Genomic DNA, 461,373 nt, shown 5'->3' with positions numbered 1-461,373 from the left:
GGTGGAGTATGTGCTGAATAACCCCAACGAAAATGCATTTTTAGAACTCATCGACCGAGATGCAAGTGAAACTTATGTAAAAAATGAACTGGGAATAGACGATCCCAAGTTTGCGTTGAAAAGTGCGTTCGTCTCAGCCGGGGCGATGATGGGCTTGTCTTCATTTGACCACATTTTCTATACCCACAGTCGTGAGCAAGGTGACTACTGGCTTAGCCAGTATATCTTCTCGCATGACAACGGTACCTTTGCGCTGGTGGATATTACCCTCACAAAACAAGGCTATAAATTGGTTGATGTGAACAACCGAAGCTATCGCTCCAGCGTAGTGCGCTTTTTCGCGCAATATGATCAGCAGATTGAAGCGGCCGGACACGAAGAAGTGGTAACAGCGATCACGGATCTTATGGAGAAAAAAGAATCGCAGTTGGCGCTGGAAAAGTACCAACAATTGCCCTCAGAGCTAAAATCATTGCCCATTGTCCATGAAACCTTATTTCGCTCTATAGAAACCTGTGATGGTAAGCAGCATCAGGAATTATGCAAAACCTTGCTTCAGGAGGGGGAACAGGCCTATCAGGGCTTATTTGAAGCAAATCTGTATCGCACTATGGGGCAATATGAGCAGGCACTAACTAAATTTGAACAGCTGCCTGAGGATATTCGTTTTAGCCCGCCAATTTTGATGGAAAAAGCTATGGTGCTGGCTCACCTTGGACAGAAACGCGAAGCGTTTGGTATCGCTTTAGATGCCTTGTATCGTAATGCTTCAGGCGCATATGGTTATCTGATCATGTTACAGGTTGCGTTCATCACTGGTGAACACGATGCTGCAGTTGAGCTACTGACTTTTATGAAAGACATCTTTGAGATTCAGTTTTCTGAACAAGAGCTGGCAGATATCAGTAACAGTGAGAGTTTCCTGAATTCAACGCAGTATGCGCAGTTTAAACACTCTTATCTATAACACCAGGATGTAATCTATGTGGATAAAAAATACCGTGCTGGAAGGGCAGTATATTCGATTAGAGCCGCTGTCAATTGAGCATGTTGAAGAGTTGCAGGAAGCTGTGCAGGATGGTGAAAGCTGGAAACTCTGGTATGCCAGTGTGCCTGCTCCGGAGCAAATGCAAGGGTATGTCGAAAAGGCACTGAGTAAGGTGGGTGAAGATCAGATAACTTTTGTTGTCAGGTCTATTGCCAGCGGTCATATTGTAGGAACCACACGCTACTACGATATTAAACCTGAGCACAAACGCGCTTCGATTGGGTATACCTGGTATAGCGCTGCAGTGCGTCGTACGCCGGTTAATACCGAGGCAAAATTACTGTTAATGGAAAATTTGTTTGAGCAGTGTGGGGCACTCTCTTTGGAGTTCAAAACGCACTTTTTCAATCATGCTTCAAGGCAGGCCATTGAGCGTCTTGGCGCTAAACTGGATGGGGTGCTCAGAAGCCATCAGATTCTGTCTGATGGCTCTATCCGTGACACGGCAGTGTATTCCATTTTGGCCAGCGAATGGCCTGCAGTGCGCAATCACCTTAAAGCAAAACTCACAGCCCGTTAAAACGGGCTGTGCAGCTCTAACCTGTGTTCACCAATCTTAATGTCTTTGAACCTGGGTTCAACAATCTCAAAGTTGTCAGTTTTAAGCGCTTCCAGCAGGTCTTTTGATTGTGCTCCATAAACTTTTTGGTCCATGTAGCCAGATTGCCAGCCCTGCACGCCATCAATAACACCCAGATAAAACACCCTTAATTCCACCCGGTGCTGAGTATTAGCAATAAACAGATATTCTGCCTCAGGTGTATTGTCCAGCTGAATGGGTCGTAACATAAGTTCAGTCGCGTCATTGAACAAATGCGTGTTGTGTCTTGCGAATACTTCCAGTGCAGTCACTAGCTTCTGGGGCAATGCCTGTTTCTGTGCATCTGGCATGTCAATCAGGTCTAATAAGGTTTGTGTCGTCAGGGGCTTAGTTTCCAGGGTCAACGCGGTGTGGATCCGACGCTTTAGTTGCTCGTCATCGATGTTATTTTGCAGTGATTCGAGTGCCGTCAGTCCTTTTCGGCCCAGCTCGTTTACCAGATAACGAGGGTCAAAATCAGCTGGCTGAGTGATCCCTGCGCTGAGGCGGTCTATCTGAGAATTGACACTCATGCCACGAAAGTCAAGCAAGGGCGTTTGGGTGGTAATCAGCAGTCCAAGCAAACTTAAAGTTACCGGTCGGTTTACTGTGCTCAATCTGGTATACCAGGTGGCTTTGTGCGTGATCAACTGCCACACATAGCCCACGCAAACTGTCATGCTGACTGAGGCAATGAGTACTGCCCACAAGCGGGCCAGGCTGAGGCCGTATTGCTCTATTCTGAGGTATAGTCCCCAGCCGCTGAGTGCAAGATAGCAGGGGAGCAGGAGCAGCCCGAGTGCAATGAAATGGCGATACCAGGGACGCTGAGTCAATGCCTCACCCGACAGGTTAAGGCACAAGACGATGGCACCAACTAACACAAAGATAAGGCTGCTGCCGCCATTTTGCCAAAGTGTATCCAGCTCGCTGAACAAAACCGCCACGAAAAACAGCATGGCCACAGCGATCAGTACAGGTAACAACAGGGTGGCAAAGTTACGGCATATGGCAAACAACTGATTCGCCAGATTACTTCGGCTGCGTGCCTGGATAACGCCAATAGCCTGGCTTAATGTGATGGCCGGGTAATAAAACCAGGGCTCAGAAAACAGCTCGGTGAAAAAACTGATTTCGATGACTTCGAACAAACTGGCCCATAGCATCAACAGCATAAGCACAGATAAAGTAAATAGCTGTGCTGCTGCAAACACCAACAGAAAACGCCCCATGGCCTGGCTCAGCAGATCATAGCTGGGCAACCAGCGCTTCCGGCTGTTCTGGGTAAGCCATGGAATAAGCAATACTGAAGCCAGGAAGATTATCAGCGGATACGGCCACGCTTGTGATGGTATGGGTGCGCGCCCGGGAAGTAACTGGTTGCCCACATAAAAGCCACACAGCGTGAATAGCAGCGCATATATTCCCAGTTGAATATAAAAAGGTCTGTTGAGCTGGGTGAAGCTCGAAAAAATGAGTGTAGAAGGCAGAAAGATCACCAACGAATAGGCGGCAAACAGCCAGTGTGGTGATTGGCCCGGCCAAAATGCGAAGTCAACAGATTGATGCAGGATGATCAGGAAAAAGCTCTGCAGCAGAGCGACCAGCAGCAGTTTACGGCTTGTCAGTAATGGCTCCATATATGTCTCACTATATCAATTCCTTGTTCCTGTCATTTAAACTTAACAGTGCTGAAAAGCAAGTAAATAATGATGAGAGTGGTGCTAAAATCTAGTAAAGTGCAACAAAGAATTTGACATAATATGTCGTAATGTGGCAGATTGATTGTGTGGTAAAGAGAGCTTCAGAGCTTTTTTATAGCGTGGTTTATCACCGCGTCATGTTAACTTAAAGGGGGTGAAGAAATCTTCCCATCGCACATTATACCCAACTCGTAATAACTCGGGCTGGGGTAAATCCAATCACACTTGTCAGGTTTGCTGTGGGTTGTATTTACGTTTATTTACCATGCAGGCGCTCAACTTGGTGTTTTGTTCATGAATACCACGCTATGCTTCTTTTGTTATTAAAAATGCAATAATCAACCGTGTAAGGAGGAAATATGGACTTTTTAAACACGGCTTTCACTTTTCCTACGGTGATCTACTCTACATTATTACTGATTGTATTGCTGTTCTGGCTGATCTCATTGGCTGGATTTGCTGACCCCGATATGCTTGATGGTGATGCCGATATCGAAGCTGAAGGAGGCGCGGAAGGTGGTTCCTTATGGCAAATGGGCTTTGGCGGCGTGCCTTTGACTGTTTCCATCAGCTTAATCGTTGCACTGAGCTGGGTAGTCAGTTACTACGCACAGAAATTATTTGCCTACTTGCTCGGCGATGGTGTCATGTATTACCTGATTGGCAGCGCATTTATGCTGGGTAGTCTGGTTGTGGCATTGCCTCTGGCTGCAGCGTTAGTCAGGCCGTTACGTGGGGTATTCGACAGCCAGCAGACCAGCAGTAAAGATGCACTGGTCGGACTGGAATGTGTGATTGCCACCGGAAAAGTCACCACTACATTTGGCCAGGCACGCGTTTCCCATGAGGGCACCGAGCAATTGATCGAAGTCAGATGTGATGAAGAAAATACGTTTACTCAGGGTGATAAAGCACTGCTGATTGAACACAACGCAACAACTCATAGTTACACAATCGTCACCAATCCCTGGTGATGGCTCAACTTTAAAAACGGCGCCGGATAAGCGCCCGGGAATAACTCATAAAACTTATCAGGAAGAGATATGGAATTTTTAAATAACCTTGGACCTGTTTTGACTATCGTCAGCACAGCGGTTGTCGTCATTTTTGCCGTCATTTTATTGATTGGCAAATTCTATCGAAAAGTGGAGCAAGGCCACGCGCTGATCATCAATAAAATGAAAAATGAACCCGATGTTACCACCACAGGCGGCATTGTTTACCCGGTGATCCATAAGATGGAAGTCATGGACATTTCTACCAAGCGCATGGTGCTAGAACGCCGCGACAGCAGTGGCTTGATCTGTAAAGATAACATCCGTGCCGACATTGCCATTACCTTTTATATTCGCGTTAATGAAAATAAAGAAGACATACTGCGGGTAGCGAAGCAAGTCGGGTGTGCGCGTGCGTCTGAGCCAGAAACGCTGCAAGAGCTGTTTGAAGCCAAGTTCTCTGAAGCACTGAAAACCGTGGGTAAACAAATGCACTTCGAGGAGTTGTTCACGCACCGCAATGAGTTCCGCGACAAGATCAAAGAAGTGATTGGTCAGGACCTGTCGGGCTACACCTTAGAAGATGTCGCCATCGACTATCTGGAACAAACATCAATCCATAAGCTGGATGCGAGCAATATTCTCGATGCGGAAGGTATTCGCCGTATCACTGAAAAAACCGCAGCACAAAACGTTGAAACCAACCAATTAAAGTGTGACGAACAGGCTCAAATCGAGATCCAGAATCAGGCGGCGCTGGAAAAAACGCTGGAAATTGAGCGTCAGAAAGAAGACGCCATGGCGAAGCAAAAGCGTGAGATTGAAACCGTTCAGGCACGCGAAGAAGCCGAAGCTGAGCGCGTTAAGCAAGAAGAGCGTCTGAAGTCTGAAGAAGCGCGCCTCAAAGCCGATGAAGCAATTCAGATTGCTGAACAAAACAGACAGCGTGAAGTGGATATCGCTGAGCAAAACCGTCTGCGCGTGCTGGCTATTGAAGAAGAAAAAGTGGCTCGTTCACGTGAAATCGAAGTGATTGAGCGTGAAAAAGAAACCGAAATCCTGCGTATTAATAAAGAAAAAGCGCTGGAAGTAGAACGTAAAGAGATAGCCGATGTGCAACGCGACCGTGTGGCTGTTGAGAAAACCGTAGCGGAAGAGCAGGAGCGCATCAAAGATGTGCAAACGCTGGCTGCTGCTGAACGTGACAAACAGGCCATAGTGATCCGCGCTCAGGCTGAAGCTGAAGAAGCCTTAGTCAAAGACATTGAAGCGGCTAAAGCACAAGAGCAGGCCGCTGACTTTAAAGCCCGTGAAATGGAAAAAATGGCTGAAGCTGAGCTGCGCATTGCCAATCAACAGGCTGAATCGAAGAAGATCCTGGCAGAAGCAACGCAGGTTGAGGCAGCTGCATCAGGTTTGGCAGAAGCTGACGTGATTAAGGCCAAAGCACAAGCTAATGCATTGCAGGGTGAAACAGACGCTAAAGTACTACAGCAGAAGATGGAGGCAGAAGCGCATGGTAAACGCGATATTGGCCTGGCAGATGCCGAAGTACAGACTGCCATGGCAGATGCCATGGAGAAACAGGGTGAAGCAGAAGCGATTAACCTTGAGCGCAGAATGTCAGCCGAAGCCAAAGGTCTGGAAGAGAAACTGCAGGCGCTTAACGCCATGGATAAAGACGCCCGCGACTATGAAGGCTTCACACTGCAACTGAACCAGCAAAAAGAACTGACACTGGCACAGCTGGAAGCAAACAAAGACATTGCTGCTCATCAGGCACAAGTGCTGGCTAAAGCACTGAGCGATGCAGACATCAACTTCATGGGTGGTGACGGTCAGTTCTTTAACCAGTTTATGAACGCCATCACACTGGGCAAATCCATCGATGGCCTGGTCAACGAAAGTCAGACTATGCAGACTGTGTTTAAAGATCACCTCAACGGTGAGCGTAACCTGATGGACGACCTGAAGGGCGTACTGGCGGGTGCAAATGCTTCATCAGAGACACTTAAGAACATCAATATGAGCAAGTTTTTCCAGCAGCTGAGCAACACGTCGGATGCTGAAAAACAACAATTGCTTAGCCTGTTGGGCAATTCACTGAACGGTAATTCAGCTAAAAACACAACAGAGGAATAAATCCCTGAAAAGGGGCATAGCCCCAATGTTTTTTGAGGTGCGTGGCGGCAATTCGGTTTAACGCACCCGATATGATTACAGGAAAGTGATATGACTGAACCAACAAGTCAGGATACTGAGTCACACAGTGCACTGGAGCAGGGCTCCTATCAGCTAATAAAGCGCCGCTTGAGTAATTTCGGCAGCGAGCTGCGCACTCAGGTTGATGTACTCAATGATCAACGCGTTGACGCCTTTGGCAGCACTGAGCTGAAGGTACAGGGTCGAGCCCGGGTTCGAACTGAGCACAATTGCATTCCCAGAGACATAGTGCTGATTGGTGATAAGCTGATCTTTGCGTACAACGTCTTTATGGGTCTGAAGCAAAGTACGCATGTCAGTGATGTATTCAGCGTACAAAAGCTGGTGTTGCAGGACGACCACTATGAAGTGGAGCCGTATCCGTCAGAGACCAAGTTTCTGACCGATGCCCGCTTTTTAAGGGACTTTGACGAGCTTTATACTTATTACAAAGAAACCCGCTTGCAGCATCTGTTTGTGCAAGGCGGCAAGCTGTTTGCGCTCTTTCAGATTGGCGACAGACTGAGTGATGTCAGGGTATTTCGCTGGCAAATTGCCGCGGATAATACGCTGGACTACATAGATAACCGCGGTGAACGAGATATTCAGGAGCACAGCGGCTTTGATTTTGAATGGACCAGGACAGATCGTGCCCAGCATGAGGAAGGCCGGCACCCGCACATTAATGTGCTCGACAAAGTGTTTGTCGAAACTGTCGGTGGTGACCTGACCATTAAGATTGAAAACAACACTGAAACTGGCGAAGGCATTTATAGCGAGCCGGTAGAAGACAGCAATCAGTCATTGGCAGACTGTGAGTTGTATTACGCACAGGTCGGTGAGCTGATCCTGCTGAAGGTCCAGCCTTATCGCGAAAAGCAGTGGCGTTACTTTGTTTATAATTGTCGTACTCAGCAGGTGCTCAGACAGGATGCCATCGGTCAGGCTTGTGTGCAGTTGCCTGAAGACCACGGCATTATTTTCCCGGGCGGCTATTATCTGCAATCCGGTCAGACGCGTTATTTTGAAGAAAAAATAGATGATTTGGAATTTCATCGTCAGCTAAAATCGCCAAACGGTGAAGACGTGCTGTATGTGTTTTACGAGCCTGCCGAAGGCCGTTATGCGCTGTTTGCTTACAATATCATCGAAAAGAATCTGCAAAACCCCATTTATTGTCATGGTTATGGCATTTATGAAGATGGCTTAACGCTGACCTTTAAAGCTGAGCAGGAAGAAGCCGAGCGGGTTCATCCTATTCAGATATGGCAAAGCCCCTTTTGTTCGGCACAGTTTGCCGCTAATGCACCTACACCGACCAGTGTATTCGGTCGCATAGGCAATCCGGACCTGGTCAGAGCCATCTCTGATCTATACAGCGTCTGTAAGGCTATTAGCGAGCAAAATCCCAGTGTTTTTCATTACGAAGATCTGATCTCTCATACCCGCGGGATACTGGATCGCTATCACTGGCTCGCGGAAGCTGATTTCAGCACCATTAATACGCAACTGCACGATATCTTTGAAACCTCCGAGCAGGTGCTGGATGAGTTTGAAAAGGTCAGCCAAATTCAGCAAAGTGCCCGACAGGCGGAAGCTGATATTGAGCAGGAAAGCCATCAGGTATTGCGTGAAGTGCGCCCCGACAGTTTTAAACAGGCCAGTGAGTTTGTCGCCAGCCTGGATGCGCTGAAACTGCTCAAAGGGAAAGTGATCAGCCTGGAGGAAGTGAAATACATCAACCTTGATGTACTCAGCGCTATCCAAAGCAACATTGATGAACAGACCCAAGTACTCAGTCATGCAACGGCGGCTTTTCTGCAACAGGATAAAGCGCTTGCTCCCTATCATGAGCAGTTGCGGGATATTAATGAGAAAAGTGAGCAAAGCGACAGTGTCACGGAACTTAAAGGCTACCTCGGTTCACTTGAAACACTGGGCGATGAGCTGGACCTGCTAAACCACACTATGCTGGACCTGGAAATTGAAGATAGCCGCGTCAGGACGCAGATCCTAGAAGATGTGAGCGCCGTCTATGCGCTGGTTAATCGGGCTAAGGCAGCCGTTGAGATACGTCGCAAAAGTCTCGGTAGTGTTGAGGCCAAGGCGGAGTTTGCCGCGCGCTTTAAACTGTTCAGTCAGAGTATCACCAGTGCGCTGAGCGCTGCTAAAACCCCTGAGCAATGTGATGAGCAGTTATCGCGATTGCTGATCCAGCTTGAGGAGCTGGAGTCTCAGTTCAGTGAATACGATGAGTTTTTGGCTGAGATTCTGGCCAAACGAGATGACGTTTACGAAAGTTTTGAAGCGCATAAACAGCAGCTGATTGACGAGCGTCAGCGCCGGGCACTGAATCTGGCCACCGCTGCAGAGCGGATTTTACAGGGCGTGAGCCGACGCACTCAGAATTTTACTGAGCTGGATCAGATCAACGGTTATTTTGCTTCTGACCCTATGATCAGCAAGCTACGTAGCCTGACCCAGGAGCTGAAGGAACTTGGCGATGAAGTCAAAGCCGATGACATTGCAGCGAAACTCAAGGCCAGCAAAGATCAGGGGATCCGCTCACTCAGAGACAAGCAAGATATCTATAGCGACGGCGGTAAAACGGTCAAAATTGGTAAACATGGCTTTAGCGTGAACAAGCAGGTACTGGATCTGACGCTCTTGCCTCGCGATGATGAGCTAATGCTGCACCTGACCGGGACAGAGTACTTTGATGTGATCCCTGACCCGCAAGCCCGCTCACAGTTAGCTGAGGCGGCTGACTACTGGACACAAACTTTACCCTCCGAACGACCAGAGATTTATCGCGGCGAGTTTTTAGCCGCCCAGATCCTGCGTGCGGCGCAACGGGGTGAGTCTGACTTGTCGACGGAGCAGCTACTGTGTGCTCTGCAGGAGGAGTCATTGCTGAGTGTAGTCCAGACGTTTGCTGAACCCAGATATCAGGAAGGCTATGAAAAAGGGATCCATGACTTTGACGCGGCTCAGATCCTGACCTTGCTACTGAAACAAAAAAGCGCGCTTGGGTTACTGATTTATCCGGCCAGTTGTCGGGTCATGGCCCAGTTGTTTGTCTCGACACTGGATGTGGCGCAGTTACAGCCGTTGCAACAACAAGCAACGCAGGCGCAATTGATGGCCACTACGCTCAATGATCCGCGCTTTAACCAGCTGTTAATTGGTGAGCTGAGCGAGCTGATAAGCAGTTTTGGGGTGCAACTGGGCGATTATACAGCGAGTCTGGCGCAGTATTCTGCCCCGCTGAGCGCTGAATACCTCATTCAGGTGCTGGCCTGCAGCAAAGGTCTGCCACAGTTTGAACTGCAATCAGGAGCACGTAAGCTGGCAGAGCAGTTTCAGAGCATGGCCAAGGCCAAAGGTTTCTGGCAGACGCTGCAAGCCACCTTTGCTGAACTAAGTACTTTGTCTGATAAGTGCCGCCTGGCATCGGGCTGGCTGAGCGCGTATGGCGAACAACATGGCGCTAGTCGTGAAGATCAGATTGAAGCGGCGAATTACTTGTTGCTTGCGGATCACAAAGGGCTCAGCTATCAGGTGAAGGATGTCCAGGCGCAGACACAAGTATCCGGTCTGATGGGACAGCATTCGCGTATTGAAGAGCAGACTTTGGCATTAGATTATGCTGAGTTTTTGGCCCGCACCAGTGCGTATATTGAGCAGGCTTTGCCCGCTTATCAGGGTTATCAGCAGTTAAAGGCCGATGTTTTGCAAGCGCAAAAAGCACGCCTGCAACTGGAGGAGTTTAAACCCAGACCGCTGAGTTCATTTGTGCGCAACCAGCTCATTGATAAAGTGTATTTTCCGATCATCGGGGATAACCTGGCCAAGCAAATCGGTGCTTCAGGTAGTGCCAGACGCACTGATTTAATGGGCATGTTATTACTGATCTCGCCGCCGGGATACGGTAAAACTACTTTGATTGAGTACGTGGCAAACCGCCTTGGACTGACTTTTGTTAAGGTCAACTGCCCGTCTATTGGTCACGATCAGGTTTCTTTGGATCCGTCTCAGGCGATTAATGCGACGGCCGCCAAAGAGATAGATAAGATCAACCAGAGCTTTGAAATGGGCAACAACGTAATGCTCTATCTGGATGACATTCAGCATACCAATCCGGAGTTTTTGCAGAAGTTTATTTCGCTGTGTGACGGCTCACGACGGATTGACGGTGTCTGGAATGGTAAGAGTAAAACCTATGACCTGCGCGGTAAAAAGTTTGCGGTGGTCATGGCCGGTAACCCGTATACCGAATCGGGTGAAAGTTTTAAAATCCCGGACATGCTGGCGAACCGGGCAGACATTTACAACCTGGGGGATACACTGGCTGGGTGTGAGCAAGAGTTTGCCATGAGTTTTGTTGAAAATGCGCTGACATCGAATGCGGTGCTTGCACCACTGGCAAATCGTAATATGGCCGACTTGTACAAGCTGGTGCGTATTGCTCAGGGAGAAGACATTTCGCTTAACGAGCTGGAATATGGCTATTCTCAGGCGCAGGCCAATGAGATCAGTGCAGTACTTCAGAAGCTGTTGGTTATTCGTGAAACCGTACTCAAAGTGAATGCTCAGTATATTGCCTCGGCTGCGCAGGATGATAACTATCGCACCGAGCCGCCATTTAAGTTGCAGGGCAGTTACCGCAACATGAACAAGATGGCGGAAAAGGTCGTTGCCGCTATGAATCAGGAAGAGCTCGAAAACCTGATCCAGGATCACTACAGGGGTGAAGCGCAAACACTGAGTAAAGGCAGTGAAGAAAACCTGCTTAAACTGGGTGAGTTGCGAGACACGCTCACTGCTGAGGAAAGTGAACGTTGGGCTCAGATTAAGGCGGACTATGCACGACTTAATCGGGCCAACGATGCGGGAAGTCCGGCTTTGCTGGCGGTTGAGCAATTGGCTGAGGTGAGCGGTGCGTTATCACAGATAGCCTCGCGTCTGGACAAACAGCAACTGAGTCACAACTACAGTGAGCAGTTTGAAGGGTTGCGTGCTGTACTTGGGGAGCAGGGCGTGACAGCGCAACTGCAACAATTGACTCGACAAGCCGAGCAGCCTGCCATCCTCAAAGTGCTAGAGCAACTTGCTGAACAAAACCTGGCGCATAACCAGCAATTCCCGCACTGGCTGGACACCATAACGACGGCAATAAACTCGGCTGCGCAGAGTAGTGACACGGCGACACGTGAGGGTCAGGCAGAACTCAAAGAGGTACTTGAAGTGCTGGTGGCTTATCAGCAGTCAGGGCAAAGTGAGTTGGTGCAGGCACTGAGCGAGGCAGTCAGTCGGGCGATGGCCTGCAGTGATCAGCTTGCTGCCAATAATCTGGCAACGCTTAAGTCAGCATTGGACTCTGTGCTCAGACAGCAGCAAACCAATCAGACAGCTCAGTCTCAGGCAGTATCCAAAGCACTGGCGCAGTCTGTTGCAGGGTTAGAGCATCATCAGAGCTCGCTGGATAAGGTGCTGGCGTCACTGAACAGCCTGCAGGAATCTCAACAGACAAAGCAAAGTGATGCTCAGCAAGCTTTGATTAGCGAATTGACGACACAACTGGCACGTATTCAGTCGGCCAATGTGCAGGTAGATAACTACAGTGATGATGCCAGTGCCCAGGCATTAGCTGCAATAACTGAGTTACTTGGCCAAATGCATCAGGCCTCACAACAGGGAAGTGACACCCAGTTGCGTGAGCAACTTACTACGATTATCGACAAGCTTGAAAATTTGCAGCTGGCACCGTCGGAAGGTAATGAACCGAGAGGAGAGAATCCTTATATGTTATAAGGCCGCGTTGTGCGGCCTCTTAACTTCAGATCACTCCTCGCCTTCATGCACTTGTGTATTGGGTGAGGAGACCGTTTCAGTCACGCTCTGGCTATCGCGGACGTTCTTTTGAACGGCAATTGCAGCATATAGACTCATCAAAAACGCGATACCATAAAACCCTTTTTCACTGAGCAGCAACTCGGCGCGCCACAAAGCAAATACCAGCAGTACTACGGCCAATAAAGTGGAAGCTAAACTTAATAAATAGTAAATGTTTGAAGTCGGGATTTGTTCCTGACGGTCCCGGATGCACTTTTGCAAAGAGACCGCAGAAAACAGGCCATAGAGCAGGGCTATCAGATAATATCCTTTTTCATTCAGGGCCATTTGCGCATTGAACAGGCCAATCAGGTAGCAGGCGATACCAATCAGCAGAGCGGCAACAGATGCCAGTCTGAATGCTTTACTCGGTGCATAAGGGGCTGTTGTAGTCATACTGTGTTCTCCTAAAGTGGATATTTCAAATCAACCGGGCCATCTGGCGTCAGTACAGTGTTGTGCGCCAGCAACTGGTTGTTATTAAGGTATCGGACGATAGAGGTAAAGGTGGTGGTTTTGACCTTACCTTGATGGTCACTGTTGTCGACACCATCATTAAAGAGTGAGCCAAGCGCGAGTTTAAAGCGGCTCACATTGAGTGTTTGCGGCTTAAAATAGGCCCGCGTATTCACTTTGAGCTGTGCCATGTCCGTGGTGTTATATAGCGCAGCATTGATCACATTCAGCGTATGCTCGGTGCAATTTTGCTTCTGGTTATTAAATGGGTTGGCTACCACCGAGTAGCGCGGATTATGGACCTTGGCAGGTACTCCCTGCGCAAACGCATCCAGCAACTTTTGCTGCAATGCCCGCGTGGGTATTGCAATGGCTGCTTTGAGGTCATGCACTGACCAGAAAAAGTCCGTAGGATAATCGATTATCAGCTGGCTGGTGCCGGGGTCGTCGTTCAACTGATATAAATTGTGAATGGCATAACCCTGCTTTTTCTCACCATCTGTGGTCGTGAGTTCGGAGTAGACCGCCAGTGCAACATGGGTAAATTCGATGCCCTTGGGGAGGTCATCCAGCGGGCGACCAACCCGGCCGATAACAAATACGTGTGCGCCCTGATTTGCAGCATAACGCTCAACTTGTTTGGCAAATTGCGCAATCTGATTTGCTTCAAAGCGGGCCTCGCCACTATTTTGGCTGCCTGCAAAAGTGTGTGTGCTGGCACTTAGTGCAGCGGCCATGCACAGTCCTTGTATCCACTTCATAATTATAGTTCCTCGCTAAGGGCTTGTGCTGGTGCAGGTCCTGCAATCAATACATCGTCACAAATAGGCAAAGGTTTTGGGCTGGCGGCGTCAGATAGGTCTGCTGCGGCCTTGGCACTGGCCATACCTACTGAAATTGCACTGAACCCGATTACTGCAACGGGGATAGCAACGGCAATCATAGACACTTTTGCGCCTTCAACGGCGCTTTCACCAACGCTAAGTGCACTGTACTTACTGGCCTGACTGCCATGATGGCTGGCCTGTGATGCGTGGCTGTCATTTGCCATAACCTGTGTACAAAATAATCCTAGTACCGCAGAACATAAAACTGAACGAAGTAAATGAGTCATATCTTTCCCTCTTGGTAAGCAAGCCATGTGGCTCGCGTTGACTTGCTTTCCAATTTACCGAAGGGATTATATTTGTATACTCAAATTTAATATGTATAGTAATTAGAGACTGTGAGTATAGGAATGTAATACCTTGAGCCAAATCCCAATGATAACCTCAACGCTCAAACAGCTGTTGAAACAACATAAACTGACCTATAAGGAGGTTGCCAACGCACTGGATATGAGCGAAGCCAATGTTAAACGGGTCTTTGCCAGTGAGCAGTTCAGCTTACAGCGGCTAGAGCAGATCTGTGACCTGATGCAGTTGTCTTTGGTTGACCTTTTTGCGTTGGGAGAACAAAAGCAGTCTCTGATCAGTCAGCTTACCCAGGCTCAGGAGCAGGAGTTGATGGAGAATCCTAAACTGTTTTTAGTGGCTGTGTGCGTACGTGATGGCTGGCAATTTGAAGACATTATCTCTCATTATCAAGTTGATGAACTGGAGTGCATCCGTTTACTGGCACGATTAGATAGCCTGAACATGATCCAGTTGCTTCCCAATAATCGCTATAAATCTCTGGTAGCACAAGACTTTCGTTGGATCCCCGGAGGTCCGCTAGAGCGCTTTATCGAACAGCAGGTACTGACCAAGTTTTTACAGGGTAATTTCAACCGGCAAGACAGCTTTCGGTTTTATTTACGTGGTAGCTACAGTGATGCGACTATTAGTCTGGTGCGGCGTAGACTGGAGCAGTTGACTAAAGAGGTTGCTCAGCTGAATCAGCAAGATGCTCGTCTGCCTTTGGATAAGAGACAGAGTGTGGGGCTGTTTTTAGCAATGCGTCCATGGCAGTTGGGTTTGTTTAATGACCTCAGGCGCGAAGACGCGCAATAGTGTCGTAGCGTAATGCTCAAAAAACTTCCAACTGTGATTTATTTTACGTCTCTAAATGGGTACAATGAGGCGATGATTTGTGCGATGAAGTGACGTTAGTCGGAAGCTCTGATGATCGATATTACTCTGCTACCTCTGTTTTTTACTACTATTTTCTTTTTGGTTATCAGCCCCGGTCCGGACCTGTTACTGTTATCCAGCTATTCAGCTACAAAGGGGTTCCGTGCCGGAGCTTATATCGCACTGGGCATTTTATTGGCGGGTCTGGTGCAGACGGCGTTAGTGGCCTTTGGACTTGGTCAGGTGATGCAGACCATGCCATTGGTTGCACTGATTGTAAAACTCATTGGTGCGGCCTATCTGGCCTACCTGGGCGTCAAGATGCTCTTACACTGGTACAAACACCGCCGCATTACCCCTTCTGGTACTAAAACTGCGCCTGCAGATAGTGGCTTAAACGGTGTCGAATTGATCAAGCGAGGATGTTTAAACAACTTGCTCAACCCCAAAGCGCTGTTGTTTTTTAGCTTGTTCTTACCTCAATTCACAACAGCCGAGCATGGTTTGACCACGCAGTTAATTGTACTTGGACTGATGCTGAGTCTGTTTGCGTTTGTCATTAATCTCATGTTCGCTGCTGCCTTCAGTAATCTGGCGAAAACTATCGCAACAAGAGCCAAAGGGATAAAGCGCTGGGCCGTGCATCTCGATGGCGTACTGGGTACCCTGTTTATTGCGTTATCAGCGCGTCTTGCTCTGAGCAAGTGAAGTTTCATTATATGGTAATAAGCAATAATTAACATTGCGTTGAGCACTGATGGTTTTAACTTTTTTATTTATTTCAATGGTTTGAATAATTTATTTTTGAATTTAGAAAGCGAGAACATTTTATGTTTTGGTCTTGGCCAAGTGAATTTAATTGTAAATGATACGATATGATTGATTAATTTTTTCTAATTATTTAGTATTGCACGCGTTTGGCTCCAAAGGTAGAACAATAAATAAACAATAAAGCATTGCCACTGAACAATGCGACTTGATGGACCTGTATGGAATTTGATACAACACTGACACGCTCCGCGCACTATTTGAAGCAGGCGCTTCCTATTATGATCCGCTATCGGATCCCGCTGACACCACTGAATTATTCAATTTGCTACTGCTATGTTGTGGGTTCACAACCAGAGCTTAATGTGGAGTTGGATCAGATTATTGCCCGTTATCAGGGTTGTCCGCCTCACTTGGCCAGAGAGTTATTTGATAAGTATCTGTCTCAGCATGATTTGGCCTTGTTCCATGAAATTTCTCATTCATTTCAGGGCGCGATAGATCAGGTTCAGAGTGGTATCTGTGAGACTCTGGAATCTTCCCAGGACTTCTCTGCGTTTCTGTCTGAGTGTCATTATGGCCTACACAATCTTAAAAAACGCGGTGCAGAACAAGATCCGAGTGCCTATGATGAAGTGCTGGAATATGTCTCCAGGTTGACCCGTGAAGCAGTTGCAATGCAACAGAATGCATTGGGGTTTCAGAATAAACTGGAAGTGGCTTATGATGAAATTAAGCTACTCAAAGAGGCGCTGTTTGCTTCTCAGCGAGAAGCCAACACAGATAAGCTGACAGGGTTGCTGAACCGTGGCAAATTCGATGAAGATATTGTTAGTTTCTGCACGCACTCTATGAGTAAGCAAAAAGTGTTGATATTCGTTGATATTGACCACTTCAAACGTTTTAACGACGATTTTGGTCACCAAAAAGGCGATGATATTCTCCGTAAGGTGGCAGAAAAGTTGTCTCACCATGCACAAGGTCGCGGCGACGCATACCGCTACGGTGGTGAAGAGTTTTGCCTGACTTTGTCAATCAGTAGTGTCAGCGAAGCGGTTAGTTTTGCCAACATGGTTCGTCATGACATTCGAAAGCTTTCTGTGAAAGATAAAAAAACAGGTGAACCTATTCGACAGATCACGGCGAGTTTTGGTATTGCACTTCACAAAGAAGGTGCGCCTTGGCAGAGCCTGATTGAACTGGCAGACAGGGCGCTCTATCTGGCCAAATCACACGGGCGAGATCGGGTTGAAGTCGCCGGCTAATAGTCGGCGATCGCTTAATTTGTCACTCTTTTCGTTACACACCACGTCTTGAAATTTCTTCCAATACATTATTCTCCAAATTACATACGTTAATAAAAGTTTAATTTATATTCGTTTTGTGGTTGATTTTTGATCATATACTCATTAGCTTATTATTCGCTTTAACTAAAAGGTCAGACGTCAGATGAGTGATGCTTGTATGCAGTTGCGCTCAATGTAATTTCCGCGGTATGGCGTAATACCGGATAACCGAAATCTGAAGACTGGTCACTGAGCACAATGATTTTAATAGGATTTAAGAGGAAATTATGCAGCACAAAATCAAATACTTTCTGCGTTTGTCTTGGCTTTTCTTGCTAGGTTCAGTCGCTTTTAATTCATTTGCAAATGGTTATAAAGTCGTACTTATTCACGGTCTTCAGACTAGCCAGATCACTTCAGGTTATCCAATCGATGTTACCGGTGACGGGGAATCTTACTGGTCAGAGTTTTGGGGCCAACATGCAGATGTGCGTATTGACTGGCCAGCACTGGAGCGTATCGAAGGCAAGATAGCCAGCGATTATGTTTGGCCAAAGCTGAAGCAAATGTCGCAACAGGGAACTTGCCAGCCCGGTTGTATTCTAGTAACTCACTCTACGGGCGATCTGGTTGCGCGCTACCTGTTGGATAATCAGGCAAACTGGCTTGAGAACGCAGGCTTAGCACCGCTTAATATTGTTGCGACTTTTGATATCGCAGGTGCTGGTGGTGGCAGCGAATTGGCCGATTTGGCGGTGAGTGTTGCTCAAGGCACATCAGGTTTGAACCCACTCCTTGAAGCCGCTATCAGAGCCTGGCTGGGAGGATCCGTTGAAGGTCGTCTGGGTGTACTGAATGACCTGAAGGTCAATAATGCCAGACAAATCGCTGCTTTGCCTGAAGCCAGGACGCCAAGGCTGCGTTTTGTCGCTGATGGAACCTTGTTCCTGGGAGTGACTAAACTCTTCCTGAAAGGGACTGATGACAGTGTCGTCGCGACCCACTCTGCATGTGGTGCCAGTCGTGCGGATAACTTTGGCAGTTGTAGTGCAAGCGTTGCAACTAGCGGAAAGCTGGCGTCGCAAAGTGATGCTGTTAGTGGGTTTATGCCATATCATTACCCTATGCTAATGAGTGATAACTATGACCACTTCTCAGTGATTAATGACCGGGCTGAAGGCAAAGTGACTGCTGCACAAGCGAGCCGTCAGTTGGCTGATGGTCGCACCATCAACTTCAATACCTACGAAGAAGAGACGGGTGCCTGGTTCTGGAAAAGTACTTATCGCTATGTCGAAAACTCAGGAAATAACAGCCTGTCTCGTCTAATGCTTAATGCTATGCAATAAGAGAGGTCAGGATGAAGCCCCGAATGTTCATTATTCTGACGTTTGTGGCAATCGGGCTTGGTTATTGGTGGCTCAGCGGTGACGCTGAGCCCATTCACCATGGCGCAGTTGCTCAAACAATAGACGCTGAGGTGCCTAACCATCAGCCAGAACAAGCCACAAAAAGTGCACTTAAAGCAAAGTCAGTGCAACAGTCAGAGCGTCATATTCCGATAGAAATGACTGATGCCGCAAGCAAAGTTGCTCAGCTCTATGAGCAGCAATTACGCCATGCCCCATATTCTCAGCCATTAACGCTAGCAGACAGTGACAGGCTGACACCCAATCATTTTTACCCGGTGACCATTCCGACCCAGGATATTGAAGAGGTACTAACACTCAAAGTCAGTCAATATCGTTTTGTATATCCAGAGCCCATAGAGTTAATGCTGACTGGCAGTGATATATATGGCGCCACAGTGATGGTGAGCGAGGTGGACAGCAATAAAGTGCTGCTAACCCAAAGTCTGCTTGAACAAGAAGGCAGCTATATTGCCAGTATAGCGGGTAAAAAGGACTTTCCCAGAGCATTGCAACTGACTGTGCGGGCACATGTCAGAGGTGATGAGATCCCCGTAGTTGCACAGGTGCAATACATGAAACCCAGTGCTGAGCTACTCAATCTTGAACAGGCTCGGGTGCATGGAAGTGATCTGCTGATCGATGCCAGACTGAATGTGCAGGAAGCCGGGATTTATCGAGTCAGAGCAAATCTGTTTTTAGGGGAGCAACCTTTGTCTCATGTGGTTGCCAGAAAGCGCCTGAGTGAAGGTGTGCAGACACTGCCCATGAAGATCCATCAAAGTGTGTTGCCGAACCATGCATCAGGTCTGAAGCTCAAGACTTTTGTGGTAGAGCGGATGTCTGGCTCGCCGCAAGAAAAAGCACGTTTTGGCCGAAGTAAAGTCAGTGAGTTTGCACTGGATGAGGTCGATCTCTCGGATCTTCAAAGACAAGCTTACACGCCTAGTGCACAAGAGCAGCAGAAACTGGCTTTTTTAAAGCAGCTGGGCAAGCAATAGCCATTATACCAATTTCACTTAATACCTGTTCTATTTGAAGGAGCAAATATGACGCTAACAGCGTTAAAAATTTCTCATTTAGAATAACTAAATAGCAAAATTTTTGCCTTGTTATCGACCCTATTTTCTCGCCTCAAAATAGAACACTTAATTAACCAAATTGGTATTACACTCAATTTAATTAGGGCAAGCGGGGAGACCTACACACCATCTTGAACTTTGCTTGAATTGGCTCCCCGGTATCTAACCAGACATGCGCTTTGGGTAAAGGCGCGTGTTATTTTGCTCAACAGACGACGTTTGTTCGTTTAACACTGTGCTGACCAGAACACCTCACCTCGCTTTTCTTGATTCTCGCGTTGTTGTTCGTTACGTTGTTTGTTCCTATTAGAGATCAAAACACTCATTTGGGTTCTCTCAAACACACATAGTGAGCAGTTTTGGTTATGTTATAACAAATTAAGGGCGGATATGATCACAATTAAAAAGCTGAGACCTGCTGACATTGAAGCGGTTAAATCCATTGAGCTGGCCTCCGAGCAGGTTTGTTTTGCTGGCACGGCGCAAGAATTTCTCGAAGAGATCTGTGAGACCACGCATCTCCATGTTATTTATCATCAGGACACTTTGGTTGGCTACTTTAAGCTGGATCTGGCGTATGCAGAAAAGTTTGCTTATTGCCCGACCGGCGCGCTTGGTATACGTGCGTTTGTGATTGGTCAGCAGTATCAGGGGAAAGGGTTGGGCAGTGCGGCAATGGTGGCCGTGTTAGGTTACCTGGCGGAACATTATGCACAATTCCGTTGGCTATATCTGGGTGTTAATTGTCAAAATCCGGGTGCATATGCCTGTTATAAGAAAGCCGGGCTAACTGAATGTGAAGACAAATATTTGGGTGGTCCTGCTGGCCCTCAATACATAATGTACAGTGAAATTAAGCAAAACTAACCGATCATGAGAAAGTCGGAGGCGGGAAAGTGCTAATTCAAATCTTTGCTTTTTAATCACAGTGTCAGTGTTAATGGCTCATGATCAACGAGCTAATCCGACTGAGAATATTCAAGACAGTGACCAGGCAAGTGGCACCGGTTGCATTCGTCTTATCCTGGTAGTCATGGGGGTTTTTGATTTAAGTGTCTATACTTACCCTCATAAATGAGAGCGAATAAGCTCACCAGGGATATTATTTGTATGGGTATCAAGTATGTGGTGGCTGTATTTAGCGCGCTGGCAATGGTATTTTTAACGCTTGCGTTGCAATTTTATTTTTTCAAAGACACTCGCCGTCACCAGCCAGTTATTAATAACAGCGCAGAGTTAGTCACTTATTCCAGCCAATGGGTAGATGCCGCCATTCAACCCTTGCCACGCCTGGAATACTATGATGTTGGCTGGGTTCAGCTTGGCAAAGCCTTGTTTAAAAGCCCATTGCTTTCGGCGGACAACACAACATCCTGTGCTTCTTGTCATGACCTCTATAATGGCGGCGATGACGGTTTTCCCGTCTCTGTTGGTATAAATCAGCAGCTGGGGAGTCGCAATGCCCCGAGTGTAATTAATGCGGTCTTTAACTTCAGGCAATTCTGGGATGGGCGCAGTCCCGACCTGACCAGTCAGTTGCCGTTACCCATCCATAACCCGTTAGAGATGGCCAGCAATTGGTCACAAGTGATAGGCAAACTCAATCAACAGCCGCACTTTGTTAACAGCTTCGAAGCTCTGTCCGAAGACGGGATCACCCCTGAGAATATCACCAAGGCCATAGTCGCCTTCCAGAAGTCACTGGTATCCGAAAATACGCCCATTGACGCTTACCTGTTAGGTAATGAAAAGGCGTTAACGGTGCAACAGCAGCGCGGATATCGAAAGTTTGTTGAACTAGGCTGTGTGACCTGCCATCAGGGGCGTAATATCGGAGGCAATATTTATCAGAAAATGGGTCGCCTGGATCGTATGCCCAAAGCATTACTCAATGACGCCGGGCGGTATCAGTTAACCCGTAACGAGCAAGATAAGTTTGTCTTTAAAGTGCCCAGTTTACGGAACGTTGCACATACAGGACCGTATTTTCACAATGGTTCTGTGGTGCAATTGTCGGATGCGATCCGGATAATGGCGAGCGGACAGCTAGGGTTAGAACTCAGTGATGAGGATGTCTCTGATCTGGAAGCGCTGCTACATGCCTTTTCAGGTGAACTGCCGAGGTCATTAAAAGAATGAAATACCTTTTTGAAGGAGCAATACTTGGATTGATTTGGTGGATTGGCGCGCAAGCCATCACGCAATATCATCAATTACAAGATACTCAGGTTGCTATGGCGCTGAAAGCGCGACTTAACAGGGCGACAACAGAATTGTCGCTCGAAACCTTGTCTGCAATGGATAGTAATATTTATCACTTTGACAGGCATGCACAAAAGCAGCTGGAATTCGAAAGTGCATACAATGAACTGCTCGCCAGAGACTTGTTGAGCGACGAAATGAGCCTCGCTGTCACGCGCTTTAAAGACGCCGTTGACACATATATGCAGCTGGCCTCTATGCTCAAAACGTCCTACCGATATATTGCAAAACAGGAGCTGGAAAAAGAGGCTTACTCAGCGCAAGCCCAGTTAGCCGTCAGTAAAAGCGCTGCATTGGTGTCTAATTTGCAGGTAACCAATTCACATACTGTTGTTGAAGTGGTGCGTGAGCAGCTAATGCGCTCCATGACATCCCTCGAACAGTTTGAACAGGAAAGCCGTAGTTTCAGGGTAATGCGTTTACACATAGATTTTATACTCGAGAATGCATTGCCCGCTTCAAATCTGCTGGTACCGATACAAAACAGTACGCTATCAACGGCCATTTTGGAAAAAACGCAGCACCTTAGCGAACAGGTCGACACTGTTTACTGGCAGATGACAAGGTCGATCCTCTTCCTGCTTGCGCTGGTATCTCTTCTTATTATTGTCGTGTTGCTGCGGTTGATGAGCGATCTGAAGCGAGCCAATGCGCAGGCAAATCAGGCTGCCGAAACCAAGTCTTTGTTTTTATCCAATATGTCACATGAGATAAGAACGCCAATGAATGGGATCATGGGTCTGACTGATATCTTGCTGGCTACAGAGCTCACCTCAGTACAAAGAAATTACCTTGAGAAAGTGCGCTTTTCGGCAAATGCATTGACTACCATCATTAACGATATTCTCGACTTTTCAAAAATTGAATCTAAGAAGCTTAATATCGAGCAAACACCTTTTCAGTTTGAGGAATTGCTCGATAACTTGAGATCTTTGATCACGCCCATTGCCAACACCAAAGGGGTCAAGCTGATTTTCGATATTGACCCTTTGCTCAGTGACTGGTACATCGGCGATCCCGTCCGGATAAATCAGATTATGCTTAACTTCACGTCGAATGCAGCGAAGTTCACGGAAACAGGTTCGATTACGCTCGCTGTGCACCGGGAGGCTAAAACCGAGTCGAGTGACTGGGTGGAGATTTCAGTGACAGATACCGGAATAGGGATAGAGCAGGATAAAGTTGAACAGCTGTTCGAGCGTTTCACACAGGCTGAAGCTTCCACAACGCGTCGCTACGGTGGCACCGGGCTGGGACTGACAATTTGTAAATTACTGACAGAGCTAATGGAGGGTAATATCGCGGTGGTCAGTGAAGTCGGGCTGGGTTCTACGTTTAGCGTTCGTTTACCTCTGAACACGGTTAGTAAGGCATCATTAACCGAGCAGGAAGTCTCGACTGCCAGTATTGCAGGCAAAATATTAATCGTAGAAGATGACCCAATTTACATGGAGGTCAGTGATAACATTGCCTCGTCAGTGGGGCTGACCGTGTCGCGTGCGCAAAACGGACGACAAGCCGAGGCAATGTTATCCGCGAATACTTTTGAAATGCTACTGCTTGATTGGGTATTGCCAGACTGTGAGGCCAATGGGTTGTTAGAGAGACTAGAAACCTTAGCGGTGTTACCTGCAAAAGTTGTCATTTACACGGCGCATACAGAGCAAAGTATTGCGCCAAAAGTGAACTACCCGATACTTTATAAGCCATTACTAAAAAAAGACCTGATCAGTCTTTTTGTTAAAGATACGCCTAGTCAAATTGCTGCAAAGCACAACCCTGAGCAATCAGACCAGATAGAAGAACCTGTCAGCGCAGCTGGCGCGTTTCGGGTACTGCTCGTTGAAGACAATGAGATTAATCGCATAGTGGCGACCAAGCTATTAGATCGTTTTGAACTAGATATTGTGATTGCAGAAAACGGTCAACAGGCGGTTGATGTAATCAAGTCGTGTGATGGTGCATTTGACCTTGTCTTAATGGATATTCAGATGCCAGTGATGGATGGTATGGAAGCCACCCGTATCCTCCGTGAAACTTATGATAAAGAGCGACTGACGATCATCGCGTTAACTGCCAACGTTATGCAAAGCGAGGTAGATAAATACCTGAGCATAGGCATGAATGCGCACCTCGGAAAGCCATTTAAAACCGATGAGCTGGATAAGGTTCTGGAGAAGTATCTTTTTAAGCGAGAGTGTTTAGCAAGTAAAGCTGAGTAGTAAAGGTAAGTAGTCTGAAAGGCTGCTTACCTTGAAGTGCACTTTATTTGTAATCCATCGCGATCAATCTTCTTGCCTTGTGTGGGTATTGAAGATTATCAATTGTGTCTGAACCACTCACCCAAACAGTACCCTGTGTCGCTTTTGCGGCGAGGAATAATGAGAGAGATACACGGTTGATGTCTGAGTCTGGCGTAAACCAGAACTTGTCGATGGCACCATTGACGTTCTTAACGGTGACTATAATCTTACCCGAAGTGGTCATGATATTTGTTACTTGACCCTGAGACTGGTAGTTCGCGTAAGACCCCACACTAAATATCAAGATAAATAAAGCGATCAGATATTTCATTGATTTTCCCTATTTTGAAAACAGAATTCTATCTTAGTTTCTTTTTATAAGACAACTCTGATTGACTAAGCATTCATCTCATTTAGTTTCAACAGTTGTGGCAAAGTAGTGTCGGGAATGACTGGCGGCTTTTCAAAGTGCCGGCTTTCAGTGAAGACTGAAGCTAGCTTTGCGTTTAACATAAAGCCGCTTAAGTGGTTTGTGGGCATGCTCACAAAACTGGATGGCTACTTTTCTATTTATAACCTACAACAATGAGGCATTCTGAACTGTTAAAAAAATTCTTATGACCGGGTCTTCGTTGCATCGCGTGTAAGTGTTTTTTCGCTATAAAATCGTAAGGTGGCTATGGCGTTGGTTGAAAAGTCGCAGCTCTCTAGCACAGAGCGCTGTTTTTACACATGCTCCGGCTAGAAAGTGTTTTTTAACCAGTTGTTTTATTGTTGATGTGCTTTGAGAACCTCTAAAGAGATGAGTTCCAACGCATTTTCGTGCGTTGCTTCGAGGTTGACAGGTGGTGCCACCCCGGCTTCATAGGCTTCTTTCCATCTCAGCGCGCATAAACACCAACCATCTCCGGGTTTTAAGCCTGGAAAATAATATTCCGGATGTGGCGTGGTTAAATCGTTGCCTCTGGATTGGGTAAAAGCCAAAAAAGCCTCTGTGACTGTTGCGCAAATTACGTGAGTACCAATATCCATATGATTGGTATTGCAAAATCCATCCCTTAAAAAACCGGTCAATGGGTCTGTGCAGCAAGACTGCAACTCTCCACCCAATACATTTTTAGCCATGTGTAACTTCCATTCTTTATACAGTTAGGGCTTTGTACGTATGTGCTCGATGCGGGGTTTACTGTGTTCCCGTAATTTAGACAAAGCTCAGAAAGCGTCAGAGAATCGCCCGGCGATAAACTTGTCCGGGCTTTGTATAATCAAAATATTCAGTCATAGATAGGGATGTTCAGGTCATATTATTCAGCGGTCGTGGGCGAGTCAGGCCCCCTGTAATAACAAAAATACGCCAAACAGTGCGATGACACCGCCGCATAACATCGCTCTGGTGATGGTTTCTTTTCGGATCAAGCCCAGAGTCATCACCATGAGTGGCGCTGTGGCAAAAATGGTTTGTGCAATTGCCGGGTCTGTGTGGTTAACAGATAGGAGTTGTAACCACAAACCAATGAAAGTGCCAAAAAAGACAGCAACAAATAACCAGCGTTTACCCGACAATTGCCTCAATGTCAGTGCCTGATTTAGGCTTTGTGACTTTAAACAGGCGACCAGACAAGCAACAAACAAGGTGCCAGATGAAAGACGGATTAATGCAGCCCATAAGCTACTGATGGTTTCACTATTTAACGCGCCTTTAGAGAGCACCATGCCGGCGGCCTGGCACGTTGCGGCAGTGAGCGCAAACGCGATGCCAAGCAGATAGTGTTTTTTATCTGAGATAGGTTGAGCTTTGGTAGGTCTAATCGCAACAATGACACCACAGGTTGTTATCAGAATACCAAGCCAGGCAAGCGGACTAAGATAGACACCCAGGATCAGGATATTTAGGATGCCAGCAATAGCTGGTGCCAGGCTTTCTACGACCAAAGTGCGTGCAGGGCCAATATTTCTGAGCGCAGCGAAATAGGCGCTGTCTCCAATGGCAATACCTAAAACGCCACTGGCAATCAGCCAGGCCCAGCTGGATGGTAATACAGGATATGCAGTATCTTGCACAATAAGCATGCATAATACCATTAGGGCAGCAGCGATCACGCCTTTGCTGACATTGAGTTCAAATGGACTAAGATGGTGACTAAAGCGCTTATATATCAGTGTTGAAAACGCCCAAACAAATGCGGCGCTGATGGCAGCTATTTCACCTATTCCAATCATCTTCTTGTTCTTCTTGTGAGTTTTTGGCGGCCAGTATACCGAAACCGTGTGAAAGGGGAATCATGGTGTGTGAACTCGGTTTGAACTTATTGCTCTGAGCAATGGCAAAGACCATTCTGAAATACAGAGGGTTATTGTGAGTGAACACTTCACCAAAAGAGCTTGAGATGTGAGGGCTCAAGCGTACATCGAAAGAAAATGAGCCCTGGTTTCATTACCGAACTTTAAGCCGGTCTGACTTTCGCAAATGGGGCTGTGATCCCTGAGTACTCCCCACCACCCAGACGTGCCAGTGGAGCGGCTTTATCGGCCAATACTTTAATGCGTTGTTTGTGGTCCAGCTCAGTCACTTTGTCGCTCAGGTACAAACTGATGATTTTCACAAATACCAGATTTTGCGGAGTATCACCGATTTCCTGAATTTCATACAACTCACAGCCATAGGCGATATCACAATGCGCGATACGTGGCATCTCAAAGCCTGTGAATTCAGCTAGCTTTATATCGTTGGCTGTCACCTCTGATTCGCCATGCGGCAGCGTTGCTGCCGTTTGAGTTACCAGCTCAGCGTCATGCTCTGAGGCAATGTGTATCACACATCTACGTGTTGATTTGACGTTTTTTACTGTGTCTTTAATTTCCCCTGTCGGTTTTTTACCAGCTGAGAACATCAGTAAAGGGGGCGCACTGGATACCGCTGTAAAGTAAGAGAAAGGGGCCAGATTGTAGTTTTGGTCGTCGGATTCTGTTAGAACCCAGGCGATGGGCCTTGGGATCACGGTTTGAGTCATAAGGTGATATATCTGGGTTGGTGAAAAATCGGCAAAGTTCAGTTCCATAAGGCAAAATACGCAAAGTTTAGGTGATGATATGTTGCCATACTAACCACAAGGTGGAAAGATGCGCTACACTCTCGCCATCCTCGTTATATGTTGTTTTGGATATGTATATAAACCGTCAATCACTCAATACCAGCCTGCCGCTGGTGTATCACCCCAACTATTCATTCAGTTTCGATCCTAATCACCGCTTTGTGATGAGTAAGTTCGCTAATCTCTATCAGCAGGTGAGGGCAATGGGGTTGATTGGCGACAATGTATATCAGCCTGAGCTGGGGTCACCGGAGCCACTGGAAGCGGTGCACTGTGATACTTACTTATGGGATCTGTGGCGTAATCAACTTGATGCTAAATCGATGCGTCGTATCGGCCTGCCTTGGTCAGAGCAGCTCATGGCACGGACCTTTACCGCTCCGCTTGGCACACTCAAAACTGCAGAGCTGGCGCTGCAAAACGGTGTAGCCTGTCACCTGGCTGGTGGCACACACCATGCTCACTACGATTTTGGCTCAGGTTATTGTATGGTCAATGATTTAGTCTTTACTTCTACAACCCTGATAGAGCAAGGTAAAGTAAACAATGTGCTGATCTTTGATCTGGATGTCCATCAGGGCGATGGCACCGCAGCCATGCTTAAACATAACCCTTATGTGTTTACCTGCTCTATTCACTGCGAAAAAAACTTTCCGTTTCGAAAACACAACAGTGATCTGGATATTGGTCTGGCGAACAATTTGAAAGACGCGGACTACTTGCATATCGTAGAAGACACCCTGACAGGCTTGCTCGAAGACGTTAATCCAGATTTGGTATTGTATGACGCTGGGGTGGATATCTGGGAGCACGACGGTCTGGGTAAGCTGGATATCAGTTGGCGGGGTTTGGAGCAGCGCGATGCTCTGGTGCTCAAGACCTGCCAGCAAGCTGGTATTCCGGTGGCCACGGTGATTGGTGGCGGCTACGACAAAGATCACCTACGCCTGGCCCAGCGTCACGCTATTGTGGTGGAGCAAGCGGCGTTGTTATAGGCAATAACAAGTTTCCCATGTATTAAATGAGCTTACTGCTGACTCTTGAGCCTTGAATGAATTCACGAATATGGTGAGTTTTGTTGCCATTTTGGCGGGCAGACATATCAGATAGCTATAGCGTTATATAGTGCACTTCGGGGAGCTGAGTGTCAGATATAAAGATGACTAAAACCAATGTGTTACAGGCACGATAATTCTTTACTCAATTTTTGTATTACTTTTGGGCCGTTCGACAGTTTTATTTTGCTCACTTCGTGCCTGAGTGGCGGTTTGGACGGGAAGGTGAGCGTCAAAAGTTGCTCATAGCTTCCCTGTAAAATCTAACTCAAATAAAGGAGTTAGCTATGATAATGAGGTTTCGTTAGAACGGACTTTGTTGGTTAATTAATATCGATCTTTGTCCAATACTTGTGGCATCGCAGTGGAAGTTAGCTACCAAAGCGTCATTTTGGTTGTGTTCGTTGCTCCAGCGGATATAACCATATCCTACATAGCCTGACCCCATTTTATTCATTGAGATGGCGCCTGTTTTATTGGCAGGCAATGCAACAGTGCCAGTAACTGGGTTAGAACCTGAAAAAGCGTACCAGGAGGTAATGTTTGATGAATATGTATTACCATTTTGGTCGAATAGATCTATCTTAACCTGGACATCATTATCAGAAATATTGGTAATATGCAGGTGGCATGAAGAGTTGGTTCCAACATAATAGTGTGGAATTAATGCCTGCCCTGTACCTGAAAGTGCTGCGGATGAATAAATCAGAGAAGCTAAGATTAATGATTTCTTCATAGAGAAATTTCCTTTTTAAGTAGAGTTTATAATTTGAGTTTCTGGTTTTTTTAATACAAAAGTGTAGTTATTTCTACCAATTACTGTGGCAATTAAAACAACAGTACTGAAGTCATCAGTCTGGCCACAGTGTCGAAATTCACCTTCTGCCAGTACAGTATTTCACTATGATGATGCTGTATCAAGTTGTTTTTATTGTTTAATTATGGGATTGTACTATCATGATTACTGATGTGATGGGGGCCTATGCTGACACCTGTACTATCACTTGTGTTAATAAATATATTGAAGGTGTCGTTTTACTTTGGCCTGGCGTTTGGTAAATGATTTTTAATTATAAGGTTTTTCAGTATTTTATTTACGTTTGGTTTATTTTGCATTGAATTTTATGAGAGTTAAAGGTTTTTCAGACTCTCGGTATAATGGGGAGTTATATTTACCTGAGTATGAGTAAGTGAGACCTGTTGTTGAGTGAGCTCAATATTTCAGTGGTGCAAGTAAAGAGTAGTGCATTGGGAAAACATTAAGCTGTTAGTCGTAATTAAAAGCCTGTTGCTAAGTCCCAGTCATCACTGGATTTCAAAAGCCACATACGTCAATACTATTAAACCTATCTCTGGCTATCAACCAGTTGGGCAAGCTCACTGCGGCTGTTGATGCCAATCTTGTCGTAAATACGGTACAGATGATTAGACACGGTTGACGGGGCTACATCCAGTTGTCGGGCTACCTCTTTGAAAGTCAGGCCTTTGCACACCCATTCTACAATCTGTGTCTCGCGCTGACTCAACAAGTCTAAGGGGCCAGGTAGACGCAGTGTCACTATCATCAGCTCCCCCTGTGCTTTAAAAGAGACCGTCAGGTTATTAATATGCGTTGTAGAATTATCTTTACCTATGGCAAAGGGCAGGGTGACACCAGTACGATTAGGAAAATACTCGTTGAGCAGAGTAACAAAACGGGGCTGAACCTCGTGAAAACACCCATTGATGTCGCATATTGCGGAGGCTGCATGCGCTTTGTGATGGAGTATATTGCCCGCGTGCAAGTGTAGGAAAAAGGCGTGAGAGACGGCGTTGACCAGATGAAACACAAGTCGTTCCTGTAATTGGCGTTCGTGCTCGGTGAATATCTGCGCTCTGTCAAAACGGTATAAACTGAGCAGCGAGTACAGACCATTGTTCTGATCAAAATGTCCAGCAGCCAGGATACGTTCAATACCATATGGTTGAAATAATTGCTGGTATAACTGAGACTGATAAAAGTCATTGTCAGCAATCACATCCTGCATATTAACCGGTTTGCCAAGGTTATTAATTACGGCGTCTTTGATAGGGTTGATGGGCAGGGTTTGTTGCAGCTGACAGGCATAATCTTCATCCAGGCCAACATGGCAAACGTAATGAAAGTGAATATCGGCGCTGTTGCCGCTGCCCCAAAACGCGGCGTCAAAGTCGATGACCCGGGATAGTTGCTCTAAAGCCCATACGCGGTATTCATTGGGTGGTATGCGTGCGGCTTCACGGTAAAGTGTGCTGATGAAAGCTTCTGTGCTTTTTTCTGTGTTGGTTTTTTGTGTTGTCATAGTGGTTTTTAGTCATTTGGATTAAGCACTGAGGTGTGATTGTTTTGCGTCAGGTTTTTCCAAATAGAGTAAATATTTAAGTTTTTTAATTGATGATAGGGTGAATAAGATATTTTGTATATCCGATGTTGTCATGAATTAACGATGTAAAACTGGGTGAGTTCAGGTTGGGTATACTGGCGTATGGAGCGAGGGTGCTAGGAAAGTCAGATCAGGCGGGTGTTTTGATGAAGGTTATTGAATTTGACAAAAGCGCCGGTTTACAAAGGGCCATGTAAAACATGGCCGGGCAATAAACAAAATTAGTTCACTGTAAATGAGCGGCTCTGGCCTGAGTAACTGCGTATCTTGCCGCCCCAACCACTTTTCCAGTGACCTGTGTGCTTGATACGGTAGGTACCTCTGGGCATATCCGGATTGATAGTCCATTCCAGCTGAGCAAATGAGCAGGCCATACAGTCAGCGGCGGTATCGCGGATCCAGGTGAACTTAGTACTCAGGTCATTATCAGTTAAGACAGTTGACCAGCCACCGTTTTCATATCGCTGCACCTCCATAAAACTCGACATCGTTTTAAAGTTATTCTGAGGATGGCCAGAGCGAAACTTCACCTTAACTGTATTACCACGCACGTAACTGCTGTTGGCATCGCTCCAGGTTTGCCCAAAGGACTCCCACAACCGCTTATCATCATAAACTACACCAATGGCATAAACTTTTTGTTTGTTTGACCAGTCCAGCGGGCTTGGGCCGGTGTTGAGGTTATCGTCTTGTACCAGAGCCTTGGCAAGGCCGCTAAAGATTTGCCGATAGGCCGCCAGGCTATACTGACCAAACAGGGTATGTGCACCTTCGTAATACTGGATCTGATATTCCTCTTTGGTTGTGATATACCCGCCATAAGCATTCGCCAGCCCGGCAAAAACTACAGTGGTGATGCCACGAGGGGCAAGCGCTGCCTGTAAATCACTGCGCAGGCGGCGTGCTGCCATGGTGGTCATCTCGCCCGGAATCCCCACGAGTGCCATATTACCAATCTGAAAGAGCTGGAAGGGTAGGGTGTCTGTATACAGGTGTGCGCCGGAGCCCAGTTGTGTGGGTAAAAAGGTGGGTTTAGGATACTGACATGCCTCATGGGTTTTGCTGCCCAGCACGTTTTTATCAAATCCGAGCAGGCCAGCAAAATCATTAATGAACTTAAACGCACCGCCCACAGCACCTATTACTGTACTACGATCCCAGCTCGCTCCTTCATTGTCTTGTGTCATGCCTTCAAATACACCCGACTGGCCAGACGGGCCGTCATAGGTTGCTCCGGCTGTCATTGAAAATCCAATGGCACCCTCACATAGTCGTTGATTGCCATTTCCAGTGTACTGACCCAAAACGTTTAACCCAGGCAGTTTTACGTACTGAAAACGTACATCCAATGCGCCACTGAGTGCGTCTGTTGCATTGTTATAAAGGCTCAGCGCTTTGTTGTATTGCTTGTTTGCTGATAGCGCGACGTTTGCCTCATTGTTACCTTTGCCTGCACAGCCATCTTCCGGTCCACATACATTGGGCGAAACATCCCCTTCTTCGCTGTTTGCGAAGGCAGCGACAAACTGACCCGACAGAGGCCAGTTCGCCCCTTTGTGCTTTTCAAACAGCTGGGCAGCAACCCCTTTGTTGTCTCCGGTAATAAGTCGCTGATTCTGATTGCTCGATACATTATGTACACCAAACCAGTTGATCATACCAATTTCCTGGTCATTGCTTTTCACCAGTTTTAGCAAGGTCATGGTTTGATTGATCTGAGTGTCATAGTCATCGGCATCCGGGTTTTGGTTATATGCAGTCAGATTGCGGTTAACGGCCGCGCCAGATAATTCTCCCTGATTAATGTGAATACTGCCCACGCCTCTGTTCAGGTAGGCGTTACGGATGGACAGATATATGCCGTTGACTATGGTGTTATAATTATCTTCGTCATAACCTAGCGCACTCATATTAAGCATGATGTTGTGATCATAACCACCCGGGCCAACATGAACATGAGTTGCGCTAAGCATCACATTGTTTTGGTTAAAAAAAGGTGCAATTAGCGGGTCACTGGCAATTTTTTTGAGTACGCCCTGATGGACTCCTTGCGTAATGCTTTGCAGATCTGCACTGACGAAGGTGACAAGTTGGTTTGAGTTTGGTTTACCAATCACAAATGCACGGGACCAAAGGCGTGTGTGTATCCCTTTGGTGGTCTGCCCAACATCGCCATATCCTACCATGCCCCGATCGGCGGCCGGTCCGGTAATATCATAGATCCCCGAGCCAATGATCCAGTCACTATTTGCTTTTATGCCCAGGCTAACAAGTAGTAGCGCTAAGCCACTGAATTTGATCAGCCAGGCTTTATATCTTGCGTGTAAAGTAGTCATTCTAATCCCCCAGCCATACCAGGCAGCATGGCTGTTTTCGTTCATTGTTTAGGATAAGTACCCATATAAAATGGGTGCATTTGATACTCGCGAGATCGAGGGACTATTAAATCTTGGTTAGCAATGTAACGAAATAGTAATATTAGCCTAACAAGTTGATTTACTGCCTGAACGCGCAGCGACAAGTTCTCGCAGGACGGCGCACGATTTGGTTGGGTACAAGGTTTTATCTGTTAGCGATGGAAAACCAGCAGGTTTGAATGCTGTTCAGTGGAGATATGCGTGCCGGTTTTGCTTTGCTTCACATGTAGAAATTGGACACCAGAGTACAGTTAGTACATATAGTTACAAAACACCCTTTGCCATCTTTGCTGCTGCATTGTAAAACGACATTGATACTGCTGACGCTTGCTCCTGACTTTCATAAGTAAGGGCGTTTTTCAAACATAAATGAACCGCACTATTCCCAAAAAAGGAAATGAAAAGATGAATAAACTCGCCTTTATATTGGTACTTTTGATGGCGCTGTTACAGTGTTTTTATGCATTGTTTGCTTATGTCGATCCATTCGCATTTTCTGCAGTTCGAGGCACAGTGTTGGCGTCTCCGGAAGATCTGGACTGGGTACAGATCTATGCTTCTCGAACTCTGTTTGTGTCTCTCATCATTGGTATTTTATTGTATCTGAAAAATTACCAAGTACTGTTCTGGGCTGCATTGCTGGGAGTTGTTATGCCTATGACCGATGGGTGGCTTGCCTATCAAGCCGGTTCACCTTTCAGCGTGACTTTAAAGCACTTGATTACCGTGGCATATTTACTTGCTACAGCTGTTGTCTTGAGAGCTGTGGTAAAAAAGGCCAATGCTTAGAAACCACTGCTACCAAAGTTTTAGGGGAGACGATTGTGACGGCCAGTCCTGAAAACCTCAAGGTCAATATGAACAGCAATAACTTTCCCATGGGTGAGTAACTTCTGACAAAGCTTCGGGGTGCTCTCATTGGTCTACAAGCTTACTACTTTCCCTATGGGAACAATGATTAATTTTGGTAGTCTTGCAATTAGTGGGCATTACTAATTTTGTAAGCAGGCCTGTACACGTCCTATTTATATACAAAATTTCATATACTTTTTACATTGTCTGGTCTCGCGAAATTTGATTGTTGCATTGCTAGGTGATACTGCGTGTCTTATGTTTCAGGTAACGCCATGGTCGCCGTTGTTGTGATGTTTTTACTTGTGAAAAGGGTACTAAAACTCCTCACTTTTAATGCGTTGACTTTCAATAGAGACGTAGAATAAAAAACAGCAGTGCCGCAAATAGTGGCCTGCTGATTTTATTTACTGATCCGGTTTTATCTTTGTACCAAACTAAACCAGTTTCCGGAGTTGTCCAGACCCATGGCTTCTACGCCATATAATTGTTCTGTTGGTGGCTGAATGAATTCGACGCCTTTGGCGACAAGCTCTTCGTATGTTTGCTGACAATTTTCCGTTTCGAAAACGCCCGCGCCGAATGCACCTTCGGCAATTAAACTACGTATTTTTTCGGCAGCCTCTTTGTTAAACATGGGTCCTTCTTTTGGCTCTGCTAATACCAGCTGGAGCTGTGAATTCGATTTCGGATAGACAGTTAACCACCGAAAACCGCCTTCTACTTTCATATCATCACCGATTTCGAAACCAAGCTTATTTTTATAAAAATCAAGCGCCTCGTCCTGATTTAGTACATATATTGTGGCATGCGCTATGGATGTGATCATCTTCATATTCCTTGTTGTGAGTTCACCTTTATTGTATAGATAAAATCCAGCAAAGGTTTCTCCAATATTGCGCTATTTGCCTAAAAAGTGACGAGCATAACAGGCCGGTATGGCCTGAGCGGGAAAGCAAAATGGCTCAGCCGACAAGGCCCAAAGTTTGCGACGATATAAAGTCGGTGCCATGCCTGTTTGCTTTAAAAATAAAGAGGAAAAGCTGCCAAGACTTGAATAACCCACATGCTCACAAATCTCTGAGACACTGTGGTTTTCGGTAATCAGCAGTTTCTTTGCGTGTGCTACTCTGAGCCGGATCAAAAATTCATTGGGCGTTTCGCCATAAGTGTCCTTGAAAACCCGTAAAAAATGGTAGGGAGAGATATGCGCGTGCTGTGCCATATCAGAAAGGCTCAGTGCATTGTGGAAGTTGTCGGCAATGTGATCCCTGCCTGCTTTCACTTTTTTAAATTTGTAATTTGTGGCCATAACATTTAACGCTTATTCCCTGTAAAAATGACTGGCGTACTGACATTCTGTCAGGCCTGTTAATAGCCCTGTATACGCATCATTCATTACGATAAGCAAACAAATTACCACTGCTATACCCCTTACTCAAGCACAACCAGATTAGAAAGGCGACCTATAGAATAAACGAAAATTATGTCACTCATTCTGAAGAAAAGCCGACTTATATAGCTTAACAAATTTCAACGCTCCTTAGTTGCAGGCTAATTCATTACTCAATGGCGACTACCAACTTTCACTCAAAGCATTGAGGTTGGTAGCCGACGCGGATTAAAGCGTTAGTTACTTACAACGTTAGATGCAGGTGATGCGTTGTAGCAAATGCCACTTTGCGTACACGCTTTGACGCGATATTGCCTGTTGCCTGACCCTAAGTTTGACCAAGAGATACTGGACGTGTTTGGTGCGCTGTAGAACCGGTAGTCTGTCCAGTTATTGTTGTTGTACTTGATTGAAAGTACATACTGATAGGCACCAGGCACATCGTTCCAATCCACAATGATGGTATTGCCACTTAATCTGGCGTAAGGCGCGTTGGGTGTACCCAAGCCTGAGCGCACTGTAACTGTGTTTGAGATCGGCGAAGGTTGAGAGCAACCATAGCTATTACAAGCGACGACACGATAACGACGATTACCATCATTTAAGTTGTGCCAACTCATATAGGACGCTGAAGCCGGACTCGGAATATATTGATAGTCGGTCCAGCTATTGTTGTTATATTGAATGGCAACTTTATAGGTTGCACCGCTGACAGGTTCCCAGTTCACATTCACGCTGTTACCTGAAGCTGAGGCATTGATCCAGCCTGGTGCATCAGGCACACCAGGCACTTCATATTCATAATCAACGCCGATGGTGTATTCGAAATACATATAGTCTTCGCATTCAGCGGGGTTTCTATTGGCACACCGCAAACTCACGCTGTTGCTCAGCTGTGCTTTCAGGGTGAATGACAGATTATCTAAGCGAGTACCATTAAAAGGCAGGTTAACTGTTGAAGACCCTAATGAGTTTGCACCGTATGCCGACATAATGGCTTTTACCTGACCGGTTAGCGGATTAGGTAAATAGGGAGAAGATGCGCTAACTGTGAGAATATAATCGCCCAGCAGCAGGCCCCGGGTCAGTACTTGTCTATCCGCATAGGCAGTAAAACTCGCGCGAATATTGGTGATAGTCGCATTGTTTGGGACTTCACAGCTCTCGGCGCCAAAGACGGAGTACTTGGCGGTTGTCACGTAGTCATTGTTGTCCCAGCTCATAGGCGGCGCGCCCGGTTGGGTTCTGGATATTTCACAATATCCACTTTGTGTCGCTGCGGTGGCAGAGAAAGTGGGCAGGAGTCCGAGTGCCAGAGTGGCGCTCATGCACAGCGCTGAAGCACAGCTTGGTAATAACTTAGAGATCATACTTACTTTCCTTTTATAGTCTGTCCTAAAAAATGTGAGGCTGGCACATCTTGCCAACCATGAGAAAAGTGCACTTTTAATTACAAAGGCCATTTGATGTTATATTAAAATATTCATCAGGTAATTGATTTAATCGGCATTCCAGATGCGAATTTTCGAAGTTGAAAAGCCTTGAATGTTTAGTACAAGCAGGCAAAAGGCACGGAGTTATTACTTTCTTGCAAGTCTGTATCAATATTGAGACAGTTGACCTATTCAACAAACAGACAAGGAATGATGACATTGGAATTTTGTTTTCTCGCAGAACGACCGGAGTTTAAGGCGCTGGTTGCTCACTGGTATTTCAGTGAGTGGGGGGCGCTGGCACCTGGCGCCACAGTAAACTCGTTTGAAGATAAGCTCGCAGGGTATCTGCAAAAAGATGCTATCCCACTGGCGTTGCTGGCAATGCAGGCAAACAAACCTGTTGGCGTTGCTCATCTGCGCTTTCACGAAATGACCATTTACCCGGATAAAACGCACTGGCTGGGAGGTGTGTATGTCGCACCTCACGCAAGAGGGGAGCAGGTCGCCTCTGCGTTGGTACAAAGAATCGAGCAGTTGGCTCAGTCTTTTGGTGTCCGGGAACTACACTTACAAACCGAACAACAAGACGGCGGGCTTTACCAGCGTTTAGGCTGGCTGGCACAGGAACGAGTTAATTATCGCGGCGTGGATGTGGTTGTAATGAGCAAGTTGCTTTCCTGATTTGAGCCCCCGGTGTATGCGGTTTCTTTGCTTAGCATGGCACTCGCTTTCGATGTAAAAACACCCAGTGCCATGATGCATTTAATCCAGATATTACCCCCAGCGTTAATCGATGAGCTTATCCAGCTTGATAAAAAAGTCATTAAAGGTTGTCGACATGTCTTCTGAATGTGCTTGTATCTGTTGCAAATCGTCCTTTGCTCCGTCGAGGGTCTCGCGAATTGTCCGCTCTTGCGCATCGCTGAACCCAAAGGTTAGCATTGACTCCTCGATATCAAAGATAAGTCGTTCAATCAGCTCCTGACACGATTCATTATAATGCTTAAAAATGTGTTCGATACTTTCTAAATCTTTGCTGGCAATCTGACTTAGCTCCTTAAGGCCCTGGTTTTTTGCCTGAATAGCCTGAACATTGCTCTCCAGGCTTTTTAGTCTGGCATTCGCCCCTCTGACGACCAGAGCCAGGATGTCATTGAAGCGCCCATATTTCTCTTCGTCGTCTATGGGCATATTTTTAACCAGCAAGGAGCAATAGGCGCTGTTAAAGAAGCTCCGCTTTTCAATATTGATAACGGTTTTGCTCTCGCGGCCTTTTTTTAATAACTCGCGCTCAAGTGGGTTAATTACGCCAAAGTTGCTAAAATCCCGAAACTCTCCCAGTAACCCGAGCTGTACGGACGCTTTCAGGTTAAGGTTTTGACACAGCGCCAGGATGGCTGTGGAGAGCTCTGATAGTGTATTACACCGATATGTGTTTTCAATAAACTCAAGGCACAGTCCCAGCTCGCTGCAACTGGTAATGGCGGTCATTGTGACTTCTTCAGCGGCTTCGCAGTTTACTTTTAAAGTATCTATTTCATTGCTGTACTTCACCAGGCGTTCGATTCTGAAAGCCAGCTCGTCTGCATCAAATGGCTTGGTGATGTAATCATCACCACCCGCCTTAAAGCCTTCCAGTTTGTCGTCAATACAGTCTTTGGATGACACAAATAAAACCGGGGTATCGTTATGACTTGAAGCCTTGCGAATTGCCTGACAAACCTCGTAGCCGTTCATTCCCGGCATGACGACATCCAGTAAAACAGCATCGTACTTTCGTTCACTGAACAGTGCCAGTGCGTCTTCCCCATTAAATGCCGAAACGTAGCTATGTGTTTCGCCCAGCATGGTCATTGCGATGTCATGGTTTATCTCATCATCGTCCACCAATAAAATTGAGTAAGGCATAAGTCCCCCGTTCGATCTTAGTCCCGGTATTGTTGAGAAATCTTAAAAAATGCGCTTTCTTGTGCCAGAAATTCATCTAATAGTTCGGGGTCAAAATGACTGCCACGGCCTTCTTTCATAATCGCAATTGCGTCGCTGTGTTCCATGGCATCTTTATAAACTCGTCGACTGATGAGCGCATCGTAAACATCGGCAATGGCCATCAGCCTGGCACTGAGTGGGATATCTTCTCCTTTGAGGCCTTCGGGGTAACCTGAGCCATCCCACTTTTCATGGTGATAATGAGAAATCTCTTTTGCTGTTTGTAAAAAGCTGTCGGTCTGGCCTAATGCTGATTCGGCCGTTTCGATAGCATTGCGGCCAAACACGGTATGGCTTTTCATAATCTCAAACTCTTCAGCTGTAAGCCGGGCTGGTTTGAGTAGTACATTGTCCGGTATGCCAACTTTGCCAATATCATGCAGAGGTGCGGATTTGTAGTAAATATTGATGACTTCGGGGGTCAGTATCTGCTTATACTTTTCTTTGCCACTGAGTATGGTGGCGAGCAACTTGACATAAAGCTGTGTACGGCGAATATGATTACCGGTTTCCTGATCCCGGGTTTCTGCAAGGCTTGCCATTGCCTGAATAGTAACGTCCTGCAGCTGCGACATTTGTTCGGTCCGTTTCTGTACTTCTTCTTCTAAGTAATTGTTTTTGTTTTTAAGAATATCTTTAGATTCTTTGTTTAGCAGATGCGTATTTAGGCGAGCCAACAGGATGGGGGGGCTAATTGGTTTGTTGATATAATCACATGCGCCCAGCATAAAGCCCTTTTCTTCATCCGAGACGCTGGTTTTTGCGGTCAGGAAGATGACCGGAATTTCACAGTGAGACTCATGTGACTTCAGATATTTGATGACATCGTAGCCATTCATTTGTGGCATCACAACATCCAGCAAAATGATATCTATCTGATTGTTCTCAACAAGGTTAATCGCGGCTTCGCCACTTTTTACTGCCAACACACGATATTTGTCTTTGATAATTTCCGCCATGAAAGCCAGGTTCTCTTTCACATCATCTACTACCAGCACGGTCTTTAATTCTTCCATAGCCTCTGTTACCACTATGTTGCACGATTGCACGACGTACTCAGAAATATAGGTCTATTATTAGTGAAACGCCAAATAGGGATTGAGTAAAATGAAAAGCTTGAGAGCTAGCTTCTTTATCACTTTTTTAATGATGCTGGTTGTGAGTTGTGGGATCGGCTTGATGTCGCATTTTGTCAGGATAGAGGTCAATGCCTTATCACAGAAGCAAGCACAGTTATTTCAGCTTACGGAACTTGCCCATGAATTGAAACTCAGCTCGGATAACTTAACGAATTTTGCCCGGGCCTATGCAGTAACCGGCGATGAAAAATGGCAGCAGTTGTTTCAGTTTGTTTTGCTTGTACGGGATGGCAAAGTGCAAGCGCAAAGCGCCAATACTTTTGATTATTGGGATAATCTCGCGTCACCGCATGCCAGCTTGCCAGAGTTAGAGCGGATAGAAGACGGGCATAATATTATCGAGCGCTTCCAACAACTTGGGGCACAAGATTTTGAACTGTTGCAAATGCAAAATGCCCTGTCCACATCGAATGGATTAGTGGGGTTAGAAAGGCAGGCTTTTAATGCCATTCAGGGGATCTATCGGGATGAGTATGGGAATTGGGTGGAAGGAGGGGAGCCCGATTTAACAAGCGCGCAGAAGATTTTATTCAGCGATACGTTTTTAGCCGAAAAATCAAAAATTATGACCGCAATTGGCGAGGCGCACAGAGCCATTGCAACACGCCTTAATAATGAATTGCAAAGCCATCAAGACAGCCTCAGCGCTGCTTATATGTTCAGAAACATATTTAACCTGATTTTACTCATCAATATCGCATTGTCATTCTATCTGCTGTGGAAATTGTATATTAACCCCGTTGCCTCTATCCAAAAGCAGGTGGTCAGCAATGTGGAGCAAGGTAATTATAATTTTACGCTCGATGAATCCGTAAAAGGGGAGCTGTCGGAACTCTCTATGTCTATGAACAAGCTGCTTAATGACTTATCTGAGCAACTTGAGTTTAACACCATTATGAAGGATTTTGGTCTTGCATTGCGAGGCAAGAAAAGTCCGCATGATCTTGGTGAAGAGCTGTTACAGTTTCTGGAGCAGCGGTTATCTGTGCCATTACTTGGCTTATATGTGTTTGAAGATCAGAAAGCACTCAACCGAGTTGCCGGAACAGGCTATAGCAGCAGCTGCGCCACAACATACAGCAATTATGACTCCATTCACTTTCATGTTCTGAGCACTCAAAAGCCCTACTCTATGAAGTTTGAAAAAGAGCAATATGCCATCGAGTTGAACGGACAAAAGCTCTCGATTAGTGAGCTATATTACTTTCCGCTGGTGGTGAGTAACGACAGTATCGGGTTATTGGAATTGGGTAGCCTGGTTGAGTTGACAGAGCAGGACTACAAGTGGGTTAAATCGGTTATTAATGATCTGGCGGTGAGTTTGCAATTGACCCAGAATATTGACCTGCAGTCTAAAGCAGAAAAGCGTATTGTCGAGCAGCTTGAGTTGAATAAGAAAATTCTCGACGCCATCCCAAGCCCAATGTACTACAAAAATAGCGAAGGCCAATATTTAGGCGTAAATAGCGTTTTTAATCAATACTTTGGGACATTCGATGCCGATGTGCTGGACGCCACGGCTGAGGATATTTTCGATTATGAAATTGCTCAGGTTTTTGAGCAATCCCACCAGGATTTAATCGACAGAGAGTCAAACCACCATTATGAAATAACAATCGAGAATGCAGAAGGCGACCCCAGAAATTTCATTGTGTATGAGGCGTTATTTACCAATGCTGAAAATCGGCTGGCAGGCGTAGTAGGTTTGCTGCTTGACGTGACAGAACGCAAACAAATGGAGCAAGAGTTAAGGCTGGCTAAAGATAAAGCCGATGAAATGAGTACCGCAAAAGGGGAGTTTTTGGCAAATATGAGCCACGAGATCCGAACCCCGATGAACGCCATTATTGGTATGAGCCATTTGGCGCTCAGAACCGATCTTACCCCACAACAGATGGGTTATATCAATAAAATAGATCAAGCTGCGAAAAGTTTGCTGGGGATCATTAACGATATATTAGATTTTTCCAAAATTGAGTCAGGTAAACTTGAAATTGAACACATCGACTTTTCTTTGCAAGAGGTTCTGGACAATGTGGTCAACATCAATGTGATTCGGGTGCAAGAGAAAGGCCTGGAGATGTTGCTAGATATCGCCCCTGATGTGCCAATTAGCCTGGTTGGCGACCCCCTGCGCCTCGGGCAGATCCTGATTAATTTGTGTGGTAACGCCATCAAATTCACCGAGCAGGGTGAAATTACTATTTCGGTGACCACCGCCGAGCAAATTGAAGACCAGGTAACCTTAAAGTTCTCGGTGAAAGATACGGGTATTGGCATGTCTCGCGAGCAGCAAAATAAGTTGTTTCAGGCTTTTTCGCAGGCAGATGGTTCAATCACACGTAAGTATGGTGGTACCGGACTTGGTCTGAGTATCTGCAAGAAGCTTGTGGAGCTCATGGGGGGCTCTGTTGGTGTTCATAGTGAGCAAGGGAAAGGCTCGGAGTTCTTTTTCACTATAAAGAGTGGCTTACAGTCGGCTAAGCTCACCAATGTAATCTGCCCTGACAGTCAGCTCGCGGGTAAGCAAGCGCTGGTTGTTGATGACAATGAAAGTGCACGGGCTATTTTAACTAATTTGCTTAAAGCAATGAAGTTTCAGGTGACGTGCTCTGCCAGTGGTTCCGGTGCCGTTGAACTGGCGCAAGCCGGGGGCTATGACATTATTTTCATGGACTGGAAAATGCCGCATATGAGCGGTATTGATGCGATTAAACATATTCGGGCATTAGAGCTGGAAACAGAACCTAAGTATGTGCTTGTCACGGCATATGGAACGGATATTGGCATGAATTCAGAGGTGCATGAGCTTATTGATTCGGTCATTTTGAAGCCTGTGAATGCATCTGTACTGCTCAATTCGATCATGGAGTCTTTTCAGTTGTCGGAGCCGCAAGGGGGGAGTGAGTCATATAGAAAGGTCGACAACACCGCGCTTTTATTTGAGCAGCAGCATGTACTTTTGGTTGAAGATAACAGCACAAATCAGGAAATTGCCACAGAAATGCTGTCCTCGTTAAACCTCCAGGTAAGTATTGCTGAGAATGGTCAGGTTGCGGTCGAAATGATTAAGGAACAAGCGTTTGACATTGTACTGATGGATATACAAATGCCTGTTATGGACGGGTATTCTGCAACAAAGTACATCAGAAAGCTCGGTCAGTTTAATGCATTACCAATTGTCGCAATGACAGCAAACGTTATGAAGGAAGACCTTCAAAAGTGTCAATCTGCCGGAATGAATGGCCATATCGGCAAACCAATCAACTTCAATCAAATGGCAGAAACAATACGCAGCCACTTATATAAGCAATCTGAGCCTACTGATCCTGTTGCTTTGCAAACTGAAGCCCAGCTGGATAAGGGTAAGGAAGTGAAAAACGATGAGCAAATCGAAATAGCAGGTGTGGACGTTGAACGCGCTATTAAGAGGCTGGGCGGCAATGACAAGGCGTTTTGGAGCATTATTAAGAAATTTGCCAGAAACCAAATTGAGGAAACCATTAATTTGAATCAGGCGCTGGTCATAGGTGATCTGGAACATGCTGAGCGAATTGCTCACTCTTTGAAAGGCGCAAGTGCCAATTTATGCATGGATGACTTATCAAAACGCGCCGCAGAGATTGAAAAAGCGATTGGCAGCGGTGAGCAAGTCGAGTTGGAGCAGGTAGAGCATCTGACTGAATTCCTGAGGGGGCTACACAAGCAGCTGAGTGAACTAAATCAGGAAGATACGCCTTTAATTAAGCGAACAAATGTGGTTAGTTTAAAGGTAACGAAAGAAGATTTTACTCAGCTTGAAGCACTGCTGCTCAGTTGTGATATGCAATCAGTTGAACAGGTGCGTGAGCTTGCCGCCAGCCATAAGTTGGACGAGGCGACCAGCAAGCGGCTTATTGATTTGATTGAAGACTTTGAATTTGAAGAGGCTGCCAAGGTGGTTGCCCATTTGTTAGAAAAATCAGCGTAGTGAACCTATAGTGCCCATCAAGGGATACAAACAAAAGCGTATCAAGCTCAACCGATTAACAGCCAGACATAGGTTTGGCTGACTTAAGCGACATTCAATATCTTTGTGACTTTATAACACATCGGGTTTTTATTCCGTTTTATCGCGTATTGGATGACATCTGTATTCAGCTGAATAACTATGTGGCCTTTATTAAAATGATAACAATAGGAGGCTGCCCATGCCTTTTGGACTGAAACGTACTTTGCAATGTTCCTTACTGGCGTTTGCAACACTACCCGTATTGGCGCAGGCTAATGCCGGGCTACAGGCAGAAGATATTTTTGAGCTTGAATATGCAAGCGATCCGCAAATATCGCCTAATGGTGAGCAAGTGGTGTACGTACGTAACAGCAACGACGTGATGAAGGATGCCAAAAGACAAAACTTGTGGTTGGTCGATGCAAAAACGGGCGTACAGTCTCCGTTGTTTTCTGACGAAAACCGTTATCATCAGCCGCGCTGGTCGCCCGATGGCAGCAAGATAGCCTTTTTGAGTGATGTGTCTGGCAGCACTCAGGTGCACGTGCATTACATTGCGCAAAATCGCACAGCATTGTTGACTCAGTTACAGGCTGGGATCAGTGACTTGACCTGGTCGCCTGATGGTAAATGGCTGGCATTTAGCCAAAAAGTTGAGGAAAAGCCAGCGGTGATTGCCAAGATGCCGGCAAAACCAAAAGGCGCAAAATGGTCCGAGTCGGCCATTGTGATTGATAAGGCCTATTATCAGGCGGATGGACGCGGTCTGGTTAAGCCAGGATATCGGCAGATATTTGTGTTGCCAAGTGAGGGCGGTACGCCTCGTCAGCTAACATCAGGTAACTATCACCACAGTGGTAAGCTGGCCTGGCGCAGCGATTCAAAGGGCATCGTGTTCTCGGCAAACCGCATTGCAGACTGGGAATATAAGCGCTTGGAGGGTGACCTGTTTGAAGTTGACTTCGCGGGTAAGATCACGCAATTGACCAATGCACCGGGTCGCGAGCACTCTCCGAGCTTTTCAGAAAATGGCAAGCAGCTGGCGTTCTTAAGCTCATCGGGTGAGCTGAACCCGTATCGCAATCACAAACTGAACATTATGAACTGGCAAAGCAAAGAATCTCGCATGATTGCGAAAGACTTTGACCGTTCAATCCAAAGCCCAAGCTGGATAGGCAGCACTAAGCTGGCAATAGCCTATGACGACCACGGTATGCGCAAGCTGGCGACAATCACGACTAAAGGCAAAATTAAAGATCTGACCAATACGCTGTCAGGCACCACGCTGGGCCGTCCTTACCTGAGCGGTCAGTTCAGCGCCAACTTTGATGGTGAGATTGCCTTTACCAAAGGCTCAAGCTCGCGTCCGGCTGATGTCGCTGTCACAACCAGTAAAGGCAAAGTGAAATCGCTGACTGCGCTGAACGAGGACTTACTGGCACACAAAACACTGGGTAAAGTGCACGAAATCACATACAAATCATCGTTTGATGGTGAGCAGATCCAGGGCTGGTACATCACGCCACCAAATTTTGATCCGAATAAGAAGTATCCATTGTTGATGGAGATCCACGGTGGTCCACACCTGGCTTATGGCCCACATTTCTCGGCTGAGTTACAACGCTACGCAGCACAGGGCTATGTGGTGTTTTACGACAACCATCGTGGTAGTAGCTCATATGGTGAGCGTTTTGCCATGCTGCTGAAATACAAGTACAGCTCAAAAGAAGACTTTGCCGATCACAACTCTGGTGTTGACGCCATGATTACCAAGGGCTTTATTGATCAGGATAACCTGTTTATCGCGGGTGGCTCTGCAGGCGGTATCGCCACTGCCTATGCCATTGGCCTGACAGATCGCTTTAATGCTGCTGTGGTTGTTAAGCCAGTGATCAACTGGTTGAGCAAAGTACTGACGGCCGACAGTGGTCTGGTGCAGATCCCCACTCAGTTCCCAGGGATGCCGTGGGAGCATGTTGATCATTACTGGGAGCGCTCGCCGCTGTCTTTGGTAGGCAATGTTACCACGCCAACCATGTTAATGACTGGAGAGGAAGACCTGCGTACGCCAATGGCTGAAACAGAGCAGTTCTATCAGGCACTAAAACATCGTAAAATAGACTCCGTGCTGGTGAAAATTCCGGGTGCACCCCATGGTATCGCCGGGCGTCCCTCGCGGATGATCAGTAAAATAGAACACACGCTCGCGTGGTTCGAAAAGTACACAAAATAATGGAAAAGCCGCGCAATGCGGCTTTTTTTAACGAGATAGTTCAGGAGTTTTATGAAGTTTCTAAAAGGATTTGGTGTGGCAGCTGCCTGCTGGTTGAGTACAGCTGCGGCCGACGTTCAACCTGCCAGTGTTTACGATAAAGCCCGTGATAGGGCCATTCCGGTGGAGATCACTTATCCCGAATCTCAGGCACAATGCAGTGGACAAGCCCTTTGCCCGGTGGCGTTCCTCGGAGCAGGCTACGGTATGTCGCATACTGATTACACCTTTTTATCCAAAGTGCTGAATAAACACGGGTATCTGGTGGTCGCAATCGGACACGAATTACCGGGCGATCCGCCGCTTTCTGTCTCTGGTAATTTGTTTGAAACGCGCAGTGAAAACTGGCAGCGTGGTGCAAAAACACTGGCGTTTTTACACGAAGAATTGCAACACAGCATAACCGGATACGATTTTAATAATTTAACTTTGGTTGGCCACTCAAATGGGGGTGATATTTCTGCCTGGCTGGGAAATGAAGGCAAGCCCTATGTTAAACAGATCATTACCTTAGACCATCGCCGTGTGCCATTACCAAAAACTAAGGATATCAAGGTGCTGTCTATACGTGCCAGCGACTTTCCGGCAGACTCGGGCGTGCTGCCCAGCGAAGCGGAGCAAGTCGAGTTTGGCAGCTGCGTGGTGACCATTCCCAAAGCGCGCCATGATGATATCGCTGACTTTGGTCCAGGCTGGTTGAAGGATAAGATCACGCAGCTGGTGCAGTTACATCTGGATGGGAAGCCGTGTTCACAGTTGCAACAAGCATAGGGGCTGATAGAAAGACAATGACGGTGTGCGAGCCACACTGTCATATTCACAAACTAATCATAATAATAAGAGCACCCTCATATGAAATACTTACTGACCGCGCTGTTTACCCTGGTTTTTATCGGTGGTTGCACGTCAACTCAGCAGGCAGATCCTCAGATTAAAAACGGCTATGTTCAGATGCAATTCGATATTAACGAGCAAGGCAGGCCCGAGAATATTCGCATCATTGAATCGAGCCATAATGGCTTATTTGATCAAGAAGCCATACGCTCACTAAAAAAATGGAAATATAACCCTAAGACAAAGAATGGCACACCCGTCAGGCAGACCAACCAAAAGGTACGGCTGGAATTTGATATTAAAAATTAAGCAGGTAGTTCGTGAACGAATTTATTTCGTTTTGTTCTGCTTATAGGCAATTTGACGCGGGGTTCTTCGTTTAGTGCCTATTCTAGATTTGACTTTCAGCGGGCACAACAAAGCAGCAACTGCGGCCAACAGTGGAATTATCACAAGGCCCAACAAAATCACGTCGACAGACCGTTTAGTAAAAGCGAAGACTGACATGAGTATTATACTCAGGCTCATAGCGCCTGTTATCGTCCATAAAGCGCCTTGGTGAAGATAAAGTAGCAAACCACATAGTTTACAACGGACTTTTGTATCAAAGATAAGAAGCGATTTCTGCAGTGGAGAAATCCCATTTTGGGCACAATCAGGGCACTTCATTCACAAATTCCATTGAGCAAGATGAGTATCATACTACTTTGATTTATCAACAATGGGTATGGGCGCTGGCTTACCCTTGCTCAATTTCCTCCAAAAACCGACTGAGTATCGCTTTACTCTCAGCCAGTCGCGCGGCTTTTTCATCAACGGCTTTGATTTCGCTATGTAACAGGTTTCTGAGCTCGTCACAGGGTTCAAAAATGGGCCTGTCGCCGCGAATACAGGGCAGGAACTGCAAAATGGTATTGAGTGTCATGCCTGCCGCGCTCAGTAACTGAATACGGGTCAGAGTCTGGATATCGTTCGATGTGTAGTGGCGATAGCCTGAAGGGGAGCGGCTGGGGTGAAGCAAGCCTTGCTCTTCGTAATACCGCAGCATGCGAATGCTGATCCCTGTTTGTTTCGATAATTCGCCGATTTTCATGATGTGCTCTTGACTCTCACAGTGCTGTCAGAGTTTATAGTACTGGCTTCCAAAAAAGGTTTCAAACCGGGAGTTAATTGTATGAAAGAACACACCTTTACGCCGCAAACTGTGGTTAACGGTACGCTACTTCAGGATCCTCAAATGAGCCAGCTGGCCTTCTCTGGTTTTGCACATTTTACCGCTATGCAGGTGCGTGATGGCATGGTAAAGGGCATGGATCTGCATCTGAACAGGTTACGTCATGCGTCAGTCGAATTGTTTGGTCAGGCATTGTCTGATGAAGAAATTCTGACGTCTGTTCGCACGGCGATCGCTGCGGCGGGCAAAGACTTGTCTTTGACGGTGACTCTGTATTCTGCCCATGGCGAGTTCACCCTGGATAGTATGGACACCCACCCGAATATTATGGTTCGTACTGGTGCTCCTGCGAATGGACCGAGCGGGCCGCTGAAACTGCTGGCTACCGAATATTGCCGACCTTTGCCTGAAATTAAACATGTCGGGGAGATAAGCAAAACTTACTACCTCCACAAAGCTGCACAGCAGGGCTATGATGATGCTGTATTCATAGATGATACAGGTTGTCTGAGTGAAGGGACCATCTGGAATCTTGCCTTTTGGGATGGTGAAACGGTGATTTGGCCACAGGCGCCAAAACTACAAGGCACTATGATGAGCATGGTTCAGCGGAAACTATGCTTACTTAATATCGAGCAGCGCACTGAACCTGTGACATTGGCGAGTTTGCCATCGCTTCGCGGGGCTGTGGTGATGAACTCTTGGACACCAGGTGTAGAAGTGGCGGAAATTTCAGGGCACCGCCTGAAAGAGTCTGAATCCTTATCTGTGCTTCTTCATCAGGCTTATGCGGTGGAGCCTATGCAGGCAATCTAGCGCGCTGAGCCCCGTTGCGTCAGCAGTTCGGGGCTCGATGATGCATGGTCGTAATGTGCCTATTCGTCGCTCAGTTCATTAAGCTGTTGTTCGACGCGCTCCAGCAAAGGTCCAAACCTCTTCTCGGCGGCGCGTTTATTCCAAAAGTAGATCCCCACCATACCAAGCAGTACGACCAGGTAATACAATTGCATGTGGGTATCGAGTTGAATCACCCCATTGTCATCCATGTTGGCGCCCAGCGTGATCAACATGACACTGACAAAAATGGGCGCTATGTACCACCATACTATACTCTCTAAAAGTTGCTTTTGCTGAGTAAGCCTTTGCTGCTCCTGACGTAAATATGCCCGGATGCTGTCATCTTTGCTGGGGGAAAGGCGGCGAGCTCTAAGCAATTTATAGGGGATGTACAGGCTCGTCAGGGTGGCCAGAATACAGCCTAAAGACTGGACCCAGTTAAAGCTAATTGTGAGGCCATACAGCCAGACAGGAATAAGCAACAATGAAATGGAGATTTCCATAAAATCGCGCATTTTAATATCACGCTGATATTTTTTAGTTTTGACTTTAAGCTCATCGATTTGCAACGCCAGTTTTTTTTCTGAGCTGTTCGTTTCGATTTGCTGTGCAAAGTTGTGTTTTAGATCATCCAGCTTCATGACTCGTCTCCTACAAAGTTCTGTTCAAACTCACGCTTAATGCGCTTTATCCGTGAGCGGACTGCGTTGTCGCTTATCCCTGTTACCTGTGCAATGTCTTCCGATTTCAGGCCATCCAGATACATCATCAGGACACCAGCATCGATATCACTGAGCTTGTCCATAAACTGATTCAGAATGTCGGCCTGACAGCCTGTTTGTTCAGCGTGAGGTTGCTGTTTGCTATGCCTGGAAACGGATTGTTTAATGTCATTGTGTTTAATTCGGGTTTTGGCAAAGGTGTTGGCCGTATTCAGCGCGACTTTATACACCCAGGTGCCGATTGAGGACTGCCCCGAAAAGCTTTCATAGCTGCGCCACAATTGCAGCAGGATCTCCTGGTACATGTCATCGCGGTCACTCGGCCCGCCGTAGCGGTCAGCGATATATCGGATCCGCCCGTCGTTGTCAGCGAGCATCTGTTTGAATGCGTGTTGTGTGTTCACTATGTCCCTGCTTGTTGTTATTGGTGATACTTAGTTAGTCGGCCACAGAAGTGGAATGTGTCACAGCTTGGCAAAAAAGATAAGTGTATTGGGGTAAAAGCAGGAAATACGCAAGATTGCGGCGGGAGCCTGATGATATGCCAAAGCCCTGTGGGAGGGCTTTGGCTACAACGGAGTACGTAGTTACAGTTTGCCCTCAGCCAGGCCAATGATAAAGCCATAGCTCAGCGCGGTATCATGAATGCGCTTAAAGCGACCCGATGCGCCACCGTGACCGGCAGACATATCGGTTTTTAACAACAGCGTGTTATCGTCGGTTTTATATTCACGCAGTTTTGCAACCCATTTGGCAGGTTCAAAGTACTGTACCTGAGAGTCATGCAAGCCAGTGGTGACCAGCATGTTCGGGTAATTCTGTGCGCTCACCTGATCATAAGGTGAATAAGAGCGCATATAGTCAAAATAGACTTTGTCATTCGGGTTACCCCACTCATCGTACTCATTGGTTGTCAGCGGTAATGACTCATCCAGCATGGTATTGATCACATCGACAAAGGGTACCGCAGAGTGCACGCCGTGATACAGTTCTGGTTCCTGGTTGATCACTGCGCCCATCAACAGGCCGCCAGCACTGCCACCGCGGGCGTAAAGGCGTTTTGGATCGCCATACCCTGACTTAGTCAGTGCCTTGGTGACGTCGATGAAGTCATTAAAGGTATTCTTTTTATTGAGCTTTTTACCATCTTCATACCAAGGTCTCCCGAGCGCCTGAGAGCCACGAATATGGGCAATGGCATAAACAAAGCCACGATCCAGTAAGCTCAAAGTGCTGACTCTGAAGTAAGGGTCACGGGTTGAGCCGTAAGATCCATAACCATACTGTAAGAGTGGGTTAGTGCCATCTTTTTTGAATGTTGCCTTTTTATAGACCAGGGTTACCGGCACTTTGGTGCCATCTCTGGCTTCGATAAACAGACGTTCAGAGGCATAATCATTGGCATTGAAGTTGCCCAGTACTTTAGTTTGCTTGCGCTGGGTTTTTTTCAGAGTAGTCAGGTCAATATCATAAATGGTTTTCGGCGTGGTCAGGCTCTGATAGTTGACCCGGACAAACTGACTATCCAGGGTTCGGTTGCCTGTCATTGACACCATGTAGGCGGGATCTTTAAACGTGAGCGCTTTGTGTTGTTTGGTTTTAAGATCTAACACATTCAGGGTACCTATCCCTTCAACGCGAGACTGATAAACCAGATGCTGATTAAACAGTTCTACTTCTTCCAGCTTAGCATCGGGGTTGTGCGCAATGATGGTTTTCCATTTACGCTTGTCAGCCACATCATTTTTGTGGGCTTTCATTAGCTTGAAGTTAACGGCATTGTCATTGGTATAAATAAAGTAGAAGTCGCCCTGTTTGATCAAGCTATATTCATGGCCCTTGGTACGTGGTAAAAGACGTTGTGGCTGAGCGTTAGGGTTGTTGGCATCAATGACAGACACCCCTTTGGCTTCTGTACTGTCGTGGACAATGTAAATCTCACTGCCTTCTTTGCTTTTTTCCAGGTAGGTATAGTAGGTGTTGTCTTTTTCTTCGTAGACCAGTTTATCTTGTGATTGTTCTTGGCCCAGCACGTGACGATAGACCTGATATCCCAGCAAAGTGACGGGGTCTTTTTTAATGTAGTAAAGGCTACGGTTGTCGCTTCCCCACTCAATGCTATCCGCAGCACCCTCGAGTTTGTCGGTATAAATTTCACCAGTTTCAAGGTTTTTAATACTGATGGTATAAATGCGACGGCTGAGGGTATCTTCCGCAAATGCCATGAGCTTGCCATCCGGGCTGATGCTAATCGCACCCAGCGCATAATAAGACTGGCCTTCGGCTTGCTTGTTGGCGTTAAAAATCTCAGTGGCATTGCTGCCGTCTGCGCTTTTACTGCGATAGAAGTTGCGGTATTCCTGATCGCCTTTCACTTCACTGAAATAATAGTAGTCGCCACGTTTATAAGGGACGCTGCGATCGTCTTTGGCGATTTTATTTTTAATTTCTTCAAACAGGGTCTCACGCAATGTCTCAATAGGCGCCAGCTTCACGTCTGCGTAGCGGTTTTCCTGCTCAAGGTGAGTAAGCACTTTTTCCGAACTTCTTGAATCATCGCGTAGCCAGTGATAGTTGTCGACCAGTTCATAACCATGGATTTGGGTAACATGGGGCACTTTTTGCGCCACAGGGGGCTGAATTTGCTGCTGTGTTGTTTGGGTGTCTGTGTTGTTATTTGATGTGATCTGGCTGCAGGCGCTCGCCAGTAAAACGGCACCAGCAATGGCGCTGAATTTAATCGTTGTCATGTTTGTCCTTGTTGATTGCAGAGGGAGTGACTTTGCATGGCTCTGAATGAAATTGGGATTCATTGCCTGAATCAATTGTTGTCGAATTGTAGTCTGAATTTTAATAAATGGTCAAAGTGGCTGAGATAAACCGAATAGTTTTGCGATTAGCGGCATAAAATAATGGAAAACTAGTTGAACTTATTACCGAGGCGACTGATGTTCAACTGCTGGGGTGAGCTTGGTTTAAGCTCCTTGGGTGCGCAAAGCGTAGGCGCGCATCACATATCACCCGTGGCAGGACTGTAGGGTTAATAAGCAAAATGCTCCGCGAGGAAGTCTATTAGGGCTCTAAACCTTACTGGCGTAAACTCGGTATTTTTATATAGAGCGTACATAGGTAGGGTATGGCCTTGCCAGTTATCAAATAAAGTGACGAGCGTTTTGTCTCTTAGTTGTTGGGCGATCATCCAGTCTGGCATTGCCGCGATACCGAGCCCGGACAAAGCCAACCTGACAATCATCTCGGGACTATCTGAGCGAATATACTCGTTGAGTTTGTAGTGTGTTTTATCAAATAACCAGACATTTGATGGTTTGTTCAGCGAATAGGTGAGGCATTGATGCGCTTTTAATTCGTCAGGAGAGTGTGGCATACCTTGACGTTTCAGATAGTCAGGTGATGCAAAATAGCAAACTGAGTGATCCAACAACTTCTTTGCTTTTAATCCGGAGTCCTTCAGGACTGACGCTCTGATGGCGATGTCTACGTCTTCGTTGATCAAATCTACCTGTTGATCGCTGACACTGATGTCTAACGTAATTTTTGGGTAACGACGCATAAATTCAGCAAGTGGCTCAGCCAGACGCTGTGTTGCGAAGGCACTGGGCGCGGAGAGTTTTATATGGCCATTTACCTGTGCCTGTTCATCACGGATCTGGTGTTCTACTTCGGCCATAGTATCTAGTAGTGACTGGCTGTAGGTGAGGTAAGCCTTGCCTGCTGAGGTTAGGGCTATGGCGCGGGATGTCCTGTGAAATAAGGTGAAACCAAGATGTTGTTCAAGCCAGGCCACTTTCTTGCTTACAGAACTTTGCGTCATATTGAGAGCGTTTGCGGCATGCGTAAAGCTGCCCTTATGTGCGACTTCGGTAAATAGTCTGATGCAAACGAGTTTGTCCATATTGATTCCAATTTGGAATAGTAACTAGCTTAATAATACGGTTCTTAATGCTGTTTTGGAATGCTTTAATACATTCACTTTAACTTGTCAGGAACATTTTTATGTTAATACTCGCGGGCTTGCTGGCCACTTTTTTCACTCTTGCCGGTTCTCAAAAGATATTTTCCTGGAGCACACGGGTGTTCACTATACAAAGTGCGTTTTTCAGGCGATATGGGCTTGGCAGAAAGCATATGTATGCGATTGGACTCATTGAGTCGCTTGCTGCTGGGTTGATGGTGTTTGCTATTTTGACTGAGCACGCAGAAAGTATGCTGCTTGGTGCAGTATTAATACTAATAACCTCAGTAGGGGCGTGCTACTTCCACTTTAGGTATGACACCTTTAAGGATGCCATTCCCGCAATATTAACGGGAACGGGCTCAGGAGTTTTGCTGGCTTTAGGGTTGCTGTGATGTGAGAAAGGGCTTGTTGTAAAGCCCACTGGCAGAGTGCGCTCAGGCCCTGGCTAACTTTTTCAAAGCGGAGCGGGCTTTTTTCTTTAGCTTGTCACTCAGCGTTTCAGTTATGACTTCGTTTAATAGTCGCTGCGCGAGTGTGGTTTTCTTTTGTGCCATGGCTATCGAAGCCAACCTGAATTTGACCAGGTTTTTGTCGGGCAGGTCGTAGTGATGGGCTGCCTCATTCAGATACTGCTGTAGTGCGTTCTGCCCCTCGTCATAATTGCGCTTCAGTTGCTGACTTAAAGTACCAATTAACACCAGAGACTGATATCGGGCTTTTTCTTGTTTCAGGTTTTTTGCCTGCTTGTTAGCTGCACTTCTGAACTGATTTAGGGCCATTTCAGACTCTTCCTGATCAAGATAGATTTGGCCTAAAGTATAAAAATAGCGGGGGTCGGCGGCAAAGTTTTGCTGCCCAATCTTTATCAGACGAGCGAACTCTTCTTGTTCATCTGACTTAGCGGCCAGGTATAAGCGAGTCAGAAAAGCATCAAAGGGCGAGACTTTTTCCAGTGCCTGAATGTGCGTTAAAGCGGCCTGTTTGTCACCACCAAACATGCTGGGCGCATTGATGTAAAACTTGATCAGCGTACTGCGGTATTCACGATTGTCTGGTGCCAGTTCGACTGCTTTGATGAATGAGGCTTTGAGTTTTTTGATATACCCAGACACGCTAAAAATACTGGCTTGTTCGGCAATTTTAGCGACGACTTCGGCATGTGCAAAATAGAGCTCCGGATTGTTTGGGTGCTGCTCTATGGCTGCTTCTAAGTGTTGCAGTGCCGTTTCGTCCTGATCGCTTCTAAGTGCTATGCGTGCCAGAAGCAGTGGTTTTTGATAATCAGAGGTTTGCTGTTGCGACAAAATGGATTGCGCAAGGCGCAGATTACCTTTGTCGAATTCTGCCTGGCCCAGTTCAACACTGGCTGTGGTTATGTTGCAATAAACAAGCAGAGTAAGGGGAATAAGCAGTTTGCTTTTCATGAGTCTGTTTCCTTCTTAAATGTTCTAAATACAAATGTAATCTGCTGAATCCTTGGGTGTTTATGGTTCAGAGTCCTGTCATCTATCGATTCAACTTTGAGCTGTGCTTAACACTGCCGCTTCAGGTGCTCGCCACCGTATGACCATCCAGGCTATGCTTAAAAGCAGGGCGAGCTGTATGCATGCCAGAAACAGGTAGAAAGGATCCGTTTCAATACCACCCAGTACAAACAGGAAAGTTAACGGGACAGCCACCAGATTACAGAGGCGGTTTAATCGATAGCTGAGATATTGGGACAGGAAAATCATCACGATGGGAATCTCGATGAGTATGGCTGAGACCAAAAGTAACTCTTGGGTGAGTTTAACTGAGCCTGAGTAGCCGCTCATTAAAGTGTCTATTACACCCGGAGTGATAAAGGCTGAAACAAAGGCCAAAATATCGGCATAAATCATATTCAGCATAACTAACAGCCATAGTGTCGCGATTTTGATGCGAGTGCGGCTATCCTGTGATGCACAGGTGGTTAAAATTGCGTTTGTCATAAGCGATTCCTTAAGTCATATTGAATGTCCCTGCAAGGTGTGCCAAAAGGCATGTGCCCTGTTTTATCCAGGTTAGTATCAGGCTAATCACTTTGCAGGGATACGTCGTCCTGGCGTAAAGGCACGGACAGTCTTTGTGGAAAGGAAAATTTAAAAGCAGATAAAACAAAATATTATGGATAAATTTATTTTGGTGTCAGGGGAGTTACGTGACTGAATCTATCGTGATGGTGCTGATTGCTATGCTCATTGGGCAAATCGTGTTGAGTGTACCTGTGCTGCTACTGCCGCGAGCGACACGTGTTTATCGTCTGCCTCTGGTGCTTTTTCTTTGTGCCAGTGGGGTGCTTGCGCTCAATGCAATCGTGCCGGTTCTATTACCCAGCTGGTATCAGGTATATACCGTTTTGGGTTTTCCCATGCTCTTCGTGTTGTGTCCGGCGCTGCGCTTGTATATTGAAGGGATTACCACACAGAAAAGATGGATACTTAACAGAGCTAAGTTAAGCAAATTTGTCTTGTTATGGCCTGCCGTGCTGATTTCCGGCGCGGTTGCGTTATTGCCTGCACAGCATCACAGGGCAATGTTCGTGACAGATGATATGCCTGCGGGTCCTTACGTTGTGGTGTTGGCCTGTGCGATGCTGGTTTTGATGTGTTTTTGGTTGATTGAGTGCGGGTTTACGCTACTGGTGGTCATCAGGCGTCTGGCCAGATTTAATGCGCAGCTAAAAGAAAGTTACTCTAATCTGGACAGCCCCAAGCTCACTGTTATCAGAAAGCTCATTTTTATCGCCGTTTGTATTTGGATTTTTGTGCTAGTGTCAGTCTTCTTATCTAGTCTGCTAGAACACGCATTACTGTCGCGCAGCGCCGAAGTGTTTGTTGCATTGGTGCTTATCTGGAGCGTAACCTTTTTTGCAATGCAGCAAACAACGCCGTTGCTTCAACCACAGCCCGCTAGCAAGGTTGAACGCACTGATGCTCCGACTCTGTCGCCCAGTGAAGATACAGGGAGCAAGTATCATAAATCAGCACTGGATGAGTGTCAGTCAGCCCGGATAGTTGAAAAAATTACGCAGGCTATGCAAAACAGTAAACTCTATCTGGATGCCGATCTGACTCTGCAAAAGCTATCACAGGCAAGTGGGATATCACCTAATTACCTGTCACAGGCTTTAAATGAAACCCTGAAGATGAACTTCTTTGATTTTGTCAATCACTGGCGTATCAAGGCTTCGAAATCCCGCCTGTTGAGCAGCGATGAATCGGTGTTGAATATTGCGCTTGAGGTGGGGTTTAATGCGCGTTCTTCTTTTTATAAGGCATTTAAGAAAGAAACAGGTATGACACCGGGTCAGTTCAGGCGTGAACATGCAAATCCACCAACATGCGATTAGTGAAGCGATGCAGGCACCCGTGATAGTCAACAGCTAGTAAAACTTACACATCCCCAACCCCAGTTTTTCGCCGTCTCGCAGTGAATAACCGTAGCGCTGATAGAAGGTTTCTTTGCCAGCCGCAGCCAGCAAAGCGGCGGTCGCGCCGCTTTGGCAATGTGTCGCCAGATATTGCTCTATATTATCCACAATGAGGTGACCAAGGCCCTGGCCCTGGTGGCTCGGGTGCACAATGACATCCTGAATGTAAAAGTACATGTGCCCGTCGCCCACAATCCGGCCACAGGCAATCAATTTACCTGCCTTGCGACACTGAACCCAGTAAAGTGACGCAGTAATGCTGGCCGCAACGATATCGGGTGCAGGGTTTTGCCAGCCTACACTTTCGCGCAGCGCGCTAAATTCCCAGGAAGCAGGAGGGATATGCAGGATCTTTAGTTCAGTCATCGACATCAAACCTGTCAACCAATTGATCCAGGTTGTTGGCCAGTTCAACCAATTGTGTTGCACCTGTATGCAGCGCATCGGCAGAGTCACCCACTTGTTGTACTGACTGACTTACGCCGTGAATACGAGATTGGGTGTCCTCAGCAGCTTGCCCTTGCGCATTGGCCTGCTGAGAAATGTCAGCAATGATCCCCTTAACGCGGGAAACTGAGCTGGCAATATCATCGAATGCCTGATGGGCTAGCTCCGACTGGTCGATGGCATGTTTTGATTCCCCCACACTGGCAGTCATGCGTTCAGACACACTGCGAGTTTGCTCAATCAGCTTAGTTAAAACCTGTTCAATATCCTGAGTGGCATCGTGAGAGCGCTGTGCCAGCGTCCGTACTTCATCGGCCACAACTGCAAATCCCCGGCCTTGCTCACCGGCACGGGCCGCTTCAATAGCGGCATTAAGGGCCAGCAAGTTAGTTTGTTCGGCAATGGTGCGGATCACCTCCAGAATATTGGTGATGTTGTTACTTTCATTTTCAAGCTTGCTCATGGCCGTCGCAGAGTCGCCCAGAGAGTCGTTAAGCTTAGCGACCTGAGCCACAGTGCTTTGGATCATCTGGTTGCCAGTCTGGGTGTGTTGCTCCGTCGTCGAGATTTCGTTGAGTGCATCACCACAGTTGTCGCTGACTGTCATGGCCATGCTTGCCATGGATTGCGTGGTATCTGTAGCGGTTTGCGATGTTTTTTCCTGATGACGGCACTGGTTACGAATATCATTGATCCGCGACTGAGAGCTCTGGGCTTCACTATTCAGGGTTCGTGCATTGCCCTGAATGTCTTTCACCAAGGCATTAATAGAGTTGAGGAATTGGTTAAACCAGGTTGCCAGCTCGCTTATTTCATCATTGCCAATGACCTGGAGTCGTTTTGATAAATTACCCTCACCCTGAGCGATTTCTTTTAGCCCGTCCGATACCATTTCAATGGGGTAAACGATTTTGTTAGCCAGCACAATGGCAATGACCACAAACAGCGCCAGCATGATGACCGCAATGATACTGATGCTGTAGGTCATATTATAAGACGAGGTGAGGATCTCATCTTCTTCAATGATGGCGATGAAGGTCCAGCCAAGTTCTTCAGAGCGATAAAACTTGGCATAGAAGGCTTTGTCCTGATACTCCAGCGTAATGAAAGGCGCATTTCCCGCGTTCTGTATTGCCTTATAACGGGCATCATTCAAATCACGAATGTTCTTAAAGTTACTGTTGGCATTTTTCGGATCTGCCAGCACCGTCCCCTGATTGTCGAGCAGCAATAAGTAGCCGGTTTGGCCGAGTTTAATGTTGCTCACAATGTCGGTGAGTGTCGATAAGGTTACATCCAGTGATTGTACGCCTAACATCTCGTTGTTTTTCATGATCCCGGTGGCGACGGAAACCATCGCCTGTCCGGTAACGCCTTGATAGGGTTCTGTGATAATGACCTGAGATGGGTTTGAGCTAACTTGCTGATACCAAGGGCGCTTGCGCGGGTCGTAGTTACCAAGTGGCTCCGCTGGATACTGAATAAAGCCGCCCTCACGGGTGCCGAGATAGACAAACAATAGCTCGGGGTGAGTTTTACCAAAGGTGGTGTACAAATCGAAGATGGCCGCCTCGGCCTCCCCGGACGCGTCGGGCATCATCATCTTTTCGGCGCCCAGGTAGGTTGTGGTGTCTTTGCTCACCGACTGTACCGTTTTGCTCTGCGCTAAGAATCGGGCATTACTTTTCATCTGATCAAAAAAGATGATAAATGCATTCTCAATTTGTCTGATCTCGTTAACCGATGTCTCTAAGAATCGGTCCAGTGACTCCTGTTTGGTGCGCGAGATACTCATGATGGATATTGCAAGAATAGGAATGATAACGGTCATAACAAAGCTTAAGATCAGCTTTTTACGCATTCTCATGGGCAACCACCTCGTTTTTTATTCTAATAATAGTGTAGTTGTGAACGGAGCATGTTGCTCTGATGTGATGTCAATTTATGACATTAATTCGAAGATACTATTGCAAACTTTGCACGGGAGGACAAGGGGCGAGGCTGAAGGATGTACGGCTTTCTTATCGATGCAGAGTTCTGAACTCAGAACTCTGTTTTGGCTTAACGGCAATAGTGGTACAAGGAAAACATATCACAAATTTTGCCTGATAATGAGGCGGCCACATCACCACCCGCGATTTGCGGCGTCGCCTGTTGAGGAAGTGAATGAGACTCCGAAAGGCGTTTTAAATTGGTTTTCTTTACCTTTATTTTCATGTTGTTATCCAGTTTTTGTTGTATTAGAGATCATAGCTTTTCAATCCCTGTATGATAGTGATAAATAACCAGGCTCACTCAAACGTACTAAAAGTACAAAAGTAACCTTGTGACTGAAGGGCTAAGCACTCCTTGCCTGCCTTCATATTTATTTAAGCGCATGTATAATAATTGGTCAAATGTTTTTACTAATTTATTTTATATCGTGTTTTTTCATCAGTTTATAGAAGTCTGAGCGATTTCTTTGAGCCAGTTTGGCGGCCTGAGGGACATTGTTCTCACATAGGGCGAGCACTTTTATCAGGTAATCACGCTCAAACTGACGTTTAGCTTCATTTAGTCCGACAAAGGCTTGCTTGTCGTCTTGTTTTGGCAGTGCGCTGATAATACTGTCTGCAGTGATTAATTTGCCGGGTGTCATCGCTACACAGTATTCAACTACGTTATGTAGCTGACGAATATTGCCTGGCCAGGCATAACTTAACAGCGCCGTTATGGTATCTAAAGAGAAGCGTTTTTGCCCAGTGGAGAGTTGCTTGAGAAATAAATTTGCCAGTAGTGGAATGTCTTCAACGCGCTCACGTAGCGCTGGCAATTGAATGGCGACGACGTTGAGCCGATAGTACAGATCTTCTCTGAATTTACCTTCGCTGACAGCCTGCACCAGGTTTTTATGGCTGGCGGAGAGAATACGGACATCAACCGTTTGTTCGTGCTGCCCGCCGATCGGCCGGACCGTTTTTTCCTGTAATACCCGTAATAGCTTTACCTGTAAATCGAGTGGCATATCTCCTATTTCGTCCAATAATAAAGTGCCTTTATCGGCACTTTGGATCAGCCCCTGTTTATCCGAAATTGCGCCGGTAAATGCCCCCTTTTTATGGCCAAACAGCTCTGATTCAAGCAAGTGCGCGGGCAGGGCACCACAGTTGATGGCGATAAAGGGACCCTGGGCATGACTGCTCGCCCGGTGAATGGCGCGTGCGGTGACTTCCTTACCCGTGCCACTTTCACCCTGGAGCAAAATATTAGCCTGACTGGGCGCGATGGCTTTAATCTGCTGTACCAGTTGGCGCATGCTCGCGCTCTGGTGATACAAGCCGTGAAAGTTATCCGGATCAGTGAGTTGTATCGCCCTGTTTTTAGGTAATGCTTTGTCGATCGCTGCCAGTAGTTCTTCGCTGTTTATCGGTTTGGTAATAAAAGCGGTGATCCCTTGCTCAATGGCATCCACAGCATCGGGGATCGAGCCATGCGCAGTCATCATGATCACAGGCAGGCCTGGGTATTGGGCTTGTAATTTCTGGTTCAGTGCCAGACCGTCCATGTGCTCCATTCGTAAGTCGGTGATCACTACATCAACAGGTATACTGGCCAGTTGTCGCAAGGCCGCATGGCCACTACTGGCCAGGGTTACGTCAAAGCCATGACTTTCCAGGCGTATTGCCAGCAGCTCGCTTAATGCCGGATCATCATCGACCAGCAAAACAGAGGGGGTGTGGGTGTCTGAGGTAGGCGGTGTTGTATAAGACATTATTGCTGCTCCGGCGTTTGAATGGGCGCATTCAGGGGCATGTCCTGAAGCCTTTGTTGTTCGATCTCGGCCAGCGCCTGTTTGAGCGTGAGCAGTGCCTGATTGGTTTGGGTCAACTGCGTTTGGATCTGGCTCAATTTGGCGTTGCTTCGATGCAAACGGATCTTTTGTCCCCGCAGCACCTGCGTCTGTTGTTTCAGGGTATCGAACCACAGATGGTAGTGTTGGGGCCAGGGCTGACTTTGTTTGATCTTTGCAATTGCTTGCAACTGTCTGGTTGTTGACACGGTATTGCAGTAGCTGTGTATGAAGGTCTCAATAGCGGCCTGACCGATATAAGGTTCAGGCTTTTGTTGCTCAACAGCTTGATTGTTTTGACACAGTGTCAGGTAGCGCTGCAATAGTAGAGCCAAAGAGGCGTATTCCGGCTCAAGCGTTTTACGTGGCCCGACAAATTGTGTGTTTTGCTGTGTCGGGCTCAGTTGGCAACCGTTCAGGCTGATAACGAGCGTGGTGATTAAAAGGAAGAGTTTCATCTGCTTTCTCCGTGTTTTGGCAGTGTCAGAGTAAATTCGCAGCCTGGCCGGGTATTTTGCCACTGTAACTGGCCACCGCACTGGCTCATACATTCATGCGCAATGGCCAGGCCCAGTCCACTGCCTGCTATTTTTTGGCTGCGCTGGCCTCTGACAAAGGGTTTGAATAAGTGACTGGCCTCTTGGGGATCGAGCCCGGGCCCATCGTCCCGGATACTGATCTGCCAGTGGTTTGAGGTAGCCAAAAAGTCGATGCGGACCTGGCTGTGTGTATATTGAATTGCATTACTGAGCAGGTGTGTCAGAGCCAGTTTGACTGGTAGCTCAGGTAAGTCTGCTAGTTGCTGCTCAAAGTGCCAGTGAATACGGATATCTCGCCTCTGCAGCCGTTGTGCAAAGTGGTCCTCCAGTTGTGCTTTGATTGCCCTGGCACTGCAGCGTGCCTGTTGGCTGTGTGGGTGACTGGCAGCGCTAAACGTAAGCAGGTCGTCAATGAGCTGAGTGAGTTTGTCGACAGAGACGTGGAGAATATCGGTTACGCGTCGTTGCTTGTCATTGAGCTGCCCAAGGTGATCGCTATTCAGCAACTCTGTGCCCTCTTTAATCGAGGCGAGTGGGGTTTTCAGTTCGTGCGATACGTGGCGTAAAAAGGTTTCCTTTTGATGTTTGCTGGCAGCCAGCTCCTGGCGCAATTGCTCAAGACGCTCACCCAGCTGGCTGAACTCGCGGCTGCCTGCTAGCTGGATTGGCGTAGTAAAGCGCTCTTCACCAATGACTTCTATGGCTCGCTCCAGCTGAAATAGCTGACCGGAGATCCGCTTGATAAGCCAGATACTCATGCCGACTAGGATAGGTAACAGAATGCTCAGTCCAATTAAAAAGCGCTGCCGGATGAGACTTTGCTGCAAGAGCGCATCAGTCAGCTGTTTGTCCAGAGTCTGTTGCAGCGGTTGTGACTGGCGAGTTAGTGCATCGGCCAGTGCCGACATGGTGTTACTGTCTGGCGTCTGGGTGTGTTGGAGCAGGTGTTGCCAATTAGCAACTGTTGCATCTTTCTCAAGTCGTGTAAGTAGTGATATAAGTCTATTTTTTTGCACCTGCCAGCTTTTGTTAATGCTTATTTTTAATTGTTCGCTTTGTAGTAACTGATTGTTTTGTTGTGCTTTCTGAAGTGCCTGAAAGGCGTTTTTTAACTCACTGAATTCTGATTTAACTTTCTGATTATCAATATAAATATCCTGAACTCTATGCTGCTGATAGGCAACAGACTGAATAAACCACAAGGTCAACAGCAACAGAGGAACCAGGGCCAGCATTAATGCCATAAGTGCTTGTTTCCACAATGCCTGAGAAAAAAAGGGGTTGAGTGGTGTGTGTGAGCGTAATTTTGAGCTGGCATGGAGCATAAAGAGCCTGATAGTTTACGCGCTTTTAATTGTCTGTTGCCAATTAGCGACAGATATAAGTAACTGATTTTAAATAGTAAGCTAAAAACGCGAGTTGAATTTTGTCGCCATTTAGCAACAAATCGCCTTAATGCCCCCTGAACTTTTTTACCCAATAAAAACTAACTTATTGAAAATTAATATCTAATTAAACCTGGCATCAAAGTTGGAATAGTCTTGTCAAACGCAGCCGGCAAGCTCAGAACAGTTTCGCGGCGGCACACATTCAAAAACAGAAGGAAAATATGATGAAAACAGCGATGACAATGATGACAGCTATGGCTCTGACGGTGTTGGCGACACAGGCAATTGCAGGCGAGGATTTTGAAAAGTATGACACGGATGGTGATGGCACCATTAGTTTGAATGAGGCGACGGCAAACTCCGCGCTAATGGGCCAGTTCGAAGATCTGGATAGCAATGGTGATGGCTTGCTGAGCAGAAAAGAATTTTCTGAGTTTAACGGCTAAATCGCGTTTTAGCCGGAGGATCAGATATGCAAATTACATACGTTTTTGCGTTGACCCTGGGAATGTTCACCTGTGCGTTAGCGTTTGCAACTGAAGTCGATTTTGCACTTTTGGATGACAACAGCGATGGCCTGATCAGTCGCTCAGAAGCAGCTAAGGTCTCTCTGGTCGCTGACGCATTTAAACGCCTGGATACAAACCGGGATGGCGCGCTGAGTGCCAAAGAATTTAAACACTTTAACAAGCATTTATGAGGAACTTGATATGTACAAGCTTATGTTAAGCACCATTTTGATGGCAGCCAGTATTGGTGCGCATGCTGCGGACAGTTCATTTTCAACTTTTGATACCAATGGCGATGGGTATATCTCTAAGTCGGAAGCCGCGGGCTCGGATACATTGACGGTCATTTTCGAAAAACTGGACACCAATGGCGACGGTAAACTATCGGAACAGGAGTTTAGTCAGTAGGACATTATTCTGACACAGTTTTCTTCTCCCAATTTTGTATTTTTACGCAACGATCTTCATGGATCCTTCCATGAGTCAAGGCACCTGATAAGGGTGCCTTTTTCGTTTATCAGGCTGTTGCTGCCATGATATGTTCACTACGCAGCAGGCCGTACATATAGCCATCATAGTAACCATGGCTAAATTTAAAGTGCTGACGTAAATGGGCCTCACGTTGCATGCCGAGCTTTTCCATTAAGCGCCAGGAAGCCTGGTTTTCGACAGCACAAAATGCACAGACTTTATTGAGTCCAAATTGCCCAAAGGCAGCTTCAATCAGCCCATTTGCAGCTTCAAACGCATAACCCTGGCCAATATATTTTTCACTCAGACGATAACCGATTTCGGCAGTTTTGGCGTTATGGCACAAAAACTTATACATGAGTTCACCGACCAGTACATTGTCTTCACGTCTGATGATGGCCAAAAGCAGTCTTTCATGCTCATTTGCCTGCCAGGGGGCTGTTGCCTGATCAATTCGGTCCTGAGCATCTTTTAGTGTCGCTGGTTCACCAATATACCTGGAGGTATCCGGATTACGCCGGCTCTCGTAAATGGCATGAAGGTCACTTTGCTGAAGCGGCCGGATAGTAAATCGGGCAGTGTTAAAGTGGAGTTTTTCGAACATGATTGATCCCAATATTATACTTATGTGTGTTCAAAATGAGGTCGCTGAATACGGATAGTACGCCAGCAAAGTAGTAACAATGCAGCACAGACAGCGATCAGTAGCGCGATGGCTTGCGTGTTATCTGGCAGCCATTGATTCACCAGCCAGGCAATGACAGAAAATATCAGTAACTCAATTGCCCCAACCAAAGCGTTTGCGGTGCCCGCGTGAGTAGGGTGTAGTAAGCCAATCAGGTGCATATAGCTTGGAAAATATCCGCCAAATACCAACATAATGGCGGCATAGGCCAGTAATATCGCTATGGCGTTGTCGCTGGCTAATACGAAGGTCAGTGCACTGAGTAATAGTGCAGGCCACAGCCACAAAACAATTTTCATATAGCTAACGTGGCGCTGTAAGACTTTAGCAAACACAGCGCCCAACAACAGACCAACCATAGGCAGCATCATGGCTTGTCCGGTCTGGCTAGTGGTGAAGCCAAAGCGGTCCTGAAGTAAAAACGGCAAATGTAGCTGGAGCGTCAAATACAAAAAGGTTGGCACCCATTTGAGACTGGCCAGCGATAAAAAGACCTGACAGCGCACCATATTTTGATAGTGCCGAACCAGGCTCATTGGGTTAATCACAAAAGGTTGAGGTTCGCTGGCTTTGAGCAGACTCAGCCCGAATATGGTGATGAACAGATAGTATGTAATGAGCACCAGTGACAAACCCTGCCAGCCAAACCAACTGCTCAGCATACCGCCGAGCAGGGGGGCAATAATTGCGGTGACACTTGCCGAGATGGCCACGGTTGCCATGGCACTTTTTAATCTGGCCCCCGACAGTCGTTGAGCCAGTAATGTGCGGCTGATTAACACCGGTGAAGCGGAGCCCGCACCTTGCAAAATTCGTCCGAGTAAAAAGGTGGTGCTGTCTGGTGCAACGGCACATAACAGTGTACCTGCCAGTAAGATGGCTTGCCCGGCGATAAACAGTGGTCGATCACCGTACTTGTCGCGCAGCGGTCCAACAATCAGTTGAGAGGCGCCAAGCGTAATGAAATAGCTGATGATCATTGCCTGACTCATGCCATTGGTTAGCACCAGGCTGTCTGCAATATCTGGTAAAACAGGCATATACACCTGGCTGACCAGCTGAGAGCAGGACATGAGTAAAACAGCAAGCATAGTAAATAGGTGCACGGGCACTCCAGGGCGAAGTAAATTTGACCCGGGCACTATACGCCGCTTTCATTGTCCTAAAAATAAGGTAATAATTAAAATACTATTTCCTGATAGGAATTAATTTAATGGATTGGTTAACGGCAACACGCAGTTTTTGCGTTCTGGCAGAGCTGGGCAGCTTTACCAAAGCGGCTGAGCATCAAGGGGTTTCGGCATCTGCTATGAGTAAACGTATTGACTGGCTGGAAAGGCATCTGGGGCAAAGTTTGTTCATTCGCACGACCCGGCAGGTTAATCTCACGGAGCAAGGGCAGCATTTTTTTCCTCGTGCCAGAGACTGGCTTGCCCAGTTTGAGGCACTGGTAGAAACCGCGCAATCTGAGCAATGCGAATTGCAGGGCAGTTTGAAAATAGCGGCCACACAGGCGGTGGGCAGCAGTGTATTAATGCCCAAAATTGAGCAGTTTTTGTCGCAATATCCGCAGATCACCATTCACCTGAATGTACTGGCGCCGGGAGAGCCACCGGATTTACAGCACGATGTGGTGATCACCCGGTATAACGAGTCGTTTGATTCAGTCTCGCACAAAGGCACGCGGTTGTTTGACTATCAAATGCAGCTGTTTGGGGCCCCTGAATATCTGGCACGTTGCGATGAAATAACCTGTGTTGAGGACCTGGCACAACATAAGATGTTGCTGAGTAGTTATTATCATAAAATTGGGGGCGTTGTACTTGAAGATGGCAGATTGTTTGAGTTTACCAACTATAATTTTGTGACCGATCATCTCGATGCCATTTTAAAAGCGGCAGTGCAGGGAATTGGTTTGCTGTTTATCGCACCAAGCTATATTGAGCGGGAGTTAAGATCTGGCGCTTTGGTGCCCATTTTGCCGGATATTCGCTCTGAGATAAAACAACTCTGGGCCTATTACCCCAAGGCCAGCTATACACCCCGTAAAACCAGGTTGTTTATTGAACACCTTAAAAATAACGTTATAACTCTGTAAGAGTGGGCACTCGTTTGGTGTGACCGTGGCTAATTACAGCGTTACCCCGGCCAACGAGCCGGGGCTGATAGCGATGCTGGCGATTTTTTTAAAAGCGGTAAGTCAGGCCCAGACTCAGCTGGAATTGGTTAAGTACATCGCCATCAAAGTGCCATGCACAGACGTCCTCATCGCTGCCATCACAGCGTACTTTAGACGAGTTTTTGATAGAAGACGCTAGCCAGCGCAGCTCTGTTTGCGCGCTGAACCCGGCTCCTAAATGATATTTCAGGCCACCATAAAAGCCCGCAGCAAAAAAGTGATCAGCTTCTTCAAAATTGGGAGTTACTCTATTTACACCGATCTGAGCACCGATATAGCTGTCCAGATTATCTGTGATATCTACATCTATGGCGCTTTGAAACATCAGATATTCCATATCCACTTTCTGGATTGGTGCATCTTCAAATTCAGTTTCTAGCATGCTGTAAAACAGGCCATAGCGTTTTTTATTTAGATAGCGATCAAAGCTGATGCCAAAGTGGTTTTCATCGGCCAGGTTAACCACTGCTTTTTGACTGGTATGCAATTCCTGATTGCTACTTTTGCCACCATACAGGGTGACACCAAAGCCGTTATTGGCCAGAGCAGAGCCGGAAAACAGGTCTAAACCAAGTGCTAACCACACATAGCTGCGCATAATAAATCCTTGTTATCTCGTGTGTTGTCTGATGAGTTTATTTGCCAAGAAAGTAACATGCCTTTACGACCAATAATAGGTATTTAGTAACTTAATTTGTGTTGGCAGGGTTATTTGTGTCATCAGCATTGGCGCCGTCTTGCAACCTCAAGTACAATAGGGATTTTCGATCGCAATACACCGGACTCTTTCCTATGGAAATCAAAGTAAATTATCTCGATAATCTTCGAATTGACGCCAAATTTGATGATTTTTCTGTCATTGCCGACCAACCTATTCGTTATAAAGGCGATGGTTCGGCACCCAGCCCGTTTGACTATTTTCTGGCGTCGTCTGCGCTGTGTGCTGCTTACTTTGTGAAAGTGTATTGTAATGCGCGTGATATTCCGACCGATGGAATTCGTGTGGCGCAAAACAACATTGTTGACCCGGAAAACCGTTACAACCAGATCTTTAAAATTCAGGTTGAGCTGCCAGAGAGTATCTCTGAGAAAGACCGTCAGGGCATCTTGCGTTCAATTGACCGTTGTACTGTGAAAAAAGTGATCCAGACCGGACCTGAGTTCCAGGTTGAAGCGGTAGAGAGCCTGGATGACGATGCGCAAGCCATGCTGATGGTAAACACTGACTCAGACGCCAGCACCTTCATTCTGGGTAAAGATCTGCCCTTGGAGCAGACCATCGCCAATATGACGGGTATTCTGTCAGATCTGGGCATGAAAATCGAAGTAGCCTCATGGCGTAACATTGTGCCTAACGTTTGGTCTTTGCATATTCGTGATGCTGCATCGCCGATGTGTTTCACCAATGGCAAAGGTGCGACTAAAGAAAGCGCGCTGTGCTCGGCGCTGGGCGAGTTTATTGAGCGACTGAACTGTAACTTTTTCTATAACGACCAGTTCTTTGGTGAAGAAATTGCCAATGCTGAATTTGTTCATTACCCCAATGAGCAGTGGTTTAAGCCGGGCGACAACGATGAACTGCCTAGTGAGATCCTTGATGGCTACACGCGTGAAATCTACGACCCGGAAGGGGAGCTGCGTGGCTCTAACCTGATTGACACCAACTCAGGCAATATCGAGCGTGGTATTTGTTCTATTCCTTACACGCGTCACAGCGACGGTGAAACGGTTTATTTTCCATCTAACCTGATTGAAAACCTGTTTCTGAGTAACGGTATGAGCGCCGGTAATAACCTGTTTGAAGCCAAAGTTCAGTGTTTGTCTGAGATCTTTGAGCGCGCGGTGAAAAAGCAGATCATTGAACAGGAAATTGTGTTACCAGACGTGCCTGAAGACGTACTGGCTAAGTTCCCGGGCATTGTTGCTGGCATTAAAGGCCTTGAAGAGCAGGGCTTCCCGGTTGTGGTGAAAGATGCCTCTCTGGGCGGTCAGTTCCCGGTGATGTGTGTGACCCTTATGAACCCGAAAACGGGCGGTGTGTTTGCCTCTTTTGGTGCGCACCCAAGCCTGGAAGTCGCGCTGGAGCGCAGCTTAACCGAGCTGTTGCAGGGTCGTAGCTTCGAGGGTCTGAATGATGTGCCAAAGCCCACGTTCAATAGCATGGCTGTGTCTGAACCGGAGAACTTTGTTGAGCACTTCATTGATTCTACCGGTGTGATCTCGTGGCGTTTCTTCAGTGCCAAACATGATTATGAGTTTGTGGAGTGGGACTTCACGGGCACCAACGAAGAAGAGTGTGACAAACTGTTCGCCATTCTTAAAGATTTGGGCAAAGAGGCGTATATTGCAGAATTTACTGATATGGGTACCGCCTGCCGTATTCTGGTGCCTGGCTACTCTGAGGTTTACCCGGCCGAAGACTTAATCTGGGATAACACCAACAAAGCGCTGCAATACCGCGAAGACATTCTGAACATTCACTCGCTGGAAGACGAAGCGCTGGCTGATTTGGTTAATCGCCTTGAAGAAAGCCAGCTTGATAATTACATCGACATCATCACCCTGATCGGCGTAGAGTTCGATGAAAACACGGTTTGGGGCCAGCTGACCATTTTAGAGCTGAAAATCCTTATCTATCTGGCGCTGGGCGATATCGAAGCGGCCATTGAGCTGGTTGAAACCTTCCTGCAATACAACGACAACACGGTTGAACGCGGTTTATTCTACCAGGCTATGCACGCCACGCTGGAAGTGGCGCTGGACGAAGAGCTGGAAATTGAGGACTACATCCACAGCTTTACCCGTATGTTCGGTAAAGAAGTGATGGATGCGGTGATTGGCTCAATCAACGGTGATGTGAAGTTTTATGGCCTGACACCAACCAACATGCAACTGGAAGGCCTGGACAAGCACCTGCGCCTGATCGACAGCTATAAAAAGCTACATGCCGCACGCGCTAAGTTTGCCAAAGGGTAGTTTGTACAGTGTCACTCAAGCTTGCTGGGTTAATTGCCAGCCAGCTTGAGTTACTTAGGGTTAGGTGACAGGGAGTCTCTACCAACAATATTCTCTCTCGCTACAAAGTGAGCTCGTATTCTGCTATACCGGCCTTGAGCTGGTATTTTGTCACAAGTATTTTAGGTTATTCACAGCCACCAAGGAGCGTAGTTAAATATACAACCCTTGCTGATTAATCGTTTTCTCCGTCAATGCTTTATCCAGCCAACCGAGTTTGACAGGTGTCTCATAAAGCCGTGGATTACCTAGTTGTGGCCAGATGTGGCACAGCCCGGGTACAAAGACTTTAGCAGTGCTCAGTGGAATAGGCGAGCGGGAATAGTCCAGTGCCAGTGTTTCCATATCCAGGTTTTTTAACTGTTCAACAATGGCCAGAATATCATCCTTCAGATCACCGCTTTGTGTTAGCTGATAGCTTGCACGAGGTGCATTGGCCTCAGGCTGAAGGAAACTAGCATCGGTAATGGCATCAAAATCAAAGGGGGCACCATTTTGGTCCCGGATAGGAATAAGCTGACATAACTCAGTGAGCGCGCGTTGTGCGGCCATTTCGGGTTTTAAGTGGCAGCCGAAGCCAAATACATACCCCTGAGTTGCTTTGTTACGGCCAATCGCTGCCATTACGGGCACGCCGGTATCCACGGTGAGGTCCAGCACCCAATAGTCGTGTTCAGCGGTGATTGTTTGGTGCAGCGGTGCCAGATAATCCGGGTCCAGACCGTTTAACTCAAATTGCGGGCGTGGCAGGCGGTTGTACCACCAGATAGCAGTCGCATCACGCTCAAGCAACTCAAATAAAGCCTGTAAAATTGCCTCTTCGAGATTATTACCGGCGGCACAGCCATTAGAATGCCATTTGCCAAAGCGGTCTTCTTCAAACGGTGTATTGGCAAAGCAGCAAACGGTGGGCACAAAGACTTTTTCATCGCATGTAAGCGACCACAGAGCAGTCCAATTGACAGCCTCTCCAGTATAGGAAAGTGCGGCTTGCTTACGCTGAGATTCAGAATCAGCGGGGTCCGAGAAACGTGCATACTGCTGCTGGCTGTAGGGTAACAACTGAGAAAAGCGATAACTGCGGGCGTCCAGCTGTTTGGCCTGTGCGACTTGAGTTAGCTCATCGCCCACATACTGTGCATTCTTACGTTCGACTGCTTCGCATAATGCACTGGCCTTAGATTGTTGGTGCGTGACGCCTTTGCCGAGCGTTTGTTGGGCAAAATCGGCACCACTAATTAGCTTTGGAGCTTTCATAGGACATTTGTAAAATCCTGAAGTAAATAACTTAATTGAGTCCAAAGGAGAGGACAGTTTATTTTCAGGAAAAATATAACCCAGTTGGCGGCCAATAAATGGTGCAAGTTTTTTGAGTGTGTCTTCTGCTTTATAAGCCCTTGAACCACCATCTGCGTCATAGGTTATTGGAGTGCTTTTAAGAGATAATTCAGACGTGCTATTAGAGTGCGGTATACGCTCCAAATTATCAAAATTATACCTGGCAGATGAGCCATGCTGAATATCAAAAACCAACGCTTCAACGCAGTCGAGGGTATTAACTAGCGAGCATAGCTGTTTTGGTATTTTCGGGAAAGACAGCAAGCGACCTTTGCCTTTACCAAACTTATCCATAAAGAGGTCGAGTGGCCGGCTGGCAAAAATCCATGCCAAGTAACTCTCTAATTTGTCAGTACATGTTATAACCGGTGAAATATAAATGCTATTTTTATATACTTCGCAAAACCTTAGGGGGAAATGTTCCTGCAGACTTGTTACTTTCCTAATATCTTCGATTAGTATGCAAGAGTTCTGCAAGTGTGACGATATACGCTGCCAGTTTTCTGCGAAGCTTTGTATGAAACAACTTGATCCATATATCCCTTCGATAAGTTCTGTTTTCGTATCTTGTAGATCAACCGCTTCAACTAGCCAGCCTCTTTTAGTCGCGTTTTCTACTTGATAATAAAAGTGGGCTAAAAGCTCGGCAGGAACACTTTTCGCCAGCTCATCAACATTTGTCAGGCTTTTGAAGCGTGAGAACAAGGGGAAATTTTTAGCATCCAAAACAAATTCATTAGTTTGGCTGTTGAGCAGGACGTTATCATGCGCATCCATAAAGATGCTGAATTTGCTATTAAACTTGAGTTTCATAATATAGTTACGCTTCTAAATTAAAGTGTTTTTGCAAAAACAGAATACTTAGGAAGTGGCAAACAACAATGTCTTCTGAAAAGTCTAACTGAGTCCGACTTTTTACAACAGACTCAAAAAAGGTGATGACTTTATCTATATCGTAAATACCCAATTGTGATTCTCTGTTAGACAATTCATATAATTCATCTAGCAGATAAAGTGTAATGTTTTTGGTTAAGTTAGTCGGGGCTAAAAAAGGTTTTTTGATTTGCTCTACATGCAAATGAGGGAAATTTACAGTAAATGCATCTCTTAAAATTCTCTTATTTTTACCGTTGCAATACTTGAAGGCAGTTGGGAGTGAGTGAATGAAAGCGACTAATGAGTTATCCAGGAAAGGCTGGCGGCCTTCTATTGAGTTTGCCAGTTCAGTTTTATCTCCCAGAGCAAGCAAGTTATAGTCCTGATATACAGTGTTATAGTGAAGCCATTGGCTGTATCCAATGGAGGAGGTAATTATGTCACTGTGCGGTGCGGTTAAGTGCGTTGTGTAACAAGTATCAGAGAAGTCAGCAGAGCGCAAAGCTTTGAATAACTGAAAGTTTGACGTAGCACTTAAAATTGCGCTGGGTGTAAAATTCAATGCAGACTCAAGTATGCTTTGACCTTCAAAAAGCGGAGTGTGTTCGCCCTGTCGTGTTAGAGGAGAATTCAAATCATATTGGAAAAACTGATAGCCAAGCAATGATTCATCAGCCCCTTCTCCTGTTAGTGCAATTCTAATCCCGCATTCTTGTACTTTACGGCTCAACAGGTATTTGGCGGCAACATTTAAATTTGGCACTATCGATTCTGCATGATAGATAGATTTTTCAAATGATCCAATGAGATCGCTGTGATCTAGTTGAAGTGTATGGTGTTTTATTCCAAGCTGCTTAGCCAATCTTTCAGCTGCCAGGCTTTCATCTAGTGGACTATTAGAGAACCCAATACTGAATGATTCAGCTTTATCACTCAGTCGAGCTGATAAAGCGCTGATGTATGATGAGTCTATGCCAGAGCTTAAGTAACAAGCAAAACGTTCTTGAGGTATTCTTTTGTTCACGGCTTGCTCAAACTGCTGGCTAAACTCCAGTGTAGCCTGTTCGTAAGAAATATCACACTGTTTAAATAAATCGGCGTAAAAAGGAGACTTCTTGCAAAATGGATAGCTTTTTAGCTCACTATCTGTGTACTCAACTATATGACCAGGGGGGACAGAAAAGACTCCTTTTACAAATGTTTCTTTGGCACCTACTAAAAACCGTTCTTTTGCAACTAAATAGTGCTTATTCCATACCGCAGGTACACCCGCAGATAGCAAAGCTTTAATTTCTGACGCGGCTATAAAACAATCGCCATTATGATAGTAGTAGAGTGGCTTGCTGCCATTTCTGTCTCGGGCAAGGTAGAGCTTTTCAGTTTTTCGGTTATATAAACATAGTGCAAACTCACCCTCTAGTTCATCAAGATAATTAACACCAAATAGCTCAACGCCTCTTAATGCTATTTCACTATCCGACCTTGATGTAAAAGGTGCTCCTGACTTTTCGAGATGCGCAGCATCATTATATATTTCTCCATTTACAGCGCAAACCCATGCGCTGTACTCAGAAAGTATAGGCTGATGAGCACTTGAACCTCCGTTTATTGATAGTCGTTTATGACCTATAAAAACTCCTGCAATTTCATCATAATAAAAATTCTGTTGATCTGGACCTCGGTGATTCAATAGCTCTAAAGACGTAATGAGGTCATTTGTGTTATTTCGATTGCTAATGGAGGCTAATATTCCACACATGAGTTATTACATACCACTTTATATTAGAAGCTCTAATTTATTTAGTTCACTTTCATTTCTTGCCTTTTCTATAAACCCCATTTTCACTGGTACAGTATAGAGCCTTTCTGAACCTAAGTAAGGAAAAAAGTGGCATAAGTTGGGGGCGATAACTTTCACAGCGTAAAGTGGTAGATTGTCTTTGGATTGGTCTACATAGTATAAATTTACACCGACACGCCTAAGCTTATTTACTATAAAATTCAATGAATCTGAAATACTTTTGAAGTTGTATCGAAGAGATATTTCGGTGTTCTTTTTCTCTGGGCTGCCGATGATATAACTTTCCAATTTAATATCAGAAAAACTGAAAGGGGATGTATTTATATCTTTAATTTCGTGAACTTGAAAAAGCTCCGTTATGGCTCTCTGTTTTGCTATTATTAGGTCTAAATGGCACCCGAATGAGAGTGTTACTTCACTGTTTTCAGTATTTAATGAAATAGCAGCTACAACAGGAATACCGATATCAGATGTTAGATCAAGCAACCAGAGGTTGTATTTTTGACCGAAAAATAGCTCAATCTGGCTTATTAATTCTTCACCAAGGTCGTCTAAGCTTAGTCTAGGTACTATTGATTTGTTGTACCACCATATAGCAACGGCATCTCTTTCTATTAGTTCCAATGTACCCTGCAGTAAAGCCTCTTCCACACTATTTCCCGCGGCGCCTCCATTATGATAGAACTTCACAAAGCGAGACGGATATGGCGTATTCTTGTAGACAAAGTTTATAGGAACCCAGTACTCTTGGTCGAATAGATCTTTGCACTTTGTCCAATGAATTGGCTGATCTAAGTACTCCTCCACCTCATATATTGACTGAGTGCCTTGAGCTATTCGTTGTGCAAATTTTTTGTATTGAGCTTGGCTGAATGGTGTTAACTCAGCAAGCTTTAGGCAGTTTTCTAATTCACTTTGCTTTGCTTCGATAGCATTGATAGAGTCGTCAAAATTTGATGACATGCGTTCAATTGCTTCGCAAAGTGAGCTTACTTTTGATTGCTTGTCATCTATACCTTTCCCCATTGCTGTGTAGTATAAAGATTCATTGCTGATGCTGTCTGAGTCTACAGGGTGCTCGCAAAAAGTAGAAAAGTAGGTTTTACTCCCATCTTTGTCCGTATTGTTGTTTATTTTTCCATGGAAACAAAGGCATCCGAATATTGGGTCTACTATTACTTCAATATTCTTTAATGTCTCTTCTTTATTGACTACTCTAAAGCCGGAGTGCTTGTTAACCACTTTATCCTGATCTGGTATGAACTTTTTTACTGGACTCCATGTTTTTAATGCATCACTCTCGGAAACATATGACCAACCATAGCTAGATATACAAATGAGTTTATTTAATGACTCATGGGAAACCTTTAGGTCTCTTGTAAAATCAACCCCTTTTTTAAATAGCCTTCTTCTTAAAGGTCTAGTATTAAGGTAAATTTCTCGAGATGTATTTATCAGGCGAAGCATTTCTGCCTTATTTCTTCCTATAATTACCTGTGGCAATTGAGTGGTTGGAATTATGACGCGAGTTATCTCATGGTTCATAACTAACTCATCAATTCTGGGATCTGTTATTTCGTTAGCTATGATGTCAAATGTATTTATGCATATTTGACTTGTGAGTGCGCTTGTCGACAAAGATGTGAGATTTATCCCTGTAAGGAAGGTTTCAGGCTTGTATGATCTTGTATCTTGCTCTGAAATTAGGTCGCTGCCAAGTAGCATTTTCTCAACATCACTGCATTCAACCCGGATCCCATTTTCAGTTATTTGTAAATCTGAGAGCGCTTTTAATGGAATCAAGTATTCTCTATCATTATGTATTATGTATAGATTTTTGTCTTCTTTGAAAAGAAAAGCTTCAGGTTTTATAGAGTAATGCTTCATAAAATAGGGGAAATCGAAAAGTTTGTTATTCTATTTGTTAGGCCATAGCTATTTTTTTGCATCAAAACTTCACTGTCTATACCTCGGACATAGAAGTTAAGTAAAACCTGATGCTGGTTAGTCGTATTTTTACCAAAGCCTTTAAATACTTCTCTGTTCACTATAAGAGATTGACCTTGCTTGATTTCAATCCTCTTGGTTTGCTCGAGGGTCACAGAGTCTGGGCAAATATTGTCAAATGCATTAAATCTACTCATCAGGTTATCTGAGAGATATGCTTCTACGGGGGACAGTGCTAGAGAAAACGAAAAATGTTCCCCTGTTATGAAATCAACAATATCATTATCGCGGTGAAAGTTCACAGAGCAAGTGTTTTGTCCATTATCTGGTGGAATAAAAATAACTGAACTAGCCCATAGCTGCATCACCTTACTGCTAAAATATTCAGGGAAGTAATTTTTATTTAGTTTAGTTATGAGTTTTTGTGTTTCAGGGCATATCTGATGAACTTGGTCTACCTTCGCTACCTTTGTATCCATTTCATCTAGCCACCATTTTCTCAGTGGTTCACCGTGGTTCAGGAACTGTTTTGTAATATAATATTCATACAGTGCGTTTAATTCTACAGAATTAAGGTCGAACAAGTTGGGTAATAATGCAAATTTCATTAAAAAGTTGGGAGCTTTCGCTCCCTCCTAAATCAAGTAGTGAAAGGGTAGATTTTACCAAGCGCATCGTAGTCCATTAAAGACATTGCCACGTCTTGTTGTTCTTCTGGTTTAGGTGGCAACTTCATAATTACTGTTGAGCCTAAATTCAAGAATGAAGGGTTGCTGCTTACAAAATCATCTAGCATTTGACTGGTTCTAGTATTGCTCCATTCTGCGCTATCTTCTGCAATTTCTTCAGTCGTAACAAACCATAATCGGCCTGATGGGTGTTTTACAATTACACCTGAACCGGGTATTTCAACCCATCCATTGACAGGGACATCAGTCCACTTTTTAGTGGTGCTGAAGTAGCTTGAGTTATCGGCTGAGACCAGCTTAAAGTCAACAAAGCCGTGCTCAGGGCTAGGTACTATGGTTTCTGGGTCAACCAAGTATGCTTTAAAATAGCCCGGTTTTAGGTTTTGCCTTTGATACTGTAGCTCCGTTTCGGTTGCCGCAATGGTGATTGACTGTTCTTCGCTCCTGTTTGCATCAACAACTTGAAGCTCAACACCAGCAGGGAGTGTAAAGTTGAACATTGCCAAAACTGCTACAGGATTTGAAAGTAGCATTTCTTTATTTTGTTCACTTTCCCATGCATAAGCAACGGCACGGCCCCATGCATGGCTCCAGCTTTCATGGACGGATGCACCGTCTAGCACTGATTCATCAAATAGTACTTGAAGTGACCCTGAAAAAGAGCCAAATGCAGTATCTCCAAGTCCAGCAGGTTTATTAGCAGACATTATTTTCGTCCTTCATTTTTTGGATTGTATGATTTAATTGTATCTCATTGAAACACAGCTTTTTATACTTTTCGCTCAGAACTCCCAAGTCTACTTTATGTATTTTCGCAAGTTCGATAAGTAGGAGAAGAGGGCCCTGAACATTATTTTCTAGACAGATTTTAATTGTGTTGACTAATGTATTTTGAGCCTCACCTGTTTTTAATGCATTTTCTAAATACATTGGAAACCAGTAGAAAAAAGGCCCACCTCTACCTTGTTCAAGGATTGAGTTACAAAATTGCGAAGAAATATCAGTTTCATTATTTAACCAATCCTTTCCAAGCTGGACAAAAAGCCTAAACCAATTGTCATTTTGCCAATTCCTATCGTTACTAAGTCTGGATGTAGCTATTTCCATCAGTTCTCTATCTCTAGAGAAATAATGAACTAATATTTCAAATGCCCAAGCAATATCCTGGTCAATTTCACTCTCAATTAGAACTGCATGTTCATATGCTTTTCCAATGTAATATCTGGCTTTTTCATAATCACCCATAGCTGCGTATATGAGCGATAATTGACATGATGCAACACACTTAGGATCCCAACCAAAAAGCCTATATAAATTGGAGTCTTCTTCTAAGCGATAATTCTCTAATACTTCTAAACCTGACGCGATCCCGTCAGTCGCTTTTCCTATACATGCCTCAGTTTGAATGAATTGAGCTAAAGTTATAATGTATAGCTGTCTTTCACCGACTTTATTTAGTGAGCTAAGAAGTTTCTTTCCTTTCTCATATGCGCCAGACGTTTTTGAACGGAAATGTAAATCTTGGTACTCGCTCCAATCTATAATAAAGTTAGAGTATTTACTTAATTCTACACTGGGGTTATTATTTTTAATAATTGAAAGGCGCTCACCTAATTCTGTTACGGAAGCCGAACCTGAGCCTTCATGAGATAAAATACACGGGTATATTGCCTCAATAATCTTCACCTCCTCCTTGATCACATCGACATCATGAGCGTTACTTTTTAATGTTTCTGTGCAGCTACGATAGATATCATTCGCTGATGTGAAGCTGTTTAGTTTGGAGTAATGTACAATTGCTTTTCGCGAGTACGTCAAAAACCGCATGGTTTTATTGGCAAGATAATAGTGCTTTGAAATGACTGCATAAAGTTCATCTTTGTTCCATTTTGCATTGGCGTGCATCGTATCTGCGATTGCACTGTGGAATGTCGGAGCAATGGATGAACTCATACTCCCATAAGCCGCATCTCTCACCAGCGCGTGTTTAAAGATATAGCTATCATTTTCAACCCGGCGCTGCTGGATGATGAGGTCTTTCTCGATCAGTTCATTCAGGTCGTTTTGGATCTGATCTTCGCTGAGTGATGACGCGGCGACGAGCAGGTCGTATTCGAATTCTCGGCCAATGGTAGCGGCGAGTTGTGCCGTTTCTTTGGCGTGCACTAAGCTATCAAGCTTTTGCTGGAGTGATTCACGCAGGCTGCTGGGGACCTGATCGAGTTTATCCGGGCTGACGAAATTGACTTCGCCGCTTTGCTCGCTGACGAGTGCTTTTTGTTTCAGCATATCAACCAGTTCTTCGATAAACAGTGGAATACCATCGGTGCGGCTAACCAGGATGTCGCGCACGTTTCGTGACACGGCTTTGCCCTCGAACAATTGTTCGATGAAATCTTCGGTAGCTTTGGCGGTGAGCTTGTGGAGCTCCAGCTCAAGCAATGTGAGGTCGTGCAGGCTATCCGGCTTAGGTTGACGCGAGGTGCTGATCAGCACGCTACCATCACTGAGGCTCTCGGCAAAGTGATGAATAAATTCTAAGGTGGTGGAGTCCGCCCAGTGAATATCTTCAATGATGTACAGCTTGTGGTTACTGAGGCTGAATTTGTGCGATAGCAACAGGGCACTCAGGCCTTTGAACAGTAACTCTTTTTGTGCGTCCGGTGCCAGTGACGACGGCTGCATGTCTTCTGGTAATTCGATGTTCAGCCAGACCATCAGAATTGGTAAAATGGCATCTGTGTTGAGTGTGCTGTCTTGTTCATTAAGAAGCGATACAAACAGGTCTATTACCTCGGTATTGCTGAGGTTGCTGGTGTTAAACAGGTAACGCACCAGCGTCAGAATAGGGTAGAGCGCGTTGTTCTGGTGCTCGGGCAAACACTGGGCAACTAGGTGCTGATATTTACCGGCGTTGGCGCGAATTTCCTGTAGTAAACGTGACTTGCCGATCCCTGCTTCACCATAGATATGGGCAACCCGGGTGGTCTGTTGTTCGTTGTTGATGATCGACAGGGTTTTATCGAGCTCGCTCTGACGGCCAATCAACTTGTGATGGTGACGTGTGCCGCGCATAAAGCCAAAGGCTTCGACCCGCTTTTCACCCTTCAGGTTATAAATGGCTTGTTGCTCAAACGCCATGCCAAGCGGCATATTGTCGAAATAGTCAAACTCACTGTAAGGCTCAAGAATGGCGCGTGACTCTGCGGTACACAAAATTTGTCGTTCACCGGCAAGACGCGCGAGCTGCATTGCTGTATTGGCGATATGGCCTTCCGGTACGGCATTGGCGTAAGTGACAAAAATACCTGAATGTAAGCCAATATGAGCATTCAGCTGCACGCCGTGGGCTTCCTGCATCAGCGCATTACGTTTGCCTAGCTCACTCACAACATCCAGCGCGGTACGTGCACTCAGGCGGGTGTCGTTATCACTGGCAACGGGGTAGCCAAAATAGAATAACGCGGTATCAGCCAGGTTGCCGACATGGTAGGCACCAAAACGGGTTGCAATATCGATACAGGTGTTACGCTGCGACTTAAACAGGGTGTCTATGACATCCAGATCTTTGGCGTTTTCATCCAATATTTTAGCGCTCAGTCTCAGCGCCATGACGGTGATTTGTTTACGCTCTGTCAGCGTTGTGTAATCTTGCTGACCTGGGTGAGCCGGATCATCAGTACGCAGCACCACTGTGGCATCGTCGTAACCATGTTGCGCTTGCACATCTGCCAGCACGCCAACAAGATTTGAGACGTTCATGGAGTTGAGCTCAGCAAATGCTTCCTCACCGGAGATGACTCGCTCAGTTGCATTTTTTTGTAATACGCGGCGTAGTAATCCGGATAATGGGTGGCCTAGCAGGGCGCTTGGTAGCGGAATATGAACATCGCTCAATTGCTTGTGATAAATCGAGGCAATACTAGAGCCGGTTACAGCAGGTAATCCTGTCAGACATTCTAAAAATACCAGACCCCAGACGTAGATATCAGTTTTGGCAGACGCAGGCTCACCGCGTAATTGCTCGGGGGCGCTGTAAGAAGGCGTACCCAGGGTTTCTTGCGTGAGTGTTAGTGTCGCAAAGTCCTGATGGCGGTTTTCCTGGCTAAGCGTACCAATACCAAAGTCGAGAATCTTTGCATAGGTTTTGGCACCAGCCTGAGTCAGCATGATATTCGCAGGTTTGATGTCCCTATGAATGATGCCTTGTTTGTGTGCATGGATCAGTGCGTCGAGCACCTGCAACATAATGTCGGTTGCGTCTACTGCGTCCAACGCGCCTTCCTGGATCAGGTGCTCGCGCAGGGATTGACCCTCCACATACTCAAACACACCGTATAGCAGGTTTTCATCAACCTGGCCTTTGTCTAGCAGCCTCACAATATGCGGGTGCTGCAACTGGCTGCTCAGAGTGGTTTCGCGTTTAAATCGCTCCACATAACGGTGCTTCTTGGCTTCGTCCAGATGTGGTTCAAGTGCCAAGAACTTGATTGCCACGATCTGATCGGTGTTTTTATTCTTCGCTTTATAAACCTTACCAAAACCACCTTCACCGATCTTGTGGATGAGCTCATACTGCGTCGACTGAAAGCGATCCTGGATATAAGGATCAGAAAATTGAGTTAGTGGCATAGTCTTATTTTTATCTAATTTGTTAACAGGGCTCGAACTTAAGCTCTAAATTATTGTTAAGAATTACGATTATTACAATGTTTTTTCAACATCCTTGCCCATAGTATCGTTTATTTGACATCAGACAGGTTTCACTAAGATGAAGATCGTAAGGATTACTGAAAACTCACCTCATAGCATGAGTAAATTTCAATAATTTCAATAGTTACTGACTAGTCTGAAGCATGCTAAACCTGTTGGCTTTTAATCTTTACCGATTATCAATAGAGGGTCAAATGCTTCTGGCTTAGTATTGGGATAAACTACGGTTAAAAAGTGCTAAATTACTACATTTTTGGGATAAAGTCGTACTTAATTGGTATAGGTTGTTTGTGGTGTAATATAGTGTAATATCTAATTATTCAGTAGTTTGTAATAATAAATCAGCTTTTCGGTCGCTAATGGTGTATAAAGATGGAACGTCGTACTTTTCTAAAAACAAGCTCATACTTATGTGCGAGTGGCGTTTTGCCAGTCACAGCACTTGCTGCTAATAGCACTTCATTTACATTTTCAGAGCAGGATACACAACGTTTAAGTAGTGAACAGCTCGACACGCTGGCGATTGAAGCGCCGAAAGTCGCTATAGAATCTCCAAACGGTGATGCCGTGCAAATCACCTTAAAACCCGCTGTGGCGAGACGCTACAACGCAAACATCTTCGTATATTTTGAAACGAGCAGTGAGATAAACGTATTCGATTTGTCCGGGAACTCCAGCGGAACAATTAAGTTACCGCAAGGATTTAGCAGTCTTAACGATTTTGCCATTGAGCCAAATCAGCAGTTGCTGTATCTCATAGAAAGAGGGCAACACTCTGTCACTGTGGCAAACTTCTATGGTGATAAACTCACAGAGATCAGTGAGTTTGGTACAGAACTGGACGCCCAGTTAAACGGGCCTAAAAAAATTACACTGGATACCCATGGCCACGTTCATATTCTTGAAATGGGTACGGCCAGCATCAAAGTATTCAGCAATAATGGCGCATTTTTGTACTCATACGGCCGTTCTCGGTTGGGTAAAAAGCCGCTTTACAGATCACTGGATGGTACCCAGCATATCCTCGTGTCAGGGGGCAAACTGAACGACAGAAAGTGGGTTTTTAATATTGATACTCGCAAATTGTCAGCACTCAACTAGACTGAACAGTGAACGCTGACAGGCGTTACGTATGGCATCAAAATATGACAGGTAACGCCTTGTAATCACGGAAATATCATACTTAGGTAGCGCCCGATGGAAAAACATCAGATGCGTAATGTGTCAGTGACAGATTATGCCGATCCAAAAATAGACCAACTCTTAAAACATACCGTCCGAAATCAACTTGAATCCCTGCTTAAGGCCAAGCTCACCACCGCACAAAGACAACAGGCGCTTACTCAGAGCTTTGTAGATGCGATGGCGCTAATATTCAGCACCACGCAAACGACTCACGCGCAACTTACAGCAGCTTTTGAGGCGATGTACGAGCACGCTTTGCAGTCAATGTCCATGGCAGAGCTCAGTGAAGAATTATTGACTCGTCAGTATATTGCACCGACGGGACTGATCATGTCCCCTTACAATAGCCGCCACACAATTAAAGACATTTACCGCATTCAGGGTTATGCAAAAGGCATTGATAAGGCAATTCGGGGCATGCTGTCTCATAAAGATTCTGTAACTATTTTGTATCCTGCCTGCGGCCCATTTGCGCCTTTGATACTGCCTTTACTCAGCTACTACAAAAACCAGAACGAGTTTAACCACGAGCAAATTAAGGTGCTATTCGTAGATACTCATCCAGGTGCCATCGTCACGCTAAAACAGCTGATTGATGACTTACAACTAGGTGAGTTTGTCGCAGATATTATCGAAGAAGACGCCACGGTATATGAGCCAGAGCAGGCCGTTGACCTGCTGGTGCTGGAGGCCATGCAACATGGTTTTACCCGAGAAGGGCAGCTGGCCATTGCAAGGCACTTAGTTAAATTTCTGACGCTTGATGGCTGGATGATCCCGCGCTCTGTATCGATTAAAGGCATGATGATCCATGGCGAAACAGAATACAATCAGCAATGGAAAGACGCCGAATACTGCCACTCCGATCACTTGCGTGACAGCGCGTTAAACGAACGCGTTGAACTGGGCGAGCTGATGCGTATTGATAAGTCTGCGCTATTAGAGATGACAGAGATAGAGCTTGATGATGACATTCGGGTTGTTGCAGCGAATACAATCACAATACCAACTGGCGTTGAGGATATGTCGACCCGTATTTTGGCGGTTTATGCCCAAATCAACACGTTTGGTGAAGAAGGGCTGGATCAATACGACTCAGGTATTACGCACCCTAAACCCGACATGAACTTCTATATTGATGCCCGGCCCAGAGAGCTTGAACACACGCATTTTGTCGCTAATAGCGGTGATACAGTGCAATTTTACTATCAGCTTAGTGGCATGCCCGGGTTTGTCCCGGTAAAAGCATAGGGAGATGACCATGGAAGTGAAATATGCTTTGTTCAGCAGCAGTTGCTTATGCCTGACCGCCGTGCAGTATCTATTGCAAAGAGGCCAACTGAGTTGTGTGGTGTTGATTGAAGCTGAACCCAATCCGGACCTCGTTCAGTTACAGCGCTTTTTGCACCATCATCAAATTCCCATGCTGCAATACAAAACAGAGTCGGACGACGCCTTGATTGCCGATCTCGATAGACTGGGTGCAAACAGTGGCATAGCCTATTTGTTTAAACATAAGCTTCGTGCCAAGCTGATAGACTTTTTTGCCGGTGATGTCCTGAATATTCACCCTAGTGCATTGCCTGATTATCGTGGCCCAATGCCCGTGTTCTGGCAGCTTAAAACAGGTGCAGATACTGTCAGGTTAACGCTACATAAAGTAGCCGAGCAGCTCGATACTGGCGACATTGCTACGCACATTGATTTACCGGTGCACCCTTTTGATACTTCACAGTGCTTTCACCAGAAAATAGCCCAGGCAGTTCCTGCTTTGCTCGAGCAATTTGCTCAGCAGCAGGCCGCTGGTACTTTGAACTGGCAAGCGCAAAGTGAATACATTGAAATGGATGGCGAGCAGTTTGAGCCTCGCTATGCAGCGCATGTTCAGGTGGAAGATTTATTGATTGACTGGCGACATCATACGAGCACTGAGATTGTCAATCTGGCGCGTGCAGCCAATGCTGAACTGGGTGGCGCCCGTTTCAAATTTCGTGAAGGTATGTTGCAGCTTATGCAGGCCAGCACTATGGAATGTAAGCTGGCAGGCATTAAGCCGGGTACGATTCTGGAGCTCGACAGAATCAAAGGGTTATTAGTTAAAACGGTTGATGGTGCTATTCGCCTGGATACGATTTTAACCGAGCAAGGTATTTTTGATGGCTACCGGTTTGCGGTGCTGTTTGGACTGGAACCTGGTTTAGAAGTGGCTGCCTCATCTGAGGGCAGAATGTAGCGTTCAAAATTAAGTGTTTTGATTGAGGTATATCAATTGCAAACCGATACCTTTGTACTAAATTTTACAATGGTAGCTTAGTTGAGAAGGACTTGTGAGTGGCCCAGCCGATGTACTTATTATCCTGCATTTCTAACTATGCTCTGAACTTTAACTCAGAAGCGAGATAGATATGAATATAAAGATCAATCTGACCAACCGATATGGTTATGATCTTACGCTGTTTCCATATAACGGAGGTGCTTTACCTAGCGGTGAAGGGCAGCGTATTGCGAAAGCCGAAGGCACTGGCGAGATGGTTGTCGCACAGGGCGAGAGCAGTATTTTGGAAGTGCCGGGTATGGGCAGCTTATTAGTCCAGTTTTTGGGAAACCAGAAGCTTGAAGACTGTCACGAACGGTTTTGCGACAGTCCCAGCGAATTTGATGAGTATCCATTAATGGCACTCTTACGTTATAAAACTACGGAATTATACTGGCGTTTCTCAAACAGTGATGATCCGGCTGAACTAAACGTGAGCATTAACGATATCGGTACAGTCTGCCTAGACAAAGTCTTGAGCGGTGAGGCGCGCAGGGTGCAATTGCCTGAATTTTTTATCCCACCTGTTTTTACACCACACTTACCGGAAGGAAACCCTGATTGATCCTGAGCAGTGATAGCTTTTTGTTACATTTTTGCCTCCTAGGCAAAGCAATAATAGAAGTAGTTGATGCGAACTTGTCGCAACAAGTCGATAAATCACTGAGTGTATTTTAGTGGTACTGAGCGTTTATCGTTAAAGGGTATGTTTACGAATTAGAGAGGAATTCATATGTCTACTGACCCGTATATTGGCTCAATGGGTACCTTCGGCGGTGCTTTTACAATCAGAAACTGGGCAATGTGTTTAGGCCAGACCATGGCAATTTCACAAAATCAGGCGTTGTTTGCCTTACTCGGGACTATTTATGGTGGGGACGCGCGTACGACATTTGCGTTACCAGATCTGCGCGGTCGCAGCCCGGTCGGTCAAGGTGTGCGACCCGGCGGTATGGATTATCGTCAGGGTGAAAGGCTAGGTACTGAGTTGGTAGGTATTCAAATTGCACATATGCCTGCGCACTCGCACACGGCAGTTTTCACGCCGCTTGGTGGCTCAGATCCGGTAAGTGGCACGCTACAGGTCGCTACTAATTCGGCAAATACTAAGACGCCGGATAGCAGCTCTTACATAGCAGCAAATAATAGCGAGGGCTTTTTCAAAGCGGGTTTTGAGTCAGCGAACCTTACGACTATTGAAGGGTTAACCGTATCTGGTGGTGGCTCAGCAGGCGGTACAGTCACTGTTACTAACACGGGCGGCTCTGCACCTTTAAATATATTGAACCCGGTATTACCGGTTAACTGGCTGATTGCAACAGATGGGGTATTCCCTCCTCGTAACTAATCAGTGTTGGATGTGGGCTGAGCATATGTAGTGCCGGCCCGCTTTTGCGTTTGATAGTCATCAAATTGCGTTGAAACTAAAGTAAATTTTAAAACAATAAATTGTCACTGGACCAGGTAAATTAACGGAGTAGTAAGATGAGATTAAGTAAAGTTGCCACCGCCGTCACATCGGCTGGGATATCAGCAGCATTGTTTTCCGGCAATATCTGGGCAGGCCAAAAGACACTGGATTATTCCTCCGGTTCGGGTACGCCTGTTGACGTGAGAGATGGCTCAAATGGTGTTCCGGATATTTCTCTGGATACAGCTGGCTCGGTTACTTTTATTTTGGATGGCGGTGAGAGTGGAGATAGCTATACAGCTGAGAGCTTTGCAGTGGCTTTTAGCTCGTTTTATGCGACTGGTTTTATCAGTAATTCAGGGGCCTCCGCGACAAACAAGGGCTATAAACTCCTGGAAAGTTCAGGCACACATTTTAGTTTTGATGGCATTACCTTTGTACGAGCCACCGCCACTGATTCCGATCATCGGGTTCGACTTACCGGCTTTAAAGACAGTTCTCAGACGGTAACGATTGACTTAACCCCGCCAGCAGGACCAGGGGTGGGGACTAGTTTTAGCTTTACGCGCAGTAGTGATTTTAATAATGCGCTCTGGCAAGACATTGACACCTTGATCATTACATTCCCGGATGAAGACCCGGCCAGTGCTTACGATACGCGCTTCGCAATACAAAATATCACGGTGGATGATGCAACAGCGTCAGACTCTTCGCCACCTATTTTTCTAAGTGCAAGTTCAACGCCCACTGACAACGCGACGAATGTTTCAGTCAGCAATGATATTGTCATTGCTTTTGATGAAAGCATTGCACTGAGCAGCGGAAATATTACCATTCGCAATGTCACCGACAGTAGCGATTTTGAGGTGTTTAATGTAGCCACTGAAAGCGATGGCACCACCACCACGCCGGGAGCTGGCCGGGTGAGTATTTCCAGCGATAAGGTCTACCTGAATCCAGCCAGTAATTTAACCGGCAACCGGACATACGCTATCCGTATTGACTCAGGCGCTGTAACAGATACCTCCAGCAACGCCTATACCGGGATAAGTGACGATACCACCTTTAATTTTAGTACAGCCAATACAACGCCTGTTGTTGATCTGGACACGGGCAGTGGCAGTAGCGATAGCAGCGCTAGCTTTTCTGAGGGCAGTGGCGCGGTTAACATTGCCAGCAGCGCCTCGGCAACGGATGCAGACAGTGACACCATAACAACCATAACAGTGACACTGACCAATGATCAGGATGGGGCATCTGAAGGTCTGAATGTAACAGCGGCAGCGCAAAATGCTCTGACAGGTGTGTCGGGTGCATCCGATATTACCTTGCAGGACACTATTTCTATTACGGGCGCAACGGCGACACCAGCCGAAGTCACAACTTTCCTGCAGGCCATCACCTATAACAATACCTCGAGTACGCCAAACGAGACTGCACGTACAGTGACTGTGGTGATCAACGATGGATCTGCGAGTAGTACATCGCGTACAGCTACCGTTAGTGTCACGGATGTCACGGCAGCAAGCTCGACAGCGACAGGCTTTAATACCAGTAATGGCACAAATCTGAGCCCGGCTATTACGTTTGCCGGTGGTGACGAAACCCTGACTATTGCGGATGCCAGCCATGTATCAGGTTCAACGGCCAGTGGTGGTACGGGAACAGATATCCTTTCTGTGCCAACCAGCACAAACCTCGCAAACCTAACATCCCTGAGTGGCTTTGAGACGCTGACACCGGATAGCGGTGCATCCATCACGCTGACTGAATCTCAGCATGAGTCATTCACCACCATAAATGGAGCCGGGACTAACCAGTTTACCTTGAGCAGTGCCGATGGTAATGCCGTTATTACCGGTGATGCTGATATCGAAACGTATGTATTGGGTGCCGGGTTTACCTTTACCCTGGGCGGCGCAGCGCAAAATGTGACGGGCAGCAGCTCAGCTGATACGGTGGCAACCGGGTCGTTGACTGCAACGGGGACGCTGACCGGGAGTGGCGGTACCGATGTATTACAGCTGGGCAATGGTGCCAGTATTTCTGGTGCGACAGTAAGTGGTTTTGAAACACTGACCGTGGATGCCAATGCATCCGTAACTATGACTGAGGCGCAGCATGATGCCTTTAGCACAGTTACTGGTACTGCAACGGAAAGTATTACTATCTCCGCAGCAACCGACGGTTTGACGGCTGCGAGCGCAATTGAAACCTACGTGTTGGGCGCTGCGAACAGTATCACGCTGAGCTCCGCCGGGCAAAACGTCACAGGTAGCAGTGGCAACGATACCATCGACATAGCGGCATTGACTGCAACGGGTACTTTGAATGCGGCCGGTGGCACAGATACCTTATCAATGAGTTCTGGTGCCAGTATTGCTGGTGCGACGGTATCTAACTTTGAAAACCTGACATTAGCCAGTGGGGCCAGCGTCTCTATGACTGCTTCTCAGGCTGCACTCTTTGGTGGCACAATCACCGCGGCTGGCACTGAAACAATTAATATTTCAGGGGATGGCGACTTTACCACACTTGCTAATGTAGAGAATTTCTCGGTCGGTGACTCTTCGACTAATAGCCGTACAGTGACCGTTGCGGCCGCAGGCACTTCTGTTACCGCATCGTCTTCTACTGATGCCGTGACATTTAATGTGGGGACGCTCAGTTATACTGGCACACTGACCGGTGATGGTACAACGGCAGATACTGTGTCGCTGTCTTCTGGCGCTAATATTTCGGGTGGTACGCTTGCAAACATAGTTAACCTGACTTTAGCCAGTGGTGCATCAGTGACCATGACGCCTGCGCAAAATGCGTCTTTTAGCGGTACTATCACGGCGGCAGGTTCTGAGACCATCACAATTTCCGGAGACGGTAACTTTACAACGTTAACAGGTATAGAGACATACTCGGTTAACGATGACAGTACTAACAGCCGTACTATCACAGTGACCAATGCGTCTGCAACGATTGATGCGACAGCGTCCAATGACGCTATTACATTTGATATTGCTGGAAGTGCCTTTAATGGTTCTCTTACGGGTGACGCAACGACTGGTGATACAGTCAGCGCTTCAGATGGCGCTGATCTGAGTAGTGGTGGCTTTACCAATATTGGCACCTTGTCACTGGCCAGTGGGGCAACGATTTCCATTGATGCGGCAAATGTAGCAAATAATTTTACTACGGCAATCACAGGTGCTGCGGGATCCGAAACCCTAAAACTGATGGATGGGGGCACGTTTAACTTTGCTAATACCAGCGTCTCAGAAATCGAAAACCTGGCGATTGGCACCAATAATATTTTCAATATTACGCTGACAGATAACTTTGACTCCAATGGCAACTCGGTCACTATCTCCAATACCGTTGGCTTTGCGCTCAGCAATGCTATCACACTAAACGCCAGTGCGTTGAGTGGCGACACCATAAATATGACCGCGACTGACTTTGACGGTAACGATACGATCACCGGTGGTAGTGGTACCGATACCATCCGCCCTGGTGGTGGTACCGACTCGATGACAGGTAATGCGGGCAATGATAACTTTGTCGGCGACGCGTCTGATCTTAATGGTGATACCATCACAGACTTAAGTGTGGGTGATATTATTACCATCAATAGTGTGACGGGCCTGACAACCAGCAATGTTCGCTTTAACGGCACGAGCACACTGCAGGTGGATACTGATGCAACTGACTTCAGCGCTGTTGAAGTAGCAATAACGCTTTCAAATGCGCCAGCCAGTTCGCTTGATTTTACTGTGGCGGATAATGGTGCAAATACTGATATCACCTTTATCTCACCAAACAACGTACCGACCTTCAGTAATCTGAATGGCGGCCAGACGTTCACTGAAAACGGTTCAGCCGTTATTATTGATTCGGACGTTGTTGTTGCAGATACCGAACTGGACGCACTAGACAGTGGTGCGGGTAATTACAATAACGCCACTTTGACGATTGCCCGAAATGGCGGAGCTAGCTCACAGGATGTCTTTGCTAATAATGGCCTGTTGGGCACGCTTACCGAGAGCAGTACCTTCACCTATAACTCAACGACAGTTGGTACGGTAACAACAAATTCGTCGGGCACTTTAGTGTTAACGTTCAACACCAGTGCGACTTCAGCGATCGTTGATTCGGTGTTGCAAAACATCACTTACCAGAATAATTCAGAAGCACCGCCGTCATCTGTGACGCTCGATTATACTTTTAATGATGGTACAGCAAACAGTACAGGCACTAACCAGGCAACAGTGACCATTACTGCACAAAATGATGATCCAACAGATATTAGCCTGGATACGACGTCAATTAATCAGTCTGCAACTGGCGCAGGTGCCAACATAGGCACATTAAGCACGACAGATCCTGACACCAGCGACAGCCATACGTATACGATTGTCAGTAGCGGAGCTAGCGCGAATGGTACTTGTAGCGCAGATACCAATAACGGTAGTTTCCAGATCAATGGTTCAAACCTTGAAACGCAAGCCGCGTTATCGGCGGGAAGCTATGTGGTTTGTTTGCAAACCAGTGATTCAACAACGACATTCCAAAAGGCGTTTACTATCACAGTGAATGATGACGTAGCACCTAATGCGCCATCAACGCCAGATCTTGATGCTGGATCAGATACGGGTAGTTCTGATAGTGACAATAACACCAATGACACGACACCAACATTCAGTGGTACAGCAGAAAGCGGTTCAACGGTTAGATTGTATAGTGATCAGGAAGGCGGAGGTACAACCGTAATTGGAACTGGAACGGCAACAGGCGGTAACTGGCAAATTACTACCAGTGCACTGACTGCCGGTGTAACGCACGCCATTACTGCAAAAGCAACCGATGCAAGCAGTAACGAAAGTTCAGCATCGAGTAGTCTGAGTGTGACGATAGACACAACCGCCCCTTCGGCGCCGGGCACCCCCGATCTGGATGCAAGCAGTGATACAGGTACATCCAATACGGATAACGTGACCAATGATACAACTGCGACGTTTACTGGTTCAGGTCCCAATGGTGGCGCGATCACTCTGATTTCAAGCATTGATGGTACTGTGGGCACCGGCACTGCCACTTTAGGTACCTGGACTATCACAACGTCTGCTTTGTCAGCAGGTACGCATACGATGACAGCACGTTCAACAGACACAGCAGGTAATACTGCTGATGGCTCTGGTTTGTCTGTTACTGTTGATACCAGTGTAAGCGCAGTTAGCATCACCACGCCGATTGAAGTAGATGGTATCGTTAATGCAGCAGAAGATAATGATGTGCTGATTGCCGGTACCGGGGCGGAGTCTGGCAACAGTGTGACCGTGAGTATCACGGATAACAACAGCACTGTGAGCCGCACAGTGACCGCAGATGGGTCTGGCAACTGGACACTGAGCGGCAGTGAGTTGGATGTCAGTAGCCTGAACAATGGCACGTTGACGGTGTCAGCGACCCAAACTGATACAGCTGGTAATACCTCTACTGCTGCGACTCAGACGATTACATTGGATAACGCGGCGCCTTCGGCGCTGACCATTACCACGCCGATTGAGACTGATGGGGTAGTCAATGCCGCAGAAGACAATGACGTCTTAATTGCCGGTTCCGGCGCTGAGTCGGGTAACAGTGTGACCGTGACTATCACGGACAATAACAGTTCGGTAAGTCGCACTGTGACCGCAGACAGCTCTGGCAACTGGACGCTGAGCGGCAGTGAGTTGGATGTGAGTGGTCTGAATAATGGCACGCTGACGGTGTCGGCCACCCAGGCGGATACGGCAGGCAATACTTCCACTGCTGCAACTCAGACAATTACACTGGATAACGCGGCGCCTTCGGCACTGACCATTACCACACCGATAGAAACCGATGGCGTCGTCAATGCCGCAGAAGACAATGACGTGCTGATCGCCGGTTCTGGTGCTGAGTCGGGCAACAGCGTGACGGTGACCATTACAGATAACAATTCAACTGTCAGTCGTACCGTGACCGCAGACAGTTCGGGGAACTGGACGCTGAGCGGCAGTGAGCTGGACGTCAGTGGCCTGAACAATGGCACGTTAACGGTGTCGGCCACCCAGGCGGATACGGCAGGTAACACCTCCACCGCTGCGACTCAGACGATTACACTGGATAACGCGGCACCTTCGGCACTGACCATCACCACACCGATAGAAACGGATGGTCTTGTTAACGCGGCAGAAGATAACGATGTGCTGATCGCTGGTTCTGGTGCTGAGTCGGGCAACAGCGTGACGGTAACCATCACGGATAACAATTCATCAGTCAGTCGTACTGTGACCGCAGACAGCTCTGGCAACTGGACGCTGAGCGGCAGTGAACTGGATGTCAGTGGCCTGAATAATGGCACGTTGACGGTGTCGGCCACTCAGGCGGATACGGCAGGTAACACTTCGACTGCTGCGACTCAGACGATTACACTGGATAACGCGGCGCCTTCGGCGCTGACCATCACCACGCCGATTGAGACTGATGGGGTAGTCAATGCCGCAGAAGACAATGACGTCTTAATTGCTGGTTCCGGCGCTGAGTCAGACAACAGCGTGACGGTGACCATCACGGACAACAATTCATCAGTCAGTCGTACCGTGACAGCAGACAGTTCAGGAAACTGGACGCTGAGCGGCAGTGAGCTGGATGTCAGCGGCCTGAACAATGGCACGCTAACCGTGTCGGCCACCCAGGCGGATACGGCAGGTAATACTTCGACTGCTGCGACTCAGACGATTACATTAGATAACGCGGCGCCTTCGGCACTGACTATTACCACCCCGATTGAAACGGATGGGATCGTCAATGCCGCAGAAGACAACGATGTGCTGATCGCCGGTTCAGGCGCTGAGTCAGGTAACAGCGTGACGGTGACTATCACAGATAGTAATTCAACAGTCAGTCGTACCGTGACTGCAGACAGTTCAGGTAACTGGACGCTGAGCGGCAGTGAACTGGACGTCAGTGGCCTGAACAATGGCACGCTGACTGTGTCTGCCACCCAGGCGGATACGGCGGGTAACACTTCGACTGCTGCGACTCAGACGATTACACTGGATAACGCGGCACCTTCGGCACTGACCATCACCACACCGATAGAAACGGATGGTATTGTTAACGCAGCGGAAGACAATGACGTCTTAATCGCCGGTTCTGGTGCTGAGTCGGGCAACAGTGTGACGGTAAGCATCACGGATAACAATTCGACAGTCAGTCGTACCGTGACCGCAGACAGCTCTGGCAACTGGACGCTGAGCGGCAGTGAACTGGATGTCAGTGGCCTGAACAATGGCACGTTGACGGTGTCGGCCAGTCAGGCGGATACGGCAGGTAACACTTCGACTGCTGCGACTCAGACGATTACGTTGGATAACGCGGCGCCTTCGGCGCTGACCATCACCACGCCGATTGAGACTGATGGGATAGTCAACGCAGCAGAAGACAATGATGTGCTGATCGCCGGCTCTGGTGCTGAGTCAGGCAACAGCGTAACGGTGACCATCACAGATAACAATTCATCAGTCAGCCGTACCGTGACCGCAGACAGCTCAGGAAACTGGACGCTGAGCGGCAGTGAGCTGGATGTAAGTGGCCTGAACAATGGCACGCTGACAGTGTCGGCCACCCAGGCGGATACGGCAGGTAATACTTCGACTGCTGCGACTCAGACTATTACGCTAGACAATGCAGCACCTTCGGCCTTGACCATCACCACACCGATAGAAACCGATGGCCTTGTTAACGCAGCAGAAGACAATGACGTCTTAATCGCCGGTTCTGGCGCTGAGTCGGGCAACAGCGTGACGGTGACCATCACGGACAACAATTCGACAGTCAGTCGTACCGTGACCGCAGACAGTTCAGGTAACTGGACGCTGAGCGGCAGTGAACTGGACGTCAGTGGCCTGAACAATGGCACGCTGACGGTGTCTGCCACTCAGTCGGATACGGCGGGTAACACTTCGACTGCTGCGACTCAGACGATTACGCTGGATAACGCGGCACCTTCGGCACTGACTATCACCACACCGATAGAAACGGATGGTATTGTTAACGCAGCGGAAGACAATGACGTCTTAATCGCCGGTTCTGGTGCTGAGTCGGGCAACAGTGTGACGGTAACCATCACGGATAACAATTCGACAGTCAGTCGTACCGTGACCGCAGACAGCTCTGGTAACTGGACGCTGAGCGGCAGTGAGCTGGATGTCAGTGGTCTGAATAATGGCACGCTGACGGTGTCGGCGACACAGTCGGATACGGCGGGTAACACTTCCACTGCAGCCACGCAAAGCATCACACTGGACAATGCAGCGCCTTCGGCAGTGACCATCACCACGCCGATAGAAACCGATGGTATCGTCAATGCGGCTGAAGACAATGATGTGCTGATCGCCGGATCCGGCGCAGAGTCAGGCAACAGCGTCACCGTGACCATCACAGACAACAACAGCTCGGTAAGTCGTACCGTGACCGCAGACAGCTCAGGAAACTGGACGCTGAGCGGCAGTGAGCTGGACGTCAGTGGCCTGAATAATGGCACGTTGACGGTGTCGGCGACACAGACGGATACAGCGGGTAACACCTCCACTGCAGCCACGCAGAGTATTACACTGGATAATGCAGCACCGTCAGCAGTAACCATCACCACGCCGATTGAGACCGATGGTCTTGTTAACGTAGCAGAAGACAATGACGTCTTAATCGCCGGTTCTGGCGCTGAGTCTGGTAACAGTGTGACGGTAACCATCACTGATAACAATTCAACAGTCAGTCGTACCGTGACCGCAGACAGTTCAGGTAACTGGACGCTGAGCGGCAGTGAGCTGGACGTCAGTGGCCTGAACAATGGCACGCTGACGGTGTCAGCCACACAGACGGATACGGCAGGCAATACTTCGACTGCTGCCACGCAAAGCATTACGCTGGATAACGCGGCACCGTCAGCAGTAACCATCACCACGCCGATTGAGACCGATGGCATAGTCAATGCCGCGGAGGACAATGATGTATTGATCGCTGGCTCCGGCGCAGAGTCGGGCAACAGCGTGACGGTAACCATTACGGATAACAATTCAACAGTCAGTCGTACCGTGACCGCAGACAGCTCTGGTAACTGGACGCTGAGCGGCAGTGAGCTGGATGTCAGTGGCCTGAATAATGGCACGCTGACGGTGTCAGCCACACAGACGGATACGGCAGGCAACAGTTCTACCGCAGCCACGCAAAGCATCATACTGGACAATGCAGCGCCTTCGGCAGTGACCATCACCACACCGATTGAGACCGATGGTATCGTTAATGCGGCTGAAGACAATGATGTGCTGATCGCCGGCTCCGGCGCAGAGTCAGGCAACAGCGTCACCGTGACCATCACAGACAACAACAGCTCGGTAAGTCGTACGGTCACCGCGGACAACTCTGGCAACTGGACGCTGAGCGGCAGTGAGCTGGACGTCAGTGGCCTGAATAATGGCACGTTGACGGTGTCGGCGACACAGACGGATACAGCGGGTAACACCTCCACTGCAGCCACGCAGAGTATTACACTGGATAATGCAGCACCGTCAGCAGTAACCATCACCACGCCGATTGAGACCGATGGTCTTGTTAACGTAGCAGAAGACAATGACGTCTTAATCGCCGGTTCTGGCGCTGAGTCTGGTAACAGTGTGACGGTAACCATCACTGATAACAATTCAACAGTCAGTCGTACCGTGACCGCAGACAGCTCAGGTAACTGGACGCTGAGTGGTAGTGAATTGGATGTCAGTGGTTTGAATAATGGCACACTGACGGTGTCAGCAACACAGACGGATACGGCGGGTAATACCTCGACTGCTGCAACTCAGATGATTACGTTGGATAACGCGGCACCTTCGGCAGTGACCATCACCACACCGATAGAAACCGATGGCATCGTCAATGCCGCAGAAGATAACGATGTGCTGATCGCCGGCTCTGGCGCTGAGTCGGGCAACAACGTGACGGTGACTATCACAGATAATAATTCAACAGTCAGTCGTACCGTGACCGCAGACAGCTCAGGTAACTGGACGCTGAGTGGCAGTGAGCTGGATGTCAGTGGTTTGAACAATGGCACGCTAACGGTGTCGGCGACACAGACGGATACAGCGGGTAACACTTCCACTGCTGCGACTCAGACGATTACGCTAGATAACGCGGCGCCTTCGGCCTTGACCATCACCACACCGATAGAAACCGATGGCCTTGTTAACGCAGCAGAAGACAATGACGTCTTAATTGCCGGTTCGGGGGCAGAGTCGGGCAACAGCATCACCGTGACCATCACGGATAACAATTCAACAGTCAGTCGTACCGTGACCGCAGACAGCTCAGGTAACTGGACGCTGAGCGGCAGTGAGCTGGACGTCAGTGGCCTGAACAATGGCACGCTGACGGTGTCGGCGACACAGACTGATACGGCAGGCAACACCTCCACTGCAGCCACGCAAAGCATTACTCTTGATAATGGAACACCATCTGGCCAGTCTGTGGCGATAGATCAATCATTAATTAATCGGGATAATGAATCGGCGCTCAGCTTCACCTTATCAGGTCTGGAAGGGAGTGGTACATTCACCTATCAAGTCAGTGATGGCACCAATACAGTCTCAAGCGACAGCGCTACAACAATCACAGCAAGTAGCCAGCAAGTAACTGGCGTCAATGTAAGTACCCTTAATGAGGGAACCTTGACACTCACTGTGATTGTGTCCGATGAAGCAGGCAACGCGGCAGAAGGTGTCATGGCCAGTGTGACGAAAAAATATAATGTTGCACCTGTACTGTCGGGTACACCAGCTTCCACGATAAACGAAGATGCAGCCTATAGCTTTACTCCGACACTGACCGACTCAGATGACGGTGATACACATACCTTCAGCATTGTGAATAAACCAGGTTGGGCCGAGTTTGATACGGCGACGGGCGCCCTTACCGGGACGCCTACGGATAGTGATGTTGGCACGCATTCTAATATCCAGATTTCAGTATCGGATGGCACTGAACAAGCCACGCTCACTGCATTCAGCATTGAAGTGAACAATACCAACGATGCGCCGGTTGGACAGGACTTTACCTTCACACTAGATGAAGAGGCTACGCTGACAGTCGCTGCGGCCAATGGTTTATTAAGTACTGCTACAGACGATGATACGGATAGTGGTGATACGTTAACGGTAAGCGCAGTAAGTCAGCCACAGCATGGCCAATTGTCTTTGAATGCAGATGGTAGCTTTAGTTATCAACATAATGGCAGTGAAAATCACAGCGATAGCTTTACCTTCCAGGTCGCTGACAGTAGTAATGCAACATCGGCGACTCAGACGGTTACGCTGACTATTAATGCGGTCGCAGATGCGCCAACAACGGTCAATGATACTGCGACAACAAATGAAGACGAAGCTGTCACCTTCAATCTCTTAAGCAATGACAGTGACCCTGAGGGTGATATGGTCGCTTCTTCGGCGGCTATAGTGACTCAGCCAACGAAGGGGTCTGTGTCTATTGAAAATGGGGTTGTTACTTATACACCAAATGCGAACGCAAATGGTCAGGACACCTTCACCTATACTGTAAAAGATGCCGCGCTCAATACATCGAGTGAAGCGACCGCGACAGTGACGATTACTGCGGTTAACGATAGACCGACTGTGCAGAACTTTGCGGTTAATATTGACGAAGACAATGCCAGTGATGCATTGGCTGTGCGAGCGGGAGCAAGCGATGTCGAAGATGGCAACCCGTCTGGCGACATCGCTGTTGCAACGCAACCGACCAAAGGTAGTGTTGCGATAGACCAAAATGCTGGCACATTAGTTTATACCCCAAGTGCCAACGAAACTGGTACGGATAGCTTTACTTACACCATTACCGACAGTGAAGGCAGCACTTCTGAACCCGCAACTGTGTCTGTAACGATTGGTGCTGTGAATGATAAGCCAATTGTTGCAGGTGACAGTGTTACTACCAATGAAGACGTGGGTGTGACCCTGGCAATATTGAACAATGACTCTGATGTAGAAGATCAGGGCTTTAACGGTGCCAATGTTACGCTTGAAGATCAGGGGAACGGTGCTGGAAGTTATGCGAAGGCTGACGTGAGCATTTTGGCTGACGGTAGCTTGCAAATTTCACCTAAACAGGATGAAAACGGCACCTTTAGCTTCACCTACACTTTAACTGATAGTGAAGGGTTAATCTCAGACGCAGCAACCGTTACAGTTACTTTGACGCCAGTTAATGATGCGCCTGTCGCAGTGGGCAACACCGCTGAAGTAGCGGAAGAGGGATCGTTTGAAGTCAACGTGCTGGGTAATGATACTGATGTAGATGAGAATGACAGTTTCAATTTGGCAAGTGTAACGGTGGTGCAAGCACCTGCAAGTGGTCAGACGCAGGTCAACGCTGCCGGTGCGATTGTTTACACACCAAATGCAAACTTCTCTGGCGAGGATACATTTACCTATACTGTGGCAGATGCAGCCGGAGCTGTTTCTAATGAAGCGACTGTCACGATGACTGTGACACCGGTGAATGATGCGCCGGTGATTTCTGGTGTACCTGCTACTGAGGTAAATGAAGATACCAGTTACAGCTTTACGCCGACGTCTAGTGACGTTGATGGTGATACTCTGACGTTTAGCATTCAAAATGCACCTCAATGGGCAACTTTTGATACCAGCACAGGCACCTTGTCTGGTACACCGTCAAATGATGATGTGGGTAGTTACCAGGGTATTGTGATCAGTGTGACAGATGGCACTGAAACGGTCAGCCTGACATCCTTTGATATTACGGTATCTAATACCAATGATGCGCCAACCATTTCAGGTACGCCAGCTACCAGTGTGAATGAAGACACCGCATATAGCTTTACGCCGAATGCAAGCGATGTAGATTCGGGCGATACGTTGACATTCAGCATTGCGAATCAACCTGATTGGGCAAGCTTCGATACACAAACAGGCACACTGTCTGGTACACCTGCTAATGAGCATGTTGGTACTACGTCCGACATTGTGATCAGTGTGAGTGATGGTTCAGAAACGGTCGCACTAACTGGATTCTCAGTTACGGTTGTCAATACCAATGATGCGCCAGTCATATCGGGCACTCCGGCAACCAGTGTTAATGAAGACAGTGGATACAGTTTTGTGCCCAGTGCATCGGACGTGGATGCGGGTGATACGCTAACGTTCAGTGTGGCTAATTTACCTTCGTGGGCGAGTTTCTCCACATCGACTGGCGCGATTAGTGGTACACCTGGTAATGCCAATGTTGGTGTCTATCAGGGTATTGTGGTTAGCGTGAGTGATGGCACTGAGACAGTGAGCCTTGATGCCTTTGCCATTACTGTTGTTAATGTTAACGACGCGCCGGTTATTACAGGTACCCCGGGCACCTCTGTGAATGAAGACAGTGCATACAGTTTCACACCTGTGGCATCTGACATGGATGGCGACAGCCTCACCTTTAGCATTGCTAATAAACCAGACTGGGCCAGTTTTGATACTCAAACAGGCACATTGTCGGGTACTCCGGAAAATGGTGATGTTGGCACCAGCAGTGATATCGTTATATCGGTCTCTGATGGTTCTGTCTCTGTGTCGCTTTCAGCTTTCTCACTCACGGTTGTGAATACGAATGATGCACCTGAAATTAGCGGGACACCTGCGACCAGCGTGAATGAAGATTCAGTATACAGCTTCACGCCATCCGCATCGGATGTGGATGCTGGTGACGTGCTGACTTTCTCTGTCAGCAATAAACCAAACTGGGCGAGTTTCAACACTGCAACAGGTACTCTATCTGGTACGCCGACAGATAGCGATGTTGGTACCGATACCCAGATCGTGATTACAGTTTCAGACGGTACAACGCATCAGTCACTTAGCGCCTTTGACATTGAGGTTGTTAATACGAATGATGCACCGACGGCTCAAGACTATAGCTTTGGTCTTGATGAAGGGCAGCTGCTGACTGTAACTACGATGCTTGGCTTACTCAGCAACGCGAGTGACGACGACTTAGATAGCGGTGACAGTCTGTCTGTTAGTGCACTGTCGCAGCCTCAGCATGGTGTGCTGACGTTAAATGCTGATGGTAGCTTTAACTATCAACATGACGGTTCGGAGAGCACCAGCGATAGCTTTACCTTCCAGGTAACAGATGCGCAAAATGCAGCCTCTGCAACGCATACTGTGTCGTTAACTATCAACCCGGTAGAGGATGCACCGACAGCAGTCGATGACAGCGCAACAACGAACGAAGACACAGCGGTACAAATTGCTCTATTGGATAATGACAGTGATCCTGAGGGTAATATGAACGCGGCGTCTGCAGTTGTTGTAACTGCACCGAGTAAAGGGGCGGTGTCCATCGTAAATGGTATTGCGACTTATACGCCTGCGGACAATGAAAACGGTCAGGATAGCTTTACTTACACGGTTGCAGATACTGCACTCAATACATCGGAGCAGGCCACGGTTGTGGTGACAATTACGCCAGTAAATGACGCGCCTGTTGCTGCTAATTTAACGATCAGTACAGATGAAGACACGCCATCAGCAGCACTAGCTGTACGTGCAGCAGCGACGGACGTTGAAGATGGTATCCCTACAGGGACTGTGACGCTGACCAGTACCCCGAGCCTGGGTGTGGTGTCACTTGACCAAGATGCCGGTACTTTGGTGTATACACCAAACAACAACGAGGTGGGTGAAGAGACCTTTACTTATACCATTACAGATAGCGATGGGCTGGTCTCTGCATCGGCTAACATTACCGTCAATATCGGTGCTATCAATGACCGTCCAGTGGTCGGTGACGATACAGTAACGACAGACGAAGATGTAACGGTTGTTCTGGACATTCTTGCCAACGATTCAGATGTTGAAGATCAGGGCTTCAATGGTGCCAATGTCACTCTGGAAGATCAGGGTAATGGTGCTGGCAGCTACGCCAAAGCTGATGTAACCATTTTGGCTGATGGCACTTTGGAAATTGCACCTAAGCAAGACGAGACGGGCTCCTTTAGTTTCACTTATACACTCACTGACAGTGAAGGGCTTGCCTCACTGCCTGCGACCGTAACCGTTACTTTAACACCGGTTAACGATGCACCAGTAGCCGTCGACAACAGTGTTGAGCTCCAGGAAGAAGGCGCTTTCGAAGTTAACGTGCTGGGTAATGACTTTGATGTGGATGAGGGTGATAGCTTCGATTTAAGCAGTGTTACTGTGGTAAGTGTGCCTCAAAATGGCCAGACAACGGTCACAGCGCAAGGCACCATTATTTATACTGCGAATACCAACTTCTTTGGGAACGATAGCTTTACCTACACGGTAAGAGACCAGGCTGGCGCTGTATCAAATGAGGCAACTGTTTCGTTGAGTGTCACGCCAATAAATGATGCACCAGTTGTTGAAGGGCAGGCACTATCACTCAATGAGGATGATACGTTGCTCGTTACGCTCAGCGGCACGGATCCGGATGCGGATACGCTGACATACAGTATTGTGTCGGGTGTGTCGTCGGGCGCATTGCAACAGCAGTCAGAGACAACCTGGCTATATACACCGAATGCAGATTTTAACGGCTCTGATAGCTTTAGCTTCATGGCAAATGACGGGGCGCTAGATTCGAATACGGCGACGGTGACGCTTACCGTTAGCTCAGTAAACGATGCTCCGGTTATCTCTGGTACACCTGATACGTCGGTTGTACATAACACGCTATACAGCTTCACACCGCAGGCATCAGATGCCGATGGTGATGCACTCACATTTGCGATAACCAATCAGCCAGTATGGGCGCAATTTGATACTGCAACGGGGACTCTGTCGGGTACGCCGAGCAGGGATAACGAAGGTGTCTACAGTAATATTGTGATCAGTGTGACCGATGGTACAGCGCAGACTGCTTTGAGTGCATTTGAGATTGATGTTCAATTTGTCAATAATCAGCCGATTGCCAACAACATGGATATTGTGGTGAATGAGGATGGCACGACCAGCTTTGTGGCCGACACATCTGATGAAGATGGCGATACCGTTACAGTATCCATTGAGCGTCAGCCAGTGAGTGGTCAGCTGGTATTGCAGGGCAATACCTTCACTTACACACCGTTTGGGAACTTTAACGGGCTGGACAGCTTCAGTTATATTGCTAACGACGGTAGCCTGAACTCAGCCGCTGGCGAAGTAAAAATCACCATTAACTCGGTGAATGATTTGCCGTTGGCGGTTAACGACAGCTTTGTTTTTGAGCCGCAGGCTAACAATACTTATATTCTCGATGTGCTGGCTAATGATACGGATGTTGATGCAGGTGATGTACTGAGTATTGTTGGTGCCAAAGCTTCTGTAGGGAGTGTATCCATTGCTGATGGTGCATTGTCTTATCAGGCACAGGCGGACACTCAGGGATTAATTGTCATTGATTATCTGATAGAAGATAGCCAAAAAGCGCGTAGCAAAGCGACCGCTCAGCTGCAAATTAACTCAGCGCCGGCGAATACGCTACCTGTCATCACGGTACCGACAGACATAACTACCAATGCAACGGGATTATTTACTAAAGTGTCACTGGGCACGGCTACCGCTGTTGATGGTAACGGTAACACCATTGCGGTATCTTTGGTTGACGGTACAACCCTGTTCGCGCCAGGTACGCACTTTGTGTATTGGCAGGCCACAGACAGCCAGGGACTGCAATCCATCGCGACGCAAAATGTGTTTGTTAATCCTCTTATTTCTCTAGAGAAAGACACTACAGTGGCCGAGGAGCAAAGCCATACAGTAAATGTGTTCCTGAATGGACCTGCACCGAGTTATCCCGTGACCATTCCTTATACCGTTTCGGGCAGTGCAAATGCTGCAGATCACGATTTAGTCGATGGGCAGGTGGTAATTGAGTCCGGCACTTCGGCGCAAATCAGCTTTAATGTGTTTGGCGATGGCGTCATCGAGGGTAATGAAAATATCGTCATCACGCTGGCTGATTCATTAAACCGAGGAGCGAAATCATCCTCAACAGTGACCATCGTTGAAGAGAATGTTGCGCCAACTGTGTCAACCAGTGTAACTCAGGCGGGCGAAACACGCTCTCTGCTGACAATTAACGATGAATTAGTCACAGTGACTGCAACTGCCAGAGATGCGAATCCACAAGACAATGTTACGCTAGACTGGAATGCCGTTGATAGCGCACTGACAGACCTGAGTGCAGAAGAAAATACATTCGTATTTAGTACCTCGGGGCTAACAGAAGGTATTTACCGACTGACCGTAACTGCAACGGACGATGCACAGCCTAGCCTTTCTTCGGTAAGTGACATTTATCTCGAAGTTGTTGCTGAGCTTCAAGCATTGACTCAAGTTGATACCGATGGTGACCTTATTCCTGACGATGAGGAAGGTTATGCGGATTCGGATGGTGATGGTATCCCTGACTTCCAGGATGCCATTACTGACTGTAACGTGATGCAAGAGCAAGCTGCTGAGTCGGCTCAGTACCTGGTTGAAGGTGAGCCAGGTGTCTGTCTGCGTAAAGGTGCGACCGTTGCGCAAAACTCCACAGGTGGTGTGCAGCTGCTCGAAAGTGAGCTACCGGGAGATGGAGATGCGATTAACATTGGTGGGTTGTTTGATTTTATCGCAACCGGATTGCCTCAGGCAGGTGACACTTACACTATTGTTATACCTCAACGCCGGCCTATTCCGGCGAATGCAGTCTATCGTAAACTCAAAAATGATGAGTGGGTGGACTTTGTGGTTTCCGGTGGTAACGCAATTCTGTCCGCGACAGGCGAACCAGGATACTGTCCGCCTCCAGGCAGCAATGAATGGACCGATGGACTGACTGAAGGCGACTGGTGTGTGCAGCTACAAATTGTCGACGGTGGTCCGAATGATGATGATGGCATGGCCAACCGCAGCGTAGTTGACCCAGGCGGTATTGCCGTGCCCAGAACTAACAATACTTTACCAGTCGCTGTTGCAGATGAAGTCACCATTGCATCGGGTCAACAAATTACGATTGATGTTTTGGAGAATGATACTGATGCAGATGGCAACGCGTTAACCATAACGGGTGCAACCGTTGACTTTGGTACTGTAAGTATTGTGGACAACAAACTGGTCTATACACCACCTGCGACGTTTGTTGGCGTTGCAACCATTGAATACAGTATTTCTGATGGTCAGGGCGGTACATCTAACAGTCAGGCCATTGTCAATCTGACCGTTAACAGTGCGCCAACAGCAGTGTTGGATGTGGCGTCAACCGATGATCGAACCACTTTGGTTATTGATGTACTTGCCAATGATACTGATGCCGATGGCGATGAACTATTCCTTATAAGTGCGGTTGCAACGCATGGTAAGGCAACGATTAATATTGACGGTACACTGACCTATGAGCCTAAAGTAGGTTACTCAGGGGAAGATGTCATTGTGTATCAGGTGAGAGACAGCAAAGGCGCAGTGAGCAAAGGGATCGTCAAAGTGACAATCTCTGGTTATCAAACTGTGAGTGTGGAAAATAAATCTTCAGGTGGTCTGGGAGGACTATTAGTGATAATGATGTCGGCATTAATTTTACGTCGTCGCAGAAACAGCAAGTTGCCAGCCTACACCTTGCTTACAACGAGCTGCTTACTGGCAGATCCTGTGTTGGCAGAGCAGTGGCGTGTTGAGGCTATGGTTGGTAAAGCTGAAGCGGACTATCAGGCCCCAACCTCTGTTGGTGGGCTAACTGTCGGGACGGTTGATGATAGCAGTGAGTCCTGGTCAGCAGGGGCCTATTATGAGCTAATGCCAAAATGGGAAGTTGGGATCCGTTATATAGATCTGGGTCAGGGGCGCCTTGCCTTGACAGGTCAGTCTTTGACGCCGGATACAGCCCATGAACTGGTTGCCCGGGCGACGCCGGTATTGCCAGAAGGTTTTGCTTTACAAACCGGGTTTGAATTGCTTCGTCATGAGCGTTTTAGTGCAGCATTGTTCTTGGGCGCTTTTGACTGGGAATATCAGGTTGATAGTACACGAAATAGTAAACACTTGCTGCAATATGAAAAAGAAGGGACCAGTGCCTATGGTGGGATCACTCTGGGCTATGATGTTCTGGAAAACACGGCAATTAATGTGAGTTATAGTTACTACAATATCAGTGAAAATGCCGTTAATGAGATATCAGCGGGCGTAAGTATGAAATTCTGATAGCTTTACATCTAACCGGGGTTGTTTATAACAACCCCGGTTGCTTTATCTACATAGAAAAACGACAGCGAGTTATCTTTGCTGTGACAGCTACTAAAATACCCACCTAACATCATCTATAAATTTTGATACCAGAGTACTTATAAATACATTTCAATCATCGAGTGTGTTAGAGTCCGCATGGTAAGTACCGGTATGACCTACGAGTAAAGTAAACAATTCGAGTTTTCAGAGTGTAGTCGATTGTAAAAATGGAGAGTAATTTTGCGTAGTAATGGAATGAGTGAAGGCCTGCCCTGGATCGGTGTTTTAATTATTCTTGTTTCGGTGTTGATATCTTCAGTTTCTTCGAATGCGTTTTTTTATAAGTTTGACGTGCCCAAGTGGATTGTATTTGACCTTTTCATTTGTGCTTCCTTAGTTTACGCGTATATTAAAAAGGTTGATATTGAAGTAGGCGGCTTTGGTTGGCTGTGTATTGCTTTATTGCTCCCGATGTTCGTGTCATTGTTAAATGCCGTAAATTACTATGAAGGGGTGATGTTTATCCTCAGGTATGTGGGGAGCCTACTGATTGCTTGTTTTATGCTCAAGAGAGTGTGGCAAAGATATGGCATAAAGCTACTCTTCGATAGTATCATTTTTTCTTCTGTAATTTTTTCACTGATCTATGTTGAATCCCGTATAAACGATTACGAACTGATTCATATAACGGCATTTTCTTCGTTTGGTTTCATTAATAACCTGGGTCAGGTTCTAAACATCTGGTTACCGGTTCTTGTTGCTGCGATATTGTATCAGGGCAAAGTAAATGCTCGTTCTGTTTTTGGCTTATTGTCATTTATTGTCTGTATTTTTGCGTTACTTGAGTCAGGTACTCGCGGCACAATCTTAGGTTTACTTTTAGGTGAGTTGATTCTATTCCTGCTGATGTTTAATAAGCTAAAGCGCCAGGCGTTCACCTATCTTGTTATTACAGCGAGTTTAATTGTTGGAGGGGTTGCATACAGTCAGCTAGACAGTTATTTAGATGGCAGGCTGAGTAAAAAAATCCAAAGCATCAAAAACCTTGATACGGGAAGAGCAGAGTTATTTGCCAATACGTTTGATATGGTCCTTGAAAAACCACTTGGAGTTGGTGTAAATAATTTTGAGTATCATCACCCGAAATACGCAAGGCTTGGTACCGAAGGTGCATCACCTAAGGTTGGACAAAATAGCATTCTAAAAACGCCTCATAATATACTATTGAAATTTTACAGCGAAACAGGCTGGCTCGGCGGTTTAGTATTTTCTGTGATGTTCGCTCTGTTGTTTTTTAAATCAATGGTGAATGCATATTATGGGAGTCAGAGTGACAGATGGCTACTGGTTGCTGTGGTGTCTACTTTGTTTCATTCATTGTTTACGGCTCTTTTCTTGACCCCGGGAAGCCTGTTTTTTGCAATACTGCTATTTTCATTTGTGCTTTATAGAAACGAGCAGTTGACTGATAAAAAAACTACTAAAAAGCAGTTTGTCAGATTTAGTTGTTTACCTGTGTTACTTGTTATATATGTGGGGTTTTTCTCATCTAATCATTTAGCGAGTTACTACTCCCACACTGGGTATGTGTCGGGCAATGAGTTATACATGCAACGTAGCTTTGAATTAAACCCTTACGATAGTAAAGCGTTATTTGATTATTATATCCTTCAGAGACATTTGTACAAAGATAATGATAAGGCGCTAAGCGCACTGGAGAATTTTCTGTCTCTATACCCTTATCATACAAGTGGTCTCCTTGCGACTGCTGAACTAATGATACAACAGCATGACTATGCTGGTGCAATGACCAAACTAGATTTTCTTTTGACATTTTACCCTAGCCTGGCGCGTGCCCACGAAATGAAAGCCATTGCACAAAAACAATTGGAACCTTCCCCATCACTTTGAAAAATTCAGTGTGCTGGGGAGTTTTATTCCCATTAAGGTTTTGTAAAAAAAGAAAAAAATGTTGTCCGTAAAGAAATGAGTTGATAGACTCTGCATGCTCTATGGACCGACAATAGTTCCAAATTTAAAAAATAATACCAATTCAGGAAGAAGAAAATGACTAAGGATTTACCTTCATTGTTGTTGGCGGTTGTTATGGCTGCATCGCTTTCAGCTTGTGGGTCAGGGGACAGTGAGGACACAACACTGCTAGATGGCAAAGATCGTAATGTCGATCAGCCAATCACACCTGAGCCCAAACCAAGTCCCACCCCAGGAAAGGCGATACATACAGTATCTCAAACGGCACAAGCTCAGCCGGTAATTCAAAGCGCTTCATCAGGACGTCATGATTTAAAAGCCTCTACGGTTATCGTGACTCAGAAAGCGAGTTCCAACAATTTCCAATTAGACAATGCTCAAACTGCTCTAGACTAACTTTTTAAGGGATATTATGTTTAAAGTTAACGCGTTAGCGGCAATGATTGCCGCTGCCAGTGCTATTTCTATGCCTGCTATTTCAGCTCAATTAAACCACCAAGGTACGTTGACCAATTCCAATACTCAAGAAGTAGTTAACGATACTCTGACTATCACATTTACGCTTTATGCAAATGATCAAAATCTCTGGCAGGAAGTCAGAGAAGTTCAGGTTGTTGATGGCCAATACAGTGTCCGTCTCGGTGAGAATAACGATATTGATGCCGCAATTTTTCAAAATACAGAATTAGAACTGGGCATTAAAGTTGGAGATGATATTGAAATGTCTCCTCGTTTGCGAGTTGACGCAGTGCCCAGCGCATACTATGCCGACGTATCTGGATCAGTAAAGGGTTCGGTTGACGCAACTCAAGTCTCTGTAGCAGGGATCCCTGTGATTAATGAAAACGGCGAGTGGGTTGGTTCAACCGTTGGTTTAAAAGGTGAACCAGGTGCTGATGGTCGTGACGGTATTGATGGTGCAGATGGCGCAGACGGTAAAGATGGCGCTGACGGCCAGGATGGCGCACCGGGTGCCAATGGTCTTGATGGTGCCAAAGGTGAAAAGGGTGATCAGGGTGAAAAAGGCGATCAAGGTGCCCAGGGTGAGAAAGGCGAACAAGGTGAACAAGGCGAGCAAGGTGAAAAGGGAGATAAAGGTCTTGAGGTTAAAGGTGCCTGGACTGAACTTGCTGCCTATGTTGTTGATGATTTAGTTAGTTTCAATGGCAGTGCTTATATTGCCATTGCCGATGTTGCTGCTGTAGAAGAAGGCGGTGAAGCAAACCCGTCACCTGATGTTGCTGCTCAATGGCTACAGTTAGTGGCAAAAGGCGAGCAAGGCGAAGCTGGTGCTGATGGTAAAGATGGTGTTGATGGAGCCCAGGGCGAGAAAGGCGACCAGGGTGAGAAAGGCGACCAGGGTGAGAAAGGTGACCAGGGTGAACCTGGTCAGAAAGGAGAACAGGGCGAGAAAGGTGATCAGGGTGAGCCGGGTCAAAAGGGTGACCAAGGTGCTCAGGGTGAACCTGGTGAAAAAGGTGAACAGGGTGAAAAAGGCGCTAAGGGACTTCAGATCCGCGGTGTCTGGTCGCAGCAAGATGCCTATGTTATTGACGATGTTGCCATCCACAATGGCAGTGCATATGTCGCGGTAGCAAATATCCCTTCTGTAGAAGAGGCGGGAAGTATTAACCTGTCTCCTGAAATCGCAACGGATAGCTGGTTGTTATTAGTCGCGAAAGGTGAACAGGGCGCTGCAGGTGAACAGGGCGAGAAAGGTGACCCAGGCGAGAAAGGCCAGAAAGGAGAACAGGGTGAGAAAGGCGACCCTGGTGCGAAAGGAGAGCAAGGCGAACGCGGTGAAAAAGGTGACGCGGGCGAAAAAGGTGAGCCTGGAGCAAAAGGTGACCAGGGTGAACAAGGTGAGCGCGGTGAGAAAGGTGACCAGGGCGAAAAAGGTGACCAGGGTGCCAAAGGTGAGCAAGGTGAAAAAGGCGATCGCGGTGAGAAAGGTGACCCCGGCGCGAAAGGCGACCAGGGCGCAAAAGGTGATCAAGGTGAAAAAGGCGACCGCGGTGAGAAAGGCGATCAGGGTGAAAAAGGCGACCGAGGAGAGAAGGGAGACCGAGGTGAACAAGGCGAGAAAGGTGACAAAGGTGATCGTGGCCTGACCATTAAAGGCAACTGGTCTTCAGAGTCTGCGTATAGCGCAGATGACGTTGTTGTTCATGAAGGACAAGCCTATATCGCTCGGGTAGACATTATCGCTACGCAGGAATCGGGCTCAATTAATGAGGCGCCCGTGACTTCTAATAACTGGCTATCTCTATTCGCTGGCGTGGGATCTGGCATGCCAGGTAAAGACGGCCTGGACGGTAAAGATGGTAAAGATGGCTTGCCAGGTCAGGATGGTGTGAATGGTCAGGATGGTGAGCGCGGCGAAAAAGGGGATCAAGGCGACAAAGGGGACAAGGGCGACAAAGGCGACCAGGGCGAGCAAGGTGAACGCGGCGAGAAAGGTGACCAGGGCGACAAGGGGGAGCAGGGTGACAAAGGTGACCGTGGTGAGCAAGGTGAGCGTGGTGAGAAAGGCGACCAGGGTGAAAAAGGAGACAAGGGTGACAAAGGTGACCGTGGTGAGCAGGGTGAGCGTGGCGAGAAAGGCGACCAGGGTGAAAAGGGAGATAAGGGCGACAAAGGTGATCGTGGCCTGACAATCCAAGGTGATTGGTCTGCAGAATCAGCCTACAGCACGGATGACGTGGTTGTACATGAAGGGCAGGCCTATATTGCGCGTGTCGATATACTGGCTACTGAAGAGTCAGGAACGGTTAACCCTGCACCAGCAATTTCTAATGATTGGTTATCTTTGTTTGCTGGAGTTGGTTCAGGCATGCCGGGTAAAGATGGCTTAGATGGTAAAGACGGTGCACCTGGCAAAGATGGCGTTGACGGTGCTCCGGGCGCAGATGGCGCGCCAGGTAAAGATGGTATTGATGGCGCACCAGGTAAAGACGGCGCACCAGGTAAAGACGGCGCACCAGGTAAAGACGGCGCACCAGGTAAAGATGGTGCACCAGGTAAAGATGGCGTTGACGGTGCTCCGGGCAATGATGGTGCAGATGGTGCACCGGGTAAAGATGGCGCACCTGGCGAGAAAGGGTTGCAAGTCAAAGGCATTTGGAGTGCTCAGTCTGGCTATGACATTGATGACGTTGTCACGTTCGAGGGCAGTGCGTATATTGCTTCCGTCGCTGTAGCTGCGACAGATGGTAACAATATGTCTCCTGTTCAGGATACACAAAGCTGGCACCTGTTAGTTGCTAAAGGCTCAACGGGCATTAATTTCATTGCGTCTGGTTACCTGCTGACCACAGAATATGTGGTAGGCGATGTGATCAGTTACATGGGCAGTGCATTTATAGCGACTCAGGAAGTCATTGGTGTTCCGCCTATGGATTCTCAAGGCAATATTCAGCAGCCGTGGTCTATTTTAGCGAAAGGCGTAGATTACGATGAAGAACAACTGGTTAAACGTGCAGAACTTCCGAATTTTGATACGTTTGCGTTGAGTGCTGATGTAACGGGAATGCTGGCCAGCTATGTGACCGCAACGCAACTGACCCAGGCATTGGGCACCAAGGCAAATCAAAGTGATGTTGACACAGCGCTAGCGAACAAGGCTAACCAAAGTGATATGGCTACAGCGCTGGCAGCTAAGGCGAACCAAAGTGAAGTAGACACGGCATTGGCGAGCAAGGCGACTAAGGCCGAACTGACTACTGGATTGGCAGCTAAGGCGAATCAAAGTGATGTAGATACGGCACTGGCAGGCAAGGCTAATCAGAGCGATGTAGATACAGCACTGGCTGGGAAAGCGTCTACGGCCGAGTTGACAACTGGACTGGCCGCCAAGGCGAACCAAACAGATGTCGATACAGCGTTGTCGAGCAAGGCAACCAAGACCGAGTTGACAACTGGACTGGCCGCCAAGGCGAACCAAACAGATGTCGATACAGCACTCGCGGGCATGGCGACTAAGACCGAGTTGACAACTGGATTGGCCGCCAAGGCGAACCAAACAGATGTCGATACAGCGTTGTCGAGCAAGGCAACCAAGACCGAGTTGACAACTGGACTGGCCGCCAAGGCGAACCAGAGTGACGTGAATACGGCACTGGCGAGCAAAGCAACTAAATCTGAGTTGACAACTGGATTGGCCGTCAAGGCGAATCAAACAGATGTCGATACAGCGCTGGCAAGCAAAGCGACCAAGGCTGAGTTGACATCTGGATTGGCAACTAAGGCGAATCAAACTGATGTTGATACAGCACTGGCGAGCAAAGCGAATCAAGCTGAGATGCTGACGGCCTTAGCATCCACTCTTAAGTTTACGCCAACTAAGCTGTCCTGGGCTTCTGAGCATGCTTACCAAACTGGAGAAGTGGCGCGTGTTGAACTTAGCAACAGCCTTTATGTCGCAACGCAAGACATTGCCGCAAACTCTAATAAATCGCCACTTTTGGATACTGAGCGCTGGTCCTTGTTACTCAAAGGGTCTACATCTACGGTTAAAAACGTGATGTTTGTAACAAGTACTGAGCACAACGGCAATCTGGGAGGCGTTTCTGGGGCAAACAGTATCTGTAACACACTGGCCAATAGCGCCGATTCTAAAGTTCCTGCTGGAACTTACAGAGCGTTACTGGACTATACACATAACAGGGTCGATAACTCTGCCAGTGTATACAGTATTAACGGAGAGTTAGTTGCAAATACAGGTGCAGATTTATGGAAAACCAATGTCACACCATTACAAGCCGGCATAGTGTTTGATGAAAAGGGCAATGATGTTTCCGGATCACGCGTATGGACGAATCTGACATCTGGAGGAAGTTCAGTGCATTGGAGTGCATGTAGCAACTGGAATAGCAGTATGGCTTTTGATAACTATTCGTATGAGGGCGCTATGACAGGTATTGCTGGTTCACTCAATTCTAGCTGGGTAGCAGACAGGACCTTGACTTGTGATTCTAAAGCTCGTTTATACTGTGTTAAACAGTAAAATCTGAACAAGCTCAATAGCACATAAGCCCGGCCGATTTAAGCCGGGCTTTTTTGTCATTTGCATCAGACAAAGAAACCCAAGTAAAATAGGGATCAATATTGAAAAATACTCAAAGTAAATGACAGCCACACCACTTTCCACTTTATTACAGCATCTTTCTCTACAAACATTACCCAATGAAGTGTGTCGCCTTTTCCATGGCCGGGGCCGCTGTTATCCGGGGCTGGAACAAATCACGGTTGATTGGCTTCAGGGGCAACTCCTGATCTCTTTATTTAAAGAACATGAGCAGCAATGGCTTGACGCGTTAAAGTCTGAGTTACTGAAGCTGGTTGAGTCTCAACCATGGGCCGAGCGTGTTTCAGCTGTGATACTGCAACATCGCTATGCCAATGGTGCGCCGGTTGATCTTGTATATGGTGAGCTATCAGCTATGCCGGTTGTAAACGAACAAGGGCTAAAATTCGGATTATCACTGGGCGCTAAGCAAAACATGGGGTTGTTTTTAGATATGCGATTGGGACGTCAGTGGGTGAGAAGCCAGTCTGACGGCAAGCGCGTGCTCAACCTGTTTTCTTATACCTGCGGCTTCTCAGTCGCTGCGCTGGAAGGAGGCGCTGAACATGTCGTGAATCTCGATATGTCGAAAGCTGCGCTGAAGCAGGGCAAAGTAAACCACCAGTTGAATGGCCATGATTTGGGGAAGGTGTCTTTTCTTGGTCATGAGTTGTTTAAATCCTGGGGCAAAGTAAAAAAGCTGGGCCCCTATGACCTGATAGTCATTGACCCACCTAGCTTCCAGAAGGGCAGCTTTGCGTTGACAAAAGATTATCAAAGGATCTTAAGGCGTCTGAGTGATTTACTGACTGAACAAGGGTGTGTGCTGGCATGCGTTAATTCTCCCGACGTGAGTGCCCAGTTTTTGATAGACGAAATGGCCAGAGAAGCACCGCAGATGCAATTTGAATCAAGGTTATCAAATCCACCAGAGTTTCCAGATATCGATGAGGAAAGTAGTCTAAAGTGCCTGGTCTTTAATACCAAAAGCGTTTAATTGAGCTGCCATCTGGAAAGTATCTGCTGATATTTTCCAGAGTCTTTCAGACTTGCTAGTGCGCTCATTAGCTGGTCGGCGTGTTGCTGGTTAAAGTCTAAACTGGTTGCCAGATGCAGCTCTGAAGGAAAGGCTGGCACAGCCATCTTCCGTTCAACTAGCTCAGCAGGTAACCCCAGTGCATTGAGTTCCTTGTTGATGGTTTGTGCATTGGTCAGTACCAAATCAGTGCGGCCTTTGAACAGCATATGCCACAAGGTTTGATAGTGCGACACCAAGACTAATTCGTGGTCTTCTGAGTAACCCGCAGCGCGTAAAAATCGTTCACTGTAATATCCGCGAATGGTACTGACGCGGTGCTGCCTGGCACTATTTAAATCTCTGAGAGAAAAAGTACGATCTTTAAGGCCAATTAAGTAGGCCTGAGCGTGGCACATGACACCCAGAAACCGGTAGTGTTGAGCGCGCTCCGGGGTCTTTAACCAGGACAATAGCAGGGTATTGTCTTTCGCCCGCATTTCATGCAGTGCACGCGCCATTGGCATAATCTCTATGTTACCCTTTAACCCGGTTTGTGTGAGCAATTGTCGGGCAACCTCAACTAACGCGCCTGTGGGTTTACCTGTTGGGTCCAGATAATGATATGGGGGGAGATCCTCTGCGACAAAACGTATGGTTGCGGTATGGCCGGATAAGGGTATCAGAGCAACAATAAAAACGAAAAAAAACGCAAAACGCATAGACACACTACATACAGCCTAAAACCAGCAGTTTGCCGTGTTTCTGAGCAAAAATCTAGCTCAGCACCTCAGACCACCTGATACGGGTACGCTTGAATAGAGCTGAGGAGGGCGCGCGAGAATCCAGAGTGGCACGCCCTGCGGGGTTTAGTTTCTAAGGCGAATTTCAAACTTATCAGAGTAGCGTTCCTGCACAGCTTTTGCAGAACTACCACTGGCATAGCTTGGGTCAACTGTACCTGCCCGAGTACGGGCGAGGTAAAATTCTGCACTACATTCCTGACGGGTATTGATAGCTGAATCCTTTAATTCCTCAATGCCATTCAGGTCAATCACCTGGGTGCCGTCATCAGTAAGCTGTTCATTATTAACATTAATGAAAATACTGTCGCCATCGTTTTTCTTACATTCAATTGTGAGCTTACTTTCAAATTTTGTGTCGTCTTCTGTACCCGGTGTCCAGGTGAGTGTGAGTTCATCATTCACCGAAAAAGACTGGTTTTTTTGCGGGGTAATAATATTAAATGGACGAGGTAAGTTCATGGTTGTGGTCAGCGTTTTATTCTCTGACCCTCTGGTAAAGTCTACCGTAAACTGGGTGCCACCTGATGCCACATCAAAAATTGCGCGATAGTCCACGTCAAAGAGCTCGTCTTCTTCGCTCATAACCTGACTGATATTGGCCGCTCTGGCTACCAGCTTATCATTTGCCGTCAGCCTGATATTGTTACCATTTGGACCATCTATATTGAGCTCTGCGATAACCCGTGACGTTTCACCTGTTGTTGTAACATAAATTTTAGACCAGATGGCCTCTGTTTTAACGTGCTCAGAGTTTGTTGTTTCTGTTGAGCATGCCAGTAGTGTCGAGCACGCTAACGCCAGTATAGAAAATTTAAAAGAATTCATGTTGTCCCTTACAGGTTTGAGTCATTGCAGGCCTCATTCTAATCACGAACTACTCAAGAAAACATGGTGTTTTACATTTTTAAACAAACAACGTGAATTTTTGAACAAATTGCAGAGTATGGGTTAGCCTGCTTAATTGGTATTTCATTGTTGAGTATATTGTCTGTGGCTAAAGGGGAAATGAGCTTACTCTCAATCACATACAACGTATAACGGCACGTTGAACCAGTTGTTGCGAGCAACTTTGATCAGACTCGAACGCCGGTGATGTATGATGAACACACATTTGGTGCTGATAAACCCAGTCGGGTTCTTTTTCGCAGAAATCGTGGGCAGCATGTGAGGTGTTGCTCTGGGTTTTCCTGCTATGCTTTGAAGAGTTGGGGCAGTTGCGGGAGCGGATGTTTGATGCTGATACGGTGTGTGATTTGGGTAGGGTTATTGGTTAGCAATGCGGTATTGGCCGCGTCATTTACGGAAGCAGAGTTCGAACAGATAAGAGCTGAGATCCGCTCCACATCAGCGCAGTCACCGCTGGTTGCGATCAAAGTTACAGACGAAATGCTTGCCAGACACGATAAGAAACTTTCAACCAGACAAAAAATTAGGCTTCTTTATGGCAAAGCCTGGTTTCAGATCCAGACTGACAATATAGAAGAAGCTATTGTGACGCTGTCTCAGTGCAAAAAAATGAGTGCAGATGTGTCAGATCCCACCATTTTGTTTAGTTATTACAGCCTCACAGCTGGTGCCCTTACCCGCATGAGTATGTATGAACGGGCTTTGGAAAACTATCTAGAAAGCTACCGGCTTGCCGGTCTGATGGATACCGAGCTTTACCTGAGACAAACCGAAAACAACATTGGTAATGTGTATCTGAAATTGGGTCGTTATACGGATGCCAGGGTCTACTTCGAACGCTTTTATGAGGATGCCAGAGATAGAGAGTTACCGCAACAAATGGGTGTTGGACTAAATAACCTCGGAGAGGCTTATTTTGGTCTGGGAGAGTTTGATAAAGCACTTAAATTTCATACTAATAGCCTTGCTCTCAGGGAAGAACACAACCTGACTTATCACAGCTCCTGGTCTCATTATAATTTAGGCAAAACGTATTTAGCGTTGGACAAGCCAGAACTGGCAGAGCAGCATTTAATTGCTGCGGTTGAACTGCGCAAACAGAGCAACGCTGAGGCAGACAGCATTGGTCCTCAGATTGAACTTGTCAGACTGAAAATTGCTCAAGGTGCAAAAGAAGATCTGGTTCCCTTGCTCAATGACGTCATCGCATTGAGTGATAAGTATGAGCGATTTCAGGAAAAAGTCGACGCATACCAGCTGCTGGTTGATTACTATCAGCAGATCCAGGATTGGAAAAGCGCATTGCATGCAGCTGATTTGTACATGCAGAGCAAATTTGATTTTCTGCAAAGGCAAGCTGAAACCGGTGTGGCATTTTATGCAGCTCAAATGAACCTGGCGATGAAAGAGCGAGATATTGCAAAGCTGACGCAAGAAAATGCGGTGTATCAGCTTCATACCCAGGCGGCGAAAGACCAGCTGGTTTTAGTGCTGGTAGCCGCGATAATCATTGTTGTGTTGATCTTGTACTTTATGCGCAGAATAAAGGCTAAAAACCAGGCATTAACAGAAACACTGCAAAACCTGAAAGCAACGCAAAAGCAGTTACTTGAATCAGAAAAAATGTCAGCGATGACAACACTGGTGTCCGGGATGGCGCATCAGTTGAATACGCCACTGGGGCTGGTGGTGACTTCTGCATCTTGCCTTGAAGATAAGCTAAAAGAAATCAGTTCCTTACTGAGTGATCAAAAACTCAGTGCCGGGCAGTTGAAAGCATTTCTGGACGAAGCCTCTGAGATGCTCACTTTGACGGCAAACAACTCCAGTCGGGCAGCGGAACTGATAGCGCGTTTTAAAATGGTCGCTGCAACGCTCGATGCGAGTGAAGCGGTACACTTCGACGTGCTGGAATACCTTAAGCAGCGCGCTGAGCTGATAGTTCAGAGCCTTGACAAGCCAACAGAGCTGGACGTATTTGGCCAGTCTGTTCAGTTGTATTCTCATCCTGAAACTCTGCTCAAAGTAGTGTCTCAGCTCGTAAATAATTCGTGTTCACATGGGTTTATCAATCAGGCCAGCGGTAAAATCTCGATAGAAATCATAGACGATGACGAAGTCATTAAACTGGTTTATCAGGATAACGGCGTGGGGATCAGTGAAACCGATCAGCAGCAAATGTTCGACCCATTTTATACCAGCCAGCTTGGGCAGGGTAAGTTGGGCCTGGGGTTGAATATTGTCTATAACTCTGTGGTACAGGTGCTAAAAGGCGAAATTAGTTATGTGCACCAAAGTGGTGGTGCCAAATTTGTCATTTTGATCCCAAAAACGAAGACTTAAATTTGCCTTACAGTGGCATTTCGTTGCATACGCTGCCAAAAATGTACCTATGAGCCTTCTCGTCTGTTAGTTATTCTCTGTCTGGCCATTCGTAAGGTCCCGCAAATTCATCAGTATAAAGCTGTCGAAGTCTATTAGTGGCTCAATTCAATGCCTGTCAATTTTTAGTGTTTATGTAAAGGCATCGGGGTTATCAGCTTAAACTGCTAAGTACAATTAATGAGCATTTTTATATTTCAGTATGTTTACACTTGGGGAGTTGCCTCAAATTTTTTAACAAGGAATATATGTTTGAGCGAAACTTTAAACACTCATAAACAACTGAAGGAAACACTATGAAAAAGAACTTATTGAGTATGCTCCTCCTGAGCACGATAAGCTTAACAGTTACGGCACATAGCGACCCACGCGTAGTAAATACCCAAGCATTTCCTGTTGAAAGTCACACTTTATCAACTTATCAGCTAGCCTTTTCCAGCGAAATTCAAAAAGCGGAATATCTGTCCCGGTTTCATACTGCCATTCTGGAAGTAGCAGATAACTACCTGGTTCTTTCACTCACTCAGGATGAGTTTGTTGAGTTGCATGGTGCGGGTGCACTCATCTTTTTAAAACCAGGTGATCATAACCAGCCAGAAGTCAAAGCGCAGGGTAATAGGTCAGTGACAAGTCGTATTCAAAGTGCTGAACAGGAGTCTGGTATCCCGAACTTCTCGTGCTACCCCACTTTGGCTGAAACACAGCAATTGGCTAAGACCTTAGCGCAAACTTATCCCGATTTTGTTGAGTTAAAGCATATCGGACCATCCTGGGAGAAAAGTCAGGGGCTTGGAGGTCATGATTTGACCGTCCTGGTATTGAAAAACAAAAAGAGAAACAAGTGGCGTAAGCGTCCGGCATTGTATATGCAGGGTGCTTTGCATGCTCGTGAGTATACACCCGGGGCAACCACATTGAAGTTTGCACAGTACTTACTTGAAAACCGTGAGACGGATGCAGACGTTAACTGGATCCTGAACCAGCGCGAAATCCACATTTTGCTGATTGCAAATCCAGATGGCCGGGTGTTGGCGGAGCAAGGGCAGTTATGGCGTAAGAACACCAATACAGCATATTGCGCGCTTGATGATACATTACGCGGTGTTGACCTTAATCGTAACTTCGACTTTGCCTGGGCTTCTCCCATTGGCGGTTCAACAGATGACCAATGCGCAGCCACTTTTCACGGGCCCAGCGCCGCATCAGAGCCTGAAACACAGGCGATCCAGGCCTATCTTCACGATCTGTTTAAAGATCGTCGCGGTGATTTGCTGACAGATCCAGCGCCACTCAATACTCAGGGCGTATTTTTGGATCTGCATAGCTTCAGCCGTTTTGTGATGTGGCCATGGTCTAGTGAGCTAACGCCGAGTCCTAACGCGGATCAATTGTCTATGATGGGCCACAGAATGGCAGCGTATAACGGGTACTGGGCGTTTCAGACTCAGGAGATATTTAAAGCCGGAGGCAGCGCTGATGGATATGCTTATGGGCAGCTTGGTGTTGCGTCCTTTACTTTCGAGTTAGGCAATAAGTTCTTTGAAAGCTGCGCCAACTTTGAAGGAGAGATCTTTCCAAACAACCTGAACGCACTGATCTACGCGGCCAAAGTAGCAAAACGGCCTTATAAACTGCCTGCCGGTCCGCAATTTTTTGATCTGCGTTTAAAGGGGGCTGGAAAAGAAGCGGTGCCTGCTGGAACGCCTGTGGAGATAATTGCTACTGTTGCTGATGATCTTTTTGGTCCTTCACTGACAGGTCAGATACCACCCAGTCAGGCGATTAGCAAAGTCGAATTAACCATCAAGAAAAAGGGTAAGCGTGCCAGGAAGCGCATTTTACTACCTGCGGCAGATGGCGCATATGACACGGTAAGTGAATCAATCAGTTATGCATTGGACACACATCGTTGGCGCCAAGGTCGCTACACATTGACACTTCGTGCTCAGGACGCGTCTGGTCAGTGGGGTCCTAAGTATGCGAAATTCCTGACAATCGATAATGACGCTATACCCGGCGCTCAGTCACCTGTCGCTGATTTTATTGCCGACTGTCGAAAAGGCATTTGTGGTTTTGATGGTTCAGCAACTCAGGACGACCGCGATTCACTAACATACACCTGGGTGTTACAAGGTGGTCAGTTCTTTAGGGTATTCCATGGTGAGCAGGTTGAGATTGAGTACACTTTGGCTGGCGATTACCAACTGACGCTACAGGTTGATGATAGCCATGGTAATCGTGATGTGAAAGTCGTTCAGCTTGAACTGGATGGCGTAACGCCACCTGTTGTGCAATTTAGCTATCAGTGCACGGGGTTGACCTGTGAGTTTAATTCTTCCGCTTCATACGACCCTGATGGTGAAATTGTAGAGCGCTTGTGGCGAATGGGTAACGAGCCCTACATTTCAGGCACAGAGACGGTTATGCATACTTTCCCTGCACCAGGTGAATACATAGTGGTGTTTGTCGCGATAGATAATGATGGTCAATTCAGTCAGGTAGCGCAAACCATTCAAGTAACCAGCAACGAATAACGGGAGCGTAAAATGAGCGCGCAAGCGCTCTTAAATATACCGAGTTAGTACCAAAGTGCTTATTGCGCTGAGGGGATCACGTGGTTCATGAAGTTACTTCCAGCAAGGTTTAGTTTGAGGATATTGGTGATGGTGTTGCTGAACAAGCTGAATATTACCATTGAACTGTCTCGTCTATTTTACTTACGCAGAGGCACTCCATTGGCGAGTGCCTGCCTATTTCGGTTTCGAAAGGGGCTGATCATTTAATTACCCATTATGAAGTTATAGTTTCAATTTAAACATAAACTTAACAAAAGTGTCGTTAGATTGTTGTTTTCATATACTACTTTAGCCTGCGCTAATAACCAAAAAACAAGGAAAAAGTATATGAAACATAACTATAAATTAGCACTCTGCGTGGCCTTTGGTCTGGCTGCTCAATCGGCCAATGCGGGCGAAACGACGCTCAAGCTGACTAAACCTTCAGGTAATCCTAATTCGCCTCAAAAAGTGCGTACTGTGAATCTGGGCTCCCTGGCAGATAGCTTGTTCTCAGACATGAGACAGCTTGAGTTAGAAACTGAAGCGGATATTCGTCGCGATCTGAATAACATGAGCGCTGTAAAATACATTTATAGTGTCGATCTTGATGCAAAAAATATCTCAGCAACCTTCACGGGCACAGATAACTATAAGATCCGTCTGACAGTAGGTAACCTGGGCTTTTATACAAAAGTGAAGTTTGATGGTGTTGACGTATTTTGCCCAAGTGTCAAAGTCGCCGTTCGTCTTGAAAATCTGAGACCTACAGTGACTTACAACTACTATACCGGCGCGTTGGAAAACATTGATGTTAGCTATGGCCGCGATGTCGATGTAAGCTGTTCTGGTGGCATATTGTCTTTACCTGGTGTCAGCCAGTTTGTTAATTACTTTGCTTCTAATTACGCAACCGCCAAGGCGGATGATTTGATCAAGGCAAATCTAAGACAGTTCGCTTCACTGGAAAGACCTGGTGCGCTATTTGGTATGCAGCAAATTCTAGCGGATAGTCGGGTGCGCGGTAACGTTGACGCAGCAGAGCGTTACCTGGATATTGATATCAACAATATCATTGGCAACCTTGTAACTGGCATGAACCTGAATGTTAGCCTAAACAGAGACGCTAACGGTTATAATAAGCACCAAGCACACATTGGCGTGTACCAGAGTGCACCGACGATTACATCCAGCTGGGGTGGTCGATTTAATGCCAGTGCACCTGGCGCGAACCGTATCAGCAAATATGCACTTAGCGGAACGTGGCGCAGCAGCAGCTGGACACCTGGTGTGTTATATAACAATCAGTTTATCGGTGCTATTGCTTACAACCGAGTCTATGGTGTTCCAAGTTATCTGGCCCAGAAACAGGTGACAATTGGCAACTGTGGTAAAGCATGCGAGTAAGTTAGTATATGAGTAACAGGCGTGTGCCTGTTACTCTTCCACTAAGTTAGCGCTATCACTTGCGGCGTAGATCCAACAGGTTTTTCCTGATTTCAGCTTGGCTTCCTGCCTGGCATAATCCGCTACCTCGTAACTGTCTGCACACATTAGTTCTTGCTGGGTAATTAGAAAAACGGTGCCTGCTACCTGGTCATTCTGGTTTGCAGTGTAAATAAGAATAGGGTGGTAGGTTTTACCGCTACTTTTCAGCACCTCAGGATCGGTAATCCTGACTTGCCCTAGCCGGTAACCAACCAGATAGTCTGCCTCTCCCTCAAGTAGCCGACCAAAATTATCCAACTGAACCTGAGACTGTTGTAATGTACCGTATGAGAAAAGTGCTTCCATGGGCGCCCTTGTGTTTTTGTTTGTATCTTATACCAATTTCAATTAATACCTGTTCAATTTGAAAGAGCAAATATGACGCTAACAGCGTTAAAAATTTCTAATTTAGAACGACTAAACAGCAAAATTTCGCCTCGCCTACATGGATGTAGATGCCTCAGCAGTAGCAGGGCGCGAGAGCGGTGTTATCGACCCTATTTTCTCGCCTCAAATTAGCACACTTAATTAAGCAAATTGGTATTAATCAAATCCATTGATGCTGTTAAGTACCTGAGCAACCTTGCATGGCAGATAGGCCCAAATGAGGGCCCATATCTGGTAGCACAAGTACTGTGGTGATGAACAGAACTCTTTAATGATTACAGGTCGCTGGGTCTGCCGAGATCACGGCCGCTATGGTCACACACCCCGTCAGGAAAGGTTGCCTTAAGTGTATCCATGTGTGCATGCGCGTTAAAAGGCAAATACCAGCCTTTCTCAATGGCTGTGTCAACGCTCACCAGAGTGCACTTAAACAGATCACCACCCCAGCCTCCGCCCGCCTGAATACGACTTGTGCTAAACATAGGAAAGCGGCTCTGGCACTGGCCCTGAGGTTTATCATTCCATTGTCCGTCAAACACGCGTGAGCCTGTGGCATAAATACTGCCGTCTTCGTTGAAGCAGGTATCCTGTATAGAGACAGGTTTGGCGGCAGCGGCACTAAGTTGCGGGTTTTGTCTCATTGCGAGCAACCAGTCATCCATGGCAGCAAAGGCCTTTGTTGTTGGGTTGTGATCTTTATGTGCAACCCAGATAACATGGTTGTCGCTGTGCCCCTTGTGCTGAGCGATTCGAACGCGGCTGTAAAATGAGGCCGACATGTGATGCATGTCCAGCTCGTTTTCAAGATAGTGGCGGGCATCAATAATCGGCAAGTCGACTTTGCCAATGAAGACTTGCCCGGAGCGATAGGCTTGTTCCATGGCTGGTATTGAGCCGCTGTGTCTTGATGCCGGGCCATCTGAAGCCTTGGTGATATTATGGTTGCCCCATAAAGTGAGCCATATTGGTATACGTGTGCCCAACGGCAGGGCAATTTCTTCCTGGCGCATTTCTGATTGAGGTTTCCAGCCACCAATGTGATGGTTGATATGTATAAATTCCTCAAAGCTAATATGGCCCTCGCGCAGCGCATTTAGCCCATACTGTACGCCAACATTGTCCCAGGTGCTTTGACCAAAGCCTTGTTCGTCTGTACCAAAAATGTGTTTAAGATCTTGCCAGTAACTCCAATGGGTTTGTGCAATGACTTCATCAGAGAAAAAAGGGCGTAAAAAGCCTTGTCTGGGGTTATTGATAAAAGCAGACAAGCCAAAGTAGCCGTTGATGCATTCACTATTACCATCCGGGAATGAGGGGGCAAAGCCCGCCATGAGCTGATTGAGGGGTTGTAAAAACCCAGCCTTTTGTGGGAACTCATTTATCGCATTAAGACCTTCTATCAGTCTTCTTCGCTCCCAGTCTCGCCAGGCTTTTGGGTTGTCTGCGCGAAAGGTAAAATAGTTGTTGAGCAGATCACAATCTAACGCATAAGTAGTCTGTGTGATCATGTCAGGGTAGCTGTATAGAGGGATTAGGCCATCTAAAATGCCCTGGCTATTTTGACCAATCAGGTATTGTGCTAATCCCCCCCCGGAGCCTCCAATGCCCACGGTATAAAGCGGCTCGCCGTAGAGGCTGACAAACTGCCGTTTAACGCGTCTGGCCGTGTCTTCTGCCAGCAACATGTTGTAGGTGTAGCTGGTTTTATTGCCGCTGGAGCTGATCACAGCATAGCCGTCTAGCAGTTGTTGCGCCTGGCGGGTCATCACCCGAGTGGCCTTTTGCCGGCCTTGTCGATAACCAATGCCTGAGCCGCCATTAAATTGATAAATTAGTTTTTTGTTCCACTGAGACTGACCTTGCCTGTTGCCTACTTCCTGGCGGGAGATAGGCATGACCAGCGTGTAAATAAAACGATTGATGGTGCCTTGTTCTACTCTGAACAGAGGCGACGAGTGGTGAGAGCGGGCCGCCTCTTCATCAAGCCTGACGGCAGAGAAGTTACCATCTTGTTCAATGAGGGTAAAATAAAGCAATTGCGACGGCAGGGAACAGTCTTTGCTGTATCCTATAACCTGCTCGCCATTATAGATTGGGATCCCCAGGCCCTGCTGATTGTCTACCAGTGGTTGCCCAAGTTCTGACTCTTGTGTCATACAAAAAAAGGGGTATTGATTAGGTCCAGAATAGAGGTTGGTCACGGGGCCCGTTTCGCCCAGTGCTATAGGGAACTCAAATGACTCTGCTGGCCTGGGCACATTAGATACATGGGGAGTAAAGTTGAGCAGCGTATTTGCGTTCGGCTGCGCAATAGCGTTAATTTGTCGGGTGCTTGCTTCATCATGGTGTGGATAATATCGAAAGACTGCAACAAGGATTGCGCCTAGGATCAAGGTGATCAGAAAAATGAAGCCCGTTTTTTTGCCCATAACTACCTCTGCTGTGATCATTGCTGCTCATAGTATAAAGTGTAGGGCGAAAGCACCAGAGGCATTGTTGTTTATTTGTTATTTCAGTGGACAGGGTTGTTACTGTTCTGAACTTTATCGATGGCCTTAAGAATAGCCAGTTTGGTTGAGGGCTTAGTGATATATCCTGTTAAGCCCAGACTTGCCCATTTGCGGATGAGCTCTTTATTGCGGTTAGTAGACAAGGCTATAATAGGGAGCTTTTTGCAATGCTTAAAGGTACGTATGTTTCTGGTGGTGTTGTAGCCATCTAGTTCGGGCATGAACAGGTCCATAAACACCATATCAAATTTCTTTTTCCTCAGCAGTTTAATGGCTTCAAGGCCGGTTGTTGCGTATTCGGTAACGTGGTCTTCCTCGCGAAGTATTTTTAGCAGCATTTCTCGGTAGATTTCATTGTCTTCGACCACCAGAATACGCATTTTCCTGGTTACTTCAGGCTCTGGAGGCTGCGATTGGGTTGGCGTGGGCTCATGAACGTCCAACGAAGGAGTGCCTGATTGTGTCTGAGCCGCTACCACACTGCGAGGGACTCGCTTTTCAGTCAACAAAGCCGATAATTCAGCAAGCGAAACTTGCTTGTCTTTTAGTTGAGATTTAAGTAGTTCGACACTGGCTGTAAGCTGATGCTCCAGCTGTTCCATTAGCGGGTTAATATGCTGCTCTTTGAGCTGATCAAACATTTGTCTTTGCACGTCATTATGGCCCTGTTGTTGGGCAATTTGATCGCGGGTTTGGGCGAAATTTTCTGCGGATTTAGCCCGATGTTGAGCAACCTCATCAATAAGTCCCCGCAGTTTGTCATCTATTTTGCCAAAATGCGCTTCCTGCAATTGCGCGCTTTTATTACTGCCTGAAACTTCACTCAATGCGTTATGCAAAATCATTCTGAAGCGATAATTCTCATACATAGGTTTATGCACAAAGTAGTCGCTAAAGATGTCCTTCATACAACATTTAAAGGCTATGCCTGATTCTTTATTTTCGCACAATAGTATATTTTTATGAGGATAATTGAGTAACCCTTGTTTTGATAACTCTGTGTAGGTTTCTATACTACTGGCAACATCATTTTTTGCCATGATGATGATGGCGGGGTTGGCTTCCACTATGAGTTCTGCTGTTTCTTCCCAATGAAATACGGTACGGTAGGCCTCAGTATGTGCCTCAACAATGTCAATCACACCTGTCAGCTCATCTGTCTTGTCACAAATAACAATGACCTGAGGTCGACGTTGTGCGTGGTTGGGGCTACTTACTGTCATTGTGTTCGGCATCCTGGGAACATTCGGGTTACTCTGTTGTTGGGCTGACAAGTGTTCTGAGCTGAGCCAGGGTGATAGGCTTAACAAAATGTCTGCTGATGCCAGCATTGGCGTAACGACTGGCACAGATTTCGTCACCCGACATGCCGACTAAAGTACATGGCCGCTCATGTTGCACTTGCTGCTCGATTAATACATTGGCCAGTTGTAGCCCACATTCACCGTCTTCCAGGTGTGCATCGATAAACGCCCAGTCGTACCAGTTTGTTTCAAGGTGTTCCAGTAGCTCCTTTTTATCTCGTGCCTGAGTGACTTCAACCCCCAACGAGGCTAACTGGCTGCTCAGTAATTTAAGAAACAAAGCATTGTCGTCTATCAGAATTGCGCTTTTACTCATGTCCCCCACTCCGCAAGAGGCTTGTCGAGGTTTTGCGTTAGCCAGCTTAGTAAGGCGTCGGCTGCCAGAGGGCGGGCGAACAAAAAGCCCTGTGCAACATCAATTCCACATTTACGTAAATAGTTTAGTTCACCCGCGTGTTCTATGCCTTCAGCAACGGTTTTTAACGACAGTTTTTTCGCTAAATCAGAGGTGGCAGAAACAATTGCCTGTTTTTTGCTGTCGGTATCGCAATTGCTAACAAAACTGCGATCGATTTTAAGCTCACTAAAGGGCACCTGATTTAACTGAGTAAAGCTCGAAAACCCGGTACCGAAATCGTCTATCGACAGCGGAAACCCTTTTAATCTGAAGCGCAATAACACTTCCAAAGTGCGAGGTAAATTATCGAGTAGCTGACTCTCGGTGATCTCCAGAATGATTTGCTTGCGAGGCACTGAGTACTCGTCACACAGGGTCGCAAGCTTGTTTGGCAACTCAATGTCATATAAGGCTCCGGCGCTGAGGTTGAGGCTAAAACTCAGCGATTTAATCTGCTCATAGTTGTTATCGTAGAGCGCCAGAGTCTGTGTTAGAAGCTGCAATGAGAGCTCGGCTGAATACCCGGCGCGTTCCAGTTGAGGAATGAACTCGCCCGGCGACACTAAGCCATCAAAAGGGTGGTACCATCGCGCCAGGATTTCCATGCCGATAACATTGAGGGTTTCCAGTGAAACTTTGGGCTGATAGTGGGCTTTAAATTGTTGCCGGTCCAGTCCAGTTCTAATATCACTGGCGTTGTAGGTTTTTTCTGGTTGAGCTGGAGAAGTTCTATGGTGTTGATCCAGGCACTCAAGCAGCGCTTTTAGGCGCTGCAAAGACACGGGTTTGTCGATGTTAGAGATAATGTTCAGGTTGTGCATTGTGCCCAAATTACTGGCTGTTTCGAGAACATCTTTATCTTCACCGCTGAGCAATACGATAGGTGTTGTCAGTTTGGCATCTGCAAAAATGCGCAGTAATTCTATGCCATCAATCTCAGGCATGTTTAGATCTAAAAAAATTAACGACGCAGAGTCACACATCCCTGAGTCCAATGCATGGCGACCTGCGGTAAAGCCATGATAGTCGACGTCCTGGGCGACTTGTTTTAGTAACAGTTCCAGCTGAGTAATAATTAACTGGTTGTCATCAATTGCGATTACTTTGATAAGATTATTCATCTTGCCTATTGTGATCCTGCGTTATAAGCATGTGTAGTCCTGATTACGACCTGGTAGAGCCTACTTTTCACCCAAGTATAGTTTCTATTTCAACACATGCGGCATAAAACTTATCGTCACAGGCCTTTTGTAATGCCCGGACCTTTGTCACATCTTCCGCTTTGGCGGCTTGCTCCAGTGCAAAAAACTCGTCTGCAAGTGTTTGAGCACCTATTGCTTTTGCAGAAGACTTTAGCTGATGTGCGGTATTTTTTATGGTCAGGAGCGACACTTCCCCAACATTCATGCTTTCAACTAAGGGACGAGAGTCAGCCAAAAAGCCCTGTAAAAACTGCTTTTGGATGGCCTTATCATTACCAACATAATTTTCCAGCACACTCAAATCGACGATACGTGTTGCAGGCTGAATGGGTTCATCATCTGATGCTGGAAGGTGCGTTGAAGCCACCTTGGGTCTGTCGCTCACGTTGTCAGGTTGAATACTGCTGTGGCCATTCAGATTGGCCGATCTTGCTGGTTGTGACTGATTCAGCCACTGTTCTATGGTGGCGCGCAGAGCATGCAATACAATGGGTTTACAGATATAGTCGTCCATCCCGGCATCAAGGCACTTCTCACGTTCGCCGCTGAGTGCATTTGCCGTTGCCGCGATGATGGGCAGCCTGGGTAGTTTGCCCTGTGATTCAAGCTCGCGATAGGTTTTAGCAAAGGTGTAGCCGTCCATAACGGGCATGTGGCAGTCACTGATGATTAAAGAGAATTGATATTTCTGCATCAGCTCCAATGCAATGGCCCCATGCTCGGCGATAATGCATTGCAATCCAAGCAAAGCCAGTTGGCGTTTAAATAAGTCCTGGTTATACACATTGTCTTCAATCACCAGAATGAGCGCATTTTTATTCTGCGCTTGCTCAATCGTTGGTAACTGTTCGTCACTTGAGAGCAGATTCATGTCTGGCTCCGGACTGATTTGCCCTTCCAGTGTGGCGATTTTTTCAATCACTCTGACTGCATAATAGGGGTTATTGTCGAGTGCATAAATGTTCCGTTCGTCAATGATGGGCATCTGGATATTGGCATGTTCGAGCACCAGGCACTTAAGCTCACTGTTGGTTGAAATAATATCCTGGCCATTGGTCACCAGTTGTTGATACTTTTCATTGGTAATGATGAGATAGTCAACATCCAGGCGGGCAAGCAAATAGGCATTCAGGTCGTCATCGTTAATTAACTGGCAGCGCATACCATGGGCGCTGAGGTTGCGTGCCAGATCTTGTTCAAATTTATCACCGTCAGAAACAATATATGCTGTTAGCTCTTGAAAATTAATTGTGATCTCTTCATCACCTGTTGCACTGGGCGCAAAGGGCAGGGTGACGATAAAGTTACTCCCCACATCTTCAAGGCTATGGCAAACGATAGTGCCGTGCATCAGCTTACACAGTCGCATCGTAATGGAGAGTCCAAGTCCGGTACCTCCATACTTTCTCTGAATACTATCATCTGCCTGCACAAAGGGCTTGAATAAGCCCTGGGTTTGTTCTTCACTCATGCCTTTACCATTGTCTTTGACGCTGATCTCCAGGTATCCGGTCTCAGCGGCAGGCGACACAAAGACCTCCACATTGCCAATCTTACTGGCTGATGTTTTGGTAAATTTAACGGCATTGCCAACCAAGTTTAGCAAAATTTGCCGGATCCTAATCGGGTCACTTTGATGCCAATAGCCAAGAGAAGGGTCAAAGTAAAAGTTCAGGTTTATACGTTTTTCATGGCACTGATGGCTCATCAGTTCGCACAGTTCTTTGGTCAGGTTTTGCCAGCTAAAAGAGGTATGCTCAATGATCATTTTACCCGCTTCTATTTTCGAGAAGTCGAGTATGTCGTTGATTATTCTCAATAGCATCATAGCTGAGTTTTTCGCGACTGAGGTCAGGTGGCGCTGTTCGTCATTCAATCGAGACTGAGATAAAATATCCAGCATCCCGACAACGCCGTTCATGGGAGTTCTGATCTCATGGCTCATTGTGGCCAGAAAGCGGGACTTAGCTTTATTAGCCGATTCGGCGGTTTCTTTGGCATTGGCCAGGATGGTGGCGTCGTTTTTACGCTGAGTAATATCATGTTGGTATAGCAACATGTACTTTTTATCGTTGCAGATTAGGTTCGTTAAAATCACTTCAAACCATATCTTAGTGCCATCGAGCTCATAGCAGATTTCCATATCTTTGTAATATAAATCCCGTGTTTTTGCGGCAGACAGTGCACCTAGTAATGGTTTTTTATTAATTAGTGGCAACAAGGAGATCACGTCAATCAGGTTGTCATTTATCCGCATCAGGGTATTAATAAACAAGCCGCTTTCTTCAAGATTAAGGCGTTTGCTCTTATACCAAAACCGGTTGATCAGGCGAATGTTAGCCTCACCATCCAATAACAAAATAAACGCCGGGATACTGTCCAGCGTGGCTTCCAGCAAGCTTTCTGTCTCGTGATTACGGTGCAGTAGCTGCTGGACTTCGTGACGCTGGGTCTCTGCTTCTTTCATTCGATCAAGCGCTTCCTGACGGGCGGCTTGCAGAGATGCCTGATATTTGCTTTGTCTTTTCTGCTGCGCAATCTGCTCAGAGATATCGCGCACGACACCGACAACACAGGTTGGCTGAGTAATGTCACTTTGGTGTGATGTCATGATCACTTCAAGTTGTTTCTCAGACGCCTGTTCGTCGCAGAAATTCAGCGTGAGTCGAACTTGTGAATCCAGCCCCTGCGTACGCAGATGTTTGAACAAAGTGCGTCTGCTGGGGCGCGTTAATTTATTCAGCACCTGTGTGTACGGCACATATTTTCCGCTGCTGGTCACTTGTAGTAGTGTTTTCAGAGTTTTGGATAGTAATACATGACGGCTACCATGTTGCCATTCCCAGCTTCCCATGCCAATTATCTGCTCAGAGTTAGAGAGTAAAAGACGCTCTTTATCAAGTTGAGTTTCGGAATGCTGGAGCTGTTCAATAATGCGATTTTGAGCCCGGTGGGCGAGTATCAAGGCTGTCAGACTCAGTGTTAGCAGCAGAACCAGTTGCACAGAAAATTCTTGCTGTAGGGTATTGATATAGCCCTCGATTTGTTTCGGATCCTGAGTTGCCCTGACGGTAAATCCGAGCGCAAAGTTTTGATGCACAAGCTCAAGTCCGTTTCTGCGCAATGAGGGACCTTGTATGTTGGTGTGGTCATTACGGCCAATCACAATGTCATTAAACAGCAGGTGTGTCGTGATGCCCTGATAGGCCACCGGCATTTTTAGGATTTTAGTAAGTGTCTCGTCTACAGGCTGAATGAGCACCAGGAGGATATCTGATAAGCCGGTTGCACTTGCCTGTGGTGCGGTAGAAACACTATATAACTTATTGTTACTGTCCGACATTAACGCCAGTGAGATTGATTTTGCCCCTTGCCTGGTTATGCTGTCTGTAATGATTTTTTGTAGTTTCTGGACAGGCAGAGTGGCTGGGAACAGCCCAACCAGATCATTATTTGATAGGGTAAATTTACCTATGTACTCAGTGCCTGTTGCATTCGAAAAAACGGGTTGTTTCGTAATGCTGAGTGAGTGCAGGCGCTCAGACAGTGGGGCCAGCCATAGATTATCAATGGCGATAACAGAATAGGCCAGATTATTACTGAGTTCGTTTGCTGAGCGCGTGTAGAGGCTGTTGCTCAGCTCACCCTGGCTTATATCGTGCTCCGAAGTAATAAAAGATACGATAAGCCCTAATAAAAGCAGTAGCTGAGAGAGTTTGACGGGGGTCTGGTGTCGTTTCGGCGTGGTGCTGTGGCTCAGGGCGCGCCACAGCAGAATACTGGAAACGGCCACACAGACAAATGCAATTATGGCAAACAGGGCAAATTGTGACTGGATGGCGTCTTGTTCTTTAAACTCGGCGTTAAGTCGTTGTTGATGCGTGACTAGTTGTGCCTGGACAATAGCGATCAGCTGTTCAAGATAGTGTGTTTTTTGCTGCCACCAGCGTTGTGCATTGAACGTACTTTGCCCGGTGCGTTCGAATGATAATAGAACGCCATTGAGCGCCTGATTTTCAGCTTGTGAAAGTAGGGACGTTATCTGCTGCGCGATGTCATCGTCGTAGGGGGGGTTGGTGAGTAATGCAAGGTGTGTGTTGTGTAAAGTCGCAAGCTCAAAGATAGCACTGGCACGATTGTCCACAGGGGTATTGAGCATGGCATAAGTATGCGCTCTGAGTTTGCCTGCCTCCTCAATCGCTTTGGTCAGGCTATATAGGTGTATGTTGACGGCGTCCGCGGTAATTTTTAATTCGATCGCTAAAAACAAATCCAACAAGGCATTAATTTTGGCGGTATACAGGGTCATAGCCTGCTCCCGGTTGAGCAGGCGTTGGTCAAACAGGGCTCTGAGGTTCAGTAGCTCAGCGGTGCTGGGCAGTGATGATAATAAATTGGGGTTTTGCGTACTCTGGGTTGCTATTTTTGATAACGCGGTATTACTGGCACTGCGATATTGATTGAGCTGGTTAAGCGTCTGTCCTGATGCTCGCTCAGACAAACCGAATGTATAGCCACGTTCTTTTTGTAATGCGAAGATGGCATTGCTGATCTGTTGCATATACACGACATTTTGCAAGCTGTCCCGGGTGACTACGATAGTGTGATGAGAAACAAAATATGAGCGCGCAAATCTGTCAAGTGACAGTAAACTGGCCAGGACGACTGTTAACCAGATCACAATTTTGAGTTGCACTTGCACGTGTGCTTTCCTTAAATTAGACGTTCAGGCATTTTTAACTATAGTTTAGAAACCACATGTAAATTGGTTAATTGGATGAAAAGTCCACCACTTCCGGAAAACGAAACACTGCGACTGCAAACCCTACATGACTTAAAGGCGCTTGATACCCTCCCAGATTCAGAGCTGGACAGATTCACCGAATTTGTTGCCCACGTATTTAATGTACCAATTGCTTTGATTAGTCTGGTTGATAGCGACAGGCAGTGGTTCAAATCCAAAGTTGGGCTGGACGCTGAGCAAACACACCGGGATATCTCATTTTGTGGCCACGCAATCTGTCAGGAAGGTGTATTTGTGGTCGATAATGCACTACAGGACGAGCGATTTTTTGATAACCCTTTGGTAACAGGGGAATTGAGTATCCGCTTTTATGCGGGTTGTCCGCTCAAACATCCCAATGGCGCTCAGACCGGGACTTTGTGTCTGATTGATTTTGAGCCCAGGGAGTTTAATGAGCATGATGCCTCAATTTTGGAGCAGATTGCTGCTGATGTGGTTGAGCGACTGATCAAATTAAGCCGCGAATAGAGTATACAAGGATTCGTTTTTGTTAATATTGATATTGCCCCTTAATAGACTGGATAAGGGTATCGGGCAACGCTGCTATGGCTGCTTCAAGCTGGCTGGCAAGACGAGCATTACTATGCCGGTATCCAATGTACTGGGGCTCTGAATGAAAGTCCTGCACCAGTATCAATACTGGTAAGTTAAACTTTTTAATCATATGCAGCGCCCATTGCTTGTCGACCAATATGGCGTCGACGCGTGCTGTTGCCAGTATGCTAAAAAAGGTTTTTGCATGTTCGTCGTTTTCTTCATAATAAGAGCGTCTGACTAACCGGGCATTTAACGCTTCTAATTTTCGATACACAGCTTTGGGATAAGGGTATTCGGTTGCCAGCATGATCCTGGGCGTATCAATGCGATTGAAATCATCTGAACTTTTTAATCTGTCAGCAGAGACAGCCAGGCTCAGTTGCCATGATGTTGCGGAGTCCGAAAAAGTTTCCAGCCCGTCAGTCTTGTCGACATGCAGCGAAAAGTCTGTACTGCCATATTTTACATTGGCAATACAGCGTTTGAAGGGAAGCTCAGTGAACTCGACACGACGATTTATGGACTTAGCCGCAGCTTTGATCAGATCAACTTCCATACCACGGGCAACCCCACTTTGATCGATAAAGCTAAAGGGACGCCAGCGTTCAAAGCAGACTCTAATTGGTATTGGGTGGGTATCACGCTCAGGTTGCAATGTCCTGGCGGTGTTACTCATTGATGCCCCAAATAGCGTAAAGATAATTGATGTAATCAGTATTGATTTAAAGCGTGTCATTGGCTCCTCTGAAAAGCGCTAATAGGATTGTGGCAAAAACAGTGAAGGTGCATCTCGACGTAAGCGTCGCAGTGCCTGATTCATACTGTGAACCCACTGAGCATTTACTTGCTTGTTGCAGGCAAACCCCAGGTAGGAGCGAGCTAATGGGAGGACGACCCTGTAGTGTGACGGATCAATACCTGCCCGTTTAAACTGAAAACGGGCGATAATATCGCCATAGGCAATTAAGTCAATACGTTTCAGTTTGAGCATTTGAACCAGCTCAAATCCAGAGGCCAGAAAAACAAGATTGTCGTTATTGACACCAGACTGGCGTAGTAGCTGGTGGCCAATATCGTTTTTTACGACACCAATTTTATAGTTTTTTAGATCTGAGAGATTTGACACCTCGTAGTTGTTTTCTTTGTGCCCGATCATGGCCACCTGATTGTCGATCGATGGGCCGATAAACTGGAATAGTTTGGCCCGTTCCTGAGTGTAAGTAATAGAAAAAATACAGGTTTTAGGGGAGGTCATGGTCATTCGGTAGGCTCTGGGCCAGGGCACCAACATGATGTCTCTTTTGTCCAGAGTCCAACCAAGCTCCCGGTATATGCCATCCAGAATGCGGATTGATAAGCCTTCTATTTCACCGTTGATATGATAATTAAAAGGCGGGTAATCTTCAGTTACCCAGTCCAGATCGGGCGTATTATAGGTCGCACCGAAGCTTAACAGTGGAAATAGAGCCAGTAAACGTACTAACTGATGCATTGCAACTCACCTCATAGTCAGGCTGGTGCTGAATTTCAGCAGAGATCTGCAAATTCACATGATTTCAGTATAGTACGTTGAGCGTAATTGCACGGCTTGTTGGCCTCGTGTTGTACCAATTGACTGCAATATCACGCTTGATTTAAGTTGGTTGATATAACGAAAATACATCATCGGCCGTGCGGTTTGAGTTTGTTTCTAATGGTGCATCCTCGCTGTCGCCCAGCAGGGTGTCGATAGCCTCTTTCAGCCTGGCTTTGAGTTCATCCACTTTGTCTTTTAACTTGTCTTTTTCATAGTCAGGAAGTGCTTTGTCGTTATGTATTTCTTGCTCTGTGAGGTCAAGCATCTCCACTCTAATTTTTAACGCTTTATAGGCGAGAAAATCTATCCCCAGGTTGTTGAACAGTAAGGCTTCATTAACCTCGTGAGGTTCAACGTTCACCTCGATTGGCATTGCCATGATTTCACTCATGGTTTCCTGATAAAGCTGGATTTGCTGGTCTTTCTCTGGCAGGCCTAAATCGACGCGTTTGTAAGCGTTGTCTCTGGCGACCTGGTAATAATTCCTGGCCTGATCAGAAATACCTTGATAATCAACCCCAATGGACGCCGCAATATCCTTGTCCGGTTGTGTTCGCTCGGTTGCATCCAGGGCACTGTTTAGTTGCTGTGTGAAGTGCATCTGTTTATCCAGCTGTGCTTTATTGTGCGCAGTATACTGATTAGAAGAAAAAGTGGTTTGAGGGGGAATCGTGTTGATTTTCATTCGGTAATTCCTTTGCAGAGTCGGGAATAACTAAGCAAAGATTGTACCTAAACTTATTCTTAGGCGGGGTTATCAAAATAGTAATAAAAAAGCGAAATAGGCAGGCCCACTTCGCTTTTGTGTTTTGCTAATGCGTTGGCAATCGGTAACCAGATACCGGAACCTTTGCTTTAGAACTGATAGTTTACAGACAATTTAACGTTACGCTCGTTACCCGGTAAGCCACCCAGGAACAGGGCTTTGCTGTAGTAGTGCTCGTCCGTCAGGTTCTCAATATTCAGCTGGATCTGATACTTGTCACCCTGATAGCGCGCCGCAGCATCCCAGCGTGTATAGCTGTCAATGATAGCGGTTGGCAGACCAAATGATGCTGAGTTTACAGTGCGCTCACCCATATAGCTGACACCCAGGCTGACAGTCAGGTTGTCTATCACTGTTGCAGGCAGCTGATAGTTTACCCACGCACTGGCCATTTTCTCAGGTACGCCTTTTTTCTGCTCAGAGCGTTCCTGTGCACGGATCTCGATAGCATCCTGCCAGGTGGCATTTAGGTTTAAGTCAACTGATTCTGCCAGTGCCAGATTCAAGTCGACTTCTACGCCTTTTGATTCATCTTCATCATCGTAGAAGTATTGCGTGACACTGACATTATACTCAGGATCTTTCGGATCATCGTTATACAACGGGTTGGTGTAACGCAGGTTAGTACGACTGGTTTCAAACCACACAATTGAACCCAGCAGGTCTTCGTCCAGCGCGGTGAAACGGATACCTAAATCCAGCGATTCTGACTCAGAATCCGGGCGATTTGGTGAGGTCGTGTCATCAGACAAAGAGCCCAGAATGCTGTAGGCTGTGCGGCCTTTAGCAATATTTACAAATGCTGATAGTTGAGGGTGAACCTGATAGTTCACGCCAAAGTTATAGGTCATGCCTGAGTCATCTGAGTCCAGCTCTTTGCTGGCCTCTGGTGCACGATCGCTGCCCTTGTGCTGATACGCCTGTTCAATTGCTGAATAGGCAAGACCCGCACGTACGGTTAGTTGCTCGTTAAGATAAAGCACTTCCTGGAAGCTTATCCCGTAAGCATCCAAGGACTTGTCATAGTTGCTGCGTAGTGATGGGTCGTAGTCCATGATATCGCCGGTCGCCCAGTTTGGATTACGAATATCCAAAATATACGGGATAGCATTATCGCCTTTGGCGCTGTCGGCATCATAAATCGACCAGCTCTTCAGGGCCATTTCACGGTTTTCATAGTTTACGCTGAACAGGTGTTCACCCATAATGCCACCCAGGCTCCAGCCCAGTTGTAAATCGGCAAAGTATTGCCAGGTTTTTTCCTCAGCAACCTGGCGGCGATATTCTTGTCGACGCGCGGCAAAAGGGTGCAGTTCGTCATCAATGACTAAAGGTGCACGAGGGTCGGCGTTAATGACACCACGGCGGTCCCAGTAAACATAGTTATATGCGCCTGTCTGACGGGCAAATTCAGAATCATAGCTGCGCCACAAGACTTGTTGCGTCAGGGTTGAGTCGTTATTGATATGCCAGTCGTGACGAAGCTTGATTCTCAGCTCTTCACCTTCATTAGGTTTAGAAAGCGGAGAGATCAAGTTACCATCGCCCAGGTTGTAAGGCTTAAGGCCGTCTGTGGCAAGAATTGAAGTTGCAAGCTGCTCGCGTTGCTGTGCAGTCAGCTGAACGCCCAGGTAGTTTTTGCCTTCTTCATCCATTTGGGGATCGTTTGGCAAGTTTGCTGCGCTGAGCATATCCGGTGTGCCAGAGGTGCTGTCCCAGTTCATGATGCGAACAGGGTCACCAATTGAGTCAATTTGTAATGCGTCATCAATATAAGCGGTTGAAAGTAGAAGCTTGTGACTGGCGTTTACGTCAAAGCTCAGGCTGGCATAAATTTCGTCTCTGTCTGATTGCAGGTCACGATAGCCATCACTGCGTTCATGGTTAGTGACAAGACGATATGCCCATTGATCATTCAGGCCTCCAGTGGCGTCAAATCCAATACCATAGCTATTCCAGCTGCCTGCTTTGGCACTGACCTCGAAAGCATCCTGTTGTTGCGGCTTTTTCTCAACCAGATTGATTACACCACCTGCTGCGCCGATGCCGTATAAGCCAGTTGCCGGGCCCTTTAATACTTCAATACTTTCAACATTAGTCATTGAACGCGTAGGGTTAAAGCTGTTACCCAAATCAGCACCACCGTACATGCCATCATAAGTGTAATTCACACCCAGGCCACGTATGGTCAGGTTGTCGCCGATCCCATAGTTATTACCTGCCTGCCCCAGACCACTGACGTTACGTAAAGCTTCCTGTAAGGTGGTCGCATTTTGCGCTTTGAGCAACTCTTTATCAACAACCACAATGGCTGCCGGCGTTTGCATTAAGGCCATGTTGGACTTAGTGGCTGTGCCTGATTCTAGAATTAGTTTGTTGTGTTTACCGTACACACTAATTTTTTCGATATTCTCGTCAGCGCTTTGAGCGACAACGATTGTGCTGTTAACAGCGGCACCTAACAGGGCGACTTTAACGGCATTGGCCAATAGGTTTGGTGAATTCTTTGAGCGAGAGAATTGCATTTTACACTCCATACAACTAAGGAACCCGGCTTCGGGACTGCAGAGGGAGCGCATACTAACAGTGATTTTAAATGATAACAACTCTCATTTGCGTTTAATAAATGTTGCTTGTGTGGCGAATTATTTGATCTGGTTGATTGGCTGAGAATGAATTATTGATAATTTATTAAATAAAAACAATCGTATAAAAAAAGTACACAGATCAGATGAGTATTTACACTCAGTCGATAATTAGCAGTAACTGGGAGCACATCTGCAGTTAAGGGTTCATCTGAGTGGTGTCTTCGGCGTATTTTGCTTTGACCAGGGCGATATAGTGCTGCAGGTTCTTTTCTTTAGTGAGTTCAAAAGGGTGCGTCAGCAAGGAGATGTCACAGACCCGGTCGAGTCGAAATTCGCGGTAATCATTGCGCAGAAGGCAATGGCCGATAATGGTCCATTTACCACCCCAGTAGACAAGTCCGAGCGGCTCTATATCTCGCTCGCTATAAGCCTCTTTGGCATCTTTATAGTGTAATCTGACCTGGCGTTTCTGAACCACAGCTTCGCGCAATGTACTACTAAACCTTTGATGATCTTCGGTATGGCCAAAGCTGGCGGCAACATAAGGAAAGTCATCAAGCTGTTGTTTAAGATGCTCAGGAAGCGCTGCCTCAATTTTAGCCATCGCGCTGCTGGCATGTTCTGATAAGACTGGATCAGTCCAGGCGCTGGCCATGCGGGTGCCCAACAATAAAGACTGTAACTCCGCAACGGTAAACATCATGGGAGGTAAGTCACACTGGGCTATCAGGTAACCAATGCCAGCTTCGCCCTCGATAGGCACGCCAGAACTTTGAAGATGTTGGATGTCGCGGTATATAGTGCGCTCAGACACGTTCAGCCGTTCCGCAAGTTGCTTGGCCGTAATGGCCAGGCGTCGCCCTTTGAGCAGGTTAACCAGCTGAAATAAACGCTCAGATTTGTGCACTACATTACTCCGGGGAAAAGCCGGGGAATTATCCCGGCATTGATATGCTGAGTCAGGTTACTCACTGCAAGGGGTTTGCGCAACTACCTCAGTTAAGGTGAGTGACAGGCTCTCTTTGTCAATCACCGCCGCAAACTGCTGACATACTTGCTCATGCTCAAATGCCTGTTGAACGCGTTGGGCATCTTCCAACGTATTCCAGTATACAATGTCAGTGTAGACACCGGTTTCAGCATGCTTTGATACGGAGCGGTATAGCAGGCCCGGTTGTGTTTTAACGTAAGCCATAAAGTGTTCATTTTGAATCAGAAAGTCTGCTTCAGTGACACCGTTAGCCAGTTTGAAGGTGGCGATTTCTACGATATTTGTGCTCATGTTTTTATCTCCTTGTTTAAGTTGGTGACAGTAAAACACGCAGCTTTGTCAGGGAGTGTCAGTAGGTTTTTTTAGATTAACTACTTTGCTATCAACCTGCTGATTTTTGTATTTAGCAGGGGTAGTCAGTTCTGTAAATGGCTGGAAAATGCAAAACTACATTAGTAAAATTTTATATAAATCTGAAGGCTAAAAAGTAACTCATGAAAAATAGTACTGTATAGTGTGGCGGATTTTTTGGATTGTTCTTATGGTTATGAACAGGTGATTGCACTCAATGTGTAGTAGCCCATATCTGCTAGCTGGAAAGGTTTAGACTTGACTGGCCGTGATGAGCGAGCAACAGACGAGCAAATCTGGGAAGTACTTTTCTGATTCTCGCGAAAATATTGCTCTGCCCAATGCGCTCTTTCCAGAGTTTGCCATCGACAAAAATTTTGTAGCAATCAAAGCGATCAGTTTTATACAGTTCAAGCTTATGAGATGTAACATTATTTTTTATTAGTGTATGATTTACGATAATTTTTGGAGTTTTATTGGTTTGTCTATACAGAGGTCACTTCCCTCCTTACGAGGTAGCGTATCAGCACCTTACAAGGTAGCGGACCTTGCTATGTCTTACCAATGATCTGTTAGCTATTGAGGGAGTCAAATGAAATATAAAATAGTACCTGTGAGATCGGATTTCTTAGATAAAGTTAGAAATGTAGGTATAGACGATCAAAACCAACCTGTAGAAGTATTGCTAGCTAAAGGTGGTGAACCATGTCGAGATGTGCTTCGTGGCGCAAAGGCCGGTGAAGAACTAATATTGGCCAGCTATTGTCCTTTCACTAAAACAGGCCCGTATAAAGAGTATGGTCCCATTTTTGTATTGGCTAACTCGAAGAGTCAGGAATTTGATGTTAACAAGCTGCCACTGCCAAATGGATCAGCAACTGATTATTTGGGTCACACATTTGTATTAAGAGCATACTGTGAAAACGAGCATATATTAGACGCGAAATTGACATCACCAGCACAAGCAGAGTCAGACCTTGAAGCGTTTTTAACCAATGAAAAGGTAAGCTTTGTAATTGCAAGGTATGCTGCTTATGGTTGTTACAGTTTCAGAGTTGAACGTGCGGCATAGCCAACAATCTGATTAATCTAGCGTTACAAGGACATATATGGAGTGTCCATATATGTCACTTAAAAAGCTCAGCTTTCTACGCAGTTTAAGAAGGTCTTTAATGGTGCGGTCGGGCGAAAGCACGCGATGACAGATTACAGTGAGCACCTTCATAAAGGGCGACGAGCCAACCTGATTCAGTGCGAGCGATTACAGGGTTAACACTTTTTCTTTTACATAATTTCGACTTATCCTAACTCAGGATTGGGTACGTTCTCGTAATATCTGAGCTTGTCTATCTTCCAGCATTTCGATTTTGAAACTGCCGCGAGCCCCAACTCTATTAATATATAAAAAAGGCGAAATAACGCCCTTTTTAAAATACTATTCTGCATATGTTATTTCTGGTCAAAGACTCCTGTGCCTGTTATTACTGTCACAGGATCAATGCGGCCACTATGCGTCATAGGGCTTACTCCAAATGTTTTGGGCTCTGTACCTCCGCCACTTCCAGCACCCTTGATAAGCTTTAATTGTTGCTTCGTAATGTTCTTGAACATGTATAACTCCTTTAAATATTGACTTACTTTCAGAAAGACAATCCAATTCGCCTAGTAAATCCAACTGCAAGCTGGATATAGGGAAAAGAATCAAAAAATAAAGCTACCCTTAAAATTCAGTATGGTTATCAGTATTTTCTAGCAAGCTTTATGAGCTCAGGATTCAACTTCTCTGTGTTTTTAGTTACTAGTGCCATGTTTACAATAAGAATGGCCTGAGATTCAAATTCAATACTGTCTATTACAACTTCTTTTGCTGTCAATTTCATCTGGTGAATTGCATCCGTTAAAACTCTGATATTCAACACGCTTTACAAGCTCCGTCCTTTGTGTTCGTAATTGGCAACATAAGGTCAGGAGCAGACACGCCAAGCGCATCAGCAATAGCTTCCAGCTTGTCTATAGAACAGCCGCTGGGGGATCCAATTAAGGGATTACCATCTTATGTCGAAGACTTCAAGCCAAGTTGGCAGACACTCAAAACTGGTACATGCGCGTGCAAGGCGTTAACCAAGGTGTTGGTAAGTGCGAAAATGCCTCTTAACAAGCTAATTATAAGGGAGTCACGCTATCAAGTACTGGCCATAGTATGTGGTTCACTTTTCTTTACCAATTTCAATTTGGCATGAATAAACAGGTAAATTTAGACCACTGGTTCGTGGCAGGCAGTCATGGTTTTCATGGGCATTTATTTCTCTGCATAAAATGATTGGTATGAACTCTCGGTCACATTTTTGGGGTGGATTTAGGGAATGTGATGTCGCTAAAGTACTGAAATATATTCAGTCAGGGAGAGAGGACATGAAAACTGAAAAGAACAATAACCTCATAGATGTGCTGGTAAAGTGGATCGCTATTGCAGTTGCTACACTATTTGCCTTCAGTGGCATCATTTGGCTGGTCTATATTCTGGTTGCAGGCCGTGATGACTGACCCTGGACGGGATATACGCGCTGCACAAAAAATGGGCAAGTTTAGATTCTCGGTATTTAGGCGCATTAAAATATTGGCCCGCAGTTTTAGCTCGGTTAGAATGAGCGCTTTTTGTAATGTGGGATAATGTGATGGAATTAACGGCTTGGTTAAGTCTGGCGTTTATATGTTGTGTGGGAGCTATGTCTCCGGGGCCAAGTTTGGCGGTTGTGTTGCGTTACAGCCTGTATCATAGTGCTCAACATGGTATCGTCGCGAGTTTGTCTCACGGTTTGGGGGTGGGGATCTACGCGAGCTTATCTTTACTGGGTTTAGCGAGTTTGATTGAGCAATTCCCGTTGGTTTATCAGGGCCTGGTATATGCCGGCGCCGCCTATCTTGCCTATATGGGTTACAAGATCCTTACCAGCAAAAGTAGGGGTATTGAGGTCGCCACTGAGCATGATGCTAAGAGCTATGTTGCAGCGGCAAAAGATGGTTTTGCTATTGCCTTTTTGAACCCAAAACTGGCTATTTTTTTCCTCGCATTATTCTCTCAGTTTATCGACCCTGAAGCGTTAACACTTCAAACGGCGGTGATTATGTGCGTGACGGTGCTGGTGATTGACGCGCTGTGGTATTTCTTTGTATCCGTCGTGACAGCATCAGCCCGAGACCGATTTGACCTGACAGCAAAGCAGGCTGTTATCGATAAGATACTTGGCTGTACATTTTTGCTGCTGGCTGCCCGGGTTGTTTATCAAACCATCTAGCGCTTAGTGCCAGCCATGCAGCCGGACATAATTGCTGACCACAAAGACTTTTAGTGTTGGGCTTGCCACGGTGTAATGATCGAATTTCAACGCCAGTCGATGTGAGCCCCGGCTGGCCACTGATGCGATATCTACATGAATACATTGTCCGTTTGGGAGCATCAGGTTGGCACCGCGCACAGTAAACATGTCTTCATACTGCGCAGCGTTGAGCGGGAAAGTACAGATGCGGGCACCAGTGAGTGACAAAGAATCGACATGAAAGGATGCCCGGGGGAAGTTCAGCAATAATCGGACAGACGGGTAAGGGGTGAATCGCCAGCTACGTGGCATGCCATGACCTTCGACGATATGCGGTAGGTCATCAATAATGGATAGCAGCGTCTGGTGATCCGGATGCCACTGACTGTTATTTTGGCTAAACGCAGGGCTCATTGGCTGAGCTGGAAAGTCAACGATGTTGGCAGTACGCAGATGTGAATCGAGCAGACGCTCAGTTTGGGCGTAACTGGCCTCGTGCTGGGCCAGCTCTTCAAGCAGATCACTGGTAAACGCCTTTAGCTCACTACACAAATTGGCGTGTGCCTGAAATAAATCGAGCTGAGAGGTTTCCACCACCAGGTGAATATAGTCCAGCTCATCCTGTGTCAGATCCATGATAGTCATTACCGCATAATTCGTAGTTTAAAAATTAAGCAGGTTTTGTACCAGTTTTAGTTTCATCTCTGACTGATTTTTGACACCGATTCTGGTCGACGAGTTGAGTAAAACGAACAAGCTGTGATTCAATTTCTGAGCTCAGGCATTGACCAAAGTTCAGCCGAACATAGTTATGATAGAGTTCAGTCGTCGAAAACGCATCGCCACAGAGTATATGAACCTGCTCATCACGCAGTTGTGCCTGAAGTTGCTGAGTATCGACCTGTGGTAACTCAAACCACAATACCAGCCCACCCTGGGGGCGGCTGAGGTTGATGTTAGCTGGCAGCAATTGTGTCAAAATCTGGATGTATCGGTTGCATTGTAAGGCAAGCGTCTGGTTGAGTTTTTTCAGATAACGGGCGTAATGTCCCCGGCTGATATAATCTGCCAGTGCCAACTGGAGCGGTCGGTTACAGCCTAAAGAACGAACCCGGATCAGGTCGCTATAGGTTTGGTGAAAACGTCCAGGTGCACACCAGCCAAGCCGGAACCCCGGCGCCAGTGTCTTGGAAATACTGCTGCACCATATTACCCAGCCGTCTTCATCAAAATGCTTTACAGGCAAAGGCGTCGTGCCTGTGTGGCTGAGTTCTCGATATACATCGTCTTCAATCACTGGAATTTGATACTGCTTTGCCATGCGGGCGAGAATCTGTTTTTGCTGCGTGCTAAGGCTATGTCCCGTTGGGTTCTGAAAGTTAGCGCTGATCAGACAGGCCGCAATTTCTTGCCTGGCCATGGCACTTTCTAACTGGGCCAGATCTATACCATCCTGATTACTTGGGATTTCCAGCACTTGTCTGCCCATTACGCTCAGTGCATCCAGTAAGCCGGTATAGCATGGCGAAGGGATTGCTATCACATCTTGTTCTTTGGTTGTGATCTCCAGCGCTGTTTTGACCGCATCCAGGCAGCCCTGTGTGATGATCAACGTCTGTTCCTGCAACATAAAGCCTTGCACTTGGAGGTGCTCTGACAGGGCTCGTCTCAGTGTTGGCTCACCGAGTGGATCGCCATAATTAAACATGCTGAGGTCGCCTCGCATCGTCCGGTTCAGTGAGGCACGTAGTTGTTGCGTATCTATCAGGTTGGCGTCGAGTTGTGCGGTGGCAAACCCCGACCTGAGTCGCCGTGGTGGGCTTTTTGGTAACGTACTGATCTGGGCATTAAATTGTGCGTGTTCAGTGAGTGGGACTGGATTATGTTCTGAGCAGGGAAAAAAGCCGCGTTTGGGATCTGCGCGAATGTAGCCGAGAGACTCAAGATATCTATAACAGGCCAGTGCCGTGGTCATACTGACCTGATGCAGGGCGCTGAGTTGACGTAATGATGGTAAAGGCTGATCTTGTGGATATTCCCCGCCGTCCATGGCACAGATAAACTGTTCTGCTAATACTTTATACTTTGCCTGTTTGCCCATCTGTTATCTAAAAAATTATATTTTTTGTATCTGTTACCTTTTTTCTATCACGTTACAGTGAGAGCGTAAAGTCAAAAGGAGCCATCATGCATTCATTATTATCTCAGTCGTTACCAACCTACGCTCAGCTACTGGCTGCACTGGAGCTAGCCTGCAATGAGTTTCGGGACTCGCTCGATACCCGCAGGGTCAGCAATTCGAACGTTAGTCTGGAAGCAAGAACGCTCGGCGACCAGCCTGCGGGATTTGAGGCATTCAGCCAGATCTTTAACGATGAAATTGCACCACAACTTTCAGCCAGTAACGGCGGGCGTTACTGGGGCTTTGTCACTGGTGGTGCCAATCCCGTGGCTACTTATGCCGACTGGCTGGTGACCTTGTACAACCAAAATGTATCGAAAGGCGGAGATTCGGTTGCCAGTCAGGTAGAACGTCAGGCTATCAAATGGTTAACTGAGCTATTTGAGCTTCCCGCGGTGTTTGAGGGGGTGATGACTACAGGTGCCACAGCCGCCAATGTGTTGGGCGCAATGACCGCCAGGCAGAACGCCGGACTGAGTCAGGGGATAGACGTTGCAAAAGTCGGGAGCAAAGGTTTGGACTGCACTGTGTTTGCTGCGACGCCTCATGCCAGTATGGTAAAAGCACTCGGATTGGCCGGCTTAGGTCAGGAAACCTGGATCCAGATTGCCCGAGAGCCGGGCACCGAAGCCATGGATATTCACGATCTGGCCCACAAGCTAAGTGAGTGTGATAGCCGTGGAAAAATCGTGATTGCCAGTGCAGCAACGGTGACCGGAACAGATTATGACGACCTTATTCGGATAGCGCAGTTATGTCGCCGACATAAGGCCTGGTTACATGTGGATGGCGCATTTGGTATTTTCGAGCGATTGCTGAATGGTCCAAATGGCAAAACCCAGGGGATTGAACTGGCAGACAGTATCACCCTGGATTGTCACAAGTGGCTCAATGTACCCTATGACTGTGGCGTATTTCTGACTCGTCATCCGCATACTTTGTTTGCAACCTGCAATGTGGATGCACCTTATTTGGCAAATAGTGAAGAGGCGTTTCCTTTTATGTCTTTAGGGATTGAAAACTCGCGACGTTTCAGAGCGCTGCCTGTCTGGGCAACCTTGCTCGCTTATGGTAAACAAGGTATTAAAGTGGAGATCCAGCGTAATGTGGCGCAGGCGGCAACTTTGGCTAACTGGATCAACGCCTCACCAGCGTATGAATTGGTGAAAGCCTGTGAGCTGAATGTGGTTGTGTTCTCGGCCAGCGCTGCCAATACGTATGATACGGAGGTGCTGTTAGCCCAGTTAAATGAAGCTGGTCAGGTGTTTATGACGCCGGGTAGGTGGCAAGGGAGCCCTGTAATAAGGTGCGCTTTTAGCAACTGGCGTACTGAACAACGGGATGTCGAACTGGCCATTGCGGAACTATCCAGGCTAGCAAATTAAGGGGAAATGGCGATCCCTTCAGGGAAGAAGGGATCGCGCATGATTACTACTTATCGGCGCATATCTGCATCAAATCGCATATATGAGCTGGTTGGGTCGTTTTCAGTGGCTGGATCTGGCTCCATCATTTTCAGCACAGACACTTTCCAGCCATCATCGAGCATAGAGCTTGGTGAAATGACATAACCTTCAGCACCAAGTCCGGAAGCTGGGGTGTTTGCCATCAGCATCAATTGTCCCTGATTAACTGACCAGGTAAAGGCGCGTGTTTTACCCTCTGTGACCATCTCCGCTAAGTTCCCGCTGTGGAACTCCACATACATAGTCTGATCGCCATTGATAAGTGCATAGCGTTCATACATCAGAGTGTGGCTATCAAACAGGGGCTGACCAGACATAGGTTTAACACGCTGTACTATGCCCAGGTCATTGCCGTCTTTCCACTGGATCACATCACCGTTCAGGAACATGGCGAATCGTGTGTCGCTGTCTGCGAGCTGGTTCAGTTCAAACGTTAACTCAGTTTGGCCTGTGCTGGCATCATAGCTAAAACTACCGTAGTTGATACCGGCCATGGCAGAGTCGGCGCTTTCATAGTCTGCTTCAAAAAACTTATTACCGGGCATAAATGCTGTTACCCAGATCCGGCCGCTATCCAGTGGATACTCCACATAAGCACCCACCAAGGGGTTATTTGCGTCTACCAGTCGAGTGAAGGTGAACGAGGGCTCACCCTCAACATCAACGGTCAGGGTATTACCATCGATCATCATGGTGTGTTTGAGCGCAGAATCAAAGCCATACGAGCCATTGGCGTCAAAAACCTTATCGACCATAAATTCCCCAGTGCTGTCATTCCAGCTGGCATAACCGACCTCCAGTCCTGCCATCGCATCAGGTGTATCATCCGATTTAAGTTCCATATGCACCCATTTACCGTCGCGGATCACCACCACAAAGTCGGGCTCGTTGGGGTCATACCAGGCGCCGTTAAGTGGGTCGGTTGAGTAAACTGGCACAGGAGGTTGTATCATATTTGCTTTGTCTGCTGCGCCAGTATTGAGGTAGTAGGTCATTTCCTCACCCTGATCGCAGTTGGTATCCAATGGATAATTACAGACCTTAATGTAGTCCCGGTCAAAGCCCTTCAGGTCACTCACCGTGACTGAGCCCGACTCATCCGAATGCAGCTTGCCTGACTTAACAGAGTAAGTACCAATTTCGCTAAAGTTACTGTCACGAATTACCCGGGTAAAGGTGTCATCGTCGCTGTAATTCAGGAAGTAGTATTTTAACTCGGCCTGAAAACCGCCGTTTAGGATGAAGAAAATACGATTATCCATCCACATATAGTCAAATTGAGTTAAGGCCGTTTCAGTTTTCACGTATTTGAGCAAATAAGTAGAGAATGTGCCTGGGTCGAGTATATTGGTAAAGCTAACGCGTACATACCAATTGTTACCATCCATTGAGAGGACATCATAGCTGTTACTGGAGTTAATGACACAACTGTCAGGTGTCGCGCCTTCAGGACATTGGTATACATTACGCCGATTTACATTGTCGTAGTATAAATTGGTGGATAGGGTATTATTATTTACTGCCCAGGACTCAGTGTACTTATTCAGCTGTGAATAGGTAACACCATTTATAAAGTTGTCGAAGAAATAATTTTGCGGCAGGTTTGCCCCCTGGTAAGGAACAAAGCGCCCAAGTGCCATCGCATTATTCAGGGTGACATTTTGTTCAGGCATCATGATACCGGTGCGATGGCGGTGCGTCATTGACCACATTTTGTCTGGTTCAGTGGCCACAGCATCATTGGTGATTGCCCAGAACTGAAAACCACTTTGCAGTGATTTTAATAACCAGTAGGTGAGCGTTTGTGCTTCCATAGTGTCAGTTTTGGCAAGCATAACAACCAGATTATTCGCACTAACTTCCCAGCTGAAATCACGCTCGGTGCCATCTGGTAAGGTCGATTTACCGGTGCCATCCTGGTTGAACATCATTTTACCGGTTTGCGGAAGGTAATACTCGTTGCCGGTTTCACCCGCCATCAGGTAGTACATTTGGTCAAAGTGCCACACTCCCTGCATTTGCGCCGCAGTGGGAGTAATGGTGTTGCCACGCACAACCATAGTAAAGTCTTCCGTGTTAGATACATCCGCATTTAAAACAGTATCATCATCGGCTTTGATCTCATCACGCACGCCAGTCAGGCTGATTGCTTTGGCAAAGTCATTGTCATCGTAAATGCTAAAAGTGGCGGTTTTGTACCGTGAGTAGCAGGTATAGCTCATGCCTTCGGCATTTTTACAACTGTGTCTGGGTGAGAAAATACCGTCACCAAAAACGATACTCACTGCTCCGTCAGTCGCCTGTGTCCAGGTGATGGCACCGCTGGTGTGGTCGGTGAAGGTACCAGTTCCGTCTTCATTTAATGTCATTTCCGTAAAGTGACTACGGAAGTATCGTGTGGAGCCAATCAGATATGAACCAACAATGGAACCTTCACCATTATCAACGAGTTTGTCGTCGTTTTTGATGGATTCTTTGGTGGTATCAATCAAAGTCGGATCCGTGTCGTTGATTGTATTCGTGAGTTCATCAATGGCGCTTTGGTTTGAAACCAGTTCAAAGGTGTTGTTTACACCCGCAGGTAAAGAGAATTTGGTATCGCCGCTGCCATCGACAACCAGTTTTATTAGTGCCGATAAAGTCAGTTTCTCATTGGCATCAACACCGACCAACGCGTTGTTCAGCTCATCCGTTGTTTGCGGCACACCACCCACAGAGCGTGTGACTAGCGCATACTCCGCAGTGGTGACATTGGTGATGTTTACCCCAAAGTTCTCGCTGCTATTGACTATGCCGTCATCACCAGCCTGAGTGGCGACCGTTTCAAAGCTTTCTAGCTGCGAATAGAACTCGACATTCTCCTGGTTAGTTCCACCATTAGCCTGGATACGAATGAGCCGGTTTACGGCTGAATCATCTACATCAAGATGAATCGTGTAAATACCATCGTTATCGGCGGTCGCCGGGAAGGACTCATCGCCTACATATGCCATTAAAGAGGCATTTGCGACTGGCGCATCGGTCACTATACCGTTAAGTGTAACTGACCTTACCAAACGTTTAACTGTGAAGTTTTTCGTGGCTGTGCTGGTTGCGCCGTCGTCATCGGTCACGGTTACTGCGATGGTCATAACAGTGTCCGTGGTTACCTCGGGCGTTGTGAAGCTGACATCACTGGTTGTACTGTTGTTTAATGTGGTAGCAGGGCCTGATGTCACACTCCAGCTATAGCTGGCGATTTCGCCATCGCTGTCTGTCGCATTGGCTTTAAGCGACACAGCGGTTTTCTCCTGCGCTTCGTTATCACCAGTAATACTGACTGAGGGCGCTTGGTTTTCTACGCCAGGGTCAGGATTTGGGTTGGGTGACGGTCCACTATCGGATGACCCGCCGCATCCAGCCAGTATGGCTGTCAGGCCAGAGGCTGCCAATAATAATTTGAGACTTTTCATAAACACACCTGTTCTATTTAGCGAAATAAAATCGCCCTTCCTTTGGTTATTTAGTGAGCAGGGTAAGCATAGTTTATAAGTCGAAAAAGTGAATTTTAAATAGCCGGAAATCTCAGCAGTACTAGGGATACAGACTATTGTATGCAATTCCTTTCGGTAGGATTGAGTTTTGACTGTATTTTGTTCGGGTATGGTGGGTTTTTGCAATGATTCTTCACTGGCGGGTTGCAAAGCAATGAGATGATCATAGACTAAACCCTAACGTGTTTCGTCACGGTTTCCCTCGCTGCCTGCGAGCACAAAGACGTAATAGCAAAAGAATAATAATGAGCCTAAATTTGCCAGCTTTAAGCTACTTGTCGGGTAGTAATAACATGGCTGAGGGTTGACGAGAAATCCATGGATTTTATACAAATTGGCGAGTTTCGCCTCTATCAACAAACCAATGAGCTGATTAACGGTGAGCACAGCATCACACTGGATCCACGGCAGCTCTCATTACTGACATTTTTTATCAACAACCCCAACCGTATTATCGGGCGGGATGAATTGCAAAGCGCAATCTGGCAAGGCGCTATCGTGACGGATAATGCCATAAACAAGCTGGTGGCCAATCTGAGAAAGGTGTTTTGTGATGACCCTAAGGCACCTCAATATATCCAAACCGTGCCTAAACAAGGTTATCGCTTTATTGCGCCGATCAACTCAGGAGTGGAAGAAATCTCAGCTTCGTCAGTTCAATCGGCAAAACAAAAGCCTGCCTTATCGCGCTATCTGTTGTTGGGCGTGCTGATACTGGCCGGCTTGCTGAGCAGTCTCGTATGGCACTATAGTCGCGCACCTTCATTACAATATGGGGAGAGTCAGGCGCTGAGTCGGGTGAGTGGCGGCAAGATGTTTCCTATTGTGCTGGCATCCCAGTCTCATGTTGCTTTTTTAAATGTGACCGCGGACCAAGGGCGTAGTTTGTGGGTGGCTGACTATGATAGTGATAATCGTGCTTTACCACGGTCCGTTGACGCACCTGGTTATCATTTACAACAATTGCTCGGTAGTCAGGGCGAGTATTTGGTTTTTAAAGGCTACTATCAGCAGCGATGTGGCTGGTTTAAAGCCAGGCTGGACCTGGCAGCGCAGCAACTCGCACCGCCCTCAGAAGCATTGTATAACTGTGATCTGATTTATCATGACAGCATTTACGTTGCAGGCGAAGACCGCATATATTCATTGGCACATGAACGCCGTTTCGAACATAAAAACGACTTATATACTTTTGATTTTTCTGGCGATATCAGGAAATTACCAACCGAGCTTGAATCCTCATGGCGGTTGGCTTATTTGGATGCACATCCAGGTACTCGCGAGCTGCTGCTGACGGCACACACAATTGACGGAAACAGCAGTGTGATCACCTATGAGCCTGAGTCTGCACAGCAAGCATTACAGATTTCCCGAACCGGCCTGATGCACGGCGCGATTTGGGACCACGACCATAAGGGCATTGTATTTTCCTCTTCCAGCCCGCGAACTCAGATGTATCATCAGTCTTTTGCCGATAGCCAGCCGATTTTGCTCAGTAGCCTGAGTGATAAAATTTGCTGCAATATTGCTCGCCATAGCAATGGTAAGGACTACATCTTCACAACTTATGACAAAGACATTGAGCTGCAGTGGCTGGAAACGGGCTTTGTGCTGGATAACAGCAATGGACTGGACCGTTCCCCTCGATTAGCGCATACCGACACCGGGGTATATTTTATTTCTGATCGCTCCGGTAGCTCACAGGTGTATTATCAGCAGCCAGAAGAGCAGGCCAGGCCGCTTCCCAGATTGCCGGATCATGCACGTCTGAGGGATATGGCTTTGTCACCTGATGATGAGTTTTTGCTGATCAATCACGATAATCATGCCATGTGGCTGATCCCCACCAATGAGGCACAGCAAGGTAATACCTTATTTTTTGATGGCTATATTTATCAGCAAAGCTGGCTGAGTAATAGCTTGTTTGCGTTGTCTGTGAAGCAAAATGAGCTAAAACGAGTGCAAATTTACAATCGTCAGATGCAGCAGGTTGCGCAGCTGCCTGAAGGCTGGATAACCGCATTATCGGATCCTGCAACGCCCGAGTATGTGTATCTGACAGACATGGAACATGTGCTTTATCGCTTTCCTTTTGCCAGTATTTTGAATGGCATAGATCGGGCGCAGGGAGAAAAAATAGGGGCGCTGGAGCCATTCTCCAATCTGGAGATAGAGAATGGCATAGTGTATCTGATGACCAAAGAGTGGCACGAACTGGCCCGCTATAAACTGAGCGATGAAGGGTTACACCCTTTGTCTCGCCAGGACATAGGTTCCTATATGGGGTTTGATGTTCGTGATGGGCAAGTGATCTATGGTCGTAAAGCGGCTTTTAGAAGCGATGTATACAAGACGATAGCACGTTAACAAGAAAGCGCGTTGCCAGAAGTTGTGCAACGCGCTTTGCGACCAAAGTTTACCATCTATAGGTGTAGTTAAGTTTCACGGCGGTTTCAGAAAATACGGCCTTTTTATCGTGCCAGCCATCCTCTAAGTCATAGCCTTTGTTAATACTCAACTGATACAATTCATCTGGCGCTGGTTCATAGCGTAGTCGGCTAAAGAGTGAGAAACTGTCTGACTGGGTATTATGCTGTAATAGTGAATTCCAGGACCACTCGCTGTTAAAGGCTATATTCACTTTTAGCCGAGTATTGTACATGTTGCTCTTCTCGCCAGCCCGTTCGTAGTAGTACATATGACGGCCAAGTTGCACATATAAGTGTTTATTGGGGCGCGCGTTCAGTGTCATGCTATAGCGTGTCAGATCCGCATCAAAAAAGTCGCCTTTGACAATTCGGCCACTGGCAAAGATAGGCCGATCGCTGGCTGTTTCATAAAACACCGTCCATTGATTGTAATCATACTCACCCTCTGCAAACTGAATGTTGTCACGAAACTTGAACGGGTCTTTGAGCACTTTATTGTACATATCGTAGCTGATGTGAAAATAGTCATGAGATTTGGTTTGTATTATCAAAGGCTGTAAGAACAACTGCTGACCTTTCTTTTCACCATCAGTGTTTTCCCAGCGCTTATAATAGGTTCTGAACTGATAAAGGTTGAGGTTGTCACCCAGCCAGCCTGTTTGTGGGCGTACCCGGTAGTGACTGGTAAGGTGATAGTATTTCAGGTCTGTGCGATTCACAAACCCCATTGCCGGGTTAAAGTCCTTGCCGATATAGCGATACTTGGTGTCCAGATAAAATCGATCATTCGGCATTTTGAACGCCAAGCCATACGCTTTACTGTCACTGTCAGACAGGTCACCTGGCAGGTCGATAGACTGGTAAAAGGCGTTGGCAATCAATTGCTCTTCACCAAATACAATATCGTCAAAGCGGTAATCTATCCCACTGAGTGTTTGACTGGCACTGTCATCGGCAGTGCCATGGGTGAAGATTGCACCCAATTGATGGCGCTCGCCAATGTGTTGTTTGGCTCTGGCGACACTGAGTTGAGTGGTTTCAGCTATGTTTCCGTCGCGTTCCTGGTTGACGCTCAATACACCCAGATCGGTATTGCCAATTCGGCCTGTGAGTTTCGTGCCCCAGTTAACATCCAGCACGCCCGACTGTGGGCCCTGACCAATACGGCGCGAATAAAATGGCATGCCGTTAAAATCATTATCGTCCATTCCACCAAAACGAAATATCTGACTGTCCTGTAAAAAGAAGTCGCGCTTTTCACTGTAGTACTGACCAAAGCGGGTCATGTTCATTTCTATTTCGTCGACATCTGTGCCGGAAAAGTCGGTATTGAGCGTCAACTGACCGGTCAGGCTGGGGGTAAACCGGTAAGTGGCATCCAGCGAAGGCTCAAAGCTGCTCTCTTCCAGAGAGTCTTTGTATGCCAGACCGGGTTTCACTTCAATGCCTTTGCCCTGATTTAACTCGCGTAGTCCGGAAATTGGCGCGGTTTGTGATGCATGCCAGCCTGATGAGTTGGGGTTATTAAGGTTCCAGTATGATTGCACATAGGGACTGGAGAGTTTATGGCGCAATTGTAAACCCCAGTTTGCGGCGTCCGGGTCGAAGGACAATGACTGCATGGGAATGGCAATTTCTACCGTCCAGCCATCGTCCTGTTGTTGGGTTTTGGCGTACCACAGTGTTTTCCATTCTGCGATATATTCAGTGCCATTTACCAGGCCATCTTCTCTTACGCCCGAAGGGGTAACGTGAAACAAGTAGCCATCGGATTTATCATGGTTAGTATCAAGGATCAGGCCAAAATAGTCTTCGTTCCAGACTCGTTCCCCCTGGGTGAGAACTCTGTCCGTGATCGTGTCGAAGGGCTGCGTAATTTTAGCGGCAACATAAAAGAAGTGTTCATCATAAGCAACATACGCCGTGATCGGGTATCTTGGGGTGCCACCCACTGTGGGTCGGAATTCAACAAAATCTGTGATCACTCGTGCATTTTGCCATTCTGTGGGAGTCAGTTCACCGTCTATATCAGGTGCCACACTGAGACGTGGGATTGTGGTGTCGTTTTGCGTAAATTGCTGCCAGGGACGAATGGTCTCCGGTGATTGTTGTGCGTTACCGCAAGCTGCGTATAGAGAGCAAAGGGCTAAGCTTAGTGCGTTCAACTTGTTCATTGTTTTATCCGTTTCGTAAAAAGCTGGCTCTATTGTTGTTGAGGCGAAAACAAAAAGCGTGAGAAAGGCGCGAAATAAGGTGACAAAGTGAGGAAATTGTGTGACAAATACCTGCCTAACGTTATGAATTAAATGGTTTTAAATTTTCAGTATGTAAAAAGGACAGCTTATGCACTATCCAGCCCCTCTTATCTCAGGAAGTACCATTGCGGTTACCGCATTTTCCAGCGGCGTTGCGGCACCTTTGCATCCCCGACTTGACCTTGTCTTGGGTGATCTGGCGCTGCGTGGCTTCAAGGTACTCGAAGGGCGCTGCTTACGTGAGGATAAGTTACATGTGAGCGCATCGGTGGACAGGCGCGTGGATGAGCTGATGCAGTTTTTACTGGACGACCAGGTGGATGCAGTTATGGCGCCCTGGGGTGGAGAGATTGCGATGGATCTCTTGCCCTTGCTGGACTGGCAGGCTCTGAAGCAGGCACGACCAAAGTGGTTGATGGGGTTTTCAGATATCAGCACCGTACTCAGCGCGTTTTCCAGCAAACTGGGCTGGGCAACCTGTCATTGTACTAACCTGATGCAGTTGTCTTTGGCACAAACCGATGCACTGACGGCCGATACTTTCACCCATTTAAAAACGCCAACGGGTAAGGCGTTCACGCAGTACAGCGCGCCTTTGTATGAACAAGGTTATAGCAATTATGCGCAAGACAGTCAGGCTGTTTTTAATCTGACCGAGCCAAGTCGCTGGGAAGTATTGAATGGCGATGTACAGCATACTAAGCCGGTATCGTTTCAGGGACGCTTGATAGGAGGCTGTCTGGACACACATATGCTGATGTTTGGCTCAGAGTACTTTGATCCTCAGGCGCTGCTTGACAGACATCCGCAAGATAAACTGATCTTTTATTTTGAAAATGCGGAACAGTCTCCGACTGCTTACTATCGCGCTTTGCAGAGTCTGAGGTTACGTGGGGCGTTCGAGAATGCAGCCGGTATTCTCATTGGTCGTAACGCGGTATCTGGCAATGCCGGTAAGGCATTTGATGGGGATACTGCGGTGAAAATGGCGCTAGGTGATCTGGCGGTACCTGTTATTACAGGTGTTGATGTCTCTCATATTGCGCCTAACATGGTGCTGATCAATGGGGCACTGGCAGAGGTACGCCAGGGTGATGAACACTGGACTCTGATGCAGCATCTGCGTTAAGTATTGAGTATTAGTTTGGGACGAGTGTGGCTCGTCCCGAAAATCTGTTGCTGGTCGAAAATACTGCGGTTTTCGGTAAAAGGTCCTTCATTTCATTCATATTTTAGTTTTATGGTGCCCACGCTGATTTATTGTTTCAGGAACAAAAGGGCATTATGATAAAACATGCGTTACCGGTATTACTCATCTTTATTACGCTGATTTCTACACAGGCCTCGGCAAAAGAGCAGAGCTCTGAACAAAGTGTGGTGATGATTTCACTGGATGGGTTCCGCTGGGATTACATTGAAAAACACAAAGCAAAGAACCTGGCGGCGATTGCTGCACAAGGTGTCAGAGCCGAGTATCTTGAGCCTGTTTATCCAACCAAGACCTTCCCCAATCACCTTTCTATTATTACTGGCTTGCTGCCATCTAACCATGGCATTGTCGGCAATCATTTTTGCGATAAAAATCGTAACCAGTGCTATAAAATGGGCTATGGTCAGGATGACAGTTCCTGGCTAAAAGGGATCCCGCTTTGGAACCTGGCTGAAATGCAAGGGCTAAAAGCTGCTACCTATTTCTGGCCTGAATCAGATGCCCGCATCAATGGTATGACGCCCAGTTACTTTTACCATTACTCACAGCACAGTGATTACCAGCAGCGTATTGATCAGATAGTGCAATGGCTTAAGTTGCCAGCGCAGAAACGCCCACGCTTTGTTGCAGGTTATTTCTCGCTGGTGGATACCATGGGACATGATTTTGGCCCGGATGCGCAACAAACTTATCAGGCTGTCCAGAAGGTTGATAAGCTGGTTGGCCAGCTTGCAAGGCGCATTCAGCGCGAGGTTGAACAAGATGTAAACCTGATCATTGTATCGGATCATGGTATGGCACAGCTGGATCCGGACATGAGTTTGCAACTGTCGGATTTAGGTGTAGAACTGAGTGACTTTATCGTTAAAAACAGTGGCACTCAGGTGTGGTTATATAAAAAGCCCGAAGTCAGTGTAAACCTGGATGAGGTACGCGCTCAGCTGATGCGCAATGCTCGCGGTCGTTATGACATTATCACTGAAGAGACACTCACGAGCCGTGGTGTTACAATCAATGCAACGACTGCCGATATTGTGGTTGAAACTCAGGCACCGCGCTATTTTGCCTATGACGAAAAAGATAAACACTATGGTACTCATGGTTTTGCCATCACCGAGGATATGCACGCAACCTTTGTTGCTGTGGGCCCCGCGTTCAAGCAGGGTACAAAGGTAGGCCCGGTGAAAAACCTTGATATCTATCCTGTCGTGGCGCAGATCCTGGGTCTTGAATTATTGTCTGATATTGACGGCACGGGCGCATCTCTATTACCTGCTCTACGTCATTAATAAATAACAATAGAGGTGTCTCAGGTGGCGTATTTTTTGCCCTGATGTCACCTCTATAGTGAATTTGAACCTAGTTGGCCTTGCCTGGCTATCTTTATTCCTGAGTTACTAACAAGATAACCACAAAATCTGTGGGTAAGTTAGTCAATGTTAGCTAAATCAAAAGGATAGTAGCCTTCAGTTGGTGTGTTCAGGTCGCTTCTTGGCGCCAGTCTTATCTCGCCTGAAGGAGATACGGAGATCACTTGCTGTTCAGTCATCAGGTCTATTACGGCTTGAAGGGTCACATTGTCTGTTTTGATCCCCTGGAGTCTGAGCGCCGATACGGGCAAAGGAGCTGGATGGCAGCTTAACAGGTCTGCGAGGATTAAGCGGTACAAAAGCTTTTCTGCGCGAGTCATAGCGAATAGCCCATCAATATCATAACACAGCTATGTTAGTTCATACTGTCAGGTTCTACCATCTGGATTGTATGAAAAAGAGCCAGAACCTGGCTCATGGTCTGATAATACATGACATAATTGGATAATGTCGTTGTACATATTGCTTGTGCGATGTGGCAGTAAGATGCGTAAACCGTGACAGTTAAAAGTCGTTATAAGGCAAGCTCTACGCAGAGTGTAGATTGAAATGCATGTACTGTGCTTGGTTAAGTGCAGCGGATACGAAAATGGCCACCCTAGGGCAGCCATTTTTTCTTGCTGATTGTCAGCGTTTAAAGCGACAGATTATTTAAAATTTCATCGTCTACGCCATTTGGCAGTGTCACTTTAAGCTTAGGCGTGCGCGCCATTTCGCGTTTAATGGCAAAATTGGCTTCTTCGTTACGAGCCCAGCTACGACGTGCAATACCATTGTTCACATCGAACAGTAGCATAGACTTAAGGCGACGCTCAGCATCGCTGCTGCCGTCCAGCACCATGCCAAACCCACCGTTGATCACTTCACCCCAGCCTACGCCACCGCCGTTGTGGATAGAGACCCAGGTTGCACCACGGAAACTGTCACCAATGACATTGTGAATGGCCATGTCTGCTGTGAAGCGACTTCCGTCATAAATGTTTGAGGTTTCGCGGAACGGTGAATCAGTACCACTCACATCGTGGTGGTCACGACCCAATACAACCGGACCAATTTCGCCGCGCTCGATGGCATCGTTAAAGGCTTTGGCAATTTCCATACGACCTTGTGCGTCAGCGTACAGAATACGCGCTTGAGAGCCAACAACCAGTTTGTTTTGCTTAGCATCTTGGATCCAGGTGATGTTGTCCTGCATCTGCTGTTGGATCTCTTCAGGCGATTCCGCCATGATCTTGTTCAGCACTTCAGCTGCGATGGCATCGGTTTTGTCCAGATCGGCCGGATTGCCAGAGGCACAAACCCAACGGAATGGGCCAAAGCCGTAGTCAAAGCACATCGGGCCCAGAATATCCTGCACGTATGATGGATATTTGAAGTCGATGCCGTTTTCGGCCATCACATCGCCACCGGCACGAGATGATTCGAGTAAGAAGGCATTGCCGTAGTCAAAGAAATAAGTACCACGGGCAGTGTGCTTGTTTACCGCATCAGCATGACGCTTAAGCGTTGCCTGTACTTTTTCCTTAAAGACTTCAGGCTCTTCACGGATCAGTCTGTTTGACTCTTCAAAGCTGATGTCTGCCGGGTAGTAGCCGCCTGACCAGGGGTTATGCAGCGACGTCTGATCTGAACCCAGGTGAATGAAAATATCCTGCTCATAGAAGGTTTCCCAGACATCGACAATGTTGCCGATGTAGGCAATTGACACCACTTCTTCGTTTGCCTGTGCTGTTTTAACACGGGCAACCAGCTCATCCATGTTGTCGATGAGTTCATCTACCCAGCCTTGCTGGTGACGTTTAGTCGCAGCAGCCGGGTTCACTTCGGCACATACTGTAATACAGTTTGCAATGTTACCCGCTTTTGGCTGTGCGCCACTCATGCCGCCAAGACCGGCTGTCAGGAAGATCTTACCTTTCGGGCTGTCGCCTTTTTCAAGGACTTTACGGAACGCGTTCATCACCGTGATGGTGGTGCCATGAACAATACCCTGTGGGCCAATGTACATGAATGAACCTGCCGTCATCTGGCCATACTGAGTGACACCCAGTGCATTGAACTTTTCCCAGTCATCAGGCTTTGAATAGTTCGGGATCATCATACCATTGGTAACGACCACGCGTGGTGCGTCTTCGCTTGACGGGAACAAGCCCATAGGGTGACCAGAGTATATGTGCAGTGTCTGGTCGCTTTCCATCTCGCTCAGGTATTTCATGGCTAGCAGGTATTGAGCCCAGTTTTGGAATACCGCGCCGTTACCACCGTATGTGATCAGCTCTTCCGGGTGCTGAGCAACTGCCGGATCTAGGTTATTGTCGATCATCAGCATGATGGCAGCGGCTTGCTGACACTTGGCCGGGTAATCGCTTACCGAGCGCGCTTTAAGATCATAGTTAGGCTTAAAGCGGTACATGTAGATACGGCCAAAGCTTTTCAGTTCTTCGGCAAACTCAGCCGCCAGTTCCTGATGCCACTCTTTCGGGAAGTAGCGTAGCGCATTGCGCAGCGCCAGTTGCTTTTCGTCGGCTGATAAAATGTCTTTACGCTTCGGGGCGCGGTTGGCGTCAGCCGGGTAAGGCTTAGGCGCAGGTAACTCGCTGGGGATCCCTTGCTTAATTTGGTCCTGAAAACTCAGTGTGGTGGTCATTGTTATTTTCCCCTTAGTTAACCGTAAATGCTTGTGACTTAACCAATGTTACCATGTGATCAATGTCTGGCTTAAGCAGTCTGTCTTCTTCAAGTTTGGCGACTTTGCTGCGGATCAACGCAAAGTTTTCTTCGATCAGGTCTGAGCAGGTGTTAGGGCGTCTGAACTCAATGGCCTGGGCTGCATACATTAGCTCAATGGCAAAGATTTTATCCAGGTTACCCAGGATCTGGTTCAGTTTACGACCTGAAATACTACCCATAGATACGTGGTCTTCCTGGCCCATAGAGGTCGGTACACTGTCTGCCGATGGTGGGAAGCACAGTGATTTGTTCTCGGTAACCAGGGCTGCGGTGGTGTACTGCGGGATCATCATGCCCGAGTTGAGGCCGCCAGAGGTTGTTAATAAGCGCGGCAGACCGTGCAAGCCTTCAAGTAGCAAATAACAACGACGATCTGAAATGTTGCCCAGTTCCGCAGCGGCGATTGACGCGTAATCCAGTACCATGGCCAGAGGCTGACCGTGGAAGCTACCACCTGAGATAGCTTCTTCGCTGCTGATCACAATGGGGTTGTCCGTGACTGAGTTCATTTCAATTTCAGCCAGCTCTTTTAGATGGTTGTAGGCGTTACGAGACGCACCATGCACCTGTGGAATACAGCGCAGTGAGTACGGGTCTTGTACGCGGTCACATTCTTCGTGGTCAGCCATATTTTGAGAATCTTTAAAGAAACGGCGCATGCGCTTGGCCACTTCCAGGTTACCGGCGAAAGCACGGATCTGGTGCAGCTCTTCACGAAATGGTGACTGGCTGCCCTGCATGCCTTCAATACTCATGGCTCCGGCCAGATCCGCCAGGTCCAGCAGGTAGCGCATTTTCGTAAGCGCGGTAATGGCGTGAGACAGGATAAACTGAGTACCATTGATCAGGGCCAGACCTTCTTTCGCGTGCAGCTCCATTGGTTCAAGGCCGTGTTCTTTCAGCGCTTCGGCAGCCGGTACGATTTTGTCTCCCTGCCAGAATTCACCTTCGCCCAGTAAAGGCAGGAATAAGTGAGACAGAGGCGCGAGGTCGCCTGATGCGCCTACGGAGCCTTGCTCTGGTACGACTGGGATCAGATCCAGCTCAATGAACTTTAGCATCCGCTCAACGGTTTCCAGGCGGATACCTGAGAATCCCTGGCTCAGCGCATGGACCTTGGTGATCAACATGAGTTTAGAGATCGGTTTAGCAATTGGTTCGCCAACCCCAACGGCATGGGTGATAAGCAGGTTTTTTTGCAGCAGATTGGTTTCTTCTGGTGAGATTTGCGTGTCGCACAGCGGGCCAAAGCCTGTGTTAATACCGTACACAGCCTCGTCGGATGCGGCCATCACGTCAACATTGCTACGGCTGGTGTTGATTTTATCCAGCGCTTCCTGACACAGCTCGGCTTTAATGCTGCCATCGGCAATGCCGTTGACTGTGTCCAGGTCCAGACGATCGATACCATATCTAAACGTCATTTTATTCTCCTAAATATCATCTTGTTACATGCAGATGTTGTTTTTATCCCGCAATCCTAACTTGCTGTGGTAGTTTTATAAATGCATAATTATCGTAATTCATTCCTATATTATCGAACTAAAAAGTATCGAACTCAATGAGGTGGGTATTTAATGCAGGTACAAGACGTTGATTTAAGGTTGCTGCGGATCTTTGTCGCCATTGTGGAATGCGGTGGCTTGTCGGCTGCGGAGTCGCGTCTGAACATCGGCCGTTCAACCATTAGTTCGCACCTGTCGGACCTGGAAGTTCGTTTGGGTCTGAAACTATGCAAACGCGGGCGCAGCGGTTTTGAGCTGACCGAGCCGGGCAGGGTGACCTATCAGGCATCTTTAGAGCTATTGCAGCAATGCGAAGCGTTTGCCAGCACAGTGGCCAGCTCTAAAAACGAACTTTCAGGGCGGGTTACCATTGCCACCATAGATACTATGGTCAGCGATCCCCGTTGCGGCGTGGCACGGGCCATTTCTGCACTCAAGGCGCGCGGGGGCAATATTCAGTTTGATATCCATGTCTGTGAAGCTCGCGAAGTCGAAACCTCTGTGGTCAACGGGCGCTCTCTGGTGGGACTGGGCGTAAGTCGCCATCAGCTGCGTGGCTTGGATTATTACCCGCTGCACAATGAGTACAACTATTTATATTGTGCGCAGGGGCATCCCTTGTTTCGTTTGGTGGAAAGTGATTTGGTGGAAAATGACCAGAGTAAATCCGGGAGGAATAACGCCGAGTTGGAAGCATTACTTGCCGAGGCTGAGGTGATCACCAGTAACTACCTACGCGATAAAGAGGTGCGTAATGATGGCCTCAACTATCAAAACAGCGCCATTGCCTATCATGACGAAGGCATTGCTCACCTAATTCTCTCCGGCGAGTTTATCGGTTACCTGCCCGAGCACTACGCCAGCTACTGGGTTGATAAAGGCATGTTCAGAGCCATACAACCAGAAAAATACGCCTATCAGATCCCTGTGATGCTGATCACCTCAAAAAGCAATACAGCTTCGCCCTTAGCTGAGGCGTTAATCGAAGAAATAAAGCGGGTGCATGCAAATTAGCATGGTGTACAAAAAACAATGCCAGTCAGTTTTGTTGACTGGCATTAGTCTAATAGTCGGTTTAAGAGGTTTTAGGTTTTTGCGTATGGTTTTGTCTTGTTGATAAAATCATCATAGTAAGTAAAGTTCCGCTGCATAGCGCATATGCAATATAAACCAATCCTTCGAAATTATCGTAAATGATTGTCCAAGACTTCATTTCAAAGTAGGACCAAGCGATGTTTTCCAACAATGCTAGCAGGTTAACGAGCACCAGGTAGAGATAAATCCAATGGAACACTCCGTCAAAGTGAGTCAATTCAATTTGTTTGGACTTTGAAATCATTCGAGAAACTTGAACTCGAAATATCAGCAGTAGTGCAATTGACAAACTAACAATTAATTGGACCCCATAAATAATAGTTCCTTGCAATAACTTATTTTCACTGGGTGTGATGTAGTTAATAAAGCCCTCAGAGAAGGCAATATAACTTGAGCCCGTGAGCACCAGTATAAAACTAGATATGTGGGTCATATTGATGTCTCGAGTGAAAACCCCGAAAACTAGAGATAAGCCTAACAGAGCTACATACATGGGTGTAACCAAAAGCGGATCCCACAGTTGTATGTAAAAAAAAGCTACCGAAATAATACTGAGCAAAATCAAATTAGAGAGTTTCATAACCTACCCTTGTGAGCTTTCTTCTGTATATTTTGGAGGAATATCAAGGCGCGCAACTCTAGGTGGTTTGAATGGCGTACCGCCACCCGATATTGTACTGCAGATATTATTGTCTATCGTGTTAAGGAACACGCATTTCATAGCTGGCTTTTTTGATCCGGTGCCGCCTGTAACTAATGAGCTAGTACCATTGTTTAGTTCTGTGACAGTTTGAGTTCCGAGTCCATCGGGTCGGTAGAGTCCGCAACCCACCACAAACTTTTTTTGCCCACACGTTAAGCTTTTACCAATACTCAGTTCTTGGCTCATACCCTGGCCAGTTAGTTTTACCAGAGAAGCCAATTTAGTTAGAAGTGTGAGTGGGCGTATCTTTTTCATTTTTCGTCATCCTGTAACTTTGACGCATCGTGACGGTTTAAACTGTCACTAATTTGCCTGATTTCATTGAGTAAAGAGCGTGTATCTATTTTGCACAGCATCAGCCAGCGAAACAGCTGCTTGGATTTGATGTCACTGACACCCTGCTCATAGTTACTGATTGTCTTACGGTCGCACTCTAACTTTTTGGCCATCAGCTCCTGGGATATGCCGGCGTTTTTCCTCATTGCCTTTAAATCATCGCCATCAATCACGTCCTTTTTTCCTTTTTTATTGTAATGCGGAGACTTTTCCACATTCGAACGAACATAATCTTAACAAGAAGGTCGCAATGTTAATACAAAAAGGGAACATGTCAAACTGACGCAAGTTAGAGATATCAAGTTATCTCGTTGCAATAGCAACACTAACAGCCGTGCGGGACTGTGAGTTACACGATATTTCTTAACGTTAAAAAGGTCAACAGGGTGTTTACATTAGTTGCGATTTTTCTGACAGTTGAAACCAAGGATACACCTGAAACGGTATTTTTCAGGTGTACTCTTTTAATAAATCAGGTCAGCACTTGGGCAAGCTGACCCTCAAGCGTATAAAAGGATTCGGCGATGAAAAATGATGCGTTTGCCAGAAAACAGCGGATTGATAAATTGATGGGACGATTGCAATGTAACCTGCGACAATTAAGGTATAAAAATAAGCTCTCACAGGCACAGCTGGCAGCCAAACTGAATGTTGACCAATCCACCATCAGCAATTTTGAATCGGGCCGCTCTGTCATGACTATAGAGCAGGTATACGAGCTATATCTGATGTTTGGAGAAGATTTTTCCTGTCCGGATATGCTGTTCGCACAAGCCAAACCGGCAGAAAAAAATGAGGCGGAGTGGCTTCAGGATTAGAGGTGATACCAGAGCACCTCTTTAAGCGAGTCATCTCAGCCTTGCTTTTATATGCCTTATATTGGGTGCGTTAAGTATTGGACTATGTAAACGTCAACTATGTGCGCGATATTACCCGGTTTTCACACTTCGCCTTGCTTCTGGCCTGGTATTCTTACTGCGCGCTCGCCAAAGCTGATCAAGTTTAGCCGGAAGTGCGAGCAAGGCTACAAAGCTGGCGCATACCAACAGATCCCAGTACCAATGTGCAGTGGTGTATTCATGGCTCCATGGCAACAGGAAGTAAATGACTACGCAGTGAAAGGCGAATACGGGCAGGGCGTGCTGCCCGATAAATACCGGGTATCTTAGTGTAAAGAGCCAGGAAAAACGACGGATTAAGTGCATTATCAGATAGACGCTCAACAGTAGATTAAACTGATAGAGTAAGGAGGCGCTGCCGTGGCCACCATAATAGGGCCGCATTAATTGTGGATAGCCATGCTTCAGCAGTAAAAAAAAGCCTATACCGCTCAACAGCAACACCCGTACCGCAGGTGTAAACGTAAAGGTGTGGCCTTTATCAAACTTCAGATAGCTCAGCACAACCCCCATAAAAAAGTAAATCTGCCAGGCGAAAGGATCAAAGTGACTGACGTTTAGCTTGATATCGCTAAACACCAGGCTAAATGGTGTCGTTAAAAATTCTGCCGTGACGAACTGGGCCAGCAACCAGACCAACAAGGAAGCCGTCACGACATACATCAGTTTACCTCGCTTTAGGGCCTCAATTGTAAAAGGCAGAAATATCATGGGCACCAGATAGAGGATCAGGATATCGTGAAAGCCCGGGTGTTCGAGCAGCAACATGGCCGATAAGGCGCTGTGTACTGGATTACTAAACCAGTTAGCTGCATTAAAAAAACCCGACCAGTGCGTGACATACAAAGGAAATAAGAGGACCAGTGAAAAGCAAATCAGGATGGCACTCAAATGAAATCCATAAATCACCAGACAACGCCGCCACACTTTACGTCGCAACTCGGTGCGATTTTTTGCCAGCCGACCATACACCAGATAAGCAACAAACCCGGATAAAAACACAAACCCCTCAGCCGCCGAGACAAACCCCAGCGGAGTGCGGGTAAATTGCGTGACAAAACTGCCAAACAAGTGGTTGCAGGCAATAATGATAAGCAGCCAGCCTCTCAGGCCATCATAGCTTAAATCTCGGCTCATGTTCTCTCCTTAAACCTCAATGACACCATAGGTAAATGGGGAGATTAATTTGCCGATTTACAGGTTGGATATCATTGGCTAGCGATATATTTATTTTTAGGTACAAAACTTATCGTATGGGCCAGCAAAGCACAATTGAGATTCTTTAATATGCCTGCCAGTATTGGGTGAAAATGCGTTGCTAGGCTGCAAACATAATCTCAATACACAATTTGAGAACCTATGTTTTACATTGCAGTGATTTGCCTGGGTAGGCATGATCTCCAATTCAAAGAATAGCTATTTGAGGTGTCCTCAATGGCCTATACCAATTTCACTTAATACCTGTTTAATTTGAAGGAGCAAATATGACGCTAACGGTGTTAAAAATTTCTCATTTAGAACCTAATACCTTAGCCATAGGCTCTCAAATTTTCGCCGCGCCTACATATATGTAGGTGCCTCAGCGATATCGGGACGTGAGAGCGGTGTTATCGACGATATTTTCTCGCCTTAAAATAGAACGCTTAATTAAGCAATTTGGTATTAGGTTTACTGCATTGAGCCGAAAATGGAAAGTATGTATGCAATATAGTGTTGCTCGTCACTGAGTGGCTATTTATTGGATTGGTGGATGGTAATTAGCCTGTTTTTCCAACAGCCAGGGCAACAGTCGTAAGCCAGTCTTGGTTATCAATAAATGATTTAGTGGATTACAGGCGTGGAAGCACTTCAAAGCAGGGAAGCCACAAAGTGTAGCTCCCGATGTTGTTGATTAGTTTTTACATGGCTTTGTTGTTAGTTCGTAGTTTTCATTTTCTGTTTTTACGTACTCGCCATTTTCCTGCTTGATATCGTAAAGTGTGATTGTACATTGTTTTTTGCCATCTATTTTGTCCACATAATATTGTGCTTCATAGTTATGGCCAGCAAGTGGCGTAAAGCTGACTTCTTTCACACAGTATCTGTAGCCATCGATAGGTGTATTCGCACCAGTAACCCAGACGCCCGCAAAATAAAATGAAATAGGTACATTTGCTTCAACTTTTAACTCGGTTTGTTGCTTTTCGTGAACCTCTGAGCGGTACATTGGCATGCCAATCACACGGCCAGCCTGGCGGTCTGCTAGTAAGTTGGCCTTTACTCCCGGAATGGCTATCTCCCCACCATAGATAAAGTTGTGATTAATACACCCCTCCGTTTCATCAATCCATACCGACATGTTGCCGCTATCAAGAGAAACTACGCGAAGTGATGCGGTTTCTTTGTCTGGGGCAACCGTATATCCGACTGTTGTGCAGCCTGATAATGCTGCAGCAATTAGCATACTGGCGGCTATTTTTCTTTTCATTTGTTTATTCCTGTAGCTTTAAAGGGACGTTCATCGAGTGAATAATTTTTGTTAACGGAGCCTGCGAAGTATATATTTAATTATTGCAATTAAGCATAGTTATCCAGTACTGAGTTCTATCAGTGTGCTGCTACCCTTTTTGGCTAGTATCTTTGCTATCCTCAACGTTTTTTCTGCAGGCAGTGGGTGAGTTGAGGAGGCTGATAGTTGTTGGTTGTAAGTCTGTAATGCCTTCCAGATCATCTATAGAGCCAATATCATAAGTCGCGCAGCTGAGATTTTTGATGCGATTAATATCGCAGACCGTACCGCCGGGTGAATAGAGGTAAGTCAGTGAGATCCAAGTGTGTAAATTAGAATCGCTCTAGCTCGAGGCGTGTACATCTGGTGTAGCGTGAGCCGTGAAGTTAGCGCGAAAACCACTAATAGATCTGGTCGCATTTCTTAGCTGAGCCGTTTTCACCGCAGCCAACATCGACTATATCCAGGTCTGAAAACATAGCAACAGAGAGTGTTTCGTCGCGTCGACTCCAGTATCGCAAGTAGCTCCTTACCAAAATGGTACCGAATTCAACACTATCGAATACTTGGTCTTTTTCTGAGTCACCGACGGACGTCAGGGAGATTATCTCAATAAGTACTTACGGAGCACTTTTAACACCCAGTCCCGATGCTTGAGTACAAAGCGGTTTTTAGGTAACCAGCTGCTAGAATACAGAACCGTTTTGGCTTTTGAAAAGGTTAAAAAGCCTTCGTAACCATGGTAATGGCCCATACCCGAGTGGCCTATGCCACCAAAGGGGGCATCGTCGGCAACTACATGCATTGTGGTATCATTAATACTCACTCCGCCACTGTGGGTGTGGGTGATCAGGCGCTCAATCAGTGCTGAATTATTTGACATAATGTACAGTGCCAGCGGACGATGCCTTGCCGTGATGTAGGATATTACCTCATCCAATGTGTCGTAGGTCATAACAGGTAACAAGGAGCCGAAAATCTCTTCTTTTAAAACTGCCATGTCGTCAGAAAGGTTGGTCAGCAGATGAGGGTGAACGCGTTTGCCATCCCCCGGCTCGGGCTGTTTAACGGCGTGCACTAAGGCCCCTTTGGCTTTAGCGTCATCCAGCAGTTGTAATAAGCGAGTATGTTGGCGCTGTGAAATGATATGACTTTGCTGATTCTTGTTAGCGCTTTGCAGGTGGTACTCGGTATAGCGGGCGATAAAAGTATCAATGAATGAATCGAGGCGTGAGGTGGGTACAAAAACGTAATCTGGGGCCACGCAGATCTGTCCGGAGTTTATTGACTTGCCCATAATCACCGCATCTACGGCGACTTTCATATCTATGTCCTGATCGATAATGGTTGGCGACTTTCCGCCAAGCTCGAGCGTGATCGGGGTCAGGTTGTCTGCGGCAGCTTTCGCGACCAACTTGCCCACCGAGGTTGAACCGGTAAAGATCAGGTGATCGAATGGCAGGGCGGTGAAAGCAGCGCCAATGTCTGCGTCGCCTTCCACCAGGTGAACGTGATCGCTAATGTCGTCCAGTACAGTGCGAAGCACCTGATTTGCAGCGGGCGTAAACTCACTCATTTTGATCATTACACGGTTCCCTGCGGCCAGAGCTTGAACTGTGGGGCCCAGCGCAAGGTAAAATGGGAAGTTCCAGGGGGTGACAACACCCACCACGCCCAAAGGCTGATAATGCACTTTCACTTTGGAAGGAGCAAGCATGAGCCCGGCATGACGCTTTGCTGGTTGCATCCATTTTTTCAGATGTTTAATGGCATAATTAATGGTTGCTATGGTTGGCATTATGTCAGCAAAAAACGTATCGAACTCACTGCGATAGCCATAATCTTCGGATAAAGCCTGGTAAATCTGTTGTTCATGATTGACGAGTGCTCGTTTGAGCTTTTTGAGCACAGCAACGCGCTGCGCATAGTCGGGTGCCGGATCACGGCTGTAAGCCGACCGCATTGCCTGAAAATTCATCTCCAGTAATGTGTGCTCAGATACTGTGCTCATGTTCGTCATGGTTGTAGGCCTTGTTTTGGCGATTTTTGCAAAGTGATTTACATGATAATAACGCTGATACAAAGATGTGGGAATAAAAGTGCTAAAATGGGCCAAAATAAATCATTCCGGTTTTTAGGGTAACTGTATTCCTAAAGAGACAAGTCAGCTCGCGCCTTGGTGGGTTTAATATACCGCTCACGAATTGGTGCTAGTTTATATGTGACAGGCACGTCTGCAAACCATGCACTGAGGGAGGGAAAATGATTATAAATCGACTATTTACCAACGTTTGTACAACCAACCTGACTGAATCCCGTGATTTTTACACGTCGTTGTTCGCGTTTGATATCAGGTATGATAGTGATTGGTTTATTCATCTGGTATCACAGGAATCGGGCCTTGAACTCGGGATCATTTTAAAGTCTCACCCCATCGTGCCGGAGCAAGCACAACAAAGCTCGTCTGGCATGTACCTGACTTTTGTCGTGGACAAGGTTAACTCTATCTATGATAGAGCAAAGGTGCTTGGTTATGAGGTAGTTCAGACTCCTGAGGCAACAGAGTATGGGCAAATGCGATTGTTACTTTTAGCTCCTGAAGGAACGCTCTGTGATATCTCATCGCCAATTGAAGCGTACTAGGTATGTCAACAAATAGGCCGATTTTGCCTGCTACCCTGAACGAAATGGTTAAACAGTGCGTATTGTAGGGGTGAATACAAATACAGGAGTAGAGTGTTGAACAACAAATCGCGACGAGTTCCATCCAGTCGCCTGAGCAGGCTGGCACACTTTGGCGGGCTGGCAGGAAAGGTGGCATCCAATGTCATGATTGCCGGTGCCAAACAAGCCTTGAGTGGGCAAAAAACAAGCCGTTCGGAATTATTACTCCAGCCAGGCAACATACAGGCCGTTGCTGACAAATTGTCCCACTTGCGCGGTGCGGCAATGAAGCTGGGTCAACTGCTATCTATGGACGCTGGTGAATTGTTACCTGCCGAGTTATCTGCGTTACTTGAGCGACTGAGAGCGGATGCCGCGCCTATGCCCCATAAACAATTGGTTACGACGTTTGAAAAAGAACTCGGCCCTGATTGGTTGGATAAATTCAGCCATGTTGACTTGAACAGTTTTGCCCGTGCGTCAATAGGGCAGGTACACAAGGCGACCTCTGAGCAGGGTCAGGCACTGGCCATCAAAGTGCAGTATCCAGGTGTTGCTGACAGCATTCACAGTGATGTAGATAATGTTGTGAGCCTGATTAAACTGTCTGGTTTGTTGCCAAAAACCCTAAACATAGCGCCTCTCGTTGAAGAAGCTAAAGTACAACTACTGGCTGAGACTGACTATCTGCAAGAAGCCAAGTCACTCGCAGCGTTTGCAAAGGCGCTGGCACATAATCCACACTTTAAAGTACCAAACAACTATCCCGCCCTGAGTACTCAGCATTTACTGACCATGGAGTTTGTTGAGGGGCAACCCCTGGAAGACATGGCATCTTTGCCGCAGAAAAGCCGGGATGAACTGGCTTTTCGCTTAATTGAGTTGTTTTTCACTGAGATGTTTGAGCTGGGTATGATCCAGACTGATCCGAATCTGGCAAATTATCAATACAATCCAGGCACAGGGCAGATTATTCTGCTCGATTTCGGTGCAACCAGAGCTATTTCGCCGGCACTGAGTCAGGGTTATAAAGCATTGCTTTTGGCTGGTGCTGAAGGCGACTTCCAGGCCTTAAAAGAGGCGGCCTGTGATATCGGATATTTTTCTCAGGATATAGACCCGAATTATCAACAAGCGGTGTTGTCATTGTTTGAGCTGGCAATTTCGCCGTTGCGCGCCGAAGCGCCGTTTGATTTTGTCGCCAGTGGGCTCGCAAAGCAGATCAGTGAACAGGGCAGACAATTGAGCATGCAGTCAAGACAGTGGCACACGCCACCGGTGGATGCTCTGTTTATCCATCGGAAATTGGCAGGATTGTATCTGATTGCTGCCAGGCTGAAGGCTCGGGTTGATCTTCGACCTTTGCTGAGCGAGTTGAACCGCTAACTCAGTTAGGCTTATTGTTTGCAGGTTGTTTTTAATAAAGAAACAATTGAGTCTGCTGTATGGATATTTTATAGTGCGCACTTTTACAATAAAGAGAACTATTATGATCAAACGGATATTGGGAGCGACCCTGTTGGCGGCCTCTTTTGCTTCTTCGGCAGTAACAGATATCGGGCTTGGCACGCTGACAGGCGTTAAAGTATACGACTTTACCAGTAATAAAGAGATTCGATTGTATTTTGGCAATGATGTACAGTATGAGATGACGGGTTGTAACAAAACGGCAACCATAACGTATAGCAAACACAGCGCTGACAAAATAAACCACTTTTTGAGTATGGCATTAGCTGCGTATATGTCTGGTAAAAAAGTACGTCTGACATCTGCTTCAGATAACTGCGAAGTGAGCCTGATGTCACTTCAGGAAACGCGTTTCTAGTGTACTTCCACTAAGCCATGCACTTAACAGAGTGTGTGGCTGTTTTTAATAATGCCTTAAAAAGTCAAACCTGGCGCGGTGTCTTCCACTCTTTCACACTCCCTTCACAGCCAATAGCACATGCTGAACTCTCGATAATTAACGGAGGGACTCAGATATGGCTCTGTCACTCGAGGTTAGTGACCTTAATCACACTATAAATCTTCACAATGGCACATCGTTGGCATTATTAGATGATCTGTCGTTGCGCATTGAAGCCGGTGAACACATTGCAATTGTGGGGGCTTCAGGGTGTGGCAAGTCAACCTTGCTATCCTTATTAGCTGGCCTGACACCCGTTCAGTCCGGACAAGTATCTTACCACGCTAAAAATCAGGCGCTGAATACCACCGAAATACTCGCGCACAGCGGTTTTGTATTTCAACAGTTTCATCTGTTACCAGAGCTCAATGCCCTTGAGAATGTTGCACTGCCTTTGCAGCTCAGAGGTCATCGTGATGCTGCTCAGCAAGCAACACACTGGCTGACGCAAATGGGGCTGGAGCAGCGGCTTACGCATAACGTGACTCAGTTAAGTGGCGGTGAGCAACAAAGAGTGGCCATTGCCCGTGCCTTGTGTGTCAGACCACAGGTGCTGTTTGCGGATGAACCCACCGGCAATCTGGATGAAACCACCGCAGAGCAAGTGATTGATTTGATGCTGAGCGGCGCCAGGCAAAGCGGCACCTCTTTGCTGCTGGTAACGCACGATATGGCTCTAGCAAAGCGGGTAGATAAGGCATTTCGCCTCAGTCACGGGAGGCTGGTGTTATGTCATTAGAGCGAGCAGCAGCAAGTTACTCAGCAGGTCAGCAAAAAGTCGCGCCCGGATATGCTGTGTTTACATTTGCCCTGGTGCTTTGGCGGCAGGTTATGCAAGGCAAATACTGGCTCACGTTAGGGGCCCTGAGTATTTTGTTTTTCTATTTGTTGCTCAGCAGTTTATTGGGTCAAGGGGTAGAGCGGTTTTTGGCTCACAATCTTCAGGCTACCTTAGGTGCTGATACACAAGTGACGGTACGACGAGCCTGGCAGGAGTCAGAGTTGGCCTGGGTGCGGGCTCATAGTGAAGCTTACAGTTTACAGTCTCAATACCGCGTTACTCTGAGTCATCAGTCGCATCATCAGCCTGTGCTCCTTAAAGCCGTTGATAGCCATTATCCGCTTCAGGGCGACATTCATATTAGTCTGAGCAAAGGGCTCAATGCTCAGCGTGTTCAGCAGGGGCCATCACATGGAGAAATCTGGCTGGAACCCAGGCTGGCAGTGGCACTGGCGGTTGAATTGGGTGATACCATCATGCTGGGTGGCAGGCAATTACGTGTCTCTGCACTGTTGCAGCTTGAGCCAGACCGAATATTGGAAGGTTTTGGTAGCGATATGCGCGCCATGGTATCTGACGCCAGTTTACAGATTGAACAACTCACTCCATATTTAAGCAGAGCATTGATGTTGCACTCTCGCTTGCCTGAAGCGGAAATTGTCCGATTTCAATCAGGCTCTCCTACCGCGCAGATAATTAGCAAGTCTCTCAATAACTACCCACTCGCAAAGGTCTGGGAGCGGGTGCAGAATTTTCTCGGGCTACTGAGTTTGATCATCGTATTATTGAGTGTATTGATCCTGTGGTTGTGTAGCCAGGTACAAATTCAGCCACTTAAGAGAAGCGTATCTGTTTTACTGGCCTGCGGCATGTCACGACGCATGTTACCAGTGCTGGCAGTTATGGCGGGCGCGATGATCTTAATGCTGAGTTTGTTACCAGCGCTCATCTTGTCGTTACTGGCAAGCTATGGGGTTAGCCATATCGCGCAGGCATATATTGACGGGTTTAGCCTGCAATGGCAGTGGCAAGATTTACTGGCTGCCTGCGCCTTGGCCACGGTTGTGTATGTTTTTATCGCGTTACCTGTGTGGCTGTCTTTGCTGCAGGGGGACATTCGTTTGCTTCTGGAGCAACGTACCGAGCCTAAGCGCTGGCGTTGGCTGGCCATGCTAAGTCCTGTGGGTCTGCTGGTGGCCCTGGTGGTTAATTATACCGACAACTGGTTGCTTAGTGGCATGTTGCTAAGTGGACTAGGAGTGTGTGTTTTGCTGGTGCTTTTCGTCACCTGGCTGGTGCTCAGGTTTGGTGGTTATTTGTTGCCAAATTCCTGGGTGTTGTCCAGGTTTAGTCTGTTGCTGTTACGCAAGCGCATGTCGGTTAAGCTGGTACAGATCACTGCACTGGGTCTGAGCGTCACCTTATTGCTGCTGTGCATCAACATGGGGAGAGATGTGACCAACATGCTGTCACAGTATCTCTATCAGAATCAGGGTAATGTGTTTGTCAGCCGCGCAAATGATGAGCAAAAAGCGGCGCTAGAATCTTTTGTAGGTCGTTATCAGGGCCACATTAAAGAGATGAAGCCCTTTCAGTTGGCGCAAGTAACGCATATCAACGGTATAGCAATATTAAATCGGGATGTTCAGCCCAGTGACACGCTGCGTCGTCTGGAGCAGCCTGTAAACCTACACTGGCAAGCACAAACGCCCGACAATGTTCGGATCACACAGGGAGGATGGCCCGCTGTATTTGCCCAGACTGGCGTATCAGTCGACCAGGAGGTATTTGAAGATTTAGCGCTCTCAATGGGTGATACGGTTCAGCTCGTCGTTGGTAGCGAACCTGTTGAAGTCACTGTCGCTGCCGTTCATCGGCATAAACCAGGTAGCAGCTCAGTGACATTCTGGTTTGTGTTACAGCAAAGCAGCCCCCCCAGTTCCGCAGAGCCCGTTTATCATATGGGCAGTATTGAGCTGAATGCGCAAGGCGTAGCGGCAATCGGCGAGTTGTGGCGTGCACACCCTCAATTGCGCCTCGTCACTGTGGATGCGTTGTTAGAGAAAATCCGTGCACAGGTACAGGCATTAATCACACTGGTGATGAGTTACGCTGCTTTTATTGTGTTGCTCAGCAATTTGCTGATGGTAGCAGCTATCCAGACCCATATGAAAAAAGACCAGATCCGCAATGGACTGCTGCTGAGCTTTGGGTTGTCACCAATACAAGGTCTGAAGATCCTCTTGTTTGAGTGGCTAACGGTGACCTTGATCCCCGCTTTATGCGCCGTTGGTGCAATCTACAGCTTTATAGATGCATTTTATAAACAGAATTTGGCCATGTCTTACCAGGGCAGCCTGATACTGATGCTTGCCGAGGCGCTCGCTATTGCGCTGGTGGTTGCAATCAGTGGTATTTTACTCAGTCGTAAACAATTGCGCAGCAGCGCTATGGAACTACTGAATGAAGGGGGCTAACCGCGGCTATGACAAAAAGGTGAACGAAGGGTGAAAAAGTGCAAGCAAACCAGGGGGAGCCCCACATTTAGGTACACATATTGACAGTTCGCTACAGGGTTAAACAACCTTGAATAAGCATTCTACAGAATCGAGCAAGGCATTCATCTAGCCTTAAGTCTCCTCATAAGGACCAGCCCGGGTTGTCTGGGCTGGAAGACAATCAAATGGAAAAGGACGAAGGTATGCTTGACTTGATGGGTAAGAGAATGACGGGGTGGAAGCCTCTGAGCGTAGTGAGTGCAGCTTTACTCATGGCTGGTTGCGGTAATAGTAATGATGACCATGTGCTTGCTAAGCATCGGGGTGTGTGGGTGCAACAGGGCACGGGTAATCTGTGGCAGTTTGATACAGATAATTTACGGCGTTTTCAGTACAACAACCATGGATGTGTACTGATTGAGACGCACCCATACAAAGATTTGGATAACCTGGATGAATATCTTAAAAGCGACAAAAGTACCCTGACGTTGACCACGCATGCGACGAATGACTGGGTGTTTACAAAACAATCAGAAATGCGTGAGCAGTGCAAACCGAAGCAACGCCTCAGCGGTGACGACCCCATAACCAACTTTGAGTACTTCTGGCACACATTTAATGACTATTATGCGTTTTTTGAACTCAGAGAAATAGACTGGCAAGCGGCATATTCCGCATATCGGCCACATATCAATGCTGATACGACGCCAGAGCAACTTGCCAAGGTGTTTGAAGCTATGCTTGAAGACTTCGATGATACACATGTATCACTGACTGATGACAAGCGCTTTGAGATCTCAGGAGAAGGCGCGACAGAGTTGTATGAAGATTTAGCCTGGCTTATGCAGCAACGCCATGGAGACGACTGGGAGGCGCACATGGATCAGGCCTACAATAACCAATTAAGTGCATTCGCTGAAATAACGAATTTGTATGTGTTGGATAAAAAACTAACCCGATATGAAAGCAGCAATGCGCTAGGCTGGGGCAAACTGGATGGTAATCTGGGCTATATTCGTATAGACCGTGAGGCCGCGATGCTGGCCAGTGAAGAAACTGAAGCAGACAGTTTCTTTGATGTCATTCCACAGGCAAAGCAAGATATCGAAGACACCCAAACGTTAATGCGCAAAGTGATGAAAGACCTGGCTGACAGCGATGGCATCATCATTGACCTGCGGGTTAACGATGGCGGATTCGATGGTGTGTCATTAGAAATCGCACGGTTTTTTAATGATAAAGAGCGGACGGTGGCATACAAGCAAATCCTCAATGGCGATTATCAGCAGGAGAAGCAGACTTTAACGCTTAAAGCTGCGCCGGACCAGGCTTATACTAAACCCGTTTATGTGCTGACCGGTGAGTTGGCTTACAGCGCAGGCGAAGTATTAACTCAAACCCTCAAATCTTTAGAGCATGTAACGCTAGTCGGCGGGGCAACAAACGGCGCTGTATCTGATGCATTGGATTTTACACTGCCAAATGGATGGACCGGCTCGTTGAGCCACCAAACCTATTCCGATCTCAATAATCAGGTGCTTGAAGTCGCTGGAGTGGCGCCTGATCTCGCAGTACCCGTCTACACGACAAAAGAAGTTGAATGGTCGTCTGATAACGTACTCGATTATGCCATTCAGGCATTGGGGGCAACGCCCAGCCGGGGTTTCGATTTAACCTCAGTTGACCAGGCGTTTACGCAGGAAATAGCGGATATGGACATTCCAGGGGTTGCTGTGGCGGTCATTAAAGATGGTCAGATCATTTTCGAAAAAGGCTACGGAATCGCAAATTTAGAGACCAATCAGCCTATGACAGTTCATGCGCCAATGAATGTAGGCTCAACCAGTAAAGCGGTGATGGGAACAGGGTTCATGCAGTTAATAGAGCAAGGCCTGCTTAGCTTGGATACGCCGCTGGCGCAAATGAACTTGCCGTTTGAGCTGACGCACCCGAATGCAGAGCGTGATATCACTCTACGCCACTTAGTAACGCATACTTCAGGTATCAGTGATACACAGCTATACAATTGCAGCTACTACATCCACGGCACCAACCTGTCTTTGTATGCGCAGGGAGGACATGAGTTATGTGAAGAAACTACACTGACGGATGCTACTGAGTTCTACCAGGCATATTTACTGCCAGGTGGGCAGTACTTCACGGACGATGTTTATATTGGTGAAGGGAGTGTGCCTGCGGGCAGCATTCATAGTTACAGTAATGTCGGTGCTGGTCTGGCGGGATATGCTGTCGAACATCTGCTCGATATCAGTCTGGTGGAGCAGATGAAGCAAAACTTATTTGTGCCTTTGGGGATGAGCAATACCCATTGGGATCACACTCAGTTGTCAGAAGAAAATCCGAAAACGCCGCAATATACCATAGACAGTGAAGGGGTCGCACGATACGTGCCTGAGTTCAGCTATCCGACTTTCTTTGACGGAGATCTGAATTCGTCTGCTCATGACCTGGCTCGTTTGTTAATTGCTATCAGTCAGGGCGGCACACTGGATAATGTCAGGGTGTTGAGTGAGCAAAGTGTTGCAACTATGCTGTCTGTACAAACAGACGTACCAACCTACTGGATGGATACACAAGGGCTCTTTTGGTTTTGGCAAGGTCCATTTGTGGGCCATGACGGGGGAGATCCGGGCACCCATACTATCATGACCTATAACCCCTACACCAAAACGGGGATTGTGGCACTGTCGAATGCTGAAGACGGTCACTATGGAGATGGCTCAAACATGCTGCGTTTACAGACCCACCTGGCAGCGTTTTATCGCGCCGGTGTTGCACACGAGGAGTAGTAACCGTTTTACTTAATTAAGTAAATTGGTATAACGCACAATAGTGATACATGAATAAGGAGGGCCCATGCCTTCCTTATTGCTACAACAGGGTAAACCCTTGTGGTGCTTTTGGCGCTTCAAACTGATACAGGTTGACATAAATGATCACCGGTTTTTTCTGACCCGGATAACTGAGCTGATACTTATCCAACATACCACCGCCAAATGGCATAGACTGATCTTCAAACGGACAGCAGCTGCCAAGTCGTTTTACCTGCACAGGCTCACCATTGGGGCCAGTCAGGCTCTGAAAATACTCTATATGACTGCCTTCATACTTAGAACCACGTAAAAAGCCCCCAAGTTTGACAGGCTTATGGGTGGTATAGCCATATTCAGGATCGTTTGCAGTAAATGCAGCCTCTCCTTGAATACCGGGCTCGGGAGTGGTGCTCTGACAACCGCTTAACAGTGCGAAAAAGATAATGAGGAGTGTGTATTTCATACCAGGTTTCCTGTGGTGATTTTATAGACGTTGTTATTGATTGTATTGCCAAATGCTTCAAAACTGAGTGTACCAATTTGTTTTGCACCAAGCCGCCGGTAAAACTGATTTGCTGCGTTTTCAGTCCAGGTGTAAAGCCACATAGGCGTGCCAAATTGCCTTGCCGTGTGCTGTAGCAAGGCACGTCCTACACCTGTGCCCTGACAAGACTTATGCACATAGAGCTTGTCGATTTCGTAGCCATTGTGTGGTGTCTGATAGCTGCTGGCCAGGTTAAGCAGGACAAAGCCTTGTAACAAACCGCCTTTTGTACCAATAAGTAGCCGGTGATCTGGTTGTCCGAGCAATGACTGAAAATAGGGCACTGTGAAAGTGCTGTTCACGTATTCAAGGTACTCTGTTTGGAGCCCGTCCGTGGCATAAGTGTCCAGCCAAACCTCAGCAGACAGCTGGGCCAAATTCTGACAGTCCTGTGCTGTTGCATTGCGGATAAGCAGGGGTAGTTCGTTATTTTTATTCATCAGCGCTTATCCCGCTCTAACTGATTGTTGGGTAATAACCAAACGCTTAGCACAATCAGGGACAGGTTGGTGGTTACCGGGTTAAATGCTTCAAAAAGAATTACAGGTTGCAGAACAGCAACTGCCAGTAGTAAACCAATTAATGCGATTATATTCAGATAGATAATAGTAGGTATTTGATACCAGATAAAAAACACAAAGGCCCAGATTATTTCTCCTATGCCTGCAGAGCGTATCAGCAGGTGTGTTAAATCGCCTTCCAGGCCCAGACTGGAAGATATTTGCCACTCCAGTGGTGCAATGTGAAGTAATTTAGGAACTAAACCGTGATAAAACCAGGCGAAAGTGATTGTTAAACGCGCTAACTGAGTAATCGGCATTGGTAGTAACGTTATAAGATTCATATAGATATATTACCCAGTGTATGTATTTGTAACGAAATTTAAAGTAGTTTGTACCAACATTACTGCGCAGGAAGCGATTCAAGTGGATATTAAAAAGTTACAAATCGGCGTCTGGCTTGTCTTTTTTCTCCTGTTAGTCAGTGGTTGTAGCAGGGGTCAGCCGGCAGAGCCTGTCAAAGTAGAGGATTCTGGCAGTGACTTACAGCAATACGTGGATCATTTGCTTGTGGGTTTAGTATCGGACTTTATTCCTGGCGTGAGCGTTTATGTTGAAACGCCGAATGGGGGATATGCTGCCAGCGCAGGGTATGCAGATCTGGATACATTGAGCACGATGACGGGCGAGAGCCGGATCCCTAATGGGAGTGCAGGAAAAAAGCTGGTGGGTTTGCTGGCGGCCATACTGGACGATAAACAGTTACTTAGTCTCGATGAGCCCGTATTGCCCTGGGTACCCGAAGATATGGCAGGTCGCATTCAGCATCTTGAATTCATGACATTGCGTCAGCTGCTTAATCACAGCGCAGGGATAGTTGAATACAATGATGTGGGGGAGCTGGATTTTATTCGGGCGCAACTTGCAGACAAAGTACATCGTAAAGGCAACCGGTTTGCACTGCAGTTTGTTTTGGATCAGTCACCTTATTTTGAACCGGGTGAGGGTTTTGCCTATTCAAATTCCGGCTATGTACTGGCAGGTATGGTGATCGAAAACAAGCTAAAACAGCCTCTTGGTCGGCTACTGCACGAGCATGTGCTTGAGCCGCTAGGTTTAACTGAAACCTTTGTTAAAGGGCATGACAGTGCGGCTGATGACGTTGCATCTGGCTATTTTTTCAATATGGATGAGCCTGATTTTGTGCTGCCATACCGGCAGCGATACAACACTAAACAGCTGATTGTGAATACGGCATTAGCAGATGCGCCGATTGCAGCAAGTGCAAGGGACATGGCCAAGCTACTTAAAGCCATTATTGTTAAAGTGCAGCCTGTTAATGAACGCATTTATCGTAATATGGTCGGCGAAGAGTCTCTGCATACGGCCCGTTGGTTGCCGAGCTTTATGGATGGGGCTTTGTATTATGGTTTAGGGGTGATGGTTGAAAAGCATGAAGACGGCGTTTTATATCATCATGGCGGCAATGAGTTTGGTTATATTACACAAAGTGTTTATCTGGCTGAGCAAGACGTGGCGATCGGGTTGATCGCCAATTGCGGTGCTCAGGATGAGTGTGATGAACCGGTTATTGCGCTGACTCAGGCACTGATCGCACGTTTTACCGCTAATAATAGCGACTAAGTGGGTTCCCCTGGGTTTCCAGCAGGTGCGCTATGCGCTGCCGGGTTTCGTCACTTTTATTCTGGCTTAGCTTAAATGTGCCTGTGATTGACTCAATTTTAATTTTGAAAAAAAACAGCTGCGAAAATAATTTTGTGATTTGATTGTCACTAAGCACTGACATATCCCAGGGGTTAACGGGCGACTCAAATTGTTTTAGCTGCTGGTGCAATGCTGAGCGCTTCTCCTCTGGATTTGTGATTTGTGTGAGTTGCCCTCGAATATGCGCTGTGGCGTAATCCCAGGTTGGCAGCGGCAGGCCTTTTACCTCACTGGGAGATAAATATGCATCCGGCCCTCTGAACAACACCTGTAGATGGGCTTTATCCAGTTGCGTAAGCGGGTTCGCTGGATTTGCATGCCCTAACAAGTGGGTTTTGTCATGGTTCAAACTCAAAGACATGTGGACAAAAGGGGTGTCAGAGTTTGGGATAACCAAGGTTGCCAGAGGGTGTTCATCTATCAATTGCCAAAGACGTTCGGTATTTTGCTCTGAAAAGGCGTTGCGTGGATAACTCATAACCAGCCCTCCAGTTTACTTTTTACGTCAGGCCACATGTCATCTGTGATCGCAAACTGGGCGGTGTTACGAAAGGCATCAGGTGCGACACGCTGATCTTTGAGTATTATTCCTTCAAACTGTGCACCCAGACGGGTAATCGCCGAGCGCGATGTCTGATTGTGTTCGTGCGTACGTAGTTGTACACGTACCAGACCCAGTGTTTCAAAAGCATGTTTTAGCAACAGATATTTTGCATGGGTATTAATGTGGCTACGTTGCCATTGCTCCCCAATAAAGGTATGGCCTATTTCAGCGCTAAGGTTAGCCTTGTGCAATCTGAATAAACGGGTACTGCCAGCCACCTCATTGCTGCGTGTGTCGATGATCACCAGCGGTAATTGAACATCGGGGTTAAACTGTGCGGTATGTTCAAACCAATAAACGAGCTTTTCAGTTGATTGGCAGTAATTGTCCAGCACCCAGGTCCATAGTGCCTTTTGCTCTCCAAAGCGACGCAAATGTGGCAGATGTTCGCGAGAGAGTGGCTCTAGTCGTACTTTGTTTGATCCCAGCGTAATTTGATTCAACATAGGTCTTTACTCCAATAACAGTGTTCGAATTAGGATCAGCTTAGTGTTTTCTGGTAGGTTATAAACAACCAGAATATTATTTTTGATTAGACCAGCAGCGTTACTTCGGAGCTGGTCGGGAGGGAAAACATGTTAACCGGCCACCCTTTGGATCAGGATTCACCTAAACATATTCAGCTGGCGGAACAGATCTGTGTCGCAATTAAACAAGGACATTTACGACCAAACGATCCGCTGCCGTCAGCCAGAAAGCTTGCTGAGTTATATGGCATTAATCGTCATACTGTGATGACCGCATTGCAAAATCTGGTGGCTCAGGGCTGGCTGTGTTCAGAGCAAAGACGCGGATACAGGGTTAATCAGGCATTGCCGATTGAGTCCAGTCAACACACAGTAAGGCCCAGAGCACCGGCCAGAGATATAAAAGCTGATTTTGCGTTATCCTTGTCTGAGGGGGAGCCCAGTGACAGAGAAAATACCCAGTATGAGTATAATTTTTCTGGCGGCCTGGCTGATCTTATGGAGTTCCCTTACGATGAGTTTCGTCGTCATTTGAGCCAGGCCTGTCGAGTAGTGAATGCCGCGCAATTACACTACGAACATTGTAGTGGTGAACCTGCTTTGAAGCTTCAGCTTCGGCATTACTTGCGTCGTGCTCGTGCTTTGGAGTGCGATGACCTACTGGTGTGCAATGGCTCTCAGGAGGCATTGTTTTTAATTGCCAAAGCCTTTATCAGAAGCAATGAGGGGGTGGCGGTGGAATCATTGGGTTACCCGCCAGCGCATCGGGCGTTTGAGGCATGCGGTGCGACACTCTATGGCATCGCTCAGGATAAAGAAGGGTTAAGTGTAGACAGCCTGCGTGCCTGCTTCGAAAAGAATCGAATTAAGCTGCTGTACTTAACGCCATTGCACCAGTACCCAACCATGGTGACCTTATCCGTTGGACGTCGTATGGCGATATATCAGCTTTGCGCAGAATACGGTGTGTTTATTATTGAAGATGATTATGACCATGAATTTCATTATCGCTGTCCTCCTTTGCAGCCAATGGCTGCAAGTGATCCTCATGGGATTGTGATTTATGTCTCTACGTTTTCAAAAATCATGTTTGCCGGCGCCAGAATGGGCTACCTGGTTGCCAGAGAGGATGTACTGAATGAACTGATTACACTTAAGCAGCTGATGAATCACAAAAATGACATCCTATTACAATTGGCTTTAGCAAACTGGATGGCCACCGGCGAGTTTGAGCGTCATTTAAGGCGTATGACCAAGCGCTATCAGGCTCGATGTGATGCGTTGGCGTCTGAACTCAGACGCTATCAGCAGTCTGGGTATTCATTGACCTTTGCCGTACCAGATGGCGGCATGGCATTTTGGGTCAATACGCACCAGGATGTATCTGGTTTGAGCGCCCGTGCTGCAGAGCTGGGGGTTTATGTTCAAACTGAAGCCGAATTCTGGCGATTTCCACAACAACATTACACTCATATCCGTCTTGGTTTTGCCGGGCAAAATGAAGAAAAAATGCGAGCAGGTCTGTTGCGCATCATCTCGTTACTTTGAATGCCGGATGATGTACGTTACATCGCTGGCATTTAGATTTCAGGTTCGGGTCACTGGCTGGGACGTTCGAATATTCGTATTGTGATTAATATATTCATTCTAAACAGAGGTTTGAAGAAAAATAATTCCTGCAATCCTAAGCATTAGCACGTCTGCAATAGATGAGTAAAATTATAACCAAAGTGTAACTTTTTTGTTTTTATTGTGTCTTTTGTTTTTTCGAATGTTGACTTATGCGCGTTAAGGAGGCTAGTTTTATTAACGAATGTTGCACTTGGTGTTTCATTTGAATATCAACTGGTTCACAATAATGATAAGGATAATAACTATGAAGACAACAATAAAAGCTTTCGCGCTCGTAGCCGGTACACTGTTTGCTGGTTCTGCCTTCTCTGCACAGGTTGTATGTGACGTTTACCCTAAATCCAATGGCAGCAGCTGGGGTAATGGCACGGCTAACTGTTCAGGCTTTGACTACTCATTCGGTAGAACAACCAATGGTCGTTATTATCTGAAAGACGTTACTAAGTCTATTCAGGAAGTACGTTGGGAAGGCGATGCGCGATGCACCGGTGGAACTAGCTGCAACGCAACGATTCGTGCGTACACCAGCAATAAAGCATCAGCACTGATCCTATACAAAGATGGCACCTGGGAAAGAACTAACACTGCAAGCGCGTTTTACGAAACAGGTCACTAGGGTATTGCCTGACATTGTCGCACTTATACGGTTTGCACCGATCAATGCGGCAATTAATTGTTTTGTCTTGTTCTACTATAGATAAGGAATATATTTATGAAAACAACAATTAAAGCATTTGCTCTTGTAGCGGGAACATTCTTTGCGGGCTCTGCATTCTCTGCACAACTGGTGTGCGATGTATACCCTAAAAGTGGCGGCCACAGTTGGGGTAACGGCACAGCAAACTGCTCAGGTATTGATTTCTCGTTCGGCAGCTCTACGGGTGGACGTTTTTACCTGAAAAATGTCACTAAACCTATCGAAGAAGTGAGCTGGAGTGGAGATGCTCGTTGCTCAGGAGGAACAAGCTGTAATGTTACCATCCGTGCATATAGCAACACGTCCGCGTCGGCATTGATCCTGTACAAAGATGGTACCTGGGAGCGCACTAATACCGCCAGTGCATACTACGAAACAGGCCATTAACAGTTGAATTGAGGCCCAGTGCTACTGGGTCTCATTCATTTGAATCTTGCTCTTCCAATACTGCTTTACCATTCTGCCAGCTAACGATAAACACCTTATGAAATTCATCCTCGCGAATACTGACAGTCTGTCCGCTCAGTAACTTTACCAGCTCCGGTGTGGTGTTACTGTGACCCGCAACCACAATGGTCCCCGAGTAGGTTTTGAGTTGCGTAGCAAAGTCAGCCAATGCCCGTGGGTCATACAATTGTACTGGCACTGAGGTCTTAGTGCTCAAAGGTGCCAGCGTCAGCCTTGTCCGGTTGTAATCTGTTGAAAATAAACGGTCCGGGTTCAAAGGGGCCAGCAAGGTTGCGAGTCTTTGTGCCCTTTGTTGGCCCTGCGGTGTGAGCTCAGGATCCTTGCCCTTCATTTTTTCTGCGTGGCGCATTAAAACAATCCGCTCTGGCTGCGCATATACAGTAACCGAAGCGAGCGTTATCAGTATCAGGAGTAGGGTTTTCATTGGATTTATTATCCTTAAAACTAAAGCCAACAGTGTGTCTAATTTTGTCCCTAATAGCAAATGGCGCCAGCCAGGGCCGTCCTGTCCGCTTTCGGTGATCTGTCCGGTTTTGCTTAAAATAGCGGACACTTTTTCCGTCCGCGGACACTTTTCTTCATGTATAAAACTCACCAAGTCATTTAAAAACAATAAGTTAAAAGTTGGCACGACTCTGGTATTTATTTTACCAAACCGATGACAGGACACTTCGACATGCACAGGATAATGGCCTTGCCATTGAGCAATGTTGGAAGCCGAACCTGGCAGTAACGAAGTGAATAAGACTAAGGAGTACCCATGATTAAAGACACCAGTCAACAGGATTTAGTGGTGAAACCCGCAAGAGTGAGCTGGAAAAAGGCAGTTGGTGCGATTGTACTGATTGGTGCTTTAGGCGCCACTGCTCGTGCCATCTCAATGGCTGATACAGCAGGTCGCTCTTTTGAACTCAGTGCTTTGCAGGTCGCAACGGTGTCGCGAGGGGATTTTGTACGCGATATTTTGGCCAGTGGCAGAATTGTTGCCGCGAATGCACCGCAAGTTTATAGCCCGGAAGAAGGCTTTGTTGATTTACTGGTAAAAGCGGGTGATACCGTGGCTGCCGGTGACGTCATTGCCAGGGTCGTCAGTCCGGCATTGACTAATGAACTGAAACAACAGCAGGCTGAGCTGGCGCGTTTAAGCGATGGTCTGGCTCGGGAGCAATTGGAGGTCAGACGTGAAACGTTGGCACTCAATCGCAGTCTGGAACTGGCTAAAGTGACACTGGATGCCGCTGAACGTGAAAATCGCCGGGCTCAGCTTTCCATTAAGAAAAACCTGATCAGCCAAATTGATCTTGAAGAAGCGGTAGACGAACTAGCGCGTGCCAGACTGAATTTCCGTCATGCCCAGCAGGAAGTTGCGCTGGGTAAAGATACTCTGGCGTTTGAGCTGGCTGCGGCGAGTAATCTGGTTGAACGACAGCAGCTGGTTGTGGAGGAACTTCAGCGTAAGGTAAATGCGCTGGATGTCAATGCACCGGTGAGTGGACTAGTCGGTAATTTATTGGTACAGACCAAGGCAGCCGTCTCAGCCCAGCAGGCGCTGATGACCTTAGTTGATTTGTCTGCCTATGAAGCGCAACTGCAGGTGCCTGAAAGTTATGCTAATGAGCTCGGTCTTGGCATGAGTGTGGTACTGCAGGTTGGTGCCAGCGAGGTGTATGGTAAGCTCTCTGCGATTTCTCCTGAGGTCAGTAATCGGGAAGTGACGACCAGAGTACGTTTTGATCAAAGCGATATTGGTGGGATCCGGCAGAACCAACGTTTGTCCGCTCGCATCCTGTTGGATCACAAAGAAGATGTAATGAAAGTGCGCCGGGGTTCATTTATGAATGCAGGGGGACATGTCGTTTACCGCATTGAAGGTGAAGTGGCCACGCGTCTGGATGTGCGCACTGGGGCGTCCAGTGTCAATGAAGTGGAAATATTGGATGGCCTGAAACCTGGCGATCAAATCATAGTGTCTAATTACGAACAATTTGAACAAGCACCTTTAGTGCAACTGAGATAAAAAAGGATAACAACAATGCTAGATATGAAAGCGATCAGTAAAGTTTATCAAACTGACATGGTACAGACTCATGCACTTCGGGATTTTAATCTGCATGTGGCTGAAGGAGAGTTCGTGGCTGTGACCGGCCCTTCCGGCTCAGGCAAAACCACTTTTTTAAATATTGCGGGCATGCTGGAGCCTTTTAGTGGTGGGCAGTATTGTCTGGACGGCGTCGATATTGGCAAGCTCAATGATAACGCCAGAGCCGATTTGCGAAACCAGAAAATTGGCTTTATTTTCCAGGGCTTTAACCTTATTCCAGACCTAAACCTGTACGAAAATGTTGAAGTTCCTTTGCGATACCGTGGTATTAAATCGGCAGAACGTAAACGTCGGGTAGAGGAGTGTCTTGAGCTGGTAGGCCTGGCAGGGCGCGCTAAACACTTACCTCAGCAATTATCCGGGGGCCAACAACAACGTGTTGCGATTGCCAGAGCGTTGGCCGGACGACCGCGCTTTTTGTTAGCGGATGAACCGACCGGTAATCTCGATAGTCTGATGGCACGTCAGGTAATGGAGTTACTGGAGCAAATCAACCGCGAGGGTGCAACCATTGTGATGGTAACCCATGATCCTGAACTGGCACGCCGGGCACCGCGCAATATTCAAATTGTAGATGGCCGGGTGACAGACTTTACCTTATATCAGGGCCGTTCATCTGAAGCGCCGATAGCAGCGGGAGGTTAATATGTTTGTCCATTATATTGATCTGGCCTGGCGCAGTTTGCGCCAAACACCCATGGTGACCTTCTTGATGATCTTAGCCATCGCAATTGGCATTGGCGTGACGATGACGACTTTGTCCGTATATCACATGATGTCTATGGATCCGATCCCACATAAGAGCGATCGTTTATTTGCGGTGCAATTACAAACGATGGATGACGGTGAAACTTGGCGAACAGATGACGACATTCCTTATCAGTTAACTTACCCGGATGCCATTAATCTTCAGGCGTTGCCTGGAGAGTTTGCGCGCGCGGCGATGATCCGCGCCGGGTTTTCTGTTCACCTTAATACACCAAGGAGTAAGCCCTTTATTGAAAATGCACGCGTAACCGGGCGCGACTTCTTTAGCATGTTTGACTTGACTTTCATTCATGGTGGAGCCTGGACAGAAGCACAATCACGTGATGCAGCACCTGTGGTCGTCATAGATGAGGAAATGGCGCAACAGTTATTTGGTAAGACAGACGTGGTGGGGGAATCGCTGTTTCTTGGTGAGCGTCGCCAGGAAATCGTGGGCGTGACACAAAAATGGCGACCAACCATTAAATTCTATGATCTGAACAATGGCAGCTTTGGTAAGGCAGAGCGACTGTTCGTCCCCTTCAGCCATGTGAAGGCCTATGACGTTGATACCTGGGGTAATACCAATGGCTGGAAATTTGAAGAAACCCGGGACTTTAACGACAAAATGAACTCAGAAATGCTGTGGATCCAGTTTTGGGTGCAGTTAGACACACCGCAGCAACGTCAGGCTTTTGGTGACATGCTGATGGCCTATATGCAACAGCAACAAAACCAGGGTCGTTTTAATCGTGATACGCTGGCGTATTCATTGCAGGACGTTAACGCCTGGATGAACTACAACGATGTTATCAGCGAAGACAATAAAATTCTGGTCGGATTAAGCTTTATGTTTCTCGCCGTGTGTGTGGCTAATATTTTGGGATTGTTATTGGCCAAGTTTATGCGCCGAGCCGCTGACGTGGGTGTCAGACGAGCGCTGGGCGCCAGTAAGCGACAGGTATTTTATCAACATCTGGTAGAAGTTGGCTTGCTAGGTCTGCTTGGTGGCACGCTGGGGGTATTGTTTGCACAGTTGGGCTTGCTGGGAGTACGTCAGACCTATAACTATTATGAAAGCCTGGCCAATATGGATTGGGTGATGCTGCTCAGTGCACCCGCTATCGCGATTTCGGCCTGCATTGTGGCGGGGCTTTATCCGGCCTGGCTTGTGTGTCGAACTACACCTGCTACCCATCTGAAAGTGCAATAAAGGAGTGTCACATGTTTGAATTAAAACCGACCATTAACGCGCTGATGCGCTCTAAACTGGGGGCTGTGCTGTTAATCCTTCAGCTTGCAATCACACTGGCGATTGTTAGCAACGCGGTATCCATTATTCAGGACAGGATGACCTATCTCAATAAAGAGACGGGTTATCCGGAAGACAACATTTTTAAGTTCAACTCACTGAATTTTGACAAGCAATTAGACCTGCTGCAACAGGTGGAGCTGGATGAGCAAAGCTTGCGTGGTATCACCGGTGTTATCGATGCCGTTGCTATTAGCTCAGTCCCCTTGTCGGGCAGTGGTAGCTCAGGTGGCTTGCAGCTCAAACCCGAACCACAAGAGAGTAAAAGGTCTACTATGGGTTATGTTACAGGCGACGAGCACATCCTTAATACACTAGGTTTATCTGTCTCAGAGGGACGTGATTTTAACGAGGCTGATGTTGTCGTGATTGATGAAAGCGATGCCCGTCCTTCCGTCGTCATTGTCAGTCGCGCGCTGTCTGATGAGCTATTTGGAGCGGGTAAGGGACTGGGTGAAACCATCTATTGGGGCGCCGATCCACTAAGCATAATTGGTATTGTCGAAACCATGGCTAATCAGTGGCCTAAAAGTAGCTTTGGTGAGAAAGCGGCGATTATTCCTATGATCCGAGTGGGGAATTTCCAAAAGTACTTGGTTAGAACGGCGCCGGGAGCGCGCGCTCAGGTAATGCGTCAGATTGAAGAATTGATGTTGTCCAGTCACCGTGACCGAGTGGTGAGCGATATCACAGGATTAGATCAGAAAAAAGCACGTTACGATGCCAAGGATGTATTGATGATGCGCATGTTGATGACGCTGATTGTTGTGCTGGTGGTAGTCACCGCGTTAGGTATTTTCGGCTTGTCGACCTTTAATATCAGCAAAAGAACCAAGCAGATTGGCACACGTCGAGCGCTGGGCGCCAGAAAGTCAGCGATTGTGCGCTATTTTGTCGTAGAGAATGCGCTGATATGTACCGTGGGGCTCATGCTGGGAAGTGCTGCGGCAGTACTTCTTGGACAAAAGTTGATGCAGTGGTATTCCGTACCGGCACTGGGTTACTCATTTATTGTCGTAACGGCAAGCTTACTATTAGTGATGAGCTTGCTGTCGGTGCTGATGCCTGCACTGCGTGCGGCGAATATTTCTCCAAGCATTGCGACACGGAGTGTTTGATTAAGGTCATATGATTTAAATCAGGCTGTCGGCGATAAGATATTTATTGTCGGAGCCTGAATAGATGATAAGTCAGATGGTTACTTGTCCCATGATTACTTGCTGATATTAAAGCGGAGCATGATACACTGGGAACAAGGAGTCATAATAATGGAAATGACAGACTCTACGGATACTATGCGAGCACAATAATAATGATGAATAAGATACTCGTCGTCGATGATAATCAGGCTGTGTTAGATGCACTTTCACTGCTGCTGGAACTCCATGACTATCAGGTCGAAACGGCTTTAACCCCCTTTGAAGCGCTTCAGATAGTGCGATACCAGCGTATTGCTTTGGTGATCCAGGATATGAACTTTACTGCCGACACAACGTCCGGAGAGGAAGGCAAAGCTTTGTTTCAGGAGTTACGGGCTATCAACCCGCATTTACCGGTGATCCTGATCACTGCCTGGACTGAGCTGGAAATGGCCATTGAGCTCGTTAAAGCTGGCGCTGCAGATTATCTGGCCAAACCCTGGGACGATCAGAAACTCCTTACGTCGGTTGCCAATCTGATTGCTTTGGGTAGGGCAAAGGAGAAAAATGAGCAGCATGAGCGTATTGCGCAACAGCGTGAAGCGCTTAATGCTGATGCCGATCTGCGTGGCCTAATTTTTCGCAGTGGCGCAATGCAACGTGTTGTGGATATGGCGGTGCAAGTTGCGAGATCTGATGTGGCGGTCTTGATCACTGGAGATAATGGTAGTGGCAAAGAAAAAGTTGCGGAGATTATTCAGGCCAACTCAGCGCTAAAAACGGCGCCATTTATCAAAGTAAATGCCGGGGCTTTGCCACAAGAGCTTATAGAGGCTGAACTGTTTGGCGCAGAAGCGGGCGCATATACCGGCGCAAATAAACAACGTATCGGGCGCTTTGAAGCCGCCGATGGCGGTACTTTGTTCTTGGATGAAATTGGTAATTTACCGCTGTCGGGTCAGATGAAGTTGCTTAGAGTGCTTCAGACAGGGGAGTTTGAACGGTTGGGTTCAGTTGAAACCCGTCGCGTGAATGTCAGGGTTATCTCGGCCACAAATGCTGATTTGCTGGCTGACATCCAAAGTGGCCGATTTCGCCAGGATTTATATTATCGGCTCAATGTGATTGAGCTGAATTTGCCTCCGCTGAAGTCTCGTAGTGACGATATATTACCGCTTATCGCACATTTTTTACCTGATCGTGAACTGAGCCTGAGTGCAGAAAGCGCGCTGTTGAGTTATGACTGGCCTGGTAATGTCAGGGAGCTGGAAAACGCCTGTAAGCGTGCCGCTGTGCTTAACCCGCAGGGGGTATTGGAAGTCAGTGACTTCGGCTTGCAACAGGTAAGCTCGCCTGCCCAGACATCTGAACCGGGTAAGCAAGAGCCTGGGAAAGCTGAGCTTGAGGCGGCGATGCGGCAATTTCAAGGGGTGATAGCGAAAGTGGCGCGCCATTTTGGCATGAGTCGGCAGGCCTTGTATCGGCGGCTGCAAAAACATGGTATCGATTATTAAATGAAGATGCCTGGACTCTCTATCGCGCATAAACTTTATCTGGCGTTGACTCTGACCCTGACAGTCGTCAGTTTACCCTTGTTGAGCTTGGTGGCATGGCAAACCTGGGTAGCGGCTTTACTGACAGCAATTTTGCTGGGGCTCACCATACTTCGACTGCTAACCCGCAAGCTATTTGCTGGTTTGCAGGCACTGGAAAGTGGTTTACTGAACTTTAAAGACAGCGACTTTTCAACTTTACTGGCTTATCAGAATGACGATGAGTTGGGCAGGTTGTGCCAGTTATATAATGAATCGGCTGCGCAACTCAGGGATGAAAAACAGTGGATTTATCAACGCGAGTTAATGCTGGATAAAGTGCTGCATAGCGCACCTCAGGTATTGTTGCTGACGGATGATAAGGGCATTGTGGTGTTTTCAAATCACAGTGCAAAGGCGCTGCTTAATTGCGAGCATAACCTTGAGGGTATGAAGCTGGAAGAGCTCGCTCAGCAAGCAAACCCGGCTTTGTATCATGCTTTGTCGGAAGCTTCGGATGGATTGTTTGAATTACAGCGTAATGAAGACGACAAGCAGACCTGGCATTTGTCAAATGGTGAGCTATTACTCAATAATCAGTTTCATCGGCTGTATATCTTTAAGCAGCTTACTCGAGAGTTGAATCGTCAGGAAGTTGCGGTGTGGAAGAAGGTGATCCGCATTATTAGTCACGAGTTAAATAACTCGCTGGGGCCGATTTCTTCGATGCTTCACAGTGGTAAAATACTGGCCAATAAGTTGCAGGATACACGGCTTGAACGGGTTTTCTCGACCATAGATGAGCGGATCCGTCATCTGACCGAATTCGTGCAAGGGTATGGAAAATTTGCCAAACTTCCCACCCCGAGATTGGCCCCTGTCGAATTGCCTGAGCTGCTGGCACAATTGCAAGCCCATTGGCAATTTAGTTACACGCAAACGGACACTCTGCCTCAGAGCCGGCAGCTGCGTGCTGATGCGGCTCAATTGGAACAGCTACTGATTAATTTACTCAAGAATGCCCATGAGTCTGGCGGTGCCCCGGATGCGGTCGGGATTGAGGTAGGCTTTTCGACCCAGCATGTTCAGATCCGTGTTGTTGATTCCGGGCAGGGAATGACAGAGCATATTATGGCCAATGCCTTAATTCCATTTTACTCTACTAAATCAAGTGGCACAGGTTTAGGCCTGGCATTATGTCGCGAAATCGTGGAAGCACACCACGGCCACATCCAGTTAAGAAACCGCGCTCAGGGCGGGCTGTGTGTTGAGATCCGTCTGCCGCTCACCACTATCTGATTGGGGGTCTGAGCGGTCCGGGCAGCCCTTTACCTTTTCCAGCCAGGAGATTGTGTTAGCGGCAATAACTATTGTACCAGATACCACTAGACTGGCTGCACTGACTAAGCCGAAACCAGCTAAAACCAGAGCGCAAGCATCGCCCCGGCACTGGCTGACGGCGTGCATTTGTGTGCTGGTCAGTGTTTTCTTTTGCAACATCATTTTGCATTTCGGGTCGTAATATTGCGTTTCTTGTGGGGCAAACATACAACTACCGACAAAGAATATACTCAGGAACCACAGGCCCGAAATGGATTTTAAACGTGTCATATGGACCTTTATCGGGGGAAATTTATATTAAAGTGTGGCAGCAATCGTATCGGCCTGCTTGAACTAGATTGAAAAATGCACATACTCAAATAAGTAGAGTATGAATGATGTTTTGACAGATTATGGTTGATAAGCTCAAACAGGTAAAGCAGCTCAGAATCAAGCTACTGTTATTGTTAGCTGTTGTGTTTGTGGCACTGGCAGCCATAGTGCCGTTTGTGGTCTCCAGTTTAAATGAACGCAATGACCTGAATTCACATATCGATTCAATCAAAAAAATAACCAGTGAAATCATCTACTATGATGAAGTCCTGACCATGTCATCGCGGATGTACACCTTTACCGGGGATGAAAAATGGTCACAGCGCTATCACTATATTGCCAACACGCTCGATAAAACCTTGTTAGAAGCCAAGGCGTTAGATCCGGCGATTGCTGACGCGATAGCGAAGACCGTGCAGATAAACACACAACTGATAGAAATTGAGACTCAGGCTTTTGCTTTAAGCCGTGCCGGTATGCAGCAGCAGGCTCAAAAAATACTGCTGGATGAAACTTACTTCGCACTCAAATCGCAATATCAGGCAACCGTTTTTGCTGCTCTGGATAAAACCAGGGCACTTAGTGAGACTGAATTGGTAAAACAAAACGAAGTGAAAACCAGCATTTTACTCTCCTCCTTAATTGTATTGACCTTGCTATTTTTGGTTTTCATTGCTTATTTATACCGGCACAACAAACAAGCTGACGCAACGATGGAAGCTTTGCTTAGCTCACTTAACGGCTCGATAGCGCAGTTAAAGGCGACTTCGGAAGAGCTGACATTGGCAAATAAAGCCAAGTCGCAGCTATTGGCGAACATGTCGCACGAGTTCAGAACGCCAATCAACGGTTTGTATGGAGCCCTTCAGCTGTTGCGTAAAGAAAAACTTTCAGCTGAAAGTAGCTCTTTGCTGGATACGGCGATGATGTGCAGTGAAATGCTCTCGACCCTGGTAAATGACATTCTTGATTTCACTCAGATGGAAACGGGCAAGTTGCAACTGGATATCGGTGAATTTGAACTGAATAAAGTTACCAGAGCTGTGGAGCATATATTTCGTCACGAATGTGAGCAGAAAAAACTGCGCTTTGAGTACAAGTTTGATGTAGCGCAAACACTAAGAGTGGGTGATGAACTGCGTCTTAAGCAGGTGCTGATAAACTTGCTCAGTAATGCGGTTAAGTTTACTGTGCAGGGCCGTATCTCTCTGTCTGTGATCGCAGAGGCAAACTCAGAGTGGGTTGATATTGTGATCCGTGATACCGGGATTGGTATGAGCAAGAGCGAGATCACTAAACTCTTCGAGCAATTTGAACAAGGTGATGCATCACCTACCCGGCTTAACGGGGGGACTGGACTGGGCCTGGCAATCGTTAAGTCTCTGGTCGCTGCCATGGAGGGAAAAATTGACATTACCAGCCAGACTGGGGTGGGTACCAGTATCAAAGTCTCTGTGCCACTGCAGCTGGTTGATGCTCAGGAAGATGTGAGCGGTAATCATGGCCAGAATGTGAATGGGGAAGGCTTGTTGCAGGGCTTATCGGTGCTGATTGTTGAAGATAATGCGGTGAATCAAATTATCCTTCAGAAAATGCTGGTGAGCCAGGGGGCCAAAACGGCCGTGGCAAGTAATGGTCAGGATGCAATAGATAAAATGAATTCAGAAGTCCGTTTGGTTCTGATGGACATTCAGATGCCAGTGATGGGCGGCATAGAGGCATTTCAGGTCATCAGAAATCAGTGGCCAATCGTGCCTGTGATAGCGGTAACCGCCAATGTGTTTGATAGCGATATTTCACAGTATGCGGATTTGGGCTTTGATGCCGTTGTGGCCAAACCCATATCTCAATCAGAACTGACTGATACCATTCTTACCAATTGTGTCTGAAAACAGAGCCGCTGTCTGACAGCGACTCATTTTGTTAATCGAATGGTTAGAGATTAATTTGCCGCAAATTCTACGCGTAGTGTCTGATTGGCACTCAATGCGCGGAAGGTGTACTTACTGACAGGACCAATATCAACACCGTTGATGATGACTTTGCTGATGTGCGCACCGGTTGCCGGCGTAAAGTAGAAGGTCTTTCCTTCGTTTGGCGCGATTAGGACGTCGCCATAGGTGTCTCCGTGCGGTGACACTTCACCTAAGTGTTTAACTTTAGTTGCTTGTGCGCGTGTGATCAGTTTCCAGGGATCATAATCAGGCTCCTGCGTGCCAGGTGCGCTGCTGGCGTACCATTTAGCTTCGAAATATTGTCCGTTGTGGTAAACCTGGTCGCCCTTGTAGTAAATGGTGCCTGCGCTGTATGTTGGGCTGGCGCCCACGCTTTGTACTGTTACCACCTTACCATCATTGAGTGGCGCGGGGTGTCGCATCCACTCAACAATGTCTTTAAATGGTACAATCCGCACAATAGGTTGGCCGTTTACTTTCAGGCTCAAGGCGTACTGAATAAATTCCTCGATCGCTTCCTGGCGTTCACGAAATAGCGTGGCGCGATCACCATTGTCATAGGCTGATGCATAAATGTCGGCGTGGGCACCAAACATTAATGGCGCCCGGTTGCCCTGCAGGCGCAAGTGCAAGTTATGTTTAAGTATAGCCAGCACCTCTTGCTTGCTCATGGCGCCACCGACCCACATATTGGTATCAAAGCCGACCATCTTACCGCCCTGTGGTTTTTCAAAGACATTGGATGGCAGTTGCCAGAGCCCGGCGAAGTGGCCGACATCTGGTTTGCCTACACGCTGGGTGGGTGTACCTTGATCCAGCGTGTAGGGCCAGGGGTTATTGGTGCCATTATAATGCTGCCCCCAACCTTCTTCTATGCTGGTATCATAGACAAACTGGTTAGCTTTTAGTGCAGTAAACAAGGCGTTATTATGATTAAGGTATGGCGTTCTGAACCCGGTCATATCGCTGATGGGGATCCCGGGGCCAGCGTTGTCGTTTGGTGCGTCATCCTGCTCATTGGGATCAAAAGGTTTATTAAGCCAGGTTCGTGTCACGAGGATTTCTTCTTCCCACATTTGTTCTGAAAAGTTCCCCGTATCTGGCCCGCCATCATGATGACTCCAGGTATGGTTGCCAATCTCGTGGCCATCCAGCCAGGCATTACGCCAGGCGCGTTTTATACCCACAGGATCATTGGCAGAAGAGTGAATGTAGGCCGCGGTGTTAAAAAAGCTAAAGCGAACTGGCGCCCCATCATAGGTGGCGGCATTATTACTGCCCTGTGCATTTTGCAGGTGACGGGTATAGCCGGTTATCCAGTCCATCCCTTCCTTAGAGCCATTGTCATCAAAGCCGATAGACACAAACAAAGGAACCTGGACCGGGCGCAATGCCGCAGGTGGCATCTGGCTCCATGGTTGGTTATCTGAATAGTCATAATTTTGTGTCTCTGCGCTGTGGGCTATGTCTGTGTAGGGTAAAGGTGCAGCTTCAATGCCGGTGTTCTGGGCCATAGAAGGGTGGGAAAAAGACAAGCCTGATAAAATGCCAAACGTTAATGCTGAAAGTGTAAATTTCATGGCGATTTCCTTTTAATGAGTTAACGCTAAGAGTTGTATTTAGTGTACTCAAAAGGGGTATTTTGTGGAGTGATTTAGTCTTGATTCAGCGCTCTGTTTGATGTGCCACAAACTTACGGTGAGAAATAATATAATCAAATTAATCATTGATTTAAGTCAATACGGATGGGAAAGAAATTGCGCGTTGATTGGCAGCAAAGCCACCGGGCGGTGCACTTTGCTGATGGGGTAAATACGTGTGCTTGTTTAACCGAGCTTGCTTAACTTGGTGATAATATTATTACTGGCTTGTTCAACCAAATCGAGCACCAGTTCAAATCCGTCCCCGCCACCATAATAGGGATCGGGCACTTCGTCATGAGGCTGCTCACCGTAGCGTAAAAACAACGCCAGTTTGTACTGGTATTGCCCGGGGCATTTAGCGTGCAGATCGGCCAGGTTTTGCTCATCGGCGCACAGGATCAAATCAAAATACTCAAAGTCTTGTGGCTGAACTTGTCTGGCCCTGATTGATGACAGGTTATAGCCACGCTTATGCGCGGCTGCTGCACTGCGCCTGTCAGGTGGGTTACCCTGGTGATAAGCAATTGTACCCGCAGAATCGACCTCAAGATTGAGTCCCTGTTGCATTGCTGTGTGTTTTAATACCGCTTCCATCGTGGGAGAGCGGCAGATATTACCCATACAGACGACTAAAACTCTGGCCGGCTTATTATCATGAAGGAAATCACTCATAGAAGGGTCCTTTTACGGTTAATCCAGGGCTGCCCTATCAAAGCAGCCCAAAGTACCCCTCATCATATCAGACTTTTATGGCAATACCTGGATCAATCACAGGCTCTCATGTGGGCCAAATACTTCGTACAAAATCCTTGAGTTATTAACGCCCAGCGTAATCAGCTGTTGTTTGATGTCAGCCATGAAAGGCGTTGGGCCACACAGGTAAAACTCTCCATGTTCAAGGGGCAGTGAGCTACTCAGCGGCGCAAGGCGCATACGCCCTGCATGATTGTTTGTACAGACAAGGTCGTTCTGATTTTCTTCCAACCAGGTATGGACGGTGAGCATCGGCAGTGATTGAGCCGCGCTGGTCAGTTCAGCGTGAAAACTCTGTTGTGCCGGGTTGCGGCACGCATGAAGGAAGTACAGGGGTTGATTAAATGCCTGGTCTGCCAGTGTATGTAACATTGACATCATGGGCGTAATACCAACCCCAGCGCTGATTAATACCTTAGGTGCACGTGTTTGCCTGAGTACGAATTCCCCCGCAGGCGGCATAACGTCCAGTTCATCACCTTCACGCAAACGATGTAAATAGCCTGAAACCAGATTATCCCGTTTGACGGAAATGCGGTAAAACTGCGAATTGGAGGTATGAGATAAAGAGTACTGACGGATCTGCTGATGGCTTTCTCCCGGGATACGACATTGAATGGCAAGGAATTGTCCTGCCTGGTAGGGCATTACGGGTTGCGCATTAAGGGGTTTTAGATAAAAACTCTTCACCAGTTCAGATTCGCTGACAATTTTGCTGATGTAGAAACGACGTGTGCCTCGCCAGCCACCATTGAGCTGTTCAGCTTGTCGGTAAATGCCTTCTTCCTGAGTAATGAACAAATCGGCCAGGAATGAATAGGCTTCAGCCCATGCTTGTTCTATCTCTTTTGTAAATTGGTGCACAAACATTTCACGTAAAGTGGCGAGCAAATGCTCTCCAACAATGGGATAGTGATGTGGTTGTATGCTGAGACTGGCATGTTTATGGTTGATCCGGGCAATAGCTTCAGTCAGGACCTCAGGTTGATCCAGGTAGGTTGCATAGGCGGCCAGGGCATTGAAAAGCGCAAACTGTTGTTTGCCTGAACGTTGGTTGCTGAGGTTAAAAATATCGAGCAACTCAGGGTTGTGAGCGAACATACGCTGATAAAAGTGTTCTGTAACCTCAACACCAGCATTAGCCAGTAAGGGAATTGACTGTTTAACCAGGGTAATTGTTCGTTGAGAAAGCATAAAAACTCCTAATGAAATCACTTTGCAGTGAAGTGGTATAGATACATAAAAATGAGAAAATTAACCACGACGTCCATCTGCGCGCTTGCGCATCAGCATGGGGCCATAGATAAAGACAAACAGCGCAAAACCGGCAGACCAAATCAGAGCACTCAGTTGCCAGGCCATATGTGGGCTTATGTGTTCGCCAAGCAGGCTTCGGATCAGTGCACTGAGTGCAATAAGAAGGAACGCCACTGAGATCAGAGGATGCGGTGTTAAAGGGCGGGCCGTATGGCCCAGTGCTACCCGAGACATCATTGCCAGGATCATCATGCCCATACCGCCCACAGTGATCAGATGAAGGGCATCTTTGGCTTGCCAGACACTGCTAAAGTAGGCTGCGCCGAACCCAACCAGGCCTGCAGCCATCATCAGATAAGCCAGATATAGGGACCAGAGTAGGGGCACCGTGAATATGCGGTACTGAAACCACATGACAGCGCGAATGAGGTGTAACAGTCCAGCCAGGATAAGCAGATAACCAGGTACAACAGTGAGCTTTAGAAAATGGTGAGCAAAAAAACCGCCAAGACCAGTCAGTGACACGAGCATGAGTAGCTTATCGAGCTTTGGTGTGCGCTGCTGTTGCGGTAATCCCAAACCGCGAGAGATAAAAAATGGCACGACGCGACCACCCAGTATGCTGATCAGCAATGTAAAACCTAACACAGCCATTTGACTAAGCAGGCCCGCCAGTTCAAAAGCGTGCTGACTGAGCATCACAATAAACACCAGGTTCAGTGTTGCCAGCAATGCCAGTACAGGCACAAACAGGTAATTTTTGTTGTTATGTACCTGAAGCACTACCCAACTAAAATGGCAGATGGCAATCAGCCAGAATGCACCTTGTAAGATGATCAGCCACAGTAGTGGCAGATCAGCGCTGAATGCGACAATTCTGGCGCTGATCCATATTATGCAAAGCCCCAGCAAAGGCCAGCCGTTCAGTGTACTGACGCCTGTCCAGTTCTTCGCTGCTGTAAATAAAAAGCCGATTGCAATGGCGCTGGCAAAACCAAACAGCATTTCGTGCGCGTGCCAAAGCGTAGCAGGGAAGGAATTAGACCAGCTAAGATTGCCAGTTAGTATGGCAAACCAAAGCAGCATAGCGATACAAGCCCACAGGCTGCCAAGCAAAAACAGCGGTCTAAATGCCAGCATAAGCAACGGAGTATGCTGAAGCTGGTACCATTTTGCAGAGTCTGACATTGGTTCTTCGAGGTTAAGCAGGGCCATTAGCGCACCTCCAGTCCAAGGTTGTACTGGCACAAACAGCGTATTACGTAGCTGATTTTAAGCAGGGTTGCGAAAACAATTGTACTGACGTGAGCCGTAATTTGTGCAGACAAAGACAAGTAGTGGTCGAAGGCATAGCTGGCAAGTACTGCAAGTAAAAAACCAGTCAGGCTGAGCATCAGGCACTGGTTGGCATAGGGAAGTGTTTGGCGATAATGTTTCATAGGTACCTTTACATAGCAGAGTGAGTCAAACTGGTTATATAAAGGGCATGAAGCGTGCCAGATTTAATTTTCAATTAAAACAATTAGTTGTTGATTTGTTATTTGCCTTAATGGGTCATAATGACCTATACTGTGTGGGTCTATAAAACTTTAATAGGTCATTTTGACTTGGATCAGAGAACGTTATCGCATTTGCTCGGTATCAGTACCGAGTTGGCACAGCAACTTCCCCGCCTGAATGAGGGAGATGTCAGCGTGTTTAGCCACGCTTTGGTACGCGCGGTACAGAGTGTGGTCACAGCCGATGCCATCGCAGTATTACGCTGCGAGCAGGGGATTGCTTTTCCGCTTGCATGCTCGGGGCTTGCGCCTGAGGCGATGGGGAGGCGTTTTGTGATCAATGACCACCCCAGATTGGCGGCCATAGCCAGCGCGACACAGCCTCAGGTATTTGCAGCAGAGTGTGACTTGCCGGACCCTTATGACGGACTTTTACTGGCCACCACCGGGGTTTTGCCAGTACATGCTTGTATGGGCTTTTCGCTTTATCAGGATGAACAGCTACTTGGTATGATCACCTTTGATAGTCTTACCCCCAGTGCTTTTAAAGAGGTGGCATTGCCTATGTTAGCGATGTTGCAGTCGCTGGTTGCGGCGCATTTTGCAACTGCGCTGAACCTGGCAACCCTCTCTGAGCGGGCCCGACATGGTATGGCGATGCTCAGAGAGATAAGCCATCAGCGCTTTACTATGGTAGGTGAGAGTGAGGTGATGCAAAGGCTCAAGCAGGATATTGATTTGGTCGCTAATTCTGAATTGAGTGTGTTGATCCAGGGAGAAACTGGCACAGGCAAAGAGCTGGTGGCACGGCGTATTCATGAGCACTCATCGCGCTGTCAGGGTCCTTTTGTCCAGGTTAACTGCGCCTCTTTAAGTGAAAATCTGGCCGAGAGCGAATTTTTTGGTCACCGCAAAGGGGCGTTTACCGGTGCTGACAGACATCGCGAAGGTAAGTTTCTGGTTGCTCATGGCGGCACTTTATTTCTCGATGAAATAGGAGAGCTGCCTCTGAGTATGCAAAGTAAATTGCTGCGGGCACTGCAAAGCGGCGAGATTCAACCCGTTGGCACGGACAAGCCCCAGTATGTTGATGTGCGGATCGTTGCTGCAACTAACCGGGACTTGCGTCAGGAAGTCGAGGAAGGCCGCTTTCGGGCCGATTTATATCATCGCCTTAGCGTCTATCCGTTGCAGGTTCCGCCTCTTAGAAGCAGAGCGCAGGACATCGAGCCCCTGGCGGGGTTTTTTATTGAGCAACTGCGCAAAAAACTGGGTGTCCGCCAGTTGGTGCTCTCTGCGCGCTTTCTTAAGCAACTAAGAGAACATGACTGGCCTGGCAATGTACGTGAGCTGGAACATGTCCTCAGCCGTGCTGCGCTGAAGGCAAAGCATCTTGCCCGCGAGGAGGATATTGTCGAGGTTGATGTCATGCATAGTGTTCAGTGGCGTGACAATGGCACGAATGCGTTAGCAGTTGATCAGGATAAGGGTGTTGCATCTGTGCAACTCTCCTCAGCACAAACGCTCAAGGCAGCCACAGAAGCGTTTCAGAAGAGCCTGATCAAGGCTCGTTTACAGGCTAATGCACTCAACTGGGCTGCAACGGCGCGTGAGCTGTCGGTTGATCGGACAAACCTGGTGCGTCTGGCAAAACGTCTGGGAATAGAAACAGTCAAAAAGCTGAATTAATCATCTACGGATGTTTTTAAAAATGAAGTAACGAAATCAGGACTGTTATTCGCAATGAAAATTGTTCTTACTAAGTTTATAAGTTGTTTATTTTAAAAGAATATATTAAGTAATTTATTAGTTTTAATCGGTCTTGCTAAGTTGTGATTTTGTTCTAGTTTTATAAGGCGTCTAACTATTCCTTATTGAGGGGGCCCTATGCAGGGTAGCAAGCAAGTAATAGCAGCACTAAATCAAGTTTTAACACTCGAGCTGACATCTATTAACCAGTACTTTTTGCACGCACGCATGTGGAAAAACTGGGGCATTGAAGAGCTCAATGAGAAAGCCTATAAAAAATCCATCAAAGACATGAAGCAGGCCGATGATTTAATCGAGCGGATATTGTTCCTGGAGGGCCTGCCAAACCTTCAACACTTGGAAAAACTCCGTATTGGTGAGCATACCGAAGAAATGCTCAGTTGTGATATGGCGTTTGAAATGGAGCAACTTCCGGTGTTACGCAGTGCCATTGAGTTGTGTGAAAAAGAGCAGGACTATGTCAGTCGCGAGCTGCTCGAAGATATCCTGGAATATGAGGAAGACTATGTCGATTGGCTGGAAACCCAGCAGTTCCTCATCAAAAACTGCGGCATAGAAAACTATCTGCAATCGCAAATTGAGGAGTAAGACATGCAAGGTTCTCAAAAAGTAATTGATTTACTCAATAAGCAGCTGACCCTGGAGTTGTCGTCAATGGACCAGTATTTGGCTCATTCTAAAATGTACGAAGACTGGGGTCTGTCCAGGTTGCACCACAAGCTGGCGCATGAGTACGAAGAAGAGTTGGATCATGCAAAACGTATTACTGAACGCATTTTATTCCTTGAAGGCACGCCTGATACTGCTTCAAGAGCACCGATCAAAGTCGGTGAAAATGTACAGGAAATGCTGGAAAACGATCTGGCCGCAGAGATTACCGTTAAAGATCACCTGAAAAAGGTGATTGCGGTGTGTGAAGAAGAGCAGGATTATGTGTCGCGCGAGATGCTTGAGGCGTTGCTTGATGACACGGAAATGGACCATATTTACTGGCTGGAACAACATATTGGCCTGATTAAACTAATCGGCTTACCTAATTATATTCAGAGCCAGATGTCAGGTGGGGATCCTACCTGAGCATAAGGCCACAACGCTATCTATAAGGAGGCTTTGCCTCCTTTTTTCATGCCGATTTAAACTCAGTCTTGGACTTGCCAAACGACGTATTCGCAGGGATACTTGCCGCCATGACAACAGGTGGCATAGTGCCCCGAAACGGAGAAGTAAATTGGAGAGACAGGTCGCCTGCCTGATTGAGGCATGTAAACAGCTGGGGTTAAGATATGAATGCATCGACCAGGAACAAAACCTGGTACGGGTATACTTTAACCATGGCGTCGAGTACTTTGAACTAAATAAAACCCCGTTTAACTCCGAATCCATCTACGGTATATGCAGGGATAAAATGCACTCATATCAAGCCTTTAATCAAGTTGTCACTATGCCTGACACTCTTTCATTTCTCGATCCAAATGTACCGGATGAGTATAAGCACTACCTGCAATATCAAACCATGGATGAGATTGTTGTGGCCGTCGAGCGCCAGTTTGGTTACCCGGTGGTGGTGAAAAGTAACAGTGGTGCGCTGGGGATAAATGTCCATTTGTGCCACGATCAAACATCGCTTATTGCCGCCTTTACTGAGATATTTAACGGCCAGTCAAAACACTATGATTATCTTGCGTTGGCGCAGGCGTATGTTGAGAACAAGGCTGAATATCGTCTGGTTTGCGGTTTTGGTGAACCTTTACTGGCATATAAAAGAGGGATGGCACAGACGTTTAATGTGCGCTACTGGGAAAAGAATGAAGTGGCTACGCTTGAGCAAGACGAGGCCTTGATCACTGCCTTGTTTGAGTTTGTTAAGCCGGTGTTTGAATTGGCAAATATCGGATTCGTTGGCTTTGATATTATTCTCGGCCAGGATGACCAATTTTATCTAATTGAGCTGAACTCCTCCCCTAAATTCAATCACTTGATTATAGATAATCCAGAGCTTGGTCCCTCGGCGGTCGCCAGCATGTACAAAAACATGCTGCTTAAGCTAAATAATCGCGTCGCTTAAGGCTAAACTGTTGGTAATCCTGTCAACGTGCCGAGCTGATTGATGAAATGGTTAAAGGACATAGACAGCAGTTTTGACAAACTGCTGACCGATTGTTATCAAAGACGCGAAATGGAGATGGAACTCCATGTGAACAAGCTGCGCTTTTACGGACTGATTGCTTTGTTTGTTACAGAGCTGGTGATTGGTTTATACAGTATTGGCTGGGACACAACGCTGGTTGTGGTCGACTTGCTCACTATCGCGGTGGTGATTGGCTGGTGTGCACTGGTCGTGCGCTGGGCCAGTTCTGAAGGATATAAACCCTGGCTAAAATATGTGTCTATTCTGTTTGATTACGCGATCATTCTCGTCGTTTCTCTCGAGGTTGAGTCGTTAGACGTTTTTAAGCACTTTTTGCAGGACCTGCACCAGACTGAATTCGAACTAATGCTGGTGAGTGCGCTACTTTTGTTCAATATTATGAGTGCGTTTCGCCAGGGTAAGCTGATTATCTATTACTCTACTTTGTGTTGTGTCGTGACTGGCACACTGGTGTTAGAGCACAGTCATACCGCCAGAGCGATTGAGATCCATGAACAAGTAATCATGATCTGCTCCGGATTTCTTGCCTGGTCTCTGTCTAGTTACATCACCGGAACCTATACTAAATTACGCCATCGTGAGCGGCTCCTGCGCTATCTGCCTGAGCAGCTGGTTAAAGCCGTTGAGCGTGGTGATATAGACATTGAACCCGGCGGAGAGAAGCGTAATGTCACAGTATTGATGGCGGATATTCGGGGCTTTACCCGGCTTTGCGAGCAGCACGACCCAGAAGTGATAACGCAGTTGCTAAATCGTTATTTTTCCCGAATGAGCAGCGTGATTTTTATCCACAGAGGTATGATAGATAAATTCATTGGTGACGCGATTATGGCCGTTTTCGGTACACCCCAGGAAGAAGAGAACAATGCCAAAAATGCCATTGAGGCCGCCAGGGAAATGCTTCAGGCACTGGAGCTGCTAAATCAGGAGTTTATTACAGAAGGGTTGCCTGCCATTAAGATTGGGATTGGTATACACAGTGGCGTTGCGATAGCGGGTAATGTCGGGAGTAGCAGTTGTATGGATTATACTGTGATTGGCGATACCGTTAATGTCGCTGCACGCATTGAGAGCAAAACCAAAGAACTCAAGCATCCACTGCTTATTAGTGAGCAAAGTGTGCTGCAGTCGCAGCTTACGCAACTCAAACGGGTTGCTAAGGTGGAGCTCAGTGGGCGCAGCCAGCCGATAGAGGTTTATCATTATCCCGACTAAAAAGATTGATAAGGTGTTGCACTAAGCAATCTTTTTGAAATAGTCTAACTTTAAATAATCAGTTACTTAACGCGCTAATTTATATGGAACGGATACTGTTAGCTATTCTACTTTGCATTTTGTCTGCCAGTACGTTTGTTTACGCGGCAGAACGGCCAGTGCTACGTATTTACCATGATTCTGACTATAGCAGCCATAGCGCGTCGGCAGAGGCCATGAAGATGGGCTTTAATAGCGCACTTAGGGAGCGTAATTTTGAGGCTCAGGGGTTCAAGCTGCAGTTACTCGAAAAAGACCACCGGGGTAATAGTAATCGTAGTCTGTTGACTATGAGGCGCTTTTTGCAGGATGACAGTGCATTACTGGTCCTTGGCGGATTACATTCACCTCCCTATATAAAGCATCGTGAATTCATTAATCAGCAGGATATTTTGCTGTTGGTCCCCTGGGCTGCAGGCGGGCCGGTAACACGTTATCCGCACGACAATAACTGGGTGTTTAGATTGTCGATTGACGACACCAAAGCCGGAGTGAGGCTGGTAGAGTTTGCTAAGCAAAAGCAGTGTCGCTCATCACATTTGTTGCTGGAGCGTACGCCCTGGGGGAAGTCAAATTATCAGACCATAACCCGCACATTGGGGCAATCGGAAGCCCCCGTGACTTGGTTTAACTGGAATATGAAAATGAATGCCACCAAGATCATGTTGCGAGAGATTGTCGCTGCAGGTCACGATTGTGTGATTTTTGTCGGTAACGCACTGGAAGGCAAACAGTTGGTTAAAGCCGTTGCGCAAATACCACAAACACAGCGCCCAGCCATTATCAGCCACTGGGGTATAACAGGCGGTAACTTTTTTACGCAGGTCGCTGATGAGTTGCGCGCAGGGACCGATTTACATTTCTTACAAAGCTGTTTCTCTTTCCAGCAAAAACCACATTCTGAGTTTGCCGCTAAGGTCTGGCAGCAGTTAGTGGCTTCATATCCTGATAAAGTGATTAATGGCCAGTTTATTCAGTCACCCGCCGGGTTCATTCATGGCTATGATTTAGGTCGGGTGATGCTCAGTGCGCTTGACCAAATTGCCTTAAGCGGTAACGTCAAAAAAGACAGAGCGGCGTTGCGTGATGCACTGGAGGATTTGAAAAAGCCAGTTCAGGGTTTGATTAAAGTATATAAGCAGCCTTTTTCTCGCTGGACAAAGTCACAGCCCGACGCACATGAAGCTCTGGGTCTCGATGATATCTGTATGGCCAGCTATAACGCTGATGGTAGTATCAAGGTGCTAAACAACCAATGAATAACAATGCCGTGAAGTCGCTATTTAAAATGAGCTCCGACAAAGCATTCTATGCATTCTTGTTGTGTAGTCTGGTTTTGTCTGTGTCTTTAAGCCTGGTTATGCTCAGTAACCATGCTGATACCGCCATTAGGCAGGTGCAAACTGAGGTCCGTCAGACCGAAGCACGGTTAGGGGTTAGTAATCTGGGACAGTTTTTACGTACCCGCCTGGTACTCCTTAAAGATCTGGCGCAATATCCTATCCTTGCCAATGGCGTTATGGGGTCAGACATCTCTCGGGCTTCTTTGTCTGACTTTCTGGCTGAGTACCGTATCCTGGGTAAAAAGGAGCCTATCTCTTTATACAATGTCCTTGGCGAGCCGGTGTATCGTAGTAGTCAGGTGTTAACCGCAGAGAAAGAAGAGCGTGAATGGCTGGAGCAGTTACTTGATGGCCGGCTGTCTCACGCCGTGATTTTGCATCGCAATGAGCAATTATTTAGTTTTGTGATTGCTGTGCCCATTGAATATAACGGATTTACGGAGGGGGTGCTGGTTGCTGAGTTTGATACAGATCTGGCCAATCTTCTTGCGCTGGATCTGAGCAATCAGGCTCTGGCAGTAGAGTTGTCTGGGCAATGGGTTGGATACAGTAATGCGGCACCCGATGCTGAGTACGTTGAGCTGCACAATGCTCAAATACAGGGCACGGACATTCATGTCAGTCTGATGATCAGTCAGTCCACCATAGATGATAGCGTCTTTGATTTTATCGTTGAGCTGGGTCAGGCCATTTTTATTGGTTTGTCCCTGTCATTTTTGCTTTTACTCTTTTTTGGTCGTCAATTGCTACTTAATCCGTTTAAGCGACTTCAGACGTCAGAGCAAATGATCAAGAAAAGTGAAGAGCGCTTTAAGTTAGCGATTGAAGGTAGTCACGATGGGATCTGGGACTGGGACATTGAAAGTGGCGATGTATTTTATTCACCGCGCTACAGAGAGTTATTGGGTTACAGCGCATCAGACCACACTGGTTTTCCCGATCGTTTTGAAGTACTTGAGCAGCATTTACACCCAAAAGACAGAAGCACGACATTCTCTGCTTTGCAGGAGCATTTGAATGGCAATGGCGGCTTTGATGTAGAGTTTCGTTTGCGGACCAAGCAGAACGATTACCGTTATTTTCGCTCGAAAGGGCTGGCACTGAGAAATGACTCCGGAAAAGCCATTCGTATGTCAGGTTCTTTGACTGACATCACAGATCAAAAAATGTATCAGGAGGCATTAAGTCAGGCAAAAGAGCACAATGACCTGCTTGCTTATGCCATAGAGTCTTGCGATGTGGGCATTATTATTTCAGATGCCAAAGTATCGGGTCTGCCACTGACCTTCATCAACAGCGCGTTTACCTCTATTACCGGCTATGGCGAGGAAGTACTGGGAACTAACTGCAAGTTTTTGCAAGGTGAAGAAACGGCGCCTGAAGTGGTTGCCAATATGGTAGAGGCGATTAAAGAGCGCAAAGCACACCGCACCGTTATTCTTAATTACACTAAACTGGGTAAGCCATTTTGGAACAATTTGCACATTGCTCCGGTGAGCAACGATCAGGAAGAGCTGGTGGCTTATGTGGGGATTATTCAGGATATTTCTGAGGAAATTGCACAGGAAAGGGCGCTCGCCGAGGCTAAGAGTCAGGCAGAGCAGGCTAGTCGGGCAAAAAGCGAGTTTCTTGCCTCTATGAGCCATGAGATCCGCACTCCAATGAATGGGGTGTTGGGTATGCTCAATTTACTGCTCAGTAATGAGCTCGACGAGCAACAAACACACAGAGTTAAACTGGCTATGAGCAGTGCTAACTCGCTGCTTAACCTGATTAACGACATACTCGATTTTTCTAAAGTGGATGCGGGTAAACTTGAGCTGGAAATGCTCGACTTTGATTTGCGGGGTATGTTTGAAGACTTTGCCGAAGCCGCTGCGTTACAGGCCCAGTGTAAAGGGCTTGAATTGGTGTTGGACACGCTAGACATCGAAGAAAGTTTGGCTAAAGGCGATCCGAGCCGGATCCGCCAGATCCTCGCTAATCTGGTTGGTAATGCCATAAAATTCACTGAGCAAGGTGAGGTCATCATTCAGGGGAAACTGACGGAGCAGGATGATAATGTGCTGCGCCTGGACTGTGCCATTACGGATACTGGCATAGGGATCCCCAAAGCAAAAAGTGCTGCCTTGTTCGATTCATTTTCTCAGGTTGATTCGTCTACGACGAGAAAGTACGGTGGAACGGGGTTGGGCCTGGCAATTGTCAGAAAGCTTTGCCAGCTGATGGGCGGTGATGTCTCGGTTCGAAGTATTGAAGGTGAAGGGAGTACGTTTACCTTTACTGTGCTGCTGGAGAAAAGTGCTCAGTCAAAACAGGTGCTTCCAGACCTGGATATGTCTCAACTTGAGTTACTGGTCGTTGATGATAATCAGACCAACCGAACTGTTTTAGGTCAACAGCTCAGGCATTGGGGGGCTCAGGTATTTGAATCTTCCTCCGGGATTGCTGCGTTAGCAGAGTGTGAAAAGCGCCATCATGATGGTGAGCGTCGAATGTTTGATATTGCATTACTGGATATGCAGATGCCTAATATGGATGGTGCACAATTGGGTAAAACCATCAAAGAAGACAAACGCTTCCAGGGGATCAAACTTATTATGATGACCTCGATAGGCCATCAGGGAGATGCGTCCTTTTTTGCTGATTTGGGCTTTTCGGGGTATTTTCCCAAGCCAGCAACAACCGAAGATCTGTTTAATGCGCTATCAGTGGTTGCTGATGATGGTGAGGCGCTCGCTAATGCCAAGCCTTTGGTTACGACTCATTATCTAAAAAGCATGAAAGATCCGCATCAGGATACAACACCGGTAAAATGGGCACCAAAGCCACGAATCTTGTTAGCAGAGGATAATCAGGTTAATCAGATTGTGACGGTAAGTATGTTGCAAAAGCTCGACATTGAATCTGTCGATGTTGTTAGTGATGGTAATGAGGCACTGCGTAATCTAAGAGAATATCAATACTCAGAGGGGTATTCGCTGGTTTTGATGGACTGTCAGATGCCTGAAATGGATGGGTTTCATGCCACCAAAGCCATTCGCAAAGGGCAGGCGGGTAAGTCAAACATGGACATTACCATAGTGGCGCTCACCGCCAATGCGATGGTGGGTGATGAGAAGAAGTGCCTCGAAGCGGGTATGAATGATTATTTAAGTAAACCTGTATCAATAGAGGCTTTACTGACTTGTCTGAAAAAGCATCTGGACTATGAGCACATAGTAGTAGAAGAATAAAAAGCGCCATGCAATATACGTAATTAGCTTGTGCTTGGTGACCAGACCCGTGTGCAACTGCATGAAAAGTAGATGGTTTAGACACCTTGGGCTGTCAGTGCAAGTTACTAAGCTGGTGAGTGCGGCGTAATCATGTGTTGGAAAATTAATGAAGATACTTAAGTTAGCTGCTGTTGTTTTGATCTCATTTTTTGTTGCCGCCTGTGGATTTTTTAAGAAAGAGGCGATTGCTTGTGAACTCATAGGCAGTACCCACTTTAGTGAAGTATCACCCAATTTGCATATTGATCAAAGCATCGATAGCCAGCAACAAGTGAACCTGGCTCATGCTATCCAGACTGCTGTAGAAAGAGTGTCCCATGTTTATGGTACACCTACTTCTGACCCCAGAATAATCGCGACCGCAGAAACCAAATATGCAAAATTTGGGTTTAACCCGACAGGCATGCAAAGCACAGGTTTCTTCAGAGAATGTATCTTTCTGGGCCCAAAGGGGCTCAATGCTGATGTTGTCGCCCATGAGCTTGTCCATGCAGAAGTCAGACACAGAACAAACCTGTTTGTTGAGCTCACTCAGTTACCTGCCTGGTTTATTGAAGGGACAGGGATCCTGGTAGATTATCGTGCTCCGTTTTTAGCACAAAACATCGACCTGAAACATGATGAACTCGCTGAGATTAAGTCGGTGTTTTATCTCAGTGACTTCCCAAACACTCAGGTTGAGTACTACCAGGCATCGCTTATGGCCGTTAAACCGATGAATCCAAAGACTATGTACAGTGGCTTAGAAAGATTGAATAATGGAGAACAATTTGAGGACGTTTTTAACGAACTCTTTTAATAATTACTTAGCTTTGAAGCGCCACTTTCCTCAGTACCTAAATGGAATTGCGCCGAGGCCATTTAGAGTCGAGAGTTTATGTTAAAAGCGTTACCAGAAAAGTATTATCTTACCCACTTCTATGAATTGCAGGAATTTATCACAAAAACCAGTGTTCATTTGTTAACACCATCACAGCAGGCGCTGTTCTCAGAGCTGCGCATGCTTGATGAGAATTGCCTGTGTTTGCTGCTGCGTATTATTAATCGTAAGCGGGTATTTGTCACCAGAGCTCAGCTGAACTATGCAGAAATTAAGGATACGGATGCAGCACTGAGAGACTTGCAGAACAAGGGGTTGATTAGTACAGCGCAAACGGGCGATACCAGTGTACTGCTGAATGAGCTGACGAAAGAGCAGTTGCAGAGCATTGTCGCCGAGCTGGCATCATCAGGAAATATAATGGGTGCTGCTCCGACTAAATCTGCAAAAAAAGCGCTATGGATAGAGTTCGTCCAGACACTGAGTTCAAGTTTTGATCTGACTGGTACATCGGTGTTTGAAGCGCACCTGTGTGCACCAATTAAAGTGGATTTTGAATACTGGTTGTTTCTGTTTTTTGGCAAGCTCGGAGGCACTTTACAACAGTTTTCATTACGTGATCTGGGTGTTATGCAAACACGTGAAGGCATCTCGACGGGCAACGCACATTTCTCTGAACTGGCAGAGGCGCAAAGCGCTTATTTTTATCTAAGCCAATGTAAAGGCCTGAATAATTTAGACATAGAGGGTAAGGCGCTGTTGGCTGAGCAGATCTGCCAAGCGCAGGTGCCAGCTGCTGAGGGGCTAATGGCCCATGCCAGGCGAGATGATCTGACACACAAGCTGGCTTGTCAGCTGGAGCCAGATAAACCTGAGCTCGCAATGGCCATGCTTGCGCTCAGTAACCATCCAAAGTCTCAAGAAAAGTATATTCGTGCCTTATATGCCGCTGGGGAACATGATGCTTGCCGGACTCAGCTGGAAGCGGTGCTGTCCTGTCCTCAAAATGAAGAGTTGCTGTTATTTGCCGAAGATTTCTCGGCGCTGAAGTTTACCACCAAGCGTACCTCTGTACTGACAGATATGCTGCGCCAAAGTGGCCCACCTATCGCACTCGATGAGGCCTATGTCGGGTATCCTGAACAAGGGGCAATTGCCTGGTATCACCGCCAGGGCAGCAGAGCTTACCACGGTGAAAACCAATTCTGGCGCATGCTATTTGTTTTAGCCTTCTGGCCTGTGCTTTATGAATCTACAGCCAGTGCGGCAAGTAATGAATTTGATTTAACGCCGCGAAGTTTGAAATATAATCAGTTTTATGAGGTACATAGCGAGGAGATTGAGCAGATCCTAGGCACAATCTTGGATAACCAGAGTTTATTCGATTGGCTGCTGCGTCAGGCCACTGCGCACTTTGGTAAGCCGAACAGGTTGGTCTTTTGGCATCGCTCAACACTGGACCTCGTGTTGATGGTGGCCCGGATTATTCCTGTCGCTGCACTCAAAACACATCTGCTCGCAATGTGTAAAGATTTTAAAATGCTCAGGGATGGTTATCCGGATCTGATCTGTATTAATGGCGATGATGTCTCATTTGTTGAGATCAAAGCACCTGGAGATAGCCTCAGACGCAATCAGCTGGTGACAATAAGGCGGCTCATGGAGTCCGGGTTTAAGGTGGATATTCAGCAAGTTTGCTGGCAGATAGCACCACAACAGGCTTATGTCGTGATCGACGTTGAAACCACTGGAGGTAAGAAAGAGTTTGACCGTATTACCGAAATTGCGATGGTGAAGGTCGTTGATGGTCAGGTCGTCGATCAATGGCAGAGTCTGGTTAATCCAACACGTCGGATCCCTAAATACATCACTGAATTAACGGGTATTAGTAACGAGATGGTTGCAAATGCGCCCCATTTTTCTGACCTTGCTAAGCAGGTAGATGACTTTATGCAGGATGCGATATTTGTGGCGCACAATGTGAATTTTGATATGGGCTTTATTAAAGCGGAATTTGCCCGTCTTGAACAATCCTTTCAAAAGCCTAAGTTGTGCACTGTTCAGCAGGCCAGGAAGTGGTTGCCGGGGCTGAAATCATACGCATTAAATAAAGTCTGTGCTGAACTGGGGATTTCGCTGACCCAGCATCACAGAGCCATGGCCGACGCGCGGGCAACGGCAGAGTTATTTGTGATGATTAACGCTCAACGGCTTGCTCAGCAACAGCAGTCTTCATAACTAAAGGCGTGGAGGGGATGCTTGTTTAAGATGTTTCGTGTACATTTCTCGCCATGTTCTGAGTGAGCTGTCGCTAGCATGTATAAAAAGTATTTTGTGTATTCTTTATTGCAGGTGTCCTGGGGGTTGTCTGCAATACTGATTGTATTCGCCATTACGCCCAGTTTGATTGCGCTGTCCTTACCAGCCTGGTCTATCCCTGTGTATCTGTTGCTCTCCAGTGCCATCGCATTTGCAGTGTATGGAAGAGACAAAGCGTTGTCTAAAAAAGGCACAGAGCGCATTTCGGAACGTGTGCTTTTAATCGTGTCTGCCAGCGCATTACACATGGCGACTTTGCAGATCATGTCGGTTTTAAGGCATAAAACCATCAAGCTTCCATTTTTACTAAAGTTACTGACTCTGCATCTGCTTCAGGTGATTGTTTTTGTGTGTGTGCTGATCAGCTATTTGATGTAAAGACAAGCGCTGAATTGAATCTGTCTGGGGTCAGGAGAGGAGAGTAACAGGCAAAAGCCTGTCACCAGTTGATCAATTGAGTTTTAAGTCAAAGTCGTAGTCCAGCTCGTCCATTAAAGACCAGCGATGCTGTTTGTTTTGGGTTCCTTTTCCGAGGATCCAGTAGTTATAGCTTTTATCTATTTGTCCCTGGCTTTTCTGTATGGTCAGCCAGGCATCAACATAACTCAGGATATCTAGGTTGCGTTTCGCAACAGCAAAGCCCACCGGGTATTTCAGCTGAGCCCCTTTAGGCACGACCACACCAAATTCGGGGTAGAACATGCTCCAGGCAAATCCCGCCTCTGCGCTGATCACCATGGCATCGAACTGTCCGTCAGACTCGAAGAAGGCCTGGTGGTTAGATAGTGCAGATACCCGAATATGCGGATATTTTCTTGCTAAATCCTGCATTAATGGGGTGTACTCAACGTGTGCAAGACGCAGTCCATTGTAATTTATTACCTGCTCTCGGGTTGCCAGCTGTTTAAGCCGGTGGTCTTTGGCAATTAGTGCCAACTGCAGTTCCAGGACAGGATCACTAAATCTGATCTGGCTGAGATCCGCCACGTTGATTTCAAGCCCCGACATAGCAATGTCAAAGAATCCTTTGTTCAGATATTCTGCAAGCTGGGCTTTTTTAAAGGGAATAAACTCAACTTTGACATTCAGATCTGCCGCCAGTTTGTGTGCCAGACTGATATCAAATCCGACTAGTTCACCTTTTTGATTGAAATAACTGAATGGAACGTTATCGACCAGGTAACCCACTCTCAGTAAATTCCGTTTTTTGATCACCTCTATGTTCGTCAAAGATAGCTCGCCGCTTTGATAGGCTTTAGGCACATGATTAAGTACTTCCGCGGGAACCCGATCAGAGACCACCATATTGGCAATGATCTCATCCGCTGCCTGAGTATCACGGGCCAGATGGTTATTGGCTGTGAAGCTCAGCAGCATAAAAGCGGGTAGCAGGGCGCTGAGCAAAGTCAGGTAATACAGGGAGCGTATCCGCTTTAAATGTAGCTGACGCTTAGTATAAAAGATGCTCAGTAGCACAAACGAAAAGATGTAAATCACAGTTGTTGGCGACACTATTTTAGCCGTCAGCACTGACATCGATAGATAGAGCTGATAACTGTCTGCCGGAATTTTCAGGCTGTCCAGCAGGTAAGGGATGGCGATATGTACGTTTGCAAAATAGCTCAGCATGGCAGACAGCGTAACGTTGGGGATCTGTTCCAGGGTAACCGGGCTGCCGGTAAGCCAGGCTGCAAAGGTAACAAACATCAAGGTTGTGAGCTTGCCTAGACTCGGAAAAGTATAGGCAATGGGCACCAGCACCTCTGCAATGTGATCTGACTCTTCATCACTGCGCTTTATTTTTGCCAAGTGCGCTTTTATCCCTTCAGTGATCACCGGAAGGACAATAAATACATTGCCCGTACTGAATGCGGTGATCCAGGCATTGCGCATCACCATAATGAGGTCGCGATACTTTACCGGGGTTAGCGCCGCGACTAGCATAGGCAGCAAGGCAAACATCAGATAAACACCCAGACAAGTGACCAGGACCAGATAAATCTGCAAGTTGTTTAGCTCTTCCATGCTGATTGTGCCGGCAGTGCTGGCGGTCATCGCAAAGATCCCGATAGGAAAGAGTTTGATGATTTTCTTTGAGATTAAGGACAGCCCTTGCCCAACAACTTCTAACACATCCAGTAGGTTGTTCTTTTTCCCGTTGGAAATTAATGACAGCCCCAGTGCAATACAGAATATGACCAGTGCTGGCACATTGCCTTCAGCCATAGAAGCAAAAGGGTTAGCAGGAATGTACTGGCTGACAAAGTCAACGTCGGGGGCACTGGCGACCAATGCAGGAGAGAAAAAAGTGCCCGCATCATGGCTGGGTAAGGTAAGCGAAAACGCCCAGATAGCAGCCAGACCAACCAGCCAAAGGCTGATCATGACTGTGGTCGCCTTAATTAAAATAGACTTAACCTGATCCGGGTTAAATTTGCCCAGGCCGACCACCAGGCTGACGACGATGTAAGGGAAAATGGTGATCTGCATGAGTTTGACAAACCCTTCGCCGAGTGGCTTTAAAAATGCCACCCGTTCACCAAAAATAAGGCCACACACAATACCTAATAACAATGCCCAGAGCATCCAGTTAATGCTCCTTAACCAATCGATAATGAGTTTCATAATCCCCATGTGCGCAATAAAAAAGAGCGAGATTATATTGAGGTTAGCTGAAATTAATCTGAATGCTTCACTGACATCTGGGGATTTTGCAATTGTAATACCAATTTGCTTAATTAAGTGTTCTATTTTGAGGCGAGAAAATATAGTCGATAACCAGGCAAAAATTTTGCTATTTAGTTGTTCTAAATGAGAAATTTTTAACGCTGTTAGCGTCATATTCGCTCCTTCAAATAGACCAGGTATTAAGTGAAATTGGTATAACTGGCTGAGGAGCACAATGCTTTAGGCTGGACCTCTGTGACCTCGTCTTTGAGGAGAGGGCTAAAAAAGCATGTTGTATAAGTCTAAACTTCGATAAACAAAGGCTTCGGCTGTGTGCTCGCATGATTACGAGCACTTTTTACTTACGCCCAGTCTGACAGAAAGTCTAACCTTACTGGATTACAGCTGATAATCCTCGCCATTTTTGGCGCGATAGCATTTACGGTCTTGCTGTGTGACTAAGGCATATTGCACGCCGGAAACAAAGCTCATCCACATACGGCTGCCTGCTTCACCTTCTCCGGTTACGGCACTGAGGGGGGTTTCGTACTGAACATCATTCAGATGAGCTCGGTCATAATGGCGAGGCTCACAGCCAGTGTCAAAACTCAGTTCTATATGCATGCCGTCTGATTTTTTCAGCAACAGTGCACTGGGAGATTCACGATGACCGCATAAAGCAACGAATTGCTTAGAGTTTTTGAGACCACAATGTTGGCCATCGGCAAAGAACACCATTAAATGGTTGTAGTAAACGACGTAAGAGCTTACTTCTTTATGAGAGCCGAATTCTAAAGGACAATGCTGATCCAGATACTGTTTTGCAACGGTCAGCTTTTGACATTCTGTGCTGATGTTTTCTAATTCTGTTTGCTGAATTTGTGCTTTCATGTGTGTATTCCCAGTTACCAATGTTACCCGATATAAGCTTGCCTGTGTGCGGTGACGGCTTAATTGCCGGTCAAATCACCTGTTGTCGTCACAAGGCAAAATATCGCTACTATTATTAATTACCTGCTTAGTCCCGGTGGGGCGCAGAAGCTTCTGTTGACAAATTCAGTGTATGAAAAAAAATCGATAAATTTCACAAAAAGAATTTTACAGTGTAAATTTTACAAAAACTGGTCTGACCATACGCTGTGGCATAGTAGTGAGGTATAGCGTTCAGACACTTTACAGACGTAAACAGGAATGAAGCGGTGAAAAAAAATTCAGAACTCATGAGAAAGTCACACTTTCTGGGCACCAAAATTCGTAATTTACGCAAGCGAAACCATTTAACCCTGGAGGATTTATCTGCCCGATGTGTCCGCTTTGATCCACAATCAGCGCCATCGGTATCCTATCTGTCCATGATCGAGCGAGGTAAACGCACGCCCAGCAGTGATATGCTTGAGAATCTGGCTGAAGTATTTCAGAAGCCGGTAGAGTGGTTTTTGGACAATGAGCCGGAAGTAAATGAAATTACTCCACAAAAAGGTCGCCATGGTGGGATCAGTGGCATGGCATTAGAGCCTAACTTTCTATTCGACAATGAAATCTTGCAAATAGCCATTCCAGAAATGTTGTCTCAGACAGGGATCAGTGGACGTCAGTTTGCTCATCTGTTGATTCGGGCTCATCAGGAACACCACCAGAATCATTTTCCGGACCTTGAACGTGCCGCAGAAGAAGTCGGCGGCAAAGATCTCTATCTGAATGCAGAAACCCTGCTGAGCATGCTCAAAGCACAAGGGCTCGTGGTGCACTGGTTTGATGAAGCGCCAGGAGAGGTTATCGATGAAAGTGGACACATGTTTCAGCGTGTCATTACCTCTTACTTTGCGCCGCCGAATGAGGTGCATGTCAATCGCATGTTGCTGCAAAACCAGCCCAGACTTAAATACGATTTGGCCGTACATCTGGGGCATGCGGTGTTACACAACAGAGATGGACTGCAATGTGTGCTTGGTTCTGGAGGAGTGAGCGGTGGGACCAATGCGGATGAGTCTGCACCAAATGCGCAGGATATCCTCTCTGCATGGCATGATTTTGAGTCCAGCTTTTTTGCCGGTGCATTGCTGTGCCCGAAAGTAGCTTATCGACAGTTGTTAGATTCTTATGGTTATGAGACGCACATACATCAGGCGCTGGGGATCTCTCCCTCGGTAGCAATGCGCAGGATGACCGTTGCTTCGCCTTACCCACATTGGCATTATTTTGATGCCTATTTACCTGGCAAACTGAAAGCGGTATATCGCGGCAATGGTATCCCTTTGCCCTGGGGAAATATGCGTAGCGTCGCAGATCCATGTCAACACTGGGCTGTGTTTCGTAAATTTCAGGAGCAAGCTATGCAAGCCAGCGCGCAACTGTCGGTGCTCAATGTAAACAATCAACCCCGGCTTTATTGCTGTGAGTCTATCAAGGTAAATGATGTGGCGGATAATCCACATGTGCTTTGCGCCGGAATAGACTTAAATCCGGCGATCGCAGCACAGGGGCTGGATGCGAATGAAGTGGTACAAGAGTTACAGGCACTGTGTATTAAGCAGGGTGGTGCGAGTGTGGTACCCTGGCATTTGAAAAAACAATTACAAAGTGTAGCGAAAATATTAAATATCAACTGGATAGAGCGGGGGATAGCGAATGATGTACGTGTGATTTGTACGCGCGGTAAAGCTTGCCCCCGACAACCTGGTTGCTATGACTAGCGGATAGAGATAGCAATCTCTACTTCATCACTTTGGTGATAGATTTCTATATCCTGGTGGTAGGCACGTTGATATGGGCAGTCACTTTGCTCGAAGTAGCGCCAGACAAGCTCCCACAGGCGAATGACTGTTTGCGGCATGTCGCCCTGGGCTGCAAAACTCAGGTATCGTCCGCCATCTAGTTGCTGGATTTGCAGTGTTTTATCTGTATCTGCATGTGCCATCAATACAGATGCATCGCAGGCAACCATAGCGTCGAAGTCTCCATGATGATCTGACTCATAGCCTGAATAGATGCCATAGAGTGTGCTGCCTTCATGTAATAAAGGGGTATATTTTTGACTAAATGTTTGCCAAAGCTGGGCTATTTGACCTTCTCCTTCGGTCTGCTCGTGATGATTATTGGTGCGGGTGCTGATCCCCACTATTTGGCGTGAATTGAACGTTTTAACTTCCATTAGATTCCCTGGTTACTCGTCGTATGTCGCGAAAATTGCTTTACTCCGAATATCTGTCCCTGTCTTCTGATACAGTCACCCATTTAGCATGACTATTAGCCTTTCCCAAGAGAGGCGGAGAGTGCAATTTAAACCAATCCACATAATGAAATAACCAATTTTGGCCAAGGCACTCTTTGTGATAACCGGGTAAAAAAGTGGCGAATCCAGGCTTGTAAGACAAGTTAAAACTGAGACGCTTTTACACAGTGATCAGCAGATTTAATCCCTCATATTGGTCGCACATTAAGATAGATTAGTATTATATGTATATTTAATAGTCACTTAGACTATTAATAAGGCGGTCGAATAGTAACATAGTGTGGGTTTTAGGCAAGCCACTGGGAAATAAAATATCCATAATGATAATTTGATCAGGGACCGCAAGAGTCCCCATAGTGATGATTTTGTCACTCAATACTATTGACCACGCCAATCCCAGTCCGGATAAAAAACGCCGTTCACCGTTGCATTGTGACCTGAGATGATAGAGTTTGGCTTGTCAACGGGCTGCCACCCGGTCGCTGAAGAGTGCTCCAGCTCGAACACCACATTACCCCACAGTCTGTAGGGTCCTGTGATGTTCGATTGTCTATATGCGGCGAACAAAGTTTGACCACCCATCATGATTTCTTTAACCGAGCTTTGGTTGTTCACTTCAGCCACGCCTTTGCTCCAGATTTTAAGAAGGGTAATGCTGGATTGGTTGTCACCCAGAAAATAGCCGTTACCTGACACTTCGACATCATCAAATTGATTACTGCTGGTTGAGCGGGCCATGGAGGTATCGGTGACGTTCAATGCTACCTGACGATTGCCCTCCATGAGGTTTGCCGCTGAACTTCCGGATACCTTCAACTGTAACCTTTTGTGGTTTTTCACATAAAGCGTGCTGTTTTCATCTGCAAGGAAGGGGTAAAAAGGGGCTTTGGGGTCAAAAATATGCGGTGTTTTAAGGCCATCTATTGTGACGGTTGCATTGGCGTCAACGTGCAATGACAGCGCGTTTTCAGGTGTGTCGATTGCAAAATTACTGAGTGTGGATACCGCTGATTTGATGCGTATTGCGCTTTGCTGTTCATCGCTGTCGCTGAGCTTGACCGACGCTGTCTGCTGATCCAGACCCGTTAGTGTGATCCCATCACGTTCGATGAGAATTGGCCCCATGCACTGACCCGAAAATTCGACTGTCATGTCAAATGACAGGGCGTGAAGGTAATCGAGCATACGGCTGAGTGCCAGCGGATCATGTTCACACTTTACGGTGACGGTGTGATGGGTGCCACTGAGTGCCAGTTCTGGGGTATTTTCCGCGTTGATTGGATGTGCTGTAATGGTGCACGCACTGAGAAACAACGGGATCATAGCTCGGGTAAGTGTATTTATTGGGGTCATTCCTGTGGCCTTACATGTTGTTTTAATGAAAATAAAATGTAGCGCCGGTGATGTGGATGGTCAATTGTTTTGACTAATTTATTTGGCAAAGAGACATTGGTAACTAATAGTTAGGAAATCTTATTCATTAAATCAATAGTCTATGCCGGGCCTTTTGACCCGGCATCAGGGCTTAGTTCATCAGTTGGCGGATGAACTTAACAGGCGCACTGCCGTAGCTGAGAAATTCTTCATGGAAAGCTTTGAGATTAAAGTCCTTACCTAATTGTTTCTTTTGCTCATCGCGCAGGTCGTAAATTTCGCGGAATCCGCTGTAATAACTGGTAAGCTGAACCTGACTGAGCGTTGCCCGGCGCCATTTTCCCTCGGCTTCGGCTCGTTCCTGGAACGCACCGTTCATAAGCAGATCCAGACCTGCCTCTTTGCTGATCCCTTTAACCTGAATGCCATAATCCAGGATAGTATTACAGATAACACGCAGGTTCCATTTGTAGTACATGAGCCACATTTCTGGCTCGAAATCACCGTACCCTTCTTCCAGCATCATGCGTTCTGTATACACAGCCCAGCCTTCAACCATGGCACCATTGCCAAAGATGCTTTTCACCAGTGATGGAGAAGTATTGGAGTAAACCAGCTGGGTGTAGTGACCTGGAACTGCTTCATGAATATTCAGAATTTGTAAAATCCAGTGATTGTACTCACGTAGCATTGAGCCAGCCTGCTCATCCGTCAGTCCATCCAGAGGCTCCACGTTATAGTAGGTGTTCTCTTTTTTCTCGTAAGGTCCCGGTGCAGAAATCGACGCCAGCGCAAAGCCGCGCATATAATCCGGTGTCTGGCGCACAACCAGCGGTTTTTCAGGATCCAATGTCAGTAAGTCTTTTTCCATCACAAAGCGTTCCAGTTCAGGGATCTGGCGCTTGATTTCGTTAACAAACTGAGACTTCTCGACATGGCGCTGAGACAGGTGTTTGATTAGCGTAGCTATGGCTTCGGCATCATTTTCGGGGCGTGTTGTATTCGGAAAATACTTGGGCCAAAGTTGCTCGGTTAACTTGATCATTTGTGCTGTTACGCGGGCTTTGTCTGCAAGTGCCTTTTGGTACATTTGCTTGGCGGTATAACCCGACTGAATATCAAACGCAAATTTCTCTTCGTAGAGTTCCTCACCGATCCGGAAGCTTCGGGCTTTGCCAGTTGATTGCATCTTTTTCTCAACCGCAGTCAGAAAATCGATGTAGCCATGGATGGCTGTTTTGGCATTCGCAAAGCGTTGTTTGAATTCTGCTTTTTCTGTTTCGCTAAAGGTGCTCAGCGCATCGACCCGGGTCAATAAGTCGTCTGTTAAAACACTAAATGCCCCATTATTTTGCTGGATACCGAGCTGGGTATATTCCAACGTCGGATCCTTGATATTTGCTTGTGCAGCGCGATAGTACCCAGGTACATAATTGAGTCGATTAAAGACCAGACGAAGTTTCTCATCTTCAGACTTAAAGCGGCTGTTCAGAATGGTCGCGAAGCCGTACGAGACATTGTAGCGACTGGGGTTCCATTGCCAGCTTTTGAACTTTTCGATTTCCCAGCGGGTACTTTTGAGTCTGTTTTCTATCAGGTGATAGTCAATTTTCAGGCTGGCACTGAGCTTTGTTACGTCAAAAGCGTGTAGTTTTGCCAGCTGCGTATCTATAAAGGCCAGGCTGGCTGCGCGGCTCGCAGCATCCGGGATGGTGATGACATCATCATATTTGCCATAGCCATAGTACATGGATTGTTCGGGATACTGTTGCCAGAATTGTTCAATAAACTGCTCTGAGAATGTTTTGAAAGCGGTTTCATTGGTTTGTTGACTGGATACTGAACTGGCTTGCTTGGCATCTGTTTGAGTCGTTGTCTGAGCACAACCAGCCAGTGCAAAAATGGCTGCCAGAGAAAGGCTGAGCGCCGTTTTTTTCATTCGCTTGTTCCTTTATTGTGATTTTCCATATCATAACAAGATTTCGCATTTTTTGCCTGCTCAGGGCTGTCTATGAGTACTGCCCCGTTGCCCGCCTGGGCTACCATATCGTCCGGGTTATATATCGGACAGCGGCTCATAGATAAGCAACCACAGCCAATACAGCCGTCAATCATGCTGCGAACTCGCTGCATATAAGCAATCTTTTCATCTAGTTGGGTGCGCCAAATGCTGGACATTCTGGTCCAGTCATCTTTACTAGGTGTGTCGCTGTGGGGCAAAGACATTAAGGTTTGTTTGATTTCAGCCAGCGTGATGCCCATTTTCTGGCCAGCTTTAATAATGGCGATACGTCGCAAAACATCTTTTTTGTAACGCCTTTGATTGCCGTTATTACGCCAGCTGCGGATCAGCCCTTTGTTTTCGTAAAAATGAAGTGCAGAGACGGCAACATCTGCACGCTTAGCGACTTGCCCAACGCTGAGTCTGGGCTCATCTCGTTCCGGTGTATCGATTACGCTCATTTGAATGCTTTACCTCAATCTTAGTTGAGGTTTTAGACTAGCAGCAAATAACACAAAGGAGAACCGCGATGACGTCCATTATTCTTTATTCAAGCTCAAACAAGCAGGGCAATACTGCACAGTCGGTGCGAGCACTGGCGCAACAATTACAAGCCGATGCTTTGTACCTGGATGATTATGAAATACACGATTATTGCTATAATCACACCAATAAAAGCGATGACTTTCGTTCATTGTTTCGCACATTGCTGGACTATGATCACATTGTTTTTGCATCCCCTGTATATTGGTATGCCGTTACACCGAGAATGAAGGCATTTTTCGATCGCATAACCGATTTTATGGATGATGAAACACTGCGGCCTGAGCTGAGAAAGCTGCGTACCAAAGAATTCTCCATATTATCCAATTCGATTAATGACACAGCGCCTGCGTGTTTCACTGAGATGATCCAGAAAACCTGTGAGTATCTCGGGATGACCTGCCGTGACCGAATTCACCATCAATACCCTTATGAGGGGGACAAATAAAATAAGATTTTTTGGTTAAAAAATAGGCGTTAATTATTTCGCTAAACTAAACTGTTGTTGCTGTGGCATGGTGATGGGGTCGATCCTTGCTGTGCCAGAGTAAATATCAGTAACCGTCTAAACCAGGAACTACCATGAAGATATACAAGCTGCGCAACTGGCTTGTTATATTGTCTGTTTTCATACTTGCCTCCTGCCTGGGAGATGATGACGACAATAACAACACGCCAGATCAAACTGCACAAACCACTGAAATCAAAGTGAGCCCGGCATTGGGATTAACCAAAAATGCAAATGTCAGGCTCATTTTACTCGCCACTAACACGCCCATTGAAGGGGCTACGGGCAATACCGGAGAGACTGGTGTTGCTACCATTACATTGGCTTCTGCCATTACCGAGCCGTTTATTGTTGAGGTATTGGGTGGAGGCGATGCTGAGTACTTCGATGAAGCCAAAGGGGTTTTTCTGACCCTTGGCGCCGATACGACGCTTCGCGCCGTACTAAGCTCTTTCCAGTCTGAGGTAGGGGTGACAACACTCACCGAAATCGCCGCAACTGCTATTTTAAATACCGGCGCGACCAGCGCTGAGGCTATTAATCTTGTAAATGAACAGGTTCGTGTGGCATTGGCCCCGGCACTGACAGATATTACAATGCCTCCTCAACTAATTGATGCCGCCAGCGGGGTCACAGCGAGTAGTGATCAGGCCGGTATATATGCGGTCTCTTTGGCTGCACTAGCACAATTGGGCAGCTCTGCGAGTTCACCAGCGCTGGCAATTATTGATGCATTGCGTGCTGACTTTTTAGATCTCACCATAGATGGCAAGGTAGGCGATCAGGCTTTTGAATCTCCTTTGTATAATGCCAGTAATTTTATCAGTGAGTACACCAGTGCAATTCAGGCGTATGCACAGCAAGTGGGTTTAACCGACGACCTGAGTGCGACGTTTTCCCTGGATAACATCAAAAAAACTCTGGAAGGGTTGAGTGACATTTTTGCCAGTTTGGATCTTGGGTCTCTCGAATTGGATTTTGTTCCCGGTGGGTTATCACCTGGTTCCGGCGGAGATTCTGATGACGACGACGACAATGATGATAACAACGGCAATGACGGAGAAGGTAATACTTTAATTATTACTGGCTCTACGACTGTGGCGGGTGTTACGACCGGAATCAAAGAGATTAAAATTCGCAACGTACCTGCGCCTGATCCCAACGATCTCGAAACCATTAGAAAACAGATTGAAGACTCATTAGCTGAGCTAGAGGTGAACGACCTGGCGTTTGAGCTGGTGAGTAGCTCGGATACTGAGATTGTCGTTTCTGTGCGTTACTCTGTTACCACTCAGGGAGTCACTGTGACATCAGACCTTACTTACACCTGGACGCTGACCGGAAAAGACGATGACGACGATGATATGGATGATGATGTCATGTTGCCTGAAGTGCTCAAAGGTAAGGTGTTTGATATGGTGTTTATGCTTTCGGAAAGCGGCAGCAGCTATGCCGATGGGCAAAAAGTACGGTTCACATTCTCCAGTTCAGGCATGATGTTTATAGATACAGATCCAGAAGCCGGTAATGGTGACGAAATGTCGCTTGATGATGTCATGATGGAAGGCAGCGAATACGTTTATAAAGATGACGGGTTTATCTACAAAGTGTCGGTGACTGAAACGGGGCTGAATGAAATCAATCTGTTTACCATGGAAAATATGTTTCTTGGTTCGTTCACTATTGATGGGGGCGACGAAATTGCTAACCTTGAATTAGTCACCGCAAGAGCCGGGGAGTATAGAGTTGTAGGTGAAGGTCATTCACGCGGCACTGTGGTGATTGGCTCAGATGGGTCTATCGACTTTGATACAGGTATCAGCTTTGCCCAAAGTGATATTGTGATTATTTATGATCGCACTAATCTTGAGGAAGAGAAGCGTATACAGGTCAGTTACGGTGCGGATAATAACGAACCGTTAATTAACTTGTTCTTATCAGCAGATGGTAGCACCATCACCAGTATTCAATATCGTATCCTAAAAGATGAGGTAGATATTATGGTGACGGTTGAAGGTACCGTTACTGGTGGAGGCGGTGGTTAATCATGCAATCTGTGATAAAGCGGGTGAGGGCCCGCTTTATCTTTTTATGTGTTAGCCTGATTCAATACCAATTTCACTTAATACTTGGTCTATTTGAAGCAGCAAATAGGACGCTAACAGCGTTAAAAATTTCTTATTTAGAACAACTAAATAGCAAAATTTTTGCCTCGCCTACATGGATGTAGGTGCCTCAGCGATAGCAGGACGCGAGAGCGGTGTTTTCGACCCTATTTTCTCGCCTCAAAATAGATCACTTAATTAAGAAAATTGGTATAAACAGGCCGACTGTCTGGTGCGATTACCACTTAAACAGCTTACATCTTTGCTGGGTATTGCCCTGATAATTGGAAACTACAATAGGCCCAACTTTTGACTCGCGGATTGGATCAAAGCTAAATGTATTCATGTTAACGTCAATCGTCCCGTTGCTATCCAGCTTATAGGATACTTGCAACTTAGTGCTGCCGACTTCAAACAGGCTTAAAAACTCATTGTTCAGCAGGTACTGGTCAATGACTACGCCATTGTTTTCATCAATTGCATAATGGCCCAGGTTTTCGTTGAGTGTCAGCAAGCTGTAGTTGCGAACGTTTTTGCGTGCGCCTTCTCCGTAGGTGACTATCCAGTCTGCCTTGTTATCGACGGATGCGCCAACCTCAAGTGACATTGGAAATTGATAAAGCGTGCCGCGAGCCGGTGAGATCACTTCACACTGACCTTTGTAATACCCTTGCCATTGCTCAGCTGAAGCCTGGGCCGTTGTACTCAGCATTGCCAAAACCGAGAGTGCTAGAGAAGATTTAATCATCTTATTCATATTATTTTCCTTTTTGTTAGTGTGGTTTACCCATTCAAGGTAATTACATCTTTTTTAAGATGCAAGACGGTATGTAATGGATTGTAAATGGGTTGCATCTGGGGTGTTTTCATGTGTAATTAATTTGTGTATATTGAAGGGTTTTTTGCTTTGTTTTTAGTGGGAGCTTGTTATGATTGAATTATCTGAACAGCGAATTACAAAGAATCTCTAACCTGGAGGACTGTATGTTAATTAAATTCTGGCTGAGCTTGTTTGCTTTGCTGTGTGTGATGCCCAGTTTGGCGCAGCCGATAGAGTTTGGCGGTGGTGCTGACAAAACTAACATTATTGATGCCACACGTTTATTAGCTCAGGCGCAGCAATATCATCAAACTGATGTCACGGTGAAAGGGGTTGTGACAAAGGTGTGTAAAAAGCGCGGTTGCTGGATGACACTCAAGGTCGAGAAGGGGGAGCAGATCACGGTGAAAGTGCGTGATGGTGAGATGGTGTTTCCGATGGCGGCGATTGGTAAAACTGCGCTGGCAACAGGCCGGTTTGAAGTGTTTGAGTTGACGTTAGAAAAGTCGCGTCGCTATCTGGCTCATAAAGCAGAAGAAAACGGCGAAGTCTTTGATTCTAAAGCTTTGAAAAAACCAATCACGGTATACCGGTTGAAACCCAGTGCAGTGACAATTCTCTGATCAGGCGCTTGATATACTCCATAATTTTTCCACTGTTGTGTGCTGTAATTAAGGGAATAGTTTGTTATACCAAAAAGGCCACAAAGTGACTGAAGACAGTAATTATGGACTCAAGCCCGTTCCGGAATCCGCCAGAAAAGGTGGTATAGCATTATCCCTGTTAATGCTGGGGCTGACGTTTTTCTCCGCCAGTATGTGGACAGGGGGAACCCTGGGTACGGGGCTCTCATTTAACGATTTTTTTCTCGCGGTTTTCATTGGTAACTTGTTACTCGGTTTATATACAGCCGCGCTTGGTTACATCGGGGCCTCGACCGGTCTGTCTACACATTTACTGGCGCGATTTTCATTCGGTATCAAAGGGTCATGGCTACCTTCTTTGCTTTTGGGTGGCACTCAGGTTGGCTGGTTTGGCGTTGGGGTAGCTATGTTTGCTATTCCTGTTCACAAAGCAACTGGCATAGATACCAATGTGCTGATCATAGTGGCGGGTCTTGCCATGACAACGACTGTGTATTTTGGTATCTCAGCGTTGATGGCGTTGTCTGTGATTGCTGTGCCGGCTATTGCGTTACTCGGGGGGTACTCTGTATGGCTGGCGGTGCAAGATGTTGGTGGGATCAGTCAATTGCAATCGCTTGTACCGACAACGCCACTGCCCATCAGCGCAGCAATTGCACTGGTGGTTGGGTCGTTTATCTCCGCGGGCACCTTAACCGCTGATTTTGTTCGCTTTGCCCGTAAGCCTGCGAGTGCCGTATTAATTACGCTGATTGCGTTTTTCCTTGGAAACAGTCTGATGTTTATTTTTGGTGCGGCGGGTAGCGCGGCAACCGGAGAGTCAGATATCGCACAGGTATTGATGTTACAAGGCCTGTTGTTGCCCGCAATTGTCGTGCTGGGCCTGAATATCTGGACCACCAATGATAATGCACTGTATGCATCTGGACTCGGATTCGCCAATATTACAGGCTGGTCAAGTCGTAATCTGGCAGTGCTTAACGGCATTATTGGTACGCTTAGCGCATTGTGGTTATACAACCACTTCGTCGGCTGGCTGACTTTTCTGTCTGCCGCGATCCCCCCAGTTGGGGGGGTGTTGATCGCAGATTATGTTCTTAACAGGAAGCGCTATCACGCGTTTGAGCACATGCAATGGCAAAGTGTGCGTTGGAGCGCCATTGCTGCGGTCGCTTTGGGTGTGCTGGCAGGTCATTTTTTGCCTGGGATTGTTCCGTTAAACGCAGTGTTAGGAGCTGCCGTGAGTTATGGCATTTTTTCTCGCTGGGAGAAGTAGTTAATGCGCTGAGTACAGCGGGAGGCGAGGTGCAGATTGATACGTAAACTGATACAATCCACGCCTCCTGACTTTGTATTTGGAAATTCATGGACGATTCTGCACGCGTTTTCAACACCCGAATTCTACTCCCTCTGCTTGCCAGTATTGTGGCAATTACGCCGCTGGCAATCGATATGTATCTACCAGCAATGCTGGTAATTGCAAACAGTTTGGGCACAAGCATGCCGCAAGTGCAGCTCTCGCTGAGTATCTATCTTGCAGGTTATGCGCTTGGCATGCTGGTATATGGCCCCTTGGCCGATCAGCTTGGAAGGCGTAAGCTAGCCTTATTTGGACTGGCTGGCTTTGCGCTGAGTTCATTTTTGTTGGCGTTCAGCAGTGATATTTTGCATCTTTGGGGACTCAGAGCGACTCAAGCTTTTACCGGTGCTGCTGCGACGGTTGTGGTCCCTGGTATTATTCGTCATATCTATCAGGCTAATACAGCCAAAGGTATGTCTTATGTTTCTATGATCATGATGCTGGCGCCTTTGGTTGCGCCCAGTGTTGGGTCGGCTATTCTGGGCCTGGCCAGTTGGCAATGGATTTTTCTGACCCTGGCAAGTTACGCGCTTGTGGTTATGGTTATGGCTTATCTCTATTTGGTGGAGGTGCCCATCTATAAAAGTGATAAACGTGGGATCCATTTATTTTTTGACAGTTATGCCACGGTGCTTTCTAATCGGGTGGCATTGCCTGATATTGCCACCTCAATGCTGGTCTCGTTTGGCTTTTTTTGCTTTCTGACTTCAGCACCTTTTATCTATCTTGATTATTTTGATGTCTCAGAGCAGCTGTTTGGTGTGCTCTTTGCCTTTAATGTGGTTGCCCTGATGTTGGGGAGCTTTGCAAATACCCGCCTGGTGCCTAAATTAGGTTCCAGAAAGATGCTCTATCTCGGATTAGGGCTTGGTGTTGCAAGTGCCACTGCGTTACTTGTATTCAGTCTGTTTGACCTATCCTTGTATTGTATGGTGTTTAGTATAGCGCCGCTGATGATGAGTCTGGGGATCATTGCTGCAAACGCAGATGCCCTGGTTTTACTGGAGTTTGAAAAAAACAGTGGAACAGCGACGGCGGTTATCGGTACTTTACGTTTTGGCAGTGGAGCCTTGGTTGGACTCTTGCTTGCGCTTCTGCATGCAGATAACACATTGCCTTTTGCCGGAATTATGTTTGCGGCTATTTTGTTGACAGCAATGGTGCAATACGGGCGTTTTCGCCAATACAAGGGCTGTCCGGAGTTAGATAACTAAAGTTAGACAAAGCTAAGACTTAGCTCACCTGAAAATGATTATTGTGGACAAGTTAATGCTTTTTGTGTAACGTTTTCCTCACGTTTTTGCTAAAAAAACAATAATAATGCAATACATGGCGGAGCTGATATTTGAATTTATTCGGGCTATTGAATTACTACTTGTCTACCCTGTAGCCGAAATTCTTTCTAACGAGAGTGTGTTTGTCGCAACCAATTTATTGATTGCGATTGTGTTCTTGTATTACAAAAAGCGCAAACAAAACAGACGTGTTAACTGGAAAACTCTGAAGGGGGCCTTTCTTTCCACCCGGATCTGGTGGAGTCAATCCAGTCGCATTGATTATGTTTCTTTGATCGTCAATTCTTTTTGTCTGGCCAGTGCTGCGCTGCTGATTGACAGGTACCTGAGCGGGGGAGCGATAAACGACAGTCTGTTTGTATCTGCATGGCTGGAGTCGCTTGTCGGTCCCAGTGAAATAAGCGTGTCACCACAAACCTCGGTGATCATGACCACCGTCATTGCCTTTGTGGTATTCGACTTCTTCAACTACTGGTATCACAGAAATTTGCACCAGTATCCATATTTATGGCGTATTCACAGCCGCCATCATAGTGCGACCAATCTTACGCCCTTTACCAATTTCCGGGCTCACCCTCTCGAAGCGATATTCCGCCTGCCAGTCACCTATTTTGCCAGCATGCTGGTGGCAGGGTTATGCAGTTATTCGTTGGGGCAAGATGCATCAGAAATGTTGATTCTGGGCACCAATTTATTCGCATTTAGCGTGTTACTGCTTGGCGGTACGTTAGTCCATTCACATATCTTTTTGCGATTTCCACGCTGGCTTAGCTATCTTATCGTGAGTCCGGCTATGCATCAGGTACACCATAGTTGTATGCCGGCGCATCGCAACAAAAACTATGGCAGTAATCTGGCCATCTGGGATTGGATGTTTGGTACCTTATACCTGCCAGACAGTGCAGAGCCGGTGTTGTTTGGATTGTCACAACACAACCGAATGCAACAGAGTACTCACGCCTTTTTCTTTGGTAATAACATGAACAAACAGGAGGAAAGATGAAAAAAATAGTGCTAGGCACAGCCGTTGTCGCAGCGTTCGGGTTGATGTTAAGTGGTAAAATTGAACGCAGTGCAGACAGTTTTGTGAGTAAGCAAAATGTGGTTGAAAATTATGGAGTCGAAAACTTCAGTTCAGGCCGCTCTCGTGCAAATGGTAACCGTGCTGCGGGAAGTTCACTGGTTAAACAGGGGGGCTGCTCGGCAGTTTTACGTCATGTCGACAGCTGGTTCGGTCTGAGTAAATGTCAGGCCTGAGCATAAAGGTAAAGTAGTACGAGTGATAAGTTAAAATGCCAGCCCTGACAAAACGAAACAGCGGCTGGCATAATTTAATTGGCTAGGGATGGATCTGGATTACAGCTTTTTGTTTACCAGTGCATCCAGCTCGGACAGAGAAGCGGCAATCTTTACGCCCGGAACATTCGTACCGATTGTTGCTTCAAACGAGCCTTCAACAGAAGAGCGGAACGAGGTAAATCCGATACGATAGACACCACGGACCAGTGCTTCAGTTGGGTTATTCATAGAGGTTGTTTTACGCAGCAAAGAATTGTAGCTTGCGCCACTTGGGTTAGCTGGTAGCTCACTGCTGTCGTCATTACGGCCCAGGTTTTGTAACACTTTACCACCATCAGAGATGCTGTTGCTATCTATGATGTTCATGCGATCCAGTACGATATAAGTGTCGAAGAACTTATTGGCATCCTTCGCCATACCTGGTTTAAAGTTTGCGTGAACAAAGTCGCTGTCACCTGGTGTAGCAACCGCAGGTGAAATCATAGAAACACCAATTTCATCGACTGCCGCAGGGACCCAGACGTACAGGTAGTAGGTATCTTTACCTTTGTACTTGCCTTCCGGTACAACCGACTTATCAACGTAACCGAAGTAGTTACTGTAATTGGCGTAAGGCAGACGCGCTTCTATACCAGCTACACCCTCAGAGACAGAGCTCTTTAAATGTGGACCAGTGCTCATACAGCCTGCAAGAGTGGTTAGCGCAATTAGAGGGAGGATCTTTCCGGATAACTTCATTTTCATTTTCATTTTGTTGACTCCATGTCACCATTTTTAATTTCGTTCGAATTATAGGCATGTACTGCAGAAAGTAAAACAATTTTTTACACATTTATCATGGAACTAGCGAAAGCGGGTAGTTGGCACCGTTACCACGGCTTATCACGCCGATGGCACAGCCTTTAAGGGGGCTCAAAGCCGCAACACCATAAACGATGATTTCAGTACAAAGTTATCGACCGGAGGCACTGTTAATTTTTAACAAAGTTGTAAGACATCAAAGAGGAAACTAGCAAGATGAGTAGTTTTATTCCCGTTAAAGTATATTGATTCATGTTTTAACTCTATTGTCATTATTTGTTAAAAAATATCAGTTGAAAAGGTAAAACTTAATAATTAGAATCGCCAGCTTATTTTTGGGAAAATAATTTATTAAGGATCCCCAATGTCTGCTTGGCACATCTTATCGTTTATTATGTTGCTTTCTAGTTCAGTGGTTTCGGCAAACTGTCAGGTCATTGAAGGGGTGAAAGGTGTCAATGTCAGAAGTGCCAGCAGTTCCGACAGTTCAAAAGTTGGCTACCTTAGCCCCGGAGAAAAATATCCCATAATAAAAAAAGATGGTAGTTGGGTTAACTTTTGGTTTGACGGATCCGCAAGGTGGTCTTTCGCTCCCGGATATTTAAAGGAATCGTCAGGTACTTGCATTTCTCTGCAAGAGAGTACCCAAGTTGTTGAGCAAAATTCGCCAGCAAACGTATTAGGGAATGCTCCTGCAGGTTCAATCTGGGTGGTGAATAATCACAATTCTGAGTGGTTGGATATCTGGTTTGGCGGAAAAAAAGGTTGGGTTGCAACAAGTGCATTGTCCCAGGGGACCAAGACGGAGATGCATATTCCCAGTCAACATGCGTTTGTTGGAACCACTTTCAACTATTATTTCCAGAAACCAGAATCAGCGATAGGCGTTACACTAAAAAGTGGGCCTGATGGAATGCGCTATGAGCAGGGTAAGCTTCAGTGGGTACCAGCAAGTGGGAATGTTGGAAACCACGAAATTGAACTGGCATTAGAGTTATTAACTGGCGTTGTTTCGGTTCAGAATATCAATTTAATTGTTCACGATTCACAAGCCGCAAATTGTTCTATTGCCGAGAGTATAAAAGGGGTTAATGTTCGTAGCGGAAATAGTTCATCAGACGATAAAGTTAGTTATATAAATGTTGGTGAACAGTACCCTATAATTGGAAGCGAGGGGAATTGGCTCAATATCTGGCATGATGGGCAGCCGCGTTGGTCTTATAGTAAAGGGTATTTGAATACTTCTGATGGTCGTTGTTTAAATACCACTGATTTTAGTGCTGTTTATATGGCACCTGATTCAAACTCTTCACAGCTTGGAAGGGTTGAACCTAACTCGAAATGGGTTGTTACTCAGGAAACAAACGATTGGTACCAAGTATGGTATTTAGGGCAGTCCGGCTATATTGCGAAAGCAAAAGCTTCAGTCATTCCTCTGGAAGCAGATTGGTCATTCATTTCCACTCCGAACATACGTACAGCGCCTCAAACCACTTATTACTACGTACCCCAGCTCAAAGGTCATCATAAAGGTATACGGTTCAACCTCGATGAGGCTCCTGATGGCATGTCGCTAGAGGGTGGAGTGATCACATGGCTGCCATCTGAATCAGACTCTGGTGAGCACTTTGTGACTCTACGAGCGCTAGATTTAGTGGGAAGTGAATTAATTCAGTCATTCTCAATTGAAGTTTCTGAGCTATATGATGAAAAGCAATGTGAGATAGTTGAAGCCGTTAGAAATGTTAATGTGCGCACTGAAGCAAACGGATCCTCGCAAAAAGTAGGTTACATCACAGTAGGTGAACAATATACAGTTCTGTCTGAGCAGGGGAATTGGGTTAATATTTGGTATGATGGAGCCGCTCGTTGGGCATATGGAGCTGGTTATCTTAAGCGTAGTAATGCATATTGCATCACTGCTGAGCAATCAATGGAAGCTCAAACTCTTGCTGAGAACAATAATATTGGTGTTGCTCAAAAAGACTCTAAATGGGTTGTTTTACAAAAAGGTGTGAACACGGTTGTTACTTGGTTCGGAGGGGAATTAGTAAAGTTATTTGTTTCCGACGATACCGATACAACTAATGATAATCTAGCGTTTACCTCCGAACCTCCTTCAGCTGTAGGTGTCAGCCAAGAGTTTAACTATCAAATTTCCAGTAATTGGTCTTTGCCTGTCACGTATGAAATTCTTTCTGCGCCAGTTGGTATGTATATCAGCGAAAATAGGCTGATTTGGGAGCCTAGCTCTGCACAAATAGGCCAGCATAATGTAGAAATCATGGCTGTTACTACTGGTAACTTAACGGCAATACAAAAGTTTTCTGTTGAGGTAGCTGGGTTATCAGGTGTGTCTTGCAAGCTAGTTGAAAGTATCAGAGGCGTCAATGTACGCGATTTGAATAGCACCAGTGGCAATAAAGTAGGGTACATACAAAGTGGTCAAAGATATGCGTATCTAGACCAAAAAGGTGCCTGGTATCAAATATGGTTTGATGGGGAAGCTAAGTGGGCTTACGGACCGGGATATCTAGAGTTTGTAGATGGCGCGTGTTCACATGTTGACCAAAATTCAGGGAATATTGTTTACCAATTTGCCAGTGAAAAAGCACCACAATTGGGATCGGTGCCTTATGGCTCTCAATGGAGCATATCGACAGAAAATTCAGGGTGGGTAAAAGTCTGGTATGCCGGTCAGGTCGGTTACATTAAAAAAGCCTCTAGAGATCCTCAGCATGATGTGCCAGTGATAACGAGTTTGCCCATTGAAACTGCTACTGCTAATCAAGTATATCGTTATCAAATTGAGTTAGCTTCTCTGGACTCCAGCATTACCTACATTCTGAAAGATTCACCAGCAGGGATGTCTATTTCCGCTGCGGGTCTAATTGAGTGGTATCCAGGTATCAATCAAATCGGCCAGCATTCAGTAACAGTGGTTGTAACCAGGAACGGAAAAGAGGCCCCTCAGGTATTTGCCATAGATGTTGCACCAGAGCCATTTATCACTCAATGTAGTGCTGTAACAGTGAAGAGCGATACCTACATAAAAGCCAATGCAGTTCAAGGTAGTCGTACAATTGGTATTGCTAAAGTAGGGCAGCGATTCCTGCTAGATGAGCAAGAAAATGGTTTCTCTAAAATTGTTATTGAAGATTTGGCAGGATGGGTTCCTCAAAGCAGTTTAGGGGAATCTTTTGGTACGGCTTGTTTGACCGTCATTAGCGAAGGTGGAAGTGGGTATGAAAATCCAGACCTTTCCTCTTATCCATTTTTGAGCTCGCTCTATATTGGCTCCAAGTATTTCGTCGTTGACCATCAAGATGGCTGGTATAAGGTGGAGTATCACGACGCTTATGATCGTAAAAGTTATGCTTGGGTGCAGGCAAGCTTTGTCCAAGCGCTGGGGGTGAATAATGCCCCGAAGTTCGTCGACAAACATGTCGTATTGAAGGCCACAAGAGACCAGCTGTTTGTCTACACCCCAATTCTAACCAGGGTAAGCACTCAACAAAAATTCGCATTGCTAAGGTCTCCTGAAGGAATGCAGATCGATGAGGAGAGTGGCGCCATTAGTTGGTTGCCTGATGTTGCAAGTAAGTCCTTGGTTGAAGTTGAGATTAGGGTGTTGGATGGTATTCATTTTGATTTACAATCGATTGAACTCTCGTTAGAGGAGAAAGCTCAGCAATGTAGCATCATTGAAACGGTGGGGAGAACTGGTGTTTTTGATTCTGCAGCTAGTTCTTCAGTGAGGCAGTACATCTCTGCTGGTCAGCAATACGTAATAGTCAGCATGACACAAGAACGTGTCGAAATTCACTTTGACGATTCGACTAAGTGGGTTGAACTTGCCCAGGTACAGCGCATGGACTCTGATCACTGCACCTCTACAGGAGCGCGCAATGTCGAAGTTATACATAAAGAAAGTGAATTTAATGAGGTTCCGTTGGGCTATGCTTCACGAGGGTCTTCTTGGGTTGTAACTAAAGCTCTCGACTCTCAATTTGGTATTTGGTTTGATGGTAAGTTGGGTTGGCTGAATAGCAGAAACGTTACTTCAGTCTTCCCCAAAGCAGTATTAGGTAAGTTTGCAACAATCTTAGCTGGCCAAGCGTTTACTTTATATGGGTTGGATAGTTTCAGCTCAAATGGTCAGGAACTTAAAGAGTATCAATGGCGAATTAACGGGTTGCTTGTTTCAAAGCAGGCGGTCTACGAAGTCTCTGAGCTTCCCGCTGGGGAACATGTTATTACGCTTTCAGTGGTCGATAATAATGGACAAACTCATTCATCAAGTCGCCTAATAAAGGTGCTGCAGCCTGGGAGCCCAATACCAAAATTTACCAGCATCCCAAAAGTAACGGCGATAAGCGGAACGTTATACCACTATCAGCTGCAACACTCGCTCAATGACCAAGTTAGTTACGAATTACTCAAAGGGCCTGAAGGGATGGTTGTCAGTCAATCTGGTTTAATAAGCTGGAATGTACCCGGTAATTGGGGAAGCCATCAGATTGAAGTTGCAGCTACTTCACAGGCAGGCACCACGTTAATACAGCGGTATCTGTTGGGTGTATCTGATGACAACAGACCTCCCATCATTCATAGCAACCCGGCTTTGTCTGCGGTTGTTGGGTATGAATACCAGTATCAGGCCGTCGCTTCCGATACTGACGGTTATATGCAGCTATATCTGGCCTCAGCCCCTTCAGGTATGATACTTGACCGGTTCAATAAAATACGCTGGATACCGCAGGCTGAAGATATGGGGACGCAGTCTGTCGTGTTAGTTGCTTATGATGGTATTGAAACGGTACAACAAGCTTTCACTATTGAGGTTGAGAAGGGCAATGATCAGGATGAGGACGGCATACCTGATGTGGCTGATTTGTGCCTTGAAACGAATTCTGTCGAAGGGTTAGATAGATTTGGTTGCTCAATTGAAGATTTAAATAACAACAAGCTAACAAGCAAAAACAACATACCAAAAACTGGCCAAGCACAAAGTCTTGCGCCATTTGACGACGGGTTTTATCAACAAGGGCGCGAACGGTCTTACGTAGAGTTGCAGGACGGCCTCATCTCCGACCAAAATTCAATGCTGATTTGGGCTGACCTTGCTACTGAACATAGGGCTCAAGGACTGTCTTGGCACTCGGCGGTGAGTTATTGTGAAAACCTAAACCATGCAGGCATTGACTCTTGGCGCTTACCGTTGGAGGAAGAGTTGTTTTTCCTTCTTGATAGAAGTGATTTTAATAGCGGGCTGTTACCAGCAGAATTTAACTCCAGGGGGTCTTCAAAGTATTGGTCTGCCGAGCTGGATACCTTGCTTTTGGGTGATGACTCTACGATTCAATCTGCAACTCAAATCGATCTTAGTACAGGGCTTGCTTATTCACGCAACAATGTAAAGTATGCAAAAGGCAATGCACTATGTGTGACTGGTGAAGTAGCACATCAGCCAAGTTATAAGCAATATGAGTATGGCGTTTACGATCAGAGCAATCTGTTAGTTTGGCAGAAAAAAGCGAGAAGCTCTGACTCCGTTGTGTTGTCATCAGGATGGCATCAGGCTGTTCAATACTGTGAAAATTTGCAAGAGGCTGGATTTGATGATTGGCGCCTTCCAAATATCAATGAACTATATAGTCTTGCACATGATCAAAGCATCTATGCAGTTCAATTTTCTGAATTGTTCAACAAATGGTCTGATTATTCATTCTGGAGCTCCACAAAAACAGATCACAATAACAATGCTTATCTCATAAAAAAAGATGGTCATAGCTTTATACATGTTACTTATTTGCCCGTTGGGTTAAGAAGCGCAGATATCCCGCAGCGTCAGGGGTTAGTGCGATGCGTCAGAGACTGGCAGAGGCCTAAACTTAAGGTAGATTACAACTCTGTGATCAGGTTTGGTGAGCTGCTGCACATAGATGCGTCTGAAAGTGAAATTTATGGTTTTCAACCTGAGATAAGTTGGCGTCTGACTTGCAAGTCAGGGCACCTAGATTGCTCAACAAATATTAGCAGTGAGCATAACCTGATCCCAGATCTGGGTGAATGGTCGCTCCTTGTGACTCTGCGAAAGTTTGGGTTCAAGTACGATTTGCAACTACCTGTTACTGTCATTGCTGATCCCACAAATACCCCTCCGACTGTGGAGGATTTGCACATTATTAAAAGGATTAGCGCGCAAGATGTACTTGGTCACTCAATTGCATTAGATGTTGAAGATCCCGACTTGATATCTCCCACGTGCCCTGAGCCAACTGTTTATTGTCAAGCTCGCCAGAGGTTGCGAGTTGAGGTGGTTGAAATGCCTAAATTGGTTGAGCTGGGTAAGCAAAGTGCAACGGGGAATCAGTTTATACCTTTTGAGTCCGGTGACTGGCTACCTACGACATTTAAATACCGAGCATTAGACTTGGACCGAGATGTTGCTGATGAATTTAAAGTGCGTGTTTATGATGGGCAGAATTACTCTCGTATAGCCACCATAAAGCTGGAATTACGTCATCTTACATTAAATGAGCTAGCCAATTTGGGGCCCGACATTGGGTTGTTAAGCGGGTCAGACTATCTGTTGCAGCCTGTTTTACTGGCACAAGGCGCTGACTATGGAGATGATCTTAAATTCGAGTTTTCGAGTGTAGCAACAGGAAAAGTATACGACACGCCAAGCCTGATGCTCACAGATGTTACCGCCGACGATACGTTTCAACTTAATATAACAGATCCACAGGGTAATTTGGCAACGAGCAGTATTCAGGTTGTCGTTGCCAGGCCTTTGCCCTCAAGCCTAAGTTTATTGCCAGGTGAACACTATCGATTCTTTGCTCATAAGTCGACGAACCAGTATGGCAAGCCCGTATTTGAGCAACTTGAGTGGTACATTAATGAGGAACCATGGAGAGGAGTTAATGCTTATTCGCCATTTATGAACTTCGCTAAGCCACCTGGTACCTACAAAGTAAAAATTGTACTGAAAGATTCTCTGGGGAATCCGGATGAATATGTCTCAACAGTAACAGTCACCGATTGGCCCACTGATATTGGGTTATCGAATCTGATATTTACTGAAGGAGAGGCAAACTTTCTTCCTAAGTTAGAGCGGTTTAAAAATTACAGGAATAACTGGGTTGTTGATGGCAAGCCAGTACCCCTTTATAACAGCAGATACAAGTTCGATTATCCTGCTGGACAATATGAAGGCCAGCTACACATTACGGGAGAACTGGGATATAGCAAGGTCTACCCGGTACAAATTACTGTGCAACCAAAAGATAATCCATTGCCGGAAAATCGAGTTGTAGCTGTTCATAAACATGACAGCTATACACTTTCGTTTTCTGATGAAGGAGTCGATCCAAAGTACCATAGGTGCGAAATCACTCGCTTAAGTGATGGGCATATTTGGGCTGTTAATGAGCTACATATAAACAATATAGTTGAAAAAGAGACCTATCAGCTAAAAGCAACTCACTTTGATGGTATATCTGCTACCGGGCTGATCACTATCGTACCTGCAAGAGCATTTCCTGATGTTATAACTTTGAACCGTTTTGAGACGAAAAAGCTAACAGTGCATCCAGAATATGATGATGCAATTTTTGAACAATATCAGTGGTTGTTAGATGGTATCGAGGTAGGAACTGAGCCCTCATTCCTGTTTTCAAAGGATTCCGGTGATTATTCCCTTGAACTGAAAATAGTTGATGCTAAGGGGCAGAGTAAAGTCTACCAGGTAAAAATTACTGTGCTACCAGAGAACATTCCATTGCCGGAAAATCGTGTTGTAGCTGTTCATAAACATGATAATTATACACTTTCGTTTTCTGATCAAGGAATCGATCCAAAGTATCACAGGTTCGAAATCACTCGCTTAAGCGATGGACGTGTTTGGGCTGTTAACGAGCTACATCTGAATAACATAGTTGAAAAAGAAACTTATCAACTAAAAGCAACTCGCTTTGATGGTAAATCAGCAACCGGGTTGATCACAATCATACTTGTAAAACCATTTCCGGATGTTATAACCGTGGATCGCTTTGAAAGTAAAAAGCTATCAGTTCATCCGGATCATGACGGTGCGATTTTCAAGCAGTATCAATGGCTGTTAGATGGTATCGAGGTTGGAACCGAGCACTCATTTTTGTTTTCAGAGGATTATGGCGATTATACCCTTGAGCTGAAAGTCGTTGACGAAAAAGAGCAAAGTTACACATATCGAACAACGCTAAGGGTAAGGGCAACAATTGAAAGCTGTAAACCTAACAGGCTACTTTCCGACGAAAAGCTTGAACAATCAGTGCCAGAGGAAAACATTGATTGGATCGGTGCGACTTATCATCGGGTTGAGGATATTGAGGTTAGTTTTAACAATGCACGACGGCAGGATAAAACAGTTGAAGCAGAACTACACATGCCAGCACAAAGCGTGTGGGATGCGTGGTCAGCTGCAGAAAAAGTACTTTACCTGATTAATGCTGAGCGGACTGCACGCGGTATTGAGGCTTTTTACGGTGTTACCGCAGAGTTTAGCGAAATAACGCAAAAGTTCGCACAGTATTCGCTAGAAAATGACTTGTTTAGTCACTACAGAACTTCAGATGGTGCTACTCCACATCAACGTGTTATTGAGCACTTTCCAGGTTGGGAAGAACACAGTAAGTACTGGGGAGTTAGGGAAGTTCTTGCTCTATCGTCAAAGCGCTTTTTCAGTACTGCAGATCTGTCTTTGGACGAGCAAATCTCAGCCGCAGCCATGCTGGCAGTGTACGATTTTATCTATGCCGACAAGTTTCCTTATACAGGAGAGGCATGGGGACATCGAAATGCTGTGCTTGGAACTGTCGACTATCCGGCAGGGTCACTGCCACAAACGAGGGGATTGTTGGGCGTCGGCAGTATTGCAGGGCCATTCACCCCAAATGGAGATAAGCCACAGTCAGTGGAATCAATCTGGACTGGGGTTAACCTGGTTAATGTTGCAAAGGCGTGGCCGGAGTTAAGCATAACTCGTGTCGATCATAGTGCTGCTACTCGGTGTGACAAGCCCATTGTACCGCTGGAACCGGTTCCGCAACTGATCGCCCTTGAAGTAGCACCTCAGACTCTTCATCTGGTGCCAGGCATGTCCGAGAAGCTAACTATAACGGCAACTTATAGTAGTGGACATTCTGAGCCAGTTAATCAAAGTGTCAGTATGGTTGAGCTGAACAGACGTGTATTTAGCTTTAAAAATGGTACTGTCACCGCGAAGAGCAATGGTATATCCAGCCTTACGGTTCTTGCGGGCGAGGTTGAGTCGAATACTATTCAGATAGTTGTATCTGAAAAGACACAAGATACCAAAGAATCCGAGGGGTTTGCAGGTGAACACCATGAGTTGATTGCTGATAATGCATCAGCAGAGCAATTCCCGGTCAACTTGTTTGCAGTATTTACAGGAGAAGTTTTTGATACCAATGATCAACCTTTGGCCAATGCACAAGTCAGTTTTCTGGGTCAGGATGAGTTTGGTAGCGTCAAAACGGACGATAATGGGCGTTATAGCATCGCTGGTATGGCAGGTAAGTCGACATTAGATATCTCTTTGCCCGGCTATTTGAGGGTACAAAGGGAAATTATTGCGCTCAATAAAGAGTGGAATAGCGTTGACAGGGTCACTCTTCAGCCGCTGGATGCGCTAGTAACTTTAGTTGATTTAACTTCAGATGGCCCTAAAGTGCACAAATCTAACCCGGTCTCTGATGAATTCGGTGTACGATCTACATCACTTGTTTTCGAAGAGGTCAATCAAGCTAAGGTAGTAGGTCCTAACGGGCAAACACGAACATTGGATAAAATAGCGGTCCGTGCCACCGAGTATGAAACACCAGAAACCATGCCAGGTGCTTTGCCAGTGGAGTCCGCTTTCACTTATTGCGCTGAGTTGGACATCGCCGGGGTGGCTGATAATGAAAGTGTTCATTTCGATCAACCCGTGGTGATGTATGTTGACAACTTTCTGGATTTTCCTGTTGGTGAGTTAGTGCCTATTGGCTATTACGACCGACAAGAAGCAAAGTGGAAGGCTTCAGAGAATGGTGTTGTTGTCAGACTACTCGACACCAATGGGGATGGAGAAATTGATGGAGTTGACTACACCGGTGATGAGCAACCTGATGATATAGACGGTGATGGCTCTGTCGCAGATGAAAGCAAGGGCATTGAGAACTATGAGGCTGGCAAAACCTACTGGCGCGGTCGCATGTTCCATTTTACGCCATATGATTTCAACTGGTCTGCCCGCTCAGGTGGTACTCCTCCGACAGAAGTAGAAGTCCTAACCGGAGACAGTTCTGTTGTAGAAGAGAACGATCAATGCGCAGCCGTTAGTTCTTATATAAAACCTAAAACGTTGGAGTTGCATGAAGATATCAGTATTCTGGGGACTGGTATTACACTCCACTATAATAGTGCCAGAACTTCTGACTTCCATCATATAATCAAATCAAATGTTAGCCGGTTGTCACTGCCGGATGGTGTAATACGCATGCATGCTGTGCTTGAAGTGGCAGGTAACAGGTTTGAGCAGTTGTTTGCCCCGAGTGTGATGCAAAATGTTGAATTTATCTGGGATGGCCGTGATGTTCGAGGGGTCGCTGTTAAAGGAGAAGTCAAGGCACGACTAAAAATTGGCTATGAGTACGCTTCCACCTATGCCAGTGCTGGAAACATAGCCGCTTCCGGTTTAAGGCCTGATCAGGTTCCACCAACCTGGGCACAGTTTGGGAATGAATCATTAGGTGTAACAGGCCGACAAAACATAATCAAATGGAGCGAGTCTGTGATTTCGCTATTTGGATCGCCAAAGAGTGAAATTGCCAATGGCTGGAGTATATCTAATCACCACTTGGTGGATAGTCATGGAAACATCTATCGTGGGGACGGTGAAATTGAAAAGGGTAGTCATGCCTCACCAACCGTCAGCTCCGGATTAAGTTTAAGCGCTGTCGACGGTGATGACGGCTACTATGGCGCACCCGGAAGAGACATTTCCTATGCCGTCACCAAGTATGGTTATTTATACGATATAAACACGCGCTTGAACTGGCAAATCAAAGCGACAGAGCAGACTTTTAGTAAAAGCGAAGCGATTGAATACTGTGAGAGCCTGGATTTTGGTGGACCCTGGGCGGGAAGATGGAGACTGCCCTCAGTCAAAGAGCTACTTTACACCCTAGATAAAAGTGGCCGGGAGCATGAAGCGGACGCCTATACGCTGAACAGCTACAACAATGTTTGGGGTGCAAATACCATTGATGAGGGCCAGAGAAAGCAAGCGCTTTGTGTGGCGGGGCGGGGACTTAATCACGACTCCTGGACAATTATCACTGATGATATGACGCCGTATAACTATGCAATGTTATCAGACTCCTTAAGGCTAATAGGCTATAACGATTATTTTCAGCTGTATTGGCAGGACACACCGGACAACATTTCTCTAAAAATGACATGGCGTGAAGCAATTAATTATTGTGAGACGCTCGAACATGCGGGCATGACCAACTGGCGTTTGCCGACTGCGAATGAGTTACTGATGCAAGGGGGAACAAAAAACTTTTTGTTCAAGTCTCCGGTTGGACATAATGGTGATCCCGATGCGATATGGCGCCCCTATGTGGAGTGGCGAAAGCCCTATTGGAGTTCCACCCCAAATGTCGGAGCGCCGGAATTAGAAGCTTGGGCGATTGAAGTTACAATGGGAACTGGCTATCACGCCTACGGCCAAGAGGAAGAACAGTACCACGTCCGGTGCGTTAGTCCATACCAAAACAGTGTTGTAAGCCCTTACATTATAGAGAATGGTAAACATGTTAAAACCACGGACAAGCTAACTGGCACGTTACTTTCTGCGTTTAGCTACTCAGAAACCACCGGGGAGCTGACGAGTATTCGTGATCGTTTTGGTAATCAGGTTCGCTTGATCCGTGATGAACAAGGAAAAGTGTCTCAGATAGTTTCGCCATCAGGGATGACAACGTCTCTGGATATTGATGAACACAGCAATCTGAGGTCTGTTACCTATCCGGATGGAACAGGCTATCAACTCGACTATCAGGGGGAGTTGCTGAACCATCAGATAGACCCAAATGGTAATGTATTTGAGCGCTTTTTTGACGCACATGGGCGGATCACACGAAGCCTTGATCCTGAAGACGGAGAGTGGCGCTTTTATAGCCGCCTGGATGAAGCGACTCAAGCCAAAATTTATGGATATACAACGGCGGAAAATAATCGATTTGAAGTAAAAGAATCTGCAAATGGGGGAACAGAGACATACTATCCGGACGGCTCTGTAGAGTCGAGCATGCGCTCTTTTAAATTCTATAACAACCGGTTGGTACCAACGTCTCATCAGAAAGTTGGAGGAATGGAGTATCTGGTCCATAGTAAATACGACCCCATTCAAAAAAGAAATGTCCCAAGATCACTAGTAGTGAGATCACCCGGCGGGGTGGAATCCAAAACCGACATCACCAGAAATGGCGATGGTCACGTCGTTTACTTTAATGTGGAGCACAATGATACTCAGAAAGTAACAATGAGGTATCACGTTAATTCTGGTAAATCAACAACAACAACCAGGTTAGGTAGAGAAACGGTTTTAAAACTAGATACTGCAAGGCAAATCCCTGACTATACCGAAGTAGTTGGCTTTGCACCAATCCACTATAGCTATGATGGCTTTGGGCGCTTGATGAAAATATCTCAGGGTGACAGGAGCACCCAGTATTTTTACAGTGGTGGCTACGGACTTCGATCAGGGCTATTAGAAAAAATTGTCGGTAGTAATCAACCGCAAGTAACTCTGACAAGAGACAATGTTGGGCAAGTGATCCGAGCCGTATTGTCGTCCAGCGAACAACAGCAGCAGGCAACTGAGTTTGGGTATGACAACAACGGAAACTTGATTTCTATTACGCCTGATGGCCAGCCAGAGCACCAGTTTGCTTATAACAGTATTAATAACGTAACGAGTTATACTGCACCGGTAGCAGCAGATGCCGAGCAAACTGTCTCCAGCTATGTCTATGACAGAGACCGGCGAATTAGTGAGATTACTTTCCCCTCAGGAGAAAATATCTCTTATGTCTATGCCAGGGGAATTGACCGTTTAGAGTCTATTAGTACCCCTTATGGTCGATACCAACTGAGCTACAACGAAGTAGGTGATGTAATTCGAGTTAATGCACCTGATGGCAATACGCTCAATTATCATTACGACGGCTTACTCTACACTGGTACGAATTGGACTGGTGATGTAACTGGCTCATTTAGTGTCAATTATAGCCCGGGTGGCGATGTTGGCAGTGTGTGTGTGAACGACGCCAGCTGTATCGCCTATGGCTACGATCTGGATGGTATGCTCACATCGGCTGGTAATCTGACTTTAAACAGGGCGTTAGATAAAGGCGGTGTTATTACCGGGACTGAGCACTTTGATATTCAACATCACATATCGCACAACCAATATGGTGAAATCGAAGAAGAGCACTATACCTTTGGCGCACAAAACTTGTATCAGGCCACTTATCAATTTGATGATGCGGGTCGCATAACAAGAAAACAACAGTTTTTAGCCGGTGAAAGCCAGGTAGAAACTTATTTGTACGATGGGTTAGGTCGCCTGAGTACTGCTATAAAAGGAGACACCACACAGGTATACCGCTATGGTGCAAATGGTAACCGGATTGGCATTGATTTCACACAAGGCGAGCAAACCACAACTAAGATCGCAACATTTGACGAACAGGACAGGCTAACCAGTTTTGCTCAGTGCCGGTATCAGTATGATGTTAACGGTGCTCTGAGACAAAAAACGTGTGGTTCAACAGAGCATAACTACGACTACGATATTTTTGGCAATCTACTTCAGGTTGAAATTAAGCAAGATGGTCAGGTTAGCAAACAAATTGACTATGATGTTGACCCGCAAAATCGGCGTGTGGCTAAATATGTAGATGGGCAGCACGTTGCAGGTTACTTGTATAGTGACCAGTTAAACCCGGTGGCACAATTAAACGCCAATGGTGATGTGGTTGCTTTGTTTGGCTACGCCAGCAAAGGACATGTTCCTGACTACATGCTAAAAGGTGGCAGAGAGTATCGCTATATTACCGATCAACTAGGTTCACCCACGATGCTGGTGGACGCTGTGAGTGGCGAGATTGCCCAGCGGCTTGACTACGATGTATATGGCGAGGTGACATACGACTCCAACCCGGGTTTTCAGCCTTTTGGGTTTGCGGGTGGCTTGTATGACAGCGACACCGGGCTGGTCAGGTTTGGTGCACGAGATTACGATCCGTATGCTGCTCGTTGGACTGCAAAAGATCCAATCGGCTTTGCGGGGGGCGACACCAACCTTTATAATTATGTTTCAGCAGATCCTGTCAACTTTATTGACCCGACCGGGCACATTCTGGCGAACCTGTATGGTGCGGCCAAAGACGGCGGTATGGAGTTGTTATTCCAGCTATATGTAGAAGGCAAACCATTTGCCTGTGTTGACTACAAAGCTGTGGTGGTCGCTGCGGTCGGTGGCCTGGCATTTGGTGGTGCAGCAGCTGCCAAAGCTTATAAGATGTGGAAGGCTAAGAAGAAGGGGTCAAAGAGTGGACTTCGGGAAGCGGACAATATTGCCAATGGACCTAAGCTTGCGAATCAATTAACACTTGAGTCAGCCAATTCGCCGTTTACTAAAAGCGGTAAATTAACTGACGGGGCAGTCAAAGGCTCTCGTGAAATAATTCCAGCATCGTCGATCAACAACCCCGCAATACCCAAAGGATTCAGTAAATATAGTACTGAGACTTTTCAAAGTCCTTCAGGAAATTTTCAAACTCACTTTTATAAAAACTCTAAGACTGGTGAAGTCTTCTATAGTAAAGATTATAAGGTGATTTTTAACTCTAAATCAGGTGGTTAAGTATGAAAGTTCGGTGTATAAAGCTTTTAGATGAAAGTACGGGAGATCCCCTAGAAACAAGCTCATGGTTATCGTTGGAAAGCGTTTATCATGTTTTATCTGTTAATATGGAAGATGGAGCGGCAGTTAAATTTCAATTAATGAGTGATAATGGAACGCCCGCTTTCCATAACGCAAATCAGTTTGAAATTGTGAGTGATATAATCCCTGCAAGATGGGTAATTAATTTTGTTGCCGGGTCACATGTAGAACTTTCTCCGAAGCTTTGGTCTGAGCCAGGCTTCTGGGAAAGTTACTTTGATGGAGAGCCAGAAGCTATAAGTTTATTTGATACTGAAAAGGAGATCATCTTCCAAGAGTAGAACTTAGAATACCATTATTAAAGCCCGTATTTTGAAGTGAATGTAGTTGCGGATTTACAGCTGCATAATTCTACTGCTGGGCTGCATTAGGTTGGGTAAGGGATCAGCGATCAGGGGATCAGGATCAGGGGATCAGAGACACCCACTCCAAACTGGCGTACGGAGGGTATCTCGTCTACCTTTGGGTCATACTCAATGGATTGAGGGAAATGGACAATGCCAACAGCAAGGAAGAAGCAAGTCAGTTTAACAGATACCAAATATTATCACTGTATTTCTCGATGTGTTCGTCGAGCATTTTTGTGCGGTGCAGATAGGTTTACAGGTAAGTCTTATGAACATCGAAGGGACAGGGTTGAAGAAAAATTGCTGACCCTTGCCAAGGTGTTTTGCATTGATGTGTGTGGCTACGCGGTGATGAGCAATCACACGCATATCGTGCTGTATGTAGATGATAAGAAAGCGCAGAGGTTAACAGATAAAGCAATCGTTCTTCGCTGGCATAAGTTGTTTAAGGGCAACTGGTTGACGCACAAATTCATCAAGGGTGATGAGCTGAGCGAGTCTGAACACAGTATGCTTGATGCCGACATCAGTGAATTCAGAATACGCCTTGCGAGTATCAGTTGGTTTATGCGGGGGTTCTGAGACACCCACTCCAAACTGGCGTACGGAGGGTATCTCGTCTACCTTTGGGTCATACTCAATGGATTGAGGGAAATGGACAATGCCAACAGCAAGGAAGAAGCAAGTCAGTTTAACAGATACCAAATATTATCACTGTATTTCTCGATGTGTTCGTCGGGCGTTTTTGTGCGGTGAAGATAGGTTTACAGGAAAGTCTTATGAACATCGAAGGGACTGGGTTGAAGAAAAACTGTTGACGCTGGCAAAGGTATTTTGCATTGAAGTGTGTGGCTATGCGGTGATGAGCAATCATACGCATATTGTGCTGTATGTAGATGATAAAAAAGCACAAAGGTTGTCGGATAAGGCCATCGTTATTCGCTGGCACAAGCAGTTTAAAGGCAACTGGTTGACGCACAAGTTCATCAATGGTGACGAGCTGAGCGAGTCAGAGCGCAATATGCTTGATGGAGACATCAGAGAGTTCAGAATACGCCTTGCGAGCATCAGTTGGTTTATGCGGGTGTTGAATGAAGATATTGCACGCAGAGCCAACAAAGAAGATGGTTGCACTGGCCGTTTCTGGGAAGGGCGGTTTAAATCTCAGGCCTTGTTAGACGAAGCGGCAGTTGCTGCGTGCATGGTGTATGTTGATCTGAATCCAATCAGAGCCAAAATGGCAGAGACACCAGAAACATCGGACTATACCAGTATTAAAAAACGCATTGAGCATGCAAAACAGGGGATACAACCTTCAAGCTTAAGACGGTTTGCTGGCAACCCACGAGAGCGCATGCCAAGTGGTTTGCCGTTTGAGCTGACCTATTACATTCAACTGGTTGAATTAACGGGCAGATGTATGCGTGCAGATAAGCGTGGCTGCATCACAGACTGCCAGGGCTTGTTGACCCGGTTACAAATAGACCCGGACAACTGGCTAAAGCTCACAACCCAATTCACCCGGGTATTTCATGGTGCGGTAGGGCGAGAGGAAGTGTTGACAGAATACTGTGAGCATCTGCATAAAAAGCGTCGCGCGAACCTGACTCAGTGCGAACAATTATTGAGTTAATCACGCTCAATGTTTTCAATTTACCGTAGCTATTCAACCAACCTGAGGCAAGGTGACGGCCTCGTTTTGCCTGGACCCTCCCAAGTCACAGTTAAACACCGTCAAAGTTGACAGCTTTCCCCAGAACAGGAATATAGTTCCTAAGATATTTGTGCATCAAGCGTACGACTCGCGGCGATATCCAACTTGTTATTTCTGATAAAGGAAATTTTGTGGAGGGTGTCGCCTTCTTGTTTCATTTAGCCGGTGAAAGCCAAGTAGAAACCTATTTGTACGATGGGTTAGGTCGCCTGAGTACTGCTATAAAAGGAGACACCACACAGGTATACCGCTATGGTGCAAATGGTAACCGGATTGGCATTGATTTCACACAAGGCGAGCAAACCACAACTAAGATCGCAACATTTGACGAACAGGACAGGCTAACCAGTTTTGCTCAGTGCCGGTATCAGTATGATGTTAACGGTGCTCTGAGACAAAAAACGTGTGGTTCAACAGAGCATAACTACGACTACGATATTTTTGGCAATCTACTTCAGGTTGAAATTAAGCAAGATGGTCAGGTTAGCAAACAAATTGACTATGATGTTGACCCGCAAAATCGGCGTGTGGCTAAATATGTAGATGGGCAGCACGTTGCAGGTTACTTGTATAGTGACCAGTTAAACCCGGTGGCACAATTAAACGCCAATGGTGATGTGGTTGCTTTGTTTGGCTACGCCAGCAAAGGACATGTTCCTGACTACATGCTAAAAGGTGGCAGAGAGTATCGCTATATTACCGATCAACTAGGTTCACCCACGATGCTGGTGGACGCTGTGAGTGGCGAGATTGCCCAGCGGCTTGACTACGATGTATATGGCGAGGTGACATACGACTCCAACCCGGGTTTTCAGCCTTTTGGGTTTGCGGGTGGCTTGTATGACAGCGACACCGGGCTGGTCAGGTTGGTGCACGAGATTACGATCCGTATGCTGCTCGTTGGACTGCAAAAGATCCAATCGGCTTTGCGGGGGCGACACCAACCTTTATAATTATGTTTCAGCAGATCCTGTCAACTTTATTGACCCGACCGGGCACATTCTGGCAAACCTGTATGGTGCGGCCAAAGACGGCGGTATGGAGTTGTTATTCCAGCTATATGTAGAAGGCGAACCATTTGCCTGTGTTGACTACAAAGCTGTGGTGGTCGCTGCGGTCGGTGGCCTGGCATTTGGTGGTGCAGCAGCTGCCAAAGCTTATAAGATGTGGAAGGCTAAGAAGAAGGTTACAAACACTGGAGCCCAGAGTGCAAAACAGGCTGCAAACTTAAAAGATCACCTTAAGCAAGCCGAAAAATATGGCAAGGCGGGAATTAAGGAACTGCAAAATGGAAAGATTCGGTATTACGGAGATACTATTCCCGCCAAAAAGGCTGGAGAAATGGCAGGGCGCAGAACCGTTAGGGAATGGGATCCTGCAACTGGGGCTAAGAGAACATGGCATGAAACTGTCGACCATAACGGTACTGTAAGACAAGTGAGACCAGAACTTAACAATGGTACAAAAACTCACTTCATGTTTGATAAGAATGGGAATTTTACAAAAAAATGGTAGTTCAATTATCTAATACTGAGTTAAAACAAATCTTTAACAACTTAATAGCTGGTGAGCTCTCAAGAGAAGATGCTGATAGATGGGCGTACAAAATGATGCAGGCATTTGATAATGACTCATTGGAGTTTATACCTTCTTCGGATGAGTCTAAGCTTTGGGAAGGAGTGCAATATCTATTCGGAATAGATACTATGGAGGAACCCGGTGAATATATACATACTATCGAAGAAATAGAAGAAGAGTTTAATAGAAAGTGGAATAGTTAACTAAGCCAAAGCCCCAAACGGGGCTTTTTTTGCCCACAAATCATTAATAAAACGGATGTTTGTTAGAAAGGCTAATAACCTGCCTGTTTTTTAGGCAAAAAAAGAGGGTGTTCATAATTCTGTGTCAGCCTACTGAGCTCACAGCTCACAGCTCACGGCTTCAGTGAGCTGTTTTATCAACGGGGTGAGCGCGCCATCTTTACCAGTGAGGTTTTTGCCGTCCTGGAGCGCTTTCAATACAGAATCTAAATCAAATTTTTGTGTAGTCATGGGCCATTTCTCTTTTTGTATCTTAACTTATCGAAATGACACAGAAAATTGAACACTATCACCATAAACAAAAAAGGCTTGCCAATCTGGCAAGCCTTTTGTCTTTTTAAATTGCAAAAACGGACGGTTACTTGTTTTGCTCTTTCACTGCTTTTAATTTAGCGGCGTGGTCAATCTCATACGTCGGCATGTCTTTGTTGCCGTGGATCAGGTAGTTGTCCATCCAGCGCATTAAGCGCAGGCTGTAGTCATACTGAGCGGCGACTTTGCGGTTACCATGGCCTTCGCCCGGGTAGTAAACCAGACGTACGTCTTTGTCTTGTACCTTCATGTAACGGTATAGCTCCATAGACTGAGCCGGGTGAACGCGCGGGTCGTCTTTACCATGCATGATCAACAGTGGTGTTTTCGACTGGCCAGCCCAGTAAATCGGACTGCGCTCCAGGTACCACTGCCATTTCTGCCACGGGTATGAGCGGGCATGTACCAGGAACATTTCGTTTGAGATGTCGGTCGTACCAAACTTAGACAGCTGGTTGGTTACACCCACAAACATCACACTGGCGGCAAAGTGCTCGGTGAGTTTAGTTGCGCCCCAGGCTGAAGCGTAACCACCGTAAGAACCACCTGTGATGCCAACACGCTTGCTGTCGACCAAGCCCATCTCAACAAGGTGATCTTTCATGTCGACCAGATCGTCAAACTCTTTACCAGCATAGTCGCCCTGACCCAGTTTAGAGTAGTCAACGCCTTTACCTGTTGAGCCGCGGTAGTTAGGGTAGAAGACCGCGTAGCCGCGTGCTGCACCCATTTGACCCGGATCTGAATAGCTGGTCAGCCAGCCGTTTCTGTCATGGCTTTCCGGACCACCGTGCACCGCCATGATTAGAGGGTAACGTTTGCCTTCCTGGTAATCCAGTGGGTAGATAAGTACACCGCCAATTTCCACACCGTCGCGGGCTTTAAAGTTAATTGCTTCTTGCTTTGCCAGACGCTTTTTGTCTAACCAGGGGTTTGAGTTGGTTAAACGGGTTGGCTTTTTAGAGCGAACCATAAACACTTCACTTGGGTGTTTCGGGCTTTCTGCACGTACGCCGATGGTTTTGTCTGAGTCTGATACTGACAGGCTTTGAGCGATAAACTTGCCTTCTTTAACCAGCTTTTTGTACTTGCTTGATCCAACTTTCACTTGCGCAATGAAGGTTTCTGCGCCGACATCGGCAATAAAGTTCAGAACATTTTTGCGGTTTGACCATTCAAAATCTTTGAAATGGCCCATAAAGTTCGGGATCCATTCTTCTACTTTGCCGGTTTTCGCATTGGCCAGGAACAGGCGGCCTTTGGCTGGATCGTGCTTGTCTTCCGCGCCTAAAATGGCAATGTACTTACCGTCATGTGAGAATTCAGCTTCACCCAGTTTACCTTCGGTTTTGAACGAAGTGGTGATCTTCTGCGTCGCTACGTCCATTACGTGCCACTGAGACTTCATGTATTGGTCGTCGATCAATGCAGTCGGCTGTGTTTTCACCAATAATTTACTGGCATCATCAGACCAGTTGATGTCACTCACGTAACCTTCAACAGGGACCACGGCAGGAGTCAGAGGTTTGTTTGTCTGTGCCAGGTCGACCAAATGTAGCTGCTTGTTTTTCAGGCCAAGCTCATACACTTCAGCCATAAAACCAAGCTTTTTAAGCTCTTTTTCGCTTGCATCTTTGGCAGGCATAGCCAGAATAGCGACCTGCTTACCGTTGGGGCTCAGGCGATACTTGCTGATAGAGGTGCCTTTCAGAGACAGCACTTTTTGTGCTTCACCACCATCTACCGCAATGCGGTACAGAGAGGTAAATTTGTCTGCCTTTTTCTTGGCCGTAAAGTAAATGAATTTGCCATCTGCTGACCATTCAATTTTACCTACGTTGATTTTACCTGTGATGAAAGGTACTTCATTACCTTCGTCATCAACAACATACAGCTCGCTGTAGTTTTTACCGTTGCTGTCTACATACAGTTCACGAGGGACTGAGCGACGAAATGCAACAGACTCTCCATCAGGGCTAACGGCTGTTTGGATAACGCGTTGAATTGTAGGAATATCTTCAACTGTGATAGTGTCATTTGCCGATGAGGCAAAGGTGCTGGCACTGGCAAGACCAATGGCAAGCGCGAGCGAGGTTTTAATTAGTTTCATAAATGTTCTCTGGGATTACGCTTTCTTATAAACTAGACCGCGAAGTGTAGTGCTAGTGAGTAATATTTTACTTTAGCGCCGACTGAAAACCAGTGTTTGCGATTAACTGTCTGCTTTATGGGATAAATAATTGCGGTATATCAATCAAGTGACACATTTTGCTGATAAGGGGAGTACAAGACCAGTATGTCAGATATCAGGATTCACCCGTTAGATACCCGGATCCCGCCTTTAGTCGTACTCTTGTTGCATTTGATCCTTAGTTGGGGGCTGGTACAGCTATTCGGTGTTGTGGAGTTGAGTGAGACGATAAGGCTGTGTGGTGCTTTTCTACTGAGTTTTGTTGGCGTGGGAGTCGCACTGGCTGGCGTGATTGCATTTCGCCGCCACAAAACCAGCGTTGATCCGGTACATATAAGTAAAGCCTCTACCCTGGTGACCAGCGGCATATATCGCATTACCAGAAACCCCATGTATGTGGGCTTCCTGTGCTTACTATTGGCATTTAACTGGTATCTCGCTGCGCCAGTGGGGACGCTTGCAGCACTGAGTTTCATTGGTTATATAACTCGTTTTCAAATCAAACCAGAAGAGCGCTTCTTACTTAATAGTTATGGACAAGCATACAGAGACTTTCTGGCCACAACCCGGCGCTGGCTCTAGCGTGATACCAACTTCGCTTAATACCTGTTCAATTGGAAGGAGCAAGCATGGCGCTTTCTGGCCTCAAAATAGAGCCCTTAATTAAGCAAGTTGGAATGACTATTTTGTTGCGACTTGCCTGAATTGCGCTCTGATATCATCCGGCATTCCCCAAGAGTACTGCATCAAGATCGTATCAAACACAGCTTGCCAGGCGGTGCTTTGGCTATCATGTAATTGATTTTTCTGTTTGCTGAGTAAGCGCTTTACTTCTGACACATTATGATAATCGGGCCAAATGGCCTGCGCTGCGCTAAATTGAGAGAGTGCCTCGGAAATATCTCGTGCCAGGATAGCGTTAAATCCAGCCCGTTCATATTGGTCGACCTGTGCTTTTCTGTTCGGTACAGACTGCGTCTTTGTCAGTAATACGCTCTGTTTTACGTTAGACAGTTGCTTGGCTAGGTTAACCTGAATGCCATCTACTTTTTTGAGTAATGTTGCTGGCTCCTGGCTGGCCTGAATGTCTTTTTTGAGCTGTGCTATCTGTGCCTCGTAGTTGCTGCTGATATCTTCAATTTGTTTACCCAGCTTTAATCCAAACGCATCTATCTCTCGTTGCTCTATTATTTTGAATAACTTATCGCCATAGACAGCAAAGGCGAGGATCAAGATAGCAGGCCACAAAAAGACTTTGATGTAATCGAGCACCAGCCGATAGGCTGCCAGTTTTTGTTCTGTGTTGTCGTTCATGGTGAGCTCCTTTGCACCAGAGTGTGACTTTGATTGTCACCCAAAATACGTTTGAAGCAAAGGGGAGATTGAGTGGGCGGCCGCATCCACAGGCAAAGAAACCATTTGGCAACACCCCGTCTGCTTAGGTGTTGCCAAACACGATTTACAGGCTTTTCTTCGGTGGCAGTGCCACGTTGGCAAAGATAAGGCCGGCAATCAAAGACATGAAGATCAAAAAGGTCTGCTGGCCGATGTGGTCGGCTGCGACAAAGCTCTGTCCTTCAATTAGCGAGTTTAAACCAATATAGGTTTTTGATCCGGGTACCAACACTATCAGTCCCTGCATCGCGACAATCGAGGCGGGCGCGTTGACGGTGCGATTAAACACATTACTGAACACGCCTACGGCAAATGCGCCGACAAAAGTCCCCAGTGAATAGTCGAGGTAGATGGCGGAGCCTATGCTGGCTGCATAGGCAATAAAACCTGACGCAATTGACCAGCTGGCGTGTTTCAGCTTAGTGCGAAAAATCACAATCAGGCTGCTACACAATAGCAATATTGCCATCCAGGCTGTCCATTTCGGGAGCGGATCGGGCTGCACATAATCGCTTTGTCCAAATAGGAAGAAGCCAATACTGATGCCTAAAAACGCACCAAAGTACAGTTTAAACAGCAACATAATGGCGTCCATGACCCGAGCTGTCCCCGATACTAAGTGGCGTGCGGACAGTTCTGCAAAGCCAAGTGCCAGTGCCAGACCAGGTATAAATACGATTATCGCCGAAAGTACGACCAGTCGGATATTAACCATAGGATCCAGATACGACGAAATCGCACAGGCAGCCAGCGCAGAAGCGATTGCCACCACGGGCTCTAGCATGTGCGTAACGCGTTTTGAGCGAGTTGACCAGAGGACGAAGATAAAAACCAGAATCGACAACACCGCAGACCAAAGCACATCATTCCAGCTGGTGCCCATTAGCATTGCAAAGGCACCTCCTGACACTGCAAACGCGATCCCCGTAAGTAGCCGTCCATAGGGATCTTTTGCCTGAGTTATGGCATCCAGATTCTGATCGGCTTGCTCGACACTGAGTTCGCCTGCCAGCATTCGGTTTACGACATCATCTGTGTCGGCCAGCGAACCAAGGTTGTGGTCACCGGGCTCTACGCGGGCGACATGGGTGTACTCATCCTCATGTCCTTCAGTCCAGATCACAAAAGTGACGGACGTTGGAGACATAACAAAGGACGACTTAAGCCCCAGGTGGGTGGCAACTTCCATCAGGTGGGCTTCCAGGCGATAAGCCGGGGTTCCGTATTGATGAAGCATTTTGCCTAATTTAACAATAAACTTACGCTTTTGTGTAAAGGTGGCTGAGTTCAACGGCGTGTAACCTAATTATAAGTAAAAATCGACAGCGACTTAGTGAGTAAGGAAGCTAACAGCTTGTTTCGCTTCCCTACCCAGTTTAGGCAATAACCTAAGTTGCCGCGAATTCTAACCACTTCTCACGTAAATTCAACGCATTTTATTTGCATTTTTTGCTTCAATCCATTGGGACATATATTGGGTACTACGAAGTGTGTGGTGCCGCAGCATACTGCCGGTGAAGTTTGCCCGCCTGTGTGGGCCCAAATTGGTCAGTAGATTGCTAATCTTTTGTTTTAATTGAGACTCTAAAGGTCGCTTATCATAACGCGCCTGTAGCAGGGCCAGCCCGTTTTGTTGCGCCTGCTGATAGCGTGCTTCATCCTGGTATAAGGCCACCGCCTCGGCAGCAAAGGTTTGTGGGCAGTTGCTTATGGCACCGTGCCAGGGTAGGTCGCCATGCATGCCCTCTGCGCCAATCTCTGTGGTCACGCAAGGTGTTTGTGTGATCATTGCTTCGAGCAATTTACCTTTGATTCCGGCCCCAAAGCGCAGTGGAGCAAGGCATACTTTACTTTGTGCCATTACACTCAGTGCATCTTTTGCCCACCCTTTGATCAAAAAGCCGGTTTTAGGATTGTGTAATGCAGTTGCCTTGGGTGGCGGGTAGGAGCCATAAATGTGTAGCTCTGCATCTGGCAGTTGTTTGCGGATCATCGGCCAAATTTGCTGCAGGTAAAGTACCGCATCCCAGTTTGGGGCGTGGCGAAAATTACCTATGGTCATAAAGTGCTTGCGGGTTTGAAAGTCTGGCACTGTGTTATCAAGTGCACTCAGGTCAACCATAAATGGTAAGTGATGTAATAGGTCGGCGGATACGCCAAACTGAGTAGTGAGCAACTGGTGTTCAAAATCAGAAATGATCAGCGATAAATCGCAACGCAAAATTGCGGCGATCTCCCGTTTAGCCAGCTCGCTGTCGAGCAGGCTATTCAGGGTGAAATCTTGCTGAGTGCGATGTGCCGCATGGCGTGCGTTGCGAAGACATTGCAGGTCCTCGGTGTCGAGGATTTTAAGCGCATCGGGTGCAAATTTATCGACCCGCCAGCCAAACTGTTCTTCCATCATAAAACGGTCAAACATCACGATATCAGGCTTAAGTTGCGCGATATAGTCGTCAAAACTACTGCAATTGAGAGCGATGGGGGTACAGGTGATCTGTTCCTGACTTAAATCCGCCATATGCTCTGTTTGCTGGGCCGGGCTGGCAAATTCAACTTGCCAGTTTTGCGCGCGGAAAAAGCGCAGTAAGGACATCATATGACTGCCGGCGGCCGACGAGTTCGGCTCCGGCCAGACATAACCTATTACTAAAACTTGTGTCATTTAAATGGAAGATTCTCTGAGTTGCAGCGATACATCCACCAGGGTCCGTACCGCAGGTTGCGATTTATTCATAATTTCTGCCAGTGCCTGGCAGGTGCGTTTACCGATGTCATCTGCATCAATTCGCACGGATGACAAAGCGGGTTTCATTAATCTGGAATCGGCCAAATCATCAAAACCAACTACTTTGATATCTTTGCCTGGCGTGAGCCCGTGCTCTCGCATTGCTTCCATTACACCATAAGCAATGACGTCACTAAAACAGACGATGGCCTGAGTATCCGGGGATTGCGAATACAGAGTATTAAACGCTTCGCGACCTCCCTGGCGGTTGGTCTGAGCGGTAATTTCAGGCATGGGTTCGGGGACTTTGCGTAGTGTGAGTGCGCTGCGAAAGCCAGCTAAGCGTTCATGGTAATCCGAAATCTCGGGTGTACCGCCGACAAAGGCCAGGCGCTGAATCCCCTGTTCGAGTAAATGCATGGTGGCCAGGTGTGTGCCTTTTTGATTATCGGGCAGAATACAGGGGGCGTTACTGTAAGGGATCTCCCGCATAATATTGATAACAGGGAAACCAGAATCGACGAGTTTATTGACCCACTCCATAGTTGTGCCCGGTGCCGGCACCATGACAAACGCGCTGACATTGTATTCTTTGAGCGTATTGACGACCTGTTGCTGACGCGTCAAATCTTCACTGGTATTCACCAGCATAGGCACCATACCCAGTGCATAAATGTGCTTTTCAAGACCCACCGCCAGCTGTGCGGAATAAGGGTTAGTCAGGTCGTTGATCACCAATGCGACCAGGTTGGAGCGCTTACTACGCAGTGCTGCGGCATCACGGTTATAGACGTAGCCTAATTTTTCTATGGCAGCGAGTACCTTTTCCCGGCTCTTGTCGCTGACTTTGTCGGAATGGGTAAGGACCAGGGAAACGGTCGATTTAGATACTTGCGCTTCTCTGGCAACATCGAAGATGGTTACTTTGTCTGGCTTTTTATTGTTGTTCATAATGGCCTGAATAGCTGCTCAAACGGTTGACGAACGCTTAGTTTACCGTAACTTCGCGCCTAGATGCACGTTATACCACTAACATTAGTGCATAACCAATCTGAAGGCTTTAATTGGTCGCTAACGGTATTATAAAATTCTCATTCAGAACAACTAAGTATCAGATATTTTGTTGTTTTAGCGACGAAAATTTTTGTGCTCAGGGTTGACCTGTGAATTGCGTGGATTGCTATTAAACTAGTGCACATTTAGGTAATTTCGTTATATCATGAGAGGTTGAGATAAGAATTCAAGGGTAGAAAAGTGGTGAAAAAGAGCCCGGCTTTGCTGTTTTTTTTAGCTTGTTGTTTGTGGGTTAATACTGCGCTGGCAGCTTCGGAAGGTTACCAGGTGCCAAGAGAAGAAATTGCGCAACTGGTAGGTGTGCCGCCAATGCCAGAGGTGCTGCTCAATGAACAACATGTCTGGATGGCGCTATTAACCAAGCAAACAAGAGTGCAACGGCCAGATGAAGCAGGTCTGCGTTACGGCGATTTACACTTCGATCCCACTACCTTTATGCGGCTGGGCGTGGTGACCTATTCAGGCCTGAGCTTTAAACATGTTGCGACGGGTGCCGAAGTAAAAGTAGAAAACTTGCCACCTGGTGAAGTATTTGCCCCACGCTGGAGTGCAGATGGTCGCTATCTGGCCTTTATCTTGCGCACCGAGCAGGATGGCCGTTTATGGGTCTATGACATCAAGCAGCGAGAACTACGCGCTGTGTCTCGTTTTCCACTCAATGGCGTAACCACGGAAGTCCCTTATCATTGGCTGCCTGACAGCTCTGGATTGGTGGTCAATAGTGCCGTTAACCACACCGGAGAACGGCAACAAGCAGCTCTTCAATCTCGGCTGAGCGGACCGGTTGTTGCGCAATCACATGGTGCACTTAGTGTTGTGACTGACACTACAAAAAGCCTCTCTACAGAAGCTTTTGCGCATTATGCACAGGGACAGCTAATTAAGGTGCCGTTGCAAGGTCGGCCCGTCGCCATTGGCGGCCCCGCTTATTTCCACCATTTTACACCCTCACCGGATGCGACTAATCTGCTGGTGGCCATGTCCTTACTCGAAGCGCCACAGCAATCACAGCCGCTACAGCGCACGCTGGCGAATCACCCGAGTGTCTGGCAGGTTTGGGGGATGACTGGATTCGCGTTATATGAACTGTATCGACCAGTAATGCCACCCGAATCTTTAAGTGAAGAACAAAATGTGCTGGCGGCTATTTCAACACCTCCGGCTGTTCAAATGCGTAGCCATTTCCAGTGGCGTGCAGACAAGGGAGCAACTGTTGTCTGGGCGCAAGAAGGTGATGCTGAGAACGCGTATGGCCTGTACCATATCTCGTCGCCATTTAAGCGCGCCCCTCGATTGTTTATGGCGCTTCAGGAGCCTCTGGTGTCTCTGAACTGGGGCGATTCTAATATTGCCTTACTCACTCAGGCAGAAAGCGAGCGTTTCTGGCGGACTTCTGTGATCAATCCATTGGCACCGCAACGCAATCCCCTGGAGGTCGCGAGATATAAAGTCGCTGATGCGCAGTCTGAGCAGTGGCTGATGACCCGCAACGATTTGGGTGCCCCGGTTCTGAAAGTTGTGGGCAGCAGATATTTGTTTATTCAGGGAACAGAAAAGGTGCAGGGCGAGGAGTTACCCTTTCTTGACCGGTTTGATGCCAGAGCCAATACGCGCACTCGGATCTGGCAATCTGAGGCGCCTTATTTTGAGCAGTTTGTGGCGTTACTGGATGATGAAGGCATGCGCTTCATCACGTTGAGGCAGTCTAAGCAAGACCAGCCAAATTACTTTGTGCATGATCGGACATTTAATTCTCAGGAGCAGATCACACATTTCAGACATCCGTACCCTGCGTTACGCGGTTTGTCCCGTGAGGTGCTGAGCTTTGATCGTGGGGATGGCACACAAATAACAGGTACGCTCTATTTGAGCGCAAACTATGATCCCAGTGCGGGTCGGGTACCTGTCTTGATGTGGGTAAAATCGCCAGAAAAGACAAAACAAACATTTAGCTCCCCTCATTACTTTGTGCCTCTGGATCCTCTTGGCCCTTTGCCCCACCTTTCGCAAGGTTATGCGGTATTTGAAATAGACGGGTTCACTTTACCTGACGAGCAGGGCAATGCGGCTCAGTTACGGAAGCAGTGGCAGTCTACGGCTCAAGCCGCAGTTGCGGTATTAGCACAACAGGGCATTGCAGATGTTAGTAAGGTAGCAATTGGCGGGCAGGGGGCCGGTGCAACTGTGGTCGTTGATTTGCTGGCCCATACAGATTTATTTGTTACCGGTTTAGCGCGCAGTGGTACTTACAACTTTACGCTGGCCCCTTTTGCCTATGAGCAACAAATTGGCACCTTTTGGCGAGATCCTCAAGCTTATCTGACAGCATCACCTATGACATATGCGGACAAAATTAAAGCGTCGTTGCTTATAGTCCATGGCTACCAGGACCGCCAGCCTGGGCGCTTTGCAGTGCAAAGCGAGCGCTTATTCAGCGCATTGAATGACTTGGGTAAACGCGCGCGCCTGGTGTTGTTGCCAGAGACAGATCATGACTACACAAACCGACAGGATGTGTTACACATGTTGTGGGAGCAGCAAAGTTGGCTGCAACGCCATTTTGATCCATTGCCGTTGATTGAAGAAATCAACCAGGTGCCAGAGGCGTTGCGATTTGAGCTGGCGCCCGAGTCTGTCACGCCCTGGCCGATGTAATTCTATTGTTTGGCGGACAACGAGCTACCTAATGAAGCGGCGATCACCATAAAGATCGCCAGCCACTGCCAGGTACTTAGTAGTTCTCCTAAGATCACTAAGCCAGCCAGCGCTGCGATGGCCGGCTCCATACTCATCATAATACTAAAGCCCTGGGCTGGCATTTTCTTTAACGCAACCATTTCAAGGCTGTAGGGCAAGGCACTTGATAATAATCCAATCGCAATACCAAGAGGGATCAAAGACCAATCAAGCAATGCCATTCCCTGTGATACGACCCCAACGGGTACAACGGCAAATGCCGCAACACTCATACCGATTGCGACTGTCGCACCGCCACTCCCGTGACCACCACTTTTCTTGCCAAACAGAATATAACCTGCCCAACACGCGCCGGCGGTGAGTGCAAGCAATACGCCGATCGGGTCCAGGCCATCTACTTCGCCCATCTGCGGCAGTAACAGCAATATGCCTGCAAGCGCCAGTGCTACCCAGAGGTAATCTCGTTTACGTCGGGATGAGAATAATGCCACCGCAAGTGGTCCGGTAAACTCCAGTGCGACACCAATGCCAAGCGGGATGCGTTCTATCGCATAATAAAATGTCAGATTCATAATACCCAGGCTTAGTCCATATAAAATCACTGGACGCCAGTTTTTGGGCAAATGCCGCCAGGGCCGAAAGACCAAACATAATATCAGTGCCGAAAATCCCAGGCGATAAGCCGTCGTGCCCTCTGGCCCGACATGAGGAAATAGCTGTTTGGCAATTGAAGCACCAGACTGAATGGTAACCATAGCCAGTAACAAGCACGCGATGGCATACAGAGAGCTTTTGTTTAAAACATGCATCGAGAAATCTCGCTATAAATAAAGGCCGCCAGTCTACTTATCAAAATGGTACTGCTCAATAGTTTTGTATACATTATTCCGTAATTTCCGATTTTGAATAATTCGAGGTGACTTTAATTTAAAAATCATTATCAAATTGTATTTTTTTCTTATAAATGGTGTATTCGTTTTACTTTAAGAGCCTCGTATTTTTGTGTCCGGATATTAACTGTCCCTCAGTTTCATTATATAATCATATTCGTATATAGGAGAGCCGTGCAGTGAAAAGTATCTATTTGAAAGGTGAAAATCCAGACCTGATTTGGTTAGTTGGTGCTTTGTTAAAGCATCATAATCCAGATGTCTTGCTGGGTAATACGATGACCACGCAACAGATCAGTTTTGGGGCAAAACAAGCGCTATCCGAGTTTGGACTGAGCAGAAACCTGAGTTTCAGCCAAAACGACGTTAATGAGGAAGAGTGCGATATTATGCTTCACCTTACTCAGGGGGCATGCTCTGAACAGGAAGGAAAACAAACACCGCAAACACTGTTCTGGCAACTTGCTTTAGAGGACGTTGATGCGTCTTTTAACCCATATCGTAAGGCTTTATATGAGTTAAATTGTAAAGTGCGTAATCTGTTGGCTGAGCCGCAACAAATCGAGCCCATTACCCCAATGGCTTTTTATAAAGCCATGAGTGACGAGTTAAGGCTGAAAACGCTGCTGCTGATTTTGCAGGAGCAGGAGCTGTGTGTCTGTGAGTTGATGGTGGCACTGGATGAGCCCAGTCAGCCTAAGGTGTCCAGGCACCTGGCACAACTCAGAAAAGCGGGTATTCTGACTATACGAAAGCAAAGTCAGTGGGTGTACTATGCATTGAATTCAGAGTTACCAGGCTGGATGCAGCAAGTTTTACAGCGTACTTTGCTTGGAGAACCCGCAAGTATTGAGATGGAGCTGGCCAGGCTAGACTTGATGGGAGACAGGCCTGCGCGCCAACAAAGCTGTTGTGCTTAGCGTGCATTGAGGTAGGTGAGCCAGTCATTCTCATGCCTGAGCATCATTGCATGCTTTTTTGACCCCAAATGCGCGAGTTTATCTTGCTCGCTCAAAAAGGGTCCTGCACGGCACAGAGCACAATGATTTTGTGTTAGGTAGGGCGGCAGATAAAGCGACTCGCGCAAAACTGCGTGAGATTTTGTCGACCAGTAATAAGTGATGCCGCTGGTATCTTTAACATGTTTATCTCTGTCTACATTGCGGATCCGATAGCCCTCGAATGCATCTATATTGAATTCACTCTGGCCCAGATAATGGTAGTCCAACCCGTTACATAGCGAGTCCTCTAGATTCCATTCACAATAAGGTTTGACATCTTTCGAGGTGATCAGGGTGAGCATTGGGCCTGCCGGGTCAAGCGCAAAGCGGTGGCTGAAATCGATAAAGTTACGTAACAAACGTCGATTCAGTGTGTTTGTTGACAGTGGTTGAGCATCAAATGCCTGTTTGCTGGTAAATGCTGGGATTAAAGGAAACTGGAAAATCACAGCATCAAACAGCTTTCCTTGTAAGGCTTCCCAGCAGCTTGGATTATTGACGTCAAATTCGCTCAGCACAGGCACATTTGAATCGCGCAAATGGTCCAAAGCATGAAGCTGGTATTTGTTTCTTAGGGTGGTTTCATCGTCATAGATACTGGCACATAAATTAGCGGGTTTTAACTGCCTGCTCAGTGATAAAGAAAAGCTTAGATCACCATCGCCAACGGTCAAAATGCGCCAATTTGCATCTATTAACATAACAATACTACCCAGGAAAATAACAAAGGCGCGATGATAGCAGATGCAGGGTGGGGGATAAACCTGGCGACTCAGATCTGAGTCGCCAGAGATAAAACTAGTGTGTTACTTCATCTAATAATCTGAGCACATCACGACTCGCCTGTTCCATGCGATTAAGTTCGCCGATGGCTTTTTGCTTTTCACCGGCAACAAAAAGAGTCATAGCTTCGACACCGGCACGATGGACCTCCCTATGCGGGCCGTCAATACGATTGAGTAGCCCCGATTTATTCATCACTTTGCCTGCTTCACCACTGAGCCACTTACCCAGACGACAGCTTGTGTGATCGGCAAACTCTGTGATTTGCTTGTTACTATTGCCTGCAATGACGCCGTATACTTCACCTTTCCATACAACATGATCGAGCTTTGCTGTCTGTACAAAAGTTTGCAGCGATGCTGAGACAATGGTTTGTTTCATAGAGCCGCAGCAACTGACAATATTACCGTACTCATCGTTGAGGTGGGCAATACTTGAAGATAAATCGTTGTTGGAGTTTTGGATGACATTCACCCCATCGACAGTAAGCTGAGTTGTATCAATAATTTTCTTTACCAGATCTGATACTTCGTTCGCTGATTCGTTGGTATTGTTTGCTAGCGCCCGAACTTCATCAGCAACCACACTAAAACCTCGGCCAGCTTCACCGGCACGGGCTGCTTCGATAGCGGCATTGAGCGCGAGAAGGTTAGTTTGATCAGAGATCTTTGAAATCGTAGTGACAAAAGTATTAATGTTATCTGCCATATGCGACAGGCCAGAAATATTGTCGGTCATGCTGGCCATGTTGGTCGACAGGCTGGACATGCCCGAGAGGATTTTTTCCAGTGACGACTCAGAGGTTTCAAACGAGGCACTGACCTGAGAAATAGAGCTGCTCTCTTCTTCTATCTGATGCAGGCTGCGTAGCACGGCGTCACGTACTTCGTGGATCTGGCCAAGCCCGGAAAGTGCACATTGTAAAAGCTGATTGTCCGTGTTGTCGTTTAATTGCTGTTGTGCTTCAACAAGCTCATTTTGCATCGCTTGTTTTTCTGCCTCCAGTTGCTCATATGCCTGTCGTTGTGCGGCCAATTCTGCTTTCAACTGCTGGATTTCCGATTGTTGACTGGTATTGGCAAAAAGATTCTTTAACACTGAGGTTCCCTCGACTATCAAAACTGCCAGCAGCATAACAGTCAAGCCACTAAAGTGCTAGATTTATGTAAATAAACAATGAGCTACATAAAAAATAAGTAAAAAGAGCGGAGTTTGACCGTGGCTAAAACACCGAAAAACACATAGTAATACCAATTTGCTTAATTAAGTGTTCTATTTTGAGGCGAGAAAATATAGTCGATAACAAGGCAAAAATTTTGCTATTTAGTTGTTCTAAATGAAAAATTTTTAACGCTGTTAGCGTCCTATTTGCTCCTTCAAATAGACCAGGTATTAAGTGAAATTGGTATAAATACTAAGTATTTATCTGTGTTATCTGACGGAGGTGCGGATACTTTTATTAGCTTTGTTCTCATACATACCGATATCGGCCTTGTGGAGTAATACATCCGGGTCTTCAGCTGGGTCGGCCGCAGTTCTGCCTATGCTCACCCCAACCCCATATTCAAAGACCTCCTCTACCAACTGCGCCCGCAGGGCATCTTCTTTTAATACTGTCTCACTGGTAAAGGCCACGAACTCATCGCCACCTATCCGAAAGCAGGCATCTGCTGTGAATTCTCGGGTCATCGCTTCAGACACTTTTTTTAGTATTTTATCGCCAATATTGTGACCGTATTTATCATTGGCTTGCTTAAAGTTATCCAGATCGAAGTAATACAGGTAAGCACTGGAGCTACACAAACGCTCAAATTGCTCAAAGCAGGCACGTCGATTTCCCAGCCCGGTCAATTCGTCGTGTGTTGCATCAAACTTTAACTTTTGTTCCAGCTTTTGGCGCTCTTCAATTTCGTGGTTGAGTGCACAGATGGTTTCGCGTTTTTGCTTAATAATGGTATGCATGCCGTAGCACACCAGCAGAAAGCCCAGATGCTTTAACGATGTGTCAAAGGTGTTGACGGGGATAAGCTCAATGGTCATCAAATCATCAAGGAGATCCAGTAACAGGCCAATACAGTAGATCCCCCAGGCATATAAAAGCAGCTTATGTTGCAGGTGAGGCAGGCTGAACACCAGCACAGTTAATGAAATGGCAAACCATATCAGCTCTTCTACCGTTGCCCCAAAAGAGGCATGATTGCCGTAGAGTAAGATGATGACACAAGCCGTTGCAAGCCAGATCAGGGCCAGTAGTAATTTTTGACGCATGCGCAACCCTCCGTATCCCCTTTAGTTATAGCAGGTTTTAAACGGGCTGTAGCACTGTGAGTTTACCCGGCAAGTTCAACTGCCTGTGCGACCATGAATAAATGGCTGACAAAGACAACAGAAGTCAGCGTGAAGCGCATTTTTTGATAATCCTGATGTGTCTCCTGCCAGGCCGGAGCGCTGCGTTCGAAAATCAACACCAACCAATAAGCCACTGACAGGTAGCTTAACACCACAACCTGAGACGCGACGGCAAGCAATGGGAAAGGGACGATCACGAGTATGGCGGCTACGGCACGTTGCTGTGACTGCTCCCCCGGACGCCATAAGCTGCCAGCCAAAAAGGCCAAAACGCCCAGGCTGTAGTAGCTAAACGCGTCGATAACGGCCGTTGAGCTTCCAACCATTAATGTGAGTGCGACACAGAGTAGAAAAGGAATAAAGCCAATGTAGGCTAGCATAATGTGGTTAAAGTATGGGTGCATCCAAGTCTCTTAAAAGTTTGTTCTGACTAATGTTTTAATTATATCTGATATACGCATAAACTTTGCCAAAGTTTCATCAATTTTTTGGATTATAGTAATCCGAACAATCCATTTTAATAATATTTAAATCCCCTCTATCTTAGTAATCACACAGAGACAACATGGCTGATACAGCATCAGACCTGTGACCCTTTAACCTAAAAACTGAGAGAGAAAAAACATGACTACCTCTTTGATTAACACCCAGATCCAACCTTTTAACGCAACCGCTTTTCACCATGGTGAGTTTGTTGATGTGAGTGAAAAAGACCTGCTTGGCAAATGGTCTATTGTCTTTTTCTACCCGGCCGATTTCACCTTTGTATGTCCTACCGAGCTTGGTGACTTGGCGGACCATTATGCACAATTACAAGAGATGGGCGTTGAGGTTTATTCCGTGTCAACAGATACACACTTTACGCACAAAGCCTGGCATGACGCGTCAGAGACCATCAAGAAAATCCAATTCCCAATGATAGGCGACCCGACAGGCAAAATTACGCGCAACTTCGGTGTGATGATCGAGGAAGAGGGACTGGCGTTACGCGGTACTTTCGTCATTAACCCGGAAGGCGAAATTAAAGTGGTTGAAACCCATGACCTGGGTATTGGCCGCAGTGCCAAAGAGCTGGTTCGTAAAGTTCAGGCGGCTCAGTACATTGCCTCACATGACGGCGAAGTATGTCCTGCTTCATGGCAGCCAGGAGAAGAGACACTTGCTCCGTCATTAGACCTGGTTGGCAAATTATAATCAGTCACGGTGTCCGGGCCGAGTTGGCCCGACCCTGTTAACCCGCAGCAAACTCACCCCAGGGGGTCGAAGAAAATGGTCTATTGGCATAAATTTCGAGGATGTACAGAATGTTAGACAAGCAAATTAAAAGTCAGCTGCAAACCCATTTTGTTGCACTGACCGACCCAATTGAGCTGATTTTAGCGCTGGATGACAGTGACAAGTCAGCAGAGGTGGCGTCACTGGCACAGGAGTTAGCTTCGCTTAGTGATCTGATCACACTGGTGCAGGCGCAAAGTAGTGAGCGCACACCCAGTATGGCCATTTACTCGCCAAAGCGAGATACTCGGATCGAGTTTGCCGGGGTGCCCATGGGGCACGAGTTTACCAGCCTGGTGCTGGCGCTGCTGCACAGTGGTGGGCATAAGGCAAAAGTGTCTGAGCAGGAACTGGCAGTGATCCAGTCACTGCAAGACGAACTGCATTTTGAAGTTTATATATCTTTGAGTTGCCAGACTTGTCCGCAAGTTGTGCAGGCACTTAATTTAATGGCCGCACACAACCCTAAAATTACAGCGACGATGATTGACGGCGCGCTGTTTCCTGACGAAGTTGCGCAGCGCAACGTGTTGGCGGTACCCAGTGTATTTTTAAATGGTGAGCTGTTTAGTCAGGGCGCAATCACATTGAGTGATGTACTTGCCAAGCTGGATAACACGCTGAGTGAACAACAAGCCCAGGCGCTTGGCCAAAAGTCGGTATTCGACGTATTGGTTGTTGGCGGCGGACCGGCAGGTGCTGCGGCAGCCATTTATTCAGCCCGTAAAGGTCTTAATACAGGTGTTGTGGCAGAGCGTTTTGGCGGTCAGGTCGCAGATACAATGAGTATTGAGAATTTTATTTCTGTGTCAGCCACGCAGGGACCCAAACTGGTTGCTCAGCTTGAAGAGCATGTGAACGATTATCAGGTAGACGTGATGAAAAACCAGCGTGCCAGTGGCTTGTCTGTGGGCAATAATCTTGAGCTGACGCTGGAAAATGGGGCGACACTAAAGGCCAAATCTCTGGTGATAGCGACCGGTGCACGCTGGCGCACAATGAATGTGCCTGGCGAACAGGAGTATAAAGGGCGTGGTGTTGCATATTGCCCGCATTGCGACGGGCCTTTATTCAAAGGTAAATCTGTTGCGGTCATTGGTGGTGGCAACTCAGGTATCGAAGCGGCCATTGACCTGGCTAATCTGGTAGAGCATGTCACTGTGCTGGAGTTTGCTGACACGTTGAAAGCCGATGAAGTTTTAATTAAAAAGGCATACAGCCTGAGCAATGTGACCATTATTACGAATGCACAAACGACCGAAGTGCGAGGGGATGGGCATAAAGTAACCGGGCTGACCTATATTGACAGACAAAGTGACCAGCAACATCAGCTTGAACTTGCCGGGATATTTGTACAAATAGGTCTGATCCCTAATACTGAATGGCTGAAAGGCAGTGGCATGGCACTGACCCCATTTGGTGAAATTGCCATTGATGCAAAGGGTGCGACTAGTATACCCGGTGTATTTGCCGCAGGTGATGTAACCACTGAGCCCTTTAAGCAAATTATTATTGCGATGGGCGGCGGGGCAACGGCCAGTCTGAGTGCATTTGATTACTTGATCAGACATCAGTCAAATTTGGCTGAAGAGGCGGCCTGAAGAGCGCATAAATAACCCAAATTACACCCAAGTCTGTACTCATCTGAGTACAGTTAAGCCACAACTGGATTTGCACTGGTTGTGGCTTTTTTGTCTGTAAGCTTTACAACCATGAGGTTCGACTATACTTGCGGATGTACTTCTATGTGCTGACGATAGGTCACTTTGATTATTGGGCTTGCGCAGGTCGGACAGTATGCAGTAAAAGTGAGCACAGCACCTGAAGAACATGGTGATATGGCAAGGTATCAGTACAGTGCTATATCAGTCTGCATACGTATACAAGGCTGCAACAATGAAAACCTCAATCGCGTCTGGTGCCCCGCGAAATACCTTAGGTCTGGTTTTTTGCTCGTCACTGTTACTTGCGCTGGCTGGATGTGGGGTTGACTCCCCCAGTGCAAGTACTACTAACACTCCACCGACTCAATCAGATCCGCCACAGTCTGATCCACCTCAATCCGATGCGCCTACAACAAAAGGCTACAAGGTAGAGCTGAGTGCAACCCAATCGATATCGGCTTATGAATTAAAACTGGACTTTAGCGTTGCGCCCAATGAAGGGTCAATGTCCATGAGTAACAGTTTTATTGTGTCTGACGGCACTCTGGTTGCTTTGGGCCCTGTGTCGACAGAAGAAGGCAAGTCTTTGCATTTTGGTGCACTTACCTATGGCAATAGTAGTGGTTTTACAGGCTCTGCAGAAGTACTGACATTTGAAGTCAGTGTAGACTCAGGCACGACGCCTGAAGTGTCAAGCAGTAAAACACTTTGCATGAATCGTCTGGCGCAGCAAGTTAATTGCAGCATTTCGGTCAGTGAACAGTGAGGGCGTTACAATGAAATATTTATATATTACAGCGCTACTGAGTTTACTGAGTGCACCTGCTTTGGCCACTGAAGGGTCGACAGCAGGTGAAAACTATGACAAATCACTGGCTCGTTCAGTCCCTGTTGAACAAGCCGCGGCTGTTGGTATGACGCCGATTACTTTCAGTGAATTTCCCAATGGCACAGCGATTACCAACCAGTATGCTGATCGAGGTATTATATTTGGCGGTGATTCACCGTTTATTACATCAGACAGTGCTAATCCAACAACCCCAGTGTTAAGTGGGTCCCCGAGGTTCAACGGAGCCATTGAAGGGCGTTTTGTTGATCCGCAAACAGGCGAGCCGACAACCGTAAACAGTTTTTCTTTAGATGCCGGGTACTTTGACAACTTAAGCTCGACCCGGTTGCAGTGGTTTAACCCGGAAGGTCAATTGATCAGAGAAGTGCTGGACTCACAGTTTGGGATTGAGCACTTTTCGATTCGGGACGAAAACATAGCCTCATTTCGGATAGAGATCATTGCTCAGGAAGATGCTGGTTATGCAATTGATAATGTCGCATTTAACCTTATGGATGCCGCGTTTGATCATACCTTTAACCTGGATAAGGTGATTTTGTCACCAGGCTCTCTTAGCGCAAACCAATTCTCTGTGTATTTTAAAAACTTGGAAGCGCTTAACGGTGCTGCGCTTGCGGATGTCTGTAATTATCAGTTCCATGCCGAAGATAGCAGTTTGAAAGTCACGGCTCAGAACTGTGATGTTAGCACGGATAAAAAGACATTCCGCATCGATTTTGCTTTGACTCAGGCGCCTTATAACCTGAGTGGCGCTCAGGTTTCGGTGTGTAAAGAGGAAGAGTGTGAAGTTATTGACGATGTCAACAATTTGAATGTGTATACCACGGCATTTAACGTTTCTACAGATGGCTTTTCTTTTCAAAATGGCGATTGGAACCGCTTTATGCTTACCGAAGTAAAAGATGTTTCTTTGTCTTCATTCTTATGCTGGAAGTTTGATCGTTGTACACCCGACCAGTTGTCTTACCTGGGCTTCATGCGCAAAGTCGCAAGGTCTTTTGCACAGTTCCTGGCGCCGGCAAATAAACGAAAAGCGTATGATGTGATTGGTTATTACCGGCTGGAAGATTATACCCAGGGTCTGAACAGGCTTGATCGGCGGTTTCTCGGTGTATGTCATGGTATGGCGGCATCGGCGATTGCCAACTACAACAATGCCAGCGAAGGGGTAGCCTGGGGAGCCAATATCGATGCGACATTAACGCGTGCCCAGCTAACATCAACCTTCCAGAGCCACTGGGACAACCGCAATAGTGAGTCGCCCAAGCCCTATGTTAAGGCTGTGGGCAGTTACGATGTGAAATCGGATGCTGCGGATGCTTTTCATGGCTTGTCTAAAATCGGCTATTACTTTTTGTCGCAGTCTGCGTTTAAAGGCAGTGCCTGGATAGGCTCTCACCCGCGTACCATATTCCCGGGGATATCCGCGATGAATGCGTTTTATTCGCCGCACTTTATGGAAAACAAAATTGCCAGTCTGCGCTTTAGCATTAACCGTCCGAAAAGACGGGGCGGACATTCTATTCTGGCTGCTGGCTTGATCCAGTATAACGATGTGTCTTTGTACATTACCCATGACAATAACTTCCCTGGTGAATATACCATGATGGAATTTACCAATGGGCTGACATTGAAGCATTTCATCTTCTTCGGTGCACCACAAAGCGACAGTGAAAAGTATGATCAACATGGTGACTTTAAACTGACAAACTACTATAGCGCGTCGAGCTATGCGCAATTTGGTGCTTATACCGATGTCACAGATCAGCTGCGCATTTATGGCCAACCAGGTGCCAGTGAACGTGCCAATGATGTTCAGAATGCAGAGGATGAGACACCAGTCAGTGTGGTTGAGCTGGAACATCCGCAGCATATTACAGTGTTAATCGCAGGGGGACGGCTTGTTGGTGTTAATAAAGTGAGCGACCAAAGTGCTGTAGTATTGCAGCCTATTCTGGACGAGCCTGACACGATGCAAGCCTATCTGAAAAACGCTGAGCTGGTTACCGAGTTTATCTTGCCCTTAACGGATACTTACTCAATTCAGGTGGAGAAATACCCTCAGTATCCCGAAGTTGAAGTGTATGTCACCATTCCACAAACCAATGGCAAGGTACTGGTACTTAACTATGAAGATGTACTGACTCAGAGTGACGAGGACAGTGCCACTGTGCAGCTAACCGTTGGTCAGGAAAATGAGAATGCCAATATCAGTATTAACGGCGTAGCTCAGGCTCCGACGTATGCTGAGGAAAGCAGCTTTGTTGTGGCGCAGGTTTCTGCACTCAAGGCCATAGTGAATGGACCTGTTGTTTCGCTGAGTTGGCAAAACCCGCAAGGTAGTAACCTGAAGGAAGTGGTGGTGACCAGAACGGTGAACAGTTTGCCCACCTCTATAGACGATGGCGCTAGGATCTTTACCGGTTTAGAGTCGGAGTTTGTTGACAGTGCATTTGCCAATACGCGCTATTACTACAATGTTTATTCGGTTGCTGATGATTCAACTTCTGAGCCCAACAGTATCTATGTTGATACGCACCAGGCAACCTTGCACGGTAAGGTTTCAGATGCCAGTGAAATGGGGATCGCCAGTGTCGAAGTGGTGTTGACCAATGGTGTTGGTTTGAGTCAGGTCGAAATTGCGCGTCAGCTAACTGATACCAACGGCATCTTTAGCTTTGCTAATCTGGCTAAAGGCTTGTATAAGCTCAGTTATAGCCACGCTTCTTACCGTTTTGATGTTTCAGACGATGCGGTTAATCTGACTGAGCCCAGCCAACAGGTGAACCAGCTTGGTGTGGCGGTGCCGGTTCTGTTAATCAATGTGGAGAATGCCATCGGCTCTGAGCAGCAGGTTAGTATCAATTGGTCGGGATTACATATCGCTGATTCAGACACTGTTGATATTGTTTATCAGGTGGGAGATGAGACGACTGAAATTGCCACTGGTGTTGCATTCTCTCAGGGTCGCTACTTGTGGGATGTATCTGCCCCGGGTGATACATCGATATCAGTGCAAATTATGCTGAGTGATGACAAAACCGTGATCAGTGAACAACAGGTTTTTGTTCTAAAAGAAGTCAGCCCGTTTGACTTTAGCGGCGATAGTGTTTTATCCGCGGATGATGTTACAACGATTGTAACCGGATGGTCGGCTACGACGGGCGATACACAATTTGATCCGCGCTTTGACCTAAACGAAGATGGAGAGATTGATCTCAAAGATATTATGCAGGTAGTCGCTGCGCTTAATCAGGAGTAATCCGTGGAATAATCCGTGGAGTAACCAAAGTTTGCTCAGGCCGCGCGTGTTGCCTGGCTTGAGCAAACACCTCGTATGTGTTGTATGTCAGTGTCCTAACCGCATCTAAGTTGAGATTGCAAGGCGGTTCCACAGTTTACAGCACAGCAAGACTCATCAATTAACCCCAGATAATACAATCCGGTCGATTGTCTTTAAATGTCCAGCACGCATTAATTGAATTGCAAAAGTTAGTATTCGGGCAGTTAGGCAAGCCTGTTGCTGCGCCGCCAATCTGAGGGGTTTGCTGAGGTGACAGCTGATTGTTTTGGGATAGCGACTTGATTTTTTTCTTGTTTAAATTGAGTTTCATGCTCATTTCCTTTGTAGTGAGAAAAGCCCAATGCCGGGCTCCGTTATGTTGACCTCCCGCGCACTTCGAAGCGAGCTGGAGGATGTATACCAACCCTGCCGCCAACTTTTGAAGTAAGCCATCAATAGGGTTGGTGTTAATTCCTGTTATTGTGTTGTATTCGTCTCCGCCTCCGGTGCGACTTCATGCCAGGAGAACTCGTCGTAAAAGTTAGTGCAATTTAGGGTGACCTCAGCGGCATTTGCCAGGTAGAGCTGATTAGTATCCGACTGAGGATAAGTAAAGTAGTTGCTACACTGAGCGCTTTGACCTGGGCCGATTATTACCTGAGTGCCTGTTTTTAAAGTGCAACGCACCAGCATATCCAGTGGTGAGTACTTGGGACAAATATTGAATTCGGCCCGGTATTGCGCAACCCCTCCGAGCGGTTTCTCCAGTGACCACCACTTGCCGAATTTAGACTCTTCGTAGGTGCTGTTCCAGGCTCGCCAAATAATGAGATCTTTGCTTACTTCATAGTTGCGTGCGTTACAAAGTCCACCCTGACCGGGCGGGGCAATCACGTTTCCAGGTATGCTCTGTGCTGGTAGTGGGACCAGGTTTGGGTGTTTGAGCTCCGTGAGCGGGCAGCTTGCCTCGACACTGGCATTTGTAGACGGTGTCGGGGCTGGTAGCTGGCTGCAGCCTGTGAGTATCAGCAAGGAAAGAGACGTTGCTACGCCAATCTGAATTTTCCTAATCATTATATTAATTTAAATGCAAACTTTTAATAACTATATGGCGTTTTAAATCAGAATAAAAGAGTGCTGGTAATTTTAAGTTAGTGATTTTGTCTTACTGTTTGTCTCGCAAGAGCGATTTATCGTGTTGAACATGATGAACGGATACGAAAGGCAATCTGCTGCGCCTACCCGATTTAGAAAAATTCAACTTCCCTGGCTTGAGGAGTTGCTGTTTAAACACTAGGTTTACTTTTTTAACAAAAAAGGAACTACCTATGTGTCGCTTAATACTTATCCTGCTCGGACTGAGCATCAGCCTTAGCTGCTTCGCTACCGTTTTGCCTGCTACGCACCATGCGCTTATTTACGAGGGCCGGGTACATAAAAACTATCAGCAAGGGAGTGTGGAATTTAACTGGCCGGGTACGGCCATCCACACTCAGCTGGTGGGTAAGTCCATCGCAGTCAGTTTAGTCGGTAATGGTGACCAGTTTGATGTACTGGTCGATGGTCGGTTGCACCAAAAAATAGTGACGGCATCAACGGGTGAAGCTCAGCGCTTTGTGTTGTTTGAACAGGCAGAGCCAGGTCGGGTGCTCATCGAAGTGGTGAAGCGCTGGGAGCATTATGGTGCACGCACTCAACTGTTGCAATTTGAGGTCGATGGGGCTTTGGAGGGGGTATGGGAAACACAGCCACACATACTGTTTATCGGAGATTCAATTAGTGCGGGATTCGGCAGCGAATCGACTAAGCGACAATGTGACTGGCAGGAGATTGTTAATTCGAGTAATGCGCGGCTGGCCTTTCCTTATGTTGCGGCGCAACAATTAAACAGCACGTTTACTCAGGTGTCGTATTCTGGTCTGGGCTTGATCCGCAACTGGAATGGCAACCAAACACATCACACTCTGGTAGATTATGTTGATCAGATATCCGCAGTATATGAGGATGATTTGTCATATCAGGAGCGCTTTCCTCAGTTAATTGTGTTGGAGTTTGGGACTAATGATTTTAGTACCGACCCTCAGCCGCACGAACCCTGGCAAACGATAGAGGAAGTAAAAATGGCCTGGGAAGCAGCCATGGTCGAGTTTGTTCATTCGCTGCGAAGCCGCTATCCGGATGTTGCTATTGTGGTGATGCCTCGTCCTGCATACCCCTATGACTTTATTATTCCAGCAACACATGCAGCGTTGCAACAGCTTGCCAATGAAGGGGTTGAGGATGTGTATGCCAATACTTTTGTATCTCCACTGGAAGGCTGTATCTGGCATCCTACGGCGCAGGAGCATGCGAGTATTGCCGGTGAACTGGTCACATTTATTAAGCAGCACAATTTGCTTTAATTGCATTGCCTGACGTTTTGGGGCGCGAAAGTCGTTTTTCTTCAATCTTGTTGTGGTGTCTCTGGGTAGTCTGTAAGCCATGAATGACACTTAAGGAAAAATGATGAAAAGAACAAGTTATTTACAATGTGCCCCAAAACTGATGCAACACTTGTTTACTCAGGAGCAATTATTAAATGAAGAAGTCACACGTACACTGGATACGAAACTCTGGGAACTGGTTAAACTCAGAGCGTCTCAGTTAAACCAGTGCGGCTATTGCATTGTCATGCACAGCCGTCAGGCAATGGAGCAGGGCGAAAGCGCCCGGCGCATTATTGCCCTGAATGCCTGGCGAGATATGTCAGGATTTACTGCAAAAGAGCGTCTGGCACTGACTTTGTGTGAACAATTGACAAACGCTCAGCCGATTGATGATACTTTATACTGCGCTTTATCTGAGGAGTTCAGTGACGATGCACTGGTGACCCTGACGGTTGCCATTAATGCCATCAACGCCTGGAATCGAGTTGTCAAAATGTTTAAACCTGAGCCAGATGAATAACGAACTAATGTTGCAACGCCATCAACCGGATGGCAGATCCCAGCGGTATGTGCAAGCTGTATGGTTTGCACGCAGCCTGCACTCTGGCACTCGCTGGCTACCTTGCGATGGCGCACAAGGGATCGTCTTTGTGCTCAAAGGTGAGGTGTCACTGGATGAGCATAAACTGACAGCACCTTTTCACATTCAGCCGCCCTCAAAGCATGCTGTACAACTCTCTTATAGCGCGGACGCTGAGTTTGCCGGGATCCGATTGTATCCAGCCAGATTGAAGGCGCTCCAGCAGGCTGTTTATCCCTTGTTATCTGAACCCGGATTGTGCGCGCTCGCTGAGCAACTTGGCCAAGCACCGACCCTGTGTACGTTAAAGAAATGGTTACAAACTTTGTCGAGCGCTGCGCCCGACCCCAGTTATACCATGCAGCATACCTACCAGCTCATCAGTTCACTGATGCAGTTACGTCCCCTGGAAGACGCTTATCGCGGCGTGCCGCTGGGGATACGTCAGCTGGAGCGGCAAGTCAAAGCGCAATCTGAGTTAACGCCTAAGTATCTGGCACGCATCTACCGGGTTCGGCATGCACAACAACAACTCAGAGATAATCCACTGATAGATTTGGCTCAATTGGCACAGCTAAGCGGCTTTTCTGACCAGGCACACCTGACTCGTGAGTTTAAACACATTCTGAAGGTCACGCCGGGCAAATATGCTCGTCAATTATCTGCGTCAGTCACGATTTATTGATTGCCAGCAGCGCAAATTGGGCGTATATATCGCGCTCAAATTTCTAGTTAATCGTCAGGTGAGTGATTGGACCTAGTATGGGTTGTTGTGCTTATTAGTATGAGCGCTGTATTTGCGTTATGCGAGATATCTCTGGCTGCGGCACGTAAAGTGAAATTGCAAAGCAGGCTGGATACGGGTGACCTCCGAGCCAGAAAAGTGATGCATTTGCAGGCAAATGCACATCAGTTGTTTGCTGCTGTTCAGGTGGTATTAAACGCCTTAGCCATTGTGGCAGGCATGATCGGTGAGTCGGTCTTTACGCCATATCTTTACCAGGCATCACAGCTTGTTATGCAGTTGTTTGTCACTGAGGTGGCGCAATATCATACGCTGCTATTGCAAGTTTCCACGGTTCTGTCTTTTTTGTTGATCACGGCGATGTTTGTGTTGTTTGCTGATTTGCTCCCCAAGCGGGTTGCTATGGTGATCCCTGAGTCAATCGCCATGCGCTTTATTGGCCTAATGCTGGCAAGCGTTTGGCTGTTTAAGCCCGTGATTTGGCTATTTAACCTGCTGGCGGATGTCATAATCCGGGCATGTAAGTTACCGACTCAGCGTGATGAGTTGATCACCCGGGATGATCTGTTTGCGGTGGTTGACCAAAGTGCCGAGCAGGGCGAACTTGGGGCACATGAGCACAATATCATCGGCAATGTACTTGACCTGGACCAGACTAGTATCACTCAGGCAATGATCAACCGTGACGCAGTGGAATGGCTGAATATTCATGACGATCAACATGTGCTTGCACAGCAAATTCAAAGCCACAGTTTTCAGCAATATTTGCTGTGTGATGAAAGCCTGGATCAGGTGATCGCCGTGGTAGAGGCTAAGCAATTATTGAGTAATCTGATAGCTGGCCGGCCCTTGCTTGATGCGCAGCATGAGGCTTTTCTACGACCTGTGATTTTGCTCGATACGCTGAGTTTATTCGACGCTTTGAATGCGCTAAAGGCCCATCCTTGCAGTACTGGCGTGGTAATCAATGAGTTTGCAACTGTGGTGGGCATGGTGACATTGTCCAGTATCCTGAATTTTATCGCATTAAAAGACGGTGAAGCGATAGAAGCACAATTTCGCCAAAAAGATGCGTCACGCTGGGTGGTGCAAGGGGATATGTCGATGAAAGACTTCCAGTTGTCTGTTGTAGAGTATGAATTTATACCCGTTGACTCGATTGAGACACTGGCAGGGTACCTAATTCATCACTGCAAGCGCTTTCCGTATCAAGGGGAGTCCATTGAGATAGAAGGCTTTGTGTTTAAAGTGACTGAAATACAAGGCCTGGCCATCAAACAGATTGAGGTCAGTCGCGGGTAAAGTCCAGGGTATTAGTCGCGATTGGCATCTTGCAAAGCTTGAGCGCGAGATCTGCCCAGGCCACATGACATTGTGATAGATCAAAGCGCCTGACAGTAGTTGCAATGGGCTTTTTCACTGACTTTACAACCCTGCTTCTGTCTTCTAGAGTTTTGAATATCCGTTAATTTTAGTGGAGCTGCGCAGTAACATCGGCTCCCTGTCGAGCGAGCAGTGCAATTATCTACACCTTCTCTACTGCTGATGGCTGGTGCCGGGGTGGTTGCCTCAGCGCTGGCCTTGGTGTTTATGTGGCTGGCAAACCGAGATGTCAAGGCGACGCTTTACTGGGCGTTGTCTCCCATCTGTCTGGCATTGAGCATGATATTGTTCGGGGTGCAAAATGAGCTGTCATTGAGTGTACGGTTTTTGTTGCCAAACTTATTTGGCCAGGCTGCTTTAGTACTGGTGTTGATTGGCTGCTACCATGCGTGTGAAAAAACGGTGCCGCTACGTCAAATCAGCTGTTATTTTGCGGCGTTTTTGTTCATCCATTGTATCTTTACTTACGTCATATCAAATTACGCGTCACGGCTGATCCTGGGGATGCTCACGTTGACCATCACTTCAGGTTGGATCTGGGCGTGTTTGTATCGTTTTGGCCGACCTCGTTATGCAAAGTCTTTTGTCCTGATCAGTCTGAGTCTGGGGTTTGTTACTATTTTTGCGCTCGGAAAAGCGTTTGATGTTTTATCTCACCCCGGGACTACCAGCCTCCAGCAAGATCACACTCTAAAGGCTCAGCTGTTTGTTGTGTCTCTATTTATGAGCCAATTGGTGTTTAATTTCGCATTTGCGATCATGACCGGAGAATATCGAAATGCCAAAAACCGCGAGATTCAGCGCCAGTTACTGGAGTCCAATCAGGCGCTACAGCAGGAAAAGCAACGCGCCGAGCAACACTCGAAGATGAAATCAGAGTTTCTTGCCAATATGAGTCATGAGATCCGCACCCCAATAAACGGCGTGATTGGGTGTCTGAACCTGTTGCTGAGTCACGACCTGGATGCGCAGCAAAAACAATATGCCAAACTGGCAGACGCCAGCGCGCATTCATTGCTGGGAGTGATTAACGATATTCTGGACTTTTCTAAAATCGAATCTGGCAAACTGGAGATTTCCCTGGACTCCGTTGACCTTTATGAGCTGGTTGATTCAGTGGCAAAATCATTTGCCATTCCATTAGACAAAAAACAGCTCACACTTTTGGTGGACTGTCATGGGCTAAAGCACCGGTTTGTGCGTCTTGATTCGATCAGGGCACGCCAGATCCTGACCAACTTATTGAGTAATGCCGTTAAATTTACAGAGTCAGGTACACTCCAGCTTATCGTGAAGTGTGATGAAGTGGATGTCACAGCCGTCAGCCATCCGGTTACAGTATTGCAGTGTGACGTTATTGATTCTGGGATAGGCATAAAACCTGAAGTCAGGCACAAGCTGTTCAGTTCATTCAGTCAATGTGATGCGTCCACAACGCGCAAATATGGGGGGACCGGACTGGGGCTGGCTATCGTCAAACAACTGTGTCAGTTAATGAATGGCGATATTGAACTGGTTGACAGTACGGAGCCAGGTGCACATTTTCGCTTTCATTTTCAGGTTGAGGCGCAAAAGGGCGGCATATGGGGCAGGGGGATCCCCCCTGAGAACGCTCAGGTGGCGGTGTTGTCTATGCAGTCCCGGCTGGCAAACATCCTGTGCAGGCAGCTCGAAGTACTGGGGTGCCAGCCACAAACATTAATGTTACCACTTAAAACAGAGTTGACTCATGACATACTGGTAGCGGATCTGAGCAACTCATCGTATCAACATAAACTGATTGAGGCGCTTAGCCATCTGCCGGGTAAACGGCGGATCCTTGCTCTATGTAATATGCTATGCGAAATCCAACATGACCCTGTTTTTGCTCAGCATCAGATTACAGTGGTTTACCCCCCAGTCACAGCCAAAGATTTGGTACAGATGTTTACAGATGAGTATAAACCTAACTCGCCAGAACCTGCTAATGGGGTGTCACCTTTGCGGGGTGTGCGTGTTTTACTCGCCGAGGATAATCCAATAAATCAGGTGGTTGCAAGTAAGATGCTTGCTGCCTGGGAAGTGGAAGTGCAACTGGCTGAGTCGGGTAAGCAAGCCGTGGATATGCTGAGGGAAATGCCAGAACATGGATTACCTGATTTGATTTTGATGGATTGTCAGATGCCAGAGATGGACGGGTATGAAGCAACCCGGCATATTCGAACTCATCCGGAGCTGGAAGCTTGTCGGGACTTACCTATCATTGCGCTGACTGCCAATGCGATGCAGGGTGAGCGAAAAACGTGTCTGGCTTGTGGTATGAGTGGTTATGTCAGCAAGCCCATTCAGGCTGACTTATTGCAAGCAGAAATGCTCAAAATGCTGGTGGACAAAGCCGCAGGTCAGGCATAATTGAGACCAGGCGGCGATTGGGTCTATTTGTCTTTATTCAGAGCTTTCTCCCCAAGCGTTTTTCAATCTGGCGCTTCTCCCATTTTGCACCGAACAGGTCAAATACTTCGAATGCGCTTGCCCAGTGACTGAACAGCCCTATACCCCAACCGAGTGCAGGCCACAAGGCCCAGATATAATCAGGACTGGTAAACATATTTATGGCAAAAAGCCCGCTGTTGACTACAACATAGGTAATTAAGTGCGAGTAAAAATCTTTAATTGCGCGTACCTGCTCTATGATACGTTGTTCCTGATGGGTTATCGTTTCATGGCTCATATCATCCGGCTCCTCTTTGAGATCTGCAACAGTAGTTTCAAAAACAGCAGCTAATGACTTTAATGACTCCAGGCTGGGACTCTGACCGCGCTCAATTCGCTGAATGGTACGAACACTCAATCCGCTAAGCGTTGCCAGCTGCTCCTGCGACCAACCGCGTTGTAATCTGAATTTCCTGATAATCATTATTGTTTTCCCATTTGCTGCTCTGCCACCTGTTTTACGCATATTCTCGTCGACAGAGTACGTCAGCGTAACGACATAGCAATGACAAAGTATATATTTCAATAAGTTAAGTAGAGGGTGATATGTTTGTTCTGTGCCACTAACTAGTGAACATTGTCTTCACAGTATAATATTATTTGCGAATTTAAGTACACCGACCTATTTATGGCTTGGCAGTAGTTACGAATTTGACAGCCCATTGGGTAGATAACAGCCAGACACGGATTAGTTTTCCAACGTTTGCGGGATCACAATACTAAATACCGTGCCTTCTCCGGGTTGGCTGGATAAAGCAATATTGCCTTTCAACCGGGTTTCAACCAGCTTTTTGACGATATATAAACCAAGGCCGCTGCCGCCTGTACCGACGCGTGTTGTATAGTATTTATCGAAGACTTTACTGGTCCTCTCACATTCAATGCCTTTACCGTTATCTTTTATATACAGGGCTATGTTGCCGTCCTGATGTTCGACGTGGATATCAATTGTACCGGCGACATTGTCTTCAAAAGCATGGATAAGCGCGTTATTGATTAAGTTGATGATGACCTGAGACAGCGCGCCAGTATCAGAAATAAGGTGCAATGTTTGTGGGCAGTTGATAGACACCGTATGCGGTGTGCGTTTTAATTTGGGTGTCAGAACATATTGGATATTGTGCAGGTAATCATGCAAGTTACACTCTGAGACTGTGCCACTGAATTCGCCCACAACAATGTGCTTAAAGCTGTCTATGAGGTGCATGACATTGTCCATGCTGGAGAGCACAATTTCACAGCTTTGTGCTGTGTTATCAATAAAGGCGTTTAATTCTTGCTTGACCAGAGATTGTTTTTGCACTTGCAGCGCAAGCTCCTGCTGTTTTTCATTCAAGTGCGAGATAGCGGTTTTGACGACGCTGAGTGGCGTGCCTAGCTCGTGCGTAAGTTCTCCAACCAGCTCGCCAATATGGCTAAAATGCTGAGAAGTTTCAAGTTGTTGCTCTTTGAGCTTGGAGAGCTTTTCCAGTTCAAGGGTTTTATCTCGGAGTGTTGAAATGAGCTCGTCACGTAAATTGATCAGAGCCTGTAGCTGCAGGTGAGTTGTCACGCGTGCCAGCAACTCTTCCTGCCGTATGGGTTTAGTCACATAATCTACGGCGCCCACACTGAATGCTTCGACGATGTCGCTGAGCTCACTTTTACCCGTGACAAAGATAACCGGGATCTCTTTAACTTTGCCAAGAGATTTGAGTCGACGGCAGGTTTCAAACCCATCGATGCCAGGCATCATCACATCGAGCAAAATTAAATGAGGGAGGAAAATGGTTGCTATATTGATGGCTTCTTTACCAGAAGTGGCGAATGCGACTTCGTACCCTTCGGGTTCCAGAAAGTCAGTCAGTAACTCAAGGTTTTCAGCCTTGTCATCAACAATTAGAATCTTGCAATTGTTCAGTGAAACCGCATCATCATCCATCTTGCACCTCGTCGAGCGCTGCAATAAAGCCTGTCATATCAAACCTACTTATAAATTTAGCCAAGTATTTCGTAAGCTGCCTGTTATTTGGCTGTTGTGCGTCAATTTCTTTGAGTGTTTGCTTAATTCGAGAGCTGTTATTGACCTGAGCATAACTTATTAACTGGGCCCGTTGTTCAGCGGGCAACGAATAATCGGCAAGTGTAATCTCATCTGATGGCGCGCTATCTGGAGACGAAGAGCTTGTTAACTTAGCGCTTTCAAAATGTTCCGGGAAGAAAGATAACAATGAATCGAAAATTTGTTCGATTGTATAGGGTTTACCAATAAACTGGTCAAAACCAATACTGAGATAATGCTGTACTTCATGATGTAAGCTAAAGGCTGAAATGGCCACGCATTTTAGTTCAGACAAACCCAGATCATTACGAATGACGACGACGGCCTCATCACCACGCATGACGGGCATTAACAAATCCAGAAAAACAATGTCAAAGGCGCTTTTTTGAATGAGCTCAATGGCTTGTTTACCATCCTCAGCATAATCGACCTCAATACCGCATGCCGCAAGTGTTTGGCCAAGTATTTCGCGGTTGTAAGCAACATCATCAACACACAAAGCGCGCAGTGTTTTGTCCGCCCGCACACTTATCTGCTGTAATGTCTGTTTTTGAGTGTGGGTAGTGGTTATCTGTGCAGCTTGCAGTGGCAAAGTAAAAGAAAAGCAGCTGCCTTTGCCGGGCTCTGAACTCACCTCTAGCTTACCTCCCATCATTTCTACTTGTCTGGACGAAATGCACAGCCCAAGCCCGGTGCCACCTTTCTCTACGCCTGCACTGCCTTGCGTAAAACTATTAAACAGGTTCTCCAGTTCTTCAGGCAAGATACCGGGCCCGGTGTCTAGTACTTCAAAGCGATGTAAACCTGCTTTTGGTTGCGTGTAGCGAAGTTTAATGGTGCCACTGTCCGTAAACTTGACTGCATTACCCAGTAAATTGATAAGTACCTGCCGTAGTTTACCCTGATCTCCATGAACCCCGGTCGGTTCACTCAGTGTGCTGTCTAATTGCCAGGCAAGTTGTTTTTGCTCACACTTGAGTTTGAACATGCTCCCCAAATCTTCCAGCAGCGCATTGAGCTCAAAGTCAACGGGGTTGAGTTTGCTAGAGCCGGCTTCTATCTTCGAGATATCCAGCACGTCATTGATTATGTCCAGCAAATGGTTGCCAGCTCTGATGATTTTGTTCATGGTGTTTTTGTGGCTGACATTGAGATCTTTTGCCCGTTCGAGCAGCTGGGCAAAACCCAGTACCGCATTGAGTGGTGTACGTATCTCATGGCTCATGTTTGATAAAAACATGCTTTTTGCCAGGTTGGCTTGTTCTGCGCGCTCCCGTGCCGCTTGTAATTCTGCGGTACGTTCCTCAACTAAGCTCTCTAACTCAATATTATTGTTGCTGAGCCTTTCCTGCAACTGAGTATTGCGCCAGGCAATGCCTAAATTATGGCCCAGGTTCAGTAAAAGTTGTGCCTCCTGCGCCTCGATTGGATTGCTGTAGCAGGCAATGGCAAAAATAGGAGAGCCGTCTGCCTTATCTCCCAGAAATAACACGGCATAGTTTTCTAATATGGCACTGCGTTCTGACTGCGCATTATATTGCGCGATGAACTGTGTTTTCACGGATTCTGGTATGGTGAGGGTAACGTCCTCCTGAGGAAAAAGCTGCTCAAAGGCGTCGGTGCCAAGGTCCAGTTTGACAACAAACACACTCATGGGGGCAGGCTCAAATTGCTGGCTTAGCGGCAAGGTTTCTGTCAGGGTCTGAAATACCCGCAGTTCAAATTCAGCCAGCTCAGAGTCGCTTAGCAGGGCATTGGTACAGGTGATGATTTTGTCTAACCCGGATTGTACCTGCTGTGTTTTATCCAGGTGCGAATAGGTTCTCAGAGCAACTAACACGGAGGCTTTGAGCTTGCTGCTGGTCAGTTCCGTTTTTGTTTTGTAGTCGTTAACATCATATTCCCGTGTAATGTCTGATTCCGGCGCCATGCCTGGTTGACCGGTACGCAGAATAATACGCACTTTATGATTCTGCGCCTCCTCACGTACGTATTTGGCAAAATCCAGACCTGCTTCGGCAGTTTCCATCACGACGTCGAGCAAAATCAGGGCGATGTCATCATGCTCTGCCAAAACCTGTTGCGCTTGAGTGCCGCTGTAGGCATTGAGAAAGGTAACACCCCGGCCATCCAGTTCCATTTGTTCCAGCACTAGCCTGGAGATCTGATGAATGTCTTCTTCATCATCGACTAACAAGATTTTCCAGGGTGGCAGGCTAGGTGACTCTTCAGGCTCGTCATCTGAGCCAAACAGGAGCGTGTCTTCGTCGAACATATTAGATCCCACTTAACGTACTGAACTTAAAGTGTAGTGAATGATCAACAAAAACGACCAGTGATTTGCATGTATTCGCTCACAAGGGGATGAATATTGAGATCAGTGACGCTGTAATTTTTGACGTGAAATCAGCTGGGCAGACTGATCCACTAATAGCCGGTTAGTCGGCATAGGAAGTGATAAAGGCGACTGATTATAACGACTCACAGTGTTCATACTCGCAAACCTATTGGGCGAATACCTGACCGCAATTAATGGGCCTCAGCTAATCTGACTTCCATTGGCTGATAAATAAGGCCGCCAGACTCTGCAATCTCTCCGGCCAGTGTAAAGCCATAGCTGTGATAGGCGGCTACGGATGGCAGTGACGCCGACACGGTCACCTTGGGCTCTTTAGCTAGTTTAAGTGCTGTCGCAACAAGGGCTTTGCCAATGCCCTTGCGCTGTGCAGACGGTGAGACAAACAGCATCGCGATATGCCGGCCTGCTTTTAACTCAATCATGCCCACGGTCTGCTCAGCTATTTCGGCAACTAATATCTGGTTGCCTTCCGCCAATCGTGTTGCCAGGGCTGCTGGCGAGGCAACAGCCCTGAAGGTGTCACAGCCCTCACTCGACAATGTTGCTGCAAGCGCGGTGTTAAAAGCCTCCATACAAATCTGACTGAGGGTATCTAAATCCCCGAGCTCTGCGGGTCTTATGTGCATTGTATTGTCTAATCCTGGCGCTCTTGCGCTGCCACCCATAACACCCCAACGCTTTTTTTGACCACTTTGACTGTGGTGCCTTTTGCAATGGGCGTTTCGCATTTTAGCTGCCAGGTGATCCCCGAGTAAGCATGGGTGAGCTGGCTTTGCTCGTTGAGGTCTTCGCTGAGTGTAAAGGTGATATCAGCAAAGTCGCTGTTCACTTCTGTGCTCTGTGTTTTGGCCTGCATGCGCTTGAGCGGTTGCCACAATAAGCCGGCTAGTGCCGCTGTGAGCACTGCATTGACCCACAGCGCATTCATCAGGGTTGCGTCCAGTAAACCCACTGACATCATCAGGCCACTCAGGACCAGTGACAGACCAAGAAAAAACAGCACAAAGGTGGCAAAGCCCAGCACGGCAACTTCAACAATTAAGGCCAGTAATCCGAGTACAATCAGGATCTGACTCAGGTGCTCAACCAAGAGTGTCACAGTTGCTCCTTTTGTTTCTTATTCAAGCTGTTAATGATAGACATGCCCTGTGCAACCAGAGAGCTGGGGTCAGTGCCGCTTTCAGGAAGCAGTACGACTGATGATTCCCGGGCGATGGCTTCTTTAGCGACAATGGCTTTACTGGCCAAATCAAGCTGGATGGCTTTTTGTCCTTCCTCTGTGTTGGCCGCTTCACCGACTTTTCTGAGGGCATCTGCCTGGGCTTCTGCAACGGCAATAATGGCTTTTGCCTCACCTTCGGCTTTTAGGATTTGCTCAGCTTTTTCTGCTTCTGCGGCCAGTACCTGGGCTTGCTTCTTACCCTCGGCGACATTGATGGCTGCCTGTCTGTCACCTTCTGACTCCAGTATCTGTGCGCGTTTAACACGTTCGGCCTTCATCTGTGCTTCCATCGCTTCCATCACTGAGTTGGGGGGCACGATATCTTTGATTTCATATCTAAGTACCTGAATACCCCAGGGGTCGGATGCTGCATTGATAGCAGAGACAATATTGGTATTGAGCATATCCCGCTCTTCGAAGGTTTTATCCAGTTCCATTTTACCCAGCTCACTACGCATCGTTGTCTGGGCCAGCTGAGTGACGGCAAAGATGTAATCGTCAACGCCATAAGTGGCTTTGTAGGGGTCCAGCACTCGAAAATACAAAACGCCGTCGACAATTAAAGAGATATTGTCGCGGGTTATGGCTGACTGAGAGGGAACATCAACGGCTTGTTCTTTGAGGCTGCGATCGGCAGAGACCTGATCAATAAAAGGCACAATAAAGTTCAGGCCAGCCTCTTTGGTCGACTGGTATTTACCAAATCTTTCTATTATCCAGGCGCGATTCTGTGGGACAAATTTGATGCTCCCTTTGAGCACAAAAATGATAAAAATGAGCAGAAACGCCTCAACCGTTAGCAGGTAATCGAGAATGAGCGTAATTGGGTCCATGTTTATTCCTTATTTATATCCATTTATTTACTATAGCAACAATGCTGAAAGTGGACCATTACCAGCCAGAGAAGCGTGGCCAGTAGTCCACTTCATCATCACAGATGACGTGATAGCCCTGGTGTTGAGCAGCGGTAGCACAGGCATGATTGGGCAAAATACGTAATAAAGTACCGATTGCAAAGTGGCTAGTGTCGAGTGTATCTGGAAGCGCCACAATGCCGTGCTCCTGGTTAACACTAGTGATGCACAGCCCGGGCAAAACGTCGCCCTCACCATTACATACCAGTCCGTAACCGCATGGCTGCGATGCAAGCCCCAAATCGCGCGACAGTGCCATCCATCCAGCGTCGAGGATCAACCAGTTTTTTTCGCGATTGTGGCCTATCACCCGGGTGAGCACACTCAATGCAATGTCTTGCGGTTGACACACGCCTAGTCCTGCCATGACCAGGTCCATACTGGCATATACCCCGGCGCGTACTTCTGTTATGTGCTCAAATCCGTCTCCCAGTAAAGCCGTTGGTGTGGAACCGACGCTGACGACGGGGCAGTCTATGTGTTGCGAGCGCAGTGTATCGGCCGCTATTTGCACTGCGCGTTGCTCCTGTTGCGCCATAGCACGAATTTCATCCAAACTATGGCAGTCATAAGAACCTCCTGCATGAGTCAGAAGGCCTGTAAACAGTCCGGATGAGTCCAGGATTTTAGCAATCGCAATCAGTTGCGGATCTCTGGGTTTGACACCGGCGCGTTTGCCATCGCAATCTACTTCTATGAGGCAACTGAGCTGACAGTCATTTTCGAGGCAAAAGGCATGGATAAACTGTGCCTGCTCAAAACTGTCCAGAAGAATATGTAAAGTGACTCCCTGGTTTTGTATGTCCAGAACTTCCACAAGTTTATGTTCACTGATCCCCACTGCATAGGTAATGTCTTTAAAACCAGCCTGAGCGAATTGCCTCGCTTCTTGGAGAGTCGAAACTGTGCAAGGAGCTGATTGATCCGCCAACATATGGCGCGCAACATCTACTGACTTTAGGGTTTTGAGGTGCGGTCGCAATGTAACTTCAAACTGTGACAAATGTTTATTGAGCCGTTCAATGTTGTTTAGCAGCTTCTTTTTTTCCAGTAACAAACAGGGGGTGTGTAAAGCATTGAGTGACATAAAAACTCCTTGTGTAATGGATCACTGACGCAAACTACTTCGGCTTATAAAGGGACTAATCCCTGCATGTTTTCAGATGTTCTGGACCCAGGTTACTTGTATTGGTAAACACTGTGTATTTACACTGAGGTGTGGCAACCAATGTATACGCATTTGTCCCTAAATCAAAGTGTTAATCATCACTGAATCTCAGCTATGTTTAACCAAATTGTCATAATTGTGCCTTGATTATTGTCTATGATGGTTTTGAATCAGGAACAAGTGACATTAGTTGGAGCGTAGCAACTATGCCTATGCAATATTATGAAGACAACGCATTACAATTAGCGAAATTGTATCAGTCTTACCGCTTTGAACTGCTGCATGCTTCATGGCTAAAATTTGTTACCCCTTTAATGGAAGAATCGGGTCTAAAGTTTTTGGATATCGGCGCCGGAGCAGGCAGAGACGCAAAGTTTTTTGCTGAACAGGCGGAGCAGGCTGAGGTTGTGGCAGTAGAGCCCGTGTGTTCGTTAAACCGCCTGGGGCAGGCCTACACACGAGACATGCCGATCAGCTGGTATCAGGATGAACTACCTTGTTTGTATAAAGTTCGCAAGAATCACCAGAATTTTGATGTGATTTTGGTGAGCTCTGTATTTAACTATCTGCAATCCAGTTCAGGCCAGCAAGCGATGCTGACCTTACGTCACTTGCTAAGCCCTAAAGGACTGCTGGTGATTAAGCTGCGCCACTGTAATGATGAAGAAGTACTTAAATTACGTGGTATGCAAAATTGCGCTGTGGATTACTTGTTGGATATTGCACAAAAAGCCGATTTAACTTGTCTTGAAGTCACCGAGCCTGAAGAGGATGCGCAGGGCCGGGCATCCATTACCTGGCAAACCCTCCTATTTAAGCCAGCTTAATAGACAAAATTTCCTGGCTGTTGCTGCTTGACCAGGCTTGCTCAGCAGCACGTTGCTGGGTGAGCCAGCGATAAGCCAGGTGTTCCCCAGGTGCGAGCTGCACGTCACAGTTTGCCGGCACGCAGATACTAAATACATACTCAGTGTTAATATTCGCACCCGCTATATACCTATGCCGCCATTGCTCTCTGATGGTGTATTGATTGCATTTTTGATGGTCCTGAATACTCAGCCCAAGTGCTTTGGCGTTAATACCGGTTTCTTCTAGTAGTTCTCTGTATGCGGTTTCAATGGGCGCTTCTCCGGGGTCAATTCCACCCGTAACGGATTGCCAGAAATCAGGGTCATCGGCACGTTGCAACAGTAAGAATTCATTGTGGCTGTTATAAATGATGACGAGTACGGAGTGGGGGTGTCTGAGTGTCATGGTATTAGTCATGCTGTTTTTAGCAAATTTACCCAAATACAAGCCATGTTGGCAAGTAAAATGGGCCGGGAGCAAAGCAAAAAAAAAGGCAGGAAATGTCCTGCCTAACCTCCAATAGCAACAAAAACTGTGCCAGGAAATACCCAATAAACCAACATCCTTGTTGGTAAGCTCTACTTCTCGGGAGTTCAATTGGAATGACTTGTGTGATGAGTCATGCCCTAAGGAACACCCACATGCTATCGCAGTGTTTTCCAAATGTAAACAAGAAAATGAGAATTCTCATATTAATATTTTTATATTTGTGTTTTTTGCCTATTTTTTACCAGTAAAATTAGTTGCTTCTTATCTTGTTTCTCTACTGGGTTCAAATGTAAAACGCAACCGTTGTTAACATATATTGTTTTTTTGTATTGGTTTTTTGTGGCTTATTTGAGCGGATTGCATTAATGCTGACCAATCTGCCTGGAAATTGTTCTCTGGTATATTAATTGTATCTGTACCATGCTTAACCAGAATGTAATTAGGTGTCACTGACTTATGCTCACAAGCTTGTTGTTTTCCGCCGCTGTCGCTTTAAGTCCAGCGGAGCTGTTTAAAACGCTTAACCAGTTGAAAGAGTTGAACGATAAAAACCCGGCTCAGGCGGTTGCACTGTTTCATCAGGCGCAGGATAAATTGCCGACGGAGCCAAGCAAAGGCCTGTTACAGGTTTACCTCGCCGGGCTTGAATCGGGCGTTCGGGCCCACGACTATGATGCGGTGTCTGATATTATCGCGCAGTTGAGCCGGAACTCGTGGCAGGCATACTTACAGGGAGAGCATATTCATGTTATTGGTTCAGTCGCGATTTATCATCGTCGCATGCATGATTACGAGTATGCTGAGCAGTTAAACAAATGCGCGCTGAATTATGTTGCCGACGAGAAACAATATGCACGTATAGCCAACAACCTGGCAGTGGTTTATCGATTTACAGGACAACACAAGAAGGCAACCAGCATACTGAAAGAAGCAATGATGCTCTCGGATGATAGAGAGATAATTGCCAATATTAAAAACAATCTGGGCAATCTTTACTTTGACAGCAGCAGCTATCGAAATGCCCAGCTGATGTACATTCGCGCTTTTTTATTCCATTCCGAGACTGAGCAATTTGGCCATGCGGCCGGTACCGGCCTGAATTTGCTGAATACTCAAATCCATTTACGAGACTGGGGCGGCTTTTTGCGTTTTAAGGCATCGGTTGCTGTTCAGGTAAATGCCAGTGGCCAGACGGTATTCAGTGACTTTTATCAATGGCAATTGGCTGTATTTGATACAGTGGTTGAAAAGCGGCAGTTGCAAGCGACTACGCAAGAAAAGCTGATTGCTTCCATGCCCACCCTGATAGGCTCAGAGTTGACTCCGTCGGTCGATCTATACGTTCAGCTGCTTAACAATATGCCCATTAGTGAAGCCTGGCGAAAGGCAAAAGCAAAGCAACAACCTACGCAGATCAATAAGCCCGATGGCGGACGCATTGTGATAAAGCGGTGGTGTAATCGCGGTGCCAGCTCTACAACTCAGAGCTAGGGTTAGATGGGAACAGTGTCACTTTGTGTGTCTGTTGATGAGATAGTAACGAAAATTTAAATTTGATCAGTTGTAAATTTGCGGTTAATAATTAAGTTCCTATTTTCATATCTCTGCTGATATGAAAAAGGAATACTCACATGTAAAGGAACTTAATTATGAAAACACTACAATCATTGTTTGCCTTTGGTGCACTGGGCGTTGCTGCACTTGCCCAGGCAGCAATACCCTATAACAATACACCTTACGAATTCACTCAGCCTGACGGTCAGGTGATTAGCTTGTTTCTGCAAGGTAATGATTATTATGCAGAGCAAAGGACCGCAGACGGCCGTTTGGTGATCTACGATGAAACGTTAAAAGGGATGGCTTATGCAAAGGTCAGTAATGACGGCACTGAGCTGGTATCTACCGAAATACTGGTTGGCAGTCAGAGTAACATATCGGCAAAAACAGTCAGTGAGTCTCAGGCTGGGCTGACGGATGCCGCCAGAGCTGCGCAGGTTGAGAAAATGCGCGCACGTATGCTCGGAAGCCATGAGGCGTTTCACACTTCGATGCTTGAGACTCAAAGTGTTGAGGAGATCAGTGGCCAGGTAAAAGGGTTGACGATTATCATCGATTTTCCGGATGAGCGGGGAACGATTTCAAAAGCTCAGGTCGAGCGCTTTTTGAATGATCTTAATTATAACGAGTTTGGTAATGCGCAGTCGGTCCGTGGCTACTTTCGCTCAGTATCCGGCAATAAACTGGATTACACGAATACAGTCACTCAGTATTACACGGCAAAAAAGACCAAAGCATATTATGCCGATTCCAGCCTCAGCTCAACGGTGCGTTCTCAGGAGCTCATCAATGAGGCATTACAATGGCTGGAGTATCAGCAGGGATTTGATTTCTCTCAGTTAACGACAAACAGTAGTAAACAGATCCGTGGCCTCAATATCTTTTATGCCGGTAACTCAGACAGTGCCTGGTCTAAAGGGTTATGGCCGCATATGGCGAGGCTTAGCCCACGTTTTTGCGCTGATGGGGTATGCTCCGATCGCTATCAAATCACAGATATGCGCGCCAGTCTGGCAATTGGTACGTTTGTCCACGAGTCTGGGCACCTGATCACTAACTGGCCTGATCTTTATGACTACGATGGTAGCTCCGAAGGCTCTGTCGCCAGTTTTGGTGTGATGGGCTACGGCGCGATCGGGACTACGAATCGTTACAAGCCGACGCCACCAGTGGCACATTTCCGGGCCATTGCTGGCTGGGACACAGTCACAGAGCTAAACCCGGCCATTAACTCGAATGCACCATCAGGCCGATTAAGCCATACCTCGCACAGCGGTACTTCATATAAATGGACCAACCCGGCAAACAGCAATGAAGCCTTTTATATCGAAGCCATCCATAAGTCAGGTCAGAATTCTGAGCAACTCGATCAGGGCTTAGCTGTCTGGCACGTCGACAGTCGTGGCAGCAATTCCAATGAGTGGTATCCGTATATTCAGATGGAACATGGCGATGGTAATCGGGACCCGGAATACAAGCGCAATCGCGGTGACGGGAGCGATTTGTTCGATGTGGCCGGAGAGTTTACCCATGCTTTACCTAACTCTCAAACGTCTCGCGGTACCAATGCACTGTGGTGGAATGGCAGCGATTCGGGGCTCAGAATTACCAATATTTCAGATCCGGCACAAACCATCTCTTTTACCATTGAATCTGAGGCTCAGCCAGATCCGGACACCTATACCGGGACTCTGAGCGACAAGCAAAGTGTGATAGAGCCAAATGGTAGCTGGTTTCAGTATGGCGGTGGCACCATTGCGCTGACCCTGAGCGGACCGGCAAGTGCTGACTTCGATTTGAAAATAGAGAAGTGGCTGAGTGGCAGATGGCAACAGGTGGCCATATCCGAGACACCAACGTCTACTGAGTCCATCAACTACACTGCCTCATCGGGTTATTATCGATTTATTGTGTATTCCTACTCTGGCGCTGGCAGTTATACGTTGCGTGTGAGTAAATAAACACAGGTTGTGAGCTTGTCCGGGCTGCTGGCTTGGGCAAGCTGTTAAGCTTTGGCTATAACAGGTAAAAAAAGTCGCCAGTTTTGTCATGGCTTTGAAATCTGCGACTATTATTAAAACAGCAATATTAAATGCTGTTGGAGTTGTACTCCAGGGACACATAGCCTGAGAAGTTTACCGTCAGAGACAATAAGGTGAAATCATGTGCAACTCCTCGCTCAGAGTCCAATCCGTGCTATTGCGGACTCTGCCTATGCTACTCTGTCCAGTGTTGGCTGTCGCTGAAACACAGACCAACACACCTGTTAAAGATCAAAGTGCTATTGAAACGATTGCAGTAACAGGAACGCGGATCAAGCGTTCTATACAATCTGACAGCGCTTCTCCGATATCGAGCACGGAACTGAGTGACCTGACCGATATCGGCGCGAACAACATCAGAGACCTGATTGAAGTTTTGCCTTTTAATGCCGGGTCTCAGAACAATTCAGACAACTTGTCGCAAAACTTCACAGTGGGAACCTCAAACGTCAACCTTCGGGGCTTGGGGGTCTCTTCAACTTTGGTACTACTCAATGGGATCCGGCAAGTTACGTCAGCGGTAGTGACCGATCAGGGCGCCAGTTTTGTTGATACTGCCTCATTGGTCCCGACGCTGGCGATTAAACGGGTCGAAATATTAAAAGATGGGGCTTCTGCCATTTATGGATCGGATGCGGTCGCGGGGGTAGTCAACTTTATTACCCGGGATGACCTGGAAGGCACTGAGCTACAATACGAGTACCGAACCCGCTGGAGCGATGGCGATCAGGATGACACCAAAATTGATTTTGCCCATGGCGGATATGTCGGTGATACTGGGCATATGTTATTTGCGGTCAGTTTTCTGGAGCGCTCAAGCTTGTTGCTTGATGAGGTCGACTGGCTACAGCCGGCAACCAGTAGCTTTGGTAACCCGGGCAGCTTTGTTATTCCGTCGATGGCTGATGAAAATAACCCCAATGGCTTAACGGTTGCGGATCCAAATTGTGTGGCCAATGGGGGGATCTTTTCCGAAGGGAGCAATGGCAACTCGTTTTGTCTGTTTGATTTCGGCCCGCAAATCACGGCGGTTCCAAATGAAGACCGACTACAGGCTTATGCCCGGGCTACCTGGGACTGGAGCGATACAACACGTTTGTGGGCTGAATTTGGCTATGCCAGAAACAAAATTACCCGTGAGGTTTCACCGAGTTTTCCGGTATTGAATGCGCCTAGTGTGCTTGCCAGTCACCCGGATAACCCCTATGGCGAAGATATCTTTTTTCGCGGCCGCCCCTATGGCGTAGGCAAACCAACCGAAATTAACTACTACGATCACACGACGTCTCGGTTTGCGTTTGGTGGTGATGGCGAGTTAACCGAAGGGATATATTGGCAGTTCTCATTTGTTGCAGCAGCGAATGACGCCATATTGAACCCCAGAGATGTCATTACCGATAATTTTCAAGCTGCTTTGCATGGTTTCGGTGGAATAAAATGCAGTGGCACCACCGCTGCTGAGGCTGGACAAGGGGAGTGTTATTACTTCAACCCCTTTGACCCTCAAGACCCTGATAATGAGCTGCTGAGAGACTTCATCATCGGTGACTACCTGGGCGATGCAGAGTCTGAAATGCGCGTTTACGAAGCCGTGATAACGGGAGAGTCCCTGTTTGATGTGGGTGGGGGAGATGTTGGCTATGCGCTCGGCCTTCAATACCGGGATGAGTCTATCAATAATGTCTATGATTCCTTTACCCAGCAAGACAGCTTTGCCTTTTTGATTGGTAATCAGAATTTTTACGGTGAGCGTGATGTGAAAGCCCTGTTTGCTGAGGTATTGGTGCCCCTGACCCTGGATTTGGAAATTGGTGCGGCGGTGCGATATGAGGACTATGGTGAGTTTGGTGGCGATACGACCAATCCAAAAGTGTCTTTCCTCTGGCTTGCTAATGACCTGTTTTCGTTCCGTGGTACCTACAGTACATCTTTCAGAGCCCCTTCTGTTCACCAGTTACAAGGGGTACAAACCAACTTTGCCAACATCACAGATCCGGAGGATGGCTCCACAACCTTTGGTGGTAACCGAACTGTGGGTGACCCGGATCTGGTGCCGGAAACCTCACAAGCCGTTAATCTGGGTTTATCCTTCTCTTTGGACGAGCTTGCTGTTGATTTAGATTACTGGGACTTTTCTTTTGAAGATGTGCTTACTCGTGAGAGCCATCAGGCCGTGGTGAATGCGAATCCGAATGATCCGACTCGAGTGATCCGTACGTCAGCGGGCACCATTTCAATCGTGAATACCAAGTTTATTAATGCAGAAGCGATTGATACCTCCGGGCTGGATATCAGCGCAACGACCATTTATCGCACGGATCTTGGTGATTTTAGGCCACAACTGAAGGCCTCTTATCTGCTGAGCTACGATTTAATGGACGCATCCGGCAATACCAGTGATGGACTGGGTAAACTCAACCGTAATACGGTCGGCAATCCGGCGCCGCGGTTACGTGGCAGCATAGGTATGAACTGGTCGGACGGAGAGCACAGTGCAAATATCTATCTTCGTCATGTTGCCAGCTATGAAAATGACGTAAGTGGTGAATCTATCAGCTCTTTCAACACCATTGATCTGCAATACAGTGTCAATCTAGGTGAAGTGGTCAGAGAGGACTCAGAAACTCGGCTCATTGCAGGCATAGTTAATACAACCGATGAAGATCCGCCTTATGTGGCCATTGCCGGCAGTTATGACCCCAGAACGGGCGATCCGCGGGGGCGCCGGGCCTATATAAAAATCCAGCTGAGCTTTTGATCTATGACTAACTGTGTGCGGGTGCTGCAACGCGTACTGAATGTCAGGTTTGCTTGCCTGGCTATGTGGCATATAGCCTGGCACAGAGTCGTGCCTCTATGATAATACGCAGGCTGTTTCATGTTCTGATAATGTTTTGTTTGCTGGGTGCCAGTGTGCCAGAAGAGCGGGTGATCAAGCTGGTCACGCTGGAATATCCACCTTATGAATTCCAGGGAAAAAATGGTCCCAGTGGCATAGCCGTGGAATTAGTGCGCGAGGTTTTCAGGCGCATGGAGCAGCCCTACACAATTGAGATCCTGCCCTGGGGCAGAGCGATTAGAGAAGTCGAGATTGGGCGCTATGATGGCATTTTCACCATTTACAAAACCCCACAGAGACTGACCTTTTTGGATTATGCGGACGAACTCCTGATAGAACAATCAATTGCCTTGTTTACGTTGAGAAAAAACAACATTCACTTCGATGGCCGGCTTAACTCATTGGCACCTTATCGAATAGCGGTGATGCACAAAGTGAGCTACGGCTCCGAAATTGACACTGCGCTAAAAAAGGGGGTGTTTGAGAACGTGGTTACAACGGATACAGGTAAAAAGAGTTTTGAGTTGCTCCTTGCGGACCGCGTTGAAGTGGTCGTGATAAACAGATTGGGGGCGCTCGAAATCATTAAACAGCTGGGGATTGAAGACTTGGTTGCAGAGGTACCGAGCTACCGATATGAGATACCCAGTTATATTGCGTTTTCTAAAACGCGCACGCTGGATAAAACCAGGCTGGAAGTAGAGCAAACATTGCGAGATATAAAAAAGGACGGTACATACGACAAAATATTGCAAGAGTACCTGAAGCACTACAACAAGGAACAGTCCATTTACGATACGTCACCACAAACAGGTAAAGCAGTTGAAGAGCGCTCTTAAACCAGCGCAATGAAGAGGCTCAGTCACATGAAACTCAAAATAAAATCCAGATTGATCTTGTTGTCACTGATCCCCGTGATCATCATTTCATCGGTTGTGACCTTAATCACGTATCTGGAAGCCAAAAAGCTCAATGAAGTGCAGGTCGACCTGAGCCGAAAAGAGATGATGCGGATGAAACGCGTGGAGCTAAAGGCCTATCTGGAAATTGCAAAAACAGTCCTGACGCCACTCATGCAGGGAGACCACGCCGAGTCAGAAGCCATTGCATTGCTTAAGAATATTAAGTTCAGCGGGACTGGTTATCTATTTGGTTTTAAGCCCGACGGAACGCGTGTAATGCAGGGCGACAGCGATCAGGGTATTGGTAAAAACTTCATTGACTTGCAGGATAAACGAGGTAATTACCTGGTACGGGACATCATTACATCGGCGCAAACGGGCGATGGGTATTCGGTTTACTATTTTCCAAAGCTGGGTAAGACGGAACCACTGCCTAAGCTGGCCTACAGCATTTATATCGCTAAATGGGATCTGATTGTGGGCACCGGCTTTTACACAGACGATGTAGATGCGCTGGTTAAGTCAATGCGAGACGAAAACGAAGTACGGCTCTATGAGAGCATCGCGAATATACTGGTGTTTACTTTAGTGGTGTCTTTCGGGGTTGCCGGGTTAGGTCTGATGATCAGTAAAAGCATCACTGTACCTTTGTCTAAATTTGAAGACACCATTCACATTTATGCCGCCAGAGATGCCGATTTAACCGTGCGGATCCCGGATTTTACCGTGCCTGAATTTGATAGTCTGAGCCGGGATTTTAATATCTTTCTGGGGCAGCTCCATGAACTCATCAAGAAGGTGGCTAAGCTTACCAATGAGGTAGTGGATGAAACGCGTCAAATCTCCACAGCGTCGGGCAACATCAACTCAATATTACTGCGCCAGCAAACGGAAACTGAGCTGATAGCCACGGCGATGACTCAGCTGACAGCATCTGCTGAAGAAATTTCCCGCAATGCCAATGAGGCCGCTAACTCGGCTAAAAATGCCGATAGCAGCGCCAATGATACCCGGCACTCTGTCGATGAAGCCATGAACTCAGTGAATACCCTGGCCGAAAAACTGGATGAGGCCAGTAGCGTGATTTCAAAGTTGGAAGGGGATGTTCAGGGGATCTCCGGGTCATTATCCATTATTCAGGAAATAGCCGAACAAACCAACCTGTTAGCGTTGAATGCGGCCATTGAGGCAGCACGCGCAGGGGAACAGGGTCGAGGGTTTGCTGTGGTGGCCGACGAAGTCAGAGAGCTGGCTACCCGGACGCAAAAAAGCGCATCTCAGATCCTGGGTGTGATCAACACACTCACTGACGGCTCAAAAGACGCGGTACGCGCAATGGAGTCGAGTAAAAGTTACAGTGCGACCACCGTTGATAAAGCAGCTTCTGCATCCGAGTCGCTCAAACAAATAGTGCAATTTATCAATGAAATCCTCAGTGTCAATGAGCATATCGCTGATGCAACCAAGGAGCAAAACATCGTTGACAAGGAAGTATCAGAGCGCACTGACTCTATTTCACAGCACAGTAAAGAGTCGGTGTCGATTGGTACTGAGAATTTAGCTGTCAGTACTAACCTGAGTGAAAAGGCAGGCGAGCTGGCTGCTATCGTTAATCGCTTTAAGATCTGAAATGAGGGAGCTCAGCGGATGTCAATGTACCTGTTAGGAAAGTGAAATCATGCTAAAGAAACTTAAAAACCTGGGGCCAGGCGTAATTGTGACCGCCGCTTTTATAGGTCCTGGCACTATTACCGCGTGTACGTTAGCCGGTGCTCAGTTTGGTTATGCTTTGTTATGGGCGTTGGTTTTTGCAACTCTGGCAACCATCATTTTGCAGGAGATGTCAGCCCGCGCCGGGATAGTAACACAGCAGGGGCTGGGGGCCGTGATCCATCAATCGCTGGCCGACTCGATTTGGAAGTGGCCATTGTTTATCTTAATCATTGTGGCCATTTGTGTCGGAAATGCTGCGTATGAGGCGGGCAATTTAGTGGGTGCTGCGCTGGGTATTGAGGCGATCACGACGCCGGGCAAGTGGGTCTTTCGTGGCTCTATTATTGCATTGACGGCGGTTGGTGCCGTGATTTTAATTCTCGGTACTTACAAACAAATAGAGCGTATCTTGATCACGCTGGTGGCAATTATGGCATTGGCTTTTGTGGTCACCTTTTTCCTGGTTGATCCAGATTTAACGGCGCTGCTAAAGGGCATGGCAACCCCTCAATTACCAGAAGGGTCTTTGCTGACAGTGATAGCGCTGATAGGCACAACTGTGGTGCCTTACAACCTGTTTTTACATGCGTCGGCAGCTAAGGCGCATTGGACAAATCCGGAGGATATCCCACAAGCGCGTGCAGATACTGCCATTTCCATTGGTCTGGGTGGGCTTATCGCCATTCTGGTGACCTCTACGGCAGCGGCGAGTATCTTTACCCTCGGTTTGAGTGTTAATAATGCCGTTGATATGGCCAAAGTGTTTGAGCCGCTGTTTGGCAGTTTGTCTAAATACCTGTTGGGCATTGGCTTGTTTGCTGCGGGATTGAGCAGTGTTATCACAGCGCCACTGGCAACCAGTTACGTGGTCACCGAGTTGCTGCAATTGAACACCGAAGTAGACACGCGGGCCTTTCGCTTGATCAGCGTTACTGTGATAGTGATTGGTGCCGTTTTATCTATGGCCAATATTAAACCCATAGAGATCATTCTGTTGGCTCAGTTTGCCAACGGCCTGTTATTGCCAATTATCGCCGGTTTTTTGCTGTATGTTATGAACAACAAACGAATGCTAGGGAAATACGCAAATACTACGGTTTCGAATATTCTGGGCTTTTCTGTGCTGCTCTTTACCGCCATGCTGGGTATTCGTTTGATAGCAAAATCTCTGGGGTGGATTTGACATGGCAAAAGCTGCAGGCGGGGAAATGAAAAGCTGAAGCGTTTTAGTCGCTTCGGGTTACTTAATATGGTGATGGTATTAACCCGGGTTACCCGTGCCTTTGACTTTTCTTGAATGAAATATCGCCAGACCAATATACACGTAGGTTGCATAGATATTGATAAAAGGGATCAAAGCAACGAGCATTGCAGCGGCTTTGCTGTATTGATATTTATAAGCAATCAGTAAGTTTACTCCCAGACACAGGATGAACTGTAGCGCAAGCACTGTGGGGGCCAACGGAAGATCTCCATTTCTCAGCATGTCTAACATAATGTAAGTCCTTTTATTTTCTGCTCTTCCAGCTCAGGTTAGTACACATTTTTTTGTAGATAAAGTGTAACTCTTGGCTTGTTGGAGTCAGGCCCAGTTAAAGTGCTTAGCGTACAGACTATTGCGGTCGCGGTTTTACTCTAGCTGCGCTTTTAAGTATTTCACAGCTTCTACCAGCTGGTTATCTTGATGTGTTATGACGCTTTCTATCGTCCTGGGTACCCATATATCAATTTCGACGCCCGCGTTGATCAAGGGATCACCATTGAGTCGGTTTGCAAGCATATTGGTAAAGACAAAAATATTATCCCGAGACAAGTTATCCGAGAAGTTAAAGAAATCCGCTTCAAAGACTTCTCCGTTGATCCCTGATGTGGCTTCACCCAGGACTTTTATTCCGCCAGCGCGTGCAAACACAAGTGCATGCTCATTCCGACTTTGGCTTTCCCTGGAGGCCAGTGCTATTGCCGGAATATTCAGTGCGTCCTGTGCAATACGGATTGTCTGTGGCAGGCTTTGTACCTGCACGTCACTTTGATTGGGTGCACCTTGCCAGTAGTTGGCAAGCGTGTTGTTAACGGCATCCGTTTTAATAAACCAACTGAGTACCCCCTGCCACCCTGGCCAACTGGTTGGGTAATGGCGCATATCCAGCACGACGGCTTTGGCCTCTGCCAGCTGCGACTTGAGTGAGCTGAGGCCTTGCTGTTCGACATTATATACATTAATACGATAAATGTTGTCACCTAAAGGTTCCAGCACATCAACGCTGTGGGGCACATATCTGAGACCGCTGAAATTGAGAGCGCTCTCGCTCTTAAGCGGGGTTACGGTTTGCTGGATCACACGCTCATCTGGCTTTTTTATCTCGTAGTGAACGGGTGTTGAAGAGGTTTGGTAAAAGTGCATGCGTGCAACCCGGTTAACCCCTTGTAGTTGGTTGTAGAAAGAATGAGCAGTTCGGTTTTGCAGATAAGCCTGCACCGCTTCACCGTCAATGGAGGTTATTTCATCGCCAATCTCGATTTCCGACGGATTGTTTTGCTCCGTGCGCGTAACAATGGCTTTCCCTTCAACCATTTCGAAGAAAAAGGGCATGTAATAATCAAACGGAGGCAACTCGGGGTTTGGTAAGGCAATATTGAGGTGGTTGTCATTGAGCTTGGTAAATTCGGTATAAATGCGGGTGTTTCTTTGCGTAAGGTCCGACTCAGTGCAGGCATTTAATAATGGCTTAAGGCTTTGCGTCCAGTTCAGTTCGACTTGGTGAAAATAAGGCCAAAAGTGCTGGATCATGGCCCACATGCCAGAGACGGTCGCCATGCATATTTCCGGCTGTTCAAAGTTTTCTGTCAGTTGCCAGCGGCCCACCCGGGAAAATGTATCGCCCGTCAACTGAGCTTGTGCAGGCAGGTACAAAGGGACATAAACCCTTTGCTGGCCATAGTCCAGTGTCGCATATCGGTTGTTGGGCAAGTACAGCTGGTTACTGAGTGAGTCGTAGTTGCCTGAGCGCAGATCTCTTTCATAGAAACGCTGCGAAAAAGGCGCATTTTGTTGCCAGGCCATGACTTGTGTTTGTTGCTCTAGTGTGGGCAAGTGGTCCTGTTGTGTTGTGACATAGGGTGCGATTTGTCTTAGTAACTCTATGCCCTTGTCTGAGCGCGCCGCTTCTTCTGTCTGGCTTAACTCGACAATACTCTCGGCAATAAAGAGTGGCCAGTTTGATGCACTTACTTCTTCAGAGGGATAAAAGTACTGCACTGAATGGGCCAGCGTGACAAAGTGTTCTACGTCATCAATCAGTGCTTCGTTAAATGTGACATCGGGACGCGCCTGGGGAGAGTCTGGCAAGCGGTTATTATCCGGCGGAGACACTGGGCTTGAACCCGGAGATTGGGTGTTCTCATTACCTTTGTTACCCCCACTGCCGCCACAGGCCGTCAAACACAAACTTATGCATATAAAAAGCAACTGATTTCGCATCACACATTTCCCTTTTTTATCATTATTAGGTACGAAACTAGCGTTAATTTGTTCAGCTGTAAACCCCACAGGCAGGGGGGAATCTATGTGCTTGTTTAAATGGCAAGGGAGTTTTGGACAGGAAAGGTTGCGCTAATGACTGACAATCTCCTTCAGCGGACTGGCCTGAAAAGCCAATTAGTTATGATATATGGAGCTGTGCGAAGGCCAATTGTAAAGCCCGGCTACTGACACTGGTTAACCAGCGTTTTGGTTAGACACTGATTGACCTGGTTTTGGGTCTCACGGTTAAAACTGTAGTGGCTACCGGGTAGTGCTATGTGTTGATATGGATGAGAGAATTGAGCCTGTTCGAGCGGCTCGGTGATTTTGTTTGCCATCGCGTGTGACGGCCAAATCTTATCTTGTATAGCTGAGACTAGGAGGATTGGCCCGTTGGTTGTTTCCACCGGGATCCTGATGCTGAACCACACAGTTATATTATCTGAATATCCTGCTAGTGCCTACTGCTGTCGTAGCTGTATCTATGCCATACAACATGTCCACCCCCCGAGCAACAGGCGTTTTGGAGAATCTTTGTGAAAGCGTAGCCTGATGTGCAGCATTGGCTAATGCCTGGCTTGTCGCTAGCATAAAGTTGCCGGTCGCGACGGCCGGACTATCTCCTAGTACATTGGTATTAACCTGAGAGACGGAATCTGTGATCTGACTGTTTACTGCGGTAGGAAATGCCATGAGCTTACTCCTTGTCGGGGTTATAAGTGCCTCATTATTATGGTTCAGTCTTAACTTCTGTACGATTACACCCTATTACAGATATGTTTATCAGCTAGTTGCGCAAACATCACTATTCCTCATGTGTGTACAATTTACATTTACAGTGTCTGTCCTTATTATGCCTATCTGCAACTGATTATCATTTTTATTATCGGGGCCGTGTGTGGTACAAAAAATACTCTTAATCGAAGACGACAATACGCTAAGCGTTTATCTGGCTGATTTATTGCGTAAAGCGGGCTATCACATAGATCAATGCTTTGACGGGGAACGGGGACTTGAAGTGGCAAGGACGCAGCAGCACCATTTGATCTTGCTGGATAAAATGTTACCTAAACTTGATGGGGTTACTTTGCTGCAAAAACTGCGCGAATCGAGCCAGCAGCCAGTGATCATGGTCTCCGCCAAAGGCGCAGAAGAAGAAAGGATTGTGGGCCTCAGTCATGGTGCGGATGACTACGTAGCAAAGCCTTTTAACGCGACAGAGTTATTACTGAGAATTGAGCGCCTGTTGAAGCGTAGTCATGGTAATACTGCACCCATCACTCAATCTGAAATTACTGTGGACGGTCTCAGGCTCGCACTGCAAACGCAGTCTATAACACTGCATGGTGAACCGCTGGATTTTACGCCGATCCAGTTCAAACTGCTGTGGGCACTCATGTCACAGCAAAATACTATAGTCCCTAAGGCTGACCTTTATTTGTCGGTATTGAACAAAAAGCTTGGCGCATATGATCGCAGCCTGGATATGCATTTAAGCCGGGTACGCAGAAAGCTCAATGATGCCAACTGGTATGGCGAGCGGCTGCAAACGGTGCATGGTCAAGGGTACTGTTTTAAATGAAGCGCACATTTCTCTGGAAGTTGTGCATAATTGTGGCAACGGGCCTAGTGGCATTTTTCTACCTGTTACATGCACTGACATTAAAAACAGAAGAAAGCATGAGCATGATTGCAAAAGCGGATCGTGCAGAGCTGACGCAGTGGCGCATCAAGTCTGAACAACTCTATATGGCTAATAATATCCAGGCACTGAATGCCTGGTTAGCGCAACTGATGACGGAAGAATCGACCTGGGCATCGGTCGCCAGTTTCAGGGCGATCCATCTTGCCGGCGAACCGATAGATAAAGACATTGTTGGCACTTACCATTTTGGGCGCAGTATAGAGTGGAAGATTCATCTCTATTTTTCCGCAAATCCGGTGATGGAATTACCCTTTGAGCACAGCAATGCCAGCTTGTTGATAAAGCTACCTAGCAGGATGCGCCCCGGTACTTACTGGGCAACCACCAAGTTTTTGCTTCAGGTCCTGATCCCGATGGGGGTGCTAGCTGTGCTGTCAGTACTACTTTATCAGCACATTATTACTCCGCTGCGCAAGCTGGACAGTGCCACATCGGCGTTTAGCCGGGGTAACTTTAAGGTCAGGCTAGGCAGATATTTAGGAAAACGTAACGATGAGTTTGCTCATCTGGCTGCCACATTTGACCAGATGGCGGCCAAAATTGGCGAGTTGATCGCCAGCCAGCGTCAGCTCATTGCTGATCTGTCTCATGAGTTACGCACACCGCTCACGCGTCTCGACATTGCGGTCGAGAGCTTTGATGTGGATGATGCTCAGATACATCTTGCACGGATCGCGCGCGAGTCTGCTCAGATCAGAAAGCTCGTTGAAGATTCATTGACACTGGCCTGGTTGGAAAATGAAAAACCAGTGCTAAAAAGAGAAAATGTCGACTTAGTGGACTTGCTCGATGTGCTGGTGGAGGATGCCAGGTTCGAGTTTCCCGACAGGCGTATTATTTTCGACCCTCCCGCTAACGCTATTGTTCAAAACAGCTGCCACCGTGCTTTGTGTCCTGCCGTAGAAAACGTTATTCGCAATGCGCTGCGTTACACGCCGGTGGGCAAGCATGTGCAGATCACACTGACACAGCAATCTGAGCTGTATTGCATTCAAATTCAGGATCAGGGGCCAGGGATCCCGGAGGTATTTCTTGAGAAAGTGTTTGAACCATTTTTTCGTGTTGATAACGCCCGTCTTGCAGAAAATGACAGTTTTGGTCTGGGTCTGGCGCTGGCAAAGCGCCATCTGGCGAGTGTGGGAGCCAGTATCTCGGCACATAACCCCAGCACCGGTGGTCTTTTGGTTACGATAATGATTCCTATTTGCCAAATGTAACAGTTGTAAAAGTGATTGCCTGAAAAGTTTAAATGACAATAATTCCGATTTAGACTTTTAACTTGTTGTTTGACTGAGATGTAAATCATGCCACTTGCCCCACATAAAAATCATTTGTTTAAAAAAAGTTTGTTAGCCTGTTCGGTTGCTTTGAGCGGTTTTGGAACCAGCGTTTATGCTGCGCAGACTTACGCTGACACTGACGAGCAGAAAATAGAGCGGATCGCGGTCGTTGGTGCCACAACCAATTCAGAGATCACGCCTGAGGTGTTAGAAAATTATCAGGCGAACGACTTGGAAGACGTTTTTCGCCATACTCCGTCGGTTACGGTCGGCGGATCCTTGGGGATTGCACAAAAGGTTTTTGTCCGGGGTCTGGAAGATTCCATGGTGAATGTCACGGTGGATGGTGCGCCACAAACTAGTACCTTGTTCCATCATATTGGCCGGGTTGCAATAGAGCCGGAGTTGCTGCGTAGCGTTGAAGTGCAAGCGGGGGCTGGTGAGGCAACGGCAGGTTCAGGCGCCGTAGGCGGTGCTATTCGTTTTAAAACCAAAAGTGCTGATGATTTACTCAAAGCCAGTGAACGATTTGGCGGTACAGTTAAAGCGAGTTATTTCACCAATGATGGCCACAAAGAAAGCGTATCTTTATACGGTAAAGTCACCGATTCGATAGGTGTGCTGGCCTCGTATGTCACTGTTAGCCGGGAGAACATGGAAGATGGTGATGGTCAGGAAATTCCTGGGACTGCTGCTGATCAGACCCTAGGGTTTGTGAAAGTTAATACGCAACTGACTGACAATCAGGAGTTGGTTGTTAGTTTTGAGCGTCGCAAAGAAGAAGGTAAATTTGGTAAGCAAACCAACTGGGCACCGCTACAGACCGATCCACTGTTCTCATCCTGGGGGGAGCGCGAAACTTTGGTTCTAAACCATACCTGGTATCACAGCGCTTTGGTTAATTTAGAAACCACGGTTTATCAGACCGAGTCATCATTTAAACGTGAGTTATATACCTGGGATGCGTCGATTGAAACGACCGGCTTTGATATTCGCAATACCAGTGATATTGGTGCGCACACCGTGACATATGGTATCGAGCGCAAAAATGACAAAGTAGACTCTGAGTCTTATGGCGATTTTGGCGGCATTTATGATGAAGATGGCACAGTGACTGGGCTCTATGTGCAGGATCACTGGCAAATGCGCGACGATTTACTGCTGAGTTTTGGCTTGCGTCATGACAGTTATGAACTCGATCACAGCGGTATTGATGCAAACTGGGTGAAAGTGGATGGTGTCTGGGTTATCGAAAAAGATGGCAATGGCAATCCAGTGACAACCAGCAACGCATTTTCAACGGAAAAACAGGATGGGATCAGTAAAAACGTCGGCCTTGTGTACGAGCTTGCTGACAATCTCAAGCTGTCGTTGGGCTACGCCGAAGCGCTGCGTGGCAGGCAGGTGGCTGATGCCTTCACTGTCGGTGAGTTAACACCCAATGAAAACCTGAACCCTGAAGAGGTTGAAAATACTGAACTGGGTCTGCAATACAACGATGGCACCTGGATGCTGGAAGCGTCATTGTATGTCAGTACCATAGATGATGTGGTATTTGACAAGTTTAAAGGCAGAGAAGGCGTTTTCTATGAAAACATCGGTGAGTTAGAAAGCAAAGGATTTGAGCTGGTTGCAGGATATCAGGCGGATAATTTTGATGTGATTATCAGCTACAACAATAATGATGTTGAACTGAATAATGCCGTATTTAACTTGCCAGATCCGGCAGCCCCGGATTCTACTAAACCCGTTACAATCAATGGTATCGATATGGCCGCCTATGAATATGGCGGGCTGGGGAATGCAGTTGGCGATTCGGTCAATGTTAATTTTAACTACCGCCTGAATGAACAGATCAAACTGGGCTGGAATTATAATTATGTCGCAAGCCTCAATGATATCGAGGTTTTCCATCGCTCTATGGAGCTGGGCTGGGTCACTGAACTGGAAACCATCAGTAAGCCAAGTTATCAACTGGTTGATGCTTACATCAGCTATGCGCCGTTTGAGGCATTAAAAGTGGACTTGTCTGTTCAGAACCTGCTCGATGAATCATATCGTAGTCATGGCAGTGTCGCCGACTATGGTCATATCCCTGGCTATGAAAATGTGGTTGGTATCAAAGAAGCCGGTCGTGACATTCGTTTAACGCTGACCTATCAGTTCTAACCTCTAATCATCTCAGCCATAGTGCTCGTTTAGACTGTGGCTGATATGGCGTCTGTTTCTTCATAATATGGTTTTAATATCATGAGCTTATCAGCAAAGCCTGGTCAAGCCTTTGCGCTTGGCTGGCGGCTATTACTTGCCCTGGTTGGCGGATTTGCGATTGCTAACCTCGCCGCCATAGCCATTTCTCAATTACCCGGGGATAACAAAGTGGATGGCATCGTTGCCGGTATGATGTGGAGTTTTGTTGTTTATACGTTGGTTGTGATCAGTGTATTTACAGTCAGAACGGCATGGCGTGCAACTTTGCTGATATCGACCCTAATAGCCTTGCTGTATGGCCTAATCCACTTACTTTCTGTATCGGAGGCCCTATGAAAGCAAGGTTTCGACAGTCCATGGGCTGGCTGCACACCTGGAGCGGCGTGGTGTTTGCCTGGTTATTATATTTTATCTTTGTGACTGGCAGTGTCGGTTATTTCGAAAACGAGATTGACCGCTGGATGAAGCCTGAAATTGTCACAAGCAATGATATTTCGGACAAACAAGCCATTGATTTGGCGATGGCACAGCTTGGCGAACACGCTGATGATGCATCTCAGTGGTATGTGAGCCTGCCTACCTCACGGGATCCTTACATCGAAATTTCCTGGTTACAGCCCGGCGACCCAGAGAAACAGGTCCGTCGTCAGTGGTATGAGAAGCCGCTTGAGCCAAATACGGGAGACATTACGTCTATCCGCGATACCAGTGGCGGAGAAACCCTGTACCGGCTGCACTATAACTTGCATTACGTGCCGCCGCTGGTGGGTTATATCCTGACCAGTCTGGCAGGCATGCTCATGTTAATTGGCTTGGTGACCGGGGTGATCATTCACAGGAAGATTTTTGCAGAGTTTTTTACTTTTCGAAGCGCTAAAGGCCTGCGTTCCTGGTTGGATATTCATAATGTTTTCAGTGTATTGCCATTGCCGTTTCATTTAATGATTACCTACAGCGGCGTTATGTTGCTCATGGGGGTGACCATGTCTAAGGTCATTGATAGTCAGTATGGTGAAGGCAGGCAGATGCATCGTCAGTTTTATGATGCTTCTCAGCTGGAGGATTACACCACTCTGGACACTGAGATTTTGCCCGCGCAGCTAAATGTAGATACGGCACTGTCTGATGCAAAACAGCGAGTGACCGATCAGGCGGTCAACTTTGTCGGTGTTATTGACAGGGGCACTGACACTGAACACATAGAGATCTGGTTTGAAACCAGTGAAGGGGTTGAGTTTGCCTCATTGCTCAAGTACCACGCCCGTACAGAGCGGGTTGAGGTTGAGATAGCAACTGGCAAAGTAGGGCGGGCTGCTGCAGTGTATGATCTACTTGAGCATCTTCACGAAGGCCTGTTTGCCGATATTTATCTGCGCTGGGTGTATTTCCTCTGCGGGTTGTTTGGTGCTGCGATGATTGCCTCTGGGATGATCATCTGGCTTAAAAAGCAAGTGATGAAAGAGGCCACACCTTCATTACTCATTACTTTAATTGCCAGGCTAAACAGAGGCGCTTTGCTGGGTCTGCCAATTGCGATTGGTTGTTATTTTTTAAGCAATCGACTGCTTGCGCCTGATATGCCAGACCGGGCTGCCTGGGAGATGCATGTGTTGTTTGCAGCATGGGTGCTGTGCTGTCTGTATTGTTTAATCAATCGGAGCCGGGAACAGTGGTCAACTTTGCTTTGGATCGCAGCACTGGTTTATTTTGCTATTCCTCTGGTCAATATGCTCACCACACACCACAGTGTCATAACCAGTCTGTTGAACGCTGACTGGTTGATGCTCGGTTTTGATCTCAGTATGTGGTTGTTTGCGGGCTGCTTTGGGTTGGCGGCGACGGTCGTTTCTCGAAAACATAGAAGCTCCACTGTGGCTAAAAAGGAGCCGTTAGTATGCTGATCACTTCGATACTGATGATATTGTTGCTCGGTTTTGCGCTGCTCTGCGTGGCAATGCAGCGTAACTTTAGTCGGGTTGCCGCTCCATCTGTACACCTGTCTAAGCAGCGGTTGTGGTTATTGCGTATTAGTGGCACGGGTTTGAACCTGCTCGCTTTGTTTGTCTGTATTTTTGTCTGGGGCGTGTCACGGGGGCTTGTATACTGGTTTGGGAGTGCAACTATGGTCGTGTTTACGCTGGTTGTTATTTTGACATATCGTCCCAGACTACTTAGATGGCTTTGTAGATAAGTGGCGGGATGCGACTGAAACATTCTTTTTATTAGAACAAACCTATCACTTTTTACGTAATTACGTTCTTAATCAGCTATGTAATGATGTCATTGGTCTACAGGCATGCATGCCTATACTTAACGAAAGAAGTAATCAAACATGTTTAGTTGGTTAAAACAATGGTTGTTGGAGAGCCCTTCAACAGCACATGGAGAAATGAAGATGACAAAAGTACTGGTTTTATATTATTCAAGCTACGGCCACATCGAAACCATGGCAAATGCCGTTGCAGAGGGAGCTGGTTCAGTTGATGGTGTTGAGGTAACCGTTAAACGTGTTGCTGAGTTAATGCCGGAAGAGGTTGCAAAAAATGCCGGGGTTAAGTTGGATCAGGTGGCTGAGATTGCCACACCGGCAGAGCTCGAAGGTTATGATGCCATTATTTTTGGCACCCCCACGCGATTTGGCAATATGGCGTCGCAAATGCGCAACTTTCTGGATCAAACCGGAGGTTTGTGGGCTGCAGGCAAGCTGATTGGAAAAGTGGGCAGTGTATTTACTTCGACGGGTACAGGTGGCGGTAACGAAACTACCATACAGTCATTTCATACCACTTTGTTCCATCACGGTATGGTGGTGGTTGGGTTACCTTATGCAGCGGCTGAGTTAACGGATATCTCAGAAGTCAGAGGCGGCTCACCATTGGGGGCTGCCTGTATTGCGGGGGCTGATGGCAGTCGTCAACCTTCAGATAAAGAAATCGCCCTGGCTAAGTTCCAGGGGCAGCATGTAGCGGGTATTGCTGCCAAATTAGCCTAATGGCACAAAATACGGCGCAGCGTAAAACCGCTGCGCATTTCCCCTATAAGCCACTTGTTGTTTGTTTCGTTAAGGATTACAAGTGTTGGAATGTTATTACCGGCTAATAAGTTAGCTGAGCTGCACTTGACGTAGTTTTTGGATTTATTCTTTGTCTGAAGGAGCGCCATGCAAGCTAGCATTAAGTGATAGAGTATTATTTTACGTATTGCCTCAGGAAATTGTCGTTGTCTGACGACCACGGCTCGCTTCGCTAGTGTGTTTGGCATGCTGGTCGCGATAAACTCCCGGGCTGACACCCACAACAGATTTGAATTTTCTGACAAAAAAACTCAGATCGGAAAAACCAACATCATCGCATACTTCAGTGACCCGGCACAGAGGGTCTTCTCGCAACAGTGTCATGGCTGTTTTAATTCTGAGTCTTAACAAAGTTTGTTTGAATGACAGGCCTACATAACGCTTGAATAAAAATGACAAGTGAGAGGGGCTGACACACGCATGACTGGCAACCTCACTCAGATTGACTGGCCTTTTGAAATTTTCTTCCACATATTGCAGTGCTCTGACAAGGGCGGGGTGAGATTTATCGGCTATTTTTTGCAGGTTTACAGGGACTGGATGCTGTACTGTAGCTGCATTATTGGGGTGATATGCATGTGGCTCTCTACAAACCGTAAGAGACTGAAGTAAAGTGAGGAACTCATTATTTTTTGAGCGTGTCGATGTGGAGAGTGTCCCTGAATACTGAGTAGGTACATCATCTATGACCGGCAACGTTTTAATCAGTGTTTGTTTGGTGATCTCCTGTTGGGGAGACAATATAGACAGCGTATCCAGGCAGTGTTTTAGTTGTCTTATATTGCCGGGCCAGCTGTATTGTTTCAGCCATTCCATTGCCTGATCGTCTATTTGCAGCTTGGCGATGTGCTGGCAGGTTGCTTTGTAATGGGCTATCAGAGCCGGTATGTCTTCGCGCCGTTGCGCCAGTGTGGGGATATTCAGTTTAAGGCTATGATAATGTAACCAGTATAAAAATGAGTTTTGCGGTGTGTGCTTTAAAGCTTGTTGATGTTTTTGAATTGTAGTGGAAGTTATCAGTCTTGGTGCCTGGACATTGGTATTCAGATTAAGCCAGTAGTCTTTGATGGCGTCTATTTGCCCGGTATCTAACGCATCTATGTTCTTTAGATATAGCGTGCCTGAAAGAGATTGGGCAATAAGAGAGTCGAGTTTTTTAATCGCGCAATTATCAGCCCACTGGTTCACACAAGAAACGATAAGTGGCTGTGAGTTAACCTTATCTAAATAATGTAAGTGGCTGACAGCTAAATGTTTGCCACTGCCAGGCTGGCCAATGATGTGGACAGGTAAGTTACTTTCAGCGAGCAGGCTAATCTGCTGCTTTAATTTAAAAAGTACATCACTACTGCCAATCCAGGGTTGTGTAATAAAAAAGCGCTTTGAAACTGTGGACATGATATTTCCTTGTTTTCAGGTTCTGTATAAACAAGCCATCCAGCGAAGGCTGGATGGCATGCCGTGTCGTCAAGGAAAATGTAGTTTTTTATGTGAACCGATTTTGGGTCAGTTACTGGTCACTTTATTGGGACGTCTATCGGGTTGATGATGCCTGGGGTAGGTGTACCAACTGAAATCAGTACTCTTCGTCTGGCTTTTGAGTGCTTCCTGAATAAGTGGGTGTATAAAATAAAAGTGCTCATCACTTTGTTTGATTAGTCCGCTACAGAGCATTTTGTGCAATACACAGAGTGGTGCACGGATCTGCTCATTGTCGTTGAACTGTTGCAACTGGTGCGTGTTGAAGCTCTGTCCCAGGCTAGCTGCAAATTTGAGTGTTCTGGCTACTTCGCAAGGCATTGCGTTTAAACAGGTGCGGGCAAACTGTTGTAACGCATTAGGGAGTGCGTTGAGCGGATCTGAGTCTGACAACAGCTGCTTCAGAAAATAGGGGTTACCTTGCGCACGTTTTATTGCGTCGGCAGTTTGCTCTCTGTGTTTTTGGGGCTCCTTGCCCTGACAGCGTAATATGTGGGTTGCTAATTGAGCCATGGCATCTGGGTCTAATGGTCTAAGAATGATTATGTGAGCATGATCCAGCCACTTTGGCGGATAAATAAAAGCATGTTTTTGCTGGGATGCAATAATGAAAGTGACTGCATGTGGTGTGTTACACGACGTAAACAGGCGAATGAACTCAAGTGCGTTGGTCGGTAAATTATGTGCGTCGTCAATTATAATCGCAACAACACCTTTGTGATTGGCATAGGCAATCAGGCTTTGAGCAATTTGTTTATCTAACCACTTAAGTCGGGACTCAGAGAGCATGGAGAGTGTATCCGTTTCGCCCCGATTCAAATTGCTGTCTAACCGCTGACGCAGGCGTAATGCACAAAGCACATTGTTGGCTATCAGGTCTATTTTCAGACGAATGTCACGACTCGATGCCAATTCAGTGACAGACATGAGTGCTTTAATAAAACAAGGAATCGAGAAAGTGGGTGCGCTACTATCGTTAGGAGCTGTATAGGAAAAAGCAAGGCACCGTTTACCTGCTGAGGCCAATTGTGATGCGAAAGTGGCCAGCAATCTGGATTTTCCGGCGCCTGTCATCCCTTGTAAATAGACGATTTTAAATGCCGAGTTGTCGAGTGCATAGTTAAGTATGCAATGAAGGTGGTTTAGCTCCCATTCTCTGCCGTAGCAGGGGTTAGGCATATCTTTTACCAAATGACGATAGAGCCAGGGAGGTGCATCATTATCACCGATAAGTGTATCGATACTTACCTGAAAGTAATTGGCGAGGTTCTGTATGGTACGACATAGTACTTGCTTTCCCGCTTCCGCGCGCTTTATTGTGGAAACTGAAACGTTATTGCACTCTTGAGCGAGTTTCTCCCGGCTAAGTGCTTTTTTTTCTCAGCAAACGCAGAGTTGTTTTGTTTACTGCAATTCTTCCGTGGCTGGAAGTGTTCATAGTTATCTCCTTTGGCTTGTGCATCATTACTAATGACAGTATTGCTATTAATATATTTACTACTGATGTCCTTAAGTTTATTTTTATGTTAATTGCTACGCTATTACACCTTAATTACAGTGCACTTTAGTTGCAACAACTGGCGCTATATCGGGCCTGTCATTCTATCAATGTTGGTTTATTTTTACCCAGACGCCGCAATTTAAATGAACGGCATTTGCGTGTTTTATCGACCGACTGCACAAACTTTGTTCGAAACTTAAAACGACATGTTTAAAGTTTTTTAAATTTTCTTGATCTTTGTTTCACAAGGGTGCGTATTGCTCGAATGTTGACCACCTTGATGGAGAAGAACGTGAAAGCACTGATAAAAATAATGTTTATAAGTACCCTGGCCTTGCTTACGGCTTGTTCCGACGATGATAACGAAGTTGTCGTCACACCACCAGAAGAGAACTCGGTTTATGATGCTGCTAAGGCTGCTGGCAGCTTTAACACACTGGTAGCGGCTATTGACGCTGCAGGCCTGACGGCTACGTTAGACAACACCGCAAATACTTTTACTGTATTCGCTCCTACTGATGCCGCCTTTGCTGTATTAGGAGAAGAGGCCATCAACGGTCTGCTCGCAGACCCTGATACCCTGAGCAAAATACTCACCTATCATGTCCTTGCGTCAGAAGTGAAAGCTGAAACTGCGCTTACTTTAGCCGGGCAGACTACTGAAACAGTTAACGGTGCAAAGCTTGCCTTGTCGTTGTCGGGCGACAACCTGCTCATTAACACGGCGACAGTAACACAAACCGACATAATGACCGATAATGGCGTGATCCACGTTATTGATGCTGTTTTAATGCCGCCGAGTGATGCGACATCAACAGCAAATATTGCACAGGTGGCGACACAAGCAGGCAACTTTACGACCCTGCTAAAAGCGGTCGAAACAGCGGGCTTGACCAGTGCACTCACCGGCAGCGATGACTTGACTGTTTTTGCTCCAACAGATGCCGCTTTTGCAGCACTGGGTACAGCAACCATTAACACCTTACTGGCAAACCCTGACGTGCTGGGTAGCATTCTTAAGCAGCACATTGTGGCGGGCAAAGTGGATTCAGTGACGGCTATGTCACTGAACGGTAAAAATGCCACTACGCTTGAGCAAAACCAGCAGAGCGTCGCGATCGACGCAGCAACAGACATGTTGAAATTTGCAGGTGTAACTGTAACTCAAACTGATATTCCGGCTTCAAACGGCATCATTCATGTACTGGACGCCGTGGTGGTGGGTAATATCAGCGTACCTGAATCTTTGGGGCTCATTCCTGAGGTCGCAGCAGGCGCTGGTTCATTTAATACTTTGTTAAGCTTGGTTACTGCGACGGGTTTGGATACAACACTGGGTGACCCGACTACTAAGTTTACGGTTTTTGCGCCTACTGATGCTGCTTTCGCGGCTTTGGGTCAGGAAACGCTTGATGCGCTAGCCGCAGACACCGACAAGCTAAAAGACATTCTTCTTTATCATGTTGTGGCAGGGCAGAGTGTGATGTCAGATGCGGCAGCTGGTATTGCCTCATCTGCAGATAATATGGTGGCTATGGCAAATGCTGACAAAAGCGCTTTGAGCATAGTCGATAGCATGCTGTTCATTGATGATGCCGTTATTCGCACTGCTAATGTAAAAGCAGATAATGGCGTGATCCATGTGCTCGACAAAGTGATCATGCCACCTATGGATAAAATGGCTAGCGAAAAAACCATCGTGGATGTCGCGGTTGAAACAGATGACCTGTCAACTTTAGTCACGGCACTTCAGACGGCAAATCTGGTTGAAGCGCTATCCGACACCACTAAGCAGTTCACCGTTTTTGCGCCGACTAATCGCGCATTCCAGAAAATCCCGGCGGCAGATCTGACTGCCTTATTGGCCAACCAGGCAGGTTTAACACAAGTGCTGACTCAGCATGTATTACCGCTGGAAGCATCGTCTTCACTGGCTTATAGCCTAAACGGTAAGCAGGTTGAAACACTGGCTACCAATATGTTGGACCTGAAGGTGGTTGATTTCGTGTCGACGGCGAACACTGAAAACGACATGGTAGCTTATGATGCAACCAACCAAAGACTGGTATCTGGCAATGGTGCAGCCATGGCAGGTAAAACGCTGTATGTATTCGACGATGACCTGACTTTTGCTAACAGCCAATGTGTTGATGCGTGTGCGACTAACTGGCCACCTGTGACTGCGACACAGGAACAGGTTGCAAATATTCCGGGCTTGTCACTTATCGCCAGACTGGATGGAAGCATGCAAGCTGCCTATCTCGGCCGCCCATTGTATATGTTCGCACAAGACGTTAACCCTGGTGATGCAACAGGTCAGGGTGTTGGTGGCAAATGGTGGCAGGTGAGCTTACCCACGTCTGGTCTACAGGTAGAAGGTAGTAATATCACCCAGGTTGATATTTACACTGCAAATGGTGTGGTGCACCTGATTGATACTGTGATCACAGCGGTCGATTGATTCCCTTCCTCACCTTTCCTATGAGGCTTTGGCGCAACATCCTTAATGTTGCGCCTTTTTTATGTAGTGATTACTCATCAAGCGTCAGAACAATTCTGCCAGTGATGTCATTATTAAGCATGTTATCAAAGACTTCATTGATGGCTTCGAGTGGTTTGGTCTCAACAATGGCTTTTACTTTACCTTCTGCTGCAAATTGCAGGCATTCAACCAGATCCTGACGGGTACCGACAATACTGCCAACGACACTGACGCCCTTGAGCACAGTATCAAAAATGGGAATTGGCATTTCCTCCGGCGGCAGGCCAACCAGCACACAGACTCCACCACGTTTAACGCTATGAAAAGAAGCCGTAAAAGCTGATTTAGAAACTGCGGTACATACTACCGCCTGAACGCCGCCAAGTTGTTCTTGTATCGTGGTGGCAGGATCTTGCTGAGTATAATCCACGACCATATCAGCCCCCAGAGAGTGAGCCAGAGCAAGCTTATCGTCACCACTGTCTACAGCCACGACATTGAGGCCCATGGCTTTGGCATATTGAATTGCCAGATGACCTAAACCGCCGGCACCAACAATCGACACCCAGTCGCCTGGTTTTGCTCCTGAAACTTTCAGTGCTTTGTAGGTCGTTACGCCCGCGCAGAACAAGGGAGCAGCTTCGACGAAGGGCACATTTTCGGGGATTTTAACCACATAATTGGCGTCAGCTTTAGTAAATTGTGCGTAACCGCCATCGACCGAATAGCCACTGTTTTGTTGCTGTGGACAGAGATTTTCTTCTCCTTTTAAGCAGTGTTCGCAATGGCCACAGGCACTGTGCAGCCAGGGCACACCAACTCTGTCTCCAAGCGATAAATGGGTCACATCGTCGGCCTTTGCTACGACAGTGCCCACGCCTTCATGACCTGGGATTAGGGGGAGTTTAGGTTTTACGGGCCAGTCTCCGTGGCAGGCATGCAGATCTGTATGGCATACACCACATGCAGCAATTTCAACCAATACTGAACCTGGGGTCAATGACGGCTTGGGTACTGTTTGAATTTCTAAAGGTTGTTTAAATGCATGAACGAGCGCGGCTTTCATAAGAGTCTCTCCTGAAGGTGTTAGCCACGAGTATAGAGATTTAAAACTGACATATTTTGATCCGGCGCAAACTCGCCAGTGACTGTGTATTCATTTTAGGTTCGTCATTGCGTTGCTAACTTTTGGTCAGACTGTAACGATTGTCATACACCCGGCTCAAGATACCTATGCGTTTTTAAAAAGAGCAACTAAACTTCATGCAAAATAGCAGCTTGTATTAACTTCCTTTGGCTGAACGCGTCGCGTCATAGAAGTAAGGTTGGTTTATCTTTGGGTACGTAAGCAACTGTAATTTACCAATGCAACCAGCTGCGTTAAATTTGGCATATAGCCTGCTTTGTCATTCATCGCTGATTATGTGGCGTTTATCGCAGGTGATATAAGGGGGTGGCGCTTCCCCCGACTTAACACTTGAGTTAAGTGTGGTTGCATATTTGTTAAATTTGTATTCTGTTTTGCTTTATTTTTTAGTGCTTTGTGATAGCATCAGTATGAAAACCATCAAACAGGAAGCGTTATAGCTGTTTATAAAATGGCTACAAGTAGATAAAAACAACGTTAGGGAATGGTATTTTTAGTTCAGTTGTCGTCCCGTCAGATTAACACTAACAAACAATTTGAGCCTGTACGAATACAAAGTGTCATGATTAATTTTATTTTTAATCATGCACTTATGTTCTTCAGGTGTTAAAGGTGTAGTTGATTAGCGTGGCTTGCGGTTTTAAGCGGTTAGTTAACCTTTAAACCATAGTGACAGGATAATACGACTTTGCAGTTATCAATAGCCGCAGAGGTCGCATATTGTCATTGTGTTTATGTAATTAATTGGTTTTTTCCAACTTTACGGATCGGACAACTGTGCTTAATACCAGCAGAGGCGCTAGCTAATGTCGCCAGCTCTGGGTCGTTGAGTCAGGTGTTCTGATCAAAGGAACTTACTCAATAAACCTTGTATGGGTATGGCATGAATAACGACTTAGTGGCTACATTAGTGACATTGGCCCGGACACGTGGCGATGACATTGCATATCAGTATTTCTTCGAAGATAACCAACCGGCAGTTTCCCTGAGCTATGCTGAGCTCGACTTAAAATCCAGAAAAATCGCAGCACGTTTGCTCACTTATTTTGACAGAGGTGACAGAGCTTTGCTCTTGTACAACTCAGGGTTTGAGTTTGTTGAAGCCTTTTTTGCCTGCCTATACGCTGGCATAGTGGCAGTGCCTGTATACCCGCCAAAAAAGAATCAAAATACCGATAGACTGAGGAGCATCATAGAAGACGCTGGCGCAACCGGTGCGCTGACCAGCAGCAAGATTTACGAAATCGCTCAGCCACTGTTTGAAGCTGAAACCAGCCTCAGTAATGTGTCTATCATCGCCACCGACAGTGACGGGGTTGAGCAGGTTGAGCCTATGGCCTGGCAGGATATTCGCATCGCACCACAAGATCTGGCCTTTTTGCAATATACCTCAGGCTCGACGGGCAGTCCCAAAGGGGTGATGGTGAGTCATGCGAACATCATGGACAACGAAGAAATGATGAAGCTGGCCTTCGGTCACAGTGCACAAACACCTATCGTCAGCTGGCTGCCGCATTTCCATGATATGGGGCTCATCTTTGGCATCTTGCATCCTATATACATTGGTGCCCCTGCGGCCCTGATGAACCCGACATCGTTTTTGCAAAAGCCCCTGCGGTGGCTGAAGTTATTGAGCGAGACCAAAGCCGTGACTTCCAGTGCCCCTAATTTTGCCTATGATCTGTGTGTCGACACAATTAAAGAAGAAGAGTTAGCAAACTTAGACTTATCGCATTGGCAAAGTGCACTGAATGGCGCTGAGCCTGTTCGGGCCAGTACCCTTGAGCGTTTTTATCAGAAGTTTAAGCACTGCGGTTTTCGTCGTGAGGCCACGGCCCCCTGTTATGGCATGGCTGAAACCACCTTATTTGCCACGGGCGGACGTTTAATGAAAACGCCGTCGGTGCTGCAGCTGGATAGTAAAGAGATGCATCAGGGAAAAGCTTCGTTACTATCAGAACCTGCGGCGCACACAGAGTTGTTTTACGATTTGAATGTTGCAGATAACACGCTAACAGACAATCAGCCCTATTATGCGGTGTCTTGCGGTAGTACCTGGCATGGTCATACCCTGGCGATTGTGAATCCTGAAACTAAACAGCGTTGTGCGGATGGGCATACTGGTGAGATTTGGGTAAAAGGCGCCAGCGTTGCTCAGGGTTACTGGCGCAAGGCTGAGCAGACGAAGGAAATTTTTCAAGCCCATATTGCCGATGATAATGACGGCCCTTATTTGCGCACTGGCGACCTGGGGTTTGTGCATCAAAACGAGCTGTATGTCACGGGGCGTGCCAAAGACGTGATGATTTTCCGCGGTAAAAACTATTACCCTCAGGATATTGAGCTCACTGTGGTGGAGGCGCATGTTGCCATGGACAATAATGGCGGCGCGGCGTTTTCCTATTTGTCTGAACAAGGCGAAGAGCGCCTGGTTATCGTGCAGCAGGTCAAGCGTACGGCCGTGCGCAAACTGAATGAACAAGAGGTTTTTGCGGCTATTACGTCAGCGATTACCGAACAACATGGCATTACACCGCATGAGGTTGTGTTGATTAAGCCCGGGCGGATACTGAAAACCTCCAGCGGCAAAATTCAGCGTCAGGAAAACAAACGCCATTATCTGGCAGATACGTTTGACGTGTTAGCCCGTTCACGAGCCCAGCAGAGCACGTCAGACAAAGCGTCACACTCGGCAAAAAACACGCACTATTCGGACATTGAAGCGACGTTACGCACAGTCTTACAGGAAGTGGTGGGACTCGAAGTTGACCGCCAGCCGAACAGCCTGGATGTTGACGCCACCTTTTTATCTCTGGGTGTCGACTCGATGAAAGCCGTACGGATCTCGGGCGAGTTGATGGAGCTACATGATATCGAACTCGAAGCCACGGTGCTTTACGAGTATCCATCGATTGCCCAGCTTGCTAATCATCTGAGTCAGTTTGACTCAGTGCGCGAACGATTGAGTGCGCAAATGCCTCCTGTGTCTGAACACCCGGCACAGCAAGCAACCAATTCGGCGGCCACGCAAGACAAGCGTGAAGCGCGCATACTGACGGATAATATGGATGTGGCAGTCATTGGCATGGCATGCCGTTATCCGCAAGCCGCAGATCTCACTGGATACTGGCAATTGCTGATGGATAAACGCGATGCCATTAGTGTGCCAAACGCAGTGCGACAGGCGCTGTGTCCTGAACTCGGCCAGACGCGTCTGGGGGGGTATCTGGATAATATTGAGCAGTTTGATGCCGGGTTATTCGGTATTTCACCGGCAGAAGCCAGATACATCGACCCACAGCATCGTTTGCTGCTTGAAACCAGCTTCCATGCCATTCAGTCAGCTGGCATGATGCCCGCTGAATTGGCCGGTCAGCCCGTCGGCGTATATGTGGGTATTTCCCAGAATGATTACTTCAATATGTCGAACAAGGCACAGCAGGGTAATGCGTACCTTGGTACCGGCACCGCGCTGAGTATTGCGGCCAATCGTCTGTCCTACACCTATAATTTTACGGGCCCGAGTCTGTCGGTGGATACGGCTTGCTCTTCCTCTTTGGTTGCTTTGCACCATGCGCTGACCGGGATCCGTGCGGGTGATATGCCCATGGCGCTGGTGAGTGGTGTGAACCTGATCCTCAGTAATGAGGTCACGGATGCCTGTGAGAATGCACACATGCTGGCACAGGATGGTCGCTGCAAGACATTCTCACGCGCTGCCGATGGCTATGTGCGCAGTGAGGGCGTGGGTTGTGTGTTATTAAAGCCCCTGGCTCAGGCAATGGCCGACAAAGACCCGATCTACGGAGTGCTGAAAGGTAGTGCGGTGAATCAGGACGGGCGCAGCAATGGGATTACGGCACCGAATGGTGCATCGCAACAAAGGGTGATCAAGTCGGCTTTGCACAATGCGGCTTTAGCAGCTGCGGATGTGCAATATATTGAAACCCATGGCACGGGCACTGAACTGGGTGATCCAATCGAAGTATCGGCACTGGCTAAAGTGTATGGCGAAGGACGCGCGCCCAACCAGCCTTTACTGCTTGGCTCTGCAAAAGCCAACATTGGTCACCTGGAGTCCGGTGCGGGCCTTGCCGGGCTGATTAAAACGCTGTTGTGCTTAGATAAAGGGCAAGTACCCGCGCAGTTACATACCGCGCAGCTCAACACCCATATTCCCTGGCAAAAGCTGCCGGTGCGGGTTGCGACACAAGCCCAGAGCTGGCCCGCTCAGACGGGACAGGACAGGCTGGCTGCAGTTAGTTCGTTTGGATTTGGTGGCACTAATGCCCATGTGATCTGTGCCCAGGCACCTGCTTATGCGACTCAGGATAACAAAGCCTCATCGCAAAACTCGGGGTATGTGCTGCCATTGTCGGCAAAATCTGCCAAATCACTGACTGAGCTTGTTAGTCGTTATGCCGATACACTGAGCACGGCAACGCCACAAGCGTTCGATGCCCTGATCAGTCAGACCGCGAGCATGCCGCATTTCAAGGAAGCTCGTTGTGCTTTTGTTGGTGAAAACCGAGAGGCGCTGGTTGCGGCGCTAAAAGATCATGCTCAGTTAACAGGTTCTGCAGATGACGCGCAGGCGTCAACGCGGGGGCTGGTGTTCCTGTTTACCGGGCAAGGGGCACAATATCCGGATATGGGCAAAGCTCTGTATGAGTCGCAGCCGGTGTTCCGTGATGCCATCAATGAATGTGACCGTTTGCTTGGCGATAAGCTGGGACCAAGACTGACCACAGTTTTGTACAGCGATCCGAGCGAGCAGTATCTGGCGCAGACTCAATGGACTCAGGTGTGTTTGTTTGCCATCGAATATGCCCAGGCGGAGCTATGGCTCAGCCGGGGTCTCAAGCCGGAGCGTCTGGTGAGCCACAGTGTCGGAGAATATGCTGCGGCCTGTATAGCAGGCGTGTTTTCGCTTACCGACGCAATCAAGCTGATTGCAGAGCGTGGCAGGCTAATGAACGCACTGGCGGATAATGGTCGTATGGTGACTGCGCGCTGTGAGCGTGCTCAGGCTGATGCGTTGGTGACTGATATAGCCGGTCAGCTCTCTGTATCGGCTTACCATGGTGAGTCGGGTGTGGTGTTTTCCGGTCACAATAGTGCCATGGACACTTTGTGCCAGGCGCTTGATGATGCAGGTATACGCCACAAAGCTATCAACACAGCGCGGGCATTTCATTCTCCGCTGATGCAACCTATGCTCAGTGAATTCGCTGAGTTGGCCGCGCAAGTTACCTATCACCAGCCAACAATCCCTTTTATTTCGTCTGTCACGGGTCAGCAAGAAGCACTGCGGTTGTGCGATCCTGGTTATTGGGTTGAGCAGATCTGTGCGCCGGTACAGTTTGAATCCTGCATCGCTCAGCTGTCTCAGTCAGACGCTTATTGTGCCCTTGAGCTGGGGCCTAAACCGGTGTTATGTGGCCTGTTGCAGGAAAATCGCCCTGCTGAACGGTGTGAGTTTTTACATGTATTGCATGCCAAAGGCGCTGATTTACCACGCTTGTTATCAGTGCAAGGACGTTTGTTTGAGTTGGGCATAACGCTTGACTGGAACCAGCTATACGCGGATGACACTCAGCCCAATGTTCCATTGCCTTTGTATCCGTTCGACCACAGTCCTTACTGGATTGCGGAGCTACCGATTGAATTAAACACGCAGCCCGACGCTGAGACAACGCAGTCGCAAGCAGGTCATGCGAGCACTACTCGAGAAGAAGCGATCCGTCACTTTGTGCTCAGTACTTTGTCGCGCTTGTTATCTATGCCGATTAGTGACATTCAGACTCATGTGCCGCTATTGGAAATGGGTGTGGATTCGTTAATGATCATGAATGCTGTGCGCACTTACGAGCGGGAATTTGGATTGGAGTTTAGTGTACGCCAGTTCTATGAAACGCTTAGTACGGTTGATTTACTGGTGGCATACATCATTGAACACAGTGATTATCAATGTCAGGAAGCAAAGTCAACACCACCATCAGGACAAGGCAGCAGCAACACCGTACTTGCATTACCGGCTGAGCCAACGTCAGTGTCCGCGCCGAATGACCTGGTTGCAACTATTTGTCGCGAACAATTGCAGGCCGCCGCGTCAGTCACCAATACCAGTGCAGCAACCAGTGTTGAAGCGGTCGCCGCTCGTCAATTAGCCATGCTACAAGGTATGAGTGGCCAGGTTGGCACACAGCCAGTCAGCACGGCACTTGCAGCGACAGCTGCTCCGCAGGCTGTAACCACACAGACTTTAGCTGAGCAGTCTGTGACGCAGCAAAGTGAAGCCGCTCAGATTTTACCCGGGTTCGCTCAAAAGCAAATAACCACGGCTGCCAGCAGCCAATCTGTACAAAAGCATCTGGCTTCACTAATTGAACGTTATTGTGCCAAAACACCTTTGTCGAAAGCCATGGTGTCTGAGCATCGCCCACATTTGGCGGACTGTCGCGCGTCGGCAGGATTCCGTATGTCCAGCAAAGAACTTCTGTATCCGGTCTTTGGACAACGCTGTGAAGGCAGTCGGATCTGGGATATTGATGGCAATGAATATATTGATATTACTATGGACTTTGGCGTCAACCTGTTTGGCCACAAGCCCGACTTTGTCACCGAGGCGCTGAATCAGCAGATAGAGAATGGTCTGCAACTGGGGCTGGCAAGTGCACAAGCCTGTGATGTGGCTGAACTTATCAGTGAGTTAACCGCACTGGAGCGCGTTACCTTTTGCAACTCCGGCACTGAGGCGGTGATGACTGCGGTGCGTCTGGCACGCAACAAAACCCGGCGTAACAAAATCGTGCAGTTTGAAGGGGCTTATCATGGCCACTATGACGGCACGCTGGCGCAAAATGCCCCGGGCGGGGAGTCGGTTGAACCTATGTGCAGCGGCGTCAGAGCGGGCGCGATTAGTGATAATCTGGTGCTTGAATACGGTGCAGAGTCCGCGCTGGATGCCATCCGAGCGCAGGGTAGCGATATTGCAGCTGTGCTGGTTGAGCCGGTGCAAAGTCGCCATCCGGGGCACCAGCCTTGGGCATTTTTGCACTCACTCAGAGCACTGACTGCCGAGCTGGGGATCGCGCTTATCTTTGATGAGATGATCACTGGGTTCAGAGCGCATCCAGGTGGTGTGCAGGCGATGCTGGGGATCCAGGCGGATATGGCCACCTATGGCAAGATCGTCGGTGGCGGTTTGCCTGTAGGGGTTGTTGCAGGCAGCCACGAATATATGGATGGCATTGATGGGGGCGTCTGGCAGTATGGTGATACTTCTTATCCGCAAGCGGATACCACCTTTTTTGCCGGCACTTTCTGTAAACACCCATTGGTGATGGCCAGCGCTAAAGCCGTACTAAGTGAAATTAAAGCGCAAGGCGCGCAGCTACAAGAAGCGATTACCGATAAAACTCAATATCTTGCACAAACACTGAATACGTTTTTTGCGCAGCAGCAAATTCCAATGCAGATAGAGCATTTTGCCTCTTTGTTCCGCTTCCGCTTTAGTCAGAATCTGGACGTGTTCTTTTATGAAATGCTCAATCGTGGCGTGTTTATCTGGGAAGGGCGTAATTGTTTTCTGTCGGCCGCACATACAGAAGCAGATGTTAAGGCCATTATTCAGACCGTCAAAGACAGTGTACTGGCGCTAAAAGCGGCCGGTTATTTTGGCGAACCGGACCCGACAGATGCACAGCCTGAGCGTTTCCCGTTAACGGGGGCGCAGCAGCAACTACTGGCGCTGGCGCTCAAATCTGAGCAGGGCGCTCAAGCGTATCACTTACAGGCGGTATTACGTCTCAGCGGACCTTTGGACAAAACCCGTCTCACTCAGGCGATAGCTCAGCTGCTTACTGATTATCCATTGCTGAGTTACACCGTGGATCCGCTCACTTTGTCGCATGTGCAGCTTACACGACAGGCTCTGGCTTTAACTGAGCATGAGTGCAGTGACAAATCGCAATCACTTCAGACCTGGCTTACGGAATTGCGTTATCGGCCCTTTGAGTTTGGTGTCCAGCCTCTGTGCCGCTTTGATTTATTGCCATGCGGTACTCATGAGTATGTACTTAGCATTAGCGCGCATCACGTGTTGTACGATGGGCTCAGCCTGCAACAGTTGATGAGTTGCATTGCGGACAATTATAGCCAAGCGGATAGTCAAGCAACTCCACCTGCTATGGTGCACTTTAGTGCCTATGTTGAGGGCGTGAAACATTATCTGAATAGTGAAGTATATCAGCAGGATAAAGCTTATTGGCTCGGTAAACTGACCCCGTGCGAAGCGCTGACTCTGCCAATGCGTTCCGGGGCAGGCAGTCAGGAAAGCTTTGCCGTTGAAAAGCGGGTGTTTACACTGGATGCGTTACCTCAAATTAAGGTGCTGAGTCAGTCTCAGGGATGTGGTCAGTTTGCCACCTTGCTGGCTGTCTATGCCTTATGGTTACACAAGCTGACGGGACAAAAACACATCGCAGTTGGCATTCCGGTCTCTGATCGGGGCTTACTCAGCGATAGCTACGACCCGGATGATCTGGATGAGCATTTACCTGGTTATTGCACAAATATCTTACCCATCGTCGCTGAATTCACTGGCCCGCTGACTGTGGGTGAGTTAATCAAGCAGGTGCAATCCAGCCTGCTTGAGGCCTTTGAGCATCAGCACCTGCCATACAGCGAACTAACGCATGAACCAGTATGTCTGCCACAGACACTCTTTAACCTGGATAAAGTGCAACACTTGCCTGAATTTTCTGGACTGAAGGTGTCGACTTGCACAACGGATACCCGCTTTGGCCAGTATGAATTAAGCTGCAACCTGTTGTGTGTGGATGGTCAGTGGACGCTGGAGTTGGAGTATCTGAGCGCACGCTACGACAGCGCTATGATGAACAGTTATGCGCAGTCGCTGATCACTCTGTTTGCGAGTCTTGAACCTGAGCAGACGTGCAGCCATGCAAGTTTGCTGGACAGCGAGACTCGGGCACAGTTGCTGGCGCCGGTTTCTGACAGCCCAGCCTTGCCGTTGTTGCTGGATGCATTAACAGAGCAAGTGGCGCACTCGGCGCAAGAGACTGCATTGATTTGCTCAGGACAGTCGCTCAACTATGAGCAATTGCAAGCGCGCGCCAATCAGCTTGCAAATTACCTGATGGCGCAGGGCGTGGGCCGTGACTCTCTGGTAGCGATTGCATTGCCACGACGGACTGAGCTATTGGTTGCTTTACTGGCCGTGTTGAAAACCGGTGCCGCGTTTTTACCACTTGATTTGAGCTTTCCGCAGGCCAGATTGCAGGACATGCTAAACGACAGCCAGGCTGCTTTCTTGTTGTGTGATGAGCTGAGTGAAGCGGCGGTCGCCATTGCTAATACTCATATTGATGTTGTCGACCTGGATGCCCGGCAAACTGAGATTGCTTCATATCCGAGCACATTTGAAGTCCAGGCAATTTCTCCCGAGCAACGTGCTTATGTGATTTACACATCAGGCTCCACTGGTAAGCCCAAAGGAGTGGAGATCAGTCATGGGGCGCTGGCAAATCTGTTACACACTATGGTGAAAGAACCCGGTCTGTGCCGCACAGATTGCCTGTTGAGTGTGACCACCATTGCCTTCGATATCGCATTGTTGGAGTTGTTCGGACCCCTGATGGTTGGCGCAACGGTACTGCTGGCCAGCGACCTGGCCTGTAGTGACCCAAATGCGCTGCTTGAGCTCATTGGTCAACATCCGGTGACTGTCATGCAGGCTACGCCAACTTTATGGCAATTACTGCTCTCGGCCCGTCCTGAATGTGTTACCGGATTAACCGTTTGGAGCGGCGGAGAGCCCCTGACTGAGATACTTGCTGCGCAACTGCTTTCGCAGGCAAAGGCGCTGTGGAATATGTACGGACCCACCGAAACCACCATTTGGTCTGCAACCACTCAGATCTTTGACCCTGACGATATCACCATCGGCAAGCCTGTCGCCAATACTCGCCTGATTGTGTTGAGTGAAGATGCGACATCGAGTGCTGACATGCAGCCTGATGGCGTATGGGGGGAGCTATGGATAGGCGGGGCTGGCCTGGCCAATGGCTATTTGGCACGACCTGAACTAACCGACGCCCGTTTTGTGACCTATGAGTTTGATGGTGAACACAGTGAACGACTTTATCGGACCGGCGATAGAGCCCGCAGACTGGCTGATGGTCGATTTGAACTCGACGGTCGCCTCGATCATCAAGTCAAATTACACGGTCACCGGATTGAATTAGGCGAGATAGAGGCTCAGTTGCGTAAGGTGCTGAGTGATGTGGATGTGCGCGTATTTATTAAAACCACAGCGCAAGATCAGAGGGCGTTGTGCGCCTATGCCATTGAACAGGGCGAGCTGGCACAGCACTGGAATATCAGTGCGCTACGCAGCGCGTTGGCTAATCACTTACCTGCTTATATGTTGCCGGAGTATTTGTGCTGGCTCTCGCAGTGGCCAACCACGGCCAATGGCAAGTTGGATCGTAACGCGCTGACTGTACCCGACACCAACTATGCGACACAAACCACCTTATGCGCGCCGAACAACCCGGTAGAAACTCAAATCCTGGCCTTCTATCTTGAGTTGTTAAACACCGAGCAGCTAGGTACCCGACACAACTTCTTTGAATGTGGTGGCAATTCGGTGCTGGCCATGCAGCTGATTTCCCGGTTAAACCAGCACTTTGCTATCAGAGCGACAGTGGGAGACATCTTTGATAACCCCAGTGTCATGCAATTGGCAGTGCGTGTGGATGAGCTGGTGAGTGCAGGGCCAGTGACAGACTCACAAGGCGTTGAACGCCTCAGTAATATTGTCAGTGGTCGCGATATCAGTGTGGCATTAGATGATCAATCCATGACGGAGATGGACTTGTAAGTATGGAAAATTCAGCGATTGAAGCGTTATTGGCCGAACTGGATGGTCAGGGTATTTATGTTTATCTGCAAGAGGGTCGCCTGAAACTGCGTACCCACCTTGCAACTGTGCCAGCTGCACAGCTCAATAAAATTAAAGCGCACAAGCCGGCGCTGATAGAGTATATGCAGGCGCACCATCAGAAGCAGGGAATGCTATCCGCCTCCCAGCAGGGGATCTGGCTTATCGACCAGTATCATGGAGGCGATATTGCCTACACTATGTCTGGACTACTCAGGCTATCACAGCCTGTCGGTAAAGCGCAGCTTGAAGCAGCCCTGAATACCTTGCTGGCCCGTTACGATATTTTGCGCAGCCAATTTTTCGCTACAGAACAAGGTGGATGTCAGCGCGTAAATACCGAGTTGTCACTGACCTTAACCCAATTGTATGTGTCTGAGCCTGTGAGCCAAGGGCAGATTGAAACCGAGTTACAACCTTTATTGCAGCAAGGGTTTGATCTACAAAAAGCGTTACCGATACGCGCCGCTTTGATTAGCACAGCGAATGAAAATCAGGGACGTTGGGTCTATTTGATGCTGCATCATCTGGTGGCTGATGGTTGGTCGGTTCAGTTGCTGGTGAATGAATTGCTGGATATATTGCAATCAAAGGAGGTGCCACAGACGGCACCGTTACAATATCTGGATTATGTACATTGGGAAAAACGCTTTTTACAGTCTGATGACTACCTGCAACAGCATGCCTATTGGCAACAACAGCTTGCGGACTTTTCGTCTTTTTCAATGCCCACCAGCTTTGCCAGCCAGGCTGAGCCCTCGTTTCGTGGTGCCAGTCATCAATTTACACTGAGTGAGGCGCTTTGCCAGCGTTTCGAACACAGCTGTCAGCAGCTGGGCGTCACGCCATTCTCTGCGCTACTGAGCGTTTTTTATGTGTTGCTTCATCGCTACAGCCAGCAACAGGACATCACGGTTGGGGTCCCAGTGCTGGGTCGAGAGCAGAGTGAGTTTGAGTCCATGATCGGCTGTTTTATTCATACCCTGCCACTGCGTCAGCAGCTGGATGGGGGGATGTTGTTTAACGAGCTGGCTCGTAGTACTCAGTTAAAGATGACACAGGCGCTGGAAAATCAAAGTGTTTCTCAGGACACACTTGCCAGGCTGGCGGATACTTCTCAGTTGTTTAGTGTGCTGTTTAACTATGATGCGTTGCCAGTAACACCATTGCGTTCCGGCGAATTGGAAGCGCAGCTATTCACGCTGAATAACCACACTGCCAAATTTGATCTGACCTTAAATTTGACGACGCACGATAACGGCATGGCTGCTGAACTTGAATATAATATTGCCTTGTTTTCGCCTGGGTTGGTTGCTCAGATTGCCCGTGATTTCGAGGCTTTACTGCGCACGTTAAGTGACGACCTGGCTCAGTCACTTTCCGGGGTAAAGTTGCCTTCTGTTGAAGCCGCGCAACAACACCTGGACAAGGCAAGTGACATGACATCAGCGCCTTTGGTGTTGCCTCAGATCCTGGCCCACGCACAGTCGACACCAAGACACATGGCAATTGTGGATGCTGATAATCCATCTCAGTCAGTGAGTTACGCTGAACTCGGTGGACAAAGCGCCAGTCTGGCTGGTGCGCTCAATGACGTTGCACAGGGTGAAGAAGTGGTAGCCGTGCTGGTCAATCGCCAGGTTCACAGCCTGGTTGCGCTGATAGGCGTGATGCGCGCCGGGGCCGCTTATTTGCCCATAGAGCAGGATACCCCTGTACTGCGGATCTTAGAAATTATGGCGCAGGCAGGCTGTCGTACATTATTGGTGTGTGATGCTGAAATGATGACAGAGCAGGTGCAAGCCGCACTGAATGAGCGCGACATTGTGGCGTGGGATTTTCATCAGCTGTTAAAACAAAACCGCACTCTATCAGAAGAGTCAGAAGTTGCGCTGAGGCGCGATGCACAAGACCTGGCTTATGTGATCTTCACCTCCGGGTCGACGGGTAAACCAAAAGGTGTGGCGATGAGCCATGGTGCCCTGGCCAGTTACTGTGAGTCGATTACGCATCGTATAGAGTTTTCGTTGCATACGCGTGCCGGGATTGTCACTGGACTTGCGACCGATCTTTGCCTGACGGGTATCTACCCGGTGCTTGCGCAGGGGGGCTCAGTTGTTATGCCAGGGAGCCGCACACTACCAGAACCTCAGTATCTGGTAGAGATGCTCACGATACAGCAGGTCAATATGCTAAAAATAACGCCGTCATTTGCTCGTGAGCTAATACCTCAAATTGCAGCTATGGGTGAGAACCAGCCGGCGATAGAGCAGTGGATACTCGGCGGTGAAGCACTGGATGTGGTCTTAGTGAGCGAGTTACAGGAGCATTATCCGACAGCCCATATCGTTAATCACTACGGCCCCAGCGAAACCTGTATCGGAGTGACAACGCATACCGTTACTGCTCAAAGACATGCCAACAGTGAACATTACCCCATTGGTAAGCCGCTGGCACATACCCGGGTGCTGGTACTGGATGAACAGGCTCAGCCGGTGCCATTGGGTATGCCGGGAGAGCTTTATATTGGTGGTTCGTCCCTGGCCGATGGGTATCTGCGTGCGCCACAGCTGACAGATCGTTACTTTGTTCACTGTGAAATGCAAAATGGAAAATTAGCGCGCTTTTATCGTTCCGGTGACAGAGTTCGGTTAACTCATCGGGGTGAGCTGGAATATCTGGGCCGTCTGGACAATCAACCCAAGATCCGTGGATACCGCATTGATATTAGTGAAATTGAAGCAAAACTGACAGCACTGCCTCAGGTAAAAAGTGCGGTTGTTATCGCCCGTAAACAGGCCAATAGTGATACGCTTGTGGCCTACTACGTTGCTGCCGGTGAGGAGGAGGTGGTTACGTCTGATGTTTTACGAGATGCACTCAGTGCGCTTTTACCTCAGGCCATGATCCCCAGCCATTTCAAAGCACTGGAAAAACTGCCAGTGCTTAGTAATGGTAAAGTTGACCGTAAACAGTTAGCAACTTTATCGCTAAGCGAAGCACGTAATTATACGCCACCTAAAACAGAGCTACAGCAACAGCTGGCCACCTTATTCAGTGACCTGACAGGTGTGTCTCAGGTCTCGGCAGACGATGACTTTTTCGCAATCGGTGGTCATTCTTTACTGGCCATGCGACTTGCTAATCATATTCGCGCCAGATTTGAACGAGTGTTGTCTCTGCAAGCCATTTTTGCTAACCCCACGGTGGAGAAACTGGAACGTTGCCTGCTTGGACAGGACATTCATGTAGGCCATAACTTAGTGACGGTCGACCAATCTGGCGCGCATCCTCTGTCTTTTGCACAGCAGCGGATCTGGTTTGTTGATCAGATGCAGGGCCACAGCAAGCAATATAATTTGCAGGGCGCTTTCACGATTAAAGGTGCGTTGAATATCACGGCCTTGTCTCAGGCATTTGAACAGGTGGTTCAGCAGCACGCCATTCTAAGATTTAATTATGACCAAAACGAGCAGGGCGAAGCGGTCCAGTCTTTCAATGACACCCTGAACTTTGTGTTACAGCAACGGGATTTAAGTGGCTTTGATGATGAACGGCAGGCAGACACCCTGCGTCAGCTGTTGGCTGAGGATTACCATACCGGATTCGACCTGAAGCAGGAGCTGCTATTACGAGGTCAGCTGCTGCAACTCGATGCACAACTGTATGTGCTTATCGTGACTATGCATCATATTGTCTCAGATGGTTGGTCAATCGGGGTGTTGTGTCGCGCACTGGAAACCGCTTATCGCCAGGCCTGTGAGGGCACTCAAACAGGGTTGCCAAAGCTCACGCACAGTTACATTGACTATGTACACTGGCAACGGAGCCTGGCCACTCAGCCTCAGTGGCAAACGAGTTTGACGTACTGGCAAAATCAGCTGGCTGACTTGCCCCGGGTCCATGAATTACCCCAAGATAACTCACGGGAAAATAAGGTGATCAGTGGAGGTGCCTTACACTGTTATGAGCTCCCTGCCGAGTTGACTCAGGTATTGCGCCGCTTTGTTGTGACAAGCGGACAAACCTTGTTTGGTGTGCTGGAGAGTGCCTTTGCGTCATGGATGAGCCGTCTGTCGGGTCAATCTGACGTGGCGTTGGGTACGCCGGTTGCCGGGCGCGAGTTCAGTGAACTTGAGCCTGTTATTGGCAACTTTATCAATACTCTGGTGCTGCGTCATCATATTGAGTCGGATATGACGTTCAGTGATGTGTTGACGACAAGCAATGAGACACTGCAAAGTGCGTTGACTCATCAGCATATTCCATTCGATACACTGGTTGAAGCGCTCAACAATGAGCGGAGTTTGGGTATTCATCCGTTAATTCAGGTGGTCTTTCGGGTCAACAACCAGATCAACGAAGCACTGCAACTGGAAGGCCTGGATGTCACTGTGAATGACACCGGCGTGCGCAGCGCTAAATTGGATCTGGAAGTGTCAGTGATTGATTGTGGCGACACTTTGCAGATTGAATGGCTCTACGATAGTGCCTTGTGGCACGAGCACAGCATTGAGTCTTTCGCCCGTCAGTACACCCAGTTGCTGAGATCCTGCCTGGAAGCACCGCAACGCCGCGTGAGCGAGCTGAGCTTGATAGACCCAGAGCAGCTGGTACAGATACTTTCCTATAGTGCCCCCCAGAATGAACAAGATAGCAGTGATATTGGTTGGCATCATCACTTCAGCGCGATTGCTGAGATCCAGCCTCACAGCATTGCACTGCGATGTAATGGTGAATCATACAGTTATCTGGAAGTGGAGCAGCGTGCCAATCAGTTGGCGCACTGCCTGCTTGAAATGGGATTTGACGAGCAAAGCCGGATTGCCTTATTACTCCCGTCCGGTCCTGCCATGGTTATTGCGGTACTGGCTATTCTTAAAACACGTCACGTCTATGTGCCTCTGCATTACGATACACCAGAAAAATCAATGTCTTATATCGTAGAAGATGCAGATATTGTGATGATTTTGGCACTCAGCGAAGATACTGAAAAACTCATTGATAGTGGCACTGATTTTCTGTTTCTGGACGATTTATTTGACGTTGAGTCAAATTTTGCCGGTTACCCAGTGTCTGCTCCTAGCCTGGAGGAGTTAGGGGAATCGCAGACTTCAGATGCCCAGCGCTTGTGTTACATCATTTATACGTCGGGCTCAACCGGGCGGCCAAAAGGCGTGATGATCAGCCATGGCAATCTGAATGTTTACTTATCTCATGCCATGGATACGTATCTGGACGCCGACGCAACCTTACCGCTTGCGGTGGTAAGTACACCTTTGGCATTTGATGCCACGATCACCGCACTGGTTCCCCCCTTGCTGTGCGGCGGTGAGGTTGAAATCGTGACTCAGGGCCCTCATCAGCTTGCGGCCATTACTGAGCTGCTGTTCAATGCCATCCGACCGCGTTTATTCAAACTGACGCCGGCGCATTTGCGGGCAGTACAGGCGCTGATGGATGAGCTGGGCAGCAATAGCGCACCCCATACCATAGTGATTGGGGGTGAGGCACTGGATAGCGATTTACTGATTGCGCTGCGCGCTAAGCTGCCGGCTTGTACCTGGGTTAATGAATATGGTCCGACTGAGGCAACCGTGGGCTGTAGCGTCTTTTCGCTCACTCCGGATCTGAATCCGCAGGCGGCACTGCGTTATCCGGATGTGCCGATCGGTTTGCCCAATCCGGGCGTTGCTATGTTGGTGGTTGATCAGTGCGATCAGCCAGTGCCTGCTAATACTCCTGGAGAGTTATTGATTGGAGGGGCAGTGGTCAGCCCGGGTTACGTCAATCTGGATGAGCTGAATCAAACTAAATTTGTCACTTTGAGTGTGGGTGAACGGCCACCAATGCGCTTCTATCGAAGTGGGGATTTGGTACAGTGGCAGAGCGATGAGCAGGGGAGACTGAGTTATCTAAGATACTGTGGTCGTACCGACGAGCAAATCAAATTGCGTGGCTACCGCATCGATTTGAATGCGATTTGTCATTATCTTCGCGAACTGGATGGTGTTCGCGACTGTGCGGTGACAGTTGATGAAGAGCAGCAGTTGTTGCAGGCCCACCTTCTTTACCTTAACGGTAACGTACCGCCGGACAGCCATTTGCGTAATCATCTGGCGCAGTATCTGCCGCCGTATATGATCCCTGGGCAGTTTAATCGTGTTGAGGCTATCCCGCTTACCGCCAATGGCAAAGTAGATAGCAAAGCACTCAAAGCCCTGGCGCAGCAGGGAGAAGGCAGAGCCAGCAAAAGTATAGACCTGACAGCGCTGACAGCCATGCAGTCTTATTTATATCAGCTCTATCGTGACACTTTGCTGACTGAGCATATCGACCTGCACGACAGCTTTTTTGACCTCGGCGGTCATTCCTTATTGGCCATCAAGCTGATCAGTCAAATTCGTCAACAGAAAAACCTTGAGGTGACGCTACCTCAGTTGTTTAAAACACCAACCATTGCGTCATTGGCGCAGGCACTGGAGCACTGTGAGCCTATCTCAGCTGTGCATGCTATTCAGCCTGTATCACGGGAACAGGCATTACCTTTATCGTTTGCCCAGCAGAGGCTGTGGCTGATTGAGCAGCTCCAGGAGTCGAGCACCCAGTACCACATGCCAGCCGGGTTTAAATTCAGCGGCACACTCGATAAGGCTGCTTTCAGTGAAGCGCTGAAGGCGCTAATCGCACGTCATGAGGTGCTGAGGTCGCGGATAGTGAAAGTGGCGGGGGCGGCTGAACCTGTGCAGCAGGTGAGCGAGCAATTCGAGTTGCCGTTAACTCAGCTAGATTTAACGAAAATGAGTGAACGTGCCCGGCAACAGCGTTGGCAGCAGGGAGCGCATGACAACGCGACTGCGCGATTCGACCTGAGCCAGGATCTGCTGTTGCGGGTATTGTTGGTCGAGTTTGCAAAAGACGACTATCGGGTGCATTTCAATATGCATCATATTGCCAGCGACGGCTGGTCGATGGCCATTCTGGTACGGGAGTTTATCGCATTCTATCGTCATTTTGCCAAAGAATCCGGCTACCAGTTGCCTGCTGAGCTGACTCAGCCATTGGCTGTGCAATATGGCGACTTTGCACACTGGCAGCGCAACATTTGGGCGAAAGAGGCTAATCAGGCAGATTTACAACACTGGCAGACAGCCTTAGAAGGCCATCCTCCGCTGCACCAATTGCCACTTGATTATCCGCGTCCTGCCATGGCTCAGCTGAATGGTTCGCGACACACACAACGTCTGAGTGCCGCGCTCACCCGAGCCATTCATGAACACTGTAAAGCACAAGGCGTGACCTTGTTCATGTGGCTGCATACGGTATTTTCATTGCTGGTACAGCGTTACAGCCAGACAAACGATGTGGTGATTGGCTCACCGGTTGCGGGTCGTGAATACAATGAAGTGGCTAATTTGATTGGCTTTTTCGTCAACACGCTGGTAATTCGCATGCGCACCCAGTCTGGGCAAAGCTTTAATCAGTTACTGGAGCAGCAAAAACAGGTGATCCTGGATGCGTTTAAGCATCAGGCGCTGCCCTTTGAGCAGTTGGTGGAAGCGCTTAAGCCCGAGCGCAACTTGGGGCATCAGCCTATTTTCCAGATTTTGTTTGCATTGCAAAACAACGAAACCACAGATTTGGTGCTGCCTCAGTTGCATATTGAAGTAGAAACGCCGAGTGAGCCCATGATGAAGTTTGACCTAGAGGTCAATGCAATTGAAAAGGGTGATGGCATTGAGCTGGAATGGAATTTTAGCTCAGCGCTGTTTAAGAGCGCGACAATCGCAGCACTGGCTGAATCTTTCGAGGTATTGATCAGTACCATTCTTAAATCGCCTGAGCACAAGGTGGAGCGCTTAGCTTTGTTGACTCAGTCGCGTCAGCAGCAACTGGTGAGCATCAAAGGCGCAGACACGGCCATATCAACACAGTGTATTCACAGTCAGGTCACCGCCCGGGTACAGAGTGCCGCAAATCAACTGGCCGTGCGTGATGCGGATGCATGCATGCTCAGCTATCTGGCGTTAGAGCAAAAGGCCAATACCCTGGCCAGTTACTTGCTGGAGCAGGGCGTTAAGCCGGGAGCACGCATTGCCTTGTGCCTCGGCGCTGAGTGTGACCAGCTGGTTGCTATGCTGGCGGCCTTTAAAGTGCGTGCCGCCTATGTGCCGATTGATCCGACACTGCCCGCGTCGCGCTGTCAGTTTATTGTGCGTGACAGTGGTGCAAGCTGGTTGATTACCAACAACAAACTCCTGTCACAGTTAGAGCCCGTGATTGATGCCGTGCAGCAGCCGCCATTGTCCGTGCTGGTTATGGATAGCCCACAGAGCTGGCAACCGAGGCAGCAGCATGCGCGTTTTGCCAGCAGTGAACCTTCAGATCTGGCCTATGTGATTTATACCTCAGGCACCACAGGCCAGCCTAAAGGCGTCGCGATATCACATGGCAGTCTGGCGCTCTACCTTGACCATGCTTGTCATGCGTATTTGGATGAGCAGCCCAGCTTTAGCGTTGTCAGCACCCCCTTGGCGTTTGATGCCACAGTAACCGCTATCTGGCCTGCGTTATTGCAGGGGGTATGCATAGATATGTTGGCTGATGACGAGCGAATGTTAAAAGAGCTGGCTAACCGCCTGTGCGGCAAGGTTGCCGGGGTCTTTAAAGTGACGCCAGCACATCTACAAGGGGTTGTTGCAATACTGAAACAATGTGGCCTGTCGGATGAGCGCTCCTTTGACGCTGCACATAAGGTGGTCGTGGGCGGTGAGGCATTACCTGTTGCGCTGTTAGCCGAACTGAGTGAACGATTACCTAATGTCTGCTGGATTAATGAGTACGGTCCAACCGAAGCCACGGTGGGCACCAGTACTTATCAGTGTGACAAACAGGAGGTTGACCGACTTTCAGCACAATCGATGATCCAGGTTCCTATCGGTCAGCCAATCGCTAATACGCATTTGCTGGTGCTGGATGAACAGATGCAGCCGGTCCCGGCCGGGGTCATGGGGGAGCTGTATATTGGGGGGAATAACCTCGCTCTGGGCTATCTGAATCGTCGTGACTTGAGCGATGAAAAGTTTGTCTGGCTGCCTGTTGGCGTGCAGCAAAGTGAGCAGCGCTTCTATCGCAGTGGCGATTTGGTGCGCTGGTCTGTCAATGATGATGGCACGCCGGGTGCACTGCAGTTTTGTCATCGACTTGATGCACAACTGAAGCTCAGAGGCTATCGCATTGAGCCTCAGGAAATTGCTCAGCAATTGCAGCAGGACCCGCGAATTGAACAGGCTGTGGTGGTGCTGAATGAAGCCGCAGATAACTTGGAGGCCTACCTGGTCGCTAAGACAGATGAGGACCTGGCACGTCCTGACCCGGCAGAGTTGGTGAATGCCGGGGTTGCCACCGAACTGTCGGCACGACTGAGTGAATCGCTGCCCGCTTATATGGTGCCTTACCGCTATGTACTGACTGATACAATTCCTCTGACTGCCAACGGCAAGGTTGACGCGCGGGCGCTTCATGCGCTGGGGGCACAATGTGACTCTGTGGATAAACTCATTGCACCGCGCACTGATGTGGAGGCTGTCCTGGCGGATATTTTGGCGTCAGTGCTGAAACGCACTTCAATCAGTGTTGAAGACAACTTCTTTAGCCTGGGCGGTCATTCATTGCTGGCGACGCAATGCATCGGACTGATTGAAGAACGACTGGGTATCGGTATGTCAGTCAGAACGCTGTTTGAGCGGCCGACCGTGGCTGCACTGGCCCAGTGGGTTGAAATTCAACAGGCCATGGCACATCAGGCACAGGATGATAACGAAAACGACACTTCAGAAGAGATGTTTTTGTAATGACGGAACAGTTGATAATAATTGAGCAGTTAATCGCAGATGCATTGCGTGCAGGCATCACCTTGTATGAAAAAAACGGTGCACTGGCATTTAAGCAACAAGGCGCGTTCCCGGATGAGCTCAAACAGCGCATAGTGGCGAATAAAGCTGAGATCATTGCCTATTTTCAACAGCAGCAGGGGGAGGCGCGGGTATCGGGCGCGTATTCGACGATAGCAAAAGTCGATAGCTCACTGCCTTTGCCTGCCAGTTATGCTCAGCAGGGGCTGTGGTTCATCGAGCAGTTACAGGGCAGCAGTCAGTACTATATGCCCGCTGAATTTGTCCTTACCGGCCACCTGGACATCAATGCGCTGCAGGCGAGCATCCACGCCCTTATCATCCGTCATGACGCTTTACGCAGTCATTTTATCGCCGACAGTCAAGGTGATCAGGGCGTTGTTGTGCACGTGACAGAGGCATTTGAAACGCCGTTTGAGTGGCGCGATGCCAGCGCCTGGCCTGAGACCGAACGGGCGCAGACAATCCGCACCCAACTGACAGAGTTTCTGGCTCGGCCATTTGATTTAACGCACGATGTACTGTTACGAGCCTTAGTGATATCTGAACAGCAAACTCACTATCTGGCGTTCAATATGCACCATATCGTGTCCGACGGCGCGTCGATGCAGGTGTTGGTCAAAGAGTTAGAAGCGCTTTACCGTGCAGCGTTAAACGAGGATAAAGCCCCTCAATTGGCACCTCTGAAGATACAGTATGGTGATTACGCAAGCTGGCAGCAAAATACTCTGAAACCCGAGTATCTGGCGAACAAGCTCTCGTTCTGGCAGCAAGCGCTGTCAGACCTGGATCCGATCCAATCTCTGCCCGGAGACTTTGTTCGCCCGGCGGTACAATCACACTGTGGCCGGGTTTATCGTCAGACCCTGAGCCCATCCTTGGCTGTCGGCATCCAGGCCCAGTGTGCCAGCCAATCGGTTACGCCATTTATGTGGTTGCTCAGCAGTTTTATGCTATTTGTTGGCCGGTTAACGCAAAATGAGCAGGTAGTTGTTGGTACGCCTGTGCTGGGGCGCGACCACCCTGAGTTAGCGCCCTTGATTGGCCTGTTTGTGAATACGCTGGTGATCCCGGCCAAAGTCACCGAGTCAATGCGCTTTAACGACTGGTTACAGCAACAAAAAGAGCAAATCCTGGCAGTATTTGAGCACCGGGAAGTGCCGTTCGATAAAGTCGTTGAGGCGTTACAGTGTGAGCGTGACATGAGCCACCATCCGCTGGTACAGATTTTGTTTACGCTGGAACAAAATACATCGGCACATACTCTGAATCTGCCTGGTTTAAGTGTGGTAGAGCAAACAGCCAGCAGTGACAAAATCGACATAAAATGTGACCTGGAGCTCAGTGCCATTCTGGACAATGAGACCCATTCACTTACGCTCAACTGGAAGTACGACAGCGATCTGTATCGCAGCGACACCATAGCGCACTGGGCTGAGAGTTTCGCGGTTATGCTGGAGCAGCTGGTTGACGCGCCGCAAACGCAGGTTGGTCATGTTGCGTTACTCAGCGAGCAGCAAACTCAGGCTATTCTGGCACATGCTCAATGCACAGACACGCATTGGGATACCAGCCAGACGCTGGTGAGTCTGTTCGAAGCGCAAGTTGAGCGCTTTGGCCAGCGGATCGCGGTGGTCGATGAGCTGGAACGTTTGAGTTATCAGGCGCTGAACAACCGGGCAAACCGGCTTGCCAGAGTGCTGGTGAAATGTGGTATCACACCCCAAGCCATGTTGCCCGTTAGTGTCACTCGCTCTGTGAATATGGTGGTGACTTTACTGGCGATATTAAAAGCCGGGGCAGCGTATGTACCCATTGACCCGGATTACCCCAGAGACCGGATTGAATACATCATCGGTGATGTTGGCAGTCGCTGGTTGATTTGCGACAACTATACTCAGGCACGCTTTGACACCTGCGCTGAGCAGCTCATCAACATTGACGATGAAGCCCTTTACGATGGCGTTGCGATTAGCGATAACTTAGCACTGGATATTGAGCCACATCACCTGGCTTATATGATTTATACCTCAGGTACCACCGGCCGTCCTAAAGGCGTGCAGATAGAACACCGTCATGTAGTGCGCCTATTACACGTAGAACCTGCTTTATTTGACTTCGATGAGCATGATGTGTGGACTTTGTTCCATTCATTTTGCTTCGATTTTTCGGTTTGGGAAATGTATGGCGCCTTATTGTTTGGCGCAAAACTGGTGGTAGTCAGCAAGGCCGTGAGCCAGGATACCCAGGCCTTCGCTCAGTGTTTACTGAACGAGAAGGTGACAATACTCAATCAGACACCCGGTGCGTTTTATGTCCTGCAATCAGCGATGTGTGCACTACCCGAAGCGGATCAGGCGCGCTGTCAGGTGCGCTATGTGATTTTCGGGGGAGAAGCTTTGCAGCCGGGCAAGCTCAGGCCCTGGGCTAACCGATTCGACATCTGCCAGTTGATAAACATGTACGGGATCACCGAAACCACAGTGCATGTGACCTTTAAGCGACTCACGCAAGCGGATTTAGCGCTGGGGGTGAGTAATATCGGCCATGCTATTCCAACCACGTCGTGTTATGTCCTGGACAAACATCAACAGCTGTTGCCAATGGGGGCGGTGGGCGAGTTATATGTCGGTGGTGAGGGGGTGTGCCGGGGTTACTGGCAAAGAGAAACGCTCAATACTGAGCGCTTTATCGCCGATCCGTTCGCCGCATCAAGTGACAAAAAACTGTATAAAACCGGCGACCTGGTGCGTTTTCTGCCAGATGGCGAGCTGACATACATCAGTCGGGCCGACGATCAGGTCAAAGTGCGTGGTTATCGTATTGAGCTCGGAGAGATTGAAAATCAGCTGCGCCAGCATCCACAACTACAAGCTGTCAGCGTATTACTCAACCGCAATGACCAGCAAGGTGCGCGGATCAGCACGTTTGTGGTTCCGTGTCCCGGTGTTGAGCTGGCAGAGCCGCTGACTCAGCTGCAAGCGTATCTGCGTAGCTCACTGCCCGACTTTATGTTGCCCACCAATGTGGTGGTTGTCGACACTTTACCCCTGACCAGCAATGGCAAAATAGACAAAAAGGCGCTGCTGGCACTGGACGTTTTGCAGCAAGAAGCGGTGTATCGTGCACCAACTACGGATACTGAACATGTAATTGCTGCGTGCTTTTCGAGTTTACTGGGGGTGGAGCAGGTCGGCCTGGATGACCATTTTTTCCGCCTGGGCGGACATTCTTTGCTTGCCACGCAGCTGGTAAGTCAGCTCAGGGAGCGTCATAGTCTGCCTGTCACATTAAAAGATGTGTTTCAGAACCCGGGTGTTGCTGAGCTGGCAAAAGTGGTCACTCAAGCCGGTGATCAAAGTGCTTCGGCGTTTGATATTCCACGTACACAGACCATGCAACCTTTGCCTTTGTCTTTCGCGCAGTCGCGACTGTGGACAGTCGAGCACATGACGCCTGACTCAGCGCAGTATCATATGCCCGCGGCTTTCACTCTCCAGGGCCCATTAAACCTGGTTGCATTTAAGCAGGCCTGGCAGGCTATCATTGAACGCCATCAGGTGCTGCGCAGTAAAATACTGCTCGATGAAGCGGGCAGACCGCAGCAGGTGCTTAATCCCGATTTTGAACTGCCTTTGCACTACATAGATGCACGCGCTCTGGCACCAGAGGCGCAGCAGCGACGTTGGCTTAGCGCACAGCGCGACGATGCCATGCAAACCTTTGATCTGAGCCAGGACATAATGGTGCGGCTGACCTTGATGTCATGCAGTGATAGCTTGCATCAACTGCGTGTTAATTTGCATCATATCGCAGCGGATGCACACTCTTTGGAGATTTTAACTTCGGAGTTGGCGGCATTCTATCAACACTTTGTCACGGGGCTGCCACTACCTGAGCTGCTGTCGCAACCTTTGCCATTGCAATACGCCGAGTATGCACAATGGCAGCGCGAGACCCTGCAAGGTGAAGCTTTGCAGGCACACAAAGACTTTTGGTTAGCGCACCTGGCAGATGCACCACCACTGCATCAGTTGCCACTGGATCGGGCCAGAACCAATGCACCGGATACGCATGGTGCAGTACACATTGCACACCTTGACCTGTCGCAGTTCGAATCTATTGAAGCCCAGTGTCACCACAACGATATCACCTTGTTTACCTGGTTGCAGACTGCGTTTGCATTATTTGTGGGTAAATACAGTTGTTGCGACGATGTGGTAATTGGTACGCCTTTTTCGGGAAGGGAGCAAAGCCAGTTGCAGCCTTTGGTGGGATTTTTCATCAATACCTTGCCAATTCGTACGCACTTTACGCCACACATGACTTTCGGTGAGCTGCTGAGCCAGCAAAAAGCACTGATGATAGACATTCAGGCCCATCAGGCAATGCCCTTCGAGCAGATCCTCGATGCGCTTAATGTGTCACGCGACCTTAGTCATCAGGGCGTATTTCAGCTGAGTTTTTCACTTAACCCCCGGTTGGATACACAATTACAACTGGCTGATATAGAAGTGTATCCGGAGCAAGCGGTGTCCGTGTCAGCTAAGTTCGATATCGAACTGAGTGCGGTACAAACTGAGGACGGACTGCGTCTTAGCTGGTGTTACAACACAGGTTTGTTTGATGCCGCCAGTATAGCGGGAATGAGCGAAGCGTTTAACGTGATGCTCAACGCACTGGCGGATAACACCGAGCTTCGTATCGCCGATGTGCCTTTGACGCTTCAGCGCTATCAGGCAATTAATGGGCAGTCGCACAGTGTGTCCGAACACACCACGCTGGTTGCGCAGCTCGCGCGGTTTGCCCGTCAGACACCCGACAAAGTGGCAATTAAGGACCCCGAAGCGGATAGCACGCTCACCTATAGTGAGCTTGATACGCGGGCCAGCGCTTTGGCCAGGTATCTGGTTGGGCAGGGTCTGAAGTCACAACAAAGGGTACTGATCAGTTGCGATGCCGGTATCGATTTGGTGGTGGCCATGCTGGCGACCCTCAAAGCCGGTGGGGCCTATGTGCCTGTGTCGGCGGATTACCCCGAAGCACGCATCAGGCACATTGTCAGCGACAGTGGCAGTCGATGGTTGTTGACGCAAATGCGCTTCACCAGTCAGTTCGAGGCCTATCAGGACTGCCAGCAGGTATGGCTGGATAATCCTGAACTGAACGCGCAGTGTGCCACCTATGCCCAAATGACGTTACCAGCAATCGAAGCTGGTCAGCTTGCCTATGTGATTTATACCTCAGGTACCACAGGGCAGCCCAAGGGCGTTATGATCCCACATAGTGGACTAATAAACTTGTGTCACTGGCATCAGCGTGCCTTTGCACTGGACCAGCACAGTGTCGGCAGCCAGACCGCCAACATCGCCTTTGATGCGGCTACCTGGGAAGTTTGGCCTTATCTTAACGCCTGTGCACAACTGGTGTTTGTCGGTAGCGCGCAACTGAATGATCCGCATTTATTGTCAACATTGTTGACCAAAGAGGGAGTAAGCCATTGTTTTCTGGCGACGCCCATTGCAGAAGTCATGCTGGCAGACTCAGCCTTTGCACCGGCAAAGCTAAAGTATTTGTTAGTCGGGGGTGATAGGCTGAGCCCGGCCCGTGGTCAGCATAATTTTAAATTAATCAATAACTATGGGCCAACAGAGGCTTCTGTAGTGGCAACCTCAGGTGAAGTTACCTGGCACAGTGAGCAGCAGCCGGATATTGGCCTGCCGGTGGACAATTGTGCGATTTTCATTGTTGATGAACACGGTCGCAGCGTGCCCGACGGCATGGTCGGAGAGCTCTATATTGCAGGCGCTGGGCTGGCCCTGGGTTATCTGAATAAGCCTGAACTGAGCGATGAAAAGTTCATTGAACTGACACTGGATAACGCTGAACGTGTACGCGTTTATCGCAGTGGTGACCTGGTTCGGCGGCTCAATAATGGCCGTATTGCCTACATAGGGCGTAATGATGCGCAGGTTAAATTGCGTGGCTATCGCATTGAGCTGGCTGAAATTGAACACCAGTTGCGTGCGCAGGCTGGTGTTGCGGACTGCGCAGTATTGATAACGCAAACGCACCCTGGTAATAAACAGTTGACGGCATTTGTGGTGCCTGAGGCTGCGCAATCGGAGCACGACTCCGGTGAAGTTTGGCGTGCTGCACTGTGTGCTCGTTTGCCTGATTACATGGTGCCAAGTGCATTTATGGTTTTGCACGCGTTGCCTTTGACTGCACATGGCAAGCTTGATCATCGTGCACTGGCGCAGTTGGCTGCGCAGTCTGATGGTGAACAAATCACACCGGTTGAGACGAGCAGCACAGCAAACGCTGAGCACAATCCGATTTTAACGCTGATGCGGTCATTGCTGAATAAAACGGACCTGCAAGCTCAGGATGACTTTTTTGCCAGTGGCGGTGATTCTATTTTGGCCATTCAGCTTGCCAGCCGGGCCAGAGCAGCGGATATTACCATTTCTGTGGCTGATATCTTTACGCACAGTACAGCACAAGCGCTGGCTGCAAACTTTATCACCTACACAGCGCAAACCAGCGTAGCCGGGTGTGAATGTGAACAGCAGCATTTTGTCGGAAAATTAACCCCTCATCCAATCCAGCACTGGTTTTTCGAGCAGGCTTTTGCGGTGCCCGAACACTGGAACCAGGCGGTCATGCTGAGCATAGATAAGTCCGTTTCTTATGCACATTTATGCGATGCCGTGCAGGGCCTGATACAGTGCCATGATGCGCTCAGACTGTCTGTCAGAGGGGGGGAACAATTACACATCATGGAGCAGCTCGACAGCGCGGATGTGTGCCATGCTCACGACTTTAGCGCCAAAGGCAGTTGCTGGCGGGATGCTCTGGCGGAGATCTGTGCGCCGGCACAGGCGGGGTTTACTTTTGACGGTTCCCCCTTGTTGCACATGTGCCATATCGTGACACCAGACACGGAACAAGCTGATCGGCTACTGGTGATTGCTCATCATTTACTCATTGATGGCGTGTCCTGGCGTATTTTGCTGGCCGATCTTGAGCAGGCCTGCGCTCAGGTTCAAAGCGGACAGGCTGTGCAGTTACTGCCAGCCAGTGCTTCGCTGGATGCCATTGCGTTTTATCTTCAGGACCGCGCTCAGGAAACCCAATATCTTGCCAGATGGCAGGATGCGGCGGCGGTCTCCCGGTGCCAACGCCCGCTGGGCGCTAGTTTTACGGGCAGTCAGCTGACCACAACCATTATCAATAAAATACAGTTCAGCCAGTCTCAAACACAGCAGCTGCTGAATGAGGCAAACCGACCGTACAGAAGTAATATCCAAACCTTATTGCTCAGTGCGTGGCAGTGGCTTGCGATACGTCACTATCAGTGTACAGATCAGGTGGTGATGCTCGAAAGCCATGGTCGTGCACAGCTGCAAGGTGCGCTGGATGCCAGTCGTACCATTGGCTGGTTAACCGCTTTATTCCCGCTGCGTTTAACGTGTGGCAGTGTTGTATCGGGGTCGGCACTGACCGAGGTTATCTGCGCTGTTAAAGAACAACTTGCCTGGACCACCCGCCATGGCAGCGAGTTTGGCGCTTTGCGCCATGCCCACCCGGAGCCTCAGATCAGGGATTCATTGAATATAACTACCCGTGAACAGGTCTTTTTCAACTATCTGGGGCAGCTTGATACGGTCTTGCAGCACAATGGCTTGCTTGGTGACGCCACTGAGTCCACAGGCTTGCTGCGCAGCGAGCTGGATAACGTGTTCGGGGCATTACAAATTACCGCGGCGGTGACGAGCGGCTGTTTGTCAGTGACGCTGGAGTGCGCATCTGATTATTATTCTGAACAAGATGCCAGGCAGCTGAGCACGCGTTTTGAGCAGGCCATTGAAGAAGTACTTGCGCATTGTTTTGCGCAGACAGAGCACTGTTACACACCCAGTGACTTTCCTCTGTTACCGCAGCTCGACAGACTGCAACTGGATCAATTGCTGGACAAAGCAGGACAAAGTGTTGCCGATATCTATCCAATGACGCCTCTGCAGCAAGGCATGTGGTTTCATGCACAAGGTGCTGATAACAGCGCCTATCTCGAGCAGTCAGTGATGTTACTGGACGGGGCTTTAGATACTGAGGCCTTCGCCTATGCCTGGGCGCAACTGGTAGCCAGTCATTCAATTCTGCGTACGGCCTTTTTTGTCACCCCTAATCAGCCTGTTCAGGTGGTATTTGAGCAGTGCTCTGTTCCTTTGCAAATTGATGAGCCGCAGCCTTATGACGACACAGTGGAAGCCTGTCTGACACAGGTGGCTGCGCAGGAATATCGACATCCCATCGATTTACAAGGTGCGCCTTGCATGCGCCTGAGGCTGGTGCCGTTTGGCGAGCATTGTCATGGGTTTGTCTGGACGTATCATCATATGATCATGGATGGCTGGTCCTTGCCCGTGCTGTTTGCTGAGCTGGTTGAGCACTACCGTGCGAGAGTGCAAACCCGGATGGTGAAATCTGTCATGGATCCGTTCCGCGATTATGTTGAATATCTTGAAAGCCGGGATGTGCATGCAGAGCAAGCATTCTGGCAACAGCAACTCGCGCAGATCGATACGCCAACGCTGGTGACAGAGCATCTGGCCATCACAGATGGAAACAATCACAGCGTCAGTGAGCTGACAGAAACATTGAGTACGGACTTTACTGCTCAGCTCAGCGCGTTTGCGAAGCAACGTGGACTAACGCTTAATCAGGTAGTTCAGGGGGCGTGGGCCTATTGGTTGCGTACTTGTTGCCAGAGTGACTACGTGCTGTTCGGTCAGACTGTTTCCGGACGTCCCGAGTCTTTGCCTCGAGTCGCAGAGCGGGTCGGCTTGTACATCAATACTCAGCCGGTGTTGATTCATACCCCAGGGCACTTGTCGGTCAATGACTATCTTGCGCAGATCAAAGAGTTGCAGGGATCACTGGCGCAACATGCACATACGCCACTGTCACAGATCCAGCAATGGAGCCAGATTGACAACAGCAGTGATTTGTTTGATGCCCTTTATGTGTTTGAAAATTACCCTAGTGATCCGTTGGCTGAAAACACCGCGCCGTTTAAAGTCACAATATGCTCGGAGCGGGACCAGACGCATTATCCAATAACGCTTGCAGTTGGTGTTGCAAAACAGCTTTCACTAACGCTGTGCTACCGTGACGCGATGTTAACCGCGCAGCAGGCGCGCCGGAGCCTGAGCTTGATAGCGGATTTACTGACTGCCTTCATGGAGGCACCGGATAGTACGCTGGCTCAGTTGCCGTTGGTGAGGCCAGACCAAACTACCCAGCTACCGTATTTCGAGCTGCCCGGTGCGAGCAAACAGGCTGTTCATCATCAGACGTTGCAGCAGGCGTTTGGTCAGGTTACGGCCAGTAACAAGCAAAACACCGCTATTCGCTTTTATCAGGCGGGGACGAAGCTCCCCGTTCAGACACTGACCTATGGCGAGCTGGATGAGGCCGCCGGTCGACTGGCAAATTACCTGATGTCTCGGTATTCACTGCCCGTCGATCAGGCTGTGATTGCGATATGTTTGGAGCAGGGCCCACAATTGGTCATTGCGATTCTGGCCGCACTCAAGCTTGGCGCATCCTATTTACCGATCGCACCAGCACTACCTGAGCAAAGGCGTCAGTATATGCTCTCTAATGCAGGAGCCGCCCTGTTGATCAGCACAGATCAAGACTGGCTTGGAGATATGCCTGCTTGCCCGCTAATTGATTTGGCAGCCTGTGAGGCTGATATTTCAGCTGAGTCAGGCGACTGTGTACAGCACACGTGCAATAGCACCGCTCCTTGTTATGTGATTTACACCTCAGGCACTACGGGTGAGCCAAAAGGGGTACAAGTTGCTCATCGCAGTGTGCTCAATTATGTGGCGTGCTTGCAAAGCAATTACGCTATTACGCCGGCCGACAACTACCTGCAATTTGCCAGTTGCAGTTTTGATGTTTTTGCAGAAGAAGTGTTTTGTACTTTACTCAGTGGCGCAACCCTGGTGATGGCCGAACAGAAACAGTTGCTTGATAGTCAGGCGCTGGCCGAACTGGCGCGTAATGCCGATCTGAGCCTGATGAGTTTGCCAACGGCTTACTGGCAGCAGCTGGCGGCCAATCCAGTCGATTTTGGTTCATGCATGCGGATCATTACAGTCGGCGGTGAGCAAATGCAAAGTGCGGCACTGCGCGCCTGGCAGGGCCATTATGGCTCGGCTATTCGAGTTATCAATGCTTATGGGCCGACTGAAACCACCATTTCTGCCACGCTTCAGGATGTGACGCGTTATCAGGGCGAATCCGTGCCAATTGGTCAGCCACTGGCCGGCCTCAAGGCACATGTGCTGGACAGCGAGTTCAGACTCTTGCCGGATTACGTTGCCGGAGAGCTTTATGTCAGTGGCGAGGCACTGGCACTTGGCTATTTGGGTGATAAAGAGAAAACAGACAAAGCCTTTGTGCTCAATCCCCACACTCAAACGCGCTGTTATAAAACCGGTGATAAGGTGCGAGTGATTGACGGAGCGTTGCACTTTTTAGGACGTCTGGATGAGCAGGTAAAAATTCGCGGCTATCGCATTGAACTGAGCGAAATAGAAAGGACTTTGTTGGCACAGGAAGCGGTGTCTGCCAGTGTTGTAATTGTGAAACGAGATCAGCACAACGGCGATCAGCTGGTAGCCTTCGTTGAGTCTGCGCTTGAGCCTGATGTTTCGGGGCTTAAAGCGGCACTGGCTGAGCATTTGCCCACTTATATGGTGCCACAGTGGATAATCGTCCGCGCACAGCTACCCCATAACCACAACGGCAAGCTCGACAGAAAAGTACTTGCCAGTGAGGCTGGCACACTAATGTTGGCCGAGCCCGAACAGTATGTTGCCCCAACCACGCCCCTAGAGCGTCACTTATGTGACTATCTTGGCGAACTGTTGCAGTGTTCGCAGGTGGGGCTCAGTGATGACTTTTTTGCACTGGGTGGCCATTCGTTATTGCTCATGCGATTGCATACTGAACTGTGTGATGTACTCAAAGCCCAGGTACCCATAGCCTTGCTGCTGCAACATACCCGTATTGATGCGCTCGCGCAGGCTTTAAGCGATTTTCAGCAAGCCAGTCAGCAACATCCTGTGGAACTTCAAAGTTTGTTATGCCTGCAAGCTGGCAGTCCAGGCGTTACACCTGTGGTGTTGATAGCCGGTGCAGGTGGTCTACTGATGGCCTTTCAGGCATTAGTACAGGGGTTAGATAAACAGGTCCCTGTCTATGGCCTGCAGCCAGATCTGATCGCACATAACCCGGATGTCGTTGGGTCGGTTGATGCAACGGCGCAGCATTACTTGTTAGCACTCGGGAAGGTGCAGATCGGTTCTGTGCATCTTATTGGTCATTCGTTTGGCAGCTTTATCGCACTGGCAATGGCGCAGCAGCTGGACAAGAACTCCCTGCCTGAAGGACAGGCGCAGAGTGTCGCTGTGTCGTCAATAACCATACTGGATACACCAAGACCAACGCATAGCTCAGTGTCGATTTCGGCCGCAGAAGCAGATCAGTTGATGCTGGAGAATCTCAATGAATTCTTTGGACTGAGCTTGAAAGCGGAACAGCTTCGCGTACTCAGAGCTGAGACTCTTACACAGCAAACCATAAGCCTAGTGGATGTCATGGCTCAGTCAGGTTATCACTTTACAGCTGAACAGTTATCACGCCTTCAGGCCGTGTTTCGTGGTCAGTTACTGGCAGAAGTGCACCTGGGGTCAGAGCTAAGTTGTCCGCTGACCGTGATCAAAGCCAGTCAAACCCGGGAGTTTGAAGGCCGAAGGCTCTCAACTGATATGGGCTGGCAAACCTTGTATGCCAATGTGAATGCCCATGAAGTTGAGGGCACTCACTTGTCGATTTTGCAGTATCAGCAAGTCGATAGGGTTATAGAAATAATAGAGAGTTACTACAATTTGTAGTCTATTGTTTAGCAAAGTGTTTTTAAATTGTTTTAATTTGATGTTGGTTGTGCGTAAAAAACAAACAATAAATGTCAAAATTGCGATGTAAATTTTATTTGATACCTAACGAGAAGGATGGGAATAAAATGGATCAGTTACTATCAACAGACATGGATCTTAGTTCCGCCGAAACAGATCAACGGATCCATGATCTCTCAGGACAAAAGCAGAGTGGTCTTGCCTGGGTCAAGGCGAATGTGAAGGAAATTAATGCCTGGGTTGACCGCGATGGGTTTGCGTTACTTCGCGGTCTCAACATCGTCAGCACCAACCAGTTCAGCACAATATTGGAAACGATTTTTGGCGAGCAGTTGAGCCAGTATATCTATCGTTCTTCCCCTCGCACTGCACTGCGAAACAACATTTACACCACCACTGAATATCACGCCGATCAGGTGATCCTGCAACACAACGAAAATGCTTATTCAAATTGCTGGCCAATGAGAATGGGCTTTTTCTGTGTCGTACCGGCAAAAACCGGCGGGGATACGCCACTTGCTGACAGTCGTGAAGTTTATAAACAGCTACCAGAAGCGTTAAGAAATCGCTTTGAAGAGCGCGGCATTATGTATGTGCGCAACTACGGCGATATAGATTTGCCCTGGCAAGAGGTGTTCCAGACACAAAGTCGTGACGATGTAGAAGCGTACTGTTGGAAGAATGACATTCAGTGCGAATGGTTTGACGATGGCAGGTTGCAGACTCGTCAGTTCAGGCCTGCGGTGATGACGCATCCGCAGACCGGTGAAAAGGTTTGGTTTAATCAGGCACACCTGTTTCATTGCTCTGCCGTTGACACCGAAATGCCCGACAGCATAGGTACTGACTATTTACCGCGTAACGCTTATTACGGTGATGGCAGTGAGATTGCGAAAGAAGATATTGATGTTATCAACCAAGTCTATCGCGATCTGACGTTTTCCTACCCCTGGCAGCGCAACGATATTTTGCTGCTGGACAACATGCTTTATACCCACGGCCGTCAGGCCTATACAGGTACTCGTAAAGTACTGGTGGGAATGGCAAAAGCTGCGCGTTAAGACGCGCATAATGGGGTTTGTTAGTGGTGCGGCGGTTGACAAACAGAGTAGTCAAATTTGAGGAATCCAAACAATGAAATGGTTAAACCCTTCAAGGCTGAATATCATGGTGATGTGCCTGATCAGCCTCGCCCTGGCATCGTGTCTGCAAAATAAAAGTACTGCGAAAGATACTACGATCACCGCATCGCAAATTGAAATGATAGATACGTCTGTCAGGCAATATTGTGATGCCATGGTGTTTTTCGGGACTATTTATATTACTTCCGTAGACAAAGTGGTTTATGAATACCACTGCGGTCCGCAAAACATGCAGTACAACGTGGATAACACGGTTAAATCTAAGTACCGGATTGGCTCAAATACCAAAGCGTTCGCAGCTGCGATCCTGATGCGGATGCTCGAAGGAAAGGACCTCAGAGTGGAAACCGTCGGCGATCATCTGCCCTGGTATCCTAAAAACCAGTGTGCGGACGTCACTTTGCACAACCTGTTGGCCATGTCGTCGGGGATCCCGAACTACAGTGACAACGAAGAAGTCTATAACGACTGGGGCTGGCGTCCTTATTTGTACGACGAAACCCTTAATCTGAACGGCCCTGAAGGGTTTGGCAATCGTTTTTGTACCTGTGAAGAGCAGGGGGGACAGCCGTCTTTCAGCCAGGGTAGCAAGTACGAATACAGTAACTGTAACTATTACCTGGTTGGCAACATCATTGAGCAGCTTGCAGCGGGTACTCAGGGTGACATCGACCGCAGTTTCTGGTTCAGCAATATCCTCAAAGAGCAGATCCTGGATCCGCTGGACATGAGCGAAAGTGGCTCATTTAGTGCCATTGGTATCTACCCAGATATGACGACAGGATACATCTACAAAGATAACCAGTATCTGCCACTGGCCAATGGTCGTCCGCCAGCAACTGGGGGTCCTGCGCCGTATGAAGACATTCTGGTGAACCCTTACAGCAATCCGCTCGTGCTTTACTCAGCCGGTGATATGTATTCAACCGTGGAAGATATGCACAAATGGGATCAGGGTTTATATACCAACAAAATACTCAATGAAGCCCAGAAACTGGCTGCATTTGCACCTTATTCCAACACTGGTAGCTCCTCATCATGTGAATACTACGGTTATGGCTGGTTTGTGACCTATATCGACCCAAATCAGTACGGCAAAGTCGCGGATTGTCCGGATGACCCAAGTGAAACAAACCTCAGAAAATACGAAAAATTCTTACAGTATTCAGGCAGCTATCCGTACTCATGGGTGACCAGTTTCAATCGTCTGTTGGAGCGCGACCAGAACGTAATGGTATTCAGTAATTACGTTAAAACCGGCACTGAATCGGATTGTATTGCGCAGGAAATTCGCAACATCATCTTTTATAGCGATAAACACCGTACCGAAGCCTGTCAGACGGTATTGGATGAAGCGTAAAAGTGAATGTGACCGCTCAGGTGTGACGACTTGGATTCTACTAAGACACCTGCACCTGATGCGGGATCTGCGAACGGCGACACGTTCAGGAAGCAGTGGGAGCAGAACGATGGTTCCAGTACAAACAAAGATAAAAGCAGTGAATAACGGCGGTTTTGTATCGTATCCATTGCATTTTAAACGAATTTACTTGCTGTGTTTTAGGACATGGAAAGTGAAAAAGGGCAAGTTAGGGTCTAGGCTTTACCTGACTTGGTGGGTTTAACAACTGTTTATGCCAACTGAATTTTTCATGACGTTGGTACAATTCCAATCATAGAGGAAAAAACATGACAGCGACAAAAACAGCGAAGGATGACAAGGCCACAACGGCTGCTGGCGCTGCTCCACAGCAGGAATCAGCAAATGTTGAGGTTGAGAATCGCGAAGCCGTAGCGCGCATTATTGTCGACAAGTACACCAAATGGTCTTTCGGTACGGGTCTGATCCCAGTACCGGCAATCGACTTGGTGGCCTTGACTGGGGTACAAATCAAGATGATCAGTGAGATTGCTCAAGTATATGGTCAGTCTTACAGCGACAATAAGATCCGCGGTACGGTAAGTGCGGTGATTGGCGGCTCATTCCCACAGTCTTTGGGCGGTGCAGGACTTAGCAGTTTCTTAAAGTCGGTACCAATCATTGGCACGCTTAGCGCACTCGCATTTATGCCAGTGGTATCCGCTGCATCTACAAATGCAGTAGGTTCCACGTTTATCCGACACTTCGAAAACGGCGGCACTTTGCTAGATCTTAATCTGGCAAGCATTAAGGGAGACATCTCTGAAATTGCAGCTAAGTATCGAAAAGATAAAGGCAACAGCACTCAAGACAACCAAGCTACAGCGTAAGTTGAGAGGCTAAAACACAAATAAACCAACGGCGTGTCTGTTGGTTTATTTGCTCATCGGTTAATTGGAACTGCTAGTCAGTTCAGAGGAGCAAATCATGTTAGTTACTTTGTATCTGGTGTTATGTGTACTTTCTGGTTACTGGGGACGCAATACCTTTGCGGGTCCAGTTGGGTTTTTCTTTATTGGCCTGGTATTTACGCCACTGGTGAGCTTACTGGTGCTATTACTGGCTAAAACACGCCTGGCAGAGCCAAGAGAAGCGGAGGAATAACAGAAAATCCGGCATTGCCTAAATTCATCACTTTGATTGTGACCAAAAAACAGGCAAGCTGAAAACAGAGGATGTAGATCCTCAAGATAAGATAACAAGGATTGCAGTTCTGACTGCGTCGTAGCGCTCAGTATTATGACCAGTGGCGGACTTTCAGGCCACTGGTAACACAATGAAAAGACAATAAAAATGGTATTATACGATTTAATAAGTCGAAACATTAAAATTAAAAAAAGGACCTTTGTATTACTCGGTTGTATCTCTGGCCTTGCCAATGCACTGGTGCTTGCTCTTATCAACAACGTGGCAGAAAACATTTCTGATATCCACAAGGAAAACCATGTATTTTACTACCTGGTGCTCTTTACCCTGACGGTGTTGATCTACGGATTAACCCAGCAGAGGTTAATGACTAAAGCCGCTAAAATGGTTGAAAAGTCCATTGATCATATGCGGGTTGAGTTATTCGAATCGGTTCGGCATACCGAACTATCGACGCTTGAAAAAATTGGCAAGGAGCGGATTTTCAATACGCTCAGTAAAGAGCTGCAAACCATTTCTCAGTCTGCTCAGCTCTTTGTGATCATTGGTCAGTCTATCAGTCTGGTGTTTTTCACCTCATTGTATATTGCTTATCACTCGGTGATGGCGTTTGTGGTTTTGAGTGTACTGATCATGTTGGGCGGCAGTATCCACCGCTTACGGGCCAATGAAATTCAGCGTAATATGGCGCAGGCATTTCAGAGCGAAAACCAGCTTATCCAGCGCTTGTCGGACTTGCTCGACGGTTTTAAAGAAGTAAAACTGAGCGCACCGAGAGCAGACGACCTGGAACACGAGTTTTCTCTATCTTCTGGCAAGGCGCGGCGCGCACAAACAGTGACCAAAACGTTGTTTGCGACCGACTTTGTCCTTTCTCAGATAACCTTTTTCGCTGCGACCGGTGCAATGGTATTTTTTGTGCCTGTGCTATCAGACGTTTATCCGGAAGTGGTCATCAAGGTGACGACGGCATCATTGTTTTTAATCGGCCCGATCACCAGTATTGTTGGTGGTATTCCAGTGTTCACGACGGCGACGGAAGCGGCGCAAAATGTACTGACGCTCGAGGCTGACCTTAAACGGGAGCAAGCTGAAAATACGGTACGGCGCAATACCCAGGTACAATCCATTGATAGCTTTGAGGAGTTAAGGCTTGAGGGCGCGTATTATCAGCATAATCGTAAGCCTGGCGACAGGCCTTTCTTTGTCGGGCCGGTCGACTTAACGGTTAAAAGAGGACAAATTACCTTTATTACGGGTGGTAACGGCAGCGGTAAAACCACATTTATTCGTATGTTAACCGGTCTATATGAGCTTCAGGCCGGACAAATCTTCCTGGACGGGCGGGCGGTTCACGACGCTGATCGAGAGAGCTTCCGCAGTATTTTTACCTCAGTCTTTGCGGATTTCCATTTGTTTAAACAGCTCTATGGGATCAAGACAACGTCTCAGGAAGATATCGATGAATGGCTGACCTTTTTAGAAATGAATGCAAAGGTCAGTGTTATTGATGGAGAGTTCAGCACCATAGACCTTTCTTCCGGGCAAAGAAAACGCCTGGCACTACTCAGCACCATACTGGAAAATAGGCCGATTTATATTTTTGATGAATGGGCCGCCGATCAGGACCCAATATTCAGACGAAAATTCTATGAACAGGTATTGCCCAGACTCAAGGCCCGTGGCAACACGGTGATCGCAATTACACATGACGACGCCTATTTCCATCTGGCGGACGTGCATTTGAAGATGGTAGAAGGACAACTAATGGAACATCATGAAGTAGAAACAGATGGAGTACCGTCATGAATATTATCCTGCCTCCTGATCTGGCACTCATAGGGCTGGCGGGTGCCTGCCTGTTGATCCTCATTGCCAACCTGGTAATGCGGGCACTCAGGCGTTACAAGCCGGCCTGGCGTAAACGCATATTATCCTGGCGCTTCAGAGCCGGTTTAACCATATTGATCTGTTTGTTTCTAATCGTGGCATTGGTGCCATTTATTTTTATCCGGGTTGACTCTGGTGAGGTCGCTGTTTTGTGGAAGCGCTTTGGTGGAGGTACGTATCTGGAACAGCATTTTAGTGAAGGTACTGTGCTGGTTATGCCCTGGGACAAGTTGGTAATTTACAACGGACGTTTTCAGACGGCACATGAGAGCATAGATGCAATCACCAGCGAGGGTCTCAGAATAACACTCAATGTCACGGTCAGGTATCGTCCTGTCATTGAGCATGTGCCTTATCTACATCAACTGGTAGGGCCCAAGTACCTGGAAGAAATGGTGTTGCCGGAGGTGGCCTCTGCGGTACGCATGATAGTGTCAAGATATCGTGCTGAGCAGGTTTACAGTCATCAACGGATAAAAGTGCAAAAAGAGCTGCTTGAAGAAGTGCTGCATGAGTTACACCTTCAGGAAGAGACGATTTTAGAGCAAACAGGCCACATGAAAGATGGTCATACCTTAGTTAATTTAGACGATATGCTGATCAAACGGGTAGATGTGCCGGATAAAGTACATGAGGCAATCATTTCTAAGGTAAACCAGAGCTACCTGAATGAGGAATACGCAATGCGTCTTGAAGTGGCAAAGAAAGAAGCACAGCGTAAGAAAACGGAAGCTCAGGGTATTGCTGATTTTCAGGAAACCGTGGCTGGCGGTATTTCTGAAACTTACCTGAGGTGGCGCGGTATTGAAGCCACCATCGAGCTGGCAAAATCGAACAATGCTAAAGTGGTTGTGATTGGTAGCGGCAAAGACGGGCTGCCATTGATCCTGAACACAGAAAGCAGCTTGAATGGATCTGTACCAAACCTGGTTCAGGACTCGGCCAATTTGGTTAAAGCGGAGGAAGCGACAAAGCCTGTGCCTGACTACGTAAATAGTGTGATTAAACCAGGTGAGCCTATGAGTACACATCATATGAGCTCAGCAAAATCTGGGGAACCATTGCATAAGTGATAAGGCCTGAATCGTCTTTGCGTCGTCAATGGAGCCCGAGTTGAGCACGGGATGACGCAAAGCGAGGTCGGGCCGTGGCAGGCTTGTGCGCATTACATACTGTGAGCCTAATATGTTTGGCCAATCTGGTCTTTGAAGCGATATTGCATGTTGAATGCGCCTTCACTCGACATGAGATCAACTAAGTAGCCTTTCAATCACCTTGGGTGTGACAGGTGTCGCCTAAGCTATTCACCCCGCCGTCATCCCGGCCTCCGAGCCGGGAACTACCTACAAACCGCTCGATATGCCAGATACCCATAGAGATTTCGTTGCCTATCGCTCTCGTAAAGGGGCTTTACATTTTTCTCAGGCTCGATCAGGTGTGTAGAGCTGTGAGTAAAGGGCTATAGAAAACGGCAAATATACGTTTGTTCTGAATGGGGGGCAGAAATGGCCAGATAATGTGAGAGGTTCACTTGGCTTACTGTACAGGGCACTCAGAGTGCCCTTTTTTACCTGCTTATCGAGGGATACAGGTATTCACTGGGAAATAAGAAAAATATGGGCAACCTTTCTGTACTCGGGTTGGCGGAATCGCACTTGCCCCGCCGGCGATCATTGGCGTTTGATCTGAGTCCAGTGCATTTTTATTGCCCAGGTTTTTTAGGTTTTTTTTGCTTAGGTGTAACTTCATGGGGATTTCCTTCTTCTGTTTATAAATTGTTCGGTATTATTCTTCGCACAAAGTTTACTGTGTGTAAATTGAAAGAATCTAATGTGTTAAATTTGCGTTCTGGTATGAAGTGACAATCCATACGTTGGGTTTCAACGTAGCAAGCAGTAATTCTCTGTTTTTTGTATGATTTTTATGCTGTAGCCTTTGCGTAGAGTGAGTTTAGTACAGAGGTTTTTTTGTTACATCCATATTTTGTTCTCATTTCTTGGTTAATCTTTCGGGACGGTCTGAGGGAGCATTGTCTACTTATGAATTGAGCTGTTACCAAAAGCAATCACTTGTGTGAAGTTGCTTGGTTTGGTTGGGAATATTTCGTATTTTTATGCGCCAGAAAGTAACGGTTCGATAATTTATTTGGTCTTATTCCAAAGGGTAAATAGATTCAATAAGTATAGTCGCTGGCCAGGGTAGCCTGAAAAGGTGGTCAGTATAAAAGACTGTAATTGAGAGTACTTGTATTGAGGCACACAGGATGTGCCTTTTTTACCCCAGTGCACCTGCACTAATATCAGCCGCCATATCTTTTTAGACAAAACATAATGGACTATTCGCGTTTTACCTATAAAGCACGCCACTATGTTTCGAATTTTAATGTCTGTACTCCCTTTTTGGGGAGTTATCATCGCCGGTTTTCAGGCGTATATTTTCTATGCACTTAAACAGTCAGCCGGATAACAAGACAAGGCTCAATAGGCGTTCTCATCTTGCTGTAATTAGGCACAGCTGGCACTAGCGCACAGGCAATACCACAATAAAAATTAGGGGCTTTGACATAGCCATTATATCGCCGTGTTTAGGAAAGGCCTGACATGCAAGCAGACGATAGAAAAATAATGTCTCAAGACATAGAGCAAAAATAGCCATAGCATGCACGAAACCTGTCCTCAGCAAGTAATACCATAAGTGATCAAGTTTGAGGCGAGAAAATAGGGTCGATAACACCGCTCCCGCATCCTGCTATCGTTGAGGCACCTACACCCAAATAGGCGAGGCAAAAATTTACGAGATTATACCTTAGGTAACGGTTCTAAATGGGAAATTTTTAACGCTGTTAGCGTCTTATTTGCTCCTTCAAATAGGCCAGGTATTAAGTGAAATTGGTATAATACCTGAGCCCTTGGATATCATCACACACCAGTCATACGGGTTAGCCGATGGCTGAAATAAGCATTTTGTTTTGATATGTAAAGCCTGCAACATATTAGGTGTACTTGTGGGGAACTCCGGGCTTTCCCGGGAGTCGAAAGCTTACAATAAGCAAAGTGTTATAACGAGTAATAATGGTGCTTTGAAAGCCAGGTTCAACCGGGGTACTGGCACTTTGTTGGTTATTGCGAACTGTGGTTTTGCAGCGTAGCTGCAAAAGTAATTAACCAGCCAGGATGTTTTCTCAGGATTGAGCATTAAGGATCCAGCTAAGTAAATTGAGCGTCAATAAGTCGGCCAACCACAGGGTACTTCCTCTTGGTTGGCCTCTTTTTTATGGAATGAGCAAGCTTTGTTTTGCTTTGAGTACTGCCTCTGTTCTGTTTGCTGCACCCAGTTGATTAAGGATCTGGCTGACCAGCTCCTTAACTCTGTCCTTAGATACCTGCATCAGTTCAGATATTTCAGGGTTAGTCATGCCCTTGGCCATATATAGCAAACACTCGCTGCTCTTTGGCGTTAATGTTGGTCGCAGAAATAAATAGTCCGGGCACTCTTTGATAATTCTGGGGATCAGAGTGAGTGTGATGTCACTTAATATTGTACTATGCTGATAATATACAGATTTTATCTCATCGTATGATTGGCTGGAAAAAAAGTTTACCAACACAATCGCACCGCTATAGTGGACTGGTATGACTATACCGCCATTGATGTTTTCCTGAGCCAGAAGATTTCCCAGAGTTTTTGGGGCAAGCGATGCATTGTGATAGTCATGAGTGCTCCAAAAGCGCGGCGCCAGTGTTTGCTGGCAGTAGTGGATAAGGTCATCAGAAAAACAATACCCATCCGTAAAGTAGGCGCGAAGGAATTGTTCGGAACACGTAGAAAGGTACCTGAACACTGGCTCGGTGCCATTCACCCCAACAATGAGAAACTGGTCCATGCCCAGAGGTTCTGAAAATCGGCTTAAAGAGGTAGTGATGGCTGTCTCCGGATACAGTGCAAACGCATCCGAATGGCTGATTTTGTTACCTGAGTAATCCATATAGACTCCTGTGTGCTTTTTTGTTTTGTCGCAGGTTCCGTTTTTTCGTTCTGCACCTTTAACATAATGAGTTTTTTGATATATCAGTTATGAGAAAAGCGACGCCTAGCACTGTAAAAGCGACACATTAAAAATATTAGCAAATAAAACAATGGGATATGCTTTTCAATGTTGGCGATATGGCATGTCTTTTTGGTGGTTGATTATTGTGCAAATCAGAAAGCTCATCTTTTTGGATGAGGACTGTTGGCAAATTTTTAACAAATTTGTTGACTGTACCTGTTAAAGGTTATAGAAAGTAATTACGCATTTTACAGGAAGGACGTAAGCGCAATAATGCTAAAATGGAGCCTGGTAATTATATTATTCGTTATTATTCAGTGCCATGTCCAGGCGCGCGAGGTGTCCCAGCTCAGGCTGCATCTTCAATCCATCGACAAGCTTGATATGGTCACCATCATTAACTCCGTTTCACAAGACAGTCAGGGCTATTTGTGGATCAGTGGTACGTCTGGTGTATTGAGATTTGATGGTTATCAGTCCATATTCTACCCGCACCCGCTTGCAAGAAAAGTTGTGGAAGATGCTCAGGGACGCAGGTGGTTGCTGACAGGCCATGGTTTGTATCTGCACAATGACCAGCAGGACAGTTTTATGCCTTATATGGACACGCTGCGTCAACAGGTTCCTAAGGGCACACGTCTGTTCAAGGATAGCTTTCTTTCTGTCCGCACCATGGATAATGATGCTTTCAGACCGGCTGCTTTATATCAGGATAGCCAGGATAAGTTTTGGCTTGTGGGCGATGATGGTCAGCTAGTCCATTTTTCTGCTGATGAAGATGCCTATCAGTTATATGACCTTCACAGCTCAGGGGTAAAACACAACCTCCGCTTTAGTGTCACTTTGTATAAAGACGCCCCTTTATTTATCTCTAAACTTGGCGAAGTATTTTGGTTTGAAAGATCCTCCGGAACTTTTATTAAACTATGGCAAAACAGGGTACTTGCCGATACTCGAATCGTCACTACCGGACCTGATAACGCTTTGTATGCTGTGTCTGAACAAGGTTTTTTCAGGCTCGAACAGCCTGACTCCAGCCAGCCTTCTCTGGTCCATTTTAGTGATATTGATCACCATGCGATTACTTCTGTGCATTCAGGAAGACATGCGGTTTACTTGGGAACTGGCTCTGAGCTCATTGTATTAGACTCTAATGACAGAGTGAGCCGGGTTAGCAAGTACCACTCTGATGCGCAAATTCAGCAAATATTTCTGATAAGTAATGTATTTGATGATCAAGGTACAGTTTGGCTCGCAACCAGTCGCGCCATATTTGAAGTAGAACTTAAACACTCCAGTGACTCAGCCAATGAAATTTCTGCCGTAACCCAGCAGCCTAATATCGATGGCCTGCAGTTTGATGAAGACGATAATCTGTGGTTTGTAAGCCTGAACCGTGTATACGTAAAGTACAAAGGCCATGCAGAATCCGAACCTGTATATCTGGATCCAGCTCAGCCGGAACTCGATGTTCACACTGTTTATGCCGGGCGAAACGGAACATTGTGGTTTGGTGCATCGTCTGCCTTGTACCGACTCGAAAAGGGCGCGTCCTTAGCAACCAGGGTCAGTGTGCCACCCGTCAATGCGGGTAACGACTTTGAGATAAGAGATATTGAACAATCGGAAAATGGTCGTTTATGGTTGCTGACCTTTCAGGGGATCGTAGAATACGACCCCCACACTGAGCGGCGGGTGTCCTTTTTACCTGGGCATTTTAAAAACCTGAAAAAAGGCAGTAATGACGAAGTGTTGGCTTGCGGCTTTGAAATCTACATATTAGGTCAGGGCGCACCGACTAAGGTTGAATTACAAATACCGAAAAGTAATAAAAAGCTTGCTGTTTATGACGCCGATATTGACCCTAAAGGGCGACTCTGGGCAGCAACCTCTTATGGGTTATTGCTCCACGACTTGCAAGCCAAGCGCACACAACAGCTAGATCTGAACGGTGTATATCCCAATGTAGTGTTTGCATTTATTTACCGGGATCGCGCAGAGCACATGTGGCTGGCCGATATGGCTAATTTGTACAAAGTCTCGTCAGACACGCTGCAAGTACTGTATTCAACTCCATTTAAGCGCTTGAGTATAGGGGCAAAAACATATGACAGCGCGTCTGAATCCGAGGCAGGAACCTTATATCTTGGTGGTATAAATGGGATTGCCGCATTATCAAACACACAAGCCCAGGTCCCTTATGGCGTGCATATAAGCAGAGTAAATGTTCAGGGCGAGCCGTATGCGGTGTACCAGGATGAACAGTATTCAGAAAATACAATTCTGCCAGGCAGATGGTTCAATAGTACCCAGAGGAATTTTAAGTTTGAGTTCGTTAATATCAAACGGGATCGGAACGTTGATGTGTATTATCAATATCGTTTGCTGGGCTTTGATAAGGACTGGACGGAGGCAGAACAAACGCAACGCAGCGCTACTTACACTAACTTGCCGCCGGGTATATACAATTTTGTGATTAGAAGCAGGGCGATTTCGAGTGACTGGACTGAATCGCGCTTTGAATTTGAAATCGCAACGCCCTGGTATTTAACTGGCTGGGCTTTCACACTCTATGCTTTTGGCTTTGTGATGTTGATTGGTCTTCTTCTGTTTGCCAGAACATACCAACTGAGGCGACGTAACCTGCACCTGGAAGAGCTGGTACTATCCCGCACCAAAGAAATAGATCAAAAGCGTGCACAAATTACCAGCTTGATGGAAAGTAAAAATGTGTTTTTTGGCAATGTATCCCACGAGCTGCGAACGCCGCTGGCCGTGATCATGCTGCCAATTAAAAGCATGTTGAAGCAAGAAAATAATGACGGCAATAGCAAATGGCATGCAGCCTATTCACAGGCCCTTAGGCTGGAAAAACTCATCGACAATCTGATCCGCTATGCAAAAAAAGACGATGTCTCCCCGTTTGAAAATCATCACTTTACTGCCAAAGAGGTGCTGCTAAAGCAGGCTCATGCATTTGAGTTGCTCGCCAACGAAAAACAGATCCGTTATAAGGTTACACATACCCTGGATGCACAGGAAGTGTTGCTGAACGAGGCCGACTTTGAACAGATAATTACAAACTTATTGTCTAACGCTGTGAAATATACGCCTGAAGAAGGTGAGATTTTTATAGAAGCGCATCAGCGTGGCGGTTTCCTGAAACTTGTGTTTACTAACTCCGGACCCGGTATTTGTAAATCCTTACAGGCTGATGTGTTTAAACGATATGTGCGTGGAGAGCACAGTGAAATAAGCGGGCAGGGGATTGGTTTGTCTGTGGTTCATCAGCTAATCAGTGACTGTGGAGGCGATATAGTGCTGAGCAGTGAGCCGGGACAAGGGTGTCAGTTTACCCTCATGCTCCCTCTTTACAGTGAAGCCATAGCGAACGATCCAGACTGCGGAGTACAGACAGAGACTGAGTTTCAGGTGACTGATAAAGCTGAGTCTAATGCCCATGTGTTGATTGTGGAAGACAACCCACAGCTAAGAATGATGCTTAAGGAGTCCTTGTCTGAGTGGTTTGATTGCACAGTTGCCTGTGATGGAGAACAAGGCCTGTTGCAAGCAAAATCTGAGTTACCTGATCTCATTATCAGTGATGTGATGATGCCCAAAAAGTCAGGACTGGAGATGCTGCAAGAGATTAAGCAGGATGAGACAACAAGCCATATTCCCGTGATATTACTGACGGCAAAAGAGGATGACGATAGCCGAATTTTAGGCTTTGAAGCAGAAGCAGATGATTATATAGGGAAGCCTTGTGATCTTGATGTGCTAAGGCATAGGGTTGAAAACCTGATCAAAGGGCGTAAAAAACTGGCGCGGCTATTTGCCGATCAGATCTTAGGTAGTAAGCCCCGGGTGGGAGAGCTCCGTGATACAAAACGGCTCCCCTTTATTGATAAAATTCAACAAGTAATAGCGCAAAATTATCAGGATCCTAAATTCGATACTGAGAGCATGGCGAGCCATGTGTTTTTGAGTGTACGACAACTGCAACGCAAAACCCGAAACCTGACAGGGTTGTCGCCAAATGCGCTGCTCAGGCAATACCGTTTAGAGCAAGCTCGTACGCAGTTACAAGCGGGTACTTTAGTCGCTGAGGTTGCTTATCAGGTCGGGTTTTCATCCCCTGCTTATTTCAGTAGTTGCTTTAAAGCCGAGTTTAATATGTCTCCGCAGCATTATACGAAGCAGTATGAGAAAGAATCTGAGCGACGAGAGTGAACCAACGTAAAAAGGCACATTGTGTGCCTTTTTTATTTTTAATTAATTATATAGACCAACGTGCGCCTTTGTTTACCACCAATTTGGATCACATGTTGTAATATTTGAGCCTGTTGCATGTGGCTTGCTATTTGGTTGGAATGCGCCTGCTGCTCCCCCTTGCACGCGCGGTGTTAACTGTGCCTGTATTGCTTGATTACCTGACAGATTCTTCATCTTTTTTGTTTTTAGATTAAGTTTCATAATGGTCTCCGTTTTGTTATGTCACCGGGAATCACTGTTACATTTTCGGAGCCGCATGTAAATGGTTTTGTTGCAAAAATGAGTACGCCTTCCTCCCCCCATCTGGGGAGTGTTTTTACAAAGAAAGACTGCTAAAGAACAAGGCAAGTTAGGTGTAGTTTGGCTCCCTCAGACGCGCTGTGATGGACTCTTTAGTCAGCTATTACATACCGAAAATGTAATGTGGTTATATTTTGAGTGATGAACTTTTCTTTTTGGGCGTTATTTAATGATTTATTGTTAATTTTTATTTGATTATGGCCTTGTTATTACGTCTTTACTCTTGTTTAATGGCCGTGAATTTGTGCTGTTTAGGTACAAATCATAATAAAAAAGGAATAACAATGAAGACAAAAGCAACAAAAGCCCTGATAGCAGGGTTATTACTTTCACCTGTGCTTAGTGCACACGCAGCGCTTGACCCAACCAAAGGATATGCTGATCCGTTTAACTTCAACAATCATGGTAAGTGTAGTTTCAATGACTCAGGCCCGAGCTATTCAGATGACTCTGACTATAACTACGACACATATATCAAAAACAAAGTCTCGCCGTATCACCACTTGAATACCACCCTGAATGAACGTTTGCTGCGCGGCAGTTACTATAGTCTGGACAATCAGCTGTTCTATGTGGGCGGACAAAATGTGCCTAAGTATTCCGGCCCAGCATCGACAGGCTCAGCCAAAGCGGCACCGATGGCCGTTCAGAGCGGTGACTGGACTTATTACATCATCAATGGTGCTCACTCAGACTGTGCCTTGAATGCGCCTGCGCCAAATAAAGGGTATGAACGTTTGGTGTACGCAGTGGGTGCCTACAACCACAAAACGGGCATGATCAAAGAGCCTGTGATCGTGCATGTTAAAGACACCAGTGATTTTCATGATACGGCAGTCCTCAATGTTGACAGCCAGGGCTATGTTTATGTGTTTATCTCCGGGCGTAACTCAACCCGTGGCGGCCTTATTTACCGCTCATCCAATAAACATGATAATTTTTTTGCAAACTTAGGCTCATTCAAACTGGTCGATGCAAAGAACGAACGCGGCCTGACACTGGACAGAGATCATAACTGTACTGACAGCACTAAGAGTTGCTACAACCTGGGCTTTACGTATCCGCAGGCATGGTGGGTTAATAATAAGTTTGTACTGCTGAATACCCGTTATATCCAGGCACCTACTGAGATGACCAATGAGTACAAGCAAACTGCGCGTCGCCAGCTTTATATGACGGAATATCTGCCACAGTCGGGTGGCCTGACGGCTTTGACAAGTAAAAAGCTGGTTGCACTGGATGATAAACTGAGCTTTGGTCACTATTCAGTAAGTACTGAGCGCAATGGCGTATTGGCTATGGCCTTTAATGTGCATATGCCAGACAGCTGCACATTGAAAACTGGTGCACGAAGTGAATGTCTCGCGCTTGGTAAAAATGGCATAAAACAAAACCGACATGTTCCTAACGACAACCGTACTAACCTGTACTTTATGTATTCCAGAGATGGCGGTAAAACCTGGAAAAATGCCAAACACAGGACACTGATTGACACAAGTCGTGGGCAATACATTAATACCCTGAATAAGCTCAACGAAGCCTTATTGTATCAACCAGATACCAGTGTTGATATCGTGAGTGGCTACCATCCCGAAAGCACAACCATTAAAAAGCGTATTTACGTTAAAGATTTGGACATTACCACGAATGGGTATGGTGGTTACCTGACCTCTTTGAAAGTGCTGGTCACAGAGGCCGATGGTATTCACGGATTTGTACCAAAAACATCTGCTGAGTCTCGTCGTATGATCCGTGCATTGGTAATCGATCAGAATGGCAATAAAGATTATGTTGGCTGTTACAACTCAGCTGATTGCTGGGCTGATCACGCTTATTCATCGGGTACGGTGATCTCTCATGGCCAAAGCGGTTACAGCGAGCTTGCTTTCCCAATGTCCAGCGGTGACAAGCTGGCCGGTGGTAAAGTGCACCTGTATAACAGCAATCTGAAAACAGCGGGTGACGTGAAAGTGTGGAGCTATATGGGCGCACAACACTACCGTGATCCGAACGATGTAAACTATATCCGTAAGGTACACGACGCTAAATCTGTAACGGGTCAAGAACCTGTTTACTTCTGGGCACAAAGCGCCAGTAATTCTCGTGTTGATCTGGTGCTCTCTGGTCGCTATGGTCAGCAAGTTCAGTTGACAGGCAACTTTGGTACAAGCAAGAAAATGACCTGCCCAACGGCCTATGTGTTTAACCGCTGTACAACGGCAAATAATGTTATGTAAGTAAACATCACAACACCGACTCTGGTAAATACGCCAGAGTCGGACACAGCCTGATTTTGTCACCTTTCCAACGAGTTCCATCTCACCCTGCCCAAATAGCTTATAGTGTCATCCTGGCTAACGAGCCCGTAGCGTCATTCCGGCAAACGAGCCGGAAACCACCCACCGAAGACACCAATAGCTTGCGCTATCCACATTGAAGAAAGCGCCATTCTCAGTGTGTAATGCCCTGTAATAGTAATAAAAATCGCCATGAGTTACTTTTAAAGGTTTTCCAAAATTAGGATAAAGCTGCCTTGAGAAAAACAAACTGGACTCATTATCTCATTTGTAACCAAAATTTGAACACTTGTATTAAAATCGCTAATAACGGCGGATAAAAAGCTACTCAATCAGACAAAAGTGTTGTAGATTATTCTCGTGTCTGCACCAAATATCGGACTACGGTTCCGGTATCAAAGTAGCACCAGACCGCTAACAAGAATAGCCAAAAAGAACAGTTAACAAGAATAGTGTTAAAGTGTCGCGCAAAGGAAGTTGTAACCGCCGAACAACAGGCAACGAGCCGGGAATCCCCCGAATGCCATTACCTGTCCCACTGCATCATCTCCTTACCAGCTACACCACAGAGTAAACGGGTGAGTGATGTCTGACTCTACATTAGAATACTACAGCCGCAACGCAGTCAGTTTTGCCGAAGAAACGTTCGCGGTAAATATGCAGCCACTGTACGACGAATTTTTACCTCTCATACCAAAAGGCGGAAAAATCCTCGATGCCGGCTGCGGCTCAGGCCGCGATGCACTGGCGTTTAAAAACCTCGGCTACCGGGTCGAAGCCTTCGATGCCTGCGCCGAGCTTGCCAACATCGCCAGCTTCCATCTGGAACAACCCGTAGGTTGCTTCAGTTTCGACGAACTCAGAGACCTCAACACTTATGACGCCATATGGTGCTGCGCAAGCCTGTTACATGTCCCCATGGCAGAGCTCTCGGCGGTTTTTCAGCGCCTGCAAAAAGCACTCAAACCAGAAGGCATCATCTATATCTCGTTTAAATACGGCGAAGGCGAACGCACCACAGGTGGCCGCGCATTCACCGATCTCACAGAGCAAAGCCTGAACACTTTGCTTGCACAAAACACCGGCCTTAAAGCCTGCAAAACCTGGCAAACCGGCGACCAACGCCCCGGCCGCGAACACGAACGCTGGCTTAATGCTTTGTTGGAAAGGGTGAGTGGTGAATAGTTTTAGTCAGAGCACCGTATTGCAAAATAGCGCACGTCAGCTGACGACGGGTGGCTCTGACCCCTTATTGCCAAAGCTTGTGCATGCCATTAACCATGCCGACGAAATAGAAATCACTGTATCTTTTATTCAACAAAGCGGACTGGCGTTGTTGTTCGACCCTCTGCTTGAGGCACTACGCAGTGGCGCGCAATTAAAACTGCTCACTTCTGATTATCTGGACATTACCAGTCCAGTGGCATTACGGGAGCTAATGACTCTGGTTGAGCGCGGCGCTGATATTCGCATCTATGAAAGCGATAAAAGCCAGAGCTTTCATATGAAGTCGTATATTTTTGTCAAAACACAGGAAAACAGTGCAGAGGTTGCAGCGGGTTGCGCTTTTATCGGTTCAAACAATATCAGTAAAAGTGCTCTAACTACTGGGCTTGAATGGTGTTTTCGCCACGACTATACCCATCCGCCAGGCAGCAAAGGTGCCATCGAATTCAACCATATTCGCCAGTCTTTTGCTGAGCTGTTTTCTCATTGCAACGTCAAAACTCTGTGCCATAGCTGGATTGATAGCTATATACATAGACGAAAAGCGCCGCAGTTTATGGTGGCAGGAGAAGCGGAAGACGCCAGTGATGCAGAGCCTGCTACCCCTCGTGCTGATCAACAGCTGGCATTGGATGCGCTGGCAGACACACGTCGTCAGGGCTTCAGGCGGGGGCTTGTGGTGCTGGCAACCGGAATGGGTAAAACCTGGCTTTCGGTATTTGATGCGCAACAAATGCATGCAAAGCGTATTTTGTTTGTGGCTCATCGCGAGGAGATCCTGACTCAGGCCCAGCGCACCTTCGCGCGATTATTGCAATGCAAAACCGGGCTATACACGGGTAAACAGAAAGACTCGGACGCCGATTGCCTTTTTGCCTCAGTCCAGACGTTAGGGCAAGCGCGCCATTTGCAGCGCTTTGCGCCGGAACATTTTGACTATATCGTGGTGGATGAATTTCACCACGCCAGTGCCCGGGTCTACCGCGCATTACTCAACTACTTTACCCCACAGTTCTTGCTGGGTTTAACCGCCACGCCGGAGCGTACCGATCAGGCCGATATACTTGGACTGTGCGACAACAACCTGGTGTTTGAACGCAACCTCACTCAGGGGATCGACAACGGCACACTGGTACCATTTCAGTATTATGGTATTTGGGATCAGGACGTTGATTACACCGCAATTCCCTGGCGCAATGGCCGGTTCGACCCGGATGCACTGGAAAATCAGTTTGGCACCAGTAAACGGGCGGCACATGCATTAAAAGAATGGCAAGCGCGTAAGCAGCAACGCACGCTGGCATTTTGCATTTCTAAGCGCCATGCCGAACATATGGCCGGGTACTTTAATGATGCTGGTGTCAAGGCGCTGGCCGTACACAGCGACTCTCAGGTACGCCGTAATGATGCGCTAAAGCAGCTTGAGCAAGGGCAGATTGAGATTTTATTCTCCGTTGATTTATTTAACGAAGGCACCGACTTACCCAGCATTGATACGGTATTGATGCTGCGGCCCAGCGATTCCAAGATTCTGTTTTTACAGCAGCTTGGCCGGGGATTACGTACCTGTGAAGGCAAAACCCACCTCACCGTGCTGGATTTTATTGGCAACCACCATAGTTTTTTGAACAAACCGGCGGCGCTGCTTGATGCGCAAGGCGCAAAAGGGGTCACGCAAGCACTGAGAGAGCCGAAATTGCCCGATGGGTGTTTCATTAATTTTGACCTGGAGATCACTGACTTTTGGCAGCAACTGGCCAAAATACAACGCACCACAGCACTGGAAGATTATGAGCATCTGGCCCAGTTGCTTGGTCATAGCCCGAGTGCAAGCGAGTTTTATCGTCACCACGGCGACCTGAAAAAAGTAAATAAACAACACGGTAGCTGGTTTTCGATGCTGGCCGATATCGGTGACCAAATCGGCGGTGACTGGTTAGCGCCTCGTGCTGATTTTCTGCTTAATGCTGTACAGCAAACCAGTATGACTAAGTGTTTTAAGGCCATTTTACTGCAAGCTTTTATACAGCTCGATGGCTTCAGGGTCGCACCAACCCTAGCTGAATTGGCTAATGTCAGTGCGGCAATTTTAGCACGCTACCCGCACCTTAAAGCACATGACCTGCCTGAATCTAAACGAGCACTGGCACCAGACAGCCATGCCTGGTTCAGTTATTGGCTGGGTAACCCCATTGAAGCCTACACAGGATTTAAAAAAGCCAAGCAAGGCACAACCTGGTTTAAGGTCGAAAAAAACGGTGAAGATCTGAAAACAGCCCGGCTGGTTGCTCAAGTGAATATTGGCCAGCTCCCGGACCAGGATATCGACAAGCTGGCAGACTGCGTTTCAGAGCTTATTGAACTCAGACTGGCTGAATACACTCAGCGTATTGAAAACAAGCGTATTTCAGAGCTGCAAGCAGCCACCCCTGAACCGGATAAAGTCTCTGGCGAAAAAGAGCCAGATAGGCCAGAACAGCAAAGTGAACCCGAGAGCACCAGTGTGGTTCAGTTGCCGTATTTCCCCAATCTAAAAATTGCCTGCGGTCACTTTAAAACTGGCGACGACAGCGACATGACATGGCGCCCGGCACCTGACCGTGCTGGCAGGGTAGATCCGGACAAGCACTTTCTGGCCCATGCCAGCGGTAACTCAATGAATGGCGGTAAAAATCCCATTCTGGACGGCGATTTATTGGTACTAGAGCGGATCAGCAGCGATAACGCTGGTTCAATCACTGGTAAAACCATCGCCATTGAACGATTTGATGAATCAGGCGACGCCCAGTTTTTACTGCGCGACGTGCAAAAAGAATACAACGAAGAGGGCGAAGCCAGATACCTGCTGGTCGCCCGCAACCCAGATTACAAAACCATTATCGCGGACGATAGTTTAGTGACGTTTGCGAGGTTGAGGTGATTAACGAATCTAATAGAATAATTGGAGCTTAGATTGGAAAGGAATACAAATATAATAATTAGAGTTGCAGTACTACTGAATTTAGTGCTTTTACCTTTAATAGTGCTATTTCTATGGAATGAGAACTTAAATTCAGATCTTAGAATCAATGCTGGAAAGTTCGGTGTCTTTGGTGATTTTTTTGGTGGAGTAGTCGGTTCTATTTGGACTTTATGTAGCGTCCTTTTATTTTATAACGCTCTGAAGGAACAGCGAAGAGACTTTAAAAATAATAGAATAGCACTGGATAAACAAGTTGAAGCACTAACAATCCAAGCAGAAGAGTTTAGGCTTCAGCGTGAGGAGTTTAAGCAGTCTAGAGAGGTGTTTAAAGAACAATCTAAGACATTGATGGAACAAAGGTTTGATTCTATTTTCTTTTCGATGATAGAGTTGTACAGAAATGTTGTTTCTGATTTAAATAATGAGCATCAAGATGGTGACTATTTTAAGTCAGTAAAATCTAGAGTTGTAAGCCTTTATTTATCTAATGGTTCTCCAGAGAGTAGAGGGCACGAGGCTTATGAGGAGGTGATTTCAACTGAAGATGGTCAACTTCAACTATATTTTAGAGTTTTTTATCGCTTAATAAAGTCCATAGATCAATCAAATCTAAAAGATAGAGATAAATTTGTATATATAAAGATCGTAAGGTCTTTGCTGTCTGAGTCTCAGTTGTTTATTATATACTACAATTCTTTTTCTAATGATGCGGGTGGTCTATATAGAATGGTTTTGAAGTATAACTTACTTAAGCACTTTTCTGACTGTTATAAGTTACACTTTTTAAGCTTTACTAAAGATACACTAGATAGTCAAAACGGCTTAGACGAGCAAGTGCAAGCCCGAGCACTTGCTTGCTTTGGCCAAGAAGTTAAAGAAGCAACGAGAAGTTTTCTTAGTAAGATGCAAATAGAGTTGCTGAACGAATTCGAGGATAGCTATCGTGAGTCATATATTTTCAGCTTAGATGAAGGGGTTTCAATAGCATTTAGTTCCGAATACAGGAATGATTTTGAATTTAAAATCGTCACTAGTGAACGTGATAAGGTTAAGGCTACATTTGGATTGAGCTCTGATTGTTTTATAAATTTTGTCAAACTAGTGCTAAGTGAACTTTTGATATATGGCGTATACTATGAGCCTGATGATGTCGAGATAATGGGGAGTATATTGGAAAATTGTCTTGACTATGAATTTAATGTGTGTGGCTTTAAAAATTTAATTTTTTGTGATGATTTGGTGTAAATTATGAGTGCTTTTCTAAAAGAACAAGAATTTGAAGATATTTTCAAAAAACATATTAAAACTAGTGTTTATTCCATTTCAATTAAAACCCTTTTTAGTGAGCGAAGAAGAAGAAAAATTGACTATAGCCCTTACTATCAAAGGAACTATGTGTGGGACAATAGCAAGGCTACTTTTTTTATCGAAAGCATTCTTCTTGGAACAGATGTTCCTCCTCTAATTTTCTTCAATTCAGGGGCATCGATAGAAGTTATAGATGGAAGGCAAAGATATGAAACTATAAAAAAGTTTAAAGATGGAGAGTTGAAGCTAAATATTAAAGGTCTGACAAAGCTACCTCAATTGCAAGGGCAAGTTTTTAGTAAGTTAGACTCTGAAGTTCAGGGGCTGTTTGATGATGCAAAAATTCGAATCTTTGAGTTTGAAGTACATAATGAACCAAAAATGAGTTCTCTTTTGGAAGATAAAATAAAAAAGGAGATTTTTAGAAGGTATAACTCGGGAATTACACCTTTGAGTAGTGCTGAGATAGATAACGCGACCTATGATGAAGATCATTTGACAAACAAGTTAAGAGAAAAGTTACTATGTAACCCTGATTTGGGTAAGCGTATTTATGAACTTTTTATAAGTAAATCAAAGAAATCTGACGATATATCGGTAATCTTACAGTTTTTGAGAAAGTGCCTTGTTCTTTCATCTTTCCCAATTAAAACATTTGCATCTGGGTCAAACCGCGCAGAAGTGATGGAATTACTATACTCTGTTAAATCTGATAATACTGAAAATCCTGACGAAGTTTGCGATAACTTGTTCTCGATAATTGATAAGGTTGAGAACTTGGTTTCAAAACTCGATAATGATTTTAATAACAGGCTTCTTAATGAATGTATGTTATGGGGGTTATATATTCTTAGAGAGGATGGTTTTGATATTGATGAAGTTTATAGCAAAGTTAATATAAGTAAATTTAAAAAGTTCTTTAGTGATAACTCAAATGATTATTCATATGAAAATAGTCACCACTACAAAGCAATTATAGAGCGTTATTACTCTACTTCTGTTTTTCTTGAAGAGGTTTTTCATCATAGCTTTGATTTATATATAAAGGATGATGATTTCAAAACTAGAGTTAAAGAACTTCGACAAAGTGAAAATGAAGCAAAACTAAAACTAATTGAGTTAGCGTCTTTACGTGTTCAAAAGCCTGAACCTTCGAGAATTCCTGTAGAGGAAATTGTAGAGGAGGTTAACGGGAGTAGATATTTAATTAGGCCATCTTACCAGCGCCCAGAAAGGATTAATCTATTTAAAGCGTCTGCTATTATTGAAAGTATTATATTAGGAATTAGCTTACCGCCACTTTTTGTTTTTAAAAGCAAAAACAATGTCAAAGAAGTTATTGATGGCCAGCAGCGCTTGCTGTCCATAATTGGTTTTATGGGCAAAACTTATATCGATGAAAATGGAAATAAAGTATATCCAAAATTAAATGCATTTAAGTTGTCTCGCCTAAAAATACTTAGGGAGCTAAATGGGTTGAGATTCAATGAGTTGGAGCTGAATGTTCAAGATAAAATATATGACTTTATGTTAAGTGTTATTGAAATAGACTATCATCTTAATAATGATTTTGAGCCAGTTGACCTTTTTATCCGCTTAAATAACAAGCCGTATCCTATTAAAGAAAACTCTTTTGAAATGTGGAATTCATTTGTTGATAAAGATGTGATTGATAAAATCAGAGTTATAACAGATTGTAATATTGATTGGTTTTATATTAAAAAGAGGAATAAAGATAAAACCTCTGACAGAATGCAAAATGAGGAACTAGTGGCGCTTCTTGTTTATAACTTATACAATAAGAAATATAGGCCTGGTCATATCAGCTTGGGCTTCTATTTACGTGACGGAAGGATAAACTGTCGAGTAACAAACAAAAAAGACGTGTCGGTGCTACTTGAGAAGATGATTACAGACTCGTCGCTAAAGCGAGATTTTATTAGCTCGATAGAAGAGGTTAAAAATATTATATCAAGTCTGAAGGGTAAGCTTTCCACATCTGATATGGATTCTATGACTGATTTGTTCGGGAGAGAGAATAACAAGAGGTACCTTGTGGATTTTTATATTCTATTCCAAATACTTCAGAGGTTGGATAAACAACGCCTAGCGGAAATAGAGTTGATTGAATTGAAGAAAAAGTTAAGTGTTGTACAGAAGAAGCTAAAACAACCACCTAAAGGAGAAAATCAACAAAATTACTTTGATGATCTTCTTGATAGTATCAGTGTATAATATTTTTATTTTTTCATATGGTTACATGTATTGGGTAGATTCGCTATCCAACCGCTAATTTCCCCGCCTCATGCCAAATATCATTAGGCATGGGGTGGTGCAATTTCCAGGTGATATCCATAGGTTGGCTGCCTTGGTGCTGAACGTAGCTGACCTCGCCAAAATTGACAAACCCCATGGTTCTGCCGTTTTCGTCTTTGTTTTGTTCGCGAACAAACAAAAATAATCGTTTTCCTGTTTTTTTATGCTGGATATAACTCAGCCCCTTTCCGCGTTCCGGGCGGGCTGTGTTCTGGCTTTGCCAGTGGAAAAGGGTAGGGCTGATGGCGTAATCATTGTATAAAGTTGTGGGTGAGTAAACTTTTTCGCATTTATTTAGAGTAACAAACAAAGTCTCAATATTCAGAGACTTGAATTCTTTCACGCCTTCGCGTGATGATGAGCGTTTTGCAAAGGTGTGCTCTCCCATGGCCGCGAAGATCTGTTCTCGAGTGTATCGGCTATGTAGCTGTAGTGCTTTGTTAGGCAAAGATGTCAGTGGTTGTTCTAAGTGTTCGACACGATTGATCAAAATAGATAATACATCTTTTAGCTCAGCAGTTAGAACGGGATGGTTTAATGCTCTAAGGCTCGCGGCTACGGATTTCGAGTTTGCCTGATTTTGTGGTGCTTCCCAAAAGTTGTAAAACGTTATCATAGCCAAAGCATCTTTTGTTTTGCTATCAAACTGTTTGACTTGTGATACATCGAACTGGTTGTCGCACAAAGCATGCAGAAAGCTCAGATAGGTAAGTGAGTTACACACCAGCAGTTGGGTATTGATTGCACGGTTATAAGCTTTAATGACCAATAGTTCACGCTCAACCAATTGAGGTTGAGTCAGAATGTGCCATCGGCTTATGCCAGATTGTGTGGCCTTATAGGTATCCTCAAGCGTGACACTGGGATTAACCTGTAGAAAATTGGCCAGGGTTAAAGGCAGGTTGGTATCCTGCGCAAAGCGGTTAATTAGGGCTCTTAACCTGTTTAAGTTATTCTCCGCTTTACGAATATTATTGAGAATAACTTCTTTGCTTTGTTTTTGTAGCTCAATGCGACAACCCAGCGGCAAATGTGGAAAACCGTCTTTAATTTCATTGCCGATGGCGGTATTTGTTTTGCCAATCAGGCCCCTGAATTTGGTGGCGAAATCGTATTCTGGCCTGGCATTGCCGACAAAATCGAGCACGGTACAGCACTCTTTTTCATCATTGCTAAGCCGCAGGCCCCGACCTAGTTGTTGTAAGAACAATGTCAGGCTTTCGGTTGGACGTAAGAACAGCAATGTATCAATTTCTGGAATATCGACACCCTCGTTGAAAATGTCTACCACACACAAAATATTGATTTCGCCGCTGCGTAGGGCCTCTTGCATTTTGTGTCTTTCTTGGGTGTTATCGCTGGTTAACACATTTGCGCTGATGCCATTTAAATTGAATTGCTTTGCCATGAAATTGGCATGCGCTTTACTGACACAGAACGCCAGCGCTTTGATGTGATGCACGTTGACGAGAATATCCTGCATACTGGCGATAATTTTTCGCGCTCTTTGGTCGTTATGCGTGTATAGCTGTGTAAGCGCGGCTATATCGTAGCGTCCTTGTTTCCATGGAATAGTCCGTAAGTCAGTCTCATCATCAATAGCAAAGTAATGGAATGGACATAAGTGCCTTTGGTTGATCGCTTCTGGCAATCGTAATTCTGCCGCAATGACCCCATCAAAGTCGTTTAGGATATTTCCGCCATCCTGCCTTTCAGGTGTAGCTGTCAGGCCCAGTAGTATTTGAGGAGTAAAAAGCTCTAAAATATCTCGATAACTACGCGCTGCTATATGGTGTACTTCGTCTATTACCACGTAGTCAAAGTAATCGGCTGTTAGGTTTAGGGAGTCAAGCTGGTTGTTGAGTGTTTGCACTGATGCAAAGAGCTGACGATAATGCTCTGGCTTATGGTTACCAACCCAAAGTTCTCCAAATTGGTTGTCCTTTAAAACGGCTCTAAAAGCGCTTCTGGCTTGTTTTAATATTTCTTCTCGATGTGCAACAAATAGCAATTTGGCACCTGGCTTGTCTTTGATAAATTGCTGGAAGTCGAAAGCGGAAATAAGAGTTTTACCTGTACCGGTTGCAGCGACTACCAGGTTTTTAGTGCGATTGTGGAGTGTTCGTTCAGCACTGAGTTTATCAAGTATGGTGCGTTGATGAGGTTTAGGGGCTAAGTCAAAATAATAGTGGCTGACATCTGAGACCTGATCTTTATCGTTTGATAAAGCTGCTTTGAGTTTCTGCTTACAGGTTTCCTGACCGGTGTATAACTCAAATTCATCTGATTCCCAGTAGGTTTCGAACGTACTGAGCGACTTTTTGATTATATGAGGGATTTCCTGACTCGTGATCTTTAAGTTCCACTCAAGCCCGTTTGATAGTGCGGAGTATGAGAGGTTGGAAGAGCCGATATAGCCTGTATGAAACCCGTTGTTACGCATGAATAAATAAGACTTGGCATGGAGCCTTTCATTGCGTGTGTTATAGCTGATTTTGACTTCGGTGTTTGGTAAACCTGCCAAAAAGTCAATGGCGCGTTGATCTGTAGCCCCCATGTATGAGGTGGTAATGACCTTTAGCTTTTTACCACTTTGAGTAAATTCGCGCAGCACCTCTTTGAATATACGGATCCCTGTCCAACGGATAAACGAAACTAACCAGTATATTGTATCTGAGGACTGTATTTCTCGCTTTAGCTCGCTCTCCAAAGACAAGCCCGCATTAGCACCAGAGAACAACTCGCTTTGAGTAAGCCCGGTTTGAGGAAAGATGGTATCACTATATTGTGCCAGGTCAGCTGCTAAAGGGTTACGTTTATCGAACAAGGCTGTGAGTATTTTACCTTGTGTATTAACTAAGTTCTCTTCGATGCTCTGTGCTTCACTTAGCTGATCTTTAAGCCAAAAAACAAACTTGTTAGCGAGCTGGATCTGTTGTTCCAAACGGTTTTTTTCACCTGCTGGTATGCTGTCGATTGCAAGTTGCATGAGCTTTGACATAAAACGTGATAGCCAAATGGCTGCTTCATCACTTTCTAGCTGACGTTCGCCAACATAAAATCGTTCTCGATCAAGTTGTTGCTCTACTACCTGTGTGATTAGTTGTTCATAGATGCCAAACTGCTGCACGGGCTATCCTTATTGTTTTTATGTGCTTGAAACGTCTTTAGTTTAAATCCTTTGTGAAGATCATTAAAGCATTGAATACAGTTCACCCAAATTTTGGTAACTCCTTATTCACAATTATGAAGCAAAAAATCAATCAGTACATTTTATCTTCAGGCTGGGTAGCAAATTACCCGTCAATGAAACTCTAAAAATAAGCGAAAGGATTAAGAAAAGAAAAAGCTGATTATTGCTGTTGCACTTAGCACGTGTGCGCTTTTTTCTGCGGCCAGAGAAGTGGTGTTACATAACGCGGGTGTTTATGCCAACAGCTCAGTAAAGCTGGATGTATGGGCGACTGCTTACAATGCATATGGCTATTGCCATATCAATGGGTTTGATGATGCGGTTCGTCTTACTACTAAGTGTGGTGAAGACGAGTGTACTTTTGCTCGCTATGCCGGTGGCACTAAGTGGGTTCAAAAAGACAGTGGCTCAAAAAACCGCTGTTGTGAACTAATTGAAACGGTTACTTGCACAGATAATTAAAACAGCCTGTTGGCGGCATTGTCCGCTGACTGGATTTAAGTGATTATTCTAAATTGAGCTTTTGGCTGCGTATGCGGCCTTTTTTTTTATTCTGCTCTTTACCTTCCCTGTTCTGGGAGGTATGTCTTATAAATCCCTCACTCAGATATATCGAGTATTGCGACTCGTTTCGAATACAGGTCGCCTGGCTGACATGAATAGTGTGCCTATACGACCAAAATCTAATGCTGTCAGGCTTTTGCTTGTACCTTTAATGTGGTTACATTGTAATCGTCTGTAATTGCTTTTGCTGTGGATGATGTGCGACTGTAGTGCCTGCCAACGGCGTGGTACCCAATTTAATGTACTGAGGATAAGCAGATTACAGGTCTGGTTTTGCGAATACGGGATTACTACGCACTTATTTTTGGCTGAATGACAGCGATGTCTTTGTGGTTGTGAGTTACACAAAGCTGAGCGTGTATGCTCACCGCTTATGCGATCTACGCCATAGGTATTTTTGACAAATCGGGTGTTTGTTGATTCCGATCTCATGTGAACCATCTGGATATTCAGATGGCCTTTATAGCAATGCCAGGCTCCCTGTGTGGCATTGCTTTTTTTATGTCGTACTTTGTCGTGGTTATACAAGGCTAGCCATCTTTAACGCTGTATAAGTGCATACTTAATGAGCGAACAACCGGTTTTTTTGTATAACAGCTGTTATTTAATGGTTAATGCCTTTACCTTCGCGCTGCTGGGCGGTATAACACACTAAACTCATGCAAAAACAATTTTCTATGTCTATTCAGTTGATTAAAAAAGCTGTAAAAGCCTTTTCGGCAAATAGTGAGCTCCAGCCAGATATTCTTTACATTGAAGGATATTTAATGGGGCTGGGTGTTGCGTTGCAGCCCCCTTTGCCAAGTGAATGGCTTGAGCACTTATTTGGTCACTACACGCTTGAGCACGCTGAGCAATTAGAAGCCGTGATGGATTTTCATACCCTGTGCTTTCGCAGAATAGCGCGAGATGAAAATACCTTACCTAAGCAATGCGTAGTATCTAAAACGGATCCCGAGGATAGTCTGGGCAACAGCAAACCCTTGCCACTGTATTGCATGGGCATGTTGCGTGCGCTTACCTGGATAAATACCGAGCATATTAATGCCGAGCAGCGTCAGCAGTTACAGTGGCTGAAAGAAATTCTACGTGGTTTTACCAGCTATGAGCAGGCCCGACGAGAATTTGATGACGACAGCGGGGATTTTACCAAAGTGCTGTTAAAGCAACGCCGTATGATCCCAACGTATGTTGCCAATACCGCTTACGCCATGCGTTTTGCGGATGATATGGTGGAAGTGTTGGGTGAATATGGTATTACCGATGAAGAAATGCTTGAGCAAGCCCACGAAGTGTTTAACGACATGCTGGAAGAAGTTTTAGATCGCGACGATGAGGATGCCATTGCGGAGTTCGACAGTCTGGTTAAGCGGTTTGAAGAGAACATGATCACCCCTGATTATAGAACAGAAAACATGGGGGTTTTCTGGAAAATGCATGAGACACGGCCCTATATGATGCTGCGTGCTAAGCGCGCACATTTGAACCTGTGTTATGGCAATCCTGATAAAGCGGCTGAAGAGCTTCAGGATCTGCTTAAGCTGAATCCCAATGACAACCAGGGCAACCGGTATTTATTACTGAATTGTTTTATTGTTATGCAGGACTGGGCACAGCTAAGAGATTGTTTGGGTCAGTTTAGCGAGTACTCAACATTTACTCAGGCAGCACACGCTCTGATGTTGTATGCCACAGAGGGAGATACCTCTCAAAGTCGCGAAGCCAAAAAGGCCCTAAAGGATCGTAACAGCCATTTTCAGATGATAGCGACCGGGCAGAAAAAGACGAAGCCTTGTTTTGATACTTACGCACCCGGTAGTGAAGAAGAGGTCGATTATTATCTTGAGGCGGGCGGTAAAAAAGCCTGGCTGAGCGTAGAGGGAAGCTTATTCTGGCTGCGGCAGAAGTAACCGTCTGATGTTCACTCCATTGATTACAGCGCTGGTCCATGTGTTTAAGCCACAGCCAAAGCGTTGGGCAGAGCAGCCTTTTGAGCATGTGGTGGTCACAGAGTTTTATAGTGCTCCTTGTGTAAAACGGCCTTTGGAGACAGGCGATCTCCTACTCACAATGCATGAAGAGGGTATCTTAACCATAGGCCATGTGCAAAAAGCACCGAATCATTGTTTGAGTAAGGCACGTAACTACGATTGGCGTGAAGATCCTATTAATCTGTCTTAGTTATTTTTGATTGGCATGGACAAGGTCCTGAGTGCGAGCACTGTCTAATCACAGAGAACTTCACTGCCCCGTTTATTCGCCAGCTTTCCCTAATTAACAGCTCACTACCATTCCATCGCTTTTGATAACCATCAGCGTATGACAACCTACTCATAATCAGCTGCTGAGCGGTCTGCAAGTGGTTCCCGTGTCGGAGCTCGGGGTGTCGATGGATCTGGTGATGAGATGACATCGGGAGGCGTTATTTTTGGCGTTAACTTGGTGGTAGAGCCATTCTTAGCCCCAGTACCTGATAATCTTAGTATTTGGCTTGAAGGGGGAGATGAGTGAATTTATGCTAGACTCAAATTTGGGTTGAGTTATCGAAAAGGTTCGATTGTTGTATGCGTGAGCGCTGTAAGTCTCTGACTGGTATAGCCATCATTTCATATCTGTTGCTGGTTAGTCATGCTGCATTTTCTACAGAGTTAGTGGTAGGGTTTGGCTTGAGTCGTCCACCCTATGTGGATGAACGCAGTGGCTCAGGTATCAGTGTTGAGCTATTTAAACAGGCAGCAGAGCCTCTGGGCTGGCAATATAAAACGTTATTTGTATCCATTAAGCGGATGCAGCGTTTACTCGAACAGGGTGACATAGATGTTGCAGTTGAAATGTCTCGCGCACAGCCTGGATTGTATTATTCCGTGCCTTTTATTTCTTACAGTAATTATGCTATTCACAGCCGCGATCCAGGATTCACTCTGACTTCAATGCAGGAGCTTGCCAGGCACAGTATTTGCGCGTGGCAAAATGCGTCGGAACACCTTGAACTCACTGAGATTGTGGCTGGCAAAGAGGATTACCTTGAGTATTCAAAGCAACGGGAGCAAGTGATTGAGTGGTTAAATGGCAAATGTGACGTGATCCTGATTGATGATACTTTACTGCGCTGGCATTTGTCTGAACTCAACCAGTCATCTTCGGTGCACATTAATAATCAGTGGGGGAAAGTGTTGTTACCCTTTGAGAATAATCCGCTCTGGTTTTATGTTGCGTTTACAGACAAACAGCTCAGAGACGAGTTTAATACCAGCCTCAAACAACTGGTTCAGACTGGTCGCTATCAGAAAATCAGAGAATACTGGGCGACCACGAAGAAAAACGAATAACACGGACTTAGCAGTCATAACTGCTACGCTATCAACCTTCTATCTTGATACTTCAGTCGCCAAGGAGGCGGACAATGAGAGACTGGAAATCGAACTTGGCACTTTCAGCGCTCGTTTTACTGGCGCTTTATCTTAATCGGGAAATAGTTGTTGAGCGTTTGGGGCTCGAACGGTTCATTGAACCGGATGCCTTAGAGCTGGAGCAACATAATACGGCCAGAGAGCAAAGCGCGAGCACCGCATCAGAGCAGATCGTTGAGCGGGAGGCGGACCATAACATATGTGGTGCGCCAATACAGTATCGTTGTAACAGCGCGTCGCAGGGTAAAGTGAAAATACAAAGTGCTAATGGCATCTATACCTGGCAGGATGATCGGGGTATTACGCACTTCAGTGACAGGCCTGCGAAACAAGGGGCGAGTGAATACCAGTTTAAATCGAACCATGCACTGGACTATTTTGACCTGGAACTGGATTATGGTGTCCTCGGGCAGGCGTTTCGCAACCGTCTGGAAGCCAGGTTAAACGCCGTCTTTCGTACTTATACGGGGATCATTGGCCTTGAAGCAATGCGCAAGGTGAAGCTGCGTATTGTGATTGCCAATAATCGCCGTGCTTATAAAAAAATGTTGGATGTTCTGGGCTCCAGTGCGGCAGGAAATCAGGGGATTTACAAAACCGCCCATAATATTGCCGTAGTTGAATTTCGTAGTGAGTCACAAGCCATGCGCACAGCCATTCATGAAGCGGTTCATGCAATTAATCAGGCTGTGCTTGGCAATACACCTCGCTGGTTTAACGAAGGCACTGCTGAATATTTTGAATATATCGAAACTTCTATGAATCTTAGCCAGTTAAAACCTAATGGAGCCTGGGTACGTAATGATTATTTGGTGGGAGGCTTGCTGCATCCAAATAGTCTGTTTGAAGCTGCTGGTTCATGGCAAGGTAAAGCGCAGAGCGTGATGTACAGAAGTAGCTGGGCATTTGTTTATTATCTGATGAGTTCTCAGCGCGGTCGCTCTCAGCTCAAACATTATATGCGTCTTGAGCAGGAAGACCCATGTGATCTGCTTGGGTTGACTCAGATCCAGTTTATTTTTGAAACCCGTGAAGGTCAGTTTGCTAACAGTTATGCTCAGGTAACGCAGCAAAAGTTAACTGCACATCGTTTTTAGCACTGCAGCTTTAAAGTGCGTATGCGAACAAGGGTCGGGTGGCATCGATTAGGTGTTAATCGGGTATTTGAAGCATGGTGCCGGGGAGGCTGGAGAGGTTCTCAGGAGTCCTTTGCAAGGACTGGATGGTTGAAGTGAGCAGGCAAGCGGGCTCTGAGATTAGCGAGTGACACTTTTGTCCTCTGTATTGTTCACGCCATTCCAAGTTGGGGCATTGTAGCTGGACCTTCGGGTATCACTTTTTGCTGTTTTATTCTACTTGAGCAAAATAAACTGCGTTAGGCATTGAAGGTTGTAACTTTGTTACCTGCCAGGCAGAACGTCAGAGCAACTCACTTCTAATTATTCGGGCGATGGAGGTCAGATCGGTCTGGCGTTGCATGGCCTCACTTTTGCTGATCCCTTTAATTGCCTCATAATCATCCAGAAAAAATGCACTATCGTATTTACTGGAACGACTACATTTGACATAAACCAGCACATAACAATATTGAAATATTTGGTCTAATGAACGAAAAAAGTCGATATCACTGGCGCTAATGTTTGGCTTTACCGTTTCGTTAAGGCGATTGAGATAAACATGCTTGATATATACTGAGCGGCCATTGCGAGAGTACTTGGCAATATCATGAACACCCTGATTAAACACGGTTTTAATTGTTACATCGCTCAATGGGACTAAGTTTGAAGTAAACATATCCGTGCCGGATTTATGAGCAGATGTAGCCCACGACTTAAATTGTTCAAACATGTCTTGGCTCCTTCAAGTTTTATTATTCAATAAGTTATCTGTACAAGCTGCAATTTCCTTTGGCCTTACCTTCATTCAGGTAAGTGCATGCACCTGTTGTTTTCATGTTAAATAATAGCTCAGGTTAATATTAATGTGTTCATTATTTTTAACTTATTTAACGGTAAAATTACTACCCATTTGGGTAGGGAAGCGAAGTGCGTAGTTCAGGTTAGCAAATTGTTTATTTTTTCTTGGCGGATTTCTGGTCAGTTGAGCGACGTTGTCAGGGAGTGAATCTAGCGGTTTTGGTCTGAACTTGTTATCCAGGCGCTCTGAAAAAGCGGCAACGTTTTTATTGTGCTGGAGTTTTGCATACAGGCAAAGAAACGGACTTATCTATGCAAGTTATTGTATATATTATGAATTTCATTATGACCTCCGCGCCTTATGGCACTTTATATGTTGGTGTAACTGCACACCTTAAACAACGAGTTTGGCAGCACAAAAGTAGGGTTGATCAAGGGTACTTCACAGCCAGGTATTAGATCTTCAATCTTGTGTATTTTGAAACTTGCGAGTGTATCTCTTCTGCAATTAGACGTGAAAAGTTGCTCAAACGTTGGCGCTGGAGCTGGAAGGTAGACCTGATAGAAAGAACCAACCGGGACTGGCGAGATTTATACTCATCTATCTAGTTGTAATGAGAAGTGTACTTTTTGGGCGTTTATTTTTGCATGAAGCTGATGCAGCCACTTTCTACTTTATCCTGCTCAGTTTTAGCTGTGTGTTTATAACTCGGGCTCGTTCTAATTTATTGACCGAGCCCTTTTCTCCGTCATCCCGTGCTCGACACGGGATCTACTCACCCACGATATCAATGGTTTGTTTTACACGGTTTGCCTTTAGTTTCGGGATGTTACTTCGGAAGTTGAGTGGTGCTTGAGTAGTTCCCGGCTCGAAGGCCGGAATGACGGCAGGGTTTGGTTTTGTTGAAACATAAAGCAAATGAAATACGTAGGTCGGCGTTGTTTGATTATAAACACCTCAGTGTTGAAGGGGCTGGAGCAAAAAACGCGTATCTCACTTTGTTTGCTATTCATCAAAGCAGTGTGATTTGGAGAATTGTTTCTGTGGTCAAAATTTATCAGTGCCCTAGAATTGGTTTATTCATCAGGTGTTGAATTAATCGCCTTCTTTATGTTCGATTTCAGGATATGAGCAGGCGCAGACAGGAGCAATATGAAAACCAGAGGTCGTCCCGATAAAAACGATGAAGATGGCAGAGCACGTCTGGTGCTGGCTGCCAGGCGCTGTTTTACCACAGCACCTTATTCGCAGGTTACCACGCGTATGCTGGCACAAGAGGCTGGTGTGGATGCGGCGCTGATCCGTTACTACTTCGAAAATAAAGAAGGCCTGTATAAGGCGATGTTTATGGAAGTCACTGGTGAAGTGATTGCCGGTATTGAGCAGGCCATTGACCAGGACAGAGCATTCGATGTGGAAGATGTCTTTCACATCTTTTATGACGTGATTAAACAGTCTCCATCATTTCCAATTTTGATGTTCAAAGAAATCGTGCTGGAGCAGGGAATTTGCCGCGAGTATCTGATAGACACGCTACAAAACAGTCGCAAGCCTTTTTTCTTTAGCATGCTGGCTCAGTTTAAGCAGCAGGGGCTGATAAAAGAAGAGCTGGACGACAGGTTACTCATTTTAAACCTCATGGGTTTGTTGATTTTTCCCTGGTATATGCGTGAAGGCATGGCCAAAGCCATGGGCATAGAGTTTGACGATGAACAACTGGCAAAAATGGCAACCCATAATGCCAACATGTTTAAGTACGGGTGTTTTAAAGAGCGAGAAAAACATGAAGATTAACTGGCAACAAAGGCGCTGGTTGCTGATATTACCAGCTCTGGGCATTTTGATTTTAATCGCCCTGGCATCGGGCAAAAAATCACCTCAAAAACACAGCAATGGCACAGATGCTTTATTGGTTGAGACCGCAGAGGTTAAAAATACCCCAATTGAACCCTATGTGACGGGGTTTGGGCGAGTGCGTCCTAAAGAGCGCTGGCAGGCGCTGTCGGAGGTCAGTGGCCGGGTTATTTATCGACATCCTAAATTGGAGAAGGGCAAGGCGCTTAAAGCCGGCACTGTGTTGCTAAAAATTGACCCGATAGACTATGAGCTTAAGCTGGCACAGGCCCGCTCCGATTTAAATTCAGCCAGGGCCGAATTGTCCCGTACCCAGCTTAATGATGAAAAGCTCGTTTTATCACTGCGTCTGGAAGAGCAGCGCCTGAGCGTGTTACAAAAAGAGCTCAAGCGCAAGCAAGGCCTGCTTAAATCTGGTTCAGTGTCAGTCTCTACGGTTGATGCCGAGCAGGCGAATGTCTGGGCTCAGGAACAAAAAGTGCTTGATGTTCGCAATGCCGTTGATCAGCATCCTGACAACATGGCGGTGGCAGAGGCAAAAGTGAAGCTGGCACAGGCCAGATTGAGTGAGGCAGAGCGAAAACTGGCAAAAACCACCATTATTTTACCTTTTGACGCGCGTATCGCTGAAGAAACGGTGGAAATGCAACAGGTGGTGGCCGAGCGTGAGAGCCTGGTGACAGCACACCGGACTGATCTGATGGAAATTCCCGTCCAGGTTGCACTGAGTGATATGCGTCACTTTGGCCAGTATCTGTCACCTCAGTTAATTGAAGGTGAATTCCCGGATGTACAAACCTGGGACCTGAACGCTGAGGCCAGCTTATACATTGGTAACAAGCAGTTTAGCTGGCAAGGCAAACTCACCAGCGTCGGTGAAAGTATCGACCCACAGGGAAATACGGTCACTCTTATTGTTGATGTTGCGTTTGACTACAAAGCGTTTGAGCCGGGTAAACGACCGCCTTTGATCAGCGATATGTATGTACAGGTAAAAGTAAAAGGTGCTGCGCGACCTTTATTGTCGGTACCATCTGATGCGCTGCACGGTAGCAGGCTTTATCTGCTGGAAAACGGTAAACTGGTGATCCGCCATGTTGAAGTCGCATTTGAATCCAATGGCCGTACTGTGATCCGAAGCGGTGTCAGCGAAGGTGATGTAGTGGTGCTGAGTGATGTGATCCCGGCGGTCCCTGGCCGTGCACTGCGTACTCAAGCACAGGCGGATCAGGAGCAGGCGTTATGATTGCTTATTTTGCCCGCCACCCGACCGCGGCCAATCTGCTGATGCTGGCCATCATTGTGCTTGGGCTGAGTGCGCTTCCCCAGCTAAAACGAGAAACCTTTCCTGAAATTGCGCCCAGCCAGATTCAGGTCAGTGTGCCGTATCCGGGTGCTAACCCGGAAGAGTCTGAACTTGCTTTATGTGTGCCCCTGGAAGAGGCTATGGATGGGCTGAGCGACATAGAACAGATCAGCTGTGAAGCGCGCGAAAGCATGGCCAAAATGGTTGTCGAGATGCAAGAAGGTGGCGACATCACCCGGCTGATGTCAGACGTAAAAACTGAGGTCGATGCCATAGATACTTTTCCGGACAAGGCCGAAAGCCCGGTTATCAAAGAGCTTGGCCGAACTGAATCGCTCATTACCTTAGCCATCAGTGCGGACCTGCCGGCAGCAGAGCTTAAAGACTACGCTGAGTCAGTAAAGCGCAAACTCCAGAGATTGCCCGATATTTCTCTGGTTGAGATCCATGGATTTTCAGATCGTCAGCTGAGAGTTGAATTGTCTTTGTCGCTGTTACGCCAGTACGGACTATCTATAAACGATGTGGTTAGTCATATAGAGCGACAAAACATCAAACTGCCCGCTGGTAATTTAGAGACCAAAGGTAAAACGCTGCAAATTCGCTTTGATCAGCAAGGCGTGACCGCCAAAGAGTTGGGTGAATTGGTGATCGCCAGTACTCAGTCAGGCGGTCAGCTTAAGCTTAAAGACCTGGGGCAAGTTATAGAGCGCTTTGAACTGGACGAGGCGAAAGTTGAGTTCAATGGCAAACCCGCAGCGTTGCTTAAAATCAAGAAAACCAAAGCGCAGGATGCACTCGATTTGGTGGAGCAGGTTTATCAGTTTGTTGAACGGGAACGACAGCAAATTCCGGCTGGGATCGAAATGGCACTGACCTCAGATCAGGCCAAAATTGTCTCGGACCGGTTAGCCATGCTCAGTACCAATTCATGGCAGGGCTTTTTACTGGTGTTTGCCGTGATGTGGCTGTTCTTTACCTGGCGCTATTCATTCTGGGTGTCGATGGGGCTGCCTATTTCTTTTCTCGGCGCATTTTGGTTGATGACAGTGCTCGGGGTCAGCATCAATATGATCTCTATGGTTGGTATGTTGATGGCCATCGGAATACTGATGGATGATGCGATCGTGATTGCTGAAAGCATTGCCAGTCATGTAGAACGAGGCGAAGACATTGATGAGGGCGTTATTAAAGGCGTTAAGCAGGTCGCGCCCGGCGTATTGTCTTCCTTTTTAACCACGGCTTCCGTATTCGTCGGGCTGGCATTTATTGCGGGTGATATTGGCCAGATCATGAAAGTGTTTCCACAGATGTTGCTGGCGGTATTGGTTGTGAGCCTGGTTGAGGCTTTCCTTATTCTGCCTAATCACTTGTTGCATTCTTTACACAACAAGCAGGATGAAACGGCATCAGGATTCAAAATGCGCTTCAATCAACGCTTTGAGCGTTTTCGCACTGAGGTGCTGGTGGAATGGGTTGAGCGTGCCGTAACTTATCGCTATGCCGCGGTCGGTGCGGTGCTGGCTGTGTTTTTTCTGAGCATTTCATTGATGGCGGGTGGGTTTTTGAAGTTTAAGGCATTTCCTGAGTTGGAGGGAGACATTCTTGAAATGCGACTGCTGATGCCCCAGGGCACGCCACTGTATGAAACGGAGCTGCTGGTTACCCGTGCAGTGAATGAGCTGAACGATTTAAACCAGGAGTATACACCTGCGCAGCCACACCAGCAGGCGTTGGTCCAAAACGTCATTGTTGAGTACAACAGTAACCAGGATGCCGGTGAAGAGGGAACACATGTTGCTACCGTGCGTGCTGATTTGCTTACGGCCGAAACCCGAAGTACCAGCCTGCTTGAGTTACAGGACCGCTGGCGCGATGCGGTTGGCGAGATCCCCGGCGCGTTGGCACTGGCATTTAAGCAGCCAGCTGTGGGCCCAGCCGGGCGCGCGATAGAAATCCGATTATATGGTGATGATCTTGCTATGTTATCGAGCGCGTCATTTGCTATTGTGCAGGCACTGGCCGAATATGACGGTGTGCAGAACCTGATGGATGACCTGCGTCCGGGCAAAGAAGAGTGGATGGTACGCCTTTTGCCCGGAGCAATGTCGCTGGGCGTGGACGGCGCAACCATAGCTAATCAGCTCAGAACCGCTTTTTTTGGTCAAAAAGCCGATGAGTTTCAGCGCGGCGATGAAACCATCGAGCTGGACGTACGACTCAGAAAAGAAGATAAATCGTCCTGGTGGCAGTTACAGAATTACCCCATCACCCTCGCTGACGGCAGACAACTGCCATTATCGGCCGTCGCGGAGCTTATTCCGGCGCGAGGCTATGCCCGCATTAATCGGGTAGATGGTCAGCGGTCAGTCACCATTATTGGTGATGTGGATGCTGCGATTGCCAATACCGGAGAGATCATTGCGGCAGTCGACAAAGCTGTGGTTGCCCCTTTACTGATTGAATATCCCTCATTATCTGTGAGTTACGAAGGCGAAGTGAAAGAGGGTGGCAGCACAGGGTCGTCAATTGGTAAAAAGTTTCTGATGGGGCTGGTGGGGGTTTTTATTATTCTGAGTTTTCAGTTCAGAAGTTATATGGAGCCTGTGATGGTTATGCTGGCGATCCCCCTGGCGCTGATCGGGGCACTCTGGGGACATGTATTGCTGGGATATGACTTTACCATTCCAAGTATGATGGGGTTTGTCTCGTTGGCCGGTATTGTGGTGAATGACTCCATCTTGCTGGTGACTTATATCAAGGAACATCAAAAGCAGGGGCTGGATGCGCATCAGGCTGCGGTGCAGGCGGCGAGGGAACGTTTTCGGGCGGTGTTTATTACCACAGCGACGACCGTTGCGGGTATGTTACCATTGCTGCTTGAAACCAGCTTGCAGGCTCAGATCTTACAGCCTCTGGTGGTGAGTTTGCTGTTTGGTATTGCAGCGTCGTCTTTTCTGGTGTTGTTTATCTTACCGTGTCTGTATGTGATCCTCGAAGACAGAGGTCTGGCGGCACAACATCACCTGACTGAGTCACAGGCTAAGGCTTAGGCTCACCAGACGCCCCCGAAATGATGATTTTGGGGCGTCTGGCAGTAGAGTTTCCTCATGTGGCTGATAGACAGAACCTGTCAGCCATCTTTTCATTTCGGATCTTTAATACAGGTAACTCTCTTCCTCCGCCATTCAGTGCGCTATACGGGATCGTATGCCAGTGTGAAAAGCAGCCCCTATTTCGGCATGGTGCTGGTTAAGTATTGCCCTCTTTCAAAAGTTTATATCAAAGTATTGACCTAAAGTTATGTTGAGGTTTTATTCTCGGTTTTCTTTCAGCGCGATATCGCGTTGTGACGACCAAAAAGGAGAGAACATGAATTTAAATCAGGTAACGATGAGCGTCCATAATATGCAGCAGGCCGTCGAGTTTTATCTTAAACTGGGCTTTACCCAAATAGTCGATACGCCCCACTATGCTCGTTTTGTTTGCCCCGAAGGAGAGGCGACTTTCTCACTGTCTCTGTGTGAGGACGATATTCTTCACAATACTACGATTTATTTTGAGCACGAAGCGCTTGAGGATTGGATTGCGATGATAGAATCCCGCGGCATCAGTTTATTACAAGCACCAACCGACGAGCCTTACCTATGGCGTGAAGCCATAGTGGCTGATCCGTCCGGTAACAAAATCAAATTATACTGGGCTGGTGAGAATCGACTTAACCCGCCCTGGCGGGTTGAAAAGCGTTATGTGGGTGAGTAACACAAGTCGCCGTGTCTTGCTTGTGTAAAAGCAAAAAATGTTTTTTACTGGCGGTTCAATATCGCCGTAAACAGGAAGAACAACAATGATAGATTTCAGGTCCGATACCGTTACCAAACCGTGTAAATCCATGCTTCAGGCTATGGTTGAGGCAGAAGTAGGCGATGATGTTTACGGGGATGACCCTACGGTTAACTATTTGGAACAGTTTGCGGCGCAGCGTCATGGGTTTGAGGCGGCGGTGTTTGTCAGCTCAGGCACTCAGGCTAATTTACTGGCGATACTGGCGCATTGTGAGCGCGGAGATGAGTATTTATGCGGGCAAAGCGCACATAACTATCGGTATGAAGCTGGTGGCGCGGCAGTGCTGGGCTCGGTTCAGCCGCAGCCTGTGGAGAATGAACCCGACGGCAGCCTGGATTTGCAAAAGCTGGCCACTTATATCAAGCCCGATGACTTTCACTTTGCCCGCACCAGGCTGTTGAGCCTGGAAAATACCATTGGCGGCAAGGTGCTAAGTTTGGACTATTTAGCTCAGGCTCGTGAATTTTGCGATCAGCACAGTTTGCAGCTACATCTTGATGGTGCCCGGGTCTATAACGCGGCAGTCGCACTGGAAGTCGATATTCGGGCTATTGCAGCGCATTTTGATTCTATGACAATTTGCTTGTCTAAAGGTTTGGGCGCGCCCATTGGTTCTTTGCTTTTGGGCAGCAAGGCACTGATTAACAAGGCAAGACGGCTGAGAAAAATGCTCGGTGGCGGCATGCGTCAGGCAGGGATTCTGGCGGCTGCTGGCCAGTATGCACTGGAAAACAACGTCGAGCGCTTGCGTGAAGATCATGACAATGCGCGCTATCTTGCACAGCGTCTTAATGAAGTGAACGGATTTGATGCGTCTGCTTACCCGGTTCAAACTAACCTGGTGTATGTGGATGTTGGCAGAGAGGTTGATATTCAGCTGATGGCCAAGAACTTGCTCGAACAGGGGATCCAGATCACACCTGGCTATCAGGGAATGAGACTGGTCACTCACCTGGGGGTCAGCCGCTCAGATATCGATACGCTGATAAACGCGCTTAAAGCACAGTAATTATTAATATAATTAATATATTTGTTTCAATTTGTTGACATACTCAGGTTTGCTGTGTTCATAATTGAGTTTTCTCTATATAAGGAACATTGTAATGAAACTGAAATTAAGCAAAAGAAAACTCAAAGGCCTGACGGCAGATACCAAGGCGTTACCAGGAGCAATGACGCCGAAGGTTGCCGGCGGCTGGTGGTATACGCAAAATGCGATTCAGTGCTTACCCGAGCTAACCGATGTGCAAAAGGGCTGTCCGACTTACGATTTCTAACGGCCTGAGTGACTTCGACATTCGGAAAATCAGCAAAGCCAGGTTTTATTCTGGCTTTGCTATAAGGCCAGCTTACGCCTTATTTTGAGAGCGAGAGTCCTTCAAATAAGTACAGGCGATTACCATCCACTTGTGTTTTGCCAGCATCCAGGTATTTCTGCTCAAGCATGCCATTAGTGGACCAGGTGGCAAAGTCGTCATCGTTCAGTACACCCAGTCTGGAGTTATCAATTAACCACATACCTTCAAGCTTATCGTGTGGATAGCTAACCTGTTCAACCAGATCGAGCACCAGAGATTTGCTCACAGGCACAATCCCTGCGTCGTTTAAAGCTTCCCAGCCTTGTTCCAGGACGACCTCTTCCAGGGTCTTGCCGTTCATCACTAACCCGAGCTGTTCATCCTGCATCATCTGTGGTGAGGAGACGATTTCTTCCAGATTAGTGGCATCGTTCAGGTTGATTTTATAAATGCGCTTCATCGCGTCTGGCGTCGTGTTATAAAATGCACCATCGCGTTCAATGACCAGAAACTCTGACGCTGACAGGGCGACGATCCCTGAATTTGAGTTCTGATTTCTTTCCTGCTTATATAAGTATTGTCCTACCGCTTTGGTTTCCAAATTAATCGTCACAATACGAACAATATCCAGGTCTTTCACGGCTTTTGACGGGTTATATAAAGTCGATTGCATCATACCGATCAGGTTTTTTTCGTCCGGTGTAATGGCCAGGCCTTCCATGCCCCGGTTTGCACGTCGATTAGCAAACTCAGCAGGCAAGTGCAGTGTTACACGGTCATCTTCTGCGAATGCATTGATACGGGATAGTTCAACACCGTTGGCATCGTAATGAACGATATGTGGGCCATATTCATCACTGATCCAGAAACTGCCATCCTTTAGGGCAACAAGACCTTCGCCATCCAGCCCATAGTCGTCAAGTTTGAGCGGGTTATTCTGTGCATCATAAGGTTGTGTGTTATCAACCAAAATGGGTGCGCCGTCTGCATCGTAAGGGGTTTCACCCGTCCCGCCGAGATCTGAACTGTTTGGCAGGCCAGTGATTGGCGTGCCATCGGGACGTTTGAGCAAGATCTCTTTTAGTTTAATTATCTGGCCATTATTTTGTAGCTCAAATAAGCCGATACGGGGCGTGTAGTCTGGGGTCGGAAACTTTTTACCTTTGCCGTAGTCACCTGTGTAGGTGGCATTGGGGCCACGATCGGTCAGTGCATAGAATTGGGTATTATTGGTGGGGTGAGCAACCATGTCTGAACCATATCCACCGTTGCGTACTTCAAAGGTACTGCCTGCAATATCACCATTTTGCAGGTCGCTGCGCATTGCTGTATAAGGCAGTGGCGACCCCAGATTTGTCATCGGGGAGGGTTGGCATACATAGTTGGTTTGGCTGATCTCAGACTCGCTCAGCGCGCCATCACTATCCTTATCGATACCTGATTGCAGCGCAACGCCACCAAAATAGCAGTGTTCATTGCCCATCGTTAAGCTTGCCTGGTTCACCAGGCTGATCAGCCCGTCAGCACCATCTGAGCCTTTGTCGCCTGTTTGCCCGGCGTTGCCGTTTAGACCATCTGTGCCATTGGTTCCTGCCTGGCCGTCTTTCCCGTCATCGCCATCACAGGCTGTCAGAGCGAATACCACAGATAATGCCAGCAGACTTTTTGTACCACATTTCATTGTTTGATCCTTTCTAATTATTGTGGCCAGAGCACGCAAAGGAAGGGCAGCGGGTTCTGGCTGATTAAGCATGAAAACTGCGAGGACTAATCTAAACGGGTACAATAACGAAATGATGACACCGTCTGTTGGTTGCTGTCGTCTGCCTGAATAGGCTATTTAAGGTAATAAAAAAGCTGCAATTTATCCGCTATTTGTGAGAGTCTGAGGTAACAAGTATGAGAATAACAGGACAGACAAAATGAAGACAATCGGCCTGATAGGTGGCATGAGTTGGGAGTCAACTGTGAGCTATTACTCCTTATTGAATGAAGGAGTCAAAGCTCAGCTGGGAGGATTGCACTCTGCGAAAATCGTTTTGGTTAGTGTTGATTTTGCTGAGGTTGAAGCGCAGCAGCACAGAGGGGATTGGCAAGCTGCTGCCGACTTGCTGGCAACTGCAGCGCAATCTGTTGAAGCGGCGGGCGCGGAGTTTGTGCTGATCTGCACTAATACCATGCATAAAGTGGCAGACGAAGTACAACAGGCCATCAGTATTCCACTTTTGCACATTGCGGATGCGACTGGTCGGGTGCTGGTGCGGGATAAGGTTAAAAAAGTGGGGTTGCTCGGGACTCGATTTACGATGCAGGAAGCCTTTTACCGAACCCGTCTGGAGGAAAAGTTTGGCCTTGAAGTGTGTGTACCCAACGAGCCTGATCAGCAAAAGGTACATGATGTGATTTATCAGGAGTTATGCCTGGGTAAAGTACTGGATAAATCTCGTGAAGATTATTTACGGATCATTGCTTCATTGAAGGCGTCAGGGGCCGAGGCGGTGATACTGGGGTGCACCGAAATAACTTTACTCATTCGTGACTCAGATACGGACATACCGGTTTATGATACGACTCGCATCCATGTACAGTCCGCTTTGGAAGCGTCGTTAGAATAACGCTGGGAGCCATGTCGCGTAACTAAGCGTAATTGCTATTTTTACCATATTGAGCCAAGCTAACTTGTTGGTTATTAATATAGAAAGAGTTTGGTTATGCTATCAATAGAAAAGGAAAAGCTGAGCTTTTACGAGCAAAATGGGTTTGTGCGCTTTGAACAGGCATTGTCGCAAGATTTGTTAGCGCGTCTGAGAGATTTATCGGTCAGGTTGGAAGATTCGGCAAAGGCTGACCTGGCAAAAGGCGCGCTGCGCAATCAGTATTTTTTATCAACGGAGTCGGACGAACCTAAGCTGTTTCGCTACAATGATCTGCTGTTTGACGACCCTGAACTGGTACTGGAACTGCTTGCCAGCCCAACAATGATGGCCATCTGCGAAAAGATGGTGGGGTTAGGCTGTGTGCCTATGCAGCTTGATTTGGTTTACAAGTATCCGCATCCACATCCCCATATTGCCTGGCATCATGGCGCGCCACACCCGCGTAACTACCCTTATTTAAATGTAGGTGTGTATCTGGACGATGCCGATCTGGATGATGGCTGCTTAAGATATGTGCCTGATACTCAGCATAAGGTGTTAGATATTTATGAGTTGTCCAGTCAGCACGGCTGGGATATTCCGGGTGTTGTGCAGCAACCAGCCAAAGCGGGTGATATTTTGGTGCAGGATATGATGATATTGCACAGCTCTGAGCCAAAAAGAAGTGAAGGCCCGCGTCGCACAATTTACATTGAACTGCGGCCGGTTGATGGCATAGCCGAAAGTGCTATGCAAACAGCGCAATGGGCCGAACTCAGAAAACAATGGATGGCCCATGTGATCAAGGCGGCAGATCCTCAGGACGTGCCCGCAGGCTGGCTGGAATACTATGGTGAACCAGAGTATGACTTGTCAACTTTGGTCACTATGATTGAAGAGAAGCGCGAATCACCTATCCCCGCTGTCTGGTCGCATCGAAATGTTGAACACCCGGATTACCCCACACCGGCAGATTTACGCTAACACAACGCACTCGAAACTGACCACTGAGTAAGGTGGAAAGGGAACTATGTTTCCCTTTTCTTACTTTGCTGTTGCCTTTTTAGCTAACCCCAGCTGAACTTTGTTACCTCCGGCACCATGGTGTTTAGCCAGTTCATAAATGTTAAGCACTTGGTTCTTGTAAGACCGTTTTCTGTTGAATTTATATACTAATCAAACCGGGGTTGCTCATTTAACATTCTAGATTACTTAATTTTTATGAATTTTTTATGCTTTTATTAAAGATTTCATATTTCAATTATGTGACAATGCTGATGCAAAATTAGTTAAGGAGTAATTATGAAGTTAAAACATCTTGCCTGTGTTGTTGCAGTGGCAGCAAATACTCAAGTCAGCGCATTTACCCAGTTAGGCGGCAGCGGCGTTATGCCCATTGGTCACGAGTGGCTCACCAGAACCTCCGCCCTTGAGCTGTTGTCACAAGACACTAAGGTAGAAGATGCGAATGATCCCCGCCTGAGCTGGGGTCAGGGCCTCGCGAAATCAACGGAACTGAATATTGCTCAAACGGAAGTGGCTAAGATTCTCGCTAACCGTCGTAATGACAACACCTACTACTCTGAATATGATGCAATTTTCGCGGCCATTGTCGGTGAGCGCTGGGTTGATATCGCCGGTTTTAACGTCACCAATGCCAGCATAGATCCGACCGGCCCAAATTGTTTTAACGCCGTGGCTCAGGAGCCTGCCGACTTACAGCAGGATCACTTTATGCGTCGTTATGATGATGTAGGGGGCGCAGGTGGTGTGGATGCGGCTAAGCGCGGACAGGCACGTTTTATTGATCACTTTGTTAATGCTGCCATGGCGCAAAGTAAGCAGATCAAGGTGTGGGATGGTGGCGGTTACGCCAGTGCTGTCACCGTAGACCATAACTATTTCCTGTTTGGCCGTGCCGTGCATCTGTTCCAGGACTCATTCAGTCCGGAGCACACCGTACGCCTGCCTGAGGATAACTATGAAACAGTCTGGCAGGTAAAGGCTTATTTATGTTCTGAAGGTGCTGAGCAGCATACCCACGCAACGGGCGATGCAATTAGCTATGAAAGTGGCGATGTGATCTGGCATCCGGGCACACGCACAGATGGCAGCTGGGAGGGTTACCGTCCCAGCAACATGAAACCGGTTGCACTGGTGGCGCTGGAAGCGAGTAAAGATCTGTGGGCTGCGTTTATTCGCACTATGGCAACTCCGGTTGAGCAAAGAGAAAGCTATGCACGAGCACAGGCACAAATGCTGGTTAACGCCTGGCTATCTTTCGATGAAACGGCCATGCGTCAATGGTATGACGATGAAAGCCGCCGTGATCACACGTATGTGTTGGCACCTGGTGAATCTGGCAAGGGCAAGAGTCTGGAGCAATGTATGGCCGAGCTGAATGTTGGCACGGTTAGTCAGCTAGAGCGTGTTGCTCAGTTAGACGAAGAGCGTCGTCAGTGTCTATATAATGTTGAAGCCGTCGAAGGTTACGAAGACCTAAACGATCCACTGATGGATATGCCGTATAACTGGAAATGGAAGTCACCATTTTGGAAAACTGCTCCTGATGGCTGGACAGCGCCAGATTTACCAGCAGATGCTGGCCAGGCGATGATCCTGAAAAGCGCCGAAACTGGGCTTGCTGTATCGAGTGAGTCAGGGTTAGAAAATAACGCAAGACTAAAAGCCAGTGGTGCACAACCTTTGGCATTTGTGGGTGTAACAGGTAAAGATCAGCAAGTGTATTTTCGAAGTCGATACAATGCTGAATTGTTCCTCAGCTACAGCGCTTCTTTCAGTGGTTACGTAAAATTGTGGGATTCTGCCGAGGATTCTGGGTTCTCGTTGATAGATCAGGGCGGTGTATGGAATCTCAAGAACACGCGCTGGGATCAGTACGTCTGGCTCGACACCAGCTCACAACAGTTACACCTGAATCGTTATGGCAAAGCGAATAATAATAACGCGAAATGGACGATTGAATACCAATAACGTCTGAGTGTGAGTGCCTGAAGGCCAGGCACTCTGACAGACGTTGATAACACCAAAGGTAGCTGGGTCGCGAGTCCTTTTGGCTTTCCCGTATTCAGCAACCTGCTTGCCTCTCGTTAAGGCTCAGCTTTTTCATTGATTGACATGGCAGCTTGTGCGCAAATATCGTCAATGATGTTATCCGTATAAATGATATTTGGGTAGAGCTTAGGGGTTGTATGTTGGGCTATGAGCGATGGCAGCTGTGCATTGGCTTTATTAGCGGCGCTGCGGATTGACTCTGCGTCACCGGAGAGCAGGCAGGCAACAACTTCTTCAGCGCCCTGTGTCAGCGTCCATGACAGTAAAAAGTACCCTGACTGGCTTCTGACAGATTCCATTTTGGCAAATTGATCGTTTACCATTTTGGTAAAATCACTGGTATCGGCATATTCGTTGTATACCTTGAAGTTCGCATAAGGATAGAAGCCTTTCCCCAGATAAGTTCCGAGGTCGACGTTATCTGGTTCAACGATCACGATGACTTTGGCTTTGCCATCTCCAATCATGCTATTTAATGTAGACTGACAGAAATTTTCATCCGGGCTGGTGATGTAAAGTGCCTGGAGTTGTGCCAACGCCTCAAATAAGCCATTCCACTGAGATTGCGTAAATGAAGGATAATTTTCATTACCACTGTCGGTGTCCATATCGTGAGACAGGTTTAAAATAACTAGCTCTGCATGTTGTTCCGTAAACGCGTTTATCTCGTTAACAATGTTCTCAATCGATTGCCCTCTGGATCCTTGCATTGAGTCACCATACAGGGGAATTGATATTTTTGAATAATGCCCGGTGTAATAGTCACCACTGCCAATGATAGGGCGAATGTCGAAGTATCTGGCACCAAGTGCCAATTGTTGACCCACGTTATAAGTTTGCGTCTGGGTATTACATTGATTAGAGCCAACTGTGCCATCCTGGATCAGGCTCATTCCAGAGTCATGTGAACCAGTAATACAAATGTCGACAAGCTTGCGATTGCCAATCAAGGGGAGGCTATTTTGCATCCAGTCGGACGCATTAAAATCGTTCATTGCATTTATTCCTTTATCTTTGCGTATTTATTGTATACGCATTTAAAATTAAGGTTGAACCACACCTTAGAGAGGTGGTGCTGTAGAAAATATGCAAGCAAAACCTCACTAACTAACTTGAGTGTGGTAATTTAATTTGGTGGATATGTTTATGTCTAAACCCTCCTTTGTATTTAGTTTGTTTTCTTGTTCCTAATTTTGCATTTGTCTCTGTATGAATACTTGTTCGCAGTATCAAGCTAAATCTAATCAACTTTAGGAGAAAATCCGGTGTTTTCCATTACACCTTATTACACCTGGTTTTACTTGAATGAGAACGTGCTTTTTTAACAAGTTGTGGAATGTTTTTTGTTTGTGGTCGTTGGTTGTTAAGTTATTGATAATAAATTGACTTCTCTCTTTTCTTGAGTGTTGGTGAAATATTTTTTAAGTTTTCTTTAATGTTTTTTGTTTTTTAACTGGCGAGTGTTAAATGAGAAGCTATATTAATTAACGCTAGGTTATTAACTAGCACCACTAAATCTAAGTTTAAATAAAGTTAATAAGGAATGTAATCATGAAAAAAGTAATCGAACTTCAGAAAATCAATGCAGATGCAGGTACTTGTCACCCTTCACAAATCAGTGTTTGGTAAGTTCTGCTATTAGATAAAAGCCAACCAAGTCTGAGCGCAGTTTCTAATGTATTACTTTGCTTTATAAGCTGCGTTTAATATTGGTTGCTTTGCTCTATTATGTACAGCAAGGCTTCTGAAGAAGCTTTGTTGTACGTCTGGTGTGGTTTGGTTTTTTAATTCCATAGCCATGGTATTTATTTTTATCGATTTTTTATTTAAGGAAGAATATGGGTGATGCAATAGATAAGCGGATATCTGTAAGCGACCTGCCGCACTTTTTATTTGGTCAATCAAAGTTCTTTACTAAGGTGCAGTCTTATGAAGTCAAAGATAAAAGTTACCTTAGTATCGCTGAAGGAATATTAGGAGATAGCTGGGAAATCAGGCGAAGAGAGGCCTGGTATGTTGCTAAACCTCATTCAGTTGAACTACCCAGGCACGGATTTAAGATCCATATTTCATTGATATCCAGCCTTACCCCAGAGGCACTCGAGAATATTCTTCCTGTTCTGGCCGAGTTTGGCGTGGCATTTAAATTTTTGGTTGATGCCCATGTCCAGGATTTCTTTAATTCACAAGCTTGTAATAAGGTGTCATCCGGTAAGTTTTTAACTGCCTATCCAGCCAGTCAAGTTGAGTTTGAAGCCGTTATAGAGGCGCTTTTCACTGTGACGGAAGCGTACTATGGACCTTATATCTTAAGCGATCGTGCCTATAAAGAGAGCCGCTGTGTGTTCTATCGCTATGGCACCTTTACTGGTAATAAAGAATGCGATGTGACTGGTGCTTCGAAACCTGTTGTCATTAATGAGTTGACAGGAGAGACTGATCTTCGTTTACCTTATTTCCGTCTGCCCGAAGGGATAACGGATCCATTTCCTTGTCCTGATGATGAATCAGAATCTGAGTTGCTTAATCAACGCTATGAAGTCGTCGATGCGTTAGCGAGTCACTCCAGCAAAGGTGGGGTATATCTTGCCAGGGACAAAAAGTCTGGTTTGACAGTCGTTATAAAAGAGGCGCGTCCTCATATTAATCGCAGCCTATTAAATGAGCACGACGCAATTTCCGGCTTGAACCACGAAGCCCATATTTTGCGACGACTTGAACACACAGGTGTGACGCCTAAAGTCGTCGAGGTGTTCAAAGAGTGGCAGCATCAGTTTTTAGTGCTGGAACATATCCCCTTTGAAACCCTCAATTATAGAGATTGGGAAAATCACAACATTTTGATAAATGATCAAGGTGAGCAGGCGCTACAGCTCTGCCAGCGCTATTTCTTATTATTAGCTAATATTATCAAAGCGGTTGAGCTGGTTCACCAGACAGGCGTTATCATTGGTGATATTGCGCCGCAAAATATCCTGATACACCCAGAGACGTTAGAGGTTAAGTTGATTGACCTGGAGGGGGCATATGATCAACTTAACGAACAATTTTACGCCAGGATAACCAGTCGTGGTTTTTCCGAATACGATAAAAACAAACGCAGAAAACCCACCGTGGATGAGGACTGGCAAGCTGTGAGTGCATTGTGTGTTCATTTGTTGCATCCGGTGTGTCCACTTTTTGCCTTAAACCCGGCGATCAAGAACACATATTTAAGCGCGTTGGTTAAAAGCCATGGTTTACCTGAGTGCATGTCAGAGGTTGCTATGCTGCTACAGGCTGCGCAAGTTGACAAAGTGAAACAAGTGATACCCACTGCGTTGGGGCAATTAACGGTGCCAGCCGCTCAGACAGGCTTATTTGAACGAAAAAGTCTGAATCTGGATGAGGGCGAGTGTAAGCAATTATTGAAAAAGATGGCCGATGGCCTGGCCCATTTTATAGATAACCCAGTTGGAGAAAGCACTTTTCCTGTCGACTATCGGGCCTTGAACAGCCACCCCTATAGCGTATCTTATGGCCAGTTTGGGATTTTTTACTATCTCAGAAAGTACACAAATATCGTAGCCGAACCTTTAATGCAAAAAGCCATTGTTGAGCTCATGGCTCTGAATATGGCAAACATGCCTCGGGGCTTATACTCGGGTCTGTCTGGCATTGCCTGGGTGATGTATGAGTGCGGGTATCAGTCAGATGCGACCTTTTTAATGAAGCAGGTACTGAAAAACGACCTGCGTCATGATGCCTGTGATTTGTTTTACGGTGCGGCTGGTTGGGGATTAGCGTGCTTACAATTTTACAGCAAAACTCAACAGCCCGAGTTTTTGCAGGGTGCAAAAGAGGCTGCAGAGATAATCACCAATCAGCTAAACGAGCATCAGGGCACCTTGTATTACAAAAATCTGGACGGTCAGCCATATTCCGGTCTGCTCCATGGTAATGCCGGTATAGCACTGTTCTTTTTACGCTTGTACCAGGTTACGCAAAATCAGGAAGACTTACGCCTCGCTACACGTTGTCTGCAGTTTGAAATTGACAGAGGAGAGCGAATTAATAACGAACTGGTCTGGCGCAAAAACTACAATGAAAAAACCACTTATCCATACTTGCAGTTTGGCTCGGTTGGTGTGGGTTGTGTGTTGTTACGTTTTTACAGTGTAACTCGGGAGGTAAAATACCTCGCGCTTGCACAAGAGATTGCACAGGCAACCCAAGGCAAGTTTTGTATCTATCCAGGCGCTTTTGTTGGCATGAGCGGCATAGGTACATTCTTTCTGGATTTATATCGGGTAACCAAAGATGCGCAGTATCTCAGGGAGGCGAACTCAATTGCTTACAGAGTGAGTTTGTATCAGTGTGCAGCAGGAGAAGGGGTTGCGTTCCCGGGTGATAAACTGGCCGGACTCACCACAGATTATGCAACCGGAACGGTTGGCGTCGGCTTTTTCTTGTCTCGTTTACTGAATGATGGACAAGGAAGAGAGCTATTTCTTGACCCCGACTTTTCAGGTCTGGAGACCTGCGAACAGGCAGCAAAAGCGCAACTGGACTCGATGGAATGATGCTTAATAATTTTATTAATGTCAGTCAGCAGGGTGGCTCGTCAGAGTTTGAACATATGGTGAGTGCATTGGATAGTGCATTTGATTTTACGCATACTGAAGCGTCTCAGGACTTTACCGGAGGGGCATTTGTCCAACTGTATGACTTGACAAAGGGCTTTTATCAAACGCATTTTCAGCATATTTATCAGCACTATGTCCCATTGTACTTTTCTCTTTGGAAACTGAGAGTCAAAGATACGATAGGGCTGGAGAATATGCATCAGGATGGTGGTATTCATTACTTCGCGAGCAATGGGTATCAATCGAGAATGATCACGCTCTGGACTGCACTGCACAAAGATCCTATGCCGAGTTTATCAGCAAGTGATTTGGGTTTATTTGTGGTTGATAGTGAAAACCCGAGCCACTTTACACTCTATGAGCGACTGGCACAGACTAACACGCATTATTATCGCAGTGCTCCCGGTCTGTTGCGGGATATCAGGCAGATTGGCAATTCATCGGTTTGTTATGATGAACACACACTTGAGCGGCAAGTGTACGATTATGTGAATGGGACAACAATACAGTTTAATAGTCATCTGTTGCATGGGACGAATAGCATTGCTGAGCAGGCACATCTAAGTCGCAAAGAATATGACTGTTTCAGAGCCGCTTTGACCAGTGTCTGGATCCATCGGGATGATTTTAATCATGCGATTTTGAATATGCATCTGGAGGACTATGCGCAATTATACCTTGCCGGAATTGAGCCACAGGGCTGGGCTAAAATTAAGTGTCAACAGGCGCACTTATGCAACAAGGAGATTGGACGCATAGAGACGATTACTCAGTTGGCTCGTCATCATCTGAGTAACCCGGCTTCCCTGGAGGCTGGCTTATGATCCCGCTGAGCGTTGATATCTCCGATGCATCTCACTTTCATGAAAACACCACTTTAACTGGCTTATCTTGCTCATATGATGGTCGTTACTTTTTGCTGAGTTCAGATCAATCTGGTTGTGCGAATGTATATCGGGTCGCCACTGAGGCCAACAGAATTGAGCAACTAACCCACTTCGCGACTCAACCGACGTTTGCCATTAGTTATTTCCCCAGGGACAGCCGATTTTTATACCGCCAGGATCAGTGTGGAGATGAACTTGATCATATTTGGGTCCATGAACCAGACGGGCAGCGTCGGGATTTAACACCCGGTGACGGTCTTAAAGCCAGCTTTTTACAGTGGAATGACAGCGGTGAGCAATTTTGGCTGTTGCACAACCAGCGAGACGCCAGTGTTTATGATGTCTACTGCTATTGTGCGGCTGATTATACAAACCAGCGTGTCTTTACCAATTGTGATCAGGTTAACGTCTGTGATATCAGCCGGGATGGGGTGTGGCTGGCGTGTGAAAAAGAATTAAACAGCAGAGCAAATCAGTTAGTGTTTTATCGCTTAGACACATCGAAAGGTAAGCGCTATGAATACCAACCCGGTTATTGGGTGGGTAAAAACGATATGCAGGCGCGACACATGATAATGAGCTTTGCCCCGGATAGCCAAAGTGTGTTCTATACAAGCGATCTAGATTGTGAACATAAGAATGTGTGGGTGTTAGATTTGGTGACGGGAAAAACCGCCGAATTGCTACGGCTTGGCTGGGATGTGACCGCATTTTATTTTTCGCCCTCGGGACGTTATCAAATCTGTGAAGTGAACCGGGATGCTAAAACCTGCCTCCAGGTTACAGATACCAATACACAGAAGCCCTATTTTTTATCAAACGAGGAAGACGCCGCAACTGGGTTGTGTTTTTCGCCCGATGAAAGCCGGATTGGTTATTACACCGAGAGCTGTATTTGTCCTGCCAATTTGCATATTCACCACATTGGTGGGAGCAATAATCGGCTAATTCAGGCGCAAAACCCTAAGCTGCCTCAGCAACGTCTTGTGCGGGCTGAAGTCGTTCATTATCGCAGTTTTGATGGGCTATCTATTCCTGCGTTGTTGTATCGTCCCAGTGAAGCAAGTGCTGATAACCCTGTTGCGGCCATGCTCTGGATACACGGAGGACCCGGGGATCAGTCACAGCAAAAATTCGATCCTGTGATTCAACATTTGGTGAGTAATGGTTATGCGGTGTTGGCTGTGAATCATAGGGGGTCAACGGGCTATGGGAAAACCTTCTTCCATATGGCAGACAGGCAACACGGTGATGTTGATTTAGAAGATTGCCTTTATGCCAAACACTATCTTGGTGATCTTGACTGGGTGGATGGTCAGCGCATTGGCATTATGGGCTGCAGTTATGGCGGTTTTCTGGCTCTGGCGGCATTAACATTCAAGCCGGATATATTTGCACTGGCGATTAATATCTTTGGTGTGACAAATTGGTTGCGTACCTTAAATAGTATACCTCCCTGGATGGGGGGAGTCCGCAAACGAATTTATGATGTTATGGGAGATCCTACCCTGGAACATCAGCGCCTTAAGCAGGTGTCACCTTTGTTTCATGCTTCGCAAATTTGTCGTCCTCTGTTGGTAGTACAGGGAAAAAATGATCAAAGAGTATTACAGATTGAGAGTGATGAAATTGTGCAGGCTGTGAAGCGCAATGGTGTGCCAGTGGAGTATTTGTTGTTTGAAGATGAAGGGCACGGGTTTAATCGCAGAGCAAACCTCATTGCAGCATCCAATCACTATCTTAATTTTCTTAATCAGTATTTGTAGCGACGAATTCGCAGTCGTCGAGACGTGTATATACAACTTAACTCAACCCAATTTGGATGGATATGACCACTTCACTATTAACTGACCATCACATTTATCCCAGGTCAACCTTGCCCGGGCGCGAGCGTTGGCATATTGAGGGTCTATTGAACCAGCCACTGCTTGCTAAGCATCTGAGTAGCTATTTGAATAAGCAGGCCGGAATGGTGCAAGTGACGGCCAATCCTCTGACAGGCAGGGTTTTATTGTTGTTTGACCCGTCTTGTTGGCAAACGAAAACAATAAGGAAACTACTAAAGCAAGCATTTCAGTACAGTCAAAAACAAACCGGTTGCGCAGAGAGTCATAGTACCCCACGTCACAAAGGGCTGGCTGGATTCAAACAAAGGCTTAATGAAAACCACTTGTACAGCTTAGTTCAACGGATTGAAGATGAGCAATGTCGGGCATTGAGGCACACGGCAATAAGAGCCAGTACCATCAACTCATTTTTTAAGATCCTGTCGCCCATTATGACAGGTTTGATGATCTCAAGTGTGCTATCACCGATTGCAGTACTAACAAAATTGGGGTTATCGCAAGGGGCTCAACTGGCATTCTTTACCGGTGCATTTGGGCTGTCTAAAGGCGCTGAGTCGATTACTGCACATCATAAAAATAAACATTGGAGCAAGTATTCCAATGAAATAGATAAAAAGATGAGTGAGCAGGTCTTTGCACACATACAGTCCTTACCTATGCCGTATTTAGACAGTCAAAGCCCTGACAAACTGCAGCATTTAGTTAGCCATGATGTGGATATTATAAAACGGTTTCTTAATTACACACCGGCTGAATTTACAGACAAAGCAACAACTATGTTGTTCAGTTCTGTGATTATACTTGCTATCTCTCCGGTGGCCTTCGCGCTTTGTTTACTTCCGGTACCATTTATCACCAGATTGAATAAACGTCATCAGGCAAGTATTCGGGAGCAGGCAAACAAAACAGGCGATCTGACAGACTGCCACAGGAAAGTGCTATCGAATAATCTGAATGGCCTGTCTACAGTTAAGAGCTTTACAGCTGAACATATTGAGTATGAGCGGTTTTGCAGTGCTAAAGATGCGGCCAGCGAACACACTGTCAGGCTTGATAGGGAAAACTCCTATTACTCCAGTATGAACGAGTTGATATTTGTTATGGGGATTATGGGGCCGGTCGTCTACGGTTGTATGAATGTTTTGCGTGGCGGTATCGGCACCACTGAGTTTATGGTTCAGATTGGCATTGCCCCCAGCATACTAAACTCTGCGACCGGGCTGGAATATGGGAAATCTCTTTACAGAGATGCCCATGCTGCGGCCACCCGTCTGGATGCAGTATTGAATATAGCGCCTGAAGCGATTTCACGAGACGGCCAGCAACAGCTTACAGCCGGGGTTGGCAGCATTGCATTTAGCGATATACATTTTGGTTATTCGCAGCATAAGGTGATTAAAGGGGTTTCTTTTGAGGTTAAAGCTAACAAGAAAGTGGCCTTTGTTGGGCCAACCGGATCGGGTAAAAGCACATTGATCAAGCTTTTATTGGGCTTTTACCAGGCACAACAAGGTCAAATTTATATCGATGATAAGAATATAGAGCAGGTAAGTTTAAAAAGTTTAAGGCAGTCAATCGCATTGGTAAGCCAGGAGCCATTTTTATTTAACGGCACCATCTATGACAACCTGGTTTATGGTCGACCCTCCGCAACTTTTGAAGAAGTCGTTGCGGCTTGTAAGATAGCGCAAGCTTATGAATTTATTGATGCTCACCCTGATGGCTTCAACGCTCAGATAGGCGAAAGAGGACACAGGTTGTCTGGTGGTCAACGCCAGCGGCTTTCCATTGCGCGAGCGGTGTTAAAAAATGCCGCAATACTGGTTTTAGACGAGGCCACGTCGGCGGTTGATAATAAAACAGAAGCTGCAATCAGGCAGGCTGTTGATTTAATATCACATACTTGTACTGTGATTATTATCGCTCATCGTTTATCGAGTATTCGGTATGTTGATACGATTTACCACATTAAAGAGGGAGAGATCAGTGAAGCCGGGACACATGAGCAGCTACTGGCAAGAAATGGCGATTATGCTGCATTGTGGCAATTACAAATTTCTGAACAAAAGAATGCACCTGCGATGAGGTAATGGGTAAACCAATGATTGATTGCTCTTTCCTGACGATTTAAAGGACCGTACTTAAGAAGACTTTTTCTCGTGATAGATATCTTCTACATCTTCAATAACACTTTCAATTACTTGTTCAATGGGTTGGCCTTTATCCAGTGCCTGTGACACGTCTTCTCGCAGACTTTGGTCGCCTGCGCCTTTCTTGGTGGTAAACTGGGTGAACAAGCTTTGCCCGGTTTTACTTAAGCAATAGGAGTTTGCTGCAACGAACAGCATTCCGGCCGGGCCCAGTGCTAATTTAGCCGCAAGCCCTGCGCCTACATGCGCCAGACCCAGTTTGCCTTTGCCCTGGGCCAGCAGGCTGACACCGGGAGTTAACAGGGCTTCGCCTGCAAGGCATGCTGTATCTTTTGCTATTTCTTTGTTGGTCCGTTTGACGCTCATTTTGATTATCCTTTCTAACGCATTGACTATTAAGTGTAATCATACTTTGCAAAAAATCCAGGCCAGGCGATGCGTATCATTTTTTTGATGCACTTTTAACGTCTGATGATTGACGATATGCTGGGTTTTAAGAGTCAGGGATCAGGTAATGGGAGCGTGGTATTGCGATATTTCTCAGGTACTCTTACCATAATAGGAACATTCAAAGGAGTACATAGATGTTTTCATTCTGGCAAAAGAAAAATTCGGTTAAATCTATTGCACGCCAGCTGCCTGTGCGATTGGTTGAATCCTACACCAGACAAGAATATTACTCTGTAGAGCAGGTCACTGAAGTGTTTAGTCAGGTTTTTAGTCATGACCATAATCAGGCCTATGCTTATGCAATGTTTTGTTCTCAGGCTGATTTTGACGCACTCCAGACTGGTCTGAGCTATGCTGAATTGCGAGCGGATGTGGGCAGGCATTGTTTTCACGACTGGCCTAGGTTTAATTTTGAGTCATTGCTTGTATATGCTGGCAGCACATACAGTGATAGTGGTTTTAGTGTCGGCGCAGAGGGCGGTGGCGGAGATGGTGGCTGTGGTTAGCTATCTGTTCACATTGATTCGAGAAAACAGGCTCTGCCAAAGACTGTGTATGGCAGGCCTTGTTTTGGATACTCTGAATTAAAAATACAAATATGAGTCGCAGTGACACTGCGGGTCATCTTTTAGCTCATCAATGTGTACTTCAACTTTGCTTTGCGAGCGCGCATCGTAAATTAATACCATGCTGTGTTGCCTGTCTACACTCAGTACTTCGACCGGGTGTTTATGATACTCCACCCATTCTCCGTCACGGACGTCTTCAATATTCATGATATTTCCCCCATTTGTTAGTAATACCAATTTCACTTAATACTTGGTCTATTTGAAGGAGCAAATAGGACGCTAACAGCGTTAAAAATTTCTCATTTAGAACAACTAAATAGCAAAATTTTTGCCTTGTTATCACCCTATTTTCTCGCCTCAAAATAGGCCACTTAATTAAGCAAATTGGCATGAAACAGCGCAAAGAGTCATCATCATATTGTTGTATTAATGAGTTTAGTGATAAAAATAAAAAAGCCCAAGCAAAGTGCCCGGGCTGTCTTATTTTCAGGGAGTTTAGTTAGAAACTGTAGCTGACGCTGAGCTTCACACTACGCGGCATAATGTAGCGGCCATTGGGGGCGTCGGCATTACGCGGATCACCCTCGGTGATGCCTTGTTCATCGGTGAGGTTATCCACTGATACCATCAGTTTTACCTGCTCCGTTGGCTCCAGGGTGAAGCCCAGATCAAACTTCTCGTAGCCATCCAGTACAACCGTGTTTTCATTGTTACCAAAACGGTCGTCAACGGCTGAAATCGTGCCGTATACCGTGGCAAACATATCGCCGAGTTCAAACTCGTAACTCGGCGTTACCCGTACTTGCCAGCCAGGCTGACGTTGCGCTTCGTTGCCGATATTGTCCGGGCTTTCTGTGATTTCAGTTTTTTGCCAAGTGGCATTCATATTGACGCTAAAACCAGAGCTATGATTAAAGTTGTAATCAACCTCAATACCCATAGCTTCATTGGTCAGGATTTCAGCCGGGTCGCCAGGCTTGCGCACGAAGGTATCGCCTTGCACTTCATTGGCAAAGAGTGTGGCGAATACATCGCTGCTTTCACCCATGTATTTGTAGCCAATCTCGGCTTGGGTTACTTCTTTGATCAGGCGTTCACCGCCCTGATAAGCGCCATAGTTGTCGCGGAAATCGTCGAAGTAAGGCATTTTGTAGCCTTTATTCATACGTGCGAACACGCCGCTTTGGTCATCCAGTTTAAAGTCGGCACCCAGAGTCCAGGACGTTTTGCGCTCGTCGTACGTGACAAACTTGTCGATGGTGCCATCCAGGCCTTCATCAACGGAATAGTCTACTTCGTGTTTTTCACTACGCAGGCCGAGATCTAAGGTCAGCGCATCGGTTGCGCGATAGCTATGTGTGGTGTAAAACGCCAATGTGGTTGCATCACCGGTACTGTTGATATCGTAATTAAAGCCACAGCCGTCTTCGCTGTTATTACACTCGATGCCGGTGAGCATTTCACCGCCTGCGGCGAGCACGTGATAGGCGGAATTACCCAGGCTCCACCAGTCTTTTGCTGAGGTAGTGGCTGTATAAACACCAAAGGCACTGTTAACCGACGAGAACTCTTTGCTAATGGCTAAGTCATTGGTAAAAGCCTCAATTTCTTTGAGTACGACCCAGCGGCCATAGTTTTGTACCATGGTATCACCGTCGTAAACTGTACCGGTGACTGAGCCTGTTGCACTGACGCCATCGTCAGCTACACTCGCCAGGGTTGTCGCTGCGCCATCAGGCACCAAACCATAGGTGTTTGCGTCACCGTTGGTCAGGCTAAAACGGTCAATTAACTGCCAGCCGTTAGGTAATTCGAGTTTCAGACTACCGCCTGAGATATGGCCTTTCCAGCCCCGGCCTTCACCTAAATCAACTTCCATATCCTGGCCTGCAACATGGATCACGGCCTGACGATTTAAGGTGCCTAATTGCGTAAAGCCAGCGTCGACACCGTCTACATTAAGTGGGGTTGGCAGGTACCAGGCACCAGTGTCGTCTGTTTGGCGGGTATAGACATTGAACTCACCATTATCAAATTCTTTGGTCAGGTTAATGGTGAACTGGTGGCCCTTTTCAGAGGTGAAGCCTGCATCGCGGATCCCGGAAGAGCGTTTTGCATAGCCACCAATCATGTAATAGAAGTCGTCGCTCAGTTCACCGCTCAGTACGCCGTCGATGCGCTGTAAACCATAATCTGAAGTGGTATATTTAACAGTGCCTTCGGTCTCTTCTGAGCCACGCTTTAGATGAAAGTTGGTCGTCAAACCTGGTTGACCGTTTGAAACCACCGGGTTAGGACCGCCGCGAAGGCCTTCCATACGGGCAATGGTCTCATCTAGACGGAAAATTGAAGAGTTTTCCAGGAACGACAAAGTGGGAGCAGGGTAAATAGGTGAACCTTGCAGGCTAACGGTCAGGAATGGCGCATCTCCGCCGCCCGGAAAACCCCGGACAAAAACGTTGGCACCCGATTCACCGCCTGAGCTCTCTACCCAGATACCAGGTACAGATTTAAGTAAATCTGCGGTGCTCTTTGGCGCCAAACGTTCAATTTGGATCGCATCTACGTTGGTTACCGCGAAACTGGCGTCCAGTTTACGAATACCAGCGCCGCCCGGAGTACCGGATACAATGATGGTTTCTACTTTTTTGTCTTGCTTAGTGGCTTGTTGCTCAGCCTGTGCAGCGCCCGATACGGCCATGGCTGCGGCCACCGCGGATGCGATTAAAGAGTATTTATTGCCTAGGTTCACAGGAACTGCCCCCTTGGTTGTCATATGTGTTGTCTGTGTCTGCACAGCTTTGGCTGTGCTCATTGCTATTGTTATGCACCGCTCTGTCGTGCTCATAATGGCTCTTTCGAACTTATCAGCGCTCAGGTTGCACGCGGCGTCATTTTAAAATAGAACGTTATGCAAACGTTTGCAATAGCCGGTTTGCAACTTTTTTAGCACTTGATGGCAAACCTGTAACTGGACCGATGAGTGAAAAATCAAAAAGAGAAAAGGTAAGACAGGTTAGCAAACGCTGCGCTATAATGCGGTTAATGGGCATTGATATTGCCTTTAAAATTAATATATTCAACTCGTTACAATGGTTCTTTGGTGGTGCGTTATACATGCAGTCAAAAAAAATGAAACTCGCGGATCTGGCAAAATTAGCTGGCGTATCTACGTCAACCGCATCCCGTGCACTGAATAACAATCCGCTTATCAAGGAAGAAACCCGTAAAAAACTGCAGGCGCTGGCCAAAAAGCACAATTTCAGTCTGAATGCCGCTGCCAGCCGATTACGATTGCAAAAAACCAATGTGATAGCGGTACTGATTAACTTCGATGCTGAGACCGAGCAGTCCATCGATGACCCGTTTTTGCTCAAAGTGGTGAGCGATATTAATCTGGCGGTTAATCGCCAGGGGTATGAACTACTGCTCTCTAATTCTTACATGGCAGGTGATGACTGGCACGGTTATTTTATCGATGGTCGTCGGGCCGATGGGGTGATTGTGGTTGGCCAGGGTAAACAGCAGGCGCGTATTGAGCGTGCAGCCAGTGCCGGCACGCCGCTGGTGGTATGGGGAGACCCCAAGACGGAGGGGGACTACCCGATTGTCGGAAGTGACAACTACCTGGCCGGTTGCATGGCAACCCAGCATTTACTGGAGCAGGGCGCTCGTCGCTTGCTGTTTATGGGTGATCCGGCGCATGCCGAGCTGGCTGAGCGGTATCGGGGCTTTTGCGAACAGGTGAGTAAAGAGCCACAGGCAAGCGCTTCTTTATTGAAAATCGACATCACCAGCCAGGCTGCCTATGAGATTATCAATCAGACTTTATTGAGAGAAGGGCTAAGCTTTGATGGTATCTTTGCATGTAGTGATATGGTGGCTCTGGGGGCAATGAAGGCGCTCAAAGAGCGTTATGTCAGTATTCCAAACGACGTTCGTATGGTGGGATTTGATGATATTGCAATGGCGGACATTAGCTCGCCATCGCTGACCTCTATACAGCAGAACACCCGCCTGGCCGGGCAGGTACTGGTTGATAAACTTTTAGCGCAATTGAAAGGTGACAAGCCTGATTCTACGCAGCTTGACGTGGAACTTGTGGTGCGTCAATCGAGCTAAGGACTGTCACTTAGGCCGAATTAATCTCAGTAATATTTTTTGCAACGTGCGTTCGGGCTCTGTAAACAAACCACACAAATTTTTAATTTTAGAATTGCAAACGATTGCAAAAATAAATGGTCGCGGCTAGACTGACTGTTATTGAATGGTTACAGAGTATCCTTATGAAGCACACCAGAGTCGTGCTGGCCATGGCGGCCTGCTACTTTTTGTTTGCGATCTTACTCAACAGTGTTGGCACTGTGATATTACAGGCGATTAATTCCTTTGCTGTATCGAAAGCGCAGGCTGCCAGTCTCGAAGGGTTTAAAGACATTCCTATCGCCATCGTGTCTTTTCTTGTTGCCTCGTTTATCCCGCGCATTGGTTATCGACTAGCGTTGCTAGGGGCGTTATTTCTGGTTGCAGTCATGTGCCTACTGACACCCATGCTTGGGGCTTTCTGGGCGCTAAAAGCTTTGTTTGCCAGTGTCGGTTGTGCGTTTGCGATCGTTAAAGTCACTGTTTACGCCCTCATAGGCCAGGTTACCGAAGATGCGAAGGGGCATTCAAGCTTACTTAACACCATTGAAGGCTTGTTTATGGTTGGGGTGCTGAGTGGGTATTGGATCTTCGCGGCATTTATTGGTGAGCAGGCTGATTCTCTGGCTTGGCTAAATGTCTATTATTTGCTGGGCGCACTAACGCTGGTAACGGCATTGTTGGTTGCCAGTGCTCCGATGAAAAAGCCACACTTCAGTGAAGAGCAGCCGCTAAAAGACGAGTTCGTCGGTATGCTAAAACTGGCTTATCAGCCTTTGGTGCTGGTGTTTGTGTTGTCTGCATTTTTATATGTGCTGATTGAGCAGGGCGTAGGTACCTGGTTGCCAACGTTCAATAACCAGGTGCTGAATCTGCCAGTGGATATTGCGGTTCAGTTAACCAGTATCTTCGCCGCCAGCCTGGCAATAGGTCGTCTGTTAGCAGGTCAGTTACTTAAGCATATTCACTGGTACAGCTTACTGAATGCCTGCCTGATTGGCATGGCAGCACTGGTGCTACTGACACTCCCTATGACTGAAAACCTGCAACCTAAACAAGTAAACAGCCTGTTTGATGCGCCGTTGGCTGCTTATTTAATGCCTTTGATTGGACTGATGATGGCGCCGATTTATCCGGTGATTAACTCGGTAATGTTGAGCAGTCTGGATGAGAGACAGCACGCACCTATGACAGGCCTGATTGTCGTGTTCTCTGCGCTGGGCGGAACCACAGGCTCACTGATCACAGGGTTTGTATTTGAATATATTGGTGGTCAACAGGCGTTTTACCTCTCTTTGATCCCCATGTGCGGCATTGCCATTACGTTATTTTTGTTTAAGCGACGCGCTCAGGCACAGGCCAGCGCTTGCGCACTTTAGGAGTTATTGATGCAGTTTGAACAATCAAACTTGTTTAAAGCGGTGCAAACGCAGGGCATTTTTTCTGACAGCAAACAGTTTGCGGATGCGATCCCTAAAACTAGCTGGCAACAGGCTTGCGCATTATACGATCAAGAATCGCCACAGGACTTAGCCGCTTTTGTAGCCCGGCACTTTGAATTTGCACCGCAGCCTGAGCTCGCTACGCTGAGCGCAACGTCGGTCAAAGACTACATTAACCAGCTTTGGGGGCGCCTTGAACGCGCACCGCAAACAGGTAACGCCTCTTCATTGTTGGATTTGCCAGCCAGCTATACTGTACCTGGTGGGCGTTTTAATGAAATTTATTACTGGGATAGCTATTTTACCGCGCTGGGCCTGCTTGACGCCGGTCACACTGAACAAGTGTCAAATATGCTTGATAACTTTGTGAGCCTGATAACGCGTATTGGTCACGTTCCAAACGGCAACCGCAGTTATTACACCAGCCGTTCTCAGCCCCCTGTAACAGCACTGATGGTATCTTTGCTATGGCAGACGCATCACCAGGATCAGGCATGGTTGAGCAAAGTGACTGATGCACTGCAAAAAGAACATGCGTTCTGGATGGCGGATAGCGAAAAACTGAATGATGAGCTGACTGAAAGCCGGCGTGTTGTACGTATGCCCTGTGGTGGCGTAATGAACCGTTTCTGGGATGACAGCGCGGAGCCGCGTCCTGAGTCTTATAAAGAAGACATTGAGGCTGCCAGCATGCTGGAGCCAGAACATCGTGCAGTCTTTTATCGAAATATTCGTGCGGCCTGTGAGTCAGGGTGGGATTTCAGTAGTCGCTGGCTGGATGATCCTGCGCAGTTGTGCAGCATTAATACGGTGCAACGTATCCCTGTTGACTTAAATGCTTTATTGCAGCAGCTCGAATGGCAGCTCAGTGAATGCTACGCCGCGCTTGGAGATAGTCAGCAAAGTGCGCATTACCTGAATCTTGTTCAGCAGCGAAAACGCCTGATCCAGGCCTATTTATGGGACAAAGAGCAGGGTTGGTTTATGGATTATCACATTGCTTTGCAAACGCGCAGTCAGGTGATGTCTTTGGCCGGTGTAGTGCCTATGTTTCTTAGCCTGGCAAGCCAGTTCCAGGCTGAAGCTATGGTTCAGCGCCTGGAACAAGGTTTTCTTCGAGCGGGTGGGTTAGTGACTACTCTCACTGATACGGCACAGCAGTGGGATAGTCCAAATGGCTGGGCGCCTTTACAGTGGTTTGCTGTTAAGGGGATGCTGAATTATGGTTATAGTAAACTGGCTATCAGTGTCGCCAGACGTTGGTTAGTTATGCTGGAGCGTGACTTTGAACAGCGAGGGTGTTTACTCGAAAAATACAATGTGGTTGAGCCAGGTGTGCGTGCCGGAGGGGGTGAGTACATGGTGCAGCAAGGGTTTGGCTGGACGAATGGGGTAACCAGCCGCTTGTATCAATTGTTGGAAGAGTAGAGGCCTCGTCGAGTAGGTGAGGGCCGGTAACGATGTTAGTTAATATCGCTATATGATGGCCCAAATGAATGTGAGAGCTGCTAAAGTCCAGTAGCCCTCACATTTTTAATTCATCGAAGCGTCAATCGTGGTACGGGTGATACAAACGCATTGATATGCTCATAGAGCCAACAGACACCATCAGAGATGCCAACTTAACCTCTTACATTGACCACCTTTCGAAGCGCGACTGGTCACTCAATCCATAAAAGCAACACGTACGATAATGGCGCCAATTACGATAACAAATAACACCAGCTCCAGCTTATAAACGACGGAACGTGTCTCCCTTTGTGCCTTGTTTTTGGCTATGTCCTTTTTTATATTGGTACCTTCTGGGTGCCTTTTCTCATAGGCCTGGTTTGCTTTCTCAGCGAATTTTTTGCGCTTGTCAGGACTGAGCGCTTTATTTAATGCCGCGCCATGGTCTGAAACATGACCTTTGGCCGCGCGTTTTGGTGGACTAGGCATAGTGGCCTCCCCAACGAACCCCTTACGTTAAGTATAGCGCCAGATAGAGAAGACTGGCAGCATACTCCGCTGCCAGGGGAAATAAGAGACGCTGCCTAATGAACCAGTTCACGGCAAGCAGGTCAAAAGGTATACATTTGGGTGATATTTGTACATTACACTCTATTACATGAAAAACAGGCGGTGGTTCTGGTGACTCAATCGGCAAAACATCTCTTGATAGGTTTAGTTTTAATGGCTGTGATGGGGTTAGCCGGATGTGATGCGCCAATTCAAAATAGTGAAACTCAAATCGTCAGCTTGCAACAAAACGCGGTTCAGGGCCAGTTTTCAGTAGATGGCAACTTTGCCATTTTACACAATCCGGGTGACAAACTTGCGGTATACCATATCAATACTCAGACCCTTTTATTTGCTGTGGCTGACCCCTTTAGCGGGCTCGATAATGCCAAGGGTAAAATATTGGCGTTTAGTCTCAGTGAAGACAATAAGCGACTAGCAATAGGTTACCGAAAATCGGTGGAGCTATGGGATGTTGAACACGGGCTGCAATTGGGGTCAGTTGCGGTACACCCTTCGTCTGAGCTGGCAAAGGTATCGGCATTACGCTTATATAGTCGTCCCAATCTGTTATTAGCAGGGTTAAACGACGGCACCGTTAATTTACTGGATTTGGACAATCAGTTAGTAAAAACGGCGAGGTTCCATGACAGCAAAGTAACGCATGTGGCGATGAGTGGGCAAGGCCAAAGTATACTGAGCGCTGGGCACGATGGCCTGGTCCTGTTATATGATGCCCGCACTATGATGACAAAGCGGCGTTTTGATTTTGGCCGCCGAATTACCAGCATCGCGCACAGTACGGATCAGACCCAGCTGTTTGCTTCCGATGCACTCAATGAACAGCGTATTTTCTCCGTATACTCAGATGCCGAATATGACGTTAATTTACACTACCCAGAGCGTTTCAGGTGGTTTAGAGCGGCTGCGTTTAGTTCAGATCTGCGTTATTTGGCAACGGGATCGACAAAAGCCTGGTGGACTTTGTGGGATGCGCAAAGCGGTCAGGAAATTGGCGCTTATGCTATTCAGGCTCAGAGTCGCGATGCCACTGTGCTTGATATGCATACTAATTCTCAAGGTGAACTGCTCACGCTCAGTAGTGACGGTTTTGTTGAGTTGTGGCAGATCAGTACCTTACTAAATCGTGAGTGAGGGCTGGTGTGGTTCTTGCTGGCGATAGCTCAGGTGTGGTGTTATCGAGATGTAATAGAAACAGGAACGGGTTTCTTCTACCCTCTGTCTTGTTAAACTTGGTATACGTTTTCAGGTGTACTTTTTACTCTCAATTAATACACGTATAATGGCGATTTTAGTGGTGTCACGAGTAGAGTTATGTGGTTAAAGGTAATGCTGGCGGCATTGTGTGTGATAATGTTGAGCGCATGCAATGAGGAAATCCAGCTAAGTCAGGGTAATGTTGGCAGACTGAATGACAGTGGCATTGCGATAGGCCATTTCTCAAAAGACGGGACTAAGCTCGTCACATTTGACAATCAAAAACAAATTCAGGTTTGGGATGTAGCCACACAACAGGTCGAGTTTTCAGTGCCCAAAGAAAAGACGCCTGAGTTTGTTCGAGATATAGCGCTGTCTGAAGATTTAAAGATGCTAGTGATTGCCAGTGAGTCAGAATTGGCTTTTTGGTCACTGAGTAAAGGTAAGCTAGTGACCAAAGTTGCATTTGGTGGAGTAACACCTGGTGCAGTGATCACGGCTATGGCCATATCGCCTAAAAATGATAAAGCCATCGTGGCGATGGCGGATGGCACCATCAATATGGCCGATTTACATACTCAGATAAACAACCGCTTTGCGCCGCACTCGCGGCCGGTTCAGCATGTGTTTTGGGATGATAAGGGCGAACTCTTTGTGACCGGCGCTCAGGATGGCAAACTGGCACTGTGGAAATTTGGCTCGGCAGAACCTATTTTTATGAAAGAGTTTGATCATCGGGTGACCAGTGTTGCAGTGCGGGATGACTTCTCTGCCTTGTTTGCGTCTGATGCTTTGAATGAACAGGTTGTTACATCCCTGACCGATGGACAGAGTATCAGTGAGCTACAGTATATGTCGCGTTTTAAAGTATTTCGTAAAGCGCTGTTTATTAAAGGGAGTGAGCTGCTCGCAACGTCTTCGTCAAAATCGCATTTGACCATCTGGAATGCGAAAAATGGCGAGGAGCTGGGTACCTGGCAAATTAACTTTGTTCACGATGGGGCGACCATAGTGGATATGTATGCGGCGGATAGAGATACCCTCCTGACATTAAGTAGTGACGGTATTTTAGAAGCCTGGACGCTTAACGCATTAGCTCAACGCTAAAAAAGGTGGCGGTATGGTTAGATGGATTTTGGTTTGCGTGTTTATCGTCAGCACTCATGTGTTGAGTGCAGAGCCAACTTCTGGCAACGAGCCAGATAAAGGCGCTGATGTACAGATAACCAATGCCGCGTCGCACCAGGCGGATGTTCTGACTAAGGTACAACCTGATGTGCAATCTCAACCAGAGTTCACCGCGTTTAATCTGATTGCGTTGTGCTTTTTGGTTTATCTTATATGGACTGCTGCGCGTTACATTTATATGCGCAAACGTGAAGCCAATAAAGCACAGGCTGATAAGCTGAAATGGCAGGTTTACCGCAGCTTAACGACATCGCTGGACGCAAAACACTATACCATTCTCACTCGTCATTTGTATCCGGAACAGCTCGAAGCTTTGTCCTTGGATTGTGTTGTGTTGTCTCCATTTGGCATTTTTGTGGTGGTGGTGGTTGAGCAAAGTGGGTTGATTGCTGTTGAAACAGACAGTCAGGTTTGGCCTTGTCGGCATAACAACAAGACTCACTACCTGGCAAATCCGCTCACGGCAGCTGCACAACGTGCCTCGACACTGGCTGGTGTGTTGAATACGCCTTTTGGTGTACGTTGGTTAGCGGTGTTTCCTGATGACGCAGAGTTTAGCCCAACCCGGCCGACAGATTGCTGCAAGGTTAGTGAAGTTTCTCTTGATATACTCAGGTATACCCGGTGTCAGTTTAGCCATGAGCAAGTAAGTTTGTTTGAGCAGGCTGTTTTAAGCTATGGGCAAGGCCATAAGCGATTGAGTGCCTGAATAAAATCTTGCGTCAGCCCTTCTGATGGAGGTTAATCTAAGTCAATAGACTGGCCACTCACTGCCTTCAATACATTTTATTTTGATTATATTTCGCGCGATCAGTGTCATTTACTAAATTTTGGACCTATTTTCGCCGAGATTTGTAGACGTAGGATACGCTATTGAAATAATCAGATTGATATTACTACTGACATTTTTGATGCGCGGCCGTTGAAATCAGGGTACAATTGCGACTCTTTATCATTTCCCCAGCTGTATTTTATAAGGCATTAAACCGCTCGAATGACCGATCTGACAACACACCAAGCGTCTCGTAATCGACTCCTTATCGCCCTTGCGCTCACATGTACCTTTATGATTATTCAGGTTGTAGGTGCCTATTATGCCAATTCATTGGCTGTGCTAGCCGATGCCGGGCATTTATTTGTGCATAATAGCTCTTTGCTCATTGCGTTAATCGCCTCGTCTGTTGCAATCAAGTTGGCAAAAACCTACAGCGACGGATATAAAAAGGCAGAGTACACTGGCGGTCTGTTTAATGGACTGCTGTATCTATCTATTGCTGCAATTATCTTGCTTGAGGGCGGTGAGCGGCTAGGACATCATGCCGAGGGCCATGACCTTAATGTGAACGCCTTCGCGATGTCGAGTATTGCAGCAGTCGGGTTCTTGTTTCATGGTGCCTCGGCATGGGTGTTATACAAGGGGCGTAAAGATAGCATCAATGTTTATGCGGTTTTTCTGCACTCTTTTTTTGATTTGCTTTCTACTATTTCTACCTTTGTTGCGGGTGTACTGATCCACCTGACCAACTGGCAGGTTATTGATATTGCCTCGAGCATGCTTATATCTGTGTTTGTTTTGTTCACTGGGGTTAAAGTGATCTATACCTGTATTCAGGGTCTTACGGAAAAAGCACAAATGCTTCCGGCTGTCGAAAAACTGGAACAGCTGATCCTGTCGACTGAACACGTTGAGAGTGTTCACAACATTACTGTCACTATGCTGGACAATCAGTTAACCGTTGGGGCGCATATTGTGCTTAAACATCACTGCACGATTGAAATGCACGATGAAGCGTGTCGCCTCGAAGTAGAACGTGCGTTGATGAACACCTATGCGGTTAAACAATGCGTTTTGCAAATAGAAAGCCACGATTGTCCGGATCACTAAACTTGGCAAAAGTCAGTTTTTCCTTTACTTTTTAACAGTATCAGTAAAAAAATTGCAAGCTAATCAAAATGAGCAACACAGGTTTTTGTGTTGTAGGTGATAACTTGTATAGCTGATCGAAACTCAGGGCCTGCGTAGTACTCATAAGGTGAGGTGCAGGTTCCTGTAGGTGTTAAGTTCAAGAGGAGCCTGAGTATTGTTCGGGAAAATAACAGCATTACCTAAGATCGCGATTGCGGTTGTGCTCGGGTTGTTAGGTGGCTTTGCTAACCTTCTGCCCCTATGGTTCCTGGATAGTTCCGAGTTTCTGCTTGGTCAGCTGTTCGTTATTCTTGCATTGATGTCGCTGGGCTGGCGCTATGCTTTATTGTGTGTCGCAATTGGTGCGGCCTTTATATTTTACCGCTGGGGACACTGTTGGCCCTCTACGGTGTTTTTGTTAGAAATTGCCTGGCTACAGATCTTTTGTGTCAGACCTAACAAACCTTTATTTATGCGGGGCCTGGCATTTTGGGTGCTGTTTGGGATCCCATTACTCTTCCTGTTCGGTAAGTTTGCCCTTGACCTCAACTTACTGGTTATTATGACGGCGCTGGCCAAGTACTTCATTAATGCCGCTATATGCCTGGTTATTGTCGACTTACTGTCATTATTTTTATTCAAACAATTGTGGCAGGCGAAGCCACTGTATCGCATTTTGAATTACATGATCAGTCACCTTATTATTCTGGTGGTGCTGGTGACAACGATTATGCTGACCAATAGCCACTATGAACGTATAGAATATGAGGTGAGAGCGCAGCTGAGTGATGTTGCGAACACAACGGCGCAGCGGATAGACAGCTTTCTTGGTAATCATCGCCGTGCTTTGGCAGATGCTGCGCACAATATTGAAGCCGGGTTGGATCAACAGCATACAATCACACGTCTGGTCGAGTCCTATCCGAATATCCGCACTGCCATCACCGCGGATGAATCCGGGCTGGTTACACACTTTTACCCCGATACGCTTAGGACCAGCCTTGCTGGCGAAGTGCCGGCAGTATCCGATCGTCAGTATTTTATTCAGGCACCGTATTATCCCAATGGGTTTGTGTCGGGCATTTTTCGGGGTAGGGGGTTTGGTGATGATTCGATTGTCGCTATTTCTGCCCCCATCTATGAGAGAGGGAACTTTGCCGGGATTGTGGAAGGGTCCGTATTTTTTAATACATTTGAGCAATTTATTCCTCGTATTTTGTCGCACCTGGGACACTTGATGATCCTGGATAGCGAAAATAAAGTGGTATTTAGCTCCCTGAAATCTGACTTTAATACGCTCGATGAACTGGACGAAGCGACGTTAAATTCGCTGACCAATGATGATTTGAATCTGTATGTTGGTAAGACGGAAGAGGTGTTTTACCGTCGTGGCGTGCGTTCTGAGGAGTTCAGCTGGCAGGTCATCAGTTTGGTGGAGCGCAAGTACGTCAATATGGCGGTTGCATCGGCCTGGGGACAGTCTTTTTTCCTGGCCCTGTTTATTATTGCACTGAGCAGCGTTTTGGTTAGCAAATTAACCCGTATGCTGATCAACCCAATGCATGATCTTAGTAGTCGGCTGAACGGGTTTGACCCGGCCAGTCGTAATGATGATTTGTCTCCTCGCGAAGAAGCAACCTTTCTTGAAGTGATTACGTTGCAGCAGCAATTTACCCAGCTGGCGTTTAAGTTGTCTATGAGCTTCAAAAAGTTGCAAAAAGCTAATCAGGAAAATCAGTCGCTTAATGCTCAGCTCACCAACTTTAATGCCCAATTAGAGAGCCAGGTGCAGGAGAAAACTGAAGAGCTAATTGATGCACTCGACAGGGCCAATAAAGCGAGTTCAGCAAAAAGTTTGTTTTTGGCCAATATGAGTCATGAAATACGCACACCGCTCAATGGGATAATTGGCATGACCGCAGATATGCAGCGGCACACCCATGACACAGAGGTTGCTGAGTCTTTGCAGATCATTTATCAGTCTGCGCATAATCTGCTGCTGATCCTGAACGATATTCTTGATTACTCCAAAATTGAAGCTGGCGCCCTGGAGCTGGACAGGCACGATGTTGCCTTTCGTAAGATGTTACATTCGCTGACCACGTCCTTTTGCAAAACTGGCGTGAAGGCTGGGGTGACATTTAGCTATGAGGTTAACGACTCTATTCCTGAGTACCTCAAGCTGGATGAGTTGAGGGTGACGCAAATCATTAACAACTTGCTCAGTAATGCAGGCAAGTTCACTGAGCAGGGTAGTATTAAGCTCAGTGCCTGTTACGTCGACGAAGCCTTGCATATTGATATCTCTGACACCGGAGTAGGGATTGCGAAAGAGAAACAGAAGCAGCTATTCGGAGAGTTTATTCAGGCTGATGTTTCTACAACACGTAAATATGGTGGCACAGGGCTTGGCCTGACAATATGTAAACGCCTGGCCGAGGCAATGGGGGGGACAATTAGTTTAGAAAGTGAGGCCGGCAGAGGCAGCACGTTTACCGTGATTTTGCCTGCCAGTCCGGGTGAAGCGCAGCAAGACGAAAAACAGCATGTCAGTGCACCGGATCTGAATGGTGTGAATGTGTTACTGGTTGAAGACAACCCAATCAACCAGATCGTAGCGGCAAAATTGATGGAACATACAGGCTGCAATTTGACTAAAGCAAATGACGGCCTGGATGCGCTGTCTGTCTTAGAGGGTAACCATATGCCCGTTATCCTGATGGATTGTCAGATGCCGAATATGGATGGATTTGATTGCACTCGTCGGATCCGGCAAAACCCTGACCTATACGGTACACCTTATATCATTGCCATCACAGCCAATGCCTTCAATGAGGACAAAGTGAAATGTTTGCAGGTAGGGATGGATGACTTTGTTTCTAAGCCCATTGAGCCTGATGCCCTGTATCAATGCCTGGCTCGATGGCGTAGCGCATAACTACGTCAGCTCACGTTGGCCACATCAGGCGGGTATTGCTCAAACAAGCCCGCAGCGCTAAGAGGTTTAGAAAAATAATATCCCTGCATGTATTCGCAGCCGAGATCCCGAAGGAAACTAAGCTGCTGGGCGGTTTCCACCCCTTCGGCGATGCATGCCATGTTGAGGTTTTGCGCCAGCATATAGATGGTCTTTACGATGGAACGATTATGAGGGTGAGTTTCCAGTGTGCGGATAAAACTCTGGTCAATCTTGATAATGTCGATAGGAAAGTGACTTAGGTACGTGAGCGAAGAGTAGCCTGTGCCAAAATCGTCCAGCAGTAATGTAAAGCCAAATTTTTTAAGCTGTGCCAGTGTTTTACTGGCTTTATGCCGGTCTGCCAGAAAGCTGGTTTCTGTGATTTCCAGTTTAAGCTGATGATTGCTTAAGCCAAATTCCGCCACAATACTGTCCAAAGAGGCGGCCAGGTTATCACGCATAATATGTTGAGGTGAGAGATTCAATGACAAATAAAATGAGGCCTGCTGGTGGAAAAATGGCGTAAGTTCCTCAAGAGCTTTACGTAAGGCCTGCGTTGTCATTTGCTCAATTAAGCCGACTTCTTCAGCAATCGGAATAAACTCTGCAGGTGATACAGGCTTTGACCCCAACTGCCAGCGCATTAACAACTCCACACCTGTCAAAGTGTGGTTTGTGGTGTTCACAATAGGCTGATAGTGATTGTAAAACTGATCGTCTGCTACCGCTTCCTTGAGCGCCGCTTCTAAGCTGAGCTTTCTGCTCAGGTGCGCATTCATTTCGCTGGTAAAAAACTTAAAGTTGTTTCTGCCGCTTTGTTTGGCATGCAGCATTGCGATATCCGCATTTCGCAACAGGCCTTCTGCTGTTTGTTCGTCAAATGGAAAAATCGCGACACCCACGCTGGCAGAGATGCTCATAGAGATACCATCTATTTCGTATTTATTGCACAACGACGTGATCATATGTTGCACCAACTCTGTGACCTGGGCGACGTCTTCGAAAGTTTTTATCAGAACAATGAACTCATCGCCACTCTGGCGACCCAGGATACAGTGCGCGTTTAAGGTGCTATTTATCCTTTTCGTAACGGCAATCAGGAGTTGGTCCCCTGCAGAGTGGCCATAGGCGTCATTAATTGGCTTGAATTTGTCTAGATCAATAAACAACAACGCGCACCCGGAATTGCTTTTAGTTGCATTATAAATTGCAAATTCAATGTGTTGCAGCATTAGGTTGCGATTAGGTAAATCGGTCAGGGCGTCAAAGTTTGCGAGATAACGTAACTCACTTTGTGCTTGTTTTTGCTGAGATAAGTCGGAACCAACGATGACTAAAAATTCTATTTCACCCTGTTCATCTGTAATGGCATTGATACTGAGTTGAACTGCACTTTGGCGCTGATCATCAAATGTCACATCAATTTCTAGTTTTATGTTCTCTTTAGGTTGGATGTTACGCAGTGCGTTCAGTAATTTTATCAGCTGTTGTCGCCCAAGTCGTTTTTTGAGTTCGCTGAGTGTCAGTTGTTTTTGAGGCTCATATCGGTCCAATCCCAGAGATGATGATAAACTTTGGTTGACAGACAAAAGCTGTAAGCTGCTGTCGAGGATTAATAACCAGTCCTGGATCTGAGATAGGGCCTGGGCGAACATAGCAGCGTTCAATTGGTTTGCTTTTTGCTCGGTAATGTTACTGTAGATACCAGATGCCTTTAGTGGTTCACCTTTGGCATCCCATTCGCTGACCTTGGCAATATCGTGATACCAGAGCCAGCCTTGTTGTTTGGAATAAATTCGATACGTGATAGAGAGCTGGCTGTCGGGTGAGGCAATAAAGCGTGCCCATTGGCGTTGTACCATTTCCTGATCTTGTGGGTGAACTTTGTTGAAAAATGCGTTCAAGCTGAGCTGTTTACTTTGGCTGGCGTCCTGAACATTGCCCAGTAAGGTGATTTGCTGAGTCTGCATATCCATGCTCCACAGCCCGCTTTGTGTTTTGGTAAGCGCCAAGTCGGTCTGGGCTTTTGCGTGAACTAACTGGTCATAGGTCTGACGCAGAGCAAGTTGCTTGACCTGGTGTCTGCGATAGAGCACAGTCAATATTCCTGCAATCAGCAACAGATAACTGCTGATTGCTAACGGTGTATTCCACCAGGCATGTTTGACCTCAAAATGTAGCTGGCTCTGGATGCGTTTTTCAGTGTCACCAGGTCGGAATTCGGACAGGGTCAGGGTGTATTTTCCAGGCTTCAAGGTATTAAAAAATAAATAGTTATTTTTAACATCTTTGACCTCCAGGGTCGTGGGCCCTAACAGGTGAGCTGTGACAAAATTACGACGCACATTAAAAATGTTGAATTGACTAAACTCAAAGCGAAACCCCATGTCGTCATATTCAAACTGTAAAGTCTGCGTGTCGAGTTGTTCGGGTGAGACAAGTATGGGCCTGGACATCAGCTGCACACCGGAGAAGGCGAGTTGCTCTGTTTCTACTGGCAGCGTAAAGGCATTTGGGTCGAACTTTATTGCGCCGTTGGGCGTGCCAAACAGCATTTTTCCTGAATGCAGAGGCTGACTGGCCCCGAGATTAAACTCATTGGTAACCAGCCCATTACGATGATCATAGTGATCGAGCTGCAGCGTTTCTAAATTCAGTTTATAGAGGCCATTTTGGCTACTTATCCAAAGTTGGTTGTGCAGGTCACGCTCCAGTTCGTAAAGAGTGTTGGTGCCAAGCCCCTGCTCCTCTGTGATATGTACTATGCGCTGGAAACTGTGTGTTTCGAGCGCAATGAGGCCCATTGTGTTGGTTGCCAGCCAAAGTCGGCCCTGGCCATCCTTCATCCAGTCATTTACGATAGGGTAGGCGTTATCAGAGGCGGCGTCTGCCTGCCACAAAGTATTGATCTGGTGGCTGAGACGATCGTAACTCACTAACGCGTTGGCGGTGCTGAATAACAACTCATTGGGCTTTTCTGGTCTGCCAGGCAGAAATAACAGGGCTTGCAAGTCATCTATCTGTGCTTCCAACTCACTTAATGTGGTAATCGTTTGTAAGGCAATATCATAAAGGAAAATATTATGGTGCGTATGAAACAAGAGTGTACGCTGATCTACAAGCATAGAGCCGACTAAGTGGTCTTCTCCTGTCATTGCAACGTTTGCGTTGGTGACTTTGAGCTCAGAGGCTTGCCCGGTTGTTATGTCAAACTGTTTAAGTCCGGCTCTGGTATCAAGCAGGAGCATATTGTCTGTCAGGTAGGGGGAGCTATAGATGTTGTAGACAGCGTGGCTGCCATATGCCGGTTTGTGGCTTTGGTTACGAAAATAACTTTGTTGAAGGTTTGCTTGCTGGCCGTCGGAAAAGAGATGTAACCCATCATCGCTGCCAAGCCAAAGTGTGCCATCGTTTTTCTGGTGCACGGCCCAGATATTGTTATTGAAGTTATTGTTATGGGAGGCGAGTAGTTTAAATCGGTACGCTGAAGTTGGCCAAATAAATGCCCCATTATTATTAGAGCCCATCCATAGGTTTGCATGCTTGTCTAATAACATGACAGGGATGGTATTTTGCGGTGTCAAATAGCGGCTTTCGCTGAATGAGAACAGCTTACTGGCGCTATGATTACGGCGGTCGAGCAGATATAGACCTGAATCTGTGGCCAGGTATTCTCCATATGGCCCGATTTCATGTGCCCAGATATTGAGTTGTGAAACAAGTTCATAAGCCTGCTGGTCTATTAGCTGGCTGGCATCACCTGGAATGACAAACAAGCCTTCCACTGTGCCCACCAGCAGCCCCAACGCCTGGTCCTGTTTGAGCAGTTTTACATTGTTATTGAGCGCAGACTTGGCTACTGAGCCCTGGTGGTTCAGTAAGCTGAGTTGCTCATTTTTGAATTGAAACAGTCCAGACTCTGAACCAATGAGTAAAGTATCATGCCACGCCAGCATAGTGCGAACATAGGCGTTATGTGGCAGGGTGAGCAAACGTTCCGACGCAAGTGTCTGCGTATTGACGCGATACAAGGCGTTTTCAATTGCAATCACGTATTGATCTTGATACTGCACAATGGCATTCACCGCGGCATCTGGCGCTATGCCCTGACGTCCTCCCTGGTCAAACAATTTCACCAGCGATAAAGTACGGGTGTTTAGCAGAAACGCGCCTGATTGTACTGTTGATATAAATAATTGATCATTGTCTAACAGTTGGAGCAGTAAAATGTCACTGCCTGAGAACAGTGCCTGCCCCTTGAAGGGACTAAATTGGTTACCGTCATGTCGATTTAAGCCCTGATGGGTCGCGATCCAGATATATCCCTGCTTGTCCTGAACCAGCGCGGTGACACTCGACTGAGAAAGCCCTTCCTGCGTCGACAAGCGGCTGATCTGATTTGCATAATAAGGATCTGCAATCACCAAGTGGTGATATATCATTAAAAAAGACAATAAAGCTGCTTGTAGCCAGTTGTTCATTCACACGTTCCCAGGCGCACAACAGTGAACAGTCCTTTTACGCTTTTGTGCTGTCATATTCGCTGAGGCATACATTGCTCAGATTATGCTAATTATACCAAGTTATGGGCTGAGCTGAACGAGAATTCGTAAAAATGCCTCAGCTGGCAAATTTTTGGGTAAAAAAGCACTGCTTTAGGTAAAACCTAAACCGTTGAACTAAAAGGTGTATCAAAAACACAATCAATGCAACTACGAATTATTCTCATTATTTCTGTTTTTGTTGTTGATAACCATTTTTGTTTAGATTAAACTTATCCGCAGTTAAGGTTATTGAGAATGGTTTTCAGTTATGTATATCTGCATTTGCCACGGTGTGACGGACAAAAAAATCGCCGAATCTATTGATGATGGCGCAAGGTCTATGCGCGATTTGAGCAAAGAGTTAGGTGTGGGATCTCAGTGTGGTAAGTGTTGTAACTGCGCTAAGAAGATACTGAACGAAAAACTAATTGATATCGTAGATGTGACAGAGCAAGTAGCTTAATCAATTTTTCGTTCAAACCAGTTTCTCAAAAAAAGGGCTTCAAAGCCCTTTTTTAGTATTACATTTGCGTCTGCAGGTAGTTTTCGATACCGGTGACTTTGATGAGGTGTTGCTGGGTCTCCAGCCAGTCAATTTGCTCTTCCTGCTCATTGAGGATATTGTCCAACGCCTCACGACTAATGTAGTCCTGCTTTTCTTCACACAATGCGATAGCGTCAACCAGATCCCCTAATGATGCTTGCTCAAATGCCATATTAGCCGCAATCATTTCTTCGCTGTTTTCACCAATTTTGAGTCGACCCAGGTCCTGGAGGTTAGGCAAGCCTTCCAGAAACAGAATACGTTCAATCAGGCGATCTGCATTCTTCATTTTTTGGATAGATGTTTTGTAATCCGCTTTGTCCAGTTGCGAAAAACCAAAATCTTTAAACATACGGGCATGCAAGAAATATTGGTTAATGCCTACCAGCTCGTTTGCAAGTACGGTGTTCAGTGCCGTTATTACCGCTTTATCGCCTTTCATAATGATTCCTTATGCCAGCTGAGATTGCAGATAGTTTTGGATGCCGATTTTGTCGATAAGACCGATTTGCTGTTCTAGCCAATAAACATGGTCTTCTTCGGTATCAAACAGCAGCTTTTCGAGGACTGCACGTGATTGGTAGTCCTGCTCCTGTTCGCAGATCTTGATGGCCTGTTTAACGCTTTCTACCACTTCCAGCTCCAGCTTAAGATCATTTTCCATCATAGATTTTACGTCGCTACCTATGAGCAGATCGCGGCGTTTAGTCATGTTAGGGACACCTTCAAGGAACAAGATACGCTTGATTAACCAGTCTGCGTGTGTGGTTTCTTCTTCCATTTCGTGATTAAGACGCTCATAAAGTTTGTTCAAACCCCAGTCGTCATACATGCGGGAATGAATAAAGTACTGATCAATGGCTGCGAGCTCATTAGCCAGTAGTGCGTTAAATGCATCAATTACCTGTTGCTTGCCTTGCATAAGTGTCACCTCAATTCGTTCTAAATTGACGCCAGTGTACGTGTATATAATTTCATGTCAATAAAAAATCTATATAAATCAACATATTAACAACTGATTATTATTCTCATTTCAGTTCAGTTTTTGGACTTTAAATAGCAATCAGGTGCAATAGCCCAAAGGACTGGTCATGCCATAGTGAGATTTCGGTATAGGACAGGTAGATTTTCTAACGGGCTATCCCTACTCATGTGACGTCAATGCGCGCATAATAGGGGTATAACCTGCGGGTATTTTTTTATTGGGTTCCGAATATGGCCAGTACCTTTGCACGACTGGTTTTACACTGAGTCTGAGTCTCATAGAAGAGTTGATGTATGCTTTCTTCAGAAGTTTGTGCCAGGGCACGAAAAAGCCGGGATGCACGGTTTGATGGTTTATTTTATGTTGCGGTGAAGAGCACGGGTATTTATTGTCGCCCGATATGTCCGGCGCCAGCGGCAAAAGAGCACAATGTGCAGTATTACCAGCATGCGCATTGCGCGGCACAGGCCGGTTTTAGACCTTGTATTCGTTGTCGGCCAGACAGTGCGCCTGGTAGCTATGCCTGGCTGGGTACACAAACCACTGCGGTCAGAGCGAAAAGATTGATTGACGGTGGTTTTTTGGGCAGTGCAAGTGTGACTCAGTTAGCTGAAAAATTGGGGATCACGACACGATACCTGACCAAACTGTTTCAACAGTATTATGGTATCGCGCCAAAAAAATATGCGTTGTTTAAACAGTGTGACTTAGCAAAGCAGCTATTGCAGCAAACAGCCTTACCGGTTACCCAGGTCGCATATGCCTGCGGGTTTAACTCTCAGCGTCGCTTTAACGACGCATTCAGTCGGCTCTATCAGATTACGCCATCCAGCTTACGTCGCGGTGCTGAGGTCAGTCAGCAGATTGACTTGGTGATGGCCTTTCGTCCCCCCTTCAACTGGCAGGCGATGCGAGAATTTTTAGCGCATCGTTTGGTGACACCACTGGAGTGGCTAGATGACACCTCTTATGGACGTAATTTTAGATTGGACGATTATCAAGGTTGCTTTACGGCGTATTATGAGGAGTCTCAGAACCGCTTCAGAGTAACGATTGAGATCAGCGATCTAAAAGGGTTACCTCTGGTGGTGAATAATATCCGCCGGGTATTGGATTTAGATGCGGACTCCGAGTTTATCAACACGCATTTACAGCAACATTGTAGTGACATGGCACTTCAGGATGGGCTGAGATTACCCGGGATATGGACACCCTTTGAAGCGGGAATACGTGCTGTTTTAGGGCAGCAAATTAGTGTTGTGGCTGCCAGGAACCTAATGATCCAGTTAGTTGAACAGCTGGGAGAAAAGCAGAAAAATGGCACTTATCAATTTCCCTCAGCAGACGTTATTGCGTCATCTGAGCTGTCGTTTTTTAAAATGCCTGAACGCCGTAAACAGGCAATAATAGCCCTGGCGCAGCATCATGTGGACGATCCCGATTGCACACCAGAATCCTGGCTGGCAATTAAAGGAATAGGCCCCTGGACCGTGGATTATGCGAGCATGCGGGGTCTGAGTGCGCCGGATATTTATCTGGGAGGGGATCTCGGAGTACAAAAAGCCATTGATAAGGTCGGGCTGATAGATGAGCCAGGCTGCGCCCCATTTAGAAGCTATCTGACTTTTCAGTTATGGCAGCAAATAAAATAAAGACACGTTTATTCAGGGAGTAATTTATGACTATTCAAACCTATCTGGCGAGTCCGGTTGGCGATATCGCTATACAGGCAACAGATAAAGGGCTGAGTTATGTTGGCTTCGCGCCTAAATCTGTGTACTCAGAGGGTACCAATGAGCACCTTAAGCGCGCCTGCACTCAGTTAACCGAGTATTTTGCCGGGCAACGGAGTGAGTTTGATGTTGCTCTGGACACTCAGGGCACGCCTTTTCAGCAAGCTGTGTGGCAACTGCTGCGACAAATCCCTTATGGCGAAACAAATACTTATGGTTGGATGGCAGCCAGGCTAGACAATCCGAAAGCAGTCCGGGCCGTTGGGGCAGCCAATGGCAAAAACCCAATCAGCATTATCGTACCGTGCCACCGAATTATTGGTGCAAGCGGCAAGTTGACGGGATATGCCGGGGGATTGGAACGTAAATCCTGGCTTTTAGCGCACGAAGGGATAAAAATTACCCAGTAATGTATGCTGTTCATAGCCAAGCTCTAAGGTGAGTTATATACTAAAAGAAAGCCCGACCTAAAGTCCTGTTTTAATGCGATTGACTGTAATGTCGTTGATATTTTTGTTTGTTTGCTGTCAGGCTGCTGCGAAAGTATCCATTAGACTGTGTTACGAAGATAAACATATTCCGCCATTTTTCCTGGGTAACGGGTTTGACGTGCCGCAGGAAAACCCAGGCGCAACGATTGAGATACTTAGACACCTTGAAACCCAGGTTGATGACGTGCAATTTAAGTTTGTTCGCAAACCCTGGCAACGATGTTTGTACGAGATCAAGCGCAATCGTGTTGATGCCGTAATTGCCAGTTACCGACAAGCGCGTCAGGCCTTTTTGTCTTATCCACTTAATGAGGATGGATCCCCAGACACACTGAGCTCTATCAGCCGACTTGGTACTTGTCTGGTCGGCATGACACAACTAAAAACGGCGATTCACGAACGTAGTTACCCCATAAATCTGGCTGTGCCAAGAGGGTATTCAGTTGCCGATTCAGTAGGGAGTGATAAATACACGATCCTGAACACAGACTCACAAAGTGATGCTTTTGAGTTAGTGCTCAAGGGCAAGGTACATGGCACATTTGGTTTGTGCCAGGTCGATGGTAAAGCGGTCGAAGCCTTTCCTTATCGACGACAGCTTGCTGCGGTTTATCCGCCACTGGATATCAGCTTTGGTTACCTGACGTTTTCGAAGCAATTTAAAGCGCTGCATGGGCCAACAGCAAAAGCCTTATGGTCTTCTTTAAGCACCTCGGAGCTGCACCATATCTACATTGCGTACATTAATCGTCAAAGTTATCCAGGTGATACCCAGGATAGCAGTCGGAGCCCCACAAAAGTGCCATGGCAGGTATTTGACTAAGCTGGCTTAATTGTCTGAGTTTGGGTAGACTATCGCGAATTTTTTAGCGGCAGATACGAGCATATGGCGCAACTTTATTTTTATTATTCGGCGATGAACGCCGGAAAATCTACCACATTATTGCAATCTGCATTTAATTATCGTGAGCGGGGTATGAATCCGTTTATCCTGACCGCTGCGCTTGATGACCGTGCCGGCGTTGGCAAGGTCGCCTCTCGTATCGGGCTTGAAGCGGAAGCACATACTTACGAGCCAGCAACGGATCTGTTGAACCTAATCAACCAGTCGCATGATAAGCAAGCGTTGGATTGTATTTTGGTCGACGAAAGCCAGTTTTTGAATAAACAGCAAGTCTCTCAGCTAACCGATGTGGTTGATCTGCTCGGGATCCCGGTCTTGTGCTACGGGCTCAGAACCGATTTCCGGGGAGAGCTGTTCGAAGGTGCTCAGTATTTGCTGGCCTGGGCCGACAAACTGATCGAATTGAAAACAGTCTGCCATTGTGGTCGCAAGGCGAACCACGTTCTGCGACTGGATGCGGCTGGAAATGCAATTGCTGATGGCGCCCAGGTTGAAATTGGCGGAAATGACCGTTATGTGTCGGTCTGCAGAAAGCACTATAAGGCTGAGCTCATTAGACTTTGAGCTCATACTTAGTTAAAAACACCAGGCGATAAAGCGGCTGACTTTTTGACCCTGTTGCATATCAATGACTTTTACTTCACTTGCTTTGACCGCTTGCAGGGCTTTTTTCAAAGCCGGCAGGTTATCCTTTTTCGATACAAGTGAAGTAAACCAGCCAATTTGATCTGCAAAGTCCTGGCTTTCGTGGATCATGGACTTAATGAACGCCAGTTCACCACCCGGACACCATAGCTCGGGTGCATGGCCACCAAAATTCAACTGCCCGGATTTTTGAGCTTTGCCCAGATTGCGCCATTTTCTTGCTGTTCCCGCTTGAGCTGCCTGTTCACTTTCATGGAAAGGCGGATTACACATCGTCAGATGGTAGCTTTCTTTTGCACCAATGATACCGTGGAAAATGGCCTGCTGATTTTTTTGCTGCTTTATTTTAATCCCCAGTCCATTCGCTTTCGCGATGGTTTGTGCCACCGAAACGGCCATAGGGTTGATGTCAGAACCAGTAAACTGCCAGCCATATTCAGCTTGACCGATCAGCGGGTAAATCAGGTTTGCACCCGTGCCAATGTCGAGACAGCGGATCTGCTTCCCTGTTGGGGTTTCGCCCTGGTTGTCATCGGCCAGTAAATCTGCCAGCGCATGAATATAATCAGCCCGGCCTGGTACAGGTGGGCACAAAAAAGGTTCTGGCAGTTGCCAGAGTTTGACCCCATAGTCGCTGGCAAGCAGTGCCTGATTTAATGCAACCACTGCATTGCGATCGCTAAAGTCTATGGTGTTGTCACCATGCGGGTTGTTGCGCAGGTGTTGCGTGAGTGCCGGATTGACCCGGCATAGACGGGCGAAGTCATAGCCCTGTTGGTGTTTATTTCTGGGGTGCATTAAATGATTGTTTTCTTACTTCATTGATACACCATTATATCGAAATTATGTGTTTTGCGCTGCCTCTTTCCCTGCAAAGACCGAATGAGCCCGCTTGCGATGTTAAAATGCCGCTGGTACGATGAGTTTAAAAAATGACGTAACAATCTGACATGATCATAAAAAACTCGCTTTATGTGCCAGTTGGGGAAGGGTATCAGCTGCATCTTCGCCATATTTATCAGAAACAGAAAATGGGCCCTGCAGTGCTGCTTATCCATGGTGCAGTTGAAAATGGCAAGATCTTTTATACTCAGAGCAATAAAGGCCTTGCCCCCTTTCTGGCCGAACAGGGCTATCAGTGTTTTGTGGCGGATTTACGAGGCAGAGGGGGAAGTAAACCTGCCATCAGCAAAGGGGATAAACACGGTCAGACGGAATCAATTGTCGAAGATATTCCCGCAATTCTGGCGCACATCACGGCAATGACTGGTAAACGGCCTCAGTTCTGGGTAGCGCATTCTTGGGGTGGGGTGTTATTGAATAGTGTTCTGGCCAGGTTCCCTGAAGAGATTGAACATATCAATGCGTGTGTTTACTTTGGCACAAAAAGGAGCCTCTATAATCGACACCCAGAAAAGCTGCTAAAGGCCAATGTGATCTGGTATACGCTCGCATTTTGGCAGGTGAGGAAGCATGGCTACTTGCCTGCTCGTCAGCTTAAATGGGGCTCTGATAATGAAACGCGTAAATCTCATGCACAGAGTGTGCAGTGGGCGAAACGCCGACCTTGGGTAGACAGCGATGACGGCTTTGATTACGCTGCGGCATTAAAAGACACGGCACTGCCACCGACTTTACATATCGCGGGGGTCAAAGACAAAGCACTGGCACAGCCGATAGACATCAGGCAATTTATGGCTGAGTCGGGCACAGGCATTATGGAAATCACTGTGTATGGTCGGCGCTATGGTCATCAGCATGATTACGATCATATCAATATGCTAACGCACAGCGCCGCGCGTCACGACCAGTTTTCCGATCTACTGGCCTGGTTCGAACGTTACGGACAGACCTGATCAATGCGAGTCGGGCAGGGCCAGTTCTTTTTGCATCTGTACTTCGAACTTTTTCCAGTTCACCAGGGGCGCCGTATTCAGTGGCTTGCGTACCTGAGCTTTACTTAGGGTTGACACTACCTTGTGGCTTTTATAGAACTCCATACATTCAGGCTCGTACTTTTGATACATAAAGTTAAGTGCCTTGCGGATCTCTCGCTCAGGTTCCTCAAGCAACTTTTCGTAGCTCATTGTGTGGATATTGCGTGGTAGCATCGTCTTAAAGTGCGTCATTACGTTATCGGTCAAATCGCTATATAACTGATACTCTTGTAAAGAGCAGAAGTAAGGCTCATCTTCAGCAAAGTGATTGCTATACACTGACCAGGCATTTGGCATAAAGTCCCGGGTCATGTGGATAAAACGGGCATCCGGGAACATTTTGTAGATCAGGCCAATATTCTGGAAATTGGCAGGCAACTTGTTGATCACGGCTTCTTCGGCAACTCGATGGCGTTTTATTTCATCAACGTATAAATTACGGCAGTGGTCGAGCATCGAGGTACTCAGTGTTTTGGTGCAATCCGGAAAGGGCGCTTCATTGCGCATGCTCAGATAAGGCACAATATCGTCACTAATTACCGTACTTTCCCCCATAGAACCCACTTGAGAGTGCTGGATCAGCATTTGCTCCAGCAAAGTGGAGCCTGTGCGAGGCAGGCCAACGATAAAGACTGGGGTAAAAGTGGCTCTGACTTTGTCTGGCGGCTTTGAAAAAAATGCCTCATCAAAACTGCTTTTTAAATACTCAAAAAAGGGCTGCATGGCTGAGGTGTGAAAGTCACAGAGCGCATGTTGGGCCGCATTGGCTTGCTGGTAATGTGCGAAAGCTGCATCAATATCTGCCAGCTTTTCATAGGCATGTGCTTTAGCGTAATGAACCACAATGTGTATCCTGGGGTTATCCAGGTCTGCATCGAGTGTATCGAGCAGTGCTAAATACTCGGTTAGTTTTTCGCCTTCAGTGAGTTTGATTAACTCGTGGAGCATAAAAACCGTAATGGCGGAATGAGGGCAAGATAGGCCAGCATCAAACACATTTCGTGCATTGTCGATAAATCCATAGTCGAGATAAAACTGCCCTAAATGATAGTGAGCCTGGGCGTTATGCCTGGCAACGCTCAGGGTGTATTCAAGTACTGTCTTTGCGTCAACGGGTGAGCCAACCGCGACAAACGCATCAGCCAGCGCATAGAGCGGGTCGAGCATTTTAGGCAAGTGTTCGCAGGCGCGTTTCAGATAATAGATAGCGTTATCGTATTGTTCGAGCCGCATACAGATCCTGCCAAGACCAAACAGGGCCTTGCCGTTTTTTGGGTTCTGTTTAAGCACTTGTTTGAACATAAATTCGGCTTCGCGAAGCCGATTTTCTTCGAGTAATTCGGAGGCTCTTTCTAGCAGTAACATGTGGTTATAAATAGTTTTTTATACATGATAGAAATAAAAAGGGGAAATAGCTATAGCTACTTCCCCCTTTGTTTCTGGGTTACAGTAAGTCGTTAAAAGGTGTATGTTGCTTTTACGTAGTAGAAGCCACCGTTAATGCCAAATGGAGACGTTTCGTAGTAGATACCGCCCCAAGTATTTGAAGGTGTGAGCTCTGTGTTGTCACCTTCCAGGAAGTCGACCACTTTCTCAGCATCCTGGTCGAAGATGTTGTTAGCACCGACCGTCAGGCTGATATTTTCAGTTGCAAAGTAAGTCAACTCGGCATCGAATGTGAATGTTGGGTCAGCCATGATAGCGGTAGCATCATAGTCGACGTGTACACCCTGATATTCGCCATAGTAGTTGTAGCGCAGGAAGCCTGAGAATTCTTCCCATTGTTGCGTCCAGGTATAGGTTGCTCGGTGCTGTGGCAAGTCTTTCTCAAGACGGGCTACCTTGAAATCACCTGTGATGACAGAAAACTCGTCAACTTCAGTTTCATTCCAGTTATACGCAGCACTGAAAGTGGCAAAGCCGCCTAGCAGGTCCATAGAGTAGTTAGCAACAACGTCAACACCCTGAGTTGTGGTATCGAAGTCATTGGTAAAGAAGGATACCTGCGCAATGCTGTCGACGTTAGGTACACCATCTGCTTTCAAAGCTTCTTTTTGTGCCTGGGTCAAATCAATCTTATTCGATTGACTCAGACGGTCTTCTACCTGAATGTTGTAGTAGTCAATCGTCAGGAACCAGTCACCTGATTGATAAACACCACCGAATGTGTAACTTTGCGACTCTTCAGGCTGAAGCTCGGTACCGCCCAGGATCTGGGAAACTGGGTTAGTAGGTGGCAGCAGCGCCGAGTCAACCAATACACCACTACTTAGGTTGGTTTGTACGTTACTCACATTTGCCTGGCCGACTGTTGGAGCACGGAAGCCTGAGCTGACAGAGCCACGTAATGCAATGTCTTCGGTAACATGATATTGCCAGGTTACTTTGTAATTGGTTGTTGAGCCAAACGAGTCATAATCTTCGAAGCGCAGTGCCCAACCCATTAAAAACTCTTCAGTGAATGGTGTTTCGATATCGATGTAAGCTGCGTAGTTACGACGCGAGAACTCCCCCCCAGCTGAAGGCTGGAAGCCTGGAAAACCATTCGAACCGATACCAAACCCTTGGGTCGTTAATGGCCCCGCGATGAATGAGGCTTCATCACCCGGAATCACTTCAAACGTTTCTTCGTGCCATTCAAAACCAACCGCGACGTTAACATCGTAGGCCAGGTCAAAATCATACCCTTTAGAGAAGTCGGCGTTAAAATTCTTCTCAAGCTGAATGTACTTACCCGGGCTAAACTCCATTGGCGTGTCCGGACCCAACGACGCGTTGACCGTGTTAGTAATAAAGTAGCGTGATTCATTGCGGCCAACCGAGCCACTAAAGTCGTAGTAGGCGCCTTTGAGGAAGCCATCAGTGAATTCCCCTTTAGTACCAATGGTCAAAGAAGTATCAGTAATGTTGCCACCAAAGAACGGCGTAAAGCCTGCAGGCAGGATGTTGTTAAATGCAAAACAGTTGGCAGCTGCAAGTGAATCTAGAGCAGCTTGATCCGGCAGACCATTGGCCTGGATTTCAACCACTGGGCAATTCAGCTGTTGGTCATAGCCATCCAACGAACCAACTAGTATCGTTGGGTTTGCTGCATCCCAGGCTGCTTGTTGCGCTTCGTCTGTCAGGTGGCGTCGTGCAGGGGCACCGTCGACATTACGGACCACACCGCCGTAAACACCCGGACGCGTTGTTGGATTACGATAATAGAACCCGCCTTTTACATCGCGTTCAGAGTAGTTACCAAACATGTAAAACTGAGAATCGTTGGTCAGTTCAAGACCGACATTACCAAACAGTGTGATGTCGTCTTTGATTTCTGGTGCACCCCAAACCTGAGCCGGGTCTCTAACACCTTGTAAACCCGCATCTATAAATGCTTGCGCGTCAGGGCGTTGAACACTACGACTGGTTGGATCGGCTTCTTTGTATTGGAAGCTTAGGTTAGCAAAACCTTGGTCGGTAAAGGGCAGACCTATGTTACCTTCGATGGTTGTTGTGTCGCCGTCGCCTTCATAATATTGGCCTTGCTTGACGGAAACACTACCACCTTCAGAGGCATCCTTAAGTACAAAGTTCAATACACCGGCAATGGCGTCTGAACCATATTGTGCCGCAGCACCATCACGCAGTACTTCCACTTGTTTGAGTGCAATGCTGGGGATTACGGAAATATCCGGACCCTGAGCACCATCATTAATACCACCGCCCAGGAAGGCGATAACGGAAGAGCGGTGACGGCGTTTACCGTTGAGTAAGATTAAAGTAGAGTCTGCTGGCAGGCCACGCAGGTTTGCTGGGCGTACCAGGCTGGCTGCGTCACTGATAGGATTGGCGTGAACGTTGAGTGAAGGAACGGACCCCTTCAACAATTCCAGCATGTCATCGCCACCGGCTTTGCTTATCTCGTCTCCACCGATAATATCGATAGGGACGGGAGAGTCACCAACCGAGCGTGGTGCTGCACGTGAGCCTACCACCGCGATTTTCTCTATTTTTTTGTTTTCGGCACCGGCATCGGCCTCTTCTGCTTGTACGCTGGTTACCGCCAACCCCATTGTTGCTGTTGACGCTAATGCAAATTTAATCGCACGACTTAGCGCGTTTGTCTGTAGTTTCATCCTGTTTCCCCAGTTATTATATGTTGTCATTTCTTACAATATACACAAGTTGCACATCTCGCATTAACTTAATGTGTACTAGTTATTAAAGATAATTGCAAATATGTTCACTGCACCTTTAAAGGTAGCAGTGAATTTTACTAGGTCAAATTTTTCAATAACTTTTTGTTTGTGGTACAAAAAACAATCTTTTTTGGGGGTTTTTAAGGTACATTTCAGCATGAAAGATGTTCACCAAAATGTCATTATTGCGCACTCTGGCGGGTTTTTTTGTCGAGATGTTTAAAATGTGAACTGTTGTATTCTTCATCTAACTCGCTCATATGTTATTGCCAAGCGGGTATTCGACTAATTGGTTAGGGGCTGTTGATCAGACTTACGTATGCTAACGTCTCGTTTTTATTTCTGCTAATATTGGGGATACTAAGATTTCCCAAGAATGTTAATGCGATTAATTAAAGTAGTACACAAAGCACCCATTCGAGTTGCAAGGATCAGTAAGAAGCGTCAACAAATAAAGCTCCGACGTGCTTTGGTTGGTTTGAAAATAGCATTGGCTCAGGAAAAGCAAGAAACCCGAGAGATGTTGGACATATACAAGCGATACCCTCAGGGCGGAGTGTCTAAGCAAGAGTTGGCGGCGGCAAATCATCAGTTTTTTGATATTTTGAAGGGCCTGGGCCTTGGGGTATTTGCTTTATTACCTTTTGCGCCTATTACCATTCCGCTGATTGTTAAGCTCGGCCAGTGGTTAGGGGTTGATGTGCTACCCAGCTCATTCTCATTAGGTAAAAAGCCTAAAAACTCCAACAAATCAGCCGATTAAGAGTCAGCAGATAACTGTTCCTAGTTTATTACTGTGCTTTGTGCATCCAGTGAGTGAAATATTTTTCCCACCTTGGTATTCTCTTGTCAGGTTTATGTAATTCAAGAGGCACGTATGAGTAATTTACTTGTTCACTCATCACAAGGAATACCGGTACATTTCATAAAGGAATACCAGCTTAGCGAATGGCTAGAGGAAAATGCGCCACAAGCCAAGAGCATCACGCTGGCCACCAGACAGAAAGCACAAAAAACGTTATTGATCCCAGACGTTCAAAGCGGCGACATTCAGGCCGTACTCAGTCTGGTCGATTCACTGGATGATATGTGGCTGGCTGGTGATCTACCTGCTCAGTTACCGCAAGGCACCTATCAGCTGCAGGGTGATGAGGCATTTGTTGAACAGGCAGCGCTTGGTTACCTGCTAGGTGCATACACATTTGATGCATACAAGAAAGCATCTGCGCCGAGCGCAAAGCTGGCGATTGAATCAGAGACCATGTTGAAAAAATTGCAGGATCAAGCTGATGCCATCTACTTGGTCAGAGATTTGGTCAACACGCCAGCGGCGGACATGATGCCGCAACACATGGCTGAAATCTGCACAGAGATGGCGGCGCAATTTGGTGCACAGTTTACTCAAATCGTCGGTGACGAATTACTGGAACATAACTATCCAACGATTCATATGGTTGGCAGAGCAAGTGAAAACAAGCCACGCCTGCTAGATTTGAGCTGGGGTGATGAACACGCTCCCAAGCTGACTTTGGTCGGTAAAGGTGTCTGTTTTGACTCGGGTGGCTTAGATCTCAAACCAGCTTCCGGCATGCGCAATATGAAAAAAGACATGGGTGGTGCTGCTCACGTGTTGGGTCTTGCTCATATGATTATGGCGGCTGGATTGCCTGTTCGTCTGCGGGTATTGATCCCGGCAGTTGAGAATGCTGTGTCGCGCAATGCATTTCGTCCGGGTGATGTGATCCAGACGCGTAAGGGTCTGACAGTTGAAATTGACAACACGGATGCCGAAGGTCGTCTGGTATTGTGTGACGCACTGGCAGAAGCACAGGCAGATGGTCCTGATCTGTTGATTGATTTCGCCACTTTGACGGGTGCATGCCGGATAGCGCTGGGAACTGAGTTGCCGGGCTTCTATAGCACAGATCAGGAAGTGGCCAATGGTATGATTGCTCAAGGTAATGCGCTTCAGGATCCAATCTGGCAGCTGCCTTTGTTCGATCAATATAAGGCTCTGTTTAAGAGCGACGTTGCAGATATGGCAAACTGTGGTTCTACGCCATTTGGTGGTTCAATCACCGCTGCACTGTATCTGAAAGAGTTTGTAGAACCTGAACAGACTCCTTGGGTGCACTTTGATGTGATGGCGTGGAACATACGCGCCTTGCCTGGCCGACCTGTTGGCGGTGAAGGGCTTGGCCTCAGAGCGACGTTTGCGTATCTTGAGCAGCGTTACGCGTCGTAATTTGCTCTGACAAATGTCAAAGTGATGAAAGGGCCATTGTGGCCCTTTTTTCGCGTTTCTAAACAGGGAAAACTGACAGGCTCGGTTGCTATAATTTTAAAAAGTCTTAGAGTATCGGAGGTTAGGCCCTTATTCTGAGTACCATTTTGTCTGTGTTTTCACCTCAACAATCTGAACTGGCACCGCTTGAACCTGAATCATCAGCATTGCCACATTTGTCGAAACAGTTTTGGAGCTTGCAAATTGCCGGATGGCTCGGCTATGCGGCTGTGGTGTTTCTGGCAATCATTCAGCCTCAGTTTGACGCGCCCGGTTTTAACCTGGCCGGGCAGATCATAAATCTGGGGGTCGAAAGCCTTAGCGGCTTTATGCTCTCCCTGTTGCAGTGGCTCTTTATTCGAAAAATCATTCATCAGCCTTTGCAGCGCACCCTGGTTATCAGTTTTCTCTTTGCAGCCTTGCTGGGACTCATTTATAACATCATTAAGCTCGCCAGCTATAAAGTTATCGTCCATGATCAACGCTGGAACGAGGCCTGGACCATGCTGGAGTTTGGTGGCTGGTTGCTGTTTTCTTTGACCACTATGTTTGTCTGGACCTCGATATTTTTTATCATGCTGTATAACAGTCGGCTACAAAAAGAGCATGAACGTTTGTTAAGAGCGCAGACCCAGGCAAAGGATGCGCAGTTACAGATGCTGCGTTATCAGCTTAATCCGCACTTTATGTTTAATACGATGAATGCCATATCAACGCTGATCCTGAAACAGGATAACGACGCGGCATCAGAAATGCTCGATAAGCTGTGTGACTTTTTCCGTCACTCACTCGAGGCCACGCAAGGCAGCAGAATCCCGTTAAAAGAAGAAATTCAGTTGATTGAATTGTATTTGGCGATTGAGAAAGTCCGTTTTGGACATCGCCTGTCTGTTCGCTATGATATTGAACCGCAAGCTCAGAATGCATTGGTGCCGAATATGTTATGCCAGCCTGTTGTTGAGAATGCTATTAAGTATGCTATTGAGCCAAGTAAACAGGGAGGAGAGGTTACAATCTCGGCAAAGCGGCAATTACAGCAACTCGTTATAGAGATTTCAGACTGCGGCACAGGCTCTGATGAGAGGGCCGTTAAAGGATTTGGCATAGGACTAAACAATGCTAAAACCAGACTGGATGTGATGTATAACGGTGATTTCACAGTGTCTTTGAATAAAAATACAGCCGGGGGAAATACCGTGACCTTAGTGCTACCATACGAGGTTGAATGACCATGACAAAACCACTGAGCGCCATCATAGTGGATGATGAACCCCTTGCGCTGGAGGGGCTGAGTCTCAGGCTGGCTAAAATCCCCGAAATAGAAGTGATTGGTCAGGCCGAAAATGGCGATGATGCGATCCGTTTGTGCCATGAATTGAGTCCGGACGTGCTGTTTTTGGATTTACAGTTGCCCGGGCTTAATGGCATTGAAGTGGTTCAGGCGATACAGGCCGATGTCTTGCCTATGGTGGTTTTTGTCAGTGCTTATAGTGATTACGCCCTCGAAGCCTTTGAGCTTAATGCCATTGACTATGTTTTGAAGCCCGCGAACCTGGGTCGGTTGCAAAAAACGGTGACTCGGATCCTGGAGCGTCGACAGCCTCGTCAGGCCGAGCAGGAAAAATACCGCCTGTTGCAGGCACTGACAAAGACTTCCGGGTTGGATGTGGCTGAGTTAGAGTCCTGGCTGGAAACGGGCAGCCCGTTACCAGCCAGGCAGGACAGAGAGCTGGTTATTAAAAACAGCGATAATGAGCAGGTCTTTGTTCCGATGGACACAATCCGCTGGATTGATGCTGCCGGCGATTACATGTGCGTGCACACTGAGTCAGAAACTCATGTCCTGCGCATTACCATGAAAAAGTTACAGACTTTGCTGGATGAAACCCTGTTTGCCCGGATCCACAAGTCGACCATAGTTAACTTAAGTTATGTCACTGCGATTAAACCCATGCGGAATAACGAGAGTCTGGTGACGCTTAAAGGCCAGGTTGAACTCAAAGTAAGTCGCAACTATAGTCAGGCATTACATCAATTTGTTGCTAAAAAGAAAACGTTGAGCTAGTTGCTTCGCGTTAGTACAAGCAAGAAATATCAGTGGGGCGCCAGAAGTATTACCCCTTCTGGTGCAACGACTATATGGTTTGGTGCAATATGTATGTACCCGATACCCTCCAAAAGCCAAGAAAAACAAAAGGCTAACCTTTCATCTTATTTTTGTATCGTCTTGTCGTGCACTATTGTGGCCCACGTTCTTGTGTCGCAACAGTCGCTCGTGATGGCGCGTTTCCATTGTAACATTCAGGTTAATTTAACAGGATAGCCTCAGGAGCAGACCGAATTGGTCTCCGATTCGCTGCTCATTCTTTGTAGTACGGACATTGCAACTGGCTGCACCTGGGTGCGATTGATTGCAAATAACAAGTACAGCGGCTCTGTGCCAGACTGTAAAAAGAACAGGTCCGCGCTACACAACAATCGGTTCGATTAGTTGGAACACACATTATGATAAAAGTTGCAAAATCCTTCACCAGTCTTGGTGTCTTGCTTGCGATAGCCGGTTTAACTGGCTGTGGCGGCGACGCTAAAACCAACACTGATCTGAGCAAAACGGATCCTCAGACACCGGTCTCTGACTGGCAACTCGTCTGGCAAGATGAGTTTGATGAGACACAAATCAATACTCAAAACTGGACGCATGAAGTGAACTGCCTGGGTGGCGGAAATGAAGAGCGTCAATGCTACACCGATGATGCAGTCAATTCGTATGTTAGCGATGGAACACTGAAAATAGTTGCGCTTCGCGCTGCGGAAGATGCTGAACAGCCCTATACATCTGCGCGCCTTATTACAAAACACAAAGCGGATTTTAAATATGGCCGCTTTGAAATGCGGGCGAAACTTCCCAGCGGGCAGGGCAGCTGGCCGGCATTTTGGATGCTGCCAACCGATGAAGTCTATGGTGGCTGGCCTAAATCAGGCGAGATTGACATAGTTGAAGCGGTGAACCTCAAAGCACAAGATGCGGATGGCATGCCTGAGGCCCATGTCTACGGGACCTTACATTATGGCAAGGATTGGCCTGACAACGTTCACTCTGGTAAAGCGCATAGCTTACCGGATGGTGTGAACCCGGCCGATGACTTTCATACCTATGCGGTAGAATGGCAACAGGGAGAGATACGCTGGTATGTTGATGATTATCTTTATGCCACGCAGCGACAGTCTGAGCCCCTGTATGACAGTAACGGCAACGTATTTAGTCTGAAACACCGGGGGTGGTTTGCCGAGTATCATGATCAGGGCAGCGGTGAGCTGGTAACACACTGGGACAGTGCACCGTTTGATCAAAATTTTTATCTTATCCTGAACCTGGCTGTTGGTGGCAATTGGCCTGAAGCGGTTAATGAAACGGGCGTTGATGCTGATGCCTTTGCAAACGGGCAAACCTTTGAAGTGGATTATGTCCGGGTCTATCAATGTCAGCAAAACCCGCAAACAGGCAAAGGCTGCGAAACGATCCGCGCCGGATGGGATTCACTGGATGATGCACTGGTTGAAGGTAAAGCGCCCAGCCCACCGCCGCCTGCGACTTCAGGGGATAGTCTGCAAATCTTTGACGGTGAGCTCAATAAAGACTGGCCAGCATGGGATTGTTGTGGCGGCAGCGTTCCTGCTTTAGTCGAAGATGACACTGCTGGCATGGCGGTCGAATTTAGCGTGGGCAGTGAGCCTACGGTCAATGGGTTTATTTCTCGAGATCCGATGGCGTCTGATGCTGGTGGTAGTCCCAGCCCGTTCGATGCCTCTTCGTTGATTGAGTCCGGCGTTGTGCGTTTCGATTTGAAAGTGACTTCTGCGCCCGCGAATACAGAGGCGCCCTGGATGTTAAAAATAGAAAGCGCAAACGGAGAAAAAGCAGTTGAACTTACTTTGTCTGAAAGCGCAGAAGGGGTAATGCCAGCGGTTGGGCAATGGCAAACCTTCACGTTCTCGTTACAGATGTTGGCTGAGCAGGGGCTGGATATCAGTAGTATTGATGCATTGCTTATTTTCCCGGCGTGGGGCAGTGGCGAAGGCGCAGTTTATCGCGTCACAGATGTTGCGATTGTGACACCAGACACAGCCACTGCATTGGTGGTGTTTGAAGAGAGCGAAAATCCTGCCTGGCCAATGTGGGATTGTTGTGGCGGTTCTTTACCTACGGTTGAGCTGGACGATGATACGCACGGCAATGTTGCAGAGTTTGTGATCGGTGATACAGCAACGGTGATGGGGTTTATTTCCCGACAAGAGTTTATTTCAACCGAAGGGGTTAGCGCGGCACCATTTGATGCCTCCTCTATCCTGTCCAACGGCGTGATTGAGTTTGATATGAAGGTGGTGAGTGCACCACAAGACGCCACTGCAGCCTGGTTCTTCAAAGCTGAATCAGTGGGCGCGGAAAGTGCTGCTGAACTGACCCTGGATGAGAGTATCCAGCAAACAGCTCCCGAAGTCGGCCAGTGGCAAACCTATACATTTACTTTAACGGACCTGGTGGCAGCTGGCCTGGACATCAGTGCGATTGACGTTTTGATGGTTTTTCCCAGCTGGGGCTTGGGCGCGGGCGCGGTATACCGTATAGATAACGTGAAAATTTACGATCCGAATCAGGCGGATGACTTTGTTGGTGAAGTGCTATTTGCCGATGACGTTAAAGCTAAATGGTCGCTGTGGGATTGTTGTGGTGGCTCTACCCCTTCGCTTGAAAATGATGATATGACTCAGGGCATGGTAGCGGAATTTAAAGTTGGCGCCGAGCCTACTGTGATGGGGCTGTTTGCTGAAGACGGCCATTATCTTGATGCATCACCCTATCTGGAAAAGGGCTCGGTTCAGTTTGATCTTAAAGTAGTGACAGCGCCCAATGATAGCAGTGCGCCCTGGAAGTTTAAGATAGAAGCGCTGGATGCCAGTTTTGCACTGGAGCTTAATCTGACCGACAGTCTGGAGGCTGTGGCGCCTCAGGTTGGCCAGTGGCAGACCTATACTTTCCCACTTCAGACACTGCAGGATGGTGGGGTGAATGTTAGCGGCATTGACATCATCATGGTTTACCCAGCCTGGGGGCAGGGTGAAGGAGCTGTATACCGGCTCGATAATGTGATGATCACAGCGCAATAAAACCAAACCGATGGCGTGGCATTGCCACGCCCAGACAGCGAAAATTATTCAAGCAGGTCATTATGAATACAGTAAATTATAAACTCTCACATGTCGCGATTCTGATCGGTGCGGTGCTTGGTACTTCAATGGTACAGGCTGAGGAAGCTGAGCCGCAGGTTGCTGAGGAAACGCCCGAAGTCATAGAAATTCGTGGCATCAAGGGCAGTTTGATCCGCTCTATGAACGTCAAACGAGATATGTCTGGTGTGGTGGATGCGATTTCAGCAGAAGAAATGGGTAAATTTCCCGACACCAACCTGGCTGAGTCTTTACAGCGCATTACCGGTGTGGCAGTGAGTCGCAGCAATGGTGAAGGCAGTCAGATCACCGTACGTGGCTTCGGCCCGGACTTTAATCTGGTAACACTCAATGGCAGACAAATGCCAGGAACGGGTAATAGCCGTTCTTATAATTTTGAAAACCTGTCATCCGATGGGGTTTCGGCGCTCGAAGTTTATAAAACAGCGCGTGCTGACAATCCGACAGGCGGGTTAGGTGCGACGGTGAATATTGTTACTGCTCGCCCTCTCGACAGTGGTGCTGAGAAAATGTCGTTTTCAGCGAAAGCAATCCACGATTCTTCAAATGTCGCAGGCGATGACGTTACGCCAGAGATCTCAGCCTTGTACTCCAATGCATTTTTGGATAACACAGTCGGGTTTGGCTTTACCATTAACCACCATCGCCGCGACTTTCAACAGCAAAGTGCCAATATCCAGGGGTGGCAGGCGAATGTCGATTTACCAACTAACCTTGAAGCAGACAGCGTCACAGACAATCGCCCTGTAAACGATCAAGGGGTGCCCGCAGGTGATTATTTTTTCCCTCGGGATATGAACTATCAAATAAGTGATTTACAGCGCGAGCGAACCAACGGTCAGGTTGTTTTCCAGTATGCGCCCACTGATGACATTGTAATGACGCTGGATTATACCGGGACTAAGTCTGTTACCGGTAAGAATGCGATTTCCTGGGGTATGTGGAACGACTACGGCGGTAATATCAACGGCTATGAACTGGATGAGAACGGCACCGTTGTGTATGCCGATATCAGCGGTAACGACGGGTCTTTCAGTGCCTCACGTTCCACTACTGAAGTGAAAGAGCGCTCAGTCGGTTTTAATATTCAATGGCAAGCCAGTGATGCTCTGAGTCTGAGTCTGGACTATCATGATTCTCAAAGTGAAACCGATAATGGCGCAGACGCCGGTCTGGGTAGTGAAGGCACGCTGGTACTGGGCTCAGATCAGTTAACGACCAAGCGCTACGATTTTCGCAGCGGTGAGATCCCGCACGCTGAAATTCTGTGGCGAAATGGCACCAATGAGCTGGCAGCCAGTGAAATCGACTCTCACTTTAGTCAGTTTGTACACTCTCCGGGCAAAGCAACCGTCGAACAGTTACAGCTCGATGGTGTCTGGGAAAATCTGAGTGACCGTTGGGCTCTGGTGAACATAAAATTTGGTGTGGCTCGCACAGAGCAGGAAATGAGCGGATCGAATGCCTGGAGTGGCTTGATAGGTGGGTTCCTGTTTAATCCTGCCTGGCCGGAATTATTCCCCGATGGCATGTTTACCCAACATGATACCAGTGACTTTTTAAATGCATTTGATGGTGGCGGCAGTGCGTTACAGCCACACTATTACTATACCTTTGAATTCGATGAGGTTGCCGCTCGCTCTGAAGCCTTTTTGACCAATGAATTACTCGGTGGCAATGATTATTTTGCGACTACGGCGTATCACGACATGGGGACCTTATCGCGAGAAAGCGTGACGGAGGAAACCAGCAGTATTTACTTGACAAGTTTTTGGGAATTTGAGGTTGCCAATTATCCGGTACAGATAAACGCAGGTGTTCGCTACGAGCAAACCGATGTGACCAGCAACACCTTCCAGCCTACGCCTACTGCTGTCTGGTGGAAAGGCGGCAGTGAGTGGCATACCCAGTATTTACCTGATGGCGATGCCTTCTTTACCGTGGAAGGCGAACATGATGTGGTTCTGCCTATGGTGGACTTACGCGTGGATGTGACTGATGAGCTGGTTGCCCGAATGTCCTGGGGCAAAACCATTTCGCGGGCACCACTGGGAGATCTGGTTGGCGGGCGGAGTCTGTCAAATAGCCCTAAAATTGGCTCTCGCAATGCCAGCGAAGGCAATACCAACTTACAACCATTTGAGTCGACTAACTTTGACCTCAGCCTCGAGTATTATTACGCCGAGGGCAGTTACGCAGCCATTGGTTACTTCGATAAGTCGGTGAAAAACTTCATTGGCAGTCAGATAAACTCAACGACTGTTGAAGGCTTTAACGACATCTATCAGGGACCCAGATGGTTGCAAGCCGTTGCCGATATTGAAAGCCGGGGTGAGCAGGCCACGAATGATGCCATTTTTGCCCAGATGCAGGCCAATGGCGCAACCCTCAATGAGCAGGGGTATATTACGCCAAACGCCGATGACCCTTTGATAGTGTGGGATTTTACACGGCCATTCAATGCGCCCGATACCAAGTCAGTTGATGGCTTTGAAGTGGCTGTGCAGCACCTGTTCGGCGAAACCGGATTTGGCGTCGGGGTGAACGCGACATTTGTAAATGGTGATGTGGAGTTCGATGTTGCCAGTCTGGAGCAACAAACCCCGCTTACCGGGCTCAGTGACTCGGCAAACTTTCAGGTGTTTTATGAGCTTGAAGGACTGTCTGTGAAGCTGACATATGCCTGGCGTGATGAGTACCTGATCGGAGTCGGCCAGGATCAGGGATCTTCCGACAACCCGCCGCAATTTGCCAAGGCCTTTGGTCAATGGGATATGAGCGTCAACTACGATATGACAGAGCAGCTGACGGTGTTCTTCGAGGGCGTGAACCTCAATGATGAAACCGAGCAAGGCTTTGGTCGTTATGAGCGTCAATTCCTGTTCGCCCGCCAATACGGCCCCAGGTATGCACTGGGCTTCCGATATAAGTTTAATTAATTCTGAACCCGCTCTGGTTTTTGCGTTAAGCAGGACCAGAGCCTGCTGGTAATATTTTTTTGGAAATTCGTTATGGCTAGTTCATCCGTGATACTGGATACCAAGCATGAGTCGCAATCCGCTCAGGCGCACAGATTTGCGCTGTTTACGCTGACGACTCTGTTTTTTATGTGGGGCTTTATTACCTGCTTAAATGACATTTTAATCCCTTATCTTAAAGGGGCTTTCGATTTAACTTATACACAGGCTATGTTGGTGCAGTTTTGCTTCTTCGGTGCCTATTTTATCGTTTCTGTGCCAGCCGGTATGTTGGTTGGCAGGATTGGCTTCAAAAAAGGCATCATCACTGGCCTGAGTGTCGCAAGCATTGGGTGTTTGTTGTTTTATCCGGCCGCTGAGCTCGGTGTTTATGGGTTATTTTTAGGCGCGTTGTTTGTATTGGCCTCTGGTATTACCGTGTTACAGGTTTCCGCCAACCCTTTTGTAAGTGCGCTCGGGCCTGCCAGGACAGCTTCGTCGCGCCTGACTATGACACAGGCATTTAATTCGCTTGGCACTACGGTTGCGCCATTTTTTGGTGCCTGGCTTATTTTCTCAGGCAGCAGCGAGCCGGCACATGCTGATGCTTCTGCGGTGCAATTTCCTTATCTGATGATAGCGGCCACCCTTGCGATACTGGCCATTGTCTTTGCCTTTATCAAACTGCCATCACTGGGTGTACAGTCGCAAGGTGCACCGTCATTAAAAAAAGCACTGCAATATAAACACCTTAAGCTTGGGGCCGTGGCGATTTTTCTCTATGTCGGGGCAGAAGTGGCGATTGGCAGTTTTTTAGTGAATTTCTTACACGACCCTCGTATTGCCGGCCTTAATGAAGCACAGGCAGCACAGCTTATCGCCTATTACTGGGGCGGGGCTATGGTCGGACGTTTCATTGGTGCACTGGTGATGCAAAAAATCGCAGCAGGTAAAGTGCTGGCATTCAATGCGGTTATGGTCATTGTGCTGTTGTGCGTCGCTGTCGTGACCGAAGGCCGTGTGGCGATGTGGTCTGTATTGGCCGTCGGCCTGTTCAATTCAATTATGTTTCCAACCATTTTCAGCCTGGCAATCGACAAGCTGGGCGAGAGCGCCAGCCATGGTGCTGGCGTGTTATGTCTTGCGATTGTGGGCGGTGCCATTATTCCTTTGCTACAGGGGATGTTAGCTGATGCATCTGGCGTACAGTTGTCGTTCCTGCTACCGGCATTGTGTTATGTATTTATCGGTTATTTTGGGCTCAAAGGACACCGACCTGTATTGCTACCTACGGAGAAGTAAAGTGAAGAAAACAACAACCAAGATTTCACTCAGCGTACTAGCTGCCGGTATCTTAACCGCATGTGGTGCCGGGCAACCCTCGCCGGAAGTTAAGAAAGGGCTTGATATCTGGCCCAAAATTCACTCTGAGGTGGCCCTGGACCCTGAAATTGAGCGCCAGGTTTCGGTACTACTTAGCAAGATGACGTTGGAGCAGAAAGTGGCGCAGATGATCCAGCCGGAGATCCGTGACATTACGGTAGCAGATATGCGGCGCTACGGGTTTGGCTCTTATCTCAATGGTGGCGGAGCATTTCCCGGGAACAACAAGCATGCCAGTGTTAAAGACTGGGTTGATCTGGCAGAAGCTATGTATCAGGCATCCGTAGATGACTCATTAGATGGTATTGATATTCCTACTATGTGGGGGACCGATGCGGTCCATGGTCACAACAACGTGATCGGGGCAACCTTGTTTCCTCATAACATTGGGCTGGGGGCGGCCAACAATCCCAAACTGATTGAACAAATTGCCCAGGCAACGGCAAAAGAAGTGATGGCCACGGGCATTGATTGGGTCTTCGCGCCCACAGTGGCAACAGTACGTGATGATCGCTGGGGTCGTACTTATGAAGGCTATTCGGAAGATCCCGAGATAGTGAAAGCATACGCCGCAGCCATTGTACATGGCTTGCAGGGGCATGCCAGCGAGGACTTTTTGGGCGATGACCGGGTCATCAGTACCGTGAAGCATTTCTTGGGTGATGGCGGCACCGTGAAAGGCGACGATCAGGGTAACAATGTCGACTCTGAGCAGGCGCTGTTTGATATTCATGCTCAGGGTTATGTGGGCGGTCTCACGGCAGGGGCACAATCGGTGATGGCCTCATTTAACAGCTGGCAGGGCGAGAAGATACACGGACATCAATATCTGCTGACCGACGTGCTGAAAAACAAAATGGGGTTTGATGGTTTTGTGGTGGGCGACTGGAATGGCCATGGGCAAATACCCGGTTGCAGTAATGACAATTGCCCTCAGGCTGTGAATGCGGGCCTGGACGTCTACATGGTGCCTACCGATGCCTGGAAACCTCTGCTTGAGAACACCATTGCACAGGTCAGAGCGGGCATCATTCCTATGTCGCGCATAGATGATGCTGTCAGTCGTATTTTGCGGGTGAAGCTTCGCGCAGGCTTGTTTGATAAGCCCAGCCCGGCACAGCGTCCACATGCTAACAATACACAATTGATAGGTCACGAAGCACACCGGGATATTGCGCGCCAGGCGGTGCGTGAGTCATTGGTTTTGCTTAAAAACAATCAACAGTTATTACCGCTTGCACCCAATCAGCGCATTTTGATAGCCGGTGATGCTGCCAACAACATTGGTAAACAATCAGGGGGCTGGACTATCACCTGGCAGGGTACCAATAATCAGAACTCGGATTTTCCAGGTGGTCAGTCTATATACGACGGATTTGCCCGGCAGATAACCCAGGCGGGAGGTCAGGTTGAGCTCAGCGAAAATGGCCAGTATAAAACCAAGCCTGACGTGGCCATTGTGGTATTTGGTGAAGAGCCATATGCCGAAGGGCATGGTGATCGGGAAACCTTGATTTATCAGCATGGTAATAAGCGAGACCTGGCTCTGTTAAAGTCACTGAAAGCGCAAGGTATTCCTGTGGTCTCTGTGTTTATCAGTGGCAGGCCTATGTGGGTTAACCCGGAGCTCAACGCCAGTGATGCCTTTGTGGCCGCCTGGCTGCCTGGCTCGCAGGGCGAAGCCGTTGCCGATGTTTTGCTGAAAAACAGCGAGGGCAAGATACAGTATGATTTCACTGGTCGTCTGTCTTTCTCCTGGCCAGCCCATCCAAGTAAGCCGGTTAATCGTTTCGACCAGGATTATGCGCCTTTGCTTCCTTACGGTTTTGGTTTGAGTTATGGCATGTCCTCGCCGCTGAGCAACAGTTTACCTGAGGAGACAGGTGCCGCGCTGAATACCTCTGATGTGTATGAGGTTTTCAACGGTAAAACTCAGCAACCCTGGCAGTTGAGGCTGTTCTCAGGTAAGCAAAATCTTGCTGTCACCGCAAGCAGTATGACGCTGTCTAGTCTGAGTTACAGAACCATAGATAAGGAAATCCAGGAAGATGCCTTTCGGCTTGACTGGCAGGGCATGAAAGCAGGTGTTCAGTTTGTCAGTGGCAATGGTTTCAGAGAAGATCTGGCTCGTTACCAGGCTGGGGGTGGTGTGCTCAGTATGACCGTAAAACGTGGTAACACGGTTGCAGACCAGGCATTTGTTGGTATGCACTGTGAAAGTGAAGGAGATATGCCAGGAAGCTGTCGGGCTCAGGTTGATATTGGCGCTGAGCTGAACAAGCTGGAAGCACAGCAGTGGCAAGTGCTGAGTATAGACTTACAATGCTTTGCCAGCCAGGGCGTGAAGTTTGATCAAATGGTGATGCCATTTGAACTGTCTGCCACTGGCAGTATGAGCTTGTCGTTTAGTGATATCAGTATAATGCCGGCAGGTGATAAGCAGGCTACACTCCAATGTCAGGATTAAAACTTGGCTTAACATGGTTCAGGCACCGTAAGGTGCCTGAACCAATCATTGAGCGATATTAGTCGCGCTCAGGAATATTCTGCAGTAATGCCTGCATTTGTTGCCAGTACAAGCCAACCGATGCAATATGCACTTTTTCGTCAGGCGAGTGTGGGAACTTGATGGTTGGACCGAAAGAAATCATATCCATGTCAGGGTAAGGTTCTTTGAACAAGCCACATTCAAGTCCCGCGTGGATCACCATGATATCTGGTTTGTTACCATAAATCCCTTCGTACATATCTCGGAAAATGTGCACTAAATCTGAGTCCGGGTCTGGTTTCCAGCCAGGATATGCACCTGAAAACTCAATCTCTGCGCCAGCCAGGCTTGCCAGTGAACTCAGTGTGCCTTCGACATCTGTGCGACCTGAATCAATTAAAGAGCGGATCAGGCAAAGCACTTCTACTTTGTCGGCTTGTGTGGTGATCACACCCAGGTTAAGTGACGTTTCAACCACGCCCTGAATATCATCACTCATGCGTACAACACCATTCGGGCAGGCATTGAGCAGCGCAAGCAGGCTGTGTTTAGACTGTTCTGACATTGCATCAAGCGTGCTGTCTGTGTCGTTTACTGCAAACGTCAAGTTGGTTTCAATGGCACCTAGCTCATTGCTCAGAACAGCTTCAAACTCACTCAGGCGCTGTTCAAGTACACTGCGCTGCGCAGGTGAGATGGCGATAGTTGCATACGCTTCTCGCGGAATAGCATTACGTAGTGAACCGCCTTTAAAGGCCACCAGGCTAAAGTCCACTCCACTTAGGTGATGTTTTAATGCACGCGCTAAAAGCTTATTTGCGTTACCCCGCCCGGTATGGATATCAACGCCAGAGTGGCCGCCTTTTAGGCCTTTTAAACTGATCTCTACAAGCTGATGGTCTGCTGCTACAGCTTGACGCGCAATATTGACTGTCATGCTGGCATCTACGCCACCGGCACAACCCATGTAAATCTCACCTTCCTGCTCAGAATCGGTATTGAGCAGAATGTCGCCTTCCAGCCAGCCTGTTTGCAGACCAAACGCACCAGACATTCCGGCTTCTTCATCTACTGTCAGTAACACTTCCAGTGGACCATGCGGGATGTCAGAAGACGCCAATACTGCAAGACAAGACGCCATACCCATGCCATTGTCAGCACCTAAGGTAGTGCCCTGGGCTGTGACCCATTCACCATCTATGTAAGGGCGAATTGGATCTTTGGTAAAGTCGTGATCTGTATCGTCATTTTTCTGCGGCACCATATCGATATGTGCTTGAAGCACAACCGGTTTACGATTCTCCATGCCTGGCGTGGCTGGTTTTTTGATAAATACATTGCCCGTTTCATCGCGACGAACAGCCAGGTCTTGTGACTTTGCCCAGTCAACAATAAAGGTCGCTAATGCTTCTTCGTGTTTTGACGGGTGTGGGATTGAGCAGATCTGATCAAAGAATTGCCATACGATCTGAGGCGCCAAATTGGCGATGTCGGAATGAGGTTTAAACACCGGGTTCCCCTTATTTGAGCTATTGTCTTCCAGCCTGAACGTTTGGCGGTTCAGTGGTGCTGGGAAGTGGGTAAAAAGTGGGGGGAGTTTACCACTCGTAGGTGTTTAGGGTCGAGTAGATAAGGCCAATTCAGTGTGAATGCTAAACTGGCCCTGTAAAGGGATTAGCCCTTTACTGTTGGCATGCCTTGACGGCATCCGCTATTAACTCCACACCTGACTGTTCACAGGCTGGCAGTGTTTCTTCGCTGTGTGCCAAAGGCGTGACCCGCTCGCCCCATTTTATGTAGCTGGCAGCCCAGGTCAGGCCTGCACCAAAGGCGGCTGACATGATGTTTGCGTGTGGTTTAACTAACCCTTGTTCCACTGCTTCACACAAGGCAATGGCAATGGTTGCTGCAGAGGTATTACCGTACTTGTCGATATTGACCATCACTTTATCATCTGCAATATCGAGTTTTTTCTGGATTGCCTGAATGATCCGCAGGTTTGCCTGGTGTGGAACCAGCACATCTATATCAGACAGGGATAAATTTGCCTGTGCCAATACATCATCGCACGCAACGCTCATGCCAGTGACCGCTCGTTTGAAAATCTCTCGCCCTTCGAAAGATAAGTCTGATGGGCCTGCTGGTTCATAGCGGGTCAGATCTGTGCCGTAATTCGCAATATGTAAAATGCCACGATCTTCACTGTCACACCCGGTTTTAGTGCCAAGCAGTCCACAGGGCTCATCGCTGGCTTCAAGAATAACCGCGCCAGCGCCGTCACCAAATAGCACTGCACTGTCGCGTTTTGCCCAGTTTACGTACCAGGTCATACGCTCAGCTGCCACAACCACAGCGCGTTTGATCATACCAGCCTGGATCTGCGCAGTGGCATTTTGTAGTGCGTACAGAAAGCCTGAGCAGGCAGCATTGGTATCGCAGGCAGCTGCACCCACGGCACCAATGTTTTTTTGCACCAAAGATGCGGTATTGGCCACCATAGTGGAAGGTGTGCAGGTTGCCAGCAGGACGAGATCTATATCCTCGCCTTTAAGGCCAGCGCAGGCTAACGCCTGTTTACTTGCAACCGTTGCTAACTCTGCGGTACTCACATGGCTGACACGGCGAGATTTAATGCCCGTTCGGGTGCTGATCCATTCGTCATTAGTGTCAACAATGTTGCTTAGTTCGTCATTACTAATAGAGGCGGGGGGAATTGCTTTTCCCCATCCTGTTATTTTGGCGTACTTCATTTTATCTCTTATTCAAATCCGACCAGTAGGCTAAGGCATAGTATATCGTAAACCGCTTTACGTTACATCCAATTATCCCTTGTCGAAATCGGCTAATTGACTAGACTGATAAAAGATGATGGCGTTAATTGCTTGGTTTATAATGCAAAAAATTAAATTTGATACGCTGGATATGCTCATAAACCTGGAGCGCGAGTTACTCGATCCCGCCGTGCGAGAAAATCCGCAGCGACTGGCTCAGCTGTTGGATGAAGATTTTTATGAGATTTCGGCTAACGGGTTGATGTTTAATAAATCTCACGTACTGGCCAGGTTGCCTAGGGAGAAAGTCCCGCAGTTTTATAATCAGGACTTTCAGGGCCAGATGCTCGCCGAAAACCTGGCCCAGATCACCTATCATGCTGCTTATCGTCGAAATGCCTATTCTAATTTGAATTATTCCGTCAGAATGTCGATCTGGCGCTACAAGGGAGCGAATTGGCAATTAATGTTCCACCAGGGAACACCTTGTCCGGAATTTAAGCTCAAATATGAATAAATGCCACCGTGCGCCTTAATTTAACCCACTAAGCTCGCCGGCGCTGCGTCGTTCGAGTACAGACAGAGGTATATAGTGTATTACCTGGATAAACTGAGCGAATGGTTGAACTTTTCACTGTTCACTTACGCTGAGCATTCTTTTACAGTCGGCAAGCTATTGCTTGTTCCGCTGCTGTTGATATTAGGGATCTGGCTGACCCGTTATCTGGTTGGTAAATTAACCAACCGCCTCAGAGCTGGCAATACCGACCCGAATATGGTGCATCTGGTGCAAAGACTGTGCTACGTCCTGGCCATTGCCATTACGGTGATCACTATCCTGGATGTGATCAATGTGCCTATTACGGCTTTTGCCTTTTTGTCAGGTGCGATTGCCATAGGGTTCGGGTTTGGGGCTCAGAACATCATCAACAATTTTATCAGTGGTTGGATCCTGATGTGGGAAAAGCCCATTCGTATTGGTGATTTTCTTGAAGTGGAGGGCACCAAAGGGATCGTTGAAAAAATCAACACGCGTTCAACTCGTTTACGCCGGGTGGATGGGGTACATATGCTTATCCCCAATAGTAAATTACTGGAAAACACGGTTATCAACTGGACTTTGGTTGATAAACTTATGCGTACATCGGTGCGTGTAGGAGTGGCGTATGGCTCGCCTGCAAAACAGGTGGCAGCCTTGATCCTGCAGGCAACCGAAGAGCAGCCTGAAATACTGAACGATCCTAAGCCCCAGGTTACATTTGAAGACTTTGGTGACAACGCGCTGATATTTGAAGTCAATTTCTGGCTCAATTCTACCGTCGAAGGTGGGCTCAGGCAGGCGAGAAGTAAAGTGCGCTTTCGCCTTGATGAGTTATTTGCCGAGCATAATATTGTGGTGGCCTTTCCACAGCGTGATGTGCATATCGACGGTCAACTGGCCATCGTCAGGCAACCTAAGCGTTAAGAAGTCTTCAGGCACACCTGGTGTCTGCGTATTTATTGAGTGTAAAACGTAAAATATCATGTTAATTAATTTCTCGCCTAACTCGGCGCTTGGCCAGTTATTGCTGCTGCGTTCCATCGCCATTGTACTACAGCTGGTGCTGGTGCTCATTTCGTTGTGGTTTTTAGATAAAAATTTACCAGAGCAACCTATTTTTACAGTTATTGCGCTGGAGTCTGTATTTCAACTGGCGAGTATTTATGCTTATCGCAAAGTGAGTGATGTATCACCAGGGGCTATGGTTATGCAGCTGGTGGCTGATATTTTATTTTTGACAGTCCTGTTGTCTTTTCTCGGAGGAGCCAGCAACGCGTTTGTCTCTTTGCTGTTGTTACCTTGCATCATTGCAGCGGTTACGGTGCCACCAAAGTTTGTAGTGTTTATTTCTGGTGCCGCCTTAGCTGCTTATGGGTATTTGTATACGGTTGTTCCGATGCACCATCACGGTATGCATATGGGCCAGCACTTGCTTGGCATGCTGGTGAATTTTGTATTCATGGTTATTGTGATAGTGACGATAGTGACCTTTCTGGCTAGCCGTATCCAGCAACGAGAACTGGCCCTGGCTAAAAGCAGAGAAAAACAATTGCAACAGGAGCAGGTGCTCGCATTAGGCAGTGCTGCTGCTCAGGTAACCCATCAACTGGCCACACCCATCGCACATTTGAGTTTGCTGTATGAAGAGTTAAGTGAGGATTTTCCGCAGCATCCGGCTGTGCTGGATATGCAGGCTCCTTTGGCGCAGTGTAAGACACAGTTAGATGGTTTCAGGGCTCAAACCGAGCTACTTAAGCCGCATGCCCAGGTTAACAGCCAGGCATTTACAATGCTCTGGCAGCAGCTTCACGAACTACTGACGCTGCAGTTTCCTGAGCAGGTCATCACTTGTCAGTTACCCGAACAGTCATTTTCAGTCAGTGGTGATCCTATGCTAATCCCGGCGTTGTTTAACCTGTTTGTGAACGCGGCGAAGGCCAATGAGAAGTGCTCTGCGCTCAGCCTGGAAGTTAGTGTGAGCTTGTCAGAACAGGCCTCAGCAGGCAGTGATCGTACATGGTCTTTGTCGATCCGAGATCACGGTCCCGGCATTGCAATGGACAAACTGGCTTTGATAGGTAAATCAGTGGTCGACAGTTCATCTGGTTTGGGCATGGCGCTGCTGCTTTCTCATGCTACAATCGAGCGACTTGAAGGGACCTTACACCTGTCTAACCACCAGACTCAGGGTGCCGTATCTGTGGTGACTTTACCTGTAGTATAAATTATGAAGTTATTGATTATTGAGGATGATGTACCATTTGCCACGACGTTGTCGCGCAGAATGACCAAGCTGAATTTTGACTGTCAGTGTGTGCATGATGAGCTGGATATTGCGGCTCAGTGTCAGACATTTTTGCCGCAATATGTGTTGTTGGATATGAAGTTAACAGCGAGCTCCGGCTTACAGCACATCGCGTTGATCCGGGGCATCGTCCCGGACGCAAAAATTGTACTTCTGACTGGGTTTGCAAGTATCGCGACGGCCGTTGAGGCAATTAAGCTGGGTGCCGATGAATACCTAACCAAGCCAGCAGACACTCAGTTGATAGCCAAAACTCTTTTGGGTACACAGACTGTAATGACTGAAACCACAGACACGACCATGTCACCGGAACGGCTTGAATGGGAACATATACAGCAAACCCTGAAATCTAATGATGGCAACATTTCTGAAACAGCAAGACAACTGAATATGCACCGACGGACATTGCAAAGAAAACTTCAGAAACGCCCGGTACTTAAATAATCCATGCACAGTCTAGTTTGCTCTTCCAAAGGTTATTAACTAAATTGAAATTAGTGAAATAATCGAGGTAGGTGCTGTGGCTGTGTTTGATGTAGATGTGGTTGCCGTTGTGATTGCGGCAATCTCCTCCTTTGCTTTAGGGGGAATATGGTACTCACCGTTACTATTTCATAAATCCTGGCTGGAAGAAGCAGGCCTTACTGAATTGGATATTCAAAATGCCGACCATAAACTAGTGTTTAGTGGCGCGATGTTTTTATCCATACTGGCTGCACTGTTAATGGCTGCGCTGCTGGGTAAAAGCCCCGCTATTATAGACGGAGTGTTGCTGGGCTTAGCCGTTGGAGTGTGCTTTGTCGCCAGTACCTTGGGTACCAGTTATTTGTTTGAACAACGCCCTCTGAAGTTATTTCTTATCAATGCGGGTTACCATACCGCTCAATTTTGTCTGATAGGGTTCGTACTTGCCATACTGAGCTAATAATGGACTATCTTACCTGGATGTCATGACACTGTCACAGATAGAGGTCAATCTGCCCGGTGCAGTGGTCTCGTGGAAGCGGACAAATATCCTGTTATATGTTGGATTAGCGCCGTATCATAGAAAAGTTTGTGCTGTTTCAAAGACTGAAAATCACCCTACCCATGGATCCGGGCCAGCGTGTTTGGGTGAGCCTATTTTATATGGACAAAAACATGATAGACATATTATTTGACATCATTGGTATGACGGGTACTTTCCTGGTGGTTGGTGCGTTCTTTTTACTCCAGTTGGACAAAGTAAGCCCCGACGGTATTAAGTACAATATGATGAACCTCAGTGGTGCCATTTTGCTGCTTATCAGTCTTTGCTATAACTTCAATCTGGCTAGTTTTGTCATCGAGTTATTCTGGATAGTGGCCTCTTTAATTGGACTGTACAAGTACTTTAAAAAACGCAAACTTACGACAGCCTAATTTAACGGTAGGGCGGCGCATCCAGGATGTGCTGCTCAACAAAGTACAGAAAATAAATCACTCTATTTTTTGTTATTTATGCAACATTTATTCATATTCAACTATCTTTCCTCGCGCTTTATTACTAACATTTCTCATTAACTTACTAAAATATCACAAAAAACTTGCGAACTGTCCCTGTCTGAGTAATATTAAAATTGAAATAAAAAATCGCTGTTTGATTTTTATGTTACATGACAACTGTTTAGCCGTAATTGTGTCGTTGAGCGAATGAGTATGATAAAAAGTCTGCTACCTGTAAGTTTAATCTTGCTCAGTTTACCTTTAAGTGCCCGTCAGGAAGCGTTGTTCGAGCTGTCGTTTGAAGAGCTGATGGACGTGACAGTAGAGCTTGCGAGCAAAACGGCTGAAACAGCCCAGTCCGTCCCATCCAGCGTTACCTCATTTTCTCAACAACAAATCACTTTACTTGGCATTCGTAACGTCTATGAACTGATGAACTTTGTGCCAGGGTTTCAGTCAACCCGTGGAGACTGGGTAGGCAGTGTGCCCAAAGAGCATGCCAGAGGCGTTTATCTCGACAATGGTAATATTCTGGTGATGTTAAATGGCCAGCGGCTCAATGATTCGTCGTTTGGTAAAGCGTCTGTTTATGCCCCTTTTATTCCCGTGGATGTGGTCGAAAAAGTCGAGTTTATTCGCGGGCCTGGTTCAGCCCTGTATGGCAGTAACGCGTTTTTGGGGGTAATGAATATCGTAACGCGTCAGTCTGCACGTCAGATACAGCTTGGTGCAGGCCTGCACCAAAGCAGACATGCCTCGTTCAATTACAGTCATAACTCTGATACCGAGCGGCACTTTCATGCCAATATCAGTGCTTTTGCAACGGATGGGGAAACCTATCATGCCCAACAAGCCCGTGACCCGCAATCGAGTCTTTTTGTGGAATTTGGTGGTCAATGGGGGGCATTTAGCGGGTCGCTCCACCTGACCAGAACGACGTTAGATGAGTTTATGAATTTGTCCAGTTACAGTGAAGACAACTTTCATACCAGCCGTAACATTGGAGCAAAACTAAATCACCGGGCCAGATTATCGGACAAACTAGACAGTGATTTAACGTTGAGTTTTATCCGCCATGACATAGACAGTGCCGGACTGATAGCAACAGCAGAAGAGTTGGGTCTCCAGCAGGACTTTTTTAATGGACCAAAATGGCGCTCTGAAGATTTGACGCTGAACTGGGATTTGGCCTACCAGCATAGCACTGAGCTGGCGCTAAACTGGGGGCTGGAGTACTCATTAGAGGAGCAGTCCAGGGCTGGTACTTACACATCGCACTTTGACCCAGTCAGCGGGCAAATAATTCTTGAAGATCAATACTATTTGGGTGGTATCAAGCCGCTTAACGAGTTTGCAGCGTTCGATAGCCTGAAGCAGGATTTTGACTCCTACGCCACTTATGTACAGCTGAAATACGCGTTGGATGACCAACTGACATTATTTACCGGGCTGCGTTTTGACGAGT

Annotated in this window: 315 protein-coding genes and 1 pseudogene (2 of these 316 only partly in view); 183 read left to right on the top strand and 133 right to left on the bottom strand. The window is 47.0% G+C overall.

Annotated features, from left to right (window positions below):
* Together CWC22_RS21605 and CWC22_RS21600 are read left to right on the top strand one after the other, a co-directional pair.
* A protein-coding gene (locus CWC22_RS21605) for a tetratricopeptide repeat protein (RefSeq protein WP_138539695.1) crosses the window boundary here: on the top strand, positions 1–967 show its 3' portion. The gene continues 113 nt to the left of window position 1, outside the view; only the last 967 of its 1,080 coding nucleotides appear in the window; its start codon lies off the left edge, out of view; the stop codon is at positions 965–967.
* Between the two features lie 16 nt (positions 968–983).
* The gene (locus tag CWC22_RS21600) at positions 984–1,568 is read left to right on the top strand and encodes a GNAT family N-acetyltransferase (protein ID WP_138539694.1); all 585 of its coding nucleotides are present in this window, start codon (positions 984–986) and stop codon (positions 1,566–1,568) included.
* On the opposite strand, the gene CWC22_RS21595 is transcribed toward CWC22_RS21600, so the two are convergent.
* Positions 1,565–3,268, bottom strand: coding sequence for a DUF4153 domain-containing protein (locus CWC22_RS21595; RefSeq protein ID WP_138539693.1), 1,704 nt, complete (start codon positions 3,266–3,268; stop codon positions 1,565–1,567). The genes CWC22_RS21600 and CWC22_RS21595 overlap by 4 nt on opposite strands.
* Before the next feature lie 422 nt (positions 3,269–3,690).
* On the opposite strand from CWC22_RS21595, the gene CWC22_RS21590 reads away from it, so the two are divergent.
* The 3 genes from CWC22_RS21590 to CWC22_RS21580 all read left to right on the top strand — a co-directional run bounded on the left by CWC22_RS21590 (position 3,691) and on the right by CWC22_RS21580 (position 12,342).
* On the top strand, positions 3,691–4,305 hold the full coding sequence (locus CWC22_RS21590; RefSeq protein WP_138539692.1) for an OB-fold-containig protein: 615 nt from the start codon (positions 3,691–3,693) through the stop codon (positions 4,303–4,305).
* Positions 4,306–4,374: 69 nt separating this feature from the next.
* Positions 4,375–6,468 carry an SPFH domain-containing protein gene (locus tag CWC22_RS21585; protein ID WP_138539691.1) on the top strand — a complete coding sequence of 698 codons (2,094 nt, stop codon included), beginning with the start codon at positions 4,375–4,377 and terminating at the stop codon, positions 6,466–6,468.
* Between the two features lie 90 nt (positions 6,469–6,558).
* Positions 6,559–12,342, top strand: a complete 5,784-nt coding sequence (locus CWC22_RS21580; protein ID WP_138539690.1) for a DNA repair ATPase — start codon at positions 6,559–6,561, stop codon at positions 12,340–12,342.
* A gap of 30 nt (positions 12,343–12,372) precedes the next feature.
* On the opposite strand, the gene yiaA is transcribed toward CWC22_RS21580, so the two are convergent.
* The 3 genes from yiaA to CWC22_RS21565 are packed head-to-tail and all read right to left on the bottom strand — an operon-like array spanning position 12,373 to position 13,993.
* Positions 12,373–12,819 carry an inner membrane protein YiaA gene (yiaA, locus tag CWC22_RS21575; protein ID WP_125557715.1) on the bottom strand — a complete coding sequence of 149 codons (447 nt, stop codon included), beginning with the start codon at positions 12,817–12,819 and terminating at the stop codon, positions 12,373–12,375.
* A gap of 11 nt (positions 12,820–12,830) precedes the next feature.
* On the bottom strand, positions 12,831–13,640 hold the full coding sequence (locus tag CWC22_RS21570; protein WP_230090699.1) for a DUF2145 domain-containing protein: 810 nt from the start codon (positions 13,638–13,640) through the stop codon (positions 12,831–12,833).
* 2 nt (positions 13,641–13,642) lie between these two features.
* Positions 13,643–13,993, bottom strand: coding sequence for a hypothetical protein (locus tag CWC22_RS21565; RefSeq protein ID WP_125557711.1), 351 nt, complete (start codon positions 13,991–13,993; stop codon positions 13,643–13,645).
* Between the two features lie 133 nt (positions 13,994–14,126).
* Between CWC22_RS21565 and CWC22_RS21560 the strand changes: the two genes are divergently transcribed.
* The 8 genes from CWC22_RS21560 (at position 14,127) to CWC22_RS21525 (ending at position 23,959) form a co-directional block, all read left to right on the top strand.
* Complete coding sequence (locus tag CWC22_RS21560) at positions 14,127–14,870, top strand: helix-turn-helix domain-containing protein (RefSeq protein WP_138539688.1); 744 nt, start codon at positions 14,127–14,129, stop codon at positions 14,868–14,870.
* 111 nt (positions 14,871–14,981) lie between these two features.
* Complete coding sequence (locus CWC22_RS21555) at positions 14,982–15,638, top strand: LysE family translocator (protein ID WP_138539687.1); 657 nt, start codon at positions 14,982–14,984, stop codon at positions 15,636–15,638.
* A 281-nt stretch (positions 15,639–15,919) separates the two neighbouring features.
* Positions 15,920–16,963 carry a GGDEF domain-containing protein gene (locus CWC22_RS21550; RefSeq protein WP_125557704.1) on the top strand — a complete coding sequence of 348 codons (1,044 nt, stop codon included), beginning with the start codon at positions 15,920–15,922 and terminating at the stop codon, positions 16,961–16,963.
* Between the two features lie 308 nt (positions 16,964–17,271).
* Positions 17,272–18,333 carry a hypothetical protein gene (locus CWC22_RS21545; protein WP_138539686.1) on the top strand — a complete coding sequence of 354 codons (1,062 nt, stop codon included), beginning with the start codon at positions 17,272–17,274 and terminating at the stop codon, positions 18,331–18,333.
* 23 nt (positions 18,334–18,356) lie between these two features.
* Positions 18,357–19,394, top strand: a complete 1,038-nt coding sequence (locus CWC22_RS21540) for a hypothetical protein (RefSeq protein WP_138539685.1) — start codon at positions 18,357–18,359, stop codon at positions 19,392–19,394.
* A 471-nt stretch (positions 19,395–19,865) separates the two neighbouring features.
* Complete coding sequence (locus CWC22_RS21535; protein WP_138539226.1) at positions 19,866–20,342, top strand: GNAT family N-acetyltransferase; 477 nt, start codon at positions 19,866–19,868, stop codon at positions 20,340–20,342.
* A gap of 243 nt (positions 20,343–20,585) precedes the next feature.
* Positions 20,586–21,614, top strand: a complete 1,029-nt coding sequence (locus CWC22_RS21530) for a cytochrome-c peroxidase (RefSeq protein WP_138539227.1) — start codon at positions 20,586–20,588, stop codon at positions 21,612–21,614.
* On the top strand, positions 21,611–23,959 hold the full coding sequence (locus tag CWC22_RS21525) for a hybrid sensor histidine kinase/response regulator (RefSeq protein WP_138539228.1): 2,349 nt from the start codon (positions 21,611–21,613) through the stop codon (positions 23,957–23,959). The genes CWC22_RS21530 and CWC22_RS21525 overlap by 4 nt, the downstream gene beginning before the upstream one ends.
* Before the next feature lie 43 nt (positions 23,960–24,002).
* Here the strand turns inward: CWC22_RS21525 and CWC22_RS21520 are convergent, their stop codons facing one another.
* The 4 genes from CWC22_RS21520 to CWC22_RS21505 all read right to left on the bottom strand — a co-directional run bounded on the left by CWC22_RS21520 (position 24,003) and on the right by CWC22_RS21505 (position 27,039).
* Positions 24,003–24,311, bottom strand: coding sequence for a hypothetical protein (locus CWC22_RS21520; RefSeq protein ID WP_125557692.1), 309 nt, complete (start codon positions 24,309–24,311; stop codon positions 24,003–24,005).
* A gap of 437 nt (positions 24,312–24,748) precedes the next feature.
* Positions 24,749–25,105: a DUF2237 family protein gene (locus tag CWC22_RS21515; RefSeq protein ID WP_138539229.1), complete on the bottom strand. Its 357-nt coding sequence runs from the start codon at positions 25,103–25,105 to the stop codon at positions 24,749–24,751.
* Positions 25,106–25,306: 201 nt separating this feature from the next.
* Positions 25,307–26,200 carry a DMT family transporter gene (locus CWC22_RS21510; RefSeq protein ID WP_138539230.1) on the bottom strand — a complete coding sequence of 298 codons (894 nt, stop codon included), beginning with the start codon at positions 26,198–26,200 and terminating at the stop codon, positions 25,307–25,309.
* 224 nt (positions 26,201–26,424) lie between these two features.
* Complete coding sequence (locus tag CWC22_RS21505; RefSeq protein ID WP_125557686.1) at positions 26,425–27,039, bottom strand: flavin reductase family protein; 615 nt, start codon at positions 27,037–27,039, stop codon at positions 26,425–26,427.
* Between the two features lie 104 nt (positions 27,040–27,143).
* Between CWC22_RS21505 and CWC22_RS21500 the strand changes: the two genes are divergently transcribed.
* Positions 27,144–28,067, top strand: a complete 924-nt coding sequence (locus CWC22_RS21500; RefSeq protein WP_138539231.1) for a histone deacetylase — start codon at positions 27,144–27,146, stop codon at positions 28,065–28,067.
* Between the two features lie 364 nt (positions 28,068–28,431).
* On the opposite strand, the gene CWC22_RS21495 is transcribed toward CWC22_RS21500, so the two are convergent.
* The 3 genes from CWC22_RS21495 to CWC22_RS21485 all read right to left on the bottom strand — a co-directional run bounded on the left by CWC22_RS21495 (position 28,432) and on the right by CWC22_RS21485 (position 32,865).
* Complete coding sequence (locus CWC22_RS21495; protein WP_125557682.1) at positions 28,432–28,863, bottom strand: hypothetical protein; 432 nt, start codon at positions 28,861–28,863, stop codon at positions 28,432–28,434.
* 610 nt (positions 28,864–29,473) lie between these two features.
* Positions 29,474–30,448 carry a helix-turn-helix transcriptional regulator gene (locus CWC22_RS21490; RefSeq protein ID WP_138539232.1) on the bottom strand — a complete coding sequence of 325 codons (975 nt, stop codon included), beginning with the start codon at positions 30,446–30,448 and terminating at the stop codon, positions 29,474–29,476.
* 302 nt (positions 30,449–30,750) lie between these two features.
* Positions 30,751–32,865 (bottom strand): neutral/alkaline non-lysosomal ceramidase N-terminal domain-containing protein, encoded by a 2,115-nt coding sequence (locus CWC22_RS21485; protein ID WP_230090698.1) that lies wholly within the window; start codon positions 32,863–32,865, stop codon positions 30,751–30,753.
* Positions 32,866–33,351: 486 nt separating this feature from the next.
* Between CWC22_RS21485 and CWC22_RS21480 the strand changes: the two genes are divergently transcribed.
* Entirely contained in the window at positions 33,352–33,735 is a 384-nt protein-coding gene (locus tag CWC22_RS21480; protein WP_230090697.1) for a DUF4267 domain-containing protein, read from the top strand.
* A gap of 484 nt (positions 33,736–34,219) precedes the next feature.
* Here CWC22_RS21480 and CWC22_RS21475 read toward each other — a convergent pair whose 3' ends face one another.
* The 3 genes from CWC22_RS21475 to CWC22_RS21465 all read right to left on the bottom strand — a co-directional run bounded on the left by CWC22_RS21475 (position 34,220) and on the right by CWC22_RS21465 (position 36,561).
* Positions 34,220–34,627 (bottom strand): VOC family protein, encoded by a 408-nt coding sequence (locus tag CWC22_RS21475; RefSeq protein WP_010380361.1) that lies wholly within the window; start codon positions 34,625–34,627, stop codon positions 34,220–34,222.
* Positions 34,628–34,699: 72 nt separating this feature from the next.
* The gene (locus CWC22_RS21470; protein WP_138539235.1) at positions 34,700–35,110 is read right to left on the bottom strand and encodes a helix-turn-helix domain-containing protein; all 411 of its coding nucleotides are present in this window, start codon (positions 35,108–35,110) and stop codon (positions 34,700–34,702) included.
* A gap of 317 nt (positions 35,111–35,427) precedes the next feature.
* Entirely contained in the window at positions 35,428–36,561 is a 1,134-nt protein-coding gene (locus CWC22_RS21465; protein ID WP_049864327.1) for a fibronectin type III domain-containing protein, read from the bottom strand.
* 276 nt (positions 36,562–36,837) lie between these two features.
* On the opposite strand from CWC22_RS21465, the gene CWC22_RS21460 reads away from it, so the two are divergent.
* Positions 36,838–37,308 (top strand): GNAT family N-acetyltransferase, encoded by a 471-nt coding sequence (locus tag CWC22_RS21460; RefSeq protein ID WP_171045128.1) that lies wholly within the window; start codon positions 36,838–36,840, stop codon positions 37,306–37,308.
* A 105-nt stretch (positions 37,309–37,413) separates the two neighbouring features.
* Here the strand turns inward: CWC22_RS21460 and CWC22_RS21455 are convergent, their stop codons facing one another.
* Positions 37,414–38,535 carry a response regulator gene (locus CWC22_RS21455; protein ID WP_138539237.1) on the bottom strand — a complete coding sequence of 374 codons (1,122 nt, stop codon included), beginning with the start codon at positions 38,533–38,535 and terminating at the stop codon, positions 37,414–37,416.
* Positions 38,536–38,552: 17 nt separating this feature from the next.
* Positions 38,553–39,632, bottom strand: a complete 1,080-nt coding sequence (locus CWC22_RS21450) for an HD-GYP domain-containing protein (RefSeq protein WP_138539238.1) — start codon at positions 39,630–39,632, stop codon at positions 38,553–38,555.
* A 91-nt stretch (positions 39,633–39,723) separates the two neighbouring features.
* Between CWC22_RS21450 and CWC22_RS21445 the strand changes: the two genes are divergently transcribed.
* The 4 genes from CWC22_RS21445 (at position 39,724) to CWC22_RS21430 (ending at position 47,161) form a co-directional block, all read left to right on the top strand.
* On the top strand, positions 39,724–43,725 hold the full coding sequence (locus CWC22_RS21445) for a hybrid sensor histidine kinase/response regulator (protein ID WP_138539239.1): 4,002 nt from the start codon (positions 39,724–39,726) through the stop codon (positions 43,723–43,725).
* A 220-nt stretch (positions 43,726–43,945) separates the two neighbouring features.
* A complete protein-coding gene (locus tag CWC22_RS21440) occupies positions 43,946–45,979 on the top strand; it encodes a S9 family peptidase (protein WP_138539240.1) in 2,034 nt (677 codons plus the stop codon).
* A gap of 51 nt (positions 45,980–46,030) precedes the next feature.
* Positions 46,031–46,789 (top strand): alpha/beta hydrolase, encoded by a 759-nt coding sequence (locus CWC22_RS21435; RefSeq protein ID WP_138539241.1) that lies wholly within the window; start codon positions 46,031–46,033, stop codon positions 46,787–46,789.
* A gap of 81 nt (positions 46,790–46,870) precedes the next feature.
* The gene (locus CWC22_RS21430) at positions 46,871–47,161 is read left to right on the top strand and encodes an energy transducer TonB (RefSeq protein WP_138539242.1); all 291 of its coding nucleotides are present in this window, start codon (positions 46,871–46,873) and stop codon (positions 47,159–47,161) included.
* A 430-nt stretch (positions 47,162–47,591) separates the two neighbouring features.
* Here the strand turns inward: CWC22_RS21430 and CWC22_RS21425 are convergent, their stop codons facing one another.
* Positions 47,592–47,945: a MerR family transcriptional regulator gene (locus tag CWC22_RS21425; protein WP_010380382.1), complete on the bottom strand. Its 354-nt coding sequence runs from the start codon at positions 47,943–47,945 to the stop codon at positions 47,592–47,594.
* 81 nt (positions 47,946–48,026) lie between these two features.
* Between CWC22_RS21425 and CWC22_RS21420 the strand changes: the two genes are divergently transcribed.
* A complete protein-coding gene (locus tag CWC22_RS21420) occupies positions 48,027–48,842 on the top strand; it encodes an aminotransferase class IV family protein (RefSeq protein WP_138539243.1) in 816 nt (271 codons plus the stop codon).
* 59 nt (positions 48,843–48,901) lie between these two features.
* On the opposite strand, the gene CWC22_RS21415 is transcribed toward CWC22_RS21420, so the two are convergent.
* The 4 genes from CWC22_RS21415 to CWC22_RS21400 all read right to left on the bottom strand — a co-directional run bounded on the left by CWC22_RS21415 (position 48,902) and on the right by CWC22_RS21400 (position 53,498).
* Positions 48,902–49,504 (bottom strand): hypothetical protein, encoded by a 603-nt coding sequence (locus tag CWC22_RS21415; protein WP_138539244.1) that lies wholly within the window; start codon positions 49,502–49,504, stop codon positions 48,902–48,904.
* Entirely contained in the window at positions 49,501–49,989 is a 489-nt protein-coding gene (locus CWC22_RS21410) for an RNA polymerase sigma factor (protein WP_138539245.1), read from the bottom strand. Before CWC22_RS21410 ends, CWC22_RS21415 begins: the two co-directional genes overlap by 4 nt.
* Before the next feature lie 183 nt (positions 49,990–50,172).
* Positions 50,173–52,335 carry a S9 family peptidase gene (locus CWC22_RS21405; RefSeq protein ID WP_138539246.1) on the bottom strand — a complete coding sequence of 721 codons (2,163 nt, stop codon included), beginning with the start codon at positions 52,333–52,335 and terminating at the stop codon, positions 50,173–50,175.
* A gap of 290 nt (positions 52,336–52,625) precedes the next feature.
* Positions 52,626–53,498, bottom strand: coding sequence for a LysR family transcriptional regulator (locus CWC22_RS21400; protein ID WP_138539247.1), 873 nt, complete (start codon positions 53,496–53,498; stop codon positions 52,626–52,628).
* A gap of 101 nt (positions 53,499–53,599) precedes the next feature.
* Between CWC22_RS21400 and CWC22_RS21395 the strand changes: the two genes are divergently transcribed.
* Positions 53,600–53,953: a DoxX family protein gene (locus CWC22_RS21395; RefSeq protein ID WP_125557642.1), complete on the top strand. Its 354-nt coding sequence runs from the start codon at positions 53,600–53,602 to the stop codon at positions 53,951–53,953.
* Positions 53,954–53,995: 42 nt separating this feature from the next.
* Here CWC22_RS21395 and CWC22_RS21390 read toward each other — a convergent pair whose 3' ends face one another.
* Together CWC22_RS21390 and CWC22_RS21385 are read right to left on the bottom strand one after the other, a co-directional pair.
* On the bottom strand, positions 53,996–54,985 hold the full coding sequence (locus tag CWC22_RS21390) for a tetratricopeptide repeat protein (RefSeq protein ID WP_138539248.1): 990 nt from the start codon (positions 54,983–54,985) through the stop codon (positions 53,996–53,998).
* A 90-nt stretch (positions 54,986–55,075) separates the two neighbouring features.
* Complete coding sequence (locus CWC22_RS21385; protein WP_138539249.1) at positions 55,076–55,531, bottom strand: DUF6326 family protein; 456 nt, start codon at positions 55,529–55,531, stop codon at positions 55,076–55,078.
* Between the two features lie 209 nt (positions 55,532–55,740).
* On the opposite strand from CWC22_RS21385, the gene CWC22_RS21380 reads away from it, so the two are divergent.
* Complete coding sequence (locus CWC22_RS21380; protein ID WP_138539250.1) at positions 55,741–56,931, top strand: helix-turn-helix domain-containing protein; 1,191 nt, start codon at positions 55,741–55,743, stop codon at positions 56,929–56,931.
* A gap of 33 nt (positions 56,932–56,964) precedes the next feature.
* On the opposite strand, the gene CWC22_RS21375 is transcribed toward CWC22_RS21380, so the two are convergent.
* The 6 genes from CWC22_RS21375 to CWC22_RS21350 all read right to left on the bottom strand — a co-directional run bounded on the left by CWC22_RS21375 (position 56,965) and on the right by CWC22_RS21350 (position 63,152).
* Entirely contained in the window at positions 56,965–57,378 is a 414-nt protein-coding gene (locus CWC22_RS21375) for a GNAT family N-acetyltransferase (RefSeq protein ID WP_138539251.1), read from the bottom strand.
* Positions 57,371–59,326, bottom strand: coding sequence for a methyl-accepting chemotaxis protein (locus CWC22_RS21370; RefSeq protein WP_138539252.1), 1,956 nt, complete (start codon positions 59,324–59,326; stop codon positions 57,371–57,373). Before CWC22_RS21370 ends, CWC22_RS21375 begins: the two co-directional genes overlap by 8 nt.
* Before the next feature lie 194 nt (positions 59,327–59,520).
* Positions 59,521–59,676 carry a hypothetical protein gene (locus CWC22_RS21365; protein WP_155946430.1) on the bottom strand — a complete coding sequence of 52 codons (156 nt, stop codon included), beginning with the start codon at positions 59,674–59,676 and terminating at the stop codon, positions 59,521–59,523.
* Positions 59,677–59,869: 193 nt separating this feature from the next.
* Positions 59,870–61,210: a sigma-54-dependent transcriptional regulator gene (locus CWC22_RS21360; RefSeq protein ID WP_138539253.1), complete on the bottom strand. Its 1,341-nt coding sequence runs from the start codon at positions 61,208–61,210 to the stop codon at positions 59,870–59,872.
* A complete protein-coding gene (locus tag CWC22_RS21355; RefSeq protein ID WP_138539254.1) occupies positions 61,210–61,746 on the bottom strand; it encodes a hypothetical protein in 537 nt (178 codons plus the stop codon). The genes CWC22_RS21360 and CWC22_RS21355 overlap by 1 nt, the downstream gene beginning before the upstream one ends.
* Positions 61,743–63,152, bottom strand: a complete 1,410-nt coding sequence (locus CWC22_RS21350) for a HAMP domain-containing sensor histidine kinase (RefSeq protein ID WP_138539255.1) — start codon at positions 63,150–63,152, stop codon at positions 61,743–61,745. Before CWC22_RS21350 ends, CWC22_RS21355 begins: the two co-directional genes overlap by 4 nt.
* A gap of 284 nt (positions 63,153–63,436) precedes the next feature.
* Between CWC22_RS21350 and CWC22_RS21345 the strand changes: the two genes are divergently transcribed.
* The 3 genes from CWC22_RS21345 to CWC22_RS21335 are packed head-to-tail and all read left to right on the top strand — an operon-like array spanning position 63,437 to position 64,132.
* On the top strand, positions 63,437–63,661 hold the full coding sequence (locus tag CWC22_RS21345; RefSeq protein WP_230090696.1) for an EF-hand domain-containing protein: 225 nt from the start codon (positions 63,437–63,439) through the stop codon (positions 63,659–63,661).
* Positions 63,662–63,687: 26 nt separating this feature from the next.
* A complete protein-coding gene (locus CWC22_RS21340) occupies positions 63,688–63,915 on the top strand; it encodes an EF-hand domain-containing protein (protein WP_125557622.1) in 228 nt (75 codons plus the stop codon).
* A gap of 10 nt (positions 63,916–63,925) precedes the next feature.
* On the top strand, positions 63,926–64,132 hold the full coding sequence (locus tag CWC22_RS21335; RefSeq protein WP_125557620.1) for an EF-hand domain-containing protein: 207 nt from the start codon (positions 63,926–63,928) through the stop codon (positions 64,130–64,132).
* A 109-nt stretch (positions 64,133–64,241) separates the two neighbouring features.
* Here CWC22_RS21335 and CWC22_RS21330 read toward each other — a convergent pair whose 3' ends face one another.
* Both CWC22_RS21330 and CWC22_RS21325 read right to left on the bottom strand, forming a co-directional pair.
* Entirely contained in the window at positions 64,242–64,799 is a 558-nt protein-coding gene (locus tag CWC22_RS21330) for a GNAT family N-acetyltransferase (protein ID WP_138539257.1), read from the bottom strand.
* A 20-nt stretch (positions 64,800–64,819) separates the two neighbouring features.
* Positions 64,820–65,986 carry an MFS transporter gene (locus CWC22_RS21325; protein WP_230090695.1) on the bottom strand — a complete coding sequence of 389 codons (1,167 nt, stop codon included), beginning with the start codon at positions 65,984–65,986 and terminating at the stop codon, positions 64,820–64,822.
* A gap of 107 nt (positions 65,987–66,093) precedes the next feature.
* On the opposite strand from CWC22_RS21325, the gene CWC22_RS21320 reads away from it, so the two are divergent.
* Positions 66,094–66,978: a LysR family transcriptional regulator gene (locus CWC22_RS21320; protein WP_138539258.1), complete on the top strand. Its 885-nt coding sequence runs from the start codon at positions 66,094–66,096 to the stop codon at positions 66,976–66,978.
* Between the two features lie 88 nt (positions 66,979–67,066).
* Here the strand turns inward: CWC22_RS21320 and CWC22_RS21315 are convergent, their stop codons facing one another.
* Positions 67,067–67,657 carry a hypothetical protein gene (locus CWC22_RS21315; RefSeq protein WP_138539259.1) on the bottom strand — a complete coding sequence of 197 codons (591 nt, stop codon included), beginning with the start codon at positions 67,655–67,657 and terminating at the stop codon, positions 67,067–67,069.
* A 194-nt stretch (positions 67,658–67,851) separates the two neighbouring features.
* Between CWC22_RS21315 and CWC22_RS21310 the strand changes: the two genes are divergently transcribed.
* Positions 67,852–70,035 carry an OsmC domain/YcaO domain-containing protein gene (locus CWC22_RS21310; RefSeq protein WP_138539260.1) on the top strand — a complete coding sequence of 728 codons (2,184 nt, stop codon included), beginning with the start codon at positions 67,852–67,854 and terminating at the stop codon, positions 70,033–70,035.
* A gap of 192 nt (positions 70,036–70,227) precedes the next feature.
* On the opposite strand, the gene CWC22_RS21305 is transcribed toward CWC22_RS21310, so the two are convergent.
* The 6 genes from CWC22_RS21305 to CWC22_RS21280 all read right to left on the bottom strand — a co-directional run bounded on the left by CWC22_RS21305 (position 70,228) and on the right by CWC22_RS21280 (position 81,357).
* Positions 70,228–71,745 (bottom strand): YcaO-like family protein, encoded by a 1,518-nt coding sequence (locus CWC22_RS21305; RefSeq protein ID WP_230090694.1) that lies wholly within the window; start codon positions 71,743–71,745, stop codon positions 70,228–70,230.
* A gap of 487 nt (positions 71,746–72,232) precedes the next feature.
* Positions 72,233–74,047 carry an asparagine synthase (glutamine-hydrolyzing) gene (asnB, locus tag CWC22_RS21300; RefSeq protein ID WP_138539262.1) on the bottom strand — a complete coding sequence of 605 codons (1,815 nt, stop codon included), beginning with the start codon at positions 74,045–74,047 and terminating at the stop codon, positions 72,233–72,235.
* 18 nt (positions 74,048–74,065) lie between these two features.
* Positions 74,066–75,976, bottom strand: coding sequence for a YcaO-like family protein (locus CWC22_RS21295; RefSeq protein ID WP_138539263.1), 1,911 nt, complete (start codon positions 75,974–75,976; stop codon positions 74,066–74,068).
* Entirely contained in the window at positions 75,973–76,644 is a 672-nt protein-coding gene (locus tag CWC22_RS21290; protein ID WP_138539264.1) for a hypothetical protein, read from the bottom strand. The genes CWC22_RS21295 and CWC22_RS21290 overlap by 4 nt, the downstream gene beginning before the upstream one ends.
* 32 nt (positions 76,645–76,676) lie before the next feature.
* The gene (locus tag CWC22_RS21285) at positions 76,677–77,432 is read right to left on the bottom strand and encodes a hypothetical protein (RefSeq protein WP_138539265.1); all 756 of its coding nucleotides are present in this window, start codon (positions 77,430–77,432) and stop codon (positions 76,677–76,679) included.
* On the bottom strand, positions 77,422–81,357 hold the full coding sequence (locus tag CWC22_RS21280; RefSeq protein WP_138539266.1) for a TOMM system kinase/cyclase fusion protein: 3,936 nt from the start codon (positions 81,355–81,357) through the stop codon (positions 77,422–77,424). Before CWC22_RS21280 ends, CWC22_RS21285 begins: the two co-directional genes overlap by 11 nt.
* A gap of 453 nt (positions 81,358–81,810) precedes the next feature.
* Here CWC22_RS21280 and CWC22_RS21275 point away from each other — a divergent pair, with 453 nt between their 5' ends.
* The 10 genes from CWC22_RS21275 (at position 81,811) to CWC22_RS21230 (ending at position 113,691) form a co-directional block, all read left to right on the top strand.
* Positions 81,811–82,539 carry a hypothetical protein gene (locus CWC22_RS21275; RefSeq protein WP_138539267.1) on the top strand — a complete coding sequence of 243 codons (729 nt, stop codon included), beginning with the start codon at positions 81,811–81,813 and terminating at the stop codon, positions 82,537–82,539.
* 96 nt (positions 82,540–82,635) lie between these two features.
* The gene (locus CWC22_RS21270) at positions 82,636–83,874 is read left to right on the top strand and encodes a hypothetical protein (protein ID WP_138539268.1); all 1,239 of its coding nucleotides are present in this window, start codon (positions 82,636–82,638) and stop codon (positions 83,872–83,874) included.
* Positions 83,875–83,884: 10 nt separating this feature from the next.
* Complete coding sequence (locus CWC22_RS21265; protein ID WP_171045129.1) at positions 83,885–84,856, top strand: methionyl-tRNA formyltransferase; 972 nt, start codon at positions 83,885–83,887, stop codon at positions 84,854–84,856.
* A 172-nt stretch (positions 84,857–85,028) separates the two neighbouring features.
* Positions 85,029–85,502 carry a hypothetical protein gene (locus tag CWC22_RS21260; protein ID WP_138539270.1) on the top strand — a complete coding sequence of 158 codons (474 nt, stop codon included), beginning with the start codon at positions 85,029–85,031 and terminating at the stop codon, positions 85,500–85,502.
* 168 nt (positions 85,503–85,670) lie between these two features.
* Positions 85,671–86,285 (top strand): phage tail protein, encoded by a 615-nt coding sequence (locus tag CWC22_RS21255; RefSeq protein WP_138539271.1) that lies wholly within the window; start codon positions 85,671–85,673, stop codon positions 86,283–86,285.
* A gap of 137 nt (positions 86,286–86,422) precedes the next feature.
* Positions 86,423–105,613 carry an Ig-like domain-containing protein gene (locus CWC22_RS21250; protein ID WP_195879889.1) on the top strand — a complete coding sequence of 6,397 codons (19,191 nt, stop codon included), beginning with the start codon at positions 86,423–86,425 and terminating at the stop codon, positions 105,611–105,613.
* A gap of 264 nt (positions 105,614–105,877) precedes the next feature.
* Positions 105,878–107,548, top strand: a complete 1,671-nt coding sequence (locus CWC22_RS21245; RefSeq protein ID WP_138539273.1) for an O-antigen ligase family protein — start codon at positions 105,878–105,880, stop codon at positions 107,546–107,548.
* Between the two features lie 156 nt (positions 107,549–107,704).
* Positions 107,705–108,025: a hypothetical protein gene (locus CWC22_RS21240; RefSeq protein ID WP_058798168.1), complete on the top strand. Its 321-nt coding sequence runs from the start codon at positions 107,705–107,707 to the stop codon at positions 108,023–108,025.
* 16 nt (positions 108,026–108,041) lie between these two features.
* A complete protein-coding gene (locus tag CWC22_RS21235) occupies positions 108,042–112,634 on the top strand; it encodes a hypothetical protein (protein WP_195879888.1) in 4,593 nt (1,530 codons plus the stop codon).
* Between the two features lie 121 nt (positions 112,635–112,755).
* The gene (locus tag CWC22_RS21230) at positions 112,756–113,691 is read left to right on the top strand and encodes a class I SAM-dependent methyltransferase (RefSeq protein WP_138539060.1); all 936 of its coding nucleotides are present in this window, start codon (positions 112,756–112,758) and stop codon (positions 113,689–113,691) included.
* Here CWC22_RS21230 and CWC22_RS21225 read toward each other — a convergent pair.
* Both CWC22_RS21225 and CWC22_RS21220 read right to left on the bottom strand, forming a co-directional pair.
* Complete coding sequence (locus tag CWC22_RS21225) at positions 113,688–114,431, bottom strand: substrate-binding periplasmic protein (protein ID WP_138539061.1); 744 nt, start codon at positions 114,429–114,431, stop codon at positions 113,688–113,690. The two genes, CWC22_RS21230 and CWC22_RS21225, sit on opposite strands and share 4 nt — an antisense overlap.
* Positions 114,432–114,578: 147 nt before the next feature.
* Positions 114,579–115,340, bottom strand: coding sequence for a hypothetical protein (locus CWC22_RS21220; RefSeq protein WP_125557583.1), 762 nt, complete (start codon positions 115,338–115,340; stop codon positions 114,579–114,581).
* Positions 115,341–115,748: 408 nt separating this feature from the next.
* Between CWC22_RS21220 and CWC22_RS21215 the strand changes: the two genes are divergently transcribed.
* The 3 genes from CWC22_RS21215 to CWC22_RS21205 all read left to right on the top strand — a co-directional run bounded on the left by CWC22_RS21215 (position 115,749) and on the right by CWC22_RS21205 (position 121,765).
* Complete coding sequence (locus CWC22_RS21215) at positions 115,749–117,764, top strand: ATP-binding protein (RefSeq protein WP_171045114.1); 2,016 nt, start codon at positions 115,749–115,751, stop codon at positions 117,762–117,764.
* 335 nt (positions 117,765–118,099) lie between these two features.
* A complete protein-coding gene (locus CWC22_RS21210; RefSeq protein ID WP_138539063.1) occupies positions 118,100–120,337 on the top strand; it encodes a M14 family zinc carboxypeptidase in 2,238 nt (745 codons plus the stop codon).
* 369 nt (positions 120,338–120,706) lie between these two features.
* Positions 120,707–121,765, top strand: a complete 1,059-nt coding sequence (locus CWC22_RS21205; protein ID WP_138539064.1) for a hypothetical protein — start codon at positions 120,707–120,709, stop codon at positions 121,763–121,765.
* A 30-nt stretch (positions 121,766–121,795) separates the two neighbouring features.
* On the opposite strand, the gene CWC22_RS21200 is transcribed toward CWC22_RS21205, so the two are convergent.
* The 6 genes from CWC22_RS21200 to CWC22_RS21175 form a co-directional block, all read right to left on the bottom strand.
* Entirely contained in the window at positions 121,796–122,152 is a 357-nt protein-coding gene (locus tag CWC22_RS21200) for a gamma-glutamylcyclotransferase family protein (RefSeq protein WP_138539065.1), read from the bottom strand.
* A gap of 356 nt (positions 122,153–122,508) precedes the next feature.
* Positions 122,509–124,683 carry a DUF6351 family protein gene (locus CWC22_RS21195; protein ID WP_138539066.1) on the bottom strand — a complete coding sequence of 725 codons (2,175 nt, stop codon included), beginning with the start codon at positions 124,681–124,683 and terminating at the stop codon, positions 122,509–122,511.
* Positions 124,684–124,745: 62 nt separating this feature from the next.
* Positions 124,746–125,966: a response regulator gene (locus CWC22_RS21190; protein WP_138539067.1), complete on the bottom strand. Its 1,221-nt coding sequence runs from the start codon at positions 125,964–125,966 to the stop codon at positions 124,746–124,748.
* Positions 125,967–125,994: 28 nt separating this feature from the next.
* Entirely contained in the window at positions 125,995–126,363 is a 369-nt protein-coding gene (locus CWC22_RS21185; protein ID WP_138539068.1) for a response regulator, read from the bottom strand.
* Positions 126,360–127,565, bottom strand: coding sequence for an EAL domain-containing protein (locus tag CWC22_RS21180; protein ID WP_125557567.1), 1,206 nt, complete (start codon positions 127,563–127,565; stop codon positions 126,360–126,362). Before CWC22_RS21180 ends, CWC22_RS21185 begins: the two co-directional genes overlap by 4 nt.
* Positions 127,566–127,632: 67 nt before the next feature.
* Complete coding sequence (locus CWC22_RS21175; RefSeq protein ID WP_138539069.1) at positions 127,633–132,348, bottom strand: ATP-binding protein; 4,716 nt, start codon at positions 132,346–132,348, stop codon at positions 127,633–127,635.
* A gap of 75 nt (positions 132,349–132,423) precedes the next feature.
* On the opposite strand from CWC22_RS21175, the gene CWC22_RS21170 reads away from it, so the two are divergent.
* Positions 132,424–132,918 carry a GAF domain-containing protein gene (locus CWC22_RS21170; protein WP_138539070.1) on the top strand — a complete coding sequence of 165 codons (495 nt, stop codon included), beginning with the start codon at positions 132,424–132,426 and terminating at the stop codon, positions 132,916–132,918.
* A gap of 22 nt (positions 132,919–132,940) precedes the next feature.
* Here the strand turns inward: CWC22_RS21170 and CWC22_RS21165 are convergent, their stop codons facing one another.
* The 6 genes from CWC22_RS21165 to CWC22_RS21140 form a co-directional block, all read right to left on the bottom strand.
* Positions 132,941–133,723 (bottom strand): substrate-binding periplasmic protein, encoded by a 783-nt coding sequence (locus CWC22_RS21165; RefSeq protein WP_138539071.1) that lies wholly within the window; start codon positions 133,721–133,723, stop codon positions 132,941–132,943.
* 18 nt (positions 133,724–133,741) lie between these two features.
* Complete coding sequence (locus tag CWC22_RS21160) at positions 133,742–134,479, bottom strand: substrate-binding periplasmic protein (protein WP_125557559.1); 738 nt, start codon at positions 134,477–134,479, stop codon at positions 133,742–133,744.
* A gap of 142 nt (positions 134,480–134,621) precedes the next feature.
* Positions 134,622–135,248 carry a hypothetical protein gene (locus CWC22_RS21155; protein ID WP_138539072.1) on the bottom strand — a complete coding sequence of 209 codons (627 nt, stop codon included), beginning with the start codon at positions 135,246–135,248 and terminating at the stop codon, positions 134,622–134,624.
* Between the two features lie 170 nt (positions 135,249–135,418).
* Complete coding sequence (locus tag CWC22_RS21150) at positions 135,419–137,854, bottom strand: TonB-dependent receptor (protein WP_138539073.1); 2,436 nt, start codon at positions 137,852–137,854, stop codon at positions 135,419–135,421.
* Between the two features lie 259 nt (positions 137,855–138,113).
* Positions 138,114–138,824 (bottom strand): helix-turn-helix transcriptional regulator, encoded by a 711-nt coding sequence (locus CWC22_RS21145; protein ID WP_138539074.1) that lies wholly within the window; start codon positions 138,822–138,824, stop codon positions 138,114–138,116.
* Positions 138,825–138,881: 57 nt separating this feature from the next.
* Positions 138,882–139,199 carry a hypothetical protein gene (locus CWC22_RS21140; protein ID WP_138539075.1) on the bottom strand — a complete coding sequence of 106 codons (318 nt, stop codon included), beginning with the start codon at positions 139,197–139,199 and terminating at the stop codon, positions 138,882–138,884.
* Between the two features lie 652 nt (positions 139,200–139,851).
* Between CWC22_RS21140 and CWC22_RS21135 the strand changes: the two genes are divergently transcribed.
* Complete coding sequence (locus tag CWC22_RS21135) at positions 139,852–140,331, top strand: DUF1203 domain-containing protein (RefSeq protein ID WP_138539076.1); 480 nt, start codon at positions 139,852–139,854, stop codon at positions 140,329–140,331.
* A 377-nt stretch (positions 140,332–140,708) separates the two neighbouring features.
* On the opposite strand, the gene CWC22_RS21130 is transcribed toward CWC22_RS21135, so the two are convergent.
* Positions 140,709–140,870: a hypothetical protein gene (locus CWC22_RS21130; protein WP_171045115.1), complete on the bottom strand. Its 162-nt coding sequence runs from the start codon at positions 140,868–140,870 to the stop codon at positions 140,709–140,711.
* Positions 140,871–141,671: 801 nt separating this feature from the next.
* Here CWC22_RS21130 and CWC22_RS24585 point away from each other — a divergent pair.
* Together CWC22_RS24585 and CWC22_RS21125 are read left to right on the top strand one after the other, a co-directional pair.
* Positions 141,672–141,803: a hypothetical protein gene (locus CWC22_RS24585; RefSeq protein WP_268253672.1), complete on the top strand. Its 132-nt coding sequence runs from the start codon at positions 141,672–141,674 to the stop codon at positions 141,801–141,803.
* Positions 141,804–141,934: 131 nt separating this feature from the next.
* Positions 141,935–142,555 carry a LysE family translocator gene (locus tag CWC22_RS21125; protein ID WP_138539077.1) on the top strand — a complete coding sequence of 207 codons (621 nt, stop codon included), beginning with the start codon at positions 141,935–141,937 and terminating at the stop codon, positions 142,553–142,555.
* A 3-nt stretch (positions 142,556–142,558) separates the two neighbouring features.
* Here CWC22_RS21125 and CWC22_RS21120 read toward each other — a convergent pair whose 3' ends face one another.
* A complete protein-coding gene (locus tag CWC22_RS21120; RefSeq protein WP_138539078.1) occupies positions 142,559–143,212 on the bottom strand; it encodes a hypothetical protein in 654 nt (217 codons plus the stop codon).
* 34 nt (positions 143,213–143,246) lie between these two features.
* Positions 143,247–144,677: a PLP-dependent aminotransferase family protein gene (locus CWC22_RS21115; protein ID WP_138539079.1), complete on the bottom strand. Its 1,431-nt coding sequence runs from the start codon at positions 144,675–144,677 to the stop codon at positions 143,247–143,249.
* A gap of 86 nt (positions 144,678–144,763) precedes the next feature.
* On the opposite strand from CWC22_RS21115, the gene CWC22_RS21110 reads away from it, so the two are divergent.
* Entirely contained in the window at positions 144,764–146,143 is a 1,380-nt protein-coding gene (locus tag CWC22_RS21110) for a pyridoxal phosphate-dependent decarboxylase family protein (RefSeq protein WP_138539080.1), read from the top strand.
* A 50-nt stretch (positions 146,144–146,193) separates the two neighbouring features.
* Here the strand turns inward: CWC22_RS21110 and CWC22_RS21105 are convergent, their stop codons facing one another.
* Positions 146,194–149,676 (bottom strand): PKD domain-containing protein, encoded by a 3,483-nt coding sequence (locus CWC22_RS21105; protein ID WP_138539081.1) that lies wholly within the window; start codon positions 149,674–149,676, stop codon positions 146,194–146,196.
* A 399-nt stretch (positions 149,677–150,075) separates the two neighbouring features.
* Here CWC22_RS21105 and CWC22_RS21100 point away from each other — a divergent pair, with 399 nt between their 5' ends.
* On the top strand, positions 150,076–152,124 hold the full coding sequence (locus CWC22_RS21100; RefSeq protein ID WP_138539082.1) for a winged helix-turn-helix domain-containing protein: 2,049 nt from the start codon (positions 150,076–150,078) through the stop codon (positions 152,122–152,124).
* Positions 152,125–152,173: 49 nt separating this feature from the next.
* On the opposite strand, the gene CWC22_RS21095 is transcribed toward CWC22_RS21100, so the two are convergent.
* A complete protein-coding gene (locus CWC22_RS21095; protein WP_138539083.1) occupies positions 152,174–154,360 on the bottom strand; it encodes a carbohydrate binding family 9 domain-containing protein in 2,187 nt (728 codons plus the stop codon).
* A 169-nt stretch (positions 154,361–154,529) separates the two neighbouring features.
* On the opposite strand from CWC22_RS21095, the gene CWC22_RS21090 reads away from it, so the two are divergent.
* Together CWC22_RS21090 and CWC22_RS21085 are read left to right on the top strand one after the other, a co-directional pair.
* A complete protein-coding gene (locus CWC22_RS21090) occupies positions 154,530–155,570 on the top strand; it encodes a S66 family peptidase (RefSeq protein WP_138539084.1) in 1,041 nt (346 codons plus the stop codon).
* 155 nt (positions 155,571–155,725) lie between these two features.
* Positions 155,726–156,940: an ectonucleotide pyrophosphatase/phosphodiesterase gene (locus CWC22_RS21085; RefSeq protein ID WP_138539085.1), complete on the top strand. Its 1,215-nt coding sequence runs from the start codon at positions 155,726–155,728 to the stop codon at positions 156,938–156,940.
* Positions 156,941–157,080: 140 nt separating this feature from the next.
* Here the strand turns inward: CWC22_RS21085 and CWC22_RS21080 are convergent, their stop codons facing one another.
* The 3 genes from CWC22_RS21080 to hutH all read right to left on the bottom strand — a co-directional run bounded on the left by CWC22_RS21080 (position 157,081) and on the right by hutH (position 161,175).
* A complete protein-coding gene (locus tag CWC22_RS21080) occupies positions 157,081–157,341 on the bottom strand; it encodes a hypothetical protein (RefSeq protein WP_138539086.1) in 261 nt (86 codons plus the stop codon).
* A 314-nt stretch (positions 157,342–157,655) separates the two neighbouring features.
* On the bottom strand, positions 157,656–159,668 hold the full coding sequence (locus CWC22_RS21075; RefSeq protein ID WP_138539087.1) for a urocanate hydratase: 2,013 nt from the start codon (positions 159,666–159,668) through the stop codon (positions 157,656–157,658).
* Between the two features lie 13 nt (positions 159,669–159,681).
* Positions 159,682–161,175 carry a histidine ammonia-lyase gene (gene hutH / locus CWC22_RS21070; protein ID WP_049863724.1) on the bottom strand — a complete coding sequence of 498 codons (1,494 nt, stop codon included), beginning with the start codon at positions 161,173–161,175 and terminating at the stop codon, positions 159,682–159,684.
* Positions 161,176–161,328: 153 nt separating this feature from the next.
* Here hutH and CWC22_RS21065 point away from each other — a divergent pair, with 153 nt between their 5' ends.
* Positions 161,329–162,270, top strand: coding sequence for a LysR family transcriptional regulator (locus tag CWC22_RS21065; protein WP_138539088.1), 942 nt, complete (start codon positions 161,329–161,331; stop codon positions 162,268–162,270).
* 61 nt (positions 162,271–162,331) lie between these two features.
* Here CWC22_RS21065 and CWC22_RS21060 read toward each other — a convergent pair whose 3' ends face one another.
* From CWC22_RS21060 to CWC22_RS21050, 3 genes are read right to left on the bottom strand one after another with little or no spacing between them, the layout of a single operon-like run.
* Positions 162,332–162,931: a hypothetical protein gene (locus CWC22_RS21060; RefSeq protein WP_138539089.1), complete on the bottom strand. Its 600-nt coding sequence runs from the start codon at positions 162,929–162,931 to the stop codon at positions 162,332–162,334.
* Positions 162,932–162,934: 3 nt separating this feature from the next.
* On the bottom strand, positions 162,935–163,309 hold the full coding sequence (locus tag CWC22_RS21055; protein ID WP_138539090.1) for a hypothetical protein: 375 nt from the start codon (positions 163,307–163,309) through the stop codon (positions 162,935–162,937).
* Entirely contained in the window at positions 163,306–163,563 is a 258-nt protein-coding gene (locus CWC22_RS21050) for a helix-turn-helix domain-containing protein (protein WP_138539091.1), read from the bottom strand. Before CWC22_RS21050 ends, CWC22_RS21055 begins: the two co-directional genes overlap by 4 nt.
* Before the next feature lie 351 nt (positions 163,564–163,914).
* Between CWC22_RS21050 and CWC22_RS21045 the strand changes: the two genes are divergently transcribed.
* The gene (locus CWC22_RS21045) at positions 163,915–164,208 is read left to right on the top strand and encodes a helix-turn-helix transcriptional regulator (RefSeq protein WP_125557506.1); all 294 of its coding nucleotides are present in this window, start codon (positions 163,915–163,917) and stop codon (positions 164,206–164,208) included.
* 111 nt (positions 164,209–164,319) lie between these two features.
* On the opposite strand, the gene opgC is transcribed toward CWC22_RS21045, so the two are convergent.
* The 3 genes from opgC to CWC22_RS21030 all read right to left on the bottom strand — a co-directional run bounded on the left by opgC (position 164,320) and on the right by CWC22_RS21030 (position 168,821).
* Complete coding sequence (opgC, locus tag CWC22_RS21040) at positions 164,320–165,426, bottom strand: OpgC domain-containing protein (protein WP_138539092.1); 1,107 nt, start codon at positions 165,424–165,426, stop codon at positions 164,320–164,322.
* A gap of 754 nt (positions 165,427–166,180) precedes the next feature.
* Complete coding sequence (locus tag CWC22_RS21035) at positions 166,181–166,756, bottom strand: hypothetical protein (protein ID WP_138539093.1); 576 nt, start codon at positions 166,754–166,756, stop codon at positions 166,181–166,183.
* A gap of 625 nt (positions 166,757–167,381) precedes the next feature.
* Positions 167,382–168,821 carry a coniferyl aldehyde dehydrogenase gene (locus CWC22_RS21030; RefSeq protein WP_419144631.1) on the bottom strand — a complete coding sequence of 480 codons (1,440 nt, stop codon included), beginning with the start codon at positions 168,819–168,821 and terminating at the stop codon, positions 167,382–167,384.
* 218 nt (positions 168,822–169,039) lie between these two features.
* On the opposite strand from CWC22_RS21030, the gene CWC22_RS21025 reads away from it, so the two are divergent.
* The 6 genes from CWC22_RS21025 to CWC22_RS21000 all read left to right on the top strand — a co-directional run bounded on the left by CWC22_RS21025 (position 169,040) and on the right by CWC22_RS21000 (position 177,436).
* A complete protein-coding gene (locus tag CWC22_RS21025; protein ID WP_125557498.1) occupies positions 169,040–169,420 on the top strand; it encodes a VOC family protein in 381 nt (126 codons plus the stop codon).
* 186 nt (positions 169,421–169,606) lie between these two features.
* Positions 169,607–170,827: an ABC1 kinase family protein gene (locus CWC22_RS21020; protein WP_230090709.1), complete on the top strand. Its 1,221-nt coding sequence runs from the start codon at positions 169,607–169,609 to the stop codon at positions 170,825–170,827.
* Positions 170,828–170,930: 103 nt separating this feature from the next.
* On the top strand, positions 170,931–171,266 hold the full coding sequence (locus CWC22_RS21015; RefSeq protein ID WP_138539096.1) for a hypothetical protein: 336 nt from the start codon (positions 170,931–170,933) through the stop codon (positions 171,264–171,266).
* Between the two features lie 157 nt (positions 171,267–171,423).
* On the top strand, positions 171,424–172,086 hold the full coding sequence (locus tag CWC22_RS21010; protein ID WP_125557492.1) for an ABC transporter ATP-binding protein: 663 nt from the start codon (positions 171,424–171,426) through the stop codon (positions 172,084–172,086).
* A complete protein-coding gene (locus CWC22_RS21005) occupies positions 172,077–174,605 on the top strand; it encodes an ABC transporter permease (protein ID WP_138539097.1) in 2,529 nt (842 codons plus the stop codon). Before CWC22_RS21010 ends, CWC22_RS21005 begins: the two co-directional genes overlap by 10 nt.
* Positions 174,606–174,829: 224 nt before the next feature.
* Positions 174,830–177,436: a serine hydrolase gene (locus CWC22_RS21000; protein ID WP_171045116.1), complete on the top strand. Its 2,607-nt coding sequence runs from the start codon at positions 174,830–174,832 to the stop codon at positions 177,434–177,436.
* An 82-nt stretch (positions 177,437–177,518) separates the two neighbouring features.
* Here the strand turns inward: CWC22_RS21000 and CWC22_RS20995 are convergent, their stop codons facing one another.
* Genes CWC22_RS20995 through CWC22_RS20985 form a run of 3 tightly spaced genes read right to left on the bottom strand, consistent with a single transcriptional unit; the run spans position 177,519 to position 178,848 of the window.
* Positions 177,519–177,923, bottom strand: a complete 405-nt coding sequence (locus tag CWC22_RS20995; RefSeq protein ID WP_125557486.1) for a hypothetical protein — start codon at positions 177,921–177,923, stop codon at positions 177,519–177,521.
* Positions 177,920–178,444 carry a GNAT family N-acetyltransferase gene (locus CWC22_RS20990; RefSeq protein ID WP_138539099.1) on the bottom strand — a complete coding sequence of 175 codons (525 nt, stop codon included), beginning with the start codon at positions 178,442–178,444 and terminating at the stop codon, positions 177,920–177,922. Before CWC22_RS20990 ends, CWC22_RS20995 begins: the two co-directional genes overlap by 4 nt.
* Positions 178,444–178,848 (bottom strand): DoxX-like family protein, encoded by a 405-nt coding sequence (locus CWC22_RS20985; protein ID WP_230090692.1) that lies wholly within the window; start codon positions 178,846–178,848, stop codon positions 178,444–178,446. The genes CWC22_RS20990 and CWC22_RS20985 overlap by 1 nt, the downstream gene beginning before the upstream one ends.
* 82 nt (positions 178,849–178,930) lie before the next feature.
* Here CWC22_RS20985 and CWC22_RS20980 point away from each other — a divergent pair, with 82 nt between their 5' ends.
* A complete protein-coding gene (locus tag CWC22_RS20980) occupies positions 178,931–180,148 on the top strand; it encodes a serine hydrolase domain-containing protein (protein WP_171045117.1) in 1,218 nt (405 codons plus the stop codon).
* Here CWC22_RS20980 and CWC22_RS20975 read toward each other — a convergent pair.
* Complete coding sequence (locus CWC22_RS20975) at positions 180,132–180,707, bottom strand: FMN-binding negative transcriptional regulator (protein ID WP_138539101.1); 576 nt, start codon at positions 180,705–180,707, stop codon at positions 180,132–180,134. The genes CWC22_RS20980 and CWC22_RS20975 overlap by 17 nt on opposite strands.
* Positions 180,704–181,279 (bottom strand): GNAT family N-acetyltransferase, encoded by a 576-nt coding sequence (locus CWC22_RS20970; protein WP_138539102.1) that lies wholly within the window; start codon positions 181,277–181,279, stop codon positions 180,704–180,706. The genes CWC22_RS20975 and CWC22_RS20970 overlap by 4 nt, the downstream gene beginning before the upstream one ends.
* Positions 181,280–181,408: 129 nt before the next feature.
* On the opposite strand from CWC22_RS20970, the gene CWC22_RS20965 reads away from it, so the two are divergent.
* From CWC22_RS20965 to CWC22_RS20955, 3 genes are all read left to right on the top strand, one after another.
* Positions 181,409–182,848: a PLP-dependent aminotransferase family protein gene (locus tag CWC22_RS20965; RefSeq protein WP_138539103.1), complete on the top strand. Its 1,440-nt coding sequence runs from the start codon at positions 181,409–181,411 to the stop codon at positions 182,846–182,848.
* A 328-nt stretch (positions 182,849–183,176) separates the two neighbouring features.
* The gene (locus CWC22_RS20960) at positions 183,177–183,548 is read left to right on the top strand and encodes a hypothetical protein (protein ID WP_125557473.1); all 372 of its coding nucleotides are present in this window, start codon (positions 183,177–183,179) and stop codon (positions 183,546–183,548) included.
* Between the two features lie 96 nt (positions 183,549–183,644).
* Positions 183,645–184,016: a hypothetical protein gene (locus tag CWC22_RS20955; protein WP_125557471.1), complete on the top strand. Its 372-nt coding sequence runs from the start codon at positions 183,645–183,647 to the stop codon at positions 184,014–184,016.
* A gap of 31 nt (positions 184,017–184,047) precedes the next feature.
* Here CWC22_RS20955 and CWC22_RS20950 read toward each other — a convergent pair whose 3' ends face one another.
* A complete protein-coding gene (locus tag CWC22_RS20950; protein ID WP_138539104.1) occupies positions 184,048–184,521 on the bottom strand; it encodes a SixA phosphatase family protein in 474 nt (157 codons plus the stop codon).
* Between the two features lie 336 nt (positions 184,522–184,857).
* On the opposite strand from CWC22_RS20950, the gene CWC22_RS20945 reads away from it, so the two are divergent.
* The 6 genes from CWC22_RS20945 (at position 184,858) to CWC22_RS20920 (ending at position 192,227) form a co-directional block, all read left to right on the top strand.
* Entirely contained in the window at positions 184,858–186,114 is a 1,257-nt protein-coding gene (locus CWC22_RS20945) for an efflux RND transporter periplasmic adaptor subunit (protein ID WP_138539105.1), read from the top strand.
* Positions 186,115–186,129: 15 nt separating this feature from the next.
* A complete protein-coding gene (locus CWC22_RS20940) occupies positions 186,130–186,843 on the top strand; it encodes an ABC transporter ATP-binding protein (RefSeq protein ID WP_058798225.1) in 714 nt (237 codons plus the stop codon).
* Between the two features lies 1 nt (position 186,844).
* Positions 186,845–188,158, top strand: a complete 1,314-nt coding sequence (locus tag CWC22_RS20935) for an ABC transporter permease (RefSeq protein ID WP_138539106.1) — start codon at positions 186,845–186,847, stop codon at positions 188,156–188,158.
* Positions 188,159–188,169: 11 nt separating this feature from the next.
* Complete coding sequence (locus CWC22_RS20930; protein WP_138539107.1) at positions 188,170–189,375, top strand: ABC transporter permease; 1,206 nt, start codon at positions 188,170–188,172, stop codon at positions 189,373–189,375.
* 197 nt (positions 189,376–189,572) lie between these two features.
* Complete coding sequence (locus CWC22_RS20925) at positions 189,573–190,910, top strand: sigma-54-dependent transcriptional regulator (protein ID WP_125557903.1); 1,338 nt, start codon at positions 189,573–189,575, stop codon at positions 190,908–190,910.
* A complete protein-coding gene (locus CWC22_RS20920) occupies positions 190,911–192,227 on the top strand; it encodes a sensor histidine kinase (RefSeq protein WP_138539108.1) in 1,317 nt (438 codons plus the stop codon).
* On the opposite strand, the gene CWC22_RS20915 is transcribed toward CWC22_RS20920, so the two are convergent.
* Positions 192,165–192,539, bottom strand: coding sequence for a hypothetical protein (locus CWC22_RS20915; protein ID WP_138539109.1), 375 nt, complete (start codon positions 192,537–192,539; stop codon positions 192,165–192,167). The two genes, CWC22_RS20920 and CWC22_RS20915, sit on opposite strands and share 63 nt — an antisense overlap.
* Before the next feature lie 122 nt (positions 192,540–192,661).
* Here CWC22_RS20915 and CWC22_RS20910 point away from each other — a divergent pair, with 122 nt between their 5' ends.
* Complete coding sequence (locus tag CWC22_RS20910; RefSeq protein ID WP_138539110.1) at positions 192,662–194,470, top strand: ATP-binding protein; 1,809 nt, start codon at positions 192,662–192,664, stop codon at positions 194,468–194,470.
* Between the two features lie 53 nt (positions 194,471–194,523).
* Here CWC22_RS20910 and CWC22_RS20905 read toward each other — a convergent pair whose 3' ends face one another.
* From CWC22_RS20905 to CWC22_RS20885, 5 genes are all read right to left on the bottom strand, one after another.
* Positions 194,524–196,116 carry a hypothetical protein gene (locus tag CWC22_RS20905; RefSeq protein WP_138539111.1) on the bottom strand — a complete coding sequence of 531 codons (1,593 nt, stop codon included), beginning with the start codon at positions 196,114–196,116 and terminating at the stop codon, positions 194,524–194,526.
* A gap of 246 nt (positions 196,117–196,362) precedes the next feature.
* Complete coding sequence (locus CWC22_RS20900; protein WP_138539112.1) at positions 196,363–196,851, bottom strand: low molecular weight protein-tyrosine-phosphatase; 489 nt, start codon at positions 196,849–196,851, stop codon at positions 196,363–196,365.
* Between the two features lie 96 nt (positions 196,852–196,947).
* A complete protein-coding gene (gene hmpA, locus CWC22_RS20895) occupies positions 196,948–198,126 on the bottom strand; it encodes an NO-inducible flavohemoprotein (protein WP_138539113.1) in 1,179 nt (392 codons plus the stop codon).
* A gap of 60 nt (positions 198,127–198,186) precedes the next feature.
* Positions 198,187–199,404, bottom strand: coding sequence for an NnrS family protein (locus CWC22_RS20890; RefSeq protein WP_138539114.1), 1,218 nt, complete (start codon positions 199,402–199,404; stop codon positions 198,187–198,189).
* On the bottom strand, positions 199,404–199,628 hold the full coding sequence (locus CWC22_RS20885) for a hypothetical protein (protein ID WP_125557445.1): 225 nt from the start codon (positions 199,626–199,628) through the stop codon (positions 199,404–199,406). The genes CWC22_RS20890 and CWC22_RS20885 overlap by 1 nt, the downstream gene beginning before the upstream one ends.
* 120 nt (positions 199,629–199,748) lie before the next feature.
* Here CWC22_RS20885 and norR point away from each other — a divergent pair, with 120 nt between their 5' ends.
* From norR to CWC22_RS20835, 10 genes are all read left to right on the top strand, one after another.
* Positions 199,749–201,377, top strand: a complete 1,629-nt coding sequence (gene norR / locus CWC22_RS20880; protein WP_419144628.1) for a nitric oxide reductase transcriptional regulator NorR — start codon at positions 199,749–199,751, stop codon at positions 201,375–201,377.
* Between the two features lie 198 nt (positions 201,378–201,575).
* Positions 201,576–202,046, top strand: coding sequence for a bacterioferritin (bfr, locus tag CWC22_RS20875; RefSeq protein WP_010380638.1), 471 nt, complete (start codon positions 201,576–201,578; stop codon positions 202,044–202,046).
* Between the two features lie 3 nt (positions 202,047–202,049).
* Positions 202,050–202,535: a bacterioferritin gene (gene bfr / locus CWC22_RS20870; protein ID WP_010380639.1), complete on the top strand. Its 486-nt coding sequence runs from the start codon at positions 202,050–202,052 to the stop codon at positions 202,533–202,535.
* A 151-nt stretch (positions 202,536–202,686) separates the two neighbouring features.
* The gene (locus CWC22_RS20865) at positions 202,687–203,523 is read left to right on the top strand and encodes an ATP-grasp domain-containing protein (RefSeq protein ID WP_138539115.1); all 837 of its coding nucleotides are present in this window, start codon (positions 202,687–202,689) and stop codon (positions 203,521–203,523) included.
* A gap of 42 nt (positions 203,524–203,565) precedes the next feature.
* The gene (locus CWC22_RS20860) at positions 203,566–204,822 is read left to right on the top strand and encodes an adenylate/guanylate cyclase domain-containing protein (RefSeq protein WP_138539116.1); all 1,257 of its coding nucleotides are present in this window, start codon (positions 203,566–203,568) and stop codon (positions 204,820–204,822) included.
* 83 nt (positions 204,823–204,905) lie between these two features.
* The gene (locus tag CWC22_RS20855; RefSeq protein ID WP_171045118.1) at positions 204,906–206,120 is read left to right on the top strand and encodes an ABC transporter substrate-binding protein; all 1,215 of its coding nucleotides are present in this window, start codon (positions 204,906–204,908) and stop codon (positions 206,118–206,120) included.
* Positions 206,117–209,440 (top strand): PAS domain-containing hybrid sensor histidine kinase/response regulator, encoded by a 3,324-nt coding sequence (locus tag CWC22_RS20850; protein WP_138539117.1) that lies wholly within the window; start codon positions 206,117–206,119, stop codon positions 209,438–209,440. Before CWC22_RS20855 ends, CWC22_RS20850 begins: the two co-directional genes overlap by 4 nt.
* A 148-nt stretch (positions 209,441–209,588) precedes the next feature.
* Positions 209,589–210,281: a hypothetical protein gene (locus CWC22_RS20845; RefSeq protein WP_138539118.1), complete on the top strand. Its 693-nt coding sequence runs from the start codon at positions 209,589–209,591 to the stop codon at positions 210,279–210,281.
* A gap of 78 nt (positions 210,282–210,359) precedes the next feature.
* On the top strand, positions 210,360–212,540 hold the full coding sequence (locus CWC22_RS20840; protein ID WP_138539119.1) for an exonuclease domain-containing protein: 2,181 nt from the start codon (positions 210,360–210,362) through the stop codon (positions 212,538–212,540).
* A 78-nt stretch (positions 212,541–212,618) separates the two neighbouring features.
* Complete coding sequence (locus tag CWC22_RS20835; protein ID WP_125557432.1) at positions 212,619–212,999, top strand: DUF1294 domain-containing protein; 381 nt, start codon at positions 212,619–212,621, stop codon at positions 212,997–212,999.
* 72 nt (positions 213,000–213,071) lie between these two features.
* Here the strand turns inward: CWC22_RS20835 and CWC22_RS20830 are convergent, their stop codons facing one another.
* Complete coding sequence (locus CWC22_RS20830; RefSeq protein WP_171045123.1) at positions 213,072–215,207, bottom strand: cation:dicarboxylate symporter family transporter; 2,136 nt, start codon at positions 215,205–215,207, stop codon at positions 213,072–213,074.
* 480 nt (positions 215,208–215,687) lie between these two features.
* Entirely contained in the window at positions 215,688–216,179 is a 492-nt protein-coding gene (locus CWC22_RS20825) for a malate synthase (protein WP_125557430.1), read from the bottom strand.
* 308 nt (positions 216,180–216,487) lie between these two features.
* Here CWC22_RS20825 and CWC22_RS20820 point away from each other — a divergent pair, with 308 nt between their 5' ends.
* Entirely contained in the window at positions 216,488–217,981 is a 1,494-nt protein-coding gene (locus CWC22_RS20820; RefSeq protein ID WP_125557428.1) for a DUF3612 domain-containing protein, read from the top strand.
* Here CWC22_RS20820 and CWC22_RS20815 read toward each other — a convergent pair.
* From CWC22_RS20815 to soxR, 4 genes are all read right to left on the bottom strand, one after another.
* A complete protein-coding gene (locus CWC22_RS20815) occupies positions 217,978–218,439 on the bottom strand; it encodes a GyrI-like domain-containing protein (RefSeq protein ID WP_125557426.1) in 462 nt (153 codons plus the stop codon). The genes CWC22_RS20820 and CWC22_RS20815 overlap by 4 nt on opposite strands.
* A gap of 459 nt (positions 218,440–218,898) precedes the next feature.
* Positions 218,899–219,873, bottom strand: coding sequence for a hypothetical protein (locus tag CWC22_RS20810; RefSeq protein ID WP_138539120.1), 975 nt, complete (start codon positions 219,871–219,873; stop codon positions 218,899–218,901).
* 172 nt (positions 219,874–220,045) lie between these two features.
* Positions 220,046–221,833 (bottom strand): DUF885 domain-containing protein, encoded by a 1,788-nt coding sequence (locus tag CWC22_RS20805; protein WP_138539121.1) that lies wholly within the window; start codon positions 221,831–221,833, stop codon positions 220,046–220,048.
* Positions 221,830–222,357, bottom strand: coding sequence for a redox-sensitive transcriptional activator SoxR (soxR, locus tag CWC22_RS20800; protein ID WP_010380658.1), 528 nt, complete (start codon positions 222,355–222,357; stop codon positions 221,830–221,832). Before soxR ends, CWC22_RS20805 begins: the two co-directional genes overlap by 4 nt.
* A gap of 68 nt (positions 222,358–222,425) precedes the next feature.
* Between soxR and CWC22_RS20795 the strand changes: the two genes are divergently transcribed.
* Positions 222,426–222,887 (top strand): flavodoxin family protein, encoded by a 462-nt coding sequence (locus CWC22_RS20795; RefSeq protein ID WP_138539122.1) that lies wholly within the window; start codon positions 222,426–222,428, stop codon positions 222,885–222,887.
* 134 nt (positions 222,888–223,021) lie between these two features.
* Positions 223,022–224,992, top strand: a complete 1,971-nt coding sequence (locus tag CWC22_RS20790) for a hypothetical protein (protein WP_138539123.1) — start codon at positions 223,022–223,024, stop codon at positions 224,990–224,992.
* Positions 224,993–225,290: 298 nt separating this feature from the next.
* Here CWC22_RS20790 and CWC22_RS20785 read toward each other — a convergent pair whose 3' ends face one another.
* Positions 225,291–225,809: a hypothetical protein gene (locus CWC22_RS20785; RefSeq protein WP_138539698.1), complete on the bottom strand. Its 519-nt coding sequence runs from the start codon at positions 225,807–225,809 to the stop codon at positions 225,291–225,293.
* Between the two features lie 227 nt (positions 225,810–226,036).
* Between CWC22_RS20785 and CWC22_RS20780 the strand changes: the two genes are divergently transcribed.
* The 5 genes from CWC22_RS20780 (at position 226,037) to CWC22_RS20760 (ending at position 230,428) form a co-directional block, all read left to right on the top strand.
* Positions 226,037–226,495, top strand: a complete 459-nt coding sequence (locus CWC22_RS20780; protein ID WP_138539699.1) for a DUF4920 domain-containing protein — start codon at positions 226,037–226,039, stop codon at positions 226,493–226,495.
* 85 nt (positions 226,496–226,580) lie between these two features.
* Positions 226,581–227,792 (top strand): cytosine permease, encoded by a 1,212-nt coding sequence (gene codB / locus CWC22_RS20775; RefSeq protein WP_125557894.1) that lies wholly within the window; start codon positions 226,581–226,583, stop codon positions 227,790–227,792.
* A gap of 89 nt (positions 227,793–227,881) precedes the next feature.
* Positions 227,882–229,090 carry a multidrug effflux MFS transporter gene (locus CWC22_RS20770; protein WP_138539700.1) on the top strand — a complete coding sequence of 403 codons (1,209 nt, stop codon included), beginning with the start codon at positions 227,882–227,884 and terminating at the stop codon, positions 229,088–229,090.
* Between the two features lie 115 nt (positions 229,091–229,205).
* Positions 229,206–230,174 carry a sterol desaturase family protein gene (locus tag CWC22_RS20765; RefSeq protein ID WP_171045153.1) on the top strand — a complete coding sequence of 323 codons (969 nt, stop codon included), beginning with the start codon at positions 229,206–229,208 and terminating at the stop codon, positions 230,172–230,174.
* On the top strand, positions 230,171–230,428 hold the full coding sequence (locus CWC22_RS20760) for a hypothetical protein (RefSeq protein WP_125557407.1): 258 nt from the start codon (positions 230,171–230,173) through the stop codon (positions 230,426–230,428). Before CWC22_RS20765 ends, CWC22_RS20760 begins: the two co-directional genes overlap by 4 nt.
* Positions 230,429–230,527: 99 nt before the next feature.
* Here CWC22_RS20760 and CWC22_RS20755 read toward each other — a convergent pair whose 3' ends face one another.
* On the bottom strand, positions 230,528–231,220 hold the full coding sequence (locus tag CWC22_RS20755) for a LipL32 family surface lipoprotein (RefSeq protein WP_230090689.1): 693 nt from the start codon (positions 231,218–231,220) through the stop codon (positions 230,528–230,530).
* A 415-nt stretch (positions 231,221–231,635) separates the two neighbouring features.
* Here CWC22_RS20755 and CWC22_RS20750 point away from each other — a divergent pair, with 415 nt between their 5' ends.
* From CWC22_RS20750 to CWC22_RS20720, 7 genes and pseudogenes are all read left to right on the top strand, one after another.
* Positions 231,636–246,260: a DUF1566 domain-containing protein gene (locus CWC22_RS20750; protein ID WP_195879885.1), complete on the top strand. Its 14,625-nt coding sequence runs from the start codon at positions 231,636–231,638 to the stop codon at positions 246,258–246,260.
* Between the two features lie 2 nt (positions 246,261–246,262).
* Entirely contained in the window at positions 246,263–246,622 is a 360-nt protein-coding gene (locus tag CWC22_RS20745) for a hypothetical protein (RefSeq protein ID WP_138539863.1), read from the top strand.
* A 216-nt stretch (positions 246,623–246,838) separates the two neighbouring features.
* Positions 246,839–247,261 (top strand): annotated as a pseudogene (locus tag CWC22_RS20740) (transposase); the annotation flags it as partial.
* An 88-nt stretch (positions 247,262–247,349) separates the two neighbouring features.
* Complete coding sequence (locus tag CWC22_RS20735; protein WP_138539845.1) at positions 247,350–248,321, top strand: transposase; 972 nt, start codon at positions 247,350–247,352, stop codon at positions 248,319–248,321.
* 212 nt (positions 248,322–248,533) lie between these two features.
* The gene (locus CWC22_RS20730) at positions 248,534–249,355 is read left to right on the top strand and encodes an RHS repeat domain-containing protein (protein WP_195879884.1); all 822 of its coding nucleotides are present in this window, start codon (positions 248,534–248,536) and stop codon (positions 249,353–249,355) included.
* Between the two features lie 85 nt (positions 249,356–249,440).
* Entirely contained in the window at positions 249,441–249,917 is a 477-nt protein-coding gene (locus CWC22_RS24485; RefSeq protein WP_230090688.1) for a hypothetical protein, read from the top strand.
* Positions 249,911–250,183 (top strand): hypothetical protein, encoded by a 273-nt coding sequence (locus CWC22_RS20720; protein ID WP_138538022.1) that lies wholly within the window; start codon positions 249,911–249,913, stop codon positions 250,181–250,183. Before CWC22_RS24485 ends, CWC22_RS20720 begins: the two co-directional genes overlap by 7 nt.
* A 138-nt stretch (positions 250,184–250,321) precedes the next feature.
* Here the strand turns inward: CWC22_RS20720 and CWC22_RS24580 are convergent, their stop codons facing one another.
* Positions 250,322–250,453, bottom strand: coding sequence for a hypothetical protein (locus tag CWC22_RS24580; RefSeq protein WP_268253673.1), 132 nt, complete (start codon positions 250,451–250,453; stop codon positions 250,322–250,324).
* Between the two features lie 127 nt (positions 250,454–250,580).
* Entirely contained in the window at positions 250,581–252,644 is a 2,064-nt protein-coding gene (locus CWC22_RS20710; RefSeq protein ID WP_138538021.1) for a S9 family peptidase, read from the bottom strand.
* Positions 252,645–252,830: 186 nt separating this feature from the next.
* Between CWC22_RS20710 and CWC22_RS20705 the strand changes: the two genes are divergently transcribed.
* Positions 252,831–253,307, top strand: coding sequence for a methyltransferase family protein (locus CWC22_RS20705; RefSeq protein WP_125557401.1), 477 nt, complete (start codon positions 252,831–252,833; stop codon positions 253,305–253,307).
* Between the two features lie 99 nt (positions 253,308–253,406).
* Here the strand turns inward: CWC22_RS20705 and CWC22_RS20700 are convergent, their stop codons facing one another.
* The 4 genes from CWC22_RS20700 to CWC22_RS20685 all read right to left on the bottom strand — a co-directional run bounded on the left by CWC22_RS20700 (position 253,407) and on the right by CWC22_RS20685 (position 257,796).
* Positions 253,407–254,039: a hypothetical protein gene (locus CWC22_RS20700; protein ID WP_138538020.1), complete on the bottom strand. Its 633-nt coding sequence runs from the start codon at positions 254,037–254,039 to the stop codon at positions 253,407–253,409.
* A gap of 145 nt (positions 254,040–254,184) precedes the next feature.
* Entirely contained in the window at positions 254,185–255,411 is a 1,227-nt protein-coding gene (locus CWC22_RS20695; RefSeq protein ID WP_125557397.1) for a threonine/serine ThrE exporter family protein, read from the bottom strand.
* A 135-nt stretch (positions 255,412–255,546) separates the two neighbouring features.
* Positions 255,547–256,782, bottom strand: a complete 1,236-nt coding sequence (locus CWC22_RS20690) for a glycosyltransferase (RefSeq protein WP_138538019.1) — start codon at positions 256,780–256,782, stop codon at positions 255,547–255,549.
* Positions 256,783–257,796, bottom strand: a complete 1,014-nt coding sequence (locus CWC22_RS20685; RefSeq protein ID WP_125557392.1) for a LacI family DNA-binding transcriptional regulator — start codon at positions 257,794–257,796, stop codon at positions 256,783–256,785. It lies immediately after the preceding gene.
* Between the two features lie 303 nt (positions 257,797–258,099).
* Between CWC22_RS20685 and CWC22_RS20680 the strand changes: the two genes are divergently transcribed.
* Positions 258,100–260,574 (top strand): alpha/beta hydrolase family protein, encoded by a 2,475-nt coding sequence (locus CWC22_RS20680; protein WP_195879883.1) that lies wholly within the window; start codon positions 258,100–258,102, stop codon positions 260,572–260,574.
* A 2-nt stretch (positions 260,575–260,576) separates the two neighbouring features.
* Here CWC22_RS20680 and CWC22_RS20675 read toward each other — a convergent pair whose 3' ends face one another.
* Positions 260,577–261,425 carry an EamA family transporter gene (locus CWC22_RS20675; RefSeq protein ID WP_138538017.1) on the bottom strand — a complete coding sequence of 283 codons (849 nt, stop codon included), beginning with the start codon at positions 261,423–261,425 and terminating at the stop codon, positions 260,577–260,579.
* Positions 261,426–261,685: 260 nt separating this feature from the next.
* On the opposite strand from CWC22_RS20675, the gene CWC22_RS20670 reads away from it, so the two are divergent.
* A complete protein-coding gene (locus tag CWC22_RS20670) occupies positions 261,686–262,426 on the top strand; it encodes a metalloregulator ArsR/SmtB family transcription factor (protein WP_230090687.1) in 741 nt (246 codons plus the stop codon).
* Here the strand turns inward: CWC22_RS20670 and CWC22_RS20665 are convergent.
* The 4 genes from CWC22_RS20665 to CWC22_RS20650 all read right to left on the bottom strand — a co-directional run bounded on the left by CWC22_RS20665 (position 262,423) and on the right by CWC22_RS20650 (position 266,043).
* On the bottom strand, positions 262,423–263,208 hold the full coding sequence (locus CWC22_RS20665) for a class I SAM-dependent methyltransferase (RefSeq protein ID WP_138538016.1): 786 nt from the start codon (positions 263,206–263,208) through the stop codon (positions 262,423–262,425). The genes CWC22_RS20670 and CWC22_RS20665 overlap by 4 nt on opposite strands.
* 97 nt (positions 263,209–263,305) lie before the next feature.
* Complete coding sequence (locus CWC22_RS24605; RefSeq protein WP_040645652.1) at positions 263,306–264,388, bottom strand: methyl-accepting chemotaxis protein; 1,083 nt, start codon at positions 264,386–264,388, stop codon at positions 263,306–263,308.
* A 333-nt stretch (positions 264,389–264,721) separates the two neighbouring features.
* The gene (locus CWC22_RS20655) at positions 264,722–265,558 is read right to left on the bottom strand and encodes a GGDEF domain-containing protein (RefSeq protein WP_125557384.1); all 837 of its coding nucleotides are present in this window, start codon (positions 265,556–265,558) and stop codon (positions 264,722–264,724) included.
* 62 nt (positions 265,559–265,620) lie between these two features.
* Positions 265,621–266,043, bottom strand: a complete 423-nt coding sequence (locus tag CWC22_RS20650) for a DUF3429 family protein (RefSeq protein WP_138538015.1) — start codon at positions 266,041–266,043, stop codon at positions 265,621–265,623.
* A 220-nt stretch (positions 266,044–266,263) separates the two neighbouring features.
* On the opposite strand from CWC22_RS20650, the gene ahpC reads away from it, so the two are divergent.
* The 4 genes from ahpC to CWC22_RS20630 all read left to right on the top strand — a co-directional run bounded on the left by ahpC (position 266,264) and on the right by CWC22_RS20630 (position 272,690).
* Entirely contained in the window at positions 266,264–266,833 is a 570-nt protein-coding gene (gene ahpC, locus CWC22_RS20645; protein WP_010380696.1) for an alkyl hydroperoxide reductase subunit C, read from the top strand.
* Positions 266,834–266,943: 110 nt separating this feature from the next.
* The gene (gene ahpF, locus CWC22_RS20640; RefSeq protein WP_138538014.1) at positions 266,944–268,515 is read left to right on the top strand and encodes an alkyl hydroperoxide reductase subunit F; all 1,572 of its coding nucleotides are present in this window, start codon (positions 266,944–266,946) and stop codon (positions 268,513–268,515) included.
* Between the two features lie 295 nt (positions 268,516–268,810).
* Entirely contained in the window at positions 268,811–269,344 is a 534-nt protein-coding gene (locus CWC22_RS20635; protein WP_125557378.1) for a hypothetical protein, read from the top strand.
* Between the two features lie 10 nt (positions 269,345–269,354).
* On the top strand, positions 269,355–272,690 hold the full coding sequence (locus tag CWC22_RS20630) for a carboxypeptidase-like regulatory domain-containing protein (RefSeq protein WP_125557376.1): 3,336 nt from the start codon (positions 269,355–269,357) through the stop codon (positions 272,688–272,690).
* A gap of 160 nt (positions 272,691–272,850) precedes the next feature.
* Here the strand turns inward: CWC22_RS20630 and CWC22_RS20625 are convergent, their stop codons facing one another.
* On the bottom strand, positions 272,851–273,042 hold the full coding sequence (locus CWC22_RS20625; protein WP_125557374.1) for a hypothetical protein: 192 nt from the start codon (positions 273,040–273,042) through the stop codon (positions 272,851–272,853).
* Between the two features lie 146 nt (positions 273,043–273,188).
* The gene (locus tag CWC22_RS20620; protein ID WP_138538013.1) at positions 273,189–273,785 is read right to left on the bottom strand and encodes a hypothetical protein; all 597 of its coding nucleotides are present in this window, start codon (positions 273,783–273,785) and stop codon (positions 273,189–273,191) included.
* Between the two features lie 254 nt (positions 273,786–274,039).
* On the opposite strand from CWC22_RS20620, the gene CWC22_RS20615 reads away from it, so the two are divergent.
* The 5 genes from CWC22_RS20615 (at position 274,040) to CWC22_RS20595 (ending at position 280,236) form a co-directional block, all read left to right on the top strand.
* The gene (locus tag CWC22_RS20615; protein ID WP_138538012.1) at positions 274,040–275,113 is read left to right on the top strand and encodes an SGNH/GDSL hydrolase family protein; all 1,074 of its coding nucleotides are present in this window, start codon (positions 274,040–274,042) and stop codon (positions 275,111–275,113) included.
* A 103-nt stretch (positions 275,114–275,216) separates the two neighbouring features.
* Positions 275,217–275,657, top strand: coding sequence for a carboxymuconolactone decarboxylase family protein (locus CWC22_RS20610; protein WP_138538011.1), 441 nt, complete (start codon positions 275,217–275,219; stop codon positions 275,655–275,657).
* A complete protein-coding gene (locus CWC22_RS20605; protein WP_171045047.1) occupies positions 275,650–276,402 on the top strand; it encodes an AraC family transcriptional regulator in 753 nt (250 codons plus the stop codon). Before CWC22_RS20610 ends, CWC22_RS20605 begins: the two co-directional genes overlap by 8 nt.
* Before the next feature lie 87 nt (positions 276,403–276,489).
* Positions 276,490–277,764 (top strand): hemolysin family protein, encoded by a 1,275-nt coding sequence (locus CWC22_RS20600; protein ID WP_419144630.1) that lies wholly within the window; start codon positions 276,490–276,492, stop codon positions 277,762–277,764.
* 213 nt (positions 277,765–277,977) lie between these two features.
* Positions 277,978–280,236 (top strand): ATP-binding protein, encoded by a 2,259-nt coding sequence (locus CWC22_RS20595; protein ID WP_138538008.1) that lies wholly within the window; start codon positions 277,978–277,980, stop codon positions 280,234–280,236.
* 37 nt (positions 280,237–280,273) lie between these two features.
* Here CWC22_RS20595 and CWC22_RS20590 read toward each other — a convergent pair whose 3' ends face one another.
* From CWC22_RS20590 to CWC22_RS20560, 7 genes are all read right to left on the bottom strand, one after another.
* A complete protein-coding gene (locus tag CWC22_RS20590) occupies positions 280,274–280,741 on the bottom strand; it encodes a helix-turn-helix domain-containing protein (RefSeq protein WP_125557360.1) in 468 nt (155 codons plus the stop codon).
* 264 nt (positions 280,742–281,005) lie between these two features.
* The gene (locus tag CWC22_RS20585; protein WP_138538007.1) at positions 281,006–282,238 is read right to left on the bottom strand and encodes a hybrid sensor histidine kinase/response regulator; all 1,233 of its coding nucleotides are present in this window, start codon (positions 282,236–282,238) and stop codon (positions 281,006–281,008) included.
* Positions 282,231–284,633, bottom strand: a complete 2,403-nt coding sequence (locus tag CWC22_RS20580; protein ID WP_138538006.1) for a hybrid sensor histidine kinase/response regulator — start codon at positions 284,631–284,633, stop codon at positions 282,231–282,233. Before CWC22_RS20580 ends, CWC22_RS20585 begins: the two co-directional genes overlap by 8 nt.
* 254 nt (positions 284,634–284,887) lie before the next feature.
* On the bottom strand, positions 284,888–285,343 hold the full coding sequence (locus CWC22_RS20575) for a GNAT family N-acetyltransferase (protein WP_138538005.1): 456 nt from the start codon (positions 285,341–285,343) through the stop codon (positions 284,888–284,890).
* Positions 285,344–285,351: 8 nt separating this feature from the next.
* Complete coding sequence (locus tag CWC22_RS20570) at positions 285,352–285,816, bottom strand: NfeD family protein (protein WP_138538004.1); 465 nt, start codon at positions 285,814–285,816, stop codon at positions 285,352–285,354.
* On the bottom strand, positions 285,813–286,772 hold the full coding sequence (locus tag CWC22_RS20565; RefSeq protein WP_138538003.1) for a slipin family protein: 960 nt from the start codon (positions 286,770–286,772) through the stop codon (positions 285,813–285,815). The genes CWC22_RS20570 and CWC22_RS20565 overlap by 4 nt, the downstream gene beginning before the upstream one ends.
* A gap of 58 nt (positions 286,773–286,830) precedes the next feature.
* Positions 286,831–287,940 (bottom strand): alanine racemase, encoded by a 1,110-nt coding sequence (locus tag CWC22_RS20560; RefSeq protein ID WP_138538002.1) that lies wholly within the window; start codon positions 287,938–287,940, stop codon positions 286,831–286,833.
* Positions 287,941–288,227: 287 nt separating this feature from the next.
* Between CWC22_RS20560 and CWC22_RS20555 the strand changes: the two genes are divergently transcribed.
* Positions 288,228–288,848, top strand: coding sequence for a class I SAM-dependent methyltransferase (locus CWC22_RS20555; protein ID WP_138538001.1), 621 nt, complete (start codon positions 288,228–288,230; stop codon positions 288,846–288,848).
* Here CWC22_RS20555 and nudB read toward each other — a convergent pair.
* Positions 288,835–289,275, bottom strand: a complete 441-nt coding sequence (gene nudB / locus CWC22_RS20550; protein WP_138538000.1) for a dihydroneopterin triphosphate diphosphatase — start codon at positions 289,273–289,275, stop codon at positions 288,835–288,837. The genes CWC22_RS20555 and nudB overlap by 14 nt on opposite strands.
* Before the next feature lie 540 nt (positions 289,276–289,815).
* Here nudB and CWC22_RS20545 point away from each other — a divergent pair.
* The 6 genes from CWC22_RS20545 (at position 289,816) to CWC22_RS20520 (ending at position 299,595) form a co-directional block, all read left to right on the top strand.
* Positions 289,816–290,850, top strand: a complete 1,035-nt coding sequence (locus CWC22_RS20545) for a tetratricopeptide repeat protein (RefSeq protein ID WP_138537999.1) — start codon at positions 289,816–289,818, stop codon at positions 290,848–290,850.
* A 158-nt stretch (positions 290,851–291,008) separates the two neighbouring features.
* A complete protein-coding gene (locus CWC22_RS20540) occupies positions 291,009–292,877 on the top strand; it encodes a M6 family metalloprotease domain-containing protein (protein ID WP_138537998.1) in 1,869 nt (622 codons plus the stop codon).
* Between the two features lie 253 nt (positions 292,878–293,130).
* Entirely contained in the window at positions 293,131–295,716 is a 2,586-nt protein-coding gene (locus CWC22_RS20535) for a TonB-dependent receptor domain-containing protein (RefSeq protein WP_171045046.1), read from the top strand.
* Between the two features lie 98 nt (positions 295,717–295,814).
* Positions 295,815–296,636, top strand: a complete 822-nt coding sequence (locus CWC22_RS20530; protein WP_138537996.1) for a substrate-binding periplasmic protein — start codon at positions 295,815–295,817, stop codon at positions 296,634–296,636.
* A gap of 27 nt (positions 296,637–296,663) precedes the next feature.
* The gene (locus CWC22_RS20525; protein WP_138537995.1) at positions 296,664–298,328 is read left to right on the top strand and encodes a methyl-accepting chemotaxis protein; all 1,665 of its coding nucleotides are present in this window, start codon (positions 296,664–296,666) and stop codon (positions 298,326–298,328) included.
* A 49-nt stretch (positions 298,329–298,377) separates the two neighbouring features.
* A complete protein-coding gene (locus tag CWC22_RS20520) occupies positions 298,378–299,595 on the top strand; it encodes an Nramp family divalent metal transporter (RefSeq protein ID WP_125557324.1) in 1,218 nt (405 codons plus the stop codon).
* 78 nt (positions 299,596–299,673) lie between these two features.
* On the opposite strand, the gene CWC22_RS20515 is transcribed toward CWC22_RS20520, so the two are convergent.
* The 4 genes from CWC22_RS20515 to CWC22_RS20500 form a co-directional block, all read right to left on the bottom strand.
* Positions 299,674–299,907 (bottom strand): hypothetical protein, encoded by a 234-nt coding sequence (locus CWC22_RS20515; RefSeq protein ID WP_138537994.1) that lies wholly within the window; start codon positions 299,905–299,907, stop codon positions 299,674–299,676.
* A 135-nt stretch (positions 299,908–300,042) separates the two neighbouring features.
* Positions 300,043–301,893, bottom strand: coding sequence for a peptidase S41 (locus CWC22_RS20510; protein ID WP_138537993.1), 1,851 nt, complete (start codon positions 301,891–301,893; stop codon positions 300,043–300,045).
* A gap of 224 nt (positions 301,894–302,117) precedes the next feature.
* Positions 302,118–302,342 carry an acyl-CoA thioester hydrolase/BAAT C-terminal domain-containing protein gene (locus CWC22_RS20505; protein WP_230090685.1) on the bottom strand — a complete coding sequence of 75 codons (225 nt, stop codon included), beginning with the start codon at positions 302,340–302,342 and terminating at the stop codon, positions 302,118–302,120.
* A gap of 31 nt (positions 302,343–302,373) precedes the next feature.
* On the bottom strand, positions 302,374–302,628 hold the full coding sequence (locus tag CWC22_RS20500; RefSeq protein ID WP_138537992.1) for a RebB family R body protein: 255 nt from the start codon (positions 302,626–302,628) through the stop codon (positions 302,374–302,376).
* Between the two features lie 205 nt (positions 302,629–302,833).
* Between CWC22_RS20500 and CWC22_RS20495 the strand changes: the two genes are divergently transcribed.
* The 7 genes from CWC22_RS20495 to wrbA all read left to right on the top strand — a co-directional run bounded on the left by CWC22_RS20495 (position 302,834) and on the right by wrbA (position 310,123).
* Positions 302,834–303,517: a response regulator transcription factor gene (locus tag CWC22_RS20495; protein ID WP_125557316.1), complete on the top strand. Its 684-nt coding sequence runs from the start codon at positions 302,834–302,836 to the stop codon at positions 303,515–303,517.
* Complete coding sequence (locus CWC22_RS20490) at positions 303,514–304,857, top strand: sensor histidine kinase (RefSeq protein ID WP_125557314.1); 1,344 nt, start codon at positions 303,514–303,516, stop codon at positions 304,855–304,857. Before CWC22_RS20495 ends, CWC22_RS20490 begins: the two co-directional genes overlap by 4 nt.
* Before the next feature lie 87 nt (positions 304,858–304,944).
* Positions 304,945–307,089, top strand: a complete 2,145-nt coding sequence (locus CWC22_RS20485; protein WP_138537991.1) for a TonB-dependent receptor — start codon at positions 304,945–304,947, stop codon at positions 307,087–307,089.
* Between the two features lie 81 nt (positions 307,090–307,170).
* Positions 307,171–307,467, top strand: a complete 297-nt coding sequence (locus CWC22_RS20480) for a hypothetical protein (RefSeq protein WP_125557310.1) — start codon at positions 307,171–307,173, stop codon at positions 307,465–307,467.
* The gene (locus tag CWC22_RS20475) at positions 307,464–309,032 is read left to right on the top strand and encodes a PepSY-associated TM helix domain-containing protein (protein ID WP_230090684.1); all 1,569 of its coding nucleotides are present in this window, start codon (positions 307,464–307,466) and stop codon (positions 309,030–309,032) included. Before CWC22_RS20480 ends, CWC22_RS20475 begins: the two co-directional genes overlap by 4 nt.
* Positions 309,026–309,322 carry a DUF3325 domain-containing protein gene (locus CWC22_RS20470; protein ID WP_138537990.1) on the top strand — a complete coding sequence of 99 codons (297 nt, stop codon included), beginning with the start codon at positions 309,026–309,028 and terminating at the stop codon, positions 309,320–309,322. Before CWC22_RS20475 ends, CWC22_RS20470 begins: the two co-directional genes overlap by 7 nt.
* Positions 309,323–309,526: 204 nt before the next feature.
* Positions 309,527–310,123, top strand: coding sequence for an NAD(P)H:quinone oxidoreductase (gene wrbA, locus CWC22_RS20465; RefSeq protein WP_010380774.1), 597 nt, complete (start codon positions 309,527–309,529; stop codon positions 310,121–310,123).
* A gap of 213 nt (positions 310,124–310,336) precedes the next feature.
* Here wrbA and CWC22_RS20460 read toward each other — a convergent pair whose 3' ends face one another.
* Both CWC22_RS20460 and CWC22_RS20455 read right to left on the bottom strand, forming a co-directional pair.
* The gene (locus CWC22_RS20460) at positions 310,337–311,602 is read right to left on the bottom strand and encodes an AraC family transcriptional regulator (RefSeq protein WP_138537989.1); all 1,266 of its coding nucleotides are present in this window, start codon (positions 311,600–311,602) and stop codon (positions 310,337–310,339) included.
* A 108-nt stretch (positions 311,603–311,710) separates the two neighbouring features.
* Positions 311,711–312,862 (bottom strand): AAA family ATPase, encoded by a 1,152-nt coding sequence (locus CWC22_RS20455; RefSeq protein WP_138537988.1) that lies wholly within the window; start codon positions 312,860–312,862, stop codon positions 311,711–311,713.
* A gap of 614 nt (positions 312,863–313,476) precedes the next feature.
* On the opposite strand from CWC22_RS20455, the gene CWC22_RS20450 reads away from it, so the two are divergent.
* Positions 313,477–315,645, top strand: coding sequence for a fasciclin domain-containing protein (locus CWC22_RS20450; RefSeq protein WP_138537987.1), 2,169 nt, complete (start codon positions 313,477–313,479; stop codon positions 315,643–315,645).
* A gap of 70 nt (positions 315,646–315,715) precedes the next feature.
* Here CWC22_RS20450 and adhP read toward each other — a convergent pair whose 3' ends face one another.
* Positions 315,716–316,732, bottom strand: a complete 1,017-nt coding sequence (gene adhP / locus CWC22_RS20445) for an alcohol dehydrogenase AdhP (RefSeq protein WP_125557300.1) — start codon at positions 316,730–316,732, stop codon at positions 315,716–315,718.
* A 964-nt stretch (positions 316,733–317,696) separates the two neighbouring features.
* Here adhP and CWC22_RS20440 point away from each other — a divergent pair.
* The 9 genes from CWC22_RS20440 to CWC22_RS20400 all read left to right on the top strand — a co-directional run bounded on the left by CWC22_RS20440 (position 317,697) and on the right by CWC22_RS20400 (position 356,363).
* Positions 317,697–327,722 carry a non-ribosomal peptide synthetase/type I polyketide synthase gene (locus CWC22_RS20440; RefSeq protein ID WP_138537986.1) on the top strand — a complete coding sequence of 3,342 codons (10,026 nt, stop codon included), beginning with the start codon at positions 317,697–317,699 and terminating at the stop codon, positions 327,720–327,722.
* A gap of 2 nt (positions 327,723–327,724) precedes the next feature.
* The gene (locus CWC22_RS20435) at positions 327,725–337,636 is read left to right on the top strand and encodes a non-ribosomal peptide synthetase (RefSeq protein ID WP_138537985.1); all 9,912 of its coding nucleotides are present in this window, start codon (positions 327,725–327,727) and stop codon (positions 337,634–337,636) included.
* Entirely contained in the window at positions 337,636–349,671 is a 12,036-nt protein-coding gene (locus CWC22_RS20430; RefSeq protein WP_138537984.1) for a non-ribosomal peptide synthetase, read from the top strand. The genes CWC22_RS20435 and CWC22_RS20430 overlap by 1 nt, the downstream gene beginning before the upstream one ends.
* Positions 349,672–349,799: 128 nt before the next feature.
* A complete protein-coding gene (locus CWC22_RS20425) occupies positions 349,800–350,753 on the top strand; it encodes a TauD/TfdA family dioxygenase (RefSeq protein ID WP_138537983.1) in 954 nt (317 codons plus the stop codon).
* Between the two features lie 73 nt (positions 350,754–350,826).
* On the top strand, positions 350,827–352,194 hold the full coding sequence (locus CWC22_RS20420) for a serine hydrolase domain-containing protein (RefSeq protein WP_010380845.1): 1,368 nt from the start codon (positions 350,827–350,829) through the stop codon (positions 352,192–352,194).
* A 329-nt stretch (positions 352,195–352,523) separates the two neighbouring features.
* Positions 352,524–353,084 (top strand): YcjF family protein, encoded by a 561-nt coding sequence (locus CWC22_RS20415; protein WP_010380848.1) that lies wholly within the window; start codon positions 352,524–352,526, stop codon positions 353,082–353,084.
* 97 nt (positions 353,085–353,181) lie between these two features.
* On the top strand, positions 353,182–353,358 hold the full coding sequence (locus tag CWC22_RS20410) for a hypothetical protein (protein WP_164487838.1): 177 nt from the start codon (positions 353,182–353,184) through the stop codon (positions 353,356–353,358).
* A 189-nt stretch (positions 353,359–353,547) separates the two neighbouring features.
* Positions 353,548–355,209, top strand: a complete 1,662-nt coding sequence (locus CWC22_RS20405; RefSeq protein ID WP_010380851.1) for a cyclic peptide export ABC transporter — start codon at positions 353,548–353,550, stop codon at positions 355,207–355,209.
* Positions 355,206–356,363 carry a prohibitin family protein gene (locus CWC22_RS20400; RefSeq protein ID WP_125557291.1) on the top strand — a complete coding sequence of 386 codons (1,158 nt, stop codon included), beginning with the start codon at positions 355,206–355,208 and terminating at the stop codon, positions 356,361–356,363. The genes CWC22_RS20405 and CWC22_RS20400 overlap by 4 nt, the downstream gene beginning before the upstream one ends.
* Before the next feature lie 502 nt (positions 356,364–356,865).
* Here the strand turns inward: CWC22_RS20400 and CWC22_RS20395 are convergent.
* Together CWC22_RS20395 and CWC22_RS20390 are read right to left on the bottom strand one after the other, a co-directional pair.
* Positions 356,866–357,039 carry a hypothetical protein gene (locus tag CWC22_RS20395; protein WP_164517458.1) on the bottom strand — a complete coding sequence of 58 codons (174 nt, stop codon included), beginning with the start codon at positions 357,037–357,039 and terminating at the stop codon, positions 356,866–356,868.
* 1,522 nt (positions 357,040–358,561) lie between these two features.
* Positions 358,562–359,275: a helix-turn-helix transcriptional regulator gene (locus CWC22_RS20390; protein ID WP_125557289.1), complete on the bottom strand. Its 714-nt coding sequence runs from the start codon at positions 359,273–359,275 to the stop codon at positions 358,562–358,564.
* 336 nt (positions 359,276–359,611) lie between these two features.
* Here CWC22_RS20390 and CWC22_RS20385 point away from each other — a divergent pair, with 336 nt between their 5' ends.
* Positions 359,612–363,571, top strand: coding sequence for a hybrid sensor histidine kinase/response regulator transcription factor (locus CWC22_RS20385; RefSeq protein ID WP_138537982.1), 3,960 nt, complete (start codon positions 359,612–359,614; stop codon positions 363,569–363,571).
* A 72-nt stretch (positions 363,572–363,643) separates the two neighbouring features.
* On the opposite strand, the gene CWC22_RS20380 is transcribed toward CWC22_RS20385, so the two are convergent.
* Positions 363,644–363,814, bottom strand: coding sequence for a hypothetical protein (locus tag CWC22_RS20380; protein ID WP_164517457.1), 171 nt, complete (start codon positions 363,812–363,814; stop codon positions 363,644–363,646).
* A 383-nt stretch (positions 363,815–364,197) separates the two neighbouring features.
* Between CWC22_RS20380 and CWC22_RS20375 the strand changes: the two genes are divergently transcribed.
* From CWC22_RS20375 to CWC22_RS20355, 5 genes are all read left to right on the top strand, one after another.
* Positions 364,198–366,150 carry a BNR-4 repeat-containing protein gene (locus CWC22_RS20375; RefSeq protein ID WP_171045045.1) on the top strand — a complete coding sequence of 651 codons (1,953 nt, stop codon included), beginning with the start codon at positions 364,198–364,200 and terminating at the stop codon, positions 366,148–366,150.
* A 645-nt stretch (positions 366,151–366,795) separates the two neighbouring features.
* Positions 366,796–367,395 (top strand): class I SAM-dependent methyltransferase, encoded by a 600-nt coding sequence (locus CWC22_RS20370; RefSeq protein ID WP_138537980.1) that lies wholly within the window; start codon positions 366,796–366,798, stop codon positions 367,393–367,395.
* Positions 367,388–370,357 carry a DEAD/DEAH box helicase family protein gene (locus tag CWC22_RS20365; RefSeq protein WP_138537979.1) on the top strand — a complete coding sequence of 990 codons (2,970 nt, stop codon included), beginning with the start codon at positions 367,388–367,390 and terminating at the stop codon, positions 370,355–370,357. The genes CWC22_RS20370 and CWC22_RS20365 overlap by 8 nt, the downstream gene beginning before the upstream one ends.
* A gap of 33 nt (positions 370,358–370,390) precedes the next feature.
* Positions 370,391–371,644 (top strand): putative phage abortive infection protein, encoded by a 1,254-nt coding sequence (locus tag CWC22_RS20360; RefSeq protein ID WP_138537978.1) that lies wholly within the window; start codon positions 370,391–370,393, stop codon positions 371,642–371,644.
* Positions 371,645–371,647: 3 nt separating this feature from the next.
* Positions 371,648–373,942, top strand: a complete 2,295-nt coding sequence (locus CWC22_RS20355; RefSeq protein ID WP_138537977.1) for a DUF262 domain-containing protein — start codon at positions 371,648–371,650, stop codon at positions 373,940–373,942.
* 43 nt (positions 373,943–373,985) lie between these two features.
* On the opposite strand, the gene CWC22_RS20350 is transcribed toward CWC22_RS20355, so the two are convergent.
* Entirely contained in the window at positions 373,986–377,153 is a 3,168-nt protein-coding gene (locus tag CWC22_RS20350) for a DEAD/DEAH box helicase (protein WP_138537976.1), read from the bottom strand.
* A 276-nt stretch (positions 377,154–377,429) separates the two neighbouring features.
* On the opposite strand from CWC22_RS20350, the gene CWC22_RS20345 reads away from it, so the two are divergent.
* The 5 genes from CWC22_RS20345 to CWC22_RS20325 all read left to right on the top strand — a co-directional run bounded on the left by CWC22_RS20345 (position 377,430) and on the right by CWC22_RS20325 (position 382,287).
* Complete coding sequence (locus tag CWC22_RS20345) at positions 377,430–377,678, top strand: hypothetical protein (RefSeq protein ID WP_138537975.1); 249 nt, start codon at positions 377,430–377,432, stop codon at positions 377,676–377,678.
* Between the two features lie 761 nt (positions 377,679–378,439).
* Positions 378,440–379,690 carry a tetratricopeptide repeat protein gene (locus CWC22_RS20340; RefSeq protein ID WP_138537974.1) on the top strand — a complete coding sequence of 417 codons (1,251 nt, stop codon included), beginning with the start codon at positions 378,440–378,442 and terminating at the stop codon, positions 379,688–379,690.
* A 7-nt stretch (positions 379,691–379,697) separates the two neighbouring features.
* The gene (locus CWC22_RS20335; protein ID WP_138537973.1) at positions 379,698–379,961 is read left to right on the top strand and encodes a hypothetical protein; all 264 of its coding nucleotides are present in this window, start codon (positions 379,698–379,700) and stop codon (positions 379,959–379,961) included.
* Between the two features lie 383 nt (positions 379,962–380,344).
* A complete protein-coding gene (locus CWC22_RS20330; protein ID WP_138537972.1) occupies positions 380,345–381,109 on the top strand; it encodes a substrate-binding periplasmic protein in 765 nt (254 codons plus the stop codon).
* A gap of 74 nt (positions 381,110–381,183) precedes the next feature.
* Positions 381,184–382,287 (top strand): DUF4124 domain-containing protein, encoded by a 1,104-nt coding sequence (locus CWC22_RS20325; RefSeq protein ID WP_138537971.1) that lies wholly within the window; start codon positions 381,184–381,186, stop codon positions 382,285–382,287.
* 322 nt (positions 382,288–382,609) lie between these two features.
* Here CWC22_RS20325 and CWC22_RS20320 read toward each other — a convergent pair whose 3' ends face one another.
* Positions 382,610–383,038, bottom strand: coding sequence for a hypothetical protein (locus CWC22_RS20320; RefSeq protein ID WP_010380912.1), 429 nt, complete (start codon positions 383,036–383,038; stop codon positions 382,610–382,612).
* A 1,221-nt stretch (positions 383,039–384,259) separates the two neighbouring features.
* Between CWC22_RS20320 and CWC22_RS20315 the strand changes: the two genes are divergently transcribed.
* From CWC22_RS20315 to CWC22_RS20290, 6 genes are all read left to right on the top strand, one after another.
* Entirely contained in the window at positions 384,260–384,901 is a 642-nt protein-coding gene (locus tag CWC22_RS20315; RefSeq protein ID WP_125557261.1) for a TetR/AcrR family transcriptional regulator, read from the top strand.
* Entirely contained in the window at positions 384,891–386,207 is a 1,317-nt protein-coding gene (locus CWC22_RS20310; protein ID WP_125557258.1) for an efflux RND transporter periplasmic adaptor subunit, read from the top strand. Before CWC22_RS20315 ends, CWC22_RS20310 begins: the two co-directional genes overlap by 11 nt.
* The gene (locus tag CWC22_RS20305; protein WP_138537970.1) at positions 386,204–389,320 is read left to right on the top strand and encodes an efflux RND transporter permease subunit; all 3,117 of its coding nucleotides are present in this window, start codon (positions 386,204–386,206) and stop codon (positions 389,318–389,320) included. The genes CWC22_RS20310 and CWC22_RS20305 overlap by 4 nt, the downstream gene beginning before the upstream one ends.
* Before the next feature lie 319 nt (positions 389,321–389,639).
* A complete protein-coding gene (locus CWC22_RS20300) occupies positions 389,640–390,029 on the top strand; it encodes a VOC family protein (RefSeq protein ID WP_138537969.1) in 390 nt (129 codons plus the stop codon).
* Between the two features lie 85 nt (positions 390,030–390,114).
* Positions 390,115–391,122 (top strand): low-specificity L-threonine aldolase, encoded by a 1,008-nt coding sequence (gene ltaE / locus CWC22_RS20295; protein ID WP_138537968.1) that lies wholly within the window; start codon positions 390,115–390,117, stop codon positions 391,120–391,122.
* Positions 391,123–391,216: 94 nt separating this feature from the next.
* Positions 391,217–391,390: a hypothetical protein gene (locus CWC22_RS20290; protein WP_157576946.1), complete on the top strand. Its 174-nt coding sequence runs from the start codon at positions 391,217–391,219 to the stop codon at positions 391,388–391,390.
* 79 nt (positions 391,391–391,469) lie between these two features.
* Here the strand turns inward: CWC22_RS20290 and CWC22_RS20285 are convergent, their stop codons facing one another.
* Positions 391,470–393,092: an esterase-like activity of phytase family protein gene (locus CWC22_RS20285; protein ID WP_138537967.1), complete on the bottom strand. Its 1,623-nt coding sequence runs from the start codon at positions 393,090–393,092 to the stop codon at positions 391,470–391,472.
* Between the two features lie 241 nt (positions 393,093–393,333).
* Here CWC22_RS20285 and CWC22_RS20280 point away from each other — a divergent pair, with 241 nt between their 5' ends.
* The 3 genes from CWC22_RS20280 (at position 393,334) to CWC22_RS20270 (ending at position 397,041) form a co-directional block, all read left to right on the top strand.
* Positions 393,334–394,026, top strand: coding sequence for an aspartate/glutamate racemase family protein (locus CWC22_RS20280; RefSeq protein ID WP_138537966.1), 693 nt, complete (start codon positions 393,334–393,336; stop codon positions 394,024–394,026).
* A 96-nt stretch (positions 394,027–394,122) separates the two neighbouring features.
* Positions 394,123–395,031, top strand: coding sequence for a phytanoyl-CoA dioxygenase family protein (locus CWC22_RS20275; RefSeq protein ID WP_138537965.1), 909 nt, complete (start codon positions 394,123–394,125; stop codon positions 395,029–395,031).
* A gap of 318 nt (positions 395,032–395,349) precedes the next feature.
* On the top strand, positions 395,350–397,041 hold the full coding sequence (locus CWC22_RS20270; RefSeq protein WP_125557244.1) for a hemolysin D: 1,692 nt from the start codon (positions 395,350–395,352) through the stop codon (positions 397,039–397,041).
* A 116-nt stretch (positions 397,042–397,157) separates the two neighbouring features.
* Here CWC22_RS20270 and CWC22_RS20265 read toward each other — a convergent pair whose 3' ends face one another.
* A complete protein-coding gene (locus CWC22_RS20265) occupies positions 397,158–398,117 on the bottom strand; it encodes a hypothetical protein (protein ID WP_125557243.1) in 960 nt (319 codons plus the stop codon).
* A gap of 843 nt (positions 398,118–398,960) precedes the next feature.
* Here CWC22_RS20265 and lanKC point away from each other — a divergent pair.
* The 4 genes from lanKC to CWC22_RS20245 all read left to right on the top strand — a co-directional run bounded on the left by lanKC (position 398,961) and on the right by CWC22_RS20245 (position 406,571).
* A complete protein-coding gene (gene lanKC / locus CWC22_RS20260) occupies positions 398,961–401,684 on the top strand; it encodes a class III lanthionine synthetase LanKC (protein WP_138537964.1) in 2,724 nt (907 codons plus the stop codon).
* Positions 401,681–402,571: a hypothetical protein gene (locus tag CWC22_RS20255; protein WP_138537963.1), complete on the top strand. Its 891-nt coding sequence runs from the start codon at positions 401,681–401,683 to the stop codon at positions 402,569–402,571. The genes lanKC and CWC22_RS20255 overlap by 4 nt, the downstream gene beginning before the upstream one ends.
* Positions 402,568–404,400 (top strand): alpha/beta fold hydrolase, encoded by a 1,833-nt coding sequence (locus tag CWC22_RS20250; RefSeq protein ID WP_138537962.1) that lies wholly within the window; start codon positions 402,568–402,570, stop codon positions 404,398–404,400. Before CWC22_RS20255 ends, CWC22_RS20250 begins: the two co-directional genes overlap by 4 nt.
* Positions 404,401–404,462: 62 nt before the next feature.
* Positions 404,463–406,571 (top strand): ABC transporter ATP-binding protein/permease, encoded by a 2,109-nt coding sequence (locus CWC22_RS20245; RefSeq protein ID WP_171045043.1) that lies wholly within the window; start codon positions 404,463–404,465, stop codon positions 406,569–406,571.
* A 51-nt stretch (positions 406,572–406,622) separates the two neighbouring features.
* Here the strand turns inward: CWC22_RS20245 and CWC22_RS20240 are convergent, their stop codons facing one another.
* The gene (locus CWC22_RS20240; RefSeq protein WP_125557233.1) at positions 406,623–406,997 is read right to left on the bottom strand and encodes a DUF6072 family protein; all 375 of its coding nucleotides are present in this window, start codon (positions 406,995–406,997) and stop codon (positions 406,623–406,625) included.
* Positions 406,998–407,215: 218 nt separating this feature from the next.
* On the opposite strand from CWC22_RS20240, the gene CWC22_RS20235 reads away from it, so the two are divergent.
* Positions 407,216–407,587, top strand: coding sequence for a DUF6559 family protein (locus tag CWC22_RS20235; RefSeq protein ID WP_138537960.1), 372 nt, complete (start codon positions 407,216–407,218; stop codon positions 407,585–407,587).
* 78 nt (positions 407,588–407,665) lie between these two features.
* On the opposite strand, the gene CWC22_RS20230 is transcribed toward CWC22_RS20235, so the two are convergent.
* Both CWC22_RS20230 and CWC22_RS20225 read right to left on the bottom strand, forming a co-directional pair.
* A complete protein-coding gene (locus CWC22_RS20230; protein ID WP_125557229.1) occupies positions 407,666–407,857 on the bottom strand; it encodes a hypothetical protein in 192 nt (63 codons plus the stop codon).
* A 292-nt stretch (positions 407,858–408,149) separates the two neighbouring features.
* A complete protein-coding gene (locus CWC22_RS20225) occupies positions 408,150–410,351 on the bottom strand; it encodes a TonB-dependent receptor (protein ID WP_419144629.1) in 2,202 nt (733 codons plus the stop codon).
* 416 nt (positions 410,352–410,767) lie between these two features.
* Between CWC22_RS20225 and CWC22_RS20220 the strand changes: the two genes are divergently transcribed.
* From CWC22_RS20220 to CWC22_RS20210, 3 genes are all read left to right on the top strand, one after another.
* Positions 410,768–411,772: a LacI family DNA-binding transcriptional regulator gene (locus CWC22_RS20220; RefSeq protein ID WP_125557227.1), complete on the top strand. Its 1,005-nt coding sequence runs from the start codon at positions 410,768–410,770 to the stop codon at positions 411,770–411,772.
* A 164-nt stretch (positions 411,773–411,936) separates the two neighbouring features.
* On the top strand, positions 411,937–413,172 hold the full coding sequence (locus CWC22_RS20215) for an MFS transporter (protein ID WP_125557225.1): 1,236 nt from the start codon (positions 411,937–411,939) through the stop codon (positions 413,170–413,172).
* 9 nt (positions 413,173–413,181) lie between these two features.
* Entirely contained in the window at positions 413,182–414,663 is a 1,482-nt protein-coding gene (locus tag CWC22_RS20210) for a trehalase family glycosidase (protein ID WP_138537959.1), read from the top strand.
* Positions 414,664–414,900: 237 nt separating this feature from the next.
* On the opposite strand, the gene CWC22_RS20205 is transcribed toward CWC22_RS20210, so the two are convergent.
* The gene (locus CWC22_RS20205) at positions 414,901–415,173 is read right to left on the bottom strand and encodes a hypothetical protein (protein WP_138537958.1); all 273 of its coding nucleotides are present in this window, start codon (positions 415,171–415,173) and stop codon (positions 414,901–414,903) included.
* 141 nt (positions 415,174–415,314) lie between these two features.
* On the opposite strand from CWC22_RS20205, the gene CWC22_RS20200 reads away from it, so the two are divergent.
* From CWC22_RS20200 to CWC22_RS20180, 5 genes are all read left to right on the top strand, one after another.
* On the top strand, positions 415,315–416,388 hold the full coding sequence (locus tag CWC22_RS20200; RefSeq protein ID WP_138537957.1) for a WD40 repeat domain-containing protein: 1,074 nt from the start codon (positions 415,315–415,317) through the stop codon (positions 416,386–416,388).
* Positions 416,389–416,568: 180 nt separating this feature from the next.
* Positions 416,569–417,558 (top strand): WD40 repeat domain-containing protein, encoded by a 990-nt coding sequence (locus tag CWC22_RS20195; RefSeq protein ID WP_138537956.1) that lies wholly within the window; start codon positions 416,569–416,571, stop codon positions 417,556–417,558.
* A 13-nt stretch (positions 417,559–417,571) separates the two neighbouring features.
* Positions 417,572–418,348, top strand: coding sequence for a nuclease-related domain-containing protein (locus CWC22_RS20190; RefSeq protein ID WP_138537955.1), 777 nt, complete (start codon positions 417,572–417,574; stop codon positions 418,346–418,348).
* Between the two features lie 285 nt (positions 418,349–418,633).
* Positions 418,634–419,524 carry a cation diffusion facilitator family transporter gene (locus CWC22_RS20185; RefSeq protein WP_125557213.1) on the top strand — a complete coding sequence of 297 codons (891 nt, stop codon included), beginning with the start codon at positions 418,634–418,636 and terminating at the stop codon, positions 419,522–419,524.
* 196 nt (positions 419,525–419,720) lie between these two features.
* Entirely contained in the window at positions 419,721–422,483 is a 2,763-nt protein-coding gene (locus tag CWC22_RS20180; RefSeq protein ID WP_125557211.1) for an ATP-binding protein, read from the top strand.
* Between the two features lie 5 nt (positions 422,484–422,488).
* Here CWC22_RS20180 and CWC22_RS20175 read toward each other — a convergent pair whose 3' ends face one another.
* Positions 422,489–426,985, bottom strand: a complete 4,497-nt coding sequence (locus tag CWC22_RS20175; RefSeq protein WP_138537954.1) for an EAL domain-containing protein — start codon at positions 426,983–426,985, stop codon at positions 422,489–422,491.
* Between the two features lie 331 nt (positions 426,986–427,316).
* Between CWC22_RS20175 and CWC22_RS20170 the strand changes: the two genes are divergently transcribed.
* Complete coding sequence (locus CWC22_RS20170) at positions 427,317–427,511, top strand: (2Fe-2S)-binding protein (RefSeq protein ID WP_010380974.1); 195 nt, start codon at positions 427,317–427,319, stop codon at positions 427,509–427,511.
* 58 nt (positions 427,512–427,569) lie between these two features.
* On the opposite strand, the gene bfr (CWC22_RS20165) is transcribed toward CWC22_RS20170, so the two are convergent.
* Both bfr (CWC22_RS20165) and bfr (CWC22_RS20160) read right to left on the bottom strand, forming a co-directional pair.
* The gene (gene bfr, locus CWC22_RS20165; protein WP_138537953.1) at positions 427,570–428,034 is read right to left on the bottom strand and encodes a bacterioferritin; all 465 of its coding nucleotides are present in this window, start codon (positions 428,032–428,034) and stop codon (positions 427,570–427,572) included.
* A gap of 9 nt (positions 428,035–428,043) precedes the next feature.
* On the bottom strand, positions 428,044–428,514 hold the full coding sequence (gene bfr, locus CWC22_RS20160; protein ID WP_010380979.1) for a bacterioferritin: 471 nt from the start codon (positions 428,512–428,514) through the stop codon (positions 428,044–428,046).
* Positions 428,515–428,870: 356 nt separating this feature from the next.
* Between bfr (CWC22_RS20160) and CWC22_RS20155 the strand changes: the two genes are divergently transcribed.
* The 4 genes from CWC22_RS20155 (at position 428,871) to CWC22_RS20140 (ending at position 432,269) form a co-directional block, all read left to right on the top strand.
* Positions 428,871–430,229, top strand: coding sequence for an AlkA N-terminal domain-containing protein (locus tag CWC22_RS20155; RefSeq protein WP_138537952.1), 1,359 nt, complete (start codon positions 428,871–428,873; stop codon positions 430,227–430,229).
* Positions 430,230–430,255: 26 nt separating this feature from the next.
* On the top strand, positions 430,256–430,720 hold the full coding sequence (locus CWC22_RS20150; RefSeq protein ID WP_138537951.1) for a methylated-DNA--[protein]-cysteine S-methyltransferase: 465 nt from the start codon (positions 430,256–430,258) through the stop codon (positions 430,718–430,720).
* A gap of 88 nt (positions 430,721–430,808) precedes the next feature.
* Entirely contained in the window at positions 430,809–431,624 is an 816-nt protein-coding gene (locus CWC22_RS20145) for a hypothetical protein (RefSeq protein ID WP_125557201.1), read from the top strand.
* Positions 431,625–431,687: 63 nt separating this feature from the next.
* Positions 431,688–432,269 carry a thymidine kinase gene (locus CWC22_RS20140; RefSeq protein ID WP_138537950.1) on the top strand — a complete coding sequence of 194 codons (582 nt, stop codon included), beginning with the start codon at positions 431,688–431,690 and terminating at the stop codon, positions 432,267–432,269.
* 12 nt (positions 432,270–432,281) lie between these two features.
* On the opposite strand, the gene rlmF is transcribed toward CWC22_RS20140, so the two are convergent.
* Positions 432,282–433,148 carry a 23S rRNA (adenine(1618)-N(6))-methyltransferase RlmF gene (gene rlmF / locus CWC22_RS20135; RefSeq protein WP_138537949.1) on the bottom strand — a complete coding sequence of 289 codons (867 nt, stop codon included), beginning with the start codon at positions 433,146–433,148 and terminating at the stop codon, positions 432,282–432,284.
* A gap of 152 nt (positions 433,149–433,300) precedes the next feature.
* On the opposite strand from rlmF, the gene CWC22_RS20130 reads away from it, so the two are divergent.
* Positions 433,301–434,206 carry an alpha/beta fold hydrolase gene (locus CWC22_RS20130; protein WP_138537948.1) on the top strand — a complete coding sequence of 302 codons (906 nt, stop codon included), beginning with the start codon at positions 433,301–433,303 and terminating at the stop codon, positions 434,204–434,206.
* Here CWC22_RS20130 and CWC22_RS20125 read toward each other — a convergent pair whose 3' ends face one another.
* Together CWC22_RS20125 and CWC22_RS20120 are read right to left on the bottom strand one after the other, a co-directional pair.
* Positions 434,207–435,652, bottom strand: coding sequence for a tetratricopeptide repeat-containing sulfotransferase family protein (locus CWC22_RS20125; RefSeq protein WP_138537947.1), 1,446 nt, complete (start codon positions 435,650–435,652; stop codon positions 434,207–434,209).
* A 92-nt stretch (positions 435,653–435,744) separates the two neighbouring features.
* Positions 435,745–438,405 carry a TonB-dependent receptor plug domain-containing protein gene (locus CWC22_RS20120; RefSeq protein ID WP_125557193.1) on the bottom strand — a complete coding sequence of 887 codons (2,661 nt, stop codon included), beginning with the start codon at positions 438,403–438,405 and terminating at the stop codon, positions 435,745–435,747.
* A gap of 445 nt (positions 438,406–438,850) precedes the next feature.
* Between CWC22_RS20120 and CWC22_RS20115 the strand changes: the two genes are divergently transcribed.
* The 8 genes from CWC22_RS20115 to CWC22_RS20080 all read left to right on the top strand — a co-directional run bounded on the left by CWC22_RS20115 (position 438,851) and on the right by CWC22_RS20080 (position 452,806).
* Entirely contained in the window at positions 438,851–439,231 is a 381-nt protein-coding gene (locus tag CWC22_RS20115) for a hypothetical protein (protein WP_138537946.1), read from the top strand.
* A gap of 114 nt (positions 439,232–439,345) precedes the next feature.
* Positions 439,346–440,713: a leucyl aminopeptidase family protein gene (locus CWC22_RS20110; protein ID WP_138537945.1), complete on the top strand. Its 1,368-nt coding sequence runs from the start codon at positions 439,346–439,348 to the stop codon at positions 440,711–440,713.
* A 152-nt stretch (positions 440,714–440,865) separates the two neighbouring features.
* Positions 440,866–441,981, top strand: a complete 1,116-nt coding sequence (locus tag CWC22_RS20105; protein ID WP_138538026.1) for a sensor histidine kinase — start codon at positions 440,866–440,868, stop codon at positions 441,979–441,981.
* 2 nt (positions 441,982–441,983) lie between these two features.
* Positions 441,984–442,817, top strand: a complete 834-nt coding sequence (locus CWC22_RS20100; protein ID WP_228553169.1) for a LytR/AlgR family response regulator transcription factor — start codon at positions 441,984–441,986, stop codon at positions 442,815–442,817.
* 440 nt (positions 442,818–443,257) lie between these two features.
* The gene (locus CWC22_RS20095; RefSeq protein WP_138537943.1) at positions 443,258–445,918 is read left to right on the top strand and encodes a glycoside hydrolase family 16 protein; all 2,661 of its coding nucleotides are present in this window, start codon (positions 443,258–443,260) and stop codon (positions 445,916–445,918) included.
* 62 nt (positions 445,919–445,980) lie between these two features.
* Positions 445,981–448,938 carry a TonB-dependent receptor gene (locus CWC22_RS20090; protein WP_138537942.1) on the top strand — a complete coding sequence of 986 codons (2,958 nt, stop codon included), beginning with the start codon at positions 445,981–445,983 and terminating at the stop codon, positions 448,936–448,938.
* 72 nt (positions 448,939–449,010) lie between these two features.
* On the top strand, positions 449,011–450,258 hold the full coding sequence (locus CWC22_RS20085; protein ID WP_138537941.1) for a sugar MFS transporter: 1,248 nt from the start codon (positions 449,011–449,013) through the stop codon (positions 450,256–450,258).
* Positions 450,194–452,806 carry a glycoside hydrolase family 3 protein gene (locus tag CWC22_RS20080; protein WP_419144625.1) on the top strand — a complete coding sequence of 871 codons (2,613 nt, stop codon included), beginning with the start codon at positions 450,194–450,196 and terminating at the stop codon, positions 452,804–452,806. The genes CWC22_RS20085 and CWC22_RS20080 overlap by 65 nt, the downstream gene beginning before the upstream one ends.
* A gap of 58 nt (positions 452,807–452,864) precedes the next feature.
* Here CWC22_RS20080 and CWC22_RS20075 read toward each other — a convergent pair whose 3' ends face one another.
* Both CWC22_RS20075 and CWC22_RS20070 read right to left on the bottom strand, forming a co-directional pair.
* On the bottom strand, positions 452,865–454,337 hold the full coding sequence (locus tag CWC22_RS20075) for an aminoacyl-histidine dipeptidase (RefSeq protein ID WP_138537939.1): 1,473 nt from the start codon (positions 454,335–454,337) through the stop codon (positions 452,865–452,867).
* Positions 454,338–454,509: 172 nt separating this feature from the next.
* Entirely contained in the window at positions 454,510–455,577 is a 1,068-nt protein-coding gene (locus CWC22_RS20070; protein ID WP_125557175.1) for a ketoacyl-ACP synthase III, read from the bottom strand.
* Positions 455,578–455,719: 142 nt separating this feature from the next.
* Here CWC22_RS20070 and CWC22_RS20065 point away from each other — a divergent pair, with 142 nt between their 5' ends.
* From CWC22_RS20065 to CWC22_RS20035, 7 genes are all read left to right on the top strand, one after another.
* Complete coding sequence (locus tag CWC22_RS20065; protein WP_125557173.1) at positions 455,720–456,115, top strand: DUF4440 domain-containing protein; 396 nt, start codon at positions 455,720–455,722, stop codon at positions 456,113–456,115.
* Between the two features lie 75 nt (positions 456,116–456,190).
* Positions 456,191–457,063, top strand: coding sequence for a mechanosensitive ion channel family protein (locus tag CWC22_RS20060; RefSeq protein ID WP_125557171.1), 873 nt, complete (start codon positions 456,191–456,193; stop codon positions 457,061–457,063).
* Between the two features lie 58 nt (positions 457,064–457,121).
* Positions 457,122–458,363, top strand: a complete 1,242-nt coding sequence (locus CWC22_RS20055; RefSeq protein ID WP_125557169.1) for a sensor histidine kinase — start codon at positions 457,122–457,124, stop codon at positions 458,361–458,363.
* A 3-nt stretch (positions 458,364–458,366) separates the two neighbouring features.
* Entirely contained in the window at positions 458,367–458,888 is a 522-nt protein-coding gene (locus tag CWC22_RS20050; protein WP_138537938.1) for a response regulator transcription factor, read from the top strand.
* Positions 458,889–458,964: 76 nt separating this feature from the next.
* A complete protein-coding gene (locus tag CWC22_RS20045) occupies positions 458,965–459,369 on the top strand; it encodes a DUF1761 domain-containing protein (protein WP_138537937.1) in 405 nt (134 codons plus the stop codon).
* A 215-nt stretch (positions 459,370–459,584) separates the two neighbouring features.
* Positions 459,585–459,845, top strand: coding sequence for a CBU_0592 family membrane protein (locus tag CWC22_RS20040; protein ID WP_125557163.1), 261 nt, complete (start codon positions 459,585–459,587; stop codon positions 459,843–459,845).
* Positions 459,846–460,121: 276 nt separating this feature from the next.
* A protein-coding gene (locus tag CWC22_RS20035; protein ID WP_138537936.1) for a TonB-dependent receptor plug domain-containing protein crosses the window boundary here: on the top strand, positions 460,122–461,373 show its 5' portion. Its footprint extends 740 nt past the window's final position; 1,252 of the gene's 1,992 nt are visible here — the first part of the coding sequence; it begins with the start codon at positions 460,122–460,124; its stop codon lies off the right edge, out of view.

The sequence above is a fragment of the Pseudoalteromonas rubra genome (assembly GCF_005886805.2).
Classification (GTDB): Bacteria; Pseudomonadota; Gammaproteobacteria; order Enterobacterales; family Alteromonadaceae; genus Pseudoalteromonas; species Pseudoalteromonas rubra_D.
This window is presented reverse-complemented; position numbering and strand designations above follow the sequence as displayed.

Excerpts from the sequence above, each read along its gene's own strand:
- CWC22_RS21600 (WP_138539694.1), top strand. The coding sequence starts at position 984 with ATGTGGATAAAAAATACCGTGCTGGAAGGGCAGTATATTCGATTAGAG.
- CWC22_RS21595 (WP_138539693.1), bottom strand. The coding sequence starts at position 3,268 with ATGGAGCCATTACTGACAAGCCGTAAACTGCTGCTGGTCGCTCTGCTG.
- CWC22_RS21590 (WP_138539692.1), top strand. The coding sequence starts at position 3,691 with ATGGACTTTTTAAACACGGCTTTCACTTTTCCTACGGTGATCTACTCT.
- CWC22_RS21585 (WP_138539691.1), top strand. The coding sequence starts at position 4,375 with ATGGAATTTTTAAATAACCTTGGACCTGTTTTGACTATCGTCAGCACA.
- CWC22_RS21580 (WP_138539690.1), top strand. The coding sequence starts at position 6,559 with ATGACTGAACCAACAAGTCAGGATACTGAGTCACACAGTGCACTGGAG.
- yiaA (WP_125557715.1), bottom strand. The coding sequence starts at position 12,819 with ATGACTACAACAGCCCCTTATGCACCGAGTAAAGCATTCAGACTGGCA.
- CWC22_RS21570 (WP_230090699.1), bottom strand. The coding sequence starts at position 13,640 with ATGAAGTGGATACAAGGACTGTGCATGGCCGCTGCACTAAGTGCCAGC.
- CWC22_RS21565 (WP_125557711.1), bottom strand. The coding sequence starts at position 13,993 with ATGACTCATTTACTTCGTTCAGTTTTATGTTCTGCGGTACTAGGATTA.
- CWC22_RS21555 (WP_138539687.1), top strand. The coding sequence starts at position 14,982 with ATGATCGATATTACTCTGCTACCTCTGTTTTTTACTACTATTTTCTTT.
- CWC22_RS21550 (WP_125557704.1), top strand. The coding sequence starts at position 15,920 with ATGGAATTTGATACAACACTGACACGCTCCGCGCACTATTTGAAGCAG.
- CWC22_RS21545 (WP_138539686.1), top strand. The coding sequence starts at position 17,272 with ATGCAGCACAAAATCAAATACTTTCTGCGTTTGTCTTGGCTTTTCTTG.
- CWC22_RS21540 (WP_138539685.1), top strand. The coding sequence starts at position 18,357 with ATGTTCATTATTCTGACGTTTGTGGCAATCGGGCTTGGTTATTGGTGG.
- CWC22_RS21535 (WP_138539226.1), top strand. The coding sequence starts at position 19,866 with ATGATCACAATTAAAAAGCTGAGACCTGCTGACATTGAAGCGGTTAAA.
- CWC22_RS21530 (WP_138539227.1), top strand. The coding sequence starts at position 20,586 with ATGGGTATCAAGTATGTGGTGGCTGTATTTAGCGCGCTGGCAATGGTA.
- CWC22_RS21525 (WP_138539228.1), top strand. The coding sequence starts at position 21,611 with ATGAAATACCTTTTTGAAGGAGCAATACTTGGATTGATTTGGTGGATT.
- CWC22_RS21520 (WP_125557692.1), bottom strand. The coding sequence starts at position 24,311 with ATGAAATATCTGATCGCTTTATTTATCTTGATATTTAGTGTGGGGTCT.
- CWC22_RS21515 (WP_138539229.1), bottom strand. The coding sequence starts at position 25,105 with ATGGCTAAAAATGTATTGGGTGGAGAGTTGCAGTCTTGCTGCACAGAC.
- CWC22_RS21510 (WP_138539230.1), bottom strand. The coding sequence starts at position 26,200 with ATGATTGGAATAGGTGAAATAGCTGCCATCAGCGCCGCATTTGTTTGG.
- CWC22_RS21505 (WP_125557686.1), bottom strand. The coding sequence starts at position 27,039 with ATGGAACTGAACTTTGCCGATTTTTCACCAACCCAGATATATCACCTT.
- CWC22_RS21500 (WP_138539231.1), top strand. The coding sequence starts at position 27,144 with ATGTATATAAACCGTCAATCACTCAATACCAGCCTGCCGCTGGTGTAT.
- CWC22_RS21495 (WP_125557682.1), bottom strand. The coding sequence starts at position 28,863 with ATGAAGAAATCATTAATCTTAGCTTCTCTGATTTATTCATCCGCAGCA.
- CWC22_RS21490 (WP_138539232.1), bottom strand. The coding sequence starts at position 30,448 with ATGACAACACAAAAAACCAACACAGAAAAAAGCACAGAAGCTTTCATC.
- CWC22_RS21485 (WP_230090698.1), bottom strand. The coding sequence starts at position 32,865 with ATGACTACTTTACACGCAAGATATAAAGCCTGGCTGATCAAATTCAGT.
- CWC22_RS21480 (WP_230090697.1), top strand. The coding sequence starts at position 33,352 with ATGAATAAACTCGCCTTTATATTGGTACTTTTGATGGCGCTGTTACAG.
- CWC22_RS21475 (WP_010380361.1), bottom strand. The coding sequence starts at position 34,627 with ATGATCACATCCATAGCGCATGCCACAATATATGTACTAAATCAGGAC.
- CWC22_RS21470 (WP_138539235.1), bottom strand. The coding sequence starts at position 35,110 with ATGGCCACAAATTACAAATTTAAAAAAGTGAAAGCAGGCAGGGATCAC.
- CWC22_RS21465 (WP_049864327.1), bottom strand. The coding sequence starts at position 36,561 with ATGATCTCTAAGTTATTACCAAGCTGTGCTTCAGCGCTGTGCATGAGC.
- CWC22_RS21460 (WP_171045128.1), top strand. The coding sequence starts at position 36,838 with ATGACATTGGAATTTTGTTTTCTCGCAGAACGACCGGAGTTTAAGGCG.
- CWC22_RS21455 (WP_138539237.1), bottom strand. The coding sequence starts at position 38,535 with ATGCCTTACTCAATTTTATTGGTGGACGATGATGAGATAAACCATGAC.
- CWC22_RS21450 (WP_138539238.1), bottom strand. The coding sequence starts at position 39,632 with ATGGAAGAATTAAAGACCGTGCTGGTAGTAGATGATGTGAAAGAGAAC.
- CWC22_RS21445 (WP_138539239.1), top strand. The coding sequence starts at position 39,724 with ATGAAAAGCTTGAGAGCTAGCTTCTTTATCACTTTTTTAATGATGCTG.
- CWC22_RS21440 (WP_138539240.1), top strand. The coding sequence starts at position 43,946 with ATGCCTTTTGGACTGAAACGTACTTTGCAATGTTCCTTACTGGCGTTT.
- CWC22_RS21435 (WP_138539241.1), top strand. The coding sequence starts at position 46,031 with ATGAAGTTTCTAAAAGGATTTGGTGTGGCAGCTGCCTGCTGGTTGAGT.
- CWC22_RS21430 (WP_138539242.1), top strand. The coding sequence starts at position 46,871 with ATGAAATACTTACTGACCGCGCTGTTTACCCTGGTTTTTATCGGTGGT.
- CWC22_RS21425 (WP_010380382.1), bottom strand. The coding sequence starts at position 47,945 with ATGAAAATCGGCGAATTATCGAAACAAACAGGGATCAGCATTCGCATG.
- CWC22_RS21420 (WP_138539243.1), top strand. The coding sequence starts at position 48,027 with ATGAAAGAACACACCTTTACGCCGCAAACTGTGGTTAACGGTACGCTA.
- CWC22_RS21415 (WP_138539244.1), bottom strand. The coding sequence starts at position 49,504 with ATGAAGCTGGATGATCTAAAACACAACTTTGCACAGCAAATCGAAACG.
- CWC22_RS21405 (WP_138539246.1), bottom strand. The coding sequence starts at position 52,335 with ATGACAACGATTAAATTCAGCGCCATTGCTGGTGCCGTTTTACTGGCG.
- CWC22_RS21400 (WP_138539247.1), bottom strand. The coding sequence starts at position 53,498 with ATGGACAAACTCGTTTGCATCAGACTATTTACCGAAGTCGCACATAAG.
- CWC22_RS21395 (WP_125557642.1), top strand. The coding sequence starts at position 53,600 with ATGTTAATACTCGCGGGCTTGCTGGCCACTTTTTTCACTCTTGCCGGT.
- CWC22_RS21390 (WP_138539248.1), bottom strand. The coding sequence starts at position 54,985 with ATGAAAAGCAAACTGCTTATTCCCCTTACTCTGCTTGTTTATTGCAAC.
- CWC22_RS21385 (WP_138539249.1), bottom strand. The coding sequence starts at position 55,531 with ATGACAAACGCAATTTTAACCACCTGTGCATCACAGGATAGCCGCACT.
- CWC22_RS21375 (WP_138539251.1), bottom strand. The coding sequence starts at position 57,378 with ATGACTGAACTAAAGATCCTGCATATCCCTCCTGCTTCCTGGGAATTT.
- CWC22_RS21370 (WP_138539252.1), bottom strand. The coding sequence starts at position 59,326 with ATGAGAATGCGTAAAAAGCTGATCTTAAGCTTTGTTATGACCGTTATC.
- CWC22_RS21365 (WP_155946430.1), bottom strand. The coding sequence starts at position 59,676 with ATGAAAATAAAGGTAAAGAAAACCAATTTAAAACGCCTTTCGGAGTCT.
- CWC22_RS21360 (WP_138539253.1), bottom strand. The coding sequence starts at position 61,210 with ATGTCTTATACAACACCGCCTACCTCAGACACCCACACCCCCTCTGTT.
- CWC22_RS21355 (WP_138539254.1), bottom strand. The coding sequence starts at position 61,746 with ATGAAACTCTTCCTTTTAATCACCACGCTCGTTATCAGCCTGAACGGT.
- CWC22_RS21350 (WP_138539255.1), bottom strand. The coding sequence starts at position 63,152 with ATGCTCCATGCCAGCTCAAAATTACGCTCACACACACCACTCAACCCC.
- CWC22_RS21345 (WP_230090696.1), top strand. The coding sequence starts at position 63,437 with ATGATGAAAACAGCGATGACAATGATGACAGCTATGGCTCTGACGGTG.
- CWC22_RS21340 (WP_125557622.1), top strand. The coding sequence starts at position 63,688 with ATGCAAATTACATACGTTTTTGCGTTGACCCTGGGAATGTTCACCTGT.
- CWC22_RS21335 (WP_125557620.1), top strand. The coding sequence starts at position 63,926 with ATGTACAAGCTTATGTTAAGCACCATTTTGATGGCAGCCAGTATTGGT.
- CWC22_RS21330 (WP_138539257.1), bottom strand. The coding sequence starts at position 64,799 with ATGTTCGAAAAACTCCACTTTAACACTGCCCGATTTACTATCCGGCCG.
- CWC22_RS21320 (WP_138539258.1), top strand. The coding sequence starts at position 66,094 with ATGGATTGGTTAACGGCAACACGCAGTTTTTGCGTTCTGGCAGAGCTG.
- CWC22_RS21315 (WP_138539259.1), bottom strand. The coding sequence starts at position 67,657 with ATGCGCAGCTATGTGTGGTTAGCACTTGGTTTAGACCTGTTTTCCGGC.
- CWC22_RS21310 (WP_138539260.1), top strand. The coding sequence starts at position 67,852 with ATGGAAATCAAAGTAAATTATCTCGATAATCTTCGAATTGACGCCAAA.
- asnB (WP_138539262.1), bottom strand. The coding sequence starts at position 74,047 with ATGTGTGGAATATTAGCCTCCATTAGCAATCGAAATAACACAAATGAC.
- CWC22_RS21295 (WP_138539263.1), bottom strand. The coding sequence starts at position 75,976 with ATGAAGCATTACTCTATAAAACCTGAAGCTTTTCTTTTCAAAGAAGAC.
- CWC22_RS21290 (WP_138539264.1), bottom strand. The coding sequence starts at position 76,644 with ATGAAATTTGCATTATTACCCAACTTGTTCGACCTTAATTCTGTAGAA.
- CWC22_RS21285 (WP_138539265.1), bottom strand. The coding sequence starts at position 77,432 with ATGTCTGCTAATAAACCTGCTGGACTTGGAGATACTGCATTTGGCTCT.
- CWC22_RS21280 (WP_138539266.1), bottom strand. The coding sequence starts at position 81,357 with ATGCCACTAACTCAATTTTCTGATCCTTATATCCAGGATCGCTTTCAG.
- CWC22_RS21275 (WP_138539267.1), top strand. The coding sequence starts at position 81,811 with ATGGAACGTCGTACTTTTCTAAAAACAAGCTCATACTTATGTGCGAGT.
- CWC22_RS21270 (WP_138539268.1), top strand. The coding sequence starts at position 82,636 with ATGGAAAAACATCAGATGCGTAATGTGTCAGTGACAGATTATGCCGAT.
- CWC22_RS21265 (WP_171045129.1), top strand. The coding sequence starts at position 83,885 with ATGGAAGTGAAATATGCTTTGTTCAGCAGCAGTTGCTTATGCCTGACC.
- CWC22_RS21260 (WP_138539270.1), top strand. The coding sequence starts at position 85,029 with ATGAATATAAAGATCAATCTGACCAACCGATATGGTTATGATCTTACG.
- CWC22_RS21255 (WP_138539271.1), top strand. The coding sequence starts at position 85,671 with ATGTCTACTGACCCGTATATTGGCTCAATGGGTACCTTCGGCGGTGCT.
- CWC22_RS21250 (WP_195879889.1), top strand. The coding sequence starts at position 86,423 with ATGAGATTAAGTAAAGTTGCCACCGCCGTCACATCGGCTGGGATATCA.
- CWC22_RS21240 (WP_058798168.1), top strand. The coding sequence starts at position 107,705 with ATGACTAAGGATTTACCTTCATTGTTGTTGGCGGTTGTTATGGCTGCA.
- CWC22_RS21235 (WP_195879888.1), top strand. The coding sequence starts at position 108,042 with ATGTTTAAAGTTAACGCGTTAGCGGCAATGATTGCCGCTGCCAGTGCT.
- CWC22_RS21230 (WP_138539060.1), top strand. The coding sequence starts at position 112,756 with ATGACAGCCACACCACTTTCCACTTTATTACAGCATCTTTCTCTACAA.
- CWC22_RS21225 (WP_138539061.1), bottom strand. The coding sequence starts at position 114,431 with ATGCGTTTTGCGTTTTTTTTCGTTTTTATTGTTGCTCTGATACCCTTA.
- CWC22_RS21220 (WP_125557583.1), bottom strand. The coding sequence starts at position 115,340 with ATGAATTCTTTTAAATTTTCTATACTGGCGTTAGCGTGCTCGACACTA.
- CWC22_RS21215 (WP_171045114.1), top strand. The coding sequence starts at position 115,749 with ATGCTGATACGGTGTGTGATTTGGGTAGGGTTATTGGTTAGCAATGCG.
- CWC22_RS21210 (WP_138539063.1), top strand. The coding sequence starts at position 118,100 with ATGAAAAAGAACTTATTGAGTATGCTCCTCCTGAGCACGATAAGCTTA.
- CWC22_RS21205 (WP_138539064.1), top strand. The coding sequence starts at position 120,707 with ATGAAACATAACTATAAATTAGCACTCTGCGTGGCCTTTGGTCTGGCT.
- CWC22_RS21200 (WP_138539065.1), bottom strand. The coding sequence starts at position 122,152 with ATGGAAGCACTTTTCTCATACGGTACATTACAACAGTCTCAGGTTCAG.
- CWC22_RS21195 (WP_138539066.1), bottom strand. The coding sequence starts at position 124,683 with ATGATCACAGCAGAGGTAGTTATGGGCAAAAAAACGGGCTTCATTTTT.
- CWC22_RS21190 (WP_138539067.1), bottom strand. The coding sequence starts at position 125,966 with ATGACAGTAAGTAGCCCCAACCACGCACAACGTCGACCTCAGGTCATT.
- CWC22_RS21185 (WP_138539068.1), bottom strand. The coding sequence starts at position 126,363 with ATGAGTAAAAGCGCAATTCTGATAGACGACAATGCTTTGTTTCTTAAA.
- CWC22_RS21180 (WP_125557567.1), bottom strand. The coding sequence starts at position 127,565 with ATGAATAATCTTATCAAAGTAATCGCAATTGATGACAACCAGTTAATT.
- CWC22_RS21170 (WP_138539070.1), top strand. The coding sequence starts at position 132,424 with ATGAAAAGTCCACCACTTCCGGAAAACGAAACACTGCGACTGCAAACC.
- CWC22_RS21165 (WP_138539071.1), bottom strand. The coding sequence starts at position 133,723 with ATGACACGCTTTAAATCAATACTGATTACATCAATTATCTTTACGCTA.
- CWC22_RS21160 (WP_125557559.1), bottom strand. The coding sequence starts at position 134,479 with ATGCATCAGTTAGTACGTTTACTGGCTCTATTTCCACTGTTAAGCTTC.
- CWC22_RS21155 (WP_138539072.1), bottom strand. The coding sequence starts at position 135,248 with ATGAAAATCAACACGATTCCCCCTCAAACCACTTTTTCTTCTAATCAG.
- CWC22_RS21150 (WP_138539073.1), bottom strand. The coding sequence starts at position 137,854 with ATGCAATTCTCTCGCTCAAAGAATTCACCAAACCTATTGGCCAATGCC.
- CWC22_RS21140 (WP_138539075.1), bottom strand. The coding sequence starts at position 139,199 with ATGAGCACAAATATCGTAGAAATCGCCACCTTCAAACTGGCTAACGGT.
- CWC22_RS21135 (WP_138539076.1), top strand. The coding sequence starts at position 139,852 with ATGAAATATAAAATAGTACCTGTGAGATCGGATTTCTTAGATAAAGTT.
- CWC22_RS21130 (WP_171045115.1), bottom strand. The coding sequence starts at position 140,870 with ATGTTCAAGAACATTACGAAGCAACAATTAAAGCTTATCAAGGGTGCT.
- CWC22_RS24585 (WP_268253672.1), top strand. The coding sequence starts at position 141,672 with ATGAAAACTGAAAAGAACAATAACCTCATAGATGTGCTGGTAAAGTGG.
- CWC22_RS21125 (WP_138539077.1), top strand. The coding sequence starts at position 141,935 with ATGGAATTAACGGCTTGGTTAAGTCTGGCGTTTATATGTTGTGTGGGA.
- CWC22_RS21120 (WP_138539078.1), bottom strand. The coding sequence starts at position 143,212 with ATGGATCTGACACAGGATGAGCTGGACTATATTCACCTGGTGGTGGAA.
- CWC22_RS21115 (WP_138539079.1), bottom strand. The coding sequence starts at position 144,677 with ATGGGCAAACAGGCAAAGTATAAAGTATTAGCAGAACAGTTTATCTGT.
- CWC22_RS21110 (WP_138539080.1), top strand. The coding sequence starts at position 144,764 with ATGCATTCATTATTATCTCAGTCGTTACCAACCTACGCTCAGCTACTG.
- CWC22_RS21105 (WP_138539081.1), bottom strand. The coding sequence starts at position 149,676 with ATGAAAAGTCTCAAATTATTATTGGCAGCCTCTGGCCTGACAGCCATA.
- CWC22_RS21100 (WP_138539082.1), top strand. The coding sequence starts at position 150,076 with ATGGATTTTATACAAATTGGCGAGTTTCGCCTCTATCAACAAACCAAT.
- CWC22_RS21095 (WP_138539083.1), bottom strand. The coding sequence starts at position 154,360 with ATGAACAAGTTGAACGCACTAAGCTTAGCCCTTTGCTCTCTATACGCA.
- CWC22_RS21090 (WP_138539084.1), top strand. The coding sequence starts at position 154,530 with ATGCACTATCCAGCCCCTCTTATCTCAGGAAGTACCATTGCGGTTACC.
- CWC22_RS21085 (WP_138539085.1), top strand. The coding sequence starts at position 155,726 with ATGATAAAACATGCGTTACCGGTATTACTCATCTTTATTACGCTGATT.
- CWC22_RS21080 (WP_138539086.1), bottom strand. The coding sequence starts at position 157,341 with ATGACTCGCGCAGAAAAGCTTTTGTACCGCTTAATCCTCGCAGACCTG.
- CWC22_RS21075 (WP_138539087.1), bottom strand. The coding sequence starts at position 159,668 with ATGACCACCACACTGAGTTTTCAGGACCAAATTAAGCAAGGGATCCCC.
- hutH (WP_049863724.1), bottom strand. The coding sequence starts at position 161,175 with ATGACGTTTAGATATGGTATCGATCGTCTGGACCTGGACACAGTCAAC.
- CWC22_RS21065 (WP_138539088.1), top strand. The coding sequence starts at position 161,329 with ATGCAGGTACAAGACGTTGATTTAAGGTTGCTGCGGATCTTTGTCGCC.
- CWC22_RS21060 (WP_138539089.1), bottom strand. The coding sequence starts at position 162,931 with ATGAAACTCTCTAATTTGATTTTGCTCAGTATTATTTCGGTAGCTTTT.
- CWC22_RS21055 (WP_138539090.1), bottom strand. The coding sequence starts at position 163,309 with ATGAAAAAGATACGCCCACTCACACTTCTAACTAAATTGGCTTCTCTG.
- CWC22_RS21045 (WP_125557506.1), top strand. The coding sequence starts at position 163,915 with ATGAAAAATGATGCGTTTGCCAGAAAACAGCGGATTGATAAATTGATG.
- opgC (WP_138539092.1), bottom strand. The coding sequence starts at position 165,426 with ATGAGCCGAGATTTAAGCTATGATGGCCTGAGAGGCTGGCTGCTTATC.
- CWC22_RS21035 (WP_138539093.1), bottom strand. The coding sequence starts at position 166,756 with ATGAAAAGAAAAATAGCCGCCAGTATGCTAATTGCTGCAGCATTATCA.
- CWC22_RS21025 (WP_125557498.1), top strand. The coding sequence starts at position 169,040 with ATGATTATAAATCGACTATTTACCAACGTTTGTACAACCAACCTGACT.
- CWC22_RS21020 (WP_230090709.1), top strand. The coding sequence starts at position 169,607 with ATGATTGCCGGTGCCAAACAAGCCTTGAGTGGGCAAAAAACAAGCCGT.
- CWC22_RS21015 (WP_138539096.1), top strand. The coding sequence starts at position 170,931 with ATGATCAAACGGATATTGGGAGCGACCCTGTTGGCGGCCTCTTTTGCT.
- CWC22_RS21010 (WP_125557492.1), top strand. The coding sequence starts at position 171,424 with ATGGCTCTGTCACTCGAGGTTAGTGACCTTAATCACACTATAAATCTT.
- CWC22_RS21005 (WP_138539097.1), top strand. The coding sequence starts at position 172,077 with ATGTCATTAGAGCGAGCAGCAGCAAGTTACTCAGCAGGTCAGCAAAAA.
- CWC22_RS21000 (WP_171045116.1), top strand. The coding sequence starts at position 174,830 with ATGCTTGACTTGATGGGTAAGAGAATGACGGGGTGGAAGCCTCTGAGC.
- CWC22_RS20995 (WP_125557486.1), bottom strand. The coding sequence starts at position 177,923 with ATGAAATACACACTCCTCATTATCTTTTTCGCACTGTTAAGCGGTTGT.
- CWC22_RS20990 (WP_138539099.1), bottom strand. The coding sequence starts at position 178,444 with ATGAATAAAAATAACGAACTACCCCTGCTTATCCGCAATGCAACAGCA.
- CWC22_RS20985 (WP_230090692.1), bottom strand. The coding sequence starts at position 178,848 with ATGAATCTTATAACGTTACTACCAATGCCGATTACTCAGTTAGCGCGT.
- CWC22_RS20975 (WP_138539101.1), bottom strand. The coding sequence starts at position 180,707 with ATGAGTTATCCACGCAACGCCTTTTCAGAGCAAAATACCGAACGTCTT.
- CWC22_RS20970 (WP_138539102.1), bottom strand. The coding sequence starts at position 181,279 with ATGTTGAATCAAATTACGCTGGGATCAAACAAAGTACGACTAGAGCCA.
- CWC22_RS20965 (WP_138539103.1), top strand. The coding sequence starts at position 181,409 with ATGTTAACCGGCCACCCTTTGGATCAGGATTCACCTAAACATATTCAG.
- CWC22_RS20960 (WP_125557473.1), top strand. The coding sequence starts at position 183,177 with ATGAAGACAACAATAAAAGCTTTCGCGCTCGTAGCCGGTACACTGTTT.
- CWC22_RS20955 (WP_125557471.1), top strand. The coding sequence starts at position 183,645 with ATGAAAACAACAATTAAAGCATTTGCTCTTGTAGCGGGAACATTCTTT.
- CWC22_RS20950 (WP_138539104.1), bottom strand. The coding sequence starts at position 184,521 with ATGAAAACCCTACTCCTGATACTGATAACGCTCGCTTCGGTTACTGTA.
- CWC22_RS20945 (WP_138539105.1), top strand. The coding sequence starts at position 184,858 with ATGATTAAAGACACCAGTCAACAGGATTTAGTGGTGAAACCCGCAAGA.
- CWC22_RS20940 (WP_058798225.1), top strand. The coding sequence starts at position 186,130 with ATGCTAGATATGAAAGCGATCAGTAAAGTTTATCAAACTGACATGGTA.
- CWC22_RS20935 (WP_138539106.1), top strand. The coding sequence starts at position 186,845 with ATGTTTGTCCATTATATTGATCTGGCCTGGCGCAGTTTGCGCCAAACA.
- CWC22_RS20930 (WP_138539107.1), top strand. The coding sequence starts at position 188,170 with ATGTTTGAATTAAAACCGACCATTAACGCGCTGATGCGCTCTAAACTG.
- CWC22_RS20925 (WP_125557903.1), top strand. The coding sequence starts at position 189,573 with ATGAATAAGATACTCGTCGTCGATGATAATCAGGCTGTGTTAGATGCA.
- CWC22_RS20920 (WP_138539108.1), top strand. The coding sequence starts at position 190,911 with ATGAAGATGCCTGGACTCTCTATCGCGCATAAACTTTATCTGGCGTTG.
- CWC22_RS20915 (WP_138539109.1), bottom strand. The coding sequence starts at position 192,539 with ATGACACGTTTAAAATCCATTTCGGGCCTGTGGTTCCTGAGTATATTC.
- CWC22_RS20910 (WP_138539110.1), top strand. The coding sequence starts at position 192,662 with ATGGTTGATAAGCTCAAACAGGTAAAGCAGCTCAGAATCAAGCTACTG.
- CWC22_RS20905 (WP_138539111.1), bottom strand. The coding sequence starts at position 196,116 with ATGAAATTTACACTTTCAGCATTAACGTTTGGCATTTTATCAGGCTTG.
- CWC22_RS20900 (WP_138539112.1), bottom strand. The coding sequence starts at position 196,851 with ATGAGTGATTTCCTTCATGATAATAAGCCGGCCAGAGTTTTAGTCGTC.
- hmpA (WP_138539113.1), bottom strand. The coding sequence starts at position 198,126 with ATGCTTTCTCAACGAACAATTACCCTGGTTAAACAGTCAATTCCCTTA.
- CWC22_RS20890 (WP_138539114.1), bottom strand. The coding sequence starts at position 199,404 with ATGGCCCTGCTTAACCTCGAAGAACCAATGTCAGACTCTGCAAAATGG.
- CWC22_RS20885 (WP_125557445.1), bottom strand. The coding sequence starts at position 199,628 with ATGAAACATTATCGCCAAACACTTCCCTATGCCAACCAGTGCCTGATG.
- norR (WP_419144628.1), top strand. The coding sequence starts at position 199,749 with ATGACCTATACTGTGTGGGTCTATAAAACTTTAATAGGTCATTTTGAC.
- bfr (WP_010380638.1), top strand. The coding sequence starts at position 201,576 with ATGCAGGGTAGCAAGCAAGTAATAGCAGCACTAAATCAAGTTTTAACA.
- bfr (WP_010380639.1), top strand. The coding sequence starts at position 202,050 with ATGCAAGGTTCTCAAAAAGTAATTGATTTACTCAATAAGCAGCTGACC.
- CWC22_RS20860 (WP_138539116.1), top strand. The coding sequence starts at position 203,566 with ATGAAATGGTTAAAGGACATAGACAGCAGTTTTGACAAACTGCTGACC.
- CWC22_RS20855 (WP_171045118.1), top strand. The coding sequence starts at position 204,906 with ATGGAACGGATACTGTTAGCTATTCTACTTTGCATTTTGTCTGCCAGT.
- CWC22_RS20850 (WP_138539117.1), top strand. The coding sequence starts at position 206,117 with ATGAATAACAATGCCGTGAAGTCGCTATTTAAAATGAGCTCCGACAAA.
- CWC22_RS20845 (WP_138539118.1), top strand. The coding sequence starts at position 209,589 with ATGAAGATACTTAAGTTAGCTGCTGTTGTTTTGATCTCATTTTTTGTT.
- CWC22_RS20840 (WP_138539119.1), top strand. The coding sequence starts at position 210,360 with ATGTTAAAAGCGTTACCAGAAAAGTATTATCTTACCCACTTCTATGAA.
- CWC22_RS20835 (WP_125557432.1), top strand. The coding sequence starts at position 212,619 with ATGTATAAAAAGTATTTTGTGTATTCTTTATTGCAGGTGTCCTGGGGG.
- CWC22_RS20830 (WP_171045123.1), bottom strand. The coding sequence starts at position 215,207 with ATGCTCTGGGCATTGTTATTAGGTATTGTGTGTGGCCTTATTTTTGGT.
- CWC22_RS20825 (WP_125557430.1), bottom strand. The coding sequence starts at position 216,179 with ATGAAAGCACAAATTCAGCAAACAGAATTAGAAAACATCAGCACAGAA.
- CWC22_RS20815 (WP_125557426.1), bottom strand. The coding sequence starts at position 218,439 with ATGGAAGTTAAAACGTTCAATTCACGCCAAATAGTGGGGATCAGCACC.
- CWC22_RS20810 (WP_138539120.1), bottom strand. The coding sequence starts at position 219,873 with ATGACCCCAATAAATACACTTACCCGAGCTATGATCCCGTTGTTTCTC.
- CWC22_RS20805 (WP_138539121.1), bottom strand. The coding sequence starts at position 221,833 with ATGAAAAAAACGGCGCTCAGCCTTTCTCTGGCAGCCATTTTTGCACTG.
- soxR (WP_010380658.1), bottom strand. The coding sequence starts at position 222,357 with ATGAGCGTAATCGATACACCGGAACGAGATGAGCCCAGACTCAGCGTT.
- CWC22_RS20795 (WP_138539122.1), top strand. The coding sequence starts at position 222,426 with ATGACGTCCATTATTCTTTATTCAAGCTCAAACAAGCAGGGCAATACT.
- CWC22_RS20790 (WP_138539123.1), top strand. The coding sequence starts at position 223,022 with ATGAAGATATACAAGCTGCGCAACTGGCTTGTTATATTGTCTGTTTTC.
- CWC22_RS20785 (WP_138539698.1), bottom strand. The coding sequence starts at position 225,809 with ATGAATAAGATGATTAAATCTTCTCTAGCACTCTCGGTTTTGGCAATG.
- CWC22_RS20780 (WP_138539699.1), top strand. The coding sequence starts at position 226,037 with ATGTTAATTAAATTCTGGCTGAGCTTGTTTGCTTTGCTGTGTGTGATG.
- CWC22_RS20770 (WP_138539700.1), top strand. The coding sequence starts at position 227,882 with ATGGACGATTCTGCACGCGTTTTCAACACCCGAATTCTACTCCCTCTG.
- CWC22_RS20765 (WP_171045153.1), top strand. The coding sequence starts at position 229,206 with ATGGCGGAGCTGATATTTGAATTTATTCGGGCTATTGAATTACTACTT.
- CWC22_RS20760 (WP_125557407.1), top strand. The coding sequence starts at position 230,171 with ATGAAAAAAATAGTGCTAGGCACAGCCGTTGTCGCAGCGTTCGGGTTG.
- CWC22_RS20755 (WP_230090689.1), bottom strand. The coding sequence starts at position 231,220 with ATGAAAATGAAAATGAAGTTATCCGGAAAGATCCTCCCTCTAATTGCG.
- CWC22_RS20750 (WP_195879885.1), top strand. The coding sequence starts at position 231,636 with ATGTCTGCTTGGCACATCTTATCGTTTATTATGTTGCTTTCTAGTTCA.
- CWC22_RS20745 (WP_138539863.1), top strand. The coding sequence starts at position 246,263 with ATGAAAGTTCGGTGTATAAAGCTTTTAGATGAAAGTACGGGAGATCCC.
- CWC22_RS20735 (WP_138539845.1), top strand. The coding sequence starts at position 247,350 with ATGCCAACAGCAAGGAAGAAGCAAGTCAGTTTAACAGATACCAAATAT.
- CWC22_RS24485 (WP_230090688.1), top strand. The coding sequence starts at position 249,441 with ATGGAGTTGTTATTCCAGCTATATGTAGAAGGCGAACCATTTGCCTGT.
- CWC22_RS20720 (WP_138538022.1), top strand. The coding sequence starts at position 249,911 with ATGGTAGTTCAATTATCTAATACTGAGTTAAAACAAATCTTTAACAAC.
- CWC22_RS24580 (WP_268253673.1), bottom strand. The coding sequence starts at position 250,453 with ATGACTACACAAAAATTTGATTTAGATTCTGTATTGAAAGCGCTCCAG.
- CWC22_RS20710 (WP_138538021.1), bottom strand. The coding sequence starts at position 252,644 with ATGAAACTAATTAAAACCTCGCTCGCGCTTGCCATTGGTCTTGCCAGT.
- CWC22_RS20705 (WP_125557401.1), top strand. The coding sequence starts at position 252,831 with ATGTCAGATATCAGGATTCACCCGTTAGATACCCGGATCCCGCCTTTA.
- CWC22_RS20700 (WP_138538020.1), bottom strand. The coding sequence starts at position 254,039 with ATGAACGACAACACAGAACAAAAACTGGCAGCCTATCGGCTGGTGCTC.
- CWC22_RS20690 (WP_138538019.1), bottom strand. The coding sequence starts at position 256,782 with ATGACACAAGTTTTAGTAATAGGTTATGTCTGGCCGGAGCCGAACTCG.
- CWC22_RS20685 (WP_125557392.1), bottom strand. The coding sequence starts at position 257,796 with ATGAACAACAATAAAAAGCCAGACAAAGTAACCATCTTCGATGTTGCC.
- CWC22_RS20675 (WP_138538017.1), bottom strand. The coding sequence starts at position 261,425 with ATGCATGTTTTAAACAAAAGCTCTCTGTATGCCATCGCGTGCTTGTTA.
- CWC22_RS20665 (WP_138538016.1), bottom strand. The coding sequence starts at position 263,208 with ATGTTAATAGATGCAAATTGGCGCATTTTGACCGTTGGCGATGGTGAT.
- CWC22_RS20655 (WP_125557384.1), bottom strand. The coding sequence starts at position 265,558 with ATGCGTCAAAAATTACTACTGGCCCTGATCTGGCTTGCAACGGCTTGT.
- CWC22_RS20650 (WP_138538015.1), bottom strand. The coding sequence starts at position 266,043 with ATGCACCCATACTTTAACCACATTATGCTAGCCTACATTGGCTTTATT.
- ahpC (WP_010380696.1), top strand. The coding sequence starts at position 266,264 with ATGACTACCTCTTTGATTAACACCCAGATCCAACCTTTTAACGCAACC.
- ahpF (WP_138538014.1), top strand. The coding sequence starts at position 266,944 with ATGTTAGACAAGCAAATTAAAAGTCAGCTGCAAACCCATTTTGTTGCA.
- CWC22_RS20635 (WP_125557378.1), top strand. The coding sequence starts at position 268,811 with ATGAAAACCTCAATCGCGTCTGGTGCCCCGCGAAATACCTTAGGTCTG.
- CWC22_RS20630 (WP_125557376.1), top strand. The coding sequence starts at position 269,355 with ATGAAATATTTATATATTACAGCGCTACTGAGTTTACTGAGTGCACCT.
- CWC22_RS20625 (WP_125557374.1), bottom strand. The coding sequence starts at position 273,042 with ATGAAACTCAATTTAAACAAGAAAAAAATCAAGTCGCTATCCCAAAAC.
- CWC22_RS20620 (WP_138538013.1), bottom strand. The coding sequence starts at position 273,785 with ATGATTAGGAAAATTCAGATTGGCGTAGCAACGTCTCTTTCCTTGCTG.
- CWC22_RS20615 (WP_138538012.1), top strand. The coding sequence starts at position 274,040 with ATGTGTCGCTTAATACTTATCCTGCTCGGACTGAGCATCAGCCTTAGC.
- CWC22_RS20610 (WP_138538011.1), top strand. The coding sequence starts at position 275,217 with ATGAAAAGAACAAGTTATTTACAATGTGCCCCAAAACTGATGCAACAC.
- CWC22_RS20605 (WP_171045047.1), top strand. The coding sequence starts at position 275,650 with ATGAATAACGAACTAATGTTGCAACGCCATCAACCGGATGGCAGATCC.
- CWC22_RS20590 (WP_125557360.1), bottom strand. The coding sequence starts at position 280,741 with ATGATTATCAGGAAATTCAGATTACAACGCGGTTGGTCGCAGGAGCAG.
- CWC22_RS20585 (WP_138538007.1), bottom strand. The coding sequence starts at position 282,238 with ATGGATGATGATGCGGTTTCACTGAACAATTGCAAGATTCTAATTGTT.
- CWC22_RS20580 (WP_138538006.1), bottom strand. The coding sequence starts at position 284,633 with ATGTTCGACGAAGACACGCTCCTGTTTGGCTCAGATGACGAGCCTGAA.
- CWC22_RS20575 (WP_138538005.1), bottom strand. The coding sequence starts at position 285,343 with ATGCACATAAGACCCGCAGAGCTCGGGGATTTAGATACCCTCAGTCAG.
- CWC22_RS20565 (WP_138538003.1), bottom strand. The coding sequence starts at position 286,772 with ATGGACCCAATTACGCTCATTCTCGATTACCTGCTAACGGTTGAGGCG.
- CWC22_RS20560 (WP_138538002.1), bottom strand. The coding sequence starts at position 287,940 with ATGTCACTCAATGCTTTACACACCCCCTGTTTGTTACTGGAAAAAAAG.
- CWC22_RS20555 (WP_138538001.1), top strand. The coding sequence starts at position 288,228 with ATGCCTATGCAATATTATGAAGACAACGCATTACAATTAGCGAAATTG.
- nudB (WP_138538000.1), bottom strand. The coding sequence starts at position 289,275 with ATGACACTCAGACACCCCCACTCCGTACTCGTCATCATTTATAACAGC.
- CWC22_RS20545 (WP_138537999.1), top strand. The coding sequence starts at position 289,816 with ATGCTCACAAGCTTGTTGTTTTCCGCCGCTGTCGCTTTAAGTCCAGCG.
- CWC22_RS20540 (WP_138537998.1), top strand. The coding sequence starts at position 291,009 with ATGAAAACACTACAATCATTGTTTGCCTTTGGTGCACTGGGCGTTGCT.
- CWC22_RS20535 (WP_171045046.1), top strand. The coding sequence starts at position 293,131 with ATGCTACTCTGTCCAGTGTTGGCTGTCGCTGAAACACAGACCAACACA.
- CWC22_RS20530 (WP_138537996.1), top strand. The coding sequence starts at position 295,815 with ATGATAATACGCAGGCTGTTTCATGTTCTGATAATGTTTTGTTTGCTG.
- CWC22_RS20525 (WP_138537995.1), top strand. The coding sequence starts at position 296,664 with ATGAAACTCAAAATAAAATCCAGATTGATCTTGTTGTCACTGATCCCC.
- CWC22_RS20520 (WP_125557324.1), top strand. The coding sequence starts at position 298,378 with ATGCTAAAGAAACTTAAAAACCTGGGGCCAGGCGTAATTGTGACCGCC.
- CWC22_RS20515 (WP_138537994.1), bottom strand. The coding sequence starts at position 299,907 with ATGTTAGACATGCTGAGAAATGGAGATCTTCCGTTGGCCCCCACAGTG.
- CWC22_RS20510 (WP_138537993.1), bottom strand. The coding sequence starts at position 301,893 with ATGCGAAATCAGTTGCTTTTTATATGCATAAGTTTGTGTTTGACGGCC.
- CWC22_RS20500 (WP_138537992.1), bottom strand. The coding sequence starts at position 302,628 with ATGGCATTTCCTACCGCAGTAAACAGTCAGATCACAGATTCCGTCTCT.
- CWC22_RS20490 (WP_125557314.1), top strand. The coding sequence starts at position 303,514 with ATGAAGCGCACATTTCTCTGGAAGTTGTGCATAATTGTGGCAACGGGC.
- CWC22_RS20485 (WP_138537991.1), top strand. The coding sequence starts at position 304,945 with ATGCCACTTGCCCCACATAAAAATCATTTGTTTAAAAAAAGTTTGTTA.
- CWC22_RS20480 (WP_125557310.1), top strand. The coding sequence starts at position 307,171 with ATGAGCTTATCAGCAAAGCCTGGTCAAGCCTTTGCGCTTGGCTGGCGG.
- CWC22_RS20475 (WP_230090684.1), top strand. The coding sequence starts at position 307,464 with ATGAAAGCAAGGTTTCGACAGTCCATGGGCTGGCTGCACACCTGGAGC.
- CWC22_RS20470 (WP_138537990.1), top strand. The coding sequence starts at position 309,026 with ATGCTGATCACTTCGATACTGATGATATTGTTGCTCGGTTTTGCGCTG.
- wrbA (WP_010380774.1), top strand. The coding sequence starts at position 309,527 with ATGACAAAAGTACTGGTTTTATATTATTCAAGCTACGGCCACATCGAA.
- CWC22_RS20460 (WP_138537989.1), bottom strand. The coding sequence starts at position 311,602 with ATGTCCACAGTTTCAAAGCGCTTTTTTATTACACAACCCTGGATTGGC.
- CWC22_RS20455 (WP_138537988.1), bottom strand. The coding sequence starts at position 312,862 with ATGCCTAACCCCTGCTACGGCAGAGAATGGGAGCTAAACCACCTTCAT.
- adhP (WP_125557300.1), bottom strand. The coding sequence starts at position 316,732 with ATGAAAGCCGCGCTCGTTCATGCATTTAAACAACCTTTAGAAATTCAA.
- CWC22_RS20440 (WP_138537986.1), top strand. The coding sequence starts at position 317,697 with ATGAATAACGACTTAGTGGCTACATTAGTGACATTGGCCCGGACACGT.
- CWC22_RS20435 (WP_138537985.1), top strand. The coding sequence starts at position 327,725 with ATGGAAAATTCAGCGATTGAAGCGTTATTGGCCGAACTGGATGGTCAG.
- CWC22_RS20430 (WP_138537984.1), top strand. The coding sequence starts at position 337,636 with ATGACGGAACAGTTGATAATAATTGAGCAGTTAATCGCAGATGCATTG.
- CWC22_RS20425 (WP_138537983.1), top strand. The coding sequence starts at position 349,800 with ATGGATCAGTTACTATCAACAGACATGGATCTTAGTTCCGCCGAAACA.
- CWC22_RS20420 (WP_010380845.1), top strand. The coding sequence starts at position 350,827 with ATGAAATGGTTAAACCCTTCAAGGCTGAATATCATGGTGATGTGCCTG.
- CWC22_RS20415 (WP_010380848.1), top strand. The coding sequence starts at position 352,524 with ATGACAGCGACAAAAACAGCGAAGGATGACAAGGCCACAACGGCTGCT.
- CWC22_RS20410 (WP_164487838.1), top strand. The coding sequence starts at position 353,182 with ATGTTAGTTACTTTGTATCTGGTGTTATGTGTACTTTCTGGTTACTGG.
- CWC22_RS20405 (WP_010380851.1), top strand. The coding sequence starts at position 353,548 with ATGGTATTATACGATTTAATAAGTCGAAACATTAAAATTAAAAAAAGG.
- CWC22_RS20400 (WP_125557291.1), top strand. The coding sequence starts at position 355,206 with ATGAATATTATCCTGCCTCCTGATCTGGCACTCATAGGGCTGGCGGGT.
- CWC22_RS20395 (WP_164517458.1), bottom strand. The coding sequence starts at position 357,039 with ATGAAGTTACACCTAAGCAAAAAAAACCTAAAAAACCTGGGCAATAAA.
- CWC22_RS20390 (WP_125557289.1), bottom strand. The coding sequence starts at position 359,275 with ATGGATTACTCAGGTAACAAAATCAGCCATTCGGATGCGTTTGCACTG.
- CWC22_RS20385 (WP_138537982.1), top strand. The coding sequence starts at position 359,612 with ATGCTAAAATGGAGCCTGGTAATTATATTATTCGTTATTATTCAGTGC.
- CWC22_RS20380 (WP_164517457.1), bottom strand. The coding sequence starts at position 363,814 with ATGAAACTTAATCTAAAAACAAAAAAGATGAAGAATCTGTCAGGTAAT.
- CWC22_RS20375 (WP_171045045.1), top strand. The coding sequence starts at position 364,198 with ATGAAGACAAAAGCAACAAAAGCCCTGATAGCAGGGTTATTACTTTCA.
- CWC22_RS20370 (WP_138537980.1), top strand. The coding sequence starts at position 366,796 with ATGTCTGACTCTACATTAGAATACTACAGCCGCAACGCAGTCAGTTTT.
- CWC22_RS20355 (WP_138537977.1), top strand. The coding sequence starts at position 371,648 with ATGAGTGCTTTTCTAAAAGAACAAGAATTTGAAGATATTTTCAAAAAA.
- CWC22_RS20340 (WP_138537974.1), top strand. The coding sequence starts at position 378,440 with ATGCAAAAACAATTTTCTATGTCTATTCAGTTGATTAAAAAAGCTGTA.
- CWC22_RS20335 (WP_138537973.1), top strand. The coding sequence starts at position 379,698 with ATGTTCACTCCATTGATTACAGCGCTGGTCCATGTGTTTAAGCCACAG.
- CWC22_RS20330 (WP_138537972.1), top strand. The coding sequence starts at position 380,345 with ATGCGTGAGCGCTGTAAGTCTCTGACTGGTATAGCCATCATTTCATAT.
- CWC22_RS20325 (WP_138537971.1), top strand. The coding sequence starts at position 381,184 with ATGAGAGACTGGAAATCGAACTTGGCACTTTCAGCGCTCGTTTTACTG.
- CWC22_RS20320 (WP_010380912.1), bottom strand. The coding sequence starts at position 383,038 with ATGTTTGAACAATTTAAGTCGTGGGCTACATCTGCTCATAAATCCGGC.
- CWC22_RS20315 (WP_125557261.1), top strand. The coding sequence starts at position 384,260 with ATGAAAACCAGAGGTCGTCCCGATAAAAACGATGAAGATGGCAGAGCA.
- CWC22_RS20310 (WP_125557258.1), top strand. The coding sequence starts at position 384,891 with ATGAAGATTAACTGGCAACAAAGGCGCTGGTTGCTGATATTACCAGCT.
- CWC22_RS20305 (WP_138537970.1), top strand. The coding sequence starts at position 386,204 with ATGATTGCTTATTTTGCCCGCCACCCGACCGCGGCCAATCTGCTGATG.
- CWC22_RS20300 (WP_138537969.1), top strand. The coding sequence starts at position 389,640 with ATGAATTTAAATCAGGTAACGATGAGCGTCCATAATATGCAGCAGGCC.
- ltaE (WP_138537968.1), top strand. The coding sequence starts at position 390,115 with ATGATAGATTTCAGGTCCGATACCGTTACCAAACCGTGTAAATCCATG.
- CWC22_RS20290 (WP_157576946.1), top strand. The coding sequence starts at position 391,217 with ATGAAACTGAAATTAAGCAAAAGAAAACTCAAAGGCCTGACGGCAGAT.
- CWC22_RS20285 (WP_138537967.1), bottom strand. The coding sequence starts at position 393,092 with ATGAAATGTGGTACAAAAAGTCTGCTGGCATTATCTGTGGTATTCGCT.
- CWC22_RS20280 (WP_138537966.1), top strand. The coding sequence starts at position 393,334 with ATGAAGACAATCGGCCTGATAGGTGGCATGAGTTGGGAGTCAACTGTG.
- CWC22_RS20275 (WP_138537965.1), top strand. The coding sequence starts at position 394,123 with ATGCTATCAATAGAAAAGGAAAAGCTGAGCTTTTACGAGCAAAATGGG.
- CWC22_RS20270 (WP_125557244.1), top strand. The coding sequence starts at position 395,350 with ATGAAGTTAAAACATCTTGCCTGTGTTGTTGCAGTGGCAGCAAATACT.
- CWC22_RS20265 (WP_125557243.1), bottom strand. The coding sequence starts at position 398,117 with ATGAACGATTTTAATGCGTCCGACTGGATGCAAAATAGCCTCCCCTTG.
- lanKC (WP_138537964.1), top strand. The coding sequence starts at position 398,961 with ATGGGTGATGCAATAGATAAGCGGATATCTGTAAGCGACCTGCCGCAC.
- CWC22_RS20255 (WP_138537963.1), top strand. The coding sequence starts at position 401,681 with ATGATGCTTAATAATTTTATTAATGTCAGTCAGCAGGGTGGCTCGTCA.
- CWC22_RS20250 (WP_138537962.1), top strand. The coding sequence starts at position 402,568 with ATGATCCCGCTGAGCGTTGATATCTCCGATGCATCTCACTTTCATGAA.
- CWC22_RS20245 (WP_171045043.1), top strand. The coding sequence starts at position 404,463 with ATGACCACTTCACTATTAACTGACCATCACATTTATCCCAGGTCAACC.
- CWC22_RS20240 (WP_125557233.1), bottom strand. The coding sequence starts at position 406,997 with ATGAGCGTCAAACGGACCAACAAAGAAATAGCAAAAGATACAGCATGC.
- CWC22_RS20235 (WP_138537960.1), top strand. The coding sequence starts at position 407,216 with ATGTTTTCATTCTGGCAAAAGAAAAATTCGGTTAAATCTATTGCACGC.
- CWC22_RS20230 (WP_125557229.1), bottom strand. The coding sequence starts at position 407,857 with ATGAATATTGAAGACGTCCGTGACGGAGAATGGGTGGAGTATCATAAA.
- CWC22_RS20225 (WP_419144629.1), bottom strand. The coding sequence starts at position 410,351 with ATGGCCGTATCGGGCGCTGCACAGGCTGAGCAACAAGCCACTAAGCAA.
- CWC22_RS20220 (WP_125557227.1), top strand. The coding sequence starts at position 410,768 with ATGCAGTCAAAAAAAATGAAACTCGCGGATCTGGCAAAATTAGCTGGC.
- CWC22_RS20215 (WP_125557225.1), top strand. The coding sequence starts at position 411,937 with ATGAAGCACACCAGAGTCGTGCTGGCCATGGCGGCCTGCTACTTTTTG.
- CWC22_RS20210 (WP_138537959.1), top strand. The coding sequence starts at position 413,182 with ATGCAGTTTGAACAATCAAACTTGTTTAAAGCGGTGCAAACGCAGGGC.
- CWC22_RS20205 (WP_138537958.1), bottom strand. The coding sequence starts at position 415,173 with ATGCCTAGTCCACCAAAACGCGCGGCCAAAGGTCATGTTTCAGACCAT.
- CWC22_RS20195 (WP_138537956.1), top strand. The coding sequence starts at position 416,569 with ATGTGGTTAAAGGTAATGCTGGCGGCATTGTGTGTGATAATGTTGAGC.
- CWC22_RS20190 (WP_138537955.1), top strand. The coding sequence starts at position 417,572 with ATGGTTAGATGGATTTTGGTTTGCGTGTTTATCGTCAGCACTCATGTG.
- CWC22_RS20185 (WP_125557213.1), top strand. The coding sequence starts at position 418,634 with ATGACCGATCTGACAACACACCAAGCGTCTCGTAATCGACTCCTTATC.
- CWC22_RS20175 (WP_138537954.1), bottom strand. The coding sequence starts at position 426,985 with ATGAACAACTGGCTACAAGCAGCTTTATTGTCTTTTTTAATGATATAT.
- CWC22_RS20170 (WP_010380974.1), top strand. The coding sequence starts at position 427,317 with ATGTATATCTGCATTTGCCACGGTGTGACGGACAAAAAAATCGCCGAA.
- bfr (WP_138537953.1), bottom strand. The coding sequence starts at position 428,034 with ATGAAAGGCGATAAAGCGGTAATAACGGCACTGAACACCGTACTTGCA.
- bfr (WP_010380979.1), bottom strand. The coding sequence starts at position 428,514 with ATGCAAGGCAAGCAACAGGTAATTGATGCATTTAACGCACTACTGGCT.
- CWC22_RS20155 (WP_138537952.1), top strand. The coding sequence starts at position 428,871 with ATGCTTTCTTCAGAAGTTTGTGCCAGGGCACGAAAAAGCCGGGATGCA.
- CWC22_RS20150 (WP_138537951.1), top strand. The coding sequence starts at position 430,256 with ATGACTATTCAAACCTATCTGGCGAGTCCGGTTGGCGATATCGCTATA.
- CWC22_RS20145 (WP_125557201.1), top strand. The coding sequence starts at position 430,809 with ATGTCGTTGATATTTTTGTTTGTTTGCTGTCAGGCTGCTGCGAAAGTA.
- CWC22_RS20140 (WP_138537950.1), top strand. The coding sequence starts at position 431,688 with ATGGCGCAACTTTATTTTTATTATTCGGCGATGAACGCCGGAAAATCT.
- rlmF (WP_138537949.1), bottom strand. The coding sequence starts at position 433,148 with ATGCACCCCAGAAATAAACACCAACAGGGCTATGACTTCGCCCGTCTA.
- CWC22_RS20130 (WP_138537948.1), top strand. The coding sequence starts at position 433,301 with ATGATCATAAAAAACTCGCTTTATGTGCCAGTTGGGGAAGGGTATCAG.
- CWC22_RS20125 (WP_138537947.1), bottom strand. The coding sequence starts at position 435,652 with ATGTTACTGCTAGAAAGAGCCTCCGAATTACTCGAAGAAAATCGGCTT.
- CWC22_RS20120 (WP_125557193.1), bottom strand. The coding sequence starts at position 438,405 with ATGAAACTACAGACAAACGCGCTAAGTCGTGCGATTAAATTTGCATTA.
- CWC22_RS20115 (WP_138537946.1), top strand. The coding sequence starts at position 438,851 with ATGCGATTAATTAAAGTAGTACACAAAGCACCCATTCGAGTTGCAAGG.
- CWC22_RS20110 (WP_138537945.1), top strand. The coding sequence starts at position 439,346 with ATGAGTAATTTACTTGTTCACTCATCACAAGGAATACCGGTACATTTC.
- CWC22_RS20100 (WP_228553169.1), top strand. The coding sequence starts at position 441,984 with ATGACAAAACCACTGAGCGCCATCATAGTGGATGATGAACCCCTTGCG.
- CWC22_RS20095 (WP_138537943.1), top strand. The coding sequence starts at position 443,258 with ATGATAAAAGTTGCAAAATCCTTCACCAGTCTTGGTGTCTTGCTTGCG.
- CWC22_RS20090 (WP_138537942.1), top strand. The coding sequence starts at position 445,981 with ATGAATACAGTAAATTATAAACTCTCACATGTCGCGATTCTGATCGGT.
- CWC22_RS20085 (WP_138537941.1), top strand. The coding sequence starts at position 449,011 with ATGGCTAGTTCATCCGTGATACTGGATACCAAGCATGAGTCGCAATCC.
- CWC22_RS20080 (WP_419144625.1), top strand. The coding sequence starts at position 450,194 with ATGTATTTATCGGTTATTTTGGGCTCAAAGGACACCGACCTGTATTGC.
- CWC22_RS20070 (WP_125557175.1), bottom strand. The coding sequence starts at position 455,577 with ATGAAGTACGCCAAAATAACAGGATGGGGAAAAGCAATTCCCCCCGCC.
- CWC22_RS20065 (WP_125557173.1), top strand. The coding sequence starts at position 455,720 with ATGCAAAAAATTAAATTTGATACGCTGGATATGCTCATAAACCTGGAG.
- CWC22_RS20055 (WP_125557169.1), top strand. The coding sequence starts at position 457,122 with ATGTTAATTAATTTCTCGCCTAACTCGGCGCTTGGCCAGTTATTGCTG.
- CWC22_RS20050 (WP_138537938.1), top strand. The coding sequence starts at position 458,367 with ATGAAGTTATTGATTATTGAGGATGATGTACCATTTGCCACGACGTTG.
- CWC22_RS20040 (WP_125557163.1), top strand. The coding sequence starts at position 459,585 with ATGATAGACATATTATTTGACATCATTGGTATGACGGGTACTTTCCTG.